This is a genomic window from Mycobacterium pseudokansasii, from assembly GCF_900566075.1.
Taxonomy (GTDB): domain Bacteria; phylum Actinomycetota; class Actinomycetes; order Mycobacteriales; family Mycobacteriaceae; genus Mycobacterium; species Mycobacterium pseudokansasii.
The window spans coordinates 5,874,910-6,308,341 of the sequence record NZ_UPHU01000001.1 but is presented as its reverse complement, the minus strand read 5'-3'; the positions used below and the strand labels follow the sequence as shown (position 1 = coordinate 6,308,341).

The 433,432-nt window shown below is 66.5% G+C and carries 371 protein-coding genes, 7 tRNA genes, 1 other RNA gene and 18 pseudogenes (1 of these 397 cut by a window edge); 199 read left to right on the top strand and 198 right to left on the bottom strand.

Going from position 1 to position 433,432, the window contains the following annotated elements; translation table 11 throughout:
* Positions 1-584 precede the first annotated feature (584 nt).
* From rpmH to rsmG, 6 genes are all read left to right on the top strand, one after another.
* Entirely contained in the window at positions 585-728 is a 144-nt protein-coding gene (rpmH, locus tag EET10_RS28560) for a 50S ribosomal protein L34 (RefSeq protein ID WP_068111553.1), read from the top strand.
* A gap of 23 nt (positions 729-751) precedes the next feature.
* Positions 752-1,114, top strand: a complete 363-nt coding sequence (gene rnpA / locus EET10_RS28555) for a ribonuclease P protein component (protein ID WP_036404691.1) — start codon at positions 752-754, stop codon at positions 1,112-1,114.
* Between the two features lie 71 nt (positions 1,115-1,185).
* Positions 1,186-1,449 (top strand): membrane protein insertion efficiency factor YidD, encoded by a 264-nt coding sequence (gene yidD / locus EET10_RS28550; protein WP_244601789.1) that lies wholly within the window; start codon positions 1,186-1,188, stop codon positions 1,447-1,449.
* Positions 1,433-2,563 carry a membrane protein insertase YidC gene (gene yidC / locus EET10_RS28545; protein ID WP_036404688.1) on the top strand — a complete coding sequence of 377 codons (1,131 nt, stop codon included), beginning with the start codon at positions 1,433-1,435 and terminating at the stop codon, positions 2,561-2,563. The genes yidD and yidC overlap by 17 nt, the downstream gene beginning before the upstream one ends.
* A 188-nt stretch (positions 2,564-2,751) precedes the next feature.
* The gene (locus EET10_RS28540) at positions 2,752-3,249 is read left to right on the top strand and encodes a Jag family protein (RefSeq protein WP_423793607.1); all 498 of its coding nucleotides are present in this window, start codon (positions 2,752-2,754) and stop codon (positions 3,247-3,249) included.
* Between the two features lie 98 nt (positions 3,250-3,347).
* Positions 3,348-4,088, top strand: a complete 741-nt coding sequence (rsmG, locus tag EET10_RS28535; protein WP_423793606.1) for a 16S rRNA (guanine(527)-N(7))-methyltransferase RsmG — start codon at positions 3,348-3,350, stop codon at positions 4,086-4,088.
* Here the strand turns inward: rsmG and EET10_RS29925 are convergent.
* Positions 3,970-4,344 carry a hypothetical protein gene (locus EET10_RS29925; protein ID WP_218028524.1) on the bottom strand — a complete coding sequence of 125 codons (375 nt, stop codon included), beginning with the start codon at positions 4,342-4,344 and terminating at the stop codon, positions 3,970-3,972. The two genes, rsmG and EET10_RS29925, sit on opposite strands and share 119 nt — an antisense overlap.
* On the opposite strand from EET10_RS29925, the gene EET10_RS28530 reads away from it, so the two are divergent.
* From EET10_RS28530 to EET10_RS28520, 3 genes are all read left to right on the top strand, one after another.
* Positions 4,310-5,293 carry a ParA family protein gene (locus EET10_RS28530; protein ID WP_423793608.1) on the top strand — a complete coding sequence of 328 codons (984 nt, stop codon included), beginning with the start codon at positions 4,310-4,312 and terminating at the stop codon, positions 5,291-5,293. The genes EET10_RS29925 and EET10_RS28530 overlap by 35 nt on opposite strands.
* Positions 5,290-6,270 (top strand): ParB/RepB/Spo0J family partition protein, encoded by a 981-nt coding sequence (locus EET10_RS28525; protein ID WP_036404682.1) that lies wholly within the window; start codon positions 5,290-5,292, stop codon positions 6,268-6,270. The genes EET10_RS28530 and EET10_RS28525 overlap by 4 nt, the downstream gene beginning before the upstream one ends.
* 356 nt (positions 6,271-6,626) lie before the next feature.
* On the top strand, positions 6,627-7,397 hold the full coding sequence (locus tag EET10_RS28520; protein WP_036404679.1) for a hypothetical protein: 771 nt from the start codon (positions 6,627-6,629) through the stop codon (positions 7,395-7,397).
* 40 nt (positions 7,398-7,437) lie between these two features.
* Here EET10_RS28520 and cwlM read toward each other — a convergent pair whose 3' ends face one another.
* The 12 genes from cwlM to EET10_RS28460 form a co-directional block, all read right to left on the bottom strand.
* Positions 7,438-8,658 carry an N-acetylmuramoyl-L-alanine amidase CwlM gene (gene cwlM / locus EET10_RS28515; RefSeq protein WP_036404676.1) on the bottom strand — a complete coding sequence of 407 codons (1,221 nt, stop codon included), beginning with the start codon at positions 8,656-8,658 and terminating at the stop codon, positions 7,438-7,440.
* A 522-nt stretch (positions 8,659-9,180) separates the two neighbouring features.
* Positions 9,181-9,471, bottom strand: a complete 291-nt coding sequence (locus EET10_RS28510) for a WXG100 family type VII secretion target (RefSeq protein WP_036404672.1) — start codon at positions 9,469-9,471, stop codon at positions 9,181-9,183.
* 38 nt (positions 9,472-9,509) lie between these two features.
* A complete protein-coding gene (esxG, locus tag EET10_RS28505) occupies positions 9,510-9,803 on the bottom strand; it encodes a type VII secretion system protein EsxG (RefSeq protein ID WP_036404669.1) in 294 nt (97 codons plus the stop codon).
* A gap of 52 nt (positions 9,804-9,855) precedes the next feature.
* Positions 9,856-11,163, bottom strand: coding sequence for a PPE family protein (locus EET10_RS28500; protein ID WP_425461698.1), 1,308 nt, complete (start codon positions 11,161-11,163; stop codon positions 9,856-9,858).
* Between the two features lie 19 nt (positions 11,164-11,182).
* Complete coding sequence (locus tag EET10_RS28495) at positions 11,183-11,497, bottom strand: PE family protein (protein ID WP_122502711.1); 315 nt, start codon at positions 11,495-11,497, stop codon at positions 11,183-11,185.
* A gap of 779 nt (positions 11,498-12,276) precedes the next feature.
* Positions 12,277-12,630 carry a thioredoxin gene (gene trxA, locus EET10_RS28490; protein WP_036404663.1) on the bottom strand — a complete coding sequence of 118 codons (354 nt, stop codon included), beginning with the start codon at positions 12,628-12,630 and terminating at the stop codon, positions 12,277-12,279.
* The gene (gene trxB / locus EET10_RS28485) at positions 12,627-13,625 is read right to left on the bottom strand and encodes a thioredoxin-disulfide reductase (protein WP_036404660.1); all 999 of its coding nucleotides are present in this window, start codon (positions 13,623-13,625) and stop codon (positions 12,627-12,629) included. The genes trxA and trxB overlap by 4 nt, the downstream gene beginning before the upstream one ends.
* Before the next feature lie 99 nt (positions 13,626-13,724).
* Positions 13,725-14,486 carry a hypothetical protein gene (locus tag EET10_RS28480; protein WP_036404657.1) on the bottom strand — a complete coding sequence of 254 codons (762 nt, stop codon included), beginning with the start codon at positions 14,484-14,486 and terminating at the stop codon, positions 13,725-13,727.
* Between the two features lie 74 nt (positions 14,487-14,560).
* On the bottom strand, positions 14,561-15,127 hold the full coding sequence (gene sigM / locus EET10_RS28475; RefSeq protein ID WP_036404654.1) for an RNA polymerase sigma factor SigM: 567 nt from the start codon (positions 15,125-15,127) through the stop codon (positions 14,561-14,563).
* A gap of 63 nt (positions 15,128-15,190) precedes the next feature.
* A complete protein-coding gene (gene murJ, locus EET10_RS28470; protein ID WP_122502710.1) occupies positions 15,191-18,757 on the bottom strand; it encodes a murein biosynthesis integral membrane protein MurJ in 3,567 nt (1,188 codons plus the stop codon).
* On the bottom strand, positions 18,754-21,147 hold the full coding sequence (locus tag EET10_RS28465; protein ID WP_122502709.1) for a hypothetical protein: 2,394 nt from the start codon (positions 21,145-21,147) through the stop codon (positions 18,754-18,756). The genes murJ and EET10_RS28465 overlap by 4 nt, the downstream gene beginning before the upstream one ends.
* Positions 21,144-21,884, bottom strand: a complete 741-nt coding sequence (locus EET10_RS28460; RefSeq protein ID WP_036404651.1) for an NUDIX hydrolase — start codon at positions 21,882-21,884, stop codon at positions 21,144-21,146. Before EET10_RS28460 ends, EET10_RS28465 begins: the two co-directional genes overlap by 4 nt.
* Before the next feature lie 154 nt (positions 21,885-22,038).
* Between EET10_RS28460 and EET10_RS28455 the strand changes: the two genes are divergently transcribed.
* From EET10_RS28455 to EET10_RS32610, 12 genes and pseudogenes are all read left to right on the top strand, one after another.
* Positions 22,039-23,481, top strand: a complete 1,443-nt coding sequence (locus EET10_RS28455) for a CCA tRNA nucleotidyltransferase (RefSeq protein WP_036404648.1) — start codon at positions 22,039-22,041, stop codon at positions 23,479-23,481.
* A 24-nt stretch (positions 23,482-23,505) separates the two neighbouring features.
* Positions 23,506-24,015 carry a hypothetical protein gene (locus tag EET10_RS28450; protein ID WP_036404645.1) on the top strand — a complete coding sequence of 170 codons (510 nt, stop codon included), beginning with the start codon at positions 23,506-23,508 and terminating at the stop codon, positions 24,013-24,015.
* Positions 24,016-24,109: 94 nt separating this feature from the next.
* Positions 24,110-24,424, top strand: a complete 315-nt coding sequence (locus tag EET10_RS28445) for a DUF2563 family protein (protein WP_036404946.1) — start codon at positions 24,110-24,112, stop codon at positions 24,422-24,424.
* Positions 24,406-26,296 (top strand): annotated as a pseudogene (locus EET10_RS28440) (putative alpha/beta hydrolase). Before EET10_RS28445 ends, EET10_RS28440 begins: the two are co-directional and overlap by 19 nt.
* A 47-nt stretch (positions 26,297-26,343) precedes the next feature.
* Positions 26,344-26,871, top strand: a complete 528-nt coding sequence (locus EET10_RS28435; RefSeq protein WP_218028495.1) for a hypothetical protein — start codon at positions 26,344-26,346, stop codon at positions 26,869-26,871.
* A gap of 38 nt (positions 26,872-26,909) precedes the next feature.
* A complete protein-coding gene (locus EET10_RS28430) occupies positions 26,910-27,167 on the top strand; it encodes a YrhB domain-containing protein (RefSeq protein WP_081260267.1) in 258 nt (85 codons plus the stop codon).
* A 135-nt stretch (positions 27,168-27,302) separates the two neighbouring features.
* Complete coding sequence (locus EET10_RS28425) at positions 27,303-27,614, top strand: WXG100 family type VII secretion target (RefSeq protein WP_036404640.1); 312 nt, start codon at positions 27,303-27,305, stop codon at positions 27,612-27,614.
* Positions 27,607-27,897, top strand: coding sequence for a WXG100 family type VII secretion target (locus EET10_RS28420; protein ID WP_036404637.1), 291 nt, complete (start codon positions 27,607-27,609; stop codon positions 27,895-27,897). The genes EET10_RS28425 and EET10_RS28420 overlap by 8 nt, the downstream gene beginning before the upstream one ends.
* A gap of 85 nt (positions 27,898-27,982) precedes the next feature.
* Entirely contained in the window at positions 27,983-30,091 is a 2,109-nt protein-coding gene (locus EET10_RS32565; protein WP_246013706.1) for a chromosomal replication initiator protein DnaA, read from the top strand.
* A 258-nt stretch (positions 30,092-30,349) separates the two neighbouring features.
* Positions 30,350-30,787 (top strand): hypothetical protein, encoded by a 438-nt coding sequence (locus EET10_RS28410; RefSeq protein WP_036404634.1) that lies wholly within the window; start codon positions 30,350-30,352, stop codon positions 30,785-30,787.
* Between the two features lie 523 nt (positions 30,788-31,310).
* Positions 31,311-31,940, top strand: coding sequence for a transposase (locus EET10_RS31460; protein ID WP_244601787.1), 630 nt, complete (start codon positions 31,311-31,313; stop codon positions 31,938-31,940).
* Positions 31,828-32,388 carry a hypothetical protein gene (locus EET10_RS32610; RefSeq protein ID WP_484201570.1) on the top strand — a complete coding sequence of 187 codons (561 nt, stop codon included), beginning with the start codon at positions 31,828-31,830 and terminating at the stop codon, positions 32,386-32,388. The genes EET10_RS31460 and EET10_RS32610 overlap by 113 nt, the downstream gene beginning before the upstream one ends.
* Here EET10_RS32610 and EET10_RS28400 read toward each other — a convergent pair.
* On the bottom strand, positions 32,285-33,583 hold the full coding sequence (locus tag EET10_RS28400; RefSeq protein ID WP_122502708.1) for an IS256 family transposase: 1,299 nt from the start codon (positions 33,581-33,583) through the stop codon (positions 32,285-32,287). The two genes, EET10_RS32610 and EET10_RS28400, sit on opposite strands and share 104 nt — an antisense overlap.
* A 17-nt stretch (positions 33,584-33,600) precedes the next feature.
* On the opposite strand from EET10_RS28400, the pseudogene EET10_RS32560 reads away from it, so the two are divergent.
* The 22 genes and pseudogenes from EET10_RS32560 to EET10_RS28285 form a co-directional block, all read left to right on the top strand.
* Positions 33,601-34,607 (top strand): annotated as a pseudogene (locus EET10_RS32560) (DUF5632 domain-containing protein); the annotation flags it as partial.
* A 36-nt stretch (positions 34,608-34,643) separates the two neighbouring features.
* Positions 34,644-35,069, top strand: a complete 426-nt coding sequence (locus EET10_RS31445; protein WP_244601786.1) for a DUF5631 domain-containing protein — start codon at positions 34,644-34,646, stop codon at positions 35,067-35,069.
* A gap of 309 nt (positions 35,070-35,378) precedes the next feature.
* On the top strand, positions 35,379-36,320 hold the full coding sequence (locus tag EET10_RS30360) for a hypothetical protein (RefSeq protein ID WP_425461717.1): 942 nt from the start codon (positions 35,379-35,381) through the stop codon (positions 36,318-36,320).
* Between the two features lie 326 nt (positions 36,321-36,646).
* Positions 36,647-37,213, top strand: coding sequence for a hypothetical protein (locus EET10_RS28380; protein ID WP_063468459.1), 567 nt, complete (start codon positions 36,647-36,649; stop codon positions 37,211-37,213).
* A gap of 436 nt (positions 37,214-37,649) precedes the next feature.
* Positions 37,650-38,522 (top strand): transglycosylase SLT domain-containing protein, encoded by an 873-nt coding sequence (locus EET10_RS28375; RefSeq protein WP_036404934.1) that lies wholly within the window; start codon positions 37,650-37,652, stop codon positions 38,520-38,522.
* A 3-nt stretch (positions 38,523-38,525) separates the two neighbouring features.
* Positions 38,526-40,013, top strand: coding sequence for a type VII secretion protein EccB (eccB, locus tag EET10_RS28370; RefSeq protein WP_036404627.1), 1,488 nt, complete (start codon positions 38,526-38,528; stop codon positions 40,011-40,013).
* Between the two features lie 4 nt (positions 40,014-40,017).
* On the top strand, positions 40,018-44,226 hold the full coding sequence (gene eccCa / locus EET10_RS28365) for a type VII secretion protein EccCa (RefSeq protein ID WP_063468458.1): 4,209 nt from the start codon (positions 40,018-40,020) through the stop codon (positions 44,224-44,226).
* Between the two features lie 649 nt (positions 44,227-44,875).
* Positions 44,876-45,181, top strand: a complete 306-nt coding sequence (locus EET10_RS28355; protein WP_036404931.1) for a PE domain-containing protein — start codon at positions 44,876-44,878, stop codon at positions 45,179-45,181.
* Between the two features lie 6 nt (positions 45,182-45,187).
* On the top strand, positions 45,188-46,390 hold the full coding sequence (locus EET10_RS28350) for a PPE family protein (protein WP_122502706.1): 1,203 nt from the start codon (positions 45,188-45,190) through the stop codon (positions 46,388-46,390).
* 107 nt (positions 46,391-46,497) lie between these two features.
* On the top strand, positions 46,498-46,824 hold the full coding sequence (locus EET10_RS28345; protein WP_081260823.1) for a WXG100 family type VII secretion target: 327 nt from the start codon (positions 46,498-46,500) through the stop codon (positions 46,822-46,824).
* A gap of 55 nt (positions 46,825-46,879) precedes the next feature.
* Complete coding sequence (locus EET10_RS28340; RefSeq protein ID WP_036404621.1) at positions 46,880-47,167, top strand: WXG100 family type VII secretion target; 288 nt, start codon at positions 46,880-46,882, stop codon at positions 47,165-47,167.
* Between the two features lie 123 nt (positions 47,168-47,290).
* The gene (locus EET10_RS28335; protein ID WP_036404619.1) at positions 47,291-48,121 is read left to right on the top strand and encodes an ESX secretion-associated protein EspG; all 831 of its coding nucleotides are present in this window, start codon (positions 47,291-47,293) and stop codon (positions 48,119-48,121) included.
* Positions 48,122-48,213: 92 nt separating this feature from the next.
* The gene (locus EET10_RS28330; RefSeq protein ID WP_099187865.1) at positions 48,214-49,239 is read left to right on the top strand and encodes a MinD/ParA family ATP-binding protein; all 1,026 of its coding nucleotides are present in this window, start codon (positions 48,214-48,216) and stop codon (positions 49,237-49,239) included.
* Positions 49,236-50,765 (top strand): type VII secretion integral membrane protein EccD, encoded by a 1,530-nt coding sequence (gene eccD, locus EET10_RS28325; RefSeq protein WP_122502705.1) that lies wholly within the window; start codon positions 49,236-49,238, stop codon positions 50,763-50,765. Before EET10_RS28330 ends, eccD (EET10_RS28325) begins: the two co-directional genes overlap by 4 nt.
* Positions 50,750-52,411 (top strand): type VII secretion-associated serine protease mycosin, encoded by a 1,662-nt coding sequence (gene mycP / locus EET10_RS28320; RefSeq protein ID WP_063468457.1) that lies wholly within the window; start codon positions 50,750-50,752, stop codon positions 52,409-52,411. The genes eccD (EET10_RS28325) and mycP (EET10_RS28320) overlap by 16 nt, the downstream gene beginning before the upstream one ends.
* Positions 52,408-54,027 carry a type VII secretion protein EccE gene (gene eccE / locus EET10_RS28315; RefSeq protein WP_063468456.1) on the top strand — a complete coding sequence of 540 codons (1,620 nt, stop codon included), beginning with the start codon at positions 52,408-52,410 and terminating at the stop codon, positions 54,025-54,027. The genes mycP (EET10_RS28320) and eccE (EET10_RS28315) overlap by 4 nt, the downstream gene beginning before the upstream one ends.
* Before the next feature lie 105 nt (positions 54,028-54,132).
* Positions 54,133-55,992 (top strand): type VII secretion AAA-ATPase EccA, encoded by a 1,860-nt coding sequence (gene eccA / locus EET10_RS28310; RefSeq protein WP_099188597.1) that lies wholly within the window; start codon positions 54,133-54,135, stop codon positions 55,990-55,992.
* A 125-nt stretch (positions 55,993-56,117) separates the two neighbouring features.
* On the top strand, positions 56,118-57,458 hold the full coding sequence (gene mycP / locus EET10_RS28305; protein WP_036404616.1) for a type VII secretion-associated serine protease mycosin: 1,341 nt from the start codon (positions 56,118-56,120) through the stop codon (positions 57,456-57,458).
* Complete coding sequence (gene eccE, locus EET10_RS28300; protein ID WP_036404613.1) at positions 57,455-58,852, top strand: type VII secretion protein EccE; 1,398 nt, start codon at positions 57,455-57,457, stop codon at positions 58,850-58,852. Before mycP (EET10_RS28305) ends, eccE (EET10_RS28300) begins: the two co-directional genes overlap by 4 nt.
* A 100-nt stretch (positions 58,853-58,952) precedes the next feature.
* Entirely contained in the window at positions 58,953-60,341 is a 1,389-nt protein-coding gene (espB, locus tag EET10_RS28295; protein WP_036404610.1) for an EspB family ESX-1 secretion system-associated protein, read from the top strand.
* A 5-nt stretch (positions 60,342-60,346) separates the two neighbouring features.
* Positions 60,347-60,685: a YbaB/EbfC family nucleoid-associated protein gene (locus tag EET10_RS28290; protein WP_036404916.1), complete on the top strand. Its 339-nt coding sequence runs from the start codon at positions 60,347-60,349 to the stop codon at positions 60,683-60,685.
* 394 nt (positions 60,686-61,079) lie between these two features.
* Positions 61,080-63,383, top strand: a complete 2,304-nt coding sequence (locus EET10_RS28285; protein WP_122502704.1) for a secretion protein EspK — start codon at positions 61,080-61,082, stop codon at positions 63,381-63,383.
* 121 nt (positions 63,384-63,504) lie between these two features.
* Here the strand turns inward: EET10_RS28285 and EET10_RS28280 are convergent, their stop codons facing one another.
* From EET10_RS28280 to espM, 16 genes are all read right to left on the bottom strand, one after another.
* Entirely contained in the window at positions 63,505-64,311 is an 807-nt protein-coding gene (locus tag EET10_RS28280; protein WP_063467259.1) for a hypothetical protein, read from the bottom strand.
* A 114-nt stretch (positions 64,312-64,425) separates the two neighbouring features.
* Positions 64,426-65,961, bottom strand: a complete 1,536-nt coding sequence (gene eccD / locus EET10_RS28275; protein WP_036404602.1) for a type VII secretion integral membrane protein EccD — start codon at positions 65,959-65,961, stop codon at positions 64,426-64,428.
* Positions 65,958-68,387 (bottom strand): MinD/ParA family ATP-binding protein, encoded by a 2,430-nt coding sequence (locus EET10_RS32555; protein WP_122502703.1) that lies wholly within the window; start codon positions 68,385-68,387, stop codon positions 65,958-65,960. The genes eccD (EET10_RS28275) and EET10_RS32555 overlap by 4 nt, the downstream gene beginning before the upstream one ends.
* 116 nt (positions 68,388-68,503) lie before the next feature.
* Positions 68,504-68,791: a type VII secretion system ESX-1 WXG100 family target ESAT-6 gene (gene esxA, locus EET10_RS28265; protein ID WP_036404596.1), complete on the bottom strand. Its 288-nt coding sequence runs from the start codon at positions 68,789-68,791 to the stop codon at positions 68,504-68,506.
* 36 nt (positions 68,792-68,827) lie between these two features.
* Entirely contained in the window at positions 68,828-69,130 is a 303-nt protein-coding gene (gene esxB / locus EET10_RS28260) for a type VII secretion system ESX-1 WXG100 family target CFP-10 (protein ID WP_023368929.1), read from the bottom strand.
* Positions 69,131-69,219: 89 nt separating this feature from the next.
* Positions 69,220-70,320 carry a PPE family protein gene (locus EET10_RS28255; RefSeq protein WP_036404904.1) on the bottom strand — a complete coding sequence of 367 codons (1,101 nt, stop codon included), beginning with the start codon at positions 70,318-70,320 and terminating at the stop codon, positions 69,220-69,222.
* 42 nt (positions 70,321-70,362) lie between these two features.
* Complete coding sequence (locus EET10_RS28250) at positions 70,363-70,659, bottom strand: PE domain-containing protein (protein WP_036404593.1); 297 nt, start codon at positions 70,657-70,659, stop codon at positions 70,363-70,365.
* Between the two features lie 149 nt (positions 70,660-70,808).
* A complete protein-coding gene (gene eccCb / locus EET10_RS28245; protein WP_099187859.1) occupies positions 70,809-72,581 on the bottom strand; it encodes a type VII secretion protein EccCb in 1,773 nt (590 codons plus the stop codon).
* Positions 72,578-74,815 (bottom strand): type VII secretion protein EccCa, encoded by a 2,238-nt coding sequence (eccCa, locus tag EET10_RS28240; protein ID WP_063467256.1) that lies wholly within the window; start codon positions 74,813-74,815, stop codon positions 72,578-72,580. Before eccCa (EET10_RS28240) ends, eccCb begins: the two co-directional genes overlap by 4 nt.
* Positions 74,815-76,257, bottom strand: a complete 1,443-nt coding sequence (eccB, locus tag EET10_RS28235) for a type VII secretion protein EccB (RefSeq protein WP_122502702.1) — start codon at positions 76,255-76,257, stop codon at positions 74,815-74,817. Before eccB (EET10_RS28235) ends, eccCa (EET10_RS28240) begins: the two co-directional genes overlap by 1 nt.
* Positions 76,258-76,260: 3 nt before the next feature.
* Positions 76,261-77,982 (bottom strand): type VII secretion AAA-ATPase EccA, encoded by a 1,722-nt coding sequence (eccA, locus tag EET10_RS28230; protein WP_036404588.1) that lies wholly within the window; start codon positions 77,980-77,982, stop codon positions 76,261-76,263.
* A 3-nt stretch (positions 77,983-77,985) separates the two neighbouring features.
* The gene (locus tag EET10_RS28225) at positions 77,986-78,528 is read right to left on the bottom strand and encodes a secretion protein EspH (protein ID WP_036404585.1); all 543 of its coding nucleotides are present in this window, start codon (positions 78,526-78,528) and stop codon (positions 77,986-77,988) included.
* 38 nt (positions 78,529-78,566) lie between these two features.
* Entirely contained in the window at positions 78,567-79,418 is an 852-nt protein-coding gene (locus tag EET10_RS28220; protein ID WP_036404583.1) for an ESX secretion-associated protein EspG, read from the bottom strand.
* A gap of 1 nt (position 79,419) precedes the next feature.
* On the bottom strand, positions 79,420-79,731 hold the full coding sequence (locus EET10_RS28215) for an ESX-1 secretion-associated protein (RefSeq protein ID WP_023368918.1): 312 nt from the start codon (positions 79,729-79,731) through the stop codon (positions 79,420-79,422).
* A 76-nt stretch (positions 79,732-79,807) separates the two neighbouring features.
* Complete coding sequence (locus tag EET10_RS28210) at positions 79,808-81,145, bottom strand: EspA/EspE family type VII secretion system effector (RefSeq protein WP_051490595.1); 1,338 nt, start codon at positions 81,143-81,145, stop codon at positions 79,808-79,810.
* Between the two features lie 233 nt (positions 81,146-81,378).
* Positions 81,379-82,485, bottom strand: a complete 1,107-nt coding sequence (gene espM / locus EET10_RS31430; protein ID WP_036404580.1) for an ESX-1 type VII secretion system transcriptional regulator EspM — start codon at positions 82,483-82,485, stop codon at positions 81,379-81,381.
* 458 nt (positions 82,486-82,943) lie between these two features.
* On the opposite strand from espM, the gene EET10_RS28200 reads away from it, so the two are divergent.
* Both EET10_RS28200 and EET10_RS28195 read left to right on the top strand, forming a co-directional pair.
* Positions 82,944-83,222, top strand: a complete 279-nt coding sequence (locus tag EET10_RS28200) for a WhiB family transcriptional regulator (RefSeq protein WP_122502701.1) — start codon at positions 82,944-82,946, stop codon at positions 83,220-83,222.
* A gap of 250 nt (positions 83,223-83,472) precedes the next feature.
* The gene (locus EET10_RS28195) at positions 83,473-83,892 is read left to right on the top strand and encodes an SRPBCC family protein (protein ID WP_122502700.1); all 420 of its coding nucleotides are present in this window, start codon (positions 83,473-83,475) and stop codon (positions 83,890-83,892) included.
* A gap of 12 nt (positions 83,893-83,904) precedes the next feature.
* Here the strand turns inward: EET10_RS28195 and EET10_RS28190 are convergent, their stop codons facing one another.
* Positions 83,905-85,125 (bottom strand): MinD/ParA family ATP-binding protein, encoded by a 1,221-nt coding sequence (locus tag EET10_RS28190; RefSeq protein WP_423793611.1) that lies wholly within the window; start codon positions 85,123-85,125, stop codon positions 83,905-83,907.
* Positions 85,126-86,143: 1,018 nt separating this feature from the next.
* Here EET10_RS28190 and gltB point away from each other — a divergent pair.
* Positions 86,144-90,739: a glutamate synthase large subunit gene (gene gltB, locus EET10_RS28180; RefSeq protein ID WP_122502698.1), complete on the top strand. Its 4,596-nt coding sequence runs from the start codon at positions 86,144-86,146 to the stop codon at positions 90,737-90,739.
* Positions 90,732-92,198: a glutamate synthase subunit beta gene (locus EET10_RS28175; protein ID WP_063467254.1), complete on the top strand. Its 1,467-nt coding sequence runs from the start codon at positions 90,732-90,734 to the stop codon at positions 92,196-92,198. Before gltB ends, EET10_RS28175 begins: the two co-directional genes overlap by 8 nt.
* Before the next feature lie 351 nt (positions 92,199-92,549).
* Here the strand turns inward: EET10_RS28175 and EET10_RS28170 are convergent, their stop codons facing one another.
* A complete protein-coding gene (locus EET10_RS28170) occupies positions 92,550-93,413 on the bottom strand; it encodes an LLM class F420-dependent oxidoreductase (RefSeq protein WP_036404573.1) in 864 nt (287 codons plus the stop codon).
* Positions 93,414-93,465: 52 nt separating this feature from the next.
* Between EET10_RS28170 and EET10_RS28165 the strand changes: the two genes are divergently transcribed.
* Positions 93,466-93,897 carry a membrane protein gene (locus EET10_RS28165; protein ID WP_036404570.1) on the top strand — a complete coding sequence of 144 codons (432 nt, stop codon included), beginning with the start codon at positions 93,466-93,468 and terminating at the stop codon, positions 93,895-93,897.
* Positions 93,898-94,905 carry a PHP domain-containing protein gene (locus EET10_RS28160; protein WP_036404567.1) on the top strand — a complete coding sequence of 336 codons (1,008 nt, stop codon included), beginning with the start codon at positions 93,898-93,900 and terminating at the stop codon, positions 94,903-94,905.
* Here EET10_RS28160 and dinB read toward each other — a convergent pair.
* Positions 94,894-96,096 (bottom strand): DNA polymerase IV, encoded by a 1,203-nt coding sequence (gene dinB / locus EET10_RS28155; RefSeq protein WP_122502697.1) that lies wholly within the window; start codon positions 96,094-96,096, stop codon positions 94,894-94,896. The two genes, EET10_RS28160 and dinB, sit on opposite strands and share 12 nt — an antisense overlap.
* Positions 96,097-96,210: 114 nt before the next feature.
* Here dinB and EET10_RS28150 point away from each other — a divergent pair, with 114 nt between their 5' ends.
* Together EET10_RS28150 and EET10_RS29905 are read left to right on the top strand one after the other, a co-directional pair.
* The gene (locus EET10_RS28150) at positions 96,211-96,468 is read left to right on the top strand and encodes an MEDS domain-containing protein (protein WP_036404563.1); all 258 of its coding nucleotides are present in this window, start codon (positions 96,211-96,213) and stop codon (positions 96,466-96,468) included.
* Complete coding sequence (locus EET10_RS29905; RefSeq protein ID WP_168990940.1) at positions 96,459-96,611, top strand: hypothetical protein; 153 nt, start codon at positions 96,459-96,461, stop codon at positions 96,609-96,611. The genes EET10_RS28150 and EET10_RS29905 overlap by 10 nt, the downstream gene beginning before the upstream one ends.
* A gap of 9 nt (positions 96,612-96,620) precedes the next feature.
* On the opposite strand, the gene EET10_RS28145 is transcribed toward EET10_RS29905, so the two are convergent.
* Positions 96,621-97,268 (bottom strand): TetR/AcrR family transcriptional regulator, encoded by a 648-nt coding sequence (locus EET10_RS28145; protein WP_051490594.1) that lies wholly within the window; start codon positions 97,266-97,268, stop codon positions 96,621-96,623.
* A 76-nt stretch (positions 97,269-97,344) separates the two neighbouring features.
* Here EET10_RS28145 and EET10_RS28140 point away from each other — a divergent pair, with 76 nt between their 5' ends.
* Positions 97,345-98,814: a flavin-containing monooxygenase gene (locus EET10_RS28140; protein ID WP_036404561.1), complete on the top strand. Its 1,470-nt coding sequence runs from the start codon at positions 97,345-97,347 to the stop codon at positions 98,812-98,814.
* A gap of 4 nt (positions 98,815-98,818) precedes the next feature.
* On the opposite strand, the gene rraA is transcribed toward EET10_RS28140, so the two are convergent.
* The 9 genes and pseudogenes from rraA to EET10_RS29900 all read right to left on the bottom strand — a co-directional run bounded on the left by rraA (position 98,819) and on the right by EET10_RS29900 (position 104,509).
* Positions 98,819-99,301: a ribonuclease E activity regulator RraA gene (gene rraA / locus EET10_RS28135; protein WP_036404559.1), complete on the bottom strand. Its 483-nt coding sequence runs from the start codon at positions 99,299-99,301 to the stop codon at positions 98,819-98,821.
* A gap of 4 nt (positions 99,302-99,305) precedes the next feature.
* Complete coding sequence (locus tag EET10_RS31865; protein ID WP_122502696.1) at positions 99,306-99,734, bottom strand: Rv3852 family protein; 429 nt, start codon at positions 99,732-99,734, stop codon at positions 99,306-99,308.
* A gap of 123 nt (positions 99,735-99,857) precedes the next feature.
* Positions 99,858-100,202 (bottom strand): hypothetical protein, encoded by a 345-nt coding sequence (locus EET10_RS32550; RefSeq protein ID WP_051490593.1) that lies wholly within the window; start codon positions 100,200-100,202, stop codon positions 99,858-99,860.
* Positions 100,203-100,217: 15 nt separating this feature from the next.
* Positions 100,218-100,874 carry a DUF6474 family protein gene (locus EET10_RS28120; protein WP_036404553.1) on the bottom strand — a complete coding sequence of 219 codons (657 nt, stop codon included), beginning with the start codon at positions 100,872-100,874 and terminating at the stop codon, positions 100,218-100,220.
* Between the two features lie 111 nt (positions 100,875-100,985).
* Positions 100,986-101,384, bottom strand: coding sequence for a hypothetical protein (locus tag EET10_RS28115; RefSeq protein ID WP_036404886.1), 399 nt, complete (start codon positions 101,382-101,384; stop codon positions 100,986-100,988).
* Positions 101,385-101,885: 501 nt separating this feature from the next.
* A pseudogene (locus EET10_RS28110) lies at positions 101,886-102,548 on the bottom strand (TMEM165/GDT1 family protein); the annotation flags it as partial.
* Between the two features lie 252 nt (positions 102,549-102,800).
* The gene (locus EET10_RS28105) at positions 102,801-103,334 is read right to left on the bottom strand and encodes a hypothetical protein (protein ID WP_023368897.1); all 534 of its coding nucleotides are present in this window, start codon (positions 103,332-103,334) and stop codon (positions 102,801-102,803) included.
* A 222-nt stretch (positions 103,335-103,556) separates the two neighbouring features.
* Positions 103,557-104,180, bottom strand: coding sequence for a superoxide dismutase (locus EET10_RS28100; RefSeq protein ID WP_036404547.1), 624 nt, complete (start codon positions 104,178-104,180; stop codon positions 103,557-103,559).
* Positions 104,181-104,353: 173 nt separating this feature from the next.
* Complete coding sequence (locus EET10_RS29900) at positions 104,354-104,509, bottom strand: hypothetical protein (protein WP_167480239.1); 156 nt, start codon at positions 104,507-104,509, stop codon at positions 104,354-104,356.
* Between the two features lie 616 nt (positions 104,510-105,125).
* Between EET10_RS29900 and EET10_RS28095 the strand changes: the two genes are divergently transcribed.
* Together EET10_RS28095 and EET10_RS28090 are read left to right on the top strand one after the other, a co-directional pair.
* Entirely contained in the window at positions 105,126-106,172 is a 1,047-nt protein-coding gene (locus tag EET10_RS28095; RefSeq protein ID WP_122502695.1) for a DUF4328 domain-containing protein, read from the top strand.
* A 5-nt stretch (positions 106,173-106,177) separates the two neighbouring features.
* A complete protein-coding gene (locus tag EET10_RS28090; protein WP_036404880.1) occupies positions 106,178-107,002 on the top strand; it encodes a glycerophosphodiester phosphodiesterase in 825 nt (274 codons plus the stop codon).
* On the opposite strand, the gene EET10_RS28085 is transcribed toward EET10_RS28090, so the two are convergent.
* The 3 genes from EET10_RS28085 to EET10_RS28075 form a co-directional block, all read right to left on the bottom strand.
* Positions 106,999-107,544: a ferritin gene (locus EET10_RS28085; protein WP_122502694.1), complete on the bottom strand. Its 546-nt coding sequence runs from the start codon at positions 107,542-107,544 to the stop codon at positions 106,999-107,001. The genes EET10_RS28090 and EET10_RS28085 overlap by 4 nt on opposite strands.
* A 336-nt stretch (positions 107,545-107,880) precedes the next feature.
* Positions 107,881-109,107 (bottom strand): LCP family protein, encoded by a 1,227-nt coding sequence (locus tag EET10_RS28080; protein ID WP_036404542.1) that lies wholly within the window; start codon positions 109,105-109,107, stop codon positions 107,881-107,883.
* A 52-nt stretch (positions 109,108-109,159) separates the two neighbouring features.
* Positions 109,160-109,963: a DUF2470 domain-containing protein gene (locus tag EET10_RS28075; RefSeq protein WP_063467250.1), complete on the bottom strand. Its 804-nt coding sequence runs from the start codon at positions 109,961-109,963 to the stop codon at positions 109,160-109,162.
* A gap of 90 nt (positions 109,964-110,053) precedes the next feature.
* Here EET10_RS28075 and pheA point away from each other — a divergent pair, with 90 nt between their 5' ends.
* Both pheA and EET10_RS28065 read left to right on the top strand, forming a co-directional pair.
* Positions 110,054-111,010, top strand: a complete 957-nt coding sequence (gene pheA, locus EET10_RS28070) for a prephenate dehydratase (protein WP_036404537.1) — start codon at positions 110,054-110,056, stop codon at positions 111,008-111,010.
* Complete coding sequence (locus tag EET10_RS28065; RefSeq protein ID WP_036404534.1) at positions 111,007-111,705, top strand: histidine phosphatase family protein; 699 nt, start codon at positions 111,007-111,009, stop codon at positions 111,703-111,705. Before pheA ends, EET10_RS28065 begins: the two co-directional genes overlap by 4 nt.
* Here the strand turns inward: EET10_RS28065 and EET10_RS31410 are convergent.
* From EET10_RS31410 to EET10_RS28050, 3 genes and pseudogenes are all read right to left on the bottom strand, one after another.
* Positions 111,682-111,897, bottom strand: coding sequence for a hypothetical protein (locus EET10_RS31410; protein ID WP_081260561.1), 216 nt, complete (start codon positions 111,895-111,897; stop codon positions 111,682-111,684). The two genes, EET10_RS28065 and EET10_RS31410, sit on opposite strands and share 24 nt — an antisense overlap.
* A pseudogene (locus tag EET10_RS28055) lies at positions 111,894-112,313 on the bottom strand (metallopeptidase family protein). Before EET10_RS28055 ends, EET10_RS31410 begins: the two are co-directional and overlap by 4 nt.
* Positions 112,314-112,316: 3 nt before the next feature.
* Entirely contained in the window at positions 112,317-113,678 is a 1,362-nt protein-coding gene (locus EET10_RS28050) for a septum formation family protein (RefSeq protein ID WP_122502871.1), read from the bottom strand.
* A 118-nt stretch (positions 113,679-113,796) separates the two neighbouring features.
* Here EET10_RS28050 and serS point away from each other — a divergent pair, with 118 nt between their 5' ends.
* A complete protein-coding gene (gene serS, locus EET10_RS28045) occupies positions 113,797-115,050 on the top strand; it encodes a serine--tRNA ligase (protein WP_036404528.1) in 1,254 nt (417 codons plus the stop codon).
* Here the strand turns inward: serS and EET10_RS28040 are convergent, their stop codons facing one another.
* The gene (locus tag EET10_RS28040; protein WP_036404526.1) at positions 115,051-115,530 is read right to left on the bottom strand and encodes a DUF2834 domain-containing protein; all 480 of its coding nucleotides are present in this window, start codon (positions 115,528-115,530) and stop codon (positions 115,051-115,053) included.
* A gap of 65 nt (positions 115,531-115,595) precedes the next feature.
* Here EET10_RS28040 and EET10_RS28035 point away from each other — a divergent pair, with 65 nt between their 5' ends.
* Positions 115,596-116,222 carry a TetR/AcrR family transcriptional regulator gene (locus EET10_RS28035; RefSeq protein ID WP_036404523.1) on the top strand — a complete coding sequence of 209 codons (627 nt, stop codon included), beginning with the start codon at positions 115,596-115,598 and terminating at the stop codon, positions 116,220-116,222.
* Between the two features lie 49 nt (positions 116,223-116,271).
* Positions 116,272-117,828: a phytoene desaturase family protein gene (locus tag EET10_RS28030; protein ID WP_122502693.1), complete on the top strand. Its 1,557-nt coding sequence runs from the start codon at positions 116,272-116,274 to the stop codon at positions 117,826-117,828.
* 69 nt (positions 117,829-117,897) lie between these two features.
* Here the strand turns inward: EET10_RS28030 and EET10_RS28025 are convergent, their stop codons facing one another.
* From EET10_RS28025 to EET10_RS28015, 3 genes are all read right to left on the bottom strand, one after another.
* Positions 117,898-118,236 (bottom strand): hypothetical protein, encoded by a 339-nt coding sequence (locus EET10_RS28025; protein ID WP_036404520.1) that lies wholly within the window; start codon positions 118,234-118,236, stop codon positions 117,898-117,900.
* A complete protein-coding gene (locus tag EET10_RS28020; RefSeq protein ID WP_122502870.1) occupies positions 118,233-119,783 on the bottom strand; it encodes an MBL fold metallo-hydrolase in 1,551 nt (516 codons plus the stop codon). Before EET10_RS28020 ends, EET10_RS28025 begins: the two co-directional genes overlap by 4 nt.
* A gap of 71 nt (positions 119,784-119,854) precedes the next feature.
* Entirely contained in the window at positions 119,855-120,589 is a 735-nt protein-coding gene (locus EET10_RS28015) for a phosphotransferase (protein ID WP_122502692.1), read from the bottom strand.
* 92 nt (positions 120,590-120,681) lie between these two features.
* On the opposite strand from EET10_RS28015, the gene EET10_RS28010 reads away from it, so the two are divergent.
* The 7 genes and pseudogenes from EET10_RS28010 (at position 120,682) to EET10_RS27980 (ending at position 126,473) form a co-directional block, all read left to right on the top strand.
* Positions 120,682-121,461: a lysophospholipid acyltransferase family protein gene (locus tag EET10_RS28010; RefSeq protein WP_036404515.1), complete on the top strand. Its 780-nt coding sequence runs from the start codon at positions 120,682-120,684 to the stop codon at positions 121,459-121,461.
* 3 nt (positions 121,462-121,464) lie between these two features.
* Positions 121,465-122,220 carry a lysophospholipid acyltransferase family protein gene (locus tag EET10_RS28005; protein ID WP_036404512.1) on the top strand — a complete coding sequence of 252 codons (756 nt, stop codon included), beginning with the start codon at positions 121,465-121,467 and terminating at the stop codon, positions 122,218-122,220.
* Positions 122,221-122,242: 22 nt separating this feature from the next.
* Positions 122,243-123,016, top strand: a pseudogene (locus EET10_RS28000) (lysophospholipid acyltransferase family protein); the annotation flags it as partial.
* A gap of 77 nt (positions 123,017-123,093) precedes the next feature.
* A complete protein-coding gene (locus tag EET10_RS27995) occupies positions 123,094-123,921 on the top strand; it encodes a Cof-type HAD-IIB family hydrolase (protein WP_036404509.1) in 828 nt (275 codons plus the stop codon).
* Positions 123,922-124,042: 121 nt separating this feature from the next.
* Positions 124,043-124,804, top strand: coding sequence for a hypothetical protein (locus EET10_RS27990; protein ID WP_244601782.1), 762 nt, complete (start codon positions 124,043-124,045; stop codon positions 124,802-124,804).
* Positions 124,801-125,967, top strand: a complete 1,167-nt coding sequence (locus EET10_RS27985; protein ID WP_122502691.1) for a glutathionylspermidine synthase family protein — start codon at positions 124,801-124,803, stop codon at positions 125,965-125,967. Before EET10_RS27990 ends, EET10_RS27985 begins: the two co-directional genes overlap by 4 nt.
* Positions 125,968-126,017: 50 nt before the next feature.
* Positions 126,018-126,473 carry a DUF350 domain-containing protein gene (locus EET10_RS27980; protein WP_036404505.1) on the top strand — a complete coding sequence of 152 codons (456 nt, stop codon included), beginning with the start codon at positions 126,018-126,020 and terminating at the stop codon, positions 126,471-126,473.
* A 116-nt stretch (positions 126,474-126,589) separates the two neighbouring features.
* On the opposite strand, the gene EET10_RS31405 is transcribed toward EET10_RS27980, so the two are convergent.
* The 3 genes from EET10_RS31405 to EET10_RS27960 form a co-directional block, all read right to left on the bottom strand.
* Entirely contained in the window at positions 126,590-128,512 is a 1,923-nt protein-coding gene (locus EET10_RS31405; RefSeq protein ID WP_063467245.1) for a spermine/spermidine synthase domain-containing protein, read from the bottom strand.
* Positions 128,513-128,533: 21 nt separating this feature from the next.
* Positions 128,534-130,165 (bottom strand): LGFP repeat-containing protein, encoded by a 1,632-nt coding sequence (locus tag EET10_RS27965; protein WP_211187866.1) that lies wholly within the window; start codon positions 130,163-130,165, stop codon positions 128,534-128,536.
* Positions 130,166-130,338: 173 nt separating this feature from the next.
* Complete coding sequence (locus EET10_RS27960) at positions 130,339-131,283, bottom strand: hypothetical protein (protein WP_122502690.1); 945 nt, start codon at positions 131,281-131,283, stop codon at positions 130,339-130,341.
* A 265-nt stretch (positions 131,284-131,548) separates the two neighbouring features.
* On the opposite strand from EET10_RS27960, the gene glf reads away from it, so the two are divergent.
* The 11 genes from glf (at position 131,549) to EET10_RS27900 (ending at position 151,024) form a co-directional block, all read left to right on the top strand.
* Complete coding sequence (gene glf, locus EET10_RS27955; RefSeq protein WP_036404500.1) at positions 131,549-132,745, top strand: UDP-galactopyranose mutase; 1,197 nt, start codon at positions 131,549-131,551, stop codon at positions 132,743-132,745.
* On the top strand, positions 132,742-134,640 hold the full coding sequence (locus EET10_RS27950; RefSeq protein ID WP_122502689.1) for a glycosyltransferase: 1,899 nt from the start codon (positions 132,742-132,744) through the stop codon (positions 134,638-134,640). Before glf ends, EET10_RS27950 begins: the two co-directional genes overlap by 4 nt.
* Positions 134,633-135,190, top strand: a complete 558-nt coding sequence (locus EET10_RS27945) for a phosphatase PAP2 family protein (RefSeq protein ID WP_036404495.1) — start codon at positions 134,633-134,635, stop codon at positions 135,188-135,190. The genes EET10_RS27950 and EET10_RS27945 overlap by 8 nt, the downstream gene beginning before the upstream one ends.
* Positions 135,187-136,095, top strand: a complete 909-nt coding sequence (locus EET10_RS27940) for a decaprenyl-phosphate phosphoribosyltransferase (protein ID WP_023368865.1) — start codon at positions 135,187-135,189, stop codon at positions 136,093-136,095. Before EET10_RS27945 ends, EET10_RS27940 begins: the two co-directional genes overlap by 4 nt.
* Entirely contained in the window at positions 136,070-138,061 is a 1,992-nt protein-coding gene (gene aftB, locus EET10_RS27935; RefSeq protein WP_218028494.1) for a terminal beta-(1->2)-arabinofuranosyltransferase, read from the top strand. The genes EET10_RS27940 and aftB overlap by 26 nt, the downstream gene beginning before the upstream one ends.
* Positions 138,062-138,446: 385 nt before the next feature.
* Positions 138,447-139,475 (top strand): diacylglycerol acyltransferase/mycolyltransferase Ag85A, encoded by a 1,029-nt coding sequence (gene ag85A, locus EET10_RS27930; RefSeq protein WP_036404490.1) that lies wholly within the window; start codon positions 138,447-138,449, stop codon positions 139,473-139,475.
* Positions 139,476-139,681: 206 nt separating this feature from the next.
* Positions 139,682-140,587, top strand: coding sequence for an esterase family protein (locus tag EET10_RS27925; RefSeq protein ID WP_036404863.1), 906 nt, complete (start codon positions 139,682-139,684; stop codon positions 140,585-140,587).
* 231 nt (positions 140,588-140,818) lie between these two features.
* Complete coding sequence (gene culp6, locus EET10_RS27920; protein WP_036404488.1) at positions 140,819-141,835, top strand: carboxylesterase Culp6; 1,017 nt, start codon at positions 140,819-140,821, stop codon at positions 141,833-141,835.
* Between the two features lie 351 nt (positions 141,836-142,186).
* Positions 142,187-144,076, top strand: a complete 1,890-nt coding sequence (gene fadD32, locus EET10_RS27910; RefSeq protein ID WP_036404485.1) for a long-chain-fatty-acid--AMP ligase FadD32 — start codon at positions 142,187-142,189, stop codon at positions 144,074-144,076.
* A gap of 7 nt (positions 144,077-144,083) precedes the next feature.
* Positions 144,084-149,474, top strand: a complete 5,391-nt coding sequence (gene pks13, locus EET10_RS27905) for a polyketide synthase Pks13 (protein ID WP_122502687.1) — start codon at positions 144,084-144,086, stop codon at positions 149,472-149,474.
* Positions 149,471-151,024, top strand: a complete 1,554-nt coding sequence (locus EET10_RS27900) for an acyl-CoA carboxylase subunit beta (RefSeq protein WP_036404480.1) — start codon at positions 149,471-149,473, stop codon at positions 151,022-151,024. The genes pks13 and EET10_RS27900 overlap by 4 nt, the downstream gene beginning before the upstream one ends.
* A 10-nt stretch (positions 151,025-151,034) precedes the next feature.
* On the opposite strand, the gene EET10_RS27895 is transcribed toward EET10_RS27900, so the two are convergent.
* From EET10_RS27895 to EET10_RS27880, 4 genes are all read right to left on the bottom strand, one after another.
* Complete coding sequence (locus tag EET10_RS27895; protein ID WP_122502686.1) at positions 151,035-152,807, bottom strand: acyl-CoA dehydrogenase family protein; 1,773 nt, start codon at positions 152,805-152,807, stop codon at positions 151,035-151,037.
* A gap of 155 nt (positions 152,808-152,962) precedes the next feature.
* Positions 152,963-153,286, bottom strand: coding sequence for a hypothetical protein (locus tag EET10_RS27890; RefSeq protein ID WP_036404477.1), 324 nt, complete (start codon positions 153,284-153,286; stop codon positions 152,963-152,965).
* Entirely contained in the window at positions 153,283-153,750 is a 468-nt protein-coding gene (locus tag EET10_RS27885) for a hypothetical protein (protein ID WP_425461716.1), read from the bottom strand. Before EET10_RS27885 ends, EET10_RS27890 begins: the two co-directional genes overlap by 4 nt.
* A gap of 131 nt (positions 153,751-153,881) precedes the next feature.
* Positions 153,882-154,406 carry a hypothetical protein gene (locus EET10_RS27880; protein WP_036404860.1) on the bottom strand — a complete coding sequence of 175 codons (525 nt, stop codon included), beginning with the start codon at positions 154,404-154,406 and terminating at the stop codon, positions 153,882-153,884.
* 249 nt (positions 154,407-154,655) lie between these two features.
* On the opposite strand from EET10_RS27880, the gene EET10_RS27875 reads away from it, so the two are divergent.
* On the top strand, positions 154,656-156,071 hold the full coding sequence (locus tag EET10_RS27875; RefSeq protein ID WP_036404858.1) for an arylsulfotransferase family protein: 1,416 nt from the start codon (positions 154,656-154,658) through the stop codon (positions 156,069-156,071).
* Between the two features lie 88 nt (positions 156,072-156,159).
* Here the strand turns inward: EET10_RS27875 and embB are convergent, their stop codons facing one another.
* Together embB and EET10_RS27865 are read right to left on the bottom strand one after the other, a co-directional pair.
* The gene (gene embB / locus EET10_RS27870) at positions 156,160-159,441 is read right to left on the bottom strand and encodes an arabinosyltransferase EmbB (protein WP_122502685.1); all 3,282 of its coding nucleotides are present in this window, start codon (positions 159,439-159,441) and stop codon (positions 156,160-156,162) included.
* A complete protein-coding gene (locus tag EET10_RS27865; protein ID WP_036404470.1) occupies positions 159,438-162,701 on the bottom strand; it encodes an arabinosyltransferase domain-containing protein in 3,264 nt (1,087 codons plus the stop codon). Before EET10_RS27865 ends, embB begins: the two co-directional genes overlap by 4 nt.
* 755 nt (positions 162,702-163,456) lie before the next feature.
* Between EET10_RS27865 and EET10_RS32545 the strand changes: the two are divergent.
* Positions 163,457-163,650 (top strand): annotated as a pseudogene (locus EET10_RS32545) (IS982 family transposase); the annotation flags it as partial.
* An 829-nt stretch (positions 163,651-164,479) separates the two neighbouring features.
* Here EET10_RS32545 and EET10_RS27850 read toward each other — a convergent pair.
* The 18 genes and pseudogenes from EET10_RS27850 to EET10_RS27760 all read right to left on the bottom strand — a co-directional run.
* Positions 164,480-164,965: pseudogene (locus tag EET10_RS27850) on the bottom strand (arabinosyltransferase C-terminal domain-containing protein); the annotation flags it as partial.
* Positions 164,966-165,147: 182 nt separating this feature from the next.
* The gene (locus tag EET10_RS27845) at positions 165,148-167,757 is read right to left on the bottom strand and encodes a PE family protein (RefSeq protein ID WP_122502684.1); all 2,610 of its coding nucleotides are present in this window, start codon (positions 167,755-167,757) and stop codon (positions 165,148-165,150) included.
* A 379-nt stretch (positions 167,758-168,136) separates the two neighbouring features.
* The gene (locus tag EET10_RS27840; RefSeq protein WP_122502683.1) at positions 168,137-171,895 is read right to left on the bottom strand and encodes a PE family protein; all 3,759 of its coding nucleotides are present in this window, start codon (positions 171,893-171,895) and stop codon (positions 168,137-168,139) included.
* A gap of 25 nt (positions 171,896-171,920) precedes the next feature.
* Complete coding sequence (locus EET10_RS27835; RefSeq protein WP_051490684.1) at positions 171,921-172,169, bottom strand: PE domain-containing protein; 249 nt, start codon at positions 172,167-172,169, stop codon at positions 171,921-171,923.
* A 151-nt stretch (positions 172,170-172,320) separates the two neighbouring features.
* On the bottom strand, positions 172,321-175,542 hold the full coding sequence (locus EET10_RS27830) for an arabinosyltransferase domain-containing protein (protein ID WP_051490683.1): 3,222 nt from the start codon (positions 175,540-175,542) through the stop codon (positions 172,321-172,323).
* A 269-nt stretch (positions 175,543-175,811) separates the two neighbouring features.
* Positions 175,812-177,767, bottom strand: a complete 1,956-nt coding sequence (locus tag EET10_RS27825) for a galactan 5-O-arabinofuranosyltransferase (RefSeq protein ID WP_063466801.1) — start codon at positions 177,765-177,767, stop codon at positions 175,812-175,814.
* A 2-nt stretch (positions 177,768-177,769) separates the two neighbouring features.
* Positions 177,770-178,534 (bottom strand): decaprenylphospho-beta-D-erythro-pentofuranosid-2-ulose 2-reductase, encoded by a 765-nt coding sequence (gene dprE2, locus EET10_RS27820; protein WP_036405641.1) that lies wholly within the window; start codon positions 178,532-178,534, stop codon positions 177,770-177,772.
* Positions 178,535-178,544: 10 nt separating this feature from the next.
* Positions 178,545-179,927 carry a decaprenylphosphoryl-beta-D-ribose oxidase gene (dprE1, locus tag EET10_RS27815; protein ID WP_099187843.1) on the bottom strand — a complete coding sequence of 461 codons (1,383 nt, stop codon included), beginning with the start codon at positions 179,925-179,927 and terminating at the stop codon, positions 178,545-178,547.
* A gap of 111 nt (positions 179,928-180,038) precedes the next feature.
* Positions 180,039-180,404 carry a GtrA family protein gene (locus tag EET10_RS27810; RefSeq protein ID WP_089025174.1) on the bottom strand — a complete coding sequence of 122 codons (366 nt, stop codon included), beginning with the start codon at positions 180,402-180,404 and terminating at the stop codon, positions 180,039-180,041.
* Between the two features lie 136 nt (positions 180,405-180,540).
* The gene (locus tag EET10_RS27805) at positions 180,541-181,026 is read right to left on the bottom strand and encodes a GreA/GreB family elongation factor (RefSeq protein ID WP_036405639.1); all 486 of its coding nucleotides are present in this window, start codon (positions 181,024-181,026) and stop codon (positions 180,541-180,543) included.
* Between the two features lie 190 nt (positions 181,027-181,216).
* Positions 181,217-182,353: an SPFH domain-containing protein gene (locus EET10_RS27800; protein WP_036405638.1), complete on the bottom strand. Its 1,137-nt coding sequence runs from the start codon at positions 182,351-182,353 to the stop codon at positions 181,217-181,219.
* 28 nt (positions 182,354-182,381) lie between these two features.
* Positions 182,382-182,615 (bottom strand): NfeD family protein, encoded by a 234-nt coding sequence (locus EET10_RS27795; protein WP_036405637.1) that lies wholly within the window; start codon positions 182,613-182,615, stop codon positions 182,382-182,384.
* A gap of 737 nt (positions 182,616-183,352) precedes the next feature.
* Positions 183,353-185,422: a spermine/spermidine synthase domain-containing protein gene (locus EET10_RS27785; RefSeq protein ID WP_081260427.1), complete on the bottom strand. Its 2,070-nt coding sequence runs from the start codon at positions 185,420-185,422 to the stop codon at positions 183,353-183,355.
* 152 nt (positions 185,423-185,574) lie between these two features.
* A complete protein-coding gene (wzm, locus tag EET10_RS27780; RefSeq protein ID WP_036405635.1) occupies positions 185,575-186,417 on the bottom strand; it encodes a galactan export ABC transporter permease subunit Wzm/RfbD in 843 nt (280 codons plus the stop codon).
* Positions 186,414-187,322 carry a galactofuranosyltransferase GlfT1 gene (glfT1, locus tag EET10_RS27775; protein WP_122502682.1) on the bottom strand — a complete coding sequence of 303 codons (909 nt, stop codon included), beginning with the start codon at positions 187,320-187,322 and terminating at the stop codon, positions 186,414-186,416. Before glfT1 ends, wzm begins: the two co-directional genes overlap by 4 nt.
* Entirely contained in the window at positions 187,315-188,157 is an 843-nt protein-coding gene (wzt, locus tag EET10_RS27770) for a galactan export ABC transporter ATP-binding subunit Wzt/RfbE (protein WP_036395130.1), read from the bottom strand. The genes glfT1 and wzt overlap by 8 nt, the downstream gene beginning before the upstream one ends.
* Positions 188,158-188,160: 3 nt before the next feature.
* Positions 188,161-188,685 carry a bacterial proteasome activator family protein gene (locus EET10_RS27765; RefSeq protein ID WP_099187841.1) on the bottom strand — a complete coding sequence of 175 codons (525 nt, stop codon included), beginning with the start codon at positions 188,683-188,685 and terminating at the stop codon, positions 188,161-188,163.
* A 15-nt stretch (positions 188,686-188,700) separates the two neighbouring features.
* The gene (locus tag EET10_RS27760) at positions 188,701-190,707 is read right to left on the bottom strand and encodes a DUF6541 family protein (RefSeq protein ID WP_036395133.1); all 2,007 of its coding nucleotides are present in this window, start codon (positions 190,705-190,707) and stop codon (positions 188,701-188,703) included.
* Positions 190,708-190,826: 119 nt separating this feature from the next.
* Here EET10_RS27760 and EET10_RS27755 point away from each other — a divergent pair, with 119 nt between their 5' ends.
* Complete coding sequence (locus EET10_RS27755; RefSeq protein ID WP_036395135.1) at positions 190,827-192,023, top strand: cysteine desulfurase-like protein; 1,197 nt, start codon at positions 190,827-190,829, stop codon at positions 192,021-192,023.
* 8 nt (positions 192,024-192,031) lie between these two features.
* Here EET10_RS27755 and EET10_RS27750 read toward each other — a convergent pair whose 3' ends face one another.
* On the bottom strand, positions 192,032-193,003 hold the full coding sequence (locus EET10_RS27750) for an NAD(P)H-quinone oxidoreductase (RefSeq protein WP_036395138.1): 972 nt from the start codon (positions 193,001-193,003) through the stop codon (positions 192,032-192,034).
* 33 nt (positions 193,004-193,036) lie between these two features.
* Between EET10_RS27750 and EET10_RS27745 the strand changes: the two genes are divergently transcribed.
* Positions 193,037-193,123 (top strand) — tRNA-Ser (locus EET10_RS27745).
* Positions 193,124-193,281: 158 nt separating this feature from the next.
* On the opposite strand, the gene EET10_RS27740 is transcribed toward EET10_RS27745, so the two are convergent.
* Positions 193,282-194,067 carry an enoyl-CoA hydratase/isomerase family protein gene (locus EET10_RS27740; protein WP_063466795.1) on the bottom strand — a complete coding sequence of 262 codons (786 nt, stop codon included), beginning with the start codon at positions 194,065-194,067 and terminating at the stop codon, positions 193,282-193,284.
* On the bottom strand, positions 194,064-195,329 hold the full coding sequence (locus EET10_RS27735; RefSeq protein ID WP_099187837.1) for a CaiB/BaiF CoA transferase family protein: 1,266 nt from the start codon (positions 195,327-195,329) through the stop codon (positions 194,064-194,066). The genes EET10_RS27740 and EET10_RS27735 overlap by 4 nt, the downstream gene beginning before the upstream one ends.
* Positions 195,330-195,411: 82 nt before the next feature.
* Here EET10_RS27735 and EET10_RS27730 point away from each other — a divergent pair, with 82 nt between their 5' ends.
* Positions 195,412-197,304, top strand: a complete 1,893-nt coding sequence (locus EET10_RS27730) for a helix-turn-helix domain-containing protein (RefSeq protein WP_036395141.1) — start codon at positions 195,412-195,414, stop codon at positions 197,302-197,304.
* A gap of 91 nt (positions 197,305-197,395) precedes the next feature.
* Here the strand turns inward: EET10_RS27730 and EET10_RS27725 are convergent.
* The 4 genes and pseudogenes from EET10_RS27725 to EET10_RS27710 all read right to left on the bottom strand — a co-directional run.
* Positions 197,396-197,629: pseudogene (locus EET10_RS27725) on the bottom strand (Rv2629 family ribosome hibernation factor); the annotation flags it as partial.
* A gap of 47 nt (positions 197,630-197,676) precedes the next feature.
* Positions 197,677-197,877 carry a hypothetical protein gene (locus tag EET10_RS27720; RefSeq protein ID WP_036395145.1) on the bottom strand — a complete coding sequence of 67 codons (201 nt, stop codon included), beginning with the start codon at positions 197,875-197,877 and terminating at the stop codon, positions 197,677-197,679.
* Positions 197,878-197,906: 29 nt separating this feature from the next.
* Positions 197,907-199,142 (bottom strand): lipase LipE, encoded by a 1,236-nt coding sequence (gene lipE / locus EET10_RS27715; protein ID WP_063466794.1) that lies wholly within the window; start codon positions 199,140-199,142, stop codon positions 197,907-197,909.
* A gap of 59 nt (positions 199,143-199,201) precedes the next feature.
* Complete coding sequence (locus EET10_RS27710; RefSeq protein WP_122502681.1) at positions 199,202-200,026, bottom strand: crotonase/enoyl-CoA hydratase family protein; 825 nt, start codon at positions 200,024-200,026, stop codon at positions 199,202-199,204.
* Positions 200,027-200,049: 23 nt separating this feature from the next.
* On the opposite strand from EET10_RS27710, the gene EET10_RS27705 reads away from it, so the two are divergent.
* Positions 200,050-200,634, top strand: a complete 585-nt coding sequence (locus tag EET10_RS27705) for a TIGR03086 family metal-binding protein (protein ID WP_036395149.1) — start codon at positions 200,050-200,052, stop codon at positions 200,632-200,634.
* Positions 200,635-200,670: 36 nt separating this feature from the next.
* Here the strand turns inward: EET10_RS27705 and hisC are convergent, their stop codons facing one another.
* On the bottom strand, positions 200,671-201,771 hold the full coding sequence (gene hisC / locus EET10_RS27700) for a histidinol-phosphate transaminase (protein ID WP_036395153.1): 1,101 nt from the start codon (positions 201,769-201,771) through the stop codon (positions 200,671-200,673).
* A gap of 83 nt (positions 201,772-201,854) precedes the next feature.
* Here hisC and EET10_RS27695 point away from each other — a divergent pair.
* Together EET10_RS27695 and EET10_RS27690 are read left to right on the top strand one after the other, a co-directional pair.
* Positions 201,855-201,943 (top strand) — tRNA-Ser (locus tag EET10_RS27695).
* Between the two features lie 33 nt (positions 201,944-201,976).
* Positions 201,977-202,049, top strand: a tRNA-Arg gene (locus tag EET10_RS27690).
* A 133-nt stretch (positions 202,050-202,182) separates the two neighbouring features.
* Here the strand turns inward: EET10_RS27690 and EET10_RS27685 are convergent.
* A pseudogene (locus EET10_RS27685) lies at positions 202,183-202,515 on the bottom strand (nucleotidyl transferase AbiEii/AbiGii toxin family protein); the annotation flags it as partial.
* A 162-nt stretch (positions 202,516-202,677) separates the two neighbouring features.
* Between EET10_RS27685 and istA the strand changes: the two are divergent.
* Together istA and istB (EET10_RS27675) are read left to right on the top strand one after the other, a co-directional pair.
* On the top strand, positions 202,678-204,198 hold the full coding sequence (istA, locus tag EET10_RS27680; RefSeq protein WP_122501925.1) for an IS21 family transposase: 1,521 nt from the start codon (positions 202,678-202,680) through the stop codon (positions 204,196-204,198).
* Positions 204,195-205,007, top strand: coding sequence for an IS21-like element helper ATPase IstB (gene istB, locus EET10_RS27675; protein WP_122501800.1), 813 nt, complete (start codon positions 204,195-204,197; stop codon positions 205,005-205,007). Before istA ends, istB (EET10_RS27675) begins: the two co-directional genes overlap by 4 nt.
* Before the next feature lie 28 nt (positions 205,008-205,035).
* Here the strand turns inward: istB (EET10_RS27675) and EET10_RS27670 are convergent.
* From EET10_RS27670 to EET10_RS27655, 4 genes and pseudogenes are all read right to left on the bottom strand, one after another.
* Positions 205,036-205,633 (bottom strand): annotated as a pseudogene (locus tag EET10_RS27670) (nucleotidyl transferase AbiEii/AbiGii toxin family protein); the annotation flags it as partial.
* A gap of 163 nt (positions 205,634-205,796) precedes the next feature.
* Positions 205,797-207,179, bottom strand: a complete 1,383-nt coding sequence (locus EET10_RS27665; RefSeq protein ID WP_036400547.1) for an IS1380 family transposase — start codon at positions 207,177-207,179, stop codon at positions 205,797-205,799.
* An 888-nt stretch (positions 207,180-208,067) separates the two neighbouring features.
* Positions 208,068-209,066: a phosphotransferase family protein gene (locus tag EET10_RS27660; protein WP_051490689.1), complete on the bottom strand. Its 999-nt coding sequence runs from the start codon at positions 209,064-209,066 to the stop codon at positions 208,068-208,070.
* A gap of 101 nt (positions 209,067-209,167) precedes the next feature.
* The gene (locus tag EET10_RS27655) at positions 209,168-209,992 is read right to left on the bottom strand and encodes a glycoside hydrolase family 25 domain-containing protein (protein ID WP_063466789.1); all 825 of its coding nucleotides are present in this window, start codon (positions 209,990-209,992) and stop codon (positions 209,168-209,170) included.
* 106 nt (positions 209,993-210,098) lie between these two features.
* Here EET10_RS27655 and EET10_RS27650 point away from each other — a divergent pair, with 106 nt between their 5' ends.
* The 5 genes from EET10_RS27650 to EET10_RS27635 all read left to right on the top strand — a co-directional run bounded on the left by EET10_RS27650 (position 210,099) and on the right by EET10_RS27635 (position 213,386).
* A complete protein-coding gene (locus tag EET10_RS27650; RefSeq protein ID WP_036395173.1) occupies positions 210,099-210,512 on the top strand; it encodes an MmcQ/YjbR family DNA-binding protein in 414 nt (137 codons plus the stop codon).
* Positions 210,513-210,628: 116 nt separating this feature from the next.
* Positions 210,629-210,880, top strand: coding sequence for a hypothetical protein (locus tag EET10_RS27645; protein WP_080692204.1), 252 nt, complete (start codon positions 210,629-210,631; stop codon positions 210,878-210,880).
* Between the two features lie 11 nt (positions 210,881-210,891).
* Entirely contained in the window at positions 210,892-211,047 is a 156-nt protein-coding gene (locus EET10_RS29895) for a DUF6131 family protein (RefSeq protein WP_099187833.1), read from the top strand.
* A gap of 151 nt (positions 211,048-211,198) precedes the next feature.
* Positions 211,199-211,903 (top strand): response regulator transcription factor, encoded by a 705-nt coding sequence (locus EET10_RS27640; RefSeq protein ID WP_036395175.1) that lies wholly within the window; start codon positions 211,199-211,201, stop codon positions 211,901-211,903.
* Complete coding sequence (locus EET10_RS27635; protein ID WP_036395178.1) at positions 211,881-213,386, top strand: sensor histidine kinase; 1,506 nt, start codon at positions 211,881-211,883, stop codon at positions 213,384-213,386. Before EET10_RS27640 ends, EET10_RS27635 begins: the two co-directional genes overlap by 23 nt.
* Before the next feature lie 49 nt (positions 213,387-213,435).
* On the opposite strand, the gene EET10_RS27630 is transcribed toward EET10_RS27635, so the two are convergent.
* Complete coding sequence (locus EET10_RS27630) at positions 213,436-213,918, bottom strand: lipoprotein LpqH (RefSeq protein WP_036395180.1); 483 nt, start codon at positions 213,916-213,918, stop codon at positions 213,436-213,438.
* A 168-nt stretch (positions 213,919-214,086) separates the two neighbouring features.
* Between EET10_RS27630 and EET10_RS27625 the strand changes: the two genes are divergently transcribed.
* Complete coding sequence (locus EET10_RS27625) at positions 214,087-215,967, top strand: alkyl/aryl-sulfatase (protein WP_036395183.1); 1,881 nt, start codon at positions 214,087-214,089, stop codon at positions 215,965-215,967.
* Between the two features lie 559 nt (positions 215,968-216,526).
* Here the strand turns inward: EET10_RS27625 and EET10_RS27620 are convergent.
* From EET10_RS27620 to EET10_RS27605, 4 genes are read right to left on the bottom strand one after another with little or no spacing between them, the layout of a single operon-like run.
* The gene (locus tag EET10_RS27620; protein WP_036405634.1) at positions 216,527-217,498 is read right to left on the bottom strand and encodes an NADPH:quinone oxidoreductase family protein; all 972 of its coding nucleotides are present in this window, start codon (positions 217,496-217,498) and stop codon (positions 216,527-216,529) included.
* Between the two features lie 13 nt (positions 217,499-217,511).
* Positions 217,512-218,819, bottom strand: coding sequence for an acyl-CoA dehydrogenase family protein (locus EET10_RS27615; protein ID WP_122502680.1), 1,308 nt, complete (start codon positions 218,817-218,819; stop codon positions 217,512-217,514).
* 17 nt (positions 218,820-218,836) lie between these two features.
* Positions 218,837-219,601 (bottom strand): SDR family NAD(P)-dependent oxidoreductase, encoded by a 765-nt coding sequence (locus tag EET10_RS27610; protein ID WP_036395187.1) that lies wholly within the window; start codon positions 219,599-219,601, stop codon positions 218,837-218,839.
* 1 nt (position 219,602) lies between these two features.
* Positions 219,603-220,640 (bottom strand): phosphotransferase family protein, encoded by a 1,038-nt coding sequence (locus tag EET10_RS27605; protein WP_036395190.1) that lies wholly within the window; start codon positions 220,638-220,640, stop codon positions 219,603-219,605.
* An 85-nt stretch (positions 220,641-220,725) separates the two neighbouring features.
* Between EET10_RS27605 and EET10_RS27600 the strand changes: the two genes are divergently transcribed.
* Together EET10_RS27600 and EET10_RS27595 are read left to right on the top strand one after the other, a co-directional pair.
* On the top strand, positions 220,726-221,364 hold the full coding sequence (locus EET10_RS27600) for a histidine phosphatase family protein (protein ID WP_063466785.1): 639 nt from the start codon (positions 220,726-220,728) through the stop codon (positions 221,362-221,364).
* A gap of 37 nt (positions 221,365-221,401) precedes the next feature.
* On the top strand, positions 221,402-222,454 hold the full coding sequence (locus EET10_RS27595) for a phosphotransferase family protein (protein ID WP_036395194.1): 1,053 nt from the start codon (positions 221,402-221,404) through the stop codon (positions 222,452-222,454).
* Positions 222,455-222,467: 13 nt separating this feature from the next.
* Here EET10_RS27595 and EET10_RS27590 read toward each other — a convergent pair.
* Positions 222,468-223,047: pseudogene (locus EET10_RS27590) on the bottom strand (alkaline phosphatase family protein); the annotation flags it as partial.
* A 289-nt stretch (positions 223,048-223,336) separates the two neighbouring features.
* Positions 223,337-223,696 (bottom strand): LapA family protein, encoded by a 360-nt coding sequence (locus EET10_RS27585; protein ID WP_036395196.1) that lies wholly within the window; start codon positions 223,694-223,696, stop codon positions 223,337-223,339.
* Positions 223,697-223,803: 107 nt separating this feature from the next.
* Between EET10_RS27585 and EET10_RS27580 the strand changes: the two genes are divergently transcribed.
* From EET10_RS27580 to EET10_RS27560, 5 genes are read left to right on the top strand one after another with little or no spacing between them, the layout of a single operon-like run.
* On the top strand, positions 223,804-224,751 hold the full coding sequence (locus tag EET10_RS27580; RefSeq protein ID WP_036395198.1) for an ABC transporter substrate-binding protein: 948 nt from the start codon (positions 223,804-223,806) through the stop codon (positions 224,749-224,751).
* Positions 224,748-225,842, top strand: coding sequence for an ABC transporter ATP-binding protein (locus tag EET10_RS27575; protein ID WP_036395201.1), 1,095 nt, complete (start codon positions 224,748-224,750; stop codon positions 225,840-225,842). The genes EET10_RS27580 and EET10_RS27575 overlap by 4 nt, the downstream gene beginning before the upstream one ends.
* Positions 225,843-225,845: 3 nt before the next feature.
* On the top strand, positions 225,846-226,526 hold the full coding sequence (locus EET10_RS27570) for an ABC transporter permease (RefSeq protein WP_036395203.1): 681 nt from the start codon (positions 225,846-225,848) through the stop codon (positions 226,524-226,526).
* A 5-nt stretch (positions 226,527-226,531) separates the two neighbouring features.
* Positions 226,532-227,278 (top strand): ABC transporter permease, encoded by a 747-nt coding sequence (locus EET10_RS27565; protein ID WP_036395260.1) that lies wholly within the window; start codon positions 226,532-226,534, stop codon positions 227,276-227,278.
* A gap of 4 nt (positions 227,279-227,282) precedes the next feature.
* Complete coding sequence (locus tag EET10_RS27560) at positions 227,283-227,882, top strand: putative glycolipid-binding domain-containing protein (protein ID WP_036395205.1); 600 nt, start codon at positions 227,283-227,285, stop codon at positions 227,880-227,882.
* On the opposite strand, the gene EET10_RS27555 is transcribed toward EET10_RS27560, so the two are convergent.
* Complete coding sequence (locus tag EET10_RS27555) at positions 227,845-228,789, bottom strand: prephenate dehydrogenase (RefSeq protein ID WP_036395261.1); 945 nt, start codon at positions 228,787-228,789, stop codon at positions 227,845-227,847. The two genes, EET10_RS27560 and EET10_RS27555, sit on opposite strands and share 38 nt — an antisense overlap.
* A gap of 140 nt (positions 228,790-228,929) precedes the next feature.
* On the opposite strand from EET10_RS27555, the gene EET10_RS27550 reads away from it, so the two are divergent.
* The 3 genes from EET10_RS27550 to EET10_RS27540 all read left to right on the top strand — a co-directional run bounded on the left by EET10_RS27550 (position 228,930) and on the right by EET10_RS27540 (position 230,041).
* A complete protein-coding gene (locus EET10_RS27550; RefSeq protein WP_036394367.1) occupies positions 228,930-229,451 on the top strand; it encodes a tRNA adenosine deaminase-associated protein in 522 nt (173 codons plus the stop codon).
* A 15-nt stretch (positions 229,452-229,466) separates the two neighbouring features.
* Positions 229,467-229,925, top strand: coding sequence for a nucleoside deaminase (locus EET10_RS27545; protein ID WP_036395206.1), 459 nt, complete (start codon positions 229,467-229,469; stop codon positions 229,923-229,925).
* Between the two features lie 29 nt (positions 229,926-229,954).
* Positions 229,955-230,041, top strand: a tRNA-Ser gene (locus EET10_RS27540).
* Positions 230,042-230,357: 316 nt separating this feature from the next.
* Here the strand turns inward: EET10_RS27540 and EET10_RS27530 are convergent.
* Both EET10_RS27530 and EET10_RS27525 read right to left on the bottom strand, forming a co-directional pair.
* Positions 230,358-230,720, bottom strand: coding sequence for a hypothetical protein (locus EET10_RS27530; RefSeq protein ID WP_036394368.1), 363 nt, complete (start codon positions 230,718-230,720; stop codon positions 230,358-230,360).
* Between the two features lie 31 nt (positions 230,721-230,751).
* Complete coding sequence (locus EET10_RS27525; protein WP_051490674.1) at positions 230,752-231,177, bottom strand: YbjQ family protein; 426 nt, start codon at positions 231,175-231,177, stop codon at positions 230,752-230,754.
* A 231-nt stretch (positions 231,178-231,408) separates the two neighbouring features.
* Here EET10_RS27525 and EET10_RS27520 point away from each other — a divergent pair, with 231 nt between their 5' ends.
* From EET10_RS27520 to EET10_RS27510, 3 genes are read left to right on the top strand one after another with little or no spacing between them, the layout of a single operon-like run.
* A complete protein-coding gene (locus tag EET10_RS27520) occupies positions 231,409-232,680 on the top strand; it encodes a sulfotransferase family protein (protein ID WP_122502679.1) in 1,272 nt (423 codons plus the stop codon).
* A 22-nt stretch (positions 232,681-232,702) separates the two neighbouring features.
* Positions 232,703-233,935 (top strand): MBL fold metallo-hydrolase, encoded by a 1,233-nt coding sequence (locus EET10_RS27515; protein WP_036394370.1) that lies wholly within the window; start codon positions 232,703-232,705, stop codon positions 233,933-233,935.
* Positions 233,932-234,681, top strand: a complete 750-nt coding sequence (locus EET10_RS27510) for an SDR family NAD(P)-dependent oxidoreductase (protein WP_036394371.1) — start codon at positions 233,932-233,934, stop codon at positions 234,679-234,681. The genes EET10_RS27515 and EET10_RS27510 overlap by 4 nt, the downstream gene beginning before the upstream one ends.
* Before the next feature lie 82 nt (positions 234,682-234,763).
* Here the strand turns inward: EET10_RS27510 and EET10_RS27505 are convergent, their stop codons facing one another.
* On the bottom strand, positions 234,764-235,150 hold the full coding sequence (locus EET10_RS27505) for a hypothetical protein (protein ID WP_036394372.1): 387 nt from the start codon (positions 235,148-235,150) through the stop codon (positions 234,764-234,766).
* 407 nt (positions 235,151-235,557) lie between these two features.
* Between EET10_RS27505 and EET10_RS27500 the strand changes: the two genes are divergently transcribed.
* The 8 genes from EET10_RS27500 to EET10_RS27465 all read left to right on the top strand — a co-directional run bounded on the left by EET10_RS27500 (position 235,558) and on the right by EET10_RS27465 (position 242,073).
* Positions 235,558-235,893 carry a PE family protein gene (locus tag EET10_RS27500; protein ID WP_063466782.1) on the top strand — a complete coding sequence of 112 codons (336 nt, stop codon included), beginning with the start codon at positions 235,558-235,560 and terminating at the stop codon, positions 235,891-235,893.
* 91 nt (positions 235,894-235,984) lie between these two features.
* Positions 235,985-236,356: a DUF2237 family protein gene (locus EET10_RS27495; protein WP_063466781.1), complete on the top strand. Its 372-nt coding sequence runs from the start codon at positions 235,985-235,987 to the stop codon at positions 236,354-236,356.
* A gap of 236 nt (positions 236,357-236,592) precedes the next feature.
* Positions 236,593-238,104: a flavin-containing monooxygenase gene (locus EET10_RS27490; protein ID WP_036394376.1), complete on the top strand. Its 1,512-nt coding sequence runs from the start codon at positions 236,593-236,595 to the stop codon at positions 238,102-238,104.
* A 51-nt stretch (positions 238,105-238,155) separates the two neighbouring features.
* Positions 238,156-239,505, top strand: coding sequence for a WS/DGAT/MGAT family O-acyltransferase (locus EET10_RS27485; RefSeq protein ID WP_099188585.1), 1,350 nt, complete (start codon positions 238,156-238,158; stop codon positions 239,503-239,505).
* A 278-nt stretch (positions 239,506-239,783) separates the two neighbouring features.
* Positions 239,784-240,098 carry a PE family protein gene (locus EET10_RS27480; protein ID WP_036394378.1) on the top strand — a complete coding sequence of 105 codons (315 nt, stop codon included), beginning with the start codon at positions 239,784-239,786 and terminating at the stop codon, positions 240,096-240,098.
* Entirely contained in the window at positions 240,095-241,351 is a 1,257-nt protein-coding gene (locus EET10_RS27475; RefSeq protein ID WP_036394379.1) for a PPE family protein, read from the top strand. Before EET10_RS27480 ends, EET10_RS27475 begins: the two co-directional genes overlap by 4 nt.
* 105 nt (positions 241,352-241,456) lie before the next feature.
* Complete coding sequence (gene esxG, locus EET10_RS27470; RefSeq protein ID WP_036405671.1) at positions 241,457-241,750, top strand: type VII secretion system protein EsxG; 294 nt, start codon at positions 241,457-241,459, stop codon at positions 241,748-241,750.
* Between the two features lie 35 nt (positions 241,751-241,785).
* A complete protein-coding gene (locus EET10_RS27465) occupies positions 241,786-242,073 on the top strand; it encodes a WXG100 family type VII secretion target (protein ID WP_036394380.1) in 288 nt (95 codons plus the stop codon).
* A 291-nt stretch (positions 242,074-242,364) separates the two neighbouring features.
* On the opposite strand, the gene EET10_RS27460 is transcribed toward EET10_RS27465, so the two are convergent.
* Positions 242,365-243,381, bottom strand: a complete 1,017-nt coding sequence (locus EET10_RS27460) for an AraC family transcriptional regulator (protein ID WP_036394381.1) — start codon at positions 243,379-243,381, stop codon at positions 242,365-242,367.
* Between the two features lie 257 nt (positions 243,382-243,638).
* Here EET10_RS27460 and EET10_RS27455 point away from each other — a divergent pair, with 257 nt between their 5' ends.
* Positions 243,639-245,441 carry an AMP-dependent synthetase/ligase gene (locus EET10_RS27455; protein ID WP_036394382.1) on the top strand — a complete coding sequence of 601 codons (1,803 nt, stop codon included), beginning with the start codon at positions 243,639-243,641 and terminating at the stop codon, positions 245,439-245,441.
* Between the two features lie 28 nt (positions 245,442-245,469).
* Here the strand turns inward: EET10_RS27455 and EET10_RS27450 are convergent, their stop codons facing one another.
* The 4 genes from EET10_RS27450 to EET10_RS27435 form a co-directional block, all read right to left on the bottom strand.
* Entirely contained in the window at positions 245,470-245,979 is a 510-nt protein-coding gene (locus EET10_RS27450; RefSeq protein WP_063466779.1) for an adenosine-specific kinase, read from the bottom strand.
* A complete protein-coding gene (locus EET10_RS27445; protein ID WP_036394384.1) occupies positions 245,976-247,892 on the bottom strand; it encodes an ABC transporter ATP-binding protein/permease in 1,917 nt (638 codons plus the stop codon). The genes EET10_RS27450 and EET10_RS27445 overlap by 4 nt, the downstream gene beginning before the upstream one ends.
* A 74-nt stretch (positions 247,893-247,966) precedes the next feature.
* Positions 247,967-249,880 (bottom strand): ABC transporter ATP-binding protein/permease, encoded by a 1,914-nt coding sequence (locus EET10_RS27440; RefSeq protein ID WP_036394385.1) that lies wholly within the window; start codon positions 249,878-249,880, stop codon positions 247,967-247,969.
* A 40-nt stretch (positions 249,881-249,920) separates the two neighbouring features.
* Positions 249,921-251,117: a serine hydrolase domain-containing protein gene (locus EET10_RS27435; RefSeq protein WP_243410718.1), complete on the bottom strand. Its 1,197-nt coding sequence runs from the start codon at positions 251,115-251,117 to the stop codon at positions 249,921-249,923.
* Positions 251,118-251,265: 148 nt separating this feature from the next.
* On the opposite strand from EET10_RS27435, the gene EET10_RS27430 reads away from it, so the two are divergent.
* Entirely contained in the window at positions 251,266-252,837 is a 1,572-nt protein-coding gene (locus EET10_RS27430) for a succinic semialdehyde dehydrogenase (protein WP_174719721.1), read from the top strand.
* A gap of 235 nt (positions 252,838-253,072) precedes the next feature.
* Entirely contained in the window at positions 253,073-253,411 is a 339-nt protein-coding gene (locus EET10_RS27425) for a DUF732 domain-containing protein (protein ID WP_136624771.1), read from the top strand.
* Between the two features lie 219 nt (positions 253,412-253,630).
* Here EET10_RS27425 and EET10_RS27420 read toward each other — a convergent pair whose 3' ends face one another.
* Positions 253,631-254,017: a hypothetical protein gene (locus EET10_RS27420; protein WP_133163485.1), complete on the bottom strand. Its 387-nt coding sequence runs from the start codon at positions 254,015-254,017 to the stop codon at positions 253,631-253,633.
* A gap of 159 nt (positions 254,018-254,176) precedes the next feature.
* A complete protein-coding gene (locus EET10_RS27415; protein WP_051490688.1) occupies positions 254,177-254,953 on the bottom strand; it encodes a lysophospholipid acyltransferase family protein in 777 nt (258 codons plus the stop codon).
* Between the two features lie 205 nt (positions 254,954-255,158).
* Here EET10_RS27415 and EET10_RS27410 point away from each other — a divergent pair, with 205 nt between their 5' ends.
* The gene (locus EET10_RS27410) at positions 255,159-256,235 is read left to right on the top strand and encodes an SDR family oxidoreductase (protein ID WP_122502677.1); all 1,077 of its coding nucleotides are present in this window, start codon (positions 255,159-255,161) and stop codon (positions 256,233-256,235) included.
* 87 nt (positions 256,236-256,322) lie between these two features.
* On the opposite strand, the gene EET10_RS27405 is transcribed toward EET10_RS27410, so the two are convergent.
* Positions 256,323-257,093: a cysteine hydrolase family protein gene (locus EET10_RS27405; protein WP_063466778.1), complete on the bottom strand. Its 771-nt coding sequence runs from the start codon at positions 257,091-257,093 to the stop codon at positions 256,323-256,325.
* A gap of 193 nt (positions 257,094-257,286) precedes the next feature.
* Here EET10_RS27405 and EET10_RS27400 point away from each other — a divergent pair, with 193 nt between their 5' ends.
* From EET10_RS27400 to EET10_RS27390, 3 genes are read left to right on the top strand one after another with little or no spacing between them, the layout of a single operon-like run.
* Positions 257,287-258,648, top strand: a complete 1,362-nt coding sequence (locus EET10_RS27400) for a WS/DGAT/MGAT family O-acyltransferase (RefSeq protein ID WP_036394392.1) — start codon at positions 257,287-257,289, stop codon at positions 258,646-258,648.
* Positions 258,649-258,659: 11 nt separating this feature from the next.
* Positions 258,660-259,145, top strand: coding sequence for an NUDIX hydrolase (locus EET10_RS27395; RefSeq protein WP_036394393.1), 486 nt, complete (start codon positions 258,660-258,662; stop codon positions 259,143-259,145).
* Between the two features lie 17 nt (positions 259,146-259,162).
* Positions 259,163-260,068, top strand: a complete 906-nt coding sequence (locus EET10_RS27390) for a haloalkane dehalogenase (protein WP_036394499.1) — start codon at positions 259,163-259,165, stop codon at positions 260,066-260,068.
* A gap of 79 nt (positions 260,069-260,147) precedes the next feature.
* Here the strand turns inward: EET10_RS27390 and EET10_RS27385 are convergent, their stop codons facing one another.
* Positions 260,148-260,591 (bottom strand): DUF2330 domain-containing protein, encoded by a 444-nt coding sequence (locus EET10_RS27385; RefSeq protein WP_122502676.1) that lies wholly within the window; start codon positions 260,589-260,591, stop codon positions 260,148-260,150.
* 80 nt (positions 260,592-260,671) lie between these two features.
* Here EET10_RS27385 and EET10_RS27380 point away from each other — a divergent pair, with 80 nt between their 5' ends.
* Together EET10_RS27380 and EET10_RS27375 are read left to right on the top strand one after the other, a co-directional pair.
* Positions 260,672-261,916, top strand: a complete 1,245-nt coding sequence (locus EET10_RS27380; protein WP_122502675.1) for a cytochrome P450 — start codon at positions 260,672-260,674, stop codon at positions 261,914-261,916.
* 174 nt (positions 261,917-262,090) lie between these two features.
* Entirely contained in the window at positions 262,091-263,476 is a 1,386-nt protein-coding gene (locus EET10_RS27375) for an HNH endonuclease signature motif containing protein (RefSeq protein WP_122502674.1), read from the top strand.
* Between the two features lie 40 nt (positions 263,477-263,516).
* Here the strand turns inward: EET10_RS27375 and EET10_RS27370 are convergent, their stop codons facing one another.
* The 3 genes from EET10_RS27370 to EET10_RS27360 all read right to left on the bottom strand — a co-directional run bounded on the left by EET10_RS27370 (position 263,517) and on the right by EET10_RS27360 (position 267,113).
* Positions 263,517-263,972: a hypothetical protein gene (locus EET10_RS27370; protein WP_244602110.1), complete on the bottom strand. Its 456-nt coding sequence runs from the start codon at positions 263,970-263,972 to the stop codon at positions 263,517-263,519.
* A 467-nt stretch (positions 263,973-264,439) separates the two neighbouring features.
* A complete protein-coding gene (locus tag EET10_RS27365) occupies positions 264,440-266,014 on the bottom strand; it encodes an FAD-dependent monooxygenase (protein WP_036394398.1) in 1,575 nt (524 codons plus the stop codon).
* 13 nt (positions 266,015-266,027) lie between these two features.
* Positions 266,028-267,113: an ATP-dependent DNA ligase gene (locus tag EET10_RS27360; protein ID WP_036394400.1), complete on the bottom strand. Its 1,086-nt coding sequence runs from the start codon at positions 267,111-267,113 to the stop codon at positions 266,028-266,030.
* 37 nt (positions 267,114-267,150) lie between these two features.
* Between EET10_RS27360 and ligD the strand changes: the two genes are divergently transcribed.
* Entirely contained in the window at positions 267,151-268,188 is a 1,038-nt protein-coding gene (gene ligD, locus EET10_RS27355; RefSeq protein ID WP_036405628.1) for a non-homologous end-joining DNA ligase, read from the top strand.
* Between the two features lie 81 nt (positions 268,189-268,269).
* On the opposite strand, the gene EET10_RS27350 is transcribed toward ligD, so the two are convergent.
* From EET10_RS27350 to EET10_RS31400, 6 genes are all read right to left on the bottom strand, one after another.
* The gene (locus tag EET10_RS27350; RefSeq protein ID WP_136623039.1) at positions 268,270-269,124 is read right to left on the bottom strand and encodes a hypothetical protein; all 855 of its coding nucleotides are present in this window, start codon (positions 269,122-269,124) and stop codon (positions 268,270-268,272) included.
* 146 nt (positions 269,125-269,270) lie between these two features.
* On the bottom strand, positions 269,271-269,939 hold the full coding sequence (locus EET10_RS29380) for a hypothetical protein (RefSeq protein ID WP_136623038.1): 669 nt from the start codon (positions 269,937-269,939) through the stop codon (positions 269,271-269,273).
* A complete protein-coding gene (locus EET10_RS27345) occupies positions 269,939-270,754 on the bottom strand; it encodes a TIGR04255 family protein (RefSeq protein WP_036394404.1) in 816 nt (271 codons plus the stop codon). Before EET10_RS27345 ends, EET10_RS29380 begins: the two co-directional genes overlap by 1 nt.
* Positions 270,755-270,920: 166 nt before the next feature.
* Complete coding sequence (locus EET10_RS27340) at positions 270,921-272,093, bottom strand: zinc-binding dehydrogenase (RefSeq protein WP_036394406.1); 1,173 nt, start codon at positions 272,091-272,093, stop codon at positions 270,921-270,923.
* An 85-nt stretch (positions 272,094-272,178) separates the two neighbouring features.
* A complete protein-coding gene (locus EET10_RS27335; protein WP_244602109.1) occupies positions 272,179-272,667 on the bottom strand; it encodes a radical SAM protein in 489 nt (162 codons plus the stop codon).
* On the bottom strand, positions 272,668-272,841 hold the full coding sequence (locus tag EET10_RS31400) for a hypothetical protein (RefSeq protein ID WP_425293791.1): 174 nt from the start codon (positions 272,839-272,841) through the stop codon (positions 272,668-272,670).
* A gap of 164 nt (positions 272,842-273,005) precedes the next feature.
* Here EET10_RS31400 and EET10_RS30040 point away from each other — a divergent pair.
* A pseudogene (locus tag EET10_RS30040) lies at positions 273,006-273,296 on the top strand (DUF427 domain-containing protein); the annotation flags it as partial.
* The gene (locus tag EET10_RS32075) at positions 273,273-273,665 is read left to right on the top strand and encodes a hypothetical protein (protein ID WP_051490687.1); all 393 of its coding nucleotides are present in this window, start codon (positions 273,273-273,275) and stop codon (positions 273,663-273,665) included. The pseudogene EET10_RS30040 and the gene EET10_RS32075, both read left to right, overlap by 24 nt.
* Before the next feature lie 9 nt (positions 273,666-273,674).
* Here EET10_RS32075 and EET10_RS27325 read toward each other — a convergent pair whose 3' ends face one another.
* Entirely contained in the window at positions 273,675-274,553 is an 879-nt protein-coding gene (locus EET10_RS27325) for a cytochrome c biogenesis CcdA family protein (RefSeq protein WP_036405626.1), read from the bottom strand.
* Positions 274,550-275,092 carry a protein disulfide oxidoreductase gene (locus EET10_RS27320; protein ID WP_036405657.1) on the bottom strand — a complete coding sequence of 181 codons (543 nt, stop codon included), beginning with the start codon at positions 275,090-275,092 and terminating at the stop codon, positions 274,550-274,552. The genes EET10_RS27325 and EET10_RS27320 overlap by 4 nt, the downstream gene beginning before the upstream one ends.
* Positions 275,093-275,387: 295 nt before the next feature.
* On the opposite strand from EET10_RS27320, the gene EET10_RS27315 reads away from it, so the two are divergent.
* On the top strand, positions 275,388-276,233 hold the full coding sequence (locus EET10_RS27315; protein ID WP_036405624.1) for a patatin-like phospholipase family protein: 846 nt from the start codon (positions 275,388-275,390) through the stop codon (positions 276,231-276,233).
* Positions 276,234-276,350: 117 nt separating this feature from the next.
* Here EET10_RS27315 and EET10_RS27310 read toward each other — a convergent pair whose 3' ends face one another.
* Positions 276,351-276,935: a hypothetical protein gene (locus tag EET10_RS27310; RefSeq protein WP_036405622.1), complete on the bottom strand. Its 585-nt coding sequence runs from the start codon at positions 276,933-276,935 to the stop codon at positions 276,351-276,353.
* Positions 276,936-277,175: 240 nt separating this feature from the next.
* Between EET10_RS27310 and EET10_RS27305 the strand changes: the two genes are divergently transcribed.
* Together EET10_RS27305 and EET10_RS27300 are read left to right on the top strand one after the other, a co-directional pair.
* Entirely contained in the window at positions 277,176-278,843 is a 1,668-nt protein-coding gene (locus EET10_RS27305) for a multicopper oxidase family protein (RefSeq protein ID WP_246013704.1), read from the top strand.
* Positions 278,844-278,845: 2 nt separating this feature from the next.
* The gene (locus EET10_RS27300; protein WP_244602106.1) at positions 278,846-279,583 is read left to right on the top strand and encodes a hypothetical protein; all 738 of its coding nucleotides are present in this window, start codon (positions 278,846-278,848) and stop codon (positions 279,581-279,583) included.
* Positions 279,584-279,707: 124 nt separating this feature from the next.
* Here the strand turns inward: EET10_RS27300 and EET10_RS27295 are convergent, their stop codons facing one another.
* The 4 genes from EET10_RS27295 to EET10_RS27280 all read right to left on the bottom strand — a co-directional run bounded on the left by EET10_RS27295 (position 279,708) and on the right by EET10_RS27280 (position 282,293).
* The gene (locus EET10_RS27295; protein ID WP_036405618.1) at positions 279,708-280,187 is read right to left on the bottom strand and encodes an MPT63 family protein; all 480 of its coding nucleotides are present in this window, start codon (positions 280,185-280,187) and stop codon (positions 279,708-279,710) included.
* A gap of 380 nt (positions 280,188-280,567) precedes the next feature.
* Complete coding sequence (locus EET10_RS27290) at positions 280,568-281,302, bottom strand: Crp/Fnr family transcriptional regulator (RefSeq protein WP_036405616.1); 735 nt, start codon at positions 281,300-281,302, stop codon at positions 280,568-280,570.
* A gap of 104 nt (positions 281,303-281,406) precedes the next feature.
* A complete protein-coding gene (locus EET10_RS27285; RefSeq protein ID WP_122502673.1) occupies positions 281,407-281,985 on the bottom strand; it encodes a carboxymuconolactone decarboxylase family protein in 579 nt (192 codons plus the stop codon).
* Positions 281,982-282,293, bottom strand: coding sequence for a carboxymuconolactone decarboxylase family protein (locus EET10_RS27280; RefSeq protein ID WP_036405612.1), 312 nt, complete (start codon positions 282,291-282,293; stop codon positions 281,982-281,984). The genes EET10_RS27285 and EET10_RS27280 overlap by 4 nt, the downstream gene beginning before the upstream one ends.
* A 152-nt stretch (positions 282,294-282,445) precedes the next feature.
* Here EET10_RS27280 and EET10_RS27275 point away from each other — a divergent pair, with 152 nt between their 5' ends.
* A complete protein-coding gene (locus EET10_RS27275) occupies positions 282,446-282,595 on the top strand; it encodes a hypothetical protein (protein WP_168991007.1) in 150 nt (49 codons plus the stop codon).
* Between the two features lie 79 nt (positions 282,596-282,674).
* On the opposite strand, the gene EET10_RS27270 is transcribed toward EET10_RS27275, so the two are convergent.
* From EET10_RS27270 to EET10_RS27240, 7 genes are all read right to left on the bottom strand, one after another.
* Positions 282,675-283,652, bottom strand: a complete 978-nt coding sequence (locus EET10_RS27270) for an SDR family NAD(P)-dependent oxidoreductase (protein WP_167480235.1) — start codon at positions 283,650-283,652, stop codon at positions 282,675-282,677.
* A gap of 137 nt (positions 283,653-283,789) precedes the next feature.
* Positions 283,790-284,524, bottom strand: coding sequence for a cutinase family protein (locus EET10_RS27265; RefSeq protein WP_423793558.1), 735 nt, complete (start codon positions 284,522-284,524; stop codon positions 283,790-283,792).
* Between the two features lie 3 nt (positions 284,525-284,527).
* The gene (locus EET10_RS27260; RefSeq protein ID WP_036405609.1) at positions 284,528-284,701 is read right to left on the bottom strand and encodes a CsbD family protein; all 174 of its coding nucleotides are present in this window, start codon (positions 284,699-284,701) and stop codon (positions 284,528-284,530) included.
* 94 nt (positions 284,702-284,795) lie between these two features.
* Positions 284,796-286,598 carry a PPE family protein gene (locus EET10_RS27255; RefSeq protein WP_122502672.1) on the bottom strand — a complete coding sequence of 601 codons (1,803 nt, stop codon included), beginning with the start codon at positions 286,596-286,598 and terminating at the stop codon, positions 284,796-284,798.
* Positions 286,599-286,668: 70 nt separating this feature from the next.
* Positions 286,669-287,730, bottom strand: coding sequence for an NAD(P)H-dependent amine dehydrogenase family protein (locus EET10_RS27250; protein ID WP_122502671.1), 1,062 nt, complete (start codon positions 287,728-287,730; stop codon positions 286,669-286,671).
* Positions 287,731-287,818: 88 nt separating this feature from the next.
* Positions 287,819-288,958 carry a hypothetical protein gene (locus tag EET10_RS27245; RefSeq protein WP_036405603.1) on the bottom strand — a complete coding sequence of 380 codons (1,140 nt, stop codon included), beginning with the start codon at positions 288,956-288,958 and terminating at the stop codon, positions 287,819-287,821.
* Positions 288,955-290,286 (bottom strand): hypothetical protein, encoded by a 1,332-nt coding sequence (locus EET10_RS27240; protein ID WP_036405601.1) that lies wholly within the window; start codon positions 290,284-290,286, stop codon positions 288,955-288,957. Before EET10_RS27240 ends, EET10_RS27245 begins: the two co-directional genes overlap by 4 nt.
* A gap of 84 nt (positions 290,287-290,370) precedes the next feature.
* Here EET10_RS27240 and EET10_RS27235 point away from each other — a divergent pair, with 84 nt between their 5' ends.
* Positions 290,371-290,790, top strand: a complete 420-nt coding sequence (locus EET10_RS27235; protein ID WP_099187818.1) for a hypothetical protein — start codon at positions 290,371-290,373, stop codon at positions 290,788-290,790.
* A 3-nt stretch (positions 290,791-290,793) separates the two neighbouring features.
* Here EET10_RS27235 and EET10_RS27230 read toward each other — a convergent pair whose 3' ends face one another.
* The 3 genes from EET10_RS27230 to EET10_RS27220 all read right to left on the bottom strand — a co-directional run bounded on the left by EET10_RS27230 (position 290,794) and on the right by EET10_RS27220 (position 294,436).
* Complete coding sequence (locus tag EET10_RS27230) at positions 290,794-292,167, bottom strand: CHAT domain-containing protein (RefSeq protein WP_122502670.1); 1,374 nt, start codon at positions 292,165-292,167, stop codon at positions 290,794-290,796.
* Entirely contained in the window at positions 292,164-293,900 is a 1,737-nt protein-coding gene (locus EET10_RS27225) for a hypothetical protein (RefSeq protein WP_099188581.1), read from the bottom strand. The genes EET10_RS27230 and EET10_RS27225 overlap by 4 nt, the downstream gene beginning before the upstream one ends.
* Positions 293,901-293,962: 62 nt before the next feature.
* On the bottom strand, positions 293,963-294,436 hold the full coding sequence (locus EET10_RS27220; RefSeq protein ID WP_036405599.1) for a lipoprotein LpqH: 474 nt from the start codon (positions 294,434-294,436) through the stop codon (positions 293,963-293,965).
* Between the two features lie 136 nt (positions 294,437-294,572).
* Here EET10_RS27220 and EET10_RS27215 point away from each other — a divergent pair, with 136 nt between their 5' ends.
* Positions 294,573-295,301 (top strand): enoyl-CoA hydratase/isomerase family protein, encoded by a 729-nt coding sequence (locus EET10_RS27215; RefSeq protein WP_167480234.1) that lies wholly within the window; start codon positions 294,573-294,575, stop codon positions 295,299-295,301.
* Between the two features lies 1 nt (position 295,302).
* On the opposite strand, the gene lucA is transcribed toward EET10_RS27215, so the two are convergent.
* The gene (lucA, locus tag EET10_RS27210; RefSeq protein WP_122502669.1) at positions 295,303-296,196 is read right to left on the bottom strand and encodes a lipid uptake coordinator LucA; all 894 of its coding nucleotides are present in this window, start codon (positions 296,194-296,196) and stop codon (positions 295,303-295,305) included.
* A 91-nt stretch (positions 296,197-296,287) separates the two neighbouring features.
* Positions 296,288-296,376 (bottom strand) — tRNA-Ser (locus EET10_RS27205).
* A 79-nt stretch (positions 296,377-296,455) separates the two neighbouring features.
* Here EET10_RS27205 and ffs point away from each other — a divergent pair.
* The 3 genes from ffs to EET10_RS27190 all read left to right on the top strand — a co-directional run bounded on the left by ffs (position 296,456) and on the right by EET10_RS27190 (position 299,865).
* Positions 296,456-296,550, top strand: an RNA gene (ffs, locus tag EET10_RS27200) — signal recognition particle sRNA small type.
* Between the two features lie 89 nt (positions 296,551-296,639).
* The gene (locus EET10_RS27195; protein ID WP_122502869.1) at positions 296,640-297,926 is read left to right on the top strand and encodes an aspartate aminotransferase type Ic; all 1,287 of its coding nucleotides are present in this window, start codon (positions 296,640-296,642) and stop codon (positions 297,924-297,926) included.
* Between the two features lie 154 nt (positions 297,927-298,080).
* A complete protein-coding gene (locus EET10_RS27190) occupies positions 298,081-299,865 on the top strand; it encodes a DNA polymerase III subunits gamma/tau (protein ID WP_036405591.1) in 1,785 nt (594 codons plus the stop codon).
* Between the two features lies 1 nt (position 299,866).
* Here EET10_RS27190 and EET10_RS27185 read toward each other — a convergent pair whose 3' ends face one another.
* Entirely contained in the window at positions 299,867-301,180 is a 1,314-nt protein-coding gene (locus tag EET10_RS27185; protein WP_036405589.1) for a class I SAM-dependent methyltransferase, read from the bottom strand.
* Positions 301,177-302,562 (bottom strand): FAD-binding oxidoreductase, encoded by a 1,386-nt coding sequence (locus EET10_RS27180; protein WP_211187998.1) that lies wholly within the window; start codon positions 302,560-302,562, stop codon positions 301,177-301,179. Before EET10_RS27180 ends, EET10_RS27185 begins: the two co-directional genes overlap by 4 nt.
* 71 nt (positions 302,563-302,633) lie before the next feature.
* Between EET10_RS27180 and EET10_RS27175 the strand changes: the two genes are divergently transcribed.
* Positions 302,634-303,071 (top strand): SRPBCC family protein, encoded by a 438-nt coding sequence (locus EET10_RS27175; RefSeq protein WP_122502668.1) that lies wholly within the window; start codon positions 302,634-302,636, stop codon positions 303,069-303,071.
* On the opposite strand, the gene EET10_RS27170 is transcribed toward EET10_RS27175, so the two are convergent.
* Entirely contained in the window at positions 303,068-303,841 is a 774-nt protein-coding gene (locus EET10_RS27170; protein ID WP_036405585.1) for an Rv3717 family N-acetylmuramoyl-L-alanine amidase, read from the bottom strand. The two genes, EET10_RS27175 and EET10_RS27170, sit on opposite strands and share 4 nt — an antisense overlap.
* 98 nt (positions 303,842-303,939) lie before the next feature.
* Here EET10_RS27170 and EET10_RS27165 point away from each other — a divergent pair, with 98 nt between their 5' ends.
* From EET10_RS27165 to EET10_RS27155, 3 genes and pseudogenes are all read left to right on the top strand, one after another.
* A complete protein-coding gene (locus EET10_RS27165; RefSeq protein WP_063466329.1) occupies positions 303,940-304,353 on the top strand; it encodes a YbaB/EbfC family nucleoid-associated protein in 414 nt (137 codons plus the stop codon).
* An 11-nt stretch (positions 304,354-304,364) separates the two neighbouring features.
* Entirely contained in the window at positions 304,365-304,976 is a 612-nt protein-coding gene (gene recR, locus EET10_RS27160) for a recombination mediator RecR (RefSeq protein ID WP_036405584.1), read from the top strand.
* Between the two features lie 110 nt (positions 304,977-305,086).
* Positions 305,087-306,010: pseudogene (locus tag EET10_RS27155) on the top strand (hypothetical protein).
* Here the strand turns inward: EET10_RS27155 and EET10_RS27150 are convergent.
* Both EET10_RS27150 and EET10_RS27145 read right to left on the bottom strand, forming a co-directional pair.
* On the bottom strand, positions 305,931-306,647 hold the full coding sequence (locus EET10_RS27150) for a type 1 glutamine amidotransferase (RefSeq protein WP_036405580.1): 717 nt from the start codon (positions 306,645-306,647) through the stop codon (positions 305,931-305,933). The pseudogene EET10_RS27155 and the gene EET10_RS27150 overlap by 80 nt on opposite strands.
* A complete protein-coding gene (locus tag EET10_RS27145; protein WP_036405578.1) occupies positions 306,640-307,881 on the bottom strand; it encodes a Mur ligase family protein in 1,242 nt (413 codons plus the stop codon). Before EET10_RS27145 ends, EET10_RS27150 begins: the two co-directional genes overlap by 8 nt.
* Before the next feature lie 156 nt (positions 307,882-308,037).
* Between EET10_RS27145 and EET10_RS27135 the strand changes: the two genes are divergently transcribed.
* Positions 308,038-309,027, top strand: coding sequence for a DEDDh family exonuclease (locus tag EET10_RS27135; protein WP_036405576.1), 990 nt, complete (start codon positions 308,038-308,040; stop codon positions 309,025-309,027).
* 35 nt (positions 309,028-309,062) lie between these two features.
* Positions 309,063-309,467: a hypothetical protein gene (locus EET10_RS27130; RefSeq protein WP_122502667.1), complete on the top strand. Its 405-nt coding sequence runs from the start codon at positions 309,063-309,065 to the stop codon at positions 309,465-309,467.
* On the opposite strand, the gene EET10_RS31395 is transcribed toward EET10_RS27130, so the two are convergent.
* Positions 309,455-309,661: a hypothetical protein gene (locus tag EET10_RS31395; protein ID WP_246013703.1), complete on the bottom strand. Its 207-nt coding sequence runs from the start codon at positions 309,659-309,661 to the stop codon at positions 309,455-309,457. The two genes, EET10_RS27130 and EET10_RS31395, sit on opposite strands and share 13 nt — an antisense overlap.
* Positions 309,662-309,691: 30 nt before the next feature.
* Between EET10_RS31395 and EET10_RS31390 the strand changes: the two genes are divergently transcribed.
* Complete coding sequence (locus EET10_RS31390) at positions 309,692-310,039, top strand: hypothetical protein (RefSeq protein WP_281280103.1); 348 nt, start codon at positions 309,692-309,694, stop codon at positions 310,037-310,039.
* A gap of 226 nt (positions 310,040-310,265) precedes the next feature.
* On the opposite strand, the gene leuA is transcribed toward EET10_RS31390, so the two are convergent.
* A complete protein-coding gene (gene leuA, locus EET10_RS27120; RefSeq protein WP_122502666.1) occupies positions 310,266-312,107 on the bottom strand; it encodes a 2-isopropylmalate synthase in 1,842 nt (613 codons plus the stop codon).
* A 455-nt stretch (positions 312,108-312,562) separates the two neighbouring features.
* Here leuA and EET10_RS27115 point away from each other — a divergent pair, with 455 nt between their 5' ends.
* The 12 genes from EET10_RS27115 to egtE all read left to right on the top strand — a co-directional run bounded on the left by EET10_RS27115 (position 312,563) and on the right by egtE (position 325,148).
* Positions 312,563-313,828, top strand: coding sequence for an aspartate kinase (locus tag EET10_RS27115; protein ID WP_036405570.1), 1,266 nt, complete (start codon positions 312,563-312,565; stop codon positions 313,826-313,828).
* Positions 313,829-313,838: 10 nt separating this feature from the next.
* Positions 313,839-314,885 (top strand): aspartate-semialdehyde dehydrogenase, encoded by a 1,047-nt coding sequence (locus EET10_RS27110; protein WP_099188574.1) that lies wholly within the window; start codon positions 313,839-313,841, stop codon positions 314,883-314,885.
* A gap of 1 nt (position 314,886) precedes the next feature.
* On the top strand, positions 314,887-316,044 hold the full coding sequence (locus EET10_RS27105; protein WP_122502665.1) for a DUF4185 domain-containing protein: 1,158 nt from the start codon (positions 314,887-314,889) through the stop codon (positions 316,042-316,044).
* 252 nt (positions 316,045-316,296) lie between these two features.
* Positions 316,297-316,653 carry a hypothetical protein gene (locus EET10_RS27100; protein ID WP_122502664.1) on the top strand — a complete coding sequence of 119 codons (357 nt, stop codon included), beginning with the start codon at positions 316,297-316,299 and terminating at the stop codon, positions 316,651-316,653.
* Positions 316,654-316,773: 120 nt separating this feature from the next.
* Positions 316,774-317,277, top strand: a complete 504-nt coding sequence (locus EET10_RS27095) for a hypothetical protein (protein ID WP_122502663.1) — start codon at positions 316,774-316,776, stop codon at positions 317,275-317,277.
* A 212-nt stretch (positions 317,278-317,489) separates the two neighbouring features.
* Positions 317,490-318,947, top strand: coding sequence for a catalase (locus EET10_RS27090; RefSeq protein WP_036405565.1), 1,458 nt, complete (start codon positions 317,490-317,492; stop codon positions 318,945-318,947).
* Positions 318,934-319,626 carry a sensor domain-containing protein gene (locus tag EET10_RS27085; RefSeq protein ID WP_122502662.1) on the top strand — a complete coding sequence of 231 codons (693 nt, stop codon included), beginning with the start codon at positions 318,934-318,936 and terminating at the stop codon, positions 319,624-319,626. The genes EET10_RS27090 and EET10_RS27085 overlap by 14 nt, the downstream gene beginning before the upstream one ends.
* 132 nt (positions 319,627-319,758) lie before the next feature.
* Positions 319,759-321,048 carry an ergothioneine biosynthesis glutamate--cysteine ligase EgtA gene (gene egtA / locus EET10_RS27080; RefSeq protein ID WP_036405562.1) on the top strand — a complete coding sequence of 430 codons (1,290 nt, stop codon included), beginning with the start codon at positions 319,759-319,761 and terminating at the stop codon, positions 321,046-321,048.
* The gene (egtB, locus tag EET10_RS27075) at positions 321,045-322,352 is read left to right on the top strand and encodes an ergothioneine biosynthesis protein EgtB (protein WP_063468648.1); all 1,308 of its coding nucleotides are present in this window, start codon (positions 321,045-321,047) and stop codon (positions 322,350-322,352) included. The genes egtA and egtB overlap by 4 nt, the downstream gene beginning before the upstream one ends.
* Positions 322,352-323,050: an ergothioneine biosynthesis protein EgtC gene (gene egtC / locus EET10_RS27070; protein WP_036405558.1), complete on the top strand. Its 699-nt coding sequence runs from the start codon at positions 322,352-322,354 to the stop codon at positions 323,048-323,050. Before egtB ends, egtC begins: the two co-directional genes overlap by 1 nt.
* Positions 323,050-324,015: an L-histidine N(alpha)-methyltransferase gene (egtD, locus tag EET10_RS27065; RefSeq protein WP_036405556.1), complete on the top strand. Its 966-nt coding sequence runs from the start codon at positions 323,050-323,052 to the stop codon at positions 324,013-324,015. Before egtC ends, egtD begins: the two co-directional genes overlap by 1 nt.
* Complete coding sequence (egtE, locus tag EET10_RS27060) at positions 324,012-325,148, top strand: ergothioneine biosynthesis PLP-dependent enzyme EgtE (protein WP_122502661.1); 1,137 nt, start codon at positions 324,012-324,014, stop codon at positions 325,146-325,148. Before egtD ends, egtE begins: the two co-directional genes overlap by 4 nt.
* A gap of 12 nt (positions 325,149-325,160) precedes the next feature.
* Here egtE and EET10_RS27055 read toward each other — a convergent pair whose 3' ends face one another.
* Complete coding sequence (locus EET10_RS27055; protein ID WP_036405649.1) at positions 325,161-325,853, bottom strand: class I SAM-dependent methyltransferase; 693 nt, start codon at positions 325,851-325,853, stop codon at positions 325,161-325,163.
* Between the two features lie 10 nt (positions 325,854-325,863).
* Positions 325,864-327,348, bottom strand: a complete 1,485-nt coding sequence (locus tag EET10_RS27050) for a glutamate-cysteine ligase family protein (RefSeq protein ID WP_036405553.1) — start codon at positions 327,346-327,348, stop codon at positions 325,864-325,866.
* Between the two features lie 126 nt (positions 327,349-327,474).
* Here EET10_RS27050 and glpK point away from each other — a divergent pair, with 126 nt between their 5' ends.
* From glpK to EET10_RS27035, 3 genes are all read left to right on the top strand, one after another.
* Positions 327,475-329,001: a glycerol kinase GlpK gene (gene glpK / locus EET10_RS27045; protein ID WP_122502868.1), complete on the top strand. Its 1,527-nt coding sequence runs from the start codon at positions 327,475-327,477 to the stop codon at positions 328,999-329,001.
* Between the two features lie 162 nt (positions 329,002-329,163).
* Positions 329,164-329,589: a hypothetical protein gene (locus tag EET10_RS27040; protein WP_036405551.1), complete on the top strand. Its 426-nt coding sequence runs from the start codon at positions 329,164-329,166 to the stop codon at positions 329,587-329,589.
* 349 nt (positions 329,590-329,938) lie between these two features.
* Positions 329,939-331,201, top strand: a complete 1,263-nt coding sequence (locus EET10_RS27035) for a PPE family protein (RefSeq protein WP_036405549.1) — start codon at positions 329,939-329,941, stop codon at positions 331,199-331,201.
* 498 nt (positions 331,202-331,699) lie between these two features.
* Here the strand turns inward: EET10_RS27035 and EET10_RS27025 are convergent, their stop codons facing one another.
* Positions 331,700-332,545 carry a YHS domain-containing protein gene (locus tag EET10_RS27025; protein ID WP_036405546.1) on the bottom strand — a complete coding sequence of 282 codons (846 nt, stop codon included), beginning with the start codon at positions 332,543-332,545 and terminating at the stop codon, positions 331,700-331,702.
* Positions 332,546-333,347: 802 nt separating this feature from the next.
* Here EET10_RS27025 and EET10_RS27015 point away from each other — a divergent pair.
* Positions 333,348-334,709, top strand: coding sequence for a Mu transposase domain-containing protein (locus EET10_RS27015; protein ID WP_036398549.1), 1,362 nt, complete (start codon positions 333,348-333,350; stop codon positions 334,707-334,709).
* Positions 334,706-335,563 (top strand): IS21-like element helper ATPase IstB, encoded by an 858-nt coding sequence (istB, locus tag EET10_RS27010; protein ID WP_036406693.1) that lies wholly within the window; start codon positions 334,706-334,708, stop codon positions 335,561-335,563. The genes EET10_RS27015 and istB (EET10_RS27010) overlap by 4 nt, the downstream gene beginning before the upstream one ends.
* A 272-nt stretch (positions 335,564-335,835) precedes the next feature.
* Here istB (EET10_RS27010) and EET10_RS27005 read toward each other — a convergent pair whose 3' ends face one another.
* The 5 genes and pseudogenes from EET10_RS27005 to EET10_RS26985 all read right to left on the bottom strand — a co-directional run bounded on the left by EET10_RS27005 (position 335,836) and on the right by EET10_RS26985 (position 353,397).
* On the bottom strand, positions 335,836-338,166 hold the full coding sequence (locus EET10_RS27005; RefSeq protein ID WP_083134965.1) for an ABC transporter permease: 2,331 nt from the start codon (positions 338,164-338,166) through the stop codon (positions 335,836-335,838).
* On the bottom strand, positions 338,163-338,813 hold the full coding sequence (locus EET10_RS27000) for an ABC transporter ATP-binding protein (RefSeq protein WP_243410756.1): 651 nt from the start codon (positions 338,811-338,813) through the stop codon (positions 338,163-338,165). Before EET10_RS27000 ends, EET10_RS27005 begins: the two co-directional genes overlap by 4 nt.
* A gap of 113 nt (positions 338,814-338,926) precedes the next feature.
* Positions 338,927-351,937 (bottom strand): non-ribosomal peptide synthetase, encoded by a 13,011-nt coding sequence (locus tag EET10_RS26995; protein WP_122502660.1) that lies wholly within the window; start codon positions 351,935-351,937, stop codon positions 338,927-338,929.
* 325 nt (positions 351,938-352,262) lie between these two features.
* Positions 352,263-352,527, bottom strand: a pseudogene (locus tag EET10_RS32540) (IS982 family transposase); the annotation flags it as partial.
* Between the two features lie 174 nt (positions 352,528-352,701).
* The gene (locus EET10_RS26985) at positions 352,702-353,397 is read right to left on the bottom strand and encodes a PadR family transcriptional regulator (protein ID WP_036405871.1); all 696 of its coding nucleotides are present in this window, start codon (positions 353,395-353,397) and stop codon (positions 352,702-352,704) included.
* Between the two features lie 143 nt (positions 353,398-353,540).
* Here EET10_RS26985 and EET10_RS26980 point away from each other — a divergent pair, with 143 nt between their 5' ends.
* Entirely contained in the window at positions 353,541-353,912 is a 372-nt protein-coding gene (locus EET10_RS26980; RefSeq protein ID WP_036405869.1) for a hypothetical protein, read from the top strand.
* Here the strand turns inward: EET10_RS26980 and EET10_RS26975 are convergent, their stop codons facing one another.
* Positions 353,913-354,857, bottom strand: coding sequence for an RDD family protein (locus EET10_RS26975; protein WP_122502659.1), 945 nt, complete (start codon positions 354,855-354,857; stop codon positions 353,913-353,915). It abuts the gene before it with no gap.
* Between the two features lie 63 nt (positions 354,858-354,920).
* On the opposite strand from EET10_RS26975, the gene EET10_RS26970 reads away from it, so the two are divergent.
* The gene (locus tag EET10_RS26970) at positions 354,921-355,913 is read left to right on the top strand and encodes a stage II sporulation protein M (protein ID WP_063468450.1); all 993 of its coding nucleotides are present in this window, start codon (positions 354,921-354,923) and stop codon (positions 355,911-355,913) included.
* A gap of 15 nt (positions 355,914-355,928) precedes the next feature.
* Here the strand turns inward: EET10_RS26970 and EET10_RS26965 are convergent, their stop codons facing one another.
* The 5 genes and pseudogenes from EET10_RS26965 to EET10_RS26945 form a co-directional block, all read right to left on the bottom strand.
* Positions 355,929-357,251, bottom strand: a complete 1,323-nt coding sequence (locus EET10_RS26965) for a DUF58 domain-containing protein (RefSeq protein WP_122502658.1) — start codon at positions 357,249-357,251, stop codon at positions 355,929-355,931.
* Positions 357,251-358,211, bottom strand: a pseudogene (locus tag EET10_RS26960) (AAA family ATPase); the annotation flags it as partial. The pseudogene EET10_RS26960 and the gene EET10_RS26965, both read right to left, overlap by 1 nt.
* Before the next feature lie 13 nt (positions 358,212-358,224).
* Positions 358,225-359,367, bottom strand: coding sequence for a DUF4350 domain-containing protein (locus EET10_RS26955; RefSeq protein ID WP_183155097.1), 1,143 nt, complete (start codon positions 359,365-359,367; stop codon positions 358,225-358,227).
* Positions 359,349-359,999 carry a DUF4129 domain-containing protein gene (locus EET10_RS26950; RefSeq protein WP_063468449.1) on the bottom strand — a complete coding sequence of 217 codons (651 nt, stop codon included), beginning with the start codon at positions 359,997-359,999 and terminating at the stop codon, positions 359,349-359,351. Before EET10_RS26950 ends, EET10_RS26955 begins: the two co-directional genes overlap by 19 nt.
* 34 nt (positions 360,000-360,033) lie before the next feature.
* Positions 360,034-361,554: a DUF3824 domain-containing protein gene (locus EET10_RS26945; RefSeq protein WP_211187997.1), complete on the bottom strand. Its 1,521-nt coding sequence runs from the start codon at positions 361,552-361,554 to the stop codon at positions 360,034-360,036.
* On the opposite strand from EET10_RS26945, the gene EET10_RS26940 reads away from it, so the two are divergent.
* Entirely contained in the window at positions 361,553-362,017 is a 465-nt protein-coding gene (locus EET10_RS26940; protein ID WP_036405852.1) for a GatB/YqeY domain-containing protein, read from the top strand. The two genes, EET10_RS26945 and EET10_RS26940, sit on opposite strands and share 2 nt — an antisense overlap.
* A gap of 112 nt (positions 362,018-362,129) precedes the next feature.
* Here EET10_RS26940 and nrfD read toward each other — a convergent pair whose 3' ends face one another.
* From nrfD to EET10_RS26905, 6 genes are all read right to left on the bottom strand, one after another.
* Complete coding sequence (gene nrfD / locus EET10_RS26935; protein ID WP_036405851.1) at positions 362,130-363,086, bottom strand: NrfD/PsrC family molybdoenzyme membrane anchor subunit; 957 nt, start codon at positions 363,084-363,086, stop codon at positions 362,130-362,132.
* Positions 363,083-363,964, bottom strand: a complete 882-nt coding sequence (locus tag EET10_RS26930; protein ID WP_036405848.1) for a 4Fe-4S dicluster domain-containing protein — start codon at positions 363,962-363,964, stop codon at positions 363,083-363,085. Before EET10_RS26930 ends, nrfD begins: the two co-directional genes overlap by 4 nt.
* Positions 363,961-367,200, bottom strand: a complete 3,240-nt coding sequence (gene fdh / locus EET10_RS26925) for a formate dehydrogenase (RefSeq protein WP_246013701.1) — start codon at positions 367,198-367,200, stop codon at positions 363,961-363,963. Before fdh ends, EET10_RS26930 begins: the two co-directional genes overlap by 4 nt.
* Positions 367,201-367,246: 46 nt before the next feature.
* Complete coding sequence (locus EET10_RS26915) at positions 367,247-368,926, bottom strand: selenocysteine-specific translation elongation factor (RefSeq protein ID WP_122502657.1); 1,680 nt, start codon at positions 368,924-368,926, stop codon at positions 367,247-367,249.
* Complete coding sequence (selA, locus tag EET10_RS26910) at positions 368,914-370,206, bottom strand: L-seryl-tRNA(Sec) selenium transferase (RefSeq protein WP_036405843.1); 1,293 nt, start codon at positions 370,204-370,206, stop codon at positions 368,914-368,916. Before selA ends, EET10_RS26915 begins: the two co-directional genes overlap by 13 nt.
* 17 nt (positions 370,207-370,223) lie before the next feature.
* A tRNA-Sec gene (locus EET10_RS26905) sits at positions 370,224-370,318 on the bottom strand.
* 28 nt (positions 370,319-370,346) lie between these two features.
* On the opposite strand from EET10_RS26905, the gene selD reads away from it, so the two are divergent.
* Positions 370,347-371,348 (top strand): selenide, water dikinase SelD, encoded by a 1,002-nt coding sequence (gene selD, locus EET10_RS26900; RefSeq protein WP_036405937.1) that lies wholly within the window; start codon positions 370,347-370,349, stop codon positions 371,346-371,348.
* A 107-nt stretch (positions 371,349-371,455) separates the two neighbouring features.
* Here selD and EET10_RS32535 read toward each other — a convergent pair.
* The 3 genes and pseudogenes from EET10_RS32535 to EET10_RS26885 all read right to left on the bottom strand — a co-directional run bounded on the left by EET10_RS32535 (position 371,456) and on the right by EET10_RS26885 (position 373,683).
* Positions 371,456-372,039 (bottom strand): annotated as a pseudogene (locus tag EET10_RS32535) (metal-dependent hydrolase).
* Between the two features lie 143 nt (positions 372,040-372,182).
* Complete coding sequence (locus EET10_RS29375; protein ID WP_136624770.1) at positions 372,183-372,854, bottom strand: hypothetical protein; 672 nt, start codon at positions 372,852-372,854, stop codon at positions 372,183-372,185.
* Positions 372,855-373,383: 529 nt separating this feature from the next.
* A complete protein-coding gene (locus EET10_RS26885) occupies positions 373,384-373,683 on the bottom strand; it encodes a GlsB/YeaQ/YmgE family stress response membrane protein (RefSeq protein WP_063468444.1) in 300 nt (99 codons plus the stop codon).
* 164 nt (positions 373,684-373,847) lie between these two features.
* On the opposite strand from EET10_RS26885, the gene EET10_RS26880 reads away from it, so the two are divergent.
* The 7 genes from EET10_RS26880 (at position 373,848) to EET10_RS26850 (ending at position 380,112) form a co-directional block, all read left to right on the top strand.
* Entirely contained in the window at positions 373,848-374,834 is a 987-nt protein-coding gene (locus tag EET10_RS26880; RefSeq protein ID WP_036405836.1) for an LLM class F420-dependent oxidoreductase, read from the top strand.
* Positions 374,835-374,877: 43 nt separating this feature from the next.
* The gene (locus EET10_RS26875; RefSeq protein ID WP_081260818.1) at positions 374,878-375,813 is read left to right on the top strand and encodes an SRPBCC family protein; all 936 of its coding nucleotides are present in this window, start codon (positions 374,878-374,880) and stop codon (positions 375,811-375,813) included.
* On the top strand, positions 375,810-376,979 hold the full coding sequence (locus EET10_RS26870) for a zinc-dependent alcohol dehydrogenase (RefSeq protein ID WP_036405833.1): 1,170 nt from the start codon (positions 375,810-375,812) through the stop codon (positions 376,977-376,979). The genes EET10_RS26875 and EET10_RS26870 overlap by 4 nt, the downstream gene beginning before the upstream one ends.
* A 12-nt stretch (positions 376,980-376,991) precedes the next feature.
* On the top strand, positions 376,992-377,543 hold the full coding sequence (locus EET10_RS26865; RefSeq protein ID WP_036405831.1) for a type 1 glutamine amidotransferase domain-containing protein: 552 nt from the start codon (positions 376,992-376,994) through the stop codon (positions 377,541-377,543).
* Between the two features lie 100 nt (positions 377,544-377,643).
* Positions 377,644-378,336: a HemK2/MTQ2 family protein methyltransferase gene (locus tag EET10_RS26860; RefSeq protein WP_036405828.1), complete on the top strand. Its 693-nt coding sequence runs from the start codon at positions 377,644-377,646 to the stop codon at positions 378,334-378,336.
* Positions 378,333-378,575 carry a CDGSH iron-sulfur domain-containing protein gene (locus EET10_RS26855; protein ID WP_081260817.1) on the top strand — a complete coding sequence of 81 codons (243 nt, stop codon included), beginning with the start codon at positions 378,333-378,335 and terminating at the stop codon, positions 378,573-378,575. Before EET10_RS26860 ends, EET10_RS26855 begins: the two co-directional genes overlap by 4 nt.
* A 76-nt stretch (positions 378,576-378,651) precedes the next feature.
* On the top strand, positions 378,652-380,112 hold the full coding sequence (locus EET10_RS26850) for an HNH endonuclease signature motif containing protein (protein ID WP_099187810.1): 1,461 nt from the start codon (positions 378,652-378,654) through the stop codon (positions 380,110-380,112).
* Positions 380,113-380,121: 9 nt separating this feature from the next.
* Here EET10_RS26850 and EET10_RS26845 read toward each other — a convergent pair whose 3' ends face one another.
* Complete coding sequence (locus tag EET10_RS26845) at positions 380,122-381,174, bottom strand: iron-containing redox enzyme family protein (protein WP_051490700.1); 1,053 nt, start codon at positions 381,172-381,174, stop codon at positions 380,122-380,124.
* 323 nt (positions 381,175-381,497) lie between these two features.
* Here EET10_RS26845 and EET10_RS26840 point away from each other — a divergent pair, with 323 nt between their 5' ends.
* Complete coding sequence (locus tag EET10_RS26840; RefSeq protein ID WP_081260535.1) at positions 381,498-382,547, top strand: lysophospholipid acyltransferase family protein; 1,050 nt, start codon at positions 381,498-381,500, stop codon at positions 382,545-382,547.
* A 3-nt stretch (positions 382,548-382,550) separates the two neighbouring features.
* On the opposite strand, the gene EET10_RS26835 is transcribed toward EET10_RS26840, so the two are convergent.
* The 5 genes from EET10_RS26835 to EET10_RS26815 are packed head-to-tail and all read right to left on the bottom strand — an operon-like array spanning position 382,551 to position 387,096.
* Positions 382,551-384,755: a SpoIIE family protein phosphatase gene (locus tag EET10_RS26835; protein ID WP_036405825.1), complete on the bottom strand. Its 2,205-nt coding sequence runs from the start codon at positions 384,753-384,755 to the stop codon at positions 382,551-382,553.
* Positions 384,752-385,378 carry a SpoIIE family protein phosphatase gene (locus EET10_RS26830; RefSeq protein WP_063467180.1) on the bottom strand — a complete coding sequence of 209 codons (627 nt, stop codon included), beginning with the start codon at positions 385,376-385,378 and terminating at the stop codon, positions 384,752-384,754. The genes EET10_RS26835 and EET10_RS26830 overlap by 4 nt, the downstream gene beginning before the upstream one ends.
* Positions 385,368-385,781, bottom strand: coding sequence for an anti-sigma regulatory factor (locus tag EET10_RS26825; RefSeq protein WP_036405824.1), 414 nt, complete (start codon positions 385,779-385,781; stop codon positions 385,368-385,370). The genes EET10_RS26830 and EET10_RS26825 overlap by 11 nt, the downstream gene beginning before the upstream one ends.
* Positions 385,771-386,160 (bottom strand): STAS domain-containing protein, encoded by a 390-nt coding sequence (locus EET10_RS26820; protein ID WP_063467181.1) that lies wholly within the window; start codon positions 386,158-386,160, stop codon positions 385,771-385,773. Before EET10_RS26820 ends, EET10_RS26825 begins: the two co-directional genes overlap by 11 nt.
* Positions 386,161-386,190: 30 nt before the next feature.
* Positions 386,191-387,096, bottom strand: coding sequence for an STAS domain-containing protein (locus tag EET10_RS26815; RefSeq protein ID WP_036405821.1), 906 nt, complete (start codon positions 387,094-387,096; stop codon positions 386,191-386,193).
* A gap of 161 nt (positions 387,097-387,257) precedes the next feature.
* Between EET10_RS26815 and EET10_RS26810 the strand changes: the two genes are divergently transcribed.
* The 4 genes from EET10_RS26810 (at position 387,258) to EET10_RS26795 (ending at position 390,043) form a co-directional block, all read left to right on the top strand.
* Complete coding sequence (locus tag EET10_RS26810; RefSeq protein WP_036405928.1) at positions 387,258-387,626, top strand: STAS domain-containing protein; 369 nt, start codon at positions 387,258-387,260, stop codon at positions 387,624-387,626.
* A gap of 249 nt (positions 387,627-387,875) precedes the next feature.
* On the top strand, positions 387,876-388,274 hold the full coding sequence (locus tag EET10_RS26805) for a heme-binding protein (protein WP_063467183.1): 399 nt from the start codon (positions 387,876-387,878) through the stop codon (positions 388,272-388,274).
* A 116-nt stretch (positions 388,275-388,390) separates the two neighbouring features.
* Positions 388,391-388,900, top strand: a complete 510-nt coding sequence (locus tag EET10_RS26800) for a DUF6328 family protein (protein ID WP_036405924.1) — start codon at positions 388,391-388,393, stop codon at positions 388,898-388,900.
* A gap of 87 nt (positions 388,901-388,987) precedes the next feature.
* Positions 388,988-390,043, top strand: coding sequence for a DNA topoisomerase IB (locus EET10_RS26795; protein ID WP_063467184.1), 1,056 nt, complete (start codon positions 388,988-388,990; stop codon positions 390,041-390,043).
* Positions 390,044-390,059: 16 nt separating this feature from the next.
* Here the strand turns inward: EET10_RS26795 and EET10_RS26790 are convergent, their stop codons facing one another.
* The 5 genes from EET10_RS26790 to EET10_RS26770 form a co-directional block, all read right to left on the bottom strand.
* Entirely contained in the window at positions 390,060-391,112 is a 1,053-nt protein-coding gene (locus EET10_RS26790; protein ID WP_122502655.1) for a helix-turn-helix transcriptional regulator, read from the bottom strand.
* Positions 391,113-391,143: 31 nt separating this feature from the next.
* A complete protein-coding gene (locus tag EET10_RS26785; RefSeq protein WP_122502654.1) occupies positions 391,144-392,352 on the bottom strand; it encodes a glycosyltransferase in 1,209 nt (402 codons plus the stop codon).
* A gap of 141 nt (positions 392,353-392,493) precedes the next feature.
* Positions 392,494-394,332, bottom strand: a complete 1,839-nt coding sequence (locus tag EET10_RS26780; RefSeq protein WP_122502653.1) for a CheR family methyltransferase — start codon at positions 394,330-394,332, stop codon at positions 392,494-392,496.
* Positions 394,333-394,378: 46 nt separating this feature from the next.
* Complete coding sequence (locus EET10_RS26775; RefSeq protein ID WP_036405806.1) at positions 394,379-395,149, bottom strand: STAS domain-containing protein; 771 nt, start codon at positions 395,147-395,149, stop codon at positions 394,379-394,381.
* Between the two features lie 6 nt (positions 395,150-395,155).
* Entirely contained in the window at positions 395,156-396,175 is a 1,020-nt protein-coding gene (locus tag EET10_RS26770; protein WP_122502652.1) for a chemotaxis protein CheB, read from the bottom strand.
* A gap of 164 nt (positions 396,176-396,339) precedes the next feature.
* Between EET10_RS26770 and EET10_RS29890 the strand changes: the two genes are divergently transcribed.
* On the top strand, positions 396,340-396,510 hold the full coding sequence (locus tag EET10_RS29890; RefSeq protein WP_167480102.1) for a hypothetical protein: 171 nt from the start codon (positions 396,340-396,342) through the stop codon (positions 396,508-396,510).
* Positions 396,511-396,596: 86 nt separating this feature from the next.
* Here the strand turns inward: EET10_RS29890 and EET10_RS30035 are convergent, their stop codons facing one another.
* On the bottom strand, positions 396,597-397,487 hold the full coding sequence (locus tag EET10_RS30035) for a glycosyltransferase family 2 protein (protein ID WP_036405915.1): 891 nt from the start codon (positions 397,485-397,487) through the stop codon (positions 396,597-396,599).
* Between EET10_RS30035 and EET10_RS32530 the strand changes: the two are divergent.
* Both EET10_RS32530 and EET10_RS26750 read left to right on the top strand, forming a co-directional pair.
* Positions 397,444-398,432, top strand: a pseudogene (locus tag EET10_RS32530) (NAD-dependent epimerase/dehydratase family protein); the annotation flags it as partial. The gene EET10_RS30035 and the pseudogene EET10_RS32530 sit on opposite strands and share 44 nt — an antisense overlap.
* A gap of 392 nt (positions 398,433-398,824) precedes the next feature.
* A complete protein-coding gene (locus EET10_RS26750) occupies positions 398,825-399,658 on the top strand; it encodes an SDR family NAD(P)-dependent oxidoreductase (protein ID WP_122502651.1) in 834 nt (277 codons plus the stop codon).
* A gap of 67 nt (positions 399,659-399,725) precedes the next feature.
* On the opposite strand, the gene EET10_RS26745 is transcribed toward EET10_RS26750, so the two are convergent.
* Complete coding sequence (locus EET10_RS26745; protein WP_036405799.1) at positions 399,726-400,487, bottom strand: cutinase family protein; 762 nt, start codon at positions 400,485-400,487, stop codon at positions 399,726-399,728.
* Positions 400,488-400,666: 179 nt separating this feature from the next.
* Here EET10_RS26745 and EET10_RS26740 point away from each other — a divergent pair, with 179 nt between their 5' ends.
* Positions 400,667-401,623 carry an esterase family protein gene (locus EET10_RS26740; protein WP_122502650.1) on the top strand — a complete coding sequence of 319 codons (957 nt, stop codon included), beginning with the start codon at positions 400,667-400,669 and terminating at the stop codon, positions 401,621-401,623.
* A gap of 5 nt (positions 401,624-401,628) precedes the next feature.
* On the opposite strand, the gene EET10_RS26735 is transcribed toward EET10_RS26740, so the two are convergent.
* A complete protein-coding gene (locus EET10_RS26735) occupies positions 401,629-402,216 on the bottom strand; it encodes a nucleotidyltransferase family protein (RefSeq protein WP_063467191.1) in 588 nt (195 codons plus the stop codon).
* Positions 402,217-402,400: 184 nt separating this feature from the next.
* On the opposite strand from EET10_RS26735, the gene EET10_RS26730 reads away from it, so the two are divergent.
* Both EET10_RS26730 and EET10_RS26725 read left to right on the top strand, forming a co-directional pair.
* A complete protein-coding gene (locus tag EET10_RS26730) occupies positions 402,401-403,393 on the top strand; it encodes an acyl-CoA dehydrogenase family protein (RefSeq protein ID WP_122502649.1) in 993 nt (330 codons plus the stop codon).
* A 13-nt stretch (positions 403,394-403,406) separates the two neighbouring features.
* Positions 403,407-404,189, top strand: a complete 783-nt coding sequence (locus tag EET10_RS26725) for an endonuclease/exonuclease/phosphatase family protein (protein ID WP_036405795.1) — start codon at positions 403,407-403,409, stop codon at positions 404,187-404,189.
* 199 nt (positions 404,190-404,388) lie between these two features.
* Here the strand turns inward: EET10_RS26725 and EET10_RS26720 are convergent, their stop codons facing one another.
* Positions 404,389-404,928: a cysteine hydrolase family protein gene (locus tag EET10_RS26720; RefSeq protein WP_036405910.1), complete on the bottom strand. Its 540-nt coding sequence runs from the start codon at positions 404,926-404,928 to the stop codon at positions 404,389-404,391.
* A gap of 225 nt (positions 404,929-405,153) precedes the next feature.
* On the opposite strand from EET10_RS26720, the gene EET10_RS26715 reads away from it, so the two are divergent.
* From EET10_RS26715 to EET10_RS26685, 7 genes are all read left to right on the top strand, one after another.
* Positions 405,154-405,402, top strand: a complete 249-nt coding sequence (locus EET10_RS26715; RefSeq protein ID WP_244602100.1) for a hypothetical protein — start codon at positions 405,154-405,156, stop codon at positions 405,400-405,402.
* Positions 405,403-405,632: 230 nt separating this feature from the next.
* Positions 405,633-405,935, top strand: coding sequence for a DUF4193 domain-containing protein (locus EET10_RS26710; protein ID WP_036405793.1), 303 nt, complete (start codon positions 405,633-405,635; stop codon positions 405,933-405,935).
* 49 nt (positions 405,936-405,984) lie between these two features.
* Entirely contained in the window at positions 405,985-407,409 is a 1,425-nt protein-coding gene (locus EET10_RS26705; RefSeq protein ID WP_122502648.1) for a cytochrome P450, read from the top strand.
* 55 nt (positions 407,410-407,464) lie between these two features.
* Positions 407,465-407,692, top strand: a complete 228-nt coding sequence (locus tag EET10_RS26700) for a hypothetical protein (protein WP_244602098.1) — start codon at positions 407,465-407,467, stop codon at positions 407,690-407,692.
* A gap of 332 nt (positions 407,693-408,024) precedes the next feature.
* On the top strand, positions 408,025-408,513 hold the full coding sequence (locus tag EET10_RS26695) for an SDR family oxidoreductase (protein ID WP_423793617.1): 489 nt from the start codon (positions 408,025-408,027) through the stop codon (positions 408,511-408,513).
* A gap of 765 nt (positions 408,514-409,278) precedes the next feature.
* A complete protein-coding gene (locus EET10_RS26690; protein ID WP_036405789.1) occupies positions 409,279-409,731 on the top strand; it encodes a hypothetical protein in 453 nt (150 codons plus the stop codon).
* Complete coding sequence (locus tag EET10_RS26685) at positions 409,728-410,225, top strand: hypothetical protein (RefSeq protein WP_136623035.1); 498 nt, start codon at positions 409,728-409,730, stop codon at positions 410,223-410,225. Before EET10_RS26690 ends, EET10_RS26685 begins: the two co-directional genes overlap by 4 nt.
* Positions 410,226-410,852: 627 nt before the next feature.
* On the opposite strand, the gene EET10_RS29885 is transcribed toward EET10_RS26685, so the two are convergent.
* The gene (locus EET10_RS29885; protein WP_167480232.1) at positions 410,853-411,005 is read right to left on the bottom strand and encodes a hypothetical protein; all 153 of its coding nucleotides are present in this window, start codon (positions 411,003-411,005) and stop codon (positions 410,853-410,855) included.
* A gap of 193 nt (positions 411,006-411,198) precedes the next feature.
* Here EET10_RS29885 and EET10_RS31380 point away from each other — a divergent pair.
* Positions 411,199-411,333 (top strand): annotated as a pseudogene (locus EET10_RS31380) (site-specific integrase); the annotation flags it as partial.
* Positions 411,334-411,437: 104 nt separating this feature from the next.
* Here EET10_RS31380 and EET10_RS26670 read toward each other — a convergent pair.
* From EET10_RS26670 to ponA2, 4 genes are all read right to left on the bottom strand, one after another.
* Positions 411,438-411,511, bottom strand: a tRNA-Pro gene (locus tag EET10_RS26670).
* 17 nt (positions 411,512-411,528) lie between these two features.
* A complete protein-coding gene (gene cds1 / locus EET10_RS26665; protein ID WP_218028493.1) occupies positions 411,529-412,674 on the bottom strand; it encodes an L-cysteine desulfhydrase Cds1 in 1,146 nt (381 codons plus the stop codon).
* Entirely contained in the window at positions 412,671-413,627 is a 957-nt protein-coding gene (locus EET10_RS26660; protein ID WP_036405782.1) for a metallophosphoesterase, read from the bottom strand. Before EET10_RS26660 ends, cds1 begins: the two co-directional genes overlap by 4 nt.
* Before the next feature lie 68 nt (positions 413,628-413,695).
* On the bottom strand, positions 413,696-416,110 hold the full coding sequence (gene ponA2, locus EET10_RS26655) for a transglycosylase/D,D-transpeptidase PonA2 (protein WP_099187806.1): 2,415 nt from the start codon (positions 416,108-416,110) through the stop codon (positions 413,696-413,698).
* A 361-nt stretch (positions 416,111-416,471) separates the two neighbouring features.
* Here ponA2 and EET10_RS26650 point away from each other — a divergent pair, with 361 nt between their 5' ends.
* Entirely contained in the window at positions 416,472-416,822 is a 351-nt protein-coding gene (locus EET10_RS26650; RefSeq protein WP_023368611.1) for a WhiB family transcriptional regulator, read from the top strand.
* Positions 416,823-417,130: 308 nt separating this feature from the next.
* Here EET10_RS26650 and bagB read toward each other — a convergent pair whose 3' ends face one another.
* Together bagB and bagA are read right to left on the bottom strand one after the other, a co-directional pair.
* Entirely contained in the window at positions 417,131-418,315 is a 1,185-nt protein-coding gene (bagB, locus tag EET10_RS26640) for an ATPase BagB (protein WP_063467200.1), read from the bottom strand.
* Positions 418,312-419,337 (bottom strand): ATPase BagA, encoded by a 1,026-nt coding sequence (gene bagA / locus EET10_RS26635; RefSeq protein WP_036405779.1) that lies wholly within the window; start codon positions 419,335-419,337, stop codon positions 418,312-418,314. The genes bagB and bagA overlap by 4 nt, the downstream gene beginning before the upstream one ends.
* Positions 419,338-419,413: 76 nt before the next feature.
* On the opposite strand from bagA, the gene sp36 reads away from it, so the two are divergent.
* The 3 genes from sp36 to EET10_RS26620 are packed head-to-tail and all read left to right on the top strand — an operon-like array spanning position 419,414 to position 420,821.
* The gene (gene sp36, locus EET10_RS26630) at positions 419,414-419,575 is read left to right on the top strand and encodes a Sp36 family protein (protein WP_023368608.1); all 162 of its coding nucleotides are present in this window, start codon (positions 419,414-419,416) and stop codon (positions 419,573-419,575) included.
* Positions 419,575-420,039, top strand: coding sequence for a RidA family protein (locus EET10_RS26625; protein ID WP_036405777.1), 465 nt, complete (start codon positions 419,575-419,577; stop codon positions 420,037-420,039). The genes sp36 and EET10_RS26625 overlap by 1 nt, the downstream gene beginning before the upstream one ends.
* A complete protein-coding gene (locus tag EET10_RS26620) occupies positions 420,036-420,821 on the top strand; it encodes an MBL fold metallo-hydrolase (RefSeq protein ID WP_036405775.1) in 786 nt (261 codons plus the stop codon). The genes EET10_RS26625 and EET10_RS26620 overlap by 4 nt, the downstream gene beginning before the upstream one ends.
* An 80-nt stretch (positions 420,822-420,901) precedes the next feature.
* Here EET10_RS26620 and crp read toward each other — a convergent pair whose 3' ends face one another.
* The gene (gene crp / locus EET10_RS26615) at positions 420,902-421,576 is read right to left on the bottom strand and encodes a cAMP-activated global transcriptional regulator CRP (RefSeq protein WP_063467201.1); all 675 of its coding nucleotides are present in this window, start codon (positions 421,574-421,576) and stop codon (positions 420,902-420,904) included.
* A 98-nt stretch (positions 421,577-421,674) separates the two neighbouring features.
* The gene (locus EET10_RS26610; RefSeq protein WP_036405774.1) at positions 421,675-422,022 is read right to left on the bottom strand and encodes a hypothetical protein; all 348 of its coding nucleotides are present in this window, start codon (positions 422,020-422,022) and stop codon (positions 421,675-421,677) included.
* A gap of 173 nt (positions 422,023-422,195) precedes the next feature.
* On the opposite strand from EET10_RS26610, the gene nth reads away from it, so the two are divergent.
* The 4 genes from nth to marP are packed head-to-tail and all read left to right on the top strand — an operon-like array spanning position 422,196 to position 425,551.
* Positions 422,196-422,876 (top strand): endonuclease III, encoded by a 681-nt coding sequence (gene nth, locus EET10_RS26605; protein WP_036405771.1) that lies wholly within the window; start codon positions 422,196-422,198, stop codon positions 422,874-422,876.
* A gap of 8 nt (positions 422,877-422,884) precedes the next feature.
* The gene (locus EET10_RS26600; protein ID WP_036405898.1) at positions 422,885-423,523 is read left to right on the top strand and encodes a TlpA family protein disulfide reductase; all 639 of its coding nucleotides are present in this window, start codon (positions 422,885-422,887) and stop codon (positions 423,521-423,523) included.
* Positions 423,524-423,578: 55 nt separating this feature from the next.
* A complete protein-coding gene (locus tag EET10_RS26595) occupies positions 423,579-424,343 on the top strand; it encodes an NUDIX hydrolase (protein ID WP_036405768.1) in 765 nt (254 codons plus the stop codon).
* 14 nt (positions 424,344-424,357) lie between these two features.
* Positions 424,358-425,551 carry an acid resistance serine protease MarP gene (marP, locus tag EET10_RS26590; protein WP_099188564.1) on the top strand — a complete coding sequence of 398 codons (1,194 nt, stop codon included), beginning with the start codon at positions 424,358-424,360 and terminating at the stop codon, positions 425,549-425,551.
* Here marP and EET10_RS26585 read toward each other — a convergent pair.
* On the bottom strand, positions 425,544-426,512 hold the full coding sequence (locus EET10_RS26585) for an alpha/beta fold hydrolase (RefSeq protein WP_036405763.1): 969 nt from the start codon (positions 426,510-426,512) through the stop codon (positions 425,544-425,546). The two genes, marP and EET10_RS26585, sit on opposite strands and share 8 nt — an antisense overlap.
* Complete coding sequence (locus EET10_RS26580) at positions 426,513-427,034, bottom strand: phage holin family protein (RefSeq protein WP_036405760.1); 522 nt, start codon at positions 427,032-427,034, stop codon at positions 426,513-426,515.
* A 248-nt stretch (positions 427,035-427,282) separates the two neighbouring features.
* Between EET10_RS26580 and EET10_RS26575 the strand changes: the two genes are divergently transcribed.
* Positions 427,283-427,981, top strand: coding sequence for a chymotrypsin family serine protease (locus EET10_RS26575; RefSeq protein WP_036405757.1), 699 nt, complete (start codon positions 427,283-427,285; stop codon positions 427,979-427,981).
* Between the two features lie 677 nt (positions 427,982-428,658).
* On the top strand, positions 428,659-433,137 hold the full coding sequence (locus EET10_RS26570) for a non-ribosomal peptide synthetase (RefSeq protein WP_036405754.1): 4,479 nt from the start codon (positions 428,659-428,661) through the stop codon (positions 433,135-433,137).
* Between the two features lie 21 nt (positions 433,138-433,158).
* On the opposite strand, the gene acs is transcribed toward EET10_RS26570, so the two are convergent.
* Positions 433,159-433,432 carry the 3' portion of an acetate--CoA ligase gene (gene acs, locus EET10_RS26565; RefSeq protein WP_063467203.1) on the bottom strand. 1,679 nt of this gene lie beyond the right edge of the window, so 274 of the gene's 1,953 nt are visible here — the last part of the coding sequence; its start codon lies beyond the right edge, outside the window; it ends in the stop codon at positions 433,159-433,161.

Sequence of the window (433,432 nt, the reverse complement as noted above, 5' to 3'; positions counted from 1 at the left end):
TGAGGCAAAGCCGGATCCGGGATCATCGGTCAACGACGCATCCCCCTGGTCCGACATCGAGGTGCAATTGTCGGCGACAAGCAAACTGTCCACATGGTTATCCACAGTTGTGGAAAGGACGGTCGACTACGTTCCGTAGCCATTCGGCCACGGCCCGCGATCTCTGCGCTGCATCCAACCACCCGGCTGTCGGGGCAGCTAGTCGATCCGCCATCCTCGCTTCATCGTCGGCCGCCGTTTCAGTCCGAAACAGCACTGCCCGAAGCTAACAGTTTTCGGTGCGGCTGCCAACAGTTCTTTCGTTTTCGGTTCGCGGTCTTTGGATGTGCGTGCAATATGGAGTGCGTTCGAGGCAGCCATCTTTCGGGGCGGGCGGGTTCGGCCTGAGTCTGTTGGGACTGGCGAGGTTTGACCAGGCGAAGCCTCGTCAGTACCCTCAAACAGTCGCCCGAAAGTCGGCGATACGGCTGCGACCTGGATTATGCCTCCGGGGACCGCGCCGGCCAGCAGCCAGACCACCTCCGGCCGCCGACTGTGCAAGATGAGCGGGCGGATGGTATGCGAGACACATCGAGGAGAACGCCGTGGCCAAGGGCAAGCGGACCTTCCAGCCGAACAACCGGCGCCGAGCCCGCGTTCATGGTTTTCGACTGCGGATGCGTACCCGGGCCGGGCGAGCCATCGTGTCCGGCCGGCGCCGTAAGGGCCGCCGCGCGCTGACTGCCTGATCGTCGCGGCAGGTTTCTTAGCGGTGCTGTCCGCACGCAACCGCATGAGGCGGTCAACCGAGTTTGACGCAACCGTCAAGTACGGGATCCGTACCGTACAGCCCGACGTGGTCGTGCATGTCCGTCGCGGTAACCAATCGCAGGACTGCAGCGGTCCGCGGGTGGGATTGATCATCGCCAAATCGGTGGGTACCGCGGTCGAACGCCATCGGGTGGCACGTCGGTTGCGACACGTTGCCCGGCCGTTGTTGGGCAGTCTGGATCCGTGCGACCAAGTGGTGATCCGGGCTCTGCCGAGCAGTCGGCACGTCTCGTCGGCATGGCTGGAACAACAGGTGCGACGCGGTTTGCGACGCGCGTCCGAATCGGCGGGTACCGGCCGGTGACCCAGTCGGCGTGGAGTCCCGCGAGCGTGGCGACAGCCACCGGGCGATGGACAGCCCGCGGACTGATTTTCATGATCGATCTCTATCGGCACATGGTTTCTCCGCTACGGCCGGCCTCCTGTCGTTTCGTCCCAACCTGCAGCCAGTACGCCGTGGATGCGCTGACCGAATACGGCCTGATCCGGGGCAGCTGGCTGACCGTAGCCAGGCTCGCTAAGTGCGGACCCTGGCATCGGGGAGGATGGGATCCGATACCAGATCGCCGGCGATGTTCGGACTGCGATGTCCGCGGGGACCTGCCGGCGAAGCAAGGGGAGAGTGAGTCTTTTGTTTGATTTCTTCAGCCTGGACTTCGTCTACTACCCGGTGTCGTGGATCATGTGGGTCTGGTACAAGCTGTTCGCGCTGATCTTCGGGCCGTCGAACTTCTTCGCGTGGGCGCTATCAGTGATGTTCCTGGTGTTCACACTGCGTGCCCTGCTCTACAAACCGTTCGTCCGGCAGATCCGTACCACCCGCCAGATGCAAGAACTGCAGCCGCAGATCAAGGCGCTGCAGAAGAAGTACGGCAAGGATCGCCAGCGTATGGCGATGGAGATGCAGAAGCTGCAACGCGAACACGGGTTCAACCCGATCCTGGGCTGCTTGCCGATGCTGGCGCAGATCCCGGTGTTCTTGGGCCTGTATCACGTGTTGCGTTCGTTCAACCGCACCACGGGCGGTTTCGGCCAGCCGCAGATGTCGGTGGTGGAGAACCGGCTCACCGGCAATTACGTCTTCACCCCGACCGACGTGGGCCACTTTCTGGACGCCAACCTGTTCGGCGCCCCGATCGGGGCGTCGATGACTCAGCGCGGTGGGTTAGACGCGTTCGTCGATTTCAGTCGGCCCGCGGTGATTGCGGTCGGTGTGCCGGTCATGATCCTGGCTGGCATCGCGACCTACTTCAACAGCCGGGCATCCATTGCCCGGCAGAGCCCGGAGGCTGCGGCGAACCCGCAGACCGCGATGATGAACAAGTTGGCGCTCTATGTTTTCCCGCTGGGCGTCGTCGTCGGTGGCCCGTTCCTTCCGCTGGCGATCATCCTCTACTGGTTTTCGAACAACATCTGGACGTTCGGACAGCAGCATTACGTGTTCGGGATGATCGAAAAAGAGGACGAGGCCAAGAGACAGGAAGTGTTGCAGCGCAGGGCGGCCAACGCACCTGCCCCGGGAGCCAAGCCGAAACGCGTGCCGAAGACGGCGTCTGGCGGTGACGAGTCGGCGGCCGAGCCGGATGTTATGGGCGGCGTGAAGAAGGCGGGCTCAGCCGATCAGAGCCCGGAAGGGAAGCCCGAGAAGGCGCCACGGACTCCGGCCGGCGAGCCGCCTCAGGTGGGCCGGAACAACGCCCCCGCCGGCCGGACACCGCGCCCGGGTGCGCGGCCAAAGAAGCGCAAACGGTAAGAGCGCGTCACAGCCTTTGCGGGACGAGCGGCACGACCGCCCAGAAAGCCTCAGCAGAATGCCGCGAAACATCGCCAACACTGACCCGTGAGTGAGGGAGAAAAGCCATGACTGACGCCGAAACCACTGAGCTCGACATGGAGAGCAAGGCAGCGATGGGGGATGTGCCCGATGTCCCAGAAGACGTCATGCCGGCCGATGCCGATGGCGACGAGACCGATCTGGAAGAGCGGCTGGTCGCCGAGGGAGAGATCGCCGGGGACTACTTGGAAGAGTTGTTGGACCTATTGGACTTCGATGGCGATATCGATCTGGACGTCGAAGGTAATCGCGCGGTGGTGAGCATCGACGGCAGCGACGACCTGAACAAGTTGGTGGGCCGCGGGGGAGAGGTGCTGGATGCTTTGCAGGAGCTCACGCGATTGGCGGTACACCAGAAGACTGGGGCGCGGAGTCGATTGATGCTCGACATCGCAAGCTGGCGCCGGCGTCGCCGGGAAGAATTGGCGGCATTGGGGGAAAGGGTGGCGCGGCGTGTTGCCGAGAGCGGTGAACGTCAGGAGCTTGCGCCGATGACGCCGTTCGAACGCAAGATCGTCCACGATGCGGTCGCCGCAGTGCCCGGTGTGCACAGCGAAAGCGAGGGTGCCGAGCCTTCGCGGCGGGTTGTGGTGTTGCGCGACTAACCCGTTATCCGACGGCGATCCTTCCGCGATGTCGTGTCGGTGAGTTACAGCTATGTAGTTCCGGGCGGACAGGGGTCATCGGCTCGGAGGATCGGAGATTGTTTCACGTGAAACATGGACGTTCTCCCGAGCCGCTGCAGCCGTTGCGATCCGCAGAACCCATGCACCCGGACCGGTCCGCCATCCCGATGGCGATCTTTGGAGACCGGCTTGGACTCGCCCGAAGATACGCCGACTGGTTAGCGGGGCCCGGCGTCGAGCGCGGATTAATGGGCCCCCGTGAGGCCGAACGAGTATGGGAGCGACACCTATTGAACTGTGCCGTGATCGGCGAGCTCATCGATCCGGGCGAACGGATAGTTGACATCGGTAGCGGCGCCGGACTGCCCGGTGTGCCCCTGGCACTGGCGCGGCCCGACCTTCGGATCACTCTCCTGGAGCCGCTGCTGCGCCGCAGTCAATTTCTGCACGAGGCGGTCGCAGACCTAGGACTGGCAGTGGATGTGGTGCGGGGCCGGGCTGAGGATCCAGCGATACGGAACCGGTTTGGAGGCGTCGATGTCGCGGTGTCAAGAGCGGTGGCCCCATTGGACAAACTGACGAAGTGGAGTATGGCGTTGCTGAAGCGTGGAGGCCGAATGCTTGCGATCAAGGGAGAGCGAGCCGCCGATGAAGTGGAGAAGCATCGGCGTGTAATGGCCGCAATGGGTGCGCGTGATGTCAGGGTAGTGGAATGTGGCGCGAACTATTTACGGCCAACCGTAACCGTGGTGGTGGCACTGCGCGAAGTCCGGGGCCGACCGGATCGGGAGCAATCAGCGGACGGGGCAACGATATGAACTCGCCCCTGCTTTTCGCCGGGTCGGCACCAGCTGCCACTGGGGCGCAGACGAGGATCTCGTCGACCGGGCCGTCACAGCCTGCGGCGCCCTTCTCGGTTGACATTGCCGTAGACACGCCCGGCACGGATGCGCCGACGGCGTCGGCCAATCCGGCAGTGTCCGGGGCGCTGTCGATGGTTACCGGCCCCTCGACGAACACCTTCGCGTGTCCCAACACGATCGATAGCGGCACGTCGACCGGCCTGCTGCCCACGGAGTTGGCGTCCGCGGCCGAAACAACGCACAATCCCACGGTGAATGTTTCACGTGAAACATCAGCCGAACTCGACACCCCGATCGGCGCCGCAGCCGAACGCGCCATGCGCGTCTTGCACACCACCCACGAACCGTTACCGCGGCCCCACCAGCGGCGCCTTTTCACCGTCGCCAACCAGAAGGGCGGGGTGGGCAAAACCACCACCGCCGTCAACCTCGCCGCCGCGCTTGCCGTTCAGGGACTCAAGACGCTCGTCATTGATCTCGATCCGCAGGGCAACGCGAGCACGGCGCTAGGTATCACCGAACGGCAATCGGGGACGCCGTCGTCCTACGAAGTGCTGATCGGCGAAGTGTCGTTGCGGCAGGCAATACGGCGTAGCCCACACAGCGAGCGCCTGTTCTGCGTCCCGGCGACGATCGATCTCGCCGGCGCCGAGATCGAACTGGTGAGTATGGTGGCGCGCGAAAACCGGTTGCGTACCGCGCTGGCCGAGCTCGACAACCTCGACTTCGACTACGTCTTTGTCGACTGTCCCCCGTCGTTGGGACTGCTCACCATCAACGCCCTGGTCGCCGCGCCGGAAGTGCTGATCCCGATCCAGTGTGAGTATTACGCGCTGGAGGGCGTGTCACAGCTGATGCGCAACATCGAGATGGTGAAGGCGCACCTCAACCCTGAACTCGAAGTCACCACGGTAATCCTGACGATGTACGACGGACGGACGAAGCTAGCCGATCAGGTGGCCGAAGAGGTCCGGCGGTATTTCGGAAGCAAGGTATTGCGGACGGTGATCCCTCGCAGCGTCAAGGTATCCGAGGCGCCGGGCTACAGCATGACGATCATCGATTACGATCCCGGTTCGCGGGGAGCAATGAGCTACCTCGATGCCAGTCGTGAACTGGTCGATCGCGATCGACCATCAGCCGGGAGGGGACGACCATGACGCAGCCGTCACGCCGGAAGGGCGGCCTTGGGCGGGGACTGGCTTCGCTGATTCCCACCGGTCCCGCCGACGGTGAGTCCGGGCCGTCGTTCGGCCCACGGATGGGGTCGGCGACCGCCGACGTCGTGATCGGCGGGCCCATGCTCGATGCCAGCCCGATGGGTGCGGTGTACCGCGAGATCGCCCCGTCGGACATTGAGGCCAATCCCCGGCAACCGCGCCAGGTTTTCGACCAAGAGGCACTGCAGGAATTGGTGCACTCGATCCGCGAGTTCGGGCTCTTACAGCCAATTGTCGTGCGAGCGGTCGAGGCAACGCCAGGCGGTGCACACTACCAAATCGTGATGGGGGAGCGACGTTGGCGCGCTGCCCAAGAGGCGGGCCTAGCCACGATTCCCGCTATCGTGCGCGAAACCGGTGACGACAGTCTGCTGCGCGACGCCCTATTGGAAAACATCCATCGGGTCCAGTTGAACCCGCTGGAGGAGGCGGCCGCCTACCAACAGCTACTTGATGAATTCGGCGTCACCCACGATGAACTGGCCACACGCATCGGCCGGTCCCGCCCGTTGATCACCAACATGATCCGATTGCTCAAGCTGCCGATCCCCGTTCAGCGGCGGGTAGCCGCAGGGGTGTTGTCGGCTGGTCACGCGCGTGCGCTGCTGTCGCTGGAGGCCGGGCCGGAGGCACAGGAGGAACTGGCGAGCCGGATCGTCGCCGAGGGCCTGTCGGTACGAGCCACCGAGGAAGCCGTCACGCTGGCCAACCGAGCGGGTACCGGCACACCAACCCCGCCGCGGCGCAAACCGATTCAAATGCCCGGACTTCAAGACGTTGCCGAGCGACTGTCGACCGCCTTCGACACCCGGGTTACGGTCAGCCTTGGCAAACGCAAGGGCAAGATCGTGGTGGAGTTCGGCTCGGTGGACGATTTGCAGCGGATCATCGGCTTGATGACCGATGCGAAGGCGTGAGCCGCAACACCGGGTAATTACGTCACTGTGACACCGACGCGGTTCCGGGATAGGGAGGCAGTGCTTGTTGCGGTGTACTTCGACGCAGACCCTATGTGCGTCAACGGTTTTCGTGACACGGCCGGTTGGTTGTGATCAGCGGAGCCGGTCGTGAGGCGGCAGCGGCCGGCAGCGTCCCGGGTCGCCAACCGATACTGGCCCAACCGCGACCAACTCTCCTATCCTGGAGAGGTTGCTGGTGCACATCAGCCGGGGGAGATCGGGGCTGTGGGCATGGCCGTGCGACAGCGCGGGCCAAAGGGCCGGCAGAGGAGCGGCGCTGACAGTTGCAGTACCGCACGGAGGCCAGGAGACTAGTGTCTGCTCGTATCACATCGCTGCGGCTCGAAGCCTTCGAGCAGCTTCCCAAGCACGCGCGCCGGTGCGTCTACTGGGAAGTGGAACCCGCGACCCTCGGTAACGAGCACCACCTTGCCGATCCCGAATTCGAAAAAGAAGCCTGGCTGTCGATGGTGATGTTGGAGTGGGGTTCGTGCGGCCAGGTGGCGACGGCAATCCCCGACGAACGCAGCGACGCCGAACCGCCGTGTCTGGGATATGTGTTCTACGCGCCGCCGCGGGCGGTACCGCGGGCCCGTCTGTTTCCGACTGCGCCGGTGTCTGCCGACGCGGTGTTGTTGACGTCGATGGGTATCGAACGCGGACAAGCCCCCGATGATTTGCCGCACAGCCTGATCGCGCGGGTAATCGACGAACTGGTTCGCCGCGGTGTGCGGGCACTGGAGGCTTTCGGCCGCACGGCGGAGGTGGCCGACTTACAGGACCCCGGATTGATCGACCCCGACGTGCGCCCGGTGCTCGAGGTTGTCGGTGACTGTTCCGTCGACCACTGTGTCATCGATGCGGACTTCTTGATGGACATGGGTTTTGTGGTGGTGGCACCGCACAGGTACTTTCCGCGGTTGCGGCTCGAACTGGACAAAGGTTTTGGGTGGAAGGCCGAGGTAGAGGCGGCTTTGGAGCGATTGCTGGAAAATGTTCAGCTGCAACAGCCCGTGGGGGCGGCTACGACGGCCAGTTCCAGCGCTAGTTCAACGGCCGGTTCCAGGGCCGGCAATACCCTCTGACGCCTCGGAGAACGATGCGCCCCGGGAACGTCAAGACAAGTCAGGGACCGCCGAGCCTGCTGGCCCGCTCCACCGAGAGCTCGTGGGCCAATAGCTCGGCGAAAGTGAAAGTGCCTGTGGGCCGGTCGTTTTTGCCCAACAGGTAGAGGCGCTTGACGGCGGCAAGAATACCTTCGGCAATGGCGTCGCGGGTCTGTGTTGAGACCAGCATCTCCCGGTCATGGGGATTGGTGATGTAGCCGATGTCGACTTGAACGGTCGGCATCCGGGTTAGCCGCAACAGATCCCATGTTCGGCCATGGGTACGGCAGTCCCGTAAACCAGTGCGCGCCACAACTTCTCGCTGAATGAAGTCAGCCAGATTGCGACCGATGGTGGATACCGACCCGTGCGAGTTTCCGAAGTGGAACGAGGCGACGCCGTTAGCCGAAGGACTGGCTTGGGTCTCGCAGCGCAGGCTGATCATCAGGTCTGCGCCAACCGCGTTGGCGATGGCGGCACGTTCGGCGTCTGACGGGCTGCGGTTAGCCGGTCGGGACAAGAAGGTCTCCATGCCGATGGCCGACATTCGTCCTTCGAGACGACTCGCCAAGTCCCACAAAACATCTGCCTCGCTGATCGGCCCGGCCGGGCCTTGGGTGATCAGGCCGTGATCGGCACCCCCGCGGCCGGGATCGATGATGATCCGCTTGCCGGACAACTTGGGACCCGAACGGCGGACCAGCTCCTCTTCCCGAATCGCATGCGGTGAGCCGCCGCTGACCCGTGAACTGAGAAAGTACAAGGAGCGCAACGTTTCCGGGCCGCAGATGCCGTCGGCGGCGAGCCCGTACTCACGCTGGTACGACATCAGCGCATTGTGGGTCTGCAACCCGAAATATCCGTCGACCAGCCCCGTGTAGAACCCGAGATCTTGAAGTCGAGCCTGTAGTGTCGCGACATCGTCACCGTATAGGGGCGCACCGAATTGGTGATAGAGCGTGCGGGCGCCGAGCCGGTAGGACGCCTCCTTCAAGGCCCGATAGGTGGCCTCGCCGACGATGCCGTCAACGAGCAGTCCGCGATGCTGCTGGAAGGCGCGTACCGCGTGGTCGAGTTCGGCGTCGAACACCTCGAGCGCGACGTGTCGGCCTGTGGTCAGATCTTCGTCGGAATTATCCAGCATCCCCAGCGCGGCCAGCGCAGCACGGATCTCGGTGACAGCGGCGCTACGGTCACCACAGCGCAGCGCGTCGCCGTCTTCGCGGCGCGGACTCGGCATACCAAAGGCCCTCCAGGACTCACTGACCTCGCTGACAAATGCAACACAGCTAGCCGCTATTGTCGCAGACGCTTCCCAATTTCGGGAAAACCCCAGGCTGATCCGGGGCCCGACGCGTCGTCCAGGCGGCGGTTGGCCACAGCACTACAACTGTTGCCACATCACGACAGGGCGCAGTGGATTCTGGCTGGTGAAGGCTTTTCCGACGAAACCTGGGCGGAGCGGGTAATTTCCCGACGCTTTTTGCTGTAGTAAGCGCGCTGGTAGCTTTCGGTGGCCGGGAGGACGGGGGCGAAGTGCGTGAGTTCGTTGACGTGGACGGGCGGCGCCTATGTGCTTGCTGCATTTCGCCGGGTCTGAAATGAAGATGAATGGGTCTTGAACGGCCTGCGCACGGGACCAAAAACGGTGGGGGCCAGCCCCGCGGGGCTGCTCGAGGTCGCGATTAGCCCGAGTGGCGACTGTCCCGCCTCGCTCGAGCAGTCCCGCGGGACTGGCCCCCAACGGATGCTTTACGCTAGGCTAGGCGCCCCATTTGGCGGCTTCGGCCATGTCGCGGGCGTTCATCGCCAACGTGTTGGATTCATGCGTGGAGGCTATCGATTGATATGCGCTGACCAATTCCTGCATGGACTGATTCCACTGTGCCTGCCAACCCTGATAGGTCAGCCCGGTGTCGCCCTGCCATGCATTGGACAATGCGGCCTGCTCGGTGGCTATGTCAGCACCCAGGCTGTGCAGTGTCCCGGCATACCCGGACATGTCCCCCGCATGAGCCATCATGGCAGGGTAGTTGTACATAATCTGTGACATCACAAACCCTTTCAAAATTCGACGATGGTGTACGGGCCTCAGAATCCCGTATAGGCCGAAGCTGCAGCGGCATCGGCAGCCACATAGGTGCCGGCGGCATCACCCAGATTGGCCTGCGCGATATCCAACAACGCGTTCACCTTGCCGGCCGCCTCGACAAACCGAGCATGCGAGGCCTGAAATGCCGCTGCTGACTCACCTTGATGAAACGCCTGCGCCGACATCGCTGACTGCTCGGAAGAACTGATGGTGTGACGCATCAGCCCCGCCTTGGCGGCAAACGCGGTCTGCGACGCCACCAACTGCGGAATATGGGCATCCAACAAGCTCACAACAACTCTCCTTCGGACTCGATTTCCCGTGGCTTTTCTGGTTATCTGACTGTCATACCGCTGCGCCGATCAACCCCCCATCGCCGAGCGCTGCGACGAGCCCGTGCTCCCAACTGGCCGGCAGCATCGGAATTTGCGCACCATCACACTCGGCACCGATGGTGGATAAGCCGCCGGTCTTGACCAAAGGCCCTTTGGCGGTCAACGTTCCCGAAAAACCAAGGTTGCCGGCACCCTGATCGGCACCCGCAGCTGATCCCGGCGATAGGGTTCCGGCCGAGACCGCTGCCACCAATTGCGCTTGCGGCAGCATCGCCGACATGCCGGGCCCGGGTTGCATCGCATCGACAGCCATTGCCGCCAACGGAGCGCCCGCAGCCGCACGCGCCGCAGCAACGGACGCGGTAACAGGGCTCGCCAGCGCCAATCCCCCACCAAGATTAGCGACCACAGACAAAGCCGGACCGACGAGATTTCCGATAATCCAATTGACAATCAAGCCAATAACCTGAACAACGGCCATCAACGGCGACAGGAAAAACGAAAGGCCAAAGCCAAAGATGATGATTGGCCAAGCCAGGGCAAAGTCCAGCAGATACGCTGCGGCGACGTAGTCGCCCATCAAGGCCGCTGCCGCGGCAGCAATCATAAGTATGGGTACGACCCAGATGAAGAGCAGGAAGCCCCAAAATCCGACGAAGCTGAACAATAGAGTGAGAATGGTTTGCCAAATAATGTCGAGGATCGCCCACAAAGGAAAAGGCGTGAGAGTGGATGCGACGGCGACGGTAGCTGCTGTGCTGCCGGTTTTGAGGATAACCGGTGGCGGAAGGATGTGGGGTGTGGTGGCCAAGGCGGTCGCCGTGGCTGCCGCGTAGTCGCTCATGGTGGTCGAGGCCTGGATCCACATCCGCACATAGTCGGCTTCATTCACCGCGATCGGGACGGTGTTGATGCCAAAGAAGTTGGTGGCCAACAGTATTGCGTGGGTAGCGTGGTTGGCGGCCAGCTCCGCCAACGTGGGCATTGTCGCCAGTGCAGCGGTATAGGCGGTGGTGGTGGCCTCGTGTGCAGCAGCCGCGGCCGCACCATCGGTGCTGGCTTGCATTAGCCAGGCCAGATACGGGGCGTAGGCCGCCGTGCACAGCTCCGCGCTGGGACCCTGCCAAGCCCCGGCGGCTACCGCGGCCAGCACCGTACCCAGTTCCTCGGCCGTCTCGGCATACTGAGCGCTCAGCGATAACCATTCCGCGCCGGCCGCCACCAACGGAGCCGGTCCCGGGCCTGCACTCAGCAACGCCGAATGGATCTCCGGCGGGCAGCCAAACCACACAGGCTGCATAAAGTTGGCGTCGTTCATCACAATCGGACTCGGTTGGTCATATCAAACCAGCCGTAGGGGCATACGTCAGCGCTGCGGCGGCATCACCAACGGCATAACTGACGCCTGCCTCACCGATGCCCACACCGGAGCGGGCCAGCTCTTCGACACCCTCAGTGGCGATCCCCACGTGCTGCACACCGCAGGCGCTCAACCCCACCGCAGTCGCCAGCGACACCGGATCAGCCGCCGGAGGCGCCACCGCGGTGATCACAGGCGCTGCGGCAGCATGGGCAGCCGCCAACCGAGCACTCAACGCCTCGACGGCTGCAGCCGCGCCAGCCAAACCCTCAGGAACCACTCGCAACGTCAATTCGACACCCCTCTTTCTAATGTCTTTCTAATGCTTTGTGACTCCGCGGTTTGCGGATGTCGGGCGAAACTCGCGGAATCCAACGACGCACCGATTGGACCATGCCCGACCACTCTGTACAACGACGTGCCGATACATTTACCAACTCGGGTGATAAGTACAAATGATCAACGCGCCACAGCGTGGATTTCGGGTCCCCGGAGAGCCGAAACGATCGCTTTTCAGGCGAATCCCGTTGACAGATAATCGGGTTCGAGTGTCGCAAAGTGAAGGTGATCGAATAACGACGCACGTGCTGACCGACGGGCAACGTGAAGACGCTGACGCGCTGGGCGTTGGCGCACGTTGGTCGCTGTGCTCGGCGGTGCGGATGCGGATCATACGGCGCGCCGAGGGGCGCTCGAATACGAAAGTAATTGCGCGGGAGCAGAGTCCACGTCAGTCAGTGAGCTGAAGCTAAACGCACAACGGTGCCCTTCCGTCTCCGGGGGTTATGGGCCGGGCGGGAGCGGGCTGCGCAAGCCGACCGTCCGGTGGATCCGGAAAGCGTTCTGCCTGAGTAGATTTCACCACCATGTCAGCCTCATGCGGCCAGCCGGGACCATCCGTCCGATGATGATCCTCGCGCAACATGGGGCACCATGTGCAGCCGCCGGACCGGAACTGCGTGAGCACCGAGCCGCCGCATTACGAGTCACGGCGCTGTGGACGGAGTGCGAGCGGTATCGCCGCTGCCCCACGACGGGTCGTGAATCGGGTACCGGGCTAGCTACAAGCCACTAATCGAGACTTGGTACCACGTCAGAAATCTCGCGCAGCAACGCCGCTTTCCCTTTGGCCCCGACGATCCGCTTCACCGGCTGGCCGTCTTTGAACAGGATCATCGTGGGAATCGAGATGACCTGAAAGTCGCGCGCTGTTTGCGGGTTGGCGTCGACGTCGAGCTTGGCCACGGTGAGGCTGCCCGAACGCTCGGCGGCGATCTCTTCGAGCACCGGCGCCACCATCTTGCACGGGCCGCACCAGGTAGCCCAAAAGTCAACCAGCACAGGCTTATTGCTCGACAGCACAGTGGTGGAAAAAGAAGCATCGGAAACTTCGATTGTGGCGCCGGACTTCTCGGAATCGGTCATTGTTGTGCTCCAATCAGCGTGTCGGTACTGTCGGCGTGCCCCGTTGCTTCGCGTTCGGCCAGCCAGCGTTCGGCGTCGATGGCAGCGGCACATCCGCTGCCGGCTGCGGTGACCGCCTGCCGGTAGGTGCGGTCGACCAGGTCTCCGGCGGCGAATACCCCGTCCAGCGAAGTGCTCGTGGTGCCGCCGTTGACCAGCACGTAGCCGTCCGGATCCAGATCGACGGCATCGCGCACCAGGCCGGATCGCGGCTCGTGTCCGATCGCGACAAAGACGCCGGTCACCGGCAGTGTGGTTTCTTCACCGGTGGCGGTGTCGCGCAACCGCAGTCCGGTGACGGTGGTGTCCCCGTCCACGGCGAGCACCACCTTGTTGGTCAGGATGTTGATCTTGTCGTTGGCGTGGGCACGGTTGAGCATGATCTTGGAGGCCCGGAACTCGTCGCGGCGGTGCACCAGCGTGACACTGCGGGCGAAGCGGGTCAGGAAGGTGGCCTCCTCCATGGCCGAGTCACCGCCGCCGATGACGGCGATGTCTTGGTCGCGGAAGAAGAACCCGTCACAGGTGGCACACGAACTCACACCGCGACCGAGCAGCTCCTGTTCGCCGGGCACGTGCAGGTAACGCGCCGCCGCACCCATCGCCAGGATCACGGCCCGACCGCGGCAGGTTTCCCCGTCGGCGGTGACGACCGACTTGATCGGTCCGTCCAGCGAGACCGACTCCACGTCCTCCATGCGCAGGTCCGCACCGAAGCGCAGCGCCTGTTCCCGCATCTGGTCCATCAACTCGGGACCGGTGATGCCGTCGCGGAAACCCGGATAGTTCTCCACTTCGGTGGTGGTCATCAGTGCCCCGCCGAACGAGGTGCCTTCAAACACCAGCGGAGCCAACTGCGCCCGGGCGGTGTAGAGAGCGGCGGTGTATCCGGCAGGACCGCTGCCGATGATGATCACGTCGTGGATGGGGTCTGGAGTGGCGGAGGCGGGGGTCATGCGGGCCTTTCGGGTGCGGAAAGCTGATCTCGGACTTTTATGAACGCCAGCGTAGGCACTGGTGTTCCCTTCCGCGCGCCGGCCCATGTCGGGATGCCGCTACGAGCCGGGGGCTCGGGCAATTGTGGTGCTGGCCAACAGGCCGGTATCGGCGGCGCTGCAGTTGAGCGCCACCGCGTAGACCGCCACGGTACCGGGGCCGTCGCCGGGTACCACCAGCAGCACCCCGGGGCGGGCGTTGATGCCGATCGGTTGGGCGCCCAGGATCTGCGTGGATGCCGGGTAGCCCAGGCCGGTCAGGCAGGACGCGCGCCGTAACGGGTCGGCGAGGGCGGCGTCGACCGGGCCGTAGTCGGGTGTGCGTTGCAGCAGTTCCAGGATCTGTTGGTGCGACAGCGGAATCACCGGCGGCGGCGTCGAGACGGTGATGTGCATTGCGGTGGTGGGCGTGCTCGGCGCCGGTGAGGGCGCAGTGACCAGTGAGGCGGTACCGACGCCGATCGCCGCGACGGCCGCACAGAACCCGGCAATCCCGGCAAGGACTTTCCCCGGGCGGATGCGCGGGCGGGCGGCGTGAGTGGCCGGCGACTCGCTGGCAGCGGCAGCCCGCAGGGCCGTGACGATCTTGGCCGTGACCTCGGCGGGCGGATGCGGCGCCGAGGCCGGATCAGCTCCGGCGGCCGCGAGGTCGCGGCGCACCTGCTGCAGGGCACGTAGGATTGCCGCCGCTCGAGGGTCGGTGCGGACTCGTCGGCGGATGTCAGCGGCGGCGTCGTCGTCGAGCAGACCGGCCTGCAGGTCGGCGAGGAGCTCGACGGTCAGCGGCGGGTTCGCGTCGGATTCGTGGTCGGTCCCGGTCATCCGCCCCAGTGTCCGTCATGCACAGGTCGGTTACCATGTGCGGCCCGCGCAGCAGCACGGCGCGCCGGTTGGTGCTAACTGGTGTCGACGGCGCTGGCACCGGTGGTGAGGTAGCCCAGCAGCCGCGCCAGCCGCGCTCGCCCGCGGGCGCAGCGGCTCTTGACGGTGCCCTCGGCCACACCCAGGATGCGTGCCGTGTCGGCGATCGAATACCCCTGCATGTCGACCGCGACCACTGCGGCCCGTTGTTCGACCGGAAGCTGCAGCAGCGCCCGCTGCACCAGGATCTCCGTCTCGACTCGGGCCGTTGCATCCGGAACCGGATGCACGTCGTCGAGCGGGGCGGTCGGCCGGGCCCTGGCCTGGCGGAGCCGGTCCAGGCAGGCATTGACCACAATGCGGTGCAGCCAGCTGCTGACCGCCGCGTCATACCGAAACGACGCTGCGCACCGGTGTGCCGAGATCATCGCCTCTTGCACTGCGTCCTCGGCGTCTTCCGGGGTGCGGCTGGTGAGTCGGGCCAACCGGTACAGGTGGCGTTGATGGCGGCGGAACAACTGCTCGAAGGCGCGGTGCTCGCCGCCGACGAAAGCCGCCAACAGCTCGGCGTCGCTACGTTCCCGTCTGCCCCCGAAACCCACGGGCGGACAGTAACCAATCGGTAGCCGCGGGGCACTTCACTCGTTTGCGGGGTTGTGCGGCAATCAGGATGCGGCCTGTACCGTGATCTCCGAGATGTCGGCGCGGCTCTTGCCGTCGGTGGTTCCCAACGTTGAAATCCACACCAGCAGGTTGGACGTCGGTGCCGACGATTTGACCGCGATGGTGTTGTGGCCGGGCTTGAGCGCGGTGGCCGAGGTCAGCACGGAGGTGTCGTCGAGCTTCGACGGGTTCGGAGTCGGTGACGAGCGGATCTCGACCTTGGTTCCGGTGCTGGAAATGTCGATGGTGACGGCACCGACCACGGTCGGCTTCGGCAGCTGCAACATCAATCCGACGCCGTTCTTGAAAGCGGGGAACGGGACGGCGTCGCTGTAGGTGTCGGTTTGCCAGGAAGTGCTGGGATTGCCGTCGATAGCCAAATCGGCTTGGCCTGGATTGTCGGCCTCCCCGTCTGGGGAGAAGACGGTGGCTTTGGTGGGTTTGACGGTGCTGCCGACAGGGGCGGAACTGGCCTCCGACGCCGACGACGTTTGGGTGTTCAGGCCGAGCTGGTCACGGTTGAGCCCGGCGCCGACGTTGCCGAAGACCTTGTTGATCACCGAGACCAGTACCAGCAGGGCGACCAGCAGGACGGCGGCGCCAGCGCTGATACCGATGAGCAGGTTGCGGCGACGCCGGGCATAGGCTGCGCTGTCCTCCGCGGCCGAGCGGCGCACCGACGCCGGCGGCGCCGGCTCGACGGGACCGAGCACCTCGGTGCGGTCGGCCACCGCAGTCGCCTGCTGCAGCAGGTTCAAAAGCGTTGACGCACTGCGTATTCCGCCGTCTTCCTGTACCGACCGTACGGCAACGGCGGAAATCTGAAACGGAATGTCGCGGTCGACGACGGTCGGTTCGACAGGTGCACCGGACGCGTCCCGTTCGGCCGGGGGAAACCCGCTGCGGCTCCCGGACTCCGCTAGTGGCCACTGGTTGACCAGCAGGGCATACAGTGCGGCGCCGATCCCTCGTATGTCGTCGTGCGGGTTGGCGTCGGGCATGGTGGCCGGGTAGGCCAGCACCACGTCGCCTTCGATGCTGACGCGCACCCGGCTGGGATGGTCGATCGACAGGGCCACCCCGGCGCGATGGGCCGCATCGGCGGCCGCAGCCAGCGATTGCATCGCCCGGATAGCCCCGACCGGCGACGGCGCGGTGTCGGCAACCTCACGCAGCGAACCACCACGGATCCATTCGGCGACCACCAGGCCGCCCGCGCCGGTGTGCAGGACGTCGAGCACCCGCGCGATACCGGGTTTATCGATGCGGCTCAGCCGCAGCGTGCGGGCCAGGATTCCCTGGCGGACCTCCTCGGGCAAGGCCCCCTCGGGGTCGACGAACGTCAACGCCACCTGGCGATCCAGCGCGGTGTCTAGCGCCTGCCAGAACCGCAGATGCGGTGTGCCGCCGTGGAAGATCAGCAGCCGGTAGCGGCCGTTGGCAATGCGGGCACCCGGAACCAGGTTGACGTCGTCGCGCGGCACTGACGGTTCCGGACCACGCTCGCGAGGCGCATCGAACGGAATAGGCCCGCGGGTGTCGGCGTCGCCGTTGAGCCGATCGGGCCGGCGGGGCCGCGACTCGGCACCCTGATCGGCGTCTGCGGGAATGTCGGGCTGAAAATCGTCGGCAACCGGCCGCGGTAGGTCGGTGCCGGAGACGGCGTCGGACGAGGCGGCGCTGTCCGATGGGCGGTCGGTCACCTCCGGTCCTTTCGCTATCCCGGCTCTGATTGCCGGAGGGCTGCGCCGGATCGGCTGATGGACCGCACTTTCCCCCGGCGGGGACGACATTCTTTGCTCAGGGTACGTGACGCGGTAACGGCCAGACGATCGATCCAACGCAGTGACCTCGCGCCGACCCGGTTTGCCGGGCCGAACGCCGAGGCGATGCTGGATCGCCCGAAGCGCCGCCTGTGCCTCCGGGACCTGTGCGCCGAGCATGATCGCGGCCAGAATCGGCACCATGATCAGCGCCAGGATGAGTAGCCGCAGCAGCGAACCGGCCCCACCGCCGTGGGCGGTCAACTGAGCCAGGCCGAGCAGCCGATCCGCGACATGGGCGAGCAGGCCGGCCAGCAACGAGGCGGCGGTCGTCACCAGGATGGTGTGCCCCTCGTGGGCGCCGATCAGCTGGCCGCCGCCGGGCCGTAGCGCCCGTCGCAGCAGGTAGTAGCCGACCGTCGCGCCGGCCAGGAAACCGAGGCCGTTGGCCAGGCCCAGATAGCCGGCAACCAATTCACGGTCATCGGTGACGTGCGGGGCCAGCAGCGAGGCGACGATCTTGACGCCGGTGATGACCACGATGATGACGATCGGGGTCCAGGGTTGCTCGCGGGCGTAGAACACCCGCAGTTGCAGCAGCACCAGCCCGTAGGGAATCAAGGTGAACGCCGACAACGCGATCGCGGCGCCCAGGTATCCGGCGTCGACTTGACCGAAGTGTCCGTAGGCGAACAACGCGGTGCCGATCGCCGGCCCGCCGACGGTCATGAACGCCACCGCGGGAATCAGCGTGATCATGGTCAGCCGGGTGGCCAGCGACAGGTCAGCGAGCACGGCCGGGATGTCGTCAGCGGCGGCGTTGCGGCTCAGCCGCGGCATGACCACGGTCAGCACGGTCACGCCGATCATGCCGAACGGCAGCATCAGCACCAGCCAGGTGTAGTTGTAGATCGCCGGGCCGGACGCCGCTGCGGTGCTGGCGATCTGGTTGCCGACGACCAGACCGAGCTGACTGATCAGCACATACAGCACCATCGCGGCCGCCATCGCGCCAAAACGCTTGAGCCGCTGGTCGATTCCCCACAGCGGCCGCAGGCTGACGTGCTCGCGCCCAATCGCCACCAGCAGCACGGCGGTTTGGGCGAACACCCCCAACGTGGTGCCGATTCCCAGCACCAACAGCTTCGGGTTGCCCATCTTGACCGGATCGACCGACAGCTCACCGGGGACCGCCAGATACACCCCCAGGGTCGCGATGGCAACCACGTTATTGACGACGGGCGCCCACGCCGGCGGCCCGAACACGTTGCGGGTGTTCAGGATCGCCATGAACACCGACGACAGGCCGTAGACGAGAACCTGGGGGAGTAGCAGGTAGGCGAAGGCGGTGGTCAGTGGCTCGTTGACTTGCGGGTTGCGGCCCAGCATCAGCCGCACCAGCAGCGGCGCGGCGGCGACCGACAATGCGGTGGCCAACAGCAGCAGCGTGGTGGCCAACGTCACCAGTCGGCGCACGAACGCGGCGCCGCCGTCGGGGTCGTCCTGCTCGGCACGGGCCAGCACCGGCACGAAGATCGCGGTGAAGGTGGCTTCCAGGACCAGCGCGGCGACCAGGTTGGGCAGTTGGTTGGCCACCGAGAACGAGCTGGACAGCGCGGCGCCCAGGATCGCGGCCAGCAGCACGATGCGGGCGAACCCGGTGAGCCGGCTGATCAGCGTCGCGAAGGCCATTCCCCATGACCGTGACACCAGGGCGGCATCGGATAGTTCAGCGCGGCGCTCGATGCGGCGGGGCGCCGGTATCCGCTGCGGCACTGGTTGTATCCGCCGCGGCGCCGCTTTCATACCCGGTGCTCTTCTTCGACCCGACGGTCCAGCGCACCATGTTGTTGGGTGTGCTTGCCCGGCGGCGGGTCGGGGCGGTCCAGGTCGGCGGGGTCGGGCTGGCCGCGGAACCGGTGCCAAAGCCGCCGTCCGGCCAGTGCCACCAGTACCGCAGCGGCGGTGAGCGTGATGGCGAACAGCACCTTGCCGTAGGCGTTGGAGTGCACCGACAAGCGCACCGGCTCGCCCAGCGCCATGCCGTCGGGTGTCTTGAGGGTCACGTCGATGGCGACCCGCTGGGTGAAGTTGACTTCGATAGGTACTCGCAGCGGCAGATACCCGGGCGGCAGCTCGATTTGGCCGACGTCGGTGACCGTCATGCCGGGCGGAGCATCGACGTGCAGCTTGACCCGGATGGGTACGGCCAGACCGTTGTGCAGCGCCAGGGGAAGCGGACTGTGTTCGGTGGCCAGGGTGTAGGAGCCGCCAGGGTTGACGATGGTGACCGCACCGAAGAAGTCGTTGATGGTGTTGCCGACCACCGCCAGCCGCTGCTGGGCCAGGCCGTTGCGGGTGTCTGGCGGTACCGACTGGCTCAGCGCCCGCAGCATGTCCTCGCGAAGCGGCGCGGTGTATTGCACACCGGTCAGCCCGGTGCGGTCATCGGTGGTCAGCGCCGCGGTGAGCTTCCACAATCGGCCGACTTGGCCGGCGATCTGCGCGGTGATGTCGTCACTGAACCGGCCGCGGGCGGTGGCGGGGTTGGCCTCGGCGCCCAGGGGCTGCGGCGGCTCGGTGTGGGCCGCCGCGTCGGCGATCAGTGCTGGCAGTGGACGCGGCACCGCCAACCCGGCGTGGATGGTGGTGGCCAGTGCGGTCAGGATGGACTGCGCGTCGTCACCCTGCAGGTTCCACGTCGCCGGCGGCACCAGGATCTGGGTACGCGGCGCGGCGTCCGGGGACAGACTGCGCCACAGCACCGCGCCCAGGGCGTCCTGGCGGCGGGCGGTGGCCGAGTCGTGGCTGATGTGGACCGACAACGAAGAGTCCAGGTAGGTGGGAGTGCTCGGGTTGGCGCCCGCCGCGGCCAAGGCGGCGCCGACGGCCGGGTCGAACGGCGCGGCAACCAGTTGCGGGGACAGCCGCCGCGCCGTGATGTCGGCGTTGGCGGAGCTGCCTTGAGCGGCGTCGGGGGCGGAAAAGTCGGCGGCCGCGATCGTAACCATGCCGTTGTAGGCGCTGAGCAAGTCGACTGCGCGGTTGGTCAACGGCCCGTCGGGCATCAGCGTTGCGCCCCGTACGGAGTTGACGTCGAGAATCTTGTCGACGATGTCGGCGGCGCTCACGGTAGCGATCGTGCTCAAGCCGGCATCGTTGACCCGCTGCAGGGCGTCCAGGTCGGCCTGGGAGTACGGCAACGGCGCCACGCAGCTGCGGTGAGCCAGCGTGCGTAGCCGGTTCAGCCAGATGGTGGCCGCGGTTTGGCCGGTTCCCGGGTGGGTGGGGGTACCGGGCAGCTGTCCGGGGCCGTCGGACGAGTCGGACACGACATAGCCGGCGGTCATTGCGTTGACGGTGACGAGCAGATCCGGGTCGACGGCCAGACACAGCGCACGGGTGACGGCGCCCTCGGGGTCGACGTCGCGACTGGTGGCGAGCTCGGCTGCGGACAGCAGGGTGTCGAGTCGGCCGCCGTTGGCCAGCGAGTTCGCCAGGTCGTCGTCGACGAGGCGGACCGGAATGGTGCCGCCGGGAACGCCGGGGGCCAGCCGGGGCCGGTCGGCCAGCGGCCAGAGCATGGTGATCCACACCGGTTTAGCGGTCTCCGGCGCCACGGCGGAGTCGAAATCGGCTGCCCGGTCGGGCGGCACGCCCACCACGGGCAGCAGGAACCGGGCGTTGTCGAGGCGTGCGGGCGCCCCGTAGTCGGGCGTTCCGTTGACGTTGACCAGGATCGGGAAGATGCCCGGCTGGTCGATCGTCAACGACGGCTTGGTCAGCGAGCGCAGCGGAGCCGACAAGGTAAACCCCGCCGCCTGTCCGCGCTGCAGTTCCGGGGCGACCGTGAGGAAGTCCGCGGCCGGCTGGTACTGGTCGGTGCTGCCGTCGAGCGAGGTGCGCAACGCCGCCGACGAAGCGACGGCCGCGGCATGCTCGAGCCGAACCATCACCTCACGGACCGGCCGGTCACCGATGTTGGTCACCGTGCCGCTGACGGTGACCACCGGGTCGCTGGTGGTGGTGACGACGTCCGGGGTCACTTTGTCGATACGGACCTGCACGAATGGCGTGGGGCTGGGTTCACCCGCGGTCGCGCGCGGTACGTTGAGCACCGCCGCGAAACCGGCCACGATGCCGATGACTGCGGGGAGGCGCCACAAACCGGCCCAAGGCACTCGCAACGCAGTCACGGCCCGTGAGAGTTCTTTCGGCTCGGCGGCGATCCGTCGGCGTGCCGGGTGCGGGAGTGGGTCTGCGGCCGTCGCCTTGGCGAGGTCGGCGGAAGCGGCGGAAGTGCGGCCGGTCCGTCGGTCTGCAACTTGTCGATCAGTTCGTCGGCCACCTCGGCCAAGCGGCGTTCGTCGGCGTAGGCCAGCCGGGACGGCAGTTCCCGGATCGGCACCCATGCCACCTCGGCGACTTCGAGATCCTCATCGCAGAGCTCGCCGCCCAGGAAGCGCATCAAATAGTGATGCACGGTCTTGTGCACCCGGCGGCCATCGGTGACGAACCAATAGTCGATGCGACCCAGCGCGGCCAGCACGCTGCCACGGATTCCGGTTTCCTCGGCGACCTCGCGGATCGCGGTCTGTTCGGCGGTCTCGCCGAGCTCGATGTGACCTTTGGGCAGCGACCACAGCATGCGTCCGCGCCGGTCGATGCGGCCAATCAGCGCCGCGACCTGCTCATCGCGCGGCCCGTCGATACCGTCGATGACCAGTCCGCCGGCGGAGGTCTCGTGCACCGTGCGCAGCCGGTCCGGACGGCCGCGACGCGAGCGCGGCCGGGCCGGTTTTGCCGATGACGGTGTGGGGGCGCCGTTGCCGGCCGCGTGGGTGTCCTTAGCATTTTCGGCAGAACCCGCAACGCCACGACCGCGGCGCCGGCCGCGGCGTCGACGTGGTTTGGCTTGTTCGCCCTGCGACACCCAAGCGATATTAGCTGGCACGGGCTGGTCATCCGGATGTACTCGCCGTCGGGAGCCATATCATCCCGCAAGGCAGGTAACTCGCAGTGGTGCGACCGCGGGCCATTCTGGCCCGTTCAGATCCGGCGGGTGACTCCCATTAGGCTGATCGAACGTGCCCGAAACCGTCCAGGATGCCGACCTGCTGACCGCGGCCGCGGTCGCCCTCAATCGGCACGCTGCCGTGCTTGTCGAACTCGGGTCGGCATTCGCCGGTGCGGGCCACCAGTTGTATCTGGTGGGCGGTTCGGTGCGCGATGCGCTGCTGGGCCGGTTGAGCCCCGACCTGGATTTCACCACCGACGCCCACCCGGAACAGGTGCAGACAATCGTGCGGCCGTTCGCCGATGCGGTCTGGGACACCGGTATCGAGTTCGGCACCGTTGGTGTCGGTAAGAGCGACTACCGGCTGGAGATCACCACGTTCCGCGCCGAGAGCTATGACCAGGTGACGCGGCACCCGGAGGTGCGGTTCGGCGATCGCCTCGATGACGACTTGGTGCGTCGCGACTTCACCGTGAATGCCATGGCGGTGCGGGTCACGTCCAATGGGCCGGGTGAGTTCCTTGATCCGCTGGGCGGTTTGGCGGCGCTGCGGGACAAGAAGCTCGATACTCCGATGGCGCCGTCGGTGTCCTTCGGTGACGACCCGTTGCGGATGCTGCGCGCGGCCCGCTTCGTCTCGCAGCTCGGCTTCACCGTCGCCCCGCGGGTGCGGACGGCGATCGAAGAGATGGCCCCGCAGCTGGGCCGGATCAGTGCCGAACGGGTGGCTGCCGAGCTGGACAAGCTGCTGCTCGGCGATGATCCGGTGGCCGGCATCGATCTGATGGTGCAAACCGGGATGGGTGAGGTGGTGTTACCCGAGATTGGCCGCATGCGGATGGCCATCGACGAACACCACCAGCACAAGGACGTCTATCAGCATTCGCTGACCGTCTTGCGCCAGGCGATGGCCCTGGAAGATGACGGCCCGGATCTGGTGCTGCGCTGGGCGGCGCTGCTGCACGACATCGGCAAGCCCGGTACCCGCCGCCACGAGCCGAACGGCGGTGTCAGCTTCCATCACCACGAAGTGGTGGGCGCCAAGATGGTTCGCAAGCGGATGCGGTCGCTGAAGTACTCCAAACAGATGATCGACGATGTGTCCCAGCTGGTGTATTTGCATCTGCGGTTTCACGGTTACGGCGACGGTAAGTGGACCGATTCGGCGGTGCGGCGCTATGTGACCGACGCCGGGCCGCTGTTGCCGCGGCTGCACAAGCTGGTGCGCGCCGACTGCACCACCCGCAACCAGCGCCGCGCCGCGCGGCTGCAGGCCAGCTATGACCGGCTGGAGCAGCGCATTGCCGAGCTGGCCGCCCAGGAAGATTTGGCCCGGGTGCGCCCGGATCTCGACGGCAACGAGATCATGAGGTTGCTTGATATTCCGGCGGGTCCGCTGGTTGGTGAGGCGTGGCGCTATCTCAAGGAGCTGCGGCTGGACCGGGGGCCGCTGAGCACCGAGGAAGCGACCGCCGAACTGTTGGCCTGGTGGAAATCCCGCGGGAACCCCTAGCTCGGGCGTTGCGTCAGAACGGTTGTGGAATATTGCGTGGGCGGGGACGACGGCACGGCGGACATCTGGAATCGCGCCAACGATCTCGATCTCGATGGCGACGGCCGCTTCGATGCGATCGGGCTGGATGTGGACGGCGACGGGATGCCCGACGATGCGCTGGCCGATTTCGACGGCGACGGGAGGGCCGATCATGCCGTTCTGGATGTCGACAATGACGGCACACCGGAGAGCTACTTCACCGACGACGGATCGGGGACGTGGGCGGTTGCGGTGGATCGCGGCGGACAATTCCGCTGGTTCGGGCTGGACGGCGCCGAGTACAGCAGTGGTCCGCTGGTCGACTTCGACGGGCATGGCCAGCTCGATGATCGATTGATCGATACCGACGGTGACGGGACGGCCGACCGGGTGCTCTGTGCTGGGGACCAAGGCGTGACCGCATATGTCGACACCGACGGGGACGGGCATTGGGACGTCCGGCTGCGCGATGCCGACGGCGACGGCGCAGCCGATGGCGCGAGCAGCTTGTGAATTGACCGGCACGTACACCGCCGTTAGCCTGGCCCGCAACTGCTGGGCCAAGCCGGCATCGATGCTGTCCGAAGCTCTCCGAAAAGGGGTGGCGATGTTCGTTGACACTGGATTGTTGCACCTGGGGGCCAGTGATTCTCACCGTGCGGGCGACCATGCCCAGGACGGAGTCGGTCATCTGTCGCGCGGACCGGTGGTGTCGGGAATGTTCGGGGAGTTTGCCGCAGCCGAGGCATTTCACGGCGCGGTCACCTCGGCGCACGCTCAGCAGGTGAAGACGCTGCAGGCCCACCAACGGGTGCTCACCGCGGTCGGCGGCAATGCGCGTCGAACTGCGGAGGGGTTCACCGGGATGGATGAGCGCAACGCCGCGGAGTTGCGGGCGGTGCGATGCAGCTCCGCTACATAAGCATTCCGCTGTTGATCGGCGAGGCCGGCGGTGATCCGTGGGCGATCAACTCCAGCCTCCAAAGTGGGCGCCCCGCACAGATTTCCGATTTAGCTCAGGCATTTCATGATGCGGGTCGCTGTACCGCTGAGTCCAGTGCGGCCTTCGACGAGGCGCGGCGCCGATTCGAGGCGGCGTGGAATCGGGAAAACGGCGACCACCCGATCAACGACTCGGCCGAAGTGCAGCGCGTGGCTCAGTCGTTGGGCGCGCAGTCCTTGCAGTTGCCGAAGATCGGGGCCGATCTGGAAACCATAGCGGCGTCGTTGGCCGAGGCGCAGCGGTCGGCTAGCTAGTGGGCAGATCGCGACACTGGAGGGCCAGCTGCAACAGCTCGACAACGAGATCGGCCAAGCGGCCGAACTCGAGAAGGATATCCACCTCACCAATGCGGATAGAGCGGCACTCGACGCACTTATCTCTGCCCTTGAGGATCAGGCAATCGCAGACACCAAAAGCGCCCTGGGACAACTGCAATCGATCCGCAGCCGCTACTCCGACATCCTGCAGAAGTCACTGAACACGTTGCGAAATGATGGATATGACCCGGCAGGTATCCAGGCTTTCGACGCTCCGGAATCACCACCGAAACCTGAAGAACCGCTTCAGATTCCGCCACCTGGAACCAGCGCTGAGGAGGTCAACAAGTGGTGGAAATCGCTGAGTCCGGAGCAGCAACGGCAACTGATCGCTGACCATCCACCAGAGCTGGGGAACCTCAACGGAATCCCGGTCGATGTCCGCAGTCCGATTAACCAGGCCGTCATGAACGACGATCTTCATCGCGTAGAAGACGTTGCCAAAAAGTACGGTGTTTCGGTCAACGAGGTGGTGGCCGATCCAGGTAGGTATGGGCTACCCGCGGCGGCGATTACACGTCACAACAACGCCTGCCGCACTCAAGAAGGGCTGAACGCCTCTGCCAAGGCGAAGGATGAACGGAACAATCATCCGGAAGTATTTCTGTTGAAGTACCAACCCGAGGCATTCGGCGGCGAGGGGGCTGCCGCGATCGCCATGGGCAACCCCGATACCGCGGCTCACACGGCAGTACTGGTCAAGGGATTGGGCACTGGAGTTCGCGAGGGAACGCTTTCCAACCCCGACGGGGTGCGCCTGTACCAGGAGTCCAGCCGAGCCGACGGGGGAAAGCGAACCGCGGTGGTGATGTGGGTGGGCTACGACGCGCCCAACACCGTGGCAGACCCGGGGCTGTACGAGCCGAACATGGCCCGTACCGGGGGCCAGGCGCTGGCCGCCGATGTGAACGCCCTGGCGGTAACCCACCACGCGGACGTGCCGTCACATGTGACGGTGGTCGGGCACTCTTACGGATCGACTACGGTGTCGGATGCGGCGGCGGCATATGGGATGCATGCCGATGATGTGGTGCTGGTGGGCTCGCCGGGGACGGACCTTGCGCATTCGGCGGCCGATTTTCATCTGTCTCCGGGTGGGCGTCTATACGTCGGGGCGGCTTCGGGAGATGCGGTAACCTGGTCGCCTGGTTCTGTGACCGGCCCCGGCCTCATCGGTCCCACCTTAGGGGGGTTGGGCGCCGACCCGTCCGTCGACGGGTTCGGGGCCACCCGATTCAAAGCCGAAGTGCCGGGATATACCGGCGATCCGGTCTATGACCATTCCCACTACTTTGATGACGGGTCGGAATCGTTATTCAGCATCGCTGACATGGTCTCCGGTCACGGCGATGCGCTGCAGCACGATGGGATGACTGCACATCATCGCGGTGAATATGGAATGGGGGAATGGTTTGACCCCGAAGCGCTGCGATCGGCGACCACCGGGCACCGCCATAGCGGCCCGGCAGGATAAGTGAATGCCCATTCGCAACTTTGAGAAACTCCGAAAGGAAGTGACGAGTGTGGACCCGGCGAGTTCGAATTGCCGTCGCGGCGGTGAGCATCAGCACATTGGTCGGCGGGTGTGCTGAAGTCGTGCGCCACCCGATTTCGCCTCAGCAGGCACGCGAACAGGTGCTCGTAGCGGCCCGCGACCTTGTCAACTCCCTTCATGCCGACGTGACTGAGGCGACATTCAGCTACGAATCATGTAATGACCAGGGAGAGCCACCGTTTCGCGGTGTGGTGGACTTGTCGTTCTGGATGCCCGGTGTCTCACGCAACGGACCGGCCGATCCTAAGACGGTGATCTCAGCGTTGGTCGCTGATGGGTGGAGTACCGACTCCGATTTCAAATCCCATTCGCCGACGCTGCGGAAGAAGGGCGTAAATGCCATCGTGACGGTGGTACCGCCCGCGCTCCATGGGGAAGGATTCAACAGTCACGTCGGCGTCAAACTGGACGGCGAATGCCGGGACACCTTTGACCACCGCACGGATCGCTCCATCTCGCCGGTCGATATCAGTAGGGAAATACAGCAGTCTTGAAACCGCCGGTTATCAACATTCGATCTCATGAGGTATCGATGAATGAAATGGATCCCAACACAGCCCGAATGCGTGCTGTTGAGGCGATTGACAAGTTGGCGGAAGCAGAGCGGCTGGGCGAACTGATGATCGTCGATTCAGCGATCGTGGAGACAAAAGAAGCATGGTATTTTCCGTACGACGCGGTCGCGTTCGTCGTACATGGAGATATCACCGCTGCCTTGGCGGGGAACGTGCCAGTGAGGGTACCGCGAGATGGCAGCGCTCTTACGTACGAAGCGCCCGCTCAGTGGTGAAACGGGGGGAGCGAGCCGCAATTTGTTGTCGGCCTTGAAGTGCGCCATCGCCACCTTTGGTGTTGTAAGTCACTTCATCGGTCGTGGGGCGCTGGCTGAATTGTGGCGACCTGCCGATGTTGTTAGGTTGCCGCCATGAGCGCTGATGACACGTTGCGAGTAGATCCTGTGGTGATGCAGGGGTTCGCCGAGTCGTTGCGTGGTGCGGCTGAGCATTTTGCAACGCAGCTGACAGAGCTTGATTCTGAAGTTGGCGAGGTGTTGGGCGGCTGGCGCGGCGCGTCGGGGAACTCGTATGGCTCGGCGTGGGAGTTGTGGCATCGCGGTGCTGGTGAGGTGCAACTGGGGTTGGCCATCCTGGCGCAGGCGGTAGCCGAGGCGGGGGCGGGGTATCAACAAAACGAGACTGCGTCCGCCCAAGCGATGCGTGAGGTCGGTGGTGGCTGAGCCGTTTCGGGTCGATCCGGCGGCGCTGTCCGAGGCGGTGCAGCGGATGGCCGAGTTCGGGCGTCACACCGAAAGCATGCTCGCCGAAATCGACTCGTTAGTGACCCGCTTGCACGTGACGTGGACGGGGCAGGGTGCGGCGGCTCATGCTGAGGCGCACCGGCATTGGGCTCTTGGTGAGGCGATGATGCGCCAGGCATTGGCTCAATTGTGTACCGTGGGACAGGGCGCGCATGCCAACTACTCGGGTGCCATGTCGACGAATAGCCGTATGTGGTCGTGAGCTGATGACCACGCTGGCGGTGGATCCGGCGGCCCTTGATGGTGCTGGTGCGGCGGTGGTGGCTGCCGGTGAGACTCTGGGGTCGGTGACCTCGACGCTGACCGGTGCGCTGGCGGGATCTGCTGGTATGGCCGGTGATGATCCGGCCGGCGAGCAGTTCGGACGTGCTTATGACGAAACGGCGGCCACCGTGTTGCAGGCGATGGCGGTAACACGCAATGGGTTGTGCAACCTCGGCGATGGCGTGCGCATGACAGCGCACAACTACTCGCTGGCCGAGGCCATGTCCGATGTCGCCGGCCGCGCCGCGCCGCTGCCGGTGCCGCAGCCGACGAGTTGCGTGGCCGCGAGTTCGGCGGCGTCGGCCATCGGTAACGGTGATAGCGCCCCGGCGGGCTGGGGTTGGGTAGCTCCCTACATCGGGATGATCTGGCCTAATGGGGATTCGGGGAAGCTGCGTGCGGCGGCCGCGGCCTGGCGTAACGCCGGCACCCAATTCGCGGTGGCCGAAATCCATGCGACCGCCGCGCCGATGAATGCTATTCGCGCTCAGCAACTCCCGGAAGCAGGACTCATCGAGGGCGCGTTTTCCGATGCCTATTCCGGCGCGACCGCGATAGTGGGCCAGTGTCAGACCATCGCAACCGGGCTGGACAAATATGAGGCCAAGATCGACGCAGTGCATGCGGCGATCCTGGATTTGCTGCCGCGCATCTGTGATCCGCTGACCGGAATCAAAGAAGTCTGGGAGTTTCTCACCGACGAGGACGAAGACGAGATCGCCCGCATCGCCCATGACATCGCCACGGTGGTCGATAATTTCACCGGCGAAGTTGATGCGCTCGGCAACCAGATCGGTGAGGCCGTTGCGCAGGCCCACACGACGATCACCAACATGGGCCGGCTCGCCGCCAAGGAATGGGAACAGTTCCTGCAAGGCAACCCGGTGGGTTGGTTAATCAATTTCACTGGGCAACGGTTCAAAGGCATGGGCGAAATCGTCTGGGGGCTGGGCGAAACAGCCTGGAACTATAACCAGATCCGCGCTCTGCTCGACCCGGTCGGTTATGGCCGCGATGTGGGTGGGATGGCCCTCGGTATGGCGCCGCTGGTTGGCCTCGGCGGCGACCACGCTCCAGGCTGGTTGGAGTCCTGGAAGGAGGTCATCAAAGACAACGTTCACTGGGACGATTGGGCAAGAAGCCCCGGCGAGGCCTACGGAAAAATGGAAGCCGACGTCGCGACGAACTTCTTTCCCGAAGGGCCGGCCGCCAAGTTGGACAGGGCCCGTGAGATCGCCGATAAGCTAAAAGCATTCAGGGAGAGGTTGTTCGGGACCCGTGACCCCGGTGGCTCAAAACCTCCTGAGCCGCCCACACCCACTGGCCCTAAGGCTGAACCGCCTGATCAGCCTCAGCCGCCGACGGACCAACAGCCGCAATCAGGAAGCCCGACGCCGGGGCCGCAGTCCAAACCCGGAGCCGGAGACAATCCGTTACCCAAGAGCCCCACCGAATCCAAGACACCACTCGAGAACAAACCAGTCACCGGTGAGTCGGTCAAACCCAACGGGTCACAACCGGATTCGGTGGGCACGCCCGGGGGATCCGTTTCCGCCCCGTCAGGCGAAAAACTACCGCCCGGCCATTCGCAGTCGGATGAAGCTCTCGACCGTGGCACCGCGCCGGTGTCCATTCGCGAGCCTGTGGGCGAGCAAGCACCGGTCGCTGCTCACAAGCCGCAGGCCGCGACGACTTCGGCAACATCCCACACACCGGATCCGCAGCCAATGCCTGCAGCCGAGCCCTCAACCGACTTGGAGCCGGACCATCGCGGGAGACCCCACGACAGAACGCCCGACGGCGGTGCGCCGGACCCAAACTCACCAGTAAATGAAGATCCGTACCAGCCTGGTGGGCCCCGCAGCGGCGACGGACACCATGACGCCGGTGATGGCACCAGCTCTCCCAGCGACCATGCTAAGCCGGGTGAAATTGACCATGATGGGTCAGGAGAAACACAGGTTCCTCCGCCTGAGGTTGACCCAGGTCACCCTGAATTCACCCTGGACAACCCGCTGGACCATATGGGCGATGAGCTTCTGGCGTTGTCCGAACAACATCTGACCGGAAGCGGCGAAACCGTGCTAGCTAGGGCCATTCAGGCCAGCGGGAGGTGGTCCGTCATACATTGAAGTCGCACAGCAGCATGGGGCCAGCTACTTCGACATAGGGGACGCATGGAATGTGGCGACTCCGACCGAACGACTGGCCGCGAATCAGCATGTACTTGACATGGCAATCGCGAACGGCGACACCGTCACATTATCGGTACCATTCGATATGGTTGGCCCCGACACATTTACAGCCGCTGAGATAAGATACCTTGAGTTGCATGGGTATCGTCAGTTAGACGATACCAGGTGGATTCCGGTCATCGGAGGCACTAAGAAATGAAAACACTCCTGGAGTATTTCTTGAAATACTTCGACGTGCTGTATCTCGACCCTCGGTACCACATTACCGATTCGAGCACGAGCGGTGTGGCGACGAACAATGCCTCTCTAACGCTAATGGGGCCCGTTTTGAGCTGGCAGTTAACTAATGATCGAGGCCAGATATTGCTCAATACCGCGCCCACCGAAGCCATGACATCAGACAATTGGTTTACTGTATCACTCATCAAACAGTATTTGAATGGTGATGATGAAATCGAGTATCTGTCCGCTGCCGATGAGATCGCGTGGATGCGTGACAATCGTCACCGCGTAGAGCAACTCTTCTCCGAAGTACGTACCATCGACACCATCTGCGAGACCCTGCGGACACTCAGACGCGCCAATGCAAATAGATACTGGACACGGTGGAGGGAGGAGAAGGGACTTACCTAATGGTGCGCTGAACAAGCATCTATTTGCACGTTGGAACAATTGATGCCGCAACTGATGAGCATCGGCGTTAGGAGCAGGTATCAGTCGACGGCGACGCATGGGTGGACGAGCGTTCGAGCGCAACCTCCGCATCGACGAACACGCCGATGATTGCGTCACGCCCTCCGTGGTCCCCGGAAGTAATGGCGGCTAGCTTGATTGCTCCACGCACAGACTTGCTGCCACCGTGATTCCTGTTCCACCATCGAAACCGTAGGTTCCGCGGCTGGGCTTGCAGGCGTGCGCACATTTAATGTTCCACCATCGAAACCGTAGGTTCCGCGGCTGGGCTTGCAGGCGTGCGCACATTTAACGGTGACGGACACAACTGCGGACTATTAGTTAGGAGGGCACATGGCAGGGAACTTGCCGCAAGACGTTGGAGATAGTGGCCTGACCCCGATCGGTTGGTCCATGAGGTCTGTACCCCGGTCATAGGTCCACCGTTATGAGAGTTGGGGCAGAGTGATCACCAGGAGGTCACATGCCCCGTCAGTATTCGTCGTCGGTGCGCCGGCAAATCGTTGTTCGGTTGCGATCGGGTGAATCGGTGGCCACCATCGCTGTCGAGACCGGCATTTGCCAGGCCACGTTATTCCGGTGGAAACGTCAGGCGCTGATCGACGCCGGAGTGATCGAGGGTATCCCGAGTGTGGAGGCCGACGAGGTGGCGGCTGCTCACAAACGTATCGCTGCGCTGGAAGCCGAACTTGCCTTGACCCGAGATGCCTGCGAGCTGTTCGACGAACAGGCGGTGGTGCCCCCAAAACGCCGGCGCGCGATCGCTGAAGGGCTGATCGCGCGAGGGCATTCCGCCCGATCCGCCTGCCGGATAACAGGATTAGCGCGTTCCTTACTGCAATACCACCGGCGCCGCCCTGTCCCAGACCGCAAGGTGCGTCGGTTGATCGTGGCTGACACGATCACCGAGATCCACCAGCGTTCCCGCGGCACCTACGGGCGCACGGCGAGTCCGGGCCGCGCTTCTCGCCGACTACGAGATGAACGTCAACCTCAAGCTGGTCAAGTCGATCATGTCCGAGCGCGGCCTGTACGGGCTGCCGCGCCCAGGGCGGCGAAAACCCAATCTCATCGGGGTCGACACCCCCGCTGACCTGCTACGGCAGCTATGCGACACCTACAAATTGGCGGCTCGGGCGGTGCAGGTCGAGACGACTGGAAGCGATCGGGCGTTGGCCCGCGTCGCGCTCACCAACGCCGCCGCCATGCTCGATAACGCGGCCGCCGATCCGGCTCTTGATGCCAGACACCGCGACGCGGCAAGGTCGCTAGCAAAGGCGTATCGCACCACGACTGCGATGGGCAGCGTTGCCACTGAAACAGAATATCGAGCTGCGCTTGATGACATTATCGCGAAAGACGCTCAGATGAGACAGGCATGTGCGAATGGGAGGATGTCCCGAGTTCCGTGGAACTTCGGTGGCGGTCCGGTGAGCATCAGGCTGCGCTCACCACGTCATTGTGCACGATGGGTGCGACAGGTTCGGCGAATTCCCGCTCGAGTGCGGCGCGCAGCGCCGGTAGGTGCAGGTGGCCGTTGACGCGGCGGAACTGCTTGCCGGCCTCGACCATGCCGGCCGCACACCAGCGCAGCGCCATCTTGCCGTCACGCCAGCGCTTGACGTTGCCGGCGTGTTCACGACACACCGAGATCATCGACTCGATGGTGTTGGTCGAGCGCACGGTGCGGGCCAGGGCGGGTGGCACACCCACGCGCAGCACGGTCAGCGTCTCCTCGAGCCCTTCGCGCAGGGACGCGGCCGCGCCGGGGTGGGTGCGGTCCAACTCGGTGGCCAACGCCTGCAGCGCGGCCTGGGCCTCCAACGCCGACTCGGCGTGGTGGGCATCGGTCATCCTACGGCCTACAATGGACCGAAGTCGTTGCGGCAGATGATCTTTGACATTCCTGACCTTGTGGATTTGGCAGCGTTGGATCACCGGGCGCTCGAGCACGTCGACCACGGCTTTGCGCAGCGCTTTGGATCCGTCGATGCCGACCAGTATCGGGCGGGCCACATTCAGGCCGCGGTCCCGCAGGCCCACCAGCAGGTCGCTCACCAGGGTCGCGTTCTCGGTGGAGCCCTCCACCACCGCCAACGGGTGCTTGACGCCGTCGATGTCGATGCCCAACGCGACCGCGCAGCACGACTCGGCGAAATGCACGCCGTCGACCATCAGCGCCACCACATCCAGCCCGGACAGGTCCTTGGCCAGCAGCTCGGCCAGCGCGGTTTCGGTCATCGCCACGAACTTCCGCGATACCGCAGACTTGCTTGTGGCAGAGGCAGTTTCATTCACCTGCTGACCGACGGGCTCAAGCCCAACCGGGTAACGCCGGGTGGACAGCCCAGCCAGCATCTTCTCCATCGCCATCCGTCCCAGGATCTCGGTGGACGAAAACAGCTCATAGGAGGCCACCGGCAGCTCGCCGGACCCGTCGACGGCACGCACCCGCGGACGGCTGACCGGCACGCGTCGCCCACCAAGGGTCACCGAGCCGTTCTCATGGCCGTGTCGCACCGCGGTGCGTGCCGGATCGTGTTTGCCTTTCGGCCCGGCAGCTGCGGTCACGTCGGACTCCATCAGAATCTGCATCACCTGCAGCCCCGCTCCGATGGCCAGCGCCAGCAACCCCTCGGACATGTTTCCGGCGATCTCGGCCATCGCCACACTGACGTGCTCTGGAATCGCGACCATCGTCGCGTCTTCGGCCCTGTCCTGACTACTGTTCTTCATTGGTGGTCCCCTTCTCGATGGTGTTCTTGGCGAAACGCCCGACACCTACCACACGGCAGGTCACGAGCGGGGGACCGCCACCTCAATTTCTACGAGACCCGGGACAACCTCGGCTCCTACCACACCTGGATGCCCCCCGGCATACCAGCAGCCCCCGGCCTACCCGGCGGGTCTTTCTCACCAGCGGCTGCGGACAAGGCATTTCACCGACCTCGCTTGGGCAATCGTTTGCCACCGGGATGATGACGGGGCAACCGGCTGCTGCGGGTGCGCAGTCGTTGTCGGCTGGGACGATGCATGCGATCGAATCGGGGGCAACACCGGCACCGCAGACGGCGTCTCCGCTACCTACACCGCCGCCGGTGGCTGCACCGACCATCGCTGCCGCCGGTATCGAATCAGCAGCAATCCACCCTTCGGTCGACGCGTCAGCGACCGCCGCCGGCACCCCGGTGATGACAGCCGGTGACACCGGCACGGCGGCGGTAGCACCAACGGTGGTAACGAGTGCGCCGATGTCCGCGCCCGTGACGCCTGCGGTTGGCCCGGCGGTCCCTGCTGGGCCGCTGCCTGCCTACGGCTCCGATCTGCGCCCACCTGCCGTCACTGCCGGGCCCACTCCATCAGCTGTGGCAGCGCCGGTTTCCGGTGCGCCGGTGGCACCGTCGGCGTCGTCATCATCATCAGCCGGGGGCCCGCTGGTTTCTCCGGTCGAGCGCACAGCGTCGGGCACCACCACGGGTGGGCAGGTCGGTGCGAGCGGGACGACGATGTCGGCAGCATCGGAAGCGTCGGCTACATCGGGAGCGGCCGCCGGTGCGGTGTCTGCCAGGGCGGCCGAGCAACAACGGCTGGAACGCCTTGTCGATGCGGTGGCTCGTCAGGAGCCGCGACTGTCCTGGGCGGCCGGACTGCGTGAGGATGGCACCACCACCCTGCTGGTCACAGATCTTGCAGGGGGTGGATTCCGCCTCACATTCGACTTCCTGCCAACGTGACTCTGCTTGAGCCAGCCGCACGACGTCGCGATGTCAGCGTGGTCGACTTGCTGGGAGCCGTCGTGGGCGCGGCCACGCACGAGCCGAACGCTTACATTGGCGAGCCGGGTCCCGATGAGCCTTTGCTAAGCGGTGATCGCGCAGCTCGCTCCGCCGCGCCTAAAGTCGACGAACTCGGACCCACCCTCGTCGAGGCTGTGCGTCGTCGCGACGGCCTCCCGCGGATTGCGCAAGCCATCGCAGCGCCGGCAGTGCGCAAAACCGGCGTCCTGGAAAGCGAAACCCGATTGCTGCGGGAGCGGCTGACCGCGATCCAGGAGTCGGTGCTCAACGCCTACCCGGACCACGAGTTATCGGCCCTCGGCGATTGGATGCTCATGGCGGCAATCGATGCGCTGATCGACGAGCATCAGTATCTCGCGAACTATCACATGGCGTGGTTTGCCGTAGTCGCTCGACGCGAGGGCTCCGGAGGGTTTGCTGCGTAAGGAGTTTCGGTGATTCCCGGGCCGTGGTTCCAGCACCCGGGCGACGTTGCAGGACTGTCAGCTTCGGACCGCGGTAACGGATCCATGCTGGATACTGTGGCATAGGCCCGCTGCCCCATCGAGGTGAATACCTGTCAAGTTGTGCTGTGACAAAATCATGATGACGCACCCGCCGGCGCGTGCAAGGCAACCAAGGAGCGGCCTCAGGTCAGCCCAGACGAGGTTGAGGTGACGACATGACCGCAGATCCATTCCCGTTCCCGGTTCCGGGAGTTCCTGGCCATCCCGCCCAACTCCAGCGGAGTCCCGATCAAGGTGACGCCGGAGACCTTGCAACAGGCGCTGTATGGGCCGTTATCGCCGCAGGTCGAGCCGAATATCGTTCCGCCGCCAGGACCCGCCCCAGCAGACCAGGCTCAATCAGCGTTGGGTGCCTCCGGCAACCTCGGCGTTCCCGGCGATGTGGCGTCGAGCGCCCAGGAAGATTTGGATCGTCGGGCACACGCGGCCGATGCCGCGCGGAAGTTCCCGGCTAACGAGGCTGACGCGGCACAGCAGTTCCAAGGCGTCGGTGCTCAGGCGGGTGCCCAGGGGGCTACCCAAATGATCCAACAAGCGGTGTCCGGCATTACCGGTGCCCTTGGCGGGGCGGTTGGCGGCATCTTGGGGCCACTCACTCAGCTTCCGCAGCAGGCGATGCAGGCCGGCCAGGGCGCGATGCAGCCGCTGATGAGTGCGTTTCAGCAAGCCCATGGCGCGCAGGGGCTGGAGGCTGCGGACGGCGCGCGGCTCGTGGACAGCGTCGGCGAAGAATCCGGACTCGGCGGCGGCAGTGGTGCCGGGGGCATCGGCTCCGGCGGCGGAGGCGGTGGAGGCACAACCCCGACGGGTTATCTGGGACCGCCGCCGGTGCCGACGTCGTCACCACCGACAACTCCTGCTGGGGCGCCAACCAAGTCGGTGACGGGAACACCCACCAGCGGTACGTCGCCCACACCGACGTCGATGGGTGGGACCGGGATGCCGATGGTTCCGCCCGGCGCGATGGGCCATGGCGGCGAAGGGGGGAGCAAGGACAAGCCGGTCGAGAAGCGGATAACCGCTCCGGGTGTGCCTAACGGGCAGCCGGTCAAGGGCCGCTTGACGGCCCCGCCTAGCGTCCTCGTCAAGACTGGCGACGGCAAACCGCCCGTTACCAAGTCGGCCCGCCGGATTGTGGTATTGCCGACCGACGGGAAAGCACAGGACTAGCCCGAATGCTTTCGAGCCGAGCCGGGGCCAGCTCCTCGACCTCACCGAACTCGCTCGGAAGTCGCCTATACCTCAAATCAACGACGCGGTGCGTGGGCGTTCGGGTTGCCCACCCGTGCACCTATTCCGTTCGGCCCCTAGCCTAGCGGGCGTGGCGTGGTCTCGGACGGCGAGTCGCTGGTGCGCTTGAGCCTGGTGCCGAATTCGTGGCTACGGCAACCATAGTGACGGACACCAGTGTGCACCTTTGGTCGCTTCGGGCCAGGCCGCAACGGCGCAGGAATGACCCGGCCATACCTTGTTCACGTACACATAGGCGGAGGCGAATGAAGCGGAAGTTAGCAATTGCCACCGGTGCCTTGGCCTTCGCGATCACCGGGTCCCAAGTGTGGCGCGCGTTTGAGTTACGGCGCATCGCATCGTTCTATTCGGACAGCCTTGGTTTCCTAATTCGCGGCGACGCGGTCGGCAGTCATTACACTTCCGCCTTCCGGAATTTCTACTGGTGGCTGAATGTCGAGGCAGCGTTGTCGACTGCCGCCGCGCTGGTCTTGATCTTTGGCGCTGCGCTGGTGTTCACTGGAAAGTCCATGGGGTTGAGATTGGTCGCCGTCGGATGCGGCGTCGTCGTCATCCATGCCTCTGTGGGTTGGGTAGTCGCCACCAGGATGATCCATTGGTTTGTCTACATCGGTGCATACGACCAAGGGCTATTGTGGTTCAACCCCCCAAGCAGACTGGCAATCGTCCTGCTTTCATTTGCCGCACCGGGCATCACGCTGGTCCTTGAGTTTCTTAGTGGATTGAGTCGGTGGCGAGGCCAGACTGCTGCCACTACAAGCCAGCGCAGCGTGCCACAGGTCGCGGCTGGAAATGACACCCAAGCCAGTTAATGACATCGGCTCCGTGCAGGAAGCGTTGCAATTCCAGGAACACAGCAAACCGCAATTTGTACAGCGCACCGAGTGAGTGGTCGAGTCGTCGACGCCGAAGTAATGTCATGGCCTGTGACGCCATTACGCCACCTCCACCGGCTCGATCGAATGGCGCGGAGGGTTGCCTTGACGCTACCCTGCTCTACACGAGCGAGCCGACGTGCCGGGCATTCTGTTGGATGCCGTCGGCCTGGCGTGGGCGTTCGCTGACTAGAAGTTGCGGGAGTAGTGGCTCAATGTTTGTTTCCGATCCGGTGCGCCAAGTCGCGACCGGCGAACTGCCGGGCCTGCGACCGACGGATTTGACAGAAATGGGAGTTGGGCTTGCCGGCGAAGGAGCCGGTACACGCGGGCGGACCGACGACCCCGCTCGGCCTTGGACGCTGGAGAATCGTTGACTGATCCCGTGACCACGCGGGCAATTGCGTCGCTATCCCGCGGCCATTGCCTCTTCGCGCGCCGCGCCACGCCGGCCGACATAACTAGCACGCCAGCGCATCTCCCAGCGCAAGCCGATGCAATATCCCGGGCGGCGATCGACCAACCCACCGTTGCGGCAAACCGCTCAATAACCTCGGTACAAGTGCTGCGCCGGCTGGCCGACACCGATGCGGAGCTGGCGCAGATCGCCGCATCAGCCCAGGCCGATCACGCGCACGCCAGCGTCGTGACGCGCGCGGTCCTGGACGCCGCTAAGGCCGATGCCTTGCCGTCCGTTGACACTCCGCTGGGCCGGCGCGAGGCGATGGCCCGAATGGTGGCGCGGCTACGAGCCCAGCATCGATACATCGCGCGGTCCAAGGCGCGGGCTAGGCTACATGCACTACGGCTGCGGCGGCTCCACTACGTGCGGACCGCAAGAAGAAGGCATTACGAAGCCACACCCACCGGACGCCGAGCGGTATTGGCTGCAATTCAAGAAGCTTTGGATATCAAGGGTATTCACGATCCCGTCGCTCGCGCCCGGTGGACTCGCGGCATGGATTTGGTGGCGCGTCGGGAGTCGAGCTACAACGCCAACGCCGAAAACCACTGGGATTCGAACGCGGCAAAGGGCACGCCCAGCAAAGGCGCGTGGCAATTCATCGCGCCGACGTTCGCGAGCTATCACCAGCCTGGGACGTCGACCGACATCCACGACCTGGTAGCCCAGGCGTGCGCGTTCATCAACTACGCGCGAGGCCACTACGGCGTGGCCGCCGATGCGTCGAATTTGGCCGATCGGATTCAACAGGCCGATCCGCGCCGTACACCTAAGGGGTATTGAGAAATGCCGTTGAGTTTGTCCAACCGCGACCAGAACTCCGGTCACCTGTTCTACAACCGGCGGCTGCGCGCAGCGACGACCCGCTTCTCGGTGCGGATGAAGCACGACGACCGCAAGCAAACTGCCGCGCTCGCGTTGTCGGTCGTGTTGGTCGCCATCGCGGCAGGATGGATGATGCTGCTCAATGTGCTGAAACCCACTGGCATCGTGGGAGACTCGGCAATCATCGGTGACCGCGATTCCGGCGCCATCTATGCACGCATCGACGGCCGGCTATATCCAGCGCTGAATTTCACGTCCGCGCGGTTGGCTACCGGGACGGCCGGGCAGCCGACATGGGTCAAACCGGCTGAGATTGGCAAGTATCCGACCGGTCCGCTGATTGGCATTCCTGGAGCGCCCCCTGCGATGCCGGTAAACCTGGGAGCTATCTCGGCGTGGGCGGTGTGCGACACGGCCGGTCGGCCACGCAGCGGTGACAAGCCGGTGGTGACCTCGATCGCCGGCATGCTCAGCGGCGGCGGTCGGGCGGCGCCGTTGCGCGACGACGCCGGGCTGCTGGTCACGTTCGAAGGCAGCACCTATGTGATCTGGGGGGGCAAGCGATCTCAGATCGACCCGGCCAACAGGGCGGTTACGCTGAGTCTGGGACTCGACCCGGCAGTGACGATGCCGGTGGAGATCTCGCGCGCGCTGTTCGACGCGTTACCGGCGACCGAACCGCTGCGCGTGCCGCAGATCCCCGAGGCAGGAACTCCGTCGAGATGGGTCCAGGGTTCCCAGGTGGGAGTGGTGTTGCAAGCCCAAACCGCCGGCGGGGGAAGCCAGTTCTACGTGCTGCTGCCGGAGGGTGTGCAAAAGATCAACAGCTTCGTGGCCGATCTGCTGCGCAGCGCCAATTCCTACGGATCGACTGCGCCGCGCCTGGTGACGCCCGACGTACTCGTCAACACACCTCAGGTGACCTCGTTACCGGTGGAGTACTACCCGGCCGGGCGGCTGAACTTCGTTGACACCGCGGCAAATCCGACGACCTGTGTGTCGTGGGAAAAGGCGTCGACGGACCCGCAGGCCCGCATCTCCGTGTACAACGGCCGGGGTCTGCCGGTTCCCTCGTCGATGGACAACAGGATCGTGCGATTGGTGCGTGACGATCGAAACCCGGCGTCGGTGGTTGCCAATCAGGTTCTGGTGTTGCCGGGTGCGGCGAACTTCGCGACCTCAACCAGCGCCGTGGTCACCGCCGACTCTCGCGAATCGTTGTTCTGGGTGTCCGGTAACGGGGTGCGATTCGGAATCGCCAACGACGAATCGACGCTGCGGGCGTTGGGACTCGACCCGTCTCACGCCGTGCAGGCGCCGTGGCCACTGTTGCGCACTTTCGCTGCGGGACCGGCGTTATCGCGCGAGGCGGCGCTCCTGGCACGCGATACCGTGCCGACCCTCGGTCAGGTGGCCATGGTGACGACGACAGCGAAAGCGGGCGGCTAGCAGAATGTCCAAGAAAGCCTTTCCCATCAACCGCGGCAAAATCGACCCGCCGAAACCGGTTCGGGTGGCGCCCAGTGCCCCGATCGCATTACCGGAACGCGAGCCGCGCAACATCTGGGTGATGATCGGCGTACCGGCGTTGATCGTGGCGCTGATCGGCACCATCGTCATGCTGTACGTGTCGGGCGTGCGGAGCTTGTCCACGGGCTTCTTCCCGTTGATGGGCATCGGCGCGTTCAGCATGCTTGCGTTTTCCGGTCGCTTCGGACGCGCTCGCAAGATCACCTGGGGCGAGATGGAAAAGGGTCGCCGCCGGTATCTGCGCGACCTCGACAGCATCCGTGACGAGATCCAGAACGCCGTGTGTGCGCAACGCTCATGGCAGCACGCGGTGCACTCTGATCCACAGGGGCTGGGCGCCATCATCGGTGGCCCCCGGATGTGGGAACGCAGTCGCCGCGACACCGATTTCCTGGAGGTGCGGATCGGCACCGGTGTCCAACACGCACCCGATTCGGTGCTGTCGGTGACCTGGCCCGACATTTCCTCCGATGAGGAACTCGAACCCGTCACCGGGCAGGCATTGCGGGATTTCATCCTGGAACAGCGCAAGATTCGCGACATCGCCAAGGTGGTCAACTTGCGATCGGCACCGGGCTTCAGTTTCGTGAGCGACGACTTGGACCGAGTGCGCTCGCTGATGCGCTCGATCCTGTGCTCGCTGGCGGTGTTTCACAATCCGCGCGACGTCAAACTCATGGTCGTCACACGCAGTCCCGAGGTGTGGTCATGGATGGTATGGCTGCCCCACAACCTGCACGACGAACTGTTCGATGCGTGCGGATGGCGCCGGCTGATCTTCGCCACGCCCGAAGAACTGGAAGCCACACTCGGCGCAGAACTGCACATGAAAGGAAAGCGCGGCGCCTGGGCCCCGCCGACAGCTGCCACTCCCACCGCGATGGGCTCAGCATTGGAAACCGGGCCAGGTACTGACACAGTCGATTTGGGGCCGCACCTGGTGATCGTTGACGACAACACCGGCAGCCCCGATGCATGGGAGAGCGTCGTAGGCCAGGTCGGCAAGGCGGGCATCACAGTGCTGCGCATCGCGTCGCGCATCGGAACCGGTGTGGGATTCGGCGACGACCAGGTCTTCGATATGGCCGAACGGACCAGCGTTACAAGCGGTTCCATCGCTCTCCAAGCCGGTAGGAACAGCGCGGACATCGAGGACGAGGACGGACGTCCGGTGCCACTGCTGCGCGCGCGCGGCAAGTTCTTCGCTCACGCCGACCAGCTGTCCATCCACCGGGCCTACCGGTATGCGCGTGCGATGGCGCGCTGGTCACCGACAAGCCGAAGCGAGTCCGCTGATTCGACCAGCGGCGCCGCCGAACTGCTGCGTTCGTTGGGTATCAGCGACCCACGCGAATTGGATGTCGATCGGTTGTGGGCCGAGCGTCGCGGCCGCGGCGACGAACGATGGTCGGAGATTCCGGTGGGCGCCAAGCCGAACGGTGAGCTGCAGAACATCATCATTCGTGCAAAAGACTTTGGCGGCTTCGGATTTCACTCGGTAGTCATCGGCACCAGCGGTTCGGGCAAGTCGGAGTTCTTCTTGTCGTTGGTCTACGGGATCGCGCTGACGCATTCACCGGAGACGTTCAACGTCATCTTCGTCGATATGAAGTTCGAATCGGCCGCCCAGGACATCCTGGGTATCCCGCACGTCGTCGCCGCACTGTCCAACCTCGGCAAGGACGAACGGCATCTGGCGGAGCGCATGCGTAGAGTCATCGACGGCGAGATCAAGCAGCGTTACGAATTGTTCACCTCGGTTGGCGCGCGCGACGCCAACGACTACGAAGAAATCCGCCTCGCCGGGCGCGATCTGCCGCCCGTGCCGGTGCTGCTCGTGATCGTCGACGAATATCTGGAACTGTTCGCCAACCACGAGAAGTGGATCCAGCTGATCATCCACATTGGTCAGGAGGGCCGGGGCGCCAACGTCTTCTTCATGCTGGGTGGACAGCGGCTGGACCTCTCGTCGCTGCAGAAGGTCAAGTCCAACATCGCATTTCGCATCGCGCTGCGCGCCGAATCCGGCGACGACAGCCGTGAAGTGATCGGTTCGGACGCCGCTTACCATCTTCCGTCGAAAGAGAACGGCTTTGCGCTGCTGAAGGTGGGCCCGCGCGACCTCGAGCCGTTCCGCTGCTTCTATCTATCGGCGCCGTTCGTGGTGCCGAAGAGTAAGGAAGTGGCCAAAACCATCGATATGACTCTGACCAAGCCGCGGCTCTACAACTGGCAGTATCAGCCGTTGGATCCCGCCGACGCCGCGGCGTTGGAGGCTGCGGCCGCTGTGGACGCCGAACCCGATGAATTCCTTTACCACGACGACGGTTTCAAAAAGAAGAAGATCGTCGACGTGTTACGTGAGTCGCTGCGCGAGGTTCCGCACCGTTCCCCCCGCCGGCCGTGGTTGGAACCGCTGGAAGACCCCGAGCCCATCGACGTCCTGGTGGCCGGATTCCGGGGCAAACCGTGGCATGTCGACTACGGAGAGAATCCCGGGCTGATGTTCCCGGTCGGTGTCATGGACATCCCCGAAGAATCCAAACAGGTGGTGTATGCGATCGATGCGCTGCGCAGCAACATCATCGCGGTAGGGGCAAAGCAGCGCGGCAAGACCACCACCCTGATGACGCTAATGTGTTCGGCCGCAGCCATGTACAGCCCCAAGCGGGTGACATTCTTCTGTATCGGTGGGGCGACCATGGCCCAGGTCGGTTCGCTCCCGCACGTCACCGACATCGTCTCGCCCAAAGACACCGAAGGCATCGAGCGAATCTTGAGCACCGTGGACGCTCTGATCGATGGGCGCGAGGAGGCTTTTCGGCGAGCCAAGATCGATCTCGACGGTTTTCGTGAACGCCGCTTCGGCCCCGGCAGTGACGGGCTCGGCGGCACCGACCCCAACGACCCCTTCGGCGATGTCTTCGTGGTGCTCGACGACTACGACGATCTGTACTCCAAAGACACCGTCTTGGGAGACCGCATCATCTCGTTGAGCAGCCGCGGTCCCGAGTACGGGGTGCACCTGATGGTCAGTGCGGGCGGCTGGATCCACGGGCAACGGCAAAGCCTGCTGCAGAACGTTACCGCGCGAATTCAGTTGCGGTTGGCCGACCCCAGCGAGAGTCAGATGGGCCATTCGTCGATCGAGTCACGCGAAGCCGCGCGACGCACCTTGAACCGTCCGGGTTTCGGTCTGACGGACAGCTTGCACGAACTGCGAGTCGGTATCCCGGCGCTGGCTGACCCCGCCACCGGCGAACTGGTGAACGTCACCGATGTCGGCGAACGGATCGCCGAGGTTGCCGGAGTGACCAAGCACGCCAGCCTGCAGCGGCTGCCACAGCGCGTGGAGCTCAAGGCCATACTCGAACTCCAGGCCGCGCACGCCAGCCCCGACGACCTGTCCATCGCGTTCGCGATCGGCGAGCGCCACCAGCTCCAACCGGTTCCGCTGCGGTTACGGGAAAGTCCGGGGCTGATGATCCTGGGCCGCCAAGGCTGCGGCAAGACCACGACGCTGGTGGCCATCGGCGAGGCGATTATGAGCCGGTTCAGCCCCGAGGAGGCACAGCTCACACTGATTGATCCCAAGACCGCCCCGCACGGTCTGCGCGATCTGCACGGTCCCGGCTATGTGCGGGCCTACGCCTATGACCAAGACGAGATCGACGAGGTCATCACCGAACTGGCCCAACAGATCTTGTTGCCGCGGTTGCCGCCCAAGGGCCTGAGCCAGGAGGAGTTGCGCGCGCTGAAGCCGTGGGAAGGGTCTCGGCACTTTGTCCTCATCGACGACATCCAGGAGCTGCGCAAGGAGCAGACCTATCCGGCCAAACCGCCAGTGGGCGCGGCCCTGTGGAAGTTGATGGAACGTGCCCGCCAGATCGGTCTGCATGTATTCACGACCCGCAACAGCGCGAACTGGTCGACCATGCCGATGGATCCGTGGATGCGCTTCCAGACCTCAGCGAAAGTGGCTCAGCTGTATATGGATAACGATCCGCAAAACCGGATCAACCGATTGGTCCGGGCACAAGCCTTACCGCCCGGACGCGCTCTGTTGGTGGACACCGATGACGCGGTCGAAGGAGTGTTGGTGGGAATCCCGTCGACGCTTGCCACAGGGTAGCGGCGGCGGGCTCGGGTCGTCGCTTTGGGCACAACGTTAGGTGAGTTGATGCACCCAGAAGCTAGTCCGAAGTCCCGAGATCGACGCGGACTGCATCTGGCTGCGTATGCCGGATCGATCGGTGTCCTCGCTTCGATCGCGGCGCTGGCTTCCTGGATGTGGCTGATCGCGGCGACGATGCTCGGCGACAATTGCCAAGGCGATGATGCCCGCGAAATATGCACAGCCGACGCCAGCACTGGGCAGCGTCGCTTCCGTTCATTGCACTTATCTGTTCCGTGGTGGCCGCGGTAATGCCTGTCGTCCTGGTCGCGGCCTTTCGGTGGCGTACGCGGTGCGTATGGGTGGGACTGCCCCTTTCTATCGCGGCGTATTTCGTCGGACCATTGCTCGCGAATTGGGCTCGCTCAGCGGGCATCTTGTGAGCTGGAGCCGGCTGGCCACCTCATTGGCCCTGTGGGTCGTCGATGTGGGGCCGGCCCACGGTTGCCGCGGCGGAACTTACGCAGCGCCTGTCCGCCGAGCTCTAAATCTAAATCTAAAGCCGCAGATCATGCCGGGCGCCAACTTGTGAATACGCGATCGTCCGACTCGCACTAGACTCACTGATCAACACGTCTCATTGCGGGACAGTATTCGGAGGGTGAACATGGTTTGGTCTGTGCAACCGGAGGCAGTCTTGGCGTCGGCGGGTGCCGAGTCGGCGATCAGCGCGGAAACCGAGGCGGCAGCCTCGGCGGCGGCGCCGGCCCTGCTCGGGACGACCCCCATGGGTGGTGACCCCGACTCGGCGATGTTCTCGGCGGCGTTGAATGCCTGCGGCAGCGGCTACCTGGGTGTCGTGGCCGAGCATGCCGCCCAGCGCGGCTTGTTCTCCGGGGCACAGGGCCTTGCGTCAGGCGTGTACGTGATGACCGAGGCGGAGCGCGCAGCGGCAGCGGCGCTAGGGGGGTAAGCGCGCATGCCCGATCCAGGATGGGCTGCGCGTACACCTGAGGCCAACGACCTGCTGCTCAAGGCAGGAACCGGAGTGGCCACTCATGTGGCCAACCAGACGGCTTGGACGACGTTGGGTGCAACGCACCACGCCTCAGGTATCGCATCAGCGATTAATACCGTTGCCACGGCGGCGAGCTGGCTTGGCCTCGGCTCGGCTGCCTCGGCGCTTAACGTGACCATGCTCAATGCCTCCCTGCACGGTCTAGCCGGCTGGGTAGACGTCAAGCCGGCGGTGGTGTCGGCCGCCATCACGGCATTTGAGACCGCCACCGGTGCCATGCGCCCTGCTCCCGAATGCATGGAAAACCGCGACGAGTGGGGAGTCGACAATGGCATCAATCCGCTTGTGTTGGGGGCGTTGACGCCGCGAATTGTGTCCTTGGATGTGGAGTATTTCGGGGTGATGTGGCCGAACAACTCGGCGGTCGGCGCGAGTTATGGGGCGATCCTGGCCGGGTTAGCCGAAAGCCTGGCGATTCCGCCGCCCGTGTCGGCCATGGGTGGCTCGCCCGCGGCGCCGGCCCAGGCGGCCTCGGCCGTCGGGCAGGCGGCTGCGGAAGCCGCGGCCGGTGACGGGATGCGGTCCGCCTACCAGGGCGTGCAGGCGGGGACGAGCGGCGCTGGTCAATCGACGTCGGCCGGCGAAAACTTCGGCAACCAAATCGGCACGTTCATGCAGCCGGTCCAGTCAATGATGCAAGCGGTCCCCCAGGCCTTGCAGGCTCCGGCTGGGCTGATGCAGGCACCGATGAGCGCGATGCAGCCGTTGCAGTCGATGATGGGCATGTTTGCCAATCCCGGCGCTCTCGGCATGGGCGGTGCGGCGCCGGGCGCCTCGGCGGCTTCGGCCGCCGCTGGGGCTGCCGCGACCGAGGCGTCGGTCGGAGCCGGCGGCGGGAGTGCCTCCCTCGGTAGCGCTGGTATGTCCGCGACCAGCTTCACTCGTCCGGTCAGTGCCTTCGAGTCCGGATCCAGCGGCCGGCCGGTGGGTCTGCGGCCCAGCGGGGCGTTAGGCGCCGAGGCGGTCCGTCCGCCGACGACGACCGCGATGAGCGGGGCCCCCATCGGCGGTATGCCGGTTGGCCATGCAGCCGGGGGTCATCGCGGATCCCACGGTAAGTCCGAGCAACCAGCGACGGTGCGAGTCGTCGACGACCGGAGGTAAGGCCAGCGCACAGGGTGAATCGACAGGTCGACATAGCGGCCATAAACTTCGCGACATGCCCCGATATTCAAGGGCGGAACGGCTCACCGTAGTAAGGAGAAAGTCCCGTGGCAGACAACACGATCCAGGTAACACCGCAGATGTTGCGCAGTACCGCCCACGATATTCAGGCGAACATGGAGCACGCCATGGCCATTGCGCAGGGTTACCTATCAAACCAGGAAAACGTGATGAATCCGGCGACCTGGTCAGGTGCGGGCGTGGTTGCTTCCCACGCGACCGCCAGCGAGATCACCAATGAGTTGAACAAGGTCTTGACGGGCGGCACGCGCCTCGCCGAAGGCCTGACCCAGGCTGCGGCTCTGATGGAATCGCACGAAGCGGACTCGCAGCACGCGTTCCAAGCCCTGTTCGGCGGCGGGCACGGATCCTGACCTACTGCTACCCCTAGTCCCCTAGTCCACACACCGCTTCGGAAGGAAGTCAACGATGTCAGACCAGATCACTTATAACCCGGGAGCCGTATCCGACTTCGCCACCGATGTTGGTTCGCGTGCCGGCCAGCTGCACGAGATTCACGAAGACACCGCGAACAAGACGAATGCGCTGCAGGAGTTTTTCGCGGGCCACGGTGCGCAGGGGTTCTTCGACGCCCAGACGCAGATGCTGTCCGGGCTGCAGGGCCTCATCGAGACGGTAGGTCAGCACGGAACCACGACTAGCCACGTTCTGGACAACGCGCTCGGAACCGACCAGGCGATCGCGGGCTTGTTCTAGGCCCGATCAGTCGTAAGGTCACGGGATGTACCCGCGGCAACGTGGGTCCCGAGTGGGGTGGGGCAAACGCGCAAGGCTGCGCGTATGCCCCACCTTCTCTTTCTACATAGAGGTGAAAACGGCATGCTGACAACGACGGTCGACGGCTTGTGGGCTTTGCAAGCCGTCACCGGGGTGGAACAGATATGCCCGGAACTCGGATTGCGGCCGTTGTTACCGCGGCTGGACACTGCCGAGCGCGCGTTACGCCACCCAATCGCCGCCGAGCTTCGAGCCGCGGGCGCTTTGGACGAATCCGGCAACGTCGACCCGATGATCCGCGAATGGTTGACCGTGCTCTTGCGGCGCGACCTGGGGTTGTTGGTAACAATCGGGGTGCCCGGCCTGGAGCCGACACGCGCTGCCATCTGCCGATTCGCATGCTGGTGGGTGGTGTTGGAACGCCACGGCGAGGCGGTGCGGCTTTACCCGGCCGGCATTGCCAACGACGAGACCACGGCCGGTGAGCTGGTTGTGGGTCAGGTCGAAAGGTTGTGCGGCGTAGCTGAAGTGGCCCGACTGCGACCGGTCACCGTGGATACCGAAGAACTGCTGGCGTCGGTGCGCGACGCTGCCAGCCTGCGATCCTTTCTGCTCAGCCAACATTTGGATGCCGACCAGCTGCAGGTCGTCACCATGGCCGCCGATCCGGCCCGTTCCGCGCAGGCGACCATCGTGGCGCTGCAGGCCGGAGTCGGTCCGGAGAAAACCGCGCGCACACTCATCGGCGATACCGCAGTAACCATCATCGATACCCCGGCCGGTCGTATCTGCGTGGAAAGTGTGATGTCAGGGCGGCGGCGCTATCAGGTACTGTCGCCCGGTTCGCGGGGTGACATCAGTGGTGCGGTGCAGCGGCTCATCCGGCGCTTGCCCGCCGGTGATGAGTGGTACTCCTACCGGCGTGTGGTCTAAATTACATTGGCCGCGAATATTAACGTTTACGCAGCTGAGGGTCCACTGTACGAGGTAAACGTGGAATCACGAATTATGTTAGCATCGCCGTCGTGACGAGCCCTTGGAATGATCCGAATATGTCAGACGAAGGTGCGTTCGGCCGGGGGGATCCGTCGGCGCGGCGCAACTTTCGAGATTCGGTATCCGACACAATGCGCATTACCGACCTGGCTGCCCCGCGAAAGATTCCGCCGGGCTCAGGCTGGCGCAAATTCATCTATACCGCTTCATTTCACAACATTAACCCCGGCGAATCGCCTCGTGAACGTCATTACCGCGATTTACAGGCCCGTATCCGTCGTCATATCCGTCGCCAATATGTCATCACGATTGTCTCCGGCAAGGGCGGGGTGGGGGTGACGACGATGGCTGCCTGCGTCGGCGGCGTGTTCCGTGAATGCCGGCCGGATAACGTGATTGCTATCGATGCGGTGCCCGGCTTCGGCACCCTGGCCGACCGTATCGACGAGTCTCCGCCAGGCGATTACTCGGCCATCATCAACGACACCGACGTCCAAGGTTATGCGGACATTCGCGAATACCTCGGGCAAAACACGGTGGGCCTTGATGTGCTGGCCGGAAATCGGACATCGGACCAGCCCAGGCCGCTGGTCCCGGCAATGTTCTCCGGTGTGCTATCCCGGCTCCGGCGAACCCACACCGTGATCATTGTCGACACCTCCGCCGACCTGGAGCACGAAGTGATGAAGCCGGTGCTGCAGAATACCGACACCCTGGTATTCGTCTCCGGGATTACGGCGGACCGCTCCCGGCCGGTGTTGCGGGCGGTGGATTACCTGCGGTCGCAGGGATACCACGAACTGGTTTCGCGAAGCACGGTCATCATCAATCACACCGATGCCATCACTGACAAGGATGCGCTGGCCTACTTGACCGAACGGTTTACCAAGGTCGGTGCGATCGTGGAGGAAATGCCGTTCGATCCGCATCTGGCTAAAGGCGGAATCATCGATACGGTGCACGAGTTAAAGAAGAAGTCGCGGCTGCGGCTATTCGAAATTACCGCGGGACTGGCCGACAAATACGTTCCCGATGCCGAGCGGGCAGTGCCGTGACAACCCCGCACAAGGTTGCTTTCCCGGCCCGGTGCGCAGTCAACATTTGCTACGACAAGCATCTGTCTTCCCAGGTGTTTCCGGCCGGAATTCCGGTGGAGGGATTCTTCGAGGGAATGGTCGAGCTGTTCGACGCCGACCTGAAGCGGAAAGGCTTTGACGGTGTCGCGCTGCCGGCGGGCAGTTACGAGCTACAGAAGATCAACGGGGTCCGGCTGGATATCAACAAGAGCCTCGACGAGCTTGGGGTTCAAGACGGCGACACTCTGGTCCTGGTGCCGAGGGTCGCGGGAGAATCGTTCGAGCCGCAGTACGAGTCGCTGTCGACGGGATTGGCGGCCATGGGCAAATGGCTGGGCCGTGACGGTGGCGACCGGATGTTTGCGCCGGTTACCCCGCTGACTGCCGCGCATACGGCCATCGCGATCATCGCCATGACGGTGGCGGTGGTGGTGGCTCTGGCGTTGCGGACCCGCACCTTTACCGACAGCCTGATGCCGGCCGCGGTGGCGGGCGGAGTTGGTGTTCTGTTGCTGGTCGGGGCATCGGTGGTGTGGTGGGGCTGGCGGGAGCGACGCGACCTGTTCAGTGGCTTCGGGTGGCTGGCGGTGGTATCAGTGGCCGTCGGCGCTGCATGCGCGCCACCGGGCAAACTCGGTGCGGCCCACGGGCTGATCGGGCTCATTGTGGTGCTGCTGGGTGCGGTCGCGATCGGCGTGGTGACTCGCAAACGGTGGCAGACCGCGGTGGTCACCGGTGTCGTGACCGTGTGCGGGATCTTGGCCGCGGTTGCCCTCATCCGCATGTTTCAGTCGGCCTCCGTGCAAGTGCTGGCGATTTGGGTACTGGTCGGCCTGCTCGTCCTGGTCAGGATGACTCCCACGATCTCGCTATGGGTGGCACGAGTACGTCCACCGCACTTCGGATCGATCACGGGCCGGGACCTGTTCGCGCGCCGCGAGGGGATGCCGGTCGACACGGTGTCGCCGGTCAGCGAGGCCGACACGGAGGATGAGGACAACGAGCTCACCGACATCTCCGCCCGGGGCGCAGCTATCGCCGCGTCCGCGCGGCTGGTCAATGCGGTGCAGGTAGGTGTGTGCGTCGGGGTGTCGGTCGTACTGCCCGTTGCGGTGTGGGGGGTATTGACGCCGGGGGGTCCGTGGGCTTGGCTGGCGTTACTGGTCGCCGCTCTGGCAGTGGGGATCTTCATCACCCAAGGCCGCGGATTCGCCGCGAAATACCAAGCGGTTGCGCTGGTGTGCGGGGCGTCCGCCGCAGTGTGTGCGGGGGTTGTGAAATACGCCCTTGCCGCACCCCGGGATGTCCAGGCCGGCCTTTTGTGGCCCGTGGTGGCAGTCGTAGTTTTTGCCGCATCGGGTTTGGCGGCAGCGCTTTTGGTGCCGGCGGTGCGGTTCAGACCGCTCATCCGGTTGACCGTGGAATGGCTGGAAGTGCTGGCCATGATCGTGTTCTTGCCGGCGGCCGCAGCTCTGGGGGGACTGTTCGCATGGCTTCGCCACTAGCACGCCGATGCTTGCGCGCCGCGGCGGCCAGCGTGGCAGTCACTTTGGTCGCCCTGACCACCAACCTCACTGCCGCGCAGGCTATCCCACCACCATCGGTGGATCCCGCCCTGGTGCCCCCGGACGGACCGCCGCGACCGGAACAACCGATGCGCCGCTCCAACAGCTGCTCCGCTCCGATTACCGTGAAGAACCCCGACGTGACGCAGCTGGCGCCGGGCTTCAACCTGCTCAACATCAGCAAGGCCTGGCAATACAGCACCGGCAACGGCGTGCCGGTGGCCGTCATCGACACCGGGGTCACCCCCAACCCGCGGTTGCCGGTCGTGCCCGGCGGGGACTACATCATGGGCGAGGACGGGCTATCCGATTGTGACGCGCACGGCACGGTGGTGAGCTCGATCATCGGCGCTGCGCCGCAAGGGATTGTGCCTATGCCGCGGCCCATGCCGGCCACTCCGGCGTTCCCGCCGCCGGCCGCCCCGCCACCGTCCATCGGTGCGCCGCCGCCGCCGGTGGAGGTGCCGCCTCCGGTGCTGCCACCCCCGCCGCCGACGCCGGTGACGATCACCCAAACCGTTCCGCCGCCACCGCCTCCACCTGAGGAGGCGGGTGCCATGGCTCCGTCCAATGGACCGCCGGATCCGCAGACCGACGACGAACCGGCAGTACCGCCGCTCCCGCCGGGCGCGCCGGACGGAGTGGTGGGGGTTGCCCCCCACGCAACCATCATCTCGATTCGCCAGTCCTCGCGTGCCTTCGAGCCGGTCAACCCGCCACCGGCGGATCCGAACTCTGATGAGCGTGTCAAAGCGGGCACGCTCAATACGGTTGCGCGCGCGGTGGTGCATGCGGCGAACATGGGCGCCAAAGTGATCAACATTTCGGTGACCTCATGCCTGCCGGCAGTAGCCCCCGCTGACCAGCGGGCGCTGGGTGCGGCACTGTGGTACGCGGCCACCGTCAAGGACGCGGTGATCGTCGCCGCGGCCGGCAACGACGGCGAAGCCGGCTGCGACAACAACCCGATGTATGACCCACTGGACCCGTCGGATCCGCGGGACTGGCATCAGGTCAAAGTCATCTCCTCGCCGTCGTGGTTCTCCGACTATGTGTTGTCCGTGGGCGCCGTCGACGGCAGTGGCGCACCCCTGGACAAGAGCATGTCCGGACCTTGGGTCGGGGTGGCCGCGCCGGGGACCCACATCATGGGTCTCTCGCCGCAAGGTGGCGGACCGGTCAACGCGTATCCGCCGTTGAAGGCGGGCGAGAAGAACATGCCGTTTTGGGGCACCAGCTTTTCGGCGGCATACGTCAGCGGTGTCGCCGCGTTGGTGCGGGCAAAATTCCCTGAGCTCAGTGCGCATCAGGTGATCAACCGGATCGTCCAGTCGGCGCACAACCCGCCCGCGGGAGTCGACAACCGAGTGGGCTATGGGCTGGTCGATCCGGTCGCGGCATTGACGTTTAATATCCCTGCCGGCGACCGGCTGGCTCCGGGTTCCCAGAGCCGCGTGATCATCCCGGCGCCGCCGCCTCCGCCACCGGATCACCGGGCGCGCAACATTGCTATGGGGTTCGTCGGTGCGGTTGCCGCCGGCGTGCTGGTGGCGGCGATTGTGGCCCGGCTGCGGAGGGCGCGATGAGGTCTAGGCTGACCGGGTTCAGCCCGGCCAGCACTCGGCGCGTTGTCGGTGTCTGGGTGGTATTCGTGCTCGCGGTGGCGGGCTGGGCCGTTGACGGCTACCTCGGCGCCGCGGTCGCTCTGCTGGCGGGTGTCGCGCTGGTTTTCGTCCGGTGGTGGGGCCAGCCGGCGTGGTCGTGGGCGGTGCTGCGGCTGCGTGGTCGGCGCCCCATCAGCTGGGATGCTCCAATTACCGTGGCCAACAACCGATCCGGAGGCGGCGTCCGTGTGCAGGACGGCACCGCGGTGGTGGCGGTGCAACTGCTCGGCAGAGCACACCGCGCGACCACGGTGACCGGCTCGGTGACGGTCGAAACCGACAACGTCCTCGACATTTCCGAGCTGCTGCCGATGTTGCGCCATCCGCTGAACCTGGAGCTCGATTCACTCAGCGTCATCACGCTTGGGTCGCGGACCGGCACCGTCGGCGACTATCCGCGGGTGTACGACTCGGAGATCGGCACCCCGCCCTACGCGGGGCGGCGCGAAACATGGCTGATCATGCGGTTGCCGATCATCGCCAACGCGCAGGCGTTGCGGTGGCGCAACAGCGTTGGGGCGGCGGCAATTTCGGTTGCCCAGCGCATCGCCAGCTCGCTGCGCTGCCAAGGCCTGCGGGCCCGGGTGGCGACCGCGACGGACCTGGTCGAGCTGGATCGGCGGCTAGGCTCGGACGCGATAGCCGGAAACGCGCAGCGGTGGAAGGCCATCCGCGGAGAATTGGGCTGGATGACCACATACGCCTACCCGCCCGCGGCGATTTCGTCGCAGATCCTTACCCAGGCATGGACCCTGCGCGCCGATGAGGTCGTCCAAAACGTGACGGTATATCCCGATGCAACGTGCACCGCGACCATCACCGTGCGTACCCCCACGCCGGCGCCCACCCCGCCCAGCGTGATCTTGCGCCGCCTCAACGGAGAACAGGCCGCAGCCGCGGCGGCCAACATGTGCGGGCCGCGTCCATACCTGCGCGGTCTGCGGCGCAGCCCGCTGCCGGCGCAACTGGTCACCGAAATTGGGCCATCGGGTGTATTGGTGGGCAAATTGCCCAACGGAGACCGGTTGATGATTCCGGTCACCGATGCCGGTGAGCTGTCGCGGGTTTTCGTGGCAGCCGACGATGCCGTTGCCAAGCGGATCGTCATACGCACCGTCGGCGCCGGCGAGCGGGTCTGCGTGCACACCCGCCACCGAGAGCGTTGGGCCAGCGTGCGGATGCCTGAGGTCAGCATTGTCAGCACGTCGCGCCCCGCACCCCGCACAACGGTCAGCGTCGTCGAGTATCTGGGGCGGCGGAAGAGGGGCGGTGACAACGCGATTGAGGGCGGCAGTGATATCGGGGACGTTGCGATTGCGCCCACGCCGCGGCCGGCCAACGTGATCACGGTCGCGCCCTCCGGTACGGCCCTGCCCGAGGGGCTCAGACACGGGTTCGAGGTGACCATCGAGCAGGTCGACCGTGCGATGGTGAAAGTCAGTGCGGCGGGGCATGATTGGCTGGTAGAGATGGAGATGTTCCGCGCCGAGAACCGCTATGTCGGCCTCGAGCCGGTCACGATGTCTGTCGCCACGTAGGGGCTCGATTGACGTTGAGGCACAGCGTAATGACCGCACCCAGCAGATACGGCGACGCCATCGACGCCATCGAGGCCGCCTGCAGCCATGATGATTCCAGCCACGCTGTCGAGGATGGTGGACGCAATGGGTGATTTGCAAACCGCGCGTAGGCATTTTGATCTGGCTATGACGGTCATGGCGCGCCAGGGCGCTAAGGCCGCCTTGCCTGAGTTCGTTGCCGCCACCGACGCCGACCCGTCGATGGCTGACGCGTGGCTGGGCCGCATCGCCTGTGGCGACCATGACCTGACGTCGCTCAGACAGCTCCACGCCAACAGCGAATGGCTGCACCGCGAGACCACGCGGATCGGCCGGACATTATCGGCTGACATCCAGCTGGGACCCTACGTCGGTATCACCGTGACCGACGCATCACAGGTGGGGCTGGCGCTGTCGTCGGCGCTGACGATCGCGGGGGAGTATGCCGAGGCGGACGCGCTGTTGGCCAACCGCGAGCTGTTGGATTCGTGGCGCAATTATCAGTGGCATCAGCTGGCCAAGGCCTTCCTGATGTTTGTCACGCAGCGTTGGCCGGATGTGTTGTTGACCGCCGCCGAAGACTTACCGCCGCAGGCGATCGTCATGTCGGCGGTAACCGCCTCGATTTGTGCGCTGGCCGCCCACGCCGCAGCGCATCTGGGACAGGGCCGCGTTGCCCTGGATTGGCTGGACCGCGTCGATGTGATCGGGCACAACAAGTCGTCGGGCCGCTTCGATGCCCATGTGCTGACCGCTTCGATCGGCCCGGCCGACATTCCGCTGCTGGTGGCCGATCTGGCCTACGTGCGGGGGATGGTGTATCGCCAGCTGCACGAAGAGGACAAGGCTCAGATCTGGCTGTCCAAGGCAACGATCAATGGGGTGTTGACCGAGTCGGCGAAGGAAGCGCTGGCGGACCCCAATCTTCGGCTGGTGGTGACCGACGAGCAGACCATCGCCAGCCGCACCGACAAGTGGGATCCCGCCACGGCCAAAAGCCGTGACCAACTCGACGACGACGACGCGGCCGAGCGCCGGGCCGAGCTGCTGGCCGAGGGCCGCGAACTGCTGGCCAGACAGGTCGGTCTGGCCGCGGTCAAGCAGGCGGTAGCCGCACTTGAGGATCAGCTTGAAGTGCGCATGATGCGCCTGGAACACGGCCTGCCCGTCGAGGGTCAGACCAACCATATGTTGCTGGTCGGACCGCCGGGCACCGGTAAGACCACCACCGCCGAAGCCCTGGGCAAGATTTACGCCGGCATGGGAATCGTGCGCCACCCCGAAATCCGGGAGGTCCGGAGATCGGACTTCTGCGGGCACTACATCGGCGAGTCCGGCCCAAAAACTAACGAGCTAATCGAAAAGTCAATGGGCAGAATCATTTTCATGGACGAATTCTACTCCCTGGTGGAACGCCACCAGGACGGCACACCGGACATGATCGGTATGGAGGCCGTCAACCAACTCTTGGTCGCGCTGGAAGCGCACCGCTTCGACTTCTGTTTCATCGGCGCCGGCTACGAGGATCAGGTCGACGAATTCCTTTCTGTCAACCCGGGTTTGGCCGGCCGGTTCAATCGCAAGCTGCGGTTCGAGTCCTATTCGCCGGCCGAGATCGTCGAAATCGGCCAGCGCTACGCCACGCCGCGCGCCAGCCTGCTCGACGACACCGCGCGCGAGACGTTTCTGGACGCGGCCACCACCATCCGTAACTACACCACTCCGGGTGGACAGCACGGTATCGACGCCATGCAAAACGGCCGGTTTGCCCGTAACGTCATCGAACGCGCCGAAGGCTTCCGCGACACTCGAGTGGTCGCCCAAAAGCGGGCCGGCCAACCGGTGTCGGTCGAGGATCTGCAGATCATCACCGCCGCCGACATCCAGGCCGCGGTGCACAGCGTGTGTTCGGACAACCGCGACATGTCCGCCATCGTCTGGTAGCAAACCGTGACCCGGCCCCGGCGGGAAAAGCGTTGTTTACGCGGCCGTTACGTCTAAAATGCACGCAGACCTGACACGCAGATGCCAGGTCGGCAACGCGGCTCAATGAACGGAGTGATTCCGGGGTGCACCGGATCTTGCTGACGGCGGTGGTGCTGGCGTTGCTCAATGCGCCGCCCGCGTTGGCAATCAATCCACCGTCGATCGACCCCGGTGCGGTACCGCCCGACGTGACCGGTCCCGACCAGCCCACCGAACAGCGCGTCCTGTGTTCGAGTCCTACCACCTTGCCGGATTCGAGCTTTCACGATCCACCGTGGAGTAACGCCTATCTCGGCGTCTCGGATGCGCACAAGTTCGCAACCGGAGCCGGGGTGACGGTGGCCGTGATCGACACCGGTGTCGATGCCTCGCCACGAGTGCCCGCGGAACCGGGCGGCGACTTCGTCGACCAGGCCGGCGACGGCCTGTCCGACTGCGACGCGCACGGCACACTGACCGCCTCCATCATCGCCGGCCGGCCGGCGCCCACTGACGGGTTCGTCGGCGTCGCACCCGATGCCCGGCTGCTTTCGTTGCGCCAGACGTCCGAGGCCTTCGAACCAGTTGGCACCCAACCCAATCCCAACGACCCCAACGCCACCCCGGCGGCCGGGTCCATCCGCAGCCTCGCCCGCGCGGTCGTGCATGCGGCCAATCTGGGTGCCGGTGTGATCAACATCAGCGAAGCGGCCTGTTACAAGGTGACCCGGCCCATCGACGAGATCAGCCTGGGCGCGGCGATCAATTACGCGGTCAATGTCAAGAACGCCGTGGTGGTCGTTGCGGCCGGCAACACCGGTGGCGACTGCGCGCAGAACCCGTTGCCGGACGCGTCGGCCCCCGGCGACGCACGTGGCTGGAGCAAGGTGCAGACGGTCGTCACGCCCGCGTGGTACGCGCCCTTGGTGCTGACCGTCGGGGGCATCGGCGAAAGCGGTGTGCCCAGCTCCTTCTCGATGCATGGACCGTGGGTGGGCGTAGCGGCCCCAGCGGAGAACATCGTCGCCCTGGGCGACCGTGGCGAGCCGGTGAATGCCTTACCGGGCCGGGAGGGGCCGGTCCCGATCGCCGGCACCTCGTTTGCCGCGGCCTACGTCTCGGGTCTGGCGGCGCTGGTGCGGCAGCGGTTCCCGGAGCTGACGCCTGTACAGGTGATGAACCGGATCACCGCCACCGCGCGACATCCGGGAGGCGGCGTCGACAACCTCGTCGGCGCCGGCGTGATCAATGCGGTGGCGGCGCTGACGTGGGACATTCCGCCGGGACCCGCGTCGGCCCCGTTCAACGTCCGGCGCATTCCGCCGCCCGTGGTGGAACCTGGCCCGGATCGTCGGCCGATCACCATCGTGGCGTTGTCGGTTCTGGGCCTGACGCTGGCACTGGGACTGGGCGGGCTGAGCGCGCGGGCCCTGAGGCGCCGATGAGAAATCCATTCAGTCCGATCCGGTTACGGTTCAGCACCGGTCACACGTTGGTCGTCGCGGTGCTGGGCCCGCCCTGCATCATGCTGTTCCTGCACACGCGCTACTGGTGGGCGGGCATCGCGATAGTTGCGGTGGCCGCCATCGTGGCCACGGTCACCTTCTTCGGGCGCCGGGTAACCGGCTGGGTGGCAACGATGTTCGCGTGGCTGCGCCGCCGCCGCAAGCCGCCCGACGTTCCTTCTGAACCGGTCGTCGGTGCCACCGTCAAGCCCGGGGACCACGTCGCGGTGCGGTGGCGACGCGAGTGCCTGATCGCGGTCATCGAACTCAAGCCACGACCGTTCACCCCAACGGTCATCGTTGACGGGCAAGCCCACACCGACGACGTCTTGGACACCCGACTGTTGGAGGAGCTGCTGTCGGTGCACTGCCCCGACTTGGAAGCAGACGTCGTGTCGGCAGGCTACCGCGTCGGCAATACCGCCTCGTCGGATGTGGTGAACCTCTACCAGCGGGTGATCGGCGCCGACCCGGCGCCGGCGAATCGCCGGACGTGGATCATGTTGCGCGCCAACCCCGAACGTACCCACAAGTCGGCGCAGCGGCGTGACGCCGGGGTCGCCGGACTGGCCCGGTATCTGGTGGCATCGGCCACTCGCATCGCCGACAGCCTGGCCAGCAATGGTGTCGACGCGGTGTGCGGACGCAGTTTCGACGATTACGACCACGCCATCGACATCGGCTTTGTCCGAGAGAAGTGGTCGATGATCAAAGGCCACGACGCCTACACCGCCGCCTACACCGCACCGGGCGGCCCGGACTTGTGGTGGTCGGCGCGCGCCGACCACACCGTCACCAGGGTCCGCATCGCTCCCGGGATGCCGCCGCAGTCCACGGTGCTACTGACCACGGTGGGCAAGCCGAAGACGCCGCGCGGATTCTCCCGCCTCTACGGCGGCCAGCGGCCCGCCTTGCAGGGCCAGAACCTCGTTCCCAACCATCACTGTCAGCTGCCGATCGGATCGGCCGGTGTGCTGGTCGGCCAGACCGTGAACCGGTACCCGGTATATATGCCGTTCGACGACGTGGACGTGAGCATCAACCTCGGCGACGCTCAAACCTTCACGCAGTTCGCCGTGCGCTCGGCCGCCGCCGGCGGAATTGTGACGGTTGGTCCGCACTTCGAGCAGTTCGCCAGCCTGATCGGCGCGCACATCGGTCCGGTTGCCAAGATCGCGTGGCCGAACGCGACGACCTATCTCGGCCCCCATTCCGGCGTCGACAAGGTGATCCTGCGGCACAATCTCATCAGCACCCCGCGGCATCGGGAGTTGCCGATCCGGCGGGTTTCCCCGCCGGACGAGAGTCGCTACCAGATGGCCCTGCCAAGGTAGAACAGTGCCGGCAAGCCCGGGGACGGCCGAAAATTTTTGGTGCGGGAACCTGCCATTTCAGCGACGATAATGGCTGTAGCACTAAGGAGGATGATCCGACATGAGCCAGCCGCAGACCGTGACGGTTGATCAAGACGAAATTCTGAAGAGGGCCACCGAGGTGGAAGCCCCGATGGCGGTCGCGCCCAATGACGCGCCGGCGGCGCCTTGCGACCTCACGGCGGCCACCAATGCTGCCCGGCAACTTGCGGTGTCCGCCGACAACATGCGGCTCTATCTGCAGGCGGGCGCGAGGGAACGGCAACGGCTGGCGACGTCCCTGCGAAATGCAGCCAAGGCTTATGGCGAAGTCGACGAGGAGTCGCAGACCGCCCTGGACACCGACGGGAACGCAGCGGTGCAGGCCCAATCCGCCGGCGGCGCAGGCGGGGACAGCTCGGCAGAACTGCAGGAAACCCCGAAAGTGGCGGCGGCCGGTGACGCAGATTTCACAGAGCTCAAGACCGCGGCAACCAAACTCGAAGCAGGGGACCAAGGCGCATCGTTGGTCGACTTTGGGCAGGCGTGGAACAATGTCAACCTGGCACTGCAAGGGGACATCAAGCGCTTCCGGATTTTCGAGAATTGGGAGGGCGATGCCGCCACGGCATGTGAAGCCTCCATGGACCAGCAAAAGGAGTGGGTACTCCACATGGCAAAATTGAGCGCTGCGCTGGCCAAGCAGGCTCAATACATCGTTCAGCTGCAAGTGTGGGCCCGCCGGTCGCATCCGTCGTTAGCCGATATCACCAAGCTTGAGCAGTTGTCGAAGGACCCGGCTTACAAGGACCAAGCGATCAAGCTTTACGCGGAGTACCAGTCGAAATCTGAGCAGGTGCTGAGCGAGTATGCGACGAAGGCGGATCTGGAACCGGTGAATCCGCCCAAGCCGCCGGCCGCCATCAAGATCGACCCACCGCCGCCCGCTCAGCCTCAGGGTTTGATCCCCAGCTTCTTGATGCCGCCCGGCGACGGTTCCGGCGGGACTCCGATGACCGGGATGCCGATGGCGCCGATGGCCCCGGGCGGTGGGGCCGGTGGCGGTATGCCGGCCGGCACCAGCGCAGAATTGACCTCTGCCACTCACCAGGCGGCAGCCAACCTGTCGAAGGATCCGGGGATGAAGCCGATGTCGCTGGGCGGCGGCGGAGGCGGCGGAGGTATCGGTGGGGCACCGCTGGGGGAGCCGGCGGGCCTGGCGGGCACCGACTCGGTGCGGCCGGCTGCCGCGGGCGACATCGCCGGCGCGGCTCAGGGGAAGGCCGCCGCGGGCGGTGGGATGGGCGGGGGTGGCATGGGCATGCCGATGGGGGCACACGGCCAGGGCCAGGGAAGCTCCAAGTCCAAGGGCGCCCAGCAAGACGACGAGGCGCTTTACACCGAGGACCGGGCGTGGACCGAGGCCGTCATCGGTAACCGCCGTCGTCAAGACAGCAAGGAGTCGAAGTGACCAGCATGGAAATGGACCCGCATGTCGCCCAGACGTTGGCGCTGGCGGCACGGTTCCAAACGGCCCTCGATGGGACGCTCAATCAGATGAACACCGGATCTTTCCGGGGCACTGACGAGACCGAGACCGTCGAGGTGACGATCAACGGACACCAATGGCTCACCGGGGTCCGTATCGAGGAGGGCCTGCTGAAGCAAGTGGGCGCGGAGGTCGTCGGGGCGCGGGTCAACGAAGCGCTGACGAATGCGCAATCCGCGGCGACGGCTTACAACGACGCGGCGGGCGAGCAATTGGTCGCGGTCCTGTCCGCCTTGTCCGACACGATGAACAAAGGGCTGATCTAGCTCGGTTCTCAGCCACGTCGGCGACGGCCCGGACGCTGACGCTCAGCGTCCGGCCGCGCCATTCCGGCGTATTTCCGATGCCGTCTCGCGCCGTGCTGGGCGCACCCCGTCCGGTCGCGGTTCGAGCGACGCAGTGATCACCATGCCGGGGTTGCCGGCATCCGTGCGGCGCCGGATTCGGCGGCCGTCCTGATCCCAAATTGCCGCATCTAGCTGGTCTTAACCTCGGTTAGGCTTGTTAACCATGACGTCCGTTACCGCTCACCAGCCGTCGCCGCATCAAAGCCGGCGCCGCGGCTGTGCAGCGTGCGCGCCGGTCGAACGATCCACCGCGGGTACCTACCCGGCAGGTCTCGTCGCTGCGGCCTGGCGGCTGTTGGGAGGAGAGTAGGCGATGGGCATTCCGAGGCCGACAGGAGAGTACGCCGGGCAGATGCTCGAGCCGAGCGGGTGGCCGGAAGCCGATGAGGACACCTTCTACGACCGGGCGCAGCAATACAACCGGGTCTTGCATCAGTTCACCGATGTGATGGATGCCTGCCGCCACCAACAGGTCGAGGTCTTCGACGGCGGTGTGTGGACCGGTGGTGCGGCCAATGCCGCCAGCGGTGCACTGGGGGCAAACCTCACCCAAATGAGCACGCTGCAGGACTACCTGGTAACGGTGATCACCTGGCACCGCCATATTGGCGGGCTGATAGCCCAGGCAAAGGCGGATATCGGCAACAACGTGGACGGGGCGCAACGGGAAATAATCGCCCTGGAGAACGACCGCGACATGGACGCCGACGCGCGCAAGGCTGCTATCGAGGCATTGGTGCGCGCCACGCACAGCGCCAATGCCAGCCTGGTGGCGGAAGCCGCTGAACGGGTCTCGGCGTCCAAGAACTGGAAACCGCCGCACAACGCGCTCCAGGATCTGCTGCACCAGGTAACGCCCCCCACCCCCGAGGTGCCGTCGTTGGTCGTACCAACTCCGGGTAAGCCTGCTCCCGCACCGCCGGCCCCGAAGCCCTTCGAACCGACACCGGTCACCCCGCACCAGCCGGTGACACCTGGTGCACCGGTTACCCCGGTCAACCCGCGGCCGGTCCCGCCGGTCACGCCGGGCAAGCCGGTCACCCCCGGCGTACCGGTTACTCCCGTCACCCCGAGGCCAGTCCCCCCGGTTACCCCGGGCACGCCGGTGTCCCCGATCCCACCGGTTACCCCGGGCAAGCCGGTCACCCCAGTCACCCCGGTGAACCCGGTCAAGCCGAAGCCGGACCAGCCGGTCACCCCGGTCACCCCGGTCAATCCCGCCCCGGCCCCGGCCCCGGCGCCGGCCCCGGGCCCATCCACTCCCGTTTCACCGACACCGGCGCCGGCGCCGAGCCCGCAACCGGCTCCGGTGGGCCCGTCGCCATCACCGAGCCAGCCGTCGATGCCGAGCGATCCGGGAACCCCATCGACGCCATATACCCCGTCGACCGAGCCCGCTCATGTGAAGCCGGCAGCCGCGACGGAGGCGCCGTCGATGCCGTCCGCACAACCGACGGCTCCGTCGGGTCCGTCGCATGGCGACGACGGGTCGTCGTCACAGCCAATGGCACCCGCAGCCGCGGGCGGGATGCCGGCTGCCGCTCGCGGAATGTCCGGCGGAACCGCCGCTCCCGCAGCGTCAGCGGCTGCCGGCCCGAGCAGCGGGCAGAGCGCCGCATCCAGTGCGGGCTCGCGCGCCGCCACTGGGCGGGCACCGCTGGGCCCAGCCGGCAGGGCACCGGCAGCGGCGACTCCCCGTCCGGCGTCGGCGCGCATCGCGCCTCCAGCCCGACCGGCGCCGCCGCCGGAGGCGCCCGAGAAGGAAAAGCGCGAGTCGGCAGACGACCTCACGGTGTTGCCGTCGGTGCCGGTTTCGGCGGCGCGGGCGGCGCGCGATGCCATTGCCGCGGCGTCAGGTGCCCGCCGCGGCAAGTCCGACCCGCTACGGCTGGCGCGTCGCATCGCAGCCGCATTGAATGCGCCCGACGTCCGCGACGAGGGGGATTACGGGTTCTTCTGGGTCACGGCGGTGACCACCGACGGCGAAATTGTGGTGGCAAACAGCTACGGCCTGGCATACATACCCGACGACGTGCAATTGCCCGCGAACGTGTTCATGGCCAGTGCCGACCACGCCATTCCGGCGGACGAAAAGGCACAATTCGCCACCTACCCGATACTGGCCGTCCAGGGCTGGGCCGCGTTTCACGACCTGAAGCTGCGGGCGGTGATCGGAACCGCGGAGCAGTTGGCCAATTCCGATCCGGGCGCGGCCAAGATCATTTTGGAAGCGGACGATATCCCGGAGAGCGGCAAGATGACCGGCCGTCCGCGGCTGGAGGTGGTGGATCCTTCAGCGGCGGCCCAACTGGCCGAGACCGAGGACCTACAGTTGCTTGGCCTCTTGCCGCCGGCCCCGGCCGATGCCAACCCGCCGGACGACGAGCGGCACATGCTGTGGTTCGAGCTGATGAAGCCGATGACCAGCAGCGCCACCGGCCGCGAGGTGGCCCACCTGCGGGCGTTCCGGGCCTATGCCGGGCACTGCCAGGAGATTGCCCTGCACCAGGCATACGCCGCGCCCGACGCGGAGGCTCAGCGCCCTGCGGTCGAGGACTGGCTGTACTGGCGATATGTCACCGGTTTGCTCGACAGCGCCCTGACCGCGGCAACCTGAAGCGCCCCGCTGACCCCCCGGGGCCACATGAGCCCCGGGGCCACACGGTTCATCCGTCACCTGGACGTGGCGACCCAATGTCGATTACTTGGGCGGCGACGGCGAAAGCGGTGTCAGCCGCTTAGACGGGTGCTGCGACCGAGCCCGCCGACGCGTTGCCGCCCGTTGCGGCGTGGACAGGAGCGCTGACCAACGTGGCTGCGCCGGCTGTGGCGCCGTCTTCGTCGTCTTTGTCCTCGTCTTTCTTGGTGTCATCGACGAGTTGCCCCTGCTGCTCCGGCTTCGCGTCGGAGGCGAGCTGGGCGGGCGATGCGCCTTGCGAGCTCTGTGAGGCCGCTTGTTGCGCTGACTGACTGATGGTCTGCGCGATCGGAGATGCTTGCTGCGCCATCTGGCCGGCTTGTGGGGCCAGCTGGACGACCTGTGGCACCGTCGCAGCCACCCGTGGCGACAGCGCCTCGGCCTGAGCGCTTACCGCCTGGCCGAGCTGCGACACCGCACCCGCGGGCGCACCCAGCAGTTGCGCGGCTGGAGCACCTAGCAGTTGCGCGGCAGGAGCGTCCAGCGATTGGGCAGACGGTCCGGTCAGGCTTGCCGCGGCACCGGCTACCCCGCTGGTTGCGCGCTGCTGGCCGTCGGAGCCGAACTGGTACTGCGTCAAAGCGTCGCCCAGCGACTGATCGGCTTTGCTATAGATGTCAGCCGCGGTGGCCATGCTGGTCGCCGTCCGCTTGAGAGCGGCGCTGACGCCGGGCAAACCGTCGGAGACCAATGATTCGATGCCCGGCATCGTCTCGTTGATCGCTGCCGATATCGGATCGGATCCGGTCGCCGCGATAGCTGCCGGAAGCGTCGGGAAAACGAGTTCGGCGAGTTTGCTTCCAGCGGCAATGAGGCGGGCGGGATCGACGGCCAGTGGTTCAGCCATCACAAAATCCCTTCTGTAGGTTACCCATCGAGCAAATTTTACCCGACATCACATCAGGCCAATCGCGCCAATTTCGGTCACGAGTGCAGTGCATATAAAGGCACGCCGACAAGCTCAGAAGCGGATATTCCGAACCATGTCGTAGACACTGGTGATCCACAGCAGCAGGGGAACGATTGATGCCACCATTGCGCCGTCGATCAATTCCAGAATCCGCTTCATCACCGGCGAGACGCGACGAACCTGAGCCGTCGCTCCCACCACGATCAGAGCCACCATGGCGGTGGCGAGGAAGATGGTCAGCATCAGCCAGGCATAATGCGGATACCACAGGCTGAGCTTGACCGCGAGACCCGTGGGGATCACGACGGCCGCCGCCAACATTGCCCATGCACACCACCTGTCTGCGTACAGCCGCGACCGGAACCCACAGATCACTGTGATCAGGCCCGCCACCACCAAGCTGTGCACGAAGAAGTGTCCGTGGACCACAACCGGGATCGAACCGGCGGCAAGGACCAGGGTCCCGGCCGTGACGTAACCGATGAGCAGTTGCTTGGCCAGTTTGCTGCGCTCGGTCAGACGTGCGGCGGACGCCGGCGCGGACGCGATGATGGCCTGCCAGGTCGGCGTCTCCTCGTTGGTGGCGTCCTGGGCGGTGACGGGATCGAGCAGTTCCTCGTTGTCCACGGTTTCGCCCGGAACGGGGATGGGCGGTAGCGCAATCCGCGCGACGGCGACGGTCAGTTTGGCCGCATTCGTGACGATGAACAGCCCGAATGCGATCGCGCCTGCAGGAACCCAGTGCTGGTAGCCATAGCCGAAGGCGACGGCGGCGGCAATGGTCGCGATCGATGTGATCGCGACGAACGACGCCAATTCATGACGCCGCCGAGGACCGCCGCGGGTCATCAGCGTCACGAACAGCACGGCCGTGGCGGCAGCCGCGAGCTGTGGAGCTCCCAGCGAGTTGACTCCACGCGGCAGGGGAACGGCGATCGCCGCCGCGGCGGTGAGCGGTTGGTAGGCCGTGAGCAGCAGGCTCTCGGCCAGGCCCAATTTCTGGTAGAAGCGTTTTGCGACAAAGCAGCCCACTAGGACAGCCACCCCGATGATGCCTATCGCCAGCGGCCAGAACGGGCTGCGGCCGGTTGCCCACCACGCCCGCACGGCGACCGCGGTGATCGGCAGGGTCATCACCGGTATTGCCACGTAAACGAAACGATCCAGCGCAGAGCGGTCGAACTCCGGCGACTCGTCAAGCACCGCGATCGCGTCGATGACGTCTTCGACGAGCGGCCGATACCGCTCGGTCCGGCTCACGGTGACCAGGGTGAGCAATGAGCCGTCGACCACTCCGGCTTCGTCGAGCGACTGATCCAGTCTCAGCGGCGGGAATCCGGGCCGGGCGAAGGCCCACACTCCCTGTGCGGAAAAGTCGAAGCCGGCTAAGACATCGGCCGGGGTGTCTTCCAGCAGATCGGCCAGCACCGCGACGGTGTCGTCGATATAGGTTTCCATGGGCGCCGCCGCGGGCAACACCAGGTCCGTCATCCGTTTGCCGGTCAGGATGGTCACCCGGGTGGTCGCGGGTTTGGGCGGAGTTGTTCCCGTGGCGGCGGCAGGGGCGGCAACGGCAGGTGCGCTCATCGGCGTCCGGCCCTTTCAAAATCGTCGGATAAAGCTGCTGCCAGCTCGAGGATTCGTCGCTTGTAGACCGGGCCGAGCTGGTCGAGGTGAATTTCGCCGCCAGCCGCGATGTGCTTGTCCCACGGTAAGACCACCACCCGGCCGGGCGAGAGCTGCTGTTCGAACTGCCGGACCACGTGCTTTTCCGCGACGTTGGTCTCGCCGACAGAGACGTGGTCGACGACCACGCAGGCGCGGTTCAGAAGATCCTGATATCCGTTGTGACGCAACCACTCCAGCGCAATTGCGGCCTGACGAGCGCTGTCGATCGACACGTTCGTCACGATCACTATTGCCGACGATGTTTCCAGTACGCCGCGGGTCACCGGGTCGAAGAGCCCGGCTCCGCAGTCGGCAATGACGAGGTTGTAGAACTTGGATACCTTGTCGACCGCGACCCGTATGTCCTCGCCGCTGAGCCCGCGGCGTGCGGTGGTGTATTCCCCAGCCGGCAGGATTTCGAGATTGGCGGCGTTGACGCTGGTGTGCGCGCGCACGTCGTTGTAGTGCGACAACTCCGGGTCGGCCAGGAGATCCGCGATCGACGACGGCGACGAACGGCCCGCGCGGTCGGCGAGGTTGCCGCAGCCCGGATCCGCGTCGAGCACCAGGATCCGGTCACCCCGCACCTGCGCCAGCGTCGTGCCCAGCGTGACCGTCGTGGTGGTCTTGCCGGCACCGCCCTTCAGGCCGAGCACCGCGATCTGATACGAGCCGCGAGGTCTTCTGCTGACCCGGTTGCGCAGGCCCAGTTCGTACTTCTCGTCGGGTGAAAGTCCGAAGTTGATCCGGGTGACCGAGTGCACCCAACGCCGCCACCCCCGTTTGGATACCAGCTTCGCGGGCTTCCCGGCGCGACGACCATCGACGGCAGCAGGCTCGCTCCGGGGCCTTGCCGGAGCCGGAACAGGTGGGGATTGGCCGTGGGTGGGAGAGTGCGGCGGTTGAGCGCGCACCGGGTCCGGGGGCTGTGCCCGAGTGGGCGCCAGCCCGGATGGAGGCGGCGCGGTCGGTGTCGCGTCAGCGGCCTGATCGGCGCGCCGCCTGGCGCGACGACCGCCGGTGGGTTCGGGATGGGTTTCGGTAGGAGGCGCGGCCGCCGACGGACGATCGACGGCGGAGTGGCTTTGCGGCAACCACGTGAAGGCGGATGCCGGTCCGACCCTGGACGTCGGTTGCGTCTCGTCTGTCGACGGGCGTTGCGGAAGGGCGGCACCAGTTGCCGACGGCGCCTCGTCGTCGTCCGGTTCGGGCCGATAGCGGTGACCCCGGCGGGCGCGTCGCGAATGCCGGGGAGCATCATACGGCGGTTGCGCGGAGGGCGGCGCAGGGTGCTGCGGTTGCTGATGCTCGCCGGCCCCAACGCTGTGTGGTGACGTTTCGGTCGCTACCGGCCGAGTCGGCGCGGTAGGAGGCTGCGGTGGTTTCGGGGTCACCGCAAACGGTTCGGTGGCGGACCGCGACGGTTGCGGTGCCGCCGGAGGGGATGGTGATCGCCAAGTCGTGGCCGGCGGCGGTGGGCCGGGGGTGCGCGGAGCTTCGGGTCGGGGTGGGGCCGCCGTCGGCGGCGCGCCCATCGGCATCGATGCGACTGGTGGTTTGGGTGACGGAGGTGCCGGTGGCGGTTCGGCCGAGGGCTGCTTGCCGGCCGGCGGTTCAGCCGCGGACACCGGTTTGCCGGGCGGTGCCGTCTCCGCGGGTTCAGGCGGCGCCGGTGGTTCGGCGAAGGCGTGCGGTCGTACGGAGGGTGGGACCGGTGGCTCGGGTGGTGCCGGCGGTGGTTCAGGTGGGGCCGGCGGCGGTCCGCCGATTGGCATGGGGGGCAGTAGCGACTTGGGCCCGGCAGGGGCGGCTTCGCTGATCGGCGTCGCCGGTGCCGGTTCGGCGGCGGCCGGCTTATCTGCCGGTGGTGGTTCTTGCGGTTCAGTCGCAGACTTATCCCGCGACGGTGCTTCTTGCGGTTCGGGTGGTGCCGGCGGTGGTTCGGGTGGTGCCGGCGGGGGTCCGCCGATAGGCATGGGAGGCAGTGGCGACTTGGGCCCGGCCGGTGCCGGTTCGGCGGCCTGCGAAGGTGCCGGTGGTGGTTCTGGTGGTTCGGGTGGTGCCGGCGGCGGTTCGGGTGGTGTCGGCGAGGGTCCGCTCATGGGCATGGGGGGCAGCGGCGCCTTCGGTGGCGGCGGTGGCGCCTCTACCGACACCGGCGGCGGTGTCGCTGCGGCCTGGGGAAACGGTTGCGACCAGTCGATCGGCGTGGCGGGAACATCGCCATTGGGTTTGACGGGCGGCGGATACGGCGAACTCGCATCGAAGTACGATTCCGTGCTCTCTGCTTCTGGCGGCTCCGAACCTTCAGCGGGCCGAAAGAGTTTGTCATAGTCGGCCGGCATGAGAACCTCTCAGAAGTTCGCCAATAATAGGACAAAGCACGAGAAGGGGCGAGATCCCCAAAGGGTTGAACTCGCCCGATCTCGTGCTTCGGTATTGTACGCGAATAGGGTGTTACCTATGCGAACATCCCCGTCACGTTGCCCTCGGTCGAGGCCATGGCCTGACCGGCTTCGCTGATTGTGCGCGAGAGGTTCTGCAGCGCGCTGTTCAGCTCCTGAGCGGTGGCGTCCCACTTCTGCTGGACACCCTGGTAGGCCTCCGAACCGCTACCGCCCCAGGCCGCAGCCAGTTTGGTCAAGGACTGCTTGCCCTCGTCAAGAAGGGAATGAATGCTGGTGACATTTCCCTGAATTGCGCTGGCCGCGGCCTCGATGCCCGCGAAATTCCACTGCTGCTCTGTCATGTCCTATTGCTCCGTTTCTTTATGGTAATTAGGGGGTCAGAAGCCCATTTGTGAGGACAGCGCCTGCTGCTGCTCCTCGTCGGCCTTCGAGTATTGGACGCCGGCCTGACGAATGTTCGTCGAAATTTCCTCGAGCTCCGCCTTTTGTTTGTTGGCCGCCTCCTGGAAGCGCACCACCGCGGCCTGGGCCGCCGTTCCCGCCGCACCACGCCATTGGGCCTGCAGCGAAGCAGCGGTTGATTCGACCTGGTCGATCTGGGTCTTCAGGTCACCGGAGATCCGCTCGAAGTTACCTGCCTCCTGCGCGAGGGTAGCGGCATCGGTCTTCATCTCTGCCATGCTGGACTACTTTCTCTCTTTCTTTTCCTCGCCAAAATGTTGGCAAGTCTTCCGGCCCGGGTGGCCGGGAAGTCTGTTGTCTGCGACGCTCACCAGTCGTCCTCGTCGTCCCAGGCGTCTTCGTCTGCGTCGTTGCGCTCCTGGGTGAGCGTGGCCGGTGCGGCCAGCCCCGGTCGGGAAGAACCGCCGGATTGTGCTCCCTGTCCCATCGCGCCGGCACCGACCGGGGCCGCTCCGCTGGTCGCCGACGACCCCGCAGCAGCGGCGGGTTGCACGGCCGGGCCGACAGGCTTGTCGAGCAACTCGCTCATGAGCGGCGTGCGGGCCAACGTCCCGCCGGCGCCCGGCAGCGCCTCCCCGCGCAGTAAACCCGCCCCCATACTGGCTCCGGACCCGCCGGCCAGCGGGTGGTTGGACAGCGGACTGGTGCCGACCAGGCCCATCTGCATGGCCTCGTCGTCGGCCGCGCTGCTGCCGCCCATGCCGCCGGTCTGGCTGAACAGCGACGTCACCTGCTGCATCGGCTGGGTCAGCTGCTGCATGGGCCCGCTCGCCTCGGCGAGCTGCCCGGCCGTCGCCTGCAGCTGACTGGCCGGTATGCCGGTGACCTGCGACGCCATGTCGAACATCGGTGCCGATGCCATACTCTGGCCGCTCATGCTCGGATCGAGGATCGCCGTCATCGGCTCGAGCTTTTCGAAGAGCGTGTTGGCCAGGGTCTCAGCCTGGTAGACGTCCATCGCCAGGGCGGCCTGGGTCCACATGCGGATGAAGTAGTCCATCTCGTTGAAGGCGATGGGCACGGTGTTGATGCCGAAGAAGTTGGTGGCCGTCAGAATTGCGGTGGTGATGTGGTTGGCCGCAATCTCGACCAGTGACGGCGTCGTCGCCATCGCCTGCGTGTATGCGGCTGCCTGCGCCGTGGCCTGCAGGCCCCGCGTCTTCGCCTGCGTCGAGGCGGTCTGCAGCCAGGTGACCATCGGCAGGGCAGCCGCGATGGCCTTGTCGCTGCTGCCGCCGGTCCACGCTTCACCCAGCGAGTTCAACCGAGCGGTCAATTCGACGGCCTGAGCATCCAGCGCGGCCGCGAAGGCCGCCCAGCCCGTGGCTGCGGCCAGCATCGGAGCCGGCCCCGCGCCGGCCATCAGCCGGGCGGTGTTCAGCTCCGGCGGCATTGCGTGCCACCACATGGCGATCACTCCTTCTGGTTGCTCTGTTGGTTGGTTGACTTGTTAGACGATGACGCCGGCGGCGCCGTCGTCGACTTGCGTATAAGCCCGGGCGATGTCCTGGACCGCGTGTCCGGCCCGTTGCAGTTCGGCTTGGGCCGAGCGGTTGGAAGCCAGCATCTGCGCGCCCGCGGAGGCGAACGCCGCGGCCGCCTGGGCCGACACCTCGTCGGCGCCCGCGGGCACCAGCCCGGTTACCGAGGTCACCGCCGTCGCGCCAGCTGCCACACCACCGAGCGCGGTATCGCTCACTTGCCCGCCAATGTCGGCAGCGGCGGCGGCGTGTGACATTTCTTCCATTTGCCGACTTCTTCTCCTGGTATTTGCCGTCTAGCCGTTAAATCGTTTAGTTCGTTTAGTTATAGCCGGAAACAAACCCCGACGAAGAGCACCGCGCTGGGCTCCGATTACCGCGGCCTCGGGACCTCCTCGCCGCGATTGAAATAATCTTAACCGGGGGTTGGGGGTGCTGCGAACACTTCTTCTGGAGGCTCGATGTAGGGGGCCTGGATGACCTCTTTGCCTTCCGGTGAGACCAGAAATGCCTGGCCAGGGGGCCGCCGCTTGACCTTGAACTCGCTCGACGGGAATTCCTGCTTCTCGCCCGAAAGGAACATTGTGGGGGCGCCCGACCCGAATGCCGCGCCCACGAACTTGTCCATGGTCGCCTTGTATGCCTGGCTCATCTGGCAGGTCACAATGATGTGCAGCCCGATATCTGTCGCAGCCGGCAATAACGGTGCCAGCGGTGCCATTGGGGGCATGCCACCGGCGGCACCCACAATCATGTGCCAATCATCGACCAGGAGTACCACATCGAATCCGCTCCACCACGAACGCGAGCGCAATTGTGCCGTCGTCAGGTCGGTGGGCGGCAGCCGCTTCTTCAGGTTGGCGGCCAGGGCCTTGACCGCCTCGTCCAGGCTGGCGCTATTGCGGTTGATCGCACCGGCGGACAGCAGATGGCTATCGGGTACCGCGTCAAGCAGGCCCGAGCGGTAGTCCGCGAGCATGAACCGCACTTGGTCGGGACTGTTGCGGGCACAGATCGCTTGCGCGATAGCGTGGGCAATGGTCGTCTTGCCCGACTTGGCCGCACCGAAGATCAATAGGTGCGGGTTCGAGTGCATGTGGGCGTGCGCCACCGACAGGTCCGTCTCGCGCAATCCGATCGGGATCTCCCAACGAGTGCGGTAATCGGACTCCGGCCCAGGCGGGTTCGGGTCGAGCTCGTACAGGTGGATCCGCTCGGGCAGGACCCGGACCGGCGGTGCCTGGTCGGTGTGCTGGGCCGCGATCTGCGCCACCCCCGCGGTCATCGCCTCCACCAGGTTCTCGGCGCTGTGCACGCCGTCGAACCTGGGCGCCCCGATCATCAAGTGGTGCTTTTCCATCGACACCGCTCGGCCCGGCCGATTCGCCGGGATCTCCCGGGCAATCCGGTCGATCTGGGTCTCGTTGACGTCGCCGAGCCGGAACTCGATCTTGGTGCCCAGGTAGTCGCGGACGCGTGACTTCAGCTCCGTCCACCGGGGCGTCGAGATGATGACGTGCACGCCGAACGACAGCCCCTGTGCGGCCAGGTCCTGGACCTGCAATTCCAGGTCGGGAAACTCGCTGACGAAGGCCGGCCACCCGTCGATGATCAGGAATACGTCACCGTAGGGGTCAGCCGCGACGGGCTGGTTCGGATCGTCACGCAGCTGCCGGTACATGGCGATAGAGCCCACCCGGTGTTCCTTGAAGGTGGTTTCCCGTTGCCGCAGCACGGATTGCATCTCCGCGACCACCCGGGCGACCTTGTCGGGCTCCGAGCGGCTGGCCACCCCGCCGACGTGCGGCAGGTTTTCCAGATAGATCAGACCGCCGCCGCCGAGGTCGATGCAATAGAACTGGACATTGCGCGGTGAGTGGGTGGCAGCCGCCGACATCACCAGCGTCTGCAGCAGGGTGGACTTCCCGGTCTGCGGTGCGCCGCCGATCCCGATGTTCCCGCCGGCGCCGGATACGTCGACTCCCCAGACGTCCTGGAGGTGGCGGCGCGGTTCGTCCATGATGCCCAGAGCGAAGCGCAGCGGTTGGCGCCGGTCGCGGGCGACCAGCTCGTCGAGCGGTGTGGGATCGGTCAGCGGTGGCAGCCACATCTTGTACGCCCGCGACTCCGCGGTGCTGAGTTGGTCCAGGATGACCTCACGCAACGTGCGTGTCTCGGTAGTGGTCATGACGTCAAGGCCTCCTCGAGCACCGGGGCTGCGGTGAACGGTCGGATTCGCAAGGCCTGCTTGGGAATCTGCGGACCGGCCTTGCTGCCGTCGCCATTGGCGTCGACCCCCGCCGGCGGAATATACGGCCCACTGATATAGAACGTGCTGAACTTGACGGGGTCTTCCATGCCCACCCGCAGGAACCCGACACCGCTCTCTTTGTTGGTGATGTAGACCGCTTCCGGAGTCCCGATCACCGCCTTGGACTCATGAGAGCTGGTGGTGCGCAACGCGATTCGGTAGGTCAGGTTGGGTTCCAGCTTGTCGATGCGAACACCGCCGGTCTGCAGCGACTGGGTGGCCAGCAGCAGATGTACCCGCAGTGACCGGCCCACCCGGCAGATCCGGTCGAACAGGCCGATGAAGTCGGGATGACTTTGCAGCAGCTCGGCGAACTCGTCCACGACCACGAAAAGCGTTGGCAGTGGAGGAAGATCGGCCCCGCGTTCCCGGTACTTCTCGTACTCGGCGACCCCGGAGAGGGCGCCGGACGCGCCGACCTTGATCCCGGCCTGACGCAGAATCGACTGGCGGCGGTCCAGTTCGCCGGTCAACACCTCGCCCATCCGGCTCACGAGCTCGGCTTCCTCGGCCATGTTGGTGATGACGGCGGCGGTGTGCGGAAGCTTTTCCATTCCCAGGAAGGTCGAGCCGCCCTTGAAGTCGGTGAGCAGCAGGTTGACCTGATCCGGGTGGGTCATGGCCACCAACGACAGGATCAGCGTGCGCAGAAATTCGGATTTCCCGGACCCTGTGGTGCCGATCAGCATCCCATGCGGCCCGCCGCCGAATTCCGCACCTTCCTTGATATCCAGGTACATGACGTTGCCGGTCTTGAGTTCGTGGCCGAAGGGAATCTTGAGTCGATCACGGTCGGTGTCGGTGTACATCCGCCAGCGGGAGGGGGTGATCTCCTCGACGGCCTTGGCGCCCACCAGTTGATGCCATTCGGTTGCGACCTTCTTCTGGACGCGTGCGGTCTTGTCCAGGATGGTGCCCGTGATCGACCAGCCGGCCAGCTTGCGGGCAAGACGGGCCGCTTCTTGCGGTGACATGCTGTCGGCGACCGAGGTCACCAGGCGAAACTGCTGGCCCGGCAGCCGGTCGTCAGCGGTCCCGTCCTCGGCGACCCGGATGCGGTATGCCGAGCCGCGGTGGTTGCCCAGGGTGAGCACCGTGACACCGGCCCGGCCGTCGGGCGGGAATCCGGCTTTGCCGCCGGTGAGGTCCACGACGACGACATAAGGGCCGGTGGGAAGCGTGTCGGGGGCGTGCGGCCCGCGCGCGGCCAGGTCGGCCAGACCATCCGGGCGCGTGTAGATCATCCGGACTGGCCCGGCGGCGTCGGTATCGGTCTGATGCTGAACGTGCGGCAACCATTTGAGCCAGGACCAATCGGGGTCCTCCGGATCTTCGGTGAGGACCCGGATCTGCAACAGGTCCGGCGGATGGAACACCGCCAGATGGCAGATCATGGCCGTCAGCAGCCGGTCGGCGCCCGGCCGCGCGCCGCCGATCGCGATGGTGGGAAAGGTGCGCAACTGCAGCAGTTTCGGGCAGTCGTGGATCAGCCCATGGGTGCGCAGGAACTTGACCACCCACATGTGGCTGACCGGTTCGAGATACGGTTGCGGTGCCGCTGAAGTCGCGGCCAATTCGCCGCCGACGGCCGGTTTCAGCAATCGATCCACCGCCGGCTGGTCGCCGATCCCGATCCGGGTGGCCGCGTAGAAGTCGCTGTTGGCCGGCCGCGACCACTGCCGCTGAGTGCCGACGAGCGACAGCAGATCGTCGGGATGGGGGGCGTGGTAACCGAAGAACGCCACCTGCGAGGTGGCCGAGGACGTCACCCGTCCGCGGAGCCCGGCCAGATAACGCAGATATTCCTTGCGGTCGGCGTTGATTTCCGGCACCTTTTTGCCGCCGCCGCCGGAACCCCCGGCCAGGGAGCCGACCATCATCACGATCATCATCAGCGGCATCATCAGCATGTAGGGCGACAGCTGCCGACCGCCGGCGAACATGATCGCGATCATGCCGAGCATGGCGCCACCCATCACGTAGGGCAGGACCTTCTGAACGCCCGAGGGCGGAATGTCGATACCGAGATCGTCGGGTGGCGTGAGGCTGATCTCGCCCGGGGTCAGCCGCGGGCCGCGAGTGATGGTCGGGGTGAATTTCTTGGTCGTCATCAGGGGGCTCCGGGTGTTCCGGCGGGAACTTTTCGTGGACTGGGATCGGCGGGCAGCGTTTCATGCTCTAGCAGGGCCGCGTCTTTGGACAGCACCGGCCCATCAACCAGCAGCCGAACCACCTCCCAGGGAGCGGTTTTCGGGGAACCCAGGCCCAGTGCCTTGGCGGAATCGGCGTTGGCGACCCCGTAGCGCACCCCCTCCGGGTCGATGTAATACATCGATTCGCCGTAGCGCGGATCCCGCGACTGCAACTGGACGAACTTGCCACCGTCGATGTACACCGTTGCGGTGCCCTGGATCTGCTTGATACCGCTGTTCATGGCCGAAGGCGGGATCGGCAGATGCCGTCCGGACAGGACCGTCGTCTTCGGCGACTGATCTCCGGCTCTGCGTTCCCACATCCAGCACAGGGTGGGTTCGTCCGGCCGGGACATGATCTTGAGCTGCTCGGCGGGCAGCGGTGAGTCGTAAACGCGTTCGGGAATGCGCACGACCAGGCTCGGCACGACCGCTGGCGGTGCCACCAGTCCGTGCGACTGGGTCGCACGCAGCGCCGCCGCCGTCGTCGCGTTCACCGCGGCGATACCGTCGGGCAGCACCACGTAGTATTGCGGCCCCTTGTCGGTGTGGATCTGAAATACCGAGCCGATCACCAGATCATCGGGCAGCCCAAGGGTATTCGGTGTTCCCGCGCCGGGTATGGGCGGCAGCTGCCAGGCGCCCATCGCGGGCAGCGCATTGAACATGCCCTCCGACATCGGCACCGGCTGGGCGGTGACGGGTATACCCATGGCTGAGGTGAGGGCCCGGTCGCTGAGATCGATCGAGTGGCGACCCTTGGCGGTGACGATCCAGGTTTGACCCTGGTAGGTCGCCAGCGTCGCCTCGTTGGCCTCGATCGGGTTTATCGACGAATCGATCAGCAACGGCATCACCAGCACCGACGTCTGAACTGCGGCGGAGGCCGCGCCGGGCCGGACGACGGTGTCGCACAGGGTCCACGTCGAGGTCGTGTCCCCCGAAACCGGTGTGGCGTAAGGGGCGCCGGGGATCCCGATGGTCTGACCCAAAGGCATCCTGCTCAGTTCCGAGGACTTCACGGTGGCGGGGTTGGCCGGGTTGCCCAGCACCAGCCGCGCCGAGGTCAGGTTGTAGACGGGATGCAACTGTCCCGACACGATCACATACAGCTGGTTGGTCGCCCGGTCGGTGAGAAGGCTGCTGGCGCCGAGCTTGCCCTGAGGTTTGAAAAAGGCCAGCAGCCCGGCCCCGAGCAGGAGCAAGACCGCGATGACGATGCCGAGTCCAACCGAACGGCTGTAGAACTGCAGCGGATCGTCGAACATGCGGGTGTCGCGCCGCACGATGGCGTGCTCGAGGCGGCGAAGCAGGAAGCGCCAGCCGCTGACCTGAACCTTGGTGGTGAGGCGAAGCCCCATGGTTCACTCTCTCATGTTGAGGTGCGCATGCACAGAGGCGATCGCCTCGGCCATGTCTGCGCCGTTGATCTCTTGCAGCCGGTCCACATCCAGAGATTCGATGTCGATGCCCTGCGCCAGGCGCATGTCCCGGTATTGCTCGGCGGCTTCGACCAATTGCCGTGCGTAGCGGCCGTTCCCGGCGATGTCGAGGGCCGGGCGGCCGCGCAACGTCCGCTCGTGCAGCATCTTGGCGGCCCCCAGGAATTCATCGGCGGCTTCCGCGCTCAGCACCGAATCATTGGCAGTGGCAATGACTTTCGCGATCTCCAGAAGCTCTTCGGGGCTGTAGGTGTCGAACTCGATGCGGGTGGCGAAGCGGGACCGCAGGCCCTCGTTTGTTTCCAGCAGCCGGTCGATGTCCGAACTGTAACCGGCGATGATCACCACCAGCCGGTCACGGTCGTTTTCCATGCGGGCCAGCAGCGTGTCCATCGCCTCCTGCCCGAACGGGTCGGTACGTCCATCCCGTTCCTGAACCAGCGCGTAGGCCTCGTCGATGAACAGCACGCCGCCCAGGGCCTGATCGATCGTCTTGGCGGTCTTGACTGCGGACTGCCCTTCGTATTCGGCGACGAAGTCCTTGCGCGAAGTCTCGACCAGTTTGGGTTCGGCGATGACACCCAACCCGGCCAGAATGTTGGCCACCACCCGGGCGATCGTGGTCTTGCCGGTACCGGGCGGCCCGGTGAAGATCATGTGCTTACTGGGCTGAGCGACCTTCATCCCCTTGGCAGCCCGAACCCGGGCCATCATGGTCGCCGCACGGTAGCGCTCGATCTGAGCCTTGACGCGGGTGAGTCCGATTTGGCGGTCCAACTCGGCCTGGGCTTCGGCCAGCAGCCGCTCGCGACCGGTGTTATCGGTCACCACGCTGGCCGGATCCCACGGGTCGGAGCGGGAGGCGATCTGCTCGGCCGTGGTCGTCTTCAAACGATACGATGAATCCTTCAGCGCCGCTGACACTTTCGGATCCGGATGGGTGGTCTGCAACCATTCCAGCAGCGCCACCGCGGCGTCTTCGTTGCCCTGGGAGCGACGTGCCATGGCCAGATACCAGGCGATCGCGCGTGCGCACGCTTCGCCGGCCGGCGAGTCGTTGGCTTCGGTGAGGCGGCGTTCGGCTTCGGTGAACAAGCCCAGGTTTGCCGCCGCCACACCGTGCGCCACACCGGCAGCCGCCGCTAAGAACTTGTCCGGCCATTTCGCGCCGCTTTTGACTTCGTCGATGACATCGGTCCAGCGCTCGGCGGCGCCGTAGATCACGGCTTTGAGCCACGACACCAGATGCTCGGACCCGCCGACCGCGCTGGCCTCGATGGCCTCCATGGCGTCGGCGTAATTGCCTTGGGCCGCTTCGGATGCGGCGAAACCCATGGTGATGGCCAGCGGCGATGCGACGGGGTAGGTGATATCTCCGTACAGGCCGCCGATGGGGACTCTGGCGCCCAGGGTGCTCATCGAGATCTGCGCCGAACCCGCCAATCGGCCGAAGTTCCGGCGCGAATACCAGGCCCGGAACAGCGTCACCCGGTCGAGGTCACCGCATCTGATCCGGCCGACCCACGCATCGCACGCCGACTCGTCGTCATTGGTGATTTCGGTGAACAGGTCCAGCGACCGTGCCTCTGACAACGGCAGCATGCCGACGGCACTTTCGAACAGACCGGCCAGGCGATCAGTCATGTATCACCGTTCGTCGTACCGAGAGGTGTAATCGACCTCGTAGCGAGTGGCGAACACCTCGGCTTCGGCCGCGGCGGCTTCTTCGGGCGTCGGCAAATTCAGCGTCATCCCCACGAACTCGCGAAGCAGGGCATTCGCCTCCTCGCCGTCGCCCGCCAATTCATTCATGCTCTCCATCATGAAGGTGTGCTGGGCTGCCCGGGCTTTTTGCCGGGCCAGGTCGGCGATGACGAAGATCTCCTCGGCAAGCCCTGATTCGGTCATGCGCGACGCCTTGTCGGTCACCGTGATCTTCTGAATGATGCCGCCCATCATCGCCGTGACCGACACGCTGCCCTGCGGGTTGGTCACGGTGAACAACTCGAGCTCAGACTCCTCCTCCTTCTCGGTCAGCCCGTGCAGGGCGTCCAGGTCGGCTCCGGTGTCCGCCGGTTCGGACGGCGCGTACTCATCGAGCGCGTCAAGTGAGGATTCCTCGGCGGCGCCGGCGGTGAAATCCAGCGCGTCGAAATCGTCGCTGACGTAGTCGTTCCCGGGCAGGTCCACTATGGCTCCCTTTCTGACTCGTGTCGGAGATTGAGCAGTCAGCCTCGGGCGGAGGCTTGGGTGTGATCCGAGGCGTGATCTAACCAGGAGCCCGATGGGAGCAGCTCCACCAGGGCGTCCAACGCGCGCTGCAGGTTCTGCGGCGTGCCCGGGAGAAAGCTGCCGTACAGTTCACCGCTGACGATGCGGGGAAGTGAGACCAGCCTGCCGTGCGCCGAGTCGAGAACACCGGCAGCCGCCTTGGTGTGCGTCGTTGTGCCTCCCGGATGGCGTTGGCTCGCGACGATTTCCACCCAGCTGTCCGGATTGTTCACGATCTCGGTGTAGATGCGGGCCGCGGTCGGCGCCAGGCCGTACTGGGTCAGCTGAGCCGCGGTGGTGCACTCGGCCAGCTCGCTCGCGATACCCGTCAGCGGTTCCACGTTCGCGGGGTCCGCGGTACCCAGCACGGCAGTCACCATGCCCGCCAGGCCGACCTGCGCGGCCACCAGCTGTAGCACCAGCAGGTCACCGTTGCGCACCGCGATGACATGACGATCGTCCTTGCGGCACACCACAAATCGCACCATGACGCCACCGACATCGCGGCGCCACCAGCGTGCTTCGAGGGTGCGGTCCGGCCGGCTCAGGGTGTCCACCATCGAGGCGACCGTCGGATGCGGGTAGCCGTTGTGGTCCAGCACGCCTTGCGCGGTGAGGTCACGCCGCACCTGATTCCAGACGACTTCCCGCAGATCGTCTTGCGGGATGTTCGGCCGGATGCCCAGTGCCACTGGGAAATCGACCAGGTGCAACCGGTCCGCGAGTACCAGCATGCCGTCGATGGTCACCTCGACGCCGACGACGTCGTCGACGAGGCCCGCGCGGCCGGTAGCGAGCGGACCGGTCATATCAACCGAAGATCTTGTCGATGACGCCGGCCAGACCTTGGTCGGAATTGAGGTAAGCCCCGGCCGCCGAGATCAGATTGTTGGCCAGCCCGCTGGTGACCCCTTGCAGCCCCGTGCCGGTGCTGTTGCGGGTCGTCTCGAACTCTTGCAGCGTGTCGTTGAATTTCGATGTGAACGAACCGTGGGTGATTTGGACTCGCTGGCTGACGCCACCGACCACCGAGGTGGCCGACTTGAGTTGGCCGGCGATTTCGTTCTGCATACCCGCCAGTACCTTCAGGAAGGACGGTACGACGCCGAGTATTCCAGTCATGGGGGGACCTTTCCTCTACGTTCTACTTTTTACTCGCTATGGCTTTGGTGCGCTTGGCTTTGATGTGGCAGCCGCATCAAACCAGCCCACTCGGCGCGGGCCTGGGCGGAGGACCCTGCCGCTGCTGGCCGCCGCCGGCTCCGGCGTCGATCGGCGCGCGCTCGGTACCGGCCCCAGCGGCCGCGCCTTCCTGGTCTTCTTCCCTCTTGTCGCTGACGAGGGTGGCCTGTTGCTGCTGGCCTCCCTGCTGGGCCTGCGAGGAGATCATCTGCGCCTGTTGGCCGGCCATGCTGCCGAGCTGGCCCGGCCCACCACCGGCAGCCACCAGGTGTTGCAGCTGACCCATCGTTGCCGTGAGCGAACTTACGTTGGGCAGTTGGGCAAACGACATCAGGTCGCTGAAGCTGAGGCTGGGCAGGCCCGCGAAGCCGCCCAAGAAATCGGGCAGGGCGGCCAACTCGGTCCAGGTCGGCAACTTGCCGAGGTTGCCGATTCCCGGGATCAAGTCGCCCAGGCTCGGTAAGCCGGGGAACAAGTTGGGGATGCTGGGCAGCCCGGGCAGGCTCGGGAATCCGGGGATTGGCAAGCCGGGGAAACCAGGCAGATTCGGGAAACCGGGCAGGTTGGGCAACCCGAAGTCGGGCAGGCCGGGCAGGTTGGGCAAGCCGAAGTCGGGCAAACCCGGGATTTTCGGCCACTCGAATTCGGGCAGACCCGGAATGGGCAGGTTGAAGTCCGGTATGCCCGGGACGGGCGGCCACTTGAAGTCCGGCAGGCCCGGGATGTCGGGAAGGCCCGGGATCGGGATGTCGGGCAGTTTCGGCGGCCACAGGCCGTCGATGATGTCGGGGATGCTGGGGAGGGGCAGACCCGGGAATTTGGGCAGGGTCGTCAGCATCTCGATGAGCCTGCCGAGCAGACCCTTGAGGTTGGTCACGTTCATCAGCGTCATGATCGTCAGGTACAGCAGTGCACCGCCGACGGTAGCCATGGCAATGCCGGACATCGGGAGTGCGAGCTGCCACGACCACAGCCAACCGAGCAGCGGAACCTTTTCCAGCCCCTTGCAGACCTTGTAGACGCCGTCGATCATCTTCTTCATCGCCCGCAGGACGTCGCGCGTGTTGGACACGTACTTGGCCTGGTTTGAAATCATGTTGCCGGTCAAAGAGTCGATGTCGCCCATCACCTTGGCGCGAAGTTGCTGCGCAATGTTCTGGTTCAAATAGGCGTCGGCGGCTTGGCCGATCCAGTTGGTGCCCGGAATGGCGAGCCCGATCTTGTCGCTGATTTGCTTGAACAGCGTCGCGCCCGAGTTGAAGACATCACCTGGGTCGGGGATGCCCTCGCCGAGCAAGAGCAACTGGCCCCAAATGAAGTTACTGGTGTTCTTGCAAAGGTCGCTGCCCTTCATTTACGTCTTTCCTCACACTCGCTGATCCTGTGCACTGACTTTTGTGCATCTTTACACCGCACGTTGAGCTTAGCAGCGCTGTGGTGACGGTAGATGCACGAATTTTTTGGTGAGCCGGGCGATTTCGCGCGTGGCGCGTTACGCAACCGCATAGCCGGCCGACCGGGCGACGCTGCCGTTCCCCGGACGATTGAACTCGAGCGCTCCATTGTGTTGCGGCCCCCGGAGTCGACTCAATTGATTTGACGGATAAGCGCTTCGATTGCCTCGGCGGCTTCGGCCGGCAAAGCTTCCTCGGCTTCGGCGCGGACAACCATTTCTTCTGCCACTCCGGCCGCCTGTGCAGTTTCGGAAGCGGAAAGATTGGCCCGCCGGCGCGCGGCATATAAACGCTGCGCCAGCGTGGCTCCCGGGGCGGTGGCCCCCAGCGTCATCAATTTGTCGTGATAACGGCGCACCGCGCCGAGCGCCTTGATCAGTTCGGGGGTAATACGACTGATACGAGTCGCCTGCACGGCAATGGCCTCGAGTTGGCGCAAATCGGCGAGGATCGGCGCCGCCCGCTCGGTGAACTCGGGGTCCTCGGGCGGCGGTAACGCGGCAATGGCCAGGCTGCAGGTGTCGACGGCCGCCGCCACCGCCTGCGCGATCAACGATGCCGGGCCCTCGGCGGGCTCCCCCTCGGCATCTGCCTCGAAAGTCGGTACTGCCGGCTGAGGCCCGGTGGGCTCGCCCTGGCGGATCCGGGCGATGGTTCCGGGCGGCCATTGCAGCACTTCCTCGAGCTTGGCCCGGGTCCGTTCCCGCGGCCAGCTACGGCCCTTCTCGAAGGCGATCAATGCGCCCGCATTGATGACCCCGTCGGCCGCGAGGCTGCGCTGACTGATGTCGAGCTCACGCCGTCTTGCCGCGGCGGCCGCACCGGCGCGGACCACGCCGGGATCGGGTTCGCTGGTCTGGCCATCCGACTGGTCCGCCGGTCGTTGTTCGCGGCGCTGCTCTTCAGGCGAATTCGACGGCCTGACGACTTCGAACGTCAACGCCTTGCCTCCAGTGGGATCGCCGAACCGGACGATGGTCTTGTCGCTGACGGTCACAGATCCTTTGCGTCGTCCGTCGACGAACATACCGCTCGGGCTGTTGTCGAGGATGCGCCACGGTCCATCTTCGGACACTGCGCGCAGATGTGCCTGTGAAACGTCTGGATCGTCAACCCGGACACCGGCTTGGGGTGTGCGACCGATGGTCACGACATCACGGTCGGGGGCGATCGCGTGCGACGCTTCGCCGCTGTGGGCGACCAGCAGAGCCGGCCCGACAGGTGAATCGGCGTTGGGCATCTGCGTCGCTTCCTCGCTCGTCCTAGCTGGTGGGTACTGGTGCGGGCAGCAGGACATGCCTTCCGCCGACCACCATCCTAACCGTTGCGCCCTTCCAACGCTACGCTTTCGCTACGTTTTTCGGACCGTGGCCACCTCGGGTCGACGCCGGGTACCGCTGCAGCGGAACCGCCGTAAACGCTACGGTTCTGCCTCGCAGAAGTATTGCAAGCCGTAACGGTTTGCGCAATTCTTTAGTCCAGTTTGGACGCCGGCGGGCCGTCGGGAGCACCCGGACTTCCGAATGAAAGCGCAGCTGGAGGCACAAATAGGCAACGTCCTGAGGAATCACTCGGGGTAGCCGTAGCGCGCTTCGGCGGGCGCCGGCGCTCCCAACTGTTGCACTGCAACGGTTAGTGCTATAGGCTACTGCTCGGGAGGCTACCGACTTGCAACGCTTTATAGAGGAGCGCAACGATATGACCGCAACGGCGCTGTACGAGGTCCCGCTGGGCGTCTGCACGCAGGACCCCGACCGCTGGACAACGACACCCGACAACGAGGCCAAGGCGATGTGCCGGGCCTGCCCGCGGCGCTGGGCGTGCGCTCGGGACGCCGTCGAATCCCCGGGCGCGGAAGGCCTTTGGGCCGGTGTGGTAATTCCTGAGTCAGGCCGGGCCCGGGCGTTCGCGCTGGGCCAACTGCGGTCGCTGGCTGAGCGCAACGGTTACCCCGTGCGCGAGCGGGTAGTCGCCTAATCGGCATAAGACTGCCGCGATCCGAGCCGCTGCTTCGAGGGGTCTGCGGTGCGGTGGGCGGTCAGTTGGTGCCACACGTAGACAGCGCGAGAATTCGAAAGATTTCTCGCGCTGTTTGCGTTGTGCGCTGCCCGCCGGCTTTCAGCAAAGACGGCCACCCTGAGCGCGATTCGACGACCTGCCGTCCCGGGCTACCCAGAGCCCAACCGGCCCGTCGGGGCGATGATGCCGGTCGAAATGGAGGTGGCGGATGCGGTACATACGTGAGGAAATCGTGCACGCACCGGCTGCACGGGTATGGGAACTACTTATCGACGTGGAAGGCTGGCCGCCCTGGACGAAATCCATGCGGGAGATCGAGCGCCTGGAAACCGGTCCATTGACCGTGGGCAGCCGGTCCCGGGTGACCCAGCCGAAAGGTCGACCGATGGTATGGACGGTCACCGAACTACAGCCGATGCGCACGTTCACCTGGGTGGCAACCCAGACCGGTCTTTCGATCGAAGCGGTGCATCGCATCGACCAGGACGGAGACGGCGTGCGCACCACGCTCGAATTGATCATGGCCGGACCACTGGCGTGGCTGGCCGGCCTCACCGCGGGTTCGCGGGTTCGGTCGTATGTCGACATGGAAAGCAACGGCCTGAAACGGGCAGCTGAGTCGGGCTGAGCCCGCCGGCGGTCAGTGGGCCGGCGTCGCGGCCTCAGGGCGGGCGGCTCGGCGCTCGTCGGGTCGCGACGCGAAATACTCCACGATGATCGCCGCGATCTGCAGAAATTTCAGCCGCGTCGCCGGCGCCAGCTCGTGGCGCACGTCGATGACGCCGCCTGGCCTCAGATGTGGATCGAAGGGCACCTCGACCACCCGCTGCCCGTGCTCGACAAACTCGCGGGCAAGCACCGAGCGGGTGCGTTTGTCAGAATGGCCATCGGAATCGTTGAGCACCACGATGCTGCGTCGCAGCAGATCCGTCAGCCTGCGGTCCGATAGCCATTCCATGGTCTTGGCCGCAGCGGAGGCCCCGTCCGCCCACGGCGAGGACACCACTATCAGCGCATCGAGGTCGCGCAGCACTTCCTGGGTCAATGGGGCGTCCATCGTCGAACCGCAGTCGATCACCGAGATCGCGAAGTGGCGGTCCAGCCGCAGCGCGGCCTCCCGGTAGATCGCAGGGTCGAGCACCCGGCGCGCGCCGGCCATGGGTTCGCCGGGTAGCACGTGCAGGCCCACGGAGTTACGGCCCAGCCGAGCGACTATGTCGGCGAACGACGGCAGGTCTTTGGCTGCGGTCAGATCCCAGAACGACCCATGCGCGGCCGGATCGATCCTGCTGCTCAACCGGCCGAAGGCGGTATCGGCATCGATCGCCACCACGCGGTCCTGCTGGCGCAGTTCGGCGAAAATGGATCCGATGCTGGCGGCGACCGAGGTCTTGCCGACGCCGCCCTTGCCCAGGACCCCGACCTTGTGGCTACCGCGCAGGGCGGTTCGTATGGCGGCTTCGAAATCGGCTGCCTCGCGTTGCGCGGCGGACGGACCGGGATTGATCAGGCCGAAGGACACCACCCGAACAAGGCGTCGCCAGCCGTGGTCGGCGGGTCCACCCCCGGAACCCGTTGCGGGTATTACGGCGCGCTCGGCCCGAACAGTTGGTGGGACCGGGACATCGGATGGTGCGGATTGCGGCGGTTTCCGCGTCGGATCCGGCGGTGCGAACGAGCGCATCGGCGGGTGCGGCATCGCTGATTGCGGTGTGTCCGGTCGTGGCTGCGCCGCTCCCGCAGGGCGCGGGGGTTGGGCTGAAGCCGGTGGAGGCGGGCCATATGCGAACGCCGGCGGATGCGGTGGCGCCGGGGCTGATGTCGGCGGGCGCGGCGGGGCGAGTGGATGCGGCCCGGACATGCGAGGAGCAGCCGGCGGATGCGGTGGCGGCGGCGGTGTCTGGGATGTCGGCGGGCGCGGCGGGGCGAGTGGATGCGGCCCGGACATGCGAGGAGCAGCCGGCGGATGCGGTGGCGGCGGCGGTGTCTGGGATGTCGGCGGGCGCGGCGGGGCGAGTGGATGCGGCCCGGACACGCGAGCAGGAGCTTCCGGAGCCCTCGAGGGCGCTAAATGCGGAACTCCGGACTGCGGACCGGTCTGGCTGCTGCCGGGGCCGGCGGGCCGAGCCGGCGGCATCCGGTCCCGAAGGAATTCGTCGCGCTCGTTCATAAGCTCCTCAGTCGAGTCGGATCACCAACGCCGGACACCGACCAGTATCCGTCCCAGTATCGAGCACCGGTCCGGCCGCCTCATCTGTCGGACCAGGCTCGTTCTCGGCCTGCCTGTTCCTGCCGGTTTTAGACTCCTATTAGTATTGTGCAAACTCGACGGTGAGTCGCGCGGGCACTGCCGCGGCGCTTTCCTGGGACCGTCGAAGCCGGACCCGGCAATTTCCGCAACATGGCTGCCATGCTTTATCGCCGAGCGTGTTACCGGTGTGACGGTTGTGTGCGATCGGCTGACAGTGGTGGCAGCGGGTGCTGACGGGCCGCGCCAGCAAATTAGTCTAAGCGGTTACTGTGGCCGCCGGCAGCACTTCGGGGAGCGGGCGAGACCACGGTTTCGCGGTCCCGAAACGGCAGGTGAGGATGCCGTCGGAGGCCGGTTCCGCGGCACCTACGGCACGGCCGCCGGGCGGGTTACCATTGAGGAAGTTGGCATGTCAGGCGGGTATTGTCATATCGTTTTACGACTTGTCGAGATCGGTACCGGGGCACCGTTCAGCGCTGCACGGACGAATCCCCGGCCTGATCATTCCGCTGGACGGACAGCCTATCGACAAGACCGGAGGGGTCAACGCCCGCAACGTCACGGCATGGCGCCGTCGGAGCTGCTGGTAAGGCCGCGCAGGAAAAGTCTGCTGAAGGGTTAGGTGGGTATGGCGCCCAAGCGCGTCGGGCTATACAACCCCGCATTCGAACACGATGCGTGCGGGGTAGCCATGGTCGTCGACATGCACGGCCGGCGTAGCCGCGACATTGTGGACAAGGCGATCACGGCGCTGCTCAACCTCGAACATCGCGGTGCGGCCGGCGCCGAGCCGCGCAGCGGCGACGGCGCGGGCATCCTCATTCAGGTCCCGGATGCGTTCCTGCGAGAAGTCGTCGACTTCGAGTTGCCAGCTCCGGGTAGTTACGCCACCGGTATCGCCTTCTTGCCGCAGTCGTCCAAGGATGCGTCAGCTGCCTGCGCAGCGGTGGAGAAGATCGCCGAGGCCGAGGGGTTGCGCGTACTGGGCTGGCGGAACGTGCCCACCGACGACTCGTCCCTGGGTGCTCTGTCCCGCGACGCGATGCCCACCTTCCGTCAGGTTTTCATGGCGGGCGCCTCCGGCATGACGCTGGAGCGCCGCGCCTACGTGATTCGCAAGCGTGCCGAGCATGAACTCGGCACCAAGGGCCCCGGCCAGGACGGCCCCGGCCGGGAGACTGTCTACTTTCCCAGCCTTTCCGGCCAGACGTTCGTCTACAAGGGCATGCTGACCACTCCGCAGCTCAAGGCGTTCTACCTCGATCTGCAGGACGACCGGCTGACCAGCGCCCTGGGTATCGTGCACTCGCGGTTCTCCACCAACACCTTCCCGTCCTGGCCGCTGGCGCACCCGTTCCGGCGCATCGCCCACAACGGCGAGATCAACACCGTCACCGGCAACGAGAACTGGATGCGCGCCCGCGAGGCGTTGATCAAGACCGACGTGTTCGGCTCGGAAGCCGATGTCGAGAAGCTGTTCCCGATCTGCACCCCCGGGGCCTCCGACACCGCGCGCTTCGACGAGGTGCTCGAGCTGCTGCACCTGGGCGGGCGCAGCCTGGCGCACGCCGTGCTGATGATGATTCCCGAGGCTTGGGAACGCCATGAGTCGATGGACGCCGCGCGACGGGCCTTCTATCAGTACCACGCCTCGCTGATGGAGCCCTGGGACGGCCCGGCGTCGATGACGTTTACCGACGGCACCGTCGTGGGTGCGGTGCTGGATCGCAACGGCCTGCGGCCGTCGCGAATCTGGGTGACCGACGACGGCCTGGTGGTGATGGCCTCCGAGGCCGGCGTGCTGGATCTCGACCCGTCGACGGTGGTCCGCCGGATGCGGCTGCAGCCGGGCCGGATGTTCCTGGTCGACACCACGCAGGGCCGCATCGTCTCCGACGAGGAGATCAAGACCGAGTTGGCCGCAGAGCACCCCTATCAGGAATGGCTGGACCGCAACGTGGTTCCGCTGGACGCGCTGCCGGCGGGCAAATACGTGCGGATGCCCCACGACCGGCTGGTCGTGCGGCAGCTGACCTTCGGCTACACCTACGAGGAACTGAACCTGCTGGTGGCGCCCATGGTCCGGACCGGCGCGGAGCCGATCGGTTCAATGGGCACCGATACGCCGATCGCCGTGCTGTCCCGGCGTCCCCGGATGCTGTACGACTACTTCCACCAGTTGTTCGCCCAGGTGACCAACCCACCGCTGGACGCCATCCGTGAGGAGGTGGTGACCAGCCTGCAGGGCACCACCGGCGGCGAGCGCGACCTGCTGAACCCGGACGAGAACTCCTGTCACCAGATCGTGCTGCCCCAGCCGATCCTGCGTAACTATGAGCTGGCCAAGCTGATCAACCTCGACCCGGACACCGAGGTCAACGGACGTCCGCACGGCATGCGCTCCAAGGTCATTCGGTGTCTGTACCTGGTGGCGGAGGGTGGTGCCGGGCTGGCGGCCGCACTGGCCGAGGTGCGTGCTCAGGCGTCGGCGGCGATCGCCGACGGTGCACGGCTCATCATCTTGTCCGATCGCAACTCCGACGAGAAGCTGGCGCCGATACCGTCGCTGCTCGCCGTCGCCGGGGTGCACCACCACCTGGTGCGCGAGCGGACCCGCACCCATGTGGGCCTGGTGGTGGAATCCGGTGACGCGCGCGAGGTTCACCACATGGCGATGCTGGTGGGCTGCGGGGCCGCCGCGGTCAACCCCTACCTGGCCTTCGAGTCGATCGAAGACATGCTCGACCGGGGCGCCCTGGAAGGCCTCGGGGACGGTATCGACCGCAAGAAGGCGCTCAACAACTACATCAAGGCCGCGGGCAAGGGCGTGCTGAAAGTGATGTCCAAGATGGGCATTTCGACGCTGGCGTCCTATACCGGCGCGCAATTGTTCCAGGCTGTCGGCATTTCCGAGGACGTTCTCGACGAGTACTTCACCGGGCTGACCTGCCCTACCGGCGGCATCACCTTGGACGACATCGCCGCAGACGTTGCCACTCGTCACTCGCTGGCCTACCTGGACCGGCCGGACGAACGGGCGCACCGCGAACTCGAAGTCGGCGGGGAGTACCAGTGGCGCCGGGAAGGCGAATACCACCTGTTCAACCCGGAGACCGTGTTCAAGCTGCAACACTCCACCCGCACCGGGCAGTACAAGATTTTCAAGGAGTACACCCGCCTGGTCGACGATCAGAGCGAGCGGATGGCCTCACTGCGCGGCCTGCTCAAGTTTCGCGCGGGCGTGCGGCCCCCGGTGCCGCTGGAGGAGGTCGAGCCCGCCAGCGAAATCGTCAAGCGCTTCGCGACGGGGGCGATGAGCTACGGCTCGATCTCCGCCGAGGCGCACGAGACCCTCGCCATTGCGATGAACCGGCTCGGCGGCCGGTCCAACAGTGGCGAAGGCGGCGAGGACGTCCGGCGTTTCGAACGCGATCCCAATGGGGACTGGCGTCGCAGTGCGGTCAAGCAGGTGGCCTCGGCCCGCTTCGGCGTCACCTCGCACTACCTGACCAACTGCACCGACATCCAGATCAAAATGGCTCAGGGCGCCAAACCCGGTGAGGGAGGCCAACTTCCGGGTCACAAGGTGTATCCCTGGGTGGCCGAGGTCCGGCATTCCACGCCGGGGGTAGGCCTGATCTCACCGCCGCCGCACCACGACATCTACTCCATCGAGGATCTGGCGCAGCTGATCTATGACCTGAAGAACGCCAACCCGTCCGCGCGGGTGCACGTCAAGCTGGTCTCCGAAAACGGCGTCGGCACGGTGGCCGCGGGTGTTTCCAAGGCGCACGCCGACGTGGTCCTGATCTCGGGGCACGATGGCGGTACCGGGGCGACCCCGCTGACGTCGATGAAGCATGCCGGCGCGCCGTGGGAATTGGGTCTGGCCGAGACGCAGCAGACATTGCTGCTCAACGGGTTACGCGACCGGATCGTGGTACAGGTGGACGGCCAGCTCAAGACCGGCCGCGACGTGATGATCGCGGCGCTGCTCGGCGCCGAGGAATTCGGATTTTCCACCGCGCCGTTGGTGGTGGCCGGCTGCATCATGATGCGGGTGTGCCATCTGGACACCTGCCCTGTCGGCGTGGCCACCCAGAACCCGGTGCTGCGGGAACGGTTTACCGGCAAGGCCGAATTCGTGGAGAACTTCTTCATGTTCATCGCCGAAGAAGTGCGGGAATACATGGCGCAGTTGGGCTTCCGCACCTTCAACGAGGCCGTCGGCCAGGTCGGATCGCTGGATACCACCCTGGCGCGGGCCCATTGGAAGGCGCACCGCCTGGATCTGACGCCGGTACTGCATGAGCCCGAGTCGGCGTTCATGAACCAGGACCTGTACTGCAGTTCGCGCCAGGATCACGGCTTGGACAAGGCGCTCGATCAGCAGCTGATCGTGATGAGCCGCGAGGCGCTGGATTCCGGTTCGCCCGTTCGCTTTTCGACCACCATCAGCAACGTCAATCGCACGGTGGGCACCATGCTGGGCCACGAGGTGACGAAAGCCTATGGTGGCCAGGGCTTGCCGGACGGCACCATCGACATCACATTCGAGGGGTCGGCCGGTAACAGCTTCGGTGCGTTTGTGCCCCAGGGGATCACATTGCGCATCTACGGCGACGCCAATGATTACGTGGGCAAGGGGCTGTCCGGTGGCCGGATCGTGGTGCGGCCGTCGGACAACGCGCCACCGGACTATGTCGCCGAGGACAACATCATCGGGGGCAATGTAATCCTGTTCGGCGCCACGAGCGGAGAGGTCTTCCTGCGTGGCGTGGTCGGTGAACGGTTCGCGGTCCGCAATTCCGGTGCGCATGCCGTGGTCGAGGGTGTGGGCGATCACGGGTGCGAGTACATGACCGGTGGCCGGGTCGTGATCCTGGGTCGTACCGGCCGTAACTTCGCCGCGGGTATGTCAGGCGGGATCGCTTATGTCTACGACCCGCACGGCGAACTACCCGACAACCTCAACACCGAGATGGTCGACGTCGAGACAGTCGACACCGATGATGCGGACTTCCTGCAGGGCATCATCGCGGCGCACGTCGACGCCACCGATTCCCCGGTCGGCCAGCGCATTCTGGCCGACTGGCATGGGCAGCAGCGGCATTTCGTCAAGGTGATGCCCCGCGACTACAAGCGGGTGCTGCAAGCCATCACCGAGGCCGAGCGCGACGGAGTGGATGTGGACAAGGCGATCATGGCGGCTGCGCATGGCTGATCCGACCGGCTTTCTCAAATACACACACCGGAAATTGCCGAAGCGACGTCCTGTCCCGCTGCGCCTGCGCGACTGGAAAGAGGTCTACGAGGAATTCGACAACGAGACGTTGCGGCAACAGGCGACTCGTTGCATGGACTGCGGTATTCCGTTCTGCCACAACGGCTGTCCTTTGGGCAACTTGATCCCGGAATGGAATGACCTGGTGCGCCGGGGTCGTTGGCGCGACGCGATCGAACGGCTGCACGCCACCAACAACTTCCCCGACTTCACCGGCCGGCTGTGTCCGGCGCCGTGCGAGCCGGCGTGTGTGCTCGGCATCAACCAGGATCCGGTGACCATCAAGCAGATCGAGCTGGAGATCATCGACAATGCCTTCGACGAAGGCTACGTGGAGCCGTTGCCGCCGCAAACGCTGACCGGCAAGAACGTTGCCGTCGTCGGTTCGGGCCCGGCCGGTCTGGCCGCCGCTCAGCAGCTGACCCGCGCCGGTCACAGCGTGACCGTCTTCGAACGTGATGACCGTATCGGCGGCCTGCTGCGCTACGGCATCCCCGAGTTCAAGATGGAAAAGCGGGTCCTGGATCGGCGGCTGGCGCAGATGCGGGCCGAGGGCACCGAGTTCCGTGCCGGCGTCAACGTCGGGGTCGACATCACCGCCGAGCAGCTGCGCGCTGATTTCGATGCGGTAGTGCTGGCCGGTGGCGCCACCGCTTGGCGTGAGCTCCCCATTCCTGGTCGCGATTTCGACGGCATCCACCAGGCGATGGAATACCTACCCTGGGCCAACCGCGTCCAGGAAGGCGATGACGTGCTGGGGTCCGACGGGCAGCCGCCGATTACCGCCAAGGGCAAGAAGGTCGTCATCATCGGCGGCGGCGACACCGGGGCCGACTGTCTGGGCACCGCGCACCGCCAGGGTGCGCTCAACATCCACCAGTTCGAGATCATGCCGCGTCCGCCGGACAGTCGCGCGCCGTCGACTCCCTGGCCGACGTACCCGCTGATGTATCGGGTCTCCGCCGCGCACGAAGAAGGTGGCGAGCGGGTGTTTTCGGTAAACACCGAGGAATTCGTCGGTGAAGACGGCCACGTGACCGCGCTCAAGGCGCACGAGGTGGCCATGCAGGACGGCAAGTTCGTCAAGGTCGAAGGTTCGGACTTCGAACTCGAGGCGGATCTGGTTTTGCTGGCGATGGGATTTGTCGGCCCGGAGAAGCCCGGTCTGCTCGACGATCTCGGGGTCGAATTCACCGACCGCGGAAACGTGGCGCGCGGCGACGACTACGAAACCTCGGTGCCGGGCGTGTTCGTGGCCGGCGACATGGGCCGGGGCCAGTCGTTGATCGTGTGGGCGATCGCCGAAGGCCGGGCCGCGGCCGCGGGTGTAGACCGCTATCTGATGGGCTCCACCGCGCTGCCGGCCCCGATCAAGCCGACTGCCGCGCCGCTTCAATAACCACACCAGTAACATCAGAAACACGCCGGTGATTGCTCGGCGCGTCGCCCGCTGTTTGCCAGACGTCGGGTGTCTAATGAGGTTCTGTGGGCTCCGTCACAGCGATGCGTTGTGGAGTTCCGCCCGAGTTGTCCGATCGCAGGGAGTGTCGCTGTGCGTAGCAACCCAGTACCCCGGTCACGGGTGGGGCGAATCGCCTGGTCGTGGTTCCGTCATCCGCTAAAGAGTCACGAGTTTCCCGCCAGGAACGAGCGCCTAGTCACCGCTGAAGAGCTGTTGCGCTTTGCGATGTGATCGGCAGCTGGTTGCGCCCACTCGGGCGCAAAGAGTTTGCTCAACGATATCGAGTTGTTATCTGGGCCCAGATGCCGAAAGCAGCCCCGATTCCCGGATCGCCTCCGCGAGCGGCTGGAGAACCGCGGGGTCGTGCGGTGGCGAGATATACACGATCCCCAGGTCCAGTCCTTCGGCCGCCAGTGCGGCCGCATTGTCGATGACCTGCTCGTAGTTTCGTTCCGGGTCCAAGCGCAGGTGGGCCGACAGCGTGATCTCCTTCGGATCGCGACCAATGTCGGCGCAATGTGCGGCCAGCACGTCACGTTTGCGGGCGAACTCCTCGGCCGGACCGCCGACGAAGTTCCAGTGCTGGGCATAGCGGGCGGTGATCCGCAGCGTCCGCCTTTCCCCGCTGCCGCCGATGCAGATCGATGGGTGCGGCCGCTGCGGGCCCTTGGGTTCGTTGCGGGCGTCCTTGAGCTGGTAGTACTTGCCGTCGAAATTGGTGGTCTCCTGGCTGAGCAGGCCGACCAGCACCGCGCACGCCTCCTCGAATCTGTCGAAGCGTTCCTTGATGCTGCCCAGCTCGATACCGTAGGCGCCCGACTCTTCCTCGTTCCAGCCGGCGCCGATGCCCAATTCAAGTCGTCCGTCGGAGATGATGTCGAGGGCGGCGGCCATATTGGCCAGCACCGCCGGGTGCCGGTAATGGATGCCGGTGACCAGGGTGCCCAGCCGCAGCCTCCGGGTGGCCTGTGCGAGTGCGGTCAGAGTCGTCCAGCCTTCCAAGCATGGGCCGCTCGGGTCGGAAAAGATCGGGTAAAAGTGATCGAAGGTCCATCCGGATTCGTAGACGTCGATGTCGTCGGCTTCCTGCCAGACCGCCAGCATCTGGGCCCACGTGGTGTTTTGCGGTGAGGTCTTGAATGCGAATCGCATGAAGCCGACGGTAGTCCAGCGTCCAACAAGCGCAATTAGACTCGGGTGAACGATGAGCTACGCACTCGGAATCGACACCAAACTCACCCTGCTGGCGGCCGGATTGATCTTCCTGCTGGCGCTTGTCCTCGGGGTGTGGAAGTACCGCCAGATCATGGTGAGCCAGCAGCGCCGGGCACACGTCTATGTTGATATCGCGCATCGCGCGGCGCTGCTGTACGCATTTGCGACGCTGTTGATCGCTGTCTTCGTCGAACTCAGCGCCTGGCCGGCGTGGGTCAACCTGACGGCCGCGATGGTGGTGGTGTTCTTTTTCGTCGCCGCGATCGGGACCTACATCTGGCACGGGGCCCGGCGTGACACCGAAAACCAATTCGATCCTCCGGCATCGGGAGCACGGCTGGGCATGACCTTGCTCATTCTCGGCGAAATAGGCGGATTCGCAGTGGTTTTCGCCGGCTTCATCGCAGGGCAGCTGACGTAAATGGATCCGGTAACCGCGCTGCGCCAGATCGCCTACTACAAGGACCGAAGCCGCCATGACCCGCGGCGCGTCATGGCCTACCGCAATGCCGCCGACATTATCGAGAAACTGGACGACGCTGCACTCGAGCGGCACGGCCAGGCAAACAGCTGGCAGTCGCTGTCGGGCATCGGGCCCAAGACCGCCAAGGTCATCGACCAGGCATGGTCCGGCCGTGAACCCGACCTCCTCGCTGAATTACGCACTGCTGCTGAGGATCTCGGTGGGGGCGAGGTGCGCGCCGCGCTGCGGGGCGATCTACACCTACATTCGAACTGGTCCGACGGCTCGGCGCCGATCGAGGAGATGATGGCCACCGCCGCGGAGCTGGGCCATGAATACTGCGCGCTGACCGACCATTCGCCGCGGCTGACGATTGCCAACGGCCTGTCTCCGGACCGGTTGCGCAAGCAACTCGACGTGATCGACGAACTGCGCGACAAGTTCGCCCCGATGCGCATCCTCACCGGAATCGAGGTCGACATCCTGGAAGACGGAAGTCTGGACCAGGAACCGGACCTGCTGGACCGGCTCGACATCGTGGTGGCCAGCGTGCACTCGAAGCTGGCGATGGATGCGGCCGCAATGACGCGGCGGATGATCCGCGCGGTGTGCAACGGTCACGTCGACGTGCTGGGCCACTGCACGGGCCGGCTGGTCTCCGGCAACCGCGGTATCCGGCCCGAATCGAAGTTCGACCCCGAGGCGGTGTTCACCGCCTGCCGCGACCACGGCACCGCGGTAGAGATCAATTCCCGCCCCGAGCGTCGGGACCCGCCAACGCGCCTGCTCAACCTCGCCTTGGAGATCGGTTGCGTGTTCAGCATCGACACCGACGCCCACGCGCCCGGGCAGCTGGATTTCCTTGGTTACGGTGCGCAACGTGCTCTCGATGCCGGTATTCCGGTCGACCGTGTCATCAACGCCTGGCCGGCCGAGCAGCTGCTGGAGTGGGTGTCAGTCCGGTAGCCGCGCCATCTCCACGCCCGGGTCGCGGCCCATCAACACCGCGCGGGTCAGCGCGGATTTGCCGAAGCGGCGCCGGATCTGGTCCACCGCCTGGTCGAGTACGTCCGGCGGCTCGCCGTCAAACGGCAGCATCAGTTGCTGGGCGCCGCAGCGGTCGATACCGGAGACCGCGAAGCCGACCAGGGTCAGTCCCCGCCGGGCGATGTCGGGCGCGGCAGCCGCGAGCAGCCGCCGGGCGGCCGCCAGGATAGGCTGCGTCGACGCGGTCGCCCACGGCAGCGTGTGTGACCGGGTAGCGCGGCTGAAGTCGTCGAATCGCAGGCGCAGCACCACGGTCCGGCCGGTGCGTCCGGCGGCGCGCATCCGGTCGGTGATCCGGTCGACCAGGGTGATCACCACCGCGTCGATCTCGGCGGGCGACATGCTGCTGCCGGCTCGCCCCAGCGCTCGTTGGGCGCCAACCGAGCGGCGCCGCACGCCGACGGTCACCCGGCGGCGGTCGATATTGCGCGACAATGCATATAGTTGTCGGCCCATCGCGCCGCCGACCATCGAGCCCAACGTGGACTCGCTGAGTTCGGCGACGTCGGCGACCGTATCAATGCCATGCGCGTGCAGCTTGTCTGCGGTCACCGCGCCCACGCCCCACAACCGGCGCACCGGCAGCGGATGCAGAAATGCGAGTTCCCGATCCGGCGGCACCAGGAGCAATCCGTCGGGTTTGGCCTGCTGGCTGGCGACCTTGGCGAGGAACTTCGTCCGTGCCACTCCGACGGTGATGGGCAGGCCGACCTGCTCGCGTACGTCGGCGCGCAGCCGCGTCGCGATCTCGACCGGGGTCCCGCAGAGCCGGCGCAGCCCGCCGACATCGAGGAAAGCCTCGTCCACCGAGAGCGGTTCCACCACCGGTGTGCAATGCCGAAACACCACGAAAACCGCCTCGCTGGCCCGGGTGTAGGCGCTCATCCGCGGCGGCACAACCACGGCGTGTGGACATAACCGTCGCGCCTGGGCCCCACCCATGGCCGTGCGCACGCCGTAGGCCTTGGCCTCGTAGCTGGCCGCCAGCACAACCCCGCCGCCGACGATCACCGGGCGGCCCCGCATTGCGGGGTCGTCGCGCTGCTCGACGGAGGCATAGAACGAATCCAGGTCCGCGTGCAGGATGCAAGCCTCACTCCGCACGAACATATGTTCGCATGCGGGTATGACAGCCGAAGGTGCTGCGGCCGGTACGCCGGCTGCGCAAGGTAACATCGGCAGGCGGGGACGGGGAGGCCCTCTAGCGGACAAGGTGATGGCCGCATGACCACGAGCACCCGGGTAAAGCCTCCAGGCCTGTCGCATTCCGCGCTGTTCTATCGCTCTGAGCCGGAGTACCTGGACGCGGTGGTGCCGTTTGTTCTCGACGGGCTGTGCAACGACGAGCCGGTGCTGGTCGCAGTCCCCGAACGCAAACGTGCTGTGCTACGCACCGCGTTGGGCAGCGCCTGCCAGAAGGTCACGTTGGCCGACTTGACCGATGGCGGTCGCAATCCCGGCCGGATTCTCACATGCTGGTGACGTTGTCGCAGGACACCAACACCAAATTGCGCGATGTCGCCGGTCAGTTGCTGGACCAGCTGTCCGGACCTGCCTCGGGTCGAACCCGCCGCGGCATCCACGACGCGATCGCAACCGTGCGGAACCGGTTACGCCACGATTGACAGTCGGGATTAACGACCCTCGCCGTAGATACTGCTGACCCAGATGTGCACCAGCGTGTCCAGCACGTGCGCCTCCGGGACACAGGGCTGTTCGGCGGCAAAGGAAGCGAACAGCGTCCGTTCGTTCATCAGATTGAGCGCGGTGGCCAGTTCCAGGGCGGGCAGGGTTACCGGCGCGGCGGCGCGGTCGCGCTCTGTCTCGATCACCTCGGCGGTGTAGGAGATCCACTTCTGCATGAACGTCGACCACAGGTGCCGCACCTCGGCGTTGGTTGCCCGAGCGGCCTGACCGGCCCGGGTGACCGCCTTGTGCGAACCGAATGTCTCGAAGAAAACGTTGATCCCGGTACGCCACATGGTGTCGCGGTCGGCGTCCGCGGCCTGGATCAGGTTTTCCAGCGCGGTGTCGGCCTCGGTGACCACCCGGTCCAGCAGCGTCAACAGCACCGCTTCCTTGGACGGGAAATAGAAGTAGAACGTCGGCCGCGAAATGCCTGCCCCCTTGGCCAGGTCGTCGACCGAGATGTCAGCCAGTGGACGATCTTCCAACAGCTTTTCAGCGGTAACCAGGATGGCCAGTTCACGATCGTCGCCGGATGGCCGAGCGGTGCGCCGGCCGCGATGCAGCGACGCCGGACCGGTCGGGGAAGTGGCCACGACCCGCAGCTTACCGTGTGTCGATAGTTTCGACACTACGTTGACGCATTCAACAGCGCGTTGATAGCGTGGTTCCATGACTGAGCATCTTGACGTCGTCATCGTGGGGGCGGGTATTTCCGGCGTGAGCGCGGCCTGGCATCTGCAGGACCGCTGCCCCACCAAGAGCTACGCCATCCTGGAAAAGCGGTCCGCCATGGGCGGCACCTGGGACCTGTTTCGCTATCCCGGCATTCGCTCCGACTCCGATATGCACACCCTGGGCTTCAGGTTCCGCCCCTGGACCGAGCGTCAGGCCATTGCCGACGGCGAGCCGATTCTCGAGTACGTCAAGGGCACCGCGGCCATGTACGGCATCGACAAGCACATCCGGTTCGACCAGAAAGTCGTCAGCGCCGACTGGTCGACGGCCGAAAACCGCTGGACCGTCAATATCGAGACCAATGGCACCCGCAGCCAGCTCACCTGCTCATTCCTGTTTCTGTGCAGCGGCTACTACAACTACGAACAGGGCTATTCGCCGAAGTTCCCCGGCGCGGCGGACTTCACCGGCGCCATCATCCATCCGCAGCACTGGCCCGAGGACCTCGACTACGAGGGCAAGAACATCGTCGTGATCGGAAGTGGCGCCACGGCCGTCACTCTCGTTCCGGCACTTGCGGATTCGGGTGCCAACCACGTCACGATGCTGCAGCGTTCGCCGACCTACATCGTCTCCCAGCCGGACAGTGACAGCATCGCCGACAGACTCAACCGCTTTCTGCCGGAAAAGCTTGCCTACTCCGCGGTTCGGTGGAAGAACGTGCTACGTCAGGCGGCGGTGTACGGGGCCTGCCAGAAGTGGCCGCGGCGGATGCGGAAGATGTTCATGGGCCTGGCCGCGCGCCAGCTTCCCGAAGGTTATGACGTGCGCAAGCACTTTGGCCCGCACTACAATCCGTGGGACCAGCGGTTGTGCCTGGTGCCCAACGGCGACCTGTTCCGTGCCATTCGCCACGGGCAGGTCGAGGTGGTTACCGACACCATCGATCGGTTTACCCCATCCGGAATCCGGCTGAATTCCGGACGTGAACTTCCGGCCGACATCATCGTCACCGCAACGGGTTTGAACCTACAACTCTTCGGCGGGGCGACCGCCTCCGTCGACGGAGAACCGGTGGATCTCACCAAGACGATGGCCTACAAGGGCATGATGCTGTCCGGGATACCCAACATGGCGTATACGGTCGGCTACACCAATGCCTCGTGGACACTGAAGGCCGACCTGGTGTCGGAGTTCGTCTGCCGCGTGCTGAACTACATGGACGCTAATGGATTTGACACTGTGATGGCCGAGCATCCGGGTCCGGATGTCGAGGAACGGCCGTTCATGGAGTTCACTCCCGGTTACGTGCTGCGCTCGATCGACGAACTGCCGAAGCAGGGTTCGCGAAAGCCGTGGCGGCTCAATCAGAACTATCTGCGCGACATCCATCTGATCAGGCGCGGCAAGATCGACGACGAAGGGCTGCGCTTCTCCAAAAAGCATGCCCCCGTGCGGGTTTAGGTTTTCACAGGGAGACGACGACAATGCCGTCGTCGTCGCTGTAGACGACTTCGCCCGGCGCGAATGTCACGCCACCCAAAGTGACGTCGACGTCGCGGTCTCCGGCGCCCGTCTTGGCACTCTTACGGGGATTGGTGCCCAGCGCTTTGATGCCGATGTCGATGCCGCGCAGTACGACGGAATCGCGCACCGCGCCGTGAACCACCAGGCCCGCCCAGCCGTTGGACCGGGCCAATTCGGCGATGACATCGCCGACAAGTGCGGTGTGTAACGAGCCGGCGCCGTCGATCACCAGCACGCCGCCAGCTCCCGGCTGGGAGAGCACGGATTTCAGCAGGGCGTTGTCCTGAAAGCAGCGCACCGTGCTGATCGGCCCGGCGAACTCCGTGCGCCCGCCGAACTGACGGAATTGGAGGTCGCAGCTGCGCACCTCGGGTCCGATGTCGTCGACCAGATCGGCCGTCGGCCGAAACGACACGTGGCGCATCGGCCTAGTGGCGGCGCAGCTGTCGCACCAGCAACATCGCCAGCAGGCTTAGCACGACGGCCACCAACAGCGGGACGGTGAAGCTGTTCGACGACTGTTCCAGGTCTCGGGAAAGTGGGTCATTGGCCCGGTCGACAGTTGACTTCGCTTGTGCTGCGGTATCTTTGGCCGCGGCGGCAAGTTCACCATTGGTTTTCGCCCGTTGCTGGACCCCGGGTGGCGCGGCGGCCATCGCGGCGGGCGCGGGTTCCGGGTTGTCGGCGGGCGTTTTCTTGGCGGGGGCTTTCTTGGCGGGCGCCTTTTTGGCCGGCGTTTTCTTGGCGGGGGCTTTCTTGGCGGGGGCTTTCGCGGCCTTCTTGGCGGGCTGCTTCTTGGCCGGTGGTCTCGGTGTGCCGTCGGGTTCGCCGTCGGGTCGATCCTGCGGGTCTGCCATCCGGCCGCTCCTTTGCAACTTCTCTGTTTGCTTTGGGTCGCTCACTGAGTCGCGAGGCACTCGGGTCCCATCATGCCAGGACCCGGTATGCCGCCATCTCGCCTACCTGGGCGCGCCGGCCGGCTACGGCCGGCGCCGCATCGCCCACAGCGCCCCGGCAGCGACTGCGGCTATCGTGCCGACGGCGAAGGGCCAGGTAGGAACGTCGGCGTCGGTGGTGGACTCGGCTACCGTCACCGGGTAGCTGTCCCGAAGGCGTGGCCGCCCGGTCACGGCCGGGCCGGTCATCTGCGGCTCAGCGGTAGGCCACCCGGTGCCTGGATGCTGGATACCGGTCAGGCTCACCCGGGTCGGACCCGCGGATGCGCGGACGGGGTCACCGCAGGCGCCAGCCACCGTCAGGGGCGCGGCGATCGTCAGGGTGACCAGCAGCAGGGCGTACCACGCGACACCGAGCAGATGCTTCATGATCGCCGGCGCATTTCAGGTCAGCCCCAGCCGGGCCATCAGGTCGGCCTCGATGCCGTCGAGCTGTGAGGAGATCGCGGTGTGGGCGGCTCGGCGCCGTTGCGCAGGCATGTTCTCCGCCGCCGTGATGGCCGCTGACAGCTCGGCGAGCCGTTCGCTGATGGCCGCGACGAATTGTTTGGTCTCCGCGTCCTTCGGCTTCTTTTCCTGGACCATCCGCAGCGATTGCTCCGACCCGGCGATCCTGGCCGACAGCCGGGCGCCGTGCCCGGAGAACTGTCCAACCTGAGCCAGTGGAACCCCGAGTTGGTCGGCACGACGCTGATCGATCAGCCCGCGCGCGGCAATGGCCGCCCGGTATACCACCGGCGCCAATATCGGGGCCAACAGCCGCGACACCGTGAGCGCCCGGCGAATTCGGGTGGGCGACAGCAACTTACCCTCGCGCGCGGCTTTGAGCTGGGTCTCGGCGACCTTCAGTGCCGCACGATCGCTGTCTCGCTGCGCCTTGAGCTGCGCCTTGAGGGCCTTGTCCGCCGCCTTGCGCTCGTACTTGAGGCGACGGAGCGCGTTCTTCGCCGATAGCCTGGCCTCGAGCTTGGCGCGTGCCCTGATCGCGCGGGCTTCGGCGCGACGAATCGCACGGCTCTTTCGCTTGCGGAACAGGCCCATTCCCGGCCGCCTCCCGGTTCTCGTGGACTATCGCGGTGCGTGCGCGATCGTTGGGCCAACCCTAATCCGCGTCGGGCATGGGCAACCCGTCAGGTCGGTGGCTGCCGGCTCTTACGCGTCGAGCCGTTCCGCGCGGCGCAGTTCGTCGATACGGTCCACGATCTGTTGCTGCGCCTGCGCCGACAACCCATGGGAGCGCTCCGCGATACGGCGCACGCCGTCGTCCCGCATCGCTGCCAGCCACTGCAATTCCTTGTCGATTTTCGCGTAGTAGTCGTCGTCGGTGAAGTAGGCCGCCCTGATGCGGAAGAAGTTGGCAAGGGCGGCCATGGTAGCCGACGACGGGTTGGTGCGGTTGCCCGAGCGTAGCTGGGACAGGTAGGGAGCCGACATCGTGATGCCCTCCGCCTTGAGCGCGGCGATCACCTCCGCGGAGGTGTGCGGCCCGCGTCCGGGTGGATACACCGTGTCGAACAGACGGTTCAGGCGGGCAGCGAACGTCGTGCTCATCGATATGACCTCCACCGGGCTGCAAGATCGAACGGTTACCTATCTTTATTTGCTGATCATGGTAGCGACAGTTATGTCCACAACCAAGTGCAAACCTGAGCGGATTGAGTGGCGGCGTGCTGGAGGCGCGATCAGGATGCCCTCGACGAGCGTCCAACCGATTCGGTGAGGTGTCCACAGAATGAACGGATTTCACAGGCTATCCGCAGAATACATCGCGTGGGGGCGATCGGCGAGCCATCGGGCCGGGCGTCCGGGACCGGTGTACGCGCACCTCGACAGGTGAATGCATTCAATGTCGGGCAACCAAGGCCCAACGGCGCAGTGCTCGGCCACTCCTTTGCTGTCGAGGTCTACTGCGGGGCCGGGCGCAGACCGGCGGTGTCACCGCCGGTCCACCGGAGCTGCCCGCAAGCGGTGGTCGGCATCGCTGAACCGTACGGGGTCCGGTAGGTGCCGTTCAGCAGGGACTCAACCGGGCTGGGCGGACCTCGTGGTCACCGCGGAGGCCTTGCGGCGCCGCCGAAGAGTTTGCGCTGTAACCCCGGCCGCCGCGACGATCGTCACCGCCGTCACGCCGATGGCGACCGAGCGCCACCCGAGTGCGCCGTCGAACAGCATCCACAAGCCGAACAGCAGGAACAACAGGCTGGCCAGAACATGCAGCAGCTGCTCGGGCAGCCGCTGGTGCAGCAGTAGTCCCGCACCGATTGCCAGGCCGTCGGCCAAGATCATGCCCAGGGTGGAGCCAATCCACACACCGACCCAGTCGTGATCGCTGGCCAGGGTCACCGTCGCCAGCGTCGTCTTGTCGCTGAGCTCGGCCAGTACGAACGATGACACCACGGTGAGCAGCGCGAACCGCGGGTGGCGCGGGGTCGCGGGCTTGTCGTCACCGGCCGCGCCTTCCCGCCAGGCCCACACCGCGAAAAGCAGGAACGCGATCGCGCCGGCGAAAGCCATCGGCCGCGCGGGGAGCGTGGCGCCCAGGAAGTGGCCGATCGCCACCGAGACGCCGTGGACCGTGAAAGACGCGATCGCCACGCCGGCCATCACCACCCACCAGCGGAACCGCAGCGCATAGGTCATGGTCACCAGTTGGGATCTGTCGCCGAGTTCGGCGACGAAAACCACCCCGAGACTCAAAAGTGTGGCTGCGAGCATTTCGGACGACCTTTCGACACGTGGTCGATGACGCCGCGGTCATCGAACATCGGTCGAAGGTCTCGCCCACCGTCTGCTCGACGGTTCGCCGGCCGGGCTTTCACCAGTATGTCGACCCGACGATTCGGGGCTACTCCCCTTCGCTAACGAACCCCAGGTTAGCGGCAGGGTTCCGGGCGCGCCAGGGCGACGACGGAGTTCGGCCAGCCGCATTCGCGGATTCGCGCCCCGAAACCATGGTTTCGAATTGGCTTATGCGGCAAGCAGCATCGCCAGGATTGCGGTGTCGGGATGGCTGATCGGGTCGACACCGACGCGACTCACCATTGATGTTATGGTGCCGTCCGCTTCGGCTTCCACCCAGGCGGCCCGGTGCTCCAGACCCAGGTGCGGCAACCCGGGCAGCAGGACACAGCCCGATGCCGCGCCGGTGCATTCCGGCAGCGACGGCGTTGTTTCCGAGGGCGGATGCAGCATCAGCAATGCCGGGGGCTGATGATCGGCGAAATATCCGGGTCTGATGGCGGATTCGCCGAACACCGTGCCCTCGGCCAGCACCAGGCCGACGGTTCCGGGAGCGGGTTCGTCGGGCAATTCTTCGCGGGCACCGAATACGGTTGTCGTGGAAAGCAGTCCGGGCCACGACGCGACTCGGACGGCAACCATCAGCAGCTGCGCCCATTCTTTGGTCGAATCAGGCCAGCGTCCAGAGATGACAAACCCTTTCAGGGCACCACGAGAATGAAAGGGAGCAACCCCTATTGGTCTATCTGACCCAGCATTCATCCCGCCCTCCGAGATGCCTCCATCCGAAATAACCACGCTGGTAGCTCGAACAACCGTTGAGTTTCAATAATCAAGCATGCGCGGGGATTTGGCGCTGCGCAACCCGACACGGCTAACCCGTGCCACGTTCGCGGGATCATCGAGAAGTCGCGATATCGAAACCGGCCAAAGACCTGGGCGCCGCGCAATAGCGCGCGGCGCCCAGGCCCTGAATATGTCGGACTAGCCGAAGATCAGGCCCTGGGTTTTTGAGGTGGCCGCGTCGTAACGCGCCTGCACGTCGGCCCAGTTCACGACATTCCAGAACGCTTTGGCGAAGTCCACCTTGACATTTTTGTACTGGAGGTAGAAGGCGTGTTCCCACATGTCGAGCAGCAGTAACGGAATGATTCCGAGCGGAAAGTTCGTCTGGTGGTCGTAGACCTGGAATATCAGCAGCTTGTTGCCGAGAGTGTCCCAGCCCAGCGCCGCCCAGCCCGACCCCTGCACCGTGGTGGCGGCGGCGTGGAATTGGGCACGAAACTTGTCGAAGGACCCGAACGCCTCGTCGATGGCCGCGGCGAGTTCGCCGGTCGGCTTGTCGCCTCCGTTGGGGGAAAGGTTCTTCCACCAGATCGTGTGGTTGACGTGGCCGGCGAGGTTGAAAGCCAAATTCTTCTCGTTCAGCAAGATCGCCGAGTGGTCTTCCTTGGCGCGCGCCTCGTCGAGTTTGGCGACCGCATCGTTGGCGCCCTTGACGTAGGTGGCGTGGTGCTTACTGTGGTGAAGTTCGTTGATCTGACCCGAGATGTGTGGTTCCAGCGCCCCGTAGTCCCAATCCAGATCGGGCAAAGCGTATTCAGCCACGGCATTCCCTCCTTCAATCGTCTGACACGTCATTCGCGTGGGTTCCGCCACGCGGCGGGCTGACGTAGTCAACCCTGCTGCATGACCGCGCGCGCCGCAAGAACAGCCCCCATCATCGGGAACGGCTCGAACAGTTCCTTGAAATACCCAGGGCATACCCGGGCGGCGGGGACTTAGTACAGCACCAGGAAGACCAGAACCGCGAGCAGCGCGAGCGCGATCAGTCCGGAACGAAGGGCGGCGATGACATACGCGTGGTTCCAGGCGGGCGAGCCCGAACGCGAATTCGACGGTGGCGTCGACCCCGGACCGTAGGAGTGTGTCGCCATCAAACGCCTTCCACCTGCATGGTCATCCCGCCTCAGTGAGGTGAGTCACAATGAACATCGCGTCGCAGATCATAGCGCCTGGTACACGGGTTGAAAAATTCCGCGACGAACAATCCCGGCAGTGCCGCCGGGTGATGGCGAGACCGCTCCCGCGGGCGGTCGAAACCGCTGCCCGCCGCCCCCGTGGGTGAGTGGGGCCGGACAACCCTGACGGTTCGCCACCGCAGCGCCGGCAAGTCGCGTGACCCAGACGACGGCGCTTCGCCCGACATAGCTCCGCACTTCGCTCGCGACGGCGCCGGGCTGTCGATCGGCGCGTCCCGGCAGCGCCATGTTATCCACAGTTCGACGCGAACCGGGCCGATAGAGACGGCATCGAGATGGACCACTGGCTGTGGATAAAGCTGTGGAAACTGTGGATAGGTCGCGGCGGGGCCTTAGTAGCTGTCCAGGTCCTGTCCAGGTCCTGTCCAGCTCTCGTCCAGGGTCGCGCAGACTGGCTGGCCGGGGGCCCGGGCCGCCGCTGTCCCGCTCCACCCCGTGCCGGGAGGGTGCTTCCCCGATCCGGTTTGACGCCGTGCTGTGCGTGGTGCCGACACGCTATTAGGCTGGTCCGGTGATCCAGGTGTGCTCCCAGTGCGGCACTCGGTGGAACGTCCGCGATCGTCAGCGTGTGTGGTGTCCACGGTGCCGGGGGACCCTGATGGCGCCGCTGGCCGACCCGTCGGCGGGTGACCCCCGGTGGCGTTCGCCCGTGGGCCCTCAGCCGGCGCCTAACCCCATGCAGCGCACTCCGGTGCGGCTGCCACCCGGGTTTCGATGGATCGCGGTACGCCCGGGCGCCCCGCCGCCCCCTCGGACCTGGCGACGATTCCGCGGGCCCACGCCACGCTACGCCGTGATGCCGCGTTGGGGTCTGGCGGACCGACTCCCTTCGACCGCACCTTCGCCTACGCAGATACCGGAAAAGTCCGGGCCGGCCGCACCGACAGTGCGGTCCGTGCTGTTCGCCACGATCGTGGTGCTCGGCATCGCCGCACTGGTCTATGCGGTGCGATACGTGCTGCTCATCGTCAATCGCAGCCTATTGCTGAACTCCCTGGTGGCTGGCGCCGCGCTGTGGCTGGGGGTGCTGGCCAGCGTGGTCGCGCTCGTCGCGATGCTCGGCTGTTTCGTCGTGCTGATTCGCTGGTTGATCGCTCGTCGGGCCGCCGCCTTCGGGCATCATGGCATGCCCGAGCACCGCTCGTCGCGACAGTTGTGGGCAGGTTGTCTGCTGCCGTTGGCAAACGTGTTCTGGGCGCCGGTGTACGTCATCGAACTGGCGGTGGTCGAAGACCACTACCAGCGGCTGCGCCGGCCCATCGTCGTGTGGTGGATCGCCTGGGTGGTCAGCAACGCGGTATCCATCTTCGCCATCGCCACCAGCTTTTCCAGCGACGCCCAGGGCATCGCCAACAACACGGTTATGACGGTCGTTGGCTACGCGCTGGCGGCAGCCGCCGTGGCCGCTGCCGGCCGGGTGTTCGAAGGGTTCGAGCGAAAACCGGTCGAACGGCCGGCACACCGGTGGCTCGTGGTGCGCCCGGATGGCCCGCCCCGGCAACCCGCCCCGGCAGCAGCCGGTGCAGTTGAGCTGCAAGGGCAAGAACCGGCAGCATAATGGGTATGACCTGGGCCGACGAGGTGATCGCCGGGCACCCGTTTGTGGTTGCCCACCGTGGCGCGTCCGCTGCTCGACCGGAACACACGCTGGCCGCGTACGACCTGGCGCTCAAGGAGGGCGCCGACGGCGTGGAATGTGACGTGCGGCTAACCCGTGACGGCCACCTCGTCTGTGTGCACGACCGGCGCTTGGACCGGACCTCGACCGGAGTCGGGCTGGTCAGCACGATGACGCTGGCCGAACTGCGCGAGCTGGAATATGGCGCCTGGCACGAAAGCTGGCGTCCGGACGGCACTCACGGCGACACCAGCCTGCTAACCCTGGACGCGCTGGTTGCGCTGGTGCTGGACTGGAACCGGCCGGTGAAGATCTTCATCGAGACCAAGCACCCCGTCCGGTACGGTTCGCTGGTCGAAAACAAAGTGCTGGCACTTCTGCACCGCTTCGGTATTGCCGCACCCGCCTCAGCCGACCGGTCGCGCGCAGTCGTGATGTCGTTCTCGGCCGCGGCGGTCTGGCGGATCCGGCGGGCCGCGCCGCTGTTGCCGACCGTGCTACTCGGCAAGACCGGACGGTACCTCGCCAGCAGCGCGGCCACCGCCGTCGGGGCGACCGCGGTGGGACCGTCGCTGCCGGCGTTGAAGGACTACCCGCAACTCGTCGACCGTGCGGCCGCCCAGGGACGGGCGGTTTACTGCTGGAACGTCGACGAATACGACGACGTCGAATTCTGTCGTGAGGTCGGGGTGGCGTGGATGGCCACTCACCACCCCGCCCGCACAAAGGCCTGGCTACAGCAGGGGCGCACCGGCCAGGCCGGCGGCTAGAGGCTACCGCCGGCGGCGCGCGGGGCGCCTGAGGCGGAGGGCGCCCGGCTCACTTCGCGGGCGACGAAGTTCTCCAGCTCGAACAGATTGGATCCGGCCCGGTCGGCAATCCGCAGCAGGGTGGACATCAGCGACATCTCTTCAACCTGTTCCTGCAGGAACCACTGCATGAACTGCTCGCCGAGAAAGTCGCCCTCGTCACGGGCCACCGCCGCCAGCCGGCTGACCTGGTCGGTGACGGCACGCTCCTGTTCGAGCGCCAGCGCCACCGCGTCGCGCGGTTCGTCGAACTGGTTTCGGACGGTGTCGACGCCCGGAATTTCGACGCGAAGGCCGCGCTCAAGCAGATGTTGCACCAGCATCATCGCGTGATTGCGCTCTTCGACCGCCTGGCCATAGAAATGCTTCGCCAATTGCGGCAAGTCCTCGCTGTCGAAATAGACCGCGATCGCAATATATTGCTGCGCGGTGGTGAATTCGTTGAAGATTTGCTCCTGCATTAACGCATGAAATTTGGTCTTGTGTCCGTCGTAGTCAGTCATGCGACCAGGTTAATGCAGGTAGAACCTCGTCCGCAACGAAGGTATCACTTAGTGAGGAAAGCTTTTCCTAAGTGCTCCGAGGCCGCCAATAACGCTCTTCACCAGGGCAGGTTTGCCTAACTATAGCAATTCTGGTGGGCGTTATTCCGGGTGGCCGTCGCGCAAACGATGCGGGACGTCTCTCCCGATCTGATCGACATTCTGGGTCCCGGCTTCCCCGGCTTTCTCGGCTTTCTCGGCTTTCTCGCCCCGAGGTGAAACAGGGTGCGCTGAGCATCGGGGCGTGTCGTCGCGGCGGGTTCACGTTCGACGCGTCCGGTAGAGCCGGTGAAGTCGCTATGGTTGGCCGTCGATCGCGGAAGCCGGCACCGGAGCGTCCGAAGCGAGCGCGTCGAACAATTCCCGGGCCGCGTCGTGATTCCATACCACCACCGAGCCAACGTCGCTGTCGGTGAACTCGCCGATCGGAACGGTCAGCGCGGTGGTGTGTCCGCGCAACGCCCATCCCAGGCGGGCCAGGTCGAAGACATGGGTGTCCTGGTCGACGGTCAGCGCCCCGGCGGCTGCGTGTGGCACCGCGTACCAACGCCATGGGTTGAGCCATACCGCGGGGCTGGCGGCGCGGTGCAGCAGCGCTGCCATGAACTGGCGTTGGTTGAGCATGCGGTCCAGATCGGCCCGCGGTGTCGCGCGAGACCGGACGTACCCCAACGCCCGTCGGCCGTCCAGTTGTTGACAGCCGGCCGGCAGGTCGACACCGGCCAATGGATCGCGGATCGGCTCGCTCAGGCACACGCTGACCCCGCCCAGCGCGTCGACCAACTCGGCGAAGCCGCCGAACCCAATTTCGGCGTAATGGTCGACGCGCAAGCCGGTGGTCTGCTCAACCGTTTGCACCAGCAAGGGCGCGCCACCCGTCACGAAGGCGGCGTTGATCTTGTCGCGACCGTGACCTGGTATCGGCACCGAGGAGTCGCGCGGTATCGACACCAACGTCGTCGGGGTGCTCGACCCGAACTCCGGCACGTGCACCAGCAGGAGGGTGTCGGTGCGTCCGGTGCCGACGTCGCCGCCCGTGGCGAGGTTCTGCTGTTGCTCGGCGGTGAGGTCCTGGCGGCTGTCGGAACCGACGAGCAGCCAGTTCGTGCCGCGGCCGCCCACCGGGCGGTCGGCGTAGTCGCTGAACACCGGCTCGCGGCGCAGCGACGTGTCCAGCCACAGCGCGCCGCCGAGGATGCCCGCCCCGGCCAGTAACAGAACGACCAGCATGCTGAGTGTCACGATCCTGCCCCAGCGCCGCCTGACCCGGTTGCGGCGCGCCTTCGGCGCCACCGGCCGCGGGGGCGTCGAAGCGGCGGGACCGCGCTGCCGTCCGCGCCGGACTGTCGGGGATGGCTGTGGGTCAGTCGTCGCTGGTGCGGGTTCCGGCTCGAGCCGGGGTCTGCCCGGTGGCCGGGACGGTGGGTTTTCGCGACGGATAACCTGTGACGGCTCCGGCTGCGCCGGCCGTTGCTGCATCGGTCTTCGGGGTCTCCCGCGCTCCGGTGATCGATCGCCGTTCACCTGGACAACGTACGTGGCCGGACCCGGCAATGCGGCCGGCCGCAACGGCGTGCTACGAGGCGCGGCACCGGCGGGCGCGCAAGCCGTTGACGAAGGGGCACCCCATCAACACCCGGATGGCCTGCCCCAGCCCGTTCATGTCGTCCACCGGCCGGTGGAATGCCAGCCGGATGTCACGGTCGCCGTCGTCACCTTCGACCCGAAATTGCACGCCGTACCGGTCCAGGCCGAGGGGACGGATCGGTCCGCGTCGCCATCGGGCCGGCAGCCGGGAGACCAACCGGGCGACGACGTCGCCATGGACGGTCGCCAGATGCCACAGCAACGTGGATTCGATCTCGCAGAACGGGTCGGGCCGGGCGGCCAGCAGGTCCGCGACACTGACCGGCGAGGCGCCGGTGGTGTCGGTCACGACCACCGATTCGGTCTCCAGCCGCAGCAATGCGTACCGGTTCTGCCGCAGGGCGGGGCCGGATCGTGGAGTCTCGACCTGCAACAGGGCCGGGTCCGGGTTCTCGGTGGCGATCGCGTCCAGCACCGAGGTCACCGCTCCCCACGGGACCCGCTGCAGGCGGCCGCGGATCCACACCAGCGATCGGACCGGCTCCCGGACCGGCAGCGGGGCGTAATCGGTGAGTTCGAGCAGGGCCTGGGATCCGCAGCCGGGCCCGTAACCGGCCGCGGTGGTGCGGTCAGCGGGAACCGCCACGGCGAAGGAGCCGTCGGACATCAAATGGTGCAGCGGCGCGGCCATCGGTTGGTCGGGCTCCACCGCCAGCAGGCCTGCGCCGGCCCGCGCGCAAATAGAGCGAATGCGCTCGGCGGTCGTGGGCGTCGGGCTGGTGGTCGGAAACATCGCGGCGGCTCCTCAATAATTAGGTAAGCCTAACTTAAGCTACTCGGCTCGTCCGTCGCAAGGACCCGATGCGCCACTAGTGTTGTCAGCGTGGTCTGCATCGCCTACCTCGGTCCGGAAGGGACGTTCACCGAGGCGGCGCTGCTGCAGATAGCGGCCGCCGGGCTGGTACCCCGCCGGGAAGCGGAGCTAACGGAGCTGCCGCAGCGGCTGCCGGTCGAAAGCACCCCCGCCGCGCTGGATGCCGTCCGGAACGGCACGGCGGATTTCGCCTGCGTTCCCATGGAGAACTCGATTGACGGGTCGCTGGTGCCCACTTTGGACAGCCTGGCCATCGGTTCGCCCCTGCAGGTGTTCGCCGAGACCACCCTCGACGTGGCCTTCAGCATCGTCGTGCGGCCCGGCCGCAGTGCCGCCGAGGTACGTACGCTGGCCGCTTTTCCGGTGGCGGCGGCACAGGTACGGCAATGGCTGCGCGCGCATCTGCCCGGCGTCGAGATGTGCCCGGCGTATTCGAATGCCGACGCGGCCCGCCAGGTGGCCGATGGGCGGGTCGATGCGGCCGTCACGTCGCCGCTGGCGGCCGCCCACTGGGCGTTGGCGTCGCTGGCCGACGGCGTCGTCGACGAATCCAGCGCCCGGACCCGTTTCGTGTTGATCGGCCGGCCGGCCCGACCGCCGGCGCGCACGGGAGCCGATCGCACCTCGGCGGTGTTGCGGATCGACAACGTGCCCGGCGCACTGGTGGACGCGCTGACCGAGTTCGGCATGCGCGGCATCGACCTCACCCGGATCGAATCCCGGCCCACCCGCACCGAATTGGGCACCTACATGTTCTTCGTGGACTGCGTCGGCCATATCGACGACGACGCCGTCGCCGAGGCACTCAAGGCGTTGCACCGTCGTTGTGCTGATGTGCGATACCTGGGTTCCTGGCCGACGGGGCAAGCGGACGGCACGGCGCCGCCGCCACCCGACGATGCATCGATCTGGCTGGCTCGGCTCAGGGAGGGCCAGCCGGCCCCGTCCCGGGAGTTTGGACGATGAGCGGTCGTCTGGTGCTGCTGCGGCACGGTCAGTCCCACGGCAACGTCGAACGCCGGCTGGACACTCGGCCACCGGGCACGGCGTTGACGCCCCTGGGACGCGAACAGGCCCGCGCGTTCGCGCTCGGCGGCCCTGCTCGGCCGGTCCTGCTTGCGCACTCGGTAGCGGTCCGTGCGTCGGAAACGGCCGAGGTGATCGCCGCCGAGCTCGACTTGCCGCCGCTGCGGCTCGACGGCATCCACGAGGTGCAGGTGGGAGAGCTGGAAAATCGCAACGACGACGAGGCCGTCGCCGAATTCAACGCCATCTACGACCGCTGGCATCGCGGTGAACTGCATGTGCCGCTGCCCGGTGGTGAGTCCGGCGAAGACGTCTTGGATCGCTACGTGCCGGTGATCACCGAACTACGGATGCGCTACCTGGACGACGCCGCCTGGGACGGTGACATCGTGGTCGTCAGCCATGGCGCGGCAATCCGGCTGACGTCGGCGGTGCTGGCCGGAGTCGACGGCACCTTCGTGCTCGACAACCATTTGGGCAACGCCGAATGCGTGGTGCTGGCTCCGATCACCGACGGGCGCTGGAGTTGTGTGCAGTGGGGAACCCTCAAGCCGCCGTTCTACCCCGACCTCACGCAAGGCCCACCCACACCGGTCATCGACGCGGTGACGTCAAGCACCGACCCGATGGGGTGATCCGACCGCTCCGTTAGGCGCGTCAGCGCATCGGCAGCCGACCGCGTCGCAGTCGATGACGAACGTGTGCACCGATATCTCGGGTCCGTCGCAGTCGGTTTCGGTGCATTCGGCCCGGCCCAGAGCATGACGAATGATGGTGCCGTGGCAGTGATAGACGCCTGTCCGGCAGTCGCGACAGACTGTTCTCATGAAGCGTTCTTAGCACCAGGGCCGGACAAATCCGGGATGCCGCGCCCGTCGCCGGGCGGGTTCGGTCAGCCCCACCCCAGTTCGTCCAGCCGGGCATCGTCGATGCCGAAGTGGTGGGCGATCTCGTGGATCACCGTGATCGCCACCTGGTCGACGACTTCGTCGGCGGATTCGCAGACATCCAGCAGGGCGTCGCGGTAGATGGTGATCGCGTCCGGCAGTGCTCCGGCATAATCGGAGTCGCGCTCGGTCAGCGCGACCCCCTCGTACAAGCCCAGCAAGTCGTGGTCGTCGGGGTGGCGGTCGGCGACCAAGACGACCACGTTGTCCATCGCGGCTGCCAGTTCGGGCGGGATGAGGTCGAGTGCATCGGAAACCAGTTCGTCGAACCGCTGCGGGTCCATCCGCACCGCCACGGGCTAACCTTCCGGCGCGGGTTCGGCGGGTGCGGGGGCTTCCGGTGGTGGGGCCGCCGACGGCGCCCCGCCGTCGGCCGGCGGGACGGCGGGTGCTTGGGTGGTGGCCGGGGCGGCGGGTGCTTGGGTGGTGGCCGGGGCGGCGGGTGCGCGAGACGGTGTCACCACCGGCTGTTGATTGGGCAGGTGCTGGTTGCCCGGCGGTGTGACCGGGATCTCCTGGACCGGGGCCGCGGGTTGCGTGGCCGGCACCTGCACCGGGATCGGCGGCAGCGTGAGCCGCTCCTCGGGGATGTCGGGCGGCGGTATCGGGGACTGGCCGTTGATCAGCAGCGGTCCCCTGGCGCTGTTCACCAACGTGGCCCAGCCTCCGTTGCCCAGCGTCGCACCGATGCTGCACGCGACCTCACGGCTCCCCGCCGACCAACTGGACAGCGACAGCGTCGGGTAGATCAGGGTCAACGTGGTGGTGCGCAACTTGATGGGCGCCAGGTAGGCGTCCGTCATCCGGGTGCAGTTGTCCTTGATATACGCGTCCTGCTCGGGTTCGGCGGGCAGCGCGTTCGGGAACTTCTCGGCGAGGTTGACCGTGCCGGTCACCTCCATCGCGTGCGCGGCCGTGCAATCGACCGGAACATCGACCGGTTGGTTGGTGTTCGAGTCGATGGCCAGGCAGGTGCCGGCCGGCCAGACCTTGGACTGGTCAAGGTCGGCAACCTTGCCTTTGAACAGGGCCTGCTGATTGTTGGGGCCGGGCAACTGCAGGCCGCACAACATGCGGCGCTCGCCGGCTTGTCGCCATGCCCGGTCACCGGACCACAGCATGCTGATGGTGAACTTGCTGTTCGGATCGAACTTGGTGCCAAGGTAGCGGCGTACCGCGGCCTCGCACTGCTCCTGGCTGATTTGCTGGATGCGTGCCGGCGACGGGGGGGCGGCGTTGGGCCCGTACTCCGAACCGGGGAAGGTCCGCATGTCGATGGACTCGGCCACTTCGAACCGGTGGTCGTCGGAGCAGTTGACGATGGTCGCGGCCTCCGGCATGGCGTCGGGCCAGGTCAGGCAGTCGCTGCCGGTGGCGCGGTTGAAGGCGGCGTTGCTCTTGGCGCCGGTGCTGGGCACCGGGTTGTTGTCGATGTAGCCGGCAAGGCGCCCGGGACCGGTGGTCACCGCGGGAATGGCGGTGACCAGCCCGGCGATCAACAGGGCACCCAGAGCGGTGAGCAGCAGCGCCCGCCGCGTCGCCGACGCCTGCAGAGCACGGGGCCAGCGGAAGCCCGCCCGTGGCGGCTCCGTTTGGGCCGTGGCGGCTTCGCCGTCCGGTGAGCTGTCAGGTGGCAGTTGCTTCTCGGGCGCTTCCAACATCCGTTCCATTCTGACAGGGCCCACCCAGTCGGGTGACCAATGTTGCTGATGTGAGACCAGGGCCGACCCCGGCCATCTGACGCCACCGGGCTGTGCGGTCAAAAGTAGTCTTGCGCCCGTGATCGACCTGAAGCTGCTCCGGGAAGACCCCGACGCCGTCCGCCGCTCCCAACTCAGTCGCGGCGAAGACCCGTCGCTGGTGGACGCCCTGTTGACGGCCGACGCCGCGCGGCGCCGCGCGATCGCGGCCGCGGATGCGCTGCGTGCCGAACAGAAGGCCGCCAGTAAGAGTGTGGGCGCCGCGTCCCCAGAGGAACGGCCCGCGCTGCTGCAGCGCGCGAAAGACCTCGCCGAGCAGGTCAAGACCGCCGAAGCAAACCAAACCGAAACCGAGGCGGCGTTCATCGCGGCACGCCTGACGATCCCCAACGTGATTCTGGACGGCGTCCCCGCCGGGGGGGAGGACGACTACGCGGTGCTGGACGTCGTCGGCGAGCCCCCTCGGCTGGACGACCCGAAAGACCACCTGGAACTCGGCGAGGCGCTGGGATTGATCGACATGCAGCGCGGCGCGAAGGTGTCCGGATCGCGGTTCTACTTCCTGACCGGGCGGGGTGCGCTGCTGCAGTTGGGGCTGCTGCAGCTGGCGCTGCGGTTGGCCGTCGACAACGGCTTCATCCCGATGATTCCACCGGTGCTGGTGCGCCCGGAGGTGATGTCCGGCACCGGATTCCTGGGTGCCCATGCCGAGGAGGTGTACCGGTTGGAGGCCGACGACCTCTACCTGGTGGGCACCTCGGAGGTGCCGCTGGCCGGCTACCATTCCGGCGAGATTCTGGACTTGTCCGCCGGGCCGCTGCGTTACGCGGGGTGGTCGTCGTGCTTCCGGCGCGAGGCGGGCAGCTACGGCAAGGACACCCGCGGCATCATTCGGGTGCACCAGTTCGACAAGGTCGAAGGCTTCGTCTACTGCACACCCGGCGACGCCGGGACCGAACATCGACGGCTGCTCGCCTGGCAGCGCGAGATGCTGGCCCTGATCGAGGTGCCGTATCGGGTCATCGACGTCGCCGCGGGCGATCTCGGCTCGTCGGCCGCGCGAAAGTTCGACTGCGAGGCGTGGGTGCCGACCCAGGGCGCCTACCGCGAGCTGACCTCGACCTCGAACTGCACCACCTTTCAGGCACGCCGGCTGGCGATTCGTTACCGCGATGCCAACGGCAAGCCGCAGATCGCGGCAACGCTCAACGGCACCCTGGGCACCACCCGCTGGCTGGTCGCGATCCTGGAGAACCACCAGCAGCCCGACGGCAGCGTGCGGGTCCCCGCCGCATTGGTCCCGTTTGTCGGCACCGAGGTGCTCGAACCCTAGTCAGGCGTCGACGGCCTGGCGCGATCGTTCGTGCCGGCGCTGCCGTTCGATGGTGGCGAAGTAGAAGGCGAGCGGGAAGGCAAAGCTGGTGAAGAAGCTGGCCACGAAGAACAGCCACGGGCGTTTCAGACCGCGCCGATGGCCGTCGACGATGGTAAACACCGGTAGCAGAACGACATTCGCGATGAGGTAGTCCTGATTGCCCGAGCCTGCAGCCGGGTTTGCGAATTGCAGCCGAAGGAAGTTCGGATAGCTGCCCGGTCCTGAGACCAGGTTGCCTTGACCGTGCGCGTCGAGCACGAAATGGATGTTGAAATACCAGCCCAGCGCGATCGAGGCGATGCCGGCGAGGTAATACACGCATTCCAGTGGCGAGAGCCAGGGGCCACCGGCGGGGCGGGCATAGATCTTTGGGTTAGACACGATGATCCACGCGATGCTGGCGAGCCCGAGCAACGCATGGACAAGGAGCGACACCATGCGCGCAGTCTCACCGCGCTTGAAGGTTTTGTCAATATTGACAGAGCAGGGGGTACGGTACTGCCATGGTCCGGCCCGCGCAAACGGCGCGCAGCGAGCGCACCCGGGAAGCGCTGATCCAGGCTGCGCTGGTGCGGTTTCTCGCCCAGGGCGTCGAGGAGACCTCCGCCGAGCAGATCGCGGCCGACGCCGGGGTATCGCTGCGGACGTTCTATCGCCACTTCCGGTCCAAGCACGATCTGTTGTTCGCCGACTACACCGGGCTGCACTGGTTTCGTGCGGCGCTAGCCGGCCGGCCGGCCGGCGAGCCGATCATCGACTCGGTGCGCGCGGCCATCTTCGCATTTCCCTATGACGTTGAGGCCGTGACGAAAATCGCCGCGTTACGGGGCGGCGAACTCGATCCCGGTCGCATCGTCCGTCATATTCGCGATGTCCAGGCCGACTTCGCCGACGCGATCGCGTCACAGCTGCAACGCCGCAGCCGCGTCTCGGAGCCGTCACCCGACGAACGATTGCGCGTCGCGGTGACGGCCAGGTGTATCGCGGCCGCGGTGTTCGGCGCGATGGAGGTGTGGATGCTCGGTGATGACCGGTCCCTCGGTGAGTTGGCTCGCATGTGTCACACCGCGCTGGAATCGCTGCGAGCCGGCATTACCGGGGCGTGGGTGGACGCTCACATTTCGTCATAATTGACAAAACATTGCGGCCGTGCCAGCGTGCCTACCGGAGGGCAGGAGCATGTCTGATTACGACGCGATTGTCATTGGTGCCGGGCACAACGGGCTGACCGCGGCGGTGCTGCTGCAGCGGGCGGGGATGCGAACCGTGTGTCTGGACGCCAAACGCTACGCCGGCGGGATGGCCGCCACCGTCGAACTGTTCGACGGGTACAGCTTCGAGATCGCCGGCTCGGTGCAGTTCCCGACGTCGGCGGCGGTGGTGAGCGAACTGGGCCTCGATACCTTGCCGACGGTCGACCTGGACGTGATGTCGGTGGCGCTGCGCGGTATCGGCGACGATCCGCTGGTGCAGTACACCGATCCGGTGAAGATGTTCGCCCACCTCAACCAGGTACACGGGACGGACACCGTCACCGGAATGGCGGGGCTGCTGGCGTGGAGCCAGGCGCCGACACGCGCGTTGGGCCGCTTCGAGGCCGGCACGCTGCCGAAGACCTTCGACGAGATGTATGCCTGCGCCACCAACGAATTCGAACGCTCGGCCATCGACGACATGCTGTTCGGATCGGTCACCGACGTGCTGGACCGCTACCTGCCGGACCGCGAGAAGCATGCCGCCCTGCGCGGCTCGATGACCGTGCTGGCCGTCAACACCATCTATCGCGGGCCGGCCACGCCGGGCAGCGCCGCCGCTCTCGCCTACGGGCTCGGCATCCCCGATGGCGACTTCGTGCAGATGAAGAAGCTGCGCGGCGGCATCGGGGCGCTGACCGCGCATCTGTGCCGGCTGCTGCAGAGCCACGGCGGCGAGGTCCGGCTGCGAGCCAAGGTGGCCGAGATCCGCGTCGGGGGCGGCCGGGTAAGTGGCGTGCGCACCGAGGCCGGTGACCTACTGAGCGCCCCGATCGTGGTCTCGGCGATCGCGCCGGACGTCACGCTCTGCGAGCTGATCGATCCCGCGGAGCTGCCCGCCGGCGTCCGAGAAAGGTACGCGCGCATCGATCACCGCGGCAGCTACCTGCAGATGCACTTCGCCCTGGACGAGACTCCCAGCTTTGCCGCGCCGTACCAGGCGCTCAATGAACCGGTCATGCAGGCATCGATCGGTATCTTCTGCACCCCGGAAGAAGTGCAGCAGCAGTGGGAGGAATGCCGTCACGGAATTGTGCCGGCCGACCCGACCGTCGTGCTGCAGATTCCGTCGCTGCACGATCCGCAGCTGGCTCCGGAGGGCAAGCACGCCGCGTCGGCGTTTGCCATGTGGTTCCCGATCGAGGGCGGGGCGGATTATGGTCAGGCCAAGGTCGACATGGGTCAGCGGGTCATCGACAAGATCACCCGCCTGGCGCCGAATTTCGCGGGCAGCATCACCAGGCACACCACCTTCACGCCCAAGCACATGGGGGTGATGTTCGGCGCTCCGGGCGGTGACTACTGTCACGGGCTGTTGCATCCGAACCAGATCGGCCCCAACCGGCCGGGTCCGAAAGGCTATATCGGGCAACCTATCCCGATCGACGGGCTCTACCTGGGCAGCGCGGGATGCCACGGCGGGCCCGGAATCACGTTCATCCCGGGCTTCAATGCCGGCCGTGCGGCCCTGGCGGGGTTATAGCTCGCCGAACGTGTTCTCAGCGCGACAAATTCGCGAAAATCTCGCAGTGGCTACACGTTCGGCGAGGGGTTAACCGCCTTTGCGTTGCCCGAGTAGCTCGTCCAGCAGCGCAACGAAATCGACCGGACGCGCGGGTGTGAAGGCAGGCTTCCACCGCGCGCCCGGTATGTCCAGGGTGATCAACGTCGACTTGAGGGGCCGGTTGACGTCCAGCGGTAGCCAACGCTGCAGGTCCGAGCTGCCCCAGATACGGAACCGATGGGTGAGCAGGCCCAGCGGTTCGGCCTTGTAGCCGCGGATGTCGTCTAGTGCGATGACCTTGGCCGTGCCGGAGGGAAAGTGGTACCGGCGCAACGTGAGCGCGGCACGGTCCAGCTGGACCACGCCGTCGTCGTAGAACTGCATCATGTGCGTTTACTCCGCAGCTGGTGCCCGCGGGTGGTCAGGCAGTGGCCGTCCTCCAGCCGCCATTGCCACCCGTGCAGGTTGCAGGTCAATGTGTTGCCTTCCACCACACCGAATTTCGAAAGATCGGCCTTGAGATGAGGGCAGCGCCGCTGAATTTCCCAGCCGTCCAGGGTGATCGATGCGCTGTCGTCGTGAGTCTCGGCGAACCAGCCGTCGGCGTAGGTGATCCGCTCGTCGGTCAGGCACTTGAAGAATGTGTAGAGGTATTCGTTGTAGCCACCGACTCTCCAGGCCCGAAACCGGGTGGACAAGAAGATGGTGTTGACCCAGTCCGGTTCATTGTCGCGCAGCACGGTGCGGACTAGCTCGGGTGCGATCGCGAACCCGTAGCGCATCTTTTCGTCGGGAATCGGTTCGCGCACCGTCCGTTTCGGAAAGTCCAAGACGACGGTCTCGGGGCCCAGGACCAGTTCCACCGGGTAGCCGATGCCGTCGCAGATCTGGTCGCTCTGCGTCATGATCGGTTCGAACAGCGCGCGCAGCGGTTCCAGCAGCGGCTCGCCGACCGCGGGTGCCCAGCTGGCCCGTTCGGCCGCGACGACGGGTGCCATCCGTTCGGCATAGTCGGCGATGTACTTCGCCTTGCCGGTGGTGAAGATGGCCTCGACCTCTTCGACGGGCAGCGGATGGCTCAGCGAGTCGAGCGCGGCGCCGGTGAACTGCGCAACCGACCCGGGCATCATCAGCAGGCCGCGATCGTGGCCGTGCGCCCGCATCTGGTCCAGGAACACCATCTGGTCGGGGAAGATGTTGGCCGGATCGCTGCCGTCGTCGTTGAGGTCGCGCAGCTCGGGGTCCAGGAAGCACGGTGGTCCGGCCGACGGAATCACCCAGGTGGCCCCGACCTGCGCGATGTACTGGCGAGCCCGGTCCATCCCGCGTTGCCGCTTCTGGGTGCCGAACGCCTCCTTGGCGCGCGCCGGCATGTCGTAGACCATGGGGTACCAGATGGCGCCCGAATACTGCAGCATGTGCACGTCGATCGGGCCGAACTCGGCCGCCAATACATCCAAATCGACCGGCCGGGCATCGTTCATATTGAAGGCAGTCGTCTCGCCGTCCGAAACCACCAGCGCCGAATCCCCGATCGGGCCATCGGCCGGGGCTCGCAGCGCGATGATCATGATGTCCAGCGCGCCCCTGGGCCCGCTGAGCCGGTGCTTGACCGAGTCGGTGGTGTCGAAGAAACGGTGAAACCCTAACTTCTCCAGCTCGTTTCGCAGATCGGGCACCGGAAAGTCCGGCAGCAGCACCACCGCGTCCTTGTTGACGTGGGCCCGCAGGTTCTCCACGTCGAAGTGATCCTTGTGGAGGTGGGAGACGTACAGATAGTCGCAGGTGCCCACGGCGTCCCAGTCCAGGGTGCTGTTATCGGGAAACGGGAACCAGGAAGTGAAGTATGCCGGGTTGAGCCATGGGTCGCACAGAATGCTGCCCGCGTGGGTCTGGATCAGAAAGCCGGCGTGGCCGATGCTGGTGACCTGCACAAATACCTTTCGCACGGTTCAGAGAGATCTACCTGCTGCGCGCCTGCGGGCGCCGAAATGCAGCATCGAGCTTAGCTTGCGTCGATATCCTCGGCCTGCCACAACCGGCGGTAGTAATCCAGGCGCAGCGGGTCCGGCTCGACTCCGTAGGCGGCGAAGAACTCCGCGTCCCAGTCCCGCCCGGGATAGTTCCAGCCCAGTGACAGCGTTGCTACCGCGATATCGGCCCACCGATCGGCCACGCCCAAGGCGTCGACGTCGACGTGTCCGCAGCACTGGCCGTGCTCATCGAGCAGCGTATTGGGTGCACACGCATCGCCGTGACAGACCACCAGCCGATCGACCGGCGGAGGGTCGCCGAGCTTTGCCCTCCGGGCCGGGGCAAGCGTGGCCAACCGGCCGGTCGCCGACCAGTCGAACGGACACGACGGCACCGGCAACGTGTCGTGCAGTGTGCGCAACCCCACAGCAATCGCGCACACCGCCACTTCAGGTGCCGCCAGCCAGCGGGGGTGCACCGCCGAAACACCGGGCAGCCCGCCGGTTCGCAGCCACGCCCGGTCTCCGTCGAGCCCGAAACCCAAAACCGGCGGCACCGGCGTGTACTGCGCAGCCCAGTGCAAGCGTCGTGCTTCGTCGGCAAAGTCCACCGTGCCCGCTCCGGCAACCTTGACGAATTCGGTGCCGGGACCGATCCGGAAGGTGATGCCGCCGAGTTCATTGGTCCAGACCGCGCGCACGCGCCGGCCGGCAGCAAATCTGCGGACAACCGCAGGCACGGCCGGCGGTGACGTCGGGAAAGACATGGGAAGGGAAGGCCGCCTCTCCTTGCCCTCTTTTCGGGGCCTGTTTTTTCCGGCTTCAGCCTTGGCGGCCCGGAGCACTAGGCTGGACAGCTGTGGAGCCGGTATACGGGACTATCATTCAGCTTGCCCGCTTGACCTGGCGCATCCAGGGTCTCCGGATCACCGTCACCGGTGTGGAGAATGTGCCGGCCAGCGGTGGCGCCGTCGTCGCGATCAACCACACCGGATACCTGGACTTCACCTTCGCGGGTTTGCCCGCTTACCAGCAGGGCCTCGGGCGCAAGGTGCGGTTCATGGCCAAACAGGAAGTCTTCGACCACAAGGCCACCGGCCCGATCATGCGTCGGCTGCGCCATATCCCGGTAGACCGGCAGGAGGGGGCCGCCTCTTACGAGGCGGCGGTCCGGATGCTCAAGGATGGTGAGCTGGTCGGAGTCTATCCCGAGGCCACGATCAGCCGCAGTTTCGAGATCAAGGAATTCAAGTCGGGTGCCGCGAGGATGGCGGTTGAGGCCGGCGTGCCGATCGTTCCGCACATCGTGTGGGGCGCGCAACGGATCTGGACGAAGGGCCACCCCAAAAAGCTGTTGCGTCCCAAGGTGCCGATCGCGGTCGTCGTCGGCGAACCGATCGAACCGACACTGGGCACCGCCGAACTGAACAGGTTGCTGCACTCGCGGATGCAGCATTTGCTGGAACGGGCGCAGAAGCTGTACGGACCGCATCCGGCCGGGGAGTTCTGGGTACCGCACCGGCTGGGTGGCGGCGCACCATCGCTGGCTGAGGCGGCCCGGATGGACGCGCAGGAGGCGGCGGAGAAGGCGGCGCGCCGTGCGCAGCGCGCCGGTCCGGCCGGGGCCGCGGAGCAGTGACCCATGGCCGAACCGACCTATCGCAGCCTGGAGATCCTGGCCAAGTTGCTGGTGCTGGCGACCGGAACCCGCATCACCTATCTCGGTGTGGATAACGTGCCCGAGCGGGGCGGTGCCGTGGTCGCGATCAACCACACCAGCTATGTCGACTGGCTGCCGGCCGCGCTGGCCATGAATCGCCGGCGCCGCCGGATGAGATACATGATCAAGGCCGAGATGCAGCGGGTGAAGGTGGTCAATTTCTTGATCAAACGCACCCGGACTATCCCGGTGGACCGGGGCGCCGGCGCCGGCGCCTATGCGGTGGCAGTGCAGCGGCTCAGGGAAGGTGAACTGGTCGGCGTCTATCCAGAGGCGACGATCAGCCGCAGCTTCGAGCTCAAAGGTTTCAAGTCGGGGGCCGCCCGGATGGCGCTGGAAGCAGACGTCCCGATTGTTCCCGTTATTGTTTGGGGTGCCCAGCGGATCTGGACTAAAGGCCATCCCCGGCGCATTGGACGCACCAAGGTGCCGGTCATTGTGCAGGTGGGACCGCCGTTTCCGGCCCGCGGCGATATCGCGCAGACCGACGCTGCTCTGCGGGAGGCGATGACCGGGCTGCTACACCAGGTGCAGCAACGGTATCGGCATCCGCCCGGGGCGTATTGGGTGCCGCGCCGACTCGGTGGCGGTGCGCCGACGCCGGCCGAGGCGGCCCAGTTGGAGGCTGACGAGGCGGCGGCGAAAGCCGCCAGCCGTGCGCCGCATCAGTCGCGGTAGCGGTGGAAGGAGAACATTAGAAATGGCAGAGCCATTTTTCCGAATGATGGAGTTTCTTGTCCCATCGATTGTCGCGGCCAACGGAAACAAGATCACCTACCACGGCCTGGAGAACATTCCGGAGCGCGGCGGCGCCTTGATCGCCCTCAACCACACCAGCTACGTGGACTGGATTCCCGCCTCGATCGCCGCCAAGCAGCGCCGGCGACGGTTGCGGTTCATGATCAAGGCCGAAATGCAGGAGGTGAAGGCGGTCAACTACGTGATCAAGCATGCCCAGCTGATTCCGGTGGACCGCTCCGAGGGCGGCAATGCCTATGCGGTGGCGGTGCAGCGGCTGCGCGAGGGCGAACTGATCGGATTGCACCCGGAGGCGACCATCAGCCGCAGCCTGGAACTGCGGGAGTTCAAGACCGGGGCGGCCCGGATGGCGTTGGAGGCGCAGGTGCCGATCGTTCCCATGATCGTCTGGGGTGCACACCGTATTTGGCCCAAAGATCAGCCAAAGGACTTGTTCCGCAACAAGGTTCCGATCACCGTGGCGGTCGGGGCGCCGTTGCGGCCCCAGGACGATGCGGTGACGCTCAACGCCACGTTGCGTCAGGCGATGGAATCGATGCTGTATCGGGTGCAGGAACAGTATCCGCATCCGCCGGGAGAGTACTGGGTGCCCCGGCGGCTCGGTGGCAGTGCGCCGAGCCTGGAGGAGTCGAAGGCCTTTCGCATTGCTGAGTTGGCTGAGCGAGCGCGAAAGCGTGAGCAGGCCCGCATCACATCGCCGAGTCGCAGCAGAATTGCCGAACTGGCCCAGCGAGCGCGCAGGCGCGGGCACCACGGAGTGGCCTCGCCCAGTCGCAGCAAAGGCGTACCGCTCTGACGACACCGCCGGGCCCGCCGGCGCTCATCGCGTGCGACGTCGACGGCACTCTGCTAGACGACGACGAAACCGTGACGGCGCGCACCCGCGCGGCGGTGCGCGCCGCGGTTGCCGGCGGTGCGACGTTCATCCTGGCCACCGGCCGCCCGCCGCGCTGGGTGCGGCCGGTTGTCGAAGCACTCGGTTTTGCGCCCATGGCGGTGTGCGCCAATGGCGCGGTCATCTATGACCCCGCCACCGATCGAGTGGTGTCGGCGCACACCCTGTCCGTGGACGCTCTAGCCGCACTGGCCGAGATTGCCCGGCGGGTCATCCCCGGTTCCGGGCTGGCCGTCGAGCGCATCGGCGACCGTGCGCACGATACGGCGACCCCGCAATTCGTCAGTTCGCCGGGCTACGAGCATGCCTGGCTGAACCCGGATCACACCGAGGTGTCGATCGAAGATCTGCTCAGCGCGCCGGCGATCAAGCTGCTGATCCGCAAGACCGGCGCCACCAGCGCGGAGATGGCGGCCCGGCTGGCCAAACATCTCGGGTCCGAGGGTGAAATCACCTATTCGACCAACAATGGGCTGGTCGAGGTGGTTCCGTTGGGCATCAGCAAGGCCACCGGTGTGGCGGAGATCGGCCGGCCGCTGGGGATCGCCGAGGCGGACGTGGTGGCTTTCGGTGACATGCCCAATGACGTGCCGATGCTGCTGCGGGCCGGGCTCGGGGTGGCGATGGGCAATGCTCATCCCGACGCGCGCGCCGCGGCCAATGAGGTCACCGCTCCCAACACCGACGACGGCGTCGCGCGGGTGCTGGAGCGCTGGTGGTCCTGATCCGGACGGCGCCGCTGATGTGGGAGACTGCCCGCGTGCCGGCGTACCAGCCCGATACTCGCGCCCTGGGCGGGAAATGTGTCGCCACGCCGGGCCAATTACCCGGACCGGAGGAGAGCTAGTGGGGCCGGAACCAGACCCACCCGTCCGCGGCCGACCCGACGACAACCAGAGCGGGACCGCCGGGCGGCGCGAGGATGCCCAACCGGCACCGGAGGATGAGCCCGCCGCTGCTGCCGAGCGTTCCGACGAGACACAGCCGGTGGTGGAAAACGAGCCCGTCGCGGCGGCTGAGCGGGCCGACGAGGCGCCGCGTGCGCCGGACGTCGATTCAGCAGCGGACGCACCCGCCAAGCGCCGGGCCGGCGGCAGCATCCAGTATCAGGACGCGGAAACCGCGCGGCCGCGTCCCCCGACGCCGGCCGAACTGCGGGCGCGACGGAAGTACGAGGACAAGCAGCGCGAGATCGAAGAGGCTCGGCTCGAGGCGGAGGCCAAGCGCGCCAAGCAGAAGCGTGTCCTGATGGGCGCCGCGGCCGGTGTCGGGGTGGTGGGTCTGGTGGCTGGCCTCGGGTATTGGTTGTTGACGCCCGAGCATGTCACCGCCCAATGTGTCCAGGACGACCCGAATGGTCAACCGGTGATCGTCCCCGACAGCTACTGCACCGGCCATACCGCGGGACTCAACGGCTTCTTCTTCTACGGCGGACATCAGTACCGGTACTACTACGGCAGCTCCGGGACGGTCGGTCAACGCCCGAGCGGTGGCACCACGGTTGCGCCGAAGGGTGCCACGATCACCACCAAGTCCGGTACCACCATTTCGCGCGGCGGGCTCGGCGGCAGCGGCGGCAAGGGCGGCGGCGGGAGCAGCGGCTCGTGAAACGCGCCAGGACACAGCCACGTCCCAACTGGCGATCCATCGTCGAATCGCAAGGCCTGGTGTACGGCACACCCGCGCGCGATGCGACCGGCGCCGACCGGCCGTACTGGGACGAGTCGGTGTACTACGAGTTCGACATGGACGAGATCCTGGCGCTGGAAGCCGACGTCGAACTGCTGCACTCGATGTGCCTGAATGCCGTCGAGCAGGTGGTTCTGATGGAGCGGTACGCCGATTTCGGTCTGCCCGAATGGAGTTGGCCGTCGATCGCCGAATCGTGGCGGCGCTCCGATCCACATGTTTACGGCCGCTTCGACTTACGTTACGACGGTCGCCGGCCGGCTGTATTGCTCGAATACAACGCCGACACCCCGACCACACTGCTGGAAGCCGCAATCCTGCAGTGGTACTGGCTGAAGGATAAGTTCCCCGCCGACGACCAGTGGAACTCGTTGCACGAACAGCTCGTCGACCGCTGGAAGGCGGTCGCCGAGCTGTTGCCCGGCAACGAACTCCACTTCACCTGGTCGGGCGTGGAAGCAACCGGCGAAGACCAGATCACGACGACGTACCTGCAGGAGACCGCGGCTGAAGCCGGTTTTCAGACCGTCGGCTTGATGATCGAAGACGTCGGCTGGGATGCCGCGCTGCAGCGATTCGTCGATCTGGAAGAGGCGCCGATCGAGGCCATCTTCAAACTGCACCCGTGGGAATGGGTGCTCGATGACGAGTTCGGCAAGCACGTGGTATCAAGCCTGCCGCAGACGATGTGGATCGAGCCGTTGTGGAAGGCACTGTTATCCAACAAGGCGATCCTGGCGGTGTTGTGGGAGATGTATCCCGGGCACCCGAACCTGCTGCCCGCCTACATCGACGACCCGCACGAACTCACCGAATACGTTCGCAAACCCAAGCTGGGTCGCGAAGGCGCCAACATCACGATCGTCGGCGCCGGTATGCAGACCGCCACCGGCGGCGTCTACGGCGAAGAGGGCTTCGTCTACCAATTGCTGGATCCGCTACCGGAATTCGACGATATGCGTCCCGCGTTGGGCGCCTGGATCGTCGGTGACACGTCGGCCGGTCTCGGTATCCGGGAGACCGCCGGACTGGTCACCGACGATGGCGCCGCCTTTGTCCCACACCGGATTCCGCTGAAGTGAACATGTCCGCCGGATGAACTTTCCGCTGAACTGAACGGAGCTGATCTTCGATGACGACATCCATCGTGGCGCTGCATTCGGACTACTGGAGTTGGCTCGGTCGCGGGGTCGGCGCCGTCGTCTTGTACTCGATTCTGGGCCTGGTGCTCATGATCATCGGGTTTCATGCGATCGACTTCACGACGCCCGGGCCGCTGCGCAAGATGGTTCGCGCCGGAAAGCCCAACGCCATCATTGTGGCCGCCGCCGGGATGGTGAGCATGGCGCTCATCGTGGTGCTGGCGATCTATTCGTCGTCGGGCAGGCTCGGCGAGGGATTGCTGGCGTCAGCGACCTTCGGCGTCGTGGGCATCGCCGCGCAGGTGGTGATGATGCGGATCGCGACCCTGGTCATCGGAATCGACATGGATACGCTGTTCCAGGCCGACGAATACAGCTACGAGTGTCTTATCGTGGCGGCGGCGCAGTTCGCACTAGGCATCGTGGTCGCGGTGGCGATTCTGTGAGGCGACAGCGAGTTCCGCGCAGCCGCGGAAAAGTGCGAGTGGACTTCGGGCTAACCTGCGTCTCGACGACAACCGCCGTGGGTCTTAGAGTCTTGCGGGGTGGTCTCTTTCACCACCTAGCCGCGCAGTGATTTGGGTGCAACCGTGCAGCCGGCCAGCGAGTCGGCGTCGATGGTGCGGGGCCGGTACGCCAACCCGGGCAATCGCGCCGTCATCGCCGCGATGGGATCTTCGGGAATGGGACCGCAAAGGCCGGACAGAAAGGCCCACTCGTGCTCGTCGCTACCGAAATAGACCACGGTGTCGAAGGTTTCGTGAAAGCGCCGCCAAGACCGGCGCAGTGACGCGTTGCGCCACAGTGTCGGGCAGCCGGCTTGGGACACGACGACATGGCCGATTGCGCGGCATCGCCTGAGGAAGTCGACGTCGTACAACCGGTTGTGCTGGGCGGGCCCGGTGCGCTCGTCGGGCAGATCGAACACGACGACGTCGTAGCATTCGGTGGACTGCTGCACGAACTCCCATCCGTCGCGGTAATGCACGGTGACCGGGCCTAAACCTCTTTCAGCCTGGTGCAATTCGCTGACCGCGTAGCCGTAGGGCAGGTGCTCGGCGCAGAGCCGAACGGCATCGCGATCGATGTCGACGTGATCGACATGCGATGCCCCGGCCGCGACGGCCAGCTGACTCACCACGCCTTCGCCGGAACCGATGACCAGTACTCGGTCGATCCGCTCCGCCAGCAGCAGTGCCGGGACCAGCAACGCCTCGTGATACACGAGCTGGCTGAACTCGGTGCTCTGCCGTTCGCCGCCGCTGAACAAGGTGACACCCTGCGCCGTTCGCCCGATCACCAATTCCTGGAACTCGGTACGCACATCGCAGATGACGTCGTCGACCTGCCAATGTCGGCTCAGCCCCGGCGCCAGCTCCTCGATGATCGTGCGGGCTATGCCGGGTCCGGTATCGTTCGTGAAATACGTTGGCAACGGCGAAAATCCATTGAATCCCGCCGAGGCGTAGCTCGCGGTGTAGGCTCCGGCGTCCTCGATCTGGACACCGTCGCCGGCGCGCAGCGTCACCGGAAGGGCATAGCTTCGGTAGAGCACGTCGTCGCCGTCGCAGGTCGGTCCGGCCACCACGGCATCGGCGGCAGGGTCGCCGTCACGGTCGGTACGCAGGCGATATCGGAGGTATTCGTTCTCGGTCTCGGCAAGACCGCCGTAACGGCCGATGTCGAGGTACACCCAACGCCGGCCCTCGGTACCGGTTCGCACCGAGACCACCTCGGCGGCAATGATGCCCGCCGAACCGACGAGCAACCGGCCCGGCTCTACCACGAGCCGGGGACGATCGGCGCCGAAATAGCGCGTCAGCGCGGAAGTAATGGTGTCAGCAAGGACCGGCAGCTTCGGCGCATCGGTCGCATACGGGATCGGGAAACCGCCCCCGGCGTTGACCTCCAACGCGCCCCCATACTGTTCGAAAATGTCTGCACAACAACGTATCCCAAGATCCCACGCTGCGGGGTCGAGTTGTTGGGAACCGACGTGGAAGGCGATGGCGGCCGGGCGCAACCCCAGTCGCCGGGCACGCGTCAGCAGATTCGCGGCCCCGTCGGGAGCACACCCGAATTTGTGCCCGAACGGCGTGACAGACGACGGAAACGCCGGCGCGATACGGCATTCCACGCTGGCTCCGGGAGCATGCTCGGCGATCGCGGCCAGATCTTCGGGGGTATCGAATACGAACCGCCGTACCCCGCCGGCATACGCATGGCCGACCGCGGCCGGCTTCTTGATGGTGTTGCCAAACGCCAGCAGGCTACCGTCGATCCCGGCGGAACGGCACGCGTGGATCTCACCGACCGAAGCGACGTCGAATGCGGCGCCTTCGCCCGCGAGCAGCCGTAGGATGGGTTCGCCCGGGTTCGCTTTGACCGCATAGCGAATCGAAGCCTCCGGCAGGGCGGCTCGCAGCGCTTGGAGGTTGTCGCGCACCCGAGCCAGATCGATCGTCAGATATGGCGTCTCGCGCACACGACGCAGAGTAGCCGGACCTCAGTTCACTGGATGCGTTGGGAGCGAGAAGTGTTCGGGAGGTACCATGGGGCCGCTCGGGGGTTGGGTCGACAGCGGTGATGTGATCCCGTCGACGACCTCGGTGATGTTGCCGGTGAGCCGTTCGAAGTTCAACACTCCGTGCTGGAAGTTCTGCGTGATCCGCAGCGGCTCCTGTATCTCGGCGCTGGTCGGCAGGCCAAGCGGCCCGCGTTCGTAGCTCAGCGAAGCCCAGGCGTCGTAAATCGCGCCGGTGACCGGCTGCGCGCCGGTTTCGGGTGACCAGTACATCGCTCCCTTGGCGAAGGTTACGTACCGCGCCGCTCCGGCCGCCTCGGCCTCCGGCGAGGTCGGTGCGCCCAGCACGCTGTTCATCCCACCCAGCGCCTGCCAGCGTTCGTAGATCACGCCGCCCTCCAGCGCCTTGAGCAACTCCTCGGGGGGGTCGTTGAAATGTGCGGCGATGTCGCGGATTTCATCCATCAGGGCGTAGCCGGCATTGCCCGGGCAGTCGGTGTTGCCGACGTCGCGGTGGGTGAAGACAGCCGGCAACCGCGCTATCGCACCAGCCGGATAAGTGGTATAGGAGCTGCCGGCAGACTCCAGTTCCACGGTGCCCTTGGGGTCGACGTCGTCCATGCCCAGCCGCCAGCCGAGCAGTCGCCCGACGGCGCGGAGTTGCAGCGGTGTCGGCGCCACGTCGTCGAAGTTGCCGATCATCGCCACGCCCCAGGTGTCGCGGTTGAATCCACCGGTATGGAATGCCTCGACCGGTTTGGTGAGGCCCCCGGCGCTGCCCTCGAACACCTGGCCGTACTTGTCGACGAGCGCGTTGTAGGCGATGTCGCACCAGCCCAGCGTCTTGCTGTGATACGTGTAGATCGCCTTGACGATTCCGGCCGACTCCAGGGGCGAATAGTCGTTGCTGCCGGCGGTGTGGTGGACCACCGCGGCACGAACCGCCCGGTCGTATTGCGGGCTGCCGCAGCGCAGCGATTCGTCGGCTCCCCATTCCGCGCGGCTGATGATGGGCGGCGCCTGGCCGGGCATGGTGACCCCGGTCGGTGGTGTCCATTGCGTCCGGGCCGGCGCCCGCGGTGGCGAGATGAGGATCGCGGAGATGTTCTGACCGAACGGCTGCTCCTTGGTGGCCGGACGATAGCCCAGGCCGGCCGGGTTCGTTTCGGCAGCGACCGGCGGCTGGGTCACCGGCGCGTCGACCGGGCGGGTGACCGCGACTTGGACGGTCGTGGTGCTGCCGACGAAGACCGGATCGGTGCTGCGCGGCCCCTCACCGGGGTCGGAGCCTGGTGAGTCGGGCGCCGCGGTTTCATACTCGGCTTGGTACCAAGGCCCCCACGATCCGTCGGGGCGTTTGGCCCGCACGCGCGTCGAGGTACCGGCCAGGTCACCGGTCAATGCGACCAACGAAAACGGCGTGTCCTGAGTCAGTTCGCGTACCGTGACGCCGCCGCCGAGGCCGATCAGCGGCTGCTCGACGAGCTGGGTGTCCGGCGCCGGCGGTCGCTCATGGGTGCTGTGAGGAGGACGGTTCAGCACCCACGAGACGATGACCGCCGTGGCGGCGACAGCGGTGACCAGCATTGTCGGGGCACGGCTGCGAGACGCCACCAGCTGATGTTACTTGTGTGTCTAATGTTTCTAATGAGACGACACGGTATTTGTGTGGAAAACCTGTCGACGACACCGCAGAGTGTTGACGTGCTGGACGGTCTGGCGTCCGGGGCTACTCTGCGGTGTCGTCAGGTGACAGGTCCCTAGGTTCTTCTCGAGGCTGCCGGGCTTCAGGCGACCGGTGTGGTCGGCGCTACCGGTGGTGCCACCACCGGTGCGGCGGCCGCCGGCACCGCGGGCGGGGCCACGGCGGGTGCACCGATGGCAGGTGCGCCAGCCGCCGGCGCCGCCGCGCCGCCGTTCTGGATGGCCTGCATGATCGACGGCATCAGCACCCCCTTCAGCAGGTCGATGGCCTGCCCGGCGCCCAGCTGATTGGCCGCCTGCATCACGTCGTTGAGGAGCCCGCCGCCGCCGCTGCTGCCTGCTCCGCCGCCGGTGCCGATCGGGCTGGTCGCCGGCCCGTAGCCGGTTCCCGGCCCGTAGCCCAACGACGGGTCTCCCAGGATCGGGTAGGTGCCGTCGGCCCCCGGGTCCAGCCCGGCCGGTGTCGTGATGGGAATCTCGTTGGCGCCGCCGCCGAGTGCCGGGTCCAGCCCCGTCGGGCTGGTCAGGCCGGGCGTCGCTCCGGTGGGGCTGGTCAGCGCGGGATTCACCGCTGTCCCCGGTGTCGGTGGCGTCAACGTGGTACCCGGCAGGGCCAGCGATCCCGGTGTCGACGGCGTCAAACCCGTCGGGCTGGTCAGGCCCGGGCTGGTCAGGCCCGGGCTGGTGAGACCCGGACTAGTCAGCCCCGGGCTGGTCAGCCCCGGGCTGGTGAGGCCCGGACTGGTCAGGCCCGGACTGGTCAGACCGGTACCGGCGGCACTGCCGCCGGTCAGGCTCGGCACCGGCGGCAGGTTGATACCGAACTGCGAAAGCCCTTGCGACAGGGCCGACATCAGCTCACCGGGCAAATCGGCCACGCTTGCCGCACGGACAAACTCGTGGTGCTCGGGCGGTTTGCTTCCCGCGGTCGATTCGTAAACGAGAAAGTATGCACAAGGACTCGCAACTGCCAGGGCCGCGACTGCGCTCATGGTGGTCGAGAGCTTGCGTCGGCGTCGATTCGGCACGGAAGTCTCCTCAATCTGGACTATTTATCGCGTCGGCTCCCTGCCCGTCATCGACGGAAGGAAACCCACAAGGTCGATGGTACGAGTGAGGTTTATGTGACTAGAGTGGCTATATCGAATCGTGAGGCAATCGCACCAAAGGTGCGATGTTGCGCTGGCGACGGACATGAGAACCTGCGTACTTGCCCAAAACCTGCGAGAACCCTCACTCGGGCGAGCCGCCAAGTCGGGTTTTGGCGGCGGGGTCGGATAACCTAGGCAACCGATGACCGCACGTTTCGACCTCTTCGTCGTCGGTTCCGGATTCTTCGGCCTGACGATCGCCGAGCGCGTGGCTACTCAACTCGGCAAGCGGGTCCTCGTTGTCGAGCGCCGCCCGCATATCGGCGGCAACGCCTACTCCGAGCCGGAGCCACAGACCGGCATCGAGGTTCACAAGTACGGTGCGCACCTGTTCCACACCTCCAATAAGAAGGTATGGGACTACGTGCGGCAGTTCACCGACTTCACCGACTACCGGCATCGGGTGTTCGCGATGCACAACGGGCAGGCCTACCAGTTCCCGATGGGTCTGGGCCTGGTGTCGCAGTTCTTCGGCAGATACTTCACCCCTACCGAAGCGCGCCGGCTGATCGCCGAACAGGCCTCCGAAATCCACACCGCCGACGCGCAGAACCTCGAAGAGAAGGCCATCTCACTGATCGGCCGACCGCTCTACGAGGCGTTCGTCAAGGGCTACACCGCCAAGCAATGGCAGACCGACCCCAAGGAACTACCCGCGTCCAACATCACCCGGCTGCCGGTGCGCTACACCTTCGACAACCGGTATTTCAGCGACACCTATGAGGGCCTGCCGGTCGACGGGTACACGGCGTGGCTGCAGAATATGGCCGCCGACGACCGCATCGAGGTCAGATTGGACACCGACTGGTTCGACGTTCGCGACGCACTGCGCGCAGCCAGTCCGGATGCCCCGGTCGTTTACACCGGTCCGATCGACCGCTACTTCGATTACGCCGACGGCCGGTTGGGCTGGCGCACCCTGGACTTCGAGGTGGAAGTGCTGCCCGACTGCGGTGATTTTCAGGGCACGCCGGTGATGAATTACAACGACCTCGACGTCCCGTACACCCGCATCCACGAGTTCCGGCACTTTCACCCCGAGCGCGATTACCCGACGGACAAAACGGTGATCATGCGCGAATACTCCCGGTTCGCCGAAGCCGACGACGAGCCCTACTATCCGATCAACACCGAGGCCGACCGCGCCCTGTTGGCCGCCTACCGGACCAGGGCGAAGTCCGAGACCGCGGCGGCGAAGGTCTTGTTCGGCGGTCGCCTGGGCACCTACCAGTATCTGGATATGCATATGGCCATTGCCAGCGCTTTGAGCATGTACGAAAACGTCCTTGCGCCGCACCTGCGCGACGGCGCCGATCTGGACGGAGGCGCGCGGGTATGACCGCCGACAGCCTGCTGTCCCGCATCATCCTGCCGCGGCCGGGCGAACCGCTCGACGTGCGCAAGCTGTACCTGGAGGAGTCGACCACCAACGCGCGGCGCGCGCACGCCACGAGCCGCACCTCGTTGCAGATCGGCGCCGAGTCAGAGGTGTCGTTCGCCACCTATTTCAATGCGTTCCCGGCCAGCTACTGGCGACGCTGGTCGATCTGCACGTCTGTGGTGCTGCGCGTCGAGCTCACCGGAGCGGGGCGCCTGGACGTCTACCGAACCAAGGCCACCGGTGCGCGCATCTTCGTCGAGGGGCGGGCGTTCGCCGGCGCTCAGGACCAGCCGCAGGTCGTCGAGGTCGAAGTGGGGCTGCAACCGTTCGAGGACGGTGGCTGGATCTGGTTCGACATCACCACCGACACCGCGGTCACCCTGCTCAATGGTGGCTGGTACGCGCCCATCCCCGCCCCGGGCACCGCCAACATCGCCGTCGGCATCCCCACCTTCAACCGCCCCGCGGATTGCGTCAACGCGCTGGCCGAACTCACCGCAGACCCGCTGGTGGACCAGGTGATCGGTGCTGTGATCGTGCCCGACCAGGGCACCCGCAAAGTCCGCGACCATCCGGACTTCCCCGCCGCCGCCCAGCGGTTGGGCGGGCGACTCTCTATTCACGACCAGCCCAACCTCGGCGGTTCCGGTGGCTACAGCCGGGTGATGTACGAGGCGCTGAAAAACACCGACTGCCAGCAGATCCTGTTCATGGACGACGACATCCGCATCGAGCCGGACTCCATCCTGCGGGTGTTGGCCATGCACCGCTTCGCCAAGGGCCCGATGCTGGTCGGTGGGCAGATGCTCAACCTGCAGGAGCCCTCGCATCTGCACATCATGGGCGAAGTCGTCAACCGCTCGAACTTCATGTGGACCGCCGCCCCACATGCCGAATACGACCACGACTTCGCCGAATACCCGCTGGGCGACAAAGAGGACAAGAGCAAGCTGCTGCACCGGCGCATCGACGTCGACTACAACGGCTGGTGGACGTGCATGATCCCGCGCCAGGTGGCCGAGGATCTGGGCCAGCCACTGCCGTTGTTCATCAAATGGGACGACGCCGACTACGGCCTGCGGGCGGCCGAACACGGCTATCCCACGGTCACGCTGCCCGGCGCGGCGATCTGGCACATGGCCTGGAGCGACAAAGACGACGCCATCGACTGGCAGGCCTACTTCCACCTGCGTAACCGACTGGTGGCGGCGGCGATGCACTGGGACGGTGACATCACCGGCCTGGTCCGCAGCCACCTCAAGGCGACCCTGAAACACCTTGCCTGCCTTGAATATTCGACGGTGGCAATTCAGAACAAGGCCATCGACGACTTCCTGGCCGGCCCCGAGCACATCTTCTCCATCCTCGAATCGGCGCTGCCGGAAATACACCGCATCCGCAAGGCCTATCCCGATGCGGTCGTGCTGCCCGCCGCCAGCGAGCTGCCGCCGCCGTTGCACAAGAACAAGGTGATGAAGCCGCCGGTGAACCCCCTGACCATTGGTTACCGGCTGGGCCGGGGCATCGTGCACAACCTCAAGTCCGCCGACCCGGCCCACCATGCGCGCCCCGAGTTCAACGTGCCGACCCAAGACGCCCGCTGGTTCCGGTTGTGCACGGTCGACGGGGTCACGGTCACGACAGCCGACGGGTGCGGAGTGGTCTACCGTCAGCGCGATCGGGCCAAGATGTTCGCGCTGCTGTGGCAGTCGCTGCGCCGCCAGCGTCAGCTGACCCGGCGCTTCGACGAGATGCGCAGGGTCTACCGCGCCGCGTTGCCCGTGCTGTCCAGCAAGCAGAAGTGGGAGACGGTGCTCTTCACGGCGGAAAACCAAGAGCACCGACATGCCTGAAGCCCGTCCGCTGGAGGCGCCGGCGAGCGGCGAAGTCGCTGCAATTGTGGCCGTACAGTCAGCACTGAATGAGCGACCGGAGGCGCTGACGGTGGCCCAGGGGCTTTCCTACTTCGGCGAACACAGCATCGGCTGGCTGGCCTTGTCGGCACTCGGCGCGGTGCTTTCCCCGCGGAGACGCCGGGGCTGGCTGGTCGCCGGTGGCGGCGCCTTCGCGGCCCACGCGGCCGCGGTATTGGTCAAGCGGGTGGTCCGGCGCAAACGGCCCCATCACCCGGCCGTAGCCGTGAACGTCGGCACGCCAAGTCAGTTGAGCTTCCCGTCGGCGCACGCCACCTCCACCACGGCCGCGGCCATCCTGATGAGCAGGGCCGCCGGCCTGCCCATCGGGCTTGGCGCGGCGGCGCTGGTGCCACCGATGGCCCTGTCCCGAATACTGCTGGGGGTGCACTACCCGAGCGACGTCGCCGCCGGTGTGGCGCTCGGCGCCGCCGTCGCGGCCGTTGCAGTGCGACTCGACGTCGGCCTGCAGAGGGGTGTGTCGATATGAGTGAAGACGTGGTGACCGGGCCTCCGGCCAACCTGGTTGTCGGTGTCGTCAAGGCGATGCGCCCGCGGCAGTGGGTGAAAAACGTCCTGGTGCTGGCCGCGCCGCTGGCCGCGGCGGGCCGCGGCGTCCGATACGACTACGCCGAGGTGCTGACCAAGGTTTCGGTCGCATTCGTGGTGTTCAGCCTGGCCGCCTCGGCGATCTACCTGATCAACGACGTGCGCGATGTGGAGGCTGATCGCGAGCACCCCACCAAGAGGTTCCGCCCGATCGCCGCCGGCGTGGTGCCCGAATGGCTGGCCTACGCGGTCGCGGCGGTGCTGGGGGTGGCCTCGCTGGCCATTGCCTGGTGGCTTACCCCCAGCCTGGCCGTGGTGATGGCCGTCTACCTGGCCATGCAACTGGGGTACTGCTACGGCCTCAAGCACCAAGCGGTGATCGACATCTGCATCGTGTCGTCGGCGTATCTGATCCGCGCCATCGCAGGCGGTGCTGCTGCTGATATTCCGCTGTCCCAGTGGTTCTTGCTGACGGCGGCGTTCGGGTCGCTGTTCATGGTGGCCGGCAAGCGTTACGCCGAGCTGCAGCTGGCCGAGCGCACCGGCGCGGCGATCCGCAAGTCGCTGGAGAGCTATACCAGCACCTATCTTCGATTCGTCTGGACGCTCTCGGCCACCGCCGTGGTGGTGTCCTACGGGTTGTGGGCGTTCGAACGCGACCGCTACTCGGGGTCGTGGTATGCGGTGTCGATGGTCCCGTTCACCATCGCGATCCTGCGCTACGCCGTGGACGTCGACGGGGGGCTGGCCGGGGAGCCCGAAGACATCGCGCTGCGCGACCGGGTGTTGCAGTTGCTGGCGCTGGCGTGGATAGGAACAGTTGGGGCCGCTGTTGCCTTCGGCTAGTTCGAGATTCAAGGCCCTACGGGCCAGCGCGCTGGCCCGCAGGCCCGCAGTCCGGCGGGTCAGGTGGCCGGCCTTTCCCTATGAGCCGGTGGTCCGGATCAGTCTGTGGGTCAGCGTGGCGGTGGTCTGCGTGCTGTTCGGATGGGGTGCGTGGCAACGACGGTGGATCGCCGACGACGGGCTGATCGTGTTGCGCACGGTGCGCAACCTGTTGGCCGGCAACGGGCCGGTGTTCAACATGGGTGAGCGGGTGGAGGCCAACACCTCGACAGCGTGGACCTATTTGCTCTACCTGGCCAGCTGGGTGGGCGGGCCGATGCGGCTGGAATATGTGGCGCTGGCCGTGGCCCTGGTGCTGTCGTTGCTGGGGGTGGCGCTGCAGATGCTCGGCACCGGAAGGTTGTATGCACCCAGCCTGCGCGGCCGCCGGGCGATCATGTTGCCGGCCGGCGCGCTGGTCTACATCGCGGTGCCACCGGCGCGAGATTTTGCCACCTCAGGGCTGGAAAGCGGGCTGGTGCTGACCTATCTCGGGCTGCTGTGGTGGCTGATGGTGTGCTGGGCGCAGCCGCTGCGGGTCCGTCCCCACGGTCGGGTGTTCATCGGTGCGCTGGCCTTCGTCGCGGGATGCAGCGTGCTGGTCCGACCGGAGCTGGCGCTGCTGGGCGGTCTGGCCTTGATCATGATGCTGGTCGCGGCGCGGACCTGGCGCCGCCGGGTGCTGATCGTGGTGGCCGGCGGCTTTCTGCCGGTCGCCTACCAGATCTTCCGGATGGGCTACTACGCGTTATTGGTGCCGGGTACCGCGCTGGCCAAGGACGCCGCCGGCGACAAGTGGTCGCAGGGCATGATCTATCTCTCGAATTTCAGCCGGCCCTACGCCCTGTGGGTGCCGATCGTGCTCTTGGTGCCCCTTGGCCTGGCTCTGATGCTGGCTCGTCGCAGGCCGTCGTTCCTGCGTCCGGTGGTGGCGCCCGACTACGGGCGGGTGGCGCGGGCGGTGCAGAGCCCGGCTGCGGTGGTGGCCTTCATGGTCGGCAGCGGCCTGCTGCAGGCGCTGTACTGGATCCGGCAAGGCGGCGATTTCATGCACGGCCGCGTGTTGCTGGCGCCGCTCTTCTGCTTGCTGGCTCCGGTGGCGGTAATTCCGGTGTTACTGCCCGATGGCAAGGACTTCTCCAAGGAGACTGGTTACTGGCTGGCCGGTGGGGTCAGCATCCTCTGGCTGGGTGTGGCGGGCTGGTCGCTGTGGGCAGCGAATTCGCCGGGGATGGGCGACGACGCCACGCACGTCACCTATACCGGCATCGTCGACGAGCGCCGCTTCTACGCGCAGGCCACCGGACACGCCCATCCGCTGACCGCCGCCGACTACCTCGATTACCCGCGGATGGCCGCCGTCCTGACCGCGCTCGACAACACCCCCGAAGGCGCGCTGCTGCTGCCGTCGGGCAACTACAACCAGTGGGATCTGGTGCCGATGATCCCGCCGGGAACCGCTCCCGGTATCCCGGCGACTCAAAAGCCGCAGCACGCGGTGTTTTTCACCAATTTGGGGATGCTGGGCATGAACGTGGGTCTCGACGTCAGGGTGCTCGACCAAATCGGGTTGGCGAACCCGCTGGCTCAACATACCGAGCGGTTGAAGCACGGCCGGATCGGCCACGACAAGAACCTGTTCCCCGACTGGGTGATCGCCGACGGTCCGTGGGTGAAGTGGTATCCGGGTGTTCCGGGGTACCTCGACCCGGCCTGGGTGGCGCAGGCGGAGGCGGCCCTGCGGTGTCCTGCGACCCAGGCGGTGCTGAACTCGGTGCGCGCGCCGTTGACCGTGCGTCGTTTTGTGTCCAACGTGGTGCACTCCTTCGAGTTCACCAGGTACCGGATTGACCGGGTGCCGCTCAACGAACTCATCAGGTGCGGGCTCGAGGTGCCCGACGTGCCGCCGGCCCCGGCTCGGGAGTGATTCGGGGTCAGCGATCCGGCCCGAATGCCGGGGCCGCGCGGGCCGTACCGCGAAGAATTTCGGCCCATCTACGATCGGGCGTCCGCTACGCGGGTGCCGCGGCGTGAGGCGAGACTGACAGCAACATCACATTTGAGCCGTCACCAGCGGCCACCGGACCCCGGGCACATGCGGAAACGAGATCTCGGGCCGCCGCATCCGGCGCGAAAATCATCCGGAATCGGGGCCCGGTAACGCTTTCGGCGCGGTGCTCGATGAGAGAACCGACCCCAAGTTGTGGTTGACTACACGGGCACTGCGACGCCGAGCGCGCGCAGTCTGACGTAGTTGAGGATGCGCCCTATCCACCGGATGCGCCTAAAAGATTGAGGATGAGGAAGCAAGGATGAAGCTTGTTGACAGGTTTCGTGGCGCCGTGACGGGTATGCCGCGCCGACTCATGGTGGGAGCCGCTGGCGCGGCCCTGCTGGCGGGTCTGGTCGGTGTCGTTGACGTCACTGGCGGTTCGGCGACCGCGAATGCGTTCTCGCGGCCGGGCCTGCCGGTGGAATACCTGCAGGTGCCCTCGGCGGCCATGGGCCGCGACATCAAGGTCCAGTTCCAAAGTGGCGGGGCGAACTCGCCGGCGGTGTACCTGCTGGACGGCATGCGCGCCCAGGATGACTTCAACGGCTGGGACATCAACACCCCGGCGTTCGAGTGGTATTACCAGTCGGGCCTCTCGGTGGTCATGCCGGTCGGCGGGCAGTCCAGCTTCTACTCGGACTGGTACAACCCGGCCTGCGGTAAGGCCGGCTGCACCACCTACAAGTGGGAGACCTTCCTGACCAGCGAGTTGCCGCAGTACCTATCGGCCAACCGGCAGGTCAAGCCGACCGGCAGCGCTGCTGTGGGTCTGTCGATGGCTGGCTCGTCGGCGTTGGTCCTGGCCGCGTACCACCCGGCGCAGTTCATCTATGCCGGATCGCTGTCGGCGCTGCTGGACCCGTCGCAGGCGATGGGGCCGTCCCTGATCGGTCTGGCCATGGGCGACGCGGGCGGCTACAAGGCCTCCGACATGTGGGGTCCGAAGGATGACCCGGCGTGGCAGCGCAACGACCCGACGCTGCAGGTGGGCAAGCTCGTCGCCAACAACACCCGCATCTGGGTGTACTGCGGCAACGGCAAACCGTCCGACCTGGGTGGCGACAACCTGCCCGCCAAGTTCCTCGAGGGCTTCGTGCGGACCAGCAACTTGAAGTTCCAGACCGCCTACAACGCGGCCGGTGGGCACAACGCCGTGTGGAACTTCGACGACAACGGCACGCACAGCTGGGAGTACTGGGGCGCGCAGCTCAACGCGATGAAGCCGGACCTGCAGCACACGCTGGGCGCGACACCCGGCGGCGGCAACGGCACCACGCAGGGCACCTAGACGCCCTGGGCGCCGCAACGGCGTCCGATAACCGGCAGTCAACGGCGGCGGCCCTTCGGGGTCGCCGCCGTTGGTCATTTCTGCGTTATCTCCCCTTTATCCCGTTGTGTGCGGTGTGGTTAGCTACCTTGCGGGCCGGGGCGTGCCTCGAACCCGCCGCACGGTCGGGCGCTGCGGGCACGCAGCGATACACGATGGAGGTGGACATGAGGGGTCTCTCGGTGTTGCTACGGCTGCTCTGCGTTGCGGTGGTATCGATCGCGTTGGGCGGTGTCACCGCGGCTGCTGGATCGTCGGGCACGGCCAAAGCCGCCCCCTACGAGACCCTGATGGTGCCGTCGGGCGCGATGGGCCGCGACATCCCGGTCGCGTTCCTGGGCGGCGGCCCGCACGCGGTGTATCTGCTGGATGCCTTCAACGCCGGCCCGGATGTCAGCAACTGGGTTACCGCAGGTAACGCGATGAACACCCTGGCCGGCAAGGGAATCTCGGTGGTCGCCCCGGCCGGCGGTGCCTACAGCATGTACACCAACTGGGAACAGGACGGCAGCAAGCAGTGGGAAACCTTCCTGTCCAGCGAGCTTCCCGATTGGCTGGCGGCTAACAAGGGCCTGGCACCCGGTGGTCACGCCGCCGTCGGCGCATCTCAGGGCGGCTATGGCGCAATGGCGCTGGCCGCGTTCCACCCGGACCGGTTCGGCTTCGCCGGATCGCTCTCCGGATTCCTGTACCCGTCGAGCACCACCACCAACGGCGCGATCCTCGCCGGGCTGCAGGAGTTCGGCGGTGTGGACGGCAACGGCATGTGGGGTGCCCCACAACTGGGCCGGTGGAAGTGGCACGACCCGTGCGTGCATGTCGCTCTGCTGGCGCAGAACAACACCCGGGTGTGGGTATGGAGTCCGACCAACCTGGGCGCCAGTGATCCTGCCGCCATGATCGGTCAGGCCGGCGCGGCGATGGGTGACAGTAGGTCGTTCTACCAGCAGTATCGCAACGTCGGCGGGCACAACGGTCACTTTGACTTCCCTGGCGGCGGCGATAACGGCTGGGGCTCGTGGTCGGCACAGCTGGGCGCCATGTCCGGCGATATCGTCGGCGCGATCCGCTAGCGAGCCGACGGGCGGATCCACCTAGCCGGCCCCGGGGCACGCGCGGCGGGAGCATCGTCCGGGACGGAACTACGTCACCAGCCGGTACCGTGTATGGGGTGCAGCAGAGGGCCGCGCCACCGTGTGCCGACGCGGTGTGGTGACTTCGGGCGGCTCGGGCGGCGGGCACGCGCGACACTGCCACCGCCCGCACGCTGTGCTCAGACTTACCGACGCTGCTAGCAGGAGAACATGGCTACCAACTCCCGGCGCAGAAGACGCCGCCAACGAATCCTCGCCTGGGTTGCGGCCGGCGCCCTGGCGTCGGTCGTCGCACTTGTCATCGTCGCCGGCGTGGTCATGCTGCGGCGCCAGGAAGTACCGCCCAGCGCGGTACCGCCCGGGGTGCTGACCCCGGGTCCCACCACCTCTCACCCACGCAAGCCCCGGCCCGCTTTCCAGGACGCGTCCTGCCCGGACGCTCAGTTGATCTCCGTGCCGGGTACCTGGGAGTCGTCACCGCAGGACAATCCGCTCAACCCGGTGCAGTTCCCGAAGGCGTTGCTGCTCAATGTGACCGGGCCGATCTCCCAGGATTTCCCCGGGTCGCGGGTGCAGACGTACACGGTTCCCTACACCGCGCAGTTCCACAATCCGCTCAGTTCCGACGGTCAGATGTCCTACAACGAAAGCCGGGCTGAGGGCACTCGGGCGATGGTGCAGGCCATGACGGACATGACCAACAAGTGCCCGTTGACCAGCTACGTGATCATCGGCTTCTCGCAGGGGGCGGTGATCGCCGGCGATGTGGCCAGCGATATCGGCAACGGCCGCGGCCCGGTCGATGACGACCTGGTGCTGGGCGTGACGCTGATCGCCGATGGCCGTCGTCAACCGGGGGTCGGCAACGACATCCCGCCCAGCCCCCCGGGTGAGGGCGCCGAGGTCACCCTTCATGAGGTGCCGGTGCTGTCCGGGCTCGGCCTGACGATGACGGGGGCACGCCCGGGCGGTTTCGGCGCGCTCGACAGTCGCACCAACGAGATCTGTGCCCAGGGCGATCTGATTTGTGCCGCCCCGCAGGAGGCATTCAGTCCCGCCAACCTGCCGACCACCCTCAACACGTTGGCCGGCGGGGCCGGCCAACCGGTCCACGCGATGTACGCCACCCCCGAATTCTGGAACTCCGACGGGCAGCCGGCTACGCAATGGACGCTGAACTGGGCTCATGACCTCATCGACAAGGCGCCGCATCCCAAACACGGCTGAGATGGGACGGGTGGCCCGAACAACCGCGGGCGGGGACGGGCCCAGGCACCGCAGCACCCGGGTGCTTGCAGATTGGGGCAGCGGCACACAGCCGCCAGTGCCCCGATCGTAATGGGATCAGCGGTACCTTGTGATTTGGTCTGACGCCTCACGGCCCGTAACATTAAGAGAAATTTAAGAGCATGTGGATGACCCTGTGGGGTCGTAGCTGGCAACGATCGGCGCGCCCGCGAGTGTTCGCGCCGATCAGGGGCTGGATCGTGCACGGATGTAACTCGTCGGCGGAGCCGACCAGGATGTAAACCCTGTCGGCGTAGCCGACCAAGCAGTGTTGTGACAGGAGAGGGCGGCATGGCGTACCACAACCCGTTCATCGTGAATGGACGAATCCGGTTCCCGGAGAACACCAATCTGGTGCGTCATGTCGAAAAATGGGCGAAGGTGCGTGGCGACAAGCTGGCCTACCGGTTCCTGGACTTCTCCACCGAACGGGACGGCATCGAACGCGACATCCTGTGGTCGGAATTCAGTGCGCGCAACCGCGCCGTCGGCGCCCGGCTGCAACAGGTCACCCAGCCCGGCGACCGTATCGCCATCCTGTGCCCGCAGAACCTGGACTACCTGATCTCCTTCTTCGGCGCGCTGTACTCCGGCCGGATCGCGGTGCCGCTGTTCGACCCGGCCGAGCCGGGCCACGTCGGCCGGCTGCACGCGGTACTCGACGACTGCACCCCGTCGACCATTCTGACGACCACCGACTCCGCCGAGGGGGTACGCAAGTTCATCCGCAGCCGCTCGGCAAAGGAGCGGCCCCGGGTGATCGCCGTCGACGCGGTTCCCACTGAGGTCGCGTCCACCTGGCAGGAGCCCGACGCCAACGAGTCCACCACGGCCTACCTGCAGTACACCTCCGGATCGACCCGGACTCCGACCGGCGTGCAGATCACCCATCTGAACCTGCCGACCAACGTGCTGCAGGTGCTCCATGCACTGGAAGGGCAAGAAGGCGACCGCGGTGTCAGCTGGCTGCCGTTCTTCCACGACATGGGCCTGATCACGGTGCTGCTGACGTCGGTGCTGGGCCACAGCTTCACCTTCATGACCCCGGCCGCGTTCGTGCGCCGACCCGGCCGCTGGATTCGCGAACTCGCTCGTAAGCCCGGCGAAACCGGGGGAACATTCTCCGCCGCACCGAACTTTGCCTTCGAGCATGCGGCGGTGCGCGGTCTGCCCCGCGACGACGAACCACCATTGGACCTGAGCAACGTCAAGGGCATCCTCAACGGCAGCGAGCCGGTGTCGCCGGCGTCGATGCGCAAATTCTTCGAGGCCTTCGCGCCGTACGGTCTGCCCGAGACCGCGGTCAAGCCGTCCTACGGTCTGGCCGAGGCGACGCTGTTCGTCTCGACTACCGCGCCCAACGAGCCGCCGACCGTCATCCACGTCGACCGCGACGAGCTGAACAAGCAGCGTTTCGTCGAGGTGCCCGCCGACGCGCCGAACGCCGTCGCGCAGGTTTCGGCCGGCAAGGTCGGCGTCGACGAATGGGCCGTTATCGTCGACGCGGACACCGCCAGTGAGTTGCCGGACGGGCAAATCGGCGAGATCTGGCTGCACGGCAACAACCTGGGTATCGGATATTGGGGCAAGGAAGAAGAATCCGCTCAGATATTCCGCAACATCCTGAAGTCGCGGATCAGCGAGTCGCACGCCGAGGGCGCCCCCGACGACGGACTGTGGGTGCGCACCGGCGACTACGGCACCTACTTCAATGGACACCTCTATATAGCGGGCCGGATCAAGGACCTGGTCATCATCGATGGCCGCAACCACTACCCGCAGGATCTGGAGTTCACCGCGCAGGAGTCGAACAAGGCCTTGCGGGTCGGCTACGTGGCCGCCTTCTCGGTGCCCGCCAACCAGCTGCCGCAGAAGGTGTTCGACGACCCGCACGCCGGGCTGAAGTTCGACCCCGAGGACACCTCCGAGCAACTGGTGATCGTCGCCGAACGCGCTGCCGGTACGCACAAATTGGAATACCAGCCTATCGCCGACGACATCCGTGCCGCCATCGCCGTCGGACATGGGGTGACCGTGCGGGACCTGCTGTTGGTGTCGGCCGGTACGATTCCCCGGACCTCCAGCGGCAAGATCGGACGGCGCGCGTGCCGGGCTGCCTACCTCGACGGCAGCCTGCGCAGCGGCGTCGGTTCCCCGACGGCGTTTGCCACCGAGTCCTGAGGTACCCATGGCTGACATAGACCAACCGCAGGAGAACCTGCCCGCCGACAAGACCGGGATGCGCGCCGGCGACGATGCAGTGGGGGCACTCCCCCGTGAGCCGGAGGTACCCCCACCCACTTTCGGGGGAGAGCGGCGCATAACAACCGTCCCCGAGATGCGGCAGTGGCTGCGCAACTGGGTGGGTAAGGCAGTCGGGAAGTCGCCGGACTCGATCGACGAGTCGGTGCCCATGGTGGAGCTGGGGCTCTCGTCGCGCGACGCCGTGGCGATGGCGGCCGACATCGAAGACCTGACCGGCGTCACGCTGTCGGTCGCGGTGGCCTTCCAGCATCCGACCATCGAGTCGCTGGCCACCCGGATCATCGAAGGCGAACCCGAAACGGCTGATGACGGCGTCGACGTCACCGACTGGACCCGCAACGGTCCCGCCGAGCGGGTCGACATCGCGATCGTGGGCCTGTCGACCCGGCTGCCCGGCGACATGAACACCCCCGACGAAACCTGGCAGGCGCTGCTCGAGGGCCGCGACGCCATCACCGACCTGCCCGAGGGCCGCTGGACGGAATTCCTCGAAGAACCGCGACTGGCCGAACGCGTGGCCAAGGCGCGCACCCGCGGTGGCTACCTGAAGGACATCAAGGGTTTCGACTCGGAGTTCTTCGCGGTGGCCAAGACCGAAGCCGACAACATCGACCCGCAGCAGCGGATAGCGCTGGAGCTGACCTGGGAGGCGCTCGAACACGCCCGCATCCCGGCGTCGAGCCTGCGTGGCGGGGCCGTCGGCGTGTACGTCGGCGTCTCCAACAATGACTACAGCTTCCTGGCGGTATCGGACCCCACGGTCGCTCACCCGTACGCGATCACCGGCACCGCCACCTCGATCATCGCCAACCGGGTGTCCTACTTCTACGACTTCCGCGGCCCGTCGGTCGCGGTCGACACCGCCTGCTCGAGCTCGCTGGTGGCCACCCATCAGGCGGTGCAGGCCCTGCGAATGCGCGAATGCGACGTCGCGGTGGCCGGTGGGGTCAACGCGCTGATCACCCCGGTGGTGACGCTGGGTTTCGACGAGATCGGACAGGTGCTGGCCCCCGACGGCCGGATCAAGTCGTTCTCCTCGGACGCCGACGGCTACACCCGCTCCGAGGGCGGCGGGATGCTGGTGCTCAAGCGGGTCGACGACGCCCGCCGAGACGGTGACCAGATCCTGGCCGTGATCGCCGGCAGTGCTGTGAATCACGACGGCCGGTCCAATGGCCTGATCGCGCCCAACCAGGACGCCCAGGCCGACGTGCTGCGCCGGGCCTACAAGGACGCCGGGATCGACCCGTGCACCGTCGACTACATCGAGGCCCACGGCACCGGCACCGTCCTCGGTGACCCGATCGAGGCCGAGGCGCTGGGCCGCGTCGTCGGCAAAGGCCGGCCCGCCGAGCGGCCCGCACTGCTCGGCGCGGTGAAAACCAATGTCGGACACCTGGAGTCGGCCGCGGGTGCGGCCAGCATGGCCAAGGTGGTGCTCGCGCTGCAGCATGACAAGCTGCCGCCGTCGATCAACTTCGCCGGGCCCAGCCCCTACATCGACTTCGACGCGATGCGGCTGAAGGTGATCGACACGGTTACCGACTGGCCGCGGTACAGCGGCTACGCGGTGGCGGGGGTGTCGAGCTTCGGCTTCGGCGGCGCCAACGCGCACGTGGTCGTGCGTGAGACGTTGCCGCGCGACGTGGTGGAAAAAGAGGCGCGGGAACCCGAGCCCGAGCCGGCGGCGCCCGCCGAGGCGGCGCCGTCCGAGACGCCCGCGCTGGAAGGCCACGCGCTGCGGTTCGACGACTTCGGCAACATCATCACCGACGCACGCGCTGCCGACGAGGACGAGGAGCCCGAACTGCCGGGTGTCACCGAAGAAGCGCTGCGGCTCAAGGAGGCCGCGCTGGAAGATCTTGCGGCACAAGACGTTTCGGCACCCTGGATTCCGTTGGCCGTGTCGGCGTTCCTGACCTCGCGTAAGAAGGCCGCCGCCGCCGAGCTGGCCGACTGGATGGAAAGCCCCGAAGGTCAGGCGTCGTCGCTGGAGTCGATCGGCCGGTCGCTGTCGCGGCGCAACCACGGCCGCTCCCGCGCGGTGGTGCTGGCCCACAATCACGAGGAAGCGATCAAGGGCCTGCGGGCGATCGCGGCGGGCAAGCAGTCGCCGAATGTGTTCAGCGTCGACGGGCCGGTGACCAACGGTCCCGTCTGGGTGCTCGCGGGCTTCGGCGCCCAGCACCGCAAGATGGGCAAGAGCCTGTACCTGCGCAACCCGGTGTTCGCCGAGTGGATCGAAAAGGTCGACGCGCTGGTCCAGGACGAGCTGGGATATTCGGTGCTCGAGCTGATCCTGGACGACTCGCAGGACTACGGCATCGAGACCACCCAGGTCACCATCTTCGCGATCCAGATCGCGCTGGGTGAGCTGCTCAAGCATCACGGCGCCAAGCCGGCCGCGGTGGTCGGGCAGTCGCTGGGCGAGGCGGCGTCGGCGTACTTCGCCGGCGGCCTGTCGCTGCGCGACGCCACCCGCACCATCTGCTCGCGCTCGCATTTGATGGGCGAGGGCGAGGCGATGCTGTTCGGCGAGTACATCCGGTTGATGGCGCTGGTGGAGTACTCCGCCGACGAGATCAAGACGGTGTTTTCCGACTTTCCCGATCTCGAGGTGTGCGTCTACGCCGCACCCACCCAGACCGTGATCGGCGGACCGCCTGAGCAGGTGGACGCGATCATCGCCCGGGCGGAATCCGAGGGCAAGTTCGCCCGCAAGTTCCAGACCAAGGGCGCCAGCCACACTCAGCAGATGGATCCGCTGCTGGGTGAGCTGTCCGCGGAGCTGCAGGGCATCAAGGCGATGAGCCCGACCTGCGGGATCTACTCGACGGTGCACGAGGGCAGCTACATCAAGCCGGGCAGCGAGCCGATCCACGACGTCGACTACTGGAAGAAGGGGCTGCGGCACAGCGTCTACTTCACGCACGGCATCCGCAACGCCGTCGACAGCGGGCACACCACCTTCCTGGAATTGGCGCCCAACCCGGTCGCGCTGATGCAGGTTGGTCTGACCACGGCCGCCGCCGGTCTGCATGACGCCCAACTGATCCCGACGCTGGCCCGCAAGCAGGACGAGGTCGAGTCGATGATCTCGACCATGGCCCAGCTCTACGTGTACGGCCACGGCCTGGACATCTGGACGCTGTTCAGCCGGGCCACGGGCCCCGAAGATTTCGCCGACATCCCGCCGACCCGGTTCAAGCGCAAGGAGCACTGGCTCGACGCGCACTTCTCCGGCGACGCCTCGGTGATCATGCCGGGCAACCATGTCGCGCTGCCGGACGGCCGCCACGTGTGGGAGTACGCGCCGCGCAACGGCCAGACCGACCTCGCGGCGTTGGTCAGAGCCGCTGCGGCCCAAGTGCTTTCCGACGCACAGCTGACGGCCGCCGAGCAGCGTGCGGTGCCCGGCGAGGGCGCCCGGCTGGTGACGACGATGACGCGCCATCCCGGTGGTGCGTCGGTTCAGGTGCACGCCCGTATCGACGAGTCGTTCACGCTGGTCTACGACGCCCTGGTGGCCCGGGCCGGCTCGGAGTCGGTGTTGCCTGCCGCGGTCGGGGCCGGCACGGCGATCGCGGCTGCGGCGCCGGTGGTGCCTCACGTGCCTCAAGCGCCCGAGGAGCCGGAAGCCGACACGCTGACCGACAGCCTGACCACCCGCTATCTGCCCTCCGACATGGGCAGGTGGTCGCCGGATTCCGGTGAGACCATCGCGGATCGGCTGGGCCTGATCGTCGGGTCGGCGATGGGCTACGAACCCGAAGACCTGCCGTGGGAAGTGCCGCTGATCGAGCTTGGGCTCGACTCGCTGATGGCGGTACGGATCAAGAACCGCGTCGAATACGACTTCGATCTGCCGCCGATTCAGTTGACGGCGGTGCGTGATGCCAACCTCTACAACGTCGAGAAGCTGATCGAGTACGCCGTCGAGCACCGCGACGAGGTGACGCAACTCAGCGAGTACCAGAAGAACCAGACGGCCGAGGAGATTGCCCGGGCGCAGGCCGAATTGCTCAGTGGCGCAACGGTTTCCACGGTGACTGCGCCGGCGCCCGACCCGCAGGCGGAACCGGAAACCCAAGCACCGCCGGGATCGGAGGTTCCTGTCCCGCCGCCGCCGACGGATCCGTCGGGCCCGTCGGATCCCTCGGGTAACGGGCAGCCAAACCTCAAAGGTGCCGCGGAGGCGCTGAACTCCGAAGCGGTCGCCAAGGCGCTCAACTCCGACGTGCCGCCGCGCGATGCCGCCGAACGGGTCACCTTTGCCACCTGGGCGATTGTCACCGGCAAGTCACCGGGCGGCATCTTCAACCCGCTGCCCAAGTTGGACGACGACAAGGCCGCCAAGATGGCCCAACGGCTCTCCGAGCGTGCCGAAGGCCCGATCACCGCCGAGGACGTGCTGACGTCGGCCAACATCGAGGCGCTGGCCGACAAGGTGCGCACTTACCTGGAGGCCGGCACGATCGACGGGTTTGTCCGTACCCTGCGGGCCCGGCCCGAGGGCAGCACCAAGCCGCCGGTGTTCGTGTTCCATCCGGCCGGCGGCTCGACCGTGGTGTACGAGCCGTTGCTCAACCGGCTGCCGGCGGACACCCCGATGTACGGCTTCGAGCGGGTCGAGGGGACCATCGAAGAGCGTGCCGCGCAGTACGTTCCGAAGCTGGTCGAGATGCAGGGCGACGGGCCCTACATTCTGGTCGGCTGGTCGCTGGGCGGGGTGCTGGCCTACGCCTGCGCGATCGGACTCAAGCGGCTGGGCAAGAACGTCGCGTTCGTCGGCCTGATCGATGCCGTGCGGGCCGGCGAGGAGATCCCGCAGACCAAGGAGGAGATCCGCAAGCGCTGGGACCGCTACGCCCGCTTCGCCGAGAAGACGTTCAACGTCGCCATCCCGGCGATCCCCTACGAGCAGCTCGAGGAGCTCGACGACGAGGGCCAGGTCCGGTTCGTGCTCGACGCCGTGCGGGAGTCCGGCGTGCAGATCCCGGCCGGGATCATCGAGCACCAGCGCACGTCGTACCTGGACAACCGCGCGATCGATACCGCGCAGATCCAGCCCTACGACGGGCATGTCACCCTCTACATGGCCGACCGATACCATGACGACGCGATCATGTTCGAGCCGCGCTATGCCGTTCGCCAGCCGGACGGCGGTTGGGGCGAATACGTCTCCGACCTCGAGGTCGTGCCGATCGGTGGTGAGCACATCCAGGCCATCGACGAGCCGATCATCGCCAAGGTGGGCGAGCACATGAGCCGCGCGTTAGGCAACGTCGAGGCTGAACAGAGGGCCCCTAAGTGAGCACGAAGACCACCGCCGAGCTGCTGGCCGAACTACGCGAAAAGCTGGAGCTGGCCAAGGAGCCCGGCGGTGAGAAGGCCGCCGCCAAGCGCGACAAGAAGGGCATTCCCAGTGCTCGCGCCCGCGTGTACGACCTGGTGGACCCGGGCACCTTCTTCGAGATCGGGGCGTTGTGCCGCACTCCGGGCGACCCTAACGCACTCTACGGCGACGGGGTGGTGACCGGGCACGGCCTGATCGACGGCCGCCCGGTCGGGGTCTTCTCGCACGACCAGACGGTGTTCGGCGGCACGGTCGGGGAGATGTTCGGCCGCAAGGTGGCCCGGCTGATGGAGTGGTGCGCGATGGTCGGCTGCCCGATCGTCGGCATCCAGGACTCCGGCGGCGCCCGCATCCAGGACGCCGTCACGTCGTTGGCGTGGTACGCCGAGCTGGGCCAACGCCACGAGGCACTGTCCGGGGTGGTGCCGCAGATCTCCCTCATCTTCGGCAAGTGCGCCGGGGGAGCGGTGTATTCGCCGATCCAGGACGACCTGCTGGTCTCGGTGCGTGACCAGGGCTACTTCTTCGTCACCGGACCCGACGTGATCCGTGAGGTCACCGGCGAGGACGTCACCCTCGACGAACTCGGCGGCTCCGACGCGCAGGCCCGCTACGGCAACATCCACCACGTGGTGAACTCCGAAGCCGAGGCGTTCCAGTACGTGCGCGACTTCCTGTCGTTTTTGCCGTCCAACTGCTTCGGCAAGCCGCCGGCCATCAATCCCGGGCTGGAACCGGAGATCACCCCGACCGACCTGGAACTCGACTCGATCGTGCCGGACTCCGACAATGCGGCCTACGACATGCACGAGATCCTGCTGCGCATCTTCGACGACGGTGACTTTCTGGACGTCGCCGCCCAGCACGGGCCGGCCATCATCACCGGGTACGCCCGGGTCGACGGGCGTCCGGTGGGCGTGATCGCCAACCAGCCCATGCACATGTCCGGGGCCATCGACAATGAGGCTTCCGACAAGGCGGCGCGGTTCATCAGATTCTGTGATTCCTTCCAGATCCCGCTGGTGTTCGTGGTCGACACCCCCGGATTTCTGCCGGGAGCCGAGGAGGAGAAGCGGGGCATCATCAAGCGCGGCGGGCGGTTCCTGTACTCCGTGGTCGAGGCCGACGTACCGAAGGTGACCATCACGGTCCGCAAGTCCTACGGCGGCGCGTACGCGGTGATGGGCTCCCGGCAGCTGACCGCCGACTTCAACTTCGCGTGGCCGACCGCGCGGATTGCGGTGATCGGTGCCGAGGGGGCGGCGCAGCTGCTGATGAAACGCTTCCCGGACCCCAATGCGCCCGAAGCGCAGGCGATTCGGAAGTCTTTCATCGAGAACTACAACCTCAACATGGCGATTCCATGGATCGCCGCCGAGCGCGGGTTTATCGACGCGGTCATCGATCCGCACGAAACCCGGCTGCTGCTGCGCAAGTCCATGCACATACTGCGGGATAAGCAGCAGTGGCAGCGGCTAGGCCGTAAGCACGGGCTGATCCCGGTGTAGCCCGGTGGCGCTACAGCGTGAGGGCGCCCGCCACAAGTTCGTCGAAGCGCTGCAGCGCTTCGTCGGATTCGGTGTCGAGGCCGCGCAATGGGCCGCGATCGGCCAGATACCGCTGCGCGTATAGCCGGGCGACGAGCGCCTTGCGGTCGGTGCCGCGGGCGGCCCGCTCCCACGCCGCCTGCTCGGTGAGCAACGCCCCGGCATAGACGTCGCCCATGAACTGCGCCAGCGGGTACAGCCGCGCCTCGGCCAGATCCCGGTCCAGCTTCGTCCACGCCGTGATCGCCGCATCGAGATCCTCGATGCGCCGCGACACCAGGCGCGTCGTGTCGTCATCGTCGGACACCGACACCGCATCGCGCATGCGGGCCAGCAGCGGCTCGTGCGCCCGCGACTGTTGCATGCCGCGGCGCACGTCCAGACACAGGATGTTGTCGGAACCCTCCCAGATGGTGTTGACCTGCGCATCCCGCAAAATCCGGGCCACCGGCCAAGTCTCGATGTAGCCGTTGCCGCCGTGCATCTCGACCGCGTCGGACGCGGCGGTGAGCCCGAGCCGGCACACCCGCAGCTTGGTCACCGGTACCGCGATACGTTGCCGAATCGCTTGGGGCTGACGGTGATTAGGGGCGCCGGTGCCGTCGAAAATCAGCGCCAGCGCGGCTTCGACGTCGACGATCATCTCCGCCAGCTTGCGCCGGATCAGCGGTTTGTCGATCAACGCCTCGCCGAACGCCCGCCGCTGGCGGGTATAGCACAGCGACTCGACCAGGGCACGGCGCGCATTGCCGACGGCGAACGATGCGGTGCCCAGCCGTAACGTGTTGGTCAGTTCCATCATGCGGCCAAGTCCCTTGCCGTCGGCCGGCCCGGAATCAGCCTGCGGTTCACCGGACAGCAGAAAGGCTTCGGCGTCGACGAACTCGATCTCGCCGGAGGCGACCGAGCGGGTCCCGAGTTTGTCCTTCAGCCGCCGGACGCGCACGCCGTTGCGGGAGCCGTCCCGACGTGTCCGCAACACCAGGAACGACGCCACCCCCCGGGTCGAGTCGGGGGCGCCCTCGGGTTTGGCCAGCACCACAAACGCCTCCCCGGCGCAATTGGAGGCAAACCATTTGAAGCCGTTCAGCAGCCAGGCGTCGCCGTTGCGGGTCGCGGTGGTTTCCAGCGCGCCCAGGTCGGAGCCCCCGGTGCGCTCGGTCATCAGCTGTGCCGCCTCGCCGTCCCACTCGCCGGAGTTGAGTTTGCCCAGGACGTAGTCGCGCACATCGGGCGGCGCGTAGGCCGTCGCCAGTGACCGCACCATGTTGCCGCCGGTGCCCAGCGCGCAGGCCATCCCGATGTCGGCCTGGTTGAGCAGATAGTTGGAAGCGAACAGTGGCAGCGACGGGCTCACGCCGGCCCGCTTGGCGTCGTCGCGCAAGGCTTGCTGGGCGTGCAGAATGGCCCGCTTGGACCGGGTGAACGATTCCGGCATCACCACCCGGCTGATGTCATGGCCCCACCGGTCGTAGCGTTCCAGCTGTGGGGGATTGCGGTCGGTCTCCTCGGCCCAGCGCGTCACCGGGCCGCCCATCAGCTCACCGATGCGGGTCAAATGAGACTCGGCGACCCCCAGTTCGTCGGGCTGCAGGTAGTACGCCATGGTGAACTGCAGCGTGGGATCGGTGAGGTACCAGTTGAGACCGGTGGCGCCCTGGTAATTCTCGGTGCGGTAGCGCCCGGCTTTTTCCGGTGTCGAAAACGGCAGCCGGTCCACAGCCTCCAGCAGGTATTCGCTCATCCCGCGACACTATTACATAGGTTTTATATATGTCTAGACGTCTCGAACACCGGTTCACGGACACCTCAAACGACTTGCGGCGCAAAGACATACAGCTGCTATGCGGGCTCAACCGGGGTGAGCCGCGGACCCGCCACCGCGTACGCGAACCGAACTTATGTTCCCTCGTTCAGGCTTCGCTGCAGGACCGCCAGCCACGTCGCGAAATGAGGATCGTCGCGTTCCAACAGATATATCGCCGGGTGGCGACCGAAGTGCACACCCACCGGCCGATCCGGTTGAGCGGTGTCGAGCCTGACCACCACATCCTGTTCCACCGCCGACGAGCCACTGTCGGCGGTGGACGGCGTGGTCGTACCGGGCGACGACGCGGCCGTACCACCCCCGCTGGGCATGCCGCATCCGCTGACGAGCACCGCCGTCGCCGCTGCCCGGCCGACGATCCGGGCGCGCGTCGAGGCGCTGCGGGGCTTGCTCACGCGGCGCGCGGCAGATCCGGCCTTGCCGTGGCTGTGTGTTGTGTCGGCCTGCTGGGCGTCGGCGCCCAGCCGACGTAGGTCAGATACAGCCCGACCAGCGTGGCGACCAGGCACAAGCTCACCCACACGGCCTGCGCGCCGATCATGCTGTTGGCAAGCGACACGAAAGCCCTGGGAAATGCCAACAGCAAGAGTCCACGCAGCGTGACCAGCCAGCCCAGCACGGACACGATGATCGCCGGGGCTCCGCGCCACGATTGGTGACCGGCCACCATCACCAAGCCGAACAGTAAGACGAACGCCCCGGTCACCCAGGTCCACAGGGAGTTCGCTTCGAACTGCGAAAGCAGGGTCTGCATGTCGGCGGCACGCACCACGGCCGTCAGGTCGACGATCACCAGGAAGGGTCCGAGCACCCGGGCGAACATCCGGGTTCGGGACTGCGAATCAGGTGAGACGTTCATGGCCATACCTCCATCCGACGCCATTGACGAATCACCTTGAATCGCATCATGAGACGGCCGGCGGCGGTAGGGACCGAAGTCCCGCGGGTCTCCGGCATTCGTCAGTCAAGCGCGCGGGCGGCCCGCATGGGCTACATGGGCACCAGGAACTCGGAGGTATAGAACTCGGCGGGGTCTTGGGAATTGGGGTTGGGACGCTCGACGATCACCCACACGCCCGTCGTACCCTGTCGCACCGTGTCCTGGACGGTCACCGTCCCCGTCCCGCCCGCGTCGAGGTCAAGGCTGGCGAAAGCGGTGCCCGGGGCGCCGGGGCCGCACGAGCCAGTGGCCGGGCGCGGCGCCTGGATCAGGCCGACGTCGTAGTGCATCCCCGGTTGTGCGGGGTTGATCAGGTGTACCTCGGCGACCGCCTGCGATCCCGCTCGGTGGATCAGCGCCGAGCCGGTGCCCGTAGGCGGCGAAACCGCCGGCAACCTCGGCGCGACGGAGGTGCGGCTGTAATCACATTGCCGCATCGCGGCCCCCAACGCCACCCTGGTGGGCCCGCTCGCCCCCGGATTGGCCGCCGCAGCTCCACCCGTGATCAGCGCTGCCGGGCACGTCACCAAAGTGATTGCTGCCGTGTACGTCAAATTCCGCATCAGCCTGCGCATGGCCCCCACCGTCTTCATCTATTGGTTTGCCCGACCCGCACTAGATATTGACGGCATTGGCGCCGCCGAAACCTCATTGGATTGGCAGTTGGTTCGGCGTGCCCGCCGCCGCAACTGGTGTATAACCACAGCGGCGGGCCGCGGTGCCCGGAGCTCTCGGAGGAGTCGGATGGTCAGCGTGATTTCCACAGCGAAACCAGGCCCATGACAGGCGAATTGCGGATTTCGCGGCGACAACTCGGTGCCGCCATGAGTGCCATTCTCGCGGGCGGGCTGATTGCGGTGGGTACGCGCGAGCACAAGTCGGCGAACTCCGCGGCACCGACAGTCTCGGCGCAATCGCTGGGGTACACCGTCAACGTCAACAAGCCCGGCGGTGCACCCGGCTATGTATTCTTCGTCTCCGGAACAACGGCCGCCCATCTTGGGGCCGGGTCGCGCCCCTGTGTGCTCGTCGTCGCCGACAAGGCCGGACATGTGGTGTGGCAGCGCCAACTTCCGGCCGGGGAGACCGCCGGCAATCTCCGCGTCCAGCACTACCGGGGCAAGCCGGTGCTCACCTGGTGGCAGGGCCGCAAGCAGTGGGGCCACGGCCTCGGCGCCAGCTACATCGCCGACGACCATTACAACGTGATCAGCGCTGTGACGCCCGGCGGTGAACTGTCGTCGGATATCCACGAATTCCGGCTCACCCCGGACGGCCGCGCCCTGATCACGTCCTACCCGGAGGTGGCGGCCGACCTGACGGCTGTCGGCGGACCCAAAGACGGGCGGCTCTACAACTGCACCGCCTCGATTGTCGACGTGGCAACGAAACAGACGCTGTTCCAATGGGATGCGTTGAGCCACGTCCCGATCAGCGACTCGCCGGCGAAATACACCGCCGGTCAAACGCTCGACGTGTACCACATGAACTCGATCGCGCTGGACCCGGCGGGCAACCTGGTGATCAGCATGCGCGCCCTCTCCACGGTTTTCAATGTCGATTGCCGCACCGGCGCCATCAACTGGCGACTGGGTGGTAAGCAGTCCACGTTCGCCCTCGGCGACGGCGTCGACTTCGCCTACCAGCACGACGTGGAGATGCCCGACGCCAACACGATCACGTTGTTCGACAACCACTTCGAGGGCAGCCTGGGACAAAAAGACGGCGGCTCCGTGCCGACCAGCCTGAAATGGATTCGCCTGGATTTCGATGCCGGCCGCGCGACACTGCTTCGCGCTCAGCGGCATCCGGGGGATCTCAGCGTGGGCGCCATGGGCAACCTGCAGCAGCTGCAGGGCGGCAACACCTTCTCCGGATGGGGCACCGCCGAACACATCTCCGAGTTCACCGCGGGTGGAGAGATGGTGTTCGACGCCAGCTTGCCTGGCGGTACCTATCGGGCGTTCCTCGACGAGTGGACCGGCGATCCCGTCGAACCCCCTGAGCTGACCTTTGCCGGCGATACCGCCCACGCCGTGTGGAACGGCACCACCAGGGTGAACCGGTGGCGGTTGCTGCACGGCCGGGAAAGCAACACCATGACGCCACAAACCACCGTCGCCTGGGCGGGCTATGACACCCCGATCCCGCTGTCCGGGAATTCCGATGGCTACTACCAGCTAGAGGCGCTGGCCGCCGACGGCGCCGTCGTCGGCCGGACCGCGCCGATCACGCGGTGAGCGGGCCGCGAGTCTGCGGTCACGTCGTCGAAACTGCGGCCAGCGCGTGCGTCGAGCGGCTGAGCCCGCGCTGGGCGCAGGCTCGGCCTCAGGGGCCGATGCGGATCTTGCCCGGCGACCACAACCCGCCGCGGGTCGCGGTACCCAAGTCCAGTTGCGCCGGCGGGGCATCGACCAGGGTGTCGAACTTGCGCAGCGATCCCCAGTCGCGGGCCCAGTCGCGCGACAGATAGGTCGCCATGACATGGGCGCGCAGCAGCAGGTCGGTGATTCCCAGCAGGCCGCCGTTGACGCCGTCTTCCCAGGTGTCGGTGTCCAGTTTCTTGGCGTTGTAGTCCGGCGTGATGCGGAATTTCGGGATTTCGGTGACGCCGTTGACGTGCAGCATCGGCTGTTGACACGGGAACGCCAGCCCGACCGCCCAGTCCAGCAGCACCGGTTGCGTGGAGCCGACGTACTCCTGCAGGGAACGCAGCTCCGGCACCCGCGGCGGGGTTATCGCGATCCAGTCCTCCGGGGTGAGCGACAGGTCCTCGGCGACCACTCGGACCGCGACGGCGTCGGCGGGCATCGTGTCGCGGGCGAACCGCAGATTGCGCCAGGCCTTGGGCTGTTCCCCGTACAGGTCGTCGGGCACCAGCCGTCCGGCGGGCACCAGCGCGCCCGGCCCGGGCCGGGCGTATTCCAGCACCACCGTCTGGCCGGGGGTGTAGCCGTGCAGGACGCTGTGCCCGGCGATCTTGCCGGCGGCGGTCACCACCACCAGCGGATGTCCGTCGTCCGGCTTGGGCAGTAGGTACCAGGCCGACGCGAGCCGGCTTTGCTGCTGCGGACCGGTGGTGTAGGTGCCGGCCAACGGAACGCGCGCGGGATCGAGCTGGTAGGGCAGCGGGACCGTGGATCCGTTGATGCCCGCGGTCTTGAGCTTGGTGGGCGCGTCCCAGTCGTAGTCGGTGCCGGGCTGGTTGGGTTTCATCACGATCGCCTCGGCCACGGTGTGCTCCGGCACGCCGTTGGGGGTGAAGCCCGTCGGGTTGGTGCCGCCCAGCGGCCCCAGCGGGCCGTAATCGCCGGGCAGCGCGGTCATGAAGCCGTTGTTGGGGTCTGGTTCGACGAGCACGTCGTCGGCCAGGCCGCAGCCGCCGACGAACGCCCGCAGGTTGGACCAGCCGTTGGAGTAGGTGGGGTACTGGCGCACGATCCCGGCCACCATCGACGCGACGAAGACCAGCGCCATGAAACCCGCGGCCAGGGGGACCGGCGCTTGAGAAGGCCAAGTCAGTGCCCGGGCCAGGCGGCCCTCACCGCTGCCCCGGGGTGCGAAATGCAACCAGGCCGCATACACCAAGGCAATGGCGAACAGCGCGAAAAAGGTTGTGCTGACGGTTATTCCGCCGATCTTCGGCATGGCGCTGTTGAACGGTACGCCGTAGCTGGAGACGTACCACCAGCCGTTGGTGGTGGCCCAGCACAACGCCAGCATGAACAGCACCGCCGCCAGGAACGCCATCCGGTTGCGCGACCAGCGCAGCACTTGTGGTGACACCAACACCGTCGTCAGCGCGGCCATTGCCGCCCCTACCGCGGCGAACAGCCCGAAGTGGTGCACCCACTTGGTGGGGGTGAACATCAGGAAGAACATGGTGGCGAAGATGACACCCATCAACCGCCACGCCGGCCCGCGCGCCACGCCGGGAATTCGCTTGCGCCGCAACATGATAAACACCGCGGTGAATAGGCACAGGGCGGTGATCAAAAAGCCGAAGCGGCGCGACAGCGAGCCGTCGACGGTGGGCAGGATGAGGTAGTAGTAGCGCAGGTTTTCGGTGTACCAGGCCTGGCTGGGACCGATTTTGCCGCGAACCCTGGTGGCTTCCAACACCGTTGACAGCGTCTGGTCGGCGAACACCACGGTCAGGATGATGGTGCCGGCGGCCAGCATCGGCGACAGCAACGCCCATGTGCCGACCAGGCGGTGGCGTTTGACGAAGATCCGCAGGATCGGGCGGCCGCCGGCCACCAGCGCGGCCACCGCGATCAGCCCGGTGGGCTGCACGCCCAGCGTGAACGCGGCGGCGATGATCGCCAGCGCCGCCGGGGTGAGCCGGCTATAGCGCATCGACCGCTCGATCAGCACGTAGGTGACCAGCGAGCCCAGCGCGATGATGCCCTCGGGGCGCAGGCCGTTGTCGAACGGCATCCACGCGGTCAGCAGGACCGTGGCCGCTGCCCAGTTGGCGGCTTTGCTGGAGGTCACCGCGGGCCCCAGCCGGGGCAGCACCTCACGTGAGAGCAGCAGCCAGCACACCAGCCCGGCGAACAGGTCTGGCAGCCGCATCCAGATGCTGGCGTCGCTGACGTGGGTCATCAGCGCCAGCAGGTTGTAGTACCAGCCGAACGGGTCCTCGGGGCTGCCGAACCAGCGAAAGTAGTTGGACATATAGCCGGCGCGGTCGGCGACGCGGGCCATGCCCAGGATGTAGCCGTCGTCGGAGGAGTTGGCGCCGATGACGTGCCAGAGCAGGAAGGCGAAGATCACCACGCCGTCGAGCAGGGTGAAGGTGCGCCAGTTGGCCGGAATCCACCGGCGCATCCGCCGGCCGTCCAGCTGGTCTAGGCGCCACAGCGCGACGAGCGCGACGACGGTGGCCGCGATCGCGCCGATGATCGCCAGCAGTTTCATCGTGGTGGGGGTGGTGGAGAACCGGGTGTCGATGGTCGCCGACAGCCGTAGCCCGGGTGGCGCGGGTCCGGTGAGGTCGGTGAATACCCCGACAATTTGGGGGCGCAGGTTGGGATCGGGGAAGCCGCCGCGCAATGGTTGCCCGCCGGGATCCTTGAGGCCGACGAAGGTGGCGAACGTTCCGGCGTGCGTCGAGGTGACCTCGATGCGTGAACATCCCGGCGAATTGGCGCCGCCGACCACCGCGTCGCGCGGCACCGACAGGATCACCACGTTGCGGTCGGTGACGTCGACCCGCTGACTGCTGACGACGACGAACATCGCCTGCAGGTTGGCGTCCTTGCCCTGCTTGGGTGCGGTGCCCAGCACCACCCCGCCTTGGGGCGGCATGCCGCGCACCACCTCACACGGCACGGTGGCGGTCAGGTCGACGGGCGTCAGGGAAATCAACGGCGCCGTCACGCTATTGAGTTGGCCATTGTGTGGCCAGTTCAGCATCGCGGTGGTCTGCACGACGGGCAGCAGCGGTGTCGCGACCGACAATACGAACCCGATCAGGCCCGCGATCGTCGCTACCCAGCGGGTCAGCCGCACGTCGCGGCGCTCGTTAGTGCCGCGAGCAGCCGCAAAAGCACCCAAGATCGCCCGATTTGGGGTGCTTTTGCGACTGCTCGCGCCCTGTGTCATGGCAGCGCCCTAATGGGTCCTCGCCGGCTCCAGCCGGGCACGGTGATAGCGCCCTGCTGCACGACGGCGTTCGGCGCCTGGTCGGCCGGCACCAGCCGGTAGTACTGTTCCACCGAACCCCAGTCCCGATACCAGTCGCCGCGCAGATACGTCGAGATCGTCGAGGTCCGCAGCAGCGCCTGGGTGAACAGGAACGGGCCGCCGGTGGAACTGGACTGCCACAGGTTCGACGACACCGCGGTTTGCTTGTGGTCGGGCATGATGCGGTATTCGGGAAGTTCGGCCACGCCGAGGTGTTCGGAGAACGGCCGTTGGCACGGGAAGTTGGCTGCGGTCGCGATGTCCATCAACACCGGTTTCTGGGATCCGATCAGCTGCTGCAGCGTTTCCAGCACCGGGACCCGCGGCGGGGTGAAGGCGAACCACTGCTCCGGGCTCAGGTTCGGGTCGTAGGCGACAATGCGCGCCACGGTGGCCTCCGGCGGCGCCCAGGTCAGCGGGAACCGCAGGTTGCGCCACGCCGGTTGCGGCCCCAGGTCGATCGGGAACACCTGTCCCAGTGGCGCGATGCTGCCGTCGGGCCGGGTGAGGCCCCACTGCAGTTTCAGCGACTGGCCGTAGACGAAGTCGCCGTCCTCTTTGTAGGACCAGATGGCCCCGGCGGCCGAGATCACGACCAGCGGCCGGTCTGCGCTGCGGGCAGGCAGTTGATACCAGGCCGAGGTGGCCGTGGCGGCCAGCGTGTTCTCGCCGTAGCTGCCCATCACCGGGGTGCGGGCCGGGTCAAGGCCGAACGGCAGCGCCGCGTGCGACCCGTTGACTCCGACGGGGCCCTTGCCGCCCGCGGTGCCGGCGGAATCGGTGATGGCCGCGTTGGGCTTGTTGGGAGACGCGTCGGAATTGACCACTCCGGGTTTACTGACCACCGGGTCGGACTTCAGGTCATCGCCCACGCCCTCGGGTTTGAAACCGACCGGGTTGACGCCGCCGAGCGGTCCGGCGGGCCCGAAGGTTTGGCCCGGAACCGGTTGCAGCATACCGATATTGGGATCGGGTTCGGCCAGCACGTCGTCGGCCATGGCGCAGCTGGACAGGCCGGATTCCAGCGCCGCCAGGTTGGCCTTGGCGGTCGTGTAGAGCGGGTAGCGCAAGACCGCGCCCTTGGCCAGTGAAGCGACTTCGCCCACGACCATGATCGTCGCGACCACCAGCAGCGGGGTGGAGGCCAGTACCCGGTTGCGCCGGTTGTCCTTGACCTCGGTATGCCCGGCGTAGTCCATCCGGAAGTGGTACCAGGCGGCCAGCAGACCGGTGAGGATCGACAGGGTCAGGAACATCGAGGTCACCGGGTGGCTGGCGATGACGGGCTGGATGTCGTACCACGGCACTCCGTAGTTGCCGACGTAGAACCAGCCGTTGATGCCCGAGGTTGCCCATGCCAGCACGAACAGCAGCGCGGTGATGTAGAGCGTGAGGTTTCGCCGGCTGTGCAGGCCGATGCGGGCGACGGTGAAAGCGGTGACCCCACCCAGTGCGCCGGCCAGCCCGGCGAAAGCGCCGAACTGGATGGCCCATTTGGTGGGGGTGAACGTCAACAGCAGCAGGCCGATCGCCGTCGTACCGATGAGCCGCCAGGCCGGACCGCTGGCCAGCCCCGGCACCCGGCCGCGGCGCAGCAGCACGAACAGCATTCCGAACAGGCACAGCAACATCACCAACACGGCGAATCGCCGCGACATCGACCCGTCCGCATTGGACTCGACCGTGAGGAAGTAGTAGCGCAGGAAGTCCTGGTACCACGCGATTGTGGGCCCGACCTTGTATTTGATCCGCGCCGACTCGGCGACCGTCGCCAGCGTTTGGCTGCGGAACACCACCACGGTGATCAACGCCAGCGACGCGGCGAGCACGGCCAGCGGTGCCAGTAGCCCGTCGGCTGCGCGGCGTCGCCGGATGGTTTGCGCGATGGCCCGAGCGCCGGTGAGGAGGGGCGCCAGCGCTATCAGGCCCTGCGGCGCCAGCGTGGCTGTCAGCATCGCGACGATGACGGCCAGCGCGGCCGGGGCCAGTCGCCGCTGCGCGATCGAGCGTTCCACCAGCATCCAGGTGACCAGCACACCCAGCGCGATCAGGGGCTCGGGGCGCAGTCCGTTGTTGAACGGCAACCAGGCGGCCACGAACACCGCGCCGGCCGTCAACACCGCGGCTCGGTTGGACGCCAGGCCGCCTTTGCCCGGTCCCAGCCGCCGCAACATGAAGTGGCTGATGATCAGCCAGCAGGCGATCCCGGCCAGCGTGGCCGGCAGCCGCATCCACACGCCGGCGGTACTCACCGATGCCAGGTGGGCCAGCACGCCGAGATACCAGTCGAACGGCGCCTCCGTCGTGCCGAAGTAGCGGTAGTAGTTGGCGACATAGCCGGCCTTGGGCGCGATGCGGGCGATGGTCAGGTTGTAGCCGTCGTCCGACGAGGTGGCGCCGATGATGTGCCAGAGCAGCAGTGTGGCGATCACCCCGGCGTCGGCAAGCCAGATTGCCAGGCCAGGGAGGCGTCGAGGCGTCCGTAAACCGCCCCGGCTCTGGCGATCCAGGACCGCTAAAGCGGCAATGCCGGCCAGGACCGCCAGTGCGCCCAGGGTCATCGCGATCGTCTTGATGGCGGTGGGGTTGGTGATGAATCGGGTGTCGACGTCGACGCGTGCCGACAGGCCGGGCTGGGCGGGCACCTCCAAGTCGGTGAAGATGCCGCCGACCTGTGGCTTCTTTTCGGCCGGCAGGGTTCCCGCGGCGCCGGGAATGCCGACGAAGTCGGCGTGCGCACCGCCGCCGTCGGCCCACAGGTGAAGCACGCTGCAGCGCCCCTCGGCGATTGCCGAGCGCGATGCCACCGCTGCCACCGTGTCGCGGAAGGCGACGACCACGGTGTCCTTGTTTGCTCGCACGAACAGGCCATACTTGCCGGTGTTGAACCCGTCGGTCGGGAGTGTGGACAGCACCAGACCGCCATTGGGGGGCAGGGTGGCCATCGCCGAGCACGGGATGGAGATGTCGAGGGCGCGTGGTGCCCCGGATAGGAGTGGGGCGGTGATTTGAGTGACGTTGCCCGCTGCGGTGGTGCCCTGGGGCCACAGGATCGTCGCCGTCGTCTGCTGCACCGGAAGCAGCGGAACCAGGGCGCACAACAGCAGTCCGGCTATTCCCGAGACGACGGCTACTAGGCGGGCGATCCGGTGAGATCGCTCATTACCGTCGAGGGGCACGAGGGTCGATCGTAGGCGACGAGGCTGAGTGGCTTTTGAATGCGGGGCCGGGAAGCAGCGTGGAGGACGGGGTTCGGGTGGCCTGTTTCGGCCGAGTGTGCGGCCGGCGCGGCCACCGCGTGAAGTCGGCGCTAAGCCGTGATCTGCGTGCGGTCTCGGCGTGATCCGCGTGGGCTTTGCGGCTAGCCTCGTTTCTCGTGCGGCTGGACCCGGCCTGCGCCGTCTTGCGTGACCTTGGCGATCCAGAGGTACGTTGCCGAGTACCCCGCCACGCACGGGCGCGGAATCTGGCCGCCGATGAAGTCCTTCCGCGGGTCAACCGGTTGCGACCAGCCGCGCCACCCAGGCTGCTTAACAGCGGATCGATGAGGTCGACCACGATCCAATGCTTCGTCTCATCGGTTCCGGTGATTACCCCAAGCTTGTACGTAGTGCCACCGACGTCCACCGTGACCGGAGAGCCGAGTACCCGCTGCTCTAATGGCTTGGTTGCGTCGTCGGCAGCGACGACGACACGCTCAATATTTGTCGGAATGTCGTTCAATTCGGGCGTTGACGCTGGGTTGAGAACACGCCCCCCACCTGCCCATACGCGTTCGTTCAGTGTACAGATGTAGCGCGCGCTTGAGCCGTCTGCGCTGTCTCCAACACCGGATGAGTAATTTCAAGGGGTGTTACTGATGTGGCGGCTGTGAGTTGTAGATGAGGGTGTCCAGGATCGGCGTTGGATTCCCAACTCGAGCCTGGAGGCCCTCATGGACGCTGACCTGGACACCCTCGTTACGCACTGTACGTGACTACCGATGATTTCCTGATCGACAATCCGCAGTATCGGCCGTGGCGCCCGAAGGTCGGGTTCGCGCCTCGTCTCGGCGATGCTGAACTGGTCACTCTCGTCGTCGTCCAAGCGCTGCTCGGGTTTACCTCTGAAGCCCGGTGGCTGCGCTACCGGCGTCACCGCAAGGGTTCTGCAACGCCTCCTCGCGCTCACCGTAGCGATCTGGCACAACGACCGCACCAATCGCCCATCCTGCGACCACTGACCGCCTACGACCACTGACCCTTGGAACTACTCATCCAGTTTCGCTTGCAGAGGGTGAAGTTTACGATCAGACCAACTTGGTGGTTCAGGCTGCGGTGAACGCTGCGTTCGTGAATTGATTCAGGCTGCGGTCCAGTTGTCGCCAGGCTTGCGCCAGAGCGCTGCGAGTGGCGAGATCTGTTGGGAGCCTTGGGTCTAACTCGGCCAATCCAGGTGCGAGGACACGCCCGTAGACCTTGGTGAACAGCACCGCGACACGTCGGCCCAGGGCAGTGAGTTGGTAGCGGTGATGACCGGGCAGCCTGACGATGAGCCCTTTGCGTTTGAGGCGGCGCAGGTCGTAAGTCGCCTGCCGGCTGGTGTAGGGACAGCCCAGCAAGGCGCTGACGACCCGGACCAGGGCTGGGTTGTCGAACCCGGCGAGCAGGTGGGTGAATCCGACGACGACGGCCATCACCGGTGGCTCGCCGAAACGCAGCGCGGGTGCGTGCTGGCCGTCACTATCGGACGGTCGGGTCACCTCGATGAAGATGGCCACATCTGGAGCGGGCCGGGCATCGGCTGCTTGCGCGTCGCATAGACGCTGGTTGGCCTCATCGCCCCCGCCCAAAGGGCTTTTCGGTTTTCGGCGGTGACTCGCCGGCCGATTCCGAAGTCGCGGGTGTCGCAGATGACCGTCTCGGTGCGCAACGCCCGCTGCTCCATGAAATACTGCTTGATCCGGCTGGACTTGTAGTAGCAACTGATCGGTGATGCCCAGCGGGCCGCCGCCGTTCTTGTCCATCACCGGGGAGTTGGCCTCGGCGCCGAACCGGTCCGGCAGGATCCGCCATTTCGGCGTCTCGATAACGCCGTTTTGATGGCCGAACGGTCGCTGGCATGGGAATGCCAGCCCGACCAGCCAGTCCAGGAACACCGGATCCTTGGAGCCCACCACGTCCTGCAGTGTGCGCAGCCGTGGAATCCGCGGCGGGGTCAAGGCGATCCAGTGCTGCGGAGCCAGGTCGTCGCCGTCCGCCACCAGGCGAATCTGGGTGGCCGTGTCGGGGATGGCCGACAGCGGTGCCCGCAGGTTACGCCAAGCCGGCGCCGCGCCCACGTCGGCGAATCCTGTAGAGCCGCTGTGCTTTCCGGCGGCTGCCTGCTCATCGGTGGCCCATTGCACCCGGACTCTCTGCGGATCGAACCGGCCCGCCGCTGACACCACGAGCAGCGTGGCACGCGCAGTCAAGGGCCGATCACCAAGACCGGCAATGAACACACGCGCGCCGCTGCTGGTCGAACCGGCCTGGCGCCACCGCACACCGGACCGGCCGGGTGTGAGCCTCGCGGCGCCCCGCGGTCCACTCGGCGGCGGCTCGGGCGCGCGGCCAGCAGGGCAACCGGCGGCTGGATGACCGGTCGCTACGGCAACCCGTTGATGCCGCTTCGGCCCAGCAGCGACCCGGGGCCGCCACCGGCGCCGCCGCTGCCGCTGACCACGGTGCCGACGCCACCGTTGCCACCACCGCCGCCGTTGCCGATCAGCACGGCGTTGCCGCCGGCCCCTCCGTTGCCGCCGTTGCCACCGCCGCCGCCGGCGCCTCCGGCACCGCCGACGCCCCACAGCCGCCCGGCCGTGCCACCGGCGCCGCCGTTGCCGGCCGGCCCGCCGGCACCGCCCAGACCGCCGGCACCGCCGGCGCCGAACAGACCCGCGTTGCCGCCGCTCCCGCCGTCTCCGCCGTCACTGTTGTTGAGGGCGGCCCCGCCGGACCCGCCGGCCCCTCCACTGCCGAACAGCAGGCCGGCGTTGCCGCCGGCGCCGCCGTTGCCGCCGGCACCGAAGGGGTTGGCGTCGGTGAATCCGCCGGCCCCGCCGGTCCCGCCGGTGCCGAACAACTGACCTGCGTTGCCGCCAGCCCCGCCGGCCCCGCCATTGCCGGTGAATCCCATCCCGCCGGCCCCGCCGTCCCCGCCTGGGCCGCCGAGCAGCCCGGCGCTGCCACCCGTCCCGCCCGCGCCGCCATCGCTGATGCCCCAACCGCCGTCGCCGCCGTTGCCGCCGCCGGCGCCAAGCAACCCGCCAAGCAAACCGCCGGTGCCGCCCGTCCCGCCGCGTCCGGCGTTGCCGGACGACGTGATACCGCCGACTCCACCGGCGCCACCGGCGCCGAACAATCCGCCGGCGCCGCCCGCTCCGCCGGCGCCGCCGGCCAAACCGCTGGCCGCTCCGCCGACCCCGCCGACTCCGCCATCGCCGAACAGCCACCCGCCGGCACCCCCGGTCCCGCCCGCGCCACCCACTGCGCCGAAGGCGTTCGGCTTGCTCGCTCCGGCACCGCCGGTTCCGCCGCTGCCGAACAGGCCGGCGGCACCGCCGGTACCGCCGGCCTGCCCGCTACCTGCCTGGCCCGATCCGCCGGATCCGCCGTCGCCGAGCAGCCAGCCACCGGGTGCCCCGTCGGCGCCGCTGCCCGCCGCGCCGGGCGCCCCGTTGCCGATTAGCGGGCGCCCGGTCAGCGCCTGAGCGGGTGCGTTGATCGCGTTGAGCACCTGTTGCTGCACGGTGTGCAGGGTCCCCAGCGGGGTGCTGGGGCTTGCCGGCGCGTTGAATCCGTCCAGTCCGAGCAGCAGTCCGCCGATACCACCTGCTCCGGTGCTACCCGGTGCCGGGCCGTTGCCCCCGGCGCCGGCGTTGCCGCCGTTGCCAATCAGGATCCCGTTACCGCCGTTGCCGCCGGCCCCGGCGGGTCCGCCTCCGAAGCCGGCGGTGCCGCTTTCCGCGCCGGCGCCGCCCGCCCCGCCGTTGCCCAACAGCAGTCCGCCCCGGCCGCCGTCGCCGCCGGCGCCGCCGGCGCCGAGGAAGGCGTTGACTCCGCCGGCTCCGCCGATACCGCCGGAGCCGATCAGGCCGGCGTTACCGCCGCTACCACCGGTGCCCCCGCTGCCACCCAAGCTGCTTCCGCCGTTTCCGCCGGCTCCGGCGTTGGAGAACAGCTGGCCCGCATTCCCGCCGGTTCCCCCGGAACCCCCAAGGCCTTGATCGCTGGCGCCGCCGGTCCCGCCCGCTCCGCCCTGACCGAACAACAGGCCGCCATCGCCTCCGGCCCCGCCGACGCCGCCGGCATTGCCGCCGAATCCGCCCGCTCCGCCGGAACCACCCGATCCAGTGAGCATGCCGCCGGTTCCACCGGCTCCGCCGGTACCGCCGGTGTCACCGCCGAAGCCGCCGGTTCCGCCGTTTCCGCCGCCGGCTCCGACCAGGCCGGCGAGCAGCCCGCCGGTTCCGCCGGCGCCGCCCGTGCCCCCGTCCATGCGCCCGTACCCGCCGGTTCCGCCGGCCCCGCCGGCGCCGAACAAGCCGCCGGTTCCGCCGGCGCCGCCCGCCCCGCCGTTGCCGTTCACGAACGAGGACTGCCCCCCGTTTCCGCCGGCGCCGGCGTTGCCGGCCAGCCAGCCGCCGCCGCCGCCGGCGCCGCCGGCCCCGCCCGTGCCGGTCGGATTGTTCCCGCCGGCCCCGCCGGCCCCGCCGGTGCCGAACAGCCCTGCGGCCCCGCCGGCCCCGCCGTTCTGACCGCTGTTCAGCGCGCCGGATCCGCCCGCCCCGCCATTGCCGATCAACCAGCCGCCGGGCAAACCGTTCTGCCCGGTGCCCGGGGCGCCATTGGCGCCGTCACCGATAAGCGGCCGCCCGGTCAATGTTTGAACCGGCGCGTTGACCGCGTTGATCACCTGCTGAAGCGGCGAGGCAGTGGCGGCCTCGGCGACGGCATAGACGTCTGCACTGGAATTCAACAGCCGCACGAACCGGTCGTGGTAAACCAGAGCCGCAGCGCTGACGCTTTGATAGGTCTGGCCATACTGGGAAAACAGCGACGCCAACGCCGCCGAGACTTCGTCGGCCCCTGCGGCCAACACTGCCGTCGTCGAGGCCGCTACTGTGGCGTTCGCCGATCCCAGCGACGATCCGACTCCTACCAGGTCCGCTGCTGCGGCCGCCAGTGCTTCAGGGCTGGCCAACATGAATGACATCGCATGATCCCCTTAGCGCAAGTTTGGTCACGAGCCGTCGCTGCAGCTACCACCTTCGGGCATTTCGCGCCGCGGGTCCCTCGGCCAACTAGCCGAATCGAGGGATGAAATGTGCTCCCCCAACTGGAGGAGGACCACGCAGAGGTCGGGTCTCTTGCTGGATCCGCTGCAAATGATGGCGGGCGCCGACAATTCCGAGACCGGAGTCGGACAGCCAGAGATTGCCGCTGCCGTGTTGAACTGGATGCCCCCCTCGCGACCAACCGGTCAGGCAGCGCCAACACATCGACTGTCATCGTCGTGAACGTGCGCGTCGTGTGGTCCTGGTTGCCGCCGCTGGCGTTGTGACGAAGCCGAAGTTGCCCGTGCCCAAGAGCAGTTAGCCGTGCCTGCCCGCTACGCCATCGGGGCCCACCAGACCGGCGTCACCGTTGAGTCCGGTAAGGCCCGCATTTCCGCCGAGACCTCCGGCGGCACCGGCGGCGCCACCGAGACCGCCGGTCCCGCCGCCACCGCCGACGCCGGCGGCGCCGCCCGCTCCGCCGACACCGGTGCCGGTCGGGCCGACACCTCCGGCCCCCCCGTCGCCGCCGTCGCCGCCCCTGCCGCCGTTGGCGCCAGCACCTCCGTCGCCGCCGTTGCCGCCGCTGCCGCCCTCAAGGTCGCCACTCCAGTTGGCCCCGCCCCTGCCGCCGAGGCCACCGTTGCCGCCGTCGGCACCGACACCCCCCTTGCCGCCCGCGCCGCCCATACCGCCGGCGCCACCGGCGACACCGCGCAGATCGCCGACGGTACCGGCGTTGCCGCCGACACCGCCCATGCCGCCATTGCCGCCGGCACCGCCCGCGCTGATGAGACCGGCGGCGTCGCCACCGTCGCCGCCACTCCCCCCGTTGCCGGCAAGCACGAAGCCAATGCTGTAGCCACCGTTGCCGCCGTCGCCGCCGTCGCCGCCGATTCCACCGTTGCCGCCGTTGCCGCCGTCGCCCGCGCTGCTGTCAAAACTGAAGTCGACTGCGTAGGGTTGGACGTTGCCACCGTTGCCGCCGCTGCCGCCATCGCCACCATCGCCACCGTTGCCGCCGGCGCCGCCGTCACCGCCCGAGGCGGGCCGAGAGTCCCGACGCGGTCGCACACCGTCGCCGCCGGTGCCGCCGTTGCCACCGTTCGCCCCCGTGGCGCCGTCGCCGCCCTTGCCACCGGCACCGCCCGTGGGTTTCACACCTTCGCTCACTCCGTCGCCGCCGGCGCCGCCATTACCGCCGCGCTCCCCGGGGGTTGTGCCGTTCTGCCCGGGATCACCACTCTCGCCGTTGGGAATGCCGTCGCCGCCGTCGGCGCCGGAGGCGGCCTGCCCCCCATTGGGAATCGGTTTGGGGTTGACGCCGTTTCCGCCGGTGCCGCCCTGGCCACCGGTGCCTCCGGTGCCACCGTCGCCGGCCCCGCCCATGGCGCCCCCGATGCCGCCGCCGGCTCCGCCGTCACCCCCTAAACCACCGTTGCCGCCGTTTCCGCCGACTCCGCCCCGACCGCCGTCACCACCGGCAGCCCCAGCGGATGCGCCGGTACTGACGCCGCCGATGCCGCCGGTACCGCCACTGCCGGCCATACCGCCGTTGCCACCATTGCCGCCGCCGGTCCCGTTGACGCCGTCGCCCCCGGCCCCGCCGTTGCCGCCGTTGCCACCGGTGCCACCGGTGCCACCGGTGCCACCGGTGGCACCGCCGGAGCTGTTTGCGCCGGCGGGACCCGCGCCGCCGGCGCCGCCTGAGCCGCCCGTGCCGCCGTCGCCGCCGATGCCGGTGCGGCCCGCGGTGCCGCCCGCTGCGACGCCCCCGGCACCGGCCTTACCGCCGACTCCGCCGTCGCCGCCGTCGCCGCCCCGGGAACCGACGGTGGGGCCGATGGCACCATTGCCGCCCGTGCCGCCGTCGCCTCCGACACCGCCGCGTCCACCGTCGCCGCCCATGCCGCCAGCGCCCCCGGTGCCGGCGTCACCGCCGGTGCCAGCCATCCCGCCAGCGCCGCCGGTGCCCCCGGCCGCACCTGCGCTACCGGCCGGCGCGCCAGACCCGCCGATACCGCCGATACCCCCGCGACCGCCGGCGCCGCCGGTGCCGCCGGTCCCGTTCGTCCCGCCAGAACCGGAGTTCCCGCCGCCCCCACCGTCGCCGCCTGCGCCGCCATCGAACCCGGGCCCACCCGCGGCACCCGAGCCAGCCGCAGCATTGGCACCGGCCGCGCCAACGCCTCCGTCGCCGCCCCGACCGCCGGTCCCGCCGGTGCCGGCATTGCCGACCGCGCCCACACCGCCGCCAGTGCCACCGGTACCGCTGCCTCCGCCAGCGCCGCCGGATCCGGCGTTCCCGCCCGCGCCGCCGCGTCCGCCGGCTTGCCCCTGTCCAGTGATGCTGTCGGCGCCCGATCCACCGGCCCCGCCGCCGCCCCCGTCACCCCCGGCACCACCAGCGCCGCCGGACCCGTTGATGCCGCCCACACCAGAATCGCCGCCGGTTCCGCCGGCACCGCCGTCACCACCAGCGAACCCCGCCCTACCGGTCGCGCCGGAATTAGCTGCGGCGGCGCTGCCGTCGCTACCGGCTCCACCGGTACCACCGTTGCCGCCGGTACCTCCCGTGCCCGCTGCTCCCACGACTCCGCCCGACCCGCCAGCACCTGCGGCACCGCCGGTGCCCGCGTTGCCACCTTTGCCGCCGGCACCGCCGCTGCCACCAACGCTGCCGGTCAGTGTCGCTGACCCGCCAGCTCCGCCGGCACCGCCGACACCGCCGGCGCCACCAACGCCGCCGTTGCCGTTGCCGCCACCATTCACGGCATTGCCGCCCTGACCGCCGGTGCCACCGTCCCCGCCGGCGAAACCGGCACCGCCCACGCCACCAGATCCCCCGGCCGCATCGAGTCCCGCGGCGCCGGCGCCACCTGCACCGCCGACACCGCCGGTACCGCCAATACCTGTACTGCCCGCGGCGCCGCTGGCGCCAAACGATCCGCCGGCCGCACCACCGGCTCCACCGTGACCGGCGGTGCCACCGGTGCCACCGGTGCCCCCATTGGCTCCCACGCCGCCCAGACCAGCCGCCACCCCGTCGGCGCCGACACCGCCAATGCCGCCGGTACCACCGGCTCCGCCGACTCCGCCATGACCACCCGGACCCAATATCAGCGCACCGCGGCCACCGGCACCGCCGTCACCACCGGGGCCACCGAGGCCGCCCTCACCGCCCACCACACCCGTGCCGCCGACACCGCCGGGACCGCCCGCCCCGCCCGCGCCGCCGGGACCGCCGGGCGCCAACAGGCCGCCGGCTCCACCCACTCCACCTTGTCCACCCGGGCCGCCAGCTCCCGCGCCGTCGGCTCCATCGGCGCCGGGGCCCCCGGCCCCGCCGGCCCCTCCGGCACCCCAGAGCAATTCAGCGCGTCCACCAGCCCCGCCTATCCCGCCGCCGACACCCCCGACGCCGCCATTGCCACCACCACCCAGAATCCATCCCCCGTTGCCTCCCTGGCCGCCGGCGCCGCCGCCGGCTCCGCCAGCGCCGCCCGTCCCACCCACACCGAACAGCCGGCCGCCGTTGCCCCCCAGGCCGCCGGCGCCGCCGCCCGACCCACCGGCCCCGCCCGGACCGCCACGGCCCCACAGCCCCGCAGAGCCGCCCGCCCCACCGACCTGGCCGGGGGCCCCGGCCGCGCCGGCGCCGCCATCACCGAACAGTAACCCGCCATCGCCGCCGGCAGCGCCCGGCGCGGTCGCATCGGCACCGTTGCCGATCAGCGGACGCCCCAACAACGCCTGCGCGGGCGCATTGACCTTGTTCCATAGGTTCAGTTGCGCGTTGACCGACTCGGCGGCTGCATAGGAGCGTGCGCTGCCGCCCAACGCGTCAGTGAAATCTCGGTGAAACGCCGCAGCCTGAACGCTCGACTCCTGATACACCTGACCGTGCCGGCCGAACAACGCCGCAATGCTCGTCGACACCTCGTCGGCAGCCGCCGCGGCAATGTTGGTCGTCGAGGCCGCCGCCGCGGCGTTGGCCTCGATGAGTACCGCGCCGATACCGGTCAGGCGCTCTTGCGCAGCCGCGATCACGTCCAGCGAAGCCGAGACGAATCCCATTGACGCCCCCAATTCGGAAGACTTTTTACCTGTGCGTCGAGGCGTTGGCGGCTTCGGCGAGGGCATAGGCGTCTGCACTCGCATGGAGTGGCCGAACAAACTGGTTGTGATAAGCCTCGGAGAACAGCGACGCCGACGCTTCATCGGCCCCCGCGGCCAGTACCGCCGCCATCGGGGCCGCCGCCGCGTTCGCCGAACCCAGCGACGCTCCGACACCTATCAGGTCGACTGCTGCGGCTGCCAGAGCTGCCGGGCTGGCCAAAAGCAACGACATCCCATGGTCCCCTTATCGCGAGTTTGGTTGCCGAGCCGGTGCTGCAGCTACCATCTTCGGGGAGTCGGGGCCACCAGCCCCTCGGCCAGATAGGGGATTCGCAGGATGAAATTTCATCCCCCTACTGGAGGAGCAAAGGCGGCCGCCGGGCCTAGCCCTTGCGCATAGGCGCGGGATTCCACAGACCGCTACGTGTCACCGTGCCCAGCGCCAGCCGGGCGGGCTCGGCGTCGGGGTAGTAGGGCGTCAATCGCTGCAGTGAGCCCCAGTCCCGGAACCAGTCGTCCTTGAGGTAGCTGGCCACGGTGGTTGCGCGCAGCAGGAGCTCGGTGATGCCCAGCGGGCCGCCGCCGTTCTTGTCCATCACCGGGGAGTTGGCCTCGGCGCCGAACCGGTCCGGCAGGATCCGCCATTTCGGCGTCTCGATAACGCCGTTTTGATGGCCGAACGGTCGCTGGCATGGGAATGCCAGCCCGACCAGCCAGTCCAGGAACACCGGATCCTTGGAGCCCACCACGTCCTGCAGTGTGCGCAGCCGTGGAATCCGCGGCGGGGTCAAGGCGATCCAGTGCTGCGGAGCCAGGTCGTCGTCGTCCGCCACCAGGCGAATCTGGGTGGCCGTGTCGGGGATGGCCGACAGTGGTGCCCGCAGGTTACGCCAAGCCGGCGCCGCGCCCACGTCGGCGAATCCTATAGAGCCGCTGTGCTTTCCGGCGGCTGCCTGCTCATCGGTGGCCCATTGCACCTGGACTTCCCGCGGATCGAACCGGCCCGCCGCTGACACCACGAGCAGCGGTGTCTTGCTCCGTTCCCCCTTGGGCGGCAGGCGATACCAGCCCGAACGCAGTATAGCGGGCACCTGGATGCCGGCGCGCCAACTACCCAGCACCGGCGTACGGGCCGGATCCAGGTTGAACGGCAGCCGGGCGCGGGAGCCGTTGATCCCCGGTGCGGCCGTGGTGCCGCCTTCGGTGCCGGCCTCGGTGCCGGTGACCAGCCCGTCGTCGTTGATGAAGCTGCGGTCGCCCGGACGTTCCATCACCGGGTCGGCCGAGACGTCAGCGGGAATTCCGTTGGGAGTGAACGCTTCTGAAAGGCCGGCGCCCAGCGCGTCGGCTATCGGGGCGCTCATCGGGGGCAGCATGCCTGCCTCGGGATCGAGCTCCACCAGCACGTCTTCGGCCAGCCCGCACGTCTTGCCGGTGACAGCCTGCAGGTTTGACCGGCCGACGGACCACGCCGGGTACTGGGAAATCATCCCCAGGGTCAGCGACGCGACTTCCATGATCACCAGCAGCCACGTCGCAATTGCCAACGGGGACTGGATTATCCGGGCAAGCCGTGCCCCGATCCGGGTCCTGGGCGGCCCGTCGTCGGTGTCGACGAAGTTGAACCACGCCGCCACCACCAGCACCACGACCGAGAGCTCGAGCAGCGCGGTGGTGAGCGACCAGCGCCACTTCGGGAATGAATTCGACCACGGCACACCGAAATTGGAGACATACCACCAGCCGTTGACACTGGCGAAGGACAACGCCATCACGAAGATCACCACGGCGGCGAACACGGTGCGGTTGCGTCGGGACCGCATCGCCGCCCCGGTCACCGCGACCGCGGCCAGCGCTCCCAGTGAGCCCGCCAGCCCGGCGAACACCCCGAAGTGGTGGGTCCATTTCGTCGGAGTGAACATCATGGCCAGGAACGAGATGATGGTGATCCCGATGATGCGGCGGCTGGGGCCGGCGGCCGTGCCCGGGATTCGCCCTTTGCGCAACGACATTGCCACCGCGACGGCGAGCGCAACGACCAGTGCTAGCACCGCGAAGCGGCGGGCCACCGACCCGTCGGGGCTGGCCATGAACAGCCGCTCGTAGCGGATGTGTTCGTCGAACCACTTGAGGCTGGGCCCGACGGCACGCTTGAGCAGGCTGGCCTGGGTCTCGCCGGCAAACGTCTGGTCGCGGAAGATCAGGACCGCGGTGACGGTGGCCGCAGCGAGCAACGGCGCCAGCAGCGGCAGCGCGCCGAACTGTTTGTAGCGCCGGTGCAGAATGGTCCGCAGCGGCCCGATCGCGACCAGCAGCGCGCCGATGGAGGCGATGCCGGTGGGCCCGGAGAACAGCGTCAGCGCACCGAGGATGCAGGCGATCGCCACCGGCAGCAGCCGGCTGGTGGCCACCGCGCGCTCCACCGAACACCAGGTCAGCAGGATGCCCAGGGCGATGATCGGCTCCGGCCGCAGGCCGTTGTTGAGCGGCAGCCACACCGCCAGGAACATGCCCGCCGCCGTCCACGCCGCAGCGCGGCTGTGTTTGACGGCGTGGCCGAGCCGCGGGATGACCTCGCGGCTGATCAACCACCAGCACGTCAAGGCCATCGCCAGGGTGGGCAGCCGCATCCAGACGCTGGCGGTGCTGACGTGTGCCCACATTGCCAGCAGGTCGTAGTACCAGCCGAAGGGCGCCTCGGGTGTGCCGAACCAGCGGTAATAGTTCGCCATGTAGCCCGCGTGTTCGGACACCCGGGCCATCGTCAGGATGTAGCCGTCATCGGAGGTGTTGGCGCCGACGAAGTGCCACCACACCAGCACCGCGATGACCAGGGCGTCCAGCCCGCCGGCCGACCACCAGCGCTGCGGCAGGATGCGCCGGTGACGGGTGCCATCTGCGGTGTCGAGGATGTGCAGTGCGACCAGGGCGACCGCGGTGGACAGCAGGCCGAGGATCATTGCGGCCAATTTCAGCGCGGTGGGGCCGCTGCTGTAGCGGGTGTCGACGGTGGCCGAGAAGCTTAGGCCCGGCGGTGTCGGCCCGGACAGATCGGTGAACACCCCGACGATCTGCGGCCGAAAGTCGTAGCCGCCGCGCTCCCCGCGCAGCGGTTCGCCGGGATGTTCGGCGTTGGGACCCTGTTTGAGCCCCACGAATGCGGCGGCGACCTTGTCGGCGTGGGCGGTAAACGTCAACTGCTGACATGCGGGGCTCAGCACCTGGCTCAGCGGAGCGCTGACCACCGGGACGTTGCGCACCACCAGCACCAGGTCGTCGTTGGCGCGCTGGATGAGCAACCCTCGGTCGACGGCGTTGGGGGCCTGCTTGGGCACTGTCGACAACAGCACGGTCTTGCCGGTGTTCTGCGGCCCTGCCAGTTCGGCGGCGGCCTGGCAGGGGATGGCGATGTTGAGTTCGGTGGCCACATAGCCGATCAGCGGCGCCTCGACGCTGGTGAAGGTGCCGCTTTGCGGCCAGTTCAGTTGCGCGGTGGTCTGCTTGACCGGCAGCAGCGGGGTGGCCAGCGCCAGGATGGTCCCGAGCAGGCCCGCGACGGCGGCGACGAACCGAGCGATCCGGTAGTTTGCTCCCGCGTCGCTCACGGAGGTAGATGGTAGCCGGACGACGATGCGGGCCGCGTGGGCCCGTTGAGGAGTTCGGCGATCAGGCTAGCCGGACGACGATGCGGGCCGCGTGGGCCCGTTGAGGAGTTCGGCGATCAGGCCGGGCCGGACGACGATGCGGGCCGCGTGGGCCCGTTGAGGAGTTCGGCGATCAGGCCGGGCCGGACGACGATGCGGGCCGCGTGGGCCCGTTGAGGAGTTCGGCGATCAGGCGGGGTGCAGCGCGCCCGGTGCGGTTTCGGTGGCCATCAGGCACCTGCCGCCGGTTTGCGAATAGCCAGAACGAAGGGGCCTATGGTGTCGACGTTGAAACGCGGGTCGGCGAAGAGGGCGGACTTCAACTCCACCGTGTAGCGGCGAACGTTGGGCTGGTTGGGGTAGACGTCTTGGGCGAGCCGCAGGGTGTAGGTATTACCCGCGCCGCGGCGCATCAGAAACACCGTCGGCGCCGGCCAGGGCAGCTTGTCCAGGGCGGCGACGAACTCGTCGGGGGTCTTGAGCTTGGCCCAGCTCTCGATGTGGGCGGCGCGCTTGTCGAACTGCGCCAGCGGGTTGGCGTAGTGCGACGTCAACCCCTGGAACCCCCAATAGGGGTAGTACGCCAGGAAGCTGTAGTCGGCGGTAAGCACCACGAGCTGATCGCGCGGTTTGCCGGTGACCTTTCGGATGGCGGCGTCGACCACCGGGTAGTACTTCTCGGAGCCGGGCGGGCGCCGGTCACCGCGCTGGCCGTGGCCGTCGGTGTCGGTGTAGGCGACGGTCAGGTCGGGCCGCAGCACGTCGGGAATGTCCTGGCTGAACGCGATGGCGCCGGCCAGCCCGAACGCGCCGGCCACCGGGAGCACAGCGTGTCGCCGGACGGCCAGCGCTTGTGCCGCCTCGACGAAGCCGAACACTCCCGCCGCGGCCAGCAGTACGGTCAACGTCGGCTGCAGCCGAAACGACAGCAGCGTGGTGCGCGCCAACGTGGTCAGCATCGACAGCAGCGACCACAGGTAGACGGCCAGCACACCGATGGCCAACGCGCCGGCCCGGGTCGACGACCGCGCCCGGATCACCAGCCACAGCGTGCCCAGCAGGCACAGCGCGCCCAGCAGCGAGAACTGCAGCATCGGGAAGGTCAGTTCGGCGCCGTCGGCCGGCAGGTAATGCTGGGCGCTGCCGGTGTTGCTGACCGGGTCGCGGGCCGCCCGCAGCAGATAAGGCAGCCAGGTGCTGGAGCCGATGGCCGCCGCGATGACGCCGATGACGGTCAGCCGCCGCAGCGGGTCGAGGGCCGCCGCGAGGCCACCCCGCCGCCACCGGGACCCGGCCAGCAGCAGCGCCATCAGCGCGACAGTGAACGCGCTGTAGGCGAATAGCAGCGTGTACCAGGTCGCCGCGAAGCCCAGGAAGACGCCGGCGCCGAAGATGGCGGCCCAACCCGCCGTCTTCGGCGTCAAGGCGCGTGTGACGCCATCGTCACGCTCGGCTTCGGGCGTGACTGTCGCGTCACGCTCGCGCCCGCCGCCGGCGCGCAACCCCGACCAGGTCAGCACCAGCACCGGCGGCAGCAGCACGGTGATCATCGCGGCGTACGGCTCCGGCGAACTGTAGGCAAGCGTCACCGCCGCCGTGGCGATGGTGACCAGCAGCGCGTACTCGAAGCGGATCAGCCGCCACCACAGCACCAACGCGACCGCGACAGCGACGGTGATCGAGGTGATCGCCCAGGGTTTGAACATCTCCCAGGCGGGTGTGCCGGTCAGCGCGGCGGCGCGCCCACCGATCCAGAACCAGCCAGGCGGGTAGAACGGTGGCAGGCCCAGGTAGGTCATGTCCTGCAGGGCGGGGCTGTCGGCGAGCCGGGTCAGGTACTCGGTGCGGAACTGCTGGTCGACCGAGACGCCGAATAGGTACAGCGTGGTGGCTCCCAGCGGCATGCCCAGCGTCACCACGGTGAACGCCGACACCAGCACCAGCCCACCCAGCTGCGCCAGCCGGCGAAACCGCCCGGAGTGCCACACCCAGCCGACGGCGAGCAGCCCGGCCAGACAGCCGACCTGACCGACGGTGGTCAGCGCATGCAACTGGTTGGACGAGGGGAAAGCCGGCCACTCCACCCGCGAGACGGCGATCAGTGACAGCACGGCGACGACGACGGCGACCAACGCCGCCAAGGCCATCTGGCCAATGGTGGCCAGCGCGTTGCGGGCGCCCGGCATGCTCAGATGGGCAGCTTGCGGAAGATGCTTCGCGGGATGTGTCGCAACACCATCATCACGTAACGGAATGCTGCTGGCGCCCAAACCAATTCCTTACCTTTAGCGGCCGCGGTCACCGCGAGGTTGGCGACGTACTCCTTGTCGACGGTCAGCGGAGCTTCCTTGATATGCGCGCTCATTCGGGTACGGACCTGGCCCGGCCGGATCACCAGAACCCGAACCCCAAACTCCCGCAACGCTTCTGACAATCCCAGATAGAAGCCGTCCAGGCCGGCCTTGGTGGAGCCGTAGACGAAGTTGGACCGGCGTACCCGCTCGCCGGCCACGGTGCTCATCGCGATGATCTGGCCGAATCCCTGGGCGCGCATCTTCTCGGCCAGCAGCACGCCTACCGAAACCGCTGCGGTGTAGTTGATCTCGGCGATCTGCACCGCCTTGCGCTGGTTCTGCCACAGCTCTTCGGCATCGCCGAGCAAACCGAAAGCGACGATGGCCACATCTATGTCGCCATCGGCAAAGCACTGCTCGATTACCTTCGGGTGGCTTTCGGTGTCCACCGCGTCGAAGTCGACGAGTACCACCGACCGCGCACCGGCGGCCTTCATGGCAGCGACCGCGTCGTCGCGGCCCGGGTCGTCGGGAAGGCAGGCCAGCACGATGCGCGCCGGAGCGTTGCGCAGGTAGCGCTCGCAGATGGCCAGCCCGATTTCGGAAGTGCCACCCAGCAGCAGGATGGACTGTGGGTTTCCCACGGCATCAAGAACCATTGCACACCATCTAGAGCAGCTCCAAACGTCGGGCCATGTCGGAGGCGAACACCCGCAGCGGGTCGACCTTGCGGCGCACGGCAATCCATTCGTCGATACGCGGATACATGGCGTGGAAGGTTTCGGCGGTGGTGCGGGAATCCTTGGCGGTGTAGAGCCGGCCGCCGAATTCCAGTACCCGGCGGTCGAGTTCGCTGACGAACTCGTTGAGGCCGGCCTTGATCGGGAAGTCGACGCAGATGTTCCAGCCCGGGATCGGAAAGCTCAGCGGCGCCCGGTTGCCAGGGCCGAACAACTTGAACACGTTGAGAAACGAGTAGTGGCCGCTGGCCTGGATGTCGCGGATGATCTTCTTGAACTCGTCGACCGCCTCGGTGGGAATCACGAACTGGTACTGCAGAAAACCCGCCGGACCGTAGGCGCGGTTCCATTCACCGAACATGTCCAGAGGGTGGTAGAACTGCGTCAGGTTCTGGATCTTGCCGCGGTAGGTTCCGGACTTGCGATACCACAGCTCGCCGATCGGCCCGAAGGTGTACTTGTTGGCCAGCCCGTTAGGGAACACGTCAGGGAACGTAAGTAGCTGGGGCGCATCGAATTTCAGCGGATTGCGTCGCAGCTTATCGGGCAGCTGGTCGAGTTTGGCCAGACAGCCGCGAGACACCGCCGCTCGGCCCAGCTTCGGGGGGGCGCTGATCGCGTCGAACCAGGCGCTGGAATAGGTGTAGGCGGCTTCGCTGCCGTCGCTGTGCAGGGCGATGGTTTCGTCCAGGGTGGCGGTGACGTCACCGTCGGCGATGAAGTACGCGGTCTCGGTGGGGGTCATCTCGATGGTGGCGCGCAGGATGATCCCGGTCAGCCCGTTGCCGCCGACGGTGGCCCAGAACAACTCGGCCTCGTCGCCATCCGGGGTGACCCGCCGGACCTCGCCGTTCGCCAGCAGCAGGTCCATCGACCGCACATGGTTGCCGAAGCTGCCCGCGCTGTGGTGGTTCTTGCCGTGGATGTCGCAGGCGATCGCGCCACCGATCGTGACTTGCCGGGTGCCGGGCAGTACCGGCACCCACAGCCCGAACGGCAGGGCGGCCTTCATCAGCTGGTCGAGGTTGACGCCGGCGTCGACGTCGGCCAGCTTGGTGTCGGCGCTGATGGAGTGGATGTTTTTCAGCCCGCTCATGTCGATCACCAAGCCGCCGCCGTTTTGCGCGTTGTCGCCGTAGGAACGGCCCAGGCCGCGGGCGATCACACCCCGGGTACCGGAGTCGGCCGCCCGGACCACCGCCTTGGCGATCACTTCCGGATCGGGAGTGCGCAGCACCTCGGCCACCGACGGCGCGGTGCGGCCCCACCCGGTCAGCCGGGTGGGGGTGGGGGAACTGGCGTTGCTCGACATCGTCAAAGAGGGTACCGCCTCCCGCGGTGACGCTGCGGGACGCCGACGTCCGGCAGCGGAGGTAGCTCGATCGAGTGTGCAATGCCGACCATCGATCCGGCCGCAGTCCGCTCAGCGGATCCGGAAGATCACCGCTCGCTGCACGACGAAGTTGATCACCGTGGCGGTGCCCTGCGCGATCACGAACGCGACGGGTATCGCCCACCCCCGGTAGTGCAACAGCGCCAGGCACAGATGGTTGAGCCCGACCTGCACGGCGAAGGTGACCCCGTAAAGGCCCATAACCGCGGCGAACCGCGCCCTGCTCGGCGAGGCCTGGAAGGTCCATCGGCGGTTGATCAGGTAGGCGGTGATGGTGCCGACCACGACGCTGATGAACTTCGACAGGTCAACCTGCAGGCCCACCCCTTTGTACAGCGCCACGTAGACGCTGAAGTCGACGATCGCCGCGAAACCGCCGGTGACGACGAAACGCACCATCTGGGTCGTCAGATGCAGGTGCTGATGGTGCTCGCGCGTGGGCGCGGCATCAGGCTCGGGCGGGATCATCGGGGGGAAGTCTAACCGGGCCGGCCCGCGCCCCGGGTACCTTCCGTTTCCGTGCGTCAGCCGATCAGGTGGGCAACTTCATTGCGATCAGCTCGACCTGACTGGGCCCCCGGGGGGTGGAGTAGGTGACGGTGTCGCCGGGTTGACGCCCGGCGAGCGCCTGACCGAGCGGGCTGTTGGCGGTCAGCGTTTCCGCTTCGTGGCCTTCGGGGCTCTCTTCGATGATGGAGATCACGTGCATCGTGACGACCTCACCGTCGGGAAACCGCAACGTCACCTCGGTGCCACCGGGCAGTGCGTCGGACCCGGTGTCGCGCAGCGGCCCGGACTTGAGCCGCCGGTCCAGTTCGTTGATCCGGTCCGCGAGGACGGCCAGCTCGTCGGCGCGCTGGATTGCCTCGGCGGCGTCCCCGTGGTCGCCGACCATGCCGCGGTCGTTCTTGACTTCGATCTCGAGGCGGTCGTGGCGTTGCCGTAGCCTGGCCAGCTCGGCGGCGAGGTGATCGCGTGCCGCTTCCGCCAGCCCCGTTGATTGGACTTCCTCGCTCACGTCCGCAGACCTTTCGCCCCAGGTTGCCGGTAGGTGCCGTGTGCCGATTGCTCATCGGCAATCGTGGCGTTTCAGTGTTACACCACCAACGGCTAGCCGTCACTGATATTCGCCAAGCGGATATAGCCGGTTATTCGCGCCGTTAACCATCGGGCGGCCCTGCCGCCCGATGCGGCGTGCCGTCAGGTGGTTAGGCACCTTCTTTGGCACCTCCGGTCAGCGGCGACACCACGTTGTCCGTGTCCTCGTCGTAGTCCAGTGTTCCGCCGCGCAGTGCGTCGAAGATGGCCACACCCTGCGAAACCAGCCCGGCGGCCACCTGGCTGAGCCCTTCGGCGCCGTTGAGCACGGTCAGATTCGCCCCCGCCAGGCCTCGGGCGGCCTTCTCCACGATCACCGGCAGCTGGTCGATGAGCATCCGGTCGAGTGCCACCCGATTGTGCGACGCCGCCGCCTCGGCCTGGATCTTCATTTTCTCCGCGTCGGCGACGGCCAGGATCCGGACCCGTTCGGCTTCGGCCTCCGCCGGCTTGACCACCTCGGCGACCAGTTCCTGCTGGCGCAGTTCGGCGGCGCGCTGGGCCAATTCGGTCCGCATTTCCAGCACCTCTCGCTGGGCCTGGGCTTCGGCCAGCGGACCGGCCTGCGCGGCCTCTGCTTGCGCCTTGTCGATCTCGGCCTTGTATTGCGCCTTGACGATGGCGGTTTGCCGGGCGAACTCGGCCTGCTTGCGCTGCGATTCCTGCTCGGCTTCGGCGGCCGCCTGGTTGGCCTGTGCTTGAGCGATCTGGGCCTGCTGCTGGATCGCGGCGTTATGCGGCGCCGACATCGCGTCGATGTAGCCGAGTCCGTCGTCGTCGATGGACTGGATTTGCAGCGCGTCGACGGTCAGCCCGATGCGGGCCATCTCTTCTTTGGAGCCGTCGAGCACCTCGGTGGCCAGCTTCTGGCGCTCGCGGATGATCTCCTCGACGGTCATAGAGCCGATGATCGAGCGCAGGTGACCGGCGAAGATCCGGCCGGTAAGCACCGACATCTGGTCTTGCTCGGACAGGAACCGTTGCGCCGCGGCGATGATGCTCTCGGTGTCGTTGCCCACCTTGAACGCGATCACCGCCCGGACGTTGAGCGTGATGCCCTGCTGGGTGACGCACTTTTCGGCGACTTCGGCCTCGCACATGGCCAACGTCAGGAAGGCGGCCTTTCGGAAGAAGGGGACGACGAATGCGCCGTGGCCAGTGACGACCCGGAAGGGGACGTTGCCCTTGACCTTTCCGCCGGAGATCAGCATCGCCTCGTCTGGAGCGGGCACCTTGTAGCCGAGCATCGTTGGACTCCTTACACTTTCGCGATTTCTACGAAAAAAGTTCGGTCGCCACCATCTGGGTCCAGGGCTCGACGATGACCGTTCTCGCACCCCGAACCCCAACCACAAGCACGTTGGTGCCCTTCGGCAATGGTTCGTCAGAGCGGGCCAGGAATGCCTCCCTGGTGCCCCGCACCGAAAGTATGACCTCGCCAGGACCGTCTGCGCCTCTGGTCGCCACGATCAACGTCCCAACGCAACCGATCACCGAGGCGTCGCTCACGAAGGCATCCTGCTCCTTCAGGGGGCACGGCGTCGAGTTTTTCGGCCGTAGTCAGCCCCGCGGCTGGCCGGTGACGAAAAGTGGGCGCAGATAGGACGATCGAAGCTCCCTATCAGCTGGCCGGTGAAGCGGCGGACGCCGACCCGCCGCACGCGACACACCGCTGCCCGCGGCGGTCGTCGCGTGATACCTGGTCGAGCGATTCGAACGAAAACTGCTGCTCGGATGTGGGCCGTTACCCGCCGCCAGTATCGATTCCGCCACCGATCCGCCGGCCTGTATAGTGATCGGATCGGGAATCGTTGCCGCCGTTGATGACTCAGTTCCGCTCCGGTTGACGATCGGCCGCCGCGGCCACGACCGCCGGCTCGTGGCCGGCAGGCAGTTGGGCGGTATCGCGGCGTCGGCGAAACCGAAGACGCTCAGCTGCCTTTCGACGTCCGCGCCCGGGGCGGGCCGCGCGCGGTAGCCGGGCGACAATCGCAGGTGGCTCGGACGGGTCGGGAACCGGGTCCGGCAATCTCGATCCCGACCACCCGGGCCGGACAACGGGTGAGGTCGTAGGCGGGAGCTGCGCCGGACACCACATCCGCCAAATCGCCGGCGGACCGCCCTTGCAGGTGCGGGGTGACCGTCCAGCCGCCGAACGTGACCGAAACGGTGGCGATGCACCACCGACGTCGGTATCGCTTCTGGTGCAATGCATCTCAACGTGGGTGCGGCAAGGCGGCCGGGGGTCAGACGGTGACCAGCGCCCCGTCCCGTTTCGGGGTCAGCACGAACGCGAGCAGGTAGAGCACCCCGACGACGATCAGCAGATTGCGGTAACCGGTGACCAGGGCGCCATATTCGAGGCAGCCCCCGAGAATGGAACCCAGCAGATTGATGGCGAACGCCGACTGTGCGTGCTCGGTGGCGGCGAAGCGTTTGGCAAAGGCGATGTTGGCCAGGTAAATCGGCAGGAACCCGACCACGCAGGCCACGAGCAGTCGTGGCCAGAACGGCCAACTCAGCAACCAGGCGGGGTCGATCACGTATGCCATGGCCAGGGACGCGACGATGGTCCCCCACACCACGGGAAGCAGTGGAGTGCGGAATCGCCGGGTGGTCTCGACGGCCGCCAGGACGATCACCAGCACGCAGGCGAAGACCAGCGCGTTCACCAGCCAGGTGGTGCCGAACAGCAGCGCGAAGGTGGCGATGTTCTTGGTCTCCAACAGCAGGAACGCGGCGCCCATGAAGAAGAGGTCGAAGTAGGGGCGCATCGATCGAAACGACCCGCCCAGCAGCCGGACCGCGAGCAGCGTGATCAGCATGATTCCGGCCAGCGCCCACAGATACATGGCCGGGATCGCGCCCCCCTTGTAGTAGAGGAACGGGCGGTCGTCGGTGGCGGGTGAGACGACCTCGCTCGGCGTTGCGGACGGCGCGGCGCACTTCTGATTGGCCGGATCGACCGCGACGGTGATCACCGCACGGTGACTGGCCGTCCGGTCGACGCACGGTCGGTGTCCGAACGCGGCGGCCGACGTCTCGGCCAGCCGGTCGATGAGCCAGGGCTGGCGGTAGGCGTTGTACATCGCGAAGACACCGCTCGGCTTGAGGTGCTCGTGGGCCGTCCGTAGCGCGCGATCGGTGAACAGGAACGATTCCAGGCGAATCTGCGAGGCGCCGGTGACCAGAGCCAGCGAGTCCGGCAGCGCGAACAGGATCAGGTCGTAGGTGGCGTCGGTGGATTGCAGGAAGGCCCGGCCGTCGTCGATGTGCACGCTGACGCGTGGGTCCGAGTAGGCACGATCGGGGTTGCGCCTGACGCCGATCTGCACGAGTTGCGGGTCGATGTCCACCGCGTCGACGTGCTTGGCCCCCTTGGACAATGCAACGGCGACATCGGACCCCGACCCCGCCCCGACGACGAGCACGTTATCCAGGCGGAGCGTGTTCGTCCGCTCATAGGGCACGCGGTACTGCTGGTATGTCGGAGCGGACTGGGTGAGAATCCAGTCCGCAGGCGCCATCACTTGGTGCGGGATGCCGTTGACCGAGATCGCCACCAGCGTCGCGCCGTCCCACGACCGGTGTCCCCAGGTCTGCACCTTGTAGTACGGCGACCAGGAGACGCCGGGCGTGATCGACTCCGCCAGCAGGACCAGGATCAGCCCGGCACCCGAGATTGCGGTTGCGATCCTGAATCCGCGCTGGTTCAGCGCCACCAGCATGACGGCGGCGATCGTCGCCCACACCACCGACGGCGCCCGCAGGAATGACAGCAGCGTGAATAGGCCGATGCCGAGCAGCGAGCCGATCAGGTCCCAGCGGTAGCAGGTGAGCGCATCGAGTTGGCCGAAACAGCGGCCGACCACCTCGCCCGGTCCGGCCATCAGCGCCGCCACGACGACGAAGACCGCCGGCAGCACGATCCAGGCCGGTAGGCCGCTGGGGCTGGCCGACGTGAAGTAGATGATGTCGCTACCGCTGCGGTTCAATCTGATCGGAAACAGATGCACGGCGAGCACCAGCAGCATCAGCAGCATGCTGGACAGCGGCAGGATCGACCAGGATTTCCGGGAGATCAAGAAGCCCATGCCGATGCCCAGGAACGAGCCGAGCAACACGAAGTTGGTGAAGTACGACAGATGCAGCACGTTCGACCCCAGCCAGCGGATCAGAACGAGCTCGATGAACAGTATCGCCGAGCTGCCCAGCACCAATCGGGCGATGACGGCGCGGGCATCGCGCCCCGTGGCCCGTTCGGGCGCCGGTTGGCCGGGCCGGGTCGAGGTCCGGGCCCGCAGCGAGGAGCTCACCGCCGCATCATGACATGTCGGGACCGCCGTCGAGGCCCTTGAGCAAATAGTCGCCGAATCGCGACCGGCTCAAGCTCGTCGTGGCCGCAGTGTCGCGGGGACGAGCTGGCGGCGGACTTCAACGGGATGACGCGACGTCGCCACCGTGGCTCTCAAACCCAATAGGGCACCCGCGCGCGATATTGCCGCATGGCAACCGCCGCCAGCACCCACCCGACGACGGTCAGCACCACCACCACCATCCAGTGCCGCAACTCCTGGTGCGCGCCCAGCAGCGGCGCCCGCACGATGTCGAGGTAGTGCAGCAGCGGGTTGAGTTCGACGATGCGCGACCACCGTCCGGCGCCCTGCTGGCGCAGGGTGTCGTCGTTCCAGATGATCGGCGTCATGAAGAACAGCAGCTGGACCACCGAGAACAGCAGGGGCCCGATGTCGCGGTAGCGGGTGGCCAGGATGCCGAAACACAGTGACACCCATACGCAATTGAGCACGATCAGCCCCAATGCCGGAAACACCGACAGATCGGCCCACGACCACGGCTTGGGGAAGATGATCGCCACCGCCAGATAGATCACGATGTTGTGGGCGAACAAGATCATCTGCCGCCACACCAGCCGGTACACGTGCACGCTCAACGGTGTCGGCAATTGTTTGATCAGACCCTCGTTGGAGACGAACACATCGGCGCCGTCCAGGATGGCGGCGTTGATCAGGTTCCAGATGATCAGCCCGAGCGTGACGTAGGGCAGATGCTCCGACAACTCGAGGTGAAACAACTTGGAATAGAGCCCGCCCATCGCCACCGCGGTGGTACCGGTGGCGATGGTGATCCAGAACGGGCCGAGCACCGAGCGGCGGTACCGCTGCTTGATGTCCTGCCAGCCCAGGTGCAGCCACAGCTCGTGACGCCGGAACCCGTCGACCAGATCGCGACGGGCGCGGGCGAGTGTCCGCGACTGTGCTTTGAAACTAGCTTGAGCGTCGATGAACGTCATGCCACACCTCCGGGCCGCCCGAACCTCTCACGACGTCCCAAGCGGCGCAACCGAATCCACTCCATCAAGCCCTTAGGGTCGCGGCGGGTCACCAGGAAGAACCAGCCGAACCGAATCCACTCCTGGGGCAAGAGCTTACGCAGACCCGGTTGCGACAACACGTAGCCGCGGTTGCGGTAGGTGAAGAACCGCTTGCCGGGATCGTCGGGGTATTGGGTGTGCATGCGGCCGCCCAGGATGGGTTTGAATTCCTCGGACCCGCACGGGTGCAGGTACACCGCATCCAGGCAGGTGCCGAACGGCAGACCGGACCGAACCAGCCGGCGGTGCATTTCCACCTCGTCGCCGCGGATGAACAGCCGCAGGTCGGGCACACCGATCGCCTCGCACGTGGCGGCCCGAAGCAGTGCCCCGTTGAACAGCGACGCGATCCCGGGCAGCAGCTCCTGTCCCTGCTCGGTGGGTAATTCGCTGGTGCGCCTGCGCCATACCAGACCACGCCGCAGCGGAAACGCCAGCCGCTGCGGGTCGTCCATGTTGCACACCATCGGCGACACCTCGGCCAAGCGATATTTCTCGGCGCATGCCAGTAGCGTCTCGAGCACGCCGGTGTCGTGCGCGTGTCCGTCGTCGTCGGCCAGCCACACCCAATCGGCGCCCAGCGCCAGCGCGTGCAACATGCCGAGTGCGAAACCGCCTGCGCCGCCCAGGTTTCGGCGCGAACCCAGGTAGGTGGTGGGGATCGGTTGGGCCGCAACCAAATCCCGGACCCGGGCGTCGGCGTCGTTGTCGACGACGATCAGGTGATCCGGTGCCCGGGTCTGGGTGCTCAACACCTCCAGCGACGTGGCGAGTTCGTCGAGGCGCCGGTGGGTGACCACGACGGCAACGATGAACTCACTCATCCCCGGACGCTTGTTGCGCCAGCGGCTGTTGCGCCCTGCCGGAGTTCGCCGTCTCGGCCAGCACGTCGTGCACGTGCCGCGCCGCGTCCGCACCCTCGTAGGCGCGCACCACGTCTTCGATACCGCCGGTCATTTTGATGACGCCGTGGTCGATCCACATCGCGGTCTTGCACAGCCGGGCCAGAAATTCGTTGGAATGGCTTGCGAACACCAGGATTCCGGAACGGTCGACCAGACTCTGCAGCCGCGACTGGGCTTTCTTGAGGAATTCGGCGTCCACCGCGCCGATGCCTTCGTCCAGCAACAGGATCTCCGGGTCGATGCTGGTCACCACACCCATCGCCAACCGAACCCGCATGCCGGTGGAATAGGTGCGCAGCGGCATCGACAGGTACTCGCCCAACTCGGTGAACTCGGCGATCTCGTCCACCTTGGCCTGCATCTGCTTTCGGGTCTGGCCCAGGAACAAGCCGCGGATGATGATGTTTTCGTAGCCGGAGATCTCGGGGTCCATGCCGATGCCCAGATCGAATACCGGCGCTACCCGGCCGTTGACCTTGGCCCAGCCGCGCGTCGGCTCGTAAATTCCTGAAAGTAGGCGCAGCAGAGTCGATTTCCCGGCTCCGTTGTGGCCTACGAGGCCCACCCGGTCGCCGAGTTCGAGCGACATGGTGATGTCCCGCAACGCCTCGATGACGACGACGTTGGAACTGTTGCGGCCGATCGCACCGCCGGCCTTGCCCAGGAAGGCCTTCTTCAGGGAACGCGATTTGGCGTCGAAGATGGGAAACTCCACCCACGCATCGCGCGTCTCGATGTGCGGACCCTTGGACACGGTCTACAGGTACTGGCCGTGGCCGTGGCCCGATTTGCCCACGCCGGGGGGCAGCGCGCCCTGGCGCATCTGCTCCAGCTGCGCGCGGGCGGCCATCTGCTGGGCGAACAGCGCGGTCTGGATGCCGTGGAACAGACCTTCCAGCCAGCCGACCAACTGTGCCTGCGCGATGCGCAGCTCGGCGTCCGAAGGCGCGGCGTCCTCGCTGAACGGCAGCGTCAGCCGGTCGAGTTCCTCGCGCAGTTCCGGCGCCAGGCCGTCTTCGAGCTCGCGGATGCTGGTGGCGTGGATGTCGCGTAACCGGTTGCGGCTGGCCTCGTCCAGCGGCGCGGCACGGACCTCTTCGAGCAGTTGCTTGATCATGGTGCCGATTCGCATCACCTTGGCGGGCTGTTCGACGAGATCGGTCAGCGAACGCTCGTCGGAGTCGTCTTCGGCGAGCGCGGCCATGAACCGCGGTTCGCCACCGATGATCTCGACGCCCTCGACATCTTGGTCGTCGTCGCCGGTAGTCAATCCAGTCACCATCCTCATACGTGTCGACTAGGAGTGCGTCGTCGAGCTCTGCCCGCGCCACTGGTAAATCCGCGCCCCGCCGTTGTCGTAGATCTTCTTCCACGACGGCGATTTCTCCAGAGAGACTAGTCCGTCGGGAACGGCGAAGCCCCTGACCGTCGGGCTGCTGGTCAGGATGTAGCGGATATTGAGGGCCTTGATGGACTCCAGTACCCGCGGATCGGCATCGCCATTGCGGGCGTAGGCCCAGAAGATGAACCGGTGGTACCCGGGGCCTTGCTGCACGGGGTAGTCGTAGTGGGTCCACAACGGGTGCAGGTCGGCCACGGCATACATCCATGCGGTGCCGTCGGTGTTGGCATTGCCGATCAGGGTGTCGCGCGCGCCGGGCAGAGTCGCCAGGTAGGCCATGGCGTCGAGGTCGCGTTGGTCGATCATCACCGAGTCGTACTTGTCGCCGAACAGGAAGCGGTGCCGCGGAAAGTAGTGCCAGGTGCTGGCCAGGCAGATCCCGATCAGCAGCGCGGCGGTGGCCCAGGTCCAGAACGGCTGCGGCAGGGTCTCGAACCGCGTGAAGCGCTGGGTCAGTCGTTTGGCCCCGGCCACCGCCAGCATGACGATCGTGAACACGGCGACGCCGGCCATCAGCATCAGCAGCAGCGTGGTGGCTGCCGCGATCCGGCGCGGGTCGTTGTAGAAGAATTCGCCGAGCCCGCCGGCCACCACTTCGATCGGGCCGCCCAGCGGGGTGCCGGCGTTGACGTTCATCACGATCAGCAGCAACCACACCGCCAGCGGCCACCAGATCTTCTTGACCAGCAGAATGAACCCGCCGACGGCGGCCAGCAGGATCAGCCCGTACTGGACCGGAAGGTCGTTGAGGTGGCGGGAGTGCTGGAAAACGGCGTCGAACAGGCCGCGCTTCTTGCTCAGGTAGGTGAGAAACGAATGCCCGGCGATGATGTCTTCCTGCTGTTGGACGCTGAGGACCTGCGGCAGCATGATCAGCCCGGAAATGACTGCCACGCAAGCCAGTGTCAGCAGATCGGCCAGCCGGCCGCGGACCGGATGCCACAACGCCTCGAAAAGCCACCACGCCGACACCAACAGCACGACGACGACGCCGCCGCTGATGTGCACCGACAAGACGCCCACGAACGCCAGCACCGCCACCGGGATCCGGTCGCGATGGCGCAGCGTCGAGGTGATCAGCGCCATGGTGGGCACCGCGACCCCGTAGGCGGCCAGGTTGGGCATCGCGGCGGTGTCGAACTCGACGTAGGGCACCGCAGTGAACGACGCCGACAATGCCGCCGCGGTGGCGGCCGCCCCGGCTGTCAGCCACTCCGCGGAGGCCGAGGTGGCCGGCCATTCGGCCAACCGTGAGCGCAGCACCCGCCAGGTCAGCACCGCCGCGCTCACCGGAAACAGCCAGATTGCCGCGGCCAGCGAGTTCAGCGTGTAACCGGTGGTGGCTGCGGCGCCGGTGAGCTGGCAGAACACCGCGGCCAGCGCGTGGAACACCGACGGGTAATACAGCAGCGCGTGGGTTTCGACGTTGCGGAGCTCGCCCATGTGGGTGGGCGACGCCTGGCCGGTGTCGAGGATGAAGCGCACGGTGTTGGCGTGCCACACCGCGTCCCAGGTGCTGGGGATGGACTGCCAGTGCGGGATCCCACGATATGCCGCCCAGCCGATGAACAGCACCCCCAGCAGCACCCCGGCCGCGACCGTCAGCGCCGGACCGCGACCGACCGCCCGCGCCTCGGCGTCCCGGTCCCGAAAGCGGCCGAGCAACAGCTGAAGGCCGATGGCCACCGCGGCCACGACGGCCAAGGCCAGCAGTGCCGTCCAGCCGTTCCACGGGATGCCCAGTGCCCCATAGGGCAGGATCGCCACGGCGATGACGCCGTACGTCAGCGGCGGGCCCACCGCAACAGCGGTGGGCCAATTCAGCTGAGCGATGCGTGCGACGATTGCCCCGGGCGCGATCAGCAATACCAATGCGATCAGCGTTCCGAACCACAAGCTCACTGGACTAGTATGGCTGGCCGGGTGTCCTGGCTCGGGAAGCCGTAGCGGCTGGAACGTCGATGGGGCACCCACGACCGTCACCAATTTGCAGATATAGCGAGAGCATTAGGGTGGCTGGCATGCCATACGACGTCGCCCGGGTGCGAGGGTTGCACCCGTCGCTGGGTGACGGATGGGTGCACTTCGATGCGCCGGCCGGCATGCTGATTCCCGATTCCGTCGCGACCACCGTGTCGACGGCGTTCCGCAGATCCGCCGCCAGTACCGCGGGGGCGCACCCCTCGGCGAGGCGCAGTGCCGCGGTGCTGGATGCGGCACGTGAGGCGGTGGCCGATCTGGTCAACGGTGACCCGAGCGGCGTGGTGCTGGGCGCCGATCGCGCGGTGCTGCTGTCGTCGCTGGCCGAGGCGTCGTCGTCGCGCGCGGGCCTGGGTTACGAGGTGATCGTCAGCCGCCTCGACGACGAGGCCAACATCGCGCCGTGGCTGCGGGCTGCACACCGCTACGGCGCCAAGGTGAAGTGGGCCGAGGTCGACATCGAGACCGGTGAGCTGCCGACGTGGCAGTGGGAGAGCCTGATCGGCAAGTCGACCCGGCTGGTCGCCGTCACCTCCGCGTCGGGGACCCTGGGCGCGGTCACCGACCTGCGGGCGATGACCAAGCTGGTCCACGACGTCGGCGGTCTGGTGGTGGTCGACCACTCCGCTGCCGCCCCGTACCGGCTGATCGACATCAAGGAAACCGAGGCCGACGTGGTGGCGGTGAACGCCGTCGGCTGGGGCGGGCCGCCGGTCGGGGCGATGGTTTTCCGTGAGCCCGCGCTGATGAACACCTTTGCCTCGGTGTCGACGAACCCGTATGCCACCGGTCCGGCGCGGCTGGAGATCGGCGGGCACCAGTTCGGTCTGCTGGCCGGCGTGGTCGCCAGCATCGAATACCTCGCCTCCCTGGACGAGTCGGCTCGCGGGACTCGCCGCGAACGCCTGTCGGTGTCGATGCATTCGGCGTCGGCCTACCTGAACCGGATCTTCGACTACCTGATGGTGTCGTTGCGGTCGTTGCCGTTGGTGATCCTGATCGGCCGCCCGGAAGCGCGGATACCGGTGCTGAGCTTCGCATTTCACGACGTGCCGGCCGATCGGGTGGTACAGCGCCTGGCCGACAACGGCATTCTGGCGATCGCGAATGCCAACTCGCGTGCGCTGGACGTGCTGGGCGCCAACGACGTGGGCGGCGCGGTGACCGTCGGACTGGCCCACTATTCGACGATGGCAGAAGTCGACCAGCTGGTGCGCGCGCTGGCGTCGCTGGGTTAAGAGTCGGGTTAGACGGTCAGCAGGATTTTTCCGTACGTCTTGCCCGACAGCATCAGTTGATGCGCCCGCGCCGCCTGTTGGATGGGCAGCCGGGTGCCGATGATCGGCCGAACCCGCTCGTTGGCGATCATCGGCCAGACCGAGGCAGTCACCGCCTGGACGATGGCGCTTTTGCCGTTCGGACCGGTCACCGGCCGGGCCCGCAGCGTGGTGCCGATGATCCGGGCCCGCTTGGTGAGCAACTTGCCCAGGTTGAGCTCCGCCTTGACGCCGCCCTGCATGCCGATGACGACGAGCTGCCCGTCGGTGGCCAGGGCGTCGATATTGCGGTCCAGGTAGGCCGCGCCCATGATGTCGAGAATCACGTCGGCCCCGGGGCTCTCCTCGTTGAGGCGAGCGACGAAGTCCTCGTCGTGATAGTTGATGGTGATCTGCGCCCCGAGGTTGCGGCAGAGTTCCAGCTTTTCCGGCGTCCCCGCAGTGACCGCCACCCGGGCACCCAATGCGCGAGCCACCTGGATCGCGTGGGTGCCGATGCCGCTGGCGCCGCCGTGGATCAACAGCAGCTGACCCGGGCTCAGGTGGGCGGTCATCACCAGGTTCGACCACACCGTGGCGGCGACTTCGGGCAGTGCCGCGGCGTCGACGAGACCGACTTTCGGCGGCAGCGGCATCACCTGGCCGGCGGGAACGGCGACGTACTCGGCGTAGCCACCGCCGGCCAGCAACGCGCAAACCTCTTGTCCCGCTGACCAATCCGTCACATCGGCGCCCACCGACGCGACGGTGCCGCTGACCTCCATCCCGATGATCTCGCTGGCTCCGGGCGGCGGCGGATACTTACCGGCGGCCTGCAGCACGTCGGCGCGGTTGACACCGGCCGCGGCGACCTTGACGAGCACCTCGTCCGGGCCGGCGCAGACATCGGGCACGTCCTGCCAAACCAGTTGATCCGCCGATTCGGCGACAATGGCACGCATGAGGGCCACGCTACAACCGCTACCCTAAGCAGCGGTGGCGTGGCAGAGCGGCCTAATGCACTCGCCTTGAAAGCGAGAGACGGCTAAAACCGTCCGGGGGTTCAAATCCCTCCGCCACCGCCGTTCAGAGGTGGTTTCGAGTTTCGCGCCAGGAACTCGTGCATCTCGCACTGCTGGATTGCGCCGAGCGGAACTGCCCGGACTCCAGTGGTCTGTGCCGCGCCCCAACGGTTCATCACCCACCACCACTCCGCCGGGCAGCTGCGCCATGGTGTGTCCTAGCTCGCGGTGGTATTTGCGGCGTATTCGGCGGAGCGGGAACGTTCCTCGGTGAAGCGGATAGCGGCTTCCCGGACGTGTCCCGACACGAATGAGCGCGCCATCTCCTCGGCGTCGCGCTCGATCTGTGTGGCGTCGAGGGTGGGTTTGACCAGTTCCCGCGCGCGCAGCAGGGCCGGGAAGGAGTGGTTGGCCACGGATTCGGCGATGCGACCAACGGCGTCGAGCGGCACGTCGGTGACCAGGTCGTCGATCAGCCCGGTGCGCAACGCGTTCGCCGCATCCATCGGGCGGCCGGTCAGCATCATCCATTGGGCGGTCGCGTCGCCGACGATGGTGGTCAGCCTGCGCAGTGTGATGCCGTCGGGGACAACCCCCAGCGCGCCGAACGGCAGCTGGAACGTGCTCCGCGCGGTCGCGATCCGGTTGTCCGCCGCCAGAGCCAGCTCGACGCCGCCGCCCGCCGCGACGCCGTCGACGGCGGCGATCGTCGGGATCCGGCAGGTGGCGACGGCGGCCAATGCCCCGACGACGATCCGGCAGTACGCGGTCGCGGCGTCGAGATCACTGGTCGCGGCCAGCACGTCGGCGAGGTCGGCCCCCGCGGAGAAGTAGCCGCCGGCCCCCCGCAGCGCGATCACCCGGACCCCGTCGGTCTCGGCGAACTCCGGGACCAGTTCAGCGATCGAGGTCCACATCGCTGCGGTCAGGGCGTTGCGCTTATTCGGGCGCGAGACGGTCACCGTGGCCAGCGGACCGTCGATCTCCCACAGGATCTCGCTCATCGGCTGACCTCGACCCTCTCGCTGTGCGCGACGAGCACACCGTCGGCGATGAGACCGGCAATCTCGCTGTCGGACACACCGAACTCGCGCAGGATCTCTCGGCTGTGTTCGCCGAGCAGGGGCGGCGCCAGCCGCACGGAGCACGGCTGGTCGTCGATGTGCAGGGGGCCACGGACTAGGTGGACGGTGCCGAGGCTGGGGTGGTCGACGTTCTCGACGACGTCGACCGCGCGCACCTGCGGGTCGGCAAAGACGCCCGCCATGTCGTGGACCGGCCCGGCCGGGATGTCGGCCTCACGCAGCAGGCGGACCCAGTGGCCCGAGTCCGCCCTGGCCAGAGCCCCGGCGATGACGGCGTCGAGTTCCTCGCGATGGCGCAGCCGGCTCGGGCTGTCGCAGAACCGCGGATCGCTGATCACGTCCTCGCGGCCGACCAGTCGGCAGAGCCGCTCGAAATGGGCCTGGGTGCCTGCGGCGATGTTGATCGCGTGGTCGGCAGTCTGGAACACGCCGCACGGTGCCAGAACCGGATGGGAATTCCCGACGCGTTCGGGGACGATGCCGTTGGACAGGTAATTCTGCGCCTGGAAGGTCAGGACCGCCAAGGCGCTCTCGAGCATGGAGGCGCCGACGGTGCGGGTCGTGACACCCCGGGCACGCCCGGCGAGCGTCGCCGCAACGCCGACGGCGGCGAACATTCCGGTGAGGAGGTCGACGATCGGCAGGCCCACCCGCACCCCGATGCGCGACGGCTCGCCGGTAAGCGACATCAGGCCGCCCATGCCCTGGATGATCTGGTCGAAGCAGGGTTCGCGGTGCAGCGGTCCGCGGCTCCCGAACCCGGTGACACTGGCGACGAGGACGTCCGGTGCGTGCTGGTCGAGCCAGTCGGCGTCGAGGCCGATGTCCGCCAGGATCCCGGGACGGAAGTTCTCCACGATCACGTCGACCTGCTCGGCCAGCCGGCGCAGCACGTCCCTGCCGTCGTCGGAACGGAGATCGAGGGAGATGGAGCGCTTGTTGCGGTTGACCGAGACGTGGTAGAGGCTGGTGCCTCGGTCGTGCGGCCCCCAGTGGCGGATCATGTCGCCGCCGGTCGGCTCGACCTTGATGATGTCGGCGCCGAGGTCGCCGAGGAGCGTGGTGCAGAACGGGCCCGACAGCGCCCGGGTGAGGTCCAGGACGCGGATGCCCTCGAGCGGAAGGCACTTGGCGGGACCGGTTGCCGAAGGAGGTTGGCCATGCGAACTGTCATGCGTCATGAGGCACAAACCTAGGGTGGCTACGGTGCCCGCAATATAGTTCCCAAACTATTTATCAGTCGATCTTGATAGGTTGACGCACATGTCCAGGATCGTGGCGGACATCGCCGCACTTCTGCACTCTTGCCGGGCCGGAGCCGCGCCGGGCGATTCCACGCAGGCGATCGCGCGACTGGCCGACAGCTTGACGGAAACAGGTGAGGAGTCGGACCTCTCCTCGTTGCGGGCACCGATCGAGGGGATCCGGTCCGACTACGCCGGTTACTTGCGCCGGGAGACCGAGCTGTACCGGCTGTTGCAAACGGCGCAGCGGCTTCTGGGCACCGCTGCTCTGGGGGAGTTGCTCGGTGTCATCGTCGAGGCAACTCGTGATCTGATCGGCAGCCAGGTCGCCCACCTCAACCTCGTGGATCGCGACGAGCAGTCCTCGACCATCCGCGCAACCACTGGCGCCCGCACGGAGACGTTCCGCCTTCAGCACACGCCCGCCGGAGCGGGATTCACCGGACTAGTGCTCCGTCTTCGGAGCCCCTACGTCACGAAGGATTATCTGACCGACCCGGCCATCGACCACGATCCGTCCGGAGACGCCTCAGTGCGAGCAGACCATCTCGTCACGATGGCCGGAGCGCCGATGCTCGACAACGAGGAGCCGCTCGGAGTGCTCATGGTGAGCTGGCGGCGGCCCGTCACCGTCACCGACGAGCAAGTCGACCTGCTGACATCGCTCGCTTCTCTGGCAGCCGTGGCCGTCGCGGCGGCCCGCCGTCACGAAGAAGCACGCCGGTCCCGCACCGCGCTCGAGGAAGCGAACGAGAACTTCAGACGGGTGAACTCTCAGCTCGAATGGGGTGCCCAGGCTCATGACCGGCTGCTGGCTCTGCTGCTACCCGGAACCCGGACCGACGCGGTCGCCGCAACCATGAACGAACTCCTGGGAGCGAAGGCCGCCGTCCTCGACCCGCAGGGTGTGCTCCTCGCCGCGGCGCCTCTGTCGTGGCGGCCCGTGATAGCTCGCGGCGACCTCGACAGAATCGCTGCCGGCGGCCGGGCCGTGCATGTCACAGGTGAGGGCGGGGCACCGCTGTGGGCGGCTCCTGCCCATTGCGGCGGTGAGCCGCTCGCGGTGCTGGTCGTCGAACGCGATGATCTCCTGGAGATGGAGCGCCTGCTATTGGAGCGCGCGGCGACCGCGACCGCCCTGCTTCTGGCCACCATGCATGCCATCTCCGAGGCCCAGTTCCGCTCGTCTGCCGACCTGGTCACCGACCTGGTCCGCGGTCGACGGCTCGATACTGTGGAGCGCCAGGCCGCGAGCCTGGGCCTGGAGCTCAGCAGGCCGAACGTCGTCCTCGTCACGTCGACGCTGACCGATCGCCGACGTCAGACCCGCTCACTGTTTCGCGGACATGCGCACCGGGTCGGCGGGCTTCCCGGCGAGATAGACGGCCACCTCGTCGCCGTCCTTCCGCTGGCCGACCCTCATGCCGCAGCAACCGATGTCGCCACCGCCTTCCACGAGGCCGGACTGCTCGTCGCGGTGGGCGCCTCCGGTCCCGCTACCCGACCCAGCGACATCGAGCACCACTACGCGACAGCGCTGGACTGCGCAACGGCCCAGGACAAGCTGACCGGACACGGCCCGGCCACCATCGACACCCTCGGCTTCGTAGGACTACTGCTGGCCAACCCTGACCGCGCCCAGCTGAGCGACTTCGTGCACCGCCGCGTGGGTGCTCTGCAAGAGCACGACACCGATCGTCACACGAGTCTCATCCCGACCCTCGAGGCCTACCTGGACCGAGACCGCAGCATCCGGGCGGCGGCCCGCCATCTGCATGTCCACACCAACACCGTCCAGCAGCGATTGCAACGGATCGAAACGCTGCTCGGTGTCGACCTGCACACCACCAACTCGGCAACCGAACTCCACCTGGCGCTGCGCTTACGGCGTCTGCTGCGAACGATGTCGTGAATCCAGAGATCCCAGACACCGCCGTTCAGTGCAGTGTCGGCGCGTACCGAAGCACCGCGGCGACCCCGTCGGTCGGAGCCATCCGTTCGTCGGCGATCACCGCGCGCCCGCTTCGGCCGATCGGTGGGCGCAGCTCCAGCACGGCCTGCTCGATATCGGCGGTCACCGAGTCGGCCACGCCCTGGCGCTCGAGTTGTTCGCGCAGCCCGCGCCATTTGAGCTCCAGCTGGTCGGCGGCGTCGTGCGTGTCGTGTGAGTCCTCGAAATAGATCGACGCGAAGGGTCCAGGCGTATCCAGCAATTGGCGAAAGCGGTCGGATTGCATACCTTTCGGGTTGCCGGACCGGTCGGCGGGCAAACCCGACAAACCCGCTAAGCCCGGTCCCCGTCGGTCTGGTCGAAGAATCGCCAGTCGCCGTCGATATCGACTTCCATCCGCCAGCCGAGCTCGGTTTTGTCGGCCTTCCCCTCGAACTCCGTATCGACGAACCACGCATGTGCGTCGTCAGCGTTGCCGATGTCCATGGTGGCGACAACTTCGCCGTGCGGGTTGATCACTCGGTAGGTAGACATGCCGGCAGGGTTCCCGCCGTGCGGTGAGGTCAATCCGACGGGATCTCGGCGGTGATGGTGTTGAGCAGCGCGCCGTATCGGCCTGCCTCGGGGTCTTTGCCGGGTTTGCCGCTGCTGATCACGGCGGCGGCCAAGCGGCGCTGCGGGTCGGCCCAGACGGCGATGTTGACCAGGCCGAGATGGCCGAACGCGGCCGGCGCGTTGCGCCCGAACGGGCCGAACCGCGTCGATCCCAGCATGAACCCGGTGCCCCAGCGCAGCGGCATCAGACCCGTGGCGACGTCGGGCCGCAGGCGCCGGCATTCCCTGACCGCGTTGCGCACGGTGTCGGGCCGCATGATGCGTACCCCGTCGAGTTCGCCGCCGCGGCGCAGGAGTTCCATGAAGCGCGACAGTTCGTCGGCGGTCGAGACGGTGTTGGACGACGGGACGATGGTGCTCAGAAACAGCGGCTGGTTGGTGTAGGGGATGATCTCGTGCACTGTTCCGCCGATTGCCTTGCGGAAGGCCGCCGCAATCACCGGGGGTAACGGCCGCCCGGTGGCATGGCTCGGGGCGACCAGCGGGAGGTCCTTCTTGGCGACGCCGAAGTTGGTCCACCGAAAGCCCAGCGGGTCGAGAATTTCGGCGGCCAGGATGTCGCGGATTTCCCTGCCGGTGGTTCGCCAGATGATCTCACGCATCAGCGGGCCCCAGGTCAGCGCGTGGTACATGTGGACCAGCCCGGGCCGGTAGAGCGGCCGCAATTCGCCGAGCTTCTGCAGCGCGTAGTCGTGGTCGTCGGCCTTGGTCACGTCCGGCCGCGGGCCCGTGGGAAACGGCACACCGGCGCTGTGGGTCAGCACATGGCGGATCGTGGTCCGGTCCTTGCCGTGGCTGGTGTAGGTGGGCAGGTACTCGCAGACGCGGTCGTCGAGGGAGAAGTGGCCCCGCTCGGCGAGCATGTGCACCACTGTCGCGGTGACGGCCTTGGCCGACGAATAGGCGCAGAACGGTGTGTCGGTGGTGACGGGAACTTTCTCCGCGTCGGGTGGGTCGGTCGGCGCGTTGCCCCAGCCGTGGCCGATCGCCCGGTTGAGCACCACGCGGCCGTTGTGCCGCAGGCACACCTGGATAGCGGGATGCATTCCGGCCCGGTACCAGTGCCGGGCCGCCTGCCAGATCCGTTCGATGGCCGCGCTGTCGATCTCGGAGGGGTCTTCGTCGGCGATCGCGGTCACTGCGTCCAGGTCGGCGGGGAGGCGGATCTTGCCGTCGGGGGTCATCTCTGCCACCCCCGCGAGGGTACGGGGCGTTATCTCGCCGCTGTACCGGGCGGCAGGGCCTACTCCCCGGTGAACTGCGGCGGACGCTTGGCGAAGATCGCCGAGATGCCCTCGGTCAGGTCTTTGGACGGCAGGAACGCGGCGTTCCACGCGGCGACATAGCGCAGGCTCTCCGAGACGGCTGAAATGCGTTGCTGGTCAAGCACATCCTTGATGCCGTGCACGGTCAGCGGCGGGTTGGCGGCGATCTCGGCGGCCGTGGCGTGCGCCGCGGCCAGCGTGGCGTCGGCATCCGGGTAGACGTCGTTGACCAGGCCGATCTTCTCGGCTCGGGCGGCGTCGATGTCGCGGCCCGTCAGCGCCAGCTCGCGCAGGTGGCCGTCGTTGAGGATCAGCGGCAGCCGGGCGAGGCTGCCGACGTCGGCGACGATGGCCAGTTTGACCTCGCGCACCGAGAACTTGGCGTCGGCGCTGGCGTAGCGGATGTCCACCGCCGAGATCAGGTCGACGCCGCCGCCGATGCACCAGCCGTGCACCGAGGCGATGGTGGGGGTGCGGCAGTCGGCGACGGCGCTGATCGCGTTCTGCATGCGCTTGATCTCGGCGTGGAACTCCGCGCGCGGGCCCGCCAAGGCGTCGCCGGACAGCAGCGGCGTGAACGAACCGCCCATCGCCGGGACGTCCAGGCCGTAGCTGAAGTTCTTGCCGGACCCGGTGATGACGATGGCGCGCACCTCACGGTCGGCGTCGAGGGCGGCGAACACCTCCGGCATCTCCGACCAGAACGCGGGGCCCATCGCATTGCCTTTGCCCGGCCCGATCAGGGTCACCTGTGCGACCCGGTCCTTGATGTCGACGGTGACGGATTCGTATGTTTCGCCCATGCCGAGACCGTAGCGTGGCGGGTATGCCCTCCGATTTGCGACCCGGACCAGATTCCCCACCGACCGACGAGCTGCAAAGCGCCGAGGCCTCACTCGGGGTCTTGCAGCAGGTGCTGCACACCATCGCCGGCGATGACAGGGCCAAGCAGACGCCGTGCACCGAGTACGACGTCAAGGGCCTGACCGGGCACCTGCTCAACTCGATCATGGTTCTCGGCGGCATGGTCGACGCGGAATTCTCCATGCGAGAGGACACCGACTCGGTGGAGCGTCTGGTGATCGGCGCCGCTCGGCCGGCGCTGGATGCCTGGCACCAGCACGGCCTGGAGGGTGAGGTCTCGCTGGGCCCGGGCTCCATGTCGGCCAGAGTGGCCGTGTCCGTCTTTTCGATCGAATTCCTGGTCCACGCCTGGGATTACGCGACGGCAGTGGGACGTGAGGTGCGGGTCGCCGATTCGTTGGCCGAGTACGTGCTGGGATTGGCGCACACGCTGATCAAGCCGCACGAACGCAGCGCTGCCGGGTTCGACGCGCCGGTCGAGGTTCCCGAGCACGCCAGCGCGCTGCATCGGCTGGTGGCATTCACCGGCCGCAACCCGGGCGGATAACTGGACAGGCGCCATCCGGCACGCCCTTGCCGCCCGTTACCGCGTGCTCGTCGATTCGCTTGAAGTGGTCATTCCCGTCGCAGCCTCGGCGGTAAGCCAGCCGCGGGCGAATCTCAGCAGGGCGTCGTTTTCTTCCGGCGCACCGATGGTGACCCGGACGCCGTCGGTGCTCATGGGGCGGACCACGATGCGCGCCGCCGCCGCCCGCTCCACGAAGTCCCGAGTGCGCGCTCCCAGCGGCAGCCAGACGAAATTCGCCTGCGGCGGCGGCAGATCGAACCCGGCCTCGCGCAGCGCCGCGACAACCCGGACGCGCTCGGCGACCACCGCATCGGTGCGGGCCAGCAGCTCGTCGGCGGCATTCAACGAGGCAATGGCCGCCGCCTGCGCGATGCTCGACACGGTGAACGGCACGTAGACCTTGTCCAGCGCGACGATCACGTCCGGGTGGCCGATCGCATACCCGACGCGTAAACCCGCCAGCCCGTACGCCTTCGAGAAGGTTCGCATCACCACCACGTTGTCGTGGGAGCGGACCAACTCCAGACTGTCGGGGGCCATGCCGTCGCGAACGTATTCCACGTAGGCCTCGTCGATCGCGATCAGGATGTGCGCCGGAACCGCCTTGACGAAATCGGCGAGGGCCTCCGGGGCAACAACGGTCGACGTCGGATTGTTCGGATTGCAGACGAAGATCAGCCGGGTGCGGTCGGTGATCGCGGAGCGCATCGCTTGGAGGTCGAAGGTGTGATCGGCCAACGGGACCGGGACGGCGGTCGCGCCGGCGACCTGAGTCTGCGGCGGGTAGAGCTCGAAGCTGCGCCAGCCGAAGATCACCTCGTCGCCCACCGACGCGGTGATTTGAACGAGCTGCTGGCACAGGCTGACCGAACCGCACCCGGCGGCGATGTGCTCGGGGCCGAAGCCCACGTGCTTGGCCAGCGCTGCCTTGAGCTCGAGGCAGCCGTTGTCGGGGTAGCGGTTGATCGACGCGGCGGCCGTTTCGATGGCTGCGCGGACGCTGGGTAGCGGGCCCAGCACCGTCTCGTTACTGGCCAGTTTGATCGCCCCGGGCACCGTCTTGCCGGGTACATAGACCGGCAGCCCGTCCAGCACGGGTCGCAGACGGGCAGGCACGTCGACAGCATATGTTGCAGCTGTGTACTCTAAGCGTCCGGCGGCTCCGGGTGCCCGGCATCGGGTACCCTCAGGAAGTCCATGGAGGCGTGCCAGAGCGGCCGAATGGGGCTCACTGCTAATGAGTTGTCCCCCTTCAAGGGGACCGGAGGTTCAAATCCTCTCGCCTCCGCTGGACCCTTCCGGGGAACACAACTGAAGACAAGCGCCCGTAGCTCAACGGATAGAGCATCTGACTACGGATCAGAAGGTTGGGAGTTCGAATCTCTTCGGGCGCGCTCAGCTCAGAGGTTGTTTTCGGCATCTGGGGGCCTCGCTGTTGGGACTTTGACGACAGTTCTGACGACAGTAGGCAGCGCGGCAACCGGTGTGCGGTTCCGGTACTGCGCGCGCCCAGGAGGCGCGGCGAGATCAACCGCGCAGCGCGGAGAGCGCGTCTTGCACTTCCGAACGGTGACGTTCGTTGCAGGAAGCCCACCGCTGTTCGTTCACGTCGAGGTCGTTGAGGAACGCGAACCTACGTCGGACTCGGGCTTCCCAGTCCGGGATGTCGACGGGCCGGGTTAACACCCCAATCGAGTCGGGCTCGAAGTCTTGCTCACGACGGACAGTGAGGATGTCTTCTGGCCGAAGGGGCGGGTTGCCACGTCGATCGTCGATCACGTCAGCCCACACCTTGAGTACCCACAGGCGCCGCACGAGAGGTTCGTCGAAAGTGGAACTCGCGAAGTGGTTCAAGTCGTGTCCGTGGCCATGAAAAAGTACCCACTGGTGGCCAAGTCGAGGTATCCGTTTTTGGCCAGATAAAAGTATCCACCCCGTGTTCGTCGTGTCGATCAGGAACTGCGGGCCCCGATGGTGACGGTGAAGGCGCCAACCACTCAGCGCCACCACCGGGGAGTTCCATTGAAATCTGCGAAGGACCGAATGGACATCATTTCCGCCTACCAACAGCTCGGGTCGTATAGGGCTGCCGCCGAGCACTGCGGCACCACCCACCGCACCGTCAAGAAGATCGTGGACAAGTTCGAGGCCGACCAGGCCGGCGTCCCGCCACCACCGCGGGCCGAACGGGCCCACAACTACGACGCGGTCGCCGATCTGGTCGCCGAACGCGTGGAGAAATCGAAGGGTCGGATCTCGGCCAAGCGGCTGCTCCCGAAGGCCCGTGCGGCGGGCTACACGGGTTCTGATCGTAACTTCCGCCGCCTCGTCGCGGAGGCGAAAGCGTTGTGGCGCAGCACCAATCACCGAGGCCGTCGTCCAGCCGTGTGGGAACCCGGTGAGTACCTGGTCATCGACTGGGCTCAAGTCGGACCGGGGTTGTTCCTGTTCTGTGCGGTGCTGGCGTTCTCGAGGTGGCGCTTCGTGCGCTTCGCCACCAACGAGCGTGCCTCGACCACGTTGGCATTGATCGCCGAAGCCCTGGCCGCCGCGGGTGGGGTCCCGGCGCGGGTGCTGGCCGACCGGATGGCCTGCCTCAAGGGCGGGGTCGTGGCCAACGTCGTCGTCCCGACTCCGGACTACGTCCGGCTGGCCGGTCACTACGGCTTCGCTCCCGATTTCTGTCATGCGAGTGACCCGCAGTCCAAGGGCATCGTGGAGAACCTGTGCGGCTACGCCCAGGACGATCTTGCCGTCCCGCTGTTGACCGAGGCCGCCGTCACCGGAACACCGGTCGATCTGCGTATCGCCAATGCCGCGGCGGAGGTGTGGTGCGCGGAAGTGAACGCCGCGACCCATTCGGAGATCTGCGCGGTTCCCGATGAACGGTTGATCGTCGAACATGAACTGCTGCAACCACTCCCATCCCTGCGACTGCAGATCGGGGCACCATCGGTGCTGCGCAAGGTCGACCGCCTGTCCTGCATCCGGTACGGGTCGGCGCGCTACTCGGTGCCGATGCGGTTGATCGGCACCACGGTGGCCGTGGTCGTCGACCACGGCGCCATCTGTCTGCTGGAGCCCGGCACCGGGGTGATCGTGGCCGAACACGAACTCGTCGCACCCGGCGGCACCTCGATCCTCGATGAGCACTACGACGGACCCCGGCTAGCACCCAGTCGCGGCCCGCGCCCGAAGACCATGGTCGAGAAGCAGTTCTGCGACCTCGGCGCCGATGCGCAGGCGTTCCTGGTCGGCGCCGCGGCGATCGGCAACACCCGGCTGGCCTCGGAGTTGGAGATCCTGCTCGCCCTCGGCGCGGCCCACGGCACCGACGCCCTGGTCTCCGCGCTGCACCGGGCGGTGGCGTTCCGCCGGTTCCGAGCCGCCGACGTGCGTTCCATCCTGGCCGCGGGCACCGGGGCGCCGCAGCCCCGACCCGCTGGCGACGTGCTCATCCTCGACCTGCCCGTGGCCCCGACCCGCTCCCTGGACGCCTACAGGATCACCCCCGCCGTGGCCGATGGCGAGGTGATCCCATGAGCAGGACGCCACCCATCACCGACGCTGAACCCGTTGCACCGAAATCGATTCCACCCCTCGCCGCCGATCTGGATGCCGGGTTGCGACGGTTGAAACTGGCCGCGGTGCGGCGCACCGCACCCGAAGTCCTGATCACCGCTAAGACCCAACGCTGGACTCCCGAGGAGGTTCTGCGCACGCTGGTCGAGACCGAACTGGCGGCCCGCGACGCCTCGAACGTCGTCAACCGCCTCAAAGCCGCGGCGTTCCCCGTGCCCAAGACGTTGGAGAGCTTCGACGTGGCCGCCTCCTCCATCCCGCCGAAGACCTTCGACTACCTGTCGAGTCTGGAATGGATTCGCGCGCAACAGAATCTGGCGATCATCGGCCCCGCCGGCACCGGCAAGTCCCACACCCTGATCGGGTTGGGAACCGCCGCGATCCACGCCGGACACAAGGTCCGCTATTTCACCGCCGCCGACCTCGTCGAAACCCTCTACCGCGGCCTGGCCGACAACACCGTCGGCAAGATCATCGAATCGCTGCTGCGGGTCGACCTGATCATCCTCGACGAACTCGGGTTCGCCCCCCTCGACGACACCGGCACCCAGTTGCTGTTCCGGCTCGTCGCCGGCGCCTACGAACGCCGCTCGCTGGCCATCGGATCGCACTGGCCCTTCGAGCAGTGGGGCCGCTTCCTGCCCGAACAGACCACCGCGGTCAGCATCCTCGACCGCCTCCTGCACCACGCCACCGTCGTCATCACCGACGGTGACTCCTATCGCATGAAAGACGCCAAACACCGGAAGGAGACGCCCACACCAACCTAGGAACTACCGCACGGGGTGGATACTTCTATCTGGCCACCAGCGGATACTTCAACCTGGCCATTGACAAGTCGTAGAGATCTCGTGCGAAAGCGACGCGTCGGTATCGCGCAAGTTTTTCTGCGCAAGCTTCCGCTTCAGCGACCACTGGCAGTGTGGGCAAGGGAAAGCCGTAGGCCCTATGGATCGGCAACGGCACGAAAGGGAGCGGCTCCGGCGGTAGAGCCAATGGGCCGCGCGAATTCGACACTCGCCGCAATCCGGGGCTCACCCAATTCAGCATGACTGACCGTCAGCCCCCAATGACGTCCATCGCCCCTGGTGCTCACTATGCCAAATTCAAAGCCACCGACGCGTGCTCCATCGATAAGACCGCAAACCTCGAGCACTACGTCGTCGTCGGGCGCGCTGAAGTCTAAGTCGGTTGAGAATCGGCCGGCGTTGCCCAACCGACACTTCCGCAAGCTAGTGCCACCCTTAAATACCAAGCGACCGTCACCGAAATTCGCCGCTTGAGCGAGGAGGAATAGCAAGTGATCTTGGGCGACGTCGAGCAACGCTGCATCATATACATCGGCTCGCCCGGTCGCATGACGTGCGACTAGCGCGCGAGTAAGGCTAGCCCGGATGTTTCGTGGGGTTGACGTGGTGGCCTGATCGGGTCGGATTGTGGTTTTGGATCTTGATTTTCGGTTGGGGGGTGCGGTGGTGGGCCCGGGTCAGCGGCTTCTGCGGGGTTCCTTGGGCCCGGGTGGTCCTTTCTTGGGGTCGTGGGGACGGTTGGGTAGTTGGTCAGCCGGGTTGCAGGCGGGCCAACGCGGTGGTCAACACGTCGGCCCAGGGTGCGTGCGCGGCGAGGCGCAGCCGGGTTCGGCGGGCGTGGCGGGCCAGGCGGCCGGCGATCGAAAACAGCCGCAGCCGTAGTCGTTTGGGTTCCCAGCGCCGCGCCGGGTGCTCCTCGAAGGCCAGCATTTGGCACCAGGCGGTCAGCTCCATGGCCAGCTGCACCAATGCGCACCAGATCCGGTTTTGGTCGAATCCGTGCAGGGGGAGGTTGGCCAGGCCGGTGTCTTTGGCGACCCGGATGCGGTCTTCGCAGCGGGCGCGGCGGCGATGGCGCAGTTCGAGATCGGGCAGCTGCCCACGGGTGGTGTTGGTGACGAACGCGGTCAGCCGTAACCCGTCGCGGTCGGTGAAACGTAGCTGGGCGCCCGGATGAGGGCGTTCTTTGCGCACGATCAGCCGCATCCCCGCGGGCCAGTCCGACAGGTCAACGACCCCGGTTGCCTCGGTGACCCACGCCCCGTCACGGACCTGCCCATCAGCGTCGTAGGCCGGGGTCCACGCCGTCTGGGGAATCGCGTCGATGCCGGTGGCCATCGTCTCGGTGAGGGCAAATCCCAGCGAGTAGGACAGCCGGCGCGCGCTCAGGTAGTTGAGGAATTCGTGGGTGGCCCCGGCGGCGTCGGTGCGCACCAGAACTTTCTTGCCGACCCGATAGCCGACCTGAAAGGGCAATTGCTCCAGCGCGCACGCGAGGACCGTTTTGTGGTCGGCGGCGGTGTTAGAGCCGGCATTGCCGGCCCGCAGCAAGATCGCCAGCGACTCCCCCGTTCCCGCACTGCCGTGATCGACGAACGCACACAACGGGTGAAACCCAAAGCCACGCTTGAATGTTGGTGCGGCTTTCTCCTTCTCCGAGTGCGCGGTGACCAGGGTCGCATCCAAATCGATGATCAACGGGTGATCGGCATCGATCCCATGACCCGGCGAGGCCTGTCCAGCAGCCGCCCACGCCGCGGCACGTGCGGCGGCCCGCGCAGAGCCGATGGCCGCCAACGCTTTCGGGGCATCTGCGGCCAACGAAGTGATCAACCTCGACACGGTGGGATCGGATGCGACCGTACCGAACACCCCGGGTTCGGCGCGCAGCAGGCCGACATCAGCCAGGCAGTCCCCACCGAGCGCCAGCGCGATAGCCACATCGAGCACGATCTTGCCGGGGTCGTGGCTGGCCAGCGGTTTACGCCACGGCGCCAACGCGCCCGACAACGCCCCGGTCAGCCTCACCCGCTCGGCGGCACGCAGCAGCACAACCGCACCAGCATGCGACACGACACCGGTTGCACGACCATCCAACGCCAACGACGGGTAACACGACCTAGACTTGCCCACCAGATTGGTGCTCCGATTCTTGCGATGATCTGGTCCTTCAGCAAGCCAAATTATCCCAGCTCAGAGCACCTTTCTTCGTTCAACACACGCAATCAAGATCACTCAGTGTGAAAGCCCGAGACTAGGCTGATACGGGTCGTTGAATCACGGCCTGCGATGGGTGCCACCGTCATATGCCGAGATGTCGTCGCGCTCTGCGGTATCGATGTCAGGCTCGTCCACTCGGGACCCCTGACGCGGATAGTCAGGACGGCTCTCCTGCGCCTGCGCGGATTTGTTCGTCTCCCGCCATATTTCTCGATTCCTCGTCGTCCACAAGCCGGCATTGCGGATGCCGGGCCTCGCCGAACCGTCGTCGGCGCCTGGGGTCATACAGTCGACGCCGTACTCGCCGCTGTCGAGGCACCGGGCAGCAGTAGGTCACCGGGCAGTGTGCTGGTTGACGCTCAAGTTGATGCTCAACGTGCTCGCCCCACCGGGATCATCGACAGAAAGGCGAAGTCCGTCGGCGCCGGTCCTACGACCGGGTTGACAACCAGCAGCGCGGGTCAGTAACGGTTCACGCGGATCCGGCGCTGCCCGAACGGGGTCAGGTTTTCATCCTGCGCTGAGAGCGACGAAATCGCAGTCGGCAGCGCTGTGGACGCAGACTGGACGCCCTGGATGCAGGCTCGCACGTCAAGCGCCCGGGAAACGACGGGCCGGGTCAGCTGATCGCCAGGGGGGCCAGTCCGGTGACGCCGACATGGCCGTCAAGTTCGCCCAGGGTGGGGCAGGTTACCAGCCGCAGCCATTCACCGCGGGCCTGATCGAGCCCGCGAAGCAACCGTTGTTTGGCGTTTTGCAGGGTCTGCAGTTGGCCGAAAACGGGTTCGACGATCGCAGGTGCTAGTGCCGCGACCCGATGATGTTCAACGCCCGCTCGAATAGGTGCACGGTGGCCGCATGCAGTTGATCACCGACTTCCTTTTCGGCCTTGCCCGCGCAGGCGCGGGCAAGCGTGCCCTCGATCACGATGCCGAGTTTGAAGCAGGCCAGCACGGTGTACCAGGTGATGTGCGACAGGTCGCGGGTGGTGTTGGCGGCATACCGGTGCATCAGGTCGTCGGTACTGGCCAGCCCGCTTTGGCCACCCAACGCGTGGCTGAACACGCTCGACCCGTCGGGCTGGCGCCAGGTCGCCAGCAGCCAGCCCAGGTCCAGCAGCGGGTCGCCGATCGTGCACATTTCCCAGTCGACGATGGCGACCACGTCCGGCCCGGTCCGGGAGAACATGACGTTGGCTGCGTGGTAGTCGCCGTGCATGATGCCGGGTGTCCACGTCGTCGGCCGATGGCGCTCCAGCCACGTTGATACCTGCTCGATTCCCGGGACCTGCGGCCCGGGGTAGCCGTCGTACTGCCGATAGGACTCCAGCTCGGAAAGCCAGCGCGGTACTTGGCGTTCCAGGAAGCCTTCCGGTTTGCCGAAGTCGGCGAGCCCAACGGCGACGTGGTCTACCGCGCCCAGCCTGGCCAGCGCATCGGCCATCGACAGGCCCATCCCGTACCGCACCTGTGCGTCGCCCGCGTGCAGCGGCGGGAGCCCTTCGCCGGCGTTGAAACCGTCGACGGGCTCCATCAGGTAGAAGACCGCGTCGCCGAGCACACCGGGGTCGTCGCAGGTGGCGATCAGGCGCGGATGCGGGACGTCGGAGCCGGCCAGCGCGGCGAGAACCTGTGTTTCCCGCAGGATCACGGTGTTACTGCGTGGACGCAGGTGTCGCGGTCCGCGCCGCAGCACATACGGCCGGCCGGACCTGTTGAATCGCATCATGACGTTTTGCGTTCCGCCGGTTACCGCGGAAACGTCCTCCAATGGACCCTCGCCGAGTCCCCGCTCGGACATCCATGCGGCCACCGCTTCCAGGTCCACCTGTAAAAACCTACTCTGGTGCAATGACGTCGCCGGTACTCCAACGTCGGCTCGGCCGACGGAGGTGCCGAGGCTTACCCCGCGAGCATGCCCTCGACGTCGTCCTTGATTGCCGCGATCGCGTCGACGGGGGTGAGGTTTTGGCCCTGGCTGTTCTGACCGAGTTGCGGCCAGCCGGCGCCGTTGGGCCCACGCAGTTGATCCCAGATCTCGCGAACCTTGGTCAGCAGTTCGGCTTGCTCCTCGTCGGTGAGCGCCATCAGTGGTCCTCCGTTCACTGTAATGCCGCAGGCGGCGGCAAATTGCCTTGGTGTGAGTCCGTCGGCGGAGTTCATGTCGCAGCGGCCGAACGGCGGGGAGCCCTGCGGCAGATTCGGGCTGTAACCTGAGCCGTCGGTGTACTGGTGGGCGACCTGGCCGGGCAGGTTGGGGTTAGACCCATAGCCCGCGGCGATCACGCGTAGGCCCGGTGGACGCACCCGCCACATGTTCCAGAAGTCATAAGCGTTGGCATAGCCGATGATTCGCCTGGGCGAACCGGCGTAATCGGCGAGGTTCCAATACAACTGATTGATCCACGCCGACCCGTCGCCCGGCGGGTTCCCGCCGGACTCGACGTCGAGCATCAATGCCACCCGCCGGTGCAAGCCGCCTTCGGCGTCGATCATGGCGCGCACGGTATTGGCGTTGGCCAGCCAATTCGGCCGGACGTAGGTGTAGACAATCCCGAATGTCATTCGCTCGCTGTCCAATGCGGCCCGCATCCACGCATAGTTGCGTGCGAAGTTGTGATCGCGATAGGTGCCGTCGGAAACACGAATGGAAAGCACCTGGTAAGGATATGAGTCATCAACCGGCACTTGATATTCGGATACGTCGGCGAATAATGTATCGACCATATATCAGCAGAGCCCCCCCAATCCCCCTTTACCGCAAGGCTTGTCGCCCATGGTACAGCTCCGCTTCAAGGGTATCGGGCGGGTATGAGCGGGTATTGTCCCGGTCATGGCTGACCGACCTGCCACGGTTGACGACGTGCACCGGATCGCCGCGTCGATGCCACACGTCAACCGGGTGGCCGGGCCGCAGGGCAACGCCATCTACCAGGTGGGCGGCAAGTCGTTTGTGTACTTTCGCACCCCGCGGCCGGACGCGACCGACCCGGACACCGGTGAGCGCTACACCGACGTCATCATCGTGTGGGTGGAGTCCGAGGCCGACAAGCTGGCCCTGACCCAGGATCCGGCGTCACCGTTTTTCACCTCCCCGCACTTCGACGGACATTTGTCGGTGCTCGTGCGGGCCAGCCGATTGGCGGAAATCGGGATCACCGAGCTGACCGAGATGATCCAGGATGCCTGGCTCTGCCGCGCATCGAAGAGACGTGCGGCGCAGTGGCTCGCCGCCCATAACTGGTAGTTAGCCCGTCCGCGGAAATTCTGACCGCAAATTCGCTTCCAAGTTCGCCTCGGGTCGATGTTTGAACATGGGTGCAACGGGTATGTCAGGTGCTGCGGGATTTTTCTCGAAACACAATGGAGGTCACCATGCGTGGGCGCGGAGTTGTCGGGGCGATTGTGCTCGTGTGGCTACTCATCGGAGTCTTCGCGACGTGGCAGCGAGGCTATTTCAAAGGTGAGCAAACAAGTTGTGCTTCAGCGGGAACCGTTGCGGTGACGGTGATCGCGGGCCCCCTGAATTACCTGGGTGTCAACCCGAAAGTAACAAATTGCCATTTGCCGCAGCCCAGCTCAATGCAGCCGGGCGATCACATCCTCTCAATGTAAAGGAAGTCGCCATGATCGTCGTCGGTGCCATCTTGCTCATTCTCGGATTCGTGTTCGGCATCCATTTGCTGACGGTGCTCGGGATCATCGTGCTGGTGATCGGAGCCGTGCTCTGGGCCCTGGGCTCCATGGGTCGCCCGGTCGCCGGCCGCCGGTACTGGTACTAGCGCCCGATACCGAAAGGTCGCGGCCCCCAGTGGCCATGCGGCTCACGCGACCTTTCACAGCTTGCGCATAGCAACGGCATAGCGTCGGCCTAGTGTGGTGCGGATACTGGGAATCGTGACGAGCCCGCGAACTCCGGCCGAGCGAGTCGTCATGTCCCGCGCCGACGGACAACCGATCAGTGTCCTGGTCGTTGACGACGAACCCGTTCTCGCCGAAATGGTTTCGATGGCGTTGCGCTACGAGGGCTGGGATATCGCCACGGCGCAGGACGGCGCATCGGCGATCGCAGCGGCCCGCACCGCGCGGCCCGACGTCGTCGTGCTCGACGTGATGCTGCCCGACATGAGCGGACTGGAGGTACTGCACAAGTTGCGCAGGGAGAATCCTCGCCTGCCGGTGCTGCTGTTGACGGCCAAGGATGCGGTGGAAGACCGCATCGCCGGGCTGACCGCCGGCGGCGACGACTACGTCACCAAACCGTTCAGCATCGAGGAGGTGGTGCTGCGGCTGCGCGCGCTGCTGCGCCGCACCGGCATCACCACCGTCGACAGCGGTGCCCAACTCGTGGTGGGAGATCTGGTGCTCGACGAGGAAAGTCACGAGGTGGCCCGCGCCGGCGAGCCGATCTCCTTGACCTCTACCGAGTTTGAGCTGCTGCGTTTCATGATGCGCAATTCCAAGCGGGTACTGAGCAAGGCCCAGATCCTGGACCGGGTATGGAGCTACGATTTCGGCGGCCGGTCCAACATCGTCGAGTTGTACATTTCCTACCTGCGCAAAAAGATCGACAACGGTCGCGCACCCATGATCCACACGCTGCGCGGCGCGGGCTATGTCCTCAAGCCGGCCCGTTAACGTCCGGCGGCCCTGGTCATTACGCCTGCGACTCCTGGTCGGACAGGTCGTGGTTCTGGTCCTGGTCTGTATCGGAATCACCGCGGCAACCGAACTGGCCCTGCGCCACCATTTGGTGAAGCAGCTCGATGGCCAGCTCAGCGGGGCCTCGTACCGCTCGTCGCTGCTGTACCCCGAACCGCCGCACCGGCACGAACCGCGTTACGTGCGGACCGGCCCCGGGCCCAGGTTTCTGGACGCGCCCGGCCAGCCGGCCGGATTGGTCGCGGCGGTGGTCAGCAACGGCAAGACGATCGACGCCGGCTACCTGACCGGCAGCGGTGCCCGGGCCGCGCTGAACGACAAGGCCCAGGCTCAGCTGGCCGCGATCGCCGGCAGCCGCACCCCGGTCACCCTGAACCTCGACGGCCTGGGTCGCTACCGGGTGGTCGCGGCCCCCAGTCGAAACCGCACCGACGTCATCGTCACCGGGCTGTCGATGTCCAACATGGACGCAACCATGTTCCGGATGCTGGTCATGTTCGGGATCGTCACCGCGGTCGCGCTGTTCGCGGCGACGACCGCCGGGGCGGTGATCATCAGGCGGGCGTTGGCGCCATTGCGGCGCGTTGCCCAAACCGCAACCGAAGTCGTCGATTTGCCGTTGGACCGGGGCGAAGTCGCATTGCCGGTCCGGGTGTCCGACACCGACGCGAACCCCTACACCGAGGTTGGTCAACTCGGGTCGGCCCTGAACAGGATGCTCGACCACATCGCGGCCGCGCTGTCGGCGCGGCAGGCCAGCGAGACCCGGGTGCGCCAGTTCGTCGCCGACGCCAGTCACGAGCTGCGCACCCCGCTGGCCGCGATTCGCGGGTATACCGAACTCGCGCAACGCATGAGTGACGACCGTGAAGCGGTGGCTCACGCCATGAGCCGGGTGGCTTCGGAGACCGAGCGGATAACCCGTCTTGTCGAGGACCTGTTGCTACTGGCCCGCCTGGACTCCGGGCGGCCGCTGGAACGCGAACCGGTGGACCTGTCGCACTTGGCGGTTGACGCGGTCAGCGACGCACACATTGCTGGCCCGGATCACAAGTGGGAACTCGACCTGCCGCCGGAGCCCGTGGTGGTCACCGGTGACGTCGCGCGATTGCATCAGGTGGTAGCCAACCTGCTTGCCAACGCCCGCATCCACACCGGCCCCGGCACGGTGGTGACGACCAGGTTGAGTGTCGAGCCGGCGCACGCCCTGCTGCAGGTGGTCGACAACGGCCCCGGCATTCCGGCAGGTCTGCAGTCGGAGGTATTCGAACGGTTCGCGCGCGGGGACACCTCTCGCTCCCGCAAGGGCGGCAGCACCGGGTTGGGCCTGGCGATCGTGTCTGCCGTTGTCAAGGCCCACAACGGGACCATCACCGTCGACAGCTCGCCCGGACATACCGAGTTCGCGGTGCGGTTGCCACTCGACGGGTGGCAACCGCCCGCATCGTCACGCGTTTGAATCGCGCCACGATAGCCGCCCGATACCTGCCCGCAGGCGGGCCGGGTTGCTAGGGGCAGGTGACGTCGATTTCGAACGGCTTGTTCACCGGCTGCATCGGGTTGGCCATGTCGACGCCGGTCGCCGTGCCGGTGATCTTGTAGGTGCTGCCGCTCTTGCTCGCCTCGGCTTTGCCCTGGCCGGTGCCGGAGGTGTATCCGAGTGTCACACCGTTGACGTTGCCCAGGCCGACCGACTTCACCTCGGGCGGGTTGGCGTCGGTGAGCACGGCGGCGATGCCGGTGGCTGCCCCACCGATCGCGATGTTGACATTGCCGGCCGCCGTCGTGCAGACGACCGAGCCGGTCACGTGCTGGTCTTGGCCGTCGATGATGACCTTGGTTCCCGACGCCCCGCCACCCCCGGTGCTTGCCGATGTGGCACTGCTGCTCGAGCTGCCGCCGCTGCTGGTCGATTTGTTGCTCGAACATCCGGAAAGGCCCGCGGCCAGAATCGCCGCTCCGGCTACCGCCACCGTCAGTCCACGCTTCACCTGTGCTCCTTTGCCGTCGTAGCGCTCCCCTGGCTTTGAGGACCGCCCCGGCAGTATGCAAGTTAACTGAACCGAGGTCTAGTGGCTTAAGCGACTATTTCTATCCTCTATATTTCCTGTTAGTCACTTGAGAGGATCTTCCGGGGAGCGTCACGCTAAGGCAATGTATTGCCGGTGAACGTCAAACCTCCTTCCGCGGCCATCGAGTCCGCCCATCGCGAATATGTTCCCCCGAGCGATGACCCAACCGACTTCGACAATGCCGATCGTGGATTCGTTGCGGCATTGTCCCCGTGCGTCATCAAGTCGGCCGACGGCCGGGTGGTTTGGGACAACGACGCGTATTCATTCCTTAGCGGGCCCGCACCGACGTCGGTGCATCCCAGCCTGTGGCGGCAATCGAGGCTGGCCGCCAAACAAGGCTTATTCGAAGTGGTGCCCGGTATCTACCAGGTCCGTGGCTTCGACATTTCCAATATCAGCTTCGTCGAGGGCGATACCGGCATCATCGTCATCGATCCGCTGGTCTCCACCGAGGTGGCAGCTGCGGCGCTGGATCTGTATCGCACCCACCGCGGCGGTGATCGCCCCGTCGTCGCGGTGATCTATACCCACAGCCACGTCGATCATTTCGGCGGCGTGCTGGGCGTCACATCGCAGGCCGACGTCGACGCCGGCAAGGTCTCGGTGCTGGCGCCGGAGGGTTTCACGGCGCACGCCGTCCAGGAGAACATCTACGCCGGCGGCGCAATGATGCGTCGCGCGGGCTACATGTACGGCTCCTATTTGCCGCGCGGCCCTCAGGGACAGGTGGGCTGCGGTCTGGGGCAGACACTTTCGACCGGTGAGGTGTCGCTCATCGTGCCGACCGTCGACATCAGGGTGACCGGCGAGGTGCACACCATTGACGGGGTGGAGATCGAGTTCCAGATGGCGCCGGGCAGCGAAGCCCCCGCCGAAATGCATTTCTACTTCCCGCGTTTCCGCGCGCTGTGTATGGCCGAGAACGCCACCCACAACCTGCACAACCTGCTGACGCTGCGCGGGGCGCTGGTGCGCGACCCGCGCGCCTGGTCGGGGTATCTCACCGAGGCGATCGAGGCCTTTGGTCATCGCAGCGACGTCGTGTTCGCCTCACACCACTGGCCAACCTGGGGGCACGACAACATCGTTGAGTACTTGTCGCAGCAGCGCGACATGTATTCATACCTGCACGACCAGACGCTGCGGCTGCTGAACCAGGGGTACACCGGTGTGGAGATCGCCGAAATGTTCCAGATGCCGCCGGCGCTGGAGAAGGCATGGCACACCCACGGCTACTACGGGTCGGTCAGCCACAACGTGAAGGCGATCTACCAGCGCTACATGGGCTGGTTCGACGGCAACCCCGGCCGGTTGTGGCCCTACCCGCCGGAAGCCATCGCTCCCCGTTACGTCGAGGCGATGGGCGGCATCGACCGGGTCGTCGAGCTGGCCGGCAAAGCCGTCGCCGATGGTGACTTCCGGTGGGCGGCGACGCTTCTCGACCATGCAGTGTTCACCGACAGCAACCACGCCGCGGCCCGGCAACTCTACGCCGACACATTGGAACAGCTCGCCTACGGTGCGGAGAATGCGACCTGGCGTAACTTCTTTTTGTCGGGGGCGACGGAGCTGCGGGATGGCAACCTCGGCACCTCGGGGCAGGCGCCGTCATCGACGTTCTTCGACCAGCTGACCCTGGACCAGATCTTCGATGTGGTGGCCATCAGCATCAACGGCCCGCGTGCCTGGGACCTGGACCTTGCCATCGACTTCAGCTTCACCGAGCCGCCGGAAAATTACCGGTTGACCCTGCGCAACGGTGTACTGATCCATCGCAAGGTCGTTGCCGACCCGTCGACGGCGAACGCGACTGTGGCGGTAGGCAACAAGGTTCGGCTGGTTACCGCGGCGCTGGGTGACATCAGCTCACCGGGTTTCGAGGTGTCCGGCGACGAGACGGTGCTGCAGACCTTCCTGAGCGTCCTCGATCAGCCCAACCCGGCGTTCAACATCGTGACGCCGTAGCCCGCGCCTGATCATTCGGTGTCCCGTCGCCACCTCGCAGCGACGACTGCGGGTATGCGGGATCACCGAGATTGTCGCTGTGTGCGTCGGCGGCGTCGCTGTGTGCGTCGGCGGCGTCGAGTGTGCGTTGGCGGCGTCGAGTGTGCGTTGGCGGCGTCGAGTGTGCGTTGGCGGCGTCGAGTGTGCGTTGGCGGCGTCGAGTGTGCGTTGGCGGCGTCGAGTGTGCGTTGGCGGCGTCGAGTGTGCCGTCAGGGCGGCCCGCTCGCAAATGTTCAGCCCTACATACACACTCAGAGCCGCAACTGCACACTCGACACCCTCACTGCACACTGGATACGTCGGCTGGACGGCCGACTTGGTGAGCACTCGAGACTGTCCCCGAGCTCCTGTCATCGCAAAGGAGATTTGAGCGAGATGCGGCGGCGTGCCGAAACGAACGCCAACCCGGAAGGTCCAAGGCTGCGATCGCGGACATCGTTGACCAGCCGCCTTCGTGAATTGTCAGTGAGGCGCGCGGACAGCGGCCGAAACTATTGCGGCACCGCCGAACTCGGCGATGTCAGAAGACGTCGATGACCACCTTGCCCAGAACTTTGCGCTCGGCCACATAGCGCAGGGCCGCGGCGGTGTCGGCCAACGGAAAACGCGCGCCGATGTAGGGCCGGATCGTGCCGGCGGCGAACAAACGCGCCAATTCGCCGAGGTCACGGTTGGCCTCGGCGGGGTGGTCACTGGCAAAGGTGCGAATCTCCATGCCGCGTACGGTGATGCCCTTGAGCAGAACGAGGTTGAGCGGGATCGCCGGGATGGTGCCGGCCGCGTAGCCGAGGGTGATGAACGTACCGCCGCGGGCCAGGCCCCGCACTGCCGGCTCGGAGTACCGGCCCCCGACGGGGTCGATCACCACGCGCGCGCTGTCGTCGGTGAGCTCCCGAATGCGGGCTTTCAGGTCCTCGCGGTCGTAATCGACCGTTGCCCGCGCGCCGCGCCGGGCGCACAGCTCCAGCTTCTCCGGGCTGGAGGCCGCCGCCAGCACCTGGGCACCCATGGCGACCGCCAGATCGACGGCGGCAAGGCCCACACCCCCGGCGGCGCCCAATACCACCACCCAATCCCCTTCTGAAACTTGCCCAACCGAGCGCAACGCGTGATACGCGGTTCGATAGGTGACCCCGAAGGCGGCGGCCGAAGCCAGATCGGAGTCATCGGGAACAAGGGTCGCCGACGCCGCATCCAGTAGCGCCCGCTCGGCGAATGCCCCGACGGCCGTGGCCCCGAACACCCGCTGCCCGGGAGCAAAAGGCGCCCCCGCGCCGGCGGTCAGTACCTCTCCGGCGAGCTCGCTGCCCGGTGTGAACGGCACCGGGATGCGGATCTGGTATTTGCCGGCGATCAACAGCACGTCGGGAAAGTTGACCGCCGCGGCGTGCACCCGCACTAGGAGCTGGCCGGGCCCCGGGACCGGGTCGGGAACGTCGCAGACAACCAGGTCCTCGGGCGGACCGTATGCACGGCAGACGACCGCACGCATCAACGGGCCGCGGTCACGACGAAGAGGGCAGGGCCGGAACGTGATCCACGAGGTCGCCATACTTGGCGAGGGCGGCCTCACGGCGCACGTCCAGCATTTCGCTGGGCCGCTCGGCGTCTTCGGCATCGTAGTTCTTCAGCAGCAGCCGGGCCAGGTTGACCTTGTGTGCTTCGGTGGGCCCGTCGGCCAGGCCGAGCGCCACCCCGCCGAGCAGCACGTTGACCAGCGGCAGCTGATCGGTGGTGCCCAACGCGCCGTGCACCTGGATGGCGCGCAGCCCAATCGATTTGAGCACTTGCGACGCGAGGATCTTGCAGGCACCGATCTCGGCTCGCGCCGCATGCTCGCCGGCGGTATCGATCAGCCAGGCTGCATGCAGCACGGCCAGCCGGAAGGGCATCAGCTCGGTGTAGGAGTCAGCGATGAATGCCTGCACCAGCTGCTTGTCGGCTAACGAACTACCCTGTGTGAAACGGCTTTTCGCGCGGCGTGCCATCATCTCGATGGCGCGTTGCGCCATCCCGATGGAACGCATCGCATGGTGCAACCGGCCACCGGCCAGTCTGGTCTGCAGGATCATGAAGCCTTGACCGGGTTCGCCCAGTAACGCGTCGGGTCCCACCCGCACGCCGTCGTATCGCACCAGGGAATGTCCGGGTTCGTGCGGTAACGCGCCGACCACGTGATGGTTGGCTTCGATGGTCAGCCCTTCGGTTCCGGCCGGGACCAGGAACGTCGAGGCGCCGCGATGCACCGGCACGTCGGCATCGGTTATCGTCACGACGATGAAGAACGATGCCACGGATGCGTTGGAGGAGAAGTACTTTCGTCCGGTAATCACCCAGTCGTCACCGTCACGGACGGCACGGGTGGTGAAGACGCGCGGGTCGGCGCCACCTTGCGGTTCGGTCATGGAGAAGCAGGAGAAAATCTCACCGGAAAGCAGGGCCTGCAGGTATCGGTCCTTCTGCTCCCTGGTGCCGAAGCGCGCGATGATTTCGGCGTTGCCGGTGTCAGGTGCCTGGGTGCCGAACACTATCGGTGCCCACGGGCTGCGGCCCAGGATCTCGTTGATCAGGGTCAGCTTCACCGCACCGAACCCCTGTCCACCCAGTTCCGGACTCAAATGCGGTGCCCACAAGCCCTGGTCGCGAACCTGCTGCTTGAGCGGATCGACGATCCGCCGGCGTTGATCGTCGAGCGGCAGGAACTCGCAGCCCGGGAACAGCACTTCGAGGGGTTCCACCTCGTCGCGCACGAATCCGCGAATCCAGTCGAGCTTCTTCTCAAATTCCGGTTCGGTGGAGAAGTCCCAAGGCACGCGAATGCTCCTATCTCTCAGGGGATTCCACCGTCGACCCGGACAACCGAGCCGGTGGTGAAACTGGACGCGTCGGACGCGAGAAACAGTGCGGCGCCGACGATCTCGGGTGGATTTCCGGCCCTTCGCATGGAAAGGTGACCGAACGGATTCTGCGTTGCGTGCTCCAGATTCCAGGCCTTGCTGATATCGGTCAGAAAGGGTCCGGCCATCAGTGTGTTGACCCGCACCGAAGGCCCGAACGCCCGGGCGAAACCTTCGGTCATCGCATTGAGTCCCGCCTTGGCCGCGGCGTAGGGGATGATGTCTGCGCCCGGCCGCAGCGACCCGGTGGAGCTGACGTTGATGATCGACCCGCGTCCGGCCGCCACCATTCGCTCGCCTACCAGTGCCGACAACCGGAACGGCCCTTTGAGGTTGAGGTTGACGACGGCGTCGAACAGCTTCTCGGTGACGTCGGTGAGCGTGTCGTACAGCGGTGACATGCCCGCATTGTTGATCAACGTGTCGACCTTGCCGAACCGGTTGTAGGCCGCCGCGACCAGCCCGTCGAGCTGGTCCCAGCGGCCTATGTGCACTTGGTACGCCATCGCGGTGCGACCGGTCTCGGCTTCGATCTCGGTGGCGGTGGCCACGCAGTTGTCCAGGTTGCGGCTGGCGATCACCACGTCGGCGCCGCATCGGGCGACGGCGAAAGCCATTTCGCGGCCCAATCCACGGCTGCCGCCGGTGATCAGCACCACCTGACCGGTGAGGTCGAAAAGCCGGTCCGCATAACCCATTTCAGCGGGCCTTGGCGAGCTCGGCCGCAGTGGCGATGAGCTGTGGGACCATCGCCGCGAAGGTTTCGGTGATCTTGGGGTCCACTGTGCGGGGTCCCGGCCGAACCGCGGCCGCGTACGTCTTCTCCAGCACGATCCCGAGTTTCCAGTTGGCCAGGACCAGGTAGTAGTCGATGTGCTCGGTGGACAGCCCGCTGATCGTCTCGTAGTGCGCCAGCAGCTCGCTGCGCCTGGGCATGCCGCGCATGTCGAGATAGAACCCGTCGGCGCGCGGCTGCTCGCCGTCATAGCCCAACAGCGCCCAGGCTAGGTCCAGCAGCGGATCGCCCACCGTCGTCATCTCCCAGTCCACGATCGCGGCCAGCCGAGCCGGCGCCCCGTGCGCGAACATGACGTTGGCGAATTGATAGTCGCCGTGCATGATGCCCGGCGTGTAGTGCGCGGGACGGTTGCGGCGCAGCCAGTCGGCGGCCTCCTGCAGGCCGGGTAATTCGCGCACCTGATAGGCGGCCAGGAAGCGTAGCCAGCGATCGACCTGCCGTTCGTGGAAACCCTCCGGACGGCCGAACCCGTCGAGACCCTGCGCGCGCCAGTCCACCCGGCCCAACTTGGCGGCACCCTCGACCAGCTGGAACGCCAGCCCGCGCCGGGCGTCCAGGTCGGTGTCGAACGGCGCCTGCCATCCGCCGTCCATCGGACTCCACCCGTCGACGGCCCGCATCACGTAGAACGGCATGCCCAGCACCGAACCGGTCTCGTCGGCGCCGATCAACTCAGCATGCGGCACATCGGTGCCCGACAGCGCCCGCACCAGCCGGATTTCCCGCAGCAACCCGTCGACCCGGGCCGCGTCGGCCCGGGGGCCGGGCATCCGCAGCACCAGGCGCTCGGGACCGCGCCGAATCAGGTACAGCGCGTTCTGGGATCCGCCGCTCAGCTGCTCGAGTTCCGGCTCTGCGCCGCCGCCCGGTGCGCCGTTCGCGTCGAGCCAACGACCGATGACGCCGGCGTCCAGTTGCGTTCCGCTGGCAGTCGTCATTGGCTGCACACCCGCTCTCGGTTCGGAGAATTACATTCTCAAGCGGCATGGTATCGCCGGGCAAGCCGCATGTAAGGCTTGGCCCATGCAACTGCTTCTGGTCCGTCATGCTTTGCCGCTGCGCAGCGAACACGGCGAAGGTTCGGATCCGGACCTGTCGGACACCGGCATAGCCCAGGTCGCGCGGCTACCCGAGGCGCTGGCCAGGTTCCCCATCTCGCGTGTGGTGAGCAGCCCGCAGCGCCGCGCCGTCCAGACCGCCGAACCGGTCGCGGCGGCGTTTGACCTGTCGATCGACATCGACGACCGATTCGCCGAATACGACCGCGACCTTCCCGTGTACATCCCCGTCGAGCAGATCCGTGAAGAAAACCCGCGGGAATGGGCGCGCATGGCTCAGGGGCATCTACCCAGTGCCGTCGACGAGGATGCCTTCCGCGCGCGGGTCCGCGCGGCCGTCGACGACGTCGTCATCTCCGCCGATCCGGACGACACCGTCGCGGCGTTCAGCCACGGCGGGGTGATCAACGTGGTGCTGCACGAGATCCTGGGAACGGCACGCCTGTTGTCTTTCCCCATCGACTACGCCTCGGTGACTCGGCTGTTGTTCTCCAGGTCCGGTCAGGCGACGGTGGTGACGGTCAATGCGACCGAACATGTGTGGGACCTATTGCCCCGGAACCGGCGCCTGCTCGGCGACGAGGCGGGCCGTGGCGCGGGCTGAGAGGGAGCCGGGCGACCGACGGTGGTAAACAAGTTCGGTGACTTCGGTTCACGGACTCGACGGCCTCGACCTGGCCGCACTCGACGGATATCTGCGTTCGCTCGGCGTCGAGCGTGACGGTGAGTTACGCGGTGAGCTGATCTCCGGCGGCCGCTCCAATCTCACCTTCCGGGTCTACGACGTCGCGACGAGCTGGCTGGTGCGGCGCCCACCGCTGCACGGGCTGACGCCGTCGGCCCACGACATGGCCCGCGAGTACCGGGTTGTCGCCGCACTGCAGGACACGCCGGTGCCGGTGGCGCGCACCATCGCCCTGTGCGAGGACGGCTCGGTACTGGGCGCCCCCTTCCAGATCGTCGAATTCGTTGCGGGACAGGTGGTGCGCCGTCGCGGTCAACTCGAAGCATTCGGCAGTCGCGTCATCGACCGCTGCGTCGACGCATTGATCCGGGTGCTCGTCGACTTGCACGGCATCGACCCGAACGCGGTCGGGCTCGGCGATTTCGGTAGACCCGACGGCTACCTGGAACGGCAGGTGCGCCGCTGGGGTTCGCAGTGGGACCTGGTGCGGCTGCCCGACGACCGCCGGGATAACGACGTCGCCAGACTGCATTCGGCTCTGCAGCACGCGATTCCGAAGCAAAGCCGAACCTCGATCGTGCATGGTGACTACCGGATCGACAACACGATTCTGGATGCTGACGACCCGACGACGGTGCGCGCGGTGGTGGACTGGGAGCTGTCGACGCTGGGGGACCCATTGTCCGACGCGGCCCTGATGTGCGTCTACCGCGACCCCGCGCTGGATCTGATCGTCAATGCGCAGGCTGCCTGGACGTCGCCGCTGCTGCCGACGGCCGACGAACTGGCCGACCGTTATTCGCTGGTCTCCGGGATGTCGCTGGGGCATTGGGAGTTCTACATGGCGCTGGGCTACTTTAAGCTGGCCATCATCGCAGCCGGCATCGATTTTCGCCGGCGCATGTCCGAGCTCGCCGACGGCCAAGCCGATTCCGTGGACGACGCGCCCGACGTCGTGTCGCCGCTGATCTCCCGCGGCCTGGCCGAGATCACCAAGCCGATGTCGTAATCAAGGTCTCCGTTCAGCAGGGACCGCTGGGAATTCCGCGACTGGGCGAGGTTTCCTGGGTGGGCATAACTTGCGGATACGGTACCCGATAAGGAATTGCGACCGAGGGTATGAACTCCGGCCTCCCAATACGATGTTGGGAACACACTGTGGCAGGGTCTTGAGCGCTTGCAGGCCGGGATGGCCCAAATTGGGTTTCGACGGGTTCGGCGGGACGGCGAAGTTGAAAGTCGACGTCATATCCCCGGTGACGCTTCGCCGTCAAGCGGTGAGGTTGGGCACCGGCACACCAAATCGCGTTTCGAGCAATCGCAGTTGTGAGGTGTGGTCGAACGTATCGTGGACCATGAGGCCGCCGCGGCTGTAGGGCGAAATGACCAAGCAGGGCACGCGATAGCCCAAACCGATTGGCCCCCGTATGCCGCCAGAGCCGTCGACTTTGTTGATGTCGACACTGTTGGAATCCATTCACCCGGCGTTCCGGCCGGGGCGGTGGGCGGTACGACATGGTCGAAGAATGTGCCGCATTCGTCATAGCTGACGATCAGCGCGGTCTTTTCCCACAACGCCGGATTTGACAACAATATTCTTAGTTGGTGGGCGTAGGCGCGCGGGAGTCGCTGTTCTGCCCAGCTTTCCCTTGGGCTTCCGAGTCGGGCCCGGCGAGGCATGTCGGGTGGTGGGGCGTTCGGGGCGCGATGACGTTGTCCCACACTCGAAGCCAGCCGTCGTCCCGGGGGTTAGTGGTGGGGGAGGCGCAGCGTGGGTATTGGGTTGTGAGCGGACGCCGACGCAAGCACCCATCCGATCTGTTCGACACCGCGTGGGCGCTCGCCAATCGCCGAGTGCGGGCCTTGCTCACTCAAAGCCCGGGACGCGCGGTCAACGGGACGGCGGGCCGGCGGAGCGCAATGCCTGCGTGTGGGATTTCTTGGCGACCCGCCGCAGCTGAATAATGCGCGCGGTGCCGACCGCCACCGTCAGCAACCCACCCCCGACGGCCGCCAGCAGGATGGCCACCCCCAGCGGCAGGCTCCAGTGCCAGCCCAAGAAGGTGAACGGGGTGGGAGCGGTGTTCTGCGCGATGAAGACCAGCAACAGGATCAGGATCAGGAAGCCGGCGATCAACGACGACCACAGGGCGCCCGCCCGGGTCAACGTGGACGCCGGGTCCTTGGCGGTCACACGAGGTCTGGGAGCCGAGGGCGGCTGTTCACGCGGGCCTGAGGGGTTGGTGGTCATAGTGCCATCTTCTTCCCATCCCGGCCGGAATGAAACCAAGCTGCGTGGGAAACGCGCATCAGGCGCGATTGCGGCGCCCCGATCGTGCTCAAGATAGTGTCACCGGCATGGGGATGCTGCGGCACGCGCGTCGCGCGACACTTGCCGCGGCGGTCTGCTTGGTGACGGCATGCCCGGTGGCGGCGTGCGGCAGCGCCGACCCGTTCGGGACGGCGAGCGGCAACATCAAGTCGATCGTCGTCGGATCCGGCGACTTCCCGGAGTCGGAGATCGTCGCGGAAATCTATGCACAGGCGTTGCAGGCCAACGGTTTCGACGTCGGGCGGCGACTGGGTATCGGCAGCCGCGAGACCTACATACCGGCGCTCAAAGACCATTCCATCGACCTGGTACCGGAGTACATCGGCAATCTGCTGCTGTACTTTCAGCCCGACTCCACGGTGACCATGCTGGATGCGGTCGAATTGGAGCTCTACAAGCGGTTGCCCGGTGACCTGTCGATTCTGACGCCGTCACCGGCATCCGACACTGACACCGTCACCGTCACCAAGGCGACCGCCAGCAACTGGAACCTGACGACCATCGCCGATCTCGCGGCGCATTCTGCCGAGGTGAAGTTCGCGGCGCCGTCGGTATTCCAGACCAGGCCGGCCGGGCTGCCCGGGCTGCGCCAGAAGTACGGACTCGACATCGGGCCAGCCAATTTCACCACCATCAACGACGGCGGCGGCGCGGTGACCGTGCGGGCGCTGGTCGACGGAACCGTCACCGCCGCCAACGTCTTCAGCACCTCGCCGGCGATCCGGCAGAACAACCTGGTGGTCCTGGCGGATCCGGAGCACAACTTCCTGGCCGGCAACATTGTGCCGTTGGTCAATTCGCAGAAGAAATCGGATCGCCTCAAGGATGTCCTGGATGCGGTCTCGGCGAAGCTGACCACCGAAGGCATGGCCGAACTCAATGCCGCGGTGTCGGGCAATGACGGCGTAGATCCCGACCAGGCGGCGCGGAAATGGTTGCGCGACAACGGCTTCGACCGTCCTATCCAGCCATGATCCGCTTCGATAAGGTCGCCAAGGTGTACGCCGACGGCACCACCGCCCTGGACCGGTTGAGCCTCGAAGTCCCCAAGGGCAGGCTTACCGTCTTTGTCGGCCCCTCCGGCTGCGGCAAGACCACCGCGCTGCGGATGATCAACCGGATGGTCGAGCCGAGTTCGGGCACCGTCACCGTCAACGGCACCGACGTGGCAGGCGTCAACCCGGTGCGGTTGCGGCTCGGCATCGGCTACGTCATCCAGAGCGCGGGATTGATGCCGCACCAACGGGTGATCGACAACGTCGCGACGGTGCCCGTGCTCAAAGGACAGTCGCGCCGGGCCGCCCGCAAAGCCGCCTACCAGGTGCTCGAGCGGGTCGGATTGAGTCCCAAGGTCGCCACCCGTTACCCGGCGCAACTCTCCGGCGGCGAGCAACAGCGTGTCGGAGTGGCACGGGCTCTCGCGGCCGACCCGCCGATCCTGTTGATGGACGAGCCGTTCTCGGCCGTCGATCCCGTGGTCCGCCATGACCTACAGAATGAAATCCTGCGTCTGCAAAGCGAATTGCAGAAAACGGTCGTCTTCGTCACGCACGACATCGACGAGGCGTTCAAACTCGGCGACGTGGTGGCGGTGTTCGCGCCGGGCGGCCGGCTGCAGCAGTGTGACGAGCCGGCCCGGCTGCTGGCCCGCCCGGCCAACGATTTCGTGTCGAAATTCATCGGGCTGGGCAGAGGCTACCGGTTGCTGCAACTCATCGACGGCGCCGGACTTCCGTTGCACGACATCACCTGCGTGACCGCAAACACCCTGCACGACAAGCCACTCCCGGATGGCTGGGTGCTGGTGGTCAACGACGGCCGCGCGCCGTTGGGCTGGATAGACGCCGACGGCCTGCGGCGCCACCGAGGCGGCGCGGCGTTGTCGGATGTCATGACGGTGGTCGGCTCGGTGTTCCGTCCCAACGGAAACCTCAGCCAGGCGCTGGATGCGGCGCTGTCGGCGCCCTCGTCGATGGGCGTCGCCGTCGACGGCGGCGGCAAGGTGATCGGCGCAGTACTGGCCGACGACGTGTTGGCCGCGGTGACACGCCGACGGCAGGGCTGAGGCGTGCGTTACCTGCTGAACCACCTCGACGCCGCCTGGGTGCTGACCATGATCCATCTGCGGCTGTCGCTGACTCCGGTGCTGATCGGGATGGCGATCGCGGTGCCGCTGGGCTTGGCGGTGCAGCACGCGCCGGTGCTGCGGCGATTCACCACGGCAATGGCCAGCGTCGTGTTCACCATCCCGTCGCTGGCGCTGTTCGTGGTGTTGCCGCTGATCATCAAAACGCGCATCCTCGACGAGGCCAACGTCATCGTCGCGCTGACCGCCTATACGACGGCGCTGTTGGTGCGGGCCGTGCTCGAGGCGCTGGATGCGGTGCCGGCGCCGGTGCGTGACGCGGCCGTCGCGGTCGGCTACTCACCGATCCGCCGGATGATCAAAGTCGAACTGCCGCTGTCGATCCCGGTACTGGTGGCGGGGCTGCGGGTGGTCGTCGTGACCAACATCGCGATGGTTTCGGTGGGCTCGGTGATCGGCATCGGCGGCCTGGGCACCTGGTTCACGGCGGGATACCAGACCGACAAGAGCGACCAGATCGTGGCCGGAATCATCGCGATCTTCACTCTGGCCGTCGTCATCGACATGGTGCTCAGCTTGGCCGGCCGGCTGGCCACACCGTGGGAGCGCGCGTCAGCTGGCCGTCGCCGGATCAGATCCACCATCGTCGGCGGTAGCCGATGAAAGCGATGAACTTCCTCGAGCAAACCTGGTCCTACTTCTCCACGGCAGCTAACTGGACCGGACCCGCGGGGCTGGCCGCCCGCACGGTGGAGCATCTGGAGTACACCGCCCTGGCCGTGGCCGCTGCGGTGGTGATCGCCGTCCCGATCGGAATGGTCATCGGGCACACCGGACGCGGCCAAGTGCTGGTGGTCGCCGTGGTCAACGGGCTGCGCGCGTTGCCGACACTGGGTGTGCTGCTGCTGGGCGTGCTGATTTTCGGGCTGGGAATCGGCCCGCCGATCGGGGCGCTGATGCTGCTGGGCATTCCGTCGCTGCTTGCCGGCACGTATGCGGGCATCGCCGGAGTCGACCCACTGGTAGTCGATGCCGCCCGGGCCATGGGGATGACCGAATCGCGGGTGCTGCTGCGTGTCGAGGTGCCCAATGCAATGCCGCTGCTGCTCGGCGGGCTGCGCAGCGCGACGCTGCAGGTGGTTGCCACCGCAACGGTGGCCGCCTACGCCAGTCTGGGCGGGCTGGGCCGCTACCTGATCGACGGGATCAAGGAGCGCCAATTCCACATCGCCCTGGTCGGTGCGGTGATGGTGGCTGCGCTGGCGTTGACTCTGGACGCGGTGCTGGCGTTGGCGGTATGGGCGTCGGCGCCGGGCACCGGCCGCCTGAGAACGCCCGCGAGCAGGTCAAATCGCGAAATTGACGTCACAGTTAGCTCCAATTTCGCCACGGCAGACGGACACGTCCTACGGTAGGAGTGTGAACTCCGCTCCCTCTGATCCGGCCCGGCGTGTCTGGTCTGCGATGTTGACTTGGCGCGCACAGGACGTCTCACGCATGGAATCGGTACGAATCCAGGTGTCCGGCAAGCGAATCAGGGCCAACGGCCGCATCGTGGCGGCGGCCACCGCAACAAATCCGGCCTTCGGCGCCTACTACGACTTGCAGACCGACGAGTCCGGCGCCACCAAGCGGTTCGGGCTCACCGTCACGCTGGCCGAGCGGGAACGGCAGCTTGCGATCGCCCGCGACGAGGAGAACATGTGGCTGGTCACCGACCACCAGGGCGAGCGGCGCGCGGCGTACAACGGTGCGCTCGACGTCGACTTGGTGTTCAGTCCGTTCTTCAACGCCCTGCCGATCCGGCGCCTCGCAATCCACGAGAAGGCCGAGTCACTGGCCTTGCCGATGGTCTACGTCAATGTCCCCGAGATGACCGTCGACGCGGCCACCGTCAGCTACACCAGCGAGGGACGTCTGGACGGGATCAAGCTCCGGTCACCGGTCGCCGATACCACCGTGACCGTCGACTCCGAGGGATTCATTGTGGACTATCCAGGATTGGCAGAGCGGATCTGATCACTCCGCCCGCCCGGCCCGCGGCGGCCAGTTGCTCGCGCCATCTCTCGGCGCCGATCACCACCGTGACGATGTCGGAGCGCGGGAAGCTTTCGTAGCGGGTGCGTGCAGCGTGGCCGGCGTCGGCCAGGTCGGCCACCGAGCCGTGGCCGGCCAGCGAATCGCGGGCGCGGCCCAGCAACTCGATGACCCGGTCGGTGACCGGTACCAATTGGCCGGTGTTGGCTTCACACATCGCGCGCACCAGGTCCGGGGCGGTGCCGGCGACTCGGGTTGCGTCCCGGAAAGAGCCCGCGGCCAGTGCGAAAGCCAGCGGCACCTCGGCGGCGGTGATCGCCAGCGCCTCGGCGAGCAGATGCGGTAAGTGGGAGATGGCGGCCGCGGCGGCATCGTGCTCGTCGGATTTGGCGGGGACCACCACCGCCCCGCAGTCCAGTGCCAACGTCATCACCATCGACCACACCTGAGGATCGACATGGTCGTCCACGGCGATCACCCAGGGGGCTCGGGTGAACAGCCCGCCGTGGCCGGCCGTCCAGCCCGAGTGGGCGGTGCCCGTCATCGGGTGACCGCCCACAAAGCGGGCTTGCAGACCGGCGGCGGCGACCTCGTCGAGCACCGCGCATTTGACGCTGGTGACGTCGGTCAGCGGACAGTTGGGGGCCGACTCACGGATATGGGCGAGCATGTTGGGCAATGCCGGCATCGGAACCGCCAGCACGATCAACGCTTCGATGTCCGCGGCCCGATTCAGCGTCGCGGAAAGATCGGTGCTGGCGTCAAATCCTTCGGTCCGGGCGCCGTGGGCTCCCTCCACAGACCGGTTGTAGCCGAAAACCTCGCGGCCGGCCGCGGCCGTGGCTCGCATGATAGAGCCGCCGATCAGTCCCAGCCCGAGCACGCACACCGGTGTCGTCTGCACAGTCCCAGGTTGGCACACTTGTCCGGACGGTGGGTGGTTCCATGTGGTTCCGCGACGCTGCTGGCCATCGCTGTCGTAGCGGGCCGTCTGGTCACGGGCCTGGTCAGCGACTAGCGTAAGCGGCCATGGGAGCACAACGGGCCTCCGCGCCGGGCCCGTCCGCCGACGCGCCGGACGGTTTCGGCGTTGCCGTCATGCGTGAAGAGGGCAAATGGCGCTGCGCAGCGATGGGTCGGAAAGCGCTGACCAGCCTGGCGGCCGCCGAGACGGAACTGCGTGAACTGCGCAGTTCCGGAGCGGTGTTCGGGCTGCTCGACATCGACGACGAGTTCTTCATCATCGTGCGCCCCGCACCCTCGGGGACGCGTCTGCTGCTGTCGGACGCGACGGCGGCGCTGGACTATGACATCGCCGCGGAGGCTTTGGACAGCCTGGACGCCGAGATCGATCCCGACGACCTCGAGGATGCCGAGCCGTTCGAGGAGGGCGACCTCGGCCTGTTGGCCGACATCGGCCTGCCCGAAGCGGTGCTCGGAGTCATCCTCGACGAGACCGACCTTTACGCCGACGAGCAGCTCGGGCGCATCGCCCGGGAGATGGGCTTCGCCGAGCAACTGTCGGCGGTGATCGACCGCCTCGGCCGGTGACCGCTGATCGCGTCGGTGACCGCTGACGAAGAGCTGATCCGTGCCGCATTGGCGGTCGCCGCGACGGCGGGTCCGCGTGACGTGCCCATCGGCGCGGTCGTCGTCGGCGCCGACGGAACAGAGCTGTCCCGCGCGGTCAATGCCCGTGAGGCGCTGGGTGATCCGACCGCTCACGCCGAGATCCTCGCCTTGCGTGCGGCGGCGGCCGTGCTCGGTGACGGCTGGCGGCTCGAGGGGACCACGCTGGCGGTCACCGTGGAACCGTGCACCATGTGCGCGGGCGCCCTGGTGCTGGCGCGGGTCGCCCGCCTGGTGTTCGGAGCCTGGGAACCCAAGACCGGAGCGGTCGGGTCGCTGTGGGACGTGGTCCGCGACCGCCGGCTCAACCACCGTCCGCAGGTGCGAGGGGGCGTGCTGGCCGCGGACTGCGCCGCACCGCTGGAGGAGTTCTTCGCCCGCCAGCGATTGGGGTGACCGGCCACCCGTTCGGTAAGCTGCTCGACGGTGGCGTGTCCGAGCGGCCTAAGGAGCACGCCTCGAAAGCGTGTGACGGCTAACACCGTCCGAGGGTTCAAATCCCTCCGCCACCGCCCTGTGATGTCTCACGACATCGGGGATATTGCGTTCTATTCACGCTGCCAGCTCCGTCGACCTGAAAGTGGCCGACGACCGCCCGGTCAGTGCATCCAGAAGCGCTGCGGCCGTGGGAGCCTCGTTGCGCCAGTGCGCACGCTTGATGACTTGAGAGAACGATTCGGTCGGTGAACGTCGGGCAGCCCTAAGACGTTCGTACGCCTCGAGATCGATCGATAGCGTCTTGGTTGCCACTGTGCATGTATACCTGCATGGCACTGTGTAGGGCGAGGCCGACGGTCCTGATCGCCCGCCACGGCCGTACCATCGCGACTAGCCGCCACTCACCAGCAGCGGAAGCGAGATCGCTCCGGCGCCGCCGCTCACCACGATCACCCAGCGGCCGTCGACCGGCAGGGTCACCTCGATGCCGAAGATCGCGAATCCGACCTCGGCGGTGGTGGCGGCGGCGGGCAGCTCGAACGGCATGCGTAACGGCTCGTCGTCGGTGGGGGGCCAGATTTCGACGTCCACCCGCCGGTCCGGGTTACCGGTCTCGGTTTGGGTGAGCACCACGAGCAGAAACCGCGCCAACCGGTCGGCGTCGAGGGTGTATCGGAACAAGACTCCGCCTGAGACGTTGAGCTTGTTGTCCACCGCCGAAGCCGATTCGGCCAGGAAGGCCCCCACGATCATCCCGCCGAACCTACCGTGTTCTCGGCCGGTCTCAGCCCGCGCCGTACGGCTGCTGCTGCACCGGCTGCTGCACCGGCTGCTGGGGCTGCGGCGCACCGCCGTACCCGAGCTGCGAGGCGGTGTAACGGGCGGCGTCGGTGACCGGCACGGCCTGCACCGCGGTGCCGTAGGCGCAGATCTCGGTCCACACGTCGCCGAGTTCGGTGGTGTCGAACCGCATCCCGATGATCGCGTTACCGCCCTTGTTGCGCGCCTCGGTCATCAGCCGGACCATCGCCTCGTTGCGGCTCTCGGCCAGATTCTTGGTCATGCCCTGCAGCTCGCCGCCGAACATCGATTTGAAGCCAGCACCTATCTGCGAGAAGGCATTTCGTGATCGCACGGTGAGCCCGAAGACTTCGCCGCAGACGCGTTGGATCTCCCAACCCGGAATGTCATTGGTAGTGACAACGAGCACCGCACAACCTTCCTGCCGAAATCAGCCATGGCTTGGCTCCCGGTGCAGGGTACCGCTCCGCCGACGGCTGTGGCGCTGCGGCGCAGCTATTCGGCGGTAGTCGCTGGCCACGTCGCCGGCGAGCACCTGATCGAGCGGTGGTGTACCTGGCTTCACCAGGGCTCCGCACTCGCGGATACCGTCTGAGTCATAATCGATCGACTCCGATCGACGCGTGGGAGTGGGGACCCGGTGGACCTTACGGGCGGTGACATCCCAGACATCGACTTCGCCGATCTGACGTCACCCACGCTGACCGACGTGCAGCGCCAGGTGCTGAACTTCACCGAGTCGCGGCCCGTCGGGCTCGACGTCGACCAGATGCTGGCCGAAGCGATCGACCAGGCAGGAGCCGACGACCTGGACGACACCGACGGCTTCGGCGACCGGCTGGCCGCGCACGTGGCAGCTATCGACGGCGACACCGGCCTGACCCAGCTCACCCGCGGCACTTTGCGGCAACGAGTGATTCGACTGCTGCGCAACCGCTTGTCGCTGACCGACCTGATCAAGCGCTATCCCGAGATCGAATCGATCTTGATCGAGAAGCCTTTCATCGTCGTCGGGATGCCGCGATCCGGCACCACACACCTGGTCAACCTCATTGCCGCCGATCCACGCCGGCGCGCACTGCCGTACTGGGAAAGCCAGGAACCCATTCCGGCTCGCGGCCAGGGCCCCGACAGCTTCGGGGTGGACCCCCGCTACGCGCGAGCCAAGCACGAGCACGACGCACTCATGGTCACTGCGCCGGTGGTGGCTGCCATGCATGACCGCTTTCCCGAGGCCATCGAGGAGGAGGTGGAACTCCTCGACCTGGATATGGCCTCCTATGTCTTGGAATGGCATGCGCGAGTGCCTGATTGGCGCGACTACTATCTGGGGCTGGACCAACGCCGTCACTACGGCTACCTGAAAAAAGTGTTGCGGGCGTTGACGTTCCTGCGCGGCCCGCGTACCTGGGTCCTCAAGAGCCCGCAGCATTGTGAGCAACTGGGCCCCCTGATGGCGACCTTCCCCGACGCGACGGTCGTTTTCACGCACCGCGATCCCGTCGCGGTGATCCAGTCGGCGGTCACCATGATGGCCTACTCCGACCGGTTGCGCCGCAACAGTATCGACGCGGCCTGGCTGCTGGACTATTGGACTGACCGAGTGCACCGACTGCTGCGCGCCTGCGTGCGCGACCGCGCCTCAGTTCCGCCCGAGCGCAGCATCGACGTCGGCTTCCACTGGCTCAGCGGCAACGAAATGCCGTTGCTCCAAGAGCTTTACCGGCGCGGTGGAGTCGAATTGACCCCCGAGGTGCGTGGGCGCTTTCAGCAGTACCTGGATGGCAATCCGCGCGGCAAGCACGGACGAATCCGCTACGACCTGCAGTGCCACTTCGGTATCTCGGCCGACCGCCTGCGTGAACGGTTCGGCTTCTATTTCGACAGATTCGACGTGCGCGCCGAGTCCTGACCCGACGAAGGAGACTGCAGCGATGTTCGAACCGGTTTATCTCAGCCGGCCCGGCGCCGACGAGATTCGCCCGGCGGCCGCCGAACGGGCCGAGGAACTCGCGCCGGGTCTGTGGTGCTCGCCGGGCCTGTCGAATGCCTACCTGCTGACCACCGGGGACGGCCGGGTGATCGTCAACACCGGCATGGGTTTCGAGGGGCCGGTGCACCGCGCCAACTTCGACGCCGTCGACAAGTCGCCGGTGCGCTACATCATCCTCACCCAGGGTCACGTCGACCATGTCGGCGGTCTGGACGGTGTGCGCGATCCTGACACCTGCGTTGTCGCGCAGGCGAATTGGACCCTGTGGCGCGACGACAACGAACGCCTCATCCGGTACCGAGCCAGCCGCAGCGCCTTCGCCTTCAAAGACACGCTGAAGACCGGCATCGAAGCGATTCAGCGACGTCTGGGTAGCACCCGCCTGCCGGCTCAGAGCGTCCCGGCCGTCGATCTCGACTTCGAGGACACCCTCGCGCTGGAGGTCGGTGGCCGGCGGATCGAACTGCTGGCGGTTCCGGGCGGAGAAACCACCGACTCACTCGTGGTGTGGCTGCCTGATGAGCGAATATGCCTGTGCGGCAACACCTTCGGCCCGATCTTCGGGCACGTGCCCAACCTCGTCACCATTCGCGGCGATCGCTACCGAGACGCCTTGACCGCCGTCTCCTCGATCGAGCGGGTCCGCGACCTGCAACCCGAGCTTCTGGTGACCGGTCACTTCGCGCCGATCACCGGCGCCGAACGCCTCAACGCAGAGCTGACGCGGCTACGCAACGCCGTCCAGTACATCCACGACCAGACCGTCGCCGGGATGAACGCCGGAAAAGACATCGCGACGCTGATGCGTGAGATCAGCGTGCCACCGGAATACGACGTGGGCCAAGGCTACGGAAAGGTCGCCTGGGATGTGCGGGCGATCTGGGAGAACTACTCGGGCTGGTTTCATCACCGTTCGACGACCGAGCTTTACCCCGTCGGCTTCGACGCCGTCGCGGCAGATGTCGTCGAATTGGCCGGCGCCGACGCGCTGCTGGATCGGGCACGCGCGCACCTGGCCGCCGGCCGGCCGGTGCACGCGATCCATCTCGCCGAATTGGTGCCCGACGATCAGGCGCGCGCCGTGCTCAGACAAGCCCACCAGACATTGCTGGCCGACAGTACGAACTTCTGGGAAAGCGCATGGCTCAAGCATCAGATCGCGAGCAACTCGTGACCGCGCGGGTGATTTTCGACTTCGCCGGAACGACCGCCCTGATCACCGGCGGCACCAGCGGAATCGGACACGCGATCGCGACGCTGTTTCGCGATGCCGGGGCCGAGGTCGCGGTCACCGGAACCAAGGCGGCCGCGGCCGAGTACGAGACAGACCTGTCGGGCATGACGTATCACCGGCTGCACCTGGTCGATGCCGATTCGGTGGACCAGCTGGCTCAGCGTTTCGCCCGACTGGACGTGCTCGTCAACAACGCCGGCGCGAACTTCCCCGGCGGGCTCGACGAATCCAGGCCGGATGGGTTCGACACGTCGGTGACTCTCAACCTGACCGGTCCCTACCGATTGACCGTGGGACTTCGCCGCGCATTGAAAGCGTCCACGGCGAGCGGCGGTGCCAGCGTGGTCAACATGGCGTCCATGTCTGCGCTGCGAGCGGTGCCGCTGGTACCCGGATACGGCGCCGCCAAGGCGGGGATCATCTCGATCACCAGGAATCTCGCGGTCAAGTGGGCCCCGATGGGAATCCGGGTGAACGCGGTGGCACCGGGCACCATCGATACCCCGATGACCGCACCCATGCACATCGCACCCGAGTTGGTGGCGGCAGAGCTGGCTCATATTCCGTTACGACGTTTCGGATCGGTCGGCGAGATCGCGCCCGCGGTCGCCTTCTTGTGCACCGAGCACAGCAGCTACACCACCGGTGCCGTCTTCGTCGTCGACGGCGCCTCGGACTGCGTCTGATTGTCGATGGGGCCGGCCCGCGAGGCGTGGTCGCCGGAGCAGTCGCTCACCGACCGTACGGCGCTGAGCGCCCCACGCCGGCTCAGAAGCCGGACGACGGCGGCATCTCGCTGACCAGAACCGGGAGCGAGATCGCTCCGGTGTCGGCGGTCACGACCAACACCCAACGGCCGTCGACGGGCAAGCGCAGCTGGATCTCGAAGAAGGCGAACCCGGGAAACTCCGCGACCGCCGCTTCGGGCACTTCGAACTGCAGGCGTATTGCCTCGGCATCCGCGGGAGGCCTTGCCTCGATGTTGAGCTGCCGGTCGTCGGAACTGCCCGGCTCCGACTGCGTCAGCACCACCAAGACAAACCGGGCCAACCGGTCCGGCCCGACGGCAAATCGCGACAGTACGCCGCCCTGCACGTTGAGTTTGTTGTCCACCACGGCGGCGGCGTCGGCCAGGAAGGCACCCGTAAGTATCACGCCGCTGAACCTAACACGCAGGCAGTGAAGCCGACGGGCCAATCTGGCCGTTGCCGCCGATCGCCCACGTCGGGGCTGGCCGCATTGGCCCGCGAAATTTTTTGGGGTGCAGGTGAACCGAAACGGTGCTAAGACCGTGGAGTGTGGAGAGGTTGGGCGCAGACGTGCGGCACGCCGCCACGAATGCCATCCGGCCCCCGCCGCTTTCGAGGGCCGCTTTCGAAGGCGATTTCGAGCCGTGGCGATGCCAAGGCTCACCGAACAGTGCGCTACGAACGTAAGGGCCGATTTTTCAAGATTTGCAGATAAAAACTATGCCGTACTACTACTATCGCTACTGACATCGTTTGAGGCCCCGGTTACCTCGTCGCTGACCACCACTGACTGGCGCTATACAGGAGAAACACATGCAGTCGATGTCTATCGATCCGGCAGCCGCCGACATCGGTGCGCGGGTTGCCGACAACGCCTCCCAAGGACTGCAGGCCGGTGCGACGGCATCGACCCCGCTGACCTCGCTGCTGCCCGCCGGGGCCGACGAAGTCTCGGCCCAAGCGGTGGCCGCGTTCACGGCGGAGGCCGTCCAGCTGCTGGCTCTCAATCAAGCGGCGCAAGAAGAGCTGCGACGGGCCGGAGAGGCCTTCGCCGACATCGCGCGGATGTACACCGATGTCGACACCGCTGCGGCCACCAGCTTGACCGGCGTGGGACCGCTGCCCGGCTTCCGGATGGCAGCCGGGTAGCCGCAGCACGGCATACCGGTCGCAGCTTCGCGGATCCACGGCCGGAAAGCGCGATACTGGGCAGGTGCCTGAACGCCAGCCTGACCGCAACGTGCTGGGCGGCCCCCTGCAACCGTGCGGTACCGACCCGCTGACCGGCTTCTATCGCGACGGCTGCTGTTCCACCGGCCCGGAAGACCTGGGCCGGCATACCATCTGCGCAGTCGTGACCGCCGAATTCCTCGAGCATCAGCGCTCGATCGGCAACGACCTGTCGACGCCAGTTCCCGAGTACCGCTTCCCCGGGCTGCTCCCGGGTGACCGCTGGTGCGTGACCGCGATGAATTGGCTAAGGGCCCACCACGATGGCTGCGCGGCTCCGGTGGTACTGGCCGCCACCCATGAGCGCACCCTCGAAGTGGTGCCGCTCGAGACGCTGAAAGAGCACTCCGTCGACGTGCCCGACGACCTGACCGACTTGTAGCGCACTTCCGGCCGCTGTGCTGTCGGGCTCCCGGTCGGCAACGTCGTTACCGTCGCCGCGCGGCGTTGTGCCGATGTGCTCAAGACCACCAACATCTGTCCTCAATTGTCAAAATATTGTCCCCTGCTGTCAAGACGCGATGCTGCGATGTGCGCCAAGGTGTGTTCGACGGTTCAGCCACCTCCCCACGGACGGCGAGGTCCGCGGGGCAGATCCCATCCGAACAGGACACGCACATGGAATCCAGCAGCATCGAGCACGTCGACGTGTTGATAGTTGGTGCCGGTATCTCCGGCATCGGCGCTGCTTACTACCTGCGGACAATGCAGCCGGCCAAGACGTTCGCCATCGTGGAGGCCCGCGGCGACATCGGCGGGACATGGGACCTGTTCCGGTACCCGGGAATTCGGTCGGACTCCGATCTGCACACGTTCAGCTACGAGTTCAAGGCGTGGGAGAACGACAAGGCGATCGCCAGCGCGGACGCCATCATGTCCTACCTTCGCCAGACGGTGGCCGAGAACGGCATCGGCGCGGCGATCCGGTTCGGGCACAAGGTGATCGAGGCGGCATGGTCCAGCCGTGACGCACGCTGGCTGGTGCAGATCGAGCGCTCGCGCGACGGCCAGGCTTGCGGCGAACGGGTGACCATGAGTTGCGGATGGCTCTTCTGCGCCAGCGGCTACTACCGCTACGACGCGGGATATACGCCGGAATTTCCCGGCCGGCAACGGTTTAGCGGGCAGATCGTGCACCCCCAGCACTGGCCCGAAGACCTGGACTACCGCGGCAAGCGGGTGGTGATCATCGGCAGCGGCGCAACCGCGGTCACGTTGGTGCCGGCCATGGCCGAGTCCGCCGGACACGTGACCATGTTGCAGCGTTCGCCGACCTACGTGGTCCCGGTGCCGTCGAAGGACCGCATCGCCAACACCTTGCCCAAATTGGTCGGCCGCGACCGTGCCTACGCCCTCACCCGCACGAAGAACGTTGCCAAGCAGCGACTCGTCTGGCGGTTCTGCCAGCACTATCCGCAGGCCGCCCGGCGGCTGATCCGTCACCTCAACGCCCGGCAACTGCCGGCCGGGTATCCGGTCGACGAGCACTTCCGGCCCGCGTACAACCCGTGGGACCAGCGGCTGTGCGCGGTGCCCGACGCCGACATGTTCCGGGCCATCCGTGAGGGCCGGGCTTCGGTGGTCACCGACCGGATCGACACCTTCACCGAGCGCGGGATCCGGCTGGCATCCGGGCGGGAGCTGGAGGCCGACATCGTGGTCACCGCAACCGGTTTGAACCTGCTGGCATTCGGAGGCATCAAGTTCTCGGTGGACGGCACCGCCGTCGACATCTCGGAAAAGGTGGCATTCAAGAGCTTTCTGCTCAGCGACGTCCCCAACTTCGCCTACCTGTTCGGCTACACCAACTCGTCGTGGACGCTCAAGGTCGGGCTGGTATGCGAGCACTTCTGCCGGCTGCTGGCCCACATGGACGCCAACGGACACGATGTCTGCTGCCCGCAGGTGCCCGCGGCAATGTCGACTCGGCCGTTCCTGGACTTGTCCGCCGGCTACGTCCGGCGGGCGATGGCCCAGTTCCCCCACCAGGGAACCGAAGGATCATGGCAGGTCTGCATGGACTACCAGGCGGACCGAAAAATGCTGCGCGAGGGCCCGGTCGACGATGACCACCTGCGCTTCACCACGTCGGACGGCGCCGACACGTCCGGGTTGGTCTTGACGGGCTGACCGGCCGCTAACCGGCCCAGGGGCCATGAGGGGAGTACACGGATGGAACTGATGTCACCGGTCGACGCGCTGTTTCTGGCCGCGGAGTCGCGCGAGCATCCGCTGCACGTCGGGGCGCTGCAGCTGTTCGAGCCGCCTGCGGGTGCCGGCCGGGCATTCGTGCGCGAGACCCACCGGGCGATGCTCGAATGCCAGGACATAGCACCGCTTTTCCGCAAGCGGCCGAGCTCTTTGCATGGCTCGATCGCCAACGTCGGCTGGTCCACCGACAACGACGTCGACCTCGGCTACCACGTGCGACGATCCGCGTTGCCGGCGCCGGGCCGGGTCCGCGAGCTGCTGGAGCTCACCTCGAGGCTGCACGCCAACCTCCTCGATCGCCATCGGCCGCTGTGGGAAACACACGTGATCGAGGGCCTCAAGGATGGGCGGTTTGCGATCTACTCGAAGATGCATCACGCACTGATCGACGGCGTATCCGGACTCACGCTGATGCGGCAGTCACTTTCGGCCGATGACGACGACACCGACTTCCGGGCTCCGTGGTCACCCGCACCTTCGCGCTCCCCGCGCAGCCGGCAGCGCCGCGGGCGGTTGCACCGGCTCGGTGGAATGCTGGCATCCGTTGGCGGGCTTGCCCCGTCGACGCTTCGGTTGGCGCGGTCAGCGTTGCTGGAACAGCAGCTGACATTGCCCTTCGGGACGCCGCGCACCATGCTGAACGTCGCCGTCGGCGGCGCGCGGCGCTGCGCCGCCCAGTCCTGGGAGTTGGACCGGGTCAGGACGGTCAAAGACGCTGCCGGAGTTAGCCTTAACGACGTCGTGCTGGCGATGTGCGCCGGCGCGCTGCGCGCCTACCTCGACGACAACGACGCGCTGCCGGACGCACCGCTGGTAGCGATGGTGCCGGTAAGCCTTCGCAACCATCACGACTCGGTGGGCGGAAATATGGTCGGGGCGGTGTTGTGCAACCTGGCTACCCACCTCGACGACCCGGCCGACCGCCTGGACGTCATTCATGCGTCGATGCGCGACAACAAGAACGTTCTCTCACAGTTGCCTCGGGCGCAAGCGATGGCGCTGTCACTGCTGCTGTTGAGCCCGGCCGCGCTCCATACCGTGCCCGGCCTGACCAGGATGACGCCGCCGCCGTTCAACGTGTGCGTCTCGAACGTGCCCGGCGTGCGCGAGCCACGCTATTTCAACGGCGCCAGGATGGTCGGCAACTATCCGATGTCCCTCGTGCTCGACGGTCAAGCGCTCAACATCACTTTGACCAGTACCGCCGACAGTCTGGACTTCGGACTCGTGGGCTGCCGCCGCAGCGTCCCACACCTGCAGCGCGTGCTCGGACACCTGGAGACCTCGCTGAAGGAATTGGAGCGCGCAGTCGGCCTCTGACGACCGGGCCAGCCCTAACTTCCGTCACCGCGGCACAACGAATTCGCGCAGCCGCGGGCCACCACCGTCCGGTCGGCACTTTCCCGACGAGCACCGCGTGGATGGCCGGTCCGTGCCCGACACCCACCGCAATGCAGCTGAACAACTATTTTGACGTGCGCGAAACCTACGACACCGTGGCCCGTTTCAACAGTTGACAATAGTTATAGTTCGTGAGATTTATATTCGATGGTATGTGCCGCGCCGGTAGATCAGGCGCCCCGGAAGGAGTATCGGTGATGACGCTGCGAGTGGTGCCCGAAGGTCTGGCCGCGGCCAGCGCGGCGGTGGAGGCGCTGACGGCTCGGCTCGCGGCCGCGCAGGCGGCCGCCGCACCGTTGATCACCGCGGTCGTGCCGCCGGCGGCGGATCCGGTGTCGCTGCAGACCGCGGCGGGCTTCAGCGGTCAGGGCGTCGAGCACGCGGCGATCGTGGCGGAGGGGATCGGGGAACTCGGCCGGTCCGGTGTCGGTGTCGGTGAGTCCGGTGTCAGTTACGCGGTTGGTGACGCCGCGGCGGCGGCCTCGTACCTGGCGTCGGGCGGCTTACGGTGACGGCTCCAATCTGGATCGCCTCTCCACCGGAGGTGCATTCGTCGTTGCTGAGCAGCGGTCCGGGCTCCGGTCCGCTGCTCGTGGCCGCCGCATCGTGGACGTCGATCAGCGCCGAATACGCAGCGGTAGCAGAAGAACTCACGGCATTGCTGGGCGGGGTTGAGGTCGGGGCGTGGCAGGGTCCGAGCGCCCAACTATTTGCGGCAGCGCACGTCCCCTACCTGGCATGGCTGTTGCGGGCAAGCGCCGACAGCGCCGGGGTGGCCGCCCAGCACGAGGTGGCGGCGACCGCCTATACCGGCGCACTGGCGGCGATGCCGACATTGCCGGAGTTGGCTGCCAACCACGCCGTACACGCGGTATTGCTGGCGACGAATTTCTTTGGCATCAATACGATCCCGATCGCGCTCAATGAGGGCGACTATCTGCGGATGTGGATCCAGGCTGCCACCGCGATGAGCATCTACCACGCGGCGTCAGTCGCGGCGCTGGCGTCGGTGCCGCAAAACACGCCCGCCCCGCCACTGGTCAAGCCCGGTGTCAGCGGCGCCGGCGACGCCGCTGCCACGTCGGTCCAATCCGCCATGGGGGATATCCCGTGGAACTTGATCTGGGCGCTCCTTAAGGAGGTTGCCGAGGCGTATCTGGCCTTCAATGTGTGGGTCTTGAAGGAAGACGCGTTGTTCCTGCAGGACCCGATCGGCAATTTGTGGCAGATGCTCAATGCCTTTTGGACCAATCCATTCAACGCGCTGCTGGAATGGGGTCCGATGATCTTCGCGCTCGGCTACACCGTGGCCGAAGGCGGAGCGCCGGCATCGGCTCTGGCGACGGGGGTGACTACCGGTGCCACCAGCGCGTTGCTTGCCGCGCTGCCGCCGGCCCTGGTTCCGGCTGCCACCGCGCTGCTGAATTCTTTGGGATTGTCGGTGGCGGCCGCTCCGGCCGCGGTGGGCGCAGTTGCCGCCGGCTCGGTGACGCCCGAACTCGGAGCCGCTGCCGTGCCGCCGCCGGCCCGATTGGTTTCGGCCGTGGCGACCGCTCCCGCGACGGCGCCGGCCGGCCTGGGTTACTCGGCCCGGGGCGCTGCACCGTTGGGTTTTGCCGGGACCGCCGGCAAGGAGGCCGCTGCAGAGCCAGGAGGTTTGACCAGGTTGGGTGACCAGGAGTCAGGCGATGTGGCGCGGGCTCCGATGCTGCCGGCCACCTGGGACCCGAGTCGGGAGGCGATCATGGCCGGCTGCGTCAGCTAGCGACGCGATAGCCGCCTATCACGGACAGCAACCAACCTACCGGCTGAATCCCTAAGCCGCGGAGCGTAACAACCCAAAATATCCGCACCCACGAAAAGGATGACCATGAGTTTGTTGGATGCCCATATTCCGCAGTTGGTGGCGTCGCAGTCGGCGTTTACCGCCAAGGCCGCGTTGATGCGGCACACGGTCGGGCAGGCCGAGCAGTCGGCGATGTCGGCGCAGGCGTTTCATCAGGGCGAGTCGGCGGCGGCGTTTCAGGGCGCGCACGCCCGGTTTGTGGAGGCCGCCGCCCGGGTCAACACCTTGTTGGACATCGCGCAGGCCAATCTGGGTGATGCCGCGGGCACCTATGTGGCCGCCGATGCCGCCGCGGCGTCCACCTACACCGGCTTCTGAGTCACCGTCACCGTGAAACTTCGAAAGGACTTGTGATGTCACAGATTATGTACAACTACCCGGCGATGCTGGCGCACGCCGGGAACATGTCCGGCTATGCGGGCACCCTGCACAGCCTGGGCGCCGATATCGCCAACGAGCAGGCCGCGCTGTCCAATGCCTGGCAAGGCGATACCGGAATGACCTACCAGGGCTGGCAGACCCAGTGGAACCAGGCCATGGAAGACCTGATGCGGTCTTATCAGTCGATGGCCAGCACGCATGAATCCAACACCATGGCCATGCTGGCTCGCGACGGCGCCGAAGCCGCCAAGTGGGGGTAGCTGGCCGTAATCCGTTGCGGTGATAGTGGATACGGTTAACCGGCAGCGGCGGGCAGTCCGGCCGAGTACCGGGCGGATGATGCTGGCGTCACCGCCATGGTGGTGGTCGGTATTCGGTTGGTGGCCTGGACTTCACCTGACACAGATCGTGCGCCGCCGCCTGGCGATGACCCGTCGCCGCGCACGCCGGGAACCCCGGGCATCGACCGACCTCAAGGCAACCGCGCTACTTCGGATACGGCGGCCGAACGCCGAGGCGCTGAGGCGCCGAACGATCCGCGCGTGAGCCGCTCAGGCCCGCGCGAATGCCGGCAAGCGGGTCCGGTTTCGGTAGGCTGCCGGCCCCGCCCCGAACCAGCGCTTGCAGGAGCGCGTCAACACGCTCTGCTCGGCATAGCCCAATTCCCTGGTCAGGTGCGACAAGCTGATACCGGTCGTGCGCAGGTAGCGGTCGGCGGTGTCCTTGCGGACTTGGTCTACCAGCACCGCGAAGGTAGTGCCTTCGTCGGCAAGCCTGCGCTGCAACGTTTTCGGATGCAGGTGGAATTGCTCGGCCACCAGGTCGAGGGTCGCCGCCCCGGTGGGCAGTAATTGGCGAACGATGGCGCGTACCGATTCCACGATCCCGGCGCCTAGTGGGGTGATGCTGCTCAGATAGTCGACCACCGCGCGGTGGGCGACGTCGTCTCGGTTCAACGGCCGGCTCAGGTCCGCGGTGCGCACGGTGAATCCGCTCCTGCGTTCGGCGAAGTACGGCGTGCAGCCGAAATACTGCGCGTAGTCGGCCGGTGCGGTAACCGGGTCGTGGGATAGGTGCACCGCCAGCGGGGCGTAGTCGGCGCCCATCAGTAGGCGTAACACCCCGAGCGAGACGCCCAACGCCAGTTCCAGCGTCTGCGGACAGGGAATCGCTTCGTCGAGGAGGAACTGGATTCCGATGAATGACCGCTGTGCATCGGCCGACGAGGTGATCTGTATGCGGATAACCGGGCTGTACGCCGCCATGAAGGTGTTGAAGATCGACAAGGCGTCGGCCACCGTCGCGGCGGTTCGAGCGGCCACGCCCACCGGTCCCAGGATCTCGATACTCTGTCGCCGGGCCAACCTGCGCCCGAAATCCGGTGTGGCCGTTGCCTCTGCGGCCGATTCCATTGCCCTGATCGCCGCGCGGAACGGTATGAACGCGTCGTAGTTGCCGACGTCTCGGTCACGGATACCCACTGCCCGCAGCAGGCTGGCCGGGTCACCGCCCAACTCGGCGGCCAGCTTCGGGTAGTTGGACAGCCCGGTCCCGCGCACCACGGACATGCCGTTGACCCTCAGCGGCCGGTGCCGCTGTGTCAAGTACCCGAGACCCCACGACGCTGCCGGGCCATGTGGAAGCAAACTGCGCAGGCGGCTAGCGTCGGTGGATAATGCTTCGCACCGGACTTGCCGGCGGCAATCGGCAGAGGCCAGGAGGTGTTTCATCGAAAAACCGTTCACGCCCGTGGAGACCGTCCCGTCGGGCGACCGTAACCCATAAGTCGAATCCAATCGCGACCAGCTGCAAGGGACCCCAGACCATGCGTGAATTCAATGTTGCCGCGGATTTCACCGTCGCCGACACCGACCACATCGCCGGCAGTGTGTACGCACACGAGCGCGACGACCCCGATCATGTGATCTTCCAGCGCCTGGTCGACGGGGTGTGGACCGACGTGACCTGCGCGGAGGCGGCCCAGCAGATCCGCGCCACGGCACTGGGTTTGATCGCCGAGAACGTCAATGCCGGTGATCGAGTCGCGATTTTGTCGGCCACCCGCTACGAGTGGGTGATCCTTGACTACGCGATCCTTTCGGTGGGCGCGGTCACCGTCCCGATCTACGACACCTCCTCGGCCGAGCAGGTGCGCTGGGTGCTGGAGGATTCCGGGGCCGTGCTGGCGATCGCCGAGACCGACGCCCACGCCCAGGTGATCAAGGAGCTCAGCGACGAGCTGCCGAGCCTGCGAAAAATCCTGCAGCTCGAGTCGAGCGGCCCGACGGCCCTCGACGAGCTGGCCGAGGCCGGCAAGGCAGTGGACGTCGGCCAACTCGACCAACGGCTGGCGTCGTTGCGGGCCGCCGACCCCGCGACGCTGATTTACACCTCGGGAACGACGGGCCGCCCGAAGGGCTGCCAGCTGACCCACTCGAATCTGCTGTACGAGGCGCGCGGCGCGGCGTCGTGCTTTCCGACGTTGTTGCGCAAGAGCGAACGGCTGCTGGTCTTCTTGCCGCTGGCGCATGTGCTGGCGCGTTCACTGTCCATGTCGGCATTCGCCAACAAGGTCACGATCGGGTACACCAGCGACATCAAGAACCTGGTGTCCACGTTGGCTGTGTTCCAGCCGACGGTGGTGGTGTCGGTGCCCCGGGTGTTCGAAAAGGTCTACAACACAGCCGAATTGAAGGCCCAGGATAGCGGCAGGGGCAAGATCTTCGACGCCGCCGCTCGCACCGCGATCGAATGGAGCACGGCCCGGGACGCCGGCGGTCCGAGTTTGCTGCTGCGGGCCAGGCACGCGCTGTTCGACCGGCTGGTGTACGGCAAACTACGCGCTGCGCTCGGTGGCAACTGCCATGCCGCGGTCTCCGGGGGAGCGCCGTTGGGCAAACGGCTGTGCCACTTCTACCGCGGCATCGGGGTGACCATCTACGAGGGCTACGGGCTCACCGAGACCAGCGCCGCGATCACCGTGAACCGGATCGGCGAGGAGCGGGTCGGCACGGTCGGCAAGTTGTTGCCCGGCAACAGCATGGCGATCGCCAATGACGGCGAGGTGCTGGTGCGCGGCGGCGTGGTGTTCACCGGCTACTGGCACAACGAGAACGCCACTGCCGAGGCGATCGTCAACGGGTGGTTCCACACCGGCGACCTCGGGTCGGTCGACGCCGACGGCTTCTTGTCGATCGTCGGCCGCAAGAAGGAGATCATCGTGACAGCCGGCGGCAAGAACGTCGCGCCGGCTGTCCTCGAAGACCAGTTGCGCGCGCACCCGCTGGTCAGCCAGGCCATGGTGGTCGGGGACAACAAGCCGTACGTGGCCGCACTGATAGCGATCGACCCGGAAGGGTTCGACGTGTGGAAGCAGCACCACGGTAAAGACGCGACGGCGTCGGTGGCCGATCTGATCGACGACCCCGATCTGGCCGGCGAGATCGACCAGGCGGTCAAGCAAGCCAATCAGGCCGTTTCTCAAGCCGAATCGATCCGGCGGTTCCGCATTCTGCCGGTCGACTTCACGGTTTTGACCGGTGAGCTGACCCCGACGCTGAAGGTGAAACGCAATGTGGTGGCGCAGCGTTTCGCCGCCGAGATCGAGTCCCTGTACAGCAAGCGCTGACCGGAGCGGCTCGATTATCTGACAGCAGTCAGAGCTTGTAACCGATGGCGCGCAGTAGCTCGCGCCGCTCGGTGACGTCACGATCGGTCTCCACCCCGAGGGGTGGTTGACCGTCGATCACGGCCGCGATGCCCCGCCCGCGCTCCGTCACCGCGACCACGACTTCAACGGGATTGGCCGTGGCGCAGTGAATCGTGCAGACCTCGGGCACCGCTTTCACCGGATTGAGGACGCTGATCGGGAAGCCCTCGCGCAGGAAGATCACGAAGCAGTGTCCGGCCGCGATCGCCAGGGCGGTGTTGGTTGCGAGCTCCACCAACGCGGGGTCGTTACCGCTGCGTCGAACCAATCGCGGCCCGGACGCCTCGCAGAACGCCAGCCCGAACCGTAGTGCTGAACTCACCCCCACCAGCGCCTCGTGGAGGTCATCGACCGTCTTGATGAAGTGCGCCTGGCCGATCACGACGTTGACGTCATCCGGCTTATCGACGAGCACCACATCCCAGGACAGCGACGTTGTGGAGACAGACCCGGTCACAGACTCATGCTGCCACGTTCGCCGACCTTCCCCACCCGCCAGGCCCCGCCGCCCAGCAGCGCCAACTGCTGCTCGTGATGTGGCTCGACGGTGTTGCGGTGGCTGACCGATACCACCACGGTCTCCGGCAACTCGGTGCGAAGCAATTGGTACAGCGAATATTCGAGTCCCGGGTCGAGCGCAGACGTTGCCTCGTCGAGGAACACCGCGCTGGGCCTGGTGAGCAGGATGCGAGCGAACGCGATCCGCTGCTGTTCGCCGGGGGAGAGCACCTTGGCCCAGTCCTGAACCTGATCCAGCCGGTCGCGCAGGTGAGCCAGCGCCACTTTGGCCAACACGTCGCGCAGCCTGCGGTCGGCGATGTCGCCCTCGGCGGCCGGGTAGGACACCACGGCACGCAGATTGCCCAGGGGCACATATGGCAACTGGCTCAAGAACATCGTCGCGTTGTCTTGGCTGGGGTGTCGCAACGTCCCGGATGTGAACGGCCACAACTGGGCGAGGCTGCGCAGCAGCGTGGTCTTGCCCGACCCGGACCGGCCGACGATCACCATGGAGTCGCCCGGAGCGAGTCTCATGCTGAGCGGCTCCACCAATTGCAGGCCGTCCGGCGTGCGCACCTCGACCTCGTCCAATTCGACCGAGCCGTCGACGCTGGGCGCGGTGTGCAGTTTCGGCAACGCACGGGTCTTGGCGTTGGACTCGACCAGGCCGTGCACCCGAAGGATGGAGGCGCGGTAGCTGGCGAACAGGTCATAGGCGTTACGGAAGAACGACAGCGAATCGTGAACCGTGCCGAATGCCTGCGTGGATTGCATGACGTAGCCGAGTTTGAACGAGCCCGCGAACAAATGCGGCGCCTGAATCAGGAACGGCAGCAGCCCGATCGGCTGGCTCACCGCCACATTGAAGCCGGTGAAGGCCACGCTGCGCCGCAGATAGCCGCGATAGTTCGTGATCACCCCCGCGAATCGCCCGTTCAATTCCACACTTTCGGCTCGCTCTCCGCGGTAGAAGCCGACTGCCTCGCCGGCGTCGCGCAACCGCACCAGGGCGTAGCGGAAGACCGCGTTGAGCTTTTCGTTGCGGAAGCTCAACCGGATCAGCGGACGTCCGATCCAGAAGGCGACCACCGTGGCGAACGTGATGTAGGCGATGACGATCCAGAACAGCGCCCGCGGAATCTGCAGACCCGCGACGGTGATCGGGAACGACAGTTCCCACAGGATCGCGGCGAACGACACCACCGACACCACCGCCTGCACGGCACCGAACAGCAGGGTTTTGGCGGTCCCGTTCGCGGGGATGTTCGCCATGCCGCCCGAGCATGCGGTGAAAGCGTCGACGTCTTGCTGGATGCGCTGGTCGGGGTTGTCGATGGGGTGGTCGATGAACTGTCCGCGATAGTAGGCGCGGTCACCCAGCCAGTCGCCCATCAATCGGTGCGTGAGCCAGACCCGCCACCGGATGATGAACTCCTGCATCAGAAACTGGTCGACCACGGCGCGCGTGATGTAGATGACCGCCAGGACGGAAAAGGTCGCGATGGCCATCCAGAAGCCGTGGATGCCGGAGTTGCGGACCCGCATGTCGCCGCTGGCGGCTCCCTCGAACGCCACCTGCAGCGCGGTGTACAAGTCGTTGCTGTAATAGCTCAGCAGAATATTGATCCGCACCGCGACCATCACCAGCATCAGCAGCAGGGCCAGCCGGCCCCACACCGGAATACTGTTGTGGCCCTTGAAGTATCCTCCGGTCACCTCCCAGAACTGCCGGCCCCATGTGGTGTAGCGGGCGATGAGCGTCCCGACGGCCAACAGGCCCGCGCCGCTGATCGTCCAGGCTTCGGCAAGCCACCACAACGACCCCGCAACCTCGTTGCTCCAGTCGATCGACGGCGTGAAGGTATCCATGGTGAACGCTCCTGTGCCATGGCGTCGTGGCGACGCTATGTCGAGAAGCTACCGCGATTTGAAAAGCCGCCCGCTCACATTGAGGCCACCGGTTCGCCGATGCGGCTCAGGCGCCACGGGCCGTTGCCCAACAATTCCAGCTCCTGGTGATGATGCGGTTCGACGGTGCTGCGGTGGCTGGCGCTGACCACGATGCAGTCCGGCAGCTCTTTTCGCAGCAGGTCATAGAGCGCGAACTCCAGTCCCTCGTCGAGAGCCGAGGTGGCTTCGTCGAGGAACACCGCCTTGGGTCTGGTCACCAGGACGCGGGCGAACGCGATGCGTTGCTGCTCACCGGGGGAGAGCACCTTGGCCCAGTCCTCGGCGTCGTCGAGCCGGCTGATGAGGTTGGGCAAGGTGACTTTGGCCAGGGCGTCGCGCAGCGTCAGGTCGTCGATCTCACCCTCCATCGCCGGGTAGCTCGTCGCGGCGCGCAGGTTGCCCAGCGGAAGATAGGGCAGCTGCGGGACGAACATGACTCCGTCCCGGCCGTCCGGATAGCGCAGCGTGCCCGAGGCGTACGGCCAGAGCCCGGCCAGCGTGCGCAGCAGTGACGTCTTGCCGCAACCGGACGTGCCGGTGATGACCAGTGCGTCGCCGGGCACCAGCCGCACATTGAGCGGCTCGATCAATTGCGTGCCGGTGGGTGAGCGGACCTCGACGTCGTCGAGTTCTATCGCGACATCCCCGGTGGCGACGGTGTGCAGCTCAGGAAGTTTGCGCGCCTTGGCATTGGCTTCCGCCAGCCCGTTGAGGCGCATGATCGCGGCCCGATAGCTGGCGAATCGGTCATAGGCGTTGCGGAAGAACGACAGTGAATCCTCGATCTGGCCGAAGGCGCCGGCGGATTGGATCACGTCTCCGAGTTTGATGCTGCCCGCGAACAGTCGCGGCGCTTGCACGATGAACGGCAGCGGGTTGATGGTCTGGCTCATCGTGACGTTCCAGCCGAGGAAGCCGATCGTTCGTCGCACGTAGCGGCGGTAGTTGGCAATCGTGTCGGCGAACCGGGTCCCGAGCTGGGAGCGTTCCGCGCGTTCGCCGCGGTAGAAGCCGATCGCCTCGGCGGCGTCGCGCAGCCGCACCAGCGCATACCGGAAGGCGGCGTTGAACAGCTCGTTGCGGAAGCTGAACCGGATGAGAGGGTGACCGATCCAGAAGGCGACCACCGTCGCCATCGAGACGTAGCCGAACAAGACCCAGAACAGCGCTTTCGGAATGTCGATCCCGAAGATGGTCAAGGTTCCGGACAGTCGCCACAAGATCGCGGCAAAAGATACCACCGAGACAACCGATCGGACCGCGCCGAACAGCAACGTGGCCGATGTGCCGACCGACGGGCTGTTGGGCGCGCCACCGACACCTGCGGTGAAGATGTCGATGTCCTGCTGGATGCGCTGGTCGGGGTTGTCGATCGTGGTTTCCAGGAACCGGCCCCGATAGTAAGCCCGCCCGTCGAGCCAGTCCGCAGTCAGCCGGTCGGTGAGCCATACCCGCCATCGGATCAAAAACCGTTGCGTGACATACAAATCCGTCATCACCTGGATCACCTGCAGGACCGCGATGACACAGAAGGTCCAGATGGCCACCCAAAAGCCGTGGATGCCCGAGTCCCGCGCCGCGTCATTGCCGGCGGCGGCGCCCTGGAACGCGGCCTGAAGCGCCGAATACAGGTCGTTGCTGTAGTAGGTGAACAACACCGTCAGCCGCACCGAGGTGATGACCGACAGCAGCAGCGCGCCGAACAAACCCCAGACCGGGACGCTGTGCCGGCCCGTGTAGTACTGGCCGGTGATGCGCCAGAACTGAGTGCCCCAGCGGGTGAACCGGACGACCAGCACCGCGACGACGAGCAGGCATGCCCCGCTGACCGCCCAGGCCTGAAGAATCCACCGCAACGACGCGACCAGCTCGTGGCCCCAGTCGATGGAGGGGGTGAACGTTTCCACGGAGGCTCTCCTTCTTCCGCGGGCGGACGCGCGCTTGCTGCTATGCCGGTGGGGCCGGCCAGGAGTGAGCGGGGCTGACGATGTTCGCGATCTTGGTGAAGAAGTTCCACACCCCGAGGACCTCGACATTCGAGTTGACGAGCATGAGCAGTGTCGTGCCCTCGACGGGGAGGTAATAGACGTATGACTGGTAGCCGGAGATGTTCCCGTTGTGGCCTATCCAGGCGTTTTGGTTCTCGAGACCGAAGCCGTACAGCGAGCCGGTTCCTTCCGACGGCGCGAGCAGGAATTCGAGGCGTTGGGCCTGTGCGGCCTTCGAGAGCAACGCGCCTTCCGCCACAGTGCGCGCCCAGATGCGCATGTCGTCGAGGGTCGAGACCATGGCTCCCGCCGCCCACCCCCACGACGGGTTGAAGTCGGTGGCATCGTGGATCTGGCCGCTCGGACGCTTGGTGTAGCCGTGCGCGTGTGGCGAGGGAATCTCGGCGCCGACCGGCAACACGGTGTGCTGCATGTGGAGCGGCTGGGTGATGTGGTCGCGAATGAAGTCGGTCAACGACTGGCCGGACACCTTCTGGACCACCATGCCGAGCAGCACCGTATTGGTGTTGTTGTAGTCGAATTGCGCTCCGGGTGGAAAGGCCGGCGGATGGCCGACAGCGATCTGGATCAGCTCTTCCGGTGTTCGTTGGAGCCCCTCATCTCCCAGCTTCGGCGGCGTCGTCTCGGTCGAGTAGTCGAAGAGCCCCGATCGCATTTGACCCAGTTGGCGCAGCGTGATCGCGTCGCCGTTGGGAATTCCCGGCACATACTTGCCGATTGGATCGTCGAGTCCGACCTTGCCCTGGTCCACCAACTGCAAGATTGCGGTGGTCGTAAAGGTCTTTGTGACGCTGCCGATGCGCATGTGCATATCGGTGGCCATCGGCGCGCGGGTGGTGGTGTCGCTCAGTCCGAATGCCCGCACGTAGGGCGCCTCACCGGGCTTCCAGACGCCGATGAGCGCACCCGGTACCGACGCCTCAGCCATTCCGGCCGGAATGACCTGGTCGAGCCGCAGGGTCCAGCCCTCGGGTTGGACACCCGCGTGGCCGCAGGCGGGGACTGCCATCAGCAGAACCGCCACCAGGACCCGCCACCGGCTGCGGTGTGCCGGCCCGATACCCGATCCGGGCCGCGGAGTGGTTGTCGACAGCTTTCGAGTTCGTCGGCGACCGGAGGGTGTGAACTTTTCCACGGAGGCTCTCCTTTCTCCGTGGCCGCATCGGCGACACTCGGTACCAGCTGTGCGTGACGGTATCGCAGTTGCAGCTCATCGGCGCGTGTCCGGCGACCACCTCGCGGGTAGTCGAATCATGAACCCCAATGCCGCGAGGAGTGCCAGGATGACCGCAATTTCCGAACCCAAGACAACGAAAGTCACGCCGTTGCTGCAGGCGCTGAGCCAGCGGGTCCACGCCGCCGACGGTGACCGTCGCCGCGACGTCACCAACGCGATGACCGGACAGCCGCTCGCCGGCGTACCGCAATGCACCCCCGAGGACGTCGTCGCCGCGGCCGGCCGTGCCCGTGCGGCGCAACGTGCCTGGTCGCAGCGCCCGCTGGGCGAGCGCACCGAGGTTCTGCTGCGCTTTCACGACTTGGTGCTGCGGCGTCAGGACGAGATTCTCGACATCATCCAGTTGGAGAGCGGCAAGGCCCGCGCCCATGCCTTCGAAGAGGTCGCCGACGTATGCCTGACCGCCCGCTATTACGCCCACACCGCCGAGAAGTACCTGTGCCCCAAGCGCCGTCAAGGGGTGCTGCTGGCCCTGACCGAGGTATGGGAACACCGGCTGCCGAAGGGCGTGGTCGGGATCATCTCGCCGTGGAACTATCCGCTGACCCTGGGCATCAGCGATGCATTGCCGGCGATCGTCGCCGGTAATGCCGTATTGGCCAAGCCGGACAATCAGACGCCGTTCTCCGCCCTATGGGCGGTGCGGCTACTCGAAGAGGCGGGGATGCCGCGGGGGCTGGTGCAGAGCGTCACGGGATCAGGATCGGAGCTGGGCTCACCGATCGTCGAGCAGTCCGACTACGTGATGTTCACCGGTTCCACCGACACCGGCCGCACGGTCGCCGCCCAGGCGGGCAAGAGGCTGATCGACTGCTCGATGGAACTGGGCGGCAAGAACGCGCTGCTGGTCCTCGACGACGCCGATGTCGGCAAGGCTGCCGTCGGTGCGGTACGGGCGGCATTCTCCAATGCGGGCCAGTTGTGCATCTCGGTGGAACGCATCTACGTGCCCGACGCCCTATGGGAGGAGTTCACCGACCGCTTTGTGGCAGCCACTGCGGCGATCAAAATGTCTGCCGCGCTTGACTATTCGGCTGACATGGGGTCGTTGATCAGCCAAACACAACTCGACACCGTGACCCATCACGTCGACGACGCGGTGAACAAGGGCGCGACCGTGCTCGCCGGTGGCAGGCCGCGTCCCGACATCGGCCCGTACTTCTACGAGCCGACCATTCTCAGCGGCGTGCGCGAGGGCATGGCGGCGTTCGCCGACGAGACCTTCGGCCCGGTGGTCTCGCTGTATCGCGTGCACAGCGAGGAGGAGGCCGTGGAAGAAGCGAACGACAGTCTGTACGGCTTGAACTTCAGCGTGTGGACCTCCGATCCCAAGCGCGGACGCGCGGTGGCCACCCGATTGCAGGCCGGAACGGTCAACATCAACGAGGGGTACGCCGCCGCGTGGGCATCTGTCGACGCGCCGATGGGCGGCATGAAGGCCTCCGGGCTGGGTCGTCGCCACGGTGAGCAGGGGATCCTGAAATACACCGAGCCGCAAACCATCGCGATCGAACGCGGGCTGCCGGTCGGCGTGCCGTCCTGGATGCGTGCCGACCACTACGCACGCCTCATGAGCGGCGGATTGCGGGTGCTGCGCCGCCTACCCGGCGTCAAATAGCCGGTTCCCGACGGGAACCTCGGCACCGGCGGAAGCGGGCCGGGCCGCTTTAGGCCTAAACGATCCGGAATAAATTCCGGGAGCGAAGCGATGTATAGATCAAGCGAATCGTTGCGGCGTTGACTACTCACGGTGTGTTCGGGCTTTTGAATGCGGTTTCGTTCAAATTTCGGGTACCCCTACCGGTATCAGCGGCGTACGATTCGAGTAAGTACCCCTCGTGAATGGACAGATCATGGTCAAGTTCTCAATGCTGGCTGCTGCCGGGTTGGCTGTCGGGGCCATTGTGGCAGGCGCGGGGGTGGGCGCGGCGCCGGCACACGCCGACTCCACCGCTGATTCCACGTTCATCCAGCAGCTCGACAAGGCCGGAATCCCCTACGTCAACCCGTACTTGGCGGTCGGCCGAGCGACGGCCATGTGTCTGTACCTGAACCAGGGCCACACCGAGGCCGAGGCGCTGCTGTTCACGGCTCAGACCGACCGTGCCAACGCCACGTCATTACAGGACGCCCAGTTCGCCCAGCTCGCCGAGGCCATTTACTGCCCGAACGAGCTTTCCTCGGCCCACTAGAGAATTCTGCGACTTTGCAATAGTTACCTTGGTTTCGCATTCGCGGAACCAAGGTAACTATTGCTTATGCAGACATTGCCCGCTCGGCGATTGTGGACGGGTTTCTCCGTGCGGTTGATCCGGCATGCGCGGGTACCGAATTGGCGCCATTGCGCCATGGCCGACCGGTCGGGTGGCTGACCTTTCAGGTGCGACCAGACCGGAAATGCGCGCCGCTATTCAGCGGTGCCCGGGCGCGTTCGGATTGCAGTCGATGCGGTCCGGGACGTAGCAGTCCGGAATGATCCAGTCGCTGAGCGGATCATTCGGGTTGACGCGCACCGAACCCTTCGGCAATTCCGGAGCCTTGCCCGGTTCCAGGGTGAACGTGTTGGAGAAAATGGCCGGCATGTCCCTGGCCAGGCGGAGCAGCGCCCCTCCTTGGCGTACACAGATGAGACCGACCGCTGGGGGCTGTTTGGCCGGGTCCGGCATAGCCTCCGAACTGGGGTAAACGAGATTGCACAGATCCTGGGCACTCAGGATGTGGTAGGGCGGATCGTCGGCTTGCGCCGGCGGACTGCCCATGAACCCGGCGCTGGCGAACCCCATTCCAACCGCTGCCATTGCGAGTCCTCGACGCATTAGCGCCCCCTCACCAATCGTGGGTCAACTAGTGTGACACGGGCGAATAGTAACGCCGTTCCGGCTCGGTTTGAAAGAAAGGTTTGCAAGTTGAGGACTTTCGTCACCAACACGATGGCCTGGAAGTCGGCCGGCAATCGATCAGCCCAGTATGGGGACCCGGCGCTGGCGGCCCAGCCGGCCGAGCGCGGCTTGCATCACCGAACGCACATGGGCGTCGACCTCCGCCGCCTCGGCGTCCGTGCCGAATTGGGCGGCGACGTCGATCGGCTCCAGCACCTGGTAGACGATTTTGGCGGGCAGCGGCATATTGGCCGGGAAGAACACCGTCAAGCCGAACGGTAGGCCGATGGTGACCGGCAGAATCTCGATGCGAATTCGTTTGAGCCCCAAGTGCTTTGCCAGCCAGTTGCCGCGGGTGACGAAGAGTTGGGTCTCCTGGCCTCCGATGGAGACCGCGGGCACGATGGGTACGCCGGCCTGCAAGGCCGTCCTGACGTATCCGGTCCGACCGTCGAAGTCGATGACGTTCTGCGCCAACGTGGGCCGGAATGCGTCGTAGTCACCGCCGGGAAATGCCAGCACGACCGCACCCGAACGCAACGCCTTGACCGCGTTGTCCCGATTGGCGTGAACGACGCCGAGGCGGCCCAGCGCCGCGCGGAACGGGGTGAAGAAAACCCCATAGTGGGCAAGGGTGTACAGCGGACGACCGTAGCCGAACCTGCCGTAGAAGGCGGGCGCAAGCACGTTCCAGTCGGGCGTCAACACCCCTCCGGAGTGGTTGGACACCAGCAGAGCGCCACCGGTCGGGGGAAACGATTCCAGGCCACGCACCTCGGCCCGGAACCAGCGCTTGATGAGCGGGGTGACCGTACCGATCAACGCCTTGGTGAAGGCCGGATCCCAGTTGGCCATCTCGGAGCCATCAATTCCCTTGCCGCTCACGTCTTCTGCCGATCAGTAGTCGAAGTGCCGGTGACTCGATTATCCTCCCGCCCCGGTGCTCTGACCGAGGACTAATGGCTGCGGTTGCGAGGTCTAAAGTCCCCGGTCGGCAACTCCGTGAATCGGTAGCGTCTGGTCTAAACACGACATCGCACGAGTGGGCAGGAGTGTGGCGATGACCGTATTGATGACCGGGTTTCCCGGCTTTCTCGGCAGCGCGTTACTACCGCGCATCCTCAAACGCACGGACGGCACGGCAATCTGTCTCGTGCAGTCCAAATTCGCCACCCTGGCCAAGCGCCGCGTGGCCGAACTCAGCGCTGCCGAACCGTCGGTGAGCGGGCGGATCGAGCTGGTCGAGGGCGACATCACCCAACCCGGGCTCGGCCTCGCCGCGGGCGCACTGAGCGAAATCACCGAGGCGTGGCATCTGGCCGCCGCATACGATCTGGCGGTCGCTCGCGAGGCGGCGGTCCGGATCAACGTCGACGGCACCCGCAACGTCCTTGACGTACTTGATCAGTGTCCCAACCTGACCCGGCTGCACTACTTCAGCACCTGCTACGTCAGCGGACGTTACGCCGGCCCGTTCGGCGAGGACGACCTGGAAGTCGGTGCGCCGTTCAACAACTATTACGAGGAGACCAAGCATCTCGCCGAGGCGGACGTGAGATGGCGGATGTCGGCCGGGATGCCGGCGACCATCTATCGTCCCTCGATCGTGGTCGGTGACAGCCGAACGGGTGAGACGCAGAAGTTCGACGGGCCCTACTTCGTCATGCAGTGGCTGTTGCGGCAGCCCCGGCACGCGATCCTGCCGGTGGCGGGAGATCCCACCATGACGCGGGTGAACGTGGTCCCGCGTGACTTCGTCGTTGACGCGGTGAGTTATTTGAGTGGGTTGGCCATTTCCGAGGGCCGAACCTATCACCTGGCCGATCCCCAACCGCTTACGGTCGCGGAGATGACCGACGTGCTGGCCCGGGTGACCGGCCGGCAACTGGTCAAGATTCCGCTACCGCGCAAGCTGGCGAAGGGCTCGTTGGCGCATGTTCCCGGGCTCTACCGGTTGATGCGGATTCCGCCGGAGGCGGTCGACTATTTCACCCATCCCACTTTCTATTTGACCGACCATTGCCGCGCCGACCTCGCCGACGGCCCGGTCGGGCCCCCGCCCTTCACCGGCTACGTCGACCGGCTCGTGGATTTCATGCGCCGTCACCCGGAAGTCGGCTCCGCGGCGATGTTCTGACGGCGCCGCGCGCCCCTGTGCAGGCCTTCGAATGATCAGCCTTGCGCACCGGACGGCCAAGCCGCCCTGTCTGAGCGATCCGGTGATCTAGCTGAGCGCCTGACGCAGCGCGGCGCTGTCGGTGACAAATCCAAAGCACTGCTTCACGTTGTAAAGCGTTGCTTCCCAGCAATATTCGGGCGAACTGGTCGCCGTGCAATCGGTGACTAGGATGCAATCGTAGCCAAGGAAGTTGGCGTCCTGCAGTGTGGTCATGACGCACTGATCAGTGTTGACACCACCGAACAGCAGCGTGGTCAGGCCGAGGTTTCGCAGGATGCTGTCTAATACAGTGTCCCAGAAGCCACTCATCCGATATTTATCCACGCGTATGTCCGCCGCTACCGGCTGAAGTTCGTCGACAATCGCGGCAGCCCAACTGTCGCGTTGTAGAACGCGGGCGCCGGTGTGGGGCAGCGGATCACCAATGCCGACGCCCGTGCCCACTGGGTTAAAAGCATGCAACAGAGATGGACTGAGATTCAGCCGGTCCGGTCGATTGCCCCAGTTCACCCATACGACCGGCACACCGGAGTCCCGCAATGCGGGCAGCAGGCCACGCAGGGGACTGATGGGTTTGCGGACAGGCGTGATGTCAACGCCAATGTGGTCGAGCCAGCCACCTTGTGCGCAGAAATCGTTCTGCATGTCGATGATCACAATCCCGGTTCGGGAAAGATCGATCAAGAGGTTCTGCGGTTCGGCGGCAAGCCGGACGGGGCGCGGATGGGGTGTGTTGCGGACGGTGTCAACGAGATCTTCCGACACCCGCCATGCTGTCGCCGCCACCGCGCCCAGCGGCACTAGTTCTGCGCCCATCCAATCTCCTCACGTCGAGCACAGACCGTGGTGCGTAAGGTGTACCAGAACCTCGGGCGGCCCGCATCCGCAAACCAGCTGCGAGGTTCAACAGGGAGCGTGACCACGAGCGCGTCGGCTGGATACCGCCCGCTGCGGCCATAGCGCGGTGCTGAACAGCCAACAAGGTTGTTCGACGCGCTTTAATTGGTGCATGGAATTGATGATGCCCAACGACTCGATGTTCCTGTTCGCCGAATCGCGGGAGCATCCCATGCACGTGGGCGGCTTGTCGTTGTTCGAGCCGCCGCAGGGGGCCGGACCGGAGTTCGTGCGGCAGTTCTACGACGCGCTGGTTGCCAACGAGGAATTCCAGCCCACGTTCCGTAAACACCCCGCGACGATCGGGGGTGGAATCGCCCGGCTGGCGTGGGCCTACGACGACGAGATCGATATGGATTACCACGTCCGGCGCTCGGCCCTGCCGTCGCCGGGACGGGTGCGCGACCTGCTGGAGCTGACCTCGAGGCTGCACACCAGCCTGCTGGACCGGCATCGCCCGCTGTGGGAACTGTACGTGGTGGAGGGGCTCAACGACGGCCGGTTCGCGATGTACACCAAGATGCACCATGCCCTGATCGACGGTGTCTCCGCGATGAAGCTGATGCAGCGCACCCTGTCGACCGACCCGGACGACACCGAGGTGCGGGCGATGTGGAATCTGCCCCGGGCGTCGCGCCCGCCGTCCGGCGAATCGTCGTCTCCGCTGAGCTCGCTGGTCAAGTTGGCGGGATCGGTTGTAGGCCTTGCCCCTTCGACCTTCAAGCTGGCCCGCGCCGCGCTGTTCCAGCAGCAGCTGACGCTGCCGTTCGCGGCGCCGCACACCATGTTCAACGTCAAGATCGGCGGAGCGCGCCGGTGCGCCGCGCAATCGTGGTCGCTGGAGCGCGTCAAGGCCGTCAAGCAGGCTGCCGGGGTCACCGTCAACGACGCGGTCCTGGCGATGTGCGCCGGTGCGCTGCGGTATTACCTGATCGAGCAGAACGCCCTGCCGGACACTCCGCTGATTGCGATGGTCCCGGTGAGCCTGCGCTCCAAAGACGATTCCGACGGCGGCGGCAACAAAGTCGGCAGCCTGCTGTGCAACCTTGCCACTCACGTCGAGGACCCTGCGGAGCGGATCAAGATCATCAGCGAGTCGATGCGCGCCAACAAGAAGGTGCTCGCCGAGTTGCCGCAACTGCAGGTGCTCGCGCTGTCCGCGCTACACATGGCGCCGTTGACGTTGGCGGGCATACCGGGCTTCCTGTCGACGGTGCCGCCGCCGTTCAACATCGTCATCTCCAACGTGCCGGGCGGGACAGATCCGCTGTACTACGGCGGCGCCCGGCTCGACGGCAGCTACCCGATGTCCAACATCCCCGACGGACAGGCGCTGAACATCACCCTGGTGAACAACGCGGGCAATCTCGACTTCGGACTGGTCGGTTGCCGTCGCAGCGTGCCGCACCTGCAGCGGCTGCTGCTCCACCTGGAATCGGCGCTGAAGGATCTGGAGCAGGCCGTCGGAGTCTGAGGATCACCCGGATGCCCAGACTCAGCGCCGGTTTGCTGCTGTATCGGGCACCGACCGGCGTCATCGACGTCCTCATCGCGCATCCCGGAGGGCCGTTTTGGGCGCGCAAAGACGATGGCGCATGGTCGATTCCGAAAGGTGAATACCCCGACGGCGACGACCCGTGGCTGGCCGCCCGGCGCGAGTTCACCGAGGAGCTGGGGTTGCCGGTTCCGGACGGAGCGCGAATCGACCTGGGCGCGCTGAAACAACCGGGCGGCAAGGTCGTGACCGTCTTCGCCGTCGAAGCCGACCTCGACGTCACCGACATGCGCAGCAACACCTTCGAACTGGAATGGCCGAAGGGGTCAGGCACGTTGCGGTCGTTCCCGGAGGTCGATCGGGCCGGCTGGTTCCCGGTGGCGCAGGCGCGCGCGAAGCTGCTCAAGGGGCAGCGCGCCTTCCTGGATCGGCTGATGGCAGATCCTTCGGTGGCGGGGTTAAGCAAGGGTTCGTGACGGCGTATGTTCGCATGATGCAGACATTGCGCACAGCCGACGAGCGGTTTGACGACCTTCCTGACTTTCCTTATGCGCCAAGGTATTGCGAGTTGCCCGACGGCGAAGGCGGGACACTGCGGGTCGCCTGGGTGCAAGACGGGCCGGACCGCGCCGACCCCGTGCTGATGCTGCATGGCGAGCCGTCATGGTCTTATCTGTACCGCAAGATGATTCCGGTCCTGGCCGGCGCGGGCCATCGTGTCATCTGCCCGGACCTGGTCGGCTTCGGCCGATCCGACAAGCCGACCCGCCGCGAAGACCACACTTATGCGCGTCATGTCGAGTGGATGCGCGCGCTGGCTTTCGACGTGCTGGACCTGCGCAACGTCACCCTGGTCGGACAGGACTGGGGCGGGCTGATCGGATTGCGGCTGGCCGCCGAACATCCCGAGCGCTTCGCGCGGCTGGTCGTCGCCAATACCGGACTGCCCAACGGAGAGCAGCCAATGGCCGAGATCTGGTGGCGCTTTCGGGAAGCGATCCAGACCGCGCCGAAGCTGGACATCGGCTGGTTCGTGCAAGGGGGATGCCGGCGGCAGATGAGCGACGCGGTGCGCGCCGGCTATGACGCTCCCTTTCCCGGCGACGACTACTGTGCCGGCCCGCGCGCCATGCCCGGCCTGGTGCCGACCTCCCCGGACGACCCGGCGGCCGCGGCGAACAAGACGGCCTGGACGAAACTGTGTGTGAGTCCGACGCCGATGCTGGTGGCGTTCAGCGACAGCGACCCCATCACCGGGCCGATGGCCGAGATCTTCAAGCGTGAGATGCGCGGTGCTCAGGGCGTCGAGCACCCGGTAGTACGCGGCGCCGGCCATTTCCTGCAGGAGGACGCCGGCGAAGAGCTGGCCGACTACATCGTGAAATTTCTGCGCCGCTGACCGAGCCCGCGCCTCCCGTAGACCACGAAGAAGATCACCGTCGCCGCCAGGACGACCACGAAGAATCCGACGAACAGGATCACCAGGATCGGGATGGCGACGTTGTCGTAGACGGCGACGGAGCGTGTGCCCCCGCGGCCCCCTCGCGCGGCGCAGATCCGACCATCCCGATACCGAGGATCCAGCGACGCTTGTGCTGGACTTGCGGCGCCGTCAACGTGTCCAACTCCACGAAGGCAGCCTTGTCCGCCGCGGCGACGGTGGCCGGGGCGGGGGTTGGTACCACCAGCGCGACGTTATCGGTGGTGGCGTCCATCGCGAGCTGCATCACGATGGTCTCGGTTGTCCCGTCCCAATGCAACAGTGCCGCTTCATGATTCATGGTGGCGCGGGCACCACCCGGAGCGATCGCCGCGCGGCATGCGCAGGCATGGCCCGGCGCGGCCGGCACCGTGGTGGCCATGGCTACCGAAAGCAGCAACCCGATAACGAATACCAACCGGCAGAAGCGCAGCACCGCCATGTCGCAGATGCGACGTGGCACCGTGGTTGCGGCCAGCTACTTTGACCAGGGCGCACTCGAAGCACGGGCACAATGTCAGCATGACGACACGGCCCATGGAGCCCACCGAATACGCCGAACCGCAGGCGTTGCTGCTGCAACTGCTGGACCCGGCGATCCGGGCCAACCCGTATTCGGTGTGTGCGCAGCTTCGTGAACACGGGCCGCTGCAGCTGCCGGACGCCAACTTCGTACTTTTCTCGACCTATCACGACTGCACCGAGGTGCTGCGGCACCCGTTGTCGAGCAGTGACCGGTCCAACTCGACGATCGCCCGGCGACGGCTGCAGGATGCACCGGCGCCGGGCACCGAATTCCCGCCCGGCTTTTTGTTTCTCGATCCGCCCGATCACACTCGGCTGCGCAAGCTGGTCAGTAAGGCATTCGCTCCGAAAGTAGTGAACGCACTGCGACCCGACATCACTGCGCTGGTGTACGGATTGCTGGACCGGATCGCCGAAAAGGGCCGCTTCGACGTAGTCGGCGACTTCGCCTATCCATTGCCGGTGGCGGTGATCTGCCGGCTACTCGGGGTGCCGCTGGAAGACGAGCCACAGTTCAGCCGGGCATCGGCCTTGCTCGCGCAGTCGCTGGACCCGTTTCTCGCCTTCACCGGCGAGCATTCCGAGGACTTCAACGACGGGCTGGCGGCCGGCAGCTGGCTGCGCGAGTACCTGCGCGAGCTGATCGCGCAGCGCCGGATTAGGCCCGGCGACGACTTGATGTCCGGTCTGATCGCGGTAGAGGAGTCCGGCGATCAGTTGACCCAGGAGGAGATCGTGTCCACCTGCATGCTGCTGCTGGTCGCCGGACACGAGACCACGGTGAACTTGATCGGCAACGCCATCTTGGCGATGCTGCGAGACCGTCGGCACTGGGTTGCGCTGGGCGCCGACGCTGCCCGGGCACCGGCGGTCATCGAGGAAACCATGCGCTATGACCCGCCGGTGCAACTGGTCGGCCGAATTGCCGGCGATGACATGGCGATTGGGGACATCTCGGTCGCTAAGGGTGACACGATGATGTTGCTGCTGGCGGCGGCGCATCGTGATCCGGCCGAGTACGACCGACCAGACGCCTTCGAACCGGATCGTGCGCCCTTGCGGCACTTGGGTTTTGGCTATGGAGCGCATTACTGCCTGGGCGCCCCGCTGGCGCGGTTGGAAGCCGGTGTGGCGTTGTCGGCGATCACCGCGCGATTCCCCGATGCCAGGTTGGCCGGTGAGCCACAGTACAAGACGAACGTTACGCTTCGCGGGCTCCAGACGTTGTCCGTCGTGATCTAGTCAGTTCGCTGAGCCGTTGGGTGCAGTTCTGGTCACTTTGGGTGATGTGGGTCGGCGCCCGCTTTCGCACCGGCACACCGGATTGCTGTTCGCTGTGAGAGAACACGTGAAATCTGTTGTTTGGCAGTCACTTTCTGCCCGATTCTTGTCGGTGTCGGTCGATAGATTGCGGGTATGAGCTCGGGCGGTGTCGTGGATCGGCAGACGGTCACGGCGGTCTTTGGTGCACTCGATGCCGCGGTGGATAGGTTGGTGGATTTGAACTTTGATGCCTTGACCACCCCGGAGTGGTTGGCGTTGGTGGAGCGGTGTGAAAAGGTGCGCCGGCGGCTGCCGGTGGCTGAGCATCAGCTGATCAACAACCTGGCCCGCCAAGCCAGCACCGAAGAGCTAGGCGGCAAGCTGTCGCATGCGATCGCCGACTGGGCGCTGATCAGCCGCACCGAGGCCAGCCGGCGCATCAAAGCCGCCGCCGATCTGGGGCCGCGGCGCGGGCTGACCGGAGAACCGATCGCCCCGGTACTGGCCGGGGCCGTCGCCGCCCAACGCGACGGAAAATTGGGCGGCGAAAGCATCCACGTGATCCGACGTTTCTACCACCAGCTGCCGGGCTGGGTCGATCAAGCCACCCGCGAGCGCGCCGAAGCCCAGCTGGCCCGCCAAGGCAGCCAGGTTCGCCCCGAACAGTTAGCGGGGTTGGCCGACACCCTCGCTGATTGTCTCAATCCCGACGGCACCTACCGCGATGAGGACCGCGCCCGCCGCCGCGGCCTGACCTTAGGCAGCCAGCAGGCCGATGGCATGTCGGAGCTGCGTGGGCTGATCACCCCCGAGCTGCGCGCCACCGTCGAAGCCGTGCTGGCCACACTGGGTGCCCCCGGCATGTGCAACCCCGAATCGAAAACCCCCTGTGTGGAGGGCACCCCCAGTCAAGCCGCCATCGACACCGACACCCGCTCAGCGGCCCAACGCAACCACGACGGGCTGCTGGCCGGGCTGCGCGGCCTGCTGGCGTCGGGGGAGTTGGGTCAGCACAACGGCCTACCCGCGACGATCATCGTGTCCACCACACTGGCCGAACTGGAAGCCGCTGCCGGACAAGGACTCACCGGCGCCGGCACCCTGCTGCCGATGAGTGATGTGATCCGGCTGGCCCGCCACGCCCGGCATTATCTCGCGGTTTTCGACGGCGGTAAGGCGTTGGCGCTGTATCACAGCAAACGGCTGGCCTCACCGGGGCAGCGAATCGTGTTGTATGGCAAGGAGCGCGGGTGCAGCGCGCCGGGTTGTGACGTCAAGGGCTACTTCTGCGAGGTCCACCACGTCATCCCCTACGCCCAATCACCCACCACCGACGTCAACCAACTCACCTTCGCCTGCGGCGGCCACCACCCACTAGCCGACAAAGGCTGGAGCACCCGCAAAAACACCCACGGCGACACCGAATGGACACCCCCACCCCATCTCGACCGCGGCCAACCCCGCACCAACACCATGCACCATCCCGAAAAACTCCTCCACGCAGACGAAGACGACGAAGAAGACACGCGATCCCCGTAAGCCCGCACAACTTCCCACGCGTAGCCGGCCAGCGGCCGGTCTAGCCGCTGTCGTCATTCGCAGCGTTCTCGCCCTCATCGCCGCGCGGAGTCTGAGCGGCCAAAATGATCGAGATCGGTATTGGTGTGGACAGCTCGAACTTGCCTTGCTCGTCATAGTAGGCGCCGATCGTGTACTCGCCTTCAGTCTCGATCGGAAAGGAGAGTTCTTGGGTAAAGCACCGGTACTTGGAAGCTTTATCTTCGTCGTCCGGCCAGTGCCAACTGGCTTTGAGGGTTCCGCGCGGCACCCCGGCGGGGTCCTTGCACACGACGTGGAGTTCCGGGTCGTAGTCACCACCTGCTTTGGCATGCACCACTAGAACAACGGGAACCTTTGCCCAGAGCGGCATTTGGTCGACCTGAAACCAGGTCATCGGGATGCGCGTCGCATTGATCGCGCCGTATTCGTCTAGTGTGGCGGTGCCGGCAACGAACAATGACGATACGTGCAGCATCACGACATCTTAAGGGTGTCGAATAGCTGTATCCGGACGTTCGAATTTGCGGGCGCGCCGCGCGGGGTTGCGCCCGGGGACGCGGTGTAGCAACAAAGGCGGATATCGCACCGCCTGATCTGCCCGCCCAAGGGTCGGGCGATCGAGCTTTGCTACACCGCGTCTTGGGACTTGACCTCCGATCTAGTCGGCCCGAGAGCCGACACGGTGCTTACGAATCGATGTCGTCGACCACGAAGACAGCCCACGCGTATACGGCGTCCAGCTCATGGAAAAGGGCTTCATGGCTCATCAGATATCTCCTTATCGCAATCAACCTGCCGTGCGAAAATGCCCAGCCTTGCAACGATGCCCTATTCCCGCGGCATGCGTTGTCCCCTGATCAGTGGTCCTTTGCGACGAATTCCGAGTAGCGCGAACGGCGGACAACGGGGGTCCCCCATCCGGGGGATCGGCGGCTCTTGAGATCAGGTCAAGGTGACGCCGAACCAACGGGTGAGCAGGCGATCAAGCTCGTCGAGGTCGGCAATGTCAGGTGTCGGCGCTGCGGACGCCCAGGCCACGTAACCATCTGGACGTACCAGCAGCGCCGTTGCCGGTACGTCCGGGACCGGGCGTCCTGCGGCAACGGTGACCCGGTTCGCAATGTCGACTGCCGCCTGAGCCACTACGCCCTGTTCGGTGAGGTCGACCAGCAACGGCCTCCCGTCGCGGGCAAGCTCCGCGACGCGAGTGGTTCCGCACGAGTTTTCGACGGCAAAATCCGGCACCCAGCGCCCGACGAGGGGATGCTGATCCGAACTCGTCGCATAGCGAATATCGGCGCCCGACACTAGGTCGCCGAGGTGACGGACCACATCGGGCTGCGCCAGCAATTCGGTAAAGACTTCCCGTAACGCAGTGACTTCGGCCCCGGGCCGAATAAGGGCCAGCTGGGCGCGGCTGTACATGATCACCCGCTCGGCGGCCGGCCGGCGCTCGGCCTCGTAGGTGTCGAGCAGCTCGGGGCCGACCCGTCCGTCAAGCACCGCGGCCAGCTTCCAGCCGAGGTTCATCGCGTCCTGCAGACCCAGATTGAGACCTGGTCCCCCGAGCGGGGGCTGCACGTGCGCGGCATCGCCGACCAGCAGGACCCGGCCGGCCCGGTATTGCGACGCGATCCTCGAGTTCACGCCCCGGTAACGCCGCAAATCCGGTGGTGCGCCGGTGGATTCGGGCTGGAGCGGCACAGCTGCGCCCAGCACGCGTTTGATGCTGGCCTCCTGCTCGGCAACCGACATGGGCGCGGCGTCGCTGTCGGCCGCGCAGGGGTTTTCGCGGGGCGAGCTGTCCAACTCGATGGTGAATGCCCCCGGCCGGTCCGTCAGCTGCAGGCCCCACCCGAAGATGCCGCGGCCGGTACGAAAGTACTGTCTGGCCGGCACCGCACCGAATCCCGGCACGTTCAGTGCCCCGCTCACCGGATCGACCCAGTCAAGCGGTGGCAGCACGCCGAACGTCACGTGCTCGATCACGTCATACGACGACATCCCGGGAAAGTCGATGCGCGCCAGCTTGCGGGTGATACTCGAGCCGCCGTCGGCGCCGATCAGGTATTCGGTCGTTAGCTCATAGGCGCCGTCCGGGCCGGCGATGTTGACGGTGACGCCGTCGCCGCCCTGGTCGAAGCCGGCTAACGCGTGACCCCAGCGAAAGTCGACGCCGTATTTCTCGGCGGCGGCCACCAGCACCTCGATAAGCCTGGGTTGTTCCACTTGAAGTCTGTACAGCTGGTGATTCGGCACCGCGGCAAGACTGAAGCCGAACCCGGCAAAAAATGAGCCGGGGGCGGGTTGCGGCGGTTCCTGCGTCTGCGCGAGGGTGCTGTAGAGGCCGCGGTGGTCGAAGATCCGAACTCCTTGACCGACAATGCCCGCCGCGCGAGGTTGCCGGTTGGGCCCGGGACTGCCGTCCAACACCACCGGCCGGATCCCGGCCAATCCCAATTCGCAGGCCAGCATCAGCCCGTTCGGGCCGGCTCCGGCGATGACGACCTGGACCACGGGGTGAGAGTACCTAGCTGTCCGCCGCAGTGCCCGGTCCCAGGCCGGTCACGATGTCGTCCAGGTGGAACGACGCCGGCTGCTCGAGTTGGGCGTAGGTGCACGAGCGCGGATCGCGGTCGGGCCGCCACCGGTTGAACTGGGTGGTGTGGCGAAACCGCGCGCCTTCCATGTGGTCGTAGCGGACTTCGACGACCCGCTCCGGCCGCAGCGGCACGAAGGACAGGTCTTTGCCGGCGTTCCAGCGGGAGAATTCGTTCTTACGCGGGGTGCGTTCGCCGGCTTCGTGGGCGGCCCAATTCCACGGATGGTTGTCGAAAGTTGTTACCAGCGGCTGTAATTCGGTGAAGAGCCGCCGCCGTTCGGCCATCGGGAAGGCGCCGATCACACCGACCGAAGCGAGTTGGCCGTCCTCCTGGTAGAGCCCTAGCAGCAGCGAGCCGACCATGTCACCGCCGGACTTGTGCACCCGATAGCCGGCCACCACGCAGTCGGCGGTCCGTTCGTGTTTGACCTTGAACATGACCCGCTTGTCCCGCTGGTAGGTGACGGTCAGCGGTTTGGCGATGACGCCGTCGAGGCCGGCGCCCTCGAACTCGGAGAACCAGCGCTGTGCGGTGTGCAGGTCGGTGGTGGCCGGGGTGACGTGAATCGACGGGCCCGAAGCGGCTAACGCGTCGACCAGCGCCGCCCGGCGCTCATGGAACGGACGGCTGGTGTAGTCGTCGTCGCCGAGAGCCAGCAAATCGAACGCGATGAACGACGCCGGTGTGTGCTTGGCAAGCATGCGCACCCGCGAATCTGCCGGATGGATGCGCTGTTGCAGGGCCTCGAAATCCAGGCCGTGCTCGGTGGCGATGACGATTTCGCCGTCGACGACGCAGCGCGACGGCAGTTCGGCCTTGATGGCCGCGACCAGTTCGGGGAAGTAGCGGGTCATCGGCCGCTCGTTGCGGCTGCCCAACTCGACCTCGTCGCCGTCGCGAAAGCAGATGGACCGGAAGCCGTCCCATTTCGGCTCGTACGACGCGTCCGCCGGGATGGTCTTGACGGACTTGGCCAGCATCGGCGAAACGGGCGGCATCACGGGCAGGTCCATGGGTTCATTGTGTCGTGCGGCATGCTGGAATCCAGCTATGGCTGCTGCAGCAGAAGAACTCGACGTCGACGGCATCCGGGTGCGGGTGACCAACCCGGACAGGGTGTACTTCCCGCAGCTCGGGTCCGGCGGCACCAAGCGACGGCTGGTCGAGTACTACCTCGCCGTGGGCCGGGGCCCGATGCTGGCTGCGCTTCGCGACCGGCCCACGCATCTGCAGCGCTTCCCCGACGGCATCGACGGCGAGGAGATCTATCAAAAGCGGGTGCCCCAGCATCATCCCGACTACCTGCAGACCTGCCGGGTGACGTTCCCGTCGGGACGCACCGCCGATGCGCTGAAAGTCACCCATCCCGCGGCGATCGTGTGGGCCGCGCAGATGGGTACCGTGACGCTGCACCCATGGCAGGTGCGCTGCCCCGACACCGAGCATCCCGACGAATTGCGCATCGATCTGGATCCGCAGCCCGGCACCGGTTTTGCGCAGGCGCGGGCAGTCGCCGTCGACGTGTTGCGGCCGCTGCTCGACGAACTCGGGTTGGTCGGCTACCCGAAGACTTCCGGGGGACGCGGGGTGCACGTGTTTCTCCGGATCGCCACCGACTGGGACTTCATCCAGGTGCGCCGGGCGGGCATCGCGCTGGCCCGCGAATTGGAGCGGCGCGCACCCGGCGCGGTGACCACGTCCTGGTGGAAAGAACAGCGGGGCGCGCGAATCTTCGTCGACTTCAACCAGAATGCTCGCGACCGCACCATGGCGTCAGCGTATTCGGTGCGCCCAACTCCGATTGCCACCGTTTCGACACCGTTGACGTGGGACGAGCTGGCCGGTGCGGATCCCGACGACTACACCATCGCCACGGTGCCCGATCTGGTGGCGGGTCGCGAGGACCCGTGGGCCGGCATGGACGATGTGGCTCAATCGATTGCGCCGTTGATCGACCTGGCCGCCGCTGACGACGAGCGTGGGCTGGGTGACCTGCCCTATCCGCCGAACTATCCGAAAATGCCGGGCGAGCCCAAACGGGTGCAGCCGAGCCGGGATACGGATCTGAAAAGGGACACCAAGGGGTGATGGGATCTGTCTTCGAGCGCCGAGATCCGGCCATGTCTAGTGGTGGCGATCTGCCAGGCTTCCGCTGGATGATCTGCCCGCCTAGGCCATTGGCTTGCGCGAGTCGGACAAATAGTCGAGATCCAAGCTTTCGGTTTTCAGGACCCGCGAAAGTGGAAAGTCATCGATCGCCGCCAATTCAGCCGTTACGGAGCCTACGAAGCTAGTGAGCCCCTTTGACCGCGCAGCTGCCTCGCATTGTCGGGCCCAAATCTCGGCGAGGTAGTACCAAGCGAAGTATCGCTCGACCTGACTTCGATCGGCCTTGGCGAGGTAGGTCGCATACTTGTTGATCTGAGTCTTCAGATTCGCCTGTGTCGGGGCCGCGAGGTCACCCGGTGGCTGTCCGATGTCATCGAGGTCTGAAGGGACCACGTCGGCCTCAACAATGATGACGAGGGTCAGTTCGTGCGGCGAACGCGTCCAATCCTCACACTGCACCCTGATTGAGTGAACACAGGCAAGTGCCTGTCCGAGCGGTGATTGTTCCTTGCGCGCCTTAGCTTTTAGAGCCTCTCTGAGCGGATGCAGGCACTTTACTACTTCGTCTGGGAATGCGAAGCGTCCATAACGGCGGGAGACCGAGAATGCAAACACGCGGACCTCATCGTCTGATTCAACGCCTGCGACGCGCTCGCATGAGACGAGAGCGGTCTTCGCGACAGTGGTGATGCCGTCGAGGTCGGCGAAACAATCTGGCCCGAATCTCGGTACGGCCACGTACTGGGTACGTTCTCCCGATGCTGCCTCACGCGCATCGTCGGCATCCGCTAACTGCACAAGCGGCGCAATCTGAATGCGCTCCCGGTGAGGCAGCGATGCGTCGCATGATTGGCTGACGACGACCGCGCCATGCGTCGTTCGAACCAATTGTGGTGACCAGTTGTGATCGAACACAAACGTGTTGGCGTTACGGAAGACATCGCCCTGTCGCCAATCGCGGCACGATGTGGCTAACTCGGGCGCCGGGCACTGCGCTAGTTGGTCCGAATTAACCTCTGTCGATCGAAGTAGTGCCAGAAACCGCCCGATACCCCACACCGCTACGGCCCGACTTCACCCGCCGGTTTGCGCAGGGGTTCGCGGGTAGCATTCACGAGGCGTTCCGGACCAAACGGAGCGCCCCAAGTTGGTCCGGTGGAATGCCCTCGACGTAGACGGTCGACAACGCTCAACCCGTCTCGTTCAACTTGAAGTAATCGGGCACGTACTACCTCTGGCCTTGGGTCGTCCGGCATCTCGGACTCAAGACCACGGATGATCGCAGCAAAGGCGCGCAATCGGCGGGCATTCGACTCGTTGAGTCGTCCACCGTTAGCCCACATATGAACGGCGCGCCGAGAGACGCCGAAGATCTTTCCCATCTGGTCCCAGGTGAGCCCAGAGTGCGCTTTGATCCATGCGACCTCTTCGCGGTCGCCTCGAGACTCAGCGCCAAGTACGCGCGTGGCGGCTGGGGCGGATTTCGGCTTGATTGCCGCGGCGAATTCTCCACGGCCAGTGCATTTTACAGCCGCAAGCACCTGGATCGCACCGTAATTGCCGCCGATCGAAGTCCCCGCGAGCCCACCAAACGCTGCAAGGCCAGCCATGAGGAGGGAAGCGCCCGCTTTTCCTGCGTACGGAAATATCGGCGGCGCGACGGTGCCAAATTTGCTGAACTGATACTGGGCAACCTGAACGCGGTAGTTGCCAACACTTGCTGTGGCCATCACAACTCACCCCCAAAAGCGACGAGGAAGTCCTCTGTCACTGCCCACCGGAAGAACTGATAAGCCCGTAGCGTCAGGGCGCGCACATCTTCGAAGATATCCGCGCCCTGTTGCGAGCCGGGTGTGAACTCTCGGAACGAATCCATGTCGAGCAGCCATGTCGGGTAGTCGTACGCGGGCACCGCATTGTCGATGCTTGTGTTGGCCGGCAGCATGCCCCAGCGCGCCATAAAGGACGCCCCATCCGACAACCGATAGCGCGCTTCAGTGATATTCGAAAGCAGCGCGAATTCCTCACCTTGGGAGACTGAAATTCCCAGCACCTCGGTTCGCAACAGTTCGGGCAGTCGGGTCAGGAGGTCTGGCCTGGTGAGTTGGTTGACGTACCGAACCCCAAGACGATCGATGTAGGGCACGGTCACCTGCTCATTCACGGCCTTCCATGCGTCAACGAGCCGCTGAGCAAAGTCCCTGAGTCGAACATAATGAGTGGTGTCGACACTGAGGAAGGTGCCACAGAAGGTAATCTGCCAGTCACGATCGCCGCTGCTGAGACGCCACAGTCGGGTGGTCGTGGGATCTTCACTGAGGCCATCAGGGGTGATGATCAACGTCGTTTCCTGGCCGACATCCATCAATGGGTACTGGTCCGCGAGAGCATCAGCAATGCGCGTGGCTACGGCGTCCTCGTTGGTCGAGAATCGCGTGAGGTGCGGAAACCTGATCTGAGCGATGGCGCGAACAAGCGGAGCCGACTGCAGTGGGACATTGATGTCGGGCTCTGCGAAGGCGAAGGGATGAGCGGCGGTCGCCATGCTTCACACTGTACTTCACACCCATGACGAGTGTGACAGTCGAAAGACCTGACGACGACGCCGTGGGATGGGGCGTTGCTGTAAGTCCCCATTTGTTTCCGACTCCGTCCCAGAACTAGCAGTAGCCGGCTGGGGAAGTTGAGCCCGCACCGAACTCACACGGCGGTCAACGCACAGGTTGTGGGCTCGCGGCGCTGCTCTTGGGGTCGATCAGGATTTTCGCGTGTGCCTCGGGGTCGCCGAGCGCGTCGAACGCGGCCTCGACACCGGCCAGCCCGACGGTCCCGGTGATCAGCGGGTCGGCGTTGACCTTGCCGTCGGCGAGCATGTGCAGCGTGTCGCGGAACTCGAGTGGGGTGTAGCCGAGCACGAACCGCAGGTCGATTTCTTTGTTGATCGCCATCGCCGGGCGGATGTGGTCGGCGCCCATGCAGACCCCGACCACGACGACGCGGGAAAACAGCGGCGCGCTCGCGATGATGCCGTCGATAATGCCTGGGACACCGACACATTCGAAGATGACCGGATGCTTGGGGGTCGCGGCACCGGCCGCTTCGGCGACGCGCCACACGTGCCACCACGGCAGCCGCAGCCGATGCAGCTTTTCGATCGTGCCGACCGCCAGATCGAACGCCTCGAGGATGCCCTGCAAGTGCTTGCGGCTCGCATCCGTCGCATAGGGGGAGTCCTGCGCCGGGTCGACGACGGCGTCGGCGCCGCAGGCGGTGGCCAGCGCGCGCCGGCCCGGGGAGAAGTCGCTGGCGATCACGGTGCGCACGCCGTGCGCCTTGAGCATGCAGATCACCGCGAGACCGATGGGGCCGCAGCCGATCACGATCGCGACGTCACGTTTGCTGACGTCGCCACGTCGCACGGCATGCCAGCCGACGGCCATCGGCTCGGTCAGCGCGGCGATCTCGGGCGGCAGGCCGTTGGGGACGGGAAACGTCAGCGACTGCTCGACGAGCAGTTGCTCGGCGTAGGCACCCGGCGCCATTGTCGACAGCCCGATCCCGTGCACCTCGTTGCCACGTCGCAGCAGTGGCATCGCGACAACCGGGGTGCCGGGCCGAGGAGCCCTGCGGGTGCCGGGACCGTAGTCGACCACCTCGCCGCAGAATTCGTGTCCGAACACCACGTGCTCGTCGGAGCGCATGAAGGCGTGGTAGCCCGATTCGTCCATCACGTCGGCGAGTTCGTCGCAGTGGTAACGGGCATGCAGGTCCGATCCGCAGATGCCACACCTGCGGACATCGATCAGCAACTGGCCCTTAGCCGGCTTGGGGGCGGGCTGTTCGACCACTTCGAGCCTCGCGTTGTGGCAGGTTACCGCTCTCATCCTGAGACAGCCCTTCCGGTCAGGTCGATGTCCTTGCCGGGCCAACGTAAGCCTCGACGAACCGGCCTGTCACCCCCGGGCGTCATCACCGATGATCGATCACGCCTTTTCCGCGATCATCAGCGTGTACCGAGTCGTTCGGCCTCCGGTTGCGCTGCGCGAGGCTGGCGACGAACCTTCGATCCGATGCGAGGCGAATGCCGTTGGTGTTGATGATGACGGTCTTGATCGGCCGGGCCTGGGCGGCGTCGACGAACTCGAGAATCTGCTTGTGGATCGTCGGCTCGCCGCCGGAGAACATCACGATTTCGGGCTCGCCTTCGGCCGCGACGAGTGCATCGAGCATCTTCTCGCATTGCGCCACGGCGAGGGCGTAGCCGTCGGGCTGGTGACCGGAGTCGGCGAAACAGATCGGGCAGTCCGGGTTGCAGTGCGTGTTGACTTCGATCAAGCCGAGGCAGGCGTGCTGTTTGTGGTCCGGGCACAGACCGCAGTCGCTGGGGCAGCCGTCGCGAACCTCGGTCTGAAACTGCAGCGGAATGGTGCCGGGCTTGTTGAATCGTGTTGACTCCACCTATATCTGAGCGTCCCCGTACACCACAGCCTCGAACTCGCCATGGTCGCGGCACCGCTTGCGCAGATAGACCTTGCCGCCGCGGAGGTTGACCTGGGCGTCGATCACCACCTTGCATACCGGGCAGATGCTCCTGGTGTATTCGAGGACTACCTCGTCGCGGTCCCGCTTCATTGTCGTCACTGGTGCCCCGTTTCCCATCGGCCCGGCAACCGGGGTAGCTCATCACGGTGGATAGCGTGCCGACGCGCAACTGTCATCAGAACTACAGTTCAGCTGCGCGCCGCAGCGCAATAGCGTGCAATAGCGGCAAGGATGATTGCAGGAGGTTGACTGGAATGATTCGTGCCGTGTGGAACGGGGCGGTGCTGGCTGAGGCGCCGCAGACCGTCCGCCTGGAGGGCAATGACTACTTCCCGCCGGAGTCGCTGCGGCGCGAGCACCTCGTCGACAGCCGGACCACGTCGATATGCCCGTGGAAGGGCCTGGCGCACTACTACACCGTATCGGTTAACGGCGATGTGAAGCCGGACGCGGCCTGGTACTACCCGCGTCCCAGTCCGCTGGCGCGCCGGATCAAGAACCACGTCGCGTTCTGGAACGGTGTGCGCGTGGAAGGCGAGCCCGAAGAAGCTCCTGCACCGCCGCGCTCACAGGAGGGTGACCGGCTGCCGATCTGGCGTATCGGCGTCACCGGCGGTTTGGTCGGCATCCTGTGCTGCGTCGGCCCCACCGTCCTCGCGATATTCGGAATTATCAGCGGGGCAACGGCATTGGCGTGGGCGAACAATCTGTACGGCAACTATGCGTGGTGGTTCCGGCTGAGCGGGCTCGGTGTCCTCGCGCTGCTGGTGTGGATCGCGTTGCGGCGACGCAATCAGTGCAGCCTCGGCGGCGTGCGCCGGTTGCGGTGCCGGCTGGCGACCACGCTGGCAATCGCGGCCGGTACGTACGCGGTGTTGTATGGGGTGACGACCTGGCTGGAACGGTTCGCCTGATACGCAATATCAGTCGTGCAGTGTGCCACTGCTCTTAGATGTGTTGCGACGAGCCAGTATTCGCCAACCTACGGCAGCTGCGGTGAGCGCGGCGAGGACGCCGAGCATGGGCCACACCCCGAGCGCGTCGACGTGGCGGACCAGCCAGCTTTGCACTGTGCCGGCGGCTGCGATGACCGGATCATCTGCGCTGGCGCCGGAAAAATACAGGGAGATCTCGTAATAGCCGTAATACGTCACGTAGAGCCCGGTGAGCAGCAGCAGTGCGCCGGCGATGCGCCCGACATAGGGCAGGATGCGGCGGAGCCCGCCGGCGTCCGAGGATCCGACGAAGGCCACGGTCAATGCGGCCACCCCGACGGTGACGGCCATGCCACTGGCGTAGACCAAAAATGCCAGCACGCCGGTGACCGTCGAACCGTGCCGAAAGGTCGTGCTGATCAAGGCCAGAAAGGGCCCGATGGTGCACGACAGTGAGGCCACCGCGTAGGCGACGCCGTAGCCGTACATCGAGCGCAGGCGTGCCGTCGGCGCCCCGCCGGACAGCTTCGGCGTCACCACCGCGATATCCTTGCCGGCGAGCAGCCAGGCCGCCGTTGCGATCAGCACTACACCGATGACCACGGTGGCAACCGGAAGATACTTCTGTACCGAGGCGATCAGCGGCGAAATCAGCAGGCCGAACACGCCGAATACGGTGAGGAAGCCGGCCGACATGACCAGTGTGGCCGACCCGGCACGGGCTAACGCCGTTGGGCGCGAGGTGGTTTGGCTACCACCGGCGATCACCAATCCCAGATAGCCCGGCAGCAAGGCGAATCCACACGGATTCAGCGCAGCCACCAGCCCGGCTCCCAGCGCGAAGCCCAGCGGCGCGGTGTCGATCACGGGCCGGCCAGTCCGGTAACCCGCTTGGTCAACTCGGGCTCGGTCAAGGGACCCTCGACGACGTCGATGTGGCCGGTTGCGCCGACGAAAGCGAAAGCCGGTTGCGCCACAACCCCGAACCTCGCCCAAATCGCGGCGTCGGTGTCGGCCAACTGCGGGAAGGCGCTGAGCTGGTAGCGGTCGACGAATTGCCGCATGGCCGGCAGTTGGTCTTGTGCGGCCACCCCGACGAAGGCCACCGTTGGACGCGCGGCAGCGACCTTGGCCACCGTCGGGGCCTCTCGCTGACACACCGGACACCATGGGGCCCAAAACCACAGCACCGCGGGTTTGCCGAACAAGCTTGCTCCTGAAAATTGCCGGCCATCCACAGTCGTTGCGGTGAACTGCAGCTGCGCCGGCACGAGCGTATGGGCGTTGGGCGGGCTAGCTGCGGCGCCTGAGGGCGCTGCGGGCGCGGGCGTCGCCGTCGAGGCCGGGCCGCAACCGGCGACCGCGACGACCAGCGCGACGAGCGGGGCTAGCAGGCGACCGGCCATGACGCGACCCGGTGGTCGCGTGATCGCTGCCGGTCCGACAAAGGGTCGACCGGCCGTCGGCTGGCGGCGCGCCGAAGCGGTCACGCGGGACGAGAGTCGATTATTACTTCGCACCTGGGCAGCACAGCGGAAAGGCTCGACGGGATCCACCCGTTGGTCAGCGTGCTGACAGTCATCCCCCGTGCCGGGTTCGGCAGCCGTCACAGCCAGCTATCGTCGCCACCACACGTTGGCGACACGGTACATCGAGATCCGGCGCCTTTTGGCTGTTATTAGGCATGCTATTGGGTGAACTATGACGACAGCGTTCGTGCTCTCCGGCGGCGGGAGCCTCGGGTCCATCCAGGTGGGGATGCTCCTCGGTTTGGCCGAGAGCGGAATCGCCCCGGAACTGATCGTCGGCACGTCCGTCGGCGCCGTCAATGGCGGCTGGCTGGGGTCGCGTGCCGATGTCGAGGGGATCGGCGCGCTGGCCGACCTGTGGCGGTCGCTGTCGAGAGAAGACGTGTTCCCCACCCGACCCATCGTGGGGCTGTTGGGCTTTCTGGGGCTGCGGTCCAACCTGGTCCCCAACCACGGCCTGCGGCGGCTTCTCAAGGACCATCTGCAGTTTCGCCGGCTTCAGGATGCGCCGATACCGCTGCATGTGGTGGCCACCGACGTGCTTTCGTGCCACGACGTCCTGCTTTCGTCGGGAGACGCGGTCGACGCGATCACGGCCAGCGCCGCCATTCCCGCCGTCTTTCCTCCGGTGAACATCGACGGGCGCGAACTGATGGACGGGGGTGTGGTGAACAACACCCCGCTGTCGCACGCTGTCGCGCTCGGCGCCGATCTGATCTGGGTGCTGCCTACCGGCTACCCGTGTGCCCTGCCCAAAGCACCACGCGGGGCGCTGGCGATGGCGATACACGCCTTGACCCTCGCCATCAACCAGCGCCTGGCCCTCGACGTCGCCCGCTATGAGAAATCGGTCGACCTGCGCGTCGTTCCGCCGCTGTGCCCGCTCGGCGTTTCACCAATCGACTTCTCGCACACCGCCCGGCTGATCGAGCGATCCCATGACAGTACCCTCGAGTGGCTGGCAGCGCGCCAACCTCTCGTTGGTCAGGCGGCCCTGCTTGCGCCGCACCGGCATTGACCGCCGCGAGTCCAACAACGCCGAGCCGGGGCCTGCACCTGCTCCAAAACTGTTTCCGCCAAAGGGTTTCACCCGCCCCTCGACGATACGCCCCGGTCGCGGCAAGGCCGGCCGGCGCTAAACCGCCGGTTCGTAGGGTCGACGTGGCCACGTCGGACTGCGCTCAGAGTCAGAGTCCCGGGTCACGTCGGAACGGGCCTCGTCGCGGGCGTTGGAAGGAAAAGAAGTGTCGACGCACCACCAGGCATCGCAGAGTTTGGCCCACCACTGCGGTACGGGTAGCGGGGAGGCGCCGCAGGCCACCACCCCGTAGGTATCCGGGTCGCCGGGAGCTCCGGGCGTTGACGCCACGTATTGATCCACCATTGCGGCGACATTGTTGTCCACGTCGATCTCGCAGTGCACGTTTCCCGAATACGGCGATGGGATGCTCACTTGCATACCAGCTTTCGCCGCATCGGCCAGCATGGTGTTGGTGGTGAATTCGCGGCCGGTTGCACTCAACGGGGCCGTAGCCGTATAGCTGTCGTTGACCATGTAGATCGCCCGGGCGCTGGAAATGGGCGCGTCCACCTTCACGATGTAGGTGACGTTGTGCGGGTTGTGCGGGTCGGCCAGTGCAGTCGCGGGAGTCAGCAGCCAGGCGAGGGCGGCGACCGTCGCGGCGGCGATCACCGCCCAGCTGCGCGTGGTGGGACTCATGACGGCAGACAATACGCTCCGCCTGCCATGCCGGCCAGGTTTTTCCGGTCATTGCCGCAGCTTTTGCCGCGAGGTCCGGCTCGCTATTCGAGTTTGCGAATTCTTTCAACCGAATGGTCATGTGGATAACACTTCTGGCAATCCGCCTCCGGCCCGCATAACGATGTAAAAGTTGGGCTTCTAGAAGCCGGCTGTGTGGGTTACGCTCTGCGCTGACTTCCACGACGACAAGGATCCGCAATGGAATCTGCATCCCTCGGGCGTCACTTGCGGCGAAATCCCTTGGACCGCAGGACATTTCTGGCCCTGATGGCTGTCACGGCCGGCGCGGGTGTGATAAGGAGCGCCGGTCCGGCGCGGGCCGGCGGCGAAGAGCTTCGCGACCTGCCTCAAGTGTCCAGCGAGAGCGGCGTCTTGGATTATTCGCTGGAGGTGGTGACCAATCCGGTAGAGCTGGGTGGCCGTCAGGTGACCCTGGAGACATACAACGGCCAGTTTCCGGGACCTATCTTGCGGATACGGCAAGGCGACAACCTACGAATTCTGCTCAAGAACCGCATCGTTCCGGTGGGCATTCCCACAAATAATGTTTTCATGGTGCCCTATTGCGCCTCCAAGTCCAACGACCCGCGTTTCGACACCCGGCGAGCCTGCCTCCACGACTTCTGGAATAGGTGGGAGCGAAGGCAAACCATGTTCCAGGAGTTGGTCGACACCAACCTGCACACCCATGGGCTGCAGGTGTCTCCGGAGGACCCCGGGGACAACGTGGGACTTCAGCTGGGCCCGCTGCAAGACCACCAGTACAGCTACAACATCGCCGCCAACCAGCCGACCGGGTTGCACTGGTATCACCCGCATTTCCACACGGCGACAGCCCATCAGCTGTGGAACGGGCTGTCCGGTGCGATCATCGTCGAGGGCGACATCGACGCGATACCCGCGATTGCCGAAATGCGAGAGCGAACCATCGTGGTCAACGAGATGTGGATCGCTGACGACAGTGCCGAGGTGCCCTTCGCCGTGGTGGTTCCCATGGCGGGTCACGCGCCCTTCGAATCCATTCCTGCGGTGCCGTCGTCCATGTACTTCCCTCTCAACGGCCAGTTGCTGCCGGACATCAGTATCAAACCGGGGGAGGCGCAGCGCTGGCGGTTTCTCAACGCGTGCCCGCATCGATCGATCTGGTTACACATCGAGGGCCACACGTTGCACCAAATCGGCACGGACGGAACGCCTTACCGCACACCGCAGCCCCGGGCGAACATCATGCTGGCCGCCGGCAACCGGGCCGAGTTCATCATCAAGGGCGGTGAGCCGGGCCGCTACCGAATCTACGCGGCAGCCTACGACCAAGGGCACCCCGGTGGCCCGCGACCCTCAATGTCATTGGGCACATTGGTGGTGAACGGGAATAGGGTCAACAGCCGGATGCCCACGACCCTGGTGGATCCGCCGCAGATGCCGAACCTGCCGATCGCGCGTCGTCGCACCATGGTGTTCTCCGGAGACATCACCGGCCGGACCGGCATGGGCGTGCAGTTCCTGATCGACGGAAAGGAATTCGATCACCAACGGATCGACACGGAGGTCGAGGCGGGCACGATCGAAGAGTGGACGTTGATCAACGAGGACGTCTTTCAGCATCCAATTCATATCCATGTCAACCCGTTTCAGGTCGTCGACATCCACGGTATTCCGCCCGGGGACACCAGCTGGCAGACGGAGCCGGACGTGTGGTGGGATACCTTTCGGCTACCGCCGTTCGGCCGGTACACCCTGCGTATGTATTTCCGCCCGGACGTCACCGGCATGACCGTTTATCACTGCCACATTCTGCCGCACGAAGACAGGGGAATGATGGGCCTTCTCATGATCGATCCGCCCGGACAGCATGCGATGGAGTGACGATGCGCCGCCCAATTGTTGTCACTCTCGTGTTAGCGACGTTGTCAGCTGTCGGCCTGGCAACCGCCGAGCCCTCGATGCAACCCATGCAAAACCAAGGCCGTTACAGCTTCAACCAGCAGCATCGCGACAATCTCAGCTGGTGGAACCGCACCTGGGTGCCACAGCTCATCCCCAAAGGCGCCCTGCTCGAAGTGCAACTGCCGAGCGATCCGATCCACTGGATTCCCTACGGCGAACCGGACTGTCAGCCGAGCCCGGGCTGGGACTGGGCGGAAATCAGCGGTTCGTGGTACCCGGATGGTCCGCCACGGCATCAGCGGGTGGCCGTGGAACTCGAAGGTCAGCACACCGTTCCCAACCAGAACCGCTACCGGGAGTCGGCAAACCCGTACGAACTGCCAGGCGTGTATATACCCTTCGACAAACGTGTGGACGGCAGCTCGACCATCACGATCTTCGACTACCATCTGTTGCCCGGACCCTCCGACGATTATTGGGCCGGAAGGGGTTTGGCAACAATCTGCCTGCGGCCCGACCCGATTCCGGAGGACGTCAGAGTGCTGGGCTTTCCGCCGGACACGCCGCCCACCTACGTGCTGACGCTTGTCGTCGGCGTGCGGCAGGCCTCCTACGGAGGCGGGTTGCCCCCGACCCCGCTCCCGCTACCGCCGATGGTCAGCCTCGAGCCGGACGGGCCGTCAGCGCCGCCCGAGCCCCCTGCCGAGGAGCATGGCTGAGGGCACGCAGCGAAATAGCCACCGCAACGGGCAGCGTCGCGCCGGCTAAGTCGGGTGCCGGTTCGGCCCGCCGATCGTTGTCATAAGCAACGGGAGCTTTCGGGCTCCCGTTGCGATGGTTAGGTTATGGCCCCCAAATCATGAGGTCTTCCATCCCGTTGTTCATCGTCACCGTGGTGGGCGAAGGGCCGGTAACGTCGAAGTGGATCTTTCCGGTCGATTGTGCGCCTTCGGGAATGGTGGCTCCACTGATGTTGGACGGCGAAGAGACAAACCACAGAACCCGGTAAGCCGCTTGGTCGGGAGCGACGGCGTTGAACTGCGAAATGGCGGGAGTGGCGCTGCCCCGAATGGCCTTCACGGTGGCCGTCGCTTCCCAAAGCTTCCCGGCCACCTGATAGCCCGGCGTCTCATCGCTGCTGGGCTGGAGGTTGCTGACCTTCCAGCTGAGGACAACCTGACCGACGGTGTCGGTCATCGTCAGTTCGGTGCCAAGTTTGCCGACCATCGGATAGGCGGCCGACGCAGGCGGTGCGCTGGTGACCCCGGCGGTTGCCACGACCAGGGTTGCGACCGTCGCCTGAATCAATGTGGTGATTTTCATGGTGCTCTCCTCGGTGGTTGGAGCGACAACAATTTATATATAAGTCACCCTTTTCGCATATGACCACTGTTTTCAAGAATCGTTATCCGCCGCGACCAGCACCTCGGCGTCACGGGAATTGATCAAGATTGGCCGGTGCGGATGCCCCACCGCTTGGCCGCGACCAAGCGTGAGCGCCCAGCGCGAGCAGCTTGGTGGCGACATTGACGAGGTCGGTCCCGACGACGTCGGCCAGCGTGACGATCTCGGCATGGTGACCGTCGGTACGGCCGGCCCGGTCGTCCAGCCGGCGCGCTTGGCGCCGTGGCCGTCGAAGGCGGCATTGCGATCAGCGCGAGTTCGCCGGTCCGCCGGCCGATCGGTAGGCCCGGATTCGAAAGTTATTGCGCGCGAGCGCGCAACCCCCCGGCGTCGGCGATCTCGATGACCGCATACCCGACCCGGATCAGCTGATCGCGTTCAAAGTCCTTGATCACCTTGTTAATTGACGGGCGCTGGACACCGAGCATGGCTGCAATGGTGCGCTGCGCCAATTCGACGTGGTTGTCGACGGCCTCGTCGAGCAGCAGCTGCGCCAGTTGAGCCGACAGCGGCCGGCCAAGCAGTCCGATCAACCTCGACTGACTGGCCGACACTCGTTGCGCCACACTCGACAACCAACGCCGCGAAATCGCCGGGTGGGTTGCGAGCAACCGATCGAATGCCTGCCGATCCAGAAACAGGCAGCTCGAATCGGTCAGCGCCCTTGCGGTGTAGGGCGGCGGCATGTCGAGCAACAGCGCGATGTCGCCGTCGACATCACCCGGGCGAAGCACATCGACCACCACGCGCCGCCGCCCGGAGCCGACCGTGAGCTCGATCCGTCCCTGCCGCACAATGCACACCGCGCTGGCGGCGCGGTCGGCCAGGAAGACGACCGTTCCCGGGGAAAAGTCTCTGGATTGCAGGCTTTCCGCCAGAGCTGATACATCGTTGGGGTGCAGTGGTGCCGATGCCCCGCGACCCACGCATCGTGCCACCCAGGCTGCGTGTCGGACCTGCGCCTCCGAGACCTGCTGGCCGCCGCCCAGCGATTGCACGAGATGCCGGAGCGGACTTGCCGGGTGGTCTGACATCGCGCCTCCTTCATGCACCGCCGATCATGTCACGAAGCGGGGGCCGACGGGTTCGAGCACCGCACCACGAAGGAGGCAGATGCCCGGTTGTGCTCGGTGCCCGCTCAGCGATAGCCCAGCCTCAGCAGAACTCGAGCATTGAAGGCGCGCTCGGCGGCTGTCGGCAGGCTGAAGTCGAGACCGTCGGCCACTCGATTGATCGTGTTGAACAACGCGCAAACCTCGATCGCGTCGCGGACCGCTTCCGGGCTGACGCCGGTGTCGAGGACCGTGCGCACATCGGGCGGTCCGATTTCATCGGGTGTGCGGGTTAGCTTTTCCAGCAGGCCCAGGGTCGCCCGCACCCGGTCGTCAACCGCGGCGCTACGCCAATCGCTCACTGCCGCAACGCTGATCGCGGGGTCGAGGACAGCCGAAGCGACCGCCTCGTGGGTGGTGGCGCAGAATTTGCAACGGTTTTGCTCGGAGACAAAGGCGGCGAAGAACTCCCGCTCACCGACCGTCCACGGCGACGGGCCCCGCATCACCGCCTGAACCAGCGCGAAGAACGGCCTGCCGAAGAACCGCGGACGGTGGTGCCGCATCTTGATGATGTCGGGTATCTCGCGGCCGGTCGCGGCGCGCAACGCCGCGAACACCAGGCGAGTGCCGAATCGGCCACGTGCGACGCTGTGCAGCCTCACCGCAACGCCTCGTTAAGGGCCGACATACCCGCGCGCCGACGGCTGTCACCCGCACCGAGCGCGGCGGCGATGGTCACCTCGAATATCTGGTCTTCGGAATAGCCGGCTCCGCGCATCCGCTCGATGTCACTGTCCTGCACGCGGTAGGCGTACCGCCACAGCTTGTCCACATAGGCCTGCAACGGCTCGGGCAGGTCATCGCCGTGGTAGGCGACGCGTCGCAGGGTCGGATCCGTGTCGGCCGGGGCATCGAGAACCGCCCGGCGAAGTTTCTCCTGCAGTCGTGGGTATCGGCCGCTGATCGACACCGCGCACCCCTTTTGTTCGTGGGCCGGTTATGGGCGCCTGTGCGGCTGACCTTAGCCGGATTCATCAATCTGCGGCAGGGGCGTTCCCGCTCCGGTGCCGTTCAGCCACGGGGCGCATGCCTGCCACCGGCGCGCCTGTCACCATGGAGTACGTGACCACCGCGATTGTGGTGACGGTGCTGGTGCTGGTCGGCATCGGCATCGTGATCAACGAACTTCTCCGGCTACGCACGTGGTTGAAGAATTCGCCCATCCCGCCCTCCGAGGGGGACGACACAGACTCCCCTGACGGGCTGGCGTGATTTTCTCCTCGAGACGGCCGCCACTGTCGTGGATCGGCGGCGGAAACCACAGCCCTGACGGCAATCTCGATGCAACCGGCTAAGCCCGCAGGGCGGCGACCGTATCGGCCAATGTCGTGCGCGGATCCCGATAGGTGATACCGAGCTCGTGCTCGCTGGGTGAGTCGTCGGACTCGGGCATCTGGGTGTAGTACTGCATCCCGGCGGCGGTGAACGGATTGTCGAACGGCAGGTACGGACCGGCCAAGTCCAGCAGCGTCCCCGCGACGCGCAGCACGGTGTCGGGAACCGGGACGCTCACCATCGGCGTTTCGGCCACCTGGCCGAGCATGGTGGCCAGCTCCGTCGCCGGAATCCGGTGCCCGCCCACCATGTAGCGGCGGGGCCCACGGCCCGGCTCCAGCAGCGCGGCGTGCACGGCGGCCACGTCGCGGACGTCGATCACCAACCACGCCGCCCGGCGCCCGGGGATTGTGTGCATCTGCAGCGCCGCTTTGACTCCCTCGCCGGCCTCACCGAACTGGTCCCCGACGGGCGGGCCGAGAACCATGCCGGGATAGGTGATGTTCACCGGTGCGCCGGCGTCCTGCAGGCCGCGCGCATAGATTTCGACCTGCGCCTTCGACGTTCCGTAACCGTCCGTTCCGCCGACAACCGGCAGGTCGGCCGTCAGGGTTTCCAGGTCGGGATGAAAGAGCGCGGTGAAACTGGATACATGCACGATGGGGTCCAGACCCAGTTGGACGGCTTGGCCGAGGACGTTGCGGGCGCCCTCCATGTTGGTGCTCAGCATCTGCGGCGTCTGGCGCGGGTCGGTGGCGACCAGTGCGGCACTGTGCACGACGGCGTCACATCCGGTCAACGCCTCACGTACCGCGTCGCGGTCCTTGATGTCTGCCGGAACGAAGTCCGATGTGTCGACACCCAGGTTGGCGACGGTTTTCTCTAGCTTTGCCGGATTTCGGACCAGGAAGCGCACCGAATGCCCCGCATCCGCAATGGCCTTGGCGGTCCAGCCGCCGACGAACCCCGTACCTCCGGTTACCAGAACATGCATGGAGCGATTGTGCACGGTGGGCGGACCGGCGCGCGGCCGGGGCGCGGCTAGCGCCTAACGCCCAGCGCCGACTGTGCATTCGGCGGCGCGACACGCCGACGAAGCGTCGCGTGATTCACGCTCGGCGGGGACAGATCCTAGAGGTGACGCGCCGCGAAATCCGCGCCCTGGCTTGTCATACCGTTCATCGCATACGACACGTGGGCAACGGGATCGTTGCCGGCGCCGCAAACGGCATCGCCGGTGGCGCACAACTCGATCGTCTTGGGCTGATACAGCGGCCCGATGGTGATCGGCGGTGCGCCGTACCGGTTCAGGAATTGACCCGACGGCGTTCCGAAAAGTGTAACCGCTGCAACGTGTTTGGCGATCTCGGCCGGCATCGGCGCGGGCACCGCGGCCGCCGGAACGCCGGGCGGCACGGCAGCAGAGGTGACGTAACCGGCCACGGCCGCCCCCTGCGAGTACCCGCCGAGTATCTGCCGAGTCGCGGGGCAGCTGGCCGCCATGGACTCGATATGCGTGCTGGCGTCGCGAACCCCGTCGATAACCGTGAGCGGGAAATCGCTGCTGGAAAAGTCGCTGCTGGCCGGATAGTTGATCGCATAGACCCCAAGTGACCTGGAACCGATCTGCGAGCGCAGCGCCTCCACGAAAGCGGCTCCGATGTTGCCGATCCCCGGCGGTTCGCCGGTGCCGCGGGCGAACAACACCTCGACGTCGGGGCACGGTTCGGCGGATGCCGACGAGACCTGGACGGCAGGTGCCGCGGTCAACGCGGCGACCGTGCCCACTGCGGCCGCTGCGCCGGTTGTCAACCGGCGCAGCCAGGCGGATCTTGCCGTCAGCCAGCGCTGGCCCATCGTGGTCATCTCCTACTTCCGGAAGGCGTCCTTGACCTTCTCGCCGGCATCTTTCAGGCTGGCCTTCGCCTGGTCGGCCCGGCCTCGGTTTGTGGTATCCGGGTCCCCGGTGGCCCTGCCGATCGCTTCCCTGGCCCGCCCGCCCAAGTCCTCGATCTTGTTCTTCAGCTTGTCCTCGGCACTCATTGTCCCTGGATACCCGCCATCGGGCGAGGGTGAAACCTCGGCCGTAGCTCGGGAAGGCACCGCCCCGGTCGGCGGCCTGGATCCCGGACACCCATCAGTGGAAGAAACCCGACTGCCCGGATCCGGTGTTGAAGCCGCCGGAGCTGTTGCCACCCGTGTTATGCAAGCCCGAGTTGCTGCCGGTGTCACCGGAATTGAACAAGCCGGAACTCAACCCGCCGCTGCCCGAGTTGAAGAAGCCGGTGACACCAAAGCCCGCGCCCGCGTTGAAGAACCCGGTGGCACGGCCGCCGCCACCGCGATTCCAGAAGCCGGAGTCCAGGCCCAGACCGCTGACATTTCCTATGCCGGAGCTGTTTACGCCGTTGTTGAAGAACCCCGAGCTGCCCGCGCCCGAATTGCCGAAGCCCGAGCTGGGCCCGGGCTGGTCCGCCGAGCTGCCCAGCCCCGTGTTCAGCTCGCCCGCATTGAACAGGCCGGTGTTGATGCCGCCGGAGTTCGCCAGGCCGGTGTTCAACGGGCCCGAATTGAAGTATCCGGTGTTGATGAAGCCCGAGTTGAAGCCGCCGGTGTTGTGGTTGCCGGAGTTGAAGCTGCCGGCGTTGAAGGAGCCCCCGTTCGCGAAGCCGGTGTTGTGGTAGCCGCCGTTCCCGAAGCCGGTGTTGACTCCGCCGAATGCGCCCGAACCCGAGTTCGCAATGCCGGTGTTGGTGTCACCGGAGTTCCACAGCCCCGTGTCGACCTCGCCCGAATTCGCGATGCCGAAGTTGCTGAGCCCGGAGTTGGCGATGCCGACGTTTCCGCTGCCGGAGTTGAACAACCCGATGTTGCCGGTGCCCGAGTTGAACAACCCGATGTTGCCACTGCCCGAATTCAGCCAGCCGGCAAGGTTGAGGCCGCGCTGGTTGTCGCCGGTGAGCCCGATGCCGATGTTCCCGTTGCCGGTGTTGCCGAAGCCGATGTTGTTGTTGCCGCTGTTGCCCAGTCCCCAGTTGCGGTCGCCGGTGTTGCCGTAGCCGGTGTTGACGTTGCCGGTGTTGCCGGATCCCACGTTTTGGCTGCCGTTGTTGCCGTTGCCGAAGTTCTGACTGCCCAGGTTTCCGTTGCCGACGTTGGCGTTACCCGCGCTGCTTCCCGGGCCCGAGTTGCCGAACCCGACGTTGTAGCTGCCGTTGTTCCCGCTACCCACGTTGAAGTTGGCCTGCACGGCGTCGAGGAAGTTGCCGTTGCCGCTGCCGAGGTTGAAGTCGCCGAAGTTACCGCTGCCCAGGTTGGCGTTGCCGAAGTTACCGCTGCCCAGGTTGGTGTTGCCGATATTGCCGCTGCCCAGGTTGGCGTTGCCGGTGTTGCCCCCGCCCAGATTGAGCGAGCCGATGTTGCCGAGGCCGAGGTTGACGGGCGGCAACTGCGCGGCCACCGCCGATGCCAGGGCGTGATAGCCCGACATCGCGGCCGCATCCTGAGCCCACATCTGCTCGTAGCCGGCTTCGACGGCCGCGATCGCCGGCGCATTTTGCCCGAACAGATTCGACCACACCAGCGATACCAGCCGACCGCGATTGGCCGCGACCATCATCGGATGCACGGTTGCCGCCCGCGCGGCCTCGTAGCCGGCGGCCGCCACTCGGGCCTGCCCCGCCGCTTGCGCAGCCATGGCCGCGGCCGTGGTGAGCCAGGCCGCGTACGGGGCCGCCGCCGCGGCCATTGCGGCGGCCGCGGGTCCTTGCCAGGACCGACCGGCCAGCGCCGCGGTAACCGAGCCGAATGAGCTTGCTGCTGCGGACAATTCAGCAGCAAGCCGGTCCCAGGCCGCCGCTGCGTTCAGCATCGGAGCCGTCCCCGCACCGGCAAAGATCCGCGCCGAGTTGACTTCCGGCGGCAACACCGAAAAGTTCATCGCCGTGACCCCTTTCCGCCCAGAACTCTACGATCGCGGGCGGCGACGGGGAGCCGGTTCGTGCTACTTGCTATTTGCTGCGCGGCACCGCCCCACGGGGAAGCGTCAGCGGAAGGTCGTTGTACGTGGCGATGCCGGGGGCCGCCGCGACGACGGCCGGGATCGCGTTGACCACCGGCATCGCCGTCATAATGTGGCCGAGCACCATGAAGTCGGCGATCGTCTCGGCCTGGAAGTACGGCGGTGGCAAGAAGCTGATCCGGGTGGTGACCGTCGGTTGCCCGTCGACCTGGATGACCCAGCCGTCCTGATCGATCTTCCAGTCGGGCTCGAGGGTTTGTCCCTTGCGCCAGCGGACATTGAGCTCGACGACGGTTCTGCCCTCCAGCACCCCCTGCCAGCTCGCGTGCACACCCGCAACGCAACCCGCCGGGATGGTCCACGACCCGAGATCAAGGTCCGCCGTGGTCTGCGCGTACTCGGCCACACAGCGCACGTCGTCGAGCTCGACCCCCAGCGCGTCGGCGACCAACCGGACCGCTTCGCCGAAAACGGCTGTCCCGTGCGCGGTCATCGCCTGCAGGTCCGGGTGGTCGATCGGCTGGCCGAACCCGACCGGCTTTTCCGTCGCCGAGGAGTCGTAGAACGTGGTGTCGGCCGCCTCGTTGACGGTGACCTTGTCGACCCGGTCGCAGACCATCGCGGACACGATGGCCAACAGCTCGGCGAAGCCGGGGCTGACGCCGGAGCCGAAGATCGTCGAGCCGCCCCGTCGGCACGCGTCCAGGATCCGGTCGCGGTCGGCGCCCAGGTTGTGCCCGGTGACGAAGGCCGCGGTGGTCACCACGTTCACGCCGGCCGACAAGATGCGCACCAGCTCGCCGACGTCCTTCCACATCGGGTTGTAGACCACACAGTCGGGTTCGAGGGCCAGCAGTGCGCCGACGTCGTTGGTGGCGGCCACCCCCAGCGGGTCGATGCCGCACAGGTCGCCGGCGTCACGCCCGGCCTTGTCGGGTGACCAGGCATAGCAGCCCACCAGTTCCAGGGCCGAGTTGGCGACGATCGCCCGCAGCGCGCTCTTGCCGACATTGCCGGTGGTCCACTGCACGACCCGATAAGTTTTTGGCACTCGCTCAGCATAGGGACGCGGCCTTCCGGCCGACAGTGAATCTGACGCCGCGACGCGCCGGTGGGGCGTCGTGAGATTCACAACCGGCTCAATACGCTGACTCCCCGGCCAGGATTTCGGCGAGGAAAGCATTGGCCGGCGGTTGCTCCAATCGTGCCCGCGCCCAGCGGCGGACCCGATCGCGCGTGTGCCGCGATTCTTCGATGTCGGCGCCGATCACCACCGATGTCCGCGGCCAATCGTGGTTCCAGGCAGCAGTTTCCGCCATTGCGCGCTGGTGTGCGTCGGCGAGGGGGAGCGTGGCCCGGCCGCCGGCGTCCAACGCGCCGGCGCCGCTGACCTCCCCGGAGTGCACCCATACCGGGATGTCGGTGGGCGCATCCGGCCCGACGACGGCTGCGCGTATCACCGCGACAACGCCCGGGCCCGCCGGCTCGACACTCCAGTCGACGGTGTCCTCGGCGGCATCGAAGATTCCGGGCGGCACCGCACCCCAGCTGATCGACGCCACGCCCCGGCCGATCGACGCCGCTCCCCGCGGAGCCGCATCGGTGCCGGCGGCCAGCGCGTAGTCGTCGCGGCGGCCGCTCGGCAACGTCGCGATGACTGCCGAATCATCAACTGCCGCAGACAGTTCCGCCCAGTCGATGCCGTCGATGCCCGCAACGTCGGCCAGCCGGGCGGCGGCACCCACCAGTTCGAGGACACGCCGATCGTCGGTGCGCAGGTGGGAAAGCAGCGTCGCGGCGTGCGGTGCCAGCAGCGCAGAAACGTCCGAATCCAAGGTGTCGTCGGTGAAGAAAACCTGCACGCCTGCCGTCAGCAACGCGACTTCGGCGTCGAGCAGCGCCCGGTCCAGTCCGGCGATGCCGTCGCGCTGACTGGCGGGCCACCAGCGGCGCAGCCAGTGGCCCAACGCCAGCCTGCGCAGCGGGGCCGTCGACCCCGGCACCACGTCGACGCCGGTGAGCTCGAGGTCACCGGCAGGATGCGCGGCCATCGCGGACGCCAGTGCCACGTGCCCGGTTTCGCCGACCACGCGCCACAGCCAGTCGGCGCGCGACACGTCGGTGAACGCGATGTGTGTCGCGGTGTCGTCGGGCGGGTCGTCGATGGTCCAGGACAACACCGCGCCACTGACTTCCAGCACCGCAGTCAGCGGTGCCGCCGCGGGAATCTGCCGGGCCGGGCCCGTCGTCCACAAGCCGGATTCGGCGACCAATCTCATCCCGCCACCTGCAATTCCAGCATCGACTTGATCCGTTGCCGGTGGTCGAGGCTCACCGACCGGGCGACGCCTTCCAGCAGGGATCGCACGTCGTCGACGTCCTCGCAGGGCTCCTGCCAGACGTCACGTCCGTGCAGCCGGGCCCACAGCCGGCTCAGGTAGGGCTGCGGGTAGGCGGCAAGGTCGTCGACCACCTGCCGCTGCCGCGGATGGATCGGCCCGCCTTCGGCGAGGTAGCGGCGGGCGTGCAGGACGTACGCCTCCTTACGAAGCCTGGACTGGATCTGCGCGGCCAGTGGGTACCGATTGGTCGTCGCCCGGTCCAGGGGCGCGAGCTCGACCGCGACCTCGATGCCGGCCACCAGCGTTGCCTGCTTGTCCTCGGCCAGCAGTCCCCACGGGGCGCAGGCCCGGTCCACCTCCTCGGCACACAACAGCGGCACATCGGGTAGCGCGTCGCGATCCAGGGCGCGTCGTAGCGTGGCACGCACCCGATCCACCACCGTCCGGTCCAGCGGACGGTCGCTGTCGGAGCCGCCGACGACCTGTGGGCGCTGTTGCGGCGCAACCGAACTCAGCCCCAACGTCACGATCGACCACGGCAGCTGAGCATCGTCGACGCGGGCCAGCGCGCCCAGGTTGTACGGGGTGGCATCGGAGATCAGGTCCCACCAGACGCGCTGGCGGGCGGCGGCTGCGCTGTGACCGGTGGCGGCACCCAGCACGGCGCCCAACCCGGCCAGGAACGGCTCGACCACGGTGTCCAGAGCCATTTCCGGGGCGCGTATGTCCCGCCAGCTGCGGTCGAGTTGTGCAGTCAGGGCGGCAACGACCGTGGGGTTCGACACGTATTCGTTGAGCACTTCGATGGCGGTGCGGTCCCGGCCCTGATGCACCTCGTGCAGCACCGCGGCCGCGGTGTCCCGATCGTCTGTTGCGGGTGGGCCCTTCGTCACCGCCAACTCGAAACAGACCGGGAAGTAGAGCTCCTGGGCGTTTCCGCTGCGAATCCGCAGCCGGCGGCGTTCGCGTTTGAGCACCTCGAACCACGCAGCCGCGCAACGCAATTCAGGGCCGCTGCCGATGATAAGGTCGCTCATTGCCGCGGCCGCGCCGGGGTCGACGACCGGGGCCGAATACTGGGGATTCGAGCGCAACCGCAGCACCAGCGGATCGATGATGCGTTTGACGGTGCGGCTCAGCGGGCCGCCGTCGTCGCTGCTGAGCACCTCGACACCGGGACCGATTGCGCGCCAAGCCCGGTCGATCACCGCCCGGCGGGGGTGACCCACCGCCACGGCCGTCGCCGCCCGCGGATCCGCGCTCATCTCGACAGGATAGGGGTATCGGCCACCATAGTGATAACCCGAAAGTTGGGTTCGGTAGCCGATCGCATACCCGAGCCTGGTGGCATGAACACGTCGAAGCTGCCGGCCGTCGTCGCCGAGATCGCGCTGATCGCAACCACCCTGCTGTACCTGATGTTTCACTGGTCGTGGCTGGCCCTCACCGGTGTTGCCCTGGCCGCGGCGACCGTGGTGTTCGTCGGCCGCCTCGCCCGCGGCCCCCGCCCGGCATCAGCAGACAGCCGTACCGTCGGGGTGGGCACGGTACGCGCGGTCGGCGCCGGGGAGCGCCAGATCTGGATCGAGGTGGCCAGCGTGCACGGCGACACATTCATCGGCCGACTGGTGCGCGACGACGAGTCCGACGAATCGGCGTTGCGTCCCGGCCTGGTCGTCCTGGTGGCGTTCGATCCCGCTGACCGCGAGGCGCTTTCGCTGCCCGACGACGTCTTGGCAGTCCGCGCACGCGGCCTGAGCTTCGTGTGACCGTCAGCGCGCGCCGTCGACCGCGAAGGTGACCAGGGCTGCCCAATACAGCGGGCTGGCGGTGACGTCTCCGTCCCGCCAGCGTCGCATCTGGTCGCGCTGCCAGCGATTGACGGCGCATCCGGCGTCCACGTTCTCGTGGGCCCGGTCCACGGCGGCGACGACGTTGGCCATCGGGTCGGCCATGGGCTCGACTAGATCGTCACCGACCGTTGCGAATTGGCGATAGGCGGCCGTGGTGGGAAGCGACCATAGGGTGGCCGTCACCAGCTGCGCCCCGCCGAGAATCATCGCCGCCACCAGGCCGGTAGCCTCGTCGAACCGGTAGTCACCGCCCGACGCGCAGGCCAGCAGCGCCACCCGCGGGGGTATCGGCAACCGCAGGGCCATCAGATCCGACGCGGTCAGTGGCCGGTGCTCGCCGACAGCGTCGGCATCGCCGGCGATCTCCGCCCGACAGGCCAGGTGCAGCGCGGCCCGGTCGGCCCGGCCGAGATCACCGTCGGCCGAACTCGCGTGCCCGACATACACGAGTCGACTCGGGTTTCGCGCCAGCAAGCCGGCCAGCCACGAGCGGTCGGCATCGCTGCGGCGAAACAACTCGACCGCCGCCTCGACGGCCGGCAACACCGCGCGGCGTTGCATCAGTTCGGCAAAGTGCCGTGCCAGCCGAGTGTGCTCCGACGGCCGGCCGAGCACCGATCCCAGCGCGGAGTCGGGCCGCTGCCCGGGGACGCGGGGATCCAGTACCAGCACCGCCGGACCGTCCTGCCGGGCGTCCCAGCCGGCCGGTGCCCGCGGCGCATTGACGATGTTCTGCGGCACCGCCAGCAGCACGTCGACCAGCTCCATCAGCCGGTAGCCGTCGGTGTGCGTCGTGATGTCGGCCAGCTGCCACGGGATGCGGGCGGCCGCGCGGCCGCTGGCGGTGATGGCCTCCTGGCGGGCCCGTACCAGCTCTTCCTTGCTGGGTCCGGATTTCGGCAGCGCCAGCAGACCCCAGGGCACGCGTACCAGACGGGCGCTCGGGGCGACGAACAGGACCGGGCGCGGCGACGACACGCACTCCGTCAGCAGCTGCCATCCCGGTGCGCCGATCAGCAGCACACCGAGTATGTAGGCGAGCGTCAGTTCGGCATCCGGCGTCGCGAACGGACCGGTGGCCAGTGCCCGCTCGATGGCATCGCGGCGGCTCTCCGAGCCGCGCGGCTCGGGCAGCGCGTCGGTGAGTTCGTCCAGGGCCGCCAGCAGAATCGGCTCTTCCACCACCCAGGCAACGGTTTTCGACGGCTGGCCGACGACCCGCAAGCCGGCGTAGGTGGCGATCCCGACGTCGGCGTATCTCAGGACCAGAGTCAGCCGGCCCGAATCGCTCATGGCCAGGTCGACCAGGCGGGTTCGGCGGCGGTGACAGCGCGACCGTATCGCTGAAACGCCAGTGCCCGATAGTGACTCATGATCGGCTCGGCATCCGGCTCCATCCGTAACGGCGGCAACGGCCCAAGCCGGGTCAGCGAGTTACCGGTTTGCGCCGGTGGACCTGCTGCCGCCAAGGCCGGCTCCGGCTCGGTGTCGGCCAATGCCGTTGCAGTGGTGGTCGACGCCCACTCGCCCATTGCCGGCCGTTGCGGGACTTCGCTGAAAGTGCCTCTGGCGCTATGATATTCGACTAGCTCGCTGACCAGGCCGGTGTTCTCCCATTCCCAGGCGACGGCAAAGGCGCCGGCCAGCATCGGCGCCGAGACATGGGCTGCCCACCGTGCTCTCGCGTCTGCGTCGGCGATCGAATAGCGCACCGAGTCGACGGCCAGCGCCGCGGGCACCTTGAGCTCGGCGGCCTGCTCGAGCTTGGCCCGCGCGCGCCGGTACTGCGGGGTGGCGACCTCGCCGCGCAGGATGCCGAGCCCGTCGGCTTGCCGCGCCTCGGTCTCCTGCAACGTCTCCGCAGGGTCGCCGGAACTGTCAAAACCCAAGTCGGCCAGCGCGTCTGCCCGCCATACGGTGCCCAGGTGGCTGTCAAGCTGAGCGTACTGCAGCCAACTGCTGCGCGGTGAGGAGTCGAGCAACTCGCGAGCTTGCGCGATCATCTCAACCGCTTCGGTGAAGCGGCTACGGAAAATCGGGATCCAGCTGCGTTGCAGCAGAATACGATGCAGATGCAGCGGCTTGCCCAGTTCACGCCAATGCCGTTCGGCGTGTTCCCAGCATTCGTCGGCGGCTTCCAATGCGCCGCTTGCCAACCGGATAAGTCCCAGATACAGCCAACACCGGGCGACGTCGTGCGCCCGCGCGTACCGGGCGATGACCGGATGGGCCTGCGACACCAACTGCTCGGTCGTCACATGGTCGCCCACCAGCCAGCTGGCCGCCGCGCGCTCCAACTGCGTTCTGGCCGAGGCTAATTCCCAGCCATTGGCGGCCGCGCGGGCTCCTGCCCGGAGCAGCCAGGGCTCGGCTTCCGGTAGTCGCCCCGTCTCGACGCAGAATCTGCCGTATCCGGTGGCCGCGTTAACCCAGAGGTAGTGGTCATACTCGTCGCCGGCGGGCCGGTTCACGGCGTCGAGTATCTGCTCCCACAAGTGCAGCGATCGGGGGTGCAGGTCGTCGTCACAGAGCGCACCGGCGCACAGGATGCGGGCGTGGGTGAGCAGGGATGCGCCCTCGGCGGCAAGGTCGGGAAAGGCGTCGCCGCAGTCCGTGACCAACGCCGTCAACTCCGCCAGTGCCGTCAGGGCGCCGTCGTGATCGCCACGCGCCGCTGCCAGGCCGGTGTGCAGCAACTGAGCTCGCCGCGAATAGCGGCAGACCATCCGCGCGATGTCCGCACCGGACATCCGCACCTGACCGGCTGCCTCGGGCATCGTGCCGGCCAGAATCCCGGAGTAGCTCGCCACACAATCGCGGATCCGCCGAATGCATTCGTCCACACCGTCATTGGCGCCGCGGACCAGGTAGATCTCACCGAGCTGCGCGAAAACCTCCAGCATGAGGTCGTCTCGATCGGCCCGCTCGATGCGCGGCATCAGGGACAGCAGCAGTTGCCGCGCACCCTCCTCGTCGGCGGCGAACGCCTGGCGCCGGGCGCGTTCGAGTTCGTCGGAGATCGACACGGCTGCATCATAAGTCCGGCCGGCGGTCATGGAGGCATGTCCGGCGGCCGGGATCTGCCGTGCTAGCCGCACGTCACCTTGATGTTGAAGTCCTTGGTGATCATTCCGGCCATCGGGTTCTTCAAGTCGGCTCCCTGCGCCTGGCCGGTGATGGTGTAGGTCTTGCCGTCCACCGCGACCTTCGCTGAGCCCACTTTGGCGCCCATGTTGTCCGCGACGGACAGGGCGTTGCCGTCGACGACCAGCGCCAGCGACTCGACCCGCGGTGTCGCCTCGTCGGTCATCACCACCGCCAGCGCCTGTTGCTGACCACCGGTGGAGCCGCTGCCGATGTTGACCTTGCCGCCCTGCTTGACACAGGTCACCGAGGCGGGGTTCAGTCCGGGAAGATCGGTGCCGCCCACCTGGACCTGGGTGCCGCCACCGCCGGCGGAGACGCTCGATGCCGGGCTGGCCGTGTGGCCGCCACTGGAGCAGCCCACCAGCGCCACAGCGCTACCGATGGTTCCAATCGCAGCTGCGATAACGCGCTTCATCCGACTTCCTTCCGTCATGCGTCGCCCCGATGGCGGCGCCATGGCAGCAAGTACAAATCCGCTCGGCTGCTACCGATCCCAAGTATTCGAGCGACCCGGAGGCGCCGGCGTTTCGTCGTGGTGATGGAGTGTCAGGGTGATCGACATCCAGACCCTGGAAGCGGCGCACGTGTTGACGCTCTCATCGGGGCGGGTGAACGCCCTCGACGTCGAGCTGCTCGGTGAGCTGACCGACGTCCTGCACCAGCTGCGGGGCCCGCTGGTGATCACCGGGGCCGGGCGGGTGTTCTGCGCCGGCGTGGACCTCAATCGCGTGCTGGATGGCGGTGCGGGGTACACCGATCGGCTGATTCCGGCGCTTTCCGCCGCGTTCGAGGCGATGTTCAGCTATCCCGGGCCGACGGTGGCCGCAATCAACGGTGCGGCCATCGCGGGCGGATGTGTGCTGGCCTGTGCCTGCGATCGGCGATTGATCAGCCCCGATGCCCAGATCGGGGCATCAGAGGTGCGGGTCGGAGTGCCGTTCCCGGTCGCTGCGCTGGAGGTGATGCGCTATGCGTGCGGCGACCGCGCCGAGGAGGTGCTGCTGGGTGGCGGCACGTTCCGCGGGACCGAGGCCGTGGCCCGTGGACTTGCGCACGCCGTCGTCGACGAGGCCCTCCTCGAGGCGGCCGTTGCGGAGGCGGCGAGCCTCGGTGACATCCCGGCCGAGGCCTACCGGCACACCAAAATCCAGCTGCGGGCTCCCACGGTGGCGCGAATGCGCGAATCCGGCGACATCGACGACGGCGTCCGTCTGCGCTGGGGTGCCGAGCAGACCCGGCAGGGTATCGCCGACTACCTGGAGCGTCTTCGCCGGCGCTGAGCTAATCCTCGACCGTGACCCCGCCGCGGGTACGGGTGCGCCGGCGGCGATGGGACGTCTTGCCGGTCGGGCGGCGGTTGCGGATCGCGCTCCGCGTCTCTTCGGCGGGTTCAGTCTCTGCGGCGGCTTCGGTCTCTTCAGTCTCTGCGGCGGCTTCGGTCTCTTGGGTCTCGTCGGTCTCGTCAGTCTCTTCGGTCTTTTCGGTCGCGTCTGGTTCCTCGGCCGTGACCTCCGGCTCAGCCTCAGCCGTAGGTTCCGGGGTTTCTGGTTCGGCCGGCTCCTCTTCGGTCGCCGGGGCTTCGGCTTCGGTCGTTTCAGCGGCCTGGACCTCGGCCTCGGCTTCTTCGTCAGCTGCGGCTTCGGCTTCTTCGGTCTCAGCCTCGTCGTTCTCGCCGTCGTTCTCGCCCGGCTTCTTGCGGCGACTGCGCCGCTGCGTGGTTGCTTTCACCTTGAGCGGCTTCGGTGGCGGCGGCGGCAACTCCGCGATAAACGACAGGTAGAACGCGAAGAACCCGAGCACCCCGATGGCGGCGGCGGCCCCATAGATCCCGAACAACCACTGTCCCGCGGCGTCCAGACTGAGCCAGATCTCGCTGATCGCGGTGCCGATGATCAGCAGGCCCGCCAGCACATGGGCCACGATCGACCAGGTCCTTATTGACAGCGCGAGCTGCGGTGTGCCGAGTTCCGGCTTGCGAGTGCGCAACAGCGTGAACACCACCGGCAGTGCGGCCAGGCCGATCAGCGCGCCGGCTACGATCCGCAGCGTCGTTCCCAACGCGTGCGAGGTCTCGCCCATCAGCTCGAACCAGCGGGGCAACACGAAATAGAAGTAGAGGAGGCCGGCGGCGATCGAAAACGACGCGTGCCAAACGACGGCCCACTTGCGGCGCATATGCCTCCTCATACTGGTTGGCACCGGTCAGCTTAACGTTTGCCGAACAAGCCGGCCGGCCCACACCGTGTGTGTCCGCGCTGCGGACTCATGGCGGAGGATGCGGGATTTGAACCCGCGAGGGCTATTAACCCAACCCGCGTTCCAGGCGAGCGCCATAGGCCACTAGGCGAATCCTCCGCCGATATGGTAGCCGCTGGACGGGGTCATGTGTCCTGCGGCCGCCGTCGAGCGCGTCAGCCAGGGTACTAGACTCACCGGTGGACCCCGCGCGGCGTCTATCCTGTGAACTCCCCCAGGGCCGGAAGGCAGCAAGGGTCAACGGGCTCTGTCGGGTGCGCGGGGTCCCCTCTGGTCAGGGGTGACGCAACCCGATCAAGACCTGCCGCATGACCCACGGTGTCCACGGTGTCCCCGGTGTTCGATGGCGAAAGGGCCGCATGGTGTCGTTCGATTCCCTCAACCGTGACGAGTTGGCGGCGCTGCATGATCGCCATCAGCAGGATTACGCGGAGCTGCAGGCCAAGAACCTGGCACTGGATCTGACGCGGGGCAAACCGTCCGCGGCGCAACTCGACCTGTCCAACCAGCTGCTGAGCCTGCCCGGAGACGACTATCGCGACCCGGAGGGCGTCGACACGCGTAACTACGGCGGCCTGCACGGTCTGCCGGCCCTGCGAGCAATCTTCGGTGAGCTGCTCGGAATGCCGGTACAGAACCTGATCGCGGGAAACAACTCCAGCCTGGAGTTGATGCATGACGTGGTCGCGTTCTCCATGCTCTACGGCGGCGTCGATTCGCCTCGGCCGTGGAAGGACGAACCGAGCGTCAAGTTCCTGTGTCCCGTTCCCGGGTATGACCGGCACTTCGCGATTACCGAGACGATGGGCATCGAGATGATCCCCGTCCCGATCCTCGACGACGGCCCCGACGTCGACCTGATCGAAGAATTGGTCGCCGCCGATGCCGCGATCAAGGGCATGTGGACGGTGCCGGTGTTCGGCAACCCCACCGGTGTCACCTATTCCTGGGAAGCCGTCCGCCGGCTGGCCCTGATGCGGACGGCGGCGCCCGACTTCCGCTTGTTCTGGGACAACGCCTACGCGGTGCACACCCTGACCCATGACTTCATCCGTCAGGTCGACGTGCTGGGGCTGGCAGCCAAGGCAGGCAACCCGCACCGGCCGTATGTCTTCGCGTCGACGTCGAAAATCACCTTCGCCGGCGCGGGCGTCAGCTTCTTCGGCGGGTCGCTGGGCAACATCGCGTGGTATCTGCAGTATGCCGGGAAGAAGTCGATCGGCCCGGACAAGGTCAACCAGCTACGGCATCTGCGGTTTTTCGGCGATGCCGACGGTGTGCGCCTGCACATGCTGCGCCACCAGCAGATACTGGCGCCCAAGTTCGAGCTGGCGCTGGAGATCCTCGATCAGCGGCTCCGGGATTCCCAGATCGCATCCTGGACCGAGCCCAAGGGCGGCTATTTCATCAACCTCGACGTGCTGCCGGGAACGGCGCGCCGCACCGTGGCTTTGGCCAAGGATGCCGGAATCGCGGTCACCGAGGCGGGTGCGTCGTTCCCGTATCGAAAGGATCCCGACGACAAGAACATTCGGATTGCGCCCACGTTTCCGTCGCTTCCCGACCTGCGCGATGCCGTCGACGGCCTGGCTACCTGCGCCCTGCTGGCCGCCACCGAGGCGTTGCTGGGCCCTGGTCATTACGGCTAGCGCACCGTTGTCGACTGCGGGCGGAGGGTTTTCGCTGTGAGGTCATGGCGGCGAGTACCGCGAAAATCCCGCCCGGTGTTCACCCGCGACGCCGTGAGAGCACACTCGATGCCCAGCCGGGCGCTGGTCACCCAAGCTGAGTAGCCTGCTGACCGTGGCTCTCTACCGCAAGTATCGACCGGCAACGTTCGCCGAGGTGGTGGGGCAGGAGCACGTCACCGAGCCGCTGTCGGTCGCCCTGGAAGCCGGCCGGATCAACCACGCGTACCTGTTCTCGGGGCCGCGTGGCTGCGGGAAGACGTCGTCGGCGCGCATCCTGGCGCGCTCCTTGAACTGTGCCCAGGGCCCGACGGCCACGCCGTGCGGCGTCTGTGAGTCCTGCGAGGCGCTGGCGCCCAACGCGCCGGGCAGCATCGATGTGGTCGAGCTCGACGCTGCCAGTCACGGCGGCGTGGACGATACCCGCGAGCTGCGCGATCGCGCGTTCTACGCACCGGCGCAGTCCCGGTACCGGGTGTTCATCGTCGACGAGGCGCACATGGTGACCACCGCCGGTTTCAACGCGCTGCTCAAGATCGTCGAAGAACCGCCCGAGCACCTGATCTTCATCTTCGCCACCACCGAACCGGAAAAGGTGCTGCCCACCATTCGGTCGCGCACCCACCACTACCCGTTCCGGTTGCTGCCACCGCGCACCATGCGAGGGCTGATCGGGCGAATCTGTGAGCAGGAGGGCGTCGTCGTCGACGACGCGGTGTACCCGCTGGTGATCCGTGCCGGCGGCGGGTCCCCGCGTGACACGCTGTCGGTGCTGGACCAGTTGGTGGCGGGCTCCGACCACGGCGACGACGGCATCCGGGTGACCTACCAGCGGGCATTGGGACTGCTGGGCGCCACCGATGTGGCCCTGATCGACGACGCGGTCGACGCACTGGCCGCGGGCGACGCGGCGGCATTATTCGGGGCGGTCGAATCGGTGATCGACGCCGGGCACGACCCTCGCCGTTTCGCCACCGATCTGCTGGAACGATTCCGCGATCTCCTTGTCCTGCAAGCGGTTCCGGACGCCGTGTCTCGTGGCGTGGTGGATGCGCCGGAGGACGTGCTGGACCGGATGCGGGATCAGGCGGCGCGCATCGGGCCGGCGACTCTGACCCGGTACGCCGAGGTGGTTCAGGCCGGTCTGGGCGAGATGCGCGGCGCGACTGCGCCGCGCCTGCTCCTGGAAGTGATTTGCGCGCGGCTGCTCCTGCCGTCGGCCAGTGACGCCGAATCCGCGTTGTTGCAACGTGTCGAGCGGATCGAAACCCGGTTGGCCATGTCGATCCCGGCCGCTGCAGAGACACCGGACACCGCGGCGCCGCCGCGGGCAACGCCCACGCGCCCGGCGGACACTGCGGCCCCGCCGCGGGCCCCGGCGGACACTGCGGCGCCGCGCCGTCCGGCACCGCCCGAGCCGGCTCCCGAATCAGCCACGGCGCCAACCGAACTCAACGCAGCCGCCGTTCGTTCCATGTGGCCGACGGTGCGCGACAAGGTGCGGCAACGCAGCCGCACCACTGAGGTGATGCTTGCGGGGGCCACCGTTCGCGCGCTGGACGGCAACACGCTGGTGCTGACCCACGATTCGGCGCCGCTGGCCCGGCGCTTGTCCGAACAGCGCAATGCCGACGTCATCGCCGAGGCACTCAAAGACGCATTGGGGGTCGCCTGGCGGGTGCGGTGCGAGGTCGGCGGACCCGAGCCCGTCGCAGCCTCGGTTCCCGCGCAAGCGGAAGAGGTTGTGCCAGAAACCGATTCCGCTCAACCCGGCGAGGACGAAGAGGAAAGCATGCTCGCCGAAGCCAGCCGCAACAACCCCTCCGAGCCGCGCCGCGACCCCGAAGAGGCGGCACTCGAGCTGTTGCGTAACGAACTGGGTGCCCGGCCCATCGACTAAGCTAAGGCGTCCACCACGGCCGCAGCGGCAGGTCATCCTCGCCCCAGGGGTCCGCATTGGCGGCCAGCACGTGATGCAGCTGAATGTTGTTGTGTTCGAATGCCACTCGGGATGCAGCCATGTAGAGACCCCATACCTTGGCGGTGGGCAGTCCGACCTCGGCGACGGCCTCCTCCCAGTGATCGACGAGGTTGCGGCACCAGTCGCGCAGCGTCATCGCGTAGTGATGCCGGAAGTTCTCCTCGTGTAGCACCTCGAAACCGACGTCCTGGATGTCGGTGATGATGCGTCCCGAGCCCGCCAGCTCCCCGTCGGGGAACACGTAGCGGTCGGTGAACCCGCCGGCGAATGGGGCCGACTTATTGTCGTGGCGGGTGATGCAGTGGTTGAGCAGAAGGCCGCCGGTGCGCAACTTCGACTTGAGGAAGCCGAAGTAGGCGGGATAGTTCCGGACGCCGATGTGCTCGGTCAGGCCGATCGAGGAGACCGCGTCGAATCCGGTTTCGGTCACGTCGCGGTAGTCGCAATGCCGCACTTCGGCAAGACCGGTCAAACCGTCGCCTTCGATCGCCTGTTGCGCCCACTTGGCCTGCTCGGCCGACAGCGTGGCACCCAGCACATGGACCCCTCGTCGTGCTGCGTAGCGCACCATGCCGCCCCAGCCGCACCCGACGTCGAGCAGTCGGTCGCCCGGTTGTAGCCGCAGCTTCTCGAAGATCAGCCGGTACTTGTTCTCTTGAGCCTCTTCCAGCGTCGCGTCGGCGTTCGGGTAGACCGCGCAGGTGTAGGTCATCGACGGGCCGAGCACCCATTCGTAGAAGGTGTTGGAGACGTCGTAGTGATGGTGGATGGCTTCGGCGTCACGGGACTTGCTGTGCAGCAGGCCCTCGGCCAGCCGGCGCCACCGGGGCGGTGCCTCCTGCGGCGGCGGCGCGACCGGCAGCAGGTTCTCCACACCGATCGAGCGCACGACATTGGCCAGCACCCGCGGCGACGGACGCTTGAACGTCACCCGGTTGGTCAGCGCTTTGAGCAGCTGATACGGGTCACCTGGATGGACGCCGCGGGTCTGCAGGTCACCCGATACGTAGGCCCGGGCCAGACCCAGTTCACCCGGGGCTGTCGCCAAGTAGGTGATGCCGCGCGGTGACGTGAGCTCCAGACCGAGCCGCGCGTCGGCACGTCCGGCAGTGCTGCCGTCATAGGCGGCGAACTTCAGCGGCTCTTGACCGGGCTTGGTGAAGATCGCCAGGATTTCAGCCATGGTCAGCTTGCCCCCGGCTGCGGGACGGCCGGCCTCCTTGATCGTTGTCATCGTCGTTGTACCGCCTTTGCGTAGAGATCGAGTAGACGCGAGTCCGGGTCGTAGATCTTTTTCACGGTGTTGTAAGACTCCCCGCCGTAGAGCTCGTCAAACTCCTCGCGGGTGTAGTAGCTGTCTGAGTAGAGCGACTTGTGGCCGCCGAGCTCGCCCACCTTCGCCTCGATCGCCCGGTTCGTCGCGCCCTCGGCGGTGCCTACCGGTACCGACGACCAGAACCCGATATTGACGTAAGTGCGATCCGGTTGGATCGGGTACAACGGCCACCCGGCCGGGTTGCGTAGCCGCAGTGGGCACACCCAGATTGGTGCGATCGGCACATTGCCCAAGAACCACTCCAGGAATTCACCGGTGCGCCCGATGGGCACCTCGACGTCTTGAACGACCCGTTCGCGCGCTGGACGTCCGTTGCGTTTCTCGATCCGGTCGGCGATTCCGAAGCGCTGATCGACCGCCACCAGCTTCCAGTAGACGCTGCTGCGCCGGTAGCGGCGCGGCCACCAGCGCCGCAGCCGCGGGTTCTGCGCGCCGAACGCGCGTGAACACCAGAACCAGTCGGTGTCCCAGCGCCAGAAGTAGTCGTGGATGGTCAACCGGTCTTCTTTGATTCCGGTCCCATGCTGGATGGACCGGTAGTAGATGTCTTTTCCGGTGTAGTCGCTGACCGGGCCCGGCGTCGTCGTCCGCACGCCTACGCACAGGTAGCTCTCGTCGGCGCCGAAGACAACTCCGTCGAGGTAATCCACCTGGACTCCGTCGAGTCCCTGGGTGTCGACAATGCGTTCCATCGCCGCGATCATCTCGGTCAACGAGTGAAATCGGATGTGCCGCAACGCCACAAAGGGTTTGACCGGCTCAAGCTCGATTCGAAGTCGGGTCGAATAGCCTAGTGTTCCATAGGAATTAGGAAATGCACGGTACAGGTCGGCGTGCTGGTCGGGGGACACGGTGAGCAGTTCGCCGGCCCCGGTGAGAATGTCCATTTCCAGCACCGACTCGTGCGGCAGGCCATTGCGAAACGATGCCGACTCGATGCCCAGGCCGCTGACCGCGCCGCCGAGGGTGATGGTCTTCAGTTGCGGAACCACCAGCGGCGACAGGCCGTAACGCAGCGTCGCCGCGACCAGGTCCTCATACGTGCACATGCCGGCCACGTCGACGGTACGGGCGTCGGGATCCACGCTGATCACGCCGGTCAGTCCGGACGTATCCAGACCGGGGGCATCGCGTTTGGTGCGGGCGCGGAACAGATTTGAGGCGGGCTTGGCCAACCGGACGGTCGCGGTCGCGGGGATGGATCGATAGCTCGCCAGCAGCCGCTCGACGCCAGATGTGCCCGATGTGTAGGTGGACAGCGAAGATTCACGGGCGGGCATCACATATATCGTAGTCACCGACCACAGCCCCTGCATCCCCGCGCGGGCTCGATACGGAGGAGTTACACCTGATGGCACAGGTGAGCGCAGCGAGCACGATCTTGATCAATGCTGAGCCCGCGGCCGCACTCGATGCGGTGGCCGATTATCGCAATGTCCGCCCGAAAATCCTCTCTCCGCAGTACAGCGAGTACCAGGTGCTCGAGGGTGGCCAGGGACAGGGCACGGTCGCAAAATGGCGGCTGCAGGCCACCAAATCACGCGTGCGCAACGTCCAGGTCAACGTCGACGTCGCGGGCCACACGGTGATCGAAAAGGACGCGAACTCGTCCATGATCACCAATTGGACGGTGGCTCCCGCGGGGCCCGGCTGTAGCGTCACCGTCAAGACCACCTGGAACGGCGCCGGGGGCGTCAAGGGTTTCTTCGAAAGAACGTTTGCGCCGCTGGGCTTGAAGCGGATTCAGGGCGAGGTGCTGGCCAACCTGAAGAAGCAGCTGGAAGGCTAACGCGACTGGCTCTGGGCGGCCAGGAAACCTGCGATACCGCGGACCAGCGCGTTGGCGTACTTTTGCCGGCCCTCGGCGGACTCGATCAGCGCCGAGTCCGCCGGGTTCTTCATGTTGCCGAGTTCGACCAGGATTGACGGGTACTGCGCCAGGTTCAGGCCCGCCAGATCGGAACGTCCGTACAGCCCGTCCTGGCCGATGTAGTTGGCCGGCGGAATGCCCGAGGCCTGCAGCTGGTCCCGCATCACCTTGGCGAACTGCACCGACGGTCCGGCCTGGGTCGCGTTCAGTGGCGGCGCGGAGTAGTTGACGTGGAAGCCGCGGCCGGTGGCCGGCCCGCCGTCGGCGTGCAGGCTGACGACCGCGTTCGGATGCAGGGCGTTGGCCATGTTGGCGCGTTCGTCGACGCACGGCCCCAGCGCGTTGTCGTTGCCGCGCGACATGGCGGTGCGCACCCCCAACGCGTTGAGTGCGGCCCGGAGTCGCAGCGCGGTGTCCCAGGTGAAGGTATGTTCCGGATAGCCGCTGTTGGTCGACGTTCCGCTGGCTTGGCAGTCCTTGGTGCCGCCGCGACCCGTGGGTACCTGGCGCCCGATCGACGAGTCGTTGGCTCCGTTGTGGCCGGGATCGATGAATACGACCATGCCGGCGATAGTGGCGGGGGTCGCGGCGGCTGTGGGGACCAGCGGTACCGCAACGGCGACGAGCACCCCGACGACACCGCTGAGCAGGAGGGCGATCCCGACACGCAGGCTGACTCGTACGTCCACTGCGCAAAGCTAACGTGAAGCGGTCTAGGCTGAATGTTTCGAATCGCCCGACAACCGCAGGCGAAACCAACTCGAGACCAAGATGCGAGGGGACTGTCATGCAACCTGGAGGCGATATGTCGGCACTGTTGGCCCAGGCGCAGCAGATGCAGCAGAAGCTACTGGAAGCCCAGCACCAACTGGCCAACTCTGAAGTGCACGGCCAAGCCGGTGGTGGCTTGGTCCAGGTTCGCGTCAAAGGCAGCGGCGAGGTGATCGGTGTGACGATCGACCCCAAGGTCGTCGACCCGGGCGATATCGAGACTTTGCAGGACCTGATCGTCGGTGCGATGCGCGACGCGTCGCAGCAGGTGACGAAGATGGCGCAGGAACGGCTGGGGGCATTGGCCGGGGCGATGCGTCCGCCGGGTGCGCCGGGTGCGCCTGGTGGGCCCGGGCCGGGGATGCCGGGTGGGCCGGGTATGCCGGGTATGCCTGGTGGGCCGGGTATGCCGGGAGCGCCGGGGGTCTGACCCGCACCGACATGTTCGAGGGACCTGTCCAGGATCTGATCGACGAGCTCGGAAAGTTGCCGGGTATCGGACCCAAGAGCGCGCAGCGCATTGCGTTTCACCTCTTGTCGGTCGAGCCGTCGGATATCGACCGCCTGACCGCCGTACTGGGTCGGGTGCGCGACGGCGTCCGGTTCTGCGCCGTGTGCGGCAACGTCTCCGATGGCGAACGTTGCCGCATCTGCGCTGATCCACGCCGCGACGGCTCCCTGGTGTGCGTCGTGGAGGAGCCCAAGGACATCCAAGCCGTCGAGCGCACTCGCGAATTCCGCGGCCGCTACCACGTCTTGGGTGGTGCGCTTGATCCACTGTCCGGGATCGGCCCGGAGCAGTTGCGGATCCGAGAGCTGCTGAGCCGCATCGGTGAGCGGGTCGACGACGTCGACATCACCGAGGTGATCATCGCCACCGACCCCAATACCGAGGGTGAGGCCACCGCCACCTACCTGGTGCGGATGCTGCGCGACATTCCCGGCCTGACCGTCACCCGGATCGCATCAGGCCTGCCAATGGGCGGCGACCTGGAGTTCGCCGACGAGCTGACCCTCGGCCGTGCGTTGACCGGCCGCCGAGTGCTCGCGTGATTTCGCCGTGATTTCGCCAAGCCGGTAATTTTGCAGGCCGCTACTCGCACTTTCTCTGCAGATTTTCAGGCTCGGTGAGTTGTCGGTCCCCGCTGCCAACATCTCGAGCCATGACGGCGGTTTTCCTCGGCAGCGAAGCTGTCTCCTCCGGGAAAGTGACCCGGCATGAGCTGTAACGGTGGTACCGGCCGGTGTATCCAGGTGTCTACGCCCCGCGGCAGCACAACCTGACACTGCGCGACCGGACTATCGGGGCATGGTTATGGTCGGGACGCCGAGCGGTCATCGCCGGTGTGGCCGCGTCCGCATTGCACGGTGCGCAATGGATCGACGACGACGCCGCCATCGAGGTGGTCTGGTGCAATACCAGGCCGCCGCGGGGGCTCGTCGCTCGCGACGAAGTCCTCGCCGATGACGAGGTCACCCGGGTATCGGGTCTGCCGGTGACCACGTTGGCGCGGACGGCGTATGACCTCGGTAGGCATCTGCCACGCGGGCAGGCGGTGGCGCGCCTCGACGCACTCCTGCGAGCGACGCCGTTCTCAACCGCAGATGTGCTCCTATTGGCCAGGCGCTATCCAGGTGCGCGTGGTGTCCGCCGACTGCGGGCGGTGCTGCCCGTCGTCGACGCGGGCGCGGCGTCCCCGAGGGAGACCTGGCTGCGGCTCTTGCTGATCGATGCCGGATTTCCCACGCCCAGCACGCAGATACCGGTGCAGAAAGATTGGCGGCTGATCGCGATGCTGGATATGGGCTGGGAGAAATACCAGGTGGCGGCTGAATATGACGGTGACCAGCACCGCACCGATCGCCGGCGGTATGCGCACGACCAACGGCGACTGCGCACGCTGGCGCAGCTGGGTTGGCTGATCATCCGGGTGATCGCCGAAGACAGATCCGAAGAGGTAATCGCCCGGGTGCGCAACGCCCTGCTGACCAGAGGGTGGTGCAGCCCTAAGCGCGCAGCCGCTCGCGGCGTAGCAGGTCCACCTCGGGGAGCTCCAGCGGCGACAGCTCACCTACGACCTCGCTGAGCAACAGGTCGGCAAGCTCGGGGTTGCGGGCCAGGCAGGGCCCGTGCATATATGTCGCGACCACACTGCCCTGAACCGCGCCGTCGAAGCCGTCACCGGCTCGGTTGCCCGCACCCTTGACCACCGCCCCCAACGGCGACGCCGCGGGACCCAGGACGGTACCGCCCCGGTGGTTTTCGAAACCGGTCAATGGCTGCGTCAAACCGGCCAGCAACGGCTTGCTGACCAGCTCGCCGATGGTGCGCCCCTGCTGCGGCGAGGTGGTGGCATCGAGCAGGCCCACACCGTCGACCCGTTCTCCCGAGGATGTCTCGTACCACTGGCCCAGCACCTGGACGGCCGCGCAGATCGCCAGCACCGGCGCACCGCGGGCTGCTGCGCGCTGCAGGCCCGGGTACTGCAGCAGGTGCCTGGTGGCCAGCCGCTGGGCATAGTCCTCCGCGCCGCCCAGCGTGTAGAGGTCCAGCGACTCCGGAACCGGATCGGCCAGCGTGATCTCGACGATCTCGGCGGCGATATCACGCATGCGCAGGCGTTGGCGCAGCACCACGGCGTTGCCGCCGTCGCCGTAGGTGCCCATCACGTCGGGCAGCACCAGGCCGATCCGCACTTTGGAAAAAGACCGGGCATCAGCCATGGCGCGCCAAGGCCCGTTGCAGCTGCAGAAACGCGGTGTAGTTGGCGACGACCTCGACCCGCCCGGGCGGGCAGGACGCGATGGCCGCGACGGTGTCGTGCACCAGGGTGTGCTCGACACCGGCGTATCCCAGACGCACGGCCAGGTCCGTGCCGCGTTCGCCGGCGGCTACCACCGGGGTTGTTTTGAAGGTTTCCGCGAAGTGCTCGAACCGCACGTCCCACAGCCACGACAGGTCCTCGCCGTCGGGAACCTGACCGTTGACCGCGATGACCACCCCTGCCGCGTGCTTGTCCACCATCGACAGCGCTTCCTGCCAGCCGGCCGGGTTCTTGGCCAGCAGGATCCGCGCTTCGTGCGCACCGGTGCGCACGGTTCGATAGCGTCCAGCAACCTCGTCGACCGTGCAGACGGCGGCGACCGCTTTCCGTGGATCGGCACCCAGCGCGACGGCGGCCGCGACGGCCTGGGCGGCATTGCCACGATTCACCGCACCCGGCAGCGCCAACCGCATCGGCAGTGCCAGCCCGTCGGGACCGTAGAGGGTGTGGTCGTCGAACCACCACTGCGGGCAGGGCCGCTTGAAGTCGGCGCCGGTGCTGTACCAGTGGCCGTGCTCGCGGACGATGACCTCGCCGCTGCGGGGGCAGCTCACCGAATCGTTGGACCAGGAGCCGCCCGCAGCCACCCACACCACGCGCGAGCTGTCGTAGGCCGCCGAGGTCATCAGCACGTCGTCGCAATTGGCGACGACGACGGCCTGCCGGTGCCGCGCCAGCCCGGCGCGCAGCGTGCGTTCGATCACGGTGATCTCACCGACGCGATCCAGCTGATCCCGCGACAAGTTCAGCAGGACGATGGCGGCGGGCTCCACGGCGTCGGACACGTGCGGCACGTGCATTTCGTCGACCTCCAGAGCCGCCAGCTTGGCGTGGCGATCCGCGGCCAGCGCGGCCACCAGTCCGGCGTCCATGTTGGCGCCCTCGGCGTTGGTGGCCACTGCGCCCAACGTGCCCAAAGCCGCGGCCGTCATCCGGGTTGTCGTCGACTTGCCGTTGGTCCCGGTGACGACCACGGTGCGACGGCCCGCGGCGAGTTGGCGCAGCACCGAGCGGTCCAGGGTCATCGCGACCAGGCCGCCGATCATCGCGCCGGCTCCGCGCCCGGTGACCCGCGATGCCCAGCGCGCGCTCGCCCCGGCGGCGAGGGCAAGGCGGGCCCGGGTGGTGATCACCCGGGTGAGTTTAAGGGCGATCGCTAGCTCGGTGCTTGTCGCCGGGCGCTGGGGTACCTCCCGCTTGCGGGGGTCGGGTCGCCCTCATGGTGGTTTCAGCGCGACACGATGCGCTGCGACGCCGCTGATGTCGGTCGTGCATGCCATTCTCATCCTGTGAGCCACACCTGGGGACGGCCGGCCAGCCACCCGCACGGGGGTTGGGCCGTCATCGACGTCGAGACTTCGGGCTTTCGCCCTGGTCAGGCCCGGATCATCAGCATCGCCGCGCTCGGCCTCGATGCCGACGGGCGGGTGGAGCAGTCCGTGGTCAGCCTGCTCAATCCGGGAGTGGACCCGGGCCCGACCCATGTCCACGGTCTGACCGCGGCCATGCTCGAAGACCAGCCGCAATTCGCCGACATTGTGGGTGAGGTGGTCGAGGTGCTACGCGGGCGCACCCTGGTGGCGCACAATGTCGCGTTCGACTACGCGTTCCTGGCCGCCGAAGCTGAACTCGCCGACGCCGAACTTCCCGTCGACACCGTCATGTGCACGGTCGAGCTGGCCCGCCGGCTCGAGCTCGGCATGGACAACCTGCGACTGGAGACGCTCGCGGCGCACTGGGGTATCACCCAGGAGCGCCCGCACGACGCGTTCGACGACGCGTTGGTGTTGACCGGGGTGCTGACGCCCGCTCTCGAGCGCGCCCGGGAACTGGATGTCTGGCTGCCGATACGTCCGGTGACCCGACGTCATTGGCCGAACGGGCGGGTGACTCACGACGAATTGCGCCCGCTGAAGGTGATGGCGTCCCGGATGCTCTGTCCGTATCTCAACCCGGGCCGCTACGTCGCCGGCCGGCCCCTGGTGCAGGGCATGCGGGTGGCGTTGGCCGCTGAGTTAGGGCGCACACACGAGGAGCTGGTCGAGCGGATCTTGTACGCCGGACTGGCTTACAGCGACGACGTGGATCGGGAGACCTCATTGGTGGTCTGCAACGAGACGGCTCCCGATCAGGGCAAGGGCTATCACGCCCTGCAATTGGGGGTACCGGTGGTATCCGACGCGCAGTTCATGGACTCTGTGGAATCCGTCGTCGGCGGCACCAGCATGGAGCAATTCACCGACCCCGGCCTTGTGGATGATCAGCTCGCCCTCTTCTGAATCTTGCTTGCACTACGGATGTAGTAGATCAAAGCGTGTACCGCCGGCACGGCTATTTCTTCCGGGAAGCCGCGATCCTGACGATTTCGCTCGGCGTCGCCTTACACCTGTACCGCGTGATCTTCGGAGACGAGACAGCGCTGCGCTACGTGGTGACGGTGACGACGGACCGAATCCTGCTGGTGCCGATGACGTATGCGGCCATCACCGGCATCCTGGTGTGGCACCGTGTCCGGTTCACCGGCAAACGGCATCGGCTGTTGTTCACCGCGTCGGTGGTCTACATCGCCGGCAGCGTGCCGCTACACGTCTACATGTCGTATGTGGTCAGGGACGTGTCGATCGTGACGTGGTTTCCAATGTGGTTCAGCTATCTGCTGCTGATCGCGGTGTATCCGGCGTTCCTGACCCTGTTCTGGCGGCTGCGCTACACCGACTGATGCCACCCAACCCGCAACGCCGCACCCGAATCCTCGATGCCGCCATCGACATCCTCGCCGACGTCGGAGTCGGCGGGCTCACACATCGACAGGTCGATGAGCGGGCGGGGTTGCCCGCAGGCACCACGTAGAACTACTTCCGCACGCGCCAGGCCCTGCTGGAAGCCGCGGCGTCGCGAACCGTCGACCTGCATTGGCAGCGCGTCGAGGCCCTGCGGGCCGCCGTGGGCTCCCTCGACCGTGACGGCGTCAAGGAGCTCTTGACGCGAATGCTTGCCCTGCCGGATGACAACGCGCGCTGTTACACGCTGGCGCGGTTCGAGCTGTTCATGGAGGGCACGCGTCGAGCTGAACTGCAGCCGTTCCTGACGCAGCTTCAGGCTGCCGCGGTGAAGTCTGCCACGCTCGTCTTGGAGGCGGCGGGCTTCAACCCGACGCCCGAACAAATGGACGAACTCAGCCGCCTGCTCAACGGCTATATGTTCAGCAGGCTGACGATTCCCGTTGACCTCAATGACGGCGACCCGGCTGCGCTGGTTGAACGACTGCTAAGCGCCTACTTCCAGGACTAGCTGCTACTGCGTTCGTGGCTTCTATCTGGGCGAGGCTTGATGGTCACGTCGCTTGTACAGCAGCCGCAGCGGCCTCAATGCGCAGCCCGAAAAACTCAGCGTTTCGGTCGACGCCAGTGGCTGAGCTCGTAGCCAGCCGCTGTTGGTTTGCGGTAGATGTCGTCTGCTCCGTCCGGCTTGAGACCGACGAGCCAGTATTGCGTCATTTCACGGCCGGGCACCTGGCCTAGCGCAACGCCCGGTTGACCGCCGAGACGACGGCCCGCAGCGACGCGGTGGTGATCGACGGGGCGATACCGACGCCCCACACCGTTTTACGCTCGGCGTCTGCGGCACCATCCGTCCTGCCCGCCACCGAAGCCTCGACATATGCCGCGGCCTGTGCATCGCCGCCCGCGCTCATCGCGTGCTCGGAATAGTCCAGGATGGCCACGTCGAAGCCGACGTGGCCGAGCGCGTCGACAAACGCCGCCAGTGGGCCGTTACCGCTGCCGCTGATCTCGGTCTCCACGCCGTCGATCTTGACGGTCGCGACAATGCTGGTGGTGCCACCGTCGTCGTCAGCGGCGTCGACATGTTGCTTGATGCGCTCCAGCGGCCGCACCGGGGCGAGGTATTCCTCGGCGAATACCTCCCACATCTCCTTCGGTGAGACCTCACCGCCCTCACCCGCCGTGCCCTCTGCGATCTGTTGGATCACGCGCGAGAACTCGATCTGCAGCCGCCGCGGCAGGACCAGGCCGTGGTCGGCCTTCATGATGTAGGCCACCCCGCCCTTGCCGGACTGCGAGTTGACCCGGATCACGGCTTCGTAGGTTCGGCCGACATCACGCGGGTCGATCGGCAGATACGGCACCTGCCACAGCATGTCCTCGACATCGGTGTCGGCGGCGTCGGCGTCGAACTTCATCGCGTCCAGGCCCTTGTTGATGGCGTCCTGGTGGCTGCCGGAGAACGCGGTGTAGACCAGGTCGCCGCCGTAGGGGTGCCGCTCGTGCACCGGCAGCTGGTTGCAGTACTCGACGGTTCGGCGGATGTCGTCGATGTTGGAGAAGTCGATCTGCGGGTCCACCCCGCGGGAGAACAGGTTGAGCCCCAGTGTCACCAGGCATACGTTGCCGGTGCGCTCGCCGTTGCCGAACAGGCAGCCCTCGATCCGGTCGGCCCCGGCCTGATAGCCCAATTCGGCTGCGGCGACGGCGGTTCCGCGGTCGTTGTGCGGATGCAGGCTCAGAATCACGGAGTCGCGACGCTCCAGGTTGCGGCTCATCCACTCGATCGAGTCGGCGTAGACGTTGGGCGTGGCCATCTCGACGGTGGCGGGCAAATTGAAGATGATCGGGTTGTCCGGCGTGGGTTGGATGACTTCGCCGACGGCGTCGCAGACCTCTTTGGCGTATTCCAGCTCGGTGCCGGTATAGGACTCCGGCGAATACTCGAAGCGCCACTGGGTGCCCGGATATTTGGCGGCCTCCTCAAGACACTTGCGGGCGCCGTCGGTCGCGATGGCCTGCACCGCGGCCCGGTCGGCTTTGAACACCACCCGGCGCTGCAGGATCGACGTCGAGTTGTAGAAGTGCACGATGGCCTTTGCGGCACCTTGGCACGCTTCGAAGGTGCGCTCGATCAGCTCCGGGCGGCACTGGGTCAGCACCTGGATGGTGACGTCGTCGGGAATGGCGCCCTGCTCGATGATCTCGCGGACGAAGTCGAAGTCGGTCTGGCTGGCTGACGGGAACCCGACTTCGATCTCCTTGTAGCCCATGCGGACCAGCAGGTCGAACATGCGGCGCTTGCGGGCCGGGCTCATCGGGTCGATCAGCGCCTGATTGCCGTCGCGCAGATCCACCGCGCACCACAGCGGCGCACCGGTGATGACGCGGTCGGGCCAACCGCGATCGGCGAGGCGGACGGGCTGGACTTCTTCGGCGAAGGGCCGGTACCGGTGGACCGGCATCGACGAGCCCCGCTGCGGATTCCACGACGGTTGGCCGGGACGCGGTGGGCCGGAAGGTTTGACGACGGTTCGGGCGGATCGATACGCGTCGGGTGTATCAGGATTGGTCACGGTAGTTGCTCCGGGGTTGTGAGAAGGAACCTCAGACCGGCGCGTCGCGAACGCCCGCGACGGGAAGCCGGTCTGGATCAGACCCCGTCGCGGCGTCCGAGGAGGAGCACCCGCTGCACGTTGTGCACTCTACCGCTATCGGCCTGCTCACCAAAACCGGCCGCGTTGACTGACGCCGAGTGTGTGCTGACGGCTTCGGGTGTGCGTTGTGGGCGGCGAAATTGCGAAAGTTCCGCCCCGAGTTCGCGCTGGAAACCATCGGTTCACACTCGACGCCGTGGCCTCACGCTCGACGCCGTGGGCTCACACTCGACGCCGTGGCCTCACGCTCGACGCCGTCGGCGCACGCTCGACAGGCCCGGGCCGCCCGCAGGCATCGCCCATAAAATCGAGATGCGCGTCCACGTATCCTGTTGTGGACTTAGACCCGGGCCAATCAAGACAGGAAAAGATCAGTGGCGCTCGTCGTGCAGAAGTACGGCGGATCCTCGGTAGCCGATGCCGAGCGGATTCGCCGGGTCGCCGAACGCATCGTCGCCACCAGGAAGCAGGGCAACGACGTGGTGGTCGTCGTCTCCGCGATGGGTGACACCACCGACGACCTGCTGGACCTGGCGCAGCAGGTGTGTCCGGTGCCGCCGCCGCGAGAACTCGACATGCTGCTGACCGCCGGTGAGCGCATCTCCAATGCGCTGGTGGCCATGGCGATCGAATCGCTGGGCGCCCAGGCCCGGTCGTTCACCGGTTCGCAGGCCGGGGTGATCACCACCGGCACCCACGGCAACGCCAAGATCATCGACGTCACCCCGGGGCGGGTGCGAGCCGCGCTCGACGAAGGCCGGATCGTTCTGGTCGCCGGATTCCAGGGCGTCAGCCAGGACACCCGCGATGTCACCACCCTGGGCCGCGGCGGCTCGGACACCACCGCGGTCGCCCTGGCGGCCGCGCTGGGCGCCGACGTCTGCGAGATCTACACCGACGTCGACGGCATCTTCACCGCCGACCCGCGGATCATGAACAACGCGCGCAAGCTGGACACGGTCACCTTCGAAGAGATGCTCGAGATGGCGGCCTGCGGCGCCAAGGTACTGATGCTGCGCTGTGTGGAATACGCCCGCCGCTACAACATTCCGGTGCATGTCCGCTCGTCGTATTCGGACAAGCCGGGCACCGTCGTCGTCGGATCGATCAAGGACGTACCTATGGAAGACCCCATCCTCACCGGAGTCGCGCACGACCGCAGCGAGGCCAAGGTGACCATCGTCGGGCTGCCCGACATCCCCGGATATGCGGCCAAGGTGTTCCGCGCCATCGCCGACGCCGAGGTGAACATCGACATGGTGTTGCAGAACGTCTCCAAGATCGAGGACGGCAAGACCGACATCACCTTCACCTGCTCGCGTGACGTCGGACCGACCGCGGTGGCCAAGCTGGACTCGCTCAAAGACGAGATCGGCTTCTCCCAGGTGCTCTACGACGACCACATCGGCAAACTGTCGCTGATCGGGGCGGGCATGCGCAGCCATCCGGGGGTGACGGCGACGTTCTGTGAGGCGCTGGCCGCGGTCGGGGTGAACATCGACCTGATCTCGACGTCGGAGATCCGGATCTCGGTGCTGTGCCGCGACACCGAACTGGACAAGGCGGTGGTCGCGCTGCACGAGGCGTTCGGCCTCGGCGGCGACGAGGAGGCGACGGTGTATGCGGGGACGGGACGTTAGCGTGGCGGCAATTGGCGTTTCAATAGGCGTAGTGGGTGCCACCGGTCAGGTGGGCCAGGTGATGCGCACGCTGCTCGACGAGCGTGACTTCCCGGCTGAATCCGTACGATTCTTCGCGTCGGCCCGCTCCCAGGGCCGCAAGCTGGCGTTCCGCGGCCAGGAGATCGAGGTCGAAGACGCCACGACGGCGGACCCACGTGGGCTGGACATCGCCCTGTTCTCCGCTGGCGCGGCGATGTCGCGGGTGCAGGCGCCGCGGTTCGCCGCCGCTGGTGTGACGGTGATCGACAATTCGTCGGCGTGGCGCAAAGACCCCGAGGTGCCATTGGTGGTGTCGGAGGTCAACTTCGAGCGGGACGTGCGCGGGGCCGGGCCCCTCAAGAAGGGCATTATCGCCAACCCCAACTGCACCACCATGGCGGCGATGCCGGTGCTCAAGGTGTTGCACGACGAGGCCCAGCTGGTCCGTGTGGTGGCCTCCACCTATCAAGCGGTCTCCGGCAGCGGCCTGGCCGGGGTGGCCGAGCTGGCAGCCCAGGCGCGTGCGGTGATCAACGACGCCGAGCAGCTGGTGCACGACGGTGCTGCCGTGGATTTCCCGGCGCCGCAGAAGTACGTCGCGCCGATCGCGTTCAACGTGGTGCCGCTGGCCGGGTCGCTGGTGGACGACGGCTCCGGGGAGACCGACGAGGACCAGAAGCTGCGGTTCGAGAGCCGCAAGATCCTGGGTATTCCCGACCTGGCGGTCAGCGGGACCTGCGTGCGGGTGCCGGTGTTCACCGGGCACTGCTTGTCGATCAACGCCGAGTTCGTCCGGCCGCTCTCGCCCGATCGGGCTCGTGAGCTGCTCGACGGCGCGCCCGGTGTGAAGGTGGTCGACGTGCCGACGCCGCTGGCAGCCGCCGGTGTGGACGAGTCGCTCGTTGGCCGCATCCGGCAGGACCCCGGGGTACCGGACGGGCGCGGCCTGGCTCTGTTCGTCGCGGGGGACAACCTGCGCAAGGGAGCGGCGCTGAACACCATCCAGATCGCCGAACTGCTGGCCGCCGACTTGTGACATGCGGGTGAGCTCCGCCTGGGTCGCGCGGTGCTCGCTACTGGTCGCAACTTTCCTTGTCCCGCAATGGTTTTGGGTTGCACGCGCCGACCCCGCGGCGCCGGTGCCCGAGCCGATCCTGCCGCCGCTGGCCCCCGGTCAGGTGCTGCGGATCGGTCCGACTGCCGGCACCGGAACTCCCACCGGTGAGTACGGCATCGGGGCCACCGACTTGTGCGACTTCATCGAATTTCCCAGCCGGGTGCTGCAGGTTTGCGGCGACAGCTTCGCCGGCCAAGGTGTCGGGTTCGGCGGCTGGTACTCGCCCATCGCCCTGCATGTTGACACCGCGTCGGTCGACGACCCCGCCGGGGTGCGCTACACCGGCGTGACCGGCGTAAGTCAGCCGCTGCTCGCCGACCCGACGCCACCGGGGGATTCGCAGCTGCCTGCCGGGGTGGTGCAGATCAACCGGCGCAACTATCTGATGGTGACCACGACCAAAGACCTGGTGCCGCAGAATACGCGGCTGGTGGTGGCCGAACCGGCGCGCGGCGGCTGGCAGACCGTTCCGGGGTCTCGGCGTGATGCGTCCTACCAGCGCTGGGGACAGACACAGATCAGCGGGTACTACGACCCGATCCCTACCCCGGAGTCGGCCAGCGGGTGGGTGTACATCGTGGCCAACAGCTTCACCCGCTGGCTGCCCGTGGTGCTGTACCGGGCGACGCCGGAAGCGTTCACCGACCGGTCGCGGTGGCAGGGCTGGGCCGCCGGGCCCGGCGGTGGCTGGAACAAGCCGCCGACCCCACTATGGCCCGACCAGGTCGGCGAGATGAGCATCCGGCAGATCGAGGGCAAGACGGTGCTGTCGTATTTCAATGCCAGTAACGGCGACATGGAGGTCCGGGTGGCCGACGACCCGATGTCGCTCGGTGCCGCTCCGGTGACCACCGTGGTGCAACACGAGGAGGAATGGCCCGAGCCGGCGGAAAGCCTGCCGCCGCCCGACGACAATCGGCTGGCGCAGCCGTATGGCGGATACATCTCGCCCGGGTCCACGCTCGATGAGCTGCGGATATTCGTCAGCCAGTGGAATAACGCCGACCCACGTGCGCGGGCGCCGTATCGGGTGATCCAGTTCGCGGTCAACCCGTTCAAGCCTGGGTGGGAGCCCTAGCGACCTAGGTGCCGCCGGTGCCTGCTTCGCCGCCGGTGCCTGCTTCGCCGGCTTTGCCCTACGACACGGCCCGACTCCCTACGTCGCTATGGTGTAGCGCTCATGGTTCGTGTCGGCCAACCGTGCCTAATAGGGACTTTGTCCGCTCAGGGGCCTCCAAGAGGCCTCACGGGTGCCATCCGATCGGCCCGGGAGGGCTCACAGCTACTACATAAGTTGCGCATAGCCCCCACCACTGTTTGCCCCGGCATCATGCGTCTCATGACCGAAACACCTGAAATTCCGACAGCGCCGACGTCGACCGCCGTAGCACCACCACCGCCGGCGGTACCCCATCAGACCCCCAAGGTCTTCAAAGCCGCGGCGTGGGTGGCCATCGTCGCCGGAATCGTGTTCATCGTCGCGGTGATCTTCTTCACCGGCTTCCGGCTCGGCATGCAAAGCGGTCACAGCGGCTACGGCCACCACCGCCACCACAAGCCCCACGCGATGATGCACCGGATGGGAGGTCCCAATGGTGGCGTCCCGGCGGTGAGCCCGAGCACCGGTCCCGGCGGTCCGGCGCAGGTGCCGTCCTCGGTTGCGCCGGCCACCACACCTGGTCGTTAGAAACTTCGACACCGGGCCCGGTGCTCACTCGAGCACCGGGCCTCATGAATTTGTGATCAATCCGGAGTCGTATTGCCGTAACCCTTTGCGGTTGCCGCGGGGCTGAGCAATATTCGAGTGATGAGCGAAACACCTGAGCCCGCACCCCCACCGCCCCCACCACCCCCACCGTCCCCACCGCCGGCCGTAGCCGCCGCTGCACCACCGCCCCCGCCGAGGGAAAAGCCGCCGAGGCTGTACCAGGCCGCAGCGTGGGTGGTGATCGTTGCCGGCGGCATCTTCATCGCCTGGTCGATCTTTGTCGCCGGCGCCCTGGTTTTCGGATACGGCAAGTGTCATCACCACCGCCACCACCATCACGGCATGTTCATGCCGGCCGGTCCGGGTGGCCCCGGCCCGGGGCAGGGATGGCAGTTCGGATTCCCCGGACCCCCGCCTCCCGGCATGGGTCCCGGCATGGGCCCGGGCATGGGTCCCGGCATGGGCCCGGGCATGGGCCCCGGGTTCCCCGGTGGTCCGGGCGGCCCGGGTGGTCCGGGTGGTCCGGGTGCCGGCCAGATGGGTCCCGGGGCACCGCAGACGCCCAGCAGCCCCAGCCCCACGACGGCGCCGTCGCGGCCATAACTGCTTCGGCGAAGAAGCGCATACTGGATCATGTGACCAACGTGGCACGGGACAACCGGCCCGGCGTCCCGTCGCGGGATGCCGGGCCGTGCTGTAACAGGCCGAAAGTCGTTCGCGCCCAGCATGATCCGGTTTAGTGCCGTCGCCAAACGCATTACCGTGCAACCCAATAAGTTTCGTTGAACCAGCCCAGTCGACGAGGAGACACCGATATGACGGAGCGTTACACCACCACCGACGCGGGCAGTCCCGCCCCTAGCGATGACCAGTCGCTGACCGTCGGACCCGACGGCCCCATCCTGTTGCAGGACCACTATCTGATCGAGCAGATGGCGATGTTCAACCGGGAACGCATCCCGGAACGTCAGCCGCACGCCAAAGGCGGCGGCGCGTTCGGCCACTTCGAAGTGACCAACGATGTCAGCGCGTACACCAGAGCCGCGGTGTTCCAGCCGGGTGCCAAAACCGAGACACTGATCCGGTTTTCCACCGTCGCGGGCGAGCGCGGCAGCCCGGACACCTGGCGGGATCCACGCGGTTTCGCGGTGAAGTTCTACACGTCGGAGGGCAACTTCGACATGGTCGGCAACAACACCCCGATCTTCTTCATCCGCGATCCACTGAAGTTCCAGCACTTCATCCGCTCCCAAAAGCGCCGTGCGGCAAACAACCTACGCGACCACAACATGCAGTGGGACTTCTGGACGCTCTCACCCGAGTCGGCGCATCAGGTGACCTGGCTGATGGGGGATCGCGGCATTCCGAAGACCTGGCGGCACATGAACGGTTACGGAAGCCACACCTACAGCTGGATCAACGACGCCGGCGAAATCTTTTGGGTGAAGTACCATTTCATCACCGACCAGGGCATCGACTTCCTGACGCAGGAGGACGCCGACCGGCTGGCCGGTGAAGACGCCGACTACCACCAACGGGATCTCTACGACGCGATCGAGCGGGGCGAATTCCCCAGCTGGACACTCAAGATGCAGATTATGCCGTTCGAGGACGCCAAGGCCTACCGGTTCAACCCCTTCGATCTGACCAAAGTGTGGCCGCATCGCGACTATCCCCTGATCGACGTCGGCAAACTGACGTTGGACCGCAACGTTACCGACTATCACACCGAGATGGAGCAGGCGGCATTCGAACCCAATAACACCGTGCCCGGCACCGGATTGAGCCCGGACAAGATGCTGCTGGCGCGCGGGTTCTCCTACTCCGATGCACACCGGGCCCGACTGGGCACCAATTACAGGCAGATACCGGTCAATTCACCGAAGGTGGAGGTCAACAGCTACTCCAAGGACGGTGCGATGCGGATCAAGAACATCACCGATCCGGTCTATGCGCCCAACTCTTACGGCGGCCCGCAGGCTGATCCGGCACGCGCCGCCGAGGTGCGCTGGATGGCCGACGGCCAGATGGTGCGTGCCGCATACACTTTGCGTTCCGACGACGCCGACTGGGGACAGGCCGGTGCCCTGGTCCGCGACGTGCTCGACGACGCGGCCCGGGAACGCTTGGCCAACAACGTCATTGGGCATGCCTCCAAAGGTGTGCAGGAGCCGGTGCTGTCACGGGTGTTCGAGTACTGGCGCAACGTGGACCCCGATCTGGGCAAGAAGGTGGAAGAAGGCGTGCGGGCCCGGCTTCATGGCAAGGCCTGACCGGATGCGATTCGCGGTGCTGAGCCTGGTCCTCGCGGGCTGGGCAGCGGCCTGGACAGCCGCTACTACAGCTGCCATGGCTCCGGTTGCGCTGGCTCACCCGTCAGAGCCGGGGGTGGTGAACTACGCCGTCCTGGGCAGGGGATCGGTCGGCAATATCGTCGGCGCGCCGATGGGCTGGGAGTCGGTGTTCACCCAGCCGTTCCAGGCGTATGCGGTCGACCTACCGGTGTGCAACAACTGGGCCGACATCGGGCTGCCCGAGGTGTACGACGACCCCGACCTGGCGTCGTTCAACGGGGCGATCACCCAGACCTCTGCCACCGACCAGACCCACTACGTCAAGCAGGCGGTGGGAGTGTTCGCCACCAACGACGCCGCAGGCCGGGCGTTTCACCGGGTCGTGGACCGAACTGTGGGCTGCTCGGGGCAAACCACCGCGATGCACCTGGATAACGGGACTACGCAGGTGTGGTCGTTCGACGGCGATCCGCCGGCCGTCACCCCCAATTCGTCGGCGGCGTGGACCAAACAGGAAGCCGGCACCGACCGGCGCTGCTTCGATCAAACCAGGCTGCGCGAAAATGTGTTGGTGCAAGCCAAGGTCTGTCAGTCCGGCAACGGCGGTCCCGCGGTCAACGTCCTGGCCGGGGCAATGCAGAACCTGCTGGGCCAGTAACCACCCGCAACTGTGGGTACTCATCTGACCCGTGACTGAAAAGCGGGCGGGAATATGTCGGGGCGCTCTGGAAGATGAGATGGTGGCGGCTATCGTTCTCGATAGCTGCGCAGGCCCCGGAGGAATCGTGATATGACGTTTGCCCCCAGCACTGCCGCGGCAGCGCAGCTGGACAGCGCCGGTGACAGCGATCGCGAGATCGCCTCGTTGGAAGCCGCGGGGGAGTACGTGGCCGACGGTTGCCTCGTCGACGGCCCGCTCGGGCGGGTCGGGCTGGAGCTGGAAGCGCACTGTTATGACCCAGCGGATCCGTTTCGCCGGCCAGGCTGGGACGAGATCGGCGACGTTCTGGGCTGGGTGGGCCCGCTGCCCGGCGGCAGCGCGGTCAGCGTCGAACCCGGCGGCGCGGTGGAACTGTCGGGTCCGCCGTGCGACGGAGTGTTGGCGGCCATCGAAGCGATGAACCGCGACCAGGCCGTGCTGCGCCCGGCCTTCGCCGATGCCGGTCTGGGCCTGGTGTTTCTCGGTGCCGACCCGCTGCGGCCGACGAAGCGGATCAACCCGGGCCCGCGTTATCGGGCCATGGAACAGTTCTTCGCCGCCAGCGACTCCGGATCAGCCGGCGCGGCGATGATGACGGCGACCGCCTCCATACAGGTCAATGTCGATGCCGGGCCGCAGGCCGATTGGGCGGCGCGGGTGCGGCTGGCCCACGCCTTGGGGCCGACGATGATCGCGATCGCCGCCAATTCCCCGATGCTCGGTGGCGAGTTCTCCGGTTGGCGGTCCACCCGGCAGCGGGTGTGGGGCCAGATGGATGCTGCGCGGTGCGGGCCGATCCTGGGCGCCAGCGGGGACGACCCCGCCACCGACTGGGCGCGTTACGCCCTGAAGGCGCCGGTGATGCTGGTGCACAACCCCGACGCCGTGGCGGTGACTCACTACGTGCCCTTCGCCGATTGGGCCAACGGCACGGTGTTGCTGGGTGACCGCCGCCCGACCACCGCCGACCTGGACTATCACCTGACCACGCTGTTCCCGCCGGTACGTCCCCGGCAATGGCTGGAGATCCGTTACCTGGACAGCGTGCCCGACGCGTTCTGGCCCGCTCTGGCATTCACGGTGGTGACCCTGCTCGATGACCCGGCGGCGGCCGAGCTGGCCGCGGAGGCCGTCGAACCCGTCGCCACCGCCTGGGACACCGCTGCCCGCGTCGGCCTGGAAGACCGGCGGCTCTACGCGGCGGCCAACCGATGTGTGACCGTCGCCGCCGAGCGGGCGCCGACGCAGATCGCCGACGCCATGCAGGTGTTGATCGCCAATGTCGAGCAGGGCCGCTGCTGCGGTGACGACTTCGCCGACCGGGTCGTCGAATCGGGGATCGCGCCGGCGGTAGCGCGGTTGGCGCGAGGGGAAGCGTGACCACACGGGAAAGACTGGCCCAGGATCTGGAGCGGGCCCGGACGCTGACGTTGCGCCTGGTCGATTTCGACGACGCGGAGCTGTGCCGCCAATACGACCCGCTGATGAGCCCGCTGGTGTGGGACTTGGCGCACATCGGTCAGCAGGAGGAGTTGTGGCTGCTGCGCGGCGGCAACCCGGATCGCCCCGGGATGCTGCCGCCGGCGGTCGAGGGCCTCTACGACGCATTCCGGCACGCGCGCGCGAGCCGGGTCGAGCTGCCGTTGCTGTCCCCGGACCAGGCGCGAACCTTCTGTCGCACCGTCCGGGCCGCGGCCCTGGACGCACTGGACGCCCTACCCGACGCTGCAGACGACCGGCCCGACGAAGCCGGCTTTGCCTTCGGCATGGTGGCCAGCCACGAATACCAGCACACCGAGACCATGCTGCAGGCGTTGAACCTGCGCCCCGGCGCGCCGCTGCTGCGGGAGTCCTCCGTGCTGCCAGTCGGCCGGCCGGGCGTGGCCGGGACGTCGGTGCTGGTACCGGGCGGGCCGTTCGTGCTGGGTGTGGACGCCGAGGCCGAGCCGTACTCGCTGGACAACGAACGCCCGGCCCACGTCGTCGACGTGCCGGCCTTCCGGATCGGCAGGGTTCCGGTCACCAACGGCGAATGGCGACAGTTCGTCGACGACGGCGGCTACACCCAATCGCGGTGGTGGTCCGATCGCGGCTGGCAATACCGGTTGAGCGCCGGCCTGACCGCCCCGCAGTTCTGGGGCACCGACGGGCGAACCCGGACCCGGTTCGGCTACTGCGAAGACCTTCCGCCCGACGAGCCGGTGCAGCATGTCACCTACTTCGAAGCCGAGGCCTACGCGGCCTGGGCCGGCGCCCGGCTGCCCACCGAGGTGGAGTGGGAGAAGGCGTGCGCATGGGATCCGGTCACCCAGTCTCGGCGCCGCTACCCGTGGGGCGCGCAGCAGCCGTCGGACGGGCACGCCAACCTCGGTGCCGCGGCGCTGCGCCCGGCGCCGGTGGGCGCCTACCCGGCCGGCGCGTCGGCGTATGGGGCCGAGCAGCTGCTCGGCGATGTCTGGGAGTGGACCAGCTCGCCGCTGCGGCCCTGGCCGGGATTCGTCCCGATGATCTACGACCGGTACTCCCAACCGTTCTTCGAGGGCGACTACCGGGTGCTGCGTGGCGGATCCTGGGCCGTCGAGCCGGCCATCCTGCGGCCCAGCTTCCGCAACTGGGATCACCCGTACCGCCGGCAGATCTTCTCCGGCGTGCGGCTGGCCTGGGACGTTGAGGGCCCGGGCTGATGTGCCGTCATCTGGGCTGGCTGGGCACCGAGGTGACCCTGTCCGCGCTGGTGCTGGAGCCGCCGCGGAGCCTGCTGGTGCAGTCTTATGCGCCGCGCCGGCAAAAGCATGGCCTGATGAATGCCGACGGTTGGGGCGTCGGCTTTTTCGACGCGGGGGTTCCGCGGCGGTGGCGCAGCGCATCGCCGTTGTGGGGTGACACGTCGTTCGCGTCGGTCGCGCCGGCGGTGCGCAGCCACTGCGTGGTGGCTGCGGTCCGCTCGGCGACCGTCGGGATGCCGATCGAGATCAGCGCCACCGCACCGTTTACCGATGGAGAGTGGCTGCTGTCGCACAACGGTGTCGTCGACCGCGCCGTGCTGCCGCTGCCCTCGTCGGCCGAATCCGTCTGCGACAGCGCGATATTGGCCGCCACCATCTTCGGGCGCGGATTGGACGAACTGGCCGGCACCATCGCCGAGATCGGTGCCGCCGACCCGCTAGCCCGACTTAACATAGTGGCCGCCAACGGATCTCGGTTACTGGCCACGACCTGGAACGAGACGCTGTCCATGCTGCGCCGCCCCGACGGGGTGGTGCTGGCCAGCGAACCCTATGACGACGACGCCGATTGGGCGGACGTGCCGGACCGCCACCTGGTGGAGGTCACCGCCGAAGGGGTCACGTTGACCGCCTTGGACGCCACGAAAGGACCTTGATGACGCTGTCGCTATCCAACCACCTGTCCGAGGACTCGGCCTACCTCGCCTTGTGCCGAGACGTGTTCGACGGACTGCAGATGACTCCAAAGTCGTTGCCCCCCAAGTGGTTCTATGATTCGGTGGGCAGCGATCTGTTCGACCAGATCACCAGGTTGCCGGAGTACTACCCGACGCGCGCCGAGGCCGGTATCCTGCGAGCCCACTCGGCCGGCATCGCCGCCGCCAGCGGGGCCGACACCCTGGTCGAACTCGGCAGCGGCACCTCGGAAAAGACCCGGATGTTGTTGAACGCGTTGCGCGATCGCGGTTCGCTGCAAAGATTCGTGCCGTTCGACGTCGACGCCGGCGTCCTGTCGGCGGCCGCGAACGCTATCAAGAGCGAGTACCAGGGCATCGAAATACACGCTGTGTGTGGTGATTTCGAGGAACACCTGGCCGAGATTCCCGACGGCGGCCGACGATTGTTCGTGTTCCTCGGCTCGACGATCGGCAACCTGACACCCGGCCCGCGGGCGGAATTCCTGGCGACCCTGGCCGCGGTGATGCAGCCTGGCGACAGCCTCCTTTTGGGCACCGACCTGGTCAAGGACCCCGAGCGGCTGGTGCGGGCCTACGACGACGCCGCCGGGGTGACCGCCCGGTTCAACCGCAACGTCCTTGCGGTGATCAACCGCGAGCTGGATGCCGATTTCGAGCTCGACGCCTACCGGCACATCGCCCGCTGGAACACCGCCGAGGAACGGATCGAGATGTGGCTTCAGGCCGATCGCGGGCAACGGGTGCGGGTGGGCGCGCTCGAGCTGACTGTCGTATTCGCACCCGGTGAGGCGATGCTGACCGAGGTGTCGTGCAAGTTCCGGCCGGACGGCGTCGCGGCCGAGCTGGTCGCGGCGGGGCTGCGTCGCACCCGGTGGTGGACCGACGACGCCGGCGATTTCGGCTTGTCGCTGGCCGTGAAGTGAGCACCCTGGCGAAGCGGTGGCGGGCGGCTCGCCCGCCGGTCGCGGGGCTGCACCTGGACAGCGCCGCCTGCTCGCGGCAAAGCTTCGCGGTCTTGAACGCCACCGCCCGGCATGCGCTGCACGAGGCCGAGGTCGGCGGGTATGTCGCCGCCGACGCCGCCACCGCCGTGCTTGACGCGGGACGGGCTGCCGTGGCGACGCTGTGCGGCATGCCCGACGCCGAGGTGGTGTTGACCACCGGCTCGCTGCACGCGCTGGACCTGCTGCTGGGCAGCTGGCCGGGCGCCCACGGCACCCTGGCCTGCCTGCCCGGAGAATACGGCCCCAACCTGGCCCTGATGGCCGCCCACGGGTTTGAAGTGCGGTTCTTGCCGACCCTCGACGACGGCCGGCTGGCGCTGGACGATGCGGCGTTCGACCTGGAGGAGGATCCGCCCGATCTGGTGCATCTGACCCCGGTGGGCAGCCATCGCGGCACCGTGCAACCACTGGCGATGATGGTCAGGCTCTGCCGCGAGTTGCGGCTGCCGGTGGTCGTCGACGCCGCTCAGGCGCTGGGCCAGGTGGACTGCGCGGTGGGCGCCGACGTCGCCTATTCGTCGTCGCGCAAATGGCTCGCCGGGCCGCGCGGTGTCGGAGTGCTGGCCGTGCGCTCGGAGTTGATGGAACGGCTGACTCCGCGGCTGCCGCTGCCGGAGTGGGCCCCGGCGCTGTCGGTGGCGCAGCGCCTGCAGCTTGGTGAGGCCAATGTGGCGGCGCGCGTGGGCTTTTCAGTAGCGGTCGGCGAACACCTGAGTTACGGGCCGGAATTGATCAGGGCGCGCCTGGCCGAGCTCGGCGGCATCGCCCGGACCCTGCTGGCAGACGTTGACGGCTGGGTGGTGGTCGAAGCGGTCGACGAACCCAGCGCAATCACCACGCTAGCCGCGGTCGACGGCTCCGATCCGGCGGCAGTGCGAGCCTGGCTGCTCGCGGAGCGGGGAATCGTGACGACCTGCGCCGATGTGGGGCGAGCGCCGCAGGAACTGACGGCGTCGGTGCTGCGGATCTCACCGCATGTGGACACCACGGCCGACGACCTGCAGGCCTTTGCCGAGGCGCTGATCGCTGCCACCGCGGCGACTTCGGTCTAGGCCGCGTACGGGTCAGCCGGCCTTGTGCGCGCTCAGCAGATAGGCCGGCAACATCATCCGGCCCTTCCCGTCGCGCGGGTGCGGCGGCATTTCGAACGGGGCTCCGGCGGGAACCTGCGGCACATTGGCATGGATGAACGCGGGCCGGATCTCGTCGATCTCCCAGTATTTGCTCACCGCGTCCCGCAACTCGTCCTCGTCGACCTCGTTGGGCCTGGCTTCGAATTCGGCCGGGAACGCCCCCTTGGCGAACACCAGCACGTAATAACTGGCGCCCGGCGCCGCCGCGCGATGTACCGCGCTCAGGTAGCCGTCGCGACCCTCGACCGGCAGCGAATGAAACAGCGTCGAGTCCACCACGGTGGCGAAGCGGCCCTCGGAGCCGGGCGGATAGCCGGCGAAGTCGGTGATGTCGGCCTGCACGAAGCTGGCGGTGCTCAGCCCCCGCTCCCGGGCGGCTTTGGTGGCTGCCGCGACGGCGGTGGGCGTGAGGTCGATGCCCACCACGGTGTAGCCGGCCGCTGCCAGCGCCAGCGACAATTCGGCGAACCCGCATCCGGCGTCGAGCACATCGCTGCGGACCTTCCCGGCCGCGATCAACGCCGCCAATTCCGGCTGCGGCTCACCGATATTCCACGGCGGCGGGCCCTCGAACACGCCCTGCTCCCGATATGCGCCGTCCCAGTCCATTACCTCAGAAGTCATGGTTCCCAACCTACTCACCCCAGGTGTGCACCGCCTCGTTGGCGTGCATGTGCTCGCAGTAGCGGCGCAGCATCTCGGCCAATGCCGCGCGCCGGTTCATCCCGCCGTCCTCCAGCCCGCGCACGGTGGCGACTTGCCAGGTGGCGCCGTTGCGGCCGACGCTGGCCCGGCCCTCGATGACACCCAGGAACCGGTCGCGCACCTCGGCGTCGACACCCCAGCGCCGCAGTCCGTCGTGAGCCATCGGCAGCAACGTCCTCAACACCAACTCCCGCGTCGTCACCTCACCCAGGCCCGGCCAGTGCATGGGTGCGTCGATGCCGTACCGGGCGGCTGCGAAGAAATTCGCTTGCGCCGCAGCGAAACTCATTGTGGTCCAGGGTGGCTGCTCGGCTTCGGCCAGGCTGCGCAGCGCGCCGTAATAGAACGCCGAATTGGCAAGCATGTCCAGGACGGTCGGTCCGGCCGGCAGCACCCGGTTCTCCAGCCGCAGGTGCGGCCGTCCTTCCCCGGCCACGGCCGAGACGTCGTACACCGGCCGGTTCCACCGGTAGACCGTGCCGTTGTGCAAGCGCAATTCGGCCAGCTGCGGGACCCGTCCGGCCGCGAGCTCGGCGACCGGATCCTCGTCGGACACCTCCGGCAGCAGCGACGGGAAGTAGCGGACGTTCTCGGTGAACAGGTCCAGGATGGAGCCGATCCACCGCTCGCCGAACCACACCCGCGGCCGCACGCCCTGGGACTTCAGTTCCTCGGGCCGGGTGTCGGTGGATTGGGCGAACAGTTCGATCCGGGTTTCCGACCAGAGCTGGTGGCCGAAGAAGTAGGGGGAGTTGGCGCCCAGCGCAAGCTGCGGGCCGGCCAGCACCTGAGCCGCGTTCCAGTGGGCGGCGAAATCGGCAGGAGCCAGCTGCAGATGCAATTGCATACTGGTGCATGCTGATTCGGGCGCAATCGAGGCGGCCTGCCAGCTCAACGGCTCCGGGCCGGAGATATTGATCGGGATGTCCTCGCCGCGGGCGTCGAAGATCGATTCGTTGAGCGCGACGTAGCGGGTGGATTCGCTCATCCAGCCCTCGGTCAGATGCTCGGGCATCAGCGTGGGCAGGATGCCGATCATCACGATGTGGGTGCCGTCGGAACCGGCCTTTCGTTCGGCGTCGTTGAGGCTGGCCCGCACGTCGGCCTCCAAATCCAGGCCGGAACGCCCGGACAGCAGTCGCGGTGGCACGTTGAATTCGATGTTGTAGGCGCCTAATTCGGTCTGGTAGGCCGGATCGCCGATCGCGTCCAGTACAGACCGATTCGACATGGCGGGCTGGTAGTCGCCGTCGACAAGGTTGCATTCGATTTCCATCCCGGTGAGCGGCAGGTCGGAATCGAAGCTGCACTGGGAAAGCATCGTCTCGAAGACGTCAAGACAGATCTGCACCTTGCGCCGGTATTCCCGCCGGTGTGTGCGGTCATACGTGGTGCGCTTGACCTCTTCGCCCACAACGCCGATGCAACCGGTTTAGCGCCCGCCGCGCAAGTGCGACCCGGGTAGGCGTCGATGCTTACCCTTTGGTGGCCCATCATGGACGATTAACCCGAGTGTTCGACGTCACGTTTAGGAGTGCAGTTGGCCGAGTTCTCAGAGTTCGTAGCCGCCATCGATCAGGGCACCACCAGCACCCGCTGCATGATCTTCGATCACCGGGGCGCCGAGGTGGCCCGTCACCAGCTCGAGCACGAGCAGATCCTGCCCCGCGCCGGGTGGGTCGAGCACAATCCGGTGGAGATCTGGGAGCGCACCGCCTCGGTGCTGATGTCGGTGCTCAACGCGGCGGATCTTTCGTCCAAAGACATTGCGGCGCTGGGGATTACCAATCAACGAGAGACGACGCTGGTGTGGAACAAGCGCACCGGCCGGCCGTACTACAACGCGATCGTCTGGCAGGACACCCGCACCGACCGGATCGCGGCGGCGCTGCAGCGCGACGGCCGCGGTGAGGTGATCCGCCGCAAGGCGGGGTTGCCGCCGGCAACCTACTTCTCCGGCGGGAAGTTGCAGTGGATCCTGGACAACGTCGACGGGGTGCGCGACGCCGCCGAACGCGGCGACGCTTTGTTCGGGACCCCGGACACCTGGGTGTTGTGGAATCTGACCGGAGGGCCGCGCGGCGGGGCGCACGTCACCGACGTGACCAACGCCAGCCGGACCATGCTGATGAACTTGGAGACGCTGGACTGGGACGACGAACTGCTGTCGTTCTTCTCCATCCCGCGCGCGATGCTGCCGGCCATCGAGGCGTCGTCGCCGCTGCAGCCGTACGGCGTCACTCTGGAGACCGGGCCGGTGGGCGGCGAGGTGCCGATCACCGGCGTGCTCGGCGACCAGCACGCGGCCATGGTCGGTCAGGTGTGCCTGGACGTGGGAGAGGCCAAAAACACCTACGGCACCGGCAATTTCCTGCTGCTCAACACCGGCGAAACGATTGTGCGATCGCAGAACGGCCTGCTGACCACCGTGTGCTACCAGTTCGGCGATGCCAAACCCGTTTACGCCCTTGAAGGTTCCATCGCGGTCACCGGTTCGGCGGTGCAGTGGCTACGAGATCAGCTCGGCATCATCAGCGGTGCCGCGCAGAGTGAGTCGCTGGCTCGTCAGGTTCCCGACAACGGCGGGGTGTATTTTGTGCCGGCGTTCTCCGGATTGTTCGCTCCCTATTGGCGATCCGATGCGCGTGGCGCGATCGTCGGCCTGTCGCGGTTCAACACCAATGCGCATCTGGCCCGTGCAACGCTGGAAGCGATCTGTTACCAGAGCCGCGACGTGGTCGACGCCATGGAAGCCGATTCCGGTGTGCGCCTTGAGGTTTTGAAGGTCGACGGCGGCATCACCAGCAACGACTTGTGCATGCAGATCCAGGCCGACGTGCTGGGCGTTGATGTGGTGCGGCCGGTGGTCGCCGAAACCACCGCGCTGGGCGCGGCCTATGCCGCGGGCTTGGCGGTTGGCTTTTGGTCGGATCCGTCTGACCTGCGAGCCAATTGGCAAGAGGACAAGCGCTGGACGCCCCAGTGGACCGACGAGCAGCGCGCCGCCGGATACGCGGGATGGCGCAAGGCGGTGCAGCGGGCCCTGGATTGGGTCGACGTGCCGTGAGACTTAAGGCGGCAGGTATACACTTTCGGCTTGGCCCGCTGGGTGCCATCGTTGCGGCTAGGACAGCAGCAGACTACAAAGCCCTGATCGGTGCTAGTCGGTAGGTACAGCCGACGGCCCGGTCACGGCTGGGACAGCGACTTCCGAGGTCCAAGGAGAAGCGTGACTGCAACCAAGACACTCGGCGCATCCGAGACCGTCGACCATTCACTTCATCTGATCATCAATGCAATCGAGACCAACCCGCACAGACCGGGCGCAGACGTCGACGTGACACTGTACCTGCCCTGGGGAGCTGTGAGGGGCAACATCGAGCCGTGCTGGTACTTCGACCAGAAACTTCTCGGCTACCTCCAAACGGTCGGCGTCGACCACAATCAACAGGCCCCGACCGACGGCACCTGCCCAAATTGCCCAAATGGGGGTACGTCGCACGTGTACGTGCACTTGTCTCAGGTTACGGTTACCTTTCACCGAAATGGCGGTGAAGTCGACCTGCATGATCAGCTTCGCGTGCGGCTGGCCGACGTCACCTCCTGGACCTTCGGTCGTGGCGAGGCTGTGGCGAGGCTAAGGCCCGCTGATTAGCTGGTGAGCGGGGTCGGTAATCCCAATCGTGGGTTCCGCGGCTGAAACTTCGGATTCCGCACCGAGTCACATTTGATGGAGCGGCGTCTTTTCGTTCGTCAGCAGCGATCTCAGACCCTCGCGATTTTGGGGCGCTCCTTCAAATCCCAACATTAACCCACGCTAGCCCCGGCGAGATAAAAACGATCCGCGTAAGGTGGTACCGATGTCGGTCGTGACCATTCAGTCGGGGTGCGAGGCCGCGTTTGTTTCATGACAGGTTCGTGACCATCCTGGCGACCAGTGCCGATTTGTATGCCGCGATTGAAGCCACCTACATGGTTGCAACCAGCTAAGGAGATTGACGGCAATGGATTTCGGACTTTTATGTCCGGAGGTTAATTCAGGCCGAATGTATGCCGGTCCCGGGCCGGAATCGATGCTGGCCGCCGCGGCGGCCTGGGACGTCTTGGCGGTCGAGTTGAGTGCTGTGGCTGTTTCGTATGGATCAGTGGTGTCGGCGCTGATCCTTGAGCCGTGGATGGGTTCGGCGGCAGCGGCGATGGCGGCCGCGGCAACACCGTATGTGGGATGGCTGGCTGCTACGGCGGCGCAGGTGAAGGAGACCGCTTCCCAGGCCAAGATGGCGGCGGCGGCTTTTGCGACGGCGTTCGCGATGACGGTGCCGCCGCCCCTCATCGCAGCAAACCGGAGCCGGTTGATGTCGCTGGTCGCGGCTAACGTTCTGGGGCAAAATAGCCCGGCGATTGCGGCCACCCAGGCCGAGTACGCCGAAATGTGGGCCCAGGATGCCGCCGCGATGTATAGCTATCAGGCGGCGTCGGCGTCGGCGGCCGCGTTGACGCCATTCACCGAACCGAGCAACGCACCGACCCGGCCGGGCCGCACGGCCGAAGCCGCGGCAGTCGCCCAAGCCACCGGTGCGGCGGCGACGAATACACCGACCACTCTGGCCAAACTATTCCCCGGCGCCCTGGGGGATAGCTTGTCGGCGTTGACCACGGCAGCTGATCCGCTGACGTCTGGGCTGTTGGGTATCGCGACAAGCCTCAACCCGCAGCTCACAACTGCTGCCGCCGTGACAATCCCAACCCCGATAGGGGAATTGGATGTGATCGCGCTCTACATCGCGGCCGTCGCGACCAGCAGTATGGCCCTGTCATTGACGAACACCCTCAGACCCTGGAGCTACTACGGCGCCGACGGGCATGGCGGCGGGTCAAACCCGACTCACGGCGGTGCCGTTGGTTCGACGAGAAGTGAGAATGCAACAGGCTGGGGTCCGTTCGGTGGCACCGCATCGGTAACCGTGGGTGTCGGCCACGCGGCATTGGTCGGGTCATTGTCGGTGCCGCACGGCTGGACCATGGCTGCCCCGGAGATCCAGCTTGCCGTTGAGGCGATGCGCAGCACCGGCGCCAGCTCCGGCGTGGACGCGATTGCCCTCAACGGGATGCCAGCGGGCCTGCTCAGCGGGATGGCGCTGGCGAGTTGGGCCGCACGTGGCACGATAGGCGGTGGTGGCAGCCGAAGCAGTACCACGGCTGCCCAACAACAGGATGGCCGCGAGCCCCCGGTGGTTGTGATTAGAGAGCATGATCGGACGCGGTGAGCTGGTCCACGGCAGACTCACTCACCGACAGCACGCCACTCATCGGTGCCCTATCCTGCTGACCGCCGCGCAGTCAGAAACCCAGCGCCGGCCAAACAAAAATTCCCTGGCGACCAAGGATCGCTCGTTCAACGGGGAGTATCCACTGCCTCACCCGGATCCGCGACCAACCAGATCGTGAATAGCGCCCGCCCCGCCTCGGCACGCTCGGCGAAGCAGCGCAGCCAACCCGCACCGTTTCCACCGGACGGGCGGGCTCGGCTGCGATCGTACGGAACCCGATGCTGCGCCTCGCCTTCGCGGCCAACGCGGATACGATTACCGACGCCGTTTCGGCACGGCGCAGCAGCACCGTTATCGTCATCACCACGCCGCCCCGGCACCTCAACCAGCAACTCGTCGCAATCGCCCCGACCCAATGCTCACCTAGCCGCCGCCGGACAGCTAACCCATGTGATCACCCGAATGCCTCCGAACAGCTGGAAGACTGGGTAATCGTTACGCACTCACCCCGCCAGTTTTAGAGGGCAGGTAGCGACTGGGGTCGGCGTCGTAGCTGTCGAGGCACACCTGGGAGCAAAAGTAATGTCTGTGCCCGTCGACATCGCGGTGCCCGGCTGCACGGTCGATCACGAGTTCCATTCCGCATACCGGGTCGGTTGTGGTGGCGACGTCTTTTTTGCCGTCACCCAAATGCCAGCGGGGAGGCTGCGGCTGGGTAATGCCGTAGTCGCGCGCCGTTGCGTCAGTGCGCGCCCGTCGCACCGGATCACGCGTGGGCGGCCGCAAACGCCGTGTCTCGACCTCCCACACCCAGCCGCTGATGGTCACGTCGTCGGGAATGAGCGGATGGTTCTCAAACACCTCGATCGTTTTCAGCAGCGCCTCGTCAACGTCGTCGGTCATCCCGATCCATTTGGCGAAGCTGCCCTTGTCGAGCCTTAGCTCGGGCAGCGTTGGATCCAAGATGGGTTCATCGGTGTCGATACCCTTGGCCTTGAAGTAGGCCTCGAGGTCGTTGGCGTTTGCTGACAACATCCCGCACTGGGTGTGCTGGACGATGACGATCTCATTTGTGCCGAAAAAGTTGGTCGACAGCATCGCTGATCGGATCGCGTCGTCAGTGACGATCCCGCCGGCGTTGCGGAAGCAGTGTGCATCCCCATGGCCGACCGGCGAATCGACCTGGATGCCCAACGCTTCGTTGATCGGCAAGCGTTCGTCCATGCAAGCTAGCACCCAGAGTTTGCGGTCAGTGGGACCAAAGCGGCCGAACCGACGGCGCTTGGCCCAATGCTCATATTCCACGACCTTAGCGGTCAACTCATCCTTCAACGTGGCCATCGCGTCCTCCTCTAATCGTGTCCGCCACAGTGGACATCACGAACCCGATGGCCCAGGCCCCATCCGTCCTGGTTCCATCGGACCCATCGGACCCATCGGACCCATCGGACCCATCGGACCCATCGGACCCATCGGACCCATGTGTCCCGGGTCTATCTGCCCCGTGCCCGGCCTGTTGGTCCCGTCATGCCCGGGCACTGGTGGGTGTGGGCCTGGCATCTGAAGTCCCGGGCAGTTGGGGCTGTCAGGATCTGGGCAGCCCGGATTGGGCGCTGACTGATGTTGCGGAAGGGTGGACCCGGCGGCCGTAGAAACCCAACGTCCGAGCGCCGCGTTAGCGCCCATACCAGCCGAATTCGCGATGAGTCCCGCGATCGTGACGAAAACGGTAAACCCCAACACGGCCACACCGGTGGTTGTCAAGCGGCTGGCTGTTGACACGCTTATCCCCTCATGATCCGTCTCGCCTGATCGCTCGTAGTGTCCGTCAACTATCGCCTGAATCAAGGAGTGGAGCAAAGAGCATTTCTGCCCCGCCACTACGGGTCAAAAGTCCCAGACCAAGCCGCTGCCCGGTCGGTATCAGCCGGTGACGGTGGTCAGTGATGATTCGTGTGGTATGCCCCGCCTGAACGAGTCGTTCGCTCGTATCGGGCTGACCGTGCTGACCGCGCTCACTGAAATTCCCCACTGACGCTCATCGAAATTCCCCACCCGTGTGGCTCCGCCGAGAAGGGCGGGCCTCCCTCGAAGCTGCTGGTGTCTGACGCCAGTTGCTCCACCGAAGGAGGCCCGCTTTCTCATGCTCACATGGGAGGACGATGTGGAAGTACATGCCCTACGCAAACGTGGTTGGACGATCTCGGCGATCGCCCGCCACACCGGCTTCGACCGCAAGACGGTCCGCAAGTATCTGGCCGGTGGCGGCACACCCGGGGTCCGCGCCCGCCCCGGCCCGGACCCGTTCGATCCGTTCGTCGACTACGTCACCGCGAGGCTGACCGAGGACCCGCACCTGTGGGCCCGCACCCTGTTCGACGAACTCGAGGACCTGGGGTTCGGGTTGTCCTATCAGAGCCTGACCCGCAACATCCGTGCCCGGGACCTGCGCCCGGTTTGTGAGGCCTGCCGGACTGCCACGCAGCGCCCGAACGCGGTGATCCCGCACCCGCCGGGTGAGGAAACCCAATGGGACTGGCTGGAATTGCCCGACCCACCGGCATCGTGGGGGTGGGGAAAGACAGCGCACCTGTTGGTCGGCTCACTGTCGCATTCCGGGATGTGGCGCGGCTATTTGGCGCCGAGTGAGGACCAGCCGCATCTGGTCGCCGGCCTGGACCGGGTGACCCGTGGCCTGGGTGGACTGACCCGGGTGTGGCGCTTCGATCGGATGGCCACGGTGTGCGACCCCGGCTCAGGTCGGGTGAGCGCGTCGTTCGCCGGGGTGGCCAAGCACTACGGCGTGGCGGTGGCGATCTGCCCGGCCCGGCGCGGTAACCGCAAGGGCGTGGTGGAGAAGGTCAACCACACCGCCGCGCAACGCTGGTGGCGCACCCTGGCCGACGATATGACCGTCGAGGCGGCCCAGGTGAGTCTGGATCGCTTCACGCGGGTCCGTGGTGACACCCGGCTGCGGGCCACGGCCGACGGCCGGTCCTCAGTCGCCGTGGTGGCCAAAACAGAGCCACTGCAACCGGCGCCGGCGACGCCGTATCCGGTGATCGTCGCCGAGGCTCGCACCGCCTCGCGTCAAGCGATGGTGTCTTACCGCGGCAACCGCTATTCGGTGCCGCCGGAACTGGCGGCGGCCCAGGTCGTGGTGTCGCATCCGGTCGGGGGTGAGTTCTGCGATATCGCCACTACGAGCGGGATCGTGATCGCGCGCCACCGGATGGCCGCCGACGGGCTCGGGGTGATGGTGCGCGACAGCGGGCATGTCATCGCCCTGGACGCCGCCGCGATGGCCACCGCAGCGACCGGACGCCCACACCGCCGCAAGGAACGCATCCCACCGGGCCCGGCGGCCAAAGCCGCTGCCGCGCAACTGCTTCAACTCAAGCAGCCATCCATCACCGCCATTGAAACGTCAACTCCGTCAACCGATTCCACCGTCATCGACTTGTCCGCTTACGAGCGGGCCGCCCAGAACAGGACCATCCAATGACCCCCACCCCCCGCACCCCCAAGACCACCACCACGACCACCGTCGAGGAGTCACCGTCAGCAGCCGCGAGCCGCTATCAGCAGCTGCGCTCGCACCTGGCCGAACTCAAACTCGCCGCGGCCGCCGAAGCCCTCCCAGCGGTGCTCGACCAGGCCACCGCAGAGGGCCTGTCGCTGACCGTGGCGTTGGAGCGTCTGCTGGCCGTGGAAGTCGAGGCTTCCACCGCTCGGCGGCTGGCCGGCCGGTTGCGGTTCGCCTGCCTTCCCACCCCGGCCACACTGGTCGACTTCGACGTCGATGCCGCCGCCGGGATCGACCGCAAGCTCATCGACGAACTCGGGACGTGCCGCTACCTGGAATCGGCGACCAACATTTTGCTGGTCGGGCCCCCTGGTACAGGAAAGACGCACTTGTCGGTCGGATTGGCAAGGGCCGCAGCACATGCCGGCTACAGGACCTACTTCACCACTGCCGCCGATCTGGCCGCACGGTGTCACCGTGCCGCCATCGAGGGACGCTGGGCCACCACGATGCGGTTCTACGCCGGCCCCACATTGTTGGTGATCGATGAACTGGGATACCTGCCGCTGCCCGCCGAGGCCGCCTCGGCGTTGTTTCAGGTTGTGTCCCAACGGTATTTGAAGACCAGCATCGTGATCACCACCAACCGGGGCGTGGGCGCCTGGGGGGAGATCCTCGGCGACACCACCGTGGCCGCCGCAATGCTCGACCGCCTGCTGCACCGCTCCGTGGTCATCAACCTCGACGGCGAGTCCTACCGCCTCCGTGACCACCAGGCCGCCGCCGAAACCCTACGCCGCACCACCACCGGCACCCGCCAACCACTACACTGACCGCTGCTCACAGGTGAGGAATTTCGGCGAGCACACCTGGGGACTTTCGATGAGCGCCGTCAGTGCTGCGCGGCGCGGGAAGTTCCCCCGGTTTTACGGAGCCTTTTCTATCTGGATTCGGCTGGCTCGGGTTGGAGCCCTTTACGTGACGGAACCCCTGGGGAATTACGGACGGACGACACAAATTCGTTTCGATGCTACGCCGACCCCCACGCCTCCAGCTCCGGTACGAATTCGCCTACTGACGCCGTTGCGCATCGCCGAGCATGCGCTCACAGCGTCCGCTCACGCACCACCTTGGCCACATCCATTCGCCTGATCACGCGAAACGTCGGGATCATAGTCAAAAGTGCGGCGCTCAGAACCCCCACCGTGACTAGGAACGGAGTCGTGGTGTGCATCATCAGGTGCCACCGATACCCCTGCGTCACATAGGTAGACAGGAACCATTCAGCGAGCCCCGTCCCGACGATCAGACCGGCCGGCAGACCGATGGCAGCCAGCGTCATATTCTCCGCCGCCACCAGCCGGCCCAGTAGGCGGGCACCCATTCCGGCAGCCTGCAATGTACTCAGCTCACCAGTACGTTCACTGACGTTGGCCGACATGGCGTTATAGAGCAGCGCCGCGGCCATGACACCGGCAGATAACAAGGTCAGTGCAACCAGCACGTTATACAGCGAGAAAGAGGTGCGGACGGTGGCGGAGATCGAGTCGGTGGGCACGTAGGCGACCACGCCAGGCAACGTCGTCACATCCTGGCCCTTCACGTTCTGGTTGATGCCGGGGGCCAGCTTGAGCAATACGCCCGACGGTGCGAGAGCAGGCACTTGCTCGGACGCGACATATACGACCGGGCTCATCGGCTCATCGACGAAGCCCGCGACGGATTGCTCGAGACGGATTCCATTCTGGGCGTTCGTTATTGAGATGGGGTCACCCACCGCAACGCCGAGGATCGCCCGCAAGCCCTTTCCCAGCAACACACCGTCGGTGGGAAGGCTGCGGCTAGATCGGCCCGATGTGAAGCGGTGCATCTGGGTTGCCCGCGGCAAGGCGATCAGCAGGGTGTCGTAAGGCTTGTTGCGGCCCTGCACAGAGACGTCCAGCCGGGTGAATGGTTCTGCGGTGGCGACTTGGGGGTCGGCTCGTAAAGTTCCCGCGACGGCATCGGCAGCGCCCGCGGCGGTGATGACCTGAGCGTCTTGAAGTTCGACCTCTCCGTACTGTCGATCAATGACGCCATTGACGGTGTCGCGCATCCCGGCGAATACCATCACCAGGCATACCGAACTCACCACGCCGGCCACGGTAAGGATGGTGCGGCGACGGTTGCGGGTGATGCCGCGCACCGTCATTCGCCAGCGCGTAGGCATACGCCGCAGCGGCGGCAGTAGTCGTTCCGCGATGCTTATGCGGCCGCGTACGCTGGGCGGCGAGATTCTCATCGCTTCCGCCGGGGTCATCCGCGATGCGGCGCGCGCCGGGGCCCACGCCGCTAGTGCGGATGCTGCAGCGCTGGCCACGGCTCCGATGATCAGACTGCTGGGATACAGCGACGTCGCCCGCTGCGGCAGTCCCAGCGCCTGGGTGTATTGGGCGGTGTACCAGCCACCGAGAACATAACCGCCGAGTATCCCTGCCGTGGCCCCCACCAGACCGACCGCCACACCATAAGTTAGGTAGTGGCCAAGTATCTTTCGACCGGATAGTCCGTTGGCTGACAGCGTACCGATCACCGCTCGTTGCGCCACCACTAGTCGCGACAAGAGCACTTGCGTCCCGACCACCGCTGCCACGAGGAACACCCACGGCAGCAGCCTTGCGAACTTGCGTACCGATCCCATCCCGTCGCGCAAGAAACTGTAGGACGGCAACTCGTCGCGCGACGTGACCACCAGTCCGTGCGAACGCGCCAATTCCGTTGCAGCGGTGACCAACGCCGGTGCTTGGTCGCGATCGTGTGCATACGCCAGCAGCTGAGCTGCCGGCCGAGCCGCGAACTGCACCATATCGGGTGCCGGCACGAACACCACGCCGAAGTACTCCGGTGTGGTCACGGTTTCCGCGCGCGAGCGGGCCGGCCACAAATATTCTGTCGACACAGCAGACCCCGAAACGGACACGGGGTGCCAACCGGATGTTCCGAGCAGTTCGACGGTGCTCCCCGGGTGCAGGGCGTAATGCGCGGCGAGGTGCTCGTCCACTAGCACCGACCCACGGGCCGGCAGAGCACCGGATCGCAGCGCCAACTTCGACACTGTGGGTTGAGTCGCCACAGGCACGCCGACCGCGCGGCCGAACAGGGTGCGGCCGTTGATGCGGATACTTACGTCGGCCTGCTGGCGAAGCCCGATACTGGGATGACCGGGAAGGTTTCGGGCAGCTTCGTCGAGCCCGAATACACCGGGCCCGCTGATCACAACATCCGGCAGCAGTTGCGTGGCATAAACCCGGGCGAATGACTGCTGCAAGTTGGCATAGGCATCCGTGGCCCCTACAAAGACCGCCACACCGATCCCCATCACGACCGCCGCGGCCAGGAACTGCGAGCGCTGCCGCCACAGATCCCGACGCACCTTGCGCAGCAGGATACGGCTCACCAGTCGAGCTCCTGCGCTGACACCAGGGCGGCGACCCGCTCCTGACGGGCGATCCTTCCGGAGCGCAACCACACCACCCGATCGGCGATCTTGGCGATCGCGGAATTGTGCGTTACCAAAAGGACGGTGTGACGGCCCTCCCGGGCCAATTCTCGCAGCATCGCCAGGACCTGCCGGGCTGTGGTCAGGTCCAGGCTGCCGGTCGGTTCGTCACACAGCAACAGCGGCGGCTGTTTGACGATGGCGCGGGCAATCGCCGCCCGTTGCTGCTGGCCACCGGACATTTGACCGGGAAACCGGTCGGCGAGATCAGCGAGGTCGACTTTCTCCAGCGCCTCGCGGCTGCGCTGAGCACAGTCCTCGCCGACGAGTTCGGCAATGATCTCGACATTCTCCAGCGCGGTCAGGGTCGCTACCAGGTTGAAGAACTGGAACACAAATCCGACCTGGTCCCGTCGATACGCCGTGCGCTTCCTTGCGTTGAGCGTGGCAATGTCGTTGCCGGACACCAGGATGCGTCCACACGTGGGCACTTCGATACCGCCCACCAGATTGAGCAGCGTCGTTTTACCCGAACCCGACGGACCAAGTATTACGACGAACTCACCGGGCCAGATCTCGAGGTTGACATCCTTGAGCGCGTCCACCGCTGTCGGTCCTGCGCCATAGGTTCGGCTCACCGCCTCCAGTCGCAACGCATGAGTCCCACAGCCTGACGTAGCCTCAGCCGCCGCGACGTCCGACGATGGTAATTGTCCGCTCATAGTGCGCGCCCCGGATGTCCACCAGAGGATCGCTTCACCCGTTGATGGTGGTTTTCGTGGACATTCCTCCCGATGGTGATCGAGTGACCGGCACGCGAACATTTGACATCGGGCTTCGTTCTGGCCACAAGCTGGCCCGGGGCGCAAAATAGCCCGGAAACGTCAGTGAATTCAACTCGGATTAATGAACATTTGAGTTGTTGGCCGTACATATTGAGCGATTCGGTAGTCAGCATCTCTTGATGCGTACAGTCGATCGGGTACACGGTAATGTCGCCAGCAACGTAGGGTCGCCAACTTCGTAGAAGAGACGAACTCCGATCGCACTCTCCCCGCACCGCAGAAAATATTATCACGTCACCATCGAAAACATCGGGTTCGTGAGTTCGATACAACGCCATACCAGTGGTGATGTTTTGAATAAACAAATCCAGAAGCTGTTTGTACCGAGGAAATTCTACGCCGCCCGGTTCTCGAAGCAGTTCTTCTATCTGCTCGTAGGTAAGCGGTTCGTCTTGTTCTGGAATACCTATACCGTAGAACCGCAAGACTTCTATCTGCTTCTTCCAATCGCCTAAATCCTGAGCGTTTTCGATACTGGGATCAGCGTCGAGGAGGACAAGGCGTGCGATTACACATCCGCGTCGCTGAAGCTCGATGGCGAGTTCATGGGCTATGACACCTCCAAAGGACCAGCCGAGAAGATTGTAGGGTCCGGTAGGATAAACGCCTTGGATCCTGTCGGCATAGTTTTTCGCCATATCGCGAATTGATTGAGGTTCAGCTTCTTCGCCCTGCAGGATTTGTTGGATTCCAATGATCGGGCAGTCCAAGTAATGACCAAGAGCCTGATATGGCCAACTCACCCCGCCTCCAGGATGAATACAGAAGAGCGGAACGCCGTTACCTTTCTTCAGAGTCTGAATCGGAACGACTTCTTGCACGGAAATAGCATTCCTACAGCGGTGCAGATGGTTGGCGAGTTCGGCGACGGTGGAGGCGTCGAACAGGGACCGCACCGGCACCTCGGTGTCTAGCGCGAGCTGCAGTCGCGCGCTTACCCGGGTGGCTAGCAATGAATCTCCGCCCAGGGCGAAGAAGTCGTCGTCGAGACCGACCCGGGCTACGCCCAGTACGTCGGCGAAGACGTCGGCGACGATTTTTTCGGTCACCGTCTGCGGCGGCCGGTATACCGCGGCGGCAAACACCGGTTCCGGCAACGCGTTTCGGTCGAGCTTGCCCGAGGAGGTCAGCGGGAACTCATCGAGCACCGCCACCTGAGCCGGCACCAGGTAAGCGGGCAACCGCTTGCTCAACTGCTGACGTATCGCGGCGGGGTCAAGGGGCGCCGAGGCGCTGATGTAGCCGACGAGTTGGGGGGCTCCGGTGTTGGTGTGGTGCATGGTGGCGGCGGCCTGGGTGACCTGCGGGCAGGCCAGCAGGGCGTTTTCGATTTCGCCGAGTTCGATGCGTTGTCCGCGCAGTTTGACCTGAGTGTCGGCGCGGCCCAGGCACTGCAATGTTCCGTCGGGCGTCCAGCGCACCAGATCCCCGGTGCGATACATCCGTGTTCCGGGCGCACCGTAGGGATTGGCCACGAATCGTTCGGCGCTCAACTCCGCCCGGCCCACATAGCTGTGTGCCAGCGCGGGCCCGGCCAGATACAGCTCACCGACCACCCCGATGGGGGCCGGGTGCAGCCGGGCGTCGAGCACCAGCGCACACACCCCCGGGATCGGGGCGCCGATGGTGATGGGCTGCCCGGCCGACAGCGCCGTGGTGCAGGTGGCCCAGATGGTGGCTTCGGTGGGGCCATAAGCGTTGAACATCCGCCGGCCCGGTGCCCAGGCGGCCACCAACTCCGGTGGGCAAGCCTCCGCGCCGGCCACCAGCGTGGACAACCCGTCCAGCCGGGCCCGATCCAGCGACGCCAGCACCGTGGGGGTCACGATGGCAGCGCTGACCTGCTGGTCGTGCAGCAACGCGGTCAGCGCTTCACCGGCATATACCCCCGGTGGTGCCACCACGACTGCCGCCGCCGACCCCGCCGCCCACAACCATTCGAAGATCGACAGATCAAACGTCGGCGCGGCCACCATCAAGATCCGCGCATCTGCGCCCAACCCGAACAGCTTTCGTTGGGCCGCGGCCACCCCCAGCAGACCGGCGTGGCCGACCGCCACCCCCTTGGGGGTGCCGGTGGAACCCGACGTAAAAATCACATACGCGGTGTTATCCACCCCCAGCGGCGCCAGCCGGTCAACATCGGTGATCGGCTCTGCGCACCGATCCGACACGTCTAAACCGTCGATGCGGATCACCGGGCGCGCCCCGGCCCCGGCCACACTGTCGGCACCGCAGCTCACCACACACACCGCGTCCACCGCGTCGAGCACCGTGGCGATGCGCCCGACCGGATGAGCCCGATCCAGAGGCACATACACCCCGCCGGCCTTGACCACCGCCCACCACGCCACCACCAACTGCGCACACCGATCCATCGCCACACCGACCGCGCGCTGCGGACCCACGCCCGCCTCGATCAGCACCCGCGCCAACCGCGTCGACCACTCATCAAGCTCGCGATACGACACCTCCCGCGCACCGTCGATGACCGCCACCGCATCCGGATCGGCCGCCACCGCCGCAGCCAACAACTCCGAGGCCACCCCCACCGGCGCCCCCACCCCGGCACCAGACCACCCCCACACCACCAGATCACGCTCACCACCATCCAGCAACGACACCTCACCCACCACCACCGACCCATCCGCCACCACCGCCTCGAGCACCCGCCGGTAGAAGCCAGCGATCCGCTCGACAGTGGCGGCATCGAAAACCTCGGTGAGGTAGCTGAACTCAACCCGCAACCGGGCATCGAAACTAACCGCCAAACTCAATGGATAGTGCGTCGCATCAGCCACTTTGAACCCTTCCAGGTTCAGTCCATCGATGGATTCGAAGAGTTGTCGAAGGGCGGTGGTGTTGACGGGGTAGGACTCGAAGGCGATGGCAGTGTCGAACGTGGCTCCGGGGCCGGCGAGGCGGTGGATATCGGACAGGCTGCGATGGTGGTGGTCGATCAGGGTAGCTTGTTCGGATTGCAGGCGGTGCAGTGCGGCGGTGACGGTTTCGGTGGGGATGATGCGTAGCCGGGTGGGCACGGTGTTGATGAGCAGGCCGATCATGGTGTCCACGCCCGGTAGTTCGGCGGGCCGTCCGGAGACGGTGGTCCCGAACACGACGTCGTCGCGTCCGGTCAGGTTACCCAGCACGATCGCCCATGCCAGTTGGATGACGGTGTTAAGGGTGACCCTGGTGCGGGCGGCGAAGTCTGCAATGCGGGTGCTCTGCTGGTCGTTGAATTCCAGGGCGTGTTTGGCTGGGGCAGAAGCGATTCGGCGGTTCGGATCGATCGGGGCGAGCATGGTGGGTTCGTCCAACCCGGCCAGGGCGCGACGCCATGCCCGTGCTGATTGCTCGGTGTCGATCAGGGCGACCCACTCGAGGTAGTCACGGAACGGTCGGGACGGTGGTAGCGCTGAATGGTCGCCACCGGCGGCATAGAGAGTGAGGAATTCTTGCAGCAGCAGCGGCGAGGACCAGCCGTCGAGCAGGATGTGGTGGTGGGTGATGACCAGCGCGAACTGGTTGTGTCCCTTGGTTGCCAGGGTGAAACGCAGCAGCGGCGGGGTCGTCAGGTCGAATCGTTGCAGCCGGTCGGACTGGGTGAATCGGGTGAAGTCCTCGTCGGGGTTGGCCGAGTCGGTGAGGTCCAGTTCGTGCCAGGGCACCTCGACGTCCGCGAGGACGATCTGCACCGCGGGGCCGTGCGAGCTGGTGACGAACGCTGTGCGCAAGTTGTCGTGGCGGTCGATGATGCCTTGGGCGGCGGCGCGCAGCCGCGCGGTATCGATCTGACCGGCGAGGTCGATGACGGTTTGCACCGTGTAGACGTCGACGGAGGACTTTGCCAGCAGAGCGTGGAAGAACAGGCCCGTTTGCAGCGGCGCCAACGGCCAGACGTCGACAAGGCGGGGGTAACGCGGTTCCCAGGTGGTCAGGTCGTCTTGGACGACCGAAACCAGCGGGAAATCTGAGGGGGTGTGGCCGCCGGCTCCCGGCAGTTGGGTGTGTTGGGCCAATCCGACCAGCGCCGCCCGCCACAGTTCGACGAGTTCTTCGACCTCGTCTTGGGCGAGCAATGTTGTCGGGTAAGCGATCTGGGCGCTGAATTCGTCATCGAGCACCATCGCGTTGATCTGGATGGTGGCCGGTGCGGGCATGTCGGCGTCGGGGGCGCTGGCCAGTGCGGTGAAGTCCTGGGTGACCCACCATGCGCCGTCACCGGAGCCGGTCGACAACTCGCTGCCCGCGATTCGGCCGAGATAGTTGAACATGATCTGGGGATGCCCGAAGTCCGACGAGGCGCTGTGCCCGGCTGGCGTCAGGTACCGCAAAACGCCGTAGCCGATGCCGTGCTGCGGGATGGCGGCCAGCTGCTCTTTGATCGCCTTGATCAGCGCACCGGCGGCTGCCCCGCCGCGCAGCACGTCGTCGACATCGATACCGGACACGTCGAGCCGGGCGGGGAACACCGTGGTGAACCATCCCACCGTCTGTGACAGATCTGCACCGGCCACTACGGACTCCTCGCGGCCGTGGCCCTCAAGGTGAACCAGTACCGAGGATTCGCCGACCCCGCGGCGCGACCGCCGCATCGCCACCGCTACCGCCAATGCCGCCAGCAATCCGTCATGTGCACCGCTTCGAAACAGCGCCGGCAATGTGGTCAGCACCGGCTCGAACACCTCGCGAGGTAACCGCAGCTGCACCCGATCCACTGTCGACATCACATCGACACCCGGATCGAAAGGACGGGACCCCGCCAACGGGTCGGGGCCGTCGACAATTCGGGCCCATCCCGCCAGTTCAGTGTCGAAGTGCCCCCGGCGGGCCGCCTCCTGAAGCCCATGAGCCCACCGGCGCATCGATGTGCCCGCCGGCGGCAGAACAGCACACCGTCCCGCGGCCACCTGCTCCCACGCCCGCATCAGGTCAAACACGATGATGCGCCACGACACAGCATCAACCACCAGATGATGCGCGACGATGACCAGCCGGCCCGGCCGGGCCGAAACACCCCGCCCGCCAGCAGGATCCAGCCAGACCATCCGAAGCACCGATCCTGCCGACGGGTCCAACCAATCCACCGCGGCGTTCAACGCCTCGCTGGCCAGCGACGCTAACTCCTGCGGAGGCGCATCGGCAGGAATCGGGATCCGGTGCAGCAGCGCATCCACGTCGACCGACCCCATCTCATGGGTCTGCATCCGCCAACCCTCCGACGGATCCCGCCACAACCGGGCCCGCAACATATCGTGGCGCGCCATCACCGCCGAGACGGTCTCCACGATTCCCGCGCGATCCACACCAACCGGCAACTGCACCATCACCGACTGAACGAACCGGTCGAAGCCGCCACCGCGGCTCACCAGGTCCCACACAATGGGGGTCAGCGGCACTTCACCCACACCGGCGCCGGGCAACTCCTCCAGCACTTGTCCACCCGGCGCCGTCTCGGCCACCTCCGCCAAGCGAGCAGCCGTCCGGCACTCGAACACATCCCGGGCCGAGAACCACACCCCCCGAGCCCGACACGCCGACACCACCTGAATCGACACAATGCTGTCCCCGCCCATAGCGAAGAAGTCGTCATCGGGCCCGACCCGGTCCAGGCCCAAGACCTCGGCGAACACGTCAGCGACGGTTTTTTCGGTCCGGGTCCGCGGCGCCCGGGAAGGTGCGGCGGCAAACACCGGTGCCGGCAACGCCTTTCGGTCGATCTTGCCTGAGGACGTCAACGGGAACTCGTCGAGCACCACCATCTGCGCCGGCACCATGTAGTCGGGCAACCGCGCGCCCAACCACTGACGCACCGCGGTGATTTTGGTGTTGGTGCGGGGGTCATTGGCGTAAATGGTGCGTTGGTGGGGCCCGGTGGGGGGCAGGTAGAGGTCGGTCAGTGGGCCGGGGTCGGTGACGAAGACGGCATCGAGGGTGCCGGGTTGGTCGCCCCAGGTGACGGCGACGTGGTATCCGGTGGTTTCGCCGAGGCGGTGCAAGTCTTCGGGGATGGCGGTGTCGGCGGTGTCTTGGGTGAGCGCGTCTGCCAGGGGCAGCCCGGCGGCGAGGGCCTGTTCGATGTGGACATCGGTGATCAGTCCGGCGCGGGGTATGTCGGTGACGCGCACGGTGGTGGGACGTTCGGATATCAATCGGGTGTGCAGTCCGCGCAGGCCTGCGCATTGGGTCCAGGTCCAGGTGAGCGTGGTGGCCACGGAGCGTACCGGTGTTGGAGTTTTGTGGATGGTGACGTCATAGCGGTACCGGGTCAGTTCGTTGTCGGCCCATCCGCGTTTGACTTGGATGTCGAGTCCGGCCACCGCCGGACGGCCCGCGGCCCAGGTGGTGAAAAACCCTGGGGCCAGTAGTAATTCGGGTTGGCTGAGCAAGGCGCGGTGGACTCGCTGGCGGATCTCGGCGGCACCGGTGTCGGTGGTGCGGGCCAGCGCGACGCCGGTTTGGAACGCACCGTGCAGGGTGTGGTTACGGACGTCGCCGATGAACACCGCCCCGCCGGGAGCCAACAGATCCACAGCCTTGTCGATGAGGCTGGCCAGATATCCCGCGTTGGGAAAGTACTGGATGACCGAGTTGAGAATGATGGTGTCGAAGTAGCCCTGCGGCAGTGACTCGGTGACGTGGGCGGGCTGGGTCAGCAGCTGGACCCGGTCACGCCACGGGACCTGCAACTGCTCCAGCGCGCGGGCGAGGTTGTCGATCGCCACCGCCGACATATCGGTGGCCACATAGTGCTCACACTGCGGGGCGATCTGGGACAACACCAGCCCCGAGCCCGCGCCGATCTCCAACACTCGCCGCGGCTGCAGGGCCATGATCCGATCCACTATGGCCGAACGCCACTCCACCATCTCCTCAAGCGGAATCGGATCATCGATGTAGCTGCTGTTCCAGCCCCGAAAATCCATGCCGAACTCCGAGACCCCGACCTCAGGGCCGTACAGCTCGTCATATACGTATTGCCACTGTTCGACGATTTTGGCATCTTGCTCAGCGATGGAGTCAGCGGTGGTGTTGTGCTCGAGGGTGATGTAGCCGACGAGTTGGGGGGCTCCGGTGTTGGTGTGGTGCATGGTGGCGGCGGCCTGGGTGACCTGCGGGCAGGCCAGCAGGGCGTTTTCGATTTCGCCGAGTTCGATGCGTTGTCCGCGCAGTTTGACCTGAGTGTCGGCGCGGCCCAGGCACTGCAATGTTCCGTCGGGCGTCCAGCGCACCAGATCCCCGGTGCGATACATCCGTGTTCCGGGCGCACCGTAGGGATTGGCCACGAATCGTTCGGCGCTCAACTCCGCCCGGCCCACATAGCTGTGTGCCAGCGCGGGCCCGGCCAGATACAGCTCACCGACCACCCCGATGGGGGCCGGGTGCAGCCGGGCGTCGAGCACCAGCGCACACACCCCCGGGATCGGGGCGCCGATGGTGATGGGCTGCCCGGCCGACAGCGCCGTGGTGCAGGTGGCCCAGATGGTGGCTTCGGTGGGGCCATAAGCGTTGAACATCCGCCGGCCCGGTGCCCAGGCGGCCACCAACTCCGGTGGGCAAGCCTCCGCGCCGGCCACCAGCGTGGACAACCCGTCCAGCCGGGCCCGATCCAGCGACGCCAGCACCGTGGGGGTCACGATGGCAGCGCTGACCTGCTGGTCGTGCAGCAACGCGGTCAGCGCTTCACCGGCATATACCCCCGGTGGTGCCACCACGACTGCCGCCGCCGACCCCGCCGCCCACAACCATTCGAAGATCGACAGATCAAACGTCGGCGCGGCCACCATCAAGATCCGCGCATCTGCGCCCAACCCGAACAGCTTTCGTTGGGCCGCGGCCACCCCCAGCAGACCGGCGTGGCCGACCGCCACCCCCTTGGGGGTGCCGGTGGAACCCGACGTAAAAATCACATACGCGGTGTTATCCACCCCCAGCGGCGCCAGCCGGTCAACATCGGTGATCGGCTCTGCGCACCGATCCGACACGTCTAAACCGTCGATGCGGATCACCGGGCGCGCCCCGGCCCCGGCCACACTGTCGGCACCGCAGCTCACCACACACACCGCGTCCACCGCGTCGAGCACCGTGGCGATGCGCCCGACCGGATGAGCCCGATCCAGAGGCACATACACCCCGCCGGCCTTGACCACCGCCCACCACGCCACCACCAACTGCGCACACCGATCCATCGCCACACCGACCGCGCGCTGCGGACCCACGCCCGCCTCGATCAGCACCCGCGCCAACCGCGTCGACCACTCATCAAGCTCGCGATACGACACCTCCCGCGCACCGTCGATGACCGCCACCGCATCCGGATCGGCCGCCACCGCCGCAGCCAACAACTCCGAGGCCACCCCCACCGGCGCCCCCACCCCGGCACCAGACCACCCCCACACCACCAGATCACGCTCACCACCATCCAGCAACGACACCTCACCCACCACCACCGACCCATCCGCCACCACCGCCTCGAGCACCCGCACGAAGCGGGTGACCAACCGCTCCATGGTGGTTCGGTCAAACAAATCCGTGGCATACGACACTGTCCCGGCGGCCGTCGGCGCGGCCGGGTCCTCGGTGGGCACCTCACCCAGGTCGAAATCCAGGTCGAACTTGGCGGTGCGGGTGAACACACCCAGCTGCTCGACGCTGACCCCGTCGATCGCCACCGCCTCGGGGCGCACATTGTTCTGGAAGGCCATGGCCACCTGAAACAGCGGATGATGCGCCGCTGAGCGCACCGGGTTGAGCTGCTCGACCAGCAGCTCGAACGGAACGTCCTGGTTGCTGTAGGCATCCAGCGCCTTCTGGCGCACCTGCTGGAGCACATCGCTGAACCGGTGCGCAGAATTGACACGCACCCGCGTCACCCACGTATTGACGAAGAACCCGACCAGATCATCGAGCGCCTCATCCAACCGCCCGGCGATCGGCGCGCCCATCACAATGTCTTCACCCGCACCGGCCCGGTGCAGCAACACCGCCAAGACCGCTTGCAACACCATCGAGGGGGTCGCGTTGTGCGCCGCCGCCAGCGCCTTGACCCCCGCCCACACCTGCGGGTCGATGCGCACCTCCACCGCATCACCGCGGTAACTGGGCACCGGCGGGCGGGCCCGATCCGCCGGGAGTGATACGACTTCCGGCAGATCGGTCAACTCCTGCCGCCAGTAGGCCAACTGCCCGGCGATCACACTGTCCGGATCGGTCTCGGCCCCCAACCACTCCCGTTGCCACAACGTGTAATCCACGTACTGCACGGCCAACGGCGCCCACTGCGGGGCGCGGCCCAGTCGCCGCGCCCGATATGCCTGGCCCATATCACGGACCATCGGAGCCAGTGACCATCCATCACAGGCAATGTGGTGCACCACAATCCCCACCACATGCTGCTCGGGCCCCACCGAATAGATTTGCGCACGAATCGGGATCTCCGCCGACAAATCGAACCGATACCCCGCCAGCGTCACCAACTCGCCGGCCACATCTTGTTCTGGCAACGACACCACCGTTGCGCCTCCGCGCCGCCACACCCCCGCCCGGGCCGGCAATACCTCCTGGAACGGCACACCGTCGATGTCGGGAAATACGGTGCGCAGCGATTCGTGGCGGGCGATGACATCATCGATGGCCGCCGCCAGCGCCTCGACATCCAGCGCCCCGCGGATCCGAAACGCGGCGGGCATATTGTAGGTCGCTGCGCCGCCTTCGAATTGGTTGAGAAACCACAACCGCTGCTGGGCATATGACAACGGGATCGGCTCCGGGCGCGGCATCGGTGTCACCGGCGGCCGGGTGCGGCCGCCGCGCTGGCGGTGCAGATGGTTGGCGAGTTCGGCGACGGTGGAGGCGTCGAACAGGGACCGCACCGGCACCTCGGTGTCTAGCGCGAGCTGCAGTCGCGCGCTTACCCGGGTGGCTAGCAATGAATCTCCGCCCAGGGCGAAGAAGTCGTCGTCGAGACCGACCCGGGCTACGCCCAGTACGTCGGCGAAGACGTCGGCGACGATTTTTTCGGTCACCGTCTGCGGCGGCCGGTATACCGCGGCGGCAAACACCGGTTCCGGCAACGCGTTTCGGTCGAGCTTGCCCGAGGAGGTCAGCGGGAACTCATCGAGCACCGCCACCTGAGCCGGCACCAGGTAAGCGGGCAACCGCTTGCTCAACTGCTGACGTATCGCGGCGGGGTCAAGGGGCGCCGAGGCGCTGATGTAGCCGACGAGTTGGGGGGCTCCGGTGTTGGTGTGGTGCATGGTGGCGGCGGCCTGGGTGACCTGCGGGCAGGCCAGCAGGGCGTTTTCGATTTCGCCGAGTTCGATGCGTTGTCCGCGCAGTTTGACCTGAGTGTCGGCGCGGCCCAGGCACTGCAATGTTCCGTCGGGCGTCCAGCGCACCAGATCCCCGGTGCGATACATCCGTGTTCCGGGCGCACCGTAGGGATTGGCCACGAATCGTTCGGCGCTCAACTCCGCCCGGCCCACATAGCTGTGTGCCAGCGCGGGCCCGGCCAGATACAGCTCACCGACCACCCCGATGGGGGCCGGGTGCAGCCGGGCGTCGAGCACCAGCGCACACACCCCCGGGATCGGGGCGCCGATGGTGATGGGCTGCCCGGCCGACAGCGCCGTGGTGCAGGTGGCCCAGATGGTGGCTTCGGTGGGGCCATAAGCGTTGAACATCCGCCGGCCCGGTGCCCAGGCGGCCACCAACTCCGGTGGGCAAGCCTCCGCGCCGGCCACCAGCGTGGACAACCCGTCCAGCCGGGCCCGATCCAGCGACGCCAGCACCGTGGGGGTCACGATGGCAGCGCTGACCTGCTGGTCGTGCAGCAACGCGGTCAGCGCTTCACCGGCATATACCCCCGGTGGTGCCACCACGACTGCCGCCGCCGACCCCGCCGCCCACAACCATTCGAAGATCGACAGATCAAACGTCGGCGCGGCCACCATCAAGATCCGCGCATCTGCGCCCAACCCGAACAGCTTTCGTTGGGCCGCGGCCACCCCCAGCAGACCGGCGTGGCCGACCGCCACCCCCTTGGGGGTGCCGGTGGAACCCGACGTAAAAATCACATACGCGGTGTTATCCACCCCCAGCGGCGCCAGCCGGTCAACATCGGTGATCGGCTCTGCGCACCGATCCGACACGTCTAAACCGTCGATGCGGATCACCGGGCGCGCCCCGGCCCCGGCCACACTGTCGGCACCGCAGCTCACCACACACACCGCGTCCACCGCGTCGAGCACCGTGGCGATGCGCCCGACCGGATGAGCCCGATCCAGAGGCACATACACCCCGCCGGCCTTGACCACCGCCCACCACGCCACCACCAACTGCGCACACCGATCCATCGCCACACCGACCGCGCGCTGCGGACCCACGCCCGCCTCGATCAGCACCCGCGCCAACCGCGTCGACCACTCATCAAGCTCGCGATACGACACCTCCCGCGCACCGTCGATGACCGCCACCGCATCCGGATCGGCCGCCACCGCCGCAGCCAACAACTCCGAGGCCACCCCCACCGGCGCCCCCACCCCGGCACCAGACCACCCCCACACCACCAGATCACGCTCACCACCATCCAGCAACGACACCTCACCCACCACCACCGACCCATCCGCCACCAGCAGACGGTCAAAGAGCCATTCCAGACGGGTTATGTGCCTGGCGATGTCATCTTCGCGGTAGCGATCCGGATTCCACGCGATCTGAATTCGCGGCGCCCCGTGACCCAGCCGCGGATAGATGTTGACTGCGATGTCTTGTATGGGGCCGTTGGTCAAGACGTTGTACATCGGTTCCGAAGACCCGAAACGAAACGGGGTGGCGAAATCGAGGATGTTGATGATCGGGCCGAAATCAAGGTTGTCGAGATGGGTTGCGTCGGCAATGAGATCCGGCCAGCGCCGGAACTGCTGATGCCGCAGCGCACCGACCAAGGCCTTGGCGACCTGATCGGTCAGCGCGCCAATGGTGTCGCCGCCATCGACGCAGATGCGCAGCGGCACCATATTGGCAACCATGCCCGCGGATCTTTTCAGCGCCGCAGTCGTGCGCGCCGAGACTGGCAGCGACATCGAGACGTTCTGGCGTGCTGTGGTTTTGGCGATGAACACCGCCATTGTCGCGATAACCCTTGCGACATCGAGCTGGTGGTTCTCCGACAGATGCCGGCACACCAGCTCGCGCATCTGCGGGTGGCGTGGTGCCGTTGACCCCCATCCCCCGCCCAGGTCGGTGACGTCCGCGGACCCGCGCACGATGGTCTGCCAATATTCGGCATCAGCATGACTGCGCGCGGACTGCTGATACTTCTGATCTGCGTCACGGATCAAGGCAAACTCGGAGAAGTCGACTTCGGTGATATCCGCGACCGATCCTGAGTAGGCGGCCGCGATGTGCTGGATGAAATTGTTGGCGCCATACCCGTCGAAGAGAACGTGGTGCGCACGCAAGTAGAAGTACGACAGATTGTCGGTGATCCGCAACAGCGCCAAGTCGGTCAATTGCTCACTGACCAGATCAATCGGCCGGTGGTAGTTGTTGTTCATCCAGCTGTGAGCAGCTGCGACCGGGTCAGATTCGGCACGCAGATCGATGCAACGCAGCGAGCGCAGACTCTGCGGGAGTGAGCGGTCGACCATGAAGACCGGTTCGCTGTCCACGAGGGACAGCAACGCGCATTGTGTGCCGAACCGCGCTGCCGCTGTTTCGCATGCAACCGTGAGCCTCTCGACGTCGACATGGTGATCGATGGCGAGAAAACCGGCGATGACGTAAGGGACTTCGGGCCAGAGTTGTTGGAGAACCCAAATCGACCGCTGGCCGGCGGTCAACGATCCCAGCATGTCGGGTTGCGCGCCGTAGTTGAGCATGACGAACTCCCTGATAAGCCGACATGCCAGCTTTCGATAGGTTCCTGTGGTCGAACTGGCCTATCGCACAACCCGAAGGCTTTCCCGATAGGCACCGACGAGACCTAGTCCCCACATCTGCATGCATGCACCGTGACAACCTCCACTGTCGTTGTCGACCAGAGCCGCCGGTAGAGACTTTTTGCCCTCGCGCGCGGTGGCTTAGGTCCTGATGCCTCAGACCGAATCGGAAGGGCAAGACGGCAACCGAGCGGGCGCGGGCAGATAGGCAAGGTAGCGGCCCCGCCAGCCGTTTCGGCGTATCAGCCGTTCCACCGTGGACTTAGATCAGAGGTATCGCAGCCTTGACCCGCTTGTGGTAACCGGGCTGTTTCGGCAGGTATGGAAACAGGTGCCGAGTCGGCAATAACGCATTCGCAGCCATGGTGTTCGCTACGGGCGCCGAGCAGCGCCGGAGGCACGGCCAGGCACACCAACTCGGCGTCGGTCAATTGCTTCGGCCGCCCGACGCGCCGCCGGTCGGGTTGCACTACGTGGTCATCGATCGTCACATACAGTTCGGTCGCGAGGGCATCGAGGTCTGTATTCACAACTGTCCATCGGTGCGCTCCAGCCACATCCTTCACAAGTCGACACGCCGAGAGTGCAACCACTGCGGCGGCGCCCGGCGTGGGTTGCCGCCAGTGCACACTCGGCGCAGCCGGTGCACACTGGGCGAGCGGTTGGGAATTACTCATCGAGCGGTTGGGAATTACCAAGGGTCCCTAGTCCTCCCCGAGAACGCCGTAGATCTCCCGGCGCGCGTTGTTGATGATGTCGACGATGCGCTGCTGCTGTTCGGCGCTGGCGGTGTGTGCCGATTGCATCACCGCGCCGAACAATTGGCCCATGGCCTTGCGCAAGTTGATATGGCCCGGCGCCACGCCTTCGGCGATCTCCTCCCACGGCGGGGTTTCGATCTTCTCGGCCGCCGCCCGGCCCTCGTCGGTCAGCTCGAACAACTTCTTGCTGCCATCGGACGCGCCGGCAGTGACCAGGCCTTCGTCGTCGAGCAGTTGCAGCGTCGGATACACCGAACCGGGGCTGGGCCGCCACAAACCATTGCTGCGCTCGGCGATCTGCTGGATCATCTCGTAGCCGTGCATCGGTCCCTCGCCCAGCAGCACCAGGATGGCCGCCCGCACGTCACCGCGCCGACCGCGGCCGGGTCCGCCGCGACGCCATCCGCCGCGTGGGCCGCCGGGACCGAAGCCGAACCCGAAACCGAAGCCGGGGCCGACACCGGGGCCGAAGCCGAATGGCACGTCGTCGCCGGCATGGTCGCGGAGGTGTTCGAAGAATTCGCGGCGGGCATGCCGCCGGGCGCTGTGCAGGGCGCGCCGCTGTGCGGGGCCGGGACCGAAGCCGAACCCGGGACGGACACCGAATGGCTGGTCGGGGGAAGCGAAGGGGTTGTTCACGTTTGTTCCTTGTCTATTGAGGGCTCTTCAGAAGGGCACGAGAGACCGCGCCGATACAGCAACGATATATCGCGACAGGACGCGATGCAACGACAAGCATCACCCGGTTTGGGATCATCGATGCCCGGGTACCTCCGCAGGTCATGAACGGCAGAATTCGCCTGACGGAGGCGCGTCCCGGTGGCGTAACCGCTCCGTCGCGGGGCAACAGGCAGCCCCGCATGTGGAGCACCTGGGTGCTTGCCCTGTTGACCGTGCCGGGCGCCGCGATCGTGATGTTGTTCGCTCTCGGCGCGGTGATGAGCACCGATGCCTGTAGCGAAAGCCGATGCCCCAACCTGGGCGCCGGGATCGACTTCGGCGTCTTGTTCTACGGCGCGCCGGTGGTGGCCCTGTTGGTCATCACCGCCACGGTGTTCACCGCCAAGCTGCGTTTCGGCATAGCCGTTCCGCTGGTCGGCTTGGCGCTATTGGTTGGCGATGTCGCCATCCTGGCCGCGACAGTCGCGCAGTAGCTAACTCGGCGGCGAGAATCCGCCGGGCGCCGGGGGCTGCTGCGGCCAGGGCTGCGGTGCTTCCGGCTCCGGCCAGGGAACGGCCTGCGGCGGTGCGTACATCGGTGGCTGGGCCGGCCATGACGCCGCGGCCGGCGGCGCCGTCGGCCACGCCTGCGGCGGCATCGGCGGCATCGGCGGCATCGGCGCCATGGCCGGACCCGCAGTCGGACGCAGCCGAGCGAGCTCGCGGCGGTGCCGTTCGGCAAGTACGGCGGCCAGCACCAGCTGCGGCGGAACGCCCGGCGGGGGCGGCGGCGCGATCCGGGACAACACATCGCCGGCTATCCGATATGCCATCTGCTCACGCAACCGCGGATCCAATTGCGGTGCACGGGAAAGGAATTGGCGCGCAACTTCGGCTTGTCCGGCGGTGAGCCCGGACAGCTGCAGCGACGACGCCCACCACGCCAGCGCCGGCGGCATCGCCGGCGGCGGCCCCAACCGCGGAGCACGCTCGCTGACCACGATGGTGCCGGCGAACATGTCGCCCACCCGCTTGCCCTTCGGCGACACCATGCTGCAGATCACGGCCGGGCTGCCCAGCAGCATCCAGATCTCCACCACCGACGCCAGCGCGCGAAACAGCGCCTGACGGAAGCGTTCCGGGCCGCCGTCGTCGGATACCACCCGCAGGCCCATCACGATCTTGCCCACCGACCGGCCCCGCGTCGCGGTCTCGATGGCCACCGGATAGCCGACGAACGCCAACACCGTGAACATGATCAGGAACGCGATGGTCAACGCCTCGTCCAACTGACTCAACGCGGCCGCCCACAGCATCAGCCCGAGCAGGTAGCCGATGAACATCACCGTCATGTCGATGATCGCGCTCACCGCACGCACCGGCAGCTGGGCGATCTGCACATCGAGCACCACGGCGTCCCCGGTCACCACCTCCGACATACCTGGGAACGCTACAGGTTTGCGGACCGCTGCCTACCGCCCTCGGTTGGGTACGCTGCGCAGGTGGACGTCGACGCGTTCTTGCTGACCCACCGCGGCACCTGGGATCGCCTCGACCAGTTGGTCAAAAAGCGTCGTTCGCTGACCGGCGCCGAGATCGACGAGCTCGTCGAGCTGTACCAGCGCGTGTCCACACACCTGTCGATGCTGCGGTCGGTGTCGTCGGATTCGCTGCTGGTCGGACGGCTGTCCAGCCTGGTCGCCCGTGCGCGGGCCGCGGTCACCGGTGCGCACGCGCCGCTGACCAGCACCTTCGTCCGGTTCTGGACGGTGTCCTTCCCGGTGGTCGCCTATCGGGCCTGGCGCTGGTGGGCGGCGACGGCGGTGGCGTTCTTCGCCGTCGTGGTGCTCATCGCGTTCTGGGTGGCCGGCAGTGCGGAGGTGCAGTCGGTCATCGGAACTCCCACCGAGATCAACGAATTGGTCAACCACGACGTCGAGTCGTATTACAGCGAGCACCCGGCAACGTCGTTCGCGCTGCAGGTCTGGGTGAACAATTCCTGGGTGGCCGCCAAGTGCATCGCGATGTCGGTGGTGCTGGGCCTGCCGATACCGCTGGTGCTCTTCCAGAACGCGGCCAACGTCGGAGTGATCGCCGGCTTGATGTTCCAGGCGGGCAGGGGCGGCCTGCTGCTGGGACTGCTGATTCCGCACGGACTGCTCGAGCTGACGGCGGTGTTCCTGGCCGCCGCTACCGGGATGCGGCTGGGGTGGTCGGTGATCGCCCCCGGTGACCGGCCGCGCGGACAAGTCCTGGCCGAACAGGGCCGCGGCGTGGTGTCGGTGGCGGTGGGCCTGGTGGGGGTTTTGCTGGTGTCCGGGCTGATCGAAGCGATGGTGACCCCGTCACCGTTGCCGACCTCCGTCCGGATCGCCATCGGCCTCCTTGCCTTGGCCGCGTTCGTGTCCTACATCGTGTACTTCGGCCGTCGCGCCGCCAAGGCCGGGGAGACCGGCGACATCGAGGATGCTCCCGACGTGGTGCCCACCGGCTGAGCGCGGGGCCGAAAACTACAGCCGGCCCGTCGCCTTCATCGCCAGATACCGATCCGCAAGCGCCGGCGCGATGTCGGAGGGCGGCGCGTCGACGACGTCCACGCCGCTGCGGCGCAGTCGCGACGCGATCGCCCGACGGTCGTTGCGGGCGCGTTCGGCAGCCGCCGCGTCGTAGACCGTCGCCGCATCAGAACGCCCCATGGCCAGTTCGTCGACGCGCGGGTCGGCGACGGCGGCCACCACCACATGGTGTTTGGCCGACAGCTGCGGCAGCACCGGCAGCAGACCCTCGTCCAGGGCGGTGGCGTTGAGGTCGGTCAGCAGCACCACCAGCGACCGGCGCCGGGTCCGCAGCAGGATTGCGGAAATCATTGCCCGCCAATCCGATTCGACGAGCGCCGGTTGCAGCGGCGCCATCGCGTCGACCAATTGGGCCAGCAGTTCGGTGCGCGACGCGCCGAAAACGGCCGCCCGGCTCACCCGGTCATGGGCCAGGAAGTCGACGTGGTCGCCGGCCCGCGACGCCAGCGCAGCCAAAAGCAGCGCGGCATCCATCGACCAGTCCAGCCGGGGCCATCCGGCGGGATCGGCGGCCGTTGGGTCGACACCGACGCGCCCCGCCGCCATCCGCCCGGTGTCGAGCACCAGCACCACCCGCCGGTCCCGCTCGGGCCGCCAGGTGCGCACCATCACGTCGGAGCGACGGGCCGTCGCGCGCCAGTCGATCGAGCGGACGTCGTCGCCGACGACATATTCGCGCAGCGAATCGAATTCGGTGCCTTGCCCGCGGATCAGCGTCGGCAACAACCCGTCGATCTCGCGGAGTTTGGCCAGCCGCGACGGCAGGTGTTTGCGCGACAGAAACGGCGGCAGCACCCGGACCTTGCCGGCCACCGGCTGCGAACTCTGCCGTCCCGCCAGGCCCAGCGGCCCGAGCGATCTGGCGGTGACAGCGGCCGCGCGCTGGTCGCCGCGGCGAACCGGCCGCAGTCGGGTCGTCAGTTGCTGGCGCTCACCGCCGCCGATGTTGACCTTGTGGCTGCGCGGTTCGCCGCGGGTGCTGGGCGGCCAGGCGTCGCGGATCTGGCCGCGGAACCGGCGGCGGCCCTCGTTGTGGACGGACAGGCCCGCGTCCGCGGGCTGGCCGAGCCGGATCGAGCTGTCCGGGGAGCGGGTGAAGCGCAACCTGCGGGTGCTGGCCGCCAGCGCGACGTCGATCACCACAGCGAGAACCAGCACCGCCAGCAGGATCACGAAAGCCCTTGCCGGCCAAGGGGCCAGCGCGATCGGCAGGACGCAGATCAGCGCCAGCAGTCCGGTGCGTCCGGTCAGGATCACTAGCGGGGCACCGGAACCGAGGCCAGTATTCCGTCCAGCACACCGTCGGGCGTGGCCCCTTCGAGCTCGGCTTCCGGACGCAACATGATCCGGTGCCGCAGCGTGGGACGCGCCATGGCCTTCACGTCGTCGGGAGTGACGTAGTTGCGCCCGGACAACCACGCCCACGACCGGGCGGTGCCCAGCAGCGCCGTAGCCCCGCGGGGCGACACGCCGAGCTGCAGCGCGGGGGAGGACCGGGTGGCGCCGACGATGTCGACGATGTAGCCGAGCACCTCGTCGGCGATCAGCACCTGCCGCACCGCTTCGCGCCCGGCGGCCAGCTCAGCAGAGCCGGCCACCGGCTTGATCGCCGAGAGGTCGCGCGGGTCGAAGCCGTGCGCGTGCCGGCCCAGGATGGCGATCTCGGAGTCGCGCGACGGCAGCGTGACGTTGAGTTTCATCAGGAAACGGTCGAGTTGGGCCTCGGGCAGTTGATAGGTGCCTTCGTATTCGATCGGGTTCTGCGTGGCCGCCACGATGAACGGGTCCGGCAGCAGTTTCGCCTGGCCTTCCACGCTGACCTGGCGCTCCTCCATGGCCTCGAGCAGCGCGGCCTGAGTCTTGGGCGGAGTGCGGTTGATCTCGTCGGCAAGCAGCAGATTGGTGAACACCGGGCCGGGCCGGAAGGTGAACTGGGCGGTGTGCGAGTCGTAGACCAGCGAACCGGTGACGTCGCCGGGCATCAGGTCGGGAGTGAACTGCACCCTTTTGAACTCCAGCTGCAACGCGGCGGCCATGGCCCGGACCATCAGCGTCTTCGCCACTCCCGGAACGCCTTCCAAGAGCACGTGGCCGCGGCACAACAGCGCGATCACCAGGCCGCTGATCACGCCGTCCTGTCCGACGACGGCCTTGGCGATCTCGGCGCGTAACCCCAGCAATGCTTCGCGTGCGGAGTCCGCGGACGCGGTTTGGGTGGGAGCGGGTTGCGTCACGAGTGGGTGACCTGCCTTTCGATGTCGTCGAGTGCGCGGGCGAGGTGTAGTAGATCCTGGTCGGTGGCCGGTGGCGGGCCGTAGAGGTGGTATCGAACGAACTCCGGGTCGGCCCCGCTGCGCCGGGCCACGGTCAGCACCACCGCGGGCGGGTCGGTGCCCGGGCTGATACCGAGTCGTGGCAGCAGCCGCTGCAGCGTGGCGGTGCGCAGCGCGTCGGCGGCGCGATCGCGGGCCCGCCGGGACCGGTACAGCCGGCCACGGCCCTCGACCGTCTCCGATGCGCGGACCACCACGGGCATCTCTTCGGCAACCAGCGGTCCCAGCCGGCGGCCCTTCCAGAGCGCCGCCAGGAGGACCACCAGCCACAGCTGCCAGACGATCCACGTCACGTTTGCCGGGATCAGGTCGGAAAGCGAACCGGGCTCCGACGTTTGCCCCTCGACGCGGTGCGGCGCGTACCAGACCACCCGCGGCCGGTCACCCGCGAGGTTCATCGCCAGCGCGGCATTGCCCTCTTCGAGCAGGCCGCCGTTGGTCATGAAGTCGCTACTGCCGACCACCGTGACGGTTCGCCCGGCGTCGCGATAGCGGACCAACGCGCCGCCGTAACAGCTGATCACCTCGAGGTCGTCCCTGGGCTGGTAGGCATCGCTGGGCCCGAAATGCACCTTTCCGGCCCGATTAGCTTCTCGCAGTGGGCATTTCGGCTGGGATGCGAATTGTTCGGCGGCGGTGATGCGCAGCTTCGGGGTGAGCGCTCTGCGGGCTCGCGCCGTGGGCTCCACCAAGAGCAGGTCACCGGGGGCTTGCGTCAGCCGCTGCAGAAGTGCGCTGTCGGTCAGGTATTGAGTCTGCGCCACCAGCAGCAAGGAGTCGGCGCGGGCCGAGCGTTCGACGTCGGCGACGGTATTGGCGACGACGACCTCGACGCCGCCTTCGCGCAGCAACGTCACCAGCGCATGGGCGCCGGAGGAGTTGGTGGCAGCGGGATCCATCATGCCGCCGGGCCGCGGCGCGGTCAGGTAGGTGCCGACTGCGGCGACGAGGATGATTGCGGCCAGCGCGAGCACCATGCCACGCCACGGACGCCGCGGCCGGGTGATACCCGGTGCCGGCATCACCGGACCTGCGCCCAGGAATCGGCTGCGGCGGGCCGTTCCACCGCCGACGAGGCATGAGCACGTGATCGCAGGTGGTCGTCGAGGTCGGCGATCAGCTGGTAGGAATCTTGAGTTCCGGGCCGCTCGCCGTAGGTGACGTCGTTGAAGGCCGTTGCGGCCCGGGCCAATTCGCCTGCCAGGTGAGGCAGGGCCGCGCCCGCGTCGGTGGCCAGCTCGTTGGCGGTGCGTCCGGGGGCCGGGTTCAGCACGCCGGTCTCTTCCAGCTCGCGCGCGACCGCGCGCAGTCGGTGCCGGATGGCGGCGGCCCAATTGCCTTGGGCCGCAAATGCTTCAGCCGTGGCTCTATGCTGGGCGGCGGTGAGTTGGCCGGCTTCGAACAGCTGGTAGTCACCGCCGCGGTTGGTGCGCATGGTGCGTCGGGCGATGTGGACGGCGACGATTACAGCGATCACCGCCAGGATGAACAGCACCGTCAGGGTGAACCAGCCACCGGATACCGAAGCGCCCCTCTCCAGCAGCCGGTACAACTGCTCGTTGAGCCAGTCGCTGAAAGCCGTCGACAGCGATGGCTTGGGGTAGATCGGTTTGTCAAGCTCATGCTGCGCTGCCTGGTGGGCGGCATCGCGGTCGATGTCGATGGAAGGCATCGTCAGTCAGTCCTCACCAGTCGATACCAGTCGATCAGTAAGGCCGCGTGAGCCACAGGTTGTCGGTGGACTCCACCGCGGCGGGCCCACCGGCGGCACCGGTCTGCAGGACCAGATCGAAGGCTTCGGCGCGCATGCGGCGATCGGTGTACAGCAGGACGACAACTCCGGCGGTGAACGGTGCGGTGATGATCTGGCTGATCGCTGAGCCGACGGCCGACAGCGTCGTGCCGACGAGCAGCATACCGATGGAGCCTTCCGACGCGGTGACGCCCAACAAGATCTGGCTCGCGATGCTGAAGGGGGCCGCGACCGCACCGCCAACCAGTCCCACCACCAGGGCCGTCAGCAACCGGATACCCAGGACCCGCCAGAATCCGCCGCGAACCAGCCGGAACGATCTGGTGACCGCGTCGACCAGCGGCAGTCGCTCCAACACGATCAGCACCGGCGCGAACACCAACATCGTGTACAGGTAGGCCAGCAGCAACCCGACCAGCAGTAGCAGCGGGATGCCGACCAGGACCGCCGCAGCACCGTTGACCGCGGCCGCGACCCCGACCAGGATGACCACCACCAGCCCGGCGAGCGCCACCATCCCGGCGGCTTCCAGCAAGGCCAGCCCGATCAGTGCCGGCACGCGCCCGCGGACCCTGGCCCACGCTTCGCCGATGGTGATGGGAGACCCGAATACCGCGCGCCCGACGACGACGGTGAGGATTCCGCTCAGCAGCATGCCGCCCAGCCAGGTAACCAGACCACTGGCCGCCACCGAACCCATCCAGGCACCGAGGACGCCCAGACTCAGCTCGGTCGACGGCTGAGACTTCAGTTGGTTGAGGGCCGTCAACGGTCCGACCGTGGCGATCAACGTGATGACTTGCATGATCACCACGACGATCGCTGTCAGGCCCAGCGTCGCCTTCGGGTTGGTGCGGATGTAGCCGACCGCGCCGTTGTAGATGTCGCTCAAGGTCAACGGCCGCAGCGGGATGATCCCGGGTTTGACCGCTCCGGGAACCAACGGCGGGCCATAACCCGGTGGCGGGGGACCATATCCGGGCGGAGCGCCGTAGCCCGGCGGCGGAGCGCCGTAGCCCGGTGGCGGAGCGCCGTAGCCCGGTGGCGGAGCGCCGTAGCCCGGTGGCGGAGCGCCGTAGCCCGGTGGCGGAGCGCCGTAGCCCGGTGGCGGAGCGCCGTAGCCCGGTGGCGGGGGTCCGTACCCCGGTGGCATGCCGTAGCCAGGTGGCGCACCGTAGCCGGGTGGCACACCGTAGCCGGGCGGTGGGGCGCCGTAGCCCGACGTCTGCGATGGTGGCGGGGGATAGCCGGCCCCCAACGGTGGGTACCCGGCCGGTATGTACCCCGGGGTCTCGGCCGGCGGGTCGACCGGATAACTCGGCGGCAGCGTACTCACCGGATGTGGCGGCTGTCGTCGTTGATCATGGGCTCCATCCTGTCGGCGGTCGGCGCATTTCTCAATGCGGGGATGACTTCCGGTCTTGGTGTCGGGTTCGGCAGCCTCCGAACCGAATGCGCGTAGCGTCTCTGCAATGGCGGAACTCAAATCGCGGCTTCGGGCCGACCTGACCGAAGCGATGAAAACGCAGGACAAGTTGCGAACCGCGACTCTACGCATGGTGCTGGCCGCAATCCAGACCGAGGAGGTATCGGGCAAGCAGGCCAAAGAGCTCTCCGACGACGAGGTGCTCAAGGTGCTGGCCAGAGAATCCCGTAAACGTGGCGAGGCGGCCGAGATCTACACCCAGAACGGGCGTGGTGAGCTGGCCGCCAACGAGCACGCGGAAGCCCGGATCATCGACGAGTATCTGCCCACGCCGCTCACCGAGGCAGAACTGGCCGATGTCGCCGACACCGCCATCGCCCAGGTGGCCGAAAATCTCGGGCATCGGCCCACCATGAAGCAGATGGGCCTGGTCATGAAGTTCGCCACCGAGATCGCCGACGGCAAAGCCGACGGGGCCCGCTTGTCGGCGGCGGTCAAAGAACGGCTGTAGCGGCTTTCACCGAGATTCACGCTAGCGCGACGTTCACTCGGTCCTTTCCGCGCTGGCGTCGATCTCGCCGCGCCCAAGTGGCCAACTGCCCCGAGGGCCGCTCGGGCCCCGCTCAGTGGCCGGAATCGAGCCGCTGGCGCTGCGGCACCACCACGTATTTCGGATCCCGGGTGGATTCCACGCCGGCCTCGAACACCCCGAACCGCTGCAGCGCACTGCCGGTGAGTAGCGCCAGCCCGCACAGCGCTGCGGCGAACCGGCTCCGGCGGGCCGCCGCCGTCCCCAGCGCCCCGCCGACCGTCAGGTACTCCGCCCACTTGCGCAGCCGGTGCGGCTTTCCCGTCGTGTACGCCTCGGCGGCCAGGCCCAGCCGTTGCTCCAGCAGTCGCGACGCCGCGACCTCCAGCACGGCGCCCACGACGGCGAGCCGTCGCGCCGGACCGGCCTCGGCCACCGGCGCCAGCACCATGCCCCAGCCGCCGCCGCTGGCCGCGGCCGAGCCGGTGAAGACGAAGGGCAGATAGGGGTGCGCCTCGTGCCAGGCGGGGACGGCGGTCTGCGACAGCAGGACCGCGGTGTAGGAGGCAACCCCGGGTGCGACGGCCGCCGCCGAGAGTCCCGCCGGTCGTGCCGACCAGCGCACGAGCGCACCCGCCCAGGTGCGCCGCAGCGCCGCCGGCATCAGCTCGGCGACCCCGGCCAGCCCGGCGCCCGGCCCGTAGGCGGTCAGAATCCAGGTGCCGACGCTCATCGGCGAACTCGGCTTGGCCACCCGCAGCATGTGGTGGAACCGCTCGGGACGACCGAGGTCGGCGACGAGGAAGTACATGCTGGCCAGGAGGCTGGCCAGAGCCCCGACTCGGCTCACCCGGCACAGCGCCGGACGCCCGGTCAGATCGGCTCCGGCGGCCAGTAGCGCCGAACCCGCCGACAGGCCGCCGGAGAACAGGTACGCCGCGATCTTCCACTCCCACACCGGTGGTTTGAGCACCGGACGCCCGTAATAGGACCGGAACTCCGCTCGGGGCACGGCGAGCTGTTCCCGCCCGCCGGCCGTCCCCCTGGTCATAACCGGCTCCCGACGAACGCCGACACCGCGGCGGCCACCAGGGCCGACGCGGCCATCCCGGCGTAGCGCCACATGGCCGGCAGGTCCCGGGTGGGCACCACCGGATCCGGCGGCAATCCGTAGACCTCGGGCTCGTCCAAGAGCAGGAAGAACGCGCCGTCGCCGCCCACGCCGTCGTCGGGATCGTGACCGTACAACCGCGCCTCGGTTACGCCGCGCTCCTGCAGCTGCTCGACCCGGCGGGCGGCGCGCTCCCGCAGTTCGTCGAGCGGGCCGAACTGGATGGAGTCGGTGGGGCAGGCCTTGGCGCACGCCGGTTCCAGCCCGTCATGCAGCCGGTCGTAGCACAGCGTGCATTTCCACGCCCGGCCATCACCTTCGCGGCGGTCGATCACCCCGTACGGGCAGCCGGACACGCAATACCCGCAGCCGTTGCAAATGTCTTGCTGCACAACGACAGTGCCGAACTCGGTGCGGAACAGCGCGCCCGTCGGGCACACGTCCAGACACCCGGCATGGGTGCAGTGCTTGCACACGTCGGAGCTCATCAGCCAGCGAAAGTCGGTGCGGGACTCCGGGCCGGCCGACGCGCCGGGGCGCTCGAATTTCGGGATGCCGAGATCGGTAGCCGGCTGCTCGATGAACGCCACGTGCCGCCAGGTGTTGGCGCTGAGCATGCCGGTGTTGTCGAACGACATCCCCAGCAGGTTGAAGCCGTCGTCGGGCACCCGATTCCATTCCTTGCAGGCCACCTCGCAGGCCTTGCAGCCGATGCACACCGAGGTGTCGGTGAAGAACCCGACTCGCGCTGGGTGTTCCAGATGCCCGGCGTCGCCGGCCGGATCGCTCAGCGGGCCATAGAAACTGTTGCGGTTCAAGGGGTTTCCTCGCTATGGGTGTCCAGTCGGGTGCCGGTCGCCGTGGTGACGCCGGCCCGGCGGCGGTATTCGGCGATGTAGGCCAGCAGCGCCGGTCCGCGGGGCCGTCGTCCCGGTTGCACGTCACAGGTGCAGACCTTGCTCTCCTGGATGAAGACGTTGGGGTCCAAGACCACCCCGAGCAGGTCGTTGACCACGTCGCCGTCGACCAGCCCGCGGTAACCCCAGTGGTAGGGCATCCAAATCTGTTGCACCACATGGTCATCAATGCGAAGTGGCTTCATCCGCTCGGTCACCAGCACCCGCGCATCCACCGCGGTGCGGCTGGTGATCACATGCGCCCACTCCATATGCGTCAGCCCCCGGATGCGCGCCAATTCCGGTGACACCTCGACGAACAACGCAGGCTGCAGCTCCGACAGGTAGGGCAGCTGACGGCTCATCCCGCCCGCCGTGTGGTGCTCGGTCAGCCGTGCGGCGGTGAAGACGAACGGGAACACCTCCCCGTGAGCCTCCGGCGGAGCCGGGTTCGACGGGTTGTCGTTGCGGCCGTAGACGATTCGCGTCGGGTTGCCCTGCTGCTGGTACAGCGCGTTGCGCACCGGGGACTCGTGCGGTTCGTAGTGCGTGGGCAGCGGACCGTCGGCCAGGCCGCTGGGTGCGAACAGCCAGCCCTTGCCGTCGGCCTGCATCACGAACGCGTCGTCGCCGCGCAACGCCTCGACACCCACCGCGCCGTCGGGCGGGCGGTAGTCCGGCGGTTTGTTCTTCTCGAAGTCGGGCACATCAAGGCCCGTCCACTCGGCGCGATCGACGTCCCACCAGACGAGCTTCTTGCGTTCGCTCCACGGCCGGCCCGCCGGGTCGGCCGACGCCCGGTTGTAGAGCACCTTCCGGTTCAGCGGCCAGGTCCAGCCCCACTGCGAGGTGTCCCGCCGGGCCGCCTGGTTCACGTCGTCGGCGTATACGCCGCTGTAGATCCAGCAGCCGCAGGCGGTGCTGCCGTCGGCCTTCAACTCGGTGTAGCCGTTAATCGCCCGGCCGGTCGTCAGGTCGATGCCGTTGATGCGGCGCAACACGTCCTCACCCGAGGGCTCGTCACCCTCCATCTCGTAGTCCCAGAACAGGTCCAGCAGCGGCCGGTCGCGTTCGTCGGTCGAGCCGGCCAGCTTGTCCCGCAGCCGCCGTCCCAGGTGGTAGAAGAACCACAACTCCGAGCGGGCGTCCCCGGGCGGGTCGACGGCTTTCTCCCGCCACTGAAGCATCCGCTGGGTCTGGGTGAACGTGCCGGCCTTCTCCACGTGCGAGGCCGCCGGGAAGAAGAACACCTCCGTCCGGCATGCCTGCGGGGTGATCTCACCGGTCTCCACCTCGGGGGCGTCCTTCCAGAAGGTGGCGCTTTCGATCATCACCAGGTCGCGGACCACCAGCCAATCCAGGTTGGCCATGCCGAGCCGCTGCAGCCTCCCGTGGGCGGACCCGACGGCCGGGTTCTGGCCGAGCAGGAAGTAGCCGAACACCGTCCCGTCGACCATGTCCATGACGGTGCGGTAGGTGCTGTGGTCGCCGTTGATCCGCGGTAGGTAGTCGAAGCAATAGTCGTTGTCGGCGGTGGCGTGCTCGCCCCAGTACTCCTTGAGCAGCGACACCATGTAGGCGTCGGCGTTGTGCCAGAAGCCCTTCTGATTCTGGCTTGTGATCCGGTCGAGGTAGTCGGCCAGGTTGGCCTGGCCGGCGTGCGGCATGGCCAGGTAGCCGGGCAGCAGGTTGAACAGTGTCGGCACATCCGTGGAGCCCTGGATACTGGCGTGCCCGCGCAGCGCGAAGACCCCGCCGCCGGGCCGGCCGATGTTGCCCAGCAGCAGCTGGATGATCGAGCCGGCGCGGATGAACTGCGCGCCCACGGTGTGCTGGGTCCAGCCGACGCTGTACACCAGCGCCGTGGTGCGCTCCCGGCCGGAGTTTTGCGTCCACGCCCGCGCCACCTGAAGGAAGGTGTCGGCCGGCACGCCACACACCCGCTCGACCATCTCCGGGGTGTAGCGGGCGTAGTGCCGCTTGAGGATCTGATAGACGCAGCGCGGGTGCTGCAGCGTCGGGTCGGCGGGGATATCACCAGCTGCGCCCTCCACCGCCGGCCCGCCGGAGCCGAGCTGATCGGGTGCGGCGCGCTGTTTGTCGTCGGCCCCGCCGCGACCGCCGTGATGTGTCGATTCGTAGTGCCAGGTCGCCGGGTCGTACGAGGCCGTGTCGGGGTCGTAGCCGCTGAACAGACCGTCGAGATCCTCGGTGTCCCGGTAGTTTTCGTCGACCAGGAACGAGGCGTTGGTGTAGGCGGTGACGTACTCGCGGAAATCCAGCCCGTTGGACAGGATGTAGTTGATCACCCCGCCGAGGAACGCGATGTCGCTGCCGGCTCGCAGCGCCACGTGCCGGTCGGCCAGCGCGCTGGTGCGGGTGAACCGCGGGTCGATGTGGACGACCTCGGTGCCGCGCGCCTTGGCTTCGATCACCCACTGGAACCCGACCGGATGGGCCTCGGCCATGTTCGAGCCCATGATGACGATGAAGTCCGAGTTGACCAGGTCTTGCTGATAGTCCGTCGCTCCGCCGCGACCGAAGGAGGCCCCCAGACCGGGAACCGTGGCGCTGTGTCAAATACGGGCCTGGTTCTCGATCTGCAGCGCGCCCAGGGCGGTGAAGAGCTTCTTGATCAGGTAGTTCTCTTCGTTGTCCAGGGTGGCGCCGCCGAGGCTGGCGATGCCCATGGTGCGGCGCAGCGTGTTGCGGTCGGCGTCGAAGTCCTGCCAGCCCTTGCGACGGGCGTCGAGCACCCGGTCGGCGACCATGTCCATCGCGGTGTCCAGGTCGAGTTCCTGCCACTCGGTGGCGTAGGGGGCGCGGTAGCGCACGACGGTTTCCCGCTGCGGCCCGGTGACCAGTTGTGTGCTGGCAGACCCCTTGGGGCACAGGCGTCCTCGAGAAATCGGACTGTCCGGGTTGCCCTCGATCTGGATGACCTTCTCGTCTTTGACGTACACCTTCTGGGCGCAGCCCACCGCGCAGAACGGACATACCGAGTGTGCGACGTGGTCGGCCTCGGCGGTGCGCGGCGTCAGCGTTTCCGAGCGAGCCGACTGTGCGGCCTTGCCGCGGCCCAGCGGGTCGGACCCGGTGAGCTGGCGGTAGACCGGCCAGGACTGGATCAACTTCGCAAGCTTGCTGTCCGGGTGCATTATTTGATCCAACCTTGTGACGTACTCGGGGAGCAAACCCGCAGCCTTAAAGCGTCGTTCTGGTGCCGTCCGCATCGCGGCGGGTAATCCTCAGCGCGTCAAGCTGTTCGAGCAACGGCACGGCCACCCGGCGAGTGGTGCCCAGGGCCCGGCGGGCTTCGCTCACGGTGAACGGCTGCGGCAGCGTCGCCAGGATGGCGGCCGCCCGCGCGAAAGCGTCGGGCCCGAGCACGACGCCGTCGGCAACCCGGGTCAGCCGTCCGGCCCGCACCGCCGCGGCCAGCTCGCGGTTGCCCAGCTTCAGTTCGGCCAGTTCGTCGGCCTCCGGCGCCCGGAACGGGTCGGCGGCCAGCCACTCCTCCACCGTGCGCACCGCCTTGTCGACGCGGGCCGGCAGGACCGCCCCGGGCGGCCGTACCAGGCCGTCGGCCACCTCCAGGCCGGTGCCGTCGAGCAGCTCGGATACCAGTTCGGCGGCCGGGAGGCCCACCCGCTGCCGCAGCGCCTCCAGCGGCATGCCCGCCGCGATGTCGTGCTCGGCCACCCAGCGCTGCACCGTCGTGATCGCAACCTCGCATCGTCCGGCCCACCACCGCGGATCCACCACCCACTCGCCAACCCGGCGGCCGGTGGCTGGCAGACCCATCGCGCGCAACTGCGCCGCGGGTGCGCACTCGGGCGGGCGCACCCGACCGGTCGCCAGCTCCTCGCCCCGGGCGCGGGCCGCACCGCGGCGGCGCAGCCCGGGCGGCCGCACATCGAGCACCTCGATGCCGGCCGCGATCCGGTGTTCCCCGGGATCGCGCAGCAACCCGACGTCGCCGACCCGCAACGGCAACGGCCTGGCCAATCGGAGCCGCGCCCCGGCCGTCCCCAGCGGACGCACCTGCACCGGCACCGCCGCGGACCCGATGTGCAGCACCAGCTGGCGGTGCAGGGCGTCCGCCGACCGCAGGGCCACGTCGATCTCCGCGGTATCCAGCCAGGTGCCCGGCGTGCGAACGGTGTCGCCGCGGGCGATGTGCCGGCGGTCCACGCCGCGCAGGTTCACCGCTACCCGCGCCACCGCGTTGGCCTCGTCGACGTCTCGGCCCAGCGACTGCAGGCCGCGGACGGTGACGCGGCGTGCGGCGTGCTCGAGTTCGTCGCCCACCCGGATCGTGCCGGCGCTCAGCGTCCCGGTGACGACGGTGCCCGCACCGCGCACGGTGAAGCAGCGGTCGACCCACAGCCGCACGTCGCCGTCGCGGTCCGGCCGCGGCAGCCGTTGCACCAGCTTCAGGAGCCCGCTGCGCACCTGGTCCAGGTCGGTGCCCAGCGCGACCGGCGCGTCGGCCAACCGCGCCCGCACCTGCTCGATCGCCGGCGCCGGATCGGCAAGGTCGGCCTTGCTGATGACGACCAGCACATGCCCAACCCGCAGCGCGTCCAAGGCCGCGAGATGCTCGTCGGACTGCGGCATCCAGCCCTCGGTGGCGGCCACCACGAACATGACGGCCGGAACCGGGCCCACACCGGCCAGCATGGTGGGAACGAACCGTTCATGGCCCGGCACATCGACGAACGCCAACCGGTGCCCGTCGAGTTCGGTCCAGGCGAAGCCCAGGTCAATGGTCAGGCCCCGGCGCTGTTCTTCGGCCAGCCGGTCCGGCCACATCCCGGTGAGCCGATGGACCAGCGTCGACTTGCCGTGGTCGACGTGGCCCGCGGTGGCTATGACGAACACGCCAGCACCGCCGCCAGCACCAGCTCGTCCTCTTCCGGCGCCACCGTGCGCAGATCCACCAGGCACCGGCCGCTCTCCACCCGGCCGACGACCGGCGGGCTGGCGGTGCGCAGCTTGGCGGCGTAGGACTCGGGCAGGCTGAGCGCGGCGCTGGGCAGCCGCACACCCGGGGCCCCGCCGCCGCCGACGGCCGCCACACAGTCCACCGCGAGCGCGCCGGGCAGCTGCGCGGCGAGGCTTTCGGCGCGGGCGCGCAGCTGCGTCACGTCGGCGGCCAGCGCTCGAGCTACCGGTGGCGGTGGTCCTACCACGGTCGCCTCCAGCGCGGCGAGGGTGAGTTTGTCCACCCGCAGCGCGCGGGCCGCCGGATGCCGGCGCAGCCGCTCGATCAGGTCGGCGTCGCCGAACATCAGGCCGGCCTGCGGGCCGCCGAGCAGTTTGTCGCCGCTGGCGGTGACCAGGTTGGCGCCGTCGCGCAACGTCGTCGTCGCATCCGGCTCGTCGGGGAGCGCCGGATGCGGCGCCAGCAGTCCGGAGCCGATGTCGACGACCAATGGCGCCCGCAATGTGTCCAAGAGCTGCGCCAATTCGCTCACGCTGACCGCCGACGTGAACCCGGTGACGCAGAAGTTGGACGGATGCACCTTGAGCACAAACCCGGTGTCCGGCCCGATCGCGTCGGCATAGTCGCGCAGGCTGGTGCGGTTGGTGGTACCGACTTCACGCAGCCGCGCACCCGTGGACGCCAGCAGCTCGGGAATGCGGAATCCGTCGCCGATTTCGACCAGCTCGCCGCGGCTGAGCACGATCTCTTTGCCCGGGGCGAGCGTGAGCGCGGTCAGCAGCAGCGCGGCGGCGTTGTTGTTCACCACGTGCACCCCGCCGGCGGCCGGCACCGCCCGGGCCAGCGCGGCCAGCGCGCCCCGGCCACGGCGGGCGCGGCGACCGGTTGCCAGGTCGAATTCGACGTCGGTGGCGCCGCTGGCGGTGACCACGGCGTCCACCGCGGCCTGCGACAACGGCGCCCGGCCCAGGTTGGTGTGCACGACGACGCCGGTGGCGTTGATAACGGGCCGCAGGCTTGCCGCGGTGGGCGGGAGTGCGGCGACGGCGTGCTCGGCCACCCGCTCCGGCTCGATCTCGCCGGCGCGGGCCCGCTGCTGGGCCCGCGCGATCACCGATTTCACCAGGGTGCGGCCCAGCAGCTGTTGCGCCTCGGCGAGGCGGGGATCGGCGAGGAGCGCGTCGGTGCGCGGAACCCGTCGGCGCGCGTCACTCATGTCCGGGCCCAGGGAGGTGGCGGAGGCGGACGGGAATCGAACCCGCCAGCGGCAGCAACTGTCGCTCGACGGTTTTGAAGACCGCGCCGGTCACCAGACCGGAGACGCCTCCCTGGGCCATGGCGACAATTATGGACGCCATGGCCTACCGACTGACTCAGTACGCGCACGGCGGCGGCTGCGCGTGCAAGATCCCGCCCGGCGAGCTGGAGGATGTGGTGCGCGGATTGCGCGCCGGCGTCCCGGCTCATCCTGCCGGCGAGCTGCTGGTCGGGCTGGACAGCGGTGACGACGCGGCCGCGGTGCTGATCGAGGGCGGCACGGCACTGATCGCGACAACGGACTTTTTCACCCCGGTGGTCGACGATCCCTACGACTGGGGCCGAATCGCGGCCGCCAATGCGCTGTCCGATGTGTACGCGATGGGCGGGCGGCCGGTGGTCGCGGTCAATCTGCTGGGGTGGCCGCGAGATGTGTTGCCGTTCGAGCTGGCCGCCGAGACGCTGCGCGGCGGGCTGGACGTGTGCTCGCTTGCGGGCTGTCATCTGGCCGGTGGGCACAGCGTCGACGATCCCGAGCCCAAATACGGGCTCGCGGTCACCGGAATTGCCGACCCGAACAGGTTGCTGCGCAACGATTCCGGTAAGCCGGGCACCCCGCTGTCGCTGACCAAGCCGCTGGGCATCGGGGTGTTGAACAGCCGGCACAAGGCCACCGGCGAGCGGTTCGCGGACGCCGTGGAGGTGATGACCACGCTCAACGCCGAAGCTGCGGCGGCCGCGCTGGCGGCCGGAATCGAATGTGCAACCGACATAACCGGTTTCGGGTTGCTGGGACACGTGCACAAGCTGGCCAGGGCCAGCGGTGTGACGGCGGTGATCGACTCGGCCGCGGTTCCGTATCTGGATGGCGCGCGCGAAGCCCTGGCCGCCGGCTACGTCAGCGGCGGCACCCGGCGCAATCTCGAGTGGGTGGCCCCGCACGTCGACCTGGCGGCGGTCAGCGAGCAGGAGGCGCTCCTGCTGGCCGACGCACAGACCTCCGGCGGACTCCTGATCGCCGGCGAGATCCCCGGTGCAGCGGTGATCGGCGAGCTGGTGCCCCGTGCAGAGCACACGATTGTGGTGCGCGGGACGGCCTAGAGTCGAGATCCACGACCATGCGGCTGTGCGCTCGCTCCGAAGTGGCATCACCCCCGCGCTGGCATTCTCTGTGCTGACGGCATCTGTCGACGACAGAGCTCGACGAACTAGTCATGATGCGAATTGGGAAGTGCGGGGCCATTATTGCCCCAGCGGAGAGGTGGGCACGTTACGACGTGGAGCATTACGGGGCCCGGGCGCACATCCATCGCGACACCAGCCGTGCGGCTACGCGAGCGAAGTCCACGCTCTAGCCACTTCGCCGGCACCTGGTTGGCCGCCGCGCTCGCGCAGGTGCCCGGGCGCGCGCTCGGCACGACGCTACTTGAGGTGGTCGAGAAGTTAGCGATTGAGACGAGGAGAAGTATGATGGGCGCCCATAAGAGGGCGAGCATGCCAGCCATTGAGCGAATTCGCATTCGCTCAGTGCCGCCTATGTATCGATAAACGTCGAATGCAACGGCCTTGTGCCCCATCTCTTCAATTGCATGCCAGTTCAGCATTGTCGCACCTCCGGGTCGCTCAGTTGTTCTTGCAGCCGAGGAGTAGTCAACGCCTGCTCGCCCATTACCGCGGTAATGTGCTCTACAGCTGCGGTATTTGCTAGCGCCAGTTTTGCGGCCGTATTCGGAATGCGATACAGGTTGTCCTTCATCCGTTTGACTAATTTGATGCCTAGCGTATCGAGCAGCCTCGTTACCCAGTATCCCGTCCGGACGAGTTCAATGTTCAGGTTGCGATGCTTGCTGGACGGCCCTCGTCGGTAGCACCGATAGGAATCCCGAAATAGGAGATGACGTTAGCTTCGGTCCGTTTTGATTCAGGACGACCCGCTTAGTTGTCATCAGGATCATTGGGATCATACGGAGGCAAATTGGCCCATCGCGGAAACCCGTCTGGCCACATGATTCCAACCGGTGGCTGGGCATTGTTATTGTTGTTATTGTTGTTGTCGCCCATCCCGAAGCCAATATCGGCCGGAGCCGTATCTACGTTGTCTGTGGTGGGGCCAGTGGAAATGATGTTTTCCGGTATCCCTTGAATCTCAACGCCCACATTATTTGTCACATCACCGCCGGCGGCGCTGATAGGATCGGAGGCTGGAATGTCGGTGGGATCACTGGCGGTGTCGCCGGTATTTCCACCGTTGCCATTTGAACTGTCGGTATTGCTGCTATTCGCAGAGTTGGCGTTGTCGCCCTGGGTGATCGGATTATCGGTGTTTCCCGCGGTGCCCGTGCACGTGTCGAGTTTGAACCCATGGTTGGCGGTCAGGCTGATGGCGAGTCTGCCGACGCTGATGCTGGGACCGCTGGTGGTCGCGGTGCTGGCGTCAACGACGCCGGTAATACCGCCGGTTATTGCCAATGCTCCCAAAGCCAGGCTGGCGGCGCGCATGCGGCGCCGCGACTTGGTGAGACGGATGTGGCCTGGTGCCGAATCGGATCCCGTGGCGCTGGCGGTGTTGTGCGGTTGAGGCGCCCGGTCGTTGGAATATTCGAACATGCTCGAAGAAAGCTTCCCTTCGGTAATCGGCGCAGCAGAGGGCTGCACCCACTGAAATCGGGGTTGCGCTGATGTCCGCAGCATTCTTAGTCGGGTTCGCTGCGTGGCTCGTGGCCGGCGCGCAGCCTCCCACGAGAACGCGCACTGGGCATGACCACACGCATGGGAGCCTCCCGCATTGGCACCGTAACTCCATTCCAAGCCGGCTGCCTCCGCGCTGCGCCGTTAAATGGCTACGTCCCAGCGCAATACGACAAGGCGTGCTGGAAGATCTGCGTGATCATAAGTGCGTGAGCCATGAGATCTCCATCCCCCAAACGTGCTACAGCGTGTCCCCCGATCAGAGGACCCGCGCGGGGTACTCGTCTGACTTTGCACGGCAGCTACGGGGCCAACGTTGGGCTTGAGCGAAGTCGTTCCTCGCCGAGCCCAATCGGTGCCGGATGGCGCCGTGATTAGGGGACGAAGCGGAGATACTTCGGTACGTCACCGAGAGCGAAAGCGACCGCACCAAGGCCGCGCTGAGCTGCTACGGGCCAGGGCGAGAACCGAAACGAGCGGACGTGCTGCGCCGGCCGGCGATCCCCAGGTACCCGGCGATAAGCAACATCGCGATGACGATGCCGACCAGGAATGGGATGAACTCGAAGCCACCGTTCTGGTTCGAGTATCCGAGCTTGTAGGAAATCCAGGTGCCCAAAAAAGACCCGACGGCCCCCAATATGACGGTCAGGATGACGCCGATGTTCTGCTTGCCCGGCATGACGAGGCGGGCAAGCGCGCCCACGATGAGACCGACCACGATGGCCCCGATGATTGTTGCGATCATTGTCCGCTCCTATTGCGGTTGAGGCGGGTCGTTGCCCGCTCCTGCGCTCGGTCTACCCGTTTTGACGCCGCGGCAAGCCACCGCGAGCGGAACGCTGGGGCCGAGTTCGGGGCGATTTCTCGCCGTGGCGTTACGTGGGCGTATAGCCGGGTACCCCAGCGCGTATGACGAATTTCGGCTATACGTTGATGACCGAGCAGAGCGGGCCGAAAGACCTTGTGCAGTACGCCGTTTCGGCCGAGCAGCGGGGCTTCGGCTTTTTGGTCTGCAGCGACCACTTCTCGCCCTGGCTGACGTCGCAAGGACACGCGCCCAACGCCTGGGCGGTGCTGGGTGCGGTGGCTCATGCCACCGAACGGGTTGAGCTGTACTCCTACGTGACCTGTCCGACGATGCGGTATCACCCCGCGATCGTCGCGCAGCAGGCCGCGACCGTGCAGATCCTGTCAGACGGGCGGTTCACGCTCGGGCTGGGCAGCGGCGAAAATCTCAACGAGCACATCGTCGGGCGGGGCTGGCCGGCGGTCGAGCGTCGTCAGGACATGCTGCGCGAGGCGGTGAAGATCATCCGCGAACTGTTCGGCGGCAGGCTGGTGAACTGGCGTGGCGATTATTTCCAGGTGGATTCGGCGCGTTTGTGGGACCTACCGGACGTGCCGGTCGGCATCGGGGTGGCGATCGGCGGAACCAAGGCCGTCGACAAGTTCGCCAAACTTGCTGACCACTTGATCGCCGTGGAGCCCGACACCGACCTGGTCGACTCGTGGCACGCGGCGCGCCAGGTTGCCAACGGGACCGGCGCCGGACGGGTGGTCGGGCAGATACCAGTGTGCTGGGATCCTGACCGCGACGCCGCCGTCGAACGCGCCCATGACCAGTTCCGCTGGTTCGGCGGTGGCTGGGCGGTCAATGCGGATCTGCCGACTCCGGCGGGTTTCGCCGCGGCGACGCAGTTCGTGCGCGCGGACGACGTCGCCGAGAGCATCCCGTGTGGGCCGGATCTGGACGCCATCGTCGAATCTGTGCGGCCGTATTGGGAAGCCGGTTTCACCGATATCGCCATCGTGCAGATCGGCGGACAACACCAGGACGAGTTCCTCAAGGAGGCCGCCGAACCGTTGCTTCACAAGCTGCGGGCGGCCGCTGCGTAACACCATCAAGGCACCCAAGGCACCACATGGCAAGGAGTTGATGATGAAAGACGCTTCGGCGAGCGCGGCGGCCACCCTGGCCCGCGGCCTTGGTGGGGCCGGCCTGGGTCTCGGCCTCGCCGAACTGCTGGCCCCCGGGAAGGTAGCCGTGCTCGCGGGCGTGGCCGACACGGACCGGTCGCGCTCGGTCATCCGCGCGTTGGGAATGCGCGAATGCGGCCACGGCGCCGCGCTATTGCTCGGCTCGCCGAAACTGGTGTGGACCAGGGTGGCCGGCGATGTGCTGGACATCGCGCTGTTCGGGGCGGGTGTACTCAGCCGTGGCCGGGGAGCACGGGCGCGCAGCGCCGTTGCCGCCGTTGCCCTGACCGGAATCGCCGGGGCCGACCTCTCCGCCGCGATGCGCGCCGCCCGAGATGGCGGCCACCGGCATGGCAAGGGCACCAAGCACCGGTCGCTACGGGCCGCGGTGACGGTGCGGCGTTCGCCGGAGGACGTGTATTGGTTCTGGCGTGACCTGGAGCACCTGCCCAGCTTCATGCACCACCTGCGATCGGTCACTGCCGGCGACGACATGCGGTCGCGTTGGGCCGTCAGCGCACCGGTAGGCCAGCCCGTGCAGTGGGATGCGCAGATCGTCGAGGATGTGCCCGACAAGCGGATTGCGTGGCAATCCGTGGGTGATTCCGGGGTAAGGCACGGGGGCAGCGTCGAATTCACACCGGCGGCCACGGGCGACGGCACCGAGGTCCGAGTCACGATCGGTTACCACATACCGGGCGGTGTGCTCGGCAAAGCGGTTGCGACGCTGTTGGGCGAGTCGCCGGAACAGCAGGTCAACGACGACCTTCGCCGGTTGAAGCAGATCCTGGAAACCGGGCAGGTGCTGTATTCCGACGGGTCACCGGAAGGCACGTCAGCGTGGCGCCAGATGCATCAACAGGCCGCGCAACCGGCGAGCCAAGGAGTGGGCCAATGAAGGCCACCGTCTGGGCTGGACGCAATAGCGTTGAGGTGCAATCGGTTCCGGATCCTGCGATCCGCAACGACCGCGATGTCATTGTGCGGGTCACCTCCACCGCGATCTGCGGTTCGGACCTGCACATCTACGACGGCTACATCCCCACGGTCAAGCACGGCGACGTGCTGGGGCACGAGTTCATGGGTGAAGTGGTCGAGGTCGGAAAGGCAGTGTCTAACTTGGCCGTCGGCGACCGGGTGGTGGTGCCCTTCCCGATCGCGTGCGGAGCCTGCTCGGCGTGTGAGCGCGACCTGTACTCGCTGTGTGAGAACTCCAATCCCAACGCCGGAATGGCCGAGAAGTTGTTGGGTCATTCGCCCGCAGGGCTTTTCGGATATTCGCACATGTTGGGCGGGTTTGCCGGTGGGCAGGCCGAATACGCGCGGGTACCGTTCGCCGATGTGGGCCCGCTGAAGATTGACGACGATCTGACCGATGACCAGGTGTTGTTCTTGTCGGACATCTTGCCCACCGGCTACATGGGCGCCGAGATGTGCGACATCACCCTCGGCGACGTCGTGGCGGTATGGGGTGCCGGTCCGGTGGGCCTGTTCGCGGTTGCCAGTGCCTACTTGTTTGGCGCGGCCAAAGTGATTGCCATTGATCGGGTCCCGTATCGGCTGGAGTTGGCGGGCCGGATGGGTGCGACACCACTCAACTTTGCCGAGACCTCGGTGCTGGAGGAGCTTCGGGACATCACCGCCGGGCGGGGACCGGACCACTGCATCGACGCGGTGGGTATGGAGGCCCGCAACGGCTCTCGAGTGGTGGATGCCTACGACCGCGTCAAGCAGGCCGCGCGGTTGGAAACCGAACGGCCGCACGCACTTCGGGAAGCGGTGATGAGTTGCCGCAACGGCGGCACCGTCTCGGTCATCGGGGTGTACGGCGGCGTGATGGACAAATTCCCCATGGGCGCCGTCATGAACCGCTCGCTGACCATCAAGACCGGCCAGTGCCACGTACAACGCTACATGCGGCCGCTGTTGGACCGGGTCTGCGGCGGCGAGATCGACCCCACGATGATCATCAGCCACCATCTCAGGCTCGACCAGGCTCCACACGGCTACGAGATCTTCAAACACAAGCAGGACGGCTGCACCAAAGTCGTCTTGAATCCATGAAGGAGCACTGCGATGTCGAACGAGTTGCAAGGCAAGAGGATCGCCATCCTGGCTGCCGATGGCGTGGAAAAAGTCGAACTGGAGCAACCGCGCGCGGTGCTGCTACAGGCCGGTGCTCAGGTGGAGGTCGTGTCGTTGCGGGGCGGCGAAATCCAGGCGCGGGAACACGATCTCGATCCGGCCGGCAGGTTCGCGGTCGACCGAGTGGTTGCGCAGGCATCGGTGGGCGAGTTCGACGGCCTGGTATTGCCCGGTGGGACTGTGAACCCCGACAAGCTACGTTCCGACAGCACTGCAGTCTCGTTCGTCCGTGACTTCGTTGAGTCCGGAAAGCCGGTCGCCGCAATCTGTCACGGGCCCTGGACGTTGGTCGAGGCAGGCGTGGTGAAAGGACGAACGCTGACCTCCTATCCCAGCATTCGCACCGACTTGCGCAACGCCGGCGCCAACGTCGTCGACGAAGAGGTTGTCGTGGACGGCAATTTGATCACCAGTCGCTCACCGTCGGACCTTCCGACGTTCTGCTCGACGATTGTCAATGCATTGGCGCAGGCCGCGGGGTAGCGATCGCCCCCGATCAGCCGGGTTTGGTTTCACGCAGCGGTTTGCGGGCATTAGTACTAGCACGCCGTGATCGCCACGGCGGTGCTCCGAAAGGCCTACCTTGACGACCACCTACCCGGCCTTGGATGGCGCCATGGTCGCCGACATGGTGTACCAGCCGCAATTCGATTCCCGTTTGCTCGTTGACACGATGAGGCGGACCGGCCTGATTCCGCGCCGCAGGGTGCTCGATCTGTGTACCGGCAGCGGTTTCGTCGCGATCGCCGCCGCTGAAATGGGCTGTGCCAGCGTCACCGCGTTCGACATCTGCCCACATGCCGTGCGCTGCTCCCGCGACAACGTCGCCGACGCCGGAGTGGACGTCGACGTTCGTCAAGGCTCGTGGGCACGGGCTTTCGACTGCGCGCCGTTCGAGGTGATCGTGTCCAACCCGCCGTACGTCCCCGCTCCGCCCGTCGACGACTCCGATGCCATCTCGCCGGCAGCCGGTCCGTCATGGGCCTGGAATGCCGGTCTCGACGGGCGCCTGGTGCTGGATCCGCTGTGCGAGTCGGCGGCAAAGCTGTTGTGCGACGGGGGATCCCTGCTGCTGGTGCAGTCGGCTCTGGCAGGCGTGCAGCGGTCCCTGGATTGTCTGTTAGCCACCGGTTTGAACGCTGAAGTATTTGCCTCCCAGTGGATTCCATTCGGCCCAGTGTTGTCGGCGCGGGCGGCATGGCTGGAGGAGACCGGACGGGTACCCCGCGGCTGTCGCGACGAGGAACTCGTGGTGATCCGGGCCGACAAGTCATGACCACCACCCGGGTTCAGGTGGTGCCCAACGGTCCGGTCCTGGTGTCCGGTCCGGTGCGCATCGAGACGCCCGGCGGCGGTGTCGTGGAATCGGACCGCTTCATGGTGGCCATCTGCACCTGCCGACGCAGCACCGAATACCCCCTGTGCGATACCAGCCATCGCAGGTGCCGGCCCCCGCGGGCGAAGCGATCTCAGCCTTCTCAGCCTTCTCAGCGGACGGCTCGAGCTCGACCCTGATCTGTCGCTCGCAGCGGGCAAGTTTGCGTTGAGAACCTGACGCCCGGTGTCGGGCAGCTGTGGCATAATCGAATGTATGTTCGAATCGAGTGCTGGGGTGGTCGCTGATGCGGTCGAGCCGGCGGCGCTGGTGGAGCAGATGTGTGCGGCCGCGCGGGCGGAGAATCGGGCCGCGGCCGCGCAGCTGACCGCGATCGGGCAGCTGTTTGGTTATCGGCTGGCGCGCAGTGCCGAGACCCAGGATTGGGCGATCGACACCATGGAGGCGGTGGCCGCCGAGGTGGGTGCGGCGTTGCGGATCAGCCAGGGCCTGGCGGCGAGCCGGTTGCGTTATGCCCGGGCGATGCGTGAGCAGTTGCCGCGGGTCGCGGCGGTGTTTCGGGCCGGTGAGATCGACTATCGGGCGTTTCAGACGCTGGTGTATCGCACCGAGTTGATCGAAGACCCCGAGGTGCTGGCCGCGGTGGATGCCCAGTTGGCGGTGACGGTGCCGCGCTGGCCGTCGCTGAGCCGGGGCCGGTTGGGTGCCCAGATCGACAAGATCGTGGCCAGCGCCGATGCCGATGCGCTGCGCCGGCGCACCCAGCACCACAGGGATCGGGCGATCCGCATCGACGAGGGGATCGGCGGGATCTCCCAGATCGAGGGCACCTTGTTGACCCCGGATGCCCAAGTGCTGGATCGGCGGTTGAGCGCGTTGGCGGCCACGGTCTGTGCCCATGATCCGCGCACCCGTGACCAGCGCCGCGCCGACGCGTTGGGGGCGTTGGCCGCCGGGGCCGATCGGTTGGGCTGTGGCTGTCGGCGCAGCGATTGCGCTGCCGGGGCGCGCCCGCCCGCTTCCCCGGTGATCATCCACGTGATTGCCGAACAACCCAGCGGTGAGCGCCACGGCGAGCCGCTGGCATCCCTGGTGGGTGCTGACGGGCTCATCGGCGCCGAACTGATCGCCGAGTTGGCCGCCACGGCCAAGCAGGTCGCGCTGATCCACCCCGGCGATGCCCCACCCGAGCCACGCTATGTGCCCTCGAAGGCGTTGGCCGATTTCGTGCGGTGCCGCGATCTGACGTGTCGCTGGCCCGGCTGTGATCGCCCGGCCTTCGACTGCGACCTCGACCACACCATCCCCTACGCCGCCGGCGGGCCCACCCATGCGTCAAACCTCAAGTGCTACTGCAGAACCCACCATTTGGTGAAAACTTTTTGGGGCTGGCGCGACCAACAACTACCCGACGGCACCCTGATCCTGCAATCCCCTTCGGGGACAACCCATGTCACCATCCCCGGCAGCGCCCTGCTGTTCCCCGGCCTGTGCGCACCCACCGCCGCGCTGCCCCCACCCACCACGGCACCACCGAACTACTGCGCCGACACAACCGCCATGATGCCCAAACGCCGCCGCACCCGCGCCCAAGACCGCGCATACCGGGTAGCCACCGAACGCCGCCACAACCGCACCACCCGCCAAAACCAGCGCGCCGAGTCCGCCGCGGATCCCGGACCCGCCCCACCCGACGACGAACCCCCACCCTTCTAAGCGGACGGTTTACACCTCGTCCAACGGTCGGCGCAGCGATGTCTCACCGGCCCGCCACGACCGCATCAGGCAGTCGGCCAACCGGTTTTCGAGGAGCTCGAATGCTCGCATCCCGAACACGATGTCCTGGTCGAGGTGCGGTTCTCGCGCGGCGAGGTCTCCCACCACGTCGATGCGGACCACCTGTTCGTGTACCGCATCCGCTTCCACGTGTTCGCGGTAGAAGGCGACACATTCCTCGGGTGCCTCCATCCGGCGCAGTGCCTCGACCATCCGCCGAGAGCCCGGTGGCGAGGTGATCTCCGTCGCCGCGAAGTGCCCGACTGCGGCGCCTCGCAACCGCCGGTGCAGCCCGAACAGCGACATGATGTTGACCACCGCCAGTGATTCGGCGGGAACGACGCCGAGATACCTCAAGTAGGTCGAATCGAGTCCGGCCGCGTCCAGCAGGTCGGCGAAAAGCTGCTGGTGCACCCGCGGGCCATAACCGGCACCGTATTCGTCGAACTCGACGGCGACGAATGCCGCCTTGGCCTGACCGGTCAGGCGCGGAATTGCCCAGGCATGCGGATCACCCTCTTTGAGGTGATACAGCGATCTGTGTGCAAAATATTCACGCATCTGCTGCCATGTGCCGGCGCTGCGCAGGTAATACGACGGCCCGGTGCCGTCGACCGGCTCTGCCGAGAGCCTGTCCATTTCGGCCACCGCGGTGTCATGCGACCCGATGGGGCCGACATCACGTCGCACGCCCGTCAGGAAAGCCCGCTCGAGTTCGGCACGCAGGTGCAGCAGCGCTGGATTCCACTCCCAGGTCGGATCCACTCCGGAAAAACCGCGGTAATGCAGCTCGTAGCACATATACAGGGCCAGCTGCAGATCGAGGCCGTAGGGATCGACGTCGCCCATTGAGGCGCCGATGCGGGTGAACTGGTCGCGGGACGCCGGTCCGGTCAACGCACGGCGCACGGCGATCGACAGTGGTCCGTGCCCGGCCGGTAAGGACGGCTCGACGGCAGATGAACGTTGCTGCTCGACGGGCCCGAAGGTTGTGCGGGTCACGCCCTTGAATACCCCGGATCCGGTAACTCAACCTTGCCGCGATTCAATCGAGGTTCGGCCGCGGCGGCCACAGACGCCACGGCCGGCTAATGCGATTTTGACGCCCCGGACAGATTGGCCGCGATGCCGCCACGTGAATTGTGCTCTGGCAGGCCGTGATCTGACCGAGATCGCCGTCGATGATTTTTGTCCCCATGTCTTCTATTGCCGATATGTAAGGACTAAACTCCTTGCATGTGCTGCGGGGGCGGCGCCTATCGGGATCAAAAAGAAGCCTCGTTTCAAGTTCATTCCAGACACCGAGCGTGTCGGGGGGGTTGGTGATGCCTGTGAGGGCCAATGTTATTGAATTACAACGGAATCGGGACCGTCTAGCGGCACGGCCAAAAGCTGGTCGGCACACGGCATTGCGGCCCTCGTCGGCGGCGTCCCATTCCAAGACCACTGACCGGCGGGCGGCCGCCGTCGTCCGAGACCTCGATCAGAAGCGCGCCTTCGGAGCCAGGGTGCCCGCGGCCCAGGCTCCGGCCAACGAACTTGCCGAACGGGTCACCGCGGTTGCGCAATTCCTGCGCAAGCGACTGACCGGGGACTACCGCGTCGACGAGTTCGGCTTCGATCCCCACTTCACCGACGCACTGGTGCGGCCGTTGCTGCGGTTTTTCTCACGGTCGTGGTTTCGGGTCGAGGTCAGCGGGATCGAAAACCTGCCCGACGAGGGCCCGGCACTGGTGGTCTCCAACCATGGCGGCGTGCTGCCGGTCGATGCGCTGATGATCTCGACAGCGGTGCACGAACACCATCCCGCGCACCGAAACCTGCGAGCGTTGGCCGCCGATTTGTGTTTCGACCTGCCGGTCATCGGCGAGGTTGCCCGCAAGGCCGGTCACACGCTGGCCTGCCCGACCGATGCCCATCGGTTGCTGGCGGCCGGCGAACTCGCCGCGGTGTTTCCCGAGGGATACAAGGGCTTGGGCAAGTGCTTCAAGGACCGCTACAAGCTGCGCCGGTTCGGCCGCGGGGGGTTCGTGTCGGCTGCGGTGCGCGCCGAAGCGCCGATCATCCCGTGCGCAGTGGTGGGTTCGGAGGAGATCTATCCGATGCTGGGCGATGTCAAGCCGCTGGCGAGGCTATTGGGCCTGCCGTACTTCCCGATCACCCCGTTGTTCCCCTGGGTCGGTCCGGCCGGGTTGATACCGCTGCCGTCGAAGTGGCACATCGCATTCGGCCAGCCGATCGGCACCGCCGACTATGACCGCGCCGATGCCGACGACCCCACCATCACGTTCGAATTGACCGACCACGTACGGGAGACGATCCAGCAGATGCTGTACGGCCTGTTGATCCGCCGCCGCAACGTCTTCTTCGGCTAACGGCTAACGCGGCAACCGGAAAGTCATCTCGATGGCGGTTCCGCCCGGGCTGTTGTCGATTTCCACGGTGTCACTAAGGGCGTTGATCAGCGTCAGGCCCCGCCCGCCGTAGCCCGGGTCGGCCGCCGGCGTCTTCCACGACCCGGAGTCGACGACCCGCGCCTGCACCGCTCCGTCGACGGCCTTCACATCCACCAGCATGGTCCCGACGTGATGCCCACGGTACGCGTGCTCGATGCAATTGGTGCACGCCTCGTTGATCACGAGCACGATGTCGCCGGCCCGTTCGTCGGAAATGTCGGCGGCTCGCAGCCACCATGCCAGCTGGTGCCGGATGCCGGCCAATTGATCTGGGGTAGCGCGGGTTTCGATGCGAAGTGGCCCGTGTGGGTGCCGGTATGCCACCATCGCGACGTCGTCGTCGTATCCTGCCGCCGGCGCCAGCCGGCCCAGCACGGCATCGGCGACCGCATCGATCGGCAACATCATCGACGCTGCCAAAACATCGGCGACGCGTCCCAGGCCTTCGTCGATCGACTCGTACTTACGCTCGACCAGCCCGTCGGTGAACAGCATCAGCGTCGAGCCGGGCAGCAATTCCTGGGAAGCTTCCGGGCGAGGCTGGGTGCGGCGGACTGCCAGCGGCACCGACCGGGCATCGGTCAACAACGTGGTCCCGCGGCCCGGCTCGGCAAGCACCGCGGGCATATGCCCGGCGTTGCTGTAGTCCAGGATTCCGGACTTGGTGTCCAGGATCGCCAGAAACACCGTGGTGCAATAGGCGTCCGGAATGAGCGACGCGGCCGCGTCGAGTTGTTCGAGCAACAGTGCGGGTTGCGCGCCGGTGAGTAACAGCGCGCGCGCCGAGCTGCGCAGCTGACCCATGATGGCGGCGGCCGGCAACCCGCGGCCCACGCAGTCGCCGACGACAATGCCGATGCGGTGGTCATCGAGGGCCAGCACGTCGTACCAGTCGCCGCCGATCTCCAAGGGCGGCACGGCGGGTTCGTAGCGGACGGCGAAGCCCGGCGGCGGCTTTACCGGTGGCAGCATGGCCCGCTGCAGGGTCAGCGATGTCTCACGCGCGCTCTCGAATTGCCGGACATGCTGAATGGCCAGGCTCAAGTGACCGATGAGCACCGTGACCAGCAGCCGGTCCTCGGCGGTCACCCAGCGCGGCACCAGGAGCTCCAGCCACAACGCGACGTCGGCGGCGCCCGACAGCACCGCGACCAGTCCCCGGGCCTTGCCCGGAGAGTCCGGCCACTCGATCGTTCGCGCCGTCAGCGGCAGTTGGTGACGTGCGTCTTCAAACGTCTGGCGCAGCAGCGGATCCATTTTGCGCCACGACGTCTCGGACGGCTCGCCGGCGGCCTGGACGGCCGGTTCACCGTCGCCGGGCGGCCACATGACCGCAACCACGCGCCGCACGTCGACGGCTGTCCGGCATTCGTCGAGGGTGATCGACAGCACCTCGGCCATGCTCGTGGCCACGCTCACCGACGTGGCCAGCCGCAGCACCGCGCTTTCCCGTGCGGCAAAAGCTCGCTCGGCGGTGATGTCGCGAACCGTGCCCACGTACACGTCTCGATCCGCGACGGCGCCCCGAACCGCGTTGATACTCACCGTGACCCAGACCAGATGGCCGTCGCGGTGCCGGATCGGCGTCTCGTATTCGGCAAAGCCGTCCCGGCGAACCCGCTGCTGTTGCTGGGCCGCGCTCTTCTTGTCGAGCAGCCACGGATGCGGCCAGCGGTACGGCAAGCCTTCCGGGGGATAGCCGATGATCTCGGCGAACGCGCTGTTCATCTCGATCACGGCGCCGTCGTGGTCGGCGACGAAGAATCCTTCCTGCAACGAGTTCACCAGCGCGTTGCGGAAGGTGTCGCGGTGGGCGAGATCGTCGGCCCGGGCCCGCTCCTGTTCGTAACGCCTGGTGCCGTCCAGGAATCCGCGGGTGGCGATGTCGAGGGCCGCCAGGGTCTGCAGCAGGAACTCCAGCGCGATCGGCCGGCCCGGCGCGAAGTCTGCCGAGAGCTCCTCGAGCAACCGGAAGTGGTTCTCGATGATGTCGAGCATGCTGATGCGTTCCGCCAAGGCCCGGCGTCCGAGCTCATGGCCGACGGCCAGGCTGTCCTCGTCGCGCTTGTCCAGGTAGGTACGCAGCGCGGCGAAATAGCGGGCGTGGAAGTCGTCGGTGTAGGTCATGTCGAGATGCCTCGGTGACGCGCGGCCAGCACCATCGCGTCGTCAGTGTCCTTGGCGTGCTTGACCAGTATCTGCTCGGCGATGGCGGTGGCGGAAGCGGCGAAGTCGATGTGGTCCAGGTGATCGTCGGTGATGCCGTCGCTGGCGATGACCAGCAGGTCGCCGGCGCGGATCGGCACCACCTTGGCCGGGGTGACCTCCGGTATCCGGTAGCCGACGATGCCGGCGGTCAGCCGCACGCTGGAACTGATCCGGACCCCGCTGATCGCCTTGGCAGCCAGGTTGGCGGCGACGTTCCCCACTCCCGTCCAGCACAGCCCGCCGGCGGGGAAGTCGATCCTGGCCAGGGTCATCGCGACCCCCCGGGTGCCGGACAGCATGCGGTGGCAGAGCTGGATCAACACCTCGAGACGTTCGTCGCGCGCGTCGTTGAGCACGTCGACGGCGATCTGTGCGGCGCGGGCGGCCTCCGGGCCGTGTCCGAGTCCGTCCAGGACACCGAACAGCGCGGCGTCACCGCCGATCTGGACCGCGATCGGCAGGTCACCGCAGGTGTGCTCGCCCGGCCGTGGGCGGCCCGCGACCGCCCACTCGATCGGCCCGAACCGGCCGTTATCGCGCACGGGGCGGAACCCATTTCCACATCTCGACGGTCGTTCCGCGGCCGACCGCCGACTCCACGATCAGCCGGTCCATCAGCCGGCGCGCGCCCGGCAAGCCCATGCCCAGCCCGCGGCCGGTGGAGTAGCCGTCCTCCATCGCGCGATCGACATCCGCGATCCCGGGGCCCTCGTCTTCGGCGCGCACCACCAGCGCCTTGCGGCCCTCGCGGTCGGCCACGGCGACCCGGACTTCGCCCCGGCCGGCGTAGCTGGTGATGTTGCGGGCGATTTCGGAGATCGCGGTGGCGATCATGGTGACGTCGGTCAGCGAGAACCCCAGCTCGCGGGCGAGCTGATGCCCGGCGTGGCGGGCGGCGACGATGTCGTCGGGGTGGTCCACCTCGACGACGATGTCATCCGTCACTGTCGGGCCCGATCATCGGCTTTTCCAGGCCCAGCTTGCGGTTCAGCAGCGCCAGGCCCTCTTCCAGGTCCAGTGCGGTGTGCATATCGTCGAAGGCCAGCCCCAGCTGCACCATCGCGAAGGCCACCTCCGGTCGCAGGCCCACGATCACCGTCTCGGCGCCACGCAGCCGGATCATCCGTGCGATCGTCTGCAGGGACCGGGCGGCAAACGAATCCAGCACCTCCACGGCGGTGACGTCGACGATGATGCCTTGGGCGCGGAATTCGGTGACGCGGTCCATCAGACGCTGCCGGAAGAGTTCGGTCTCGGAGTCGGTGAGCGCGGAGCGCACCGTCGCAATGAGAATCGGTCCCAGCTTGAGAATGGGTACCGGCATGGGCTGACCTTTGATGAGTGCCTACCCGGTCTAGTCGCCGGTGCGGGTGACTTCGTAGCCCAGCAGCCGCTCGGCTTCCTCGATGCCGCCCTGCAGGTCGCCGACGGCGTTCATCTTCGACAGGTCCAGCCCGATTGTGACCAGCGTCAAAGCGATTTCGGAGGACAGGCCGGTGATGATCACACTCGCGCCCATCAAACCGGAGGCGTCCACCGTTTGCACCAGGTGGTTGGCCACCGTCGAGTCGATGGTGGGCACCCCGGTGATGTCGATGACCACGACCTTGGCCCGATTGGCCCGGATGGCGCGCAGCAACTGCTCGGTGACCTGGCGGGCGCGCTGGCTGTCCAGCACGCCGATGATCGGCAGAATCAGCAGCTGCTCGCGCACCTGCAGCACCGGCGTCGACAGCTCGCGGATGGCCTCCTGCTGCTGGCGGATGATGCGTTCGCGTTCCTGCACGAAGCTGACCGCCACGGTGTTGGCGATCCGGTTGGCCGCCGGCTCGTAGGCGTCCAGCACTTGGTTGAGCATGTCGAAGTCGGTTTGGTACTTCTCGAACAGCGACCGGGCGAGCACGTCGCGCAGCAGCAGCACGATGCCGACGACCTCGTCGGTCTCCACTCCCCGGGGAATGATGCGTTCCGACAGGTCGCGCGCGTAGTCCTGCAGCGCCTCGACGCTGCCGGTCTCGAGCACCTCGACGTAGTTGTCGTAGACGGCGGTTGCCTCGGAGAAGATCTCCTCCGGCGTCATCGCGGTGAGCAGCTCTGCCGCGGTGATCCGGCGTGCCCACTCCTCGCGCAACCCGGTCCGGTTCTGCCGCAGATGCTGGACCAGCTGTGGCAGCAAACCATCGCTGGAGACCGTCTGCGGGACGGCAGTGGTGTTCGAAGTGTTCGAAGTACTGGTGAGCTCGATCGGCAAGTCTGACATCTGGCCTCCCCAAGTGCCATGTCGCGCCCCGAAGGGCGCAGCTCATATGGGGAGACTAGCCTGGGGCGCGCCGCATAACGCGTCGAGGTCTTCTTCTTCTCGCAGTTCGGGAGGCGGGTTAGGCTTGCAGTACCCCCACGGCTTTGGACAAAGGACCGCCATTGTCAGCTCCTGATTCGATCACCGCCGAGGTCACCGACCACGACGGGGTCGCCGTGCTCAGTATCGGTGGCGAAATCGACCTGGTCACCGCTCCGGCCCTGGAAGAAGCCATCGGCGGCGTGGTCGCCGACAATCCGACGGCGCTGATCATCGATCTTTCCGGCGTGGAGTTCCTCGGCTCGGTGGGGCTCAAGATCCTCGCGGCGACCTACGAGAAACTCGGCGGTGCGGCCGAATTCGGGGTGGTGGCGCGAGGCCCCGCGACCAGACGGCCGATCCACCTGACCGGTCTGGACAAAACCTTCCCGCTGTACCCGACGCTGGACGAGGCATTGACCGGCGTGCGGGACGGCAAGCTGAACCGCTGACACATCACGTTTTCGTCACGATCGAGATAACGATCGTCTAAGAACTCGTCTCCACTTCTGAGAATTTGGCCGTTCCTTAACACAACGGGTCACACCAGTGCGCTCGCGTCACGGCCGCGACGGTTGCCGCCGCCGGTGCCTGTTCGTCCTGGGCGAACGCCGCCCGGCGACCGCTTTTCCTTCCGCTACTTTGGCTTTCGGGGATTCGGGAGCCTCCATGATCGGTTTGCTCATGCGAAGGAATGTGTCATGAAATTCAGCAGTATCGTCGCGCGTCGGCGCGTTGCCGGCCTCAGCGCCGGTTGCCTGCTCGGGGGGCTGGCCGTCGGGATCGCCGGTGCGCCGGCGGCGGCGGCCGCACCCGATTGCAGTCCGGAAGGCGTCCACGCCACCGTCTCGTCGGTGACCGGCTCGGCGCAGCAGTACCTTGCCGCACATCCGGGTGCCAACCAGGTGGTCATGGCCGCCTACGGGCAGCCGCATGGGGAGGCGGCCGCCGACATTCGCAACTACTTCACCGCGCACCCCGACGAGTACTACGACCTGCGCGGGATTCTGGCGCCGATCGGCGACACCGAGCGCCAGTGCAATGTGACGGCCCTGCCGCCGCATCTGGAGACGGCCTACCACGAGTTCATGGCGGGCTGACCCAGCCGGCCCCAGAAGCCCGTAACGGCCCGCCCCGACGACGTGGCGGGTCGTTCGGCTTCGACGGCCGGTGGAAAAACCCCGTCCGGGTCTCGTCGAATGCGATGATCACCGGCATGGATGTCGACCATCCGGAACGGGACCAGCATTGGGACCAGCGCAGGCGCGGAGAGACCGAACTCCAACGGCTCGACCGCAATTGGAACAGCCTGTTGCAGGAGCTGCGGGTGGTCCAGACCGGTGTTCAGCTGCTCACCGGGTTCCTGCTGACGCTGCCGTTCCAGCAGCGCTTCGACACATTGACCCTGCACGGTGTGTATCTGGCCACGGTGGGATGTTCGGTGGCCGCGACGGTGCTGCTGATCGCCCCGGTGGGTATGCACCGGCTGCTGTTCCGGCGGCACCGCCTGGTGGTGCTGGTGTCGGCGGCGCACCGGTGCGCCTACGCCGGTTTGGTGCTGCTCGGGCTGGCCTTGACCGGGGTGACGGTCATCATCTTCGACGCGGTGTCCGGGGCAACCGCCGGCATCATCGCCGGGGGCTGCGCTTTGGCGCTGTTCGCGGTTTTCTGGGTGCTGGTTCCGCTCTTGTTGCGCACCCGCGACGTGCGCCTGCCGGACTACTGACCGGCCGACCCTCGGTGTGAGCTGCTGTCGGGGCGGGTAATTCCCGGTTGGGTGAGAGGTTCATGCGGCAAATCGAGAGGAGTGCCGATGCGGCTGCGTCGCAGCGTCCTGAGCAAACCCGGGATCGCCCGTAAACGGCGGGGTAGGGGCTTCGCCTACTACGGGCCGGACGGCGAGTTGCTGGCAGACGGCCAGACCCTGCAGCGAATCAAGGACCTGGTGATCCCGCCGGCGTGGCAGAAGGTGTGGATTTCGCCGCATCCCAACGGGCACATTCAGGCGGTCGGCACCGACGCGGCCGGACGTCGTCAGTACCTTTACCACCAGGCCTGGCAGCAGGAGCGTGCCGAGGAGAAGTTCGACCGCGTGCTGGAGCTGTCCAAAGAGCTGTCGGCGCTGCGGCGCCGGATCGCGGAGGACCTCGGGGGCCGTGGCCTGACCCGCGACCGGGTACTGGCGTTGGCGCTGCACCTGCTGGATCTGGGGTACTTCCGGGCCGGCGGTGAGCAGTATGCGGACGACAACGACTCCTACGGCATCGCCACCCTACGCTGCGAGCACGTGACGGTGCGCCGCGACGCGGTGGCCTTCGACTACCCCGCCAAGAGCGGGGTGCGGCGCACCCTGGACATCGATGACGCCGAAGTCGTCCGCGCGGTGCGTTCGCTGACCCGCCGAAAGCCGGCCTCGGACCGATTCCTGTCATGCCGCAACGGGTCTGGATGGGCAGACATTCGTGCCGACGACCTCAATGCGCGCTTCAAGGAGTTGGTCGGCAACGACTACAGCGTCAAGGACTTGCGGACCTGGCACGGCACCGTGCTGGCGGCAGCGGCGTTCGCCGACGCGGACCCGCCGGCGTCGCAACGCGTGACCAAGCGGGTCGAGGCGGCCGTGATGCGCGAGGTCGCCGAGGAACTGGGCAACACCGCGGCGGTGGCGCGCGGCTCCTACGTCGATCCCCGGGTGGTCACCGGTTACCAGCAGGGCATGACGATCGGCGCGGCGGTCCGCCGCGCGCGCCGCGCCCGCCGGCCCGCTGCCGCGCAGCAGATCCTGGAAAAGGCCACCCGGATGCTGGTGCAACGAATCGCCAAGGGGCAGGGCGCATCTGGATCGCAGGCATTGGCCAGAACAGCGTGATCCGCCGAAGCGAGCGCTACCCGCCGGCGGTGCGCTTGAGCGCGGTGTGCGGACTTTCGCCGTAGGTTTGGCGATAGAGCACGGCGAACCGGCCGGTGTGGGCGAAGCCCCAGCGCTGCGCGATTTCGCTGACCGTGGTGACCGAGCGGTCGCCGGAGATCAGGTCTTGATGGGCTCGATGCAGCCGGATCCGGCGGAGGTACTCGGTGGGAGTGGTGTCGAGCTGCTGGCGGAACAGGTACTGCACCGCCCGCGGCGTCAGATGGACCACGGCCGCCACATCCTTGACCCCGATGTTCATCGCGGCGTGGCGATGAATGAACGACATCGCGGTCTGCAACGCCTTAGGGACCGATGGGTCGTTGGCCGACGACGGTCCCGCGGTGACGTTGGACGGAAAGCACTCGAGTAGCGCGGCGGCCAGCAGTCGGGCGGCCGCGGTGACCAGGATCGGGTGCCGGGCGGTGTCGGCGGAGGCGAAGCTGCTGGTGACGTAGTCGAATGCGTCCCGCCAAATGCGGGCCGCCATCGGCGTACGCGGCCGGGAACTGAGGAACTCGACCTGCTGCGGCAACGGCGTATGTGACCCCGCGGCGACCTGCCGCAGCAGCTCGGCGTCGATGCTGGCAACGGTGAACCGGACGCTGTTCAGCCGCAACAGACGCGGAAATCCGTCGACGGCCAGCATCGGAGTGTCCGTGTTCGGAGAGCCATCGCCGACCGCGATCAACGAGCCCGAGCGCGGCTGGATCACCACAAAGCGGTCGCTCGTGCGGATTTCGCAGTCGACTCGGCCCTGGATCGCCACGTCGTCGACGGTGAGGTGGTCGGCCGCACGCCGGCGGTGGGTGATAGTCGCTCCCCTGGCGAACTCGCTGATTCGCCAGCCCGGGTGATAGGCGTTGGTGAAGAATCTCTGGGCGGCAACCGGGTCGGCGGTGTGGAAGTGTGCGTGGCGCACCGCGGCCGGGCCGTCCTGCTGCTCCTGGCGATCCTTGCCGTCAAGGTGGATCGCGTCACGCAGCTGCGGACGGGCACGGCACCGTGTGTCCTCGGTAACACTTGTCATGGTTGACAATGATGGTAGTTGATTTGCGTAACTATCGGGCGTTTGCCACAGGTTGCTGTTCGACCGGCGAGCTCAGCTGACGATAGATGTTCAGCGCGTCGAGCGCGATGCGGTCCCACGTGAACCGCGACACGGCACGCAACCGCCCCGCGGCTCCCATTCCCGCACACTGAAAGGTTTGTCCTTGCAGGGTTTTCAAAGCGATTGCCAACTCTCTGGGGTTGTCGGGCGGTACCAGTAATCCGGTGACCGAGTGCACCACGGTGTCGGCCAGGGCGCCGGTGGACACCGCCACCACGGCGACGCCGCTGGCCATGGCCTGCAGCGCGGCGCCGGCCCGCGGTGCCTGCCGGGGCGTGCACGCGACCACGTCCGCCGATCGCAGCAGCGCCGGCAGTTCGTCGGCCGCGACCGGGCCGGCGACGCGGACCCGGTTACTCACCCGCAGCTCTGCGGCGAGGTTTTCCAAGGCGCGCCGAGCCTCCCGGTGCCGGGAGCCGGCTGCGGCGCTTTCGGCGATGACGAGTTCCGCCGCGGGAATTGTGGGAAGGGCGCGGATCGTCGTGTCGAAGCCGCTGTCCGGCGAGGGATCTGGTGCGACGCTGACGATGCGATGCAGGTCCGTGCGGGCGAGTGCCGGACCCACGGGAGTGAAGTGTTCGACGTCGACTCCGGCCGACAAGACCGACAACCGCGCACGGGTGCGGCGCAGCCGGGCCAGCGCGCCGACGTCGTCGCTGCTGCCCGCGGTGACCCAGGTCGCGTTGCGAACCAGCAGCGGTTCGAGCCGGGCGCGTTCGGAGCCATCGGGATGGCGACCGGCTCGGTCCGGCTGCGTCGGGGTGGTCAGGTCATAGAAGCTCTGGACGGTCGGCAGGCGTTGACGTTTCGCCGCCAGCTGGGCCGCCAGGCCCCCCAGCCATCCGAGGGCATGAACGACGTCGGGCGGATCCGCCGACCACACAGCGGCCAGTTCGGCGGCCCAGTCGCCCAGATAGGGCAACACCTGTGCCGGCGGAATCGCGGCGACCGGGCCGGCGGTTACCGCAACGGTCCGATAGCCCCGCTCGGTCGCGATGTCCGAGAAGGCCAACCGGCGGCGTACGAAGGCGGTGACGTCGTGCCCGTGTGCCGCCAACCCGGCACAAAGCTGCCCGCAGTCGCCGGCAACGGCCCCACCGCACTCGGGGCCGCACGGGTCAGCGCCGACGTCGTCACCGCAGACGATCGCGATCTTCATTCGCCATCCTCCGAACCTCGCGACTCCCTTCCCGCGTTTCTTGGGGCGCTCCGCGACGCGCGGAGATTACCCGCTATGCCGGCAGTGAAACCGCGGTAGGGGTTGTTTTCGCATTCCGGACTGACTCGCGCGGCGCGGCCCTCAGCCGACGACCTCCATCAGCAGCAGGGCCCCGCCGATGAGGTCCCCGGCCGAGCGGAAGGAGGTGCAGGTGACGCGTACCCGAGCCGGGCGGCCGCGGCGGTTGACCGCATCGAGCACCGTTTCACCGAAGCTGGCGGGGTCTACGAAGGCGTTGCCGATCAATGGCCGCAGGTTCTCCATCGGCAGCCCGATATCCAGCGTGGTCAACTCTGAGCCCCTCGCCTCGTCGGCGCGCAACCCCCACAAGTCCTCGCTGCCGCGGTTCCACACCACCACCCGCATCCCCCGGTCCACCACGACCATGCCCAGCCGGACCGAGTTGATCAGCGAGTCCAGCAAACTCTGCACGTCATCCAGCTCGAGAGTGCGTTCGCGCAGGGCGTCGTTGATGGTGTGCAGCTCGTCGTTGGTGGACTGCAGCTCCTCGTTCATGGTTTCGAGTTCTTCGTTGGTGGACTGCAGTTCCTCGTTGGTGGTCTCGAGCTCCTCCACCGTCGACTGCAGTTCCTCGTTGGTGGTCTCCAGCTCCTCGTTGGTCGATTGCAGCTCCTCGTAGGCCGTCTCCAGCTGCCGGTTGGTCGCGACGACCGTGTCGAGCAGCGCGCGGGTCGCGGTGACGTCGAAGAACACGATCGAGACCCCGAGCAGGCCGTTCTGGGCGTCGATGAGCGGGTTGACGTGGATCTCGAACCACACCGTGTCGGCGCCCGGCCGCTGCCATTTGACGTCTTGGATCCGCGCTGGACGGCGCTCCACCTTGGCCTGCTCCAGGTAGGCGCGCAGCTCGACGGGCCGGTAGGACACTTCCAGGTCGCGCAGCAGCCGCCCGATGTCGCCGGCCGAAAGGCCGAACACCTTCTCGGCCTGCTGGTTGATCATGGCGACGGTGTCCTCCCCGGTGACCACTATCTGGGCCACCGGGCCGGCGCGAAAAGCTAAGTCCCGCAACGTAGTCAGGCCCGACGAGTCGCTCTGGCGGTCGTACAGCGCCGCCGCCGGGTCGTAGCGGTTGACGTCGTGCGGCCCGGCGGCCTTGCGGAAGATCCGGTTCTTGAGGTTCAGCGGGGTGAAGCGATCGCCATGGCTCAGCAGCATCTCGGCGTGCCCGAGGAACAGGGTGCCCTGCGGTGCCAGCGCGAAATGCAAGCGGCTCAGCACGTTTCGCTGGGTTTCGGCGTTGAGGTACATCAGCGTGTTGCGGCACACCAGCAGGTCGACGCGGGAGATCGGCGCGTCCTTGACCAGGTCGTTGCGGCCGAAGATGACGGCGCCACGCAGATCCTTGCGAAACACGTAGCGGCCGTTGACCTGTTCGAAGTAGCGGGCCAACAGATCCGGCGGCACCGGCTCGACCGCCTTGGCCTCGTAGGCGGCGATGCGTGCCTCGGCGAGTGCGTCTTCGTCGATGTCGGTGGCGTAGATCTTGACCCGTTGCCGGAACTCGTCGGCGCCCAGCGCCTCGGCCAACAGCATGGCCAGGGTGTAGGCCTCCGGCCCGAAAGCGCATCCGGCGCTCCACACCCGGACCGGGTCGTTGGGACCGCGCTCGGCCAGCATCCGCGGAATCACGTCGGCGCGCACGAAATCCCAGGACTCCTGGTCGCGGAAGAAGGCGGTCACGTTGATCAGGATGGTGTTGAACAGGGCGGCGAATTCGTCGGAGCTGGCCTGCAGGACATCCAGGTAGTCGTCGAAGCCGGAGTAGCCGGCCTGATCCATCCGGTGACGGACCCGGCGCATCAGCGACGTGCGTTTGTAACCGGTGAAGTCGAAGCCGCGGGAATCCCGCATGTAGCGCAACAAGGCCTCGAAGGACTCGTCGGTTGTGGCGTTCATGGCTGTGACGTCCGCATTCGGTGGGGGGGTCCGACGGACTGGAACACTACTCGCGACGTCCAAGCCCGCATTCGGGGCCGAGGAGCGCCCACACCGTCTTGCCCGAGGAGGTCGGTGTGCTGCCCCAGGCGCGGCAGAGCGCGGCGACGATGGACAGGCCGGACAGCATTTCGGCGCCGCACCCGGCGACTTCGTGTCGCACCGCGGGACGATGGCTGTTGTCCTCCACCGCCACGGTGACGGTGTCCCGGTAGTTCTCCAGCACCAGTACCGGCGCGCTGTCGGTGTGCGCGAGCACGTTTTCGACCAGCACCGTGGCCACGGTGGCGGCGACGGCGGCGAGATCGCTTCTGGCCCATGCGGTCAGCCACGCCTGAATCAGTGAACGGGCCACCCGGACGCTGACCGCGGTCGGCGGAAGCTGGGCGCGGCTCCGCCGCCGGCCGTGCAGCGACACGTCGGCCACCGCGCCGATCGCCGACTCCCGGGTCGGATGCGCCGGCACGTATCGCGCCACCCCGACGCTGGTGATCACCCGCCGCGTCTGCTGGTCCGCGCAGGCCAGCAGGATGGGCACGTCCGGCCAGGTGCTGACGTGCCACCGGGCACTGGTGAACACCGACCAGGCGGAGGCCGACGGCACCGACAGGCGGTTCACGTCGACGATCACCGCGCGCGGTTCTTCCAGCGCCGCCTTGATCACGGCGTCGCGCAGCCCGCGATAGGTCAGGCTGTCGAGCACGCCCTCGACCACCAGGACCACCGTGTCGTGCACCCGCTGCATGCCGACCACCACGTGCCGGTCGTGCTCAGTCATCGTCGATCACCCGGGGTCGCCATTGTCACCGCGGTGGGAACCGCCCGCCGACAACCGCTGGTGCAGCACGGCCAGTGCCCGCTCGGTCTCCTCGGCCTGGGCCAGGTAGCGCTGAAAAAGCGGACCCTGACCGGCCTTGGCGGCCAGGGTCCGCGCCAGTCGGGCCTTCTCCTGCAGGCTGCGCAGCGCCACCCACAGCGCGCCCTCGATCTCGCCGTCCCGAGCGGCCAGCAGGGCGTCGGCCGTCCAGGCGTGGCCGACCTGGCAGCGATAGTGGCTCTCACCGATCAAGACCAGTGATCCGTGGCAGTCCGGGCAGGTGTAGCCCGACACGGCGCCCAATTCCCGGGTGTCGAAGTCGGTGGAGAAAGGTGCGGCCATGGCAATGCGGTTCTCGAGCTCCAGTGCGGCGTCGGGCTCCATGGTGGGCTCCTTGCTCTGCCGGTGCGACAGCTCTTTGAGGACCGCGCCGATGTCGGCGGCCGCGGCCTCACGGTCCAGCAAGCCGGCAAGTCTTGCATTGGTCGGCATCGACGGAAACAGGGCATCCCCGGCTGTTTGGCCGATGGTGGTGCCGCCGCGGGAGCGGATCGCCGCGAGCCCCAGCACGCCGTCGTCGAGCACCCCGGACAACAGCACCCCGATGGCACGCGGCCCGAAGGCCAGCGCCGCCGATCGAAACAATGCGTTGATCGCCGGGCGATGCCCGTTTTCGGTCGGCCCTTGCGACAGCACCACCCGATGCTCGCTCACCAGCAGATGACGATCCGGCGTGGCCACATAGATGTGTCCCTGCTGCAGCGCAGCGCCGTGCTCGGCGGGCACGGCCGGTAGGGGTCCACTGCGATCCAGGATCCGCGCCAGCACGCTGGGTGCGCGCGGCGGCAGATGCAGGGTCACCAGGTAGGCGTAGGGCAGGTCGGGCGACAGGCCAGACGCGAGACTGCGCAGCGCTTGGACACCGCCCGCCGAGGCGCCGACCGCCACCACGCCGCGCAGGTTGCCGTGTTCGCCGGTTTCCTGCATGACCGCCCCCGTATACCCACTTCAAGGGTAGGTAACCGCGTTGGCCGTGGGTAGGTCCAACGCGGAAGCGGGACCGCGAAATCGTCTCGAAAAAGCCGTTTAGCGAATCACCCTGAGGGTATTTGGCTGGCCATGTCGCCGCGTGACGTCAAGACGGTGCTGGTGTGGCCCGGTGGACGGGCCGCCCCGGCCCGCTGTGCACCGGCGACATCCTGCGCGCGGCGACGATGATCAACGAGCCGCTGCGCCGGTGGCGCACCGTCGGCGACGGCGCGCAGCGTTGGACACCTCCGGCCGGGACCGGGCGCCCACACGCCATAGCTGGGACCGGATAGCGGCCGACACCGAACGCATCTACGACAAGGCGGTGCCGTCCCGACGCATGGCCGCCAGGTCCGGGCGATTCAGAGAACGTTACTGCTCAACGTGTTTCGAGTAGCCGCAGCGATCGCTCGACCGGCTCGGGCAGCCGGCGCCGCTCCCGCAGCGCCTTCGGCAGCACACTGAGCGCCTCGAACAACGCTGCGGCGTGGGCGGTGTCGTGCGCGGCGGCCCAGGCCAGCTCAGCCGAGGCGCGGATGCACCGGTCTACCGGCCGGCGCAGGCATGCGGTGAGCATTTCGTTGCGCAGCACGCGGGCGTGCTGGACGCGGCCCGGTTTTCGCGCCGCGGACGGCTGGTGGTAAGACACCAGCGCACGGCAGAAGCACAGATCCCAACCCTGCGCGGCCAGATCCCAGGCCAGTAGCGCCTCTTCGCCCCGGAAGTGCAGCAGCGGGCTGAATCCGCCGACCGCCTGGAACGCCACCCTGCGCACCAGCGCCGAGCAGGCCTGGAACCCCAGAATGGACGGCCCGGGCAACGCCGCGCGGCGACCCAGCGGACTGTTGGCGAGTTGGTCGACCAGCGGATCGTCACGGTGCTGCGGCCAGACGACAGTACGGCCGGCCAACAGCGCGACGCTGGGATATCCGTCGAACAGCACCTCGGCGAACTCGACGGCCTCGGGCGCCCACCAGGAATCGCCGTCGCAGAACGCGACAAACGGTGTGTCGCAATGTGCCACACCGACGTTGCGGGCCACCGCGCCCTGGTTACGGATCAGCGGTATGACGGTCAACCGACCGCCGGAGCGGGACGCGACGCGGCCGGCGGCGGCCACCGAGTGGTCGCGGGATGCGTTGTCCACCAATACTATCGGGCAGCCGGTGGTGTCGAGCAGACGTTCCAGGACGGTGCACAGCTCGTCGGCCCGATCGCGCGTCGCGATGACGAAAGAAGTCCGGGGCCGGCTTGCAGAAGGGACCGCCATATCCGAGCCCACTACCCCGGAATCCCGCTGGCAAAACACGTTTCATCATCGAATTCCCGGGTACCAGACGCGGGTGTCTGGAATGTCGCGTGTTTTGGTCACCGGCGGTGCCGGTTTTCTGGGCGTTCGCCTGTGCAAACAACTGTCGGGGGCCGGGGTCGAGGTGGTCAGCCTGGACGACCTGTCCACCAGCTCGCCGGCCGCGGCGGCCCGGCTGCGGGGACGGCCGGGTTATCGCTTCGTGCCCGGCGATATCTGCGATCCCGCGGTCATCGGCAAGGTCGGTGTCGCCTTCGACACCGTCTTCCCTCTGGCGTCACCGGCTTCACCGCTGGACTACCAACGGTTGCCGATCGCGACGCTGCGGGCCGGATCCGAGGGCACAGCCACCGCTCTGGAGATCGTCCAGCGTGGTGGTGGCCGGCTGGTACTGGCGTCCAGCGGCGAGGTCTACGGCGACCCACAGCAACATCCGCAGCACGAAATTATTGGGGCAACGTCAATCCCGTCGGGCCGCGGAGCGTCTACGACGAAGCCAAACGCTACGCGGAGGCGCTGGCTTTCGCCCACCGGCGAAAGCACGGGACCGACGTCGGGGTGGTCCGCATCTTCAACACCTACGGGCGGGGTATGCGCGCCGACGACGACCGGATGGTTCCGACGTTCTGCCGGCACGCGCTGTGTGGTGAGCCACTGACCGTCTCGGGCGCCGGAACCCAGATCAGGTCCCTGTGCTACGTCGACGACACCGTGGCCGGCCTGATCGCGTTGGCCCGCAGCGACTTCAACGGCCCGGTCAACGTCGGCAACCCCACCGAGCTGAGCGTGCTCGAGGTTGCCGAGCTGGTTCGTGCGCTGGCCGACAGCGACTCAACGATCGAATTCGGCCCGCCGGCCGTCGACGACCCGCGGCGCCGCTGCCCCGACATCACGCTGGCTGAGCAGGACGCTGCAGTGGTTTCGGATGACGCTCGACCACTCGCGGCGGGCCCCGGCCCGCGCGCCGCTGGCGACATAGCAGGCCCAGTGCGAATCCGGGGGCCGGGGCGCCGGACCTGCCGGGGCTGGCCGTGCTGGTCGCCGACAGCCGGCTGGTGATCTGCGGCGACACCGGCGTCGGGTACCCGGCCGCTGCGACCGGCCCGTCGCCGTCGTCCTGGACACCAGAAACCTGCTCGATCCGGCAGGAATCCGCGCCGCCCGGCCTTACGTATGTGGGAACGGCACGCCGCAGGGGTTCTGAAACCGATGTTTAGCCGCGGTTTCACCGGGTAGGACCTGGGCTGGGGGATGCCGGCGTTCGGGACCGGCAAGCGTGGAGGACGTGGAATTGGCTGATGACAGGGAATGACAGGGTCATACCCATTCGCCCGGCTGCATACAGTGACCCGCGCGGGCGGGCCCGAAAACCGCACCAGCGCGGCGACAACTCGTCCGGCGGGTTGGCTCTGGTCACCGGCGCCAGCAGCGGCGTGGGTTACGCCTTTGCCACCCAGTTCGCCCGGCGCGGATACGACCTGGTCGTCGCCGACTCCTGCGACGACATCCACACCGCAGCGGACGCTCTCAGCGGGCTGGGTACCAACGTTCGGCCGATTCAGGTCGACGCGCGGCTCGCCGAGCGGCCCGATGTGCTGTACCGGCGCGTGCTGGCCGCCCGGCAGCCCGTGGTGGCGGCCGCGCTGAACTCACCGGTGGACCGCTACGACCTGGACGACAGCCTGGAAGACGTGCTGCAGGAGATGGTGGCAGGCATCGGTCAGACGATGCGGCTGGCTCGGCTGCTGGCCGAGGGGATGGTCGTGCACGGCCGCGGCGGCATCATCTTGACCGTGTCGCCGGCCGGAGCCGCATCGGACCACTCGGACCACCATGTGGCCGTGTACCGGGCCACCGCGGCTTTTCTCAGAGACTTCGCCCAGACGCTGCAAGACGAGTTGGGCCAGACCGGGGTGCGGGTTACCACTTTGCTGCCGGAACCGGTCGGTTCCGGCAGTTCCCGGATGCGCCGCGCGGTGGCCAGGGTGGATGTGGCGCTCGACCACCTCAGCCAGCTGGCCGGCGCCGCGTGGCATCCGCGCATCCTGGCGGAACTGGCGCGCCGGCTGATCCGCGATGACGTGAAATCGCTTGTACGCCAGATCATCTCACCGTCCGAAGAAGCGGTGTGACGCGGCGGGTGCTACGGGGTGATTCGGCGCACCCACCGCGTCACCGGGTGGAACGGGAAGCCGCGAGTCAGTTGCCGAAGCCGCCGCCTGGGGACGCGACGGTCATGGGTCCGCCGGGACCTGCACCCAGGCGGCTCGCGGCGAAGTCGACGCCCTTGCCGATCATGCCGCCGTCGTCGGCGTAGGTGTTGTGCGCGGCGAAGTTCATTCCGTCGGAGCACACCGGGTCTTCGGGGGCGCAGACCTTGATGGTCTTGCCCTGGTAGGCCGGGCCGATGGTGACCGGCGGCTCACCGAGGAAGTTCATGGCCCGAACGTTGGGTGGTCCGAACAGCACGACGGCGGCAACATGGTTGGCGACCTCGGGTGCCAGCGGTTTGGGCACGGTCGCCGGGTCGACCCCGTCTGGCACCGCCGGAGAGGTGACGAAGCCCATCACGGCCGCGCCTTGGGAGTAACCGCCGAGCACCATTTTGGTGCTGGGGCAGCCGCCGGCGGTGGAGACGACGTGCGCGCCGGCGTCGCGGATGCCGTCGACGCCGGTGTCCCACTGGTCGCTGGCGGGGTAGTTGACCGCGTAAACGCTTATCGAGCGTGCGCCCAGACGGGAGCGCAGGCCGTCGACGAAGGCCTGTCCGGTGGGACCGACACCGGGCGGTTCGCCGGTGCCGCGGGCGAACACGACCTCGACGTCGGGGCACGACTGGGCGGAGGCGGAGGGGATGGCACTAGCCGACAGGACAGTACCGCTAAGGACCCATGCGGCGGCTGCCGCGGGACCGACGAGACGAACGATACGCGAGGCATTCATGCCGCAGGAAGTGCCCACCCGCCCGCATGCCCAAACCCCGAGTTTTTTCGATGCCTCGAATCGGCCGGGCCGTCGTCGGATCCGTCGGTTGAAAGGGCGCGAGGCGGGGTACCCGCAACCCGGTTTGGTCGGTAGGGCGCGGCTTGGCCCGGCACCTGAGCGAGCGAACACCAATCCTCCGATGAAAGGAGCCGGGAATGGGCAGGAAGAACAATCGGGGCAATCTTTGGAAGCGTCGATTAACCGTCGCCGCAGTCACGACCGCCGCGCTGCCGTGGCTGGTGGGTGTGGTCGGCGGCGAACCGACGGCGCGGGCGGCCGCGCCGGAATTTCTGCAAGTGCCGTCGGCGGGCATGGGCCACAACATCACCGTGGAGTTCCAATCCGGCGGAGCCCCGGCCGTTTATCTGCTCGACGGCCTGCGCGCCCGTGACGACCGCAGCGGCTGGGACATCGAGACCAACGCCTTCGACGAATATGCGGGTTCCGGCATCTCGGTGGTGGCGCCGGTCGGCGGGCGGTCCAGCTTCTACTCCGACTGGTACGGATCGGCCAACGGCCAGACCTACAAGTGGGAAACCTTCCTGACCAGCGAACTGCCCGGGTACCTGGCGAGCAGGGGCGTGCGGTCGACCCGCAACGCGGTGGTCGGCGTCTCCATGTCCGGGTCGTCGGCGATGATCTTGGCGGCGTATCACCCGCAGCAGTTCGGCTATGCCGCCTCGCTGTCGGCCTATATGACACCATCCAGCGGAAACGGCCCGACGCTGATCGGATTGGCGATGAACAACGAAGGCGGGTTCAACCCGCAAGATATGTGGGGACCGACGGGCGGGCCCGGGTGGCAGCGCAACGACCCCACCGTGCAGGCCGGACGACTGGCCGCCAACAACACCCGGCTGTGGGTCTACAGCGGTAACGGCACCCCCTCCGAAATCGGCCAGGGCAGTATCCCGGGCCAGGTCATCGAACAGGTCGTGTTGCAAAGCAACGTCGCGTTCAAAGAAGCCTACACCGCCGCCGGCGGCCACAACGCCGTGTTCAACCTCGACAACAACGGCGTGCACAGCTGGGGCTACTGGGGCGCCCAGCTGGCGGCGATGAAGCCTGACATGCAGCAGACGCTGGGCGCCGGTGGCGGCGGGCAGACGTGACGCGGTCAACCGCGTAAGCCGAGCCGGCCGGCCAGCATCAGGAATGCGGCCGCGAAATCGTTGTCGTCGGTGGCCTTTTCGAGGTGGTCCCAGTCCAGCTGTTCGCGCACCGCGCGGGCGGCCGGGATCAGGTCGACGAAGTTGCAGTGATGCTCGGTCAGGGCGCGCAACTTCTGGGTGAAGACCGTCGTGGGCGGCAATACCGGCATCGAAATGGCAAGCACCACACGCTCTTCGGCGCCGTCGAGGTCCGCCGGCCGCACCGGCTCGCCGTTGACCCGGTGCAGCACGTCGACGACCCACTCGCCGTTGCGCGCCTTGAGCAGCCAGTCTTCCGGTGGGCGTTCGATACGGAAACCGGCGTCGGCGAGCGTGGCGGCCGCGGCCGACGCGTCGGCCTCGGCAACCACGAGGTCGACGTCGTGGCTGGGTTCGGGGGCGCCGTAGGCCCACAATGCGTAGCTGCCGGCCAACGCGAAGCGCGGCCCGTGTTCCTTGAGGGCTGACGCGGCGTGGCGTAACGATTCCCGCAGCCCCGGGTACTGCGCGCCGTCGGTGCGGCTATTGGCGTCGGGGGCCTCCGGGATCGTCATCGTGGGTACGGCATACCCTGCCGGAGTCGTCGGCAACCCGGCCGACCGTGACTGTCAGGGACTATCGGGCAGCCGTTTAATCGCCCGCCGAAATCGGGTATCAGCAACGTATGTCACCCACAGCGCCGCGTTGCTACGCACGGGCCGCGGTGGTGACTTTCGTTCGCGACGGGCGGGTGCGCGCGTGACGGCCGGGCTGGTGGAGCATTGGCTGGAGTCGGGGCGGCTGGAGTTGCCTCTGCCGGCCTCGGGGCGCACCGCCGAACGCTGGCAACGCCTGGCGCAGCTGGCCGAAGAGGACATCGCGGCGGCCCGCATCGCCGAAGCCCACGTCGACGCCGGCGCCATTCTCCACGAGTTGGGCGGCAAGCCGCCGCAAGCAGGCCAGCTGTGGGGCGTGTGGGTGGCCGAGTCCGCCGACGCGGTGCTGCGGGCCAGCCGCATCGCCGGCGACGAGTATGTCCTCAACGGCATCAAGCTGTGGTGTTCGGGCGCCGGGTTCTGCACGCACGCGCTGGTGACCGCGGTGCTGGACGACGGCAACCGGGGCCTGTTCGCGGTGACCGTCACCGACCCCGTCGTCAAGCCCTTGCCGAGCACCTGGTGGAACCCCGGGATGGCCGGCAGTGACACCCGATCGGTGCAATTCAGCAACGTCCATGCGATGGCGGTGGGGGAACCCGACGCCTACCCGAACCGGCCCGGCTTCTGGCACGCCGCCATCGGGGTGGCGGCGTGCTGGCTGGGTGGCGCCCGCCGGGTCGCCGACCCGCTGTACCGCTGCGCCGGAAGCCAGTCGGCCGACGCCTACGCGCTGGCGCATCTCGGCGCGGTCGACGCCGCGCTCGCCGCCGGAGAAGCGGTGCTGGCCGGCGCCGCGGAGCGGATCGACAGTGATCCGTTCGATCGGTCCGGCACCGCGCAATTGCTGGCCCGTCGGGCCCGCGCCGTCGTGGAACACGCAGTTGACGAGGCCATCACCCGGACCGGCCGCGCCCTGGGACCCGGACCGCTGTGTGAGGACGGTCGCCATGCGCAGCGCGTCGCCGACCTGACGATCTACATCCGACAAAGCCACGCCGAGCGGGACCTGGCCGAACTCGGGCGCCTGGCCGGGCAACACCATTGCGGGCCGCGCCGCCGGGCAAAGGCTCCCGAGCCGCGGCCATGCCGTTAGCCGACCGGTAGCCATGCGGGTGGCGACCTTCAACATCCTGCATGGCCGCACGGTGGGTGACGGGGTGGAGGTGCAGCGGTTGGGCGACTGTGTGCGCCGCCTCGACCCCGACGTGTTGGCGTTGCAGGAAGTGGACTGCGACCAGCCGCGATCGGGCCGGGCCGACCTCACGGCGGCGGCCGCCGAAGCCATGGGCGCGGTGGCACATCGGTTTGTGGCCGCGATCTCAGGTACGCCCGGGGCGACGTGGATGGCAGCCACCGGCGATGAGCAGCCCGGGACCGCGGCCTACGGCATCGCGCTGCTGTCGCGCTTCCCGTCGGCCAACTGGCAGGTGGTGCGATTGCCCCGCATTCCGGCGCGCTTCCCGATGTACCTGCCGGGGCCGGACAAAGTGATGATCGTCGACGAGGAGCCGCGGGCGGCCGTCATCGCGCGCCTGCACACCCCGTTGGGGCCGATCACGGTGGCCAACACCCACTTGTCGTTCGTGCCCGGCTGGAACCGGTGGCAGCTGCGCCGCCTGGTTCACGACGTGCGCGGCTTCCCCGGACCGAGGCTGCTCGTCGGGGACCTCAACCTGACTCCGGCCGCGGTGCACCGGTGGTCGCGGATGCGGCCGTTGGCAACGGCCCCGACCTTTCCGGTGTCCGCCCCCGACCGGCAGCTCGACCACATCCTGACCGACGATCCCGGCCTTCGCGCCGGCGCGGCGGCGGCCGAGCTGATGCCGATCTCGGATCATCGGGCGCTGCTGGTGGACCTGGACCGGGCCTCGAAAACGGTGTTGATCTAGTCACCGCGGTCAGCGGGGTTCTGGGCCCGTCGCAATCTCATCTTTCCCATGGGCGCCAGGCCGAGGCCGCATCACAGCCGGCGGTGACTGATGTGGCTGATGAGAAAGCCGACGTTGCGTCCTGCAGCGCCGACGGGGCAGCCCTCGTGGCTGCGCGCCTCCGCGCCGGTATCCCCGCGGGGTGATCGCAAACGCACGCTCACCGCAAACAGCGCTCCGCGGGCAGCAGGGTGGCGCTCATATTGCGTTCCATCATCGTCAGCGCGGCGGCCCCGAGCTCCTCGTCGATGTGCGCGACAGCATCGGGCGGGACGACGACGTCGTAGTGGCGCAGGTAGCCGTCGAGCGCGCTGTAGAGGATGCACTGCTCGGTGACTTGGCCGGTGAGCACGATGCGCCGGGCCTTCAGCCGATCCAGCAAATACTCCAGTGCGGTGGCATAGAACACGCTGTGGCGCACCTTGGTGATGATCCGGCAGCCGGCCTTCGGCAGCAGCGGTTTGACCAGGTCAGGACGCTCGCCATCGAGCGCCGCCGAAATGATGGCACGATGGTCGGCGGTGAAGTCGCCGTGGTTGTCGTTGACATAGATCAGATCGACGCCGCGGTTGTGTTCGGCTTCGCCGACCAGCCCGACCAGCGGATCGATGATGGCTGCGACGTTGGCCGCCAGCGGTTCGGCGTCGGGATGGCGGTAGTCGTTGAACATGTCGATGACCAGCAAGGCGGTATCAGTCACCGACCAGTGATACCCCGGCAAGCGACCGGCCATTCGGTTTGGGGGCCGCCGGACGTTGGGTAACCATTGGCAGTGACCTCACAGCTACCCGGCAGAGCAGTTACAGATTGGATGATGTGACAATAGTTTCCATAGGCTATTGTGGTGGTCACACCGATATGGCTGGGAGTGAGCATGCTTGACACCGGAAGTAGCGCCGTTCGTTCGCACCGCACGACGCGGCCAGTGGCCGGCGAACGCGGTGCCAACGTGCCCGGTTTGGTGGCCGCCGGCGTCTGGGCGGTCGGCCTCGTCACCGGCCTGGTGCTGCTGGCAACCGGGCATGAGGTGGCGGCTGCGGTGATCCTGGTGGTGGCCGTCATGTCGCCCTGGTTCGGGCTGGCGGTCTCACGCAGCCGAATTCCGGCTTCTGGAGCCGGGGAGCCCGAAGCAATGCCCACCGGCTGGCTCGGGATGGAAATCTCGGCTCGCTGAGTCGGCCTCCTTGGAGGGTTGACCGCCCGACAAAAGCCGCTGAGAGCCGCTGAAAGGCGCTGAAAGGCGCTGAAAGGCGCTGAAAGGCGCTGAAAGGCGCTGAAAGGCGCTGAAGCGTCGGCAATTTCTTTCTGTTGACAGGTGTGGCCGGTACCCGAACTGGGTATTGACTCTGCCACGGGGTGACCACAGTAGGTGTAACCCGGTCACTGCGCAGGAAGGAACGCACCATGCCGACCGCTAGCGATTACGATGCACGCCGCGTGCCCGACGCCGAGACCGTGGACGGTTCGGTGCTGCGCGAACTGACACCGGCCTTGCCCAAATTGTCCACGGCGATCGTCGACGACGATCCGAACGAGGCGCCATTCTTCGAACTGCCGGGTGCGGATCTTTCCGGCGAAGAACTGTCGGTTACGGTGATTCCCCAGCGCGCCGACGAATTCACCTGCTCGCGTTGTTTCTTGGTGCAGCACCGCAGCCGGTTGCGCAGTTCGGCCGGCGAGGTTCCGGTCTGCGCCGACTGTGTGTGACCGGCCCCGCCGGCCGGTCTTGACCTAGCCGGCGGCGCCGTGTTGTGTCGTGGGCGTGGCTGCTTGGGCAGATTCGGAGCCAGATTCGGCCGGCTCACCGGACGTGAGGCGCCGGCCACCGGGGCTACCGGCCCCGCGCCCGCTTCGTACGGCTTTTGCGGCGGCGTATGCGGTTGCCTACCTGGTGGGTGGGGAACGCCGGATGCTGAGGCTGATCCGCCGCTACGGCCCGATCATGACAATGCCGATCCTCACCCTGGGCGACGTAGCGATCGTGTCCGACCCGGCGCTGGTGAAGGAGGTTTTCACCGCTCCTGCCGACGTCCTACTCGGCGGCGAGGGTGTGGGCCCCGCGGCGGCCATCTACGGGTCCGGATCGATGTTCGTGCAGGAGGAGCCCGAGCATCTGCGACGACGCAAACTCCTGACACCCCCGTTACACGGGGGCGCCCTCAACGGGTACGTGCCGATCATCGAAGACTCCACCCGCGCGGCGATGCGCAGTTGGCCCGTCGATCATCCGTTCGCGCTGCTGCCGGCGGCGCGGGCGCTGATGCTTGACGTGATCGTCAAGGTGGTTTTCGGTGTCGAGGATCCCGACGAGGTGCGGCGATTGGGCCGGCCGTTCGAACGGCTGCTGAACCTCGGCGTCTCGGAGCAATTGACGATTCGCTACGCACTTCGTCGCTTGGGCACATTACGCGTGTGGCCGTCGCGGGCCCGGGCCTTTCGGGAGATCGACGACGTCGTCATGCCGCTGATCGCCCGGCGGCGCAACGACCCGGGCTTGACCGAGCAACGCGACATCCTGGCATTGCTGATGTGCGCGCGTGGCGACGACGGTGAACGGTTGTCCGACAACGAGATTCGCGACGATCTGATCACCTTGATGCTGGCCGGCCACGAAACCACCGCGACCACGCTGGCATGGGCATTCGATCTCCTGCTGCACCATCCCGAGGCGCTGCGGCGAGTGCGAGACGAAGCCGTCAGCGGCGCGGTTGCGTTCACCACGGCGGTGATCAACGAGACGTTGCGGGTACGGCCGCCCGCGCCCGTCACGGCACGCGTTGCCGCCCAACCATTTCGCATCGGCGACTACGTTGTGGATGCCGGGACACGCATCGTCGTCCACATCATCGCCATCAACCGCAATCCCGATGTCTATGACCATCCCAACGACTTCCGGCCCGACCGATTCCTCGGGGTGCACCCGCAGACCTACGCCTGGGTGCCGTTCGGTGGGGGCGTGAAACGTTGTCTGGGCGCGGCCTTTTCGATGCGAGAACTGGTCACCGTGTTGCACGTGCTGTTGCGTGAGGGGGAGTTCAGCGCCGTCGACGCCCTGCCCGAGCGCATCGTGCGCCGCTCCATCATGCTGGCGCCCCGCCATGGCACCAGAGTGCGGTTCCGGCTGCGGCTCCAAGAACCCTTTGAGAATGTTCCAAGCGCCGGCTCGGATGCTCATCGCTGATGACCCGCAGCGACGAAGGGATACCGCCGATATGACGACCATTACCGGCCAACTGATGCCGGCTGCCGAGCCCGCGGCAGAGCGCGAGTCCAACATGTACGCACCGGCGGCGTTCGCGTTCGCAGTGGGCGGCGCGGTGGTGTTGAGCGTCATCTGCGCTATCGCCGCGCTCGCACAGGGCAAGGCAACCGGCGAAGGCCGCGGCGAAGCGATCGCAGGCCTGGTGATCTCGGCCGGCTGGATCGTTTTGTTTGCGGCGCTGACCCATTGGCATGTCATTTAGCCCGCGCGCATCTTTGTAGCAATCTCCAGTGGTAGTACTCCGCGCGGACGGCGTTAGCTTGGTTCTACGCGAATCACCACGCGGCCCGGGGCGGCTTAACTGCCCCGTGACGATTGGAAAAGGGGAACCATGCGGATCGTCGTGATCGGTGGCACGGGTGTGCTGGGGTCGAAAGTGGTCGAGAAGCTGCGCCAGCACCACCACGACGCGGTTGCGGCGTCGCCCCGCACCGGCGTCAACACCCTGACCGGGGCAGGCCTCGCCGACGCGCTGCGGGGGGCCGACGTCGTTGTCGACGTGTCGAACTCCCCGTCCTTCGACGACGATCCGGGATGGAGTTCTTCACCACATCGACCACCAACCTCGTGGCCGCCGCGAGGGCCGCCGGCGTCGGGCACTACGTCGCGGTGTCGATCGTCGGGTGCGCTCAGCTGCCCGAAAGCGGGTACCTGCGCGCGAAGGTTGCCCAGGAAAAGCTCATCGAAGAATCGGGGCTGCCCTACTCGATCGTGCGTGCCACCCAGTTCGCGGAGTTCACCGACGCCATCGCGGCGTCGATGACCGTCGGCGACGAAGTCCGCGTCCCGGACGCACTGATCCAGCCCATCACCGCCGCCGACCTCGCCGCCGAGGTGGCCCGGGTGGCCGAAGGCAAACCGTTGGGCGGTATCGAGAATGTCGGCGGACCGGACAAGATCTCGTTCGAGCAGATGGCCCGCGACGTCCTGGCGCGGCAAGGCCAGACCAAGACCGTCGTCGTCGATCCCGAAGTCGGGTACTTCGGAACGCCGCTGGCCAGGAACAGCCTGGTTACCGCATAAGTGTCGCAATGGGTCGGGGTGGCGGGATTTGAACCCACGGCCTCTCCCGAACGAGGCAACTTGCACAAACGACAGTTAGCAGCGCCGTTGGCTGCTGATGAAAATACTGATTGACCTGGTTGTTCTTGCGTTGACAAAGTTGAGTGGGACGGATTGCAACCGAAAGTACTACGGACGCACTGCGGACGGAGTAGATAAAGGCACTCACTCGGACCTCCCACTCGGGACGCCGACAAGCTGACGGGCTGGTGAGCCTTATCGCGGATTGAACTCCCCTGGCGGATCTGTTGTTGAGCGTCACTCAGGATGACGACGACGTCCTAGAAGTGGCCGCCGGGGAGGCCCTGGACACGTTTTCCGCCGTATAAGGCACAACGCCTGCTCATAGTGCGTTTATGCAATCATGGTCAGCATGGCGGCTACCGGGGAAAATGTGCAGTACGCACGCCCTCCGGTTCGGATGACGGTCTTCACCGTCTACATCAAGCCGCTTGACTTAGATGTCAACCTGGTGACACAGCTTCGCGACAAGTGGGCTGACGGGTATCCCGGCCTAAAGCAATCGCCCCCGAAGTACAGACCTGGCGGGCTGCTTCCGCAGACCGACCCTTTCTCCGCCTCGTGGCCGATGCCAGCGCTGCATTTGGCCAATAGCTCGCTGTCCCGGACATTGCCTTCCAGTTCGATCAGCTCTCTCTGACGTGGAGGTTTGACGTCGAGGGTGCTGGGAACCAGTACCCTGGCTACCCCAGCCTCGCGGACGAGTTGATCGATCGGTTCGCCGAGTTCGTAACCGTCGTCGACGACATCTCTGGCGATTCAGTGGAGGTGGAAGGCTGCCAGTGCTACTACTCCAATTCTTTGGAAGGTATCGGCGGACGGAACTGGATGATCGGCTACGTGACTGGATGGTCCCCATCGATAGGACCGGACGAACAGTTGGATGACGCGGAACACGTCGGCTTTCGTGTGTACCGTGTTGACGAGGACGACGGCGTGAAGCGCGGTGTGTGGGTGCACATGGACGAGGGCAAGATCCAGCGATCCGAACTCGATATTACTGTGGTTGCGGTACCTGCTGAAGATTCGCAAATCGCGTCTGGTGATCCCAGGGTGGTAGCGCGCAGGCTCATGGACGCAGCTCATCGACTGGAGAACCAGACATTTGAAGCCTGTTTTAGTGACGCGATGAAGAAGGAGTGGGAGGTTCAGTCGTGACTGTTGTCGACGCTGGCTGGCTGCAACCAGCTCCTGATACTGACGTGCGATTGGGGTTCCGTGCTGTTCGGCAGCTGTCGAGTCCGGAGGCGAACGCATGGCCGAATTGCCCAGAGAATCGCCGAGGTCTCGATGATGCGGCCGAGCGTGGATACGCTGCGATTGATCAATTGGCCGCCGACCGACGGATCGACGCAGCAGTCGCGGCGCGGGGCAAGGAGCTGATCAGGTTTCTCTTCAAATCGAACACAGTGGACGCGACCATTGCTCCCGAGGGCGGTGGGCTGATCTTCTACTGGGCCTCCTTGAATATGGCGATAACCATTGAGATCTACCCGTATTCCGGCTACTGGTGGTCCGCGAGAAGTATTGCGGGGCGGTCATTTTCAGGTGAAGGTACTGAATTACCATTGATCGAGCTGCAATACCAACTGAATCACTTCTCGAAGGAAGTGGAGCGTCAGAGTCCTAACTGGCGTAGCATTGTTCGTTGACCTCGCGTGATCAGGACGGGGTCGATTGGCAACTATGACGACGATCAGTTCCTCGACACGGAGTTACTCTATCGCCGTATACCGGCCAAACCTCCATACCTCAAAACTCGTGACCCGATAACGGGACTTTTCCGGCCCGGCCCCGCGGCATTCAGTATCAAAGGGGAACCCGATGGATTATCGATTTACATCGACAGCCTGATACGCCGATTCCGCCTGAAGACGCGGAATCTGTGTAGTAATTGGCAGACCCATGGTGTTGCGCGGTTCGAGGCGGGCTGTGTACGCCCTGGGTTGGGCGTGATCGCCGACGAAGTTGACGAGCCCTCGATAGGTAAGGCTCATGGACTGATTCGTGGCCCGGATGGAATTCCGTCGAGAGGTCAGTGGAACGCCATTCGGGACAATATCCTTGCGCATTCGGTCTACTTCGATTCGGAACACGAGCCAGGTGTCGGTGGTCTCGATCGGGCGAGACTTGCTGGGGAAGCCTTTCGAGTTCTTGAGCGGCCTTGTTCGCTTCCTGCGGTGAGGAGCGACACGAACGTCGAGGTGGGCACACGGGTCGCACGGGCAGTCGGCACCATGTGCCGTCGCACTCGTCTCGTACCCTCCACGCATGGCCGTCTACACCGAGTGGAATCGATGACTGAGCAACGAGGCCCCCTGGCCCAGCTCGTCTGGAGGATCTGAAGCCAGGCGTGCGGGTGGCAGGTCTGCTGCCGGAGCCGTGACCGCCTCGGCGGTCGCTTCCCACGGTCCGGATGCAATCACGGTCACGTTCCAAGGCGTACACGGGACCTGGGCCAACGATTTCTCCATCGGGCCGATGAGGCCCGGCTGGTGTGCAGCCACCGAGAGTTGGTGGCGGTTTGATGCTGATCCGGTGGATTTCCGGTTGGCGGAGGAGGCGCTGCGGATCCGGTGGCCGGGCGGCATTGTTCGATAGTGATAGTGGCGGTGTCGACAAGCGGCGGTCTCGGCCGGGGCGAACGTCAAGGCCGTCCAGATGATGCTCGAGCACAAGAGTGCTGCCCTGACCCTCGACACACGCGCCGACCTCTTCCCCGATGATCTTGAGGCGGTTGTGGACACTCTGGACGCGGCGGTGCGGACATTGCGCGAATCTACTGCGGACGGATGCCGGTTCCGGCTCTTGAATGCGACAAGGCCCGACCCCGTACCTGCAGGTCAGAGGTCAAGTTATTGCAGTCGGGGTGGCGGGATTCGAACCCACGGCCTCTTCGTCCCGAACGAAGCGCGCTACCAAGCTGCGCCACACCCCGCTTGAAGCCACGACAGCCTATCGCACCGGGCCGTCGACTCGCCAAACCGCCGGCTCAGGGTCCCACGTGCAGGAGCGTTCGAACTCGACCAAGGCCCGGGCCGGACCGCTCGGATCCAGCCCCTGCGCACCGACCCAGTCGTCGTCGAAGTAGGTGTCGGCGTAGCGGTCGCCGCTGTCGGCGAGCAAGGTGACCACCGAGCCGCTGCGCCCGTCGACGACCATCTCGGCGAGCAAGCCGAACGCTCCCCACAGGTTGGTGCCCGTGGACGGCCCCACCCGGCGTCCGAGCACGGTGCTGACGTGGCGGGCGGCCGCAATCGACGCGGCGTCGGGAACCGACACCATGCGGTCGACCACACTGGGCAGAAACGACGGCTCGACCCGCGGCCGGCCGATGCCCTCGATCCGCGACGACGCGGACATCACGACGTCGGACCGACCTTCGGCGTATGCGGGGAAGAACGCCGAATTCTCCGGGTCCACGACACACAACCGGGTCGCGTGCCGCCGATAGCGGATGTAGCGCCCGATCGTCGCGCAGGTTCCGCCGGTTCCGGCGCCGACCACGATCCAGTCCGGGACAGGGTGCCGCTCCTCGAGCATCTGCGCGTAGATCGACTCGGCGATGTTGTTGTTGCCACGCCAGTCGGTGGCGCGCTCGGCATTGGTGAACTGGTCCAGGTAGTGCCCGCCGGTCTCGGCCGCGACGCGTTCCGCCTCGGCGTAGACCTGACTGGAATTCTCCACGAAATGGCAACGGCCGCCTTGCGCTTCGATCAGCGCCACCTTGGCGGCGCTGGTCGCCGCCGGCATCACCGCGACGAACGGCAGGCCCAGCAGGGACGCGAAGTACGCCTCCGACACCGCCGTCGAACCCGACGACGCCTCGACCACCGTCGTGTTCTCCCCGATCCAGCCGTTGCACAGCGCATACAGGAACAGCGACCGCGCCAGCCGGTGTTTGAGGCTGCCGGTGATGTGTGTCGTCTCGTCCTTCAGATACAGCGCGACGTCAGCGTCGGCGCACCAGGCCGACGGCAGGGGATAGCGCAGCAGGTGGGTGTCGGCGCTGCGCCGGGCATCCGCCTCGATCAGCCGGATCGCGTTGTCTGTCCAATCGCGGGACAGGCTGCGGATGGCGATGCGGGTTGTGTCGTTCAACGCACCGAGATGCTGGGCTGCGAACGGCCCAGGTTCCTGTTCGAGTCCCGGCCGCCCATGGGGCTGGCGATCAACGTCAACAGGGTCGCTTCGGGCCGGCAGCAGAACCGCACCGGCGCAAACGGCGAAGTGCCGATGCCGGCGGAGACATGCAGCCGCATGTTCGCGCCCCACTGTGATGCTCCTTTGGCCCGCGTCCGGTCCAGCCCGCAGTTGGTGACCAGCGCCCCGTAGAACGGCAGGCACAGCTGTCCGCCATGGGTATGGCCGGCCATCACCAGCTGATAGCCGTCGGCAGCGAAGCGGTCCAGCACCCGGGGCTCCGGCGAGTGGGTCAGTCCCAGCCGCAGGTTCGCGACCGGGCTCGCCGGGCCCGCGATCGTGTCGTAGCGGTCCCGATCGATGTGGGGGTCGTCCACGCCGGCTGCGACGATGTGCAGCCCCGCCACTTCGAACTCGCGACGGTTATGGGTGAGGTCGAGCCAGCCGCGCTCGGTGAACGCCGCCCGCAGATCCTGCCAGGGCAACGGCTCGCCGTGCACCCGGTGCCCCGGGTTGATCAGGTAATTGGCCGGGTTCTTCAGGCGCGGCCCGAAGTAGTCGTTGCTGCCGAAGACGAAGACGCCAGGCCGGTGCAGCAGGTCGCCCAGGGCCTGCACCACCGCCGGCACCGCCTTGGGATGGGCCAGATTGTCGCCGGTGTTGACCACCAGGTCGGGTTCCCAGCTGGACAGCTCGCGCAACCAGGCCTGTTTACGGCGCTGGCCGGGCAGCATATGCAGATCGCTGATATGCAGGACCCGCAGCGGTGTGGAGCCCGGACTCAGCACGGGCATGGTGATCTCGCGAAGCACGAACGCGTTGCGTTCGATGAGCGCCGCGTAACCGATCCCGGCGACGATCGAGCCGAACGCGACGGCACCGGTGCGTAACAGGACGGGCGAAACAGCCATGCAGGCAGCCTACTGCCGGTCGGCGACTGATTGTTGGTCTCCTACGTCACTGGCGCTCGCCGAAGCGCCTACGGAGGCGGCGGCGGCGCCAGCAGCGGAATGGTGATCGGCGGCAACCCGGGGATCTCGATGACCTGCGAACCGATCGGGGCGGGTGGCCCGTCCTCCGGTGGCGGCGGCGGTGGCGGCGGGATCCCGTTGCTGATCTGAATCGTGATGATCGAACCAGGGATGGTCTGGCCGCTGGGCGAGGTTCCGACCACTTCGCCGTACTTCGCGGTGCTGTTGACTGCGTTGGGCTGGTCGGCGACCTGGAAACCGGCGTCCCGCAGACGCTGGCGCGCCTGGTCCACATCCAGCCCGGCCACGCTCGGCACCCGGGAGGCTGCCGAGCCTTCGACGTACCGCGGATCGGTGGGCGGCAAATGCACCTCACCGAAGCTGGTGGCGATCGGCTTCATGGCGGTGAACCACGTCCGGGCCGGCTCGTTGCCACCGTAGAGGTCACCGTTGCCGCAATGGCGCAGTGGGCCGGAACACAGATCGGTCGGCGACGTCGAGTCGTCGTAGATGTAGTTCGCCGCCGCATAGCGGTTGGTGAAACCCACGAAGCCCGACGACCGGTGGGCTTCGGTGGTGCCCGTCTTACCCGACATGGGCAGGTCCCAGCCCGCCGCACCGGCCGAGCCCGCCGCGGTGCCGCTGCCCACGGCGTCCTTGCTCATCGCGTTGGCAAGGGTATTGGCCAGCCCTTCGGGCACCACTTGCTCGCAGGTCTCGGTGGTGACGGAAACCTGGTTGCCGTTGCGGTCGATCAGCTTGTCGATCGGGTTCGGTGGGCACCACACGCCGCCCGAGGCCAGTGTGGCCGCGACGTTGGACAGCTCCAGCGCGTTGACCTCGATGGGGCCCAGGGTGAACGACCCGATGTTCTGGCGTTTGACGAAGTCGGCCAGGCTCTCGTTGCTGTCGGGGTTGTAGTCGCGCGCAGTGCCAGGATTGGCGTAGGACCGCAGGCCCAGCTTGATCGCCATGTCGACGGTGCGGCTCACTCCGACCTGCGAGATCAGCTTGGCGAAGGCGGTGTTGGGGGAGGTGGCCAGCGCGTCGGTCACGTTCATCGATCCGCGGTAATTGCCGGCGTTGATCACGCACCAGGTGTCCTTGGGGCAGCCTTTGGCTCCGCCGCTGCCCAGCCCTTTGGCCTGGAATCGGGGCGGCACGTCGAGTTGGGCGTTGATGCCCATACCCATGTCGAGCGCGGCGGCCGTGGTGAAGATCTTGAAAATGGATCCCGCGCCGTCGCCGACGAGTGAGAACGGCTGGGGTCGCATGGTTTCACCGGCTTCGGTATCCAGGCCGTACTTGCGGTTGCTGGCCATCGCCAGCACCTTGTGTGAGTCCTTGCCCGGTGCGATGACGCTCATCACGCTGGAGATGCCGGCCAGGCTCGGGGGAGCGAATTTGTCGACCGCCGCCTTGACCGGGACCTGGACGTCGGGGTCCAGCGTGGTGCGGATGAGGTAGCCGCCCTTGGCCAGCTGGTCTTTGCTGATCCCCGCGCGGGACAGGTACTCCTGGACGTAGTCGCAGAAGAAGGCGCGGTCGCCGGCGGCGATACAGCCGCGGGGTAACTCGTTGGGTTGCGGCAAGACTCCCAGCGGCTGCGCCTTGGCGGCACGCAGAGCGTCGGCCTCTTGTGGGATGTTCTCGATCATCGTGTCGAGGACCAGGTTGCGCCGGGCCAGCGCGCCCTCGGGGTTGGTGTAGGGGTTCAGTGTGCTGGTCGACTGCACCATGCCCGCCAGCAGCGCCGCCTGCTGCCAATTCAGATCCGAGGCGTTGATGCCGAAGTAGGTCTGCGCCGCGTCCTGCACGCCGAAAGAGTTGTTGCCGAACGACACCAGGTTCAGGTAGCGGGTCAGGATCTCGGGTTTGGTGAAGGTCTTGTCCAGGGTGAGCGCCATCCGGATCTCGCGCAGTTTGCGCGCCGGAGTGGTCTCGACGGCTGCCCGTTTCTCGGCGTCGGTTTGGGCGGTGACCAGCAATTGGTAGTTCTTGACGTACTGCTGCTCGATGGTGGAACCGCCGCGAGTATCCAGGTCCCCGGAGGCATAGCCGGCGAGTCCGGTGAGGGTGCCTTTCCAGTCGACGCCGTTGTGGTCGGCGAAGCGCTTGTCCTCGATGGAGACGATCGCCAGCTTCATGGTGTTGGCGATCTTGTCGGAGGGCACCTCGAACCGGCGCTGCGAGTACAGCCACGCGATGGTGTTGCCCTTGGCGTCGACCATCGTCGACACGGCCGGAACCTCCCCCTGAAGGAGTTGAGCCGAGCCGTTGGCCACTACCTCAGAAGCGCGATTGGACATCAGCCCGAGCCCGCCTGCGAAGGGGAACATCAGTGCCGTGGCCACGACGCTGGCCAACACGCAACACCCCGCGAGCTTCAGCAGGGTAAGCGCCACCGGGGGGCGATCGGACATGCGTACTACAGTAGCGGCCCCTTGTCACGGCCCCGCGCCGTGAGACTGAAAAAAATTCTTAGGAAAGCGCTGACGGCGGCGCCGTCGGCGCCCCGGCGATTATTTTGCGCGTGCGTCACAGGTCAGGGACCTAATCGGGAACCGAGGGGGTGCTTTTCCCCCGGCCGATCGGCAGAAGTCGGGACGGGCGTCCCAAAAAAAGCGTTATCAGACTGTTGCGCAATTGCCACCTGACCACCTAACTTATAAGCGCAGTGAGATTCAGGTAACACCGATGTGCACAGTGTGTCTTAGGTCGCAACATCGGCTGGTACCCGAGGAGGGCGGTCGCGATCAGCGGCCGGGAGGAAGGGATCAGCTCGTGTCAGGAACACGTCCGGCCGCTCGAAGGACAAACCTCACGTCGGCGCAAAACCTTCTCCGCAGTGCCGATGCGGAAGAACGGATCAACTGGGTGTCAAAGGCGCTGTGCAGGGCGACGGACCCTGACGAGCTGTTCGTCCGGGGAGCCGCACAGCGCAAAGCCGCGGTGATCTGCCGTCACTGTCCGGTGATGCAGGAATGCGCGGCCGACGCGCTTGACAACAAGGTCGAGTTCGGGGTGTGGGGTGGCATGACCGAGCGCCAGCGCCGGGCACTGCTCAAGCAGCATCCTGAGGTGGTCTCGTGGTCCGACTACCTCGACAAGCGCAAGCGTCGCAGCGTCGGTTAAGGCTCTCGGATAGGGGTGCGGGCGAGCTGGCCGGCCTCCCGTTCCTTATTACGATTTTGTTACTGAGTCGGTGTCGCTGGCTCTAATTGCCTTGTGTCCAACGGGAACTGGCGCATGCGCAATAGTGCGGCCTTCTCACTGTATCGTTGTTCGGCGCGGTGGGGGCCGGTTTCGCGATTGTTCGACGCCGAGTGTGATTCGACCGCGTCCAGCGTGTGGCTGGGGCGGAAGAATCCGGCGTGACCGCGCCCGGCGTTCACGGTCGACACCTTCAGCACACGCTCGATGCCGCTGTGCCCAAGCCCCAGTCAGCGGCCCGCGCCCCGCAGGCGGGCGGTACCCCCAGTGCGGGCCGCTTCGTCGCCGACGGGGGCGATCTGGTCGGCGAGCGCGCGCAGCGCATCCAGGTCGGAGACGTCGAACGGCAGCGACGGGACTCCGACGACAGGCACGTGTGGATTGGCCCCGGTGAACCGGGACAGCAGCCGGATCTCGCGCTTGGCCGTCTGCCCGCGGTCGGCATGAATCCGCAGCACCGCTGCCGCCAGCGACGCCGCCTCCGACTCGCTGTGCTCCTCCTCCAACGTCTCGGTCGCGTCGATAGCCCGCTCGACGGGTAACGCGCACAGCATCGGGTGAGTGCGGTTCAGCACCAGCCCCGCCAGCGGCATGCCTTCTTCGGTCAGCCGGTCGACGAAGAACGACGCCTCGCGCAGCGCATCGGGCTCGGCCGCTGACACCACCACGAACTGGGTACCGCGTCGTTTCAGCAACGCATAAGTTCGGTCAGCCTTCTCCCGGAAACCCCCAAATGTGGCGTCGAGTGATTGCACGAATGCGGCGGCATCGCTCAGCATCTTCGAACCGAGCACAGTAGACATCGCCTTCATGGCCAAACCCATTACACCGGTTACCAACCGGCCGATACCCCTGCCCGGAGCCAGCAGCAGCCGCCACAACCGGCTATCCATGAAGCTGCCCAAGCGTTTCGGTGCATCCAGAAAGTCCAGCGCGTTGCGTGACGGCGGAGTGTCCACCACGACCAGATCCCAGCGATCCTGGGCCAGGAGCTGACCCAGCTTCTCCATGGCCATGTACTCCTGGGTGCCGGCAAGCGATGTGGCGACGGTCTGGTAGAACTGGTTGTCCAGAATCGATTGCGCGCGTTCGGATCCGGAGTATTGGACCACCATTTCGTCGAACGTGCGCCGCATGTCGAGCATCATCCCGTGCAGCTCGCCGGGCACCTCCGGGGCCAGTGGCACTCGTTGGGGTGTGTTACCCAGGTCGTCGATGCCCAGGGCCTGGGCAAGCCGCTTGGCCGGGTCGATCGTCAGGACGACGACAATGCGGCCATATTCAGCGGCGCGCAAGGCAATTGCTGCGGCAGTGGTGGTCTTGCCGACACCGCCGGCGCCGCAGCACACGATAACCCGATTGGACGTATCGGCCAGGATCGCGGCCATGTCAAGAGGTTTCGGTACGGTGCTCATCGAACCCCCTGCTGCGCAAGCGATTCCGAAAGCTCGTACAAGCTGCCCAAGTCGACACCATCGGAAATCGTGGGTAATTCCAGCCGTGGAACATGCAACGCGTCAAGTTCCTGCGCGGTCTCGGCGCGTGCGCTGATTCGGCTGGCGTGCTCGATGGTCTCGGTCAGCAGACCGGCGAAATCCGGTGCCGCCAGCTCGATTCCGGCCATTGCCAAACCGGACCGCACCGAGTCGGCGTCGACATCGCCCTCGGCGGCCTTCGCGAGGTCCTCGGCGCTCAGGTAAGTCGGAATATTGCGGTTCACGATGACACTGCCGATCGGCAATTGCATCTCGGCGAGTTCCTCGATGGCTTCCATGGTCTCCTGCACCGGCAGCGCCTCCAGCAGCGTCACCAGATGGATCGCGGTCTGATCGGAGTGCAGCAACTTCACCACACCGTCGGCCTGCGAATGCACCGGCCCGCCCTTGGCCAGATCGGAGACCGCCTTGGTGACGTCCAGGAAGCGCGCGATGCGGCCCGTCGGCGGTGCGTCGACGACGATCGCGTCATACATCGGGTTCTTGGTCCCCTTGCGGAGCCGGACCACCGTTTCCTTGATCTTGCCGGTGAGCAGCACATCGCGAAGGCCGGGCGCGATCGTCGTCGCGAACTCGATCGCACCGACGCGTCGCATTGCCCGGCCTGCGATGCCCAGGTTGTAGAACATGTCGAGGTATTCCAGGAACGCGGCCTCGATATCGATTGCCAGTGCGTTCACCTGCCCGCCGCGTTCGGCGGTCGCGATCTTGACCTCCTGATAGGGCAGCGGCGGAACATCGAAGAGTTGCGCAATCCCTTGGCGCCCTTCGACTTCGATGAGCAGGACCTTGCGGCCTCCGGCGGCCAGCGTCAGCGCCAGTGCGGCCGCGATGGTGGATTTCCCGGTGCCGCCTTTGCCGGTCACAAAGTGCAAGCGGGCCTTCGACAGGCGCGACGGCCAGCCGACGGAGGGACCGTCGTTAGGTGTGTTCGCCACCATCGCATGCTAGCCCTACCGCTTCGCCCGGCCGCCGGGCTGGCCGGAGCTTGTCGACGGCGGCGGATAAGCTCGCGTCATGACCCAACCCTCCGCATGGGAGTACGCAACGGTTCCGCTGCTCACGCACGCCACCAAACAGATCCTCGACCAGTGGGGAGCCGACGGCTGGGAGCTGGTCGCGGTGTTGCCGGGGCCAACCGGCGAGCAGCACGTCGCCTACCTGAAGCGCCCGAAGTAGTGGACGCCAACTCCCGGCTCGCACAACTGGGCATCACGCTTCCGGAGATCGCGGCGCCGCTGGCGGCCTACGTTCCGGCGGTGCGCACCGGCAACCTCGTCTACACCTCGGGGCAGTTGCCCTTCGAGGCTGGAAAGCTGGCGTGCACGGGCAAGGTGGGCGCCGACATCACGCCGGAGGAAGCCAAGGCGGCGGCCCGCGTTTGTGCGCTCAACGCATTGGCGGCGGTGAATTCACTGGTCGGCCTGGACTCGGTGACACGGGTGGTCAAAGTGGTCGGGTTCGTCGCCTCCGCACCGGGCTTTCACGGTCAGCCCAGCATTATCAACGGAGCCTCGGACCTGTTTGCCGAGGTGTTCGGCGACAACGGCGCGCATGCGCGTTCGGCCGTCGGAGTATCCGAGTTGCCGCTGGGCGCACCCGTCGAGGTCGAGCTGATCGTGGAGGTCGGCCAGCGGCCGTGACCGAGTCACTGACCCACCCCGCCTACGGCCGGTTGCGGGCGGTCACCGACACGGCATCGGTGCTGGTGGCCGACAATCCCGGCCTGATGACGCTGGAGGGCACCAATACCTGGGTGCTGTGCGGACCGGGCAGCGACGAGCTGGTCATCGTCGATCCGGGGCCGGGCGACGACGAGCACATCGCCCGGATAGCCGCGCTGGGCCGCATCGCGCTGGTGCTGATCAGCCATCGTCACGGCGACCATACCGACGGCATCGACAAGCTGGTCGAGCTGACCGGAGCACCGGTACGCGCCGCGGACCCGCAATTCCAGCGCGGCGATGGGGTGACGCTGAGCGATGGGGAAGTGATCGACGCTGCCGGGCTGGCGATCACGGTGCTGACCACCCCCGGTCACACCGCAGACTCCCTGTCGTTCCTCCTCGAGGACGCCGTGCTGACGGCCGACAGCGTGCTGGGCCGCGGCACCACCGTTCTGGACAAGGACGACGGCAGCCTGACCGACTACCTGGAATCGCTGCACCGGCTGCGCGGTCTGGGCCGGCGTGTGGTGCTGCCCGGGCATGGGCCGGAATTGACTGACGTCGCGGCCGTCGCGCAGGGGTACCTGGTGCACCGGCATGAGCGGCTCGAACAAGTGCGGTGCGCGCTACGGGACCTCGGCGACGATGCCACCACCCGCCAGGTCGTCGAACACGTCTATGTCGACGTCGACGAGAAGCTCTGGGATGCGGCCGAATGGTCCGTGCAGGTCCAACTGGACTATCTGCGAGTCCCGTAGCGCGAGCCCGCTAGCGCGAGCAGTCGCAGAATCGCACGAATAGCGCCCGCGTGATGCGAGTGTGTGTCTGCTCAGCGAAGCTACCGAGCCCGGCGGGCCAGCCGTTCAGAGTCCGAGATCAGCACGCTCTTGCCCTCCAGCCGGATCCAGCCGCGGTGCGCGAAGTCGGCCAGCGCCTTGTTCACCGTCTCCCGGGAAGCGCCGACCAGCTGGGCGATCTCCTCCTGAGTCAGGTCGTGGGTGACCCGCATCGCGCCGCCCTCCTGGGTGCCGAAACGCTGGGCGAGCTGCAGCAGCTGCTTGGCCACCCGGCCGGGCACGTCGGTGAAGATGAGGTCGGCCAGATTGTTGTTGGTGCGCCGCAACCGGCGCGCCAGGACACGCAGCAGCTGCTCGGCGATTTCCGGACGATCGGCGATCCACGCCCGCAGCGCGTCGCGGTCCATCGAGACCGCCCGCACTTCGGTGATGGTGGTCGCGCTGGACGTCCGCGGCCCGGGGTCGAAAATCGACAGCTCGCCGAACATGTCGGACGGGCCCATGATGGTCAGCAAGTTCTCCCGGCCGTCGGGCGAGCGCCGGCCGATCTTTACCTTGCCCGAGATGATGATGTACAGCCGATCGCCCGGCTCACCTTCAGCGAAAACCGTGTGTCCGCGGGGGAAGTCAACGGGCTGCAGCTGCTTGGTTAGTGCCGCGACCGCGTTGGGCTCAACCCCTTGGAAGATTCCTGCCCTTGCCAGGATCTCGTCCACGTTGCCTCTTCAGCTTTCCAACGAAGTGATACGGGCAGGCCGTCCCTCTTGACCAGCGCCGGTGTACAGGTTAGGCCAATCGGTACGACGTGCCAACGCTACACACGATTGACGTGTCGAGTCGCCTTAACCCGGGAATGGATGTGTCGAGGGGCAGCACGGTACGGATCGACGTGATGTTTGCCGGTGAGGGCCCTAGTGGCGGGGGCCTCGGTCAGGGGCGGCGCCTGGCGTCGATGCAGATAAGCCAGCGCCTCCGGCATGCCCCCACAGGCCAGTCGGTGCACATCGATGGCCTGAGCCTGCTCAAGAAACTCGGCAACGTCCGAGGCGGTCACGGTATCGCAGGAAAGCGCCTGTTCCAGCCGACCAAGGCCGAGGGTCGTCAGCATCAGCAACGCCGGAACGCACGCCACCAGCAACCACGACACAAGGAGAGTAAACATGGCCTTGAATCAACACGAGGTCTCGGTCAGATCACGAAATCAGTACTCTGTCGTAGGTGACAGCGGCAAAGTCCTCCGGGCCAACCCGGCCTAAGCCAGCCACGCCTGACACCGACGGCGCCAAGCGCTGGTCTGCCGAAACCCGCGCCGCCTTGGTGCGCCGCGCTAGGCGGATGAATCGTCAACTGGCACAAGCCTTTCCACACGTGTACTGCGAATTGGACTTCACCAATCCGCTCGAACTGGCGGTGGCGACCATCCTCTCGGCGCAAAGCACCGACAAACGGGTGAACCTGACGACGCCGGCGTTGTTCGCGAAGTATCGGACGGCGCTCGACTATGCCAAAGCGGACCGCGCCGAGCTGGAAACCCTCATTCGCCCCACTGGTTTCTTCCGTAACAAGGCGAACGCGTTGATCGGACTCGGGCAAGCTCTGGTCGAGCGGTTTGACGGCGCGGTGCCCGCCACCATGGCGGAACTGGTGACGCTGCCCGGAATCGGGCGCAAGACCGCCAACGTCATCCTCGGGAATGCGTTCGGCATTCCCGGGATCACCGTCGACACCCATTTCGGACGGTTGGTGCGGCGCTGGCGCTGGACCGCCGAAACCGACCCGGTGAAGGTCGAGCATGCGGTCGGCGAACTGATCGAACGCAAGGAGTGGACCGTGCTCAGCCACCGGGTGATCTTTCACGGCCGCCGGGTGTGCCATGCCCGCAAGCCCGCGTGCGGTGTCTGCGTGCTGGCCAAGGACTGCCCTTCCTTCGGCCTCGGCCCCACCGAGCCGCTGCTGGCCGCACCTCTTGTCCAGGGCCCCGAAACCGAGCATCTGCTGGCCCTTGCCGGCCTGTGACATCGCGACTGACCTCGAGAACCCGCTGGACCATCGCGGTCCTGGCGGTGGTCGCCACCCTCATCGCGGCGCTGGTCGCCCAACTGCGCGACGACTCCCCAAGCACCGCAACCCAACAGGTGCCGGCGGCGCGGGACCACCGGGATTCCGACACCGCTGCGGCGCTGGCCGGGCCCCGGCGGCGCGCAAACCTGCCGGCCTGCCCGGCCGCCGATGACGGGCCAGGCTCACCGGCACTACGCGGCGTGGTGGTGGAATGCGCGGCGGACGGCTCGGCCGTCGACGTGGCCCGGGCGCTGGCCGGGCGGCGGGTGCTGCTCAATCTATGGGCGTACTGGTGCGCGGAGTGCATAGCAGAACTGCCCGCGATGGCCGAATATCAACAACGGGTCGGGCCCGACGTCATGGTGGTGACGGTGCATCAGGACGAGAATGAGACGGCTGCGTTACTGCGGTTGGCCGATCTGGGTGTTCGGTTGCCGACCCTGCAGGACGGCCGCCGTAAGGTGGCGGCAGCATTGCGGGTGGCGAATGTGATGCCCGCGACGGTGCTGTTGCGGCCGGACGGTAGCGTGGCCCAGACCCTGCCGCGCGCTTTTGCCAGCGCCGAGGAGATAGCGGCTGAGGTCGGAGACAAGGCGTGGTGAGCGGTTGGAGAGAAGGCGGGCAGGTGCACCCGACCAGCCCGACAAGGAGGCGCCGGTGAACGCTGGGGTTGCCCTGACGCCCGAGGTCGGCCCATCCTGGCTGCGCCCACTGGTCGACAACGTGGACCGGGTGCCCGACGCGGTCCGGCGGCGGTTGCCGGCCGACGTGCTGGCCATGGTGACGGCAGCCCGGGCGACCGCATCCCTGCGTCGCAACGACCGGGAAGCCGCTGTTCTGGTGCTGTTCTCCGGTCCCGAGTCCGGGCAGGCCGCCGGCGGCGTTCCCGACGACGCCGACCTGCTGTTGACGGTGCGGGCGTCGACCTTACGTCACCACGCCGGTCAGGCGGCCTTCCCCGGCGGCGCATCCGATCCCGGAGACCAGGGGCCGGTGGCCACCGCCTTCCGAGAAGCCCATGAGGAGACCGGGCTCGACCCGGCCAGGCTGTACCCACTGGCGACCATGGAACGCACCTTCATCGCTCCGTCGCGATTCCACGTCGTCCCGGTGCTGGCGTATTCACCCGATCCGGGGCCGGTGCACGTCGTCAACGAGGCAGAAACGGCCATGGTGACCCGGGTCCCGGTGCGCGCCTTCGTCAATCCGGAAAACCGGCTGATGGTGTACCGGCGGACCTTGAGTCGGCGGTGGGCCGGACCGGCGTTTCTGCTCAACCACATGCTGGTCTGGGGATTCACCGGCCAGGTGATTTCGGCGGTGCTTGACGTTGCGGGGTGGGCCAGGCCCTGGGACACCAGCGATGTCCGCGAATTGGACGACGCGATGGCGCTGGTCGGTGAGCAGGGTGGACTGCGATGAACTCGATGAATGCCATGACTCCGTCCCAATGGCTCGATATCGCGGTGTTGGCGGTCGCCTTCATCGCGGCGATCTCAGGCTGGCGGTCCGGTGCGCTGGGCTCGATGCTGTCGTTTGCCGGTGTGCTGCTGGGCGCGATCGCCGGCGTGCTGCTGGCGCCCCACATCGTCGCCCACATCGCCGCCCCCCGGGCCAAGCTGTTCACCGCGCTGTTTCTGATCCTGGGACTGGTCGTGGTCGGCGAAGTCGCAGGTGTGGTGCTGGGACGGGCCGTGCGCGGCGCGATCCGCAACCGGCCGGTCCGGGTGATCGACTCGGTCATCGGGGTGGCGGTGCAGCTGGTCGTGGTACTGACGGCGGCGTGGCTGCTGGCGACGCCGCTGACCCAGTCGAAGGATCAGCCGGAGTTGGCGGCGGCGGTTCGTGGGTCACGGGTGCTCGCCGAGGTCAACGAGGTGGCGCCCACCTGGCTCAAGACGGTGCCCAAGCGGCTTTCGGCGCTGCTGAACACCTCGGGCCTGCCGCAGGTGCTGGAGCCGTTCAGCCGCACCCCGGTCATTCCGGTCGCCTCGCCCGACCCGGCGCTGAGCGACAATCCGGTGGTGACGGCCACCGCGCCGAGCGTGCTCAAGATTCGTAGTCTGGCGCCCAGCTGCCAGAAGGTGCTGGAAGGCAGCGGCTTCGTGATTGCGCCCGAGCGCGTCATGACCAACGCTCACGTCGTCGCCGGGTCCAACAGTGTGCAGGTGTACGCGAGCGGCAAACCCCTCGACGCGACGGTGGTGTCCTACGACCCTTCGGTCGACATCGCCATCCTGGCTGTGCCGCACCTGTCGCCGCCGCCGCTAATGTTCGCCCAAGAAGAAGCCAGAACGGGCACCAGCGTGGTGGTGCTGGGCTACCCCGGCGGCGGCAACTTCACCGCGACGCCGGCCCGGATTCGCGAGGCCATCAAACTCAGTGGTCCCGACATCTACCGCAACCCCCAGCCCGTCACCCGCGACGTCTACACCATCAGGGCCAACGTGGAGCAGGGAGACTCGGGCGGGCCGTTGATCGACCTCAACGGCCAGGTGCTCGGCGTGGTGTTCGGCGCGGCCGTCGACGACCCGGACACCGGGTTCGTGCTGACCGCCGGTGAGGTGGCCAGTCAGCTGGAAAAGATCGGGGCCACCCAACGCGTCCCCACCGGAGCCTGCGTCAGCTGAGCCGGTGCACCTGATCGAGGAATCGTGCCAGCTGCCGGTTGACCTCCTCGGGCGCTTCTTCATGGCTGAAATGTCCAGCGCCGGCGACGGATACGTAGCGTCCGTGCGGCGCGTAACGGTGGGTGCGCTCGACCGGATCGGCCAGCACGTAGGGATCGGCGTCACCGCGTAGGTGCAGCAACGGCACGCCGAGTTGCCGGCGCATCGACTTCATGAAGCGCCGGCCTTCGCCGCGCAGCTGACTGCGTACCGCCCAACGCTGATACTCCAGTGCCGAGTGCGCGGCAGCAGGAATCCGGATGGCCTGCCGCAGATAGTCGATGGTCTGCGAAAAGTCTTCGGAGGCAACCCATTTAGCGCTGCCGCGAATGCGCACCAGGCGCTCGATTTCGGCCGCGTCATCCCGGGTCAGTAGGCGCTCGGGCCACAGCGGCACTTGGTAGCGCAGCAATGTCGGCAACAGTGCGCGGCCCTGGTCTCGCCTGGTCAGGGTGGACCGTCGCAGCGCGGCCGGGTGCGGTGAGCTGATCAGCGCGATGGACCGCACCAGCCGGGAGTGCAGCAGCGCGGTGGTCCAGCAGGCGAGCCCGCCGTCGGCGTGACCGACCAGCGTCGCCGACGAGTGCCCCAGCGCGCGGATCAATCCGGCCGTGTCACCGGCCAGGGTCCAGCCGTCGTACCCGCGGGGTGGTTTGTCGCTGCCGCCGTAGCCGCGCAGGTCGACCGCGACCACCCGGGCACTCGTGAGCCCGCGCAGCTGATGACGCCACGACCACCAGAACGAACCGAACCCGTGCAACAGCATCACCAGGGGCCGTGCCATAGCCGGTATGGCCGGCTCCGCCGCGTCCGGGTCGGCCGGAATGGCTTCGACGACATGGAACCGGATGCCGTTGGCGTGCACGTCCAGATGCCGCCATGGCCCGTCGATGCGGGTCATCGACGGATCTGGTGCCGGCATTTACCAGCCCGACGGATCGGCGGGCGTCGTGCCCTCGGGTACGGCCGCAGGGCGGGTTACGGCCGGGGTCTTGTCGTGGCCCGGCATGAGCGCCGTGCGAGTCTCCTTGACCGACTCGATGGTCTGCCGCGGTCCCCGGATCCGGCGGACTTTGAGGAAACCCAACAGCGCGAGCACGACGGTGGTCACCACCATGAGGGCGAACACGATCAGGAACGCCACCCAGCGCCACAGCCAGGAATCGAGCAGCTCGGCAAGGAAGAAGAACAGGAAGAAGGTCGAGTAGAACAGCACGACCAGCGCGGCGATGAAGAACACGCTGCCGGTCAGACCCTTCTTGACGTCGCGAGTGATCTCGGCGCGGGCCAGTTCGACCTCGGCCCGCACCAGCGTCGACATCTGCGTTGTCGCGTCTTTGATCAGGTCGCCGATCGACGGTTCACCGGGCCGGGCGTGCGGATCGGCCAACGGAATCGTGGTCAGCGTGCTGGGCACACCGGTCTGGCGATCAGGTTTGCTCACAGACGATCCTCTCGCGTTGACGGGCCACGGTTTCGCGGTAGTCGCGGTTTATGTTGCCATGCGCTTCGGTGCCATACGAGGCCAGCCGAAGACCGTGAGATACCGGGCGGTTTCAACCTAATAAATTGACGGTCAGCGGCCACCTCTAACCGCATCGGACGTAATCTGACGATCATCTACACTGGCGCATCTGTCCTTGATCTCCGGTGATGTCCGGAAGATGTCCAACCACCGACGGGAGTACCACTTTGCAGACGGCGCACCGCTGCTTCACCGCGGCGACCGTGGCCGTGGTTCTGGCTGTCGGGTTTCTTCCCGCGGGCACCGCGGCTGCCGACGACAAGGTTCCGTTGGGTGGCGGTGCGGGCATCGTCGTCAACGGGGGCACGTTGTGCACGTTGACAACCATCGGCCACGACAAGAACGGCGACCTCATCGGATTCAGCTCCGCGCACTGCGGTGGCCCGGGCGCGCCCGTCGCCGCCGAGGGTGCGGAGGCCAAAGGCATCGTGGGCACCATGGTCGCCGGCAACGACACCCTCGACTACGCGGTGATCAAGTTCGATCCGGCCAAGGTGACGCCGGTGGCCGACTTCAACGGCTTTGCGATCAACGGCATCGGTCCCGATCCGACGTTCGGCCAGATCGCCTGCAAACAAGGACGATCCACGGGCAACTCCTGCGGGGTCACCTGGGGTCCGGGGCAGGACCCGGGCACCATCGTGATGCAGGTCTGCGGAGGGCCCGGGGATTCCGGAGCGCCGGTCACGGTCGACAACCTGCTGGTCGGGATGATTCACGGAGCCTTCAGCGAGAGCCTGCCCAGCTGCGTCACCAAATACATTCCGCTGCATACGCCGGCGGTGGTGATGTCGATCAACGCGGACTTGGCCGACATCAACGCCAAGAACCGGCCGGGCTCGGACTTCGTCCCGATAGCGGGCTGAGCTGTTTCGCGGCTTGACGGCCGCTGTCTTGATGACCCGGATTCCGCCCCTTCCGAACGGGTGTGGGTTCCGGAACGACAACAAGGTCTTTTCCGCCTGACTTCAGGCGGAAAAGACCCTACCGGTGTGTCGACGAGGTCAGTCGATAACGGTTTCGGCGTGGAGAGCCGGAGCCGTGTAGGCGCCCTCGGTTTCGCAGAACAGCAGTTCGTGTGCCATGTGGTTGCTCTCCTTCAGTCAGAGTGAAGAACTGTCGACGGCTCTTCCCATCCTCTGGCGCAGAGTTTGCCAGTTGTCGGGAAACGGCAACATCCCCCGAATGACCATCATTTAGGGGGAATGTCCACTCGGCCGTCCCGGAGGAACGCCGTGTCCCCCGATCGGTGGACACGGCTAGGGCCGCGATTGCGGTCAATTTCGGCTGTCTGCGAACCACCGTCCCGGACTCATGGCTGGCTCGCCGAAAGCCGGAGTCGACTCAGGCTGGCTCGAGCCGTCAAGACGAATGAAGCGGTTCGGCGGCTAAACTTCTATGGCGGCGATGGCGGGCGCTGAGCATGTGTTTGTATCCATAAGATTTGGAGCAAACTCGGGTATTTTGGTTGCAATGATCTGGATGGAAAGCAAATGGCATGGGCCGCTCGCCGGTTCGCCATTTGGCGACATGCCGATACGTGATGTCTGAGCCCATCGGCCCGCAGTACGGTATGACGGCTGATGAGCAGTCGCTCGCGCTAACGCGTGGGCAGCTTGACATATGGCTTTCGCAGGAGACGAATGGCTCGGGAATACCGTGGCAGGCGAGCGTTTTCGTGGTGATCGGTGGGGTCGTAGAGCCAAGTCTGGTCGAGCGCGCGGTCCAACAGGCGGTCGCCGAGTGCGAGCCGCTGCGAGCCGGAATTTTCGAGGTGGACGGACATCTGTATCAGAAGCCTGCGGACTATCCGGCTGCCGCGGTCCCCTTCTTCGACCTGAGCGGTTCGCGGGATCCGGTTCAGGAAACGTACAAGCTGGCCTCGTCAATGCAGCGCGAGCCCATGCCATGGGCTGGGCCATTATTCCGATTTGCGTTATTTCGGACGAGCCCGAGTCAATTTTTCTTGTTTTTATGTCTGCATCATATAGTTGTCGACGGATTTAGCTCTGTGATGTTCGCCGGTCGAATTGCCACGATCTACTCGGCAATCGCCTCCGGGGCACCGGCTCCGGAATGCTCTTTCGGTACGCTGCGCGATCTTGTCAGCACCGAATCAGAGTACGAGGCGTCCAGAAGGTATCGAGAAGACCTGCGGTTCTGGGAAGAGAACCTTCCGCCAGACCGCCAGCCGGTGAACTATCGGTGCGCGGATGCCGATGACGGGGACGATGATTACTTCGCGTCGGCGCCGGTGGCGCTGGACGCTTCCGCCGTGCAGAGAATCGACGATCTGTCTGAGACGTTAGGCGTCAGCCGACGGTCGGTGATCGCGGCGGTGTGTGGACTCCTGGTACAGAGCTGGGACCACGGCGGACCCGAGGTAGTACTCGATTTCCCAGTAGCCAGACGCACCAGTGAAAAGGTCAAGACGATTCCGGGGATGGTTGCCGGGGTGGTTCCGCTGACGTTGACGACACCGCCAACCTCTTCCGTTGCCGAACTGTGCATCCAGGCGGATTCACAGATACGCCAGGTCGTTCGGCATCAACGGTTCCCGGTGCAAACCCTCGGCGGCCCGCTTCGTGGAGTTGCGCTGAATTTCTTTCCGTCCACGACGGTTCCGCAATTCGGCGATGCGCCGGCTTCGCTGGTGTACACCAACTTCGGCCGTGGGGATCGGTTCGGGTTGTTCTTCATGAACGAGGGCAACCGGCTGTTTCTCAGCACCGCGGGTTCCGGCGCGCCGTCGCCAGATTTTGCGGGCGCCGCTATGGCCGACAGGCTGGCGCGGCTTTTCACGCTCATCGCCGCCGACCCGCGCCGGCGGTTGTCATCGATCGATCTGCTCGACCAATGCGCGGACCGTCACATTCACGCCTGGAGCAATCGTGCTGCGCTGACGATCCCGGCTGCTCCCAGTCCCTCGATTCCGGCGCTGTTTGCCGCCCAAGCGGCGCGGACAGCTGATGCCGTCGCCGTGACATCCGCGGACTGTGTATTGACCTACCGCCAACTCGACGCGGCCAGCAACCGACTTGCGTCTCGGTTAGCCGGCCGCGGGATAGGCCCCGGTGATGTGGTGGCGGTGCTGCTGCCACGCAGCGGCCGCGCCATCGTGGCAATCCTGGCGGTCCTCAAAGCGGGAGCCGCCTACCTGCCGATCGACCCGGATCACCCCCGCTCCCGCGTCGCTTTCCTGCTCGGGGACACCGCACCACTGGCCGTTCTGACCGCTGGTGACCTGACCACGCTTGTGGACGGCCATGACGTCGCGGTCATCGACGTCGACGCCCTCGATAGCGCCGCCGGCACCGAAACCCCGCTCCCAGCGCCTGACGCTGACGAAATCGCCTATGTGCTTTACACTTCCGGCACTACCGGAACGCCCAAGGGTGTGGCGATCACCCATCGCAGCATCGTCCAGCTCGTCACGTCGGCCACGCCACTCAGCGCCCAAGCCGAACCCACGGTGACGCAATGCCATTCCTACGCTTTCGATTTTTCCGTGTGGGAAATCTGGAGCGCACTGTTGCACGGCGGGCGCCTGCTGGTGGTAGGTGAAGACGTAACCCGCTCCCCCAACGACTTTCACGCATTGCTGGTGGCGGAAAATGTCACCGTTCTGACCCAGACGCCCTCAGCGGTTGCGGCCTTGTCGACGGACGGCCTGACCGGTACGACACTCGTGGTTGGCGGTGAACCGTGCACCGCCGAAGTGGTGGACCGTTGGGCACCCGACCGGGTGATGGTTAATGCCTACGGCCCAACCGAATCCGCCGTCTGTGTCTCCATCAGCACACCACTGACTGCCGGTTCAGCGGTGGTGCCCATCGGACGTCCGCAGCCGGGGACCGCGCTGTTTGTCTTGGACCCGTGGCTACGGCAGGTGCCCACCGGGGTGGTGGGGGAACTATATGTTGCGGGAAGCCAAGTGGGGCTTGGGTATTGGCGACGCTCCGGGTTGACGGCGTCACGGTTTGTGGCGTGCCCATTCGGCGGGACGTCAGCGGCGGGAAGCCGCATGTATCGCACCGGCGATCTGGCGTGTTGGGGCGCTGATGGCCAACTGCACTACAAGGGTCGCTCCGACGAACAGGTGAAGATCCGCGGCTACCGCATCGAGCCAGCCGAGATCACCGCTGCGTTAGCACAGTCAGTCGGAGTGGAGCATGCGGTCGTCATCGCACGCGAAGACCGTCCCGGCGAGAAACGGCTGGTGGGCTACATCACCGGTGCGGCGGACCCTGACGTGGTCCGTGCCGAGTTGAAAGACCGCCTGCCCCACTACATGGTTCCGGCAGCCATCATCACGCTCAGGCAGTTGCCGGTGACAGTCAACGGGAAACTCGACGTTGCCGCGCTGCCCGTTCCCGAATACACCGCTCCGGGGTACCAGGCCCCGGCGACACCGGTGGAGGAAATCGTGGCCGGAATCTACGCGGGGGTCCTCGGCCTGGAACGCGTCGGCACCGACCAGTCATTCTTCGACCTGGGCGGTGATTCGTTGCTGGCGATGCGCGTGGTTGCCGCAGTCAACACCGCTCTGGGCGCAGACCTGTCCGTGCGGGTGTTGTTCGATGCCCCGACCGTCGCCGAACTGACGCCGCATATCAGGGCCGGATCGGCTGCGTCGCTGCGTCTGGTGGCGGTTGAGCGGCCCGAGAAGGTGCCCTTATCCCTTGCCCAGCACCGCATGTGGACCGTCATCCAGTCGCAGGGCCCGTCGGCGGTGTTCAACATCCCCTGGGTGTCAGAGTTGCACGGCCCGCTCAACACAGAGGCGTTGCGACGAGCGTTAACCGATGTGGTGAGTCGTCACGAACCCTTGCGCACCGTCTATCCCGCAGTAGCCGGCATACCGCATCAAGTCGTAGTGCCGGTCGAACAGGCGCGCTTGTGCTGGGAAGTCGTCGACGCCACCGCGTGGACGCCGGATCGGCTCCGCGAAGTTGTTGCCGCCCAGGCCTGCCACCACTTTGACATCGCCGCTGAGATGCCGCTACGAACCCGGCTGTACCGCTTGGCCGACGATCACCACGTGTTGGTCCTCGCGCTGCACCATATCGCCGCCGACGGCTGGTCACTGGCCCCGCTGGCGGCCGATCTCAGCCTGGCCTATAGCAGTCGATGTGCCGGGCAGATCCCCTCCTGGGAACCGTTGCCCATCCAATACATCGATTACGCCCTGTGGCAGCGCGCATACCTGGGTGATCCGGAGGACCCCGACAGCGTGATCGCCGCGGAGCTTCGCTACTGGGAGAAAACGCTTGCGGGCATGCCTCCGCCTCTCGAGTTGTCGGCGGGCCAACCCGGCGCTACTTCATACGGCGTTCGCGGCGACACGGTCGCTGTGCAGTGGCCGGCCGCACTCCACCGCAAGATCACGCAGCTGGCCCGCGAGCACCGCGCCACCAGCTTCATGGTCGTCCAAGCGGGCTTGACCGCCCTGCTGGCGTTGCTCACCGGCCGCAACGACATCGTTATGGGTACCGCTGTCGCCGGGCGCCGCCACCCGATGCTCGATAATTTGGTCGGCATCTTGGTCAACACCGTATTGCTGCGCATCGAGATGACCGCTGATCTCGACTTCGCACATTTGCTGGAACAGGTGCGCACGCGCGGCCTGGAAGCGTTCGACCACCAGGACATGCCCTATGGAGTTCTCGTCGAGCGGATCGACGCCGCTCGCTCGTCGCCCCCGAGTCCGCTGACTCAAGTCATGCTGGCCTGGCAGAACAACAAGCCCGCCGAGCTCGTATTGGGCGAGTTGGACATCACCCCAATTTCGGTGCACACGAAAACCGCGCGAATGAATTTCTTGTTGTCGCTTACCGAACAATTCACCGATACCGGTGAGCCCGCCGGGATCAGCGGGATGGTGGAATATCGCACCGCCGTCTTCAGCCCTACGGTTATCGAGACCATCATCGAGCAGTTGGAAATGCTATTGACGCTGGTGACGGTTCACCCACAGCGGCGGTTGTCGTCAATCACCGAACTCGATCTCGCGTCCCGTTAACACCGCGGGAGCTTGGCGGCGCTACTTGGCGGCCCGGATCGCGTCGAACACGCCCGGGTCCAACAGCGTCGACGTGTCACCCAGTTCCCGGTTTTCGGCGACGTCGCGCAGCAGCCGGCGCATGATTTTGCCGCTGCGGGTCTTGGGGAGTTCCGGCACCACATGGACCTCGCGGGGCCGGGCGATCGGCGAGATCTCCCGGGCCACTTCGGAGCGCAATTCTTCGACGGTCCCGTCGTGCGGTTGGTAGTTGGCACGCAGCACGACGAACGCGCAGATGGCCTGAGTGGTGGTC

Coding starts and splice junctions, on each gene's coding strand:
- EET10_RS26700 (WP_244602098.1), top strand. CDS start 407,465: ATGCCGGCTGCCGAGCCCGCGGCAGAGCGCGAGTCCAACATGTACGCA.
- EET10_RS27465 (WP_036394380.1), top strand. CDS start 241,786: ATGTCACAGATTATGTACAACTACCCGGCGATGCTGGCGCACGCCGGG.
- EET10_RS27180 (WP_211187998.1), bottom strand. CDS start 302,562: ATGCCCGCCCGTGAATCTTCGCTGTCCACCTACACATCGGGCACATCT.
- glfT1 (WP_122502682.1), bottom strand. CDS start 187,322: ATGAGTGAGTTCATCGTTGCCGTCGTGGTCACCCACCGGCGCCTCGAC.
- EET10_RS28215 (WP_023368918.1), bottom strand. CDS start 79,731: ATGACTGGAATACTCGGCGTCGTACCGTCCTTCCTGAAGGTACTGGCG.
- EET10_RS28250 (WP_036404593.1), bottom strand. CDS start 70,659: ATGGAAGAAATGTCACACGCCGCCGCCGCTGCCGACATTGGCGGGCAA.
- EET10_RS28035 (WP_036404523.1), top strand. CDS start 115,596: ATGGTCCGGCCCGCGCAAACGGCGCGCAGCGAGCGCACCCGGGAAGCG.
- EET10_RS29380 (WP_136623038.1), bottom strand. CDS start 269,939: ATGGCCACAGCAAGTGTTGGCAACTACCGCGTTCAGGTTGCCCAGTAT.
- EET10_RS26805 (WP_063467183.1), top strand. CDS start 387,876: ATGAAATTCAGCAGTATCGTCGCGCGTCGGCGCGTTGCCGGCCTCAGC.
- EET10_RS26785 (WP_122502654.1), bottom strand. CDS start 392,352: ATGAAGATCGCGATCGTCTGCGGTGACGACGTCGGCGCTGACCCGTGC.
- EET10_RS27220 (WP_036405599.1), bottom strand. CDS start 294,436: ATGAAGCGCGTTATCGCAGCTGCGATTGGAACCATCGGTAGCGCTGTG.
- EET10_RS28195 (WP_122502700.1), top strand. CDS start 83,473: ATGCGGTACATACGTGAGGAAATCGTGCACGCACCGGCTGCACGGGTA.
- EET10_RS28220 (WP_036404583.1), bottom strand. CDS start 79,418: ATGACCGGTCCGCTCGCTACCGGCCGCGCGGGCCTCGTCGACGACGTC.
- EET10_RS27750 (WP_036395138.1), bottom strand. CDS start 193,003: ATGCGTGCCATTGTCGCCGAATCGGCGGATCAACTGGTTTGGCAGGAC.
- EET10_RS26780 (WP_122502653.1), bottom strand. CDS start 394,332: ATGAACGCCACAACCGACGAGTCCTTCGAGGCCTTGTTGCGCTACATG.
- EET10_RS27800 (WP_036405638.1), bottom strand. CDS start 182,353: ATGCTCGGCTACAAGGTGCCCGCTCCAGACGAGGCGATGCTGATCTCC.
- EET10_RS27175 (WP_122502668.1), top strand. CDS start 302,634: ATGGCACAGGTGAGCGCAGCGAGCACGATCTTGATCAATGCTGAGCCC.
- EET10_RS27710 (WP_122502681.1), bottom strand. CDS start 200,026: ATGGGCGAAACATACGAATCCGTCACCGTCGACATCAAGGACCGGGTC.
- rraA (WP_036404559.1), bottom strand. CDS start 99,301: ATGCGCCACGTGTCGTTTCGGCCGACGGCCGATCTGGTCGACGACATC.
- EET10_RS26865 (WP_036405831.1), top strand. CDS start 376,992: ATGTCGAACGAGTTGCAAGGCAAGAGGATCGCCATCCTGGCTGCCGAT.
- EET10_RS28380 (WP_063468459.1), top strand. CDS start 36,647: ATGAAGCGGAAGTTAGCAATTGCCACCGGTGCCTTGGCCTTCGCGATC.
- EET10_RS32555 (WP_122502703.1), bottom strand. CDS start 68,387: ATGCCGGCCGACTATGACAAACTCTTTCGGCCCGCTGAAGGTTCGGAG.
- EET10_RS27410 (WP_122502677.1), top strand. CDS start 255,159: ATGACCGTATTGATGACCGGGTTTCCCGGCTTTCTCGGCAGCGCGTTA.
- EET10_RS26820 (WP_063467181.1), bottom strand. CDS start 386,160: ATGCCGGTACCCATTCTCAAGCTGGGACCGATTCTCATTGCGACGGTG.
- EET10_RS27825 (WP_063466801.1), bottom strand. CDS start 177,767: ATGCCGGGCGCCCGCAACGCGCTGGCCACCATTGGCCAGATGGCCTTG.
- lucA (WP_122502669.1), bottom strand. CDS start 296,196: ATGCGCCGCAAGTGGGCCGTCGTTTGGCACGCGTCGTTTTCGATCGCC.
- EET10_RS28015 (WP_122502692.1), bottom strand. CDS start 120,589: ATGTCTTTCCCGACGTCACCGCCGGCCGTGCCTGCGGTTGTCCGCAGA.
- EET10_RS27290 (WP_036405616.1), bottom strand. CDS start 281,302: ATGTCAGACCACCCGGCAAGTCCGCTCCGGCATCTCGTGCAATCGCTG.
- EET10_RS28510 (WP_036404672.1), bottom strand. CDS start 9,471: ATGTCACAGATTATGTACAACTACCCTGCCATGATGGCTCATGCGGGG.
- EET10_RS28430 (WP_081260267.1), top strand. CDS start 26,910: ATGAATGAAATGGATCCCAACACAGCCCGAATGCGTGCTGTTGAGGCG.
- EET10_RS27730 (WP_036395141.1), top strand. CDS start 195,412: ATGTCCAGGATCGTGGCGGACATCGCCGCACTTCTGCACTCTTGCCGG.
- EET10_RS28255 (WP_036404904.1), bottom strand. CDS start 70,320: ATGTGGTGGCACGCAATGCCGCCGGAGCTGAACACCGCCCGGCTGATG.
- EET10_RS27485 (WP_099188585.1), top strand. CDS start 238,156: ATGTCACCGGTCGACGCGCTGTTTCTGGCCGCGGAGTCGCGCGAGCAT.
- EET10_RS27150 (WP_036405580.1), bottom strand. CDS start 306,647: ATGGCTGATGCCCGGTCTTTTTCCAAAGTGCGGATCGGCCTGGTGCTG.
- EET10_RS26885 (WP_063468444.1), bottom strand. CDS start 373,683: ATGATCGCAACAATCATCGGGGCCATCGTGGTCGGTCTCATCGTGGGC.
- EET10_RS27650 (WP_036395173.1), top strand. CDS start 210,099: ATGGCTGACCGACCTGCCACGGTTGACGACGTGCACCGGATCGCCGCG.
- EET10_RS28115 (WP_036404886.1), bottom strand. CDS start 101,384: ATGAGCACGACGTTCGCTGCCCGCCTGAACCGTCTGTTCGACACGGTG.
- EET10_RS26815 (WP_036405821.1), bottom strand. CDS start 387,096: ATGTCAGACTTGCCGATCGAGCTCACCAGTACTTCGAACACTTCGAAC.
- EET10_RS27565 (WP_036395260.1), top strand. CDS start 226,532: ATGAACTTCCTCGAGCAAACCTGGTCCTACTTCTCCACGGCAGCTAAC.
- EET10_RS27090 (WP_036405565.1), top strand. CDS start 317,490: ATGACGGAGCGTTACACCACCACCGACGCGGGCAGTCCCGCCCCTAGC.
- EET10_RS28025 (WP_036404520.1), bottom strand. CDS start 118,236: ATGATGCAGTTCTACGACGACGGCGTGGTCCAGCTGGACCGTGCCGCG.
- selA (WP_036405843.1), bottom strand. CDS start 370,206: ATGAGTGACGCGCGCCGACGGGTTCCGCGCACCGACGCGCTCCTCGCC.
- EET10_RS27055 (WP_036405649.1), bottom strand. CDS start 325,853: ATGACTTCTGAGGTAATGGACTGGGACGGCGCATATCGGGAGCAGGGC.
- EET10_RS27875 (WP_036404858.1), top strand. CDS start 154,656: ATGAGTGCCATTCTCGCGGGCGGGCTGATTGCGGTGGGTACGCGCGAG.
- EET10_RS27765 (WP_099187841.1), bottom strand. CDS start 188,685: ATGGTGACTGGATTGACTACCGGCGACGACGACCAAGATGTCGAGGGC.
- EET10_RS26950 (WP_063468449.1), bottom strand. CDS start 359,999: ATGCCTTCCATCGACATCGACCGCGATGCCGCCCACCAGGCAGCGCAG.
- EET10_RS31410 (WP_081260561.1), bottom strand. CDS start 111,897: ATGAGAACAGTCTGTCGCGACTGCCGGACAGGCGTCTATCACTGCCAC.
- EET10_RS27085 (WP_122502662.1), top strand. CDS start 318,934: ATGGCAAGGCCTGACCGGATGCGATTCGCGGTGCTGAGCCTGGTCCTC.
- eccCa (WP_063467256.1), bottom strand. CDS start 74,815: ATGACGACCAAGAAATTCACCCCGACCATCACTCGCGGCCCGCGGCTG.
- EET10_RS27655 (WP_063466789.1), bottom strand. CDS start 209,992: ATGGTCGATACATTATTCGCCGACGTATCCGAATATCAAGTGCCGGTT.
- EET10_RS27025 (WP_036405546.1), bottom strand. CDS start 332,545: ATGGCCACGTTGAAGGATGAGTTGACCGCTAAGGTCGTGGAATATGAG.
- EET10_RS27230 (WP_122502670.1), bottom strand. CDS start 292,167: ATGAGCGATTCGGGCCGGCTGACTCTGGTCCTGAGATACGCCGACGTC.
- EET10_RS27840 (WP_122502683.1), bottom strand. CDS start 171,895: ATGGGATTCGTCTCGGCTTCGCTGGACGTGATCGCGGCTGCGCAAGAG.
- EET10_RS30035 (WP_036405915.1), bottom strand. CDS start 397,487: ATGGCGGTCCCTTCTGCAAGCCGGCCCCGGACTTCTTTCGTCATCGCG.
- esxG (WP_036405671.1), top strand. CDS start 241,457: ATGAGTTTGTTGGATGCCCATATTCCGCAGTTGGTGGCGTCGCAGTCG.
- EET10_RS27880 (WP_036404860.1), bottom strand. CDS start 154,406: ATGCGCAGGCTGATGCGGAATTTGACGTACACGGCAGCAATCACTTTG.
- EET10_RS27245 (WP_036405603.1), bottom strand. CDS start 288,958: ATGAGATTGGTCGCCGAATCCGGCTTGTGGACGACGGGCCCGGCCCGG.
- eccD (WP_036404602.1), bottom strand. CDS start 65,961: ATGAGCGCACCTGCCGTTGCCGCCCCTGCCGCCGCCACGGGAACAACT.
- trxA (WP_036404663.1), bottom strand. CDS start 12,630: ATGACCGATTCCGAGAAGTCCGGCGCCACAATCGAAGTTTCCGATGCT.
- EET10_RS27405 (WP_063466778.1), bottom strand. CDS start 257,093: ATGGGCGCAGAACTAGTGCCGCTGGGCGCGGTGGCGGCGACAGCATGG.
- EET10_RS27585 (WP_036395196.1), bottom strand. CDS start 223,696: ATGACCACCAACCCCTCAGGCCCGCGTGAACAGCCGCCCTCGGCTCCC.
- EET10_RS28425 (WP_036404640.1), top strand. CDS start 27,303: ATGAGCGCTGATGACACGTTGCGAGTAGATCCTGTGGTGATGCAGGGG.
- EET10_RS27940 (WP_023368865.1), top strand. CDS start 135,187: ATGAGTGAAGACGTGGTGACCGGGCCTCCGGCCAACCTGGTTGTCGGT.
- EET10_RS28140 (WP_036404561.1), top strand. CDS start 97,345: ATGACTGAGCATCTTGACGTCGTCATCGTGGGGGCGGGTATTTCCGGC.
- EET10_RS27610 (WP_036395187.1), bottom strand. CDS start 219,601: ATGGGTTATGCGGACCGGCTTTTCGACCTCACCGGTCAGGTGGTGCTG.
- EET10_RS26725 (WP_036405795.1), top strand. CDS start 403,407: ATGCGGGTGGCGACCTTCAACATCCTGCATGGCCGCACGGTGGGTGAC.
- espB (WP_036404610.1), top strand. CDS start 58,953: ATGAGCCAGCCGCAGACCGTGACGGTTGATCAAGACGAAATTCTGAAG.
- EET10_RS27635 (WP_036395178.1), top strand. CDS start 211,881: ATGTCCTCAAGCCGGCCCGTTAACGTCCGGCGGCCCTGGTCATTACGC.
- EET10_RS27580 (WP_036395198.1), top strand. CDS start 223,804: ATGGGGATGCTGCGGCACGCGCGTCGCGCGACACTTGCCGCGGCGGTC.
- egtD (WP_036405556.1), top strand. CDS start 323,050: ATGACGCTGTCGCTATCCAACCACCTGTCCGAGGACTCGGCCTACCTC.
- EET10_RS28160 (WP_036404567.1), top strand. CDS start 93,898: ATGGATCCGGTAACCGCGCTGCGCCAGATCGCCTACTACAAGGACCGA.
- EET10_RS28445 (WP_036404946.1), top strand. CDS start 24,110: ATGTTCGTTGACACTGGATTGTTGCACCTGGGGGCCAGTGATTCTCAC.
- EET10_RS27945 (WP_036404495.1), top strand. CDS start 134,633: ATGCCTGAAGCCCGTCCGCTGGAGGCGCCGGCGAGCGGCGAAGTCGCT.
- marP (WP_099188564.1), top strand. CDS start 424,358: ATGACTCCGTCCCAATGGCTCGATATCGCGGTGTTGGCGGTCGCCTTC.
- EET10_RS27845 (WP_122502684.1), bottom strand. CDS start 167,757: ATGTCATTCATGTTGGCCAGCCCTGAAGCACTGGCGGCCGCAGCAGCG.
- lipE (WP_063466794.1), bottom strand. CDS start 199,142: ATGACCCCCGACGGCAAGATCCGCCTCCCCGCCGACCTGGACGCAGTG.
- EET10_RS27300 (WP_244602106.1), top strand. CDS start 278,846: ATGCGCCGCCCAATTGTTGTCACTCTCGTGTTAGCGACGTTGTCAGCT.
- EET10_RS28400 (WP_122502708.1), bottom strand. CDS start 33,583: ATGAAGAACAGTAGTCAGGACAGGGCCGAAGACGCGACGATGGTCGCG.
- EET10_RS27240 (WP_036405601.1), bottom strand. CDS start 290,286: ATGAGCGCGGATCCGCGGGCGGCGACGGCCGTGGCGGTGGGTCACCCC.
- EET10_RS27265 (WP_423793558.1), bottom strand. CDS start 284,524: ATGACCACGATGGGCCAGCGCTGGCTGACGGCAAGATCCGCCTGGCTG.
- esxA (WP_036404596.1), bottom strand. CDS start 68,791: ATGACAGAGCAGCAGTGGAATTTCGCGGGCATCGAGGCCGCGGCCAGC.
- EET10_RS27430 (WP_174719721.1), top strand. CDS start 251,266: ATGACCGCAATTTCCGAACCCAAGACAACGAAAGTCACGCCGTTGCTG.
- esxB (WP_023368929.1), bottom strand. CDS start 69,130: ATGGCAGAGATGAAGACCGATGCCGCTACCCTCGCGCAGGAGGCAGGT.
- EET10_RS28280 (WP_063467259.1), bottom strand. CDS start 64,311: ATGGCTGAACCACTGGCCGTCGATCCCGCCCGCCTCATTGCCGCTGGA.
- EET10_RS27735 (WP_099187837.1), bottom strand. CDS start 195,329: ATGACGCATGACAGTTCGCATGGCCAACCTCCTTCGGCAACCGGTCCC.
- EET10_RS27295 (WP_036405618.1), bottom strand. CDS start 280,187: ATGAAAATCACCACATTGATTCAGGCGACGGTCGCAACCCTGGTCGTG.
- EET10_RS28290 (WP_036404916.1), top strand. CDS start 60,347: ATGGAAATGGACCCGCATGTCGCCCAGACGTTGGCGCTGGCGGCACGG.
- EET10_RS28085 (WP_122502694.1), bottom strand. CDS start 107,544: ATGACTGACTACGACGGACACAAGACCAAATTTCATGCGTTAATGCAG.
- trxB (WP_036404660.1), bottom strand. CDS start 13,625: ATGACCCCCGCCTCCGCCACTCCAGACCCCATCCACGACGTGATCATC.
- EET10_RS26750 (WP_122502651.1), top strand. CDS start 398,825: ATGACAGGGAATGACAGGGTCATACCCATTCGCCCGGCTGCATACAGT.
- mycP (WP_063468457.1), top strand. CDS start 50,750: ATGGCTTCGCCACTAGCACGCCGATGCTTGCGCGCCGCGGCGGCCAGC.
- EET10_RS27310 (WP_036405622.1), bottom strand. CDS start 276,935: ATGAGTCCCACCACGCGCAGCTGGGCGGTGATCGCCGCCGCGACGGTC.
- EET10_RS27100 (WP_122502664.1), top strand. CDS start 316,297: ATGCGTCTCATGACCGAAACACCTGAAATTCCGACAGCGCCGACGTCG.
- espM (WP_036404580.1), bottom strand. CDS start 82,485: ATGCCCAACGCCGATTCACCTGTCGGGCCGGCTCTGCTGGTCGCCCAC.
- EET10_RS28120 (WP_036404553.1), bottom strand. CDS start 100,874: ATGGGCCTGTTCCGCAAGCGAAAGAGCCGTGCGATTCGTCGCGCCGAA.
- EET10_RS27925 (WP_036404863.1), top strand. CDS start 139,682: ATGAGGGGTCTCTCGGTGTTGCTACGGCTGCTCTGCGTTGCGGTGGTA.
- bagA (WP_036405779.1), bottom strand. CDS start 419,337: ATGGTGGCGAACACACCTAACGACGGTCCCTCCGTCGGCTGGCCGTCG.
- EET10_RS29895 (WP_099187833.1), top strand. CDS start 210,892: ATGATCGTCGTCGGTGCCATCTTGCTCATTCTCGGATTCGTGTTCGGC.
- EET10_RS27645 (WP_080692204.1), top strand. CDS start 210,629: ATGGAGGTCACCATGCGTGGGCGCGGAGTTGTCGGGGCGATTGTGCTC.
- egtA (WP_036405562.1), top strand. CDS start 319,759: ATGACGTTTGCCCCCAGCACTGCCGCGGCAGCGCAGCTGGACAGCGCC.
- EET10_RS27105 (WP_122502665.1), top strand. CDS start 314,887: ATGCGGGTGAGCTCCGCCTGGGTCGCGCGGTGCTCGCTACTGGTCGCA.
- ag85A (WP_036404490.1), top strand. CDS start 138,447: ATGAAGCTTGTTGACAGGTTTCGTGGCGCCGTGACGGGTATGCCGCGC.
- EET10_RS27165 (WP_063466329.1), top strand. CDS start 303,940: ATGCAACCTGGAGGCGATATGTCGGCACTGTTGGCCCAGGCGCAGCAG.
- EET10_RS28340 (WP_036404621.1), top strand. CDS start 46,880: ATGTCAGACCAGATCACTTATAACCCGGGAGCCGTATCCGACTTCGCC.
- wzm (WP_036405635.1), bottom strand. CDS start 186,417: ATGACGTTCATCGACGCTCAAGCTAGTTTCAAAGCACAGTCGCGGACA.
- EET10_RS29900 (WP_167480239.1), bottom strand. CDS start 104,509: ATGGCGACACACTCCTACGGTCCGGGGTCGACGCCACCGTCGAATTCG.
- dprE2 (WP_036405641.1), bottom strand. CDS start 178,534: ATGGTTCTTGATGCCGTGGGAAACCCACAGTCCATCCTGCTGCTGGGT.
- EET10_RS26585 (WP_036405763.1), bottom strand. CDS start 426,512: ATGCCGGCACCAGATCCGTCGATGACCCGCATCGACGGGCCATGGCGG.
- EET10_RS28075 (WP_063467250.1), bottom strand. CDS start 109,963: ATGTTTCCGACCACCAGCCCGACGCCCACGACCGCCGAGCGCATTCGC.
- EET10_RS27425 (WP_136624771.1), top strand. CDS start 253,073: ATGGTCAAGTTCTCAATGCTGGCTGCTGCCGGGTTGGCTGTCGGGGCC.
- EET10_RS27600 (WP_063466785.1), top strand. CDS start 220,726: ATGCAACTGCTTCTGGTCCGTCATGCTTTGCCGCTGCGCAGCGAACAC.
- EET10_RS28090 (WP_036404880.1), top strand. CDS start 106,178: ATGACCTGGGCCGACGAGGTGATCGCCGGGCACCCGTTTGTGGTTGCC.
- EET10_RS28355 (WP_036404931.1), top strand. CDS start 44,876: ATGGTTTGGTCTGTGCAACCGGAGGCAGTCTTGGCGTCGGCGGGTGCC.
- EET10_RS28285 (WP_122502704.1), top strand. CDS start 61,080: ATGGGCATTCCGAGGCCGACAGGAGAGTACGCCGGGCAGATGCTCGAG.
- EET10_RS28050 (WP_122502871.1), bottom strand. CDS start 113,678: ATGTTGGAAGCGCCCGAGAAGCAACTGCCACCTGACAGCTCACCGGAC.
- EET10_RS26610 (WP_036405774.1), bottom strand. CDS start 422,022: ATGTTTACTCTCCTTGTGTCGTGGTTGCTGGTGGCGTGCGTTCCGGCG.
- eccE (WP_063468456.1), top strand. CDS start 52,408: ATGAGGTCTAGGCTGACCGGGTTCAGCCCGGCCAGCACTCGGCGCGTT.
- EET10_RS26875 (WP_081260818.1), top strand. CDS start 374,878: ATGAAAGACGCTTCGGCGAGCGCGGCGGCCACCCTGGCCCGCGGCCTT.
- EET10_RS26695 (WP_423793617.1), top strand. CDS start 408,025: ATGGAGTTCTTCACCACATCGACCACCAACCTCGTGGCCGCCGCGAGG.
- EET10_RS28335 (WP_036404619.1), top strand. CDS start 47,291: ATGCTGACAACGACGGTCGACGGCTTGTGGGCTTTGCAAGCCGTCACC.
- EET10_RS27605 (WP_036395190.1), bottom strand. CDS start 220,640: ATGACGACTGCCAGCGGAACGCAACTGGACGCCGGCGTCATCGGTCGT.
- eccCb (WP_099187859.1), bottom strand. CDS start 72,581: ATGACCACTACCGAGACACGCACGTTGCGTGAGGTCATCCTGGACCAA.
- EET10_RS28150 (WP_036404563.1), top strand. CDS start 96,211: ATGACCACGAGCACCCGGGTAAAGCCTCCAGGCCTGTCGCATTCCGCG.
- EET10_RS31395 (WP_246013703.1), bottom strand. CDS start 309,661: ATGCAGGTCGACGGTTCGCGACGCCGCGGCTTCCAGCAGGGCCTGGCG.
- EET10_RS28065 (WP_036404534.1), top strand. CDS start 111,007: ATGAGCGGTCGTCTGGTGCTGCTGCGGCACGGTCAGTCCCACGGCAAC.
- eccA (WP_036404588.1), bottom strand. CDS start 77,982: ATGACTGATCGCCTGGCCGGTCTGTTCGAAAGTGCCGTCGGCATGCTG.
- EET10_RS26995 (WP_122502660.1), bottom strand. CDS start 351,937: ATGCTCAACTACGGCGCGCAACCCGACATGCTGGGATCGTTGACCGCC.
- EET10_RS27400 (WP_036394392.1), top strand. CDS start 257,287: ATGGAATTGATGATGCCCAACGACTCGATGTTCCTGTTCGCCGAATCG.
- EET10_RS26800 (WP_036405924.1), top strand. CDS start 388,391: ATGGATGTCGACCATCCGGAACGGGACCAGCATTGGGACCAGCGCAGG.
- eccCa (WP_063468458.1), top strand. CDS start 40,018: ATGTCCAAGAAAGCCTTTCCCATCAACCGCGGCAAAATCGACCCGCCG.
- eccE (WP_036404613.1), top strand. CDS start 57,455: ATGAGAAATCCATTCAGTCCGATCCGGTTACGGTTCAGCACCGGTCAC.
- culp6 (WP_036404488.1), top strand. CDS start 140,819: ATGGCTACCAACTCCCGGCGCAGAAGACGCCGCCAACGAATCCTCGCC.
- bagB (WP_063467200.1), bottom strand. CDS start 418,315: ATGAGCACCGTACCGAAACCTCTTGACATGGCCGCGATCCTGGCCGAT.
- EET10_RS27755 (WP_036395135.1), top strand. CDS start 190,827: ATGCCATACGACGTCGCCCGGGTGCGAGGGTTGCACCCGTCGCTGGGT.
- EET10_RS27455 (WP_036394382.1), top strand. CDS start 243,639: ATGCGTGAATTCAATGTTGCCGCGGATTTCACCGTCGCCGACACCGAC.
- istB (WP_036406693.1), top strand. CDS start 334,706: ATGACCCCCACCCCCCGCACCCCCAAGACCACCACCACGACCACCGTC.
- gltB (WP_122502698.1), top strand. CDS start 86,144: ATGGCGCCCAAGCGCGTCGGGCTATACAACCCCGCATTCGAACACGAT.
- EET10_RS27420 (WP_133163485.1), bottom strand. CDS start 254,017: ATGGCAGCGGTTGGAATGGGGTTCGCCAGCGCCGGGTTCATGGGCAGT.
- EET10_RS27980 (WP_036404505.1), top strand. CDS start 126,018: ATGACGACATCCATCGTGGCGCTGCATTCGGACTACTGGAGTTGGCTC.
- EET10_RS27260 (WP_036405609.1), bottom strand. CDS start 284,701: ATGAGTGCCGAGGACAAGCTGAAGAACAAGATCGAGGACTTGGGCGGG.
- EET10_RS27885 (WP_425461716.1), bottom strand. CDS start 153,750: ATGAACGTCTCACCTGATTCGCAGTCCCGAACCCGGATGTTCGCCCGG.
- EET10_RS27415 (WP_051490688.1), bottom strand. CDS start 254,953: ATGGCCAACTGGGATCCGGCCTTCACCAAGGCGTTGATCGGTACGGTC.
- EET10_RS27395 (WP_036394393.1), top strand. CDS start 258,660: ATGCCCAGACTCAGCGCCGGTTTGCTGCTGTATCGGGCACCGACCGGC.
- EET10_RS26880 (WP_036405836.1), top strand. CDS start 373,848: ATGACGAATTTCGGCTATACGTTGATGACCGAGCAGAGCGGGCCGAAA.
- dinB (WP_122502697.1), bottom strand. CDS start 96,096: ATGTTCGTGCGGAGTGAGGCTTGCATCCTGCACGCGGACCTGGATTCG.
- embB (WP_122502685.1), bottom strand. CDS start 159,441: ATGACACAGGGCGCGAGCAGTCGCAAAAGCACCCCAAATCGGGCGATC.
- EET10_RS26660 (WP_036405782.1), bottom strand. CDS start 413,627: ATGGCTGTTTCGCCCGTCCTGTTACGCACCGGTGCCGTCGCGTTCGGC.
- EET10_RS27270 (WP_167480235.1), bottom strand. CDS start 283,652: ATGCATGTTCTGGTAACCGGAGGTACGGGGTTCGTCGGCGGCTGGACC.
- EET10_RS27345 (WP_036394404.1), bottom strand. CDS start 270,754: ATGGCGACCGCCGCTCATCCCTTCGCCTTCGCAGAGCCCGACATCAAT.
- EET10_RS27660 (WP_051490689.1), bottom strand. CDS start 209,066: ATGTCCGAGCGGGGACTCGGCGAGGGTCCATTGGAGGACGTTTCCGCG.
- murJ (WP_122502710.1), bottom strand. CDS start 18,757: ATGAAAGCGGCGCCGCGGCGGATACAACCAGTGCCGCAGCGGATACCG.
- EET10_RS26795 (WP_063467184.1), top strand. CDS start 388,988: ATGCGGCTGCGTCGCAGCGTCCTGAGCAAACCCGGGATCGCCCGTAAA.
- EET10_RS27015 (WP_036398549.1), top strand. CDS start 333,348: ATGCTCACATGGGAGGACGATGTGGAAGTACATGCCCTACGCAAACGT.
- pks13 (WP_122502687.1), top strand. CDS start 144,084: ATGGCTGACATAGACCAACCGCAGGAGAACCTGCCCGCCGACAAGACC.
- EET10_RS28170 (WP_036404573.1), bottom strand. CDS start 93,413: ATGCGATTCGCATTCAAGACCTCACCGCAAAACACCACGTGGGCCCAG.
- EET10_RS26790 (WP_122502655.1), bottom strand. CDS start 391,112: ATGACAAGTGTTACCGAGGACACACGGTGCCGTGCCCGTCCGCAGCTG.
- EET10_RS26855 (WP_081260817.1), top strand. CDS start 378,333: ATGACCACCACCCGGGTTCAGGTGGTGCCCAACGGTCCGGTCCTGGTG.
- EET10_RS27305 (WP_246013704.1), top strand. CDS start 277,176: ATGGAATCTGCATCCCTCGGGCGTCACTTGCGGCGAAATCCCTTGGAC.
- EET10_RS27185 (WP_036405589.1), bottom strand. CDS start 301,180: ATGACAACGATCAAGGAGGCCGGCCGTCCCGCAGCCGGGGGCAAGCTG.
- eccB (WP_036404627.1), top strand. CDS start 38,526: ATGCCGTTGAGTTTGTCCAACCGCGACCAGAACTCCGGTCACCTGTTC.
- EET10_RS27315 (WP_036405624.1), top strand. CDS start 275,388: ATGACGACAGCGTTCGTGCTCTCCGGCGGCGGGAGCCTCGGGTCCATC.
- EET10_RS26740 (WP_122502650.1), top strand. CDS start 400,667: ATGGGCAGGAAGAACAATCGGGGCAATCTTTGGAAGCGTCGATTAACC.
- EET10_RS27255 (WP_122502672.1), bottom strand. CDS start 286,598: ATGAACTTTTCGGTGTTGCCGCCGGAAGTCAACTCGGCGCGGATCTTT.
- EET10_RS26735 (WP_063467191.1), bottom strand. CDS start 402,216: ATGACGATCCCGGAGGCCCCCGACGCCAATAGCCGCACCGACGGCGCG.
- EET10_RS27620 (WP_036405634.1), bottom strand. CDS start 217,498: ATGCGTGCGGTCGTCTGCCGTGCATACGGTCCGCCCGAGGACCTGGTT.
- EET10_RS31865 (WP_122502696.1), bottom strand. CDS start 99,734: ATGGCAGACCCGCAGGATCGACCCGACGGCGAACCCGACGGCACACCG.
- EET10_RS27375 (WP_122502674.1), top strand. CDS start 262,091: ATGAGCTCGGGCGGTGTCGTGGATCGGCAGACGGTCACGGCGGTCTTT.
- EET10_RS28040 (WP_036404526.1), bottom strand. CDS start 115,530: ATGGTGTCGCTCCTTGTCCATGCGTTGCTCGGGCTCGCCAGCATCGCG.
- dprE1 (WP_099187843.1), bottom strand. CDS start 179,927: ATGTCGAGCAACGCCAGTTCCCCCACCCCCACCCGGCTGACCGGGTGG.
- EET10_RS27390 (WP_036394499.1), top strand. CDS start 259,163: ATGCAGACATTGCGCACAGCCGACGAGCGGTTTGACGACCTTCCTGAC.
- EET10_RS27490 (WP_036394376.1), top strand. CDS start 236,593: ATGGAATCCAGCAGCATCGAGCACGTCGACGTGTTGATAGTTGGTGCC.
- EET10_RS28350 (WP_122502706.1), top strand. CDS start 45,188: ATGCCCGATCCAGGATGGGCTGCGCGTACACCTGAGGCCAACGACCTG.
- EET10_RS26850 (WP_099187810.1), top strand. CDS start 378,652: ATGTTCGAATCGAGTGCTGGGGTGGTCGCTGATGCGGTCGAGCCGGCG.
- EET10_RS27445 (WP_036394384.1), bottom strand. CDS start 247,892: ATGGATACCTTCACGCCGTCGATCGACTGGAGCAACGAGGTTGCGGGG.
- EET10_RS27895 (WP_122502686.1), bottom strand. CDS start 152,807: ATGAGCGAATACCTGCTGGAGGCTGTGGACCGGCTGCCGTTTTCGACA.
- EET10_RS27740 (WP_063466795.1), bottom strand. CDS start 194,067: ATGAGCGAGATCCTGTGGGAGATCGACGGTCCGCTGGCCACGGTGACC.
- cwlM (WP_036404676.1), bottom strand. CDS start 8,658: ATGCCGAGTCCGCGCCGCGAAGACGGCGACGCGCTGCGCTGTGGTGAC.
- EET10_RS26710 (WP_036405793.1), top strand. CDS start 405,633: ATGCCGACCGCTAGCGATTACGATGCACGCCGCGTGCCCGACGCCGAG.
- fadD32 (WP_036404485.1), top strand. CDS start 142,187: ATGGCGTACCACAACCCGTTCATCGTGAATGGACGAATCCGGTTCCCG.
- EET10_RS27515 (WP_036394370.1), top strand. CDS start 232,703: ATGTTCGAACCGGTTTATCTCAGCCGGCCCGGCGCCGACGAGATTCGC.
- EET10_RS27380 (WP_122502675.1), top strand. CDS start 260,672: ATGACGACACGGCCCATGGAGCCCACCGAATACGCCGAACCGCAGGCG.
- EET10_RS29905 (WP_168990940.1), top strand. CDS start 96,459: ATGCTGGTGACGTTGTCGCAGGACACCAACACCAAATTGCGCGATGTC.
- EET10_RS27385 (WP_122502676.1), bottom strand. CDS start 260,591: ATGGCGGTGCTGCGCTTCTGCCGGTTGGTATTCGTTATCGGGTTGCTG.
- EET10_RS26940 (WP_036405852.1), top strand. CDS start 361,553: ATGGCGGAACTCAAATCGCGGCTTCGGGCCGACCTGACCGAAGCGATG.
- EET10_RS32610 (WP_484201570.1), top strand. CDS start 31,828: ATGAACGTCAACCTCAAGCTGGTCAAGTCGATCATGTCCGAGCGCGGC.
- EET10_RS26980 (WP_036405869.1), top strand. CDS start 353,541: ATGAACGGCAGAATTCGCCTGACGGAGGCGCGTCCCGGTGGCGTAACC.
- EET10_RS32550 (WP_051490593.1), bottom strand. CDS start 100,202: ATGAAGCATCTGCTCGGTGTCGCGTGGTACGCCCTGCTGCTGGTCACC.
- EET10_RS28500 (WP_425461698.1), bottom strand. CDS start 11,163: ATGAACGACGCCAACTTTATGCAGCCTGTGTGGTTTGGCTGCCCGCCG.
- ponA2 (WP_099187806.1), bottom strand. CDS start 416,110: ATGTCCGATCGCCCCCCGGTGGCGCTTACCCTGCTGAAGCTCGCGGGG.
- EET10_RS26835 (WP_036405825.1), bottom strand. CDS start 384,755: ATGACCTACACCGACGACTTCCACGCCCGCTATTTCGCCGCGCTGCGT.
- EET10_RS27095 (WP_122502663.1), top strand. CDS start 316,774: ATGAGCGAAACACCTGAGCCCGCACCCCCACCGCCCCCACCACCCCCA.
- EET10_RS28480 (WP_036404657.1), bottom strand. CDS start 14,486: ATGACCGGGACCGACCACGAATCCGACGCGAACCCGCCGCTGACCGTC.
- ligD (WP_036405628.1), top strand. CDS start 267,151: ATGGCTGCTGCAGCAGAAGAACTCGACGTCGACGGCATCCGGGTGCGG.
- nth (WP_036405771.1), top strand. CDS start 422,196: ATGAATCGTCAACTGGCACAAGCCTTTCCACACGTGTACTGCGAATTG.
- EET10_RS27320 (WP_036405657.1), bottom strand. CDS start 275,092: ATGGCCGGTCGCCTGCTAGCCCCGCTCGTCGCGCTGGTCGTCGCGGTC.
- recR (WP_036405584.1), top strand. CDS start 304,365: ATGTTCGAGGGACCTGTCCAGGATCTGATCGACGAGCTCGGAAAGTTG.
- EET10_RS26570 (WP_036405754.1), top strand. CDS start 428,659: ATGTCTGAGCCCATCGGCCCGCAGTACGGTATGACGGCTGATGAGCAG.
- EET10_RS27530 (WP_036394368.1), bottom strand. CDS start 230,720: ATGATCGTGGGGGCCTTCCTGGCCGAATCGGCTTCGGCGGTGGACAAC.
- EET10_RS28210 (WP_051490595.1), bottom strand. CDS start 81,145: ATGAAGGGCAGCGACCTTTGCAAGAACACCAGTAACTTCATTTGGGGC.
- EET10_RS28030 (WP_122502693.1), top strand. CDS start 116,272: ATGTCTGATTACGACGCGATTGTCATTGGTGCCGGGCACAACGGGCTG.
- sp36 (WP_023368608.1), top strand. CDS start 419,414: ATGACCCAACCCTCCGCATGGGAGTACGCAACGGTTCCGCTGCTCACG.
- EET10_RS27550 (WP_036394367.1), top strand. CDS start 228,930: ATGGGAGCACAACGGGCCTCCGCGCCGGGCCCGTCCGCCGACGCGCCG.
- EET10_RS28200 (WP_122502701.1), top strand. CDS start 82,944: ATGACCGCAACGGCGCTGTACGAGGTCCCGCTGGGCGTCTGCACGCAG.
- EET10_RS27575 (WP_036395201.1), top strand. CDS start 224,748: ATGATCCGCTTCGATAAGGTCGCCAAGGTGTACGCCGACGGCACCACC.
- EET10_RS27235 (WP_099187818.1), top strand. CDS start 290,371: ATGAACACGTCGAAGCTGCCGGCCGTCGTCGCCGAGATCGCGCTGATC.
- EET10_RS31460 (WP_244601787.1), top strand. CDS start 31,311: ATGCCCCGTCAGTATTCGTCGTCGGTGCGCCGGCAAATCGTTGTTCGG.
- yidD (WP_244601789.1), top strand. CDS start 1,186: ATGATCGATCTCTATCGGCACATGGTTTCTCCGCTACGGCCGGCCTCC.
- EET10_RS27340 (WP_036394406.1), bottom strand. CDS start 272,093: ATGAGAGCGGTAACCTGCCACAACGCGAGGCTCGAAGTGGTCGAACAG.
- EET10_RS27035 (WP_036405549.1), top strand. CDS start 329,939: ATGGATTTCGGACTTTTATGTCCGGAGGTTAATTCAGGCCGAATGTAT.
- selD (WP_036405937.1), top strand. CDS start 370,347: ATGGCCTACCGACTGACTCAGTACGCGCACGGCGGCGGCTGCGCGTGC.
- EET10_RS28105 (WP_023368897.1), bottom strand. CDS start 103,334: ATGAATGCTGGGTCAGATAGACCAATAGGGGTTGCTCCCTTTCATTCT.
- EET10_RS27720 (WP_036395145.1), bottom strand. CDS start 197,877: ATGTCTACCTACCGAGTGATCAACCCGCACGGCGAAGTTGTCGCCACC.
- EET10_RS27480 (WP_036394378.1), top strand. CDS start 239,784: ATGACGCTGCGAGTGGTGCCCGAAGGTCTGGCCGCGGCCAGCGCGGCG.
- EET10_RS27705 (WP_036395149.1), top strand. CDS start 200,050: ATGCCCTCCGATTTGCGACCCGGACCAGATTCCCCACCGACCGACGAG.
- istB (WP_122501800.1), top strand. CDS start 204,195: ATGAGCAGGACGCCACCCATCACCGACGCTGAACCCGTTGCACCGAAA.
- EET10_RS31400 (WP_425293791.1), bottom strand. CDS start 272,841: ATGAAGCGGGACCGCGACGAGGTAGTCCTCGAATACACCAGGAGCATC.
- EET10_RS26975 (WP_122502659.1), bottom strand. CDS start 354,857: ATGTCGGAGGTGGTGACCGGGGACGCCGTGGTGCTCGATGTGCAGATC.
- EET10_RS27500 (WP_063466782.1), top strand. CDS start 235,558: ATGCAGTCGATGTCTATCGATCCGGCAGCCGCCGACATCGGTGCGCGG.
- EET10_RS26775 (WP_036405806.1), bottom strand. CDS start 395,149: ATGACTGAGCACGACCGGCACGTGGTGGTCGGCATGCAGCGGGTGCAC.
- glf (WP_036404500.1), top strand. CDS start 131,549: ATGACCGCACGTTTCGACCTCTTCGTCGTCGGTTCCGGATTCTTCGGC.
- EET10_RS27640 (WP_036395175.1), top strand. CDS start 211,199: ATGTCCCGCGCCGACGGACAACCGATCAGTGTCCTGGTCGTTGACGAC.
- EET10_RS28190 (WP_423793611.1), bottom strand. CDS start 85,125: ATGTCCGGGCCGCATCCACTCGCCCCGCCGCGCCCGCCGACATCAGCC.
- EET10_RS28525 (WP_036404682.1), top strand. CDS start 5,290: ATGACGCAGCCGTCACGCCGGAAGGGCGGCCTTGGGCGGGGACTGGCT.
- EET10_RS27370 (WP_244602110.1), bottom strand. CDS start 263,972: ATGCTGCACGTATCGTCATTGTTCGTTGCCGGCACCGCCACACTAGAC.
- EET10_RS29375 (WP_136624770.1), bottom strand. CDS start 372,854: ATGTTCGAATATTCCAACGACCGGGCGCCTCAACCGCACAACACCGCC.
- EET10_RS28175 (WP_063467254.1), top strand. CDS start 90,732: ATGGCTGATCCGACCGGCTTTCTCAAATACACACACCGGAAATTGCCG.
- nrfD (WP_036405851.1), bottom strand. CDS start 363,086: ATGACCAGGGGGACGGCCGGCGGGCGGGAACAGCTCGCCGTGCCCCGA.
- EET10_RS26770 (WP_122502652.1), bottom strand. CDS start 396,175: ATGCAGGAAACCGGCGAACACGGCAACCTGCGCGGCGTGGTGGCGGTC.
- EET10_RS27835 (WP_051490684.1), bottom strand. CDS start 172,169: ATGTCGTTGCTTTTGGCCAGCCCGGCAGCTCTGGCAGCCGCAGCAGTC.
- egtC (WP_036405558.1), top strand. CDS start 322,352: ATGTGCCGTCATCTGGGCTGGCTGGGCACCGAGGTGACCCTGTCCGCG.
- EET10_RS28005 (WP_036404512.1), top strand. CDS start 121,465: ATGGCCGAACCGACCTATCGCAGCCTGGAGATCCTGGCCAAGTTGCTG.
- EET10_RS27460 (WP_036394381.1), bottom strand. CDS start 243,381: ATGTCCGTGGTGCGCGGGACCGGGCTGTCCAACTACCCGAAGCTGGCC.
- EET10_RS26840 (WP_081260535.1), top strand. CDS start 381,498: ATGCCTGTGAGGGCCAATGTTATTGAATTACAACGGAATCGGGACCGT.
- EET10_RS28165 (WP_036404570.1), top strand. CDS start 93,466: ATGAGCTACGCACTCGGAATCGACACCAAACTCACCCTGCTGGCGGCC.
- EET10_RS27950 (WP_122502689.1), top strand. CDS start 132,742: ATGACCGCCGACAGCCTGCTGTCCCGCATCATCCTGCCGCGGCCGGGC.
- EET10_RS28410 (WP_036404634.1), top strand. CDS start 30,350: ATGAAAACACTCCTGGAGTATTTCTTGAAATACTTCGACGTGCTGTAT.
- EET10_RS28540 (WP_423793607.1), top strand. CDS start 2,752: ATGCCGGCCGATGCCGATGGCGACGAGACCGATCTGGAAGAGCGGCTG.
- eccB (WP_122502702.1), bottom strand. CDS start 76,257: ATGGGGCTTCGCCTCACCACCAAGGTTCAGGTCAGCGGCTGGCGCTTC.
- EET10_RS27360 (WP_036394400.1), bottom strand. CDS start 267,113: ATGGACCTGCCCGTGATGCCGCCCGTTTCGCCGATGCTGGCCAAGTCC.
- EET10_RS26870 (WP_036405833.1), top strand. CDS start 375,810: ATGAAGGCCACCGTCTGGGCTGGACGCAATAGCGTTGAGGTGCAATCG.